General features: G+C 71.6%; 411 protein-coding genes, 1 tRNA gene, 1 pseudogene and 1 riboswitch (2 of these 414 cut by a window edge). Of the genes and pseudogenes, 244 read left to right on the forward strand and 169 right to left on the reverse strand.

The genetic code is table 11. From position 1 onward, the window contains the following. Positions 1-1,110, forward strand: partial view of a hypothetical protein gene (locus V6R91_RS02920; protein WP_336394089.1) — the 3' portion only. Its footprint begins 498 nt before the window's first position; 1,110 of the gene's 1,608 nt are visible here — the last part of the coding sequence; its start codon lies beyond the left edge, outside the window; it ends in the stop codon at positions 1,108-1,110. Here the strand turns inward: V6R91_RS02920 and V6R91_RS02925 are convergent. Continuing rightward, the gene (locus V6R91_RS02925; RefSeq protein ID WP_336394090.1) at positions 1,085-1,474 is read right to left on the reverse strand and encodes a phage holin family protein; all 390 of its coding nucleotides are present in this window, start codon (positions 1,472-1,474) and stop codon (positions 1,085-1,087) included. The genes V6R91_RS02920 and V6R91_RS02925 overlap by 26 nt on opposite strands. Before the next feature lie 100 nt (positions 1,475-1,574). On the opposite strand from V6R91_RS02925, the gene V6R91_RS02930 reads away from it, so the two are divergent. The 11 genes from V6R91_RS02930 (at position 1,575) to V6R91_RS02980 (ending at position 12,978) form a co-directional block, all read left to right on the forward strand. Beyond that, a complete protein-coding gene (locus V6R91_RS02930; protein WP_336394091.1) occupies positions 1,575-2,696 on the forward strand; it encodes a histidinol-phosphate transaminase in 1,122 nt (373 codons plus the stop codon). Beyond that, positions 2,693-3,859 carry a thiamine pyrophosphate-dependent enzyme gene (locus V6R91_RS02935; protein ID WP_336394092.1) on the forward strand — a complete coding sequence of 389 codons (1,167 nt, stop codon included), beginning with the start codon at positions 2,693-2,695 and terminating at the stop codon, positions 3,857-3,859. The genes V6R91_RS02930 and V6R91_RS02935 overlap by 4 nt, the downstream gene beginning before the upstream one ends. Before the next feature lie 62 nt (positions 3,860-3,921). Beyond that, on the forward strand, positions 3,922-4,887 hold the full coding sequence (locus V6R91_RS02940) for an alpha-ketoacid dehydrogenase subunit beta (protein WP_336395027.1): 966 nt from the start codon (positions 3,922-3,924) through the stop codon (positions 4,885-4,887). Between the two features lie 76 nt (positions 4,888-4,963). Next, complete coding sequence (locus tag V6R91_RS02945; RefSeq protein ID WP_336394093.1) at positions 4,964-6,358, forward strand: dihydrolipoamide acetyltransferase family protein; 1,395 nt, start codon at positions 4,964-4,966, stop codon at positions 6,356-6,358. Between the two features lie 61 nt (positions 6,359-6,419). Then, positions 6,420-7,436, forward strand: coding sequence for a metal ABC transporter solute-binding protein, Zn/Mn family (locus V6R91_RS02950; protein WP_336394094.1), 1,017 nt, complete (start codon positions 6,420-6,422; stop codon positions 7,434-7,436). Then, positions 7,433-8,263 (forward strand): metal ABC transporter ATP-binding protein, encoded by an 831-nt coding sequence (locus V6R91_RS02955; protein ID WP_336394095.1) that lies wholly within the window; start codon positions 7,433-7,435, stop codon positions 8,261-8,263. Before V6R91_RS02950 ends, V6R91_RS02955 begins: the two co-directional genes overlap by 4 nt. Next, complete coding sequence (locus V6R91_RS02960) at positions 8,260-9,138, forward strand: metal ABC transporter permease (protein ID WP_336394096.1); 879 nt, start codon at positions 8,260-8,262, stop codon at positions 9,136-9,138. Before V6R91_RS02955 ends, V6R91_RS02960 begins: the two co-directional genes overlap by 4 nt. A 45-nt stretch (positions 9,139-9,183) precedes the next feature. Then, positions 9,184-9,597: a Fur family transcriptional regulator gene (locus tag V6R91_RS02965; protein WP_336394097.1), complete on the forward strand. Its 414-nt coding sequence runs from the start codon at positions 9,184-9,186 to the stop codon at positions 9,595-9,597. Next, on the forward strand, positions 9,584-10,663 hold the full coding sequence (locus V6R91_RS02970) for a permease (protein WP_442928089.1): 1,080 nt from the start codon (positions 9,584-9,586) through the stop codon (positions 10,661-10,663). The genes V6R91_RS02965 and V6R91_RS02970 overlap by 14 nt, the downstream gene beginning before the upstream one ends. Continuing rightward, positions 10,656-11,546 (forward strand): TIGR03943 family putative permease subunit, encoded by an 891-nt coding sequence (locus V6R91_RS02975; RefSeq protein WP_336394098.1) that lies wholly within the window; start codon positions 10,656-10,658, stop codon positions 11,544-11,546. Before V6R91_RS02970 ends, V6R91_RS02975 begins: the two co-directional genes overlap by 8 nt. Beyond that, positions 11,536-12,978, forward strand: coding sequence for a hypothetical protein (locus V6R91_RS02980; RefSeq protein ID WP_336394099.1), 1,443 nt, complete (start codon positions 11,536-11,538; stop codon positions 12,976-12,978). Before V6R91_RS02975 ends, V6R91_RS02980 begins: the two co-directional genes overlap by 11 nt. A 164-nt stretch (positions 12,979-13,142) precedes the next feature. Here V6R91_RS02980 and V6R91_RS02985 read toward each other — a convergent pair whose 3' ends face one another. After that, the gene (locus tag V6R91_RS02985; protein WP_336394100.1) at positions 13,143-14,783 is read right to left on the reverse strand and encodes an MFS transporter; all 1,641 of its coding nucleotides are present in this window, start codon (positions 14,781-14,783) and stop codon (positions 13,143-13,145) included. A 74-nt stretch (positions 14,784-14,857) separates the two neighbouring features. Here V6R91_RS02985 and V6R91_RS02990 point away from each other — a divergent pair, with 74 nt between their 5' ends. The 4 genes from V6R91_RS02990 (at position 14,858) to rpsN (ending at position 16,412) form a co-directional block, all read left to right on the forward strand. After that, a complete protein-coding gene (locus V6R91_RS02990) occupies positions 14,858-15,556 on the forward strand; it encodes a DNA-3-methyladenine glycosylase (RefSeq protein ID WP_336394101.1) in 699 nt (232 codons plus the stop codon). Between the two features lie 140 nt (positions 15,557-15,696). Further along, positions 15,697-15,933, forward strand: coding sequence for a 50S ribosomal protein L28 (gene rpmB, locus V6R91_RS02995; RefSeq protein WP_013584774.1), 237 nt, complete (start codon positions 15,697-15,699; stop codon positions 15,931-15,933). Beyond that, positions 15,933-16,103: a 50S ribosomal protein L33 gene (gene rpmG, locus V6R91_RS03000; RefSeq protein ID WP_018173550.1), complete on the forward strand. Its 171-nt coding sequence runs from the start codon at positions 15,933-15,935 to the stop codon at positions 16,101-16,103. The genes rpmB and rpmG overlap by 1 nt, the downstream gene beginning before the upstream one ends. Positions 16,104-16,106: 3 nt before the next feature. Continuing rightward, positions 16,107-16,412 (forward strand): 30S ribosomal protein S14, encoded by a 306-nt coding sequence (gene rpsN, locus V6R91_RS03005; protein WP_127820367.1) that lies wholly within the window; start codon positions 16,107-16,109, stop codon positions 16,410-16,412. 65 nt (positions 16,413-16,477) lie between these two features. Here rpsN and V6R91_RS03010 read toward each other — a convergent pair whose 3' ends face one another. Continuing rightward, positions 16,478-17,347 carry a potassium channel family protein gene (locus V6R91_RS03010; RefSeq protein WP_336394102.1) on the reverse strand — a complete coding sequence of 290 codons (870 nt, stop codon included), beginning with the start codon at positions 17,345-17,347 and terminating at the stop codon, positions 16,478-16,480. 60 nt (positions 17,348-17,407) lie between these two features. On the opposite strand from V6R91_RS03010, the gene V6R91_RS03015 reads away from it, so the two are divergent. From V6R91_RS03015 to V6R91_RS03025, 3 genes are all read left to right on the forward strand, one after another. Further along, the gene (locus V6R91_RS03015; protein ID WP_336394103.1) at positions 17,408-18,550 is read left to right on the forward strand and encodes an alpha/beta hydrolase; all 1,143 of its coding nucleotides are present in this window, start codon (positions 17,408-17,410) and stop codon (positions 18,548-18,550) included. A gap of 260 nt (positions 18,551-18,810) precedes the next feature. Then, entirely contained in the window at positions 18,811-19,098 is a 288-nt protein-coding gene (locus tag V6R91_RS03020) for an HU family DNA-binding protein (protein WP_336394104.1), read from the forward strand. 145 nt (positions 19,099-19,243) lie between these two features. Then, a complete protein-coding gene (locus V6R91_RS03025) occupies positions 19,244-21,226 on the forward strand; it encodes a cytochrome c oxidase assembly protein (RefSeq protein ID WP_336394105.1) in 1,983 nt (660 codons plus the stop codon). Between the two features lie 19 nt (positions 21,227-21,245). On the opposite strand, the gene V6R91_RS03030 is transcribed toward V6R91_RS03025, so the two are convergent. The 3 genes from V6R91_RS03030 to V6R91_RS03040 all read right to left on the reverse strand — a co-directional run bounded on the left by V6R91_RS03030 (position 21,246) and on the right by V6R91_RS03040 (position 25,122). After that, entirely contained in the window at positions 21,246-23,033 is a 1,788-nt protein-coding gene (locus V6R91_RS03030) for a SulP family inorganic anion transporter (RefSeq protein ID WP_336394106.1), read from the reverse strand. Between the two features lie 40 nt (positions 23,034-23,073). Next, the gene (locus V6R91_RS03035) at positions 23,074-24,129 is read right to left on the reverse strand and encodes a hypothetical protein (protein ID WP_442928103.1); all 1,056 of its coding nucleotides are present in this window, start codon (positions 24,127-24,129) and stop codon (positions 23,074-23,076) included. A 159-nt stretch (positions 24,130-24,288) separates the two neighbouring features. Further along, entirely contained in the window at positions 24,289-25,122 is an 834-nt protein-coding gene (locus V6R91_RS03040; RefSeq protein ID WP_336394108.1) for an NAD(P)/FAD-dependent oxidoreductase, read from the reverse strand. A gap of 55 nt (positions 25,123-25,177) precedes the next feature. On the opposite strand from V6R91_RS03040, the gene V6R91_RS03045 reads away from it, so the two are divergent. Continuing rightward, positions 25,178-25,660, forward strand: a complete 483-nt coding sequence (locus V6R91_RS03045) for a MerR family transcriptional regulator (RefSeq protein ID WP_336394109.1) — start codon at positions 25,178-25,180, stop codon at positions 25,658-25,660. A gap of 9 nt (positions 25,661-25,669) precedes the next feature. Beyond that, the gene (locus V6R91_RS03050; RefSeq protein WP_336394110.1) at positions 25,670-27,034 is read left to right on the forward strand and encodes an ATP-dependent DNA helicase; all 1,365 of its coding nucleotides are present in this window, start codon (positions 25,670-25,672) and stop codon (positions 27,032-27,034) included. Positions 27,035-27,058: 24 nt separating this feature from the next. On the opposite strand, the gene V6R91_RS03055 is transcribed toward V6R91_RS03050, so the two are convergent. Further along, on the reverse strand, positions 27,059-27,712 hold the full coding sequence (locus V6R91_RS03055; protein ID WP_336394111.1) for a biliverdin-producing heme oxygenase: 654 nt from the start codon (positions 27,710-27,712) through the stop codon (positions 27,059-27,061). Between the two features lie 43 nt (positions 27,713-27,755). Then, complete coding sequence (locus V6R91_RS03060; RefSeq protein ID WP_336394112.1) at positions 27,756-28,082, reverse strand: DUF2470 domain-containing protein; 327 nt, start codon at positions 28,080-28,082, stop codon at positions 27,756-27,758. A gap of 79 nt (positions 28,083-28,161) precedes the next feature. Between V6R91_RS03060 and V6R91_RS03065 the strand changes: the two genes are divergently transcribed. From V6R91_RS03065 to V6R91_RS03075, 3 genes are all read left to right on the forward strand, one after another. After that, on the forward strand, positions 28,162-29,430 hold the full coding sequence (locus V6R91_RS03065) for a serine hydrolase domain-containing protein (protein ID WP_336395029.1): 1,269 nt from the start codon (positions 28,162-28,164) through the stop codon (positions 29,428-29,430). Then, entirely contained in the window at positions 29,430-30,338 is a 909-nt protein-coding gene (locus V6R91_RS03070) for an EamA family transporter (RefSeq protein WP_336394113.1), read from the forward strand. The genes V6R91_RS03065 and V6R91_RS03070 overlap by 1 nt, the downstream gene beginning before the upstream one ends. Before the next feature lie 64 nt (positions 30,339-30,402). Beyond that, positions 30,403-31,383 carry a Gfo/Idh/MocA family protein gene (locus V6R91_RS03075; RefSeq protein ID WP_336394114.1) on the forward strand — a complete coding sequence of 327 codons (981 nt, stop codon included), beginning with the start codon at positions 30,403-30,405 and terminating at the stop codon, positions 31,381-31,383. Positions 31,384-31,417: 34 nt separating this feature from the next. Here the strand turns inward: V6R91_RS03075 and V6R91_RS03080 are convergent, their stop codons facing one another. From V6R91_RS03080 to V6R91_RS03090, 3 genes are all read right to left on the reverse strand, one after another. After that, the gene (locus tag V6R91_RS03080; RefSeq protein WP_336394115.1) at positions 31,418-32,881 is read right to left on the reverse strand and encodes a glutamate-cysteine ligase family protein; all 1,464 of its coding nucleotides are present in this window, start codon (positions 32,879-32,881) and stop codon (positions 31,418-31,420) included. Between the two features lie 61 nt (positions 32,882-32,942). Further along, entirely contained in the window at positions 32,943-34,049 is a 1,107-nt protein-coding gene (locus tag V6R91_RS03085) for a substrate-binding domain-containing protein (RefSeq protein WP_336394116.1), read from the reverse strand. Next, positions 34,046-36,025, reverse strand: coding sequence for a heparinase II/III domain-containing protein (locus V6R91_RS03090; protein WP_336394117.1), 1,980 nt, complete (start codon positions 36,023-36,025; stop codon positions 34,046-34,048). The genes V6R91_RS03085 and V6R91_RS03090 overlap by 4 nt, the downstream gene beginning before the upstream one ends. A gap of 194 nt (positions 36,026-36,219) precedes the next feature. Between V6R91_RS03090 and V6R91_RS03095 the strand changes: the two genes are divergently transcribed. From V6R91_RS03095 to V6R91_RS03155, 13 genes are all read left to right on the forward strand, one after another. Continuing rightward, positions 36,220-38,277, forward strand: coding sequence for a DUF2264 domain-containing protein (locus V6R91_RS03095; protein WP_336394118.1), 2,058 nt, complete (start codon positions 36,220-36,222; stop codon positions 38,275-38,277). A 49-nt stretch (positions 38,278-38,326) separates the two neighbouring features. Continuing rightward, the gene (locus V6R91_RS03100; RefSeq protein ID WP_336394119.1) at positions 38,327-39,631 is read left to right on the forward strand and encodes an ABC transporter substrate-binding protein; all 1,305 of its coding nucleotides are present in this window, start codon (positions 38,327-38,329) and stop codon (positions 39,629-39,631) included. Between the two features lie 81 nt (positions 39,632-39,712). Further along, positions 39,713-40,645, forward strand: coding sequence for a carbohydrate ABC transporter permease (locus tag V6R91_RS03105; RefSeq protein ID WP_336394120.1), 933 nt, complete (start codon positions 39,713-39,715; stop codon positions 40,643-40,645). Next, positions 40,645-41,604: a carbohydrate ABC transporter permease gene (locus V6R91_RS03110; RefSeq protein ID WP_336394121.1), complete on the forward strand. Its 960-nt coding sequence runs from the start codon at positions 40,645-40,647 to the stop codon at positions 41,602-41,604. Before V6R91_RS03105 ends, V6R91_RS03110 begins: the two co-directional genes overlap by 1 nt. 4 nt (positions 41,605-41,608) lie before the next feature. After that, the gene (locus V6R91_RS03115; RefSeq protein ID WP_336394122.1) at positions 41,609-42,298 is read left to right on the forward strand and encodes a ferredoxin-NADPH reductase; all 690 of its coding nucleotides are present in this window, start codon (positions 41,609-41,611) and stop codon (positions 42,296-42,298) included. Between the two features lie 46 nt (positions 42,299-42,344). Continuing rightward, positions 42,345-43,547: a glycoside hydrolase family 88 protein gene (locus V6R91_RS03120; protein WP_336394123.1), complete on the forward strand. Its 1,203-nt coding sequence runs from the start codon at positions 42,345-42,347 to the stop codon at positions 43,545-43,547. Further along, positions 43,544-44,425, forward strand: coding sequence for a fumarylacetoacetate hydrolase family protein (locus V6R91_RS03125; protein WP_336394124.1), 882 nt, complete (start codon positions 43,544-43,546; stop codon positions 44,423-44,425). The genes V6R91_RS03120 and V6R91_RS03125 overlap by 4 nt, the downstream gene beginning before the upstream one ends. Further along, a complete protein-coding gene (kduD, locus tag V6R91_RS03130) occupies positions 44,422-45,186 on the forward strand; it encodes a 2-dehydro-3-deoxy-D-gluconate 5-dehydrogenase KduD (protein WP_336394125.1) in 765 nt (254 codons plus the stop codon). Before V6R91_RS03125 ends, kduD begins: the two co-directional genes overlap by 4 nt. Positions 45,187-45,228: 42 nt before the next feature. Next, positions 45,229-46,080, forward strand: coding sequence for a 5-dehydro-4-deoxy-D-glucuronate isomerase (kduI, locus tag V6R91_RS03135; protein ID WP_336394126.1), 852 nt, complete (start codon positions 45,229-45,231; stop codon positions 46,078-46,080). A gap of 30 nt (positions 46,081-46,110) precedes the next feature. Then, positions 46,111-47,028 (forward strand): sugar kinase, encoded by a 918-nt coding sequence (locus V6R91_RS03140; RefSeq protein WP_336394127.1) that lies wholly within the window; start codon positions 46,111-46,113, stop codon positions 47,026-47,028. A 112-nt stretch (positions 47,029-47,140) separates the two neighbouring features. Then, a complete protein-coding gene (locus V6R91_RS03145; RefSeq protein ID WP_336394128.1) occupies positions 47,141-47,797 on the forward strand; it encodes a bifunctional 4-hydroxy-2-oxoglutarate aldolase/2-dehydro-3-deoxy-phosphogluconate aldolase in 657 nt (218 codons plus the stop codon). Then, positions 47,794-49,572 carry a glycoside hydrolase family 35 protein gene (locus V6R91_RS03150; protein ID WP_336394129.1) on the forward strand — a complete coding sequence of 593 codons (1,779 nt, stop codon included), beginning with the start codon at positions 47,794-47,796 and terminating at the stop codon, positions 49,570-49,572. The genes V6R91_RS03145 and V6R91_RS03150 overlap by 4 nt, the downstream gene beginning before the upstream one ends. Before the next feature lie 94 nt (positions 49,573-49,666). Continuing rightward, complete coding sequence (locus V6R91_RS03155; RefSeq protein WP_336394130.1) at positions 49,667-50,308, forward strand: DUF6226 family protein; 642 nt, start codon at positions 49,667-49,669, stop codon at positions 50,306-50,308. Between the two features lie 22 nt (positions 50,309-50,330). Here the strand turns inward: V6R91_RS03155 and V6R91_RS03160 are convergent, their stop codons facing one another. The 4 genes from V6R91_RS03160 to V6R91_RS03175 all read right to left on the reverse strand — a co-directional run bounded on the left by V6R91_RS03160 (position 50,331) and on the right by V6R91_RS03175 (position 53,482). After that, positions 50,331-50,999, reverse strand: a complete 669-nt coding sequence (locus V6R91_RS03160) for a hypothetical protein (protein ID WP_336394131.1) — start codon at positions 50,997-50,999, stop codon at positions 50,331-50,333. A gap of 21 nt (positions 51,000-51,020) precedes the next feature. Beyond that, positions 51,021-51,446: a pyridoxamine 5'-phosphate oxidase family protein gene (locus V6R91_RS03165; RefSeq protein WP_336394132.1), complete on the reverse strand. Its 426-nt coding sequence runs from the start codon at positions 51,444-51,446 to the stop codon at positions 51,021-51,023. A 174-nt stretch (positions 51,447-51,620) separates the two neighbouring features. Beyond that, entirely contained in the window at positions 51,621-53,132 is a 1,512-nt protein-coding gene (locus tag V6R91_RS03170) for an HNH endonuclease signature motif containing protein (RefSeq protein WP_336394133.1), read from the reverse strand. 276 nt (positions 53,133-53,408) lie between these two features. After that, a tRNA-Gly gene (locus V6R91_RS03175) sits at positions 53,409-53,482 on the reverse strand. A gap of 56 nt (positions 53,483-53,538) precedes the next feature. Between V6R91_RS03175 and dcd the strand changes: the two genes are divergently transcribed. Then, positions 53,539-54,144: a dCTP deaminase gene (gene dcd / locus V6R91_RS03180; protein WP_336394134.1), complete on the forward strand. Its 606-nt coding sequence runs from the start codon at positions 53,539-53,541 to the stop codon at positions 54,142-54,144. Positions 54,145-54,148: 4 nt separating this feature from the next. Here the strand turns inward: dcd and V6R91_RS03185 are convergent, their stop codons facing one another. Then, complete coding sequence (locus tag V6R91_RS03185) at positions 54,149-55,105, reverse strand: hypothetical protein (protein ID WP_336394135.1); 957 nt, start codon at positions 55,103-55,105, stop codon at positions 54,149-54,151. Positions 55,106-55,289: 184 nt separating this feature from the next. Next, positions 55,290-56,213: a hypothetical protein gene (locus V6R91_RS03190; protein WP_336394136.1), complete on the reverse strand. Its 924-nt coding sequence runs from the start codon at positions 56,211-56,213 to the stop codon at positions 55,290-55,292. A gap of 301 nt (positions 56,214-56,514) precedes the next feature. Here V6R91_RS03190 and V6R91_RS03195 point away from each other — a divergent pair, with 301 nt between their 5' ends. Continuing rightward, positions 56,515-57,168, forward strand: coding sequence for a PadR family transcriptional regulator (locus V6R91_RS03195; RefSeq protein ID WP_336394137.1), 654 nt, complete (start codon positions 56,515-56,517; stop codon positions 57,166-57,168). 10 nt (positions 57,169-57,178) lie between these two features. On the opposite strand, the gene V6R91_RS03200 is transcribed toward V6R91_RS03195, so the two are convergent. The 14 genes from V6R91_RS03200 to V6R91_RS03265 form a co-directional block, all read right to left on the reverse strand. Continuing rightward, positions 57,179-57,844, reverse strand: a complete 666-nt coding sequence (locus V6R91_RS03200; protein ID WP_336394138.1) for a hypothetical protein — start codon at positions 57,842-57,844, stop codon at positions 57,179-57,181. Positions 57,845-57,973: 129 nt separating this feature from the next. Next, positions 57,974-58,945 (reverse strand): NAD(P)/FAD-dependent oxidoreductase, encoded by a 972-nt coding sequence (locus V6R91_RS03205; protein ID WP_336394139.1) that lies wholly within the window; start codon positions 58,943-58,945, stop codon positions 57,974-57,976. Then, positions 58,938-59,267 (reverse strand): ferredoxin, encoded by a 330-nt coding sequence (gene fdxA, locus V6R91_RS03210; RefSeq protein ID WP_336394140.1) that lies wholly within the window; start codon positions 59,265-59,267, stop codon positions 58,938-58,940. The genes V6R91_RS03205 and fdxA overlap by 8 nt, the downstream gene beginning before the upstream one ends. Then, positions 59,264-60,658, reverse strand: coding sequence for an FAD-dependent oxidoreductase (locus V6R91_RS03215; RefSeq protein ID WP_336394141.1), 1,395 nt, complete (start codon positions 60,656-60,658; stop codon positions 59,264-59,266). The genes fdxA and V6R91_RS03215 overlap by 4 nt, the downstream gene beginning before the upstream one ends. Beyond that, positions 60,655-61,680, reverse strand: coding sequence for a uroporphyrinogen-III C-methyltransferase (cobA, locus tag V6R91_RS03220; RefSeq protein ID WP_336394142.1), 1,026 nt, complete (start codon positions 61,678-61,680; stop codon positions 60,655-60,657). Before cobA ends, V6R91_RS03215 begins: the two co-directional genes overlap by 4 nt. Then, the gene (locus tag V6R91_RS03225) at positions 61,677-62,597 is read right to left on the reverse strand and encodes an ABC transporter permease (RefSeq protein ID WP_336394143.1); all 921 of its coding nucleotides are present in this window, start codon (positions 62,595-62,597) and stop codon (positions 61,677-61,679) included. The genes cobA and V6R91_RS03225 overlap by 4 nt, the downstream gene beginning before the upstream one ends. Further along, entirely contained in the window at positions 62,587-63,477 is an 891-nt protein-coding gene (locus tag V6R91_RS03230) for an ABC transporter ATP-binding protein (protein ID WP_336394144.1), read from the reverse strand. Before V6R91_RS03230 ends, V6R91_RS03225 begins: the two co-directional genes overlap by 11 nt. 1 nt (position 63,478) lies before the next feature. Beyond that, positions 63,479-64,525 (reverse strand): ABC transporter substrate-binding protein, encoded by a 1,047-nt coding sequence (locus tag V6R91_RS03235; RefSeq protein ID WP_336394145.1) that lies wholly within the window; start codon positions 64,523-64,525, stop codon positions 63,479-63,481. A gap of 91 nt (positions 64,526-64,616) precedes the next feature. Then, positions 64,617-65,957: a sulfate adenylyltransferase subunit 1 gene (locus V6R91_RS03240; RefSeq protein ID WP_336394146.1), complete on the reverse strand. Its 1,341-nt coding sequence runs from the start codon at positions 65,955-65,957 to the stop codon at positions 64,617-64,619. Continuing rightward, a complete protein-coding gene (gene cysD, locus V6R91_RS03245) occupies positions 65,957-66,907 on the reverse strand; it encodes a sulfate adenylyltransferase subunit CysD (protein ID WP_336394147.1) in 951 nt (316 codons plus the stop codon). Before cysD ends, V6R91_RS03240 begins: the two co-directional genes overlap by 1 nt. Continuing rightward, complete coding sequence (locus tag V6R91_RS03250) at positions 66,904-67,647, reverse strand: phosphoadenylyl-sulfate reductase (protein ID WP_336394148.1); 744 nt, start codon at positions 67,645-67,647, stop codon at positions 66,904-66,906. Before V6R91_RS03250 ends, cysD begins: the two co-directional genes overlap by 4 nt. Continuing rightward, entirely contained in the window at positions 67,644-69,371 is a 1,728-nt protein-coding gene (locus V6R91_RS03255) for a nitrite/sulfite reductase (RefSeq protein WP_442928090.1), read from the reverse strand. The genes V6R91_RS03250 and V6R91_RS03255 overlap by 4 nt, the downstream gene beginning before the upstream one ends. A 153-nt stretch (positions 69,372-69,524) precedes the next feature. Further along, on the reverse strand, positions 69,525-70,265 hold the full coding sequence (locus tag V6R91_RS03260; RefSeq protein WP_442928091.1) for a sirohydrochlorin chelatase: 741 nt from the start codon (positions 70,263-70,265) through the stop codon (positions 69,525-69,527). A gap of 216 nt (positions 70,266-70,481) precedes the next feature. Then, positions 70,482-71,354: a MarR family winged helix-turn-helix transcriptional regulator gene (locus tag V6R91_RS03265; protein ID WP_336394150.1), complete on the reverse strand. Its 873-nt coding sequence runs from the start codon at positions 71,352-71,354 to the stop codon at positions 70,482-70,484. A 113-nt stretch (positions 71,355-71,467) separates the two neighbouring features. Here V6R91_RS03265 and V6R91_RS03270 point away from each other — a divergent pair, with 113 nt between their 5' ends. After that, the gene (locus V6R91_RS03270; RefSeq protein ID WP_336394151.1) at positions 71,468-72,106 is read left to right on the forward strand and encodes a MarR family winged helix-turn-helix transcriptional regulator; all 639 of its coding nucleotides are present in this window, start codon (positions 71,468-71,470) and stop codon (positions 72,104-72,106) included. A 133-nt stretch (positions 72,107-72,239) separates the two neighbouring features. On the opposite strand, the gene V6R91_RS03275 is transcribed toward V6R91_RS03270, so the two are convergent. The 3 genes from V6R91_RS03275 to V6R91_RS03285 all read right to left on the reverse strand — a co-directional run bounded on the left by V6R91_RS03275 (position 72,240) and on the right by V6R91_RS03285 (position 76,526). Next, positions 72,240-74,276: a vWA domain-containing protein gene (locus tag V6R91_RS03275; RefSeq protein ID WP_336394152.1), complete on the reverse strand. Its 2,037-nt coding sequence runs from the start codon at positions 74,274-74,276 to the stop codon at positions 72,240-72,242. Positions 74,277-74,396: 120 nt separating this feature from the next. Next, positions 74,397-74,954, reverse strand: coding sequence for a hypothetical protein (locus tag V6R91_RS03280; RefSeq protein ID WP_336394153.1), 558 nt, complete (start codon positions 74,952-74,954; stop codon positions 74,397-74,399). A gap of 126 nt (positions 74,955-75,080) precedes the next feature. Further along, the gene (locus tag V6R91_RS03285; RefSeq protein WP_336395031.1) at positions 75,081-76,526 is read right to left on the reverse strand and encodes an MFS transporter; all 1,446 of its coding nucleotides are present in this window, start codon (positions 76,524-76,526) and stop codon (positions 75,081-75,083) included. 84 nt (positions 76,527-76,610) lie between these two features. Here V6R91_RS03285 and V6R91_RS03290 point away from each other — a divergent pair, with 84 nt between their 5' ends. The 7 genes from V6R91_RS03290 to V6R91_RS03320 all read left to right on the forward strand — a co-directional run bounded on the left by V6R91_RS03290 (position 76,611) and on the right by V6R91_RS03320 (position 84,187). Further along, positions 76,611-78,188: an MFS transporter gene (locus V6R91_RS03290; RefSeq protein WP_336394154.1), complete on the forward strand. Its 1,578-nt coding sequence runs from the start codon at positions 76,611-76,613 to the stop codon at positions 78,186-78,188. Between the two features lie 75 nt (positions 78,189-78,263). Further along, positions 78,264-78,752 (forward strand): cation:proton antiporter regulatory subunit, encoded by a 489-nt coding sequence (locus V6R91_RS03295; RefSeq protein WP_336394155.1) that lies wholly within the window; start codon positions 78,264-78,266, stop codon positions 78,750-78,752. A gap of 1 nt (position 78,753) precedes the next feature. Beyond that, a complete protein-coding gene (locus V6R91_RS03300; RefSeq protein ID WP_336394156.1) occupies positions 78,754-79,953 on the forward strand; it encodes a cation:proton antiporter in 1,200 nt (399 codons plus the stop codon). Positions 79,954-80,158: 205 nt separating this feature from the next. Then, a complete protein-coding gene (dnaK, locus tag V6R91_RS03305; protein WP_336394157.1) occupies positions 80,159-82,030 on the forward strand; it encodes a molecular chaperone DnaK in 1,872 nt (623 codons plus the stop codon). A gap of 2 nt (positions 82,031-82,032) precedes the next feature. Then, positions 82,033-82,659: a nucleotide exchange factor GrpE gene (locus V6R91_RS03310; RefSeq protein ID WP_336394158.1), complete on the forward strand. Its 627-nt coding sequence runs from the start codon at positions 82,033-82,035 to the stop codon at positions 82,657-82,659. Positions 82,660-82,677: 18 nt separating this feature from the next. Then, a complete protein-coding gene (locus tag V6R91_RS03315; RefSeq protein WP_336394159.1) occupies positions 82,678-83,676 on the forward strand; it encodes a DnaJ C-terminal domain-containing protein in 999 nt (332 codons plus the stop codon). Between the two features lie 31 nt (positions 83,677-83,707). After that, a complete protein-coding gene (locus tag V6R91_RS03320; protein WP_336394160.1) occupies positions 83,708-84,187 on the forward strand; it encodes a heat shock protein transcriptional repressor HspR in 480 nt (159 codons plus the stop codon). A gap of 9 nt (positions 84,188-84,196) precedes the next feature. Here V6R91_RS03320 and V6R91_RS03325 read toward each other — a convergent pair whose 3' ends face one another. After that, entirely contained in the window at positions 84,197-84,844 is a 648-nt protein-coding gene (locus tag V6R91_RS03325) for a hypothetical protein (RefSeq protein WP_336394161.1), read from the reverse strand. 150 nt (positions 84,845-84,994) lie between these two features. Between V6R91_RS03325 and V6R91_RS03330 the strand changes: the two genes are divergently transcribed. Then, positions 84,995-85,408, forward strand: a complete 414-nt coding sequence (locus V6R91_RS03330; protein ID WP_336394162.1) for an MmcQ/YjbR family DNA-binding protein — start codon at positions 84,995-84,997, stop codon at positions 85,406-85,408. Between the two features lie 114 nt (positions 85,409-85,522). On the opposite strand, the gene V6R91_RS03335 is transcribed toward V6R91_RS03330, so the two are convergent. After that, positions 85,523-86,917 (reverse strand): DUF2252 domain-containing protein, encoded by a 1,395-nt coding sequence (locus V6R91_RS03335; protein WP_336394163.1) that lies wholly within the window; start codon positions 86,915-86,917, stop codon positions 85,523-85,525. Between the two features lie 111 nt (positions 86,918-87,028). On the opposite strand from V6R91_RS03335, the gene V6R91_RS03340 reads away from it, so the two are divergent. Continuing rightward, entirely contained in the window at positions 87,029-88,126 is a 1,098-nt protein-coding gene (locus V6R91_RS03340; protein WP_336394164.1) for an AI-2E family transporter, read from the forward strand. 37 nt (positions 88,127-88,163) lie between these two features. After that, positions 88,164-89,258 carry a DUF998 domain-containing protein gene (locus V6R91_RS03345; protein ID WP_336394165.1) on the forward strand — a complete coding sequence of 365 codons (1,095 nt, stop codon included), beginning with the start codon at positions 88,164-88,166 and terminating at the stop codon, positions 89,256-89,258. On the opposite strand, the gene V6R91_RS03350 is transcribed toward V6R91_RS03345, so the two are convergent. Beyond that, entirely contained in the window at positions 89,259-90,623 is a 1,365-nt protein-coding gene (locus V6R91_RS03350; protein WP_336394166.1) for an ion channel protein, read from the reverse strand. It abuts the gene before it with no gap. 111 nt (positions 90,624-90,734) lie between these two features. Between V6R91_RS03350 and V6R91_RS03355 the strand changes: the two genes are divergently transcribed. Beyond that, on the forward strand, positions 90,735-91,550 hold the full coding sequence (locus V6R91_RS03355) for a potassium channel family protein (protein WP_336394167.1): 816 nt from the start codon (positions 90,735-90,737) through the stop codon (positions 91,548-91,550). A gap of 68 nt (positions 91,551-91,618) precedes the next feature. On the opposite strand, the gene V6R91_RS03360 is transcribed toward V6R91_RS03355, so the two are convergent. From V6R91_RS03360 to V6R91_RS03370, 3 genes are read right to left on the reverse strand one after another with little or no spacing between them, the layout of a single operon-like run. Next, positions 91,619-91,954 (reverse strand): SHOCT domain-containing protein, encoded by a 336-nt coding sequence (locus V6R91_RS03360; RefSeq protein WP_336395032.1) that lies wholly within the window; start codon positions 91,952-91,954, stop codon positions 91,619-91,621. Between the two features lie 29 nt (positions 91,955-91,983). Then, a complete protein-coding gene (locus tag V6R91_RS03365) occupies positions 91,984-92,400 on the reverse strand; it encodes a DUF6325 family protein (RefSeq protein ID WP_336394168.1) in 417 nt (138 codons plus the stop codon). A gap of 24 nt (positions 92,401-92,424) precedes the next feature. Then, a complete protein-coding gene (locus V6R91_RS03370; protein WP_336394169.1) occupies positions 92,425-92,814 on the reverse strand; it encodes an SHOCT domain-containing protein in 390 nt (129 codons plus the stop codon). A gap of 160 nt (positions 92,815-92,974) precedes the next feature. On the opposite strand from V6R91_RS03370, the gene V6R91_RS03375 reads away from it, so the two are divergent. Further along, complete coding sequence (locus V6R91_RS03375; protein ID WP_336394170.1) at positions 92,975-94,102, forward strand: AI-2E family transporter; 1,128 nt, start codon at positions 92,975-92,977, stop codon at positions 94,100-94,102. Positions 94,103-94,129: 27 nt separating this feature from the next. Here the strand turns inward: V6R91_RS03375 and cls are convergent, their stop codons facing one another. The 3 genes from cls to V6R91_RS03390 are packed head-to-tail and all read right to left on the reverse strand — an operon-like array spanning position 94,130 to position 97,177. Continuing rightward, positions 94,130-95,605, reverse strand: coding sequence for a cardiolipin synthase (gene cls, locus V6R91_RS03380; RefSeq protein ID WP_336394171.1), 1,476 nt, complete (start codon positions 95,603-95,605; stop codon positions 94,130-94,132). A 55-nt stretch (positions 95,606-95,660) separates the two neighbouring features. Further along, positions 95,661-96,506, reverse strand: coding sequence for an LLM class F420-dependent oxidoreductase (locus tag V6R91_RS03385; protein ID WP_336394172.1), 846 nt, complete (start codon positions 96,504-96,506; stop codon positions 95,661-95,663). A gap of 29 nt (positions 96,507-96,535) precedes the next feature. Continuing rightward, on the reverse strand, positions 96,536-97,177 hold the full coding sequence (locus V6R91_RS03390; protein WP_336394173.1) for a hypothetical protein: 642 nt from the start codon (positions 97,175-97,177) through the stop codon (positions 96,536-96,538). Between the two features lie 128 nt (positions 97,178-97,305). Between V6R91_RS03390 and V6R91_RS03395 the strand changes: the two genes are divergently transcribed. From V6R91_RS03395 to V6R91_RS03405, 3 genes are all read left to right on the forward strand, one after another. Further along, complete coding sequence (locus V6R91_RS03395) at positions 97,306-98,523, forward strand: glycosyltransferase (protein ID WP_336394174.1); 1,218 nt, start codon at positions 97,306-97,308, stop codon at positions 98,521-98,523. 6 nt (positions 98,524-98,529) lie between these two features. Beyond that, positions 98,530-99,810 (forward strand): glycosyltransferase family 4 protein, encoded by a 1,281-nt coding sequence (locus V6R91_RS03400; RefSeq protein ID WP_336394175.1) that lies wholly within the window; start codon positions 98,530-98,532, stop codon positions 99,808-99,810. A gap of 291 nt (positions 99,811-100,101) precedes the next feature. Then, positions 100,102-101,142, forward strand: coding sequence for a GlxA family transcriptional regulator (locus V6R91_RS03405; RefSeq protein WP_336394176.1), 1,041 nt, complete (start codon positions 100,102-100,104; stop codon positions 101,140-101,142). A gap of 30 nt (positions 101,143-101,172) precedes the next feature. Here V6R91_RS03405 and V6R91_RS03410 read toward each other — a convergent pair whose 3' ends face one another. Then, positions 101,173-101,583 carry a DUF7144 family membrane protein gene (locus V6R91_RS03410; protein WP_336394177.1) on the reverse strand — a complete coding sequence of 137 codons (411 nt, stop codon included), beginning with the start codon at positions 101,581-101,583 and terminating at the stop codon, positions 101,173-101,175. A gap of 195 nt (positions 101,584-101,778) precedes the next feature. On the opposite strand from V6R91_RS03410, the gene V6R91_RS03415 reads away from it, so the two are divergent. From V6R91_RS03415 to V6R91_RS03430, 4 genes are all read left to right on the forward strand, one after another. Further along, positions 101,779-103,446, forward strand: coding sequence for a SulP family inorganic anion transporter (locus V6R91_RS03415; protein WP_336394178.1), 1,668 nt, complete (start codon positions 101,779-101,781; stop codon positions 103,444-103,446). A 98-nt stretch (positions 103,447-103,544) separates the two neighbouring features. After that, on the forward strand, positions 103,545-105,761 hold the full coding sequence (locus tag V6R91_RS03420; RefSeq protein ID WP_336394179.1) for an ATP-dependent Clp protease ATP-binding subunit: 2,217 nt from the start codon (positions 103,545-103,547) through the stop codon (positions 105,759-105,761). Positions 105,762-106,131: 370 nt separating this feature from the next. Next, a complete protein-coding gene (locus tag V6R91_RS03425) occupies positions 106,132-106,974 on the forward strand; it encodes a UbiA family prenyltransferase (protein WP_336394180.1) in 843 nt (280 codons plus the stop codon). 82 nt (positions 106,975-107,056) lie between these two features. Then, positions 107,057-108,691 carry a glycoside hydrolase family 10 protein gene (locus tag V6R91_RS03430; RefSeq protein ID WP_336394181.1) on the forward strand — a complete coding sequence of 545 codons (1,635 nt, stop codon included), beginning with the start codon at positions 107,057-107,059 and terminating at the stop codon, positions 108,689-108,691. Positions 108,692-108,738: 47 nt separating this feature from the next. Here the strand turns inward: V6R91_RS03430 and V6R91_RS03435 are convergent, their stop codons facing one another. The 5 genes from V6R91_RS03435 to V6R91_RS03455 all read right to left on the reverse strand — a co-directional run bounded on the left by V6R91_RS03435 (position 108,739) and on the right by V6R91_RS03455 (position 113,742). Next, entirely contained in the window at positions 108,739-109,053 is a 315-nt protein-coding gene (locus tag V6R91_RS03435; RefSeq protein WP_336394182.1) for a hypothetical protein, read from the reverse strand. Next, positions 109,050-110,210: an FAD-dependent oxidoreductase gene (locus tag V6R91_RS03440; protein ID WP_336394183.1), complete on the reverse strand. Its 1,161-nt coding sequence runs from the start codon at positions 110,208-110,210 to the stop codon at positions 109,050-109,052. The genes V6R91_RS03435 and V6R91_RS03440 overlap by 4 nt, the downstream gene beginning before the upstream one ends. Further along, the gene (locus V6R91_RS03445; RefSeq protein ID WP_336394184.1) at positions 110,203-110,907 is read right to left on the reverse strand and encodes a methyltransferase domain-containing protein; all 705 of its coding nucleotides are present in this window, start codon (positions 110,905-110,907) and stop codon (positions 110,203-110,205) included. Before V6R91_RS03445 ends, V6R91_RS03440 begins: the two co-directional genes overlap by 8 nt. Positions 110,908-110,977: 70 nt before the next feature. Further along, complete coding sequence (locus V6R91_RS03450) at positions 110,978-112,138, reverse strand: type III polyketide synthase (protein WP_336394185.1); 1,161 nt, start codon at positions 112,136-112,138, stop codon at positions 110,978-110,980. A gap of 158 nt (positions 112,139-112,296) precedes the next feature. Then, entirely contained in the window at positions 112,297-113,742 is a 1,446-nt protein-coding gene (locus V6R91_RS03455; RefSeq protein ID WP_336394186.1) for an MFS transporter, read from the reverse strand. A 57-nt stretch (positions 113,743-113,799) separates the two neighbouring features. Here V6R91_RS03455 and V6R91_RS03460 point away from each other — a divergent pair, with 57 nt between their 5' ends. From V6R91_RS03460 to V6R91_RS03470, 3 genes are all read left to right on the forward strand, one after another. Further along, entirely contained in the window at positions 113,800-114,336 is a 537-nt protein-coding gene (locus V6R91_RS03460; protein WP_336394187.1) for a winged helix-turn-helix domain-containing protein, read from the forward strand. Between the two features lie 91 nt (positions 114,337-114,427). After that, complete coding sequence (gene rraA, locus V6R91_RS03465; RefSeq protein WP_336394188.1) at positions 114,428-114,895, forward strand: ribonuclease E activity regulator RraA; 468 nt, start codon at positions 114,428-114,430, stop codon at positions 114,893-114,895. Positions 114,896-114,995: 100 nt separating this feature from the next. Beyond that, a complete protein-coding gene (locus V6R91_RS03470) occupies positions 114,996-115,487 on the forward strand; it encodes a nucleoside deaminase (protein ID WP_336394189.1) in 492 nt (163 codons plus the stop codon). 20 nt (positions 115,488-115,507) lie between these two features. Here the strand turns inward: V6R91_RS03470 and xdhC are convergent, their stop codons facing one another. From xdhC to V6R91_RS03485, 3 genes are read right to left on the reverse strand one after another with little or no spacing between them, the layout of a single operon-like run. After that, positions 115,508-116,341, reverse strand: a complete 834-nt coding sequence (gene xdhC, locus V6R91_RS03475) for a xanthine dehydrogenase accessory protein XdhC (protein WP_336394190.1) — start codon at positions 116,339-116,341, stop codon at positions 115,508-115,510. A gap of 4 nt (positions 116,342-116,345) precedes the next feature. Beyond that, positions 116,346-118,802 (reverse strand): xanthine dehydrogenase molybdopterin binding subunit, encoded by a 2,457-nt coding sequence (gene xdhB, locus V6R91_RS03480; protein ID WP_336394191.1) that lies wholly within the window; start codon positions 118,800-118,802, stop codon positions 116,346-116,348. Then, positions 118,799-120,226: a xanthine dehydrogenase small subunit gene (locus V6R91_RS03485; RefSeq protein WP_336394192.1), complete on the reverse strand. Its 1,428-nt coding sequence runs from the start codon at positions 120,224-120,226 to the stop codon at positions 118,799-118,801. The genes xdhB and V6R91_RS03485 overlap by 4 nt, the downstream gene beginning before the upstream one ends. A 133-nt stretch (positions 120,227-120,359) precedes the next feature. Between V6R91_RS03485 and V6R91_RS03490 the strand changes: the two genes are divergently transcribed. Beyond that, positions 120,360-120,776: a VOC family protein gene (locus V6R91_RS03490; RefSeq protein WP_336394193.1), complete on the forward strand. Its 417-nt coding sequence runs from the start codon at positions 120,360-120,362 to the stop codon at positions 120,774-120,776. A 45-nt stretch (positions 120,777-120,821) separates the two neighbouring features. Here V6R91_RS03490 and V6R91_RS03495 read toward each other — a convergent pair whose 3' ends face one another. Together V6R91_RS03495 and V6R91_RS03500 are read right to left on the reverse strand one after the other, a co-directional pair. Beyond that, positions 120,822-122,189 carry a glucose-6-phosphate dehydrogenase gene (locus tag V6R91_RS03495; RefSeq protein ID WP_336394194.1) on the reverse strand — a complete coding sequence of 456 codons (1,368 nt, stop codon included), beginning with the start codon at positions 122,187-122,189 and terminating at the stop codon, positions 120,822-120,824. A 91-nt stretch (positions 122,190-122,280) separates the two neighbouring features. After that, positions 122,281-122,754: a hypothetical protein gene (locus tag V6R91_RS03500; protein ID WP_336394195.1), complete on the reverse strand. Its 474-nt coding sequence runs from the start codon at positions 122,752-122,754 to the stop codon at positions 122,281-122,283. 141 nt (positions 122,755-122,895) lie between these two features. On the opposite strand from V6R91_RS03500, the gene V6R91_RS03505 reads away from it, so the two are divergent. From V6R91_RS03505 to V6R91_RS03555, 11 genes are all read left to right on the forward strand, one after another. Beyond that, positions 122,896-123,582: a trypsin-like serine protease gene (locus V6R91_RS03505; RefSeq protein ID WP_336394196.1), complete on the forward strand. Its 687-nt coding sequence runs from the start codon at positions 122,896-122,898 to the stop codon at positions 123,580-123,582. A 149-nt stretch (positions 123,583-123,731) separates the two neighbouring features. Further along, positions 123,732-124,070: an ArsR/SmtB family transcription factor gene (locus V6R91_RS03510; protein WP_336394197.1), complete on the forward strand. Its 339-nt coding sequence runs from the start codon at positions 123,732-123,734 to the stop codon at positions 124,068-124,070. After that, entirely contained in the window at positions 124,067-124,729 is a 663-nt protein-coding gene (locus V6R91_RS03515) for a cation diffusion facilitator family transporter (RefSeq protein ID WP_336394198.1), read from the forward strand. Before V6R91_RS03510 ends, V6R91_RS03515 begins: the two co-directional genes overlap by 4 nt. 104 nt (positions 124,730-124,833) lie before the next feature. Continuing rightward, positions 124,834-125,220, forward strand: a complete 387-nt coding sequence (gene panD, locus V6R91_RS03520) for an aspartate 1-decarboxylase (protein WP_336394199.1) — start codon at positions 124,834-124,836, stop codon at positions 125,218-125,220. 53 nt (positions 125,221-125,273) lie between these two features. Continuing rightward, positions 125,274-125,777 carry a hypothetical protein gene (locus tag V6R91_RS03525; protein ID WP_336394200.1) on the forward strand — a complete coding sequence of 168 codons (504 nt, stop codon included), beginning with the start codon at positions 125,274-125,276 and terminating at the stop codon, positions 125,775-125,777. A 79-nt stretch (positions 125,778-125,856) separates the two neighbouring features. After that, positions 125,857-126,429 (forward strand): YdeI/OmpD-associated family protein, encoded by a 573-nt coding sequence (locus V6R91_RS03530; protein ID WP_336394201.1) that lies wholly within the window; start codon positions 125,857-125,859, stop codon positions 126,427-126,429. A gap of 221 nt (positions 126,430-126,650) precedes the next feature. Further along, complete coding sequence (locus V6R91_RS03535; RefSeq protein WP_336394202.1) at positions 126,651-128,228, forward strand: molybdopterin-dependent oxidoreductase; 1,578 nt, start codon at positions 126,651-126,653, stop codon at positions 128,226-128,228. A gap of 110 nt (positions 128,229-128,338) precedes the next feature. Beyond that, entirely contained in the window at positions 128,339-128,665 is a 327-nt protein-coding gene (locus V6R91_RS03540; protein ID WP_336394203.1) for a hypothetical protein, read from the forward strand. Next, positions 128,662-129,264: a DUF998 domain-containing protein gene (locus tag V6R91_RS03545; RefSeq protein ID WP_336394204.1), complete on the forward strand. Its 603-nt coding sequence runs from the start codon at positions 128,662-128,664 to the stop codon at positions 129,262-129,264. The genes V6R91_RS03540 and V6R91_RS03545 overlap by 4 nt, the downstream gene beginning before the upstream one ends. Positions 129,265-129,359: 95 nt before the next feature. Beyond that, complete coding sequence (locus V6R91_RS03550) at positions 129,360-129,557, forward strand: hypothetical protein (protein ID WP_336394205.1); 198 nt, start codon at positions 129,360-129,362, stop codon at positions 129,555-129,557. A gap of 324 nt (positions 129,558-129,881) precedes the next feature. Then, positions 129,882-130,376: a hypothetical protein gene (locus V6R91_RS03555; RefSeq protein ID WP_336394206.1), complete on the forward strand. Its 495-nt coding sequence runs from the start codon at positions 129,882-129,884 to the stop codon at positions 130,374-130,376. A 41-nt stretch (positions 130,377-130,417) separates the two neighbouring features. Here V6R91_RS03555 and ppk2 read toward each other — a convergent pair whose 3' ends face one another. Then, positions 130,418-131,260 (reverse strand): polyphosphate kinase 2, encoded by an 843-nt coding sequence (gene ppk2 / locus V6R91_RS03560; RefSeq protein WP_336394207.1) that lies wholly within the window; start codon positions 131,258-131,260, stop codon positions 130,418-130,420. A gap of 377 nt (positions 131,261-131,637) precedes the next feature. Between ppk2 and V6R91_RS03565 the strand changes: the two genes are divergently transcribed. Next, positions 131,638-132,144, forward strand: coding sequence for a hypothetical protein (locus V6R91_RS03565; protein WP_336394208.1), 507 nt, complete (start codon positions 131,638-131,640; stop codon positions 132,142-132,144). A gap of 452 nt (positions 132,145-132,596) precedes the next feature. Then, complete coding sequence (locus V6R91_RS03570) at positions 132,597-132,896, forward strand: hypothetical protein (protein WP_336394209.1); 300 nt, start codon at positions 132,597-132,599, stop codon at positions 132,894-132,896. Positions 132,897-133,145: 249 nt separating this feature from the next. Here the strand turns inward: V6R91_RS03570 and V6R91_RS03575 are convergent, their stop codons facing one another. The 3 genes from V6R91_RS03575 to V6R91_RS03585 form a co-directional block, all read right to left on the reverse strand. Beyond that, complete coding sequence (locus V6R91_RS03575; protein ID WP_336394210.1) at positions 133,146-134,258, reverse strand: ABC transporter permease; 1,113 nt, start codon at positions 134,256-134,258, stop codon at positions 133,146-133,148. Further along, positions 134,255-135,139, reverse strand: coding sequence for an ABC transporter ATP-binding protein (locus V6R91_RS03580; protein WP_336394211.1), 885 nt, complete (start codon positions 135,137-135,139; stop codon positions 134,255-134,257). Before V6R91_RS03580 ends, V6R91_RS03575 begins: the two co-directional genes overlap by 4 nt. 131 nt (positions 135,140-135,270) lie before the next feature. After that, positions 135,271-138,732, reverse strand: coding sequence for a hypothetical protein (locus V6R91_RS03585; protein ID WP_336394212.1), 3,462 nt, complete (start codon positions 138,730-138,732; stop codon positions 135,271-135,273). Between the two features lie 342 nt (positions 138,733-139,074). Between V6R91_RS03585 and V6R91_RS03590 the strand changes: the two genes are divergently transcribed. After that, a complete protein-coding gene (locus V6R91_RS03590; protein WP_336394213.1) occupies positions 139,075-139,644 on the forward strand; it encodes an NADPH-dependent FMN reductase in 570 nt (189 codons plus the stop codon). A 120-nt stretch (positions 139,645-139,764) separates the two neighbouring features. Here the strand turns inward: V6R91_RS03590 and V6R91_RS03595 are convergent, their stop codons facing one another. Beyond that, entirely contained in the window at positions 139,765-140,535 is a 771-nt protein-coding gene (locus V6R91_RS03595; RefSeq protein ID WP_336394214.1) for a response regulator transcription factor, read from the reverse strand. Continuing rightward, positions 140,532-141,800, reverse strand: coding sequence for a sensor histidine kinase (locus tag V6R91_RS03600; RefSeq protein ID WP_336394215.1), 1,269 nt, complete (start codon positions 141,798-141,800; stop codon positions 140,532-140,534). Before V6R91_RS03600 ends, V6R91_RS03595 begins: the two co-directional genes overlap by 4 nt. A gap of 154 nt (positions 141,801-141,954) precedes the next feature. Between V6R91_RS03600 and V6R91_RS03605 the strand changes: the two genes are divergently transcribed. The 3 genes from V6R91_RS03605 to V6R91_RS03615 are packed head-to-tail and all read left to right on the forward strand — an operon-like array spanning position 141,955 to position 143,752. Beyond that, positions 141,955-142,392 carry a VOC family protein gene (locus V6R91_RS03605; RefSeq protein ID WP_336394216.1) on the forward strand — a complete coding sequence of 146 codons (438 nt, stop codon included), beginning with the start codon at positions 141,955-141,957 and terminating at the stop codon, positions 142,390-142,392. Continuing rightward, positions 142,392-143,105: a winged helix-turn-helix transcriptional regulator gene (locus V6R91_RS03610; RefSeq protein WP_336394217.1), complete on the forward strand. Its 714-nt coding sequence runs from the start codon at positions 142,392-142,394 to the stop codon at positions 143,103-143,105. The genes V6R91_RS03605 and V6R91_RS03610 overlap by 1 nt, the downstream gene beginning before the upstream one ends. A gap of 29 nt (positions 143,106-143,134) precedes the next feature. Next, positions 143,135-143,752: a dihydrofolate reductase family protein gene (locus tag V6R91_RS03615; RefSeq protein WP_336394218.1), complete on the forward strand. Its 618-nt coding sequence runs from the start codon at positions 143,135-143,137 to the stop codon at positions 143,750-143,752. A 103-nt stretch (positions 143,753-143,855) separates the two neighbouring features. On the opposite strand, the gene V6R91_RS03620 is transcribed toward V6R91_RS03615, so the two are convergent. Next, a complete protein-coding gene (locus V6R91_RS03620) occupies positions 143,856-144,695 on the reverse strand; it encodes an exodeoxyribonuclease III (protein ID WP_336394219.1) in 840 nt (279 codons plus the stop codon). A 135-nt stretch (positions 144,696-144,830) separates the two neighbouring features. On the opposite strand from V6R91_RS03620, the gene V6R91_RS03625 reads away from it, so the two are divergent. The 4 genes from V6R91_RS03625 (at position 144,831) to V6R91_RS03640 (ending at position 149,756) form a co-directional block, all read left to right on the forward strand. Next, positions 144,831-147,110: a hypothetical protein gene (locus V6R91_RS03625; RefSeq protein ID WP_336394220.1), complete on the forward strand. Its 2,280-nt coding sequence runs from the start codon at positions 144,831-144,833 to the stop codon at positions 147,108-147,110. A gap of 274 nt (positions 147,111-147,384) precedes the next feature. After that, positions 147,385-148,215: a hypothetical protein gene (locus V6R91_RS03630; protein ID WP_336394221.1), complete on the forward strand. Its 831-nt coding sequence runs from the start codon at positions 147,385-147,387 to the stop codon at positions 148,213-148,215. Positions 148,216-148,255: 40 nt separating this feature from the next. Continuing rightward, on the forward strand, positions 148,256-148,834 hold the full coding sequence (pyrE, locus tag V6R91_RS03635; RefSeq protein WP_336394222.1) for an orotate phosphoribosyltransferase: 579 nt from the start codon (positions 148,256-148,258) through the stop codon (positions 148,832-148,834). A gap of 127 nt (positions 148,835-148,961) precedes the next feature. Continuing rightward, positions 148,962-149,756 carry a S1 family peptidase gene (locus V6R91_RS03640; RefSeq protein WP_336394223.1) on the forward strand — a complete coding sequence of 265 codons (795 nt, stop codon included), beginning with the start codon at positions 148,962-148,964 and terminating at the stop codon, positions 149,754-149,756. 119 nt (positions 149,757-149,875) lie between these two features. On the opposite strand, the gene V6R91_RS03645 is transcribed toward V6R91_RS03640, so the two are convergent. Both V6R91_RS03645 and V6R91_RS03650 read right to left on the reverse strand, forming a co-directional pair. Then, a complete protein-coding gene (locus V6R91_RS03645; protein ID WP_336394224.1) occupies positions 149,876-151,180 on the reverse strand; it encodes a cellulase-like family protein in 1,305 nt (434 codons plus the stop codon). Further along, complete coding sequence (locus tag V6R91_RS03650) at positions 151,177-154,458, reverse strand: DUF5107 domain-containing protein (protein WP_336394225.1); 3,282 nt, start codon at positions 154,456-154,458, stop codon at positions 151,177-151,179. The genes V6R91_RS03645 and V6R91_RS03650 overlap by 4 nt, the downstream gene beginning before the upstream one ends. Before the next feature lie 94 nt (positions 154,459-154,552). Between V6R91_RS03650 and V6R91_RS03655 the strand changes: the two genes are divergently transcribed. After that, positions 154,553-155,416, forward strand: coding sequence for a helix-turn-helix domain-containing protein (locus V6R91_RS03655; RefSeq protein ID WP_336394226.1), 864 nt, complete (start codon positions 154,553-154,555; stop codon positions 155,414-155,416). Here V6R91_RS03655 and V6R91_RS03660 read toward each other — a convergent pair whose 3' ends face one another. From V6R91_RS03660 to V6R91_RS03680, 5 genes are all read right to left on the reverse strand, one after another. Continuing rightward, entirely contained in the window at positions 155,417-156,319 is a 903-nt protein-coding gene (locus tag V6R91_RS03660; protein ID WP_336394227.1) for a carbohydrate ABC transporter permease, read from the reverse strand. Beyond that, positions 156,313-157,167 carry a carbohydrate ABC transporter permease gene (locus V6R91_RS03665; protein WP_336394228.1) on the reverse strand — a complete coding sequence of 285 codons (855 nt, stop codon included), beginning with the start codon at positions 157,165-157,167 and terminating at the stop codon, positions 156,313-156,315. Before V6R91_RS03665 ends, V6R91_RS03660 begins: the two co-directional genes overlap by 7 nt. 167 nt (positions 157,168-157,334) lie before the next feature. Beyond that, positions 157,335-158,663 (reverse strand): ABC transporter substrate-binding protein, encoded by a 1,329-nt coding sequence (locus tag V6R91_RS03670; protein WP_336394229.1) that lies wholly within the window; start codon positions 158,661-158,663, stop codon positions 157,335-157,337. A 245-nt stretch (positions 158,664-158,908) separates the two neighbouring features. Next, positions 158,909-159,481 (reverse strand): YdeI/OmpD-associated family protein, encoded by a 573-nt coding sequence (locus V6R91_RS03675; RefSeq protein WP_336394230.1) that lies wholly within the window; start codon positions 159,479-159,481, stop codon positions 158,909-158,911. Between the two features lie 35 nt (positions 159,482-159,516). After that, positions 159,517-160,326 (reverse strand): HAD-IIA family hydrolase, encoded by an 810-nt coding sequence (locus tag V6R91_RS03680; protein ID WP_336394231.1) that lies wholly within the window; start codon positions 160,324-160,326, stop codon positions 159,517-159,519. A 40-nt stretch (positions 160,327-160,366) separates the two neighbouring features. Between V6R91_RS03680 and V6R91_RS03685 the strand changes: the two genes are divergently transcribed. After that, positions 160,367-161,326, forward strand: a complete 960-nt coding sequence (locus V6R91_RS03685) for an SDR family NAD(P)-dependent oxidoreductase (RefSeq protein ID WP_336394232.1) — start codon at positions 160,367-160,369, stop codon at positions 161,324-161,326. A 153-nt stretch (positions 161,327-161,479) separates the two neighbouring features. Here V6R91_RS03685 and V6R91_RS03690 read toward each other — a convergent pair whose 3' ends face one another. The 6 genes from V6R91_RS03690 to V6R91_RS03715 form a co-directional block, all read right to left on the reverse strand. Beyond that, positions 161,480-162,115, reverse strand: a complete 636-nt coding sequence (locus tag V6R91_RS03690) for a metal-dependent transcriptional regulator (protein WP_336394233.1) — start codon at positions 162,113-162,115, stop codon at positions 161,480-161,482. Positions 162,116-162,138: 23 nt separating this feature from the next. Continuing rightward, positions 162,139-163,425: an Nramp family divalent metal transporter gene (locus V6R91_RS03695; RefSeq protein WP_336395033.1), complete on the reverse strand. Its 1,287-nt coding sequence runs from the start codon at positions 163,423-163,425 to the stop codon at positions 162,139-162,141. Between the two features lie 82 nt (positions 163,426-163,507). Further along, positions 163,508-163,921, reverse strand: coding sequence for an ATP-binding protein (locus V6R91_RS03700; protein ID WP_336394234.1), 414 nt, complete (start codon positions 163,919-163,921; stop codon positions 163,508-163,510). After that, a complete protein-coding gene (locus tag V6R91_RS03705; RefSeq protein ID WP_336394235.1) occupies positions 163,911-164,243 on the reverse strand; it encodes an STAS domain-containing protein in 333 nt (110 codons plus the stop codon). Before V6R91_RS03705 ends, V6R91_RS03700 begins: the two co-directional genes overlap by 11 nt. Then, on the reverse strand, positions 164,240-166,201 hold the full coding sequence (locus tag V6R91_RS03710; protein WP_336394236.1) for a glycosyltransferase family 2 protein: 1,962 nt from the start codon (positions 166,199-166,201) through the stop codon (positions 164,240-164,242). Before V6R91_RS03710 ends, V6R91_RS03705 begins: the two co-directional genes overlap by 4 nt. Further along, positions 166,198-167,346: a PP2C family protein-serine/threonine phosphatase gene (locus tag V6R91_RS03715; protein WP_336394237.1), complete on the reverse strand. Its 1,149-nt coding sequence runs from the start codon at positions 167,344-167,346 to the stop codon at positions 166,198-166,200. Before V6R91_RS03715 ends, V6R91_RS03710 begins: the two co-directional genes overlap by 4 nt. A 124-nt stretch (positions 167,347-167,470) precedes the next feature. On the opposite strand from V6R91_RS03715, the gene V6R91_RS03720 reads away from it, so the two are divergent. Beyond that, positions 167,471-168,148 (forward strand): TrmH family RNA methyltransferase, encoded by a 678-nt coding sequence (locus V6R91_RS03720; RefSeq protein WP_378878829.1) that lies wholly within the window; start codon positions 167,471-167,473, stop codon positions 168,146-168,148. Positions 168,149-168,160: 12 nt separating this feature from the next. Here V6R91_RS03720 and V6R91_RS03725 read toward each other — a convergent pair whose 3' ends face one another. The 3 genes from V6R91_RS03725 to V6R91_RS03735 form a co-directional block, all read right to left on the reverse strand. Beyond that, positions 168,161-169,375 (reverse strand): NAD(P)/FAD-dependent oxidoreductase, encoded by a 1,215-nt coding sequence (locus V6R91_RS03725; RefSeq protein WP_336394238.1) that lies wholly within the window; start codon positions 169,373-169,375, stop codon positions 168,161-168,163. Next, positions 169,372-170,433 carry a semialdehyde dehydrogenase gene (locus V6R91_RS03730; protein WP_336394239.1) on the reverse strand — a complete coding sequence of 354 codons (1,062 nt, stop codon included), beginning with the start codon at positions 170,431-170,433 and terminating at the stop codon, positions 169,372-169,374. Before V6R91_RS03730 ends, V6R91_RS03725 begins: the two co-directional genes overlap by 4 nt. An 88-nt stretch (positions 170,434-170,521) precedes the next feature. Next, positions 170,522-171,841, reverse strand: coding sequence for an MATE family efflux transporter (locus tag V6R91_RS03735; RefSeq protein WP_336394240.1), 1,320 nt, complete (start codon positions 171,839-171,841; stop codon positions 170,522-170,524). A gap of 145 nt (positions 171,842-171,986) precedes the next feature. On the opposite strand from V6R91_RS03735, the gene V6R91_RS03740 reads away from it, so the two are divergent. The 3 genes from V6R91_RS03740 (at position 171,987) to V6R91_RS03750 (ending at position 176,126) form a co-directional block, all read left to right on the forward strand. Next, complete coding sequence (locus V6R91_RS03740) at positions 171,987-173,969, forward strand: M13 family metallopeptidase (RefSeq protein ID WP_336394241.1); 1,983 nt, start codon at positions 171,987-171,989, stop codon at positions 173,967-173,969. 64 nt (positions 173,970-174,033) lie between these two features. Next, positions 174,034-174,945 carry a serine hydrolase gene (locus tag V6R91_RS03745; protein ID WP_378878823.1) on the forward strand — a complete coding sequence of 304 codons (912 nt, stop codon included), beginning with the start codon at positions 174,034-174,036 and terminating at the stop codon, positions 174,943-174,945. 68 nt (positions 174,946-175,013) lie between these two features. Beyond that, positions 175,014-176,126, forward strand: a complete 1,113-nt coding sequence (locus tag V6R91_RS03750; protein ID WP_336394243.1) for a 5-methyltetrahydropteroyltriglutamate--homocysteine S-methyltransferase — start codon at positions 175,014-175,016, stop codon at positions 176,124-176,126. A gap of 160 nt (positions 176,127-176,286) precedes the next feature. On the opposite strand, the gene V6R91_RS03755 is transcribed toward V6R91_RS03750, so the two are convergent. Genes V6R91_RS03755 through V6R91_RS03770 form a run of 4 tightly spaced genes read right to left on the reverse strand, consistent with a single transcriptional unit; the run spans position 176,287 to position 179,883 of the window. Beyond that, positions 176,287-177,249, reverse strand: a complete 963-nt coding sequence (locus V6R91_RS03755) for a VOC family protein (protein WP_336394244.1) — start codon at positions 177,247-177,249, stop codon at positions 176,287-176,289. Positions 177,250-177,307: 58 nt separating this feature from the next. Next, positions 177,308-178,396 (reverse strand): 4-oxalomesaconate tautomerase, encoded by a 1,089-nt coding sequence (locus V6R91_RS03760; protein WP_336394245.1) that lies wholly within the window; start codon positions 178,394-178,396, stop codon positions 177,308-177,310. Further along, a complete protein-coding gene (locus V6R91_RS03765; protein ID WP_336394246.1) occupies positions 178,383-179,111 on the reverse strand; it encodes a 4-carboxy-4-hydroxy-2-oxoadipate aldolase/oxaloacetate decarboxylase in 729 nt (242 codons plus the stop codon). Before V6R91_RS03765 ends, V6R91_RS03760 begins: the two co-directional genes overlap by 14 nt. A gap of 16 nt (positions 179,112-179,127) precedes the next feature. Then, positions 179,128-179,883: a PIG-L deacetylase family protein gene (locus V6R91_RS03770; RefSeq protein ID WP_336394247.1), complete on the reverse strand. Its 756-nt coding sequence runs from the start codon at positions 179,881-179,883 to the stop codon at positions 179,128-179,130. A gap of 150 nt (positions 179,884-180,033) precedes the next feature. Between V6R91_RS03770 and ligM (V6R91_RS03775) the strand changes: the two genes are divergently transcribed. Continuing rightward, positions 180,034-181,440: a vanillate/3-O-methylgallate O-demethylase gene (ligM, locus tag V6R91_RS03775; protein ID WP_336394248.1), complete on the forward strand. Its 1,407-nt coding sequence runs from the start codon at positions 180,034-180,036 to the stop codon at positions 181,438-181,440. A 63-nt stretch (positions 181,441-181,503) separates the two neighbouring features. Next, complete coding sequence (locus V6R91_RS03780) at positions 181,504-182,379, forward strand: IclR family transcriptional regulator (protein WP_336394249.1); 876 nt, start codon at positions 181,504-181,506, stop codon at positions 182,377-182,379. Positions 182,380-182,454: 75 nt separating this feature from the next. On the opposite strand, the gene V6R91_RS03785 is transcribed toward V6R91_RS03780, so the two are convergent. The 4 genes from V6R91_RS03785 to V6R91_RS03800 form a co-directional block, all read right to left on the reverse strand. After that, a complete protein-coding gene (locus V6R91_RS03785) occupies positions 182,455-184,077 on the reverse strand; it encodes a tannase/feruloyl esterase family alpha/beta hydrolase (RefSeq protein ID WP_336394250.1) in 1,623 nt (540 codons plus the stop codon). 170 nt (positions 184,078-184,247) lie between these two features. Next, entirely contained in the window at positions 184,248-185,027 is a 780-nt protein-coding gene (locus V6R91_RS03790; RefSeq protein ID WP_336394251.1) for a DUF1932 domain-containing protein, read from the reverse strand. A gap of 9 nt (positions 185,028-185,036) precedes the next feature. Continuing rightward, complete coding sequence (locus V6R91_RS03795) at positions 185,037-185,933, reverse strand: IclR family transcriptional regulator (protein WP_336394252.1); 897 nt, start codon at positions 185,931-185,933, stop codon at positions 185,037-185,039. A gap of 113 nt (positions 185,934-186,046) precedes the next feature. Then, complete coding sequence (locus V6R91_RS03800; protein WP_336394253.1) at positions 186,047-187,417, reverse strand: aminomethyl transferase family protein; 1,371 nt, start codon at positions 187,415-187,417, stop codon at positions 186,047-186,049. 256 nt (positions 187,418-187,673) lie between these two features. Between V6R91_RS03800 and V6R91_RS03805 the strand changes: the two genes are divergently transcribed. From V6R91_RS03805 to V6R91_RS03825, 5 genes are read left to right on the forward strand one after another with little or no spacing between them, the layout of a single operon-like run. Beyond that, complete coding sequence (locus tag V6R91_RS03805; protein WP_336394254.1) at positions 187,674-188,453, forward strand: ABC transporter ATP-binding protein; 780 nt, start codon at positions 187,674-187,676, stop codon at positions 188,451-188,453. Then, on the forward strand, positions 188,440-189,150 hold the full coding sequence (locus tag V6R91_RS03810; RefSeq protein WP_336394255.1) for an ABC transporter ATP-binding protein: 711 nt from the start codon (positions 188,440-188,442) through the stop codon (positions 189,148-189,150). The genes V6R91_RS03805 and V6R91_RS03810 overlap by 14 nt, the downstream gene beginning before the upstream one ends. Before the next feature lies 1 nt (position 189,151). Next, complete coding sequence (locus V6R91_RS03815) at positions 189,152-190,033, forward strand: branched-chain amino acid ABC transporter permease (protein WP_336394256.1); 882 nt, start codon at positions 189,152-189,154, stop codon at positions 190,031-190,033. Then, a complete protein-coding gene (locus tag V6R91_RS03820) occupies positions 190,033-191,163 on the forward strand; it encodes a branched-chain amino acid ABC transporter permease (RefSeq protein ID WP_336394257.1) in 1,131 nt (376 codons plus the stop codon). The genes V6R91_RS03815 and V6R91_RS03820 overlap by 1 nt, the downstream gene beginning before the upstream one ends. Positions 191,164-191,181: 18 nt before the next feature. Continuing rightward, on the forward strand, positions 191,182-192,453 hold the full coding sequence (locus V6R91_RS03825) for an ABC transporter substrate-binding protein (RefSeq protein ID WP_336394258.1): 1,272 nt from the start codon (positions 191,182-191,184) through the stop codon (positions 192,451-192,453). Between the two features lie 110 nt (positions 192,454-192,563). Here the strand turns inward: V6R91_RS03825 and V6R91_RS03830 are convergent, their stop codons facing one another. After that, complete coding sequence (locus V6R91_RS03830; RefSeq protein ID WP_336394259.1) at positions 192,564-193,223, reverse strand: GntR family transcriptional regulator; 660 nt, start codon at positions 193,221-193,223, stop codon at positions 192,564-192,566. A gap of 237 nt (positions 193,224-193,460) precedes the next feature. Between V6R91_RS03830 and V6R91_RS03835 the strand changes: the two genes are divergently transcribed. The 3 genes from V6R91_RS03835 to V6R91_RS03845 all read left to right on the forward strand — a co-directional run bounded on the left by V6R91_RS03835 (position 193,461) and on the right by V6R91_RS03845 (position 197,533). After that, a complete protein-coding gene (locus V6R91_RS03835; RefSeq protein ID WP_336394260.1) occupies positions 193,461-194,957 on the forward strand; it encodes an aldehyde dehydrogenase family protein in 1,497 nt (498 codons plus the stop codon). 154 nt (positions 194,958-195,111) lie between these two features. Next, entirely contained in the window at positions 195,112-195,783 is a 672-nt protein-coding gene (locus V6R91_RS03840) for a Type 1 glutamine amidotransferase-like domain-containing protein (protein ID WP_336394261.1), read from the forward strand. A 76-nt stretch (positions 195,784-195,859) separates the two neighbouring features. After that, positions 195,860-197,533, forward strand: coding sequence for an alkaline phosphatase D family protein (locus V6R91_RS03845; protein ID WP_336394262.1), 1,674 nt, complete (start codon positions 195,860-195,862; stop codon positions 197,531-197,533). A 181-nt stretch (positions 197,534-197,714) separates the two neighbouring features. Here the strand turns inward: V6R91_RS03845 and V6R91_RS03850 are convergent, their stop codons facing one another. Beyond that, positions 197,715-199,502, reverse strand: a complete 1,788-nt coding sequence (locus tag V6R91_RS03850) for a tannase/feruloyl esterase family alpha/beta hydrolase (RefSeq protein WP_336394263.1) — start codon at positions 199,500-199,502, stop codon at positions 197,715-197,717. A gap of 186 nt (positions 199,503-199,688) precedes the next feature. On the opposite strand from V6R91_RS03850, the gene V6R91_RS03855 reads away from it, so the two are divergent. Next, positions 199,689-200,156 carry a MarR family winged helix-turn-helix transcriptional regulator gene (locus tag V6R91_RS03855; protein WP_336394264.1) on the forward strand — a complete coding sequence of 156 codons (468 nt, stop codon included), beginning with the start codon at positions 199,689-199,691 and terminating at the stop codon, positions 200,154-200,156. 48 nt (positions 200,157-200,204) lie between these two features. Here V6R91_RS03855 and V6R91_RS03860 read toward each other — a convergent pair whose 3' ends face one another. From V6R91_RS03860 to V6R91_RS03875, 4 genes are all read right to left on the reverse strand, one after another. Further along, positions 200,205-200,849, reverse strand: coding sequence for a PadR family transcriptional regulator (locus tag V6R91_RS03860; protein WP_336394265.1), 645 nt, complete (start codon positions 200,847-200,849; stop codon positions 200,205-200,207). A 113-nt stretch (positions 200,850-200,962) separates the two neighbouring features. Beyond that, positions 200,963-202,372, reverse strand: a complete 1,410-nt coding sequence (gene ligM / locus V6R91_RS03865) for a vanillate/3-O-methylgallate O-demethylase (protein WP_336394266.1) — start codon at positions 202,370-202,372, stop codon at positions 200,963-200,965. A gap of 28 nt (positions 202,373-202,400) precedes the next feature. After that, a complete protein-coding gene (gene purU / locus V6R91_RS03870; protein ID WP_336394267.1) occupies positions 202,401-203,276 on the reverse strand; it encodes a formyltetrahydrofolate deformylase in 876 nt (291 codons plus the stop codon). Continuing rightward, complete coding sequence (locus tag V6R91_RS03875; protein ID WP_336394268.1) at positions 203,273-204,157, reverse strand: methylenetetrahydrofolate reductase; 885 nt, start codon at positions 204,155-204,157, stop codon at positions 203,273-203,275. The genes purU (V6R91_RS03870) and V6R91_RS03875 overlap by 4 nt, the downstream gene beginning before the upstream one ends. A 331-nt stretch (positions 204,158-204,488) precedes the next feature. Here V6R91_RS03875 and V6R91_RS03880 point away from each other — a divergent pair, with 331 nt between their 5' ends. From V6R91_RS03880 to V6R91_RS03900, 5 genes are all read left to right on the forward strand, one after another. Further along, a complete protein-coding gene (locus V6R91_RS03880) occupies positions 204,489-205,478 on the forward strand; it encodes an ABC transporter substrate-binding protein (RefSeq protein WP_336394269.1) in 990 nt (329 codons plus the stop codon). A 91-nt stretch (positions 205,479-205,569) separates the two neighbouring features. Further along, a complete protein-coding gene (locus V6R91_RS03885) occupies positions 205,570-206,409 on the forward strand; it encodes an ABC transporter permease (protein WP_336394270.1) in 840 nt (279 codons plus the stop codon). Continuing rightward, positions 206,406-207,230 carry an ABC transporter permease gene (locus V6R91_RS03890; RefSeq protein ID WP_336394271.1) on the forward strand — a complete coding sequence of 275 codons (825 nt, stop codon included), beginning with the start codon at positions 206,406-206,408 and terminating at the stop codon, positions 207,228-207,230. Before V6R91_RS03885 ends, V6R91_RS03890 begins: the two co-directional genes overlap by 4 nt. Continuing rightward, complete coding sequence (locus V6R91_RS03895; RefSeq protein WP_336394272.1) at positions 207,223-208,026, forward strand: ABC transporter ATP-binding protein; 804 nt, start codon at positions 207,223-207,225, stop codon at positions 208,024-208,026. The genes V6R91_RS03890 and V6R91_RS03895 overlap by 8 nt, the downstream gene beginning before the upstream one ends. Beyond that, a complete protein-coding gene (locus V6R91_RS03900) occupies positions 208,023-208,847 on the forward strand; it encodes a PaaX family transcriptional regulator (RefSeq protein WP_336394273.1) in 825 nt (274 codons plus the stop codon). Before V6R91_RS03895 ends, V6R91_RS03900 begins: the two co-directional genes overlap by 4 nt. A 167-nt stretch (positions 208,848-209,014) precedes the next feature. Here the strand turns inward: V6R91_RS03900 and V6R91_RS03905 are convergent, their stop codons facing one another. From V6R91_RS03905 to V6R91_RS03925, 5 genes are all read right to left on the reverse strand, one after another. Further along, on the reverse strand, positions 209,015-210,538 hold the full coding sequence (locus V6R91_RS03905) for an acyl-CoA synthetase (RefSeq protein ID WP_336394274.1): 1,524 nt from the start codon (positions 210,536-210,538) through the stop codon (positions 209,015-209,017). A gap of 49 nt (positions 210,539-210,587) precedes the next feature. Further along, positions 210,588-211,040, reverse strand: coding sequence for a MaoC family dehydratase (locus V6R91_RS03910; RefSeq protein ID WP_336394275.1), 453 nt, complete (start codon positions 211,038-211,040; stop codon positions 210,588-210,590). Positions 211,041-211,061: 21 nt separating this feature from the next. Beyond that, positions 211,062-212,252 (reverse strand): acyl-CoA dehydrogenase family protein, encoded by a 1,191-nt coding sequence (locus tag V6R91_RS03915; RefSeq protein ID WP_336394276.1) that lies wholly within the window; start codon positions 212,250-212,252, stop codon positions 211,062-211,064. A 1-nt stretch (position 212,253) separates the two neighbouring features. Beyond that, a complete protein-coding gene (locus tag V6R91_RS03920) occupies positions 212,254-213,141 on the reverse strand; it encodes an amidohydrolase family protein (RefSeq protein WP_336394277.1) in 888 nt (295 codons plus the stop codon). 68 nt (positions 213,142-213,209) lie between these two features. Beyond that, positions 213,210-214,160, reverse strand: coding sequence for an SDR family oxidoreductase (locus V6R91_RS03925; protein ID WP_336394278.1), 951 nt, complete (start codon positions 214,158-214,160; stop codon positions 213,210-213,212). A 130-nt stretch (positions 214,161-214,290) separates the two neighbouring features. On the opposite strand from V6R91_RS03925, the gene V6R91_RS03930 reads away from it, so the two are divergent. Further along, positions 214,291-214,755, forward strand: a complete 465-nt coding sequence (locus tag V6R91_RS03930; protein WP_336394279.1) for a MarR family winged helix-turn-helix transcriptional regulator — start codon at positions 214,291-214,293, stop codon at positions 214,753-214,755. A 65-nt stretch (positions 214,756-214,820) separates the two neighbouring features. Here the strand turns inward: V6R91_RS03930 and V6R91_RS03935 are convergent, their stop codons facing one another. The 3 genes from V6R91_RS03935 to V6R91_RS03945 form a co-directional block, all read right to left on the reverse strand. Further along, complete coding sequence (locus tag V6R91_RS03935; RefSeq protein WP_336394280.1) at positions 214,821-216,047, reverse strand: MFS transporter; 1,227 nt, start codon at positions 216,045-216,047, stop codon at positions 214,821-214,823. Positions 216,048-216,129: 82 nt separating this feature from the next. Next, entirely contained in the window at positions 216,130-217,317 is a 1,188-nt protein-coding gene (locus V6R91_RS03940) for a 4-hydroxybenzoate 3-monooxygenase (RefSeq protein WP_336394281.1), read from the reverse strand. Positions 217,318-217,597: 280 nt separating this feature from the next. Then, positions 217,598-218,350 carry an IclR family transcriptional regulator gene (locus V6R91_RS03945; protein WP_336394282.1) on the reverse strand — a complete coding sequence of 251 codons (753 nt, stop codon included), beginning with the start codon at positions 218,348-218,350 and terminating at the stop codon, positions 217,598-217,600. A 51-nt stretch (positions 218,351-218,401) separates the two neighbouring features. On the opposite strand from V6R91_RS03945, the gene V6R91_RS03950 reads away from it, so the two are divergent. The 12 genes from V6R91_RS03950 to V6R91_RS04005 all read left to right on the forward strand — a co-directional run bounded on the left by V6R91_RS03950 (position 218,402) and on the right by V6R91_RS04005 (position 228,939). Beyond that, positions 218,402-219,160, forward strand: a complete 759-nt coding sequence (locus V6R91_RS03950) for an IclR family transcriptional regulator (RefSeq protein ID WP_336394283.1) — start codon at positions 218,402-218,404, stop codon at positions 219,158-219,160. A gap of 253 nt (positions 219,161-219,413) precedes the next feature. Continuing rightward, positions 219,414-220,283: a protocatechuate 3,4-dioxygenase subunit beta gene (gene pcaH, locus V6R91_RS03955; protein WP_336394284.1), complete on the forward strand. Its 870-nt coding sequence runs from the start codon at positions 219,414-219,416 to the stop codon at positions 220,281-220,283. After that, a complete protein-coding gene (gene pcaG / locus V6R91_RS03960; RefSeq protein ID WP_336394285.1) occupies positions 220,283-220,861 on the forward strand; it encodes a protocatechuate 3,4-dioxygenase subunit alpha in 579 nt (192 codons plus the stop codon). The genes pcaH and pcaG overlap by 1 nt, the downstream gene beginning before the upstream one ends. Beyond that, entirely contained in the window at positions 220,851-222,242 is a 1,392-nt protein-coding gene (locus V6R91_RS03965) for a lyase family protein (RefSeq protein WP_336394286.1), read from the forward strand. Before pcaG ends, V6R91_RS03965 begins: the two co-directional genes overlap by 11 nt. Next, entirely contained in the window at positions 222,239-223,018 is a 780-nt protein-coding gene (locus tag V6R91_RS03970) for an alpha/beta fold hydrolase (RefSeq protein WP_336394287.1), read from the forward strand. The genes V6R91_RS03965 and V6R91_RS03970 overlap by 4 nt, the downstream gene beginning before the upstream one ends. After that, on the forward strand, positions 223,015-223,416 hold the full coding sequence (gene pcaC / locus V6R91_RS03975) for a 4-carboxymuconolactone decarboxylase (protein WP_336394288.1): 402 nt from the start codon (positions 223,015-223,017) through the stop codon (positions 223,414-223,416). The genes V6R91_RS03970 and pcaC overlap by 4 nt, the downstream gene beginning before the upstream one ends. 39 nt (positions 223,417-223,455) lie before the next feature. Then, positions 223,456-223,902 (forward strand): MarR family winged helix-turn-helix transcriptional regulator, encoded by a 447-nt coding sequence (locus V6R91_RS03980; protein WP_336394289.1) that lies wholly within the window; start codon positions 223,456-223,458, stop codon positions 223,900-223,902. An 80-nt stretch (positions 223,903-223,982) separates the two neighbouring features. After that, on the forward strand, positions 223,983-225,353 hold the full coding sequence (locus tag V6R91_RS03985) for an alpha/beta hydrolase family protein (protein WP_336394290.1): 1,371 nt from the start codon (positions 223,983-223,985) through the stop codon (positions 225,351-225,353). A gap of 139 nt (positions 225,354-225,492) precedes the next feature. Then, on the forward strand, positions 225,493-226,254 hold the full coding sequence (locus V6R91_RS03990; protein WP_336394291.1) for a 3-oxoacid CoA-transferase subunit A: 762 nt from the start codon (positions 225,493-225,495) through the stop codon (positions 226,252-226,254). After that, complete coding sequence (locus tag V6R91_RS03995) at positions 226,251-226,943, forward strand: 3-oxoacid CoA-transferase subunit B (RefSeq protein ID WP_336394292.1); 693 nt, start codon at positions 226,251-226,253, stop codon at positions 226,941-226,943. The genes V6R91_RS03990 and V6R91_RS03995 overlap by 4 nt, the downstream gene beginning before the upstream one ends. A gap of 1 nt (position 226,944) precedes the next feature. Further along, positions 226,945-228,117 (forward strand): thiolase family protein, encoded by a 1,173-nt coding sequence (locus V6R91_RS04000; RefSeq protein WP_336394293.1) that lies wholly within the window; start codon positions 226,945-226,947, stop codon positions 228,115-228,117. A 30-nt stretch (positions 228,118-228,147) separates the two neighbouring features. Beyond that, positions 228,148-228,939 (forward strand): IclR family transcriptional regulator domain-containing protein, encoded by a 792-nt coding sequence (locus V6R91_RS04005; RefSeq protein WP_336394294.1) that lies wholly within the window; start codon positions 228,148-228,150, stop codon positions 228,937-228,939. 32 nt (positions 228,940-228,971) lie between these two features. Here the strand turns inward: V6R91_RS04005 and purU (V6R91_RS04010) are convergent, their stop codons facing one another. Both purU (V6R91_RS04010) and V6R91_RS04015 read right to left on the reverse strand, forming a co-directional pair. Further along, positions 228,972-229,850 carry a formyltetrahydrofolate deformylase gene (gene purU, locus V6R91_RS04010; RefSeq protein ID WP_336394295.1) on the reverse strand — a complete coding sequence of 293 codons (879 nt, stop codon included), beginning with the start codon at positions 229,848-229,850 and terminating at the stop codon, positions 228,972-228,974. Positions 229,851-229,905: 55 nt separating this feature from the next. Next, a complete protein-coding gene (locus V6R91_RS04015) occupies positions 229,906-231,555 on the reverse strand; it encodes an ABC1 kinase family protein (protein ID WP_336394296.1) in 1,650 nt (549 codons plus the stop codon). Between the two features lie 170 nt (positions 231,556-231,725). On the opposite strand from V6R91_RS04015, the gene V6R91_RS04020 reads away from it, so the two are divergent. The 3 genes from V6R91_RS04020 to V6R91_RS04030 are packed head-to-tail and all read left to right on the forward strand — an operon-like array spanning position 231,726 to position 236,394. Then, a complete protein-coding gene (locus V6R91_RS04020) occupies positions 231,726-232,748 on the forward strand; it encodes a 3-oxoacyl-ACP synthase III (RefSeq protein ID WP_336394297.1) in 1,023 nt (340 codons plus the stop codon). After that, positions 232,745-235,435, forward strand: a complete 2,691-nt coding sequence (locus V6R91_RS04025; RefSeq protein WP_442928092.1) for an alpha/beta fold hydrolase — start codon at positions 232,745-232,747, stop codon at positions 235,433-235,435. Before V6R91_RS04020 ends, V6R91_RS04025 begins: the two co-directional genes overlap by 4 nt. Next, on the forward strand, positions 235,432-236,394 hold the full coding sequence (locus V6R91_RS04030) for an NAD-dependent epimerase/dehydratase family protein (protein ID WP_336394298.1): 963 nt from the start codon (positions 235,432-235,434) through the stop codon (positions 236,392-236,394). The genes V6R91_RS04025 and V6R91_RS04030 overlap by 4 nt, the downstream gene beginning before the upstream one ends. Positions 236,395-236,445: 51 nt before the next feature. Here the strand turns inward: V6R91_RS04030 and V6R91_RS04035 are convergent, their stop codons facing one another. Continuing rightward, the gene (locus V6R91_RS04035; RefSeq protein ID WP_336394299.1) at positions 236,446-237,402 is read right to left on the reverse strand and encodes a LysR family transcriptional regulator; all 957 of its coding nucleotides are present in this window, start codon (positions 237,400-237,402) and stop codon (positions 236,446-236,448) included. Positions 237,403-237,609: 207 nt separating this feature from the next. Here V6R91_RS04035 and V6R91_RS04040 point away from each other — a divergent pair, with 207 nt between their 5' ends. From V6R91_RS04040 to V6R91_RS04055, 4 genes are read left to right on the forward strand one after another with little or no spacing between them, the layout of a single operon-like run. Beyond that, positions 237,610-238,914 (forward strand): C-glycoside deglycosidase beta subunit domain-containing protein, encoded by a 1,305-nt coding sequence (locus tag V6R91_RS04040; RefSeq protein ID WP_336394300.1) that lies wholly within the window; start codon positions 237,610-237,612, stop codon positions 238,912-238,914. 14 nt (positions 238,915-238,928) lie between these two features. After that, a complete protein-coding gene (locus tag V6R91_RS04045; RefSeq protein WP_336394301.1) occupies positions 238,929-240,410 on the forward strand; it encodes a C-glycoside deglycosidase beta subunit domain-containing protein in 1,482 nt (493 codons plus the stop codon). Further along, positions 240,403-242,064 carry a DUF5597 domain-containing protein gene (locus V6R91_RS04050; protein WP_336394302.1) on the forward strand — a complete coding sequence of 554 codons (1,662 nt, stop codon included), beginning with the start codon at positions 240,403-240,405 and terminating at the stop codon, positions 242,062-242,064. Before V6R91_RS04045 ends, V6R91_RS04050 begins: the two co-directional genes overlap by 8 nt. Beyond that, a complete protein-coding gene (locus V6R91_RS04055) occupies positions 242,061-243,539 on the forward strand; it encodes a family 43 glycosylhydrolase (RefSeq protein ID WP_336394303.1) in 1,479 nt (492 codons plus the stop codon). The genes V6R91_RS04050 and V6R91_RS04055 overlap by 4 nt, the downstream gene beginning before the upstream one ends. On the opposite strand, the gene V6R91_RS04060 is transcribed toward V6R91_RS04055, so the two are convergent. From V6R91_RS04060 to V6R91_RS04070, 3 genes are all read right to left on the reverse strand, one after another. Beyond that, the gene (locus V6R91_RS04060; protein ID WP_336394304.1) at positions 243,532-245,676 is read right to left on the reverse strand and encodes a glycoside hydrolase family 3 N-terminal domain-containing protein; all 2,145 of its coding nucleotides are present in this window, start codon (positions 245,674-245,676) and stop codon (positions 243,532-243,534) included. The genes V6R91_RS04055 and V6R91_RS04060 overlap by 8 nt on opposite strands. A gap of 102 nt (positions 245,677-245,778) precedes the next feature. Next, on the reverse strand, positions 245,779-247,083 hold the full coding sequence (locus V6R91_RS04065) for an ABC transporter substrate-binding protein (RefSeq protein WP_336394305.1): 1,305 nt from the start codon (positions 247,081-247,083) through the stop codon (positions 245,779-245,781). Positions 247,084-247,232: 149 nt separating this feature from the next. Further along, positions 247,233-250,430, reverse strand: coding sequence for a glycosyl hydrolase (locus V6R91_RS04070; protein WP_336394306.1), 3,198 nt, complete (start codon positions 250,428-250,430; stop codon positions 247,233-247,235). Between the two features lie 152 nt (positions 250,431-250,582). Here V6R91_RS04070 and V6R91_RS04075 point away from each other — a divergent pair, with 152 nt between their 5' ends. From V6R91_RS04075 to V6R91_RS04135, 13 genes are all read left to right on the forward strand, one after another. Further along, positions 250,583-251,545 (forward strand): carbohydrate ABC transporter permease, encoded by a 963-nt coding sequence (locus tag V6R91_RS04075; protein ID WP_336394307.1) that lies wholly within the window; start codon positions 250,583-250,585, stop codon positions 251,543-251,545. A 1-nt stretch (position 251,546) separates the two neighbouring features. Continuing rightward, entirely contained in the window at positions 251,547-252,383 is an 837-nt protein-coding gene (locus tag V6R91_RS04080; RefSeq protein WP_336394308.1) for a carbohydrate ABC transporter permease, read from the forward strand. A 97-nt stretch (positions 252,384-252,480) separates the two neighbouring features. Further along, positions 252,481-253,275, forward strand: a complete 795-nt coding sequence (locus V6R91_RS04085; RefSeq protein ID WP_336394309.1) for a TIM barrel protein — start codon at positions 252,481-252,483, stop codon at positions 253,273-253,275. Beyond that, the gene (locus V6R91_RS04090; protein ID WP_336394310.1) at positions 253,272-254,786 is read left to right on the forward strand and encodes a GMC oxidoreductase; all 1,515 of its coding nucleotides are present in this window, start codon (positions 253,272-253,274) and stop codon (positions 254,784-254,786) included. Before V6R91_RS04085 ends, V6R91_RS04090 begins: the two co-directional genes overlap by 4 nt. Positions 254,787-254,836: 50 nt before the next feature. Further along, entirely contained in the window at positions 254,837-255,241 is a 405-nt protein-coding gene (locus tag V6R91_RS04095; protein ID WP_336394311.1) for a C-glycoside deglycosidase beta subunit domain-containing protein, read from the forward strand. Beyond that, positions 255,238-256,368, forward strand: coding sequence for a sugar phosphate isomerase/epimerase family protein (locus V6R91_RS04100; RefSeq protein WP_336394312.1), 1,131 nt, complete (start codon positions 255,238-255,240; stop codon positions 256,366-256,368). The genes V6R91_RS04095 and V6R91_RS04100 overlap by 4 nt, the downstream gene beginning before the upstream one ends. Next, complete coding sequence (locus V6R91_RS04105) at positions 256,365-257,435, forward strand: sugar phosphate isomerase/epimerase family protein (RefSeq protein ID WP_336394313.1); 1,071 nt, start codon at positions 256,365-256,367, stop codon at positions 257,433-257,435. The genes V6R91_RS04100 and V6R91_RS04105 overlap by 4 nt, the downstream gene beginning before the upstream one ends. Beyond that, positions 257,428-258,213, forward strand: coding sequence for a nuclear transport factor 2 family protein (locus V6R91_RS04110; protein WP_336394314.1), 786 nt, complete (start codon positions 257,428-257,430; stop codon positions 258,211-258,213). Before V6R91_RS04105 ends, V6R91_RS04110 begins: the two co-directional genes overlap by 8 nt. Before the next feature lie 9 nt (positions 258,214-258,222). Then, the gene (locus V6R91_RS04115) at positions 258,223-258,639 is read left to right on the forward strand and encodes a C-glycoside deglycosidase beta subunit domain-containing protein (protein ID WP_336394315.1); all 417 of its coding nucleotides are present in this window, start codon (positions 258,223-258,225) and stop codon (positions 258,637-258,639) included. Continuing rightward, positions 258,636-259,850: a Gfo/Idh/MocA family protein gene (locus tag V6R91_RS04120; RefSeq protein ID WP_336394316.1), complete on the forward strand. Its 1,215-nt coding sequence runs from the start codon at positions 258,636-258,638 to the stop codon at positions 259,848-259,850. The genes V6R91_RS04115 and V6R91_RS04120 overlap by 4 nt, the downstream gene beginning before the upstream one ends. A 61-nt stretch (positions 259,851-259,911) precedes the next feature. Continuing rightward, complete coding sequence (locus V6R91_RS04125; protein WP_336394317.1) at positions 259,912-260,919, forward strand: sugar phosphate isomerase/epimerase family protein; 1,008 nt, start codon at positions 259,912-259,914, stop codon at positions 260,917-260,919. Positions 260,920-260,987: 68 nt separating this feature from the next. Continuing rightward, positions 260,988-261,857 (forward strand): ThuA domain-containing protein, encoded by an 870-nt coding sequence (locus V6R91_RS04130; RefSeq protein WP_336394318.1) that lies wholly within the window; start codon positions 260,988-260,990, stop codon positions 261,855-261,857. Between the two features lie 4 nt (positions 261,858-261,861). Next, positions 261,862-262,854 carry a Gfo/Idh/MocA family protein gene (locus V6R91_RS04135; RefSeq protein ID WP_336394319.1) on the forward strand — a complete coding sequence of 331 codons (993 nt, stop codon included), beginning with the start codon at positions 261,862-261,864 and terminating at the stop codon, positions 262,852-262,854. Between the two features lie 7 nt (positions 262,855-262,861). Here V6R91_RS04135 and V6R91_RS04140 read toward each other — a convergent pair whose 3' ends face one another. The 3 genes from V6R91_RS04140 to V6R91_RS04150 form a co-directional block, all read right to left on the reverse strand. After that, positions 262,862-264,001, reverse strand: coding sequence for an ROK family transcriptional regulator (locus V6R91_RS04140; RefSeq protein WP_336395036.1), 1,140 nt, complete (start codon positions 263,999-264,001; stop codon positions 262,862-262,864). A gap of 136 nt (positions 264,002-264,137) precedes the next feature. Beyond that, entirely contained in the window at positions 264,138-265,202 is a 1,065-nt protein-coding gene (locus V6R91_RS04145) for an ABC transporter permease (RefSeq protein WP_336394320.1), read from the reverse strand. Further along, the gene (locus tag V6R91_RS04150; RefSeq protein ID WP_336395037.1) at positions 265,199-266,674 is read right to left on the reverse strand and encodes a sugar ABC transporter ATP-binding protein; all 1,476 of its coding nucleotides are present in this window, start codon (positions 266,672-266,674) and stop codon (positions 265,199-265,201) included. The genes V6R91_RS04145 and V6R91_RS04150 overlap by 4 nt, the downstream gene beginning before the upstream one ends. A 302-nt stretch (positions 266,675-266,976) precedes the next feature. Here V6R91_RS04150 and V6R91_RS04155 point away from each other — a divergent pair, with 302 nt between their 5' ends. Together V6R91_RS04155 and V6R91_RS04160 are read left to right on the forward strand one after the other, a co-directional pair. Then, complete coding sequence (locus V6R91_RS04155) at positions 266,977-268,023, forward strand: substrate-binding domain-containing protein (RefSeq protein WP_336394321.1); 1,047 nt, start codon at positions 266,977-266,979, stop codon at positions 268,021-268,023. 110 nt (positions 268,024-268,133) lie between these two features. Continuing rightward, positions 268,134-269,279 (forward strand): Gfo/Idh/MocA family protein, encoded by a 1,146-nt coding sequence (locus tag V6R91_RS04160; RefSeq protein WP_336395038.1) that lies wholly within the window; start codon positions 268,134-268,136, stop codon positions 269,277-269,279. A gap of 16 nt (positions 269,280-269,295) precedes the next feature. Here the strand turns inward: V6R91_RS04160 and V6R91_RS04165 are convergent, their stop codons facing one another. Both V6R91_RS04165 and V6R91_RS04170 read right to left on the reverse strand, forming a co-directional pair. Continuing rightward, a complete protein-coding gene (locus tag V6R91_RS04165) occupies positions 269,296-270,753 on the reverse strand; it encodes a hypothetical protein (RefSeq protein WP_336394323.1) in 1,458 nt (485 codons plus the stop codon). Positions 270,754-270,853: 100 nt separating this feature from the next. Continuing rightward, complete coding sequence (locus V6R91_RS04170; protein ID WP_336394324.1) at positions 270,854-272,131, reverse strand: ROK family protein; 1,278 nt, start codon at positions 272,129-272,131, stop codon at positions 270,854-270,856. Between the two features lie 104 nt (positions 272,132-272,235). Here V6R91_RS04170 and V6R91_RS04175 point away from each other — a divergent pair, with 104 nt between their 5' ends. The 10 genes from V6R91_RS04175 (at position 272,236) to V6R91_RS04220 (ending at position 283,619) form a co-directional block, all read left to right on the forward strand. After that, the gene (locus V6R91_RS04175) at positions 272,236-273,267 is read left to right on the forward strand and encodes a Gfo/Idh/MocA family protein (protein ID WP_336394325.1); all 1,032 of its coding nucleotides are present in this window, start codon (positions 272,236-272,238) and stop codon (positions 273,265-273,267) included. After that, positions 273,264-274,046, forward strand: coding sequence for a hypothetical protein (locus V6R91_RS04180; protein ID WP_336394326.1), 783 nt, complete (start codon positions 273,264-273,266; stop codon positions 274,044-274,046). The genes V6R91_RS04175 and V6R91_RS04180 overlap by 4 nt, the downstream gene beginning before the upstream one ends. Before the next feature lie 105 nt (positions 274,047-274,151). Continuing rightward, positions 274,152-275,171, forward strand: coding sequence for a VOC family protein (locus V6R91_RS04185; protein WP_336395039.1), 1,020 nt, complete (start codon positions 274,152-274,154; stop codon positions 275,169-275,171). Between the two features lie 74 nt (positions 275,172-275,245). Beyond that, on the forward strand, positions 275,246-276,229 hold the full coding sequence (locus tag V6R91_RS04190) for a fumarylacetoacetate hydrolase family protein (RefSeq protein WP_336394327.1): 984 nt from the start codon (positions 275,246-275,248) through the stop codon (positions 276,227-276,229). After that, a complete protein-coding gene (locus V6R91_RS04195; protein WP_336394328.1) occupies positions 276,226-277,224 on the forward strand; it encodes a cyclase family protein in 999 nt (332 codons plus the stop codon). The genes V6R91_RS04190 and V6R91_RS04195 overlap by 4 nt, the downstream gene beginning before the upstream one ends. A 39-nt stretch (positions 277,225-277,263) precedes the next feature. Continuing rightward, the gene (locus V6R91_RS04200) at positions 277,264-278,400 is read left to right on the forward strand and encodes an FAD-dependent monooxygenase (RefSeq protein ID WP_336394329.1); all 1,137 of its coding nucleotides are present in this window, start codon (positions 277,264-277,266) and stop codon (positions 278,398-278,400) included. Then, positions 278,397-279,401: an amidohydrolase family protein gene (locus V6R91_RS04205; protein ID WP_336394330.1), complete on the forward strand. Its 1,005-nt coding sequence runs from the start codon at positions 278,397-278,399 to the stop codon at positions 279,399-279,401. Before V6R91_RS04200 ends, V6R91_RS04205 begins: the two co-directional genes overlap by 4 nt. Next, complete coding sequence (locus V6R91_RS04210) at positions 279,398-280,363, forward strand: fumarylacetoacetate hydrolase family protein (protein WP_336394331.1); 966 nt, start codon at positions 279,398-279,400, stop codon at positions 280,361-280,363. The genes V6R91_RS04205 and V6R91_RS04210 overlap by 4 nt, the downstream gene beginning before the upstream one ends. Before the next feature lie 149 nt (positions 280,364-280,512). Then, complete coding sequence (locus tag V6R91_RS04215; RefSeq protein ID WP_336394332.1) at positions 280,513-282,006, forward strand: MFS transporter; 1,494 nt, start codon at positions 280,513-280,515, stop codon at positions 282,004-282,006. Positions 282,007-282,023: 17 nt separating this feature from the next. Beyond that, complete coding sequence (locus tag V6R91_RS04220) at positions 282,024-283,619, forward strand: GMC oxidoreductase (RefSeq protein ID WP_336394333.1); 1,596 nt, start codon at positions 282,024-282,026, stop codon at positions 283,617-283,619. Positions 283,620-283,739: 120 nt separating this feature from the next. Here the strand turns inward: V6R91_RS04220 and V6R91_RS04225 are convergent, their stop codons facing one another. Both V6R91_RS04225 and V6R91_RS04230 read right to left on the reverse strand, forming a co-directional pair. Beyond that, positions 283,740-284,504, reverse strand: coding sequence for an SDR family NAD(P)-dependent oxidoreductase (locus V6R91_RS04225; RefSeq protein ID WP_336394334.1), 765 nt, complete (start codon positions 284,502-284,504; stop codon positions 283,740-283,742). 136 nt (positions 284,505-284,640) lie between these two features. After that, the gene (locus V6R91_RS04230) at positions 284,641-285,882 is read right to left on the reverse strand and encodes a glycoside hydrolase family 1 protein (protein ID WP_336394335.1); all 1,242 of its coding nucleotides are present in this window, start codon (positions 285,880-285,882) and stop codon (positions 284,641-284,643) included. Between the two features lie 238 nt (positions 285,883-286,120). Here V6R91_RS04230 and V6R91_RS04235 point away from each other — a divergent pair, with 238 nt between their 5' ends. The 4 genes from V6R91_RS04235 to V6R91_RS04250 are packed head-to-tail and all read left to right on the forward strand — an operon-like array spanning position 286,121 to position 291,548. After that, positions 286,121-287,695 carry an ABC transporter substrate-binding protein gene (locus V6R91_RS04235; RefSeq protein ID WP_336394336.1) on the forward strand — a complete coding sequence of 525 codons (1,575 nt, stop codon included), beginning with the start codon at positions 286,121-286,123 and terminating at the stop codon, positions 287,693-287,695. Positions 287,696-287,752: 57 nt separating this feature from the next. Next, a complete protein-coding gene (locus V6R91_RS04240; RefSeq protein ID WP_336394337.1) occupies positions 287,753-288,697 on the forward strand; it encodes an ABC transporter permease in 945 nt (314 codons plus the stop codon). Then, complete coding sequence (locus tag V6R91_RS04245) at positions 288,694-290,691, forward strand: dipeptide/oligopeptide/nickel ABC transporter permease/ATP-binding protein (protein ID WP_336394338.1); 1,998 nt, start codon at positions 288,694-288,696, stop codon at positions 290,689-290,691. Before V6R91_RS04240 ends, V6R91_RS04245 begins: the two co-directional genes overlap by 4 nt. Beyond that, positions 290,688-291,548 (forward strand): ATP-binding cassette domain-containing protein, encoded by an 861-nt coding sequence (locus V6R91_RS04250; protein WP_194396796.1) that lies wholly within the window; start codon positions 290,688-290,690, stop codon positions 291,546-291,548. The genes V6R91_RS04245 and V6R91_RS04250 overlap by 4 nt, the downstream gene beginning before the upstream one ends. A 6-nt stretch (positions 291,549-291,554) precedes the next feature. Here V6R91_RS04250 and V6R91_RS04255 read toward each other — a convergent pair whose 3' ends face one another. Further along, complete coding sequence (locus tag V6R91_RS04255; RefSeq protein ID WP_194396795.1) at positions 291,555-292,466, reverse strand: LysR family transcriptional regulator; 912 nt, start codon at positions 292,464-292,466, stop codon at positions 291,555-291,557. 155 nt (positions 292,467-292,621) lie between these two features. Here V6R91_RS04255 and V6R91_RS04260 point away from each other — a divergent pair, with 155 nt between their 5' ends. Genes V6R91_RS04260 through V6R91_RS04270 form a run of 3 tightly spaced genes read left to right on the forward strand, consistent with a single transcriptional unit; the run spans position 292,622 to position 294,869 of the window. After that, on the forward strand, positions 292,622-293,167 hold the full coding sequence (locus tag V6R91_RS04260; RefSeq protein ID WP_336394339.1) for a quercetin 2,3-dioxygenase: 546 nt from the start codon (positions 292,622-292,624) through the stop codon (positions 293,165-293,167). 5 nt (positions 293,168-293,172) lie between these two features. Then, positions 293,173-293,964 (forward strand): alpha/beta hydrolase, encoded by a 792-nt coding sequence (locus V6R91_RS04265; RefSeq protein WP_336394340.1) that lies wholly within the window; start codon positions 293,173-293,175, stop codon positions 293,962-293,964. Then, positions 293,961-294,869, forward strand: coding sequence for an alpha/beta hydrolase fold domain-containing protein (locus V6R91_RS04270; RefSeq protein WP_336394341.1), 909 nt, complete (start codon positions 293,961-293,963; stop codon positions 294,867-294,869). Before V6R91_RS04265 ends, V6R91_RS04270 begins: the two co-directional genes overlap by 4 nt. Positions 294,870-294,942: 73 nt before the next feature. On the opposite strand, the gene V6R91_RS04275 is transcribed toward V6R91_RS04270, so the two are convergent. Both V6R91_RS04275 and V6R91_RS04280 read right to left on the reverse strand, forming a co-directional pair. Then, positions 294,943-295,779 (reverse strand): IclR family transcriptional regulator, encoded by an 837-nt coding sequence (locus V6R91_RS04275; RefSeq protein WP_336394342.1) that lies wholly within the window; start codon positions 295,777-295,779, stop codon positions 294,943-294,945. Positions 295,780-295,818: 39 nt separating this feature from the next. Continuing rightward, complete coding sequence (locus V6R91_RS04280; RefSeq protein ID WP_336394343.1) at positions 295,819-296,400, reverse strand: carboxymuconolactone decarboxylase family protein; 582 nt, start codon at positions 296,398-296,400, stop codon at positions 295,819-295,821. A 66-nt stretch (positions 296,401-296,466) separates the two neighbouring features. Here V6R91_RS04280 and V6R91_RS04285 point away from each other — a divergent pair, with 66 nt between their 5' ends. The 5 genes from V6R91_RS04285 to V6R91_RS04305 are packed head-to-tail and all read left to right on the forward strand — an operon-like array spanning position 296,467 to position 302,567. Further along, positions 296,467-297,255, forward strand: coding sequence for an SDR family NAD(P)-dependent oxidoreductase (locus V6R91_RS04285; RefSeq protein ID WP_336394344.1), 789 nt, complete (start codon positions 296,467-296,469; stop codon positions 297,253-297,255). 24 nt (positions 297,256-297,279) lie between these two features. Next, positions 297,280-298,071 carry an SDR family NAD(P)-dependent oxidoreductase gene (locus V6R91_RS04290; RefSeq protein WP_194396789.1) on the forward strand — a complete coding sequence of 264 codons (792 nt, stop codon included), beginning with the start codon at positions 297,280-297,282 and terminating at the stop codon, positions 298,069-298,071. Between the two features lie 34 nt (positions 298,072-298,105). Next, entirely contained in the window at positions 298,106-298,981 is an 876-nt protein-coding gene (locus tag V6R91_RS04295; RefSeq protein ID WP_336394345.1) for a fumarylacetoacetate hydrolase family protein, read from the forward strand. Further along, positions 298,978-299,844 (forward strand): fumarylacetoacetate hydrolase family protein, encoded by an 867-nt coding sequence (locus V6R91_RS04300; RefSeq protein WP_336394346.1) that lies wholly within the window; start codon positions 298,978-298,980, stop codon positions 299,842-299,844. The genes V6R91_RS04295 and V6R91_RS04300 overlap by 4 nt, the downstream gene beginning before the upstream one ends. Beyond that, positions 299,841-302,567 carry a family 78 glycoside hydrolase catalytic domain gene (locus V6R91_RS04305; RefSeq protein ID WP_336394347.1) on the forward strand — a complete coding sequence of 909 codons (2,727 nt, stop codon included), beginning with the start codon at positions 299,841-299,843 and terminating at the stop codon, positions 302,565-302,567. Before V6R91_RS04300 ends, V6R91_RS04305 begins: the two co-directional genes overlap by 4 nt. A gap of 98 nt (positions 302,568-302,665) precedes the next feature. Here V6R91_RS04305 and V6R91_RS04310 read toward each other — a convergent pair whose 3' ends face one another. Together V6R91_RS04310 and V6R91_RS04315 are read right to left on the reverse strand one after the other, a co-directional pair. Further along, complete coding sequence (locus V6R91_RS04310; RefSeq protein ID WP_336394348.1) at positions 302,666-304,330, reverse strand: peptide MFS transporter; 1,665 nt, start codon at positions 304,328-304,330, stop codon at positions 302,666-302,668. A 79-nt stretch (positions 304,331-304,409) separates the two neighbouring features. Then, a complete protein-coding gene (locus V6R91_RS04315) occupies positions 304,410-305,810 on the reverse strand; it encodes an MFS transporter (RefSeq protein ID WP_336395040.1) in 1,401 nt (466 codons plus the stop codon). Positions 305,811-305,907: 97 nt separating this feature from the next. Here V6R91_RS04315 and V6R91_RS04320 point away from each other — a divergent pair, with 97 nt between their 5' ends. Continuing rightward, positions 305,908-306,621 carry a GNAT family N-acetyltransferase gene (locus V6R91_RS04320; RefSeq protein WP_336394349.1) on the forward strand — a complete coding sequence of 238 codons (714 nt, stop codon included), beginning with the start codon at positions 305,908-305,910 and terminating at the stop codon, positions 306,619-306,621. A gap of 18 nt (positions 306,622-306,639) precedes the next feature. Here V6R91_RS04320 and V6R91_RS04325 read toward each other — a convergent pair whose 3' ends face one another. Continuing rightward, a complete protein-coding gene (locus V6R91_RS04325; protein WP_336394350.1) occupies positions 306,640-306,849 on the reverse strand; it encodes a hypothetical protein in 210 nt (69 codons plus the stop codon). Positions 306,850-306,851: 2 nt separating this feature from the next. Beyond that, positions 306,852-307,658: an SDR family oxidoreductase gene (locus V6R91_RS04330; RefSeq protein ID WP_336394351.1), complete on the reverse strand. Its 807-nt coding sequence runs from the start codon at positions 307,656-307,658 to the stop codon at positions 306,852-306,854. Positions 307,659-307,848: 190 nt separating this feature from the next. On the opposite strand from V6R91_RS04330, the gene V6R91_RS04335 reads away from it, so the two are divergent. The 4 genes from V6R91_RS04335 (at position 307,849) to V6R91_RS04350 (ending at position 311,254) form a co-directional block, all read left to right on the forward strand. After that, complete coding sequence (locus tag V6R91_RS04335; protein ID WP_336394352.1) at positions 307,849-308,796, forward strand: cyclase family protein; 948 nt, start codon at positions 307,849-307,851, stop codon at positions 308,794-308,796. A gap of 95 nt (positions 308,797-308,891) precedes the next feature. Beyond that, complete coding sequence (locus V6R91_RS04340) at positions 308,892-309,056, forward strand: hypothetical protein (RefSeq protein ID WP_336394353.1); 165 nt, start codon at positions 308,892-308,894, stop codon at positions 309,054-309,056. A gap of 59 nt (positions 309,057-309,115) precedes the next feature. After that, positions 309,116-310,249 (forward strand): o-succinylbenzoate synthase, encoded by a 1,134-nt coding sequence (menC, locus tag V6R91_RS04345; protein ID WP_336394354.1) that lies wholly within the window; start codon positions 309,116-309,118, stop codon positions 310,247-310,249. Positions 310,250-310,492: 243 nt separating this feature from the next. After that, complete coding sequence (locus tag V6R91_RS04350; RefSeq protein ID WP_336394355.1) at positions 310,493-311,254, forward strand: hypothetical protein; 762 nt, start codon at positions 310,493-310,495, stop codon at positions 311,252-311,254. A gap of 101 nt (positions 311,255-311,355) precedes the next feature. On the opposite strand, the gene V6R91_RS04355 is transcribed toward V6R91_RS04350, so the two are convergent. Next, positions 311,356-317,667, reverse strand: coding sequence for a rhamnogalacturonan lyase family protein (locus tag V6R91_RS04355; protein ID WP_336395041.1), 6,312 nt, complete (start codon positions 317,665-317,667; stop codon positions 311,356-311,358). 464 nt (positions 317,668-318,131) lie between these two features. On the opposite strand from V6R91_RS04355, the gene V6R91_RS04360 reads away from it, so the two are divergent. The 3 genes from V6R91_RS04360 to V6R91_RS04370 all read left to right on the forward strand — a co-directional run bounded on the left by V6R91_RS04360 (position 318,132) and on the right by V6R91_RS04370 (position 321,899). Then, positions 318,132-318,509, forward strand: coding sequence for a DUF4870 domain-containing protein (locus tag V6R91_RS04360; protein ID WP_336394356.1), 378 nt, complete (start codon positions 318,132-318,134; stop codon positions 318,507-318,509). A 58-nt stretch (positions 318,510-318,567) separates the two neighbouring features. After that, positions 318,568-320,403: a glycoside hydrolase family 15 protein gene (locus V6R91_RS04365; RefSeq protein WP_336394357.1), complete on the forward strand. Its 1,836-nt coding sequence runs from the start codon at positions 318,568-318,570 to the stop codon at positions 320,401-320,403. Positions 320,404-320,513: 110 nt separating this feature from the next. Beyond that, positions 320,514-321,899, forward strand: a complete 1,386-nt coding sequence (locus V6R91_RS04370) for a glycine--tRNA ligase (protein WP_336394358.1) — start codon at positions 320,514-320,516, stop codon at positions 321,897-321,899. Between the two features lie 68 nt (positions 321,900-321,967). On the opposite strand, the gene V6R91_RS04375 is transcribed toward V6R91_RS04370, so the two are convergent. From V6R91_RS04375 to V6R91_RS04390, 4 genes are all read right to left on the reverse strand, one after another. After that, positions 321,968-323,470, reverse strand: coding sequence for a flotillin family protein (locus tag V6R91_RS04375; protein ID WP_336394359.1), 1,503 nt, complete (start codon positions 323,468-323,470; stop codon positions 321,968-321,970). Between the two features lie 63 nt (positions 323,471-323,533). Continuing rightward, the gene (locus V6R91_RS04380) at positions 323,534-324,001 is read right to left on the reverse strand and encodes a hypothetical protein (protein WP_336394360.1); all 468 of its coding nucleotides are present in this window, start codon (positions 323,999-324,001) and stop codon (positions 323,534-323,536) included. Between the two features lie 108 nt (positions 324,002-324,109). Further along, positions 324,110-324,532, reverse strand: coding sequence for a DUF1801 domain-containing protein (locus V6R91_RS04385; RefSeq protein ID WP_336394361.1), 423 nt, complete (start codon positions 324,530-324,532; stop codon positions 324,110-324,112). Continuing rightward, a complete protein-coding gene (locus V6R91_RS04390; RefSeq protein ID WP_336394362.1) occupies positions 324,532-325,113 on the reverse strand; it encodes an HhH-GPD-type base excision DNA repair protein in 582 nt (193 codons plus the stop codon). Before V6R91_RS04390 ends, V6R91_RS04385 begins: the two co-directional genes overlap by 1 nt. A 78-nt stretch (positions 325,114-325,191) precedes the next feature. Here V6R91_RS04390 and V6R91_RS04395 point away from each other — a divergent pair, with 78 nt between their 5' ends. From V6R91_RS04395 to V6R91_RS04430, 8 genes are all read left to right on the forward strand, one after another. Then, positions 325,192-326,763: a protoporphyrinogen/coproporphyrinogen oxidase gene (locus tag V6R91_RS04395; protein ID WP_336394363.1), complete on the forward strand. Its 1,572-nt coding sequence runs from the start codon at positions 325,192-325,194 to the stop codon at positions 326,761-326,763. A gap of 98 nt (positions 326,764-326,861) precedes the next feature. After that, a complete protein-coding gene (locus V6R91_RS04400) occupies positions 326,862-327,251 on the forward strand; it encodes a hypothetical protein (protein ID WP_336394364.1) in 390 nt (129 codons plus the stop codon). 4 nt (positions 327,252-327,255) lie between these two features. Continuing rightward, positions 327,256-327,657: a phage holin family protein gene (locus V6R91_RS04405; RefSeq protein WP_336394365.1), complete on the forward strand. Its 402-nt coding sequence runs from the start codon at positions 327,256-327,258 to the stop codon at positions 327,655-327,657. Then, positions 327,647-327,925, forward strand: coding sequence for a hypothetical protein (locus V6R91_RS04410; protein WP_336394366.1), 279 nt, complete (start codon positions 327,647-327,649; stop codon positions 327,923-327,925). The genes V6R91_RS04405 and V6R91_RS04410 overlap by 11 nt, the downstream gene beginning before the upstream one ends. A gap of 202 nt (positions 327,926-328,127) precedes the next feature. Beyond that, the gene (locus V6R91_RS04415; protein WP_336394367.1) at positions 328,128-328,970 is read left to right on the forward strand and encodes a uroporphyrinogen-III synthase; all 843 of its coding nucleotides are present in this window, start codon (positions 328,128-328,130) and stop codon (positions 328,968-328,970) included. 5 nt (positions 328,971-328,975) lie between these two features. After that, a complete protein-coding gene (cofD, locus tag V6R91_RS04420) occupies positions 328,976-329,959 on the forward strand; it encodes a 2-phospho-L-lactate transferase (protein WP_336394368.1) in 984 nt (327 codons plus the stop codon). 1 nt (position 329,960) lies between these two features. Continuing rightward, positions 329,961-330,704 carry a sulfite exporter TauE/SafE family protein gene (locus tag V6R91_RS04425; RefSeq protein WP_336394369.1) on the forward strand — a complete coding sequence of 248 codons (744 nt, stop codon included), beginning with the start codon at positions 329,961-329,963 and terminating at the stop codon, positions 330,702-330,704. A gap of 123 nt (positions 330,705-330,827) precedes the next feature. Next, complete coding sequence (locus tag V6R91_RS04430; protein WP_336394370.1) at positions 330,828-332,285, forward strand: HNH endonuclease signature motif containing protein; 1,458 nt, start codon at positions 330,828-330,830, stop codon at positions 332,283-332,285. A 153-nt stretch (positions 332,286-332,438) separates the two neighbouring features. On the opposite strand, the gene cofC is transcribed toward V6R91_RS04430, so the two are convergent. From cofC to cofG, 4 genes are read right to left on the reverse strand one after another with little or no spacing between them, the layout of a single operon-like run. After that, entirely contained in the window at positions 332,439-333,125 is a 687-nt protein-coding gene (gene cofC / locus V6R91_RS04435) for a 2-phospho-L-lactate guanylyltransferase (protein WP_336394371.1), read from the reverse strand. Further along, positions 333,122-334,135: a glucose-6-phosphate dehydrogenase (coenzyme-F420) gene (fgd, locus tag V6R91_RS04440; RefSeq protein ID WP_336394372.1), complete on the reverse strand. Its 1,014-nt coding sequence runs from the start codon at positions 334,133-334,135 to the stop codon at positions 333,122-333,124. The genes cofC and fgd overlap by 4 nt, the downstream gene beginning before the upstream one ends. Before the next feature lie 10 nt (positions 334,136-334,145). Then, complete coding sequence (locus V6R91_RS04445) at positions 334,146-335,669, reverse strand: flavin-containing monooxygenase (protein WP_336394373.1); 1,524 nt, start codon at positions 335,667-335,669, stop codon at positions 334,146-334,148. After that, a complete protein-coding gene (gene cofG, locus V6R91_RS04450; protein WP_336394374.1) occupies positions 335,666-338,059 on the reverse strand; it encodes a 7,8-didemethyl-8-hydroxy-5-deazariboflavin synthase CofG in 2,394 nt (797 codons plus the stop codon). Before cofG ends, V6R91_RS04445 begins: the two co-directional genes overlap by 4 nt. Positions 338,060-338,163: 104 nt before the next feature. On the opposite strand from cofG, the gene V6R91_RS04455 reads away from it, so the two are divergent. Beyond that, positions 338,164-338,628 carry a hypothetical protein gene (locus V6R91_RS04455; protein ID WP_336394375.1) on the forward strand — a complete coding sequence of 155 codons (465 nt, stop codon included), beginning with the start codon at positions 338,164-338,166 and terminating at the stop codon, positions 338,626-338,628. 36 nt (positions 338,629-338,664) lie between these two features. Here V6R91_RS04455 and V6R91_RS04460 read toward each other — a convergent pair whose 3' ends face one another. Further along, on the reverse strand, positions 338,665-339,486 hold the full coding sequence (locus V6R91_RS04460; protein WP_336394376.1) for an ABC transporter permease: 822 nt from the start codon (positions 339,484-339,486) through the stop codon (positions 338,665-338,667). Continuing rightward, a complete protein-coding gene (locus tag V6R91_RS04465) occupies positions 339,483-341,096 on the reverse strand; it encodes an ATP-binding cassette domain-containing protein (RefSeq protein WP_336394377.1) in 1,614 nt (537 codons plus the stop codon). The genes V6R91_RS04460 and V6R91_RS04465 overlap by 4 nt, the downstream gene beginning before the upstream one ends. A 148-nt stretch (positions 341,097-341,244) precedes the next feature. Here V6R91_RS04465 and V6R91_RS04470 point away from each other — a divergent pair, with 148 nt between their 5' ends. The 4 genes from V6R91_RS04470 to V6R91_RS04485 are packed head-to-tail and all read left to right on the forward strand — an operon-like array spanning position 341,245 to position 344,696. Next, positions 341,245-342,318 carry an enoyl-CoA hydratase/isomerase family protein gene (locus V6R91_RS04470; protein WP_336394378.1) on the forward strand — a complete coding sequence of 358 codons (1,074 nt, stop codon included), beginning with the start codon at positions 341,245-341,247 and terminating at the stop codon, positions 342,316-342,318. Between the two features lie 18 nt (positions 342,319-342,336). After that, complete coding sequence (locus V6R91_RS04475) at positions 342,337-343,158, forward strand: LssY C-terminal domain-containing protein (RefSeq protein WP_336394379.1); 822 nt, start codon at positions 342,337-342,339, stop codon at positions 343,156-343,158. After that, positions 343,155-343,724: a hypothetical protein gene (locus tag V6R91_RS04480; RefSeq protein WP_336394380.1), complete on the forward strand. Its 570-nt coding sequence runs from the start codon at positions 343,155-343,157 to the stop codon at positions 343,722-343,724. The genes V6R91_RS04475 and V6R91_RS04480 overlap by 4 nt, the downstream gene beginning before the upstream one ends. Before the next feature lie 45 nt (positions 343,725-343,769). Next, complete coding sequence (locus tag V6R91_RS04485) at positions 343,770-344,696, forward strand: DnaJ domain-containing protein (RefSeq protein ID WP_336394381.1); 927 nt, start codon at positions 343,770-343,772, stop codon at positions 344,694-344,696. A gap of 9 nt (positions 344,697-344,705) precedes the next feature. On the opposite strand, the gene V6R91_RS04490 is transcribed toward V6R91_RS04485, so the two are convergent. Continuing rightward, positions 344,706-345,383 carry a FadR/GntR family transcriptional regulator gene (locus tag V6R91_RS04490; protein ID WP_336394382.1) on the reverse strand — a complete coding sequence of 226 codons (678 nt, stop codon included), beginning with the start codon at positions 345,381-345,383 and terminating at the stop codon, positions 344,706-344,708. 75 nt (positions 345,384-345,458) lie between these two features. On the opposite strand from V6R91_RS04490, the gene V6R91_RS04495 reads away from it, so the two are divergent. Continuing rightward, positions 345,459-346,307, forward strand: coding sequence for an amidohydrolase family protein (locus V6R91_RS04495; RefSeq protein ID WP_336394383.1), 849 nt, complete (start codon positions 345,459-345,461; stop codon positions 346,305-346,307). A 134-nt stretch (positions 346,308-346,441) separates the two neighbouring features. On the opposite strand, the gene V6R91_RS04500 is transcribed toward V6R91_RS04495, so the two are convergent. Both V6R91_RS04500 and V6R91_RS04505 read right to left on the reverse strand, forming a co-directional pair. Beyond that, entirely contained in the window at positions 346,442-347,203 is a 762-nt protein-coding gene (locus tag V6R91_RS04500) for an SDR family NAD(P)-dependent oxidoreductase (protein ID WP_336394384.1), read from the reverse strand. Continuing rightward, complete coding sequence (locus V6R91_RS04505; protein WP_336394385.1) at positions 347,200-348,060, reverse strand: fumarylacetoacetate hydrolase family protein; 861 nt, start codon at positions 348,058-348,060, stop codon at positions 347,200-347,202. Before V6R91_RS04505 ends, V6R91_RS04500 begins: the two co-directional genes overlap by 4 nt. Before the next feature lie 134 nt (positions 348,061-348,194). On the opposite strand from V6R91_RS04505, the gene V6R91_RS04510 reads away from it, so the two are divergent. The 3 genes from V6R91_RS04510 to V6R91_RS04520 are packed head-to-tail and all read left to right on the forward strand — an operon-like array spanning position 348,195 to position 350,873. Further along, positions 348,195-349,490 (forward strand): enolase C-terminal domain-like protein, encoded by a 1,296-nt coding sequence (locus V6R91_RS04510; protein WP_336394386.1) that lies wholly within the window; start codon positions 348,195-348,197, stop codon positions 349,488-349,490. Positions 349,491-349,497: 7 nt separating this feature from the next. Then, positions 349,498-350,445, forward strand: coding sequence for an aldo/keto reductase (locus V6R91_RS04515; protein WP_336394387.1), 948 nt, complete (start codon positions 349,498-349,500; stop codon positions 350,443-350,445). A 14-nt stretch (positions 350,446-350,459) separates the two neighbouring features. Continuing rightward, positions 350,460-350,873 carry an RbsD/FucU family protein gene (locus tag V6R91_RS04520; protein WP_336394388.1) on the forward strand — a complete coding sequence of 138 codons (414 nt, stop codon included), beginning with the start codon at positions 350,460-350,462 and terminating at the stop codon, positions 350,871-350,873. A gap of 54 nt (positions 350,874-350,927) precedes the next feature. Here the strand turns inward: V6R91_RS04520 and V6R91_RS04525 are convergent, their stop codons facing one another. After that, positions 350,928-352,706 (reverse strand): D-alanyl-D-alanine carboxypeptidase family protein, encoded by a 1,779-nt coding sequence (locus tag V6R91_RS04525; RefSeq protein WP_336394389.1) that lies wholly within the window; start codon positions 352,704-352,706, stop codon positions 350,928-350,930. Positions 352,707-352,743: 37 nt separating this feature from the next. Further along, a riboswitch (TPP riboswitch) is annotated at positions 352,744-352,855 on the forward strand. Between V6R91_RS04525 and V6R91_RS04530 the strand changes: the two genes are divergently transcribed. The 3 genes from V6R91_RS04530 (at position 352,846) to V6R91_RS04540 (ending at position 355,771) form a co-directional block, all read left to right on the forward strand. Then, positions 352,846-353,490 (forward strand): ECF transporter S component, encoded by a 645-nt coding sequence (locus V6R91_RS04530; protein ID WP_336394390.1) that lies wholly within the window; start codon positions 352,846-352,848, stop codon positions 353,488-353,490. (Overlaps the previous riboswitch by 10 nt.) 2 nt (positions 353,491-353,492) lie before the next feature. Then, on the forward strand, positions 353,493-354,968 hold the full coding sequence (locus V6R91_RS04535) for an ABC transporter ATP-binding protein (RefSeq protein WP_336394391.1): 1,476 nt from the start codon (positions 353,493-353,495) through the stop codon (positions 354,966-354,968). Next, the gene (locus tag V6R91_RS04540) at positions 354,965-355,771 is read left to right on the forward strand and encodes an energy-coupling factor transporter transmembrane component T family protein (protein WP_336394392.1); all 807 of its coding nucleotides are present in this window, start codon (positions 354,965-354,967) and stop codon (positions 355,769-355,771) included. Before V6R91_RS04535 ends, V6R91_RS04540 begins: the two co-directional genes overlap by 4 nt. Before the next feature lie 68 nt (positions 355,772-355,839). On the opposite strand, the gene V6R91_RS04545 is transcribed toward V6R91_RS04540, so the two are convergent. The 3 genes from V6R91_RS04545 to V6R91_RS04555 are packed head-to-tail and all read right to left on the reverse strand — an operon-like array spanning position 355,840 to position 357,459. Then, positions 355,840-356,346 (reverse strand): SRPBCC family protein, encoded by a 507-nt coding sequence (locus tag V6R91_RS04545; protein ID WP_336394393.1) that lies wholly within the window; start codon positions 356,344-356,346, stop codon positions 355,840-355,842. Then, entirely contained in the window at positions 356,343-357,068 is a 726-nt protein-coding gene (locus V6R91_RS04550) for an aminoglycoside 3'-phosphotransferase (protein WP_336394394.1), read from the reverse strand. The genes V6R91_RS04545 and V6R91_RS04550 overlap by 4 nt, the downstream gene beginning before the upstream one ends. A gap of 40 nt (positions 357,069-357,108) precedes the next feature. Beyond that, positions 357,109-357,459: a DUF488 domain-containing protein gene (locus V6R91_RS04555; RefSeq protein WP_336394395.1), complete on the reverse strand. Its 351-nt coding sequence runs from the start codon at positions 357,457-357,459 to the stop codon at positions 357,109-357,111. Between the two features lie 167 nt (positions 357,460-357,626). On the opposite strand from V6R91_RS04555, the gene V6R91_RS04560 reads away from it, so the two are divergent. The 4 genes from V6R91_RS04560 to V6R91_RS04575 all read left to right on the forward strand — a co-directional run bounded on the left by V6R91_RS04560 (position 357,627) and on the right by V6R91_RS04575 (position 360,641). Next, positions 357,627-358,388: an SDR family NAD(P)-dependent oxidoreductase gene (locus V6R91_RS04560; RefSeq protein ID WP_336394396.1), complete on the forward strand. Its 762-nt coding sequence runs from the start codon at positions 357,627-357,629 to the stop codon at positions 358,386-358,388. 9 nt (positions 358,389-358,397) lie between these two features. Further along, positions 358,398-359,174, forward strand: a complete 777-nt coding sequence (locus tag V6R91_RS04565; protein ID WP_336394397.1) for an enoyl-CoA hydratase/isomerase family protein — start codon at positions 358,398-358,400, stop codon at positions 359,172-359,174. A gap of 174 nt (positions 359,175-359,348) precedes the next feature. Beyond that, the gene (locus tag V6R91_RS04570; RefSeq protein WP_336394398.1) at positions 359,349-360,188 is read left to right on the forward strand and encodes an SDR family oxidoreductase; all 840 of its coding nucleotides are present in this window, start codon (positions 359,349-359,351) and stop codon (positions 360,186-360,188) included. A gap of 57 nt (positions 360,189-360,245) precedes the next feature. Beyond that, positions 360,246-360,641 carry a VOC family protein gene (locus V6R91_RS04575; protein WP_336394399.1) on the forward strand — a complete coding sequence of 132 codons (396 nt, stop codon included), beginning with the start codon at positions 360,246-360,248 and terminating at the stop codon, positions 360,639-360,641. 9 nt (positions 360,642-360,650) lie between these two features. On the opposite strand, the gene V6R91_RS04580 is transcribed toward V6R91_RS04575, so the two are convergent. The 3 genes from V6R91_RS04580 to V6R91_RS04590 are packed head-to-tail and all read right to left on the reverse strand — an operon-like array spanning position 360,651 to position 362,682. Continuing rightward, positions 360,651-361,544: an HAD family hydrolase gene (locus tag V6R91_RS04580; RefSeq protein ID WP_336394400.1), complete on the reverse strand. Its 894-nt coding sequence runs from the start codon at positions 361,542-361,544 to the stop codon at positions 360,651-360,653. After that, on the reverse strand, positions 361,541-362,182 hold the full coding sequence (locus V6R91_RS04585; RefSeq protein WP_336394401.1) for a LysE family translocator: 642 nt from the start codon (positions 362,180-362,182) through the stop codon (positions 361,541-361,543). The genes V6R91_RS04580 and V6R91_RS04585 overlap by 4 nt, the downstream gene beginning before the upstream one ends. Before the next feature lie 32 nt (positions 362,183-362,214). After that, on the reverse strand, positions 362,215-362,682 hold the full coding sequence (locus V6R91_RS04590) for a GNAT family N-acetyltransferase (RefSeq protein ID WP_336394402.1): 468 nt from the start codon (positions 362,680-362,682) through the stop codon (positions 362,215-362,217). Positions 362,683-362,794: 112 nt separating this feature from the next. On the opposite strand from V6R91_RS04590, the gene rlmN reads away from it, so the two are divergent. The 7 genes from rlmN (at position 362,795) to V6R91_RS04625 (ending at position 371,787) form a co-directional block, all read left to right on the forward strand. Continuing rightward, positions 362,795-364,039 carry a 23S rRNA (adenine(2503)-C(2))-methyltransferase RlmN gene (gene rlmN, locus V6R91_RS04595; RefSeq protein ID WP_336394403.1) on the forward strand — a complete coding sequence of 415 codons (1,245 nt, stop codon included), beginning with the start codon at positions 362,795-362,797 and terminating at the stop codon, positions 364,037-364,039. An 88-nt stretch (positions 364,040-364,127) separates the two neighbouring features. Next, positions 364,128-365,762 (forward strand): DUF4407 domain-containing protein, encoded by a 1,635-nt coding sequence (locus tag V6R91_RS04600; protein ID WP_336394404.1) that lies wholly within the window; start codon positions 364,128-364,130, stop codon positions 365,760-365,762. A 154-nt stretch (positions 365,763-365,916) separates the two neighbouring features. Beyond that, a complete protein-coding gene (locus V6R91_RS04605) occupies positions 365,917-367,650 on the forward strand; it encodes an ABC transporter ATP-binding protein (RefSeq protein WP_336394405.1) in 1,734 nt (577 codons plus the stop codon). Beyond that, positions 367,647-369,761, forward strand: coding sequence for an ABC transporter ATP-binding protein (locus V6R91_RS04610; protein ID WP_336394406.1), 2,115 nt, complete (start codon positions 367,647-367,649; stop codon positions 369,759-369,761). The genes V6R91_RS04605 and V6R91_RS04610 overlap by 4 nt, the downstream gene beginning before the upstream one ends. Positions 369,762-369,855: 94 nt before the next feature. Further along, positions 369,856-370,869, forward strand: coding sequence for an aldo/keto reductase family protein (locus V6R91_RS04615; RefSeq protein WP_336394407.1), 1,014 nt, complete (start codon positions 369,856-369,858; stop codon positions 370,867-370,869). Between the two features lies 1 nt (position 370,870). Next, positions 370,871-371,350: an NUDIX domain-containing protein gene (locus tag V6R91_RS04620; RefSeq protein ID WP_336394408.1), complete on the forward strand. Its 480-nt coding sequence runs from the start codon at positions 370,871-370,873 to the stop codon at positions 371,348-371,350. Between the two features lie 74 nt (positions 371,351-371,424). Then, the gene (locus V6R91_RS04625) at positions 371,425-371,787 is read left to right on the forward strand and encodes a VOC family protein (RefSeq protein ID WP_336394409.1); all 363 of its coding nucleotides are present in this window, start codon (positions 371,425-371,427) and stop codon (positions 371,785-371,787) included. A 24-nt stretch (positions 371,788-371,811) separates the two neighbouring features. On the opposite strand, the gene V6R91_RS04630 is transcribed toward V6R91_RS04625, so the two are convergent. From V6R91_RS04630 to V6R91_RS04645, 4 genes are read right to left on the reverse strand one after another with little or no spacing between them, the layout of a single operon-like run. After that, positions 371,812-372,342: a ribonuclease H family protein gene (locus tag V6R91_RS04630; protein WP_336394410.1), complete on the reverse strand. Its 531-nt coding sequence runs from the start codon at positions 372,340-372,342 to the stop codon at positions 371,812-371,814. 10 nt (positions 372,343-372,352) lie between these two features. Next, positions 372,353-372,871 (reverse strand): GbsR/MarR family transcriptional regulator, encoded by a 519-nt coding sequence (locus tag V6R91_RS04635; RefSeq protein ID WP_336394411.1) that lies wholly within the window; start codon positions 372,869-372,871, stop codon positions 372,353-372,355. Positions 372,872-372,876: 5 nt separating this feature from the next. Further along, positions 372,877-374,496: an ABC transporter permease gene (locus V6R91_RS04640; protein WP_336394412.1), complete on the reverse strand. Its 1,620-nt coding sequence runs from the start codon at positions 374,494-374,496 to the stop codon at positions 372,877-372,879. After that, complete coding sequence (locus V6R91_RS04645; protein WP_336394413.1) at positions 374,493-375,434, reverse strand: ABC transporter ATP-binding protein; 942 nt, start codon at positions 375,432-375,434, stop codon at positions 374,493-374,495. The genes V6R91_RS04640 and V6R91_RS04645 overlap by 4 nt, the downstream gene beginning before the upstream one ends. Before the next feature lie 210 nt (positions 375,435-375,644). Here V6R91_RS04645 and V6R91_RS04650 point away from each other — a divergent pair, with 210 nt between their 5' ends. From V6R91_RS04650 to V6R91_RS04685, 8 genes are all read left to right on the forward strand, one after another. Next, the gene (locus V6R91_RS04650; RefSeq protein WP_336395042.1) at positions 375,645-376,361 is read left to right on the forward strand and encodes a GntR family transcriptional regulator; all 717 of its coding nucleotides are present in this window, start codon (positions 375,645-375,647) and stop codon (positions 376,359-376,361) included. 16 nt (positions 376,362-376,377) lie between these two features. Further along, positions 376,378-377,904, forward strand: coding sequence for an MmgE/PrpD family protein (locus tag V6R91_RS04655; RefSeq protein ID WP_336394414.1), 1,527 nt, complete (start codon positions 376,378-376,380; stop codon positions 377,902-377,904). Beyond that, positions 377,904-378,803: a methylisocitrate lyase gene (prpB, locus tag V6R91_RS04660; RefSeq protein WP_336394415.1), complete on the forward strand. Its 900-nt coding sequence runs from the start codon at positions 377,904-377,906 to the stop codon at positions 378,801-378,803. Before V6R91_RS04655 ends, prpB begins: the two co-directional genes overlap by 1 nt. A 14-nt stretch (positions 378,804-378,817) precedes the next feature. Then, a complete protein-coding gene (locus V6R91_RS04665) occupies positions 378,818-380,008 on the forward strand; it encodes a bifunctional 2-methylcitrate synthase/citrate synthase (protein ID WP_336394416.1) in 1,191 nt (396 codons plus the stop codon). A 4-nt stretch (positions 380,009-380,012) separates the two neighbouring features. Then, positions 380,013-380,465: a hotdog fold thioesterase gene (locus tag V6R91_RS04670; protein ID WP_336394417.1), complete on the forward strand. Its 453-nt coding sequence runs from the start codon at positions 380,013-380,015 to the stop codon at positions 380,463-380,465. Positions 380,466-380,543: 78 nt separating this feature from the next. Next, complete coding sequence (locus V6R91_RS04675) at positions 380,544-381,722, forward strand: thiolase family protein (RefSeq protein WP_336394418.1); 1,179 nt, start codon at positions 380,544-380,546, stop codon at positions 381,720-381,722. Positions 381,723-382,042: 320 nt separating this feature from the next. Continuing rightward, on the forward strand, positions 382,043-387,760 hold the full coding sequence (gene pulA / locus V6R91_RS04680; protein ID WP_336394419.1) for a pullulanase-type alpha-1,6-glucosidase: 5,718 nt from the start codon (positions 382,043-382,045) through the stop codon (positions 387,758-387,760). 174 nt (positions 387,761-387,934) lie between these two features. Next, on the forward strand, positions 387,935-389,374 hold the full coding sequence (locus V6R91_RS04685; RefSeq protein ID WP_336394420.1) for an HNH endonuclease signature motif containing protein: 1,440 nt from the start codon (positions 387,935-387,937) through the stop codon (positions 389,372-389,374). A gap of 174 nt (positions 389,375-389,548) precedes the next feature. On the opposite strand, the gene V6R91_RS04690 is transcribed toward V6R91_RS04685, so the two are convergent. Together V6R91_RS04690 and V6R91_RS04695 are read right to left on the reverse strand one after the other, a co-directional pair. Beyond that, complete coding sequence (locus V6R91_RS04690; RefSeq protein ID WP_336394421.1) at positions 389,549-389,980, reverse strand: hypothetical protein; 432 nt, start codon at positions 389,978-389,980, stop codon at positions 389,549-389,551. 163 nt (positions 389,981-390,143) lie between these two features. Continuing rightward, a complete protein-coding gene (locus tag V6R91_RS04695) occupies positions 390,144-390,323 on the reverse strand; it encodes a hypothetical protein (RefSeq protein ID WP_336394422.1) in 180 nt (59 codons plus the stop codon). A gap of 209 nt (positions 390,324-390,532) precedes the next feature. Between V6R91_RS04695 and V6R91_RS04700 the strand changes: the two genes are divergently transcribed. After that, complete coding sequence (locus V6R91_RS04700) at positions 390,533-390,889, forward strand: YciI family protein (RefSeq protein WP_336394423.1); 357 nt, start codon at positions 390,533-390,535, stop codon at positions 390,887-390,889. Positions 390,890-390,961: 72 nt separating this feature from the next. On the opposite strand, the gene V6R91_RS04705 is transcribed toward V6R91_RS04700, so the two are convergent. Next, positions 390,962-391,156 carry a hypothetical protein gene (locus V6R91_RS04705; protein ID WP_336394424.1) on the reverse strand — a complete coding sequence of 65 codons (195 nt, stop codon included), beginning with the start codon at positions 391,154-391,156 and terminating at the stop codon, positions 390,962-390,964. Between the two features lie 84 nt (positions 391,157-391,240). On the opposite strand from V6R91_RS04705, the gene V6R91_RS04710 reads away from it, so the two are divergent. The 3 genes from V6R91_RS04710 (at position 391,241) to V6R91_RS04720 (ending at position 394,197) form a co-directional block, all read left to right on the forward strand. Then, a complete protein-coding gene (locus tag V6R91_RS04710; protein WP_336394425.1) occupies positions 391,241-392,404 on the forward strand; it encodes an acyl-CoA dehydrogenase family protein in 1,164 nt (387 codons plus the stop codon). 38 nt (positions 392,405-392,442) lie between these two features. Continuing rightward, the gene (gene mmsB / locus V6R91_RS04715; protein WP_336394426.1) at positions 392,443-393,342 is read left to right on the forward strand and encodes a 3-hydroxyisobutyrate dehydrogenase; all 900 of its coding nucleotides are present in this window, start codon (positions 392,443-392,445) and stop codon (positions 393,340-393,342) included. Between the two features lie 78 nt (positions 393,343-393,420). Next, positions 393,421-394,197: an enoyl-CoA hydratase gene (locus V6R91_RS04720; protein ID WP_336394427.1), complete on the forward strand. Its 777-nt coding sequence runs from the start codon at positions 393,421-393,423 to the stop codon at positions 394,195-394,197. A gap of 34 nt (positions 394,198-394,231) precedes the next feature. On the opposite strand, the gene V6R91_RS04725 is transcribed toward V6R91_RS04720, so the two are convergent. After that, positions 394,232-394,768 (reverse strand): MarR family winged helix-turn-helix transcriptional regulator, encoded by a 537-nt coding sequence (locus V6R91_RS04725; RefSeq protein WP_336394428.1) that lies wholly within the window; start codon positions 394,766-394,768, stop codon positions 394,232-394,234. A gap of 178 nt (positions 394,769-394,946) precedes the next feature. Here V6R91_RS04725 and V6R91_RS04730 point away from each other — a divergent pair, with 178 nt between their 5' ends. The 3 genes from V6R91_RS04730 to V6R91_RS04740 are packed head-to-tail and all read left to right on the forward strand — an operon-like array spanning position 394,947 to position 398,499. Then, on the forward strand, positions 394,947-395,723 hold the full coding sequence (locus V6R91_RS04730; protein WP_336394429.1) for an electron transfer flavoprotein subunit beta/FixA family protein: 777 nt from the start codon (positions 394,947-394,949) through the stop codon (positions 395,721-395,723). A gap of 10 nt (positions 395,724-395,733) precedes the next feature. After that, positions 395,734-396,699, forward strand: a complete 966-nt coding sequence (locus tag V6R91_RS04735) for an electron transfer flavoprotein subunit alpha/FixB family protein (protein ID WP_336394430.1) — start codon at positions 395,734-395,736, stop codon at positions 396,697-396,699. A 6-nt stretch (positions 396,700-396,705) separates the two neighbouring features. Then, on the forward strand, positions 396,706-398,499 hold the full coding sequence (locus V6R91_RS04740; RefSeq protein WP_336394431.1) for a cytochrome b/b6 domain-containing protein: 1,794 nt from the start codon (positions 396,706-396,708) through the stop codon (positions 398,497-398,499). A 66-nt stretch (positions 398,500-398,565) separates the two neighbouring features. On the opposite strand, the gene V6R91_RS04745 is transcribed toward V6R91_RS04740, so the two are convergent. Continuing rightward, a complete protein-coding gene (locus V6R91_RS04745) occupies positions 398,566-398,724 on the reverse strand; it encodes a hypothetical protein (RefSeq protein ID WP_336394432.1) in 159 nt (52 codons plus the stop codon). 140 nt (positions 398,725-398,864) lie between these two features. On the opposite strand from V6R91_RS04745, the gene V6R91_RS04750 reads away from it, so the two are divergent. Genes V6R91_RS04750 through V6R91_RS04760 form a run of 3 tightly spaced genes read left to right on the forward strand, consistent with a single transcriptional unit; the run spans position 398,865 to position 401,688 of the window. Beyond that, positions 398,865-400,130 carry a sensor histidine kinase gene (locus V6R91_RS04750; RefSeq protein WP_336394433.1) on the forward strand — a complete coding sequence of 422 codons (1,266 nt, stop codon included), beginning with the start codon at positions 398,865-398,867 and terminating at the stop codon, positions 400,128-400,130. Further along, positions 400,118-400,825 (forward strand): response regulator transcription factor, encoded by a 708-nt coding sequence (locus V6R91_RS04755; RefSeq protein WP_336394434.1) that lies wholly within the window; start codon positions 400,118-400,120, stop codon positions 400,823-400,825. The genes V6R91_RS04750 and V6R91_RS04755 overlap by 13 nt, the downstream gene beginning before the upstream one ends. Next, complete coding sequence (locus V6R91_RS04760; protein ID WP_336394435.1) at positions 400,822-401,688, forward strand: DUF4097 family beta strand repeat-containing protein; 867 nt, start codon at positions 400,822-400,824, stop codon at positions 401,686-401,688. Before V6R91_RS04755 ends, V6R91_RS04760 begins: the two co-directional genes overlap by 4 nt. 105 nt (positions 401,689-401,793) lie before the next feature. Here V6R91_RS04760 and cofE read toward each other — a convergent pair. Both cofE and V6R91_RS04770 read right to left on the reverse strand, forming a co-directional pair. After that, positions 401,794-402,552: pseudogene (cofE, locus tag V6R91_RS04765) on the reverse strand (coenzyme F420-0:L-glutamate ligase); the annotation flags it as partial. A gap of 159 nt (positions 402,553-402,711) precedes the next feature. After that, positions 402,712-403,218 carry a GNAT family N-acetyltransferase gene (locus tag V6R91_RS04770; RefSeq protein WP_336394436.1) on the reverse strand — a complete coding sequence of 169 codons (507 nt, stop codon included), beginning with the start codon at positions 403,216-403,218 and terminating at the stop codon, positions 402,712-402,714. A gap of 152 nt (positions 403,219-403,370) precedes the next feature. Between V6R91_RS04770 and V6R91_RS04775 the strand changes: the two genes are divergently transcribed. Next, positions 403,371-403,931, forward strand: a complete 561-nt coding sequence (locus V6R91_RS04775) for an acyl-CoA thioesterase (protein ID WP_336394437.1) — start codon at positions 403,371-403,373, stop codon at positions 403,929-403,931. Positions 403,932-403,952: 21 nt separating this feature from the next. Here V6R91_RS04775 and V6R91_RS04780 read toward each other — a convergent pair whose 3' ends face one another. Then, entirely contained in the window at positions 403,953-404,267 is a 315-nt protein-coding gene (locus tag V6R91_RS04780; RefSeq protein WP_336394438.1) for a hypothetical protein, read from the reverse strand. A gap of 62 nt (positions 404,268-404,329) precedes the next feature. Beyond that, positions 404,330-404,644, reverse strand: coding sequence for a DUF7882 family protein (locus V6R91_RS04785; protein WP_336394439.1), 315 nt, complete (start codon positions 404,642-404,644; stop codon positions 404,330-404,332). Positions 404,645-404,780: 136 nt separating this feature from the next. On the opposite strand from V6R91_RS04785, the gene V6R91_RS04790 reads away from it, so the two are divergent. After that, the gene (locus V6R91_RS04790; protein ID WP_336395043.1) at positions 404,781-405,566 is read left to right on the forward strand and encodes an EAL domain-containing protein; all 786 of its coding nucleotides are present in this window, start codon (positions 404,781-404,783) and stop codon (positions 405,564-405,566) included. Positions 405,567-405,644: 78 nt separating this feature from the next. On the opposite strand, the gene V6R91_RS04795 is transcribed toward V6R91_RS04790, so the two are convergent. Next, positions 405,645-405,914 (reverse strand): hypothetical protein, encoded by a 270-nt coding sequence (locus V6R91_RS04795; RefSeq protein ID WP_336394440.1) that lies wholly within the window; start codon positions 405,912-405,914, stop codon positions 405,645-405,647. A 41-nt stretch (positions 405,915-405,955) separates the two neighbouring features. Here V6R91_RS04795 and V6R91_RS04800 point away from each other — a divergent pair, with 41 nt between their 5' ends. Further along, positions 405,956-406,261, forward strand: a complete 306-nt coding sequence (locus V6R91_RS04800; protein ID WP_336394441.1) for a DUF7882 family protein — start codon at positions 405,956-405,958, stop codon at positions 406,259-406,261. Here the strand turns inward: V6R91_RS04800 and V6R91_RS04805 are convergent. Further along, the gene (locus V6R91_RS04805) at positions 406,253-408,205 is read right to left on the reverse strand and encodes a bifunctional diguanylate cyclase/phosphodiesterase (protein WP_336394442.1); all 1,953 of its coding nucleotides are present in this window, start codon (positions 408,203-408,205) and stop codon (positions 406,253-406,255) included. The two genes, V6R91_RS04800 and V6R91_RS04805, sit on opposite strands and share 9 nt — an antisense overlap. Positions 408,206-408,425: 220 nt before the next feature. Between V6R91_RS04805 and V6R91_RS04810 the strand changes: the two genes are divergently transcribed. Then, on the forward strand, positions 408,426-409,058 hold the full coding sequence (locus V6R91_RS04810) for a hypothetical protein (protein ID WP_336394443.1): 633 nt from the start codon (positions 408,426-408,428) through the stop codon (positions 409,056-409,058). A gap of 69 nt (positions 409,059-409,127) precedes the next feature. Here V6R91_RS04810 and V6R91_RS04815 read toward each other — a convergent pair whose 3' ends face one another. After that, the gene (locus V6R91_RS04815) at positions 409,128-410,027 is read right to left on the reverse strand and encodes a LysR family transcriptional regulator (protein ID WP_442928104.1); all 900 of its coding nucleotides are present in this window, start codon (positions 410,025-410,027) and stop codon (positions 409,128-409,130) included. Between the two features lie 146 nt (positions 410,028-410,173). On the opposite strand from V6R91_RS04815, the gene V6R91_RS04820 reads away from it, so the two are divergent. Next, positions 410,174-413,962 carry a bifunctional proline dehydrogenase/L-glutamate gamma-semialdehyde dehydrogenase gene (locus V6R91_RS04820; RefSeq protein ID WP_336394445.1) on the forward strand — a complete coding sequence of 1,263 codons (3,789 nt, stop codon included), beginning with the start codon at positions 410,174-410,176 and terminating at the stop codon, positions 413,960-413,962. Positions 413,963-414,011: 49 nt separating this feature from the next. Here V6R91_RS04820 and V6R91_RS04825 read toward each other — a convergent pair whose 3' ends face one another. Next, positions 414,012-415,061 (reverse strand): LacI family DNA-binding transcriptional regulator, encoded by a 1,050-nt coding sequence (locus tag V6R91_RS04825; protein WP_336394446.1) that lies wholly within the window; start codon positions 415,059-415,061, stop codon positions 414,012-414,014. A gap of 327 nt (positions 415,062-415,388) precedes the next feature. On the opposite strand from V6R91_RS04825, the gene V6R91_RS04830 reads away from it, so the two are divergent. The 5 genes from V6R91_RS04830 to V6R91_RS04850 all read left to right on the forward strand — a co-directional run bounded on the left by V6R91_RS04830 (position 415,389) and on the right by V6R91_RS04850 (position 421,300). Continuing rightward, positions 415,389-416,747, forward strand: coding sequence for an ABC transporter substrate-binding protein (locus V6R91_RS04830; RefSeq protein ID WP_336394447.1), 1,359 nt, complete (start codon positions 415,389-415,391; stop codon positions 416,745-416,747). Between the two features lie 70 nt (positions 416,748-416,817). Beyond that, the gene (locus V6R91_RS04835; RefSeq protein ID WP_336394448.1) at positions 416,818-417,762 is read left to right on the forward strand and encodes a carbohydrate ABC transporter permease; all 945 of its coding nucleotides are present in this window, start codon (positions 416,818-416,820) and stop codon (positions 417,760-417,762) included. Then, positions 417,759-418,685: a carbohydrate ABC transporter permease gene (locus V6R91_RS04840; protein ID WP_336394449.1), complete on the forward strand. Its 927-nt coding sequence runs from the start codon at positions 417,759-417,761 to the stop codon at positions 418,683-418,685. The genes V6R91_RS04835 and V6R91_RS04840 overlap by 4 nt, the downstream gene beginning before the upstream one ends. Positions 418,686-418,737: 52 nt before the next feature. Continuing rightward, positions 418,738-420,249, forward strand: coding sequence for an arabinosylfuranosidase ArfA (gene arfA / locus V6R91_RS04845; RefSeq protein WP_336394450.1), 1,512 nt, complete (start codon positions 418,738-418,740; stop codon positions 420,247-420,249). Between the two features lie 34 nt (positions 420,250-420,283). Beyond that, positions 420,284-421,300 (forward strand): LacI family DNA-binding transcriptional regulator, encoded by a 1,017-nt coding sequence (locus V6R91_RS04850; RefSeq protein ID WP_336394451.1) that lies wholly within the window; start codon positions 420,284-420,286, stop codon positions 421,298-421,300. A gap of 116 nt (positions 421,301-421,416) precedes the next feature. Here the strand turns inward: V6R91_RS04850 and V6R91_RS04855 are convergent, their stop codons facing one another. Then, complete coding sequence (locus tag V6R91_RS04855; protein WP_336394452.1) at positions 421,417-422,988, reverse strand: alpha/beta hydrolase-fold protein; 1,572 nt, start codon at positions 422,986-422,988, stop codon at positions 421,417-421,419. A 259-nt stretch (positions 422,989-423,247) separates the two neighbouring features. Here V6R91_RS04855 and V6R91_RS04860 point away from each other — a divergent pair, with 259 nt between their 5' ends. From V6R91_RS04860 to rocD, 5 genes are all read left to right on the forward strand, one after another. Next, entirely contained in the window at positions 423,248-423,682 is a 435-nt protein-coding gene (locus tag V6R91_RS04860; protein WP_336394453.1) for a hypothetical protein, read from the forward strand. Beyond that, on the forward strand, positions 423,682-423,897 hold the full coding sequence (locus V6R91_RS04865) for a helix-turn-helix transcriptional regulator (RefSeq protein ID WP_109209029.1): 216 nt from the start codon (positions 423,682-423,684) through the stop codon (positions 423,895-423,897). The genes V6R91_RS04860 and V6R91_RS04865 overlap by 1 nt, the downstream gene beginning before the upstream one ends. Position 423,898: 1 nt before the next feature. After that, the gene (locus V6R91_RS04870) at positions 423,899-424,927 is read left to right on the forward strand and encodes an NAD(P)-dependent alcohol dehydrogenase (RefSeq protein ID WP_336394454.1); all 1,029 of its coding nucleotides are present in this window, start codon (positions 423,899-423,901) and stop codon (positions 424,925-424,927) included. A gap of 180 nt (positions 424,928-425,107) precedes the next feature. Beyond that, positions 425,108-426,001 carry a dimethylargininase gene (gene ddaH / locus V6R91_RS04875; RefSeq protein ID WP_336394455.1) on the forward strand — a complete coding sequence of 298 codons (894 nt, stop codon included), beginning with the start codon at positions 425,108-425,110 and terminating at the stop codon, positions 425,999-426,001. Positions 426,002-426,024: 23 nt separating this feature from the next. After that, the gene (rocD, locus tag V6R91_RS04880) at positions 426,025-427,251 is read left to right on the forward strand and encodes an ornithine--oxo-acid transaminase (protein WP_336394456.1); all 1,227 of its coding nucleotides are present in this window, start codon (positions 426,025-426,027) and stop codon (positions 427,249-427,251) included. A gap of 27 nt (positions 427,252-427,278) precedes the next feature. On the opposite strand, the gene V6R91_RS04885 is transcribed toward rocD, so the two are convergent. Next, on the reverse strand, positions 427,279-428,922 hold the full coding sequence (locus V6R91_RS04885) for a molybdopterin-dependent oxidoreductase (protein ID WP_336394457.1): 1,644 nt from the start codon (positions 428,920-428,922) through the stop codon (positions 427,279-427,281). Positions 428,923-429,007: 85 nt separating this feature from the next. Here V6R91_RS04885 and V6R91_RS04890 point away from each other — a divergent pair, with 85 nt between their 5' ends. The 3 genes from V6R91_RS04890 to V6R91_RS04900 are packed head-to-tail and all read left to right on the forward strand — an operon-like array spanning position 429,008 to position 432,505. Continuing rightward, positions 429,008-430,678 (forward strand): circularly permuted type 2 ATP-grasp protein, encoded by a 1,671-nt coding sequence (locus V6R91_RS04890; RefSeq protein ID WP_336394458.1) that lies wholly within the window; start codon positions 429,008-429,010, stop codon positions 430,676-430,678. Next, positions 430,672-431,604: an alpha-E domain-containing protein gene (locus V6R91_RS04895; protein ID WP_336394459.1), complete on the forward strand. Its 933-nt coding sequence runs from the start codon at positions 430,672-430,674 to the stop codon at positions 431,602-431,604. Before V6R91_RS04890 ends, V6R91_RS04895 begins: the two co-directional genes overlap by 7 nt. Before the next feature lie 55 nt (positions 431,605-431,659). Continuing rightward, positions 431,660-432,505 carry a transglutaminase family protein gene (locus tag V6R91_RS04900; RefSeq protein ID WP_336394460.1) on the forward strand — a complete coding sequence of 282 codons (846 nt, stop codon included), beginning with the start codon at positions 431,660-431,662 and terminating at the stop codon, positions 432,503-432,505. Between the two features lie 33 nt (positions 432,506-432,538). Here V6R91_RS04900 and V6R91_RS04905 read toward each other — a convergent pair whose 3' ends face one another. Beyond that, complete coding sequence (locus V6R91_RS04905) at positions 432,539-432,721, reverse strand: hypothetical protein (RefSeq protein WP_336394461.1); 183 nt, start codon at positions 432,719-432,721, stop codon at positions 432,539-432,541. Positions 432,722-432,870: 149 nt separating this feature from the next. Here V6R91_RS04905 and V6R91_RS04910 point away from each other — a divergent pair, with 149 nt between their 5' ends. Together V6R91_RS04910 and V6R91_RS04915 are read left to right on the forward strand one after the other, a co-directional pair. Then, the gene (locus V6R91_RS04910) at positions 432,871-435,129 is read left to right on the forward strand and encodes a beta-glucosidase family protein (RefSeq protein WP_336394462.1); all 2,259 of its coding nucleotides are present in this window, start codon (positions 432,871-432,873) and stop codon (positions 435,127-435,129) included. Positions 435,130-435,203: 74 nt separating this feature from the next. Continuing rightward, complete coding sequence (locus tag V6R91_RS04915; RefSeq protein ID WP_336394463.1) at positions 435,204-436,211, forward strand: LacI family DNA-binding transcriptional regulator; 1,008 nt, start codon at positions 435,204-435,206, stop codon at positions 436,209-436,211. A gap of 27 nt (positions 436,212-436,238) precedes the next feature. Here the strand turns inward: V6R91_RS04915 and V6R91_RS04920 are convergent, their stop codons facing one another. From V6R91_RS04920 to V6R91_RS04945, 6 genes are all read right to left on the reverse strand, one after another. Next, positions 436,239-437,228: a serine hydrolase domain-containing protein gene (locus tag V6R91_RS04920; protein ID WP_336394464.1), complete on the reverse strand. Its 990-nt coding sequence runs from the start codon at positions 437,226-437,228 to the stop codon at positions 436,239-436,241. Beyond that, complete coding sequence (locus V6R91_RS04925) at positions 437,225-438,589, reverse strand: rhamnulokinase (protein ID WP_336395044.1); 1,365 nt, start codon at positions 438,587-438,589, stop codon at positions 437,225-437,227. The genes V6R91_RS04920 and V6R91_RS04925 overlap by 4 nt, the downstream gene beginning before the upstream one ends. Positions 438,590-438,773: 184 nt before the next feature. Beyond that, positions 438,774-440,810: a bifunctional aldolase/short-chain dehydrogenase gene (locus tag V6R91_RS04930; RefSeq protein WP_336394465.1), complete on the reverse strand. Its 2,037-nt coding sequence runs from the start codon at positions 440,808-440,810 to the stop codon at positions 438,774-438,776. 45 nt (positions 440,811-440,855) lie between these two features. Next, complete coding sequence (locus V6R91_RS04935; protein ID WP_336394466.1) at positions 440,856-441,761, reverse strand: alpha/beta hydrolase fold domain-containing protein; 906 nt, start codon at positions 441,759-441,761, stop codon at positions 440,856-440,858. Between the two features lie 101 nt (positions 441,762-441,862). Continuing rightward, a complete protein-coding gene (rhaI, locus tag V6R91_RS04940; protein WP_336394467.1) occupies positions 441,863-443,032 on the reverse strand; it encodes an L-rhamnose isomerase in 1,170 nt (389 codons plus the stop codon). Continuing rightward, positions 443,029-443,442, reverse strand: a complete 414-nt coding sequence (locus tag V6R91_RS04945) for an L-rhamnose mutarotase (protein ID WP_336394468.1) — start codon at positions 443,440-443,442, stop codon at positions 443,029-443,031. The genes rhaI and V6R91_RS04945 overlap by 4 nt, the downstream gene beginning before the upstream one ends. 182 nt (positions 443,443-443,624) lie before the next feature. On the opposite strand from V6R91_RS04945, the gene V6R91_RS04950 reads away from it, so the two are divergent. Continuing rightward, positions 443,625-444,407, forward strand: coding sequence for a nucleotidyltransferase domain-containing protein (locus V6R91_RS04950; protein ID WP_336394469.1), 783 nt, complete (start codon positions 443,625-443,627; stop codon positions 444,405-444,407). Positions 444,408-444,419: 12 nt separating this feature from the next. On the opposite strand, the gene V6R91_RS04955 is transcribed toward V6R91_RS04950, so the two are convergent. From V6R91_RS04955 to V6R91_RS04965, 3 genes are all read right to left on the reverse strand, one after another. Further along, entirely contained in the window at positions 444,420-445,334 is a 915-nt protein-coding gene (locus V6R91_RS04955) for a carbohydrate ABC transporter permease (RefSeq protein ID WP_336394470.1), read from the reverse strand. Continuing rightward, positions 445,331-446,248 carry a carbohydrate ABC transporter permease gene (locus V6R91_RS04960; RefSeq protein WP_336394471.1) on the reverse strand — a complete coding sequence of 306 codons (918 nt, stop codon included), beginning with the start codon at positions 446,246-446,248 and terminating at the stop codon, positions 445,331-445,333. The genes V6R91_RS04955 and V6R91_RS04960 overlap by 4 nt, the downstream gene beginning before the upstream one ends. Before the next feature lie 83 nt (positions 446,249-446,331). After that, the gene (locus V6R91_RS04965) at positions 446,332-447,642 is read right to left on the reverse strand and encodes an ABC transporter substrate-binding protein (RefSeq protein ID WP_336394472.1); all 1,311 of its coding nucleotides are present in this window, start codon (positions 447,640-447,642) and stop codon (positions 446,332-446,334) included. 265 nt (positions 447,643-447,907) lie between these two features. On the opposite strand from V6R91_RS04965, the gene V6R91_RS04970 reads away from it, so the two are divergent. The 3 genes from V6R91_RS04970 to V6R91_RS04980 form a co-directional block, all read left to right on the forward strand. After that, on the forward strand, positions 447,908-450,595 hold the full coding sequence (locus V6R91_RS04970; protein WP_336394473.1) for a family 78 glycoside hydrolase catalytic domain: 2,688 nt from the start codon (positions 447,908-447,910) through the stop codon (positions 450,593-450,595). Positions 450,596-450,644: 49 nt separating this feature from the next. After that, entirely contained in the window at positions 450,645-453,470 is a 2,826-nt protein-coding gene (locus V6R91_RS04975; protein WP_336394474.1) for an alpha-L-rhamnosidase, read from the forward strand. Positions 453,471-453,590: 120 nt separating this feature from the next. Beyond that, positions 453,591-453,800, forward strand: the beginning of a protein-coding gene (locus V6R91_RS04980; RefSeq protein WP_336394475.1) for a LacI family DNA-binding transcriptional regulator. It continues 798 nt past the right edge of the window; only the first 210 of its 1,008 coding nucleotides appear in the window; the start codon lies at positions 453,591-453,593; its stop codon lies off the right edge, out of view.

Raw genomic sequence — 453,800 nt, forward strand, 5'->3', positions numbered from 1 at the left:
TGGCGCACGGCGCTCGGCGCGGAGTTCGAGCGGGCCGTGCTGTGGCAGTCCGAGCTGGTTCGGCAGGCGACGCAGTGGGGCGTCGCGGTAGGCGGCACGGTGAGCGAGCCGGGGGCGGCCGTGCTCGGCGCGGGCATGGGTCTCCTCACGCTCGGCGGCGCCGCGTTCGTCGGGTTCGCGGGCACCGGCCGGCTGTCGCGGGATGCCCGCCTCACAGGCACGGCCGGCCCGGTGGAGCTGCGGACCGTGACCCCGGCGGCGCCGGGCGCCGGGCCGCCGCTCGCGGCGGGTGCCACCGCGACGCCCGGGGCATCCGCCGTCGGGGCGCCCACCGTCGCGGCGCCCCCGGGGAACGGAGCCGCCGGGGCCGTGCGCGTTCCGCCCGCCGGACCGGTGGTCGCTCCGCAGAGCCTCGTCGCGGTGACCGAGCGGATGCCGGGAGCCGGCGACGCCCGCGTGCGGGTCGAGCGCTACACGATGCCGGACGGCAGCAGGCAGTTCGCGGTCTACGTCGCCGGCACCCAGTCGCTCGCGCTCGGCGGCGATGACCCGTGGGACAACGCGTCCAACGCGCAGCTCTACGCCGGACAGACGTCGGACTCGTACGCGGCCACCGAAGCGGCGCTTCGGGCGGCCGGGGCGCGGGAGGGCGACGTCGTGCACGCGTTCGGCCACTCGCAGGGGGCGATGATCGCCGGGCACCTGGCGCTCGAGAGCGGCTACGACGTGCGCACCCTCGTCTCGCTCGGCTCGCCAGTGGAGGCCGATGTCGGCGACGGGACGCTGAGCGTCGCGCTGCGCCACACCGACGACCCCGTCGCGGCGCTCGCGGGAGGCGGGCACGGCGAGGGCGTCGGGGCGCCGGGCAGCTTCGTCGCCGAGCGCGTCTCCGACCCGGACGCCGGTCTCGACGATGCGCGCGCCCCGGCGCATCGGCTCAGCGCGTACGCCGAGACGGCGGCGCTCGTGGACGCCTCCACCGATCCGCGCGTCGACACGCTGCGCGCGGTGTTCGCCGACCTCGGCCGCGCCGACGCGGTGGCGGTGACCGAGTACGCGGCGACGCGGGGCTCAGCGGGCGGGGTCAGTCCTTCTTCGGGCGGAGGATGATGCCGAAGACCCAGTTGATGAGGGTGATGATGATGGCCGCCAGCACACCCCACCAGAAGTCCTCGACGCGCAGGCCCCAGCTCCACCAGCTGGTGAGCCACGCCGTCAGCCACAGCAGGAACGCGTTGATGAGGAGGCCGATGAGACCCAGCGTGAGGATGTAGAGCGGGAACGCCAGCACCTTGATGACGGTGCCGATGATCGTGTTCACCAGGGCGAAGATCGCCGCGACGATGAGGTAGGTGAGCACGACCTGCAGGGTGTCGCCCGGCGCGAACGGGATGACGGTGACCTGGAGCGCGGGGATCAGGGTGACGACCCAGATCGCGAACGCGTTGACGACGACGCGGATGAGGAAGCCCATAGTGCGCCCAGTCTTCCACGACACCTCGCGGCGGCCAACGGTTCGCGGCGGGGTCCTCTCCGGCAGACGCGGAGCGGTCGCCGCTCGTAGACTCGGGGGCGTGACCGACGCTTCCGACATCCCCGTCCGCGTGCGCCCGGAGGTGGCCGCGCTCCCCCCGTACAAGCAGGGCAGGCAGGCGGGCGCCGAGGCGTACAAGCTCTCCAGCAACGAGAACCCGTTCGATCCACTGCCGGGCGTGCTGCAGCGCGTGCAGTCGGCGACGGCCTTCAACCGGTATCCGGATGCCACGGCCGCACGCCTGCGGGAGCGCCTGGCCGAGCGGTTCGGCGTGGGCACCGACGCGGTGCACGTCGGGGCCGGCAGCGTCTCGATCCTCGCGCAGCTGGTCCAGGCGACCTCCGGCCCCGGGGACGAGGTGATCTACGCGTGGCGGTCGTTCGAGGCCTACCCGTGGCTCGCGGTCGTCTCCGGCGCGACGCCCGTCCAGGTGCCGCTCGCCGCGGGCGCCCGTCACGACCTCGACGCGATGGCGGCGGCCATCACCGATCGCACCCGCGCCGTCCTGGTGTGCAGCCCGAACAACCCCACCGGGCCGGTCGTCACGCAGGCGGAGTTCGACGCCTTCGTCGCGCGCGTCCCCCGCGACGTGCTGGTCATCCTCGACGAGGCCTACGCCGAGTTCGTCACCGACCCCGACGCCGTCGACGGCGCCGCCGTCCTGGCCCGGGGCGAGAACCCCAACGTCGTCGTGCTCCGCACCTTCTCCAAGGCCTACGGCCTGGCCGGCCTGCGCATCGGCTACGCCGTCGGCCACCCGAGGATCCTCGACGCCGCCAGGACGACCGCCATCCCGCTGTCGGTGACCGCCCACGCCGAGGAGGCGGCGCTGGCGAGCCTCGACGCCGAGGCCGAGCTCCTCCAGCGCGTACGGGTCATCGCCGAGCGCCGCGACCGCCTCGCCGAGGAGCTGCGCGCCGCGGGCTGGGAGGTCCCGGCCGCGCAGGGCAACTTCGTCTGGCTTCCCGCCGGCGACGAGACCGCCGCCTTCGCCACCGCTTTCGAAGAGGGCGGCCTGATCGTCCGCCCGTTCGCGGGTGACGGCATCCGGATCTCTGTCGGCGAGGAGGAGTCTGTCGAGAAGGTCCTAGGAATTGCGGCATCCGTTGTGAAGAACCTCCCGGAAGGGCACGCGGGGGCGCGGGCTAGCGTGGAACGGTGACCCCGCCTGAAGATTCGGTGACGACCGACGCCGCGGCGCCGGCCGAAGATCCCGCCATCGTCCGCTTCCTCCGCGCGGACGGGACCTTCGCGCCCACGCCCGCCGCCGAGCCCTACCGGGACGCGGTCGACGCCCTCGCCGACGCCGACCTCGAGACGTTCTACCGCGACATGGCGGTCATCCGCGCGTTCGACGTGCAGGCGACCAATCTGCAGCGCCAGGGACAGCTCGCCCTCTGGCCGCCGAGCTACGGCCAGGAGGCCGCGCAGGTCGGGTCCGCACGGGCGGCGCGGACGCAGGATCACATCTTCCCGTCCTACCGTGAGCACGTCGTCACGAAGATCCGCGGCGTCGACCTGATCGACATCATCCGCGTGATGCGCGGACTGACGCACGGCGGGTGGGACCCGACCGACCCCAAGAACGGCAACACCCACATCTACACGCTCGTGCTCGGCTCGCAGACGCTGCACGCGACAGGCTTCGGCATGGGTCTCGTCTTCGACGGCCGCTGCGGCACCGGCGACGCCGACCGCGACGAGGCCGTCATCGTCTACTACGGCGACGGCGCCTCGAGCCAGGGCGACGTGCACGAGGCCATGGTCTTCGCCGCGAGCTATCAGACGCCCGAGGTCTTCTTCCTGCAGAACAACCAGTGGGCGATCTCGGTGCCGGTCTCGACGCAGTCGCGCTCGCCGCTGTACAAGCGCGGCGCGGGCTATGGGATGCCGAGCACGCTGATCGACGGCAACGATGTGCTGGCGAGCTGGGCGGTCACGCGCGCCGCGCTCGACGACGCGCGCGCCGGCGGCGGGCCGCAGGCGATCGAGGCGATGACCTACCGCCTGGGCGCGCACACGACGAGCGACGATCCCACGAAGTACCGCCCATCGAGCGAGGAGGAGGCATGGCGCCGCCGCGACCCCCTCGCGCGCATGAGGGCCTTCCTCCTCGCCCGCGGGGCGTCGGAGGCGTTCTTCGCCGACGTGGACGCGGAGGGTGCGGCTCTCGCCGACGACATCCGCACGCGCACCAACGCGCTGGGCGGACTCGAGCCCGACCAGCTGTTCGCCCACGTGTATTCCGAGCCCCACCCCCTCATGGCCGAGCAGCGCGAGTGGCTCGCCGGGTACGAGGCATCCTTCGAAGGAGGCGCATCGTGACCGACACCGACATCCGGACGACGAGCGCGACGGACGCCGACGCCGCCCCGGCCGTCCAGACGATGCCGCTCAGCCGGGCCATCAACGCCGGCCTGCGCGCGTCCCTCGCCGGCAGCGACCGCGTGCTCCTGATGGGCGAGGACATCGGCAAGCTCGGCGGCGTCTTCCGCATCACCGAAGGGCTGCAGGCCGAGTTCGGCGAGCGGCGCGTGATCGACAGCCCGCTCGCCGAGTCCGGACTCGTCGGCACCGCGATCGGGCTGGCACTGGCCGGCTTCCGCCCGGTCGTCGAGATCCAGTTCGACGGATTCGTCTTCCCCGCGTTCGACCAGATCACCTCGCAGCTGGCGAAGATGACGAACCGTCTCGAGGGCGCGGTGCAGATGCCCGTCGTGATCCGCATCCCCTACGGCGGGCACATCGGTGCCATCGAGCACCACCAGGAGAGCCCCGAGGCGTACTTCACGCACACCCCGGGCCTGCGCGTCGTGAGCCCGTCGACGCCGAACGACGGCTACTGGATGATCCAGGACGCGATCGCCTCGGCCGACCCCGTCATCTTCCTCGAGCCCAAGAGCAAGTACTGGCAGAAGGGCGAGGTCGACACGTCGGCCCGCGCGCTGCCGCTGCACGCGTCGCGCATCGTCCGCCGCGGCACCGACGTCACGCTCGTCGGCCACGGCGCCATGGTGACGACGATGCTGCAGGCCGCCGTGCTCGCCGAGGCCGAGGGCACGAGCATCGAGGTCGTCGACCTGCGCTCGCTGTCGCCCGTGGACTACGGGCCGATCCTCGACTCGGTGCGGCGCACCGGCCGCATGATCTACGCGCAGGAGGCGCCGGGCTTCACGTCGCTCGGCTCAGAGGTGGCGGCGACCGTGATGGAGCGCGCGTTCTATGCGCTCGAGGCTCCGGTGCTGCGCGTGTCGGGGTTCGATGCCCCGTTCCCCCCTGCCAAGCTCGAGGGCTCCTACCTGCCCGACGCCGACCGCATCCTCGAGGCCGTCGACCGGTCCCTCGCCTACTGACCCCCACCCTCGCCTCCTTCCCGATGGCCGGCCTCCCCTGCGAGTGAAGTGACGGGATGCCGCGAAAGGACACCGCATGAGCACCCAGACGTTCGTCCTCCCCGATGTCGGTGAAGGGCTGACCGAGGCCGAGATCGTGCAGTGGCGCGTCGCCCCCGGCGACGCGGTCGCGGTCAACGACGTCCTCGTCGAGATCGAGACCGCCAAGTCCCTCGTCGAGCTGCCGTCGCCCTTCGCGGGAACCGTGGGTGAGCTGCTCGCGGCCGAGGGCGAGACGGTCGAGGTCGGCGCCGCCATCATCACCATCGCCCCCGGCGCAGGGACGGATGCCTCCGGCCCGGCGACCGTCGGGCAGTCCGAGCACGGCGGCCCCGCCGCGCCGGCGCCCGATGCCGGCGAGGGTGCGGTGCTGGTCGGCTACGGCACCGGCGGACACGTCCAGTCGCGGCGCGCGAAGCGCGCGGTGCCGGCGGAGCAGCGGGTCGCGGCATCCGTCGGCGTGATCGCGAAGCCCCCGATCCGCAAGCTCGCCCGCGACCTCGGCGTCGAGCTCGGTGCCGTCACGCCCAGCGGCCCGGCCGGCGAGGTGACGCGCGACGACGTCGTGCGGCACGCGTCGCAGGCGAGCGTCTTCCGCAACATCGAGACGCCCGAGTGGGGCGACGTGCGCGAGGAGACCATCCCGATCCCGGCTCCCGCGGCGGCCCCGGCGCCTGCCGCGCCCCAGGTCCCGGCGCCGGCGACTCGGCCGGCTCAGGACTCGGGCGACAGCCGCGAGGAGACCATCGCCGTCAAGGGCGTGCGCAAGGCCACGTCGTCGGCGATGGTGCAGTCCGCCTACTCGGCGCCGCACGTGTCGGTGTGGACCGACGTCGACGCCACCCGCACGATGGAGCTCGTCAAGCGGCTCAAGGCGTCGCCCGACTTCGCCGACGTCAAGGTGTCGCCGCTGCTGATCATGGCGCGCGCCGTGATCTGGGCGGCCCGCCGCACGCCGATGGTCAACGCCGCGTGGGTCGACGCCGAGGGCGGCGCCGAGATCCGGGTGCGCCGGTACGTGAACCTCGGGATCGCCGCCGCCACGCCGCGCGGCCTCCTCGTCCCCAACATCAAGGACGCGCAGGACCTTTCGATGCGCGATCTGGCCCGGGCGCTCGAGAAGCTCACCCTCACGGCGCGCGACGGCAAGACCACCCCGGCCGACCAGCAGGGCGGCACCATCACGATCACGAACATCGGCGTCTTCGGCATGGATGCCGGCACCCCGATCATCAACCCCGGCGAGGCCGGCATCGTCGCCCTCGGCACCATCCGCCAGAAGCCGTGGGTCGTCGACGGCGAGGTCCGCCCGCGGTGGGTCACGACCGTGGCCGGCTCGTTCGATCACCGCGTGGTCGACGGCGACGGGATGTCGCGGTTCATCGCGGACGTCGCCTCCATCCTCGAGGAGCCCGCGCTGCTGCTCGACTGACGATGACGCCGCTCGCCCGAGCGATTTGAGAACGATTCTCATTACCCTTACGCTGGAGGGCATGACCTCCCTGCGACGTTCCCTGCCCGTGCTCGGCCTGGCGGCGGCATCCGCTCTCGTGCTCGCCGGATGCGCGAGCGGGCAGACAGCGGGCAGCGCCGAGGGCGGCGACGCCGCTGTCGGGCGACTCTCGGTCGTCGCGTCGACCGACGTGTACGGCGAGATCGCGTCGCAGGTCGGCGGCGACCTGGTCGAGGTGACGTCGATCGTCACGAACGCGTCGCAGGACCCCCACTCGTTCGAGCCCAGCGCCCGCGACCAGCTCACCGTGTCGAAGGCCGACCTCATCGTCGAGAACGGCGGCGGCTACGACGCGTTCATCGACGCGCTCATCGACTCCAGCGGCAGTGAGGCGCCGGTCGTCACGGCGGTCGAGCACTCGCACGACTGGCCCGAGAACGAGGGCCACGAGGCCGAGGGCGCCGACGCGGAGACCGAGGGCGCCGACGACGCCGAGGCCGACGGCCACGGTCACGAGCACGACCACGTCGAGGGCTTCAACGAGCACGTCTGGTACGACCCGCACACCGTCGCGCACGTCGCGGCGGCGATCGCCGCGGAGCTCGCCGCGCTGAGTCCCGACGACGCCGAGACCTTCGCCGCGAACGCGGAGGCCTTCGGGGCCGAGGTCGAGCAGCTCGAGGCCTCGCTCTCGGACATCGGCGCCGCCCACGCCGGAGAGCGGGTGTTCGTCACCGAGCCGGTGCCCGTGTACCTCGTGCAGGCGGCCGGCCTGGAGAACGCCACGCCGGACGCCTTCAGCGAGGCCGTCGAGGAGGGGCAGGATGTCGCCCCTGCGACGCTGCTGGAGTCCCTCGGGCTGCTGCGCGACGGCGGCGTGCGCGTCGTCATCACCAATACGCAGACGGGCGGCGCCGAGACGCAGCAGATGGTCGACGAGGCCGAGACGCTCGGGATCCCGGTGATCGCGTTTTCGGAAACGCTCCCGGAGGGGGAGACTTACATCTCGTGGATGCAGGCGAACAGCGAGGCGCTCAGCGCGGCGCTGGACGAGTGACCCCCGCCTCGCCGGCGGTCGGGCGTCCGGTCGTCCTCAGCATCCGCGACGCCGCCCTGCAGCGCGGCGACCGCGAGCTGTGGTCGGGGCTCGACCTCGACGTCCACGCCGGCGAGCTGGTCGCGGTGCTCGGCCCCAGCGGCTCGGGCAAGACGACGCTGCTGCGGGCCATCCTCGGCCTCGAATCCCTCTCGTCGGGCGAGATCGCGGTCGAGGGCGAGCCGGTGACCCGCCGGGGTAACCGTCGCATCGGCTACATCCCCCAGGCGCGCCCGCTGCCGCCCGACACGTCGCTGCTCGGCCGCGACCTCGTCACGCTCGGCGTCGACGGCCACCGGTTCGGCCTGCCCCTTCCGCGCCGCGGCGACCGCGCCCGCGTCGACGCCCTGATCGACGCGGTCGGCGCCCGCGGGTTCGCCGACCGGCCCGTCGGGCTGCTCTCCGGCGGCGAGCAGCAGCGACTGCGCGCCGGGCAGGCGCTCGCCGACGACCCGCGCCTGCTGCTGTGCGACGAGCCCCTCACGAGCCTCGACCTCGCGAACCAGCAGGCGGTGATCGGTCTCATCGACCGGCATCGCCGGGAGAAGGATGCCGCGGTCCTGCTGGTGACGCACGACATCAACCCGCTGCTGGGCAAGGTCGACCGCATCCTGTACATCGCCAACGGCCGATTCACCCTCGGGACGCCGCAGGAGGTGCTGCGCTCGGACGTGCTGACCGCGCTCTACGGCGCGCACGTGTTCGTGCTGCGCGCGGGCGACCGACTCGTCGTCGTGGGCGCACCGGACGCCGAGGCATCCCACCACCACCACGAGGCGCACGCATGAACTGGGACGACATCGCCGACGCGATGTTCGGGGGTCTGCCGTTCTACGGCGAGATCCTCGCGCTGGTGGCGAACTCGGTGTGGGCGGGCGCCGTGCTCGGGCTCGTCGGCGGGCTCATCGGCGTCTTCGTCATGCAGCGCGACATGGCGTTCGCGGTGCACGGCATCAGCGAGCTGTCGTTCGCGGGCGCCGCCGCCGCCCTCCTCATCGGGTGGGACGTCGTGACGGGGTCGATCGTCGGGTCGCTCGTCGCCGCCGCCCTCATCGGCGTGCTGGGGGCGAAGGCCCGCGACCGCAACTCGATCATCGGCGTGCTGATGCCGTTCGGGCTGGGCCTCGGCATCCTGTTCCTGTCGCTCTACGACGGCCGCAGCGCCAACCGCTTCAGCCTGCTCACCGGTCAGATCGTGTCGGTGCAGACCGGCCAGCTCGGCTGGCTGATCGGCATCGGCGCCGTCGTGCTGCTCGGCCTGCTGCTCATCTGGCGCCCCCTGCGGTTCGACTCGCTCGACCCGCAGTCCGCCGCCGCGCGGGGCGTGCCCACGACGGCCGTGTCGCTGGCCTTCATGCTGCTGCTCGGCCTCATCGTCGCCGTCGCCGTGCACATCATCGGCGCGCTGCTGGTGATGGCGCTGCTGGTGACCCCGGCGGCCGCGGCCATGCGCGTCGCGTCCGGACCGCTGTCGGTCCCGCTGCTGTCGGCGCTGTTCGGGTTCGTGTCGGCGGTGGGCGGGATCCTCCTCGCGATCATGGGCACGCTTCCGGTCAGCCCCTACATCACGACGATCTCGTTCGCCATCTACGTGGTGTGCCGCGTGGTCGGCGCCCGCCGCGACCGCGTCACGCGGGCGGCCGTGGGCGCCGGGTCCCGGTGACCCGCGTCCGGCTCCCGCTCAGGACCCGCCGGTAGACTCGCCCCCATGGCCCAGCGCAACACGTGGCAGCGCGAACGCGTGCGCGAAGCCCTCTCCGACGCCAGAGGCTTCGTCAGCGCGCAGTCGCTGCACGCGACCCTCCGCGGCGAGAACACCGGCATCGGTCTCGCGACCGTGTACCGCGCGCTGGCCGGCCTCGCCGCCCAGGGCGAGGCCGATTCGCTGCAGAGCCCCGAGGGCGAATCGCTCTACCGCGCCTGCACGAGCACGGGCCACCACCATCATCTGATCTGCCGCTCCTGCGGGCTGACCGTCGAGATCGAGGCGACGGACGTCGAGCAGTGGGCCAAGCGCACCGCCGAGCGCCACGGATTCCGCGACGCCGAGCACGTCGTCGACATCTTCGGGCTCTGCGGGTCGTGCGCCGCGACCCGGGACGCAGAGCGTGACGCGGACTGAGCCTCAGTCCCGGCAGGCGCAGCGGTCCCCCGGCACGCCGGTCCCGCGGCGCGCTCCGGCCACCGCCCGTCTCGAGCCGACGCCGCAGGCGCGCGCCCTGCTGTGGATCGGCGTGGGCGTCGCCGTGGTGGCCGGGCTGTTCCTCATCGACTGGCTCGCCCCGGCGCTGTTCCCCGCACCCCTCCCCACACGGGCGCAGGACGGGCTGACGCTCGCCATCAGCGTGCTCATCGAGTCGCTGCCGTTCGTGGCGCTCGGCGTGGTGCTGTCGATCGTCGTGCAGGTGTGGGTGCCGCCGGGTGTGATCGAGCGATGGATGCCGCGACGCGGGTGGGCCCGCCGGGCCGTGCTGTCGCTGCTCGGCATGATCGTGCCGGTGTGCGAATGCGGCAACGTGCCGTTCGCCCGCGGCCTGCTGATGCGCGGGTTCTCCGTCTCGGAGACCCTCACGTTCCTCATCGCGGCGCCGATCGTGAACCCCATCGTGATCATCACGACGCATCAGGCGTTCGGCTTCAGCGACGGCATCCTCGTCGCGCGCCTGCTGGGCGGGTACGCGATCGCGAACCTCATCGGCTGGCTGTACTCGCGGCATCCGTCTCCCGATGCTCTGCTCACCGACCGCTTCCGCGACACGTGCGAGCTCGTGCTCCACGAGCCGGGCGGCAAGTGGCGGCGCACCCTGGCGCAGTTCGTCATCGAGCTGCGGGCGGTCATGCCGGCGCTCGTCATCGGGTCCGCGCTCGCCGGAGCCGTGCAGGTGCTCATCCCGCGCGAGGCGCTGCTCGCGATCGGGGCCAACCCCGCGCTGTCGATCGTGGCGATGATGGCCCTGGCCATGGTGGTGTCGATCTGCTCCAACGTCGACGCGTTCTTCGCGCTGTCGTTCGCCTCGACCTTCACGCCCGGGTCGATCGTCGCGTTCCTGCTGGTCGGGCCACTCGTCGACGTGAAGATGCTCGCGCTGCTGCGCACGACCTTCACGTGGCGCACGCTCGGCGGGATCGTCGTCGTGGTGGTGCTGTCCGCCTTCGCGATCGGGACGGCGGTGAACCTCCTTGCGTAAGACGGAGTGGGTCGCCACGCGGTGGCTCGGCGTGGGCCTGGCCGCGGTGCTGGCCGTGGTCACGATCTCGCTGGCGCTCACCGGACGCCTCGGGCTGTACATCAACCCCGACTCGACGTGGTTCGCGGTGTCGATGGCGGTGGTCGTGCTCGTCGGCACGATCGCGTCGTTCACGCTGCCGCTCGGCGCGGAGGCCGACCACGGGCACGACCACGCGCCCGCGGACGCCGGCCCTGCGCCCGCCGGCGAGCGAGCGGCCGCGACGGAGTCGGAGATCTCGACGCTCATCCTCCGCCATCGGGACGACCAGCCCGATCCGGAAACGACTCGCGGCGACCGCCACGGCGCGCACGGGCACGACGACCACGTCCACCGCAGCCATCCGCTGGCGGTGGCGGCGACCGCGGTGGGCGGTATCGCGGCGTCCGGCGTCGTCGTGCTGACCCTCGTGCTGCCCCCGGCCTCGTTGAGCGCCGAGCTCGCGATGTCGCGCGACGTCGGCGCCACTCCGCTGTTCGGCGGGGCGGACACGGTGCAGCTGGCGTCGACCGGCGACACGGCGTCGTTCGGCGTCGGCGAGTGGGCGACGGTGTTCGCCACCGCGACCAACCCCGAGACGTTCGACGGTGAGCCCGTCGAGCTCACCGGCTTCGTGACGCCGGGTGAGGACGGGGCCTTCGACCTCACCCGCCTGATCATCACGCACTGCGTCATCGACGCCCAGCCGGCCAGCCTCCCGGTGGTCGTCGGCGAATCCTCGCCCGACACCGGGCAGTGGGTCACGATCACCGGCACGGTGCGCTCCTCGTCCGACGGCCGGCTCGTGGTCGACGCCGCCGCCGTCGAGGAGATCCCCGAGCCCGAGGATCCGTATGAGTACTGAGCCCGGGCCCCACACCCGGCGCTCGCAGTCCCGGCACCGCCGCAGCCGCGCGTTCGCCGGGATGTTCGCCGTCGTCGTCGCGGCGCTGGCGGTCGTCGGGCTCGCCGGCGCTGCCGCCAGCGTCGCCCAGGGTCCCCGCGTGACGCAGGTGTCGGTGGATCCGGAGGCGGCGGCCGCGGCATCCGGATCCCGGCTCATCGTCACGACGACGCAGTCGCTCGCCGAGGTCGACCCCTCGCAGGTGACGATCACCCCCGAGACGCCCTTCGAGGTCGACACGTCCGGTCGCAGCGTCGGCGTGCGGTTCACCCTGCCGCTGTGGGACGACACCGAGTACACCGTCGCCATCGACGACGTGGCCTCGCTCGGCGGCGGCCCGACCGCCACCATCACCGAGACGTTCCGCACGCCGCCCACCGAGATGTTCCTGCTGCAGCGCGGCGGTGCCGACCAGGCGGGCGGGACGGACGGCGACCTCATCTACCGCACCGACCTCACCGGGCAGAACGCGGTGCCCGTCTTCCGCCACCCGCACATCGAGGACTTCCGCGCGACCGGCGAGCACCTCGTGGTGTCGGTGCGCACCGACGACGACCAGCCGGGGCTCATCGTGACCGACCTGGACGGCGAGAACGAGCAGGAGCTGCCGCTGCCCGGCGACGGGTTCATCTCGAACCTCCAGAGCGCCGACCGTGGCGAGCGGATCGGGTACACCTTCTCGGACGCCGAGCTCGACGCCGATTCGGGCCGCGAGAGCCGGCTGTTCACGGCCTCGCTCGGCGACGTCGACGCCGAGCCGCGCGAGATCGAGGTCTCAGGCTCCGACCCGCGGGTCGCCGAGTGGCGGTTCGTGCCCGACACCGACAGCATCCTGCTGATGTCGTTCGACGGGTCGCTGCTGCTGACCGGGTCGGGCGCCGATGCCGGCGCAGCGACTGCCCTCGGCGCGGCCGTCGGGATCGACGGCATCGCGCGCGGATCCAGCGAGGCCGTCGTCGACCGCCTCGAGCAGTCCGTGGTCATCGACCTCACCGACGCGAGCGAGGAGCCCCTCGTCGCGCCCGAGGCCGATCTGGGCGGTACCACGTCGGTGACGCCGCTGCCCGACGGCTCGACCATCCGGACCGCCGCAGTGCTCGAGGACGACGTGCCGACGGGCCGCACCTCGGTCGCGCTGGTCGGCGCGGACGGCGCCACGCGCATGCTCACCGAGCTGGCGGAGACGGATGCCGTCATCCAGGTCTGCATCTCTCCGAGCGCCCGGTACGTCGCGCTCATGCTGGCGCCGGATGCCGTCACCAACCCGTACGACACCTATCAGCTGCCGCTGCCCGAGCGTCCGCAGACCCGCATCCTGAAGGTGGACGACGGCGAGGAGGTCGTCGCGCTCAACGGGGCGTCGATCTCGTGGTGCCAGGTGCCCCCGCTCTGACGCTCCCGCGTGGCATCCGCGCGTATGCACCCCTGCCCACGAACCACGATCTCGGCGAGCGACCACGCTACCGTCGCCGACAGCGTGGTCGTTCGACGACGTCGCGGTTACTCGGCGGGCGGTTGCGAAGGCTCGCGGGGGACGGCGGGCGCCGGGGGCTCGCGCTACGACGCGGCGCGGGGCGGTGGAGCGGATGCCTCCCCGGCGGCCGCGGCCGGCTCCGGGAGCTTCGACGGCAGCCCGGACGCCAGCATGAGACCCAGCACGGTCAGGGCGAAGACGAAGAACAGCGACTGCCGCAGCGACTCCACCTGCGTGTCGGCGTAGAGCTGGGCGACCTCGGCGGCGGAGTCGGGGTCGGCGCCGGCATCCGTCAACAGATCCTCGGCCTGCTGCTGCGAGATGATCGGCGCCCCCTTCGACGCCGTGGTGACGACCTGCTCGCGGATGTCGTCGGGCAGCGTGTCACTCTGCTGCACCGCCGCCGTGAAGCCCGACGTGAGGAGGAGGATGAACACCGATCCGACGACGGCGGTGCCGAACGAGGAGCCGAGATTCTGGAACGTGCCCTGCAGGCCGCCGACCTCCGACGTGTCGGACTGCTCCACGGCCGACATGTTGACGTTCCCGAGCTGGGAGGCGAGCAAGCCGAAGCCCGCGCCGACGATGAACATGCCGGCGGCGAACGTCCAGTCGGCGAGCTCGGGCTGCACGGCGAGGAAGACGACGAGCACGCCCAGGCCCAGCGTGAGCTGGCCGATGCGGCCGATGTTCTTCGCCGAGCGGACCGTCGACAGGCGCGACCCCACCATCGAGAACACGATGAGGCCGGCCGAGAGCGGGAGGATCTTCAGGCCGGTCTGCAGAGCGTCGAAGCCCAGGATCGTCTGCAGGTACACCGGGATGACGAAGAACAGCGCGGCGATGGCGAAGTACTGCGCCATGAACATCGTCAGGCCGCTGCGCAGCGCGGGGATCCGCAGCAGGCTGACCTTCAGCAGCGGCACGCCGCCGGTCCGCTCGAGATGCTGCTGGCGCCGGACGAACCCCCAGAGCACGAGGATCGACAGCAGGATCAGGTACGCCACGGGTGAGACGGCGAAGGGTGCGAAGGGCTCGCCGTTGATCACGGGCGGGTTCAGCGGCGCGACCCAGCCCCATGTCTTGGACTGCAGGATGCCGTAGACCAGCAGCCCGAGGCCGAGCGCCGACAGCACCACGCTGAGCAGGTCGATCTTGAGGCCGCGGTCGCCCGGGACGTCCTTGATGCGGCCCGACACGAGGAGCACGAGGGTCATGACGATGGCCTCGGCGACGAAGACGTAGCGCCACGACGAGTACGTCGTGACGAGCCCGCCGATGAGGGGGCCGGCCGCCGCGGCGCCGCCGGTCACCGCGCCGAGCACGGCGAACGCGACCACCCGCGCCCGCCCCTCGTAGTTGATCGCCGCCAGCGCCGCGATCGCGGGGATCACCAGGACGGCGCCCAGGCCCTCGACGAGCGACCAACCCAGCATCAGCACCGTGAGGTTCGGACTCAAGGCCGTCGTCAGTGAGCCGATGCCGTACACGACCGAGCCGATGCGGAAGGCGAGACTGCGGCCCCACCGGTCGCCCAGCTTGCCGCCGGTGAGCATGAAGGCCGCCATCGTCAGCGCATAGAACGTGATGGCCGCCTGCATGCCCGAGATGTCGGTGCCGAGATCGGATGCCACCGTCGAGATCGACACGTTCATCACCGTGCTGTCGAGCACCATGATGAACTGCGCCACGCTCAGCAGGATGAGCACGAACCACTTCCCCATGCGCGAACAGTATCCGTTGCACGGCGACCCGTGCGCGACCCGGGGGCCGCAGGGGCGGACGTAGACTCGCACGCATGGTGCGGCACGGGTGGCGGGCGGCGACCCGTTCGGACCTCGAAGCCCTTCCCGCCGAGGTGGCGCCGAGACTCCTCGGCGCACGCCTCGAGACCGTGGTCGACGGTGAGACGGTGGCCGTGCGGATCACCGAGGTCGAGGCGTACCACGGCCGTGGCACGGGTCCCGTCCCCGATCCCGGATCGCACGCGCGCATGGGGCCCACAGCGCGCAACGCCACGATGTGGGGCGAACCGGGGCACCTGTACGTCTACCTGAGCCACGGCATCCACTCCTGCGTGAACGTGGTCTGCGGGCCCGAAGGCGTCGCCGGCGGTGTGCTGCTGCGCGCCGGGCAGGTGATCGAGGGGGTGGATGCCGCGTCCCGCCGCCGCCCCGCCGCGCGCACGACGCGCGACCTGGCCCGCGGGCCCGGCCGATTCGGAGACGCCGTGGGGCTGCGGCATCCGCTGCACGACGGCATCGACGCGATCACCGGGGTGCCCCATCACGGGGCCCGCGCGCGCCTGCAGCTGCTCGTCGACCCGCTCGCCGACATCGCGTCGGGCCCGCGCGTGGGAGTCGCGGGCGTCGCGGGGACGGCGGCGTTCCCGTGGCGGTACTGGGTGCCGGGCGACCCCACCGTGTCGCCCTTCCGCTGGGGGCGCGGCGCGCGGGAGGCCGCCGACAAGGGCGACACGCCGTCCGTGCTAGACTGACTCTTTGTCTGCGCGCACTCCAGCACGCAGTACGTATCCCACTCCCGAACGAGGCCTTCACCGGCCGGGTCGGGCGCGGGGTGCAGACAAGGGATCTTGGGTGGGGCCGTCCGGCTCCACGGTACTAAGGAGACATCACTATGGCAGCAGTGTGCCAGGTGACTGGAGCAGTTCCCGGCTTCGGTCACAACATCTCGCACTCGCACCGCCGGACGAAGCGCCGCTTCGACCCGAACGTGCAGAAGAAGACCTACTTCGTTCCGTCGCTGGGTCGCAACATCAAGCTCAACGTCTCGGCCAAGGGCATCAAGGTGATCGACGCCCGTGGCATCGAGGCGGTCGTGCGTGACCTCCAGGCGAAGGGTGTGAAGCTCTGATGGCCAAGAAGGCACAGGACGTCCGTCCGATCATCAAGCTGCGTTCGACCGCCGGCACGGGGTACACCTACGTGACGCGCAAGAACCGCCGCAACAACCCCGACCGCATCGTGCTGAAGAAGTACGACCCGGTCATCCGCAAGCACGTCGATTTCCGAGAGGAGCGCTGATCCATGGCTAAGAAGAGCAAGATCGCGCGCAACGAGCAGCGCAAGGTGGTCGTCGACCGCTACGCCGCCAAGCGCGCCGAGCTGAAGAAGGCGCTCGTGTCGCCGACGTCGACCGACGAGGAGCGCGAAGCCGCTCGCGTGGGCCTGCAGAAGCTGCCCCGCAACGCATCGCCCGTCCGCGTTCGTTCGCGCGACGTCATCGACGGCCGCCCCCGCGGTGTCCTCACGAAGTTCGGCATCTCGCGTGTCCGCTTCCGTGACATGGCGCACCGTGGCGAGCTGCCCGGCGTGACCAAGTCGAGCTGGTAAGCACCCGCTTCACCGGAAGGCCCGGAGTTCCTCGGAACTCCGGGCCTTCCGCATATCCACGGGCATCACGACAGCTGATGCCCGTGGCTGCCGGCGACGGCCCGCAGCACCGCGTCGGTGGACTCGCCCGTCACGTGCGCGTACTGATCCGTGAGTACGCGGGCCAGCTCATCCAGCCCCTGTTCCAGGAACGCCCCCTCGATGCGAACCTCGCCGTTGCCGGACTGCAGGGCCTGATCGCGCAGCTCCATGGCGTAGCCGATGGCGCGGGCGGCCGACAGCCGCTCGTCGCGCTCGGCGAAGTAGAAGATCTCGGTGTTCTGCACGAGATCGGCGGTCAGCTCGGCGATCGCCCGCCCGACGGAGGCGATGACGGATGCCGCCCTGCCGGGAGGCGGCTCCGGCGGCAGCGCGGTGATCCCCGAGCGATGGAGGCTCGTCAGCTCCACCGCCAGCGCCCGCCGGCGGGCGAGAGCGGGGTAGAGCTGCATGAACCACGAGACGGACGCCGACAGCAGCGCGAACCCCGTCAGGGCCTCCAGCGGCGACAGGAGCCGGATCAGCGGCTCGGCGGGAACCACGTCGCCCAGGCCCAGAGTGGTGAGGGCGACGAGCGAGTAGGTCAGCGCCTCGACGAACGGGTGATAGTCGTTCGGATCGAGATCGCTGTACGAGAAGCCGTCGGGGAAGTGCGGCAGGTAGATCAGGGCCCACCCGACGGTGACGAGCACGATCCACACCCCGATCGTCACGAGGATCGTCAGCGGCCCGCCGACCGTCAGCAGGGCGGGCCGGCGGTGCGACACCGACCAGGCCGCCCGGAACATGTAGGTGGTCAGGCGCCCGGTGGAGGCCGGACGCAGCAGGGTGTGGAACACGTCGTTGAGCGCGACGACGATGAGCAGCACGCCGGCGATGGTGCTCACGACGGTCATGACGCCACAGTATTCGCCCGGGAGCACCGACGGCAGGCGCTCTCGACGCAAGATAGGATCATGCCGCTCGACCCGTTCTTCGAGGAGCGCCTGCGGGTGCACCGCAGGTACATGTTCGATCAGGCTCTCGGCTCGGTGCGATCGAGACTCGCAGCGCTCTGGCCGTTCGACCGCGGCGGGACGGCGGCTCCTGCCGAGGCGAAGGCTTCCGACAAGCCCGCGCCGGACGCCACGTCCCACGCGGACCCCACGGCGCTGAAGGCAGGGGCGGCGACGCCCCATGCCGAGCATCGGTCCCGATCCCGCGCCCGTGCCCGTGCCCGGCACCGCCGTGCGGCGATCGCATGGGACCGCACCGAGCTGCGCACGGTCGGGACGCCGGGCCCCGAGGTGCGCACCACCGAGCACGAGGTGGCCGTGCCGGGGCATCCTTCCGTGCGCGTGCGGATCTATCACCCGCCGGTCGTGGGCGACGCGCCGGTGCCTGCGGTGCTGGCGTTCTTCGGCGGCGCGTTCCGGATCGGGGGGATCGACTATCCGACGACGGATGCCGCCTACCGCCGCCGGTGCATCGACGCCCACGTCGCCATCGCCGCCGTGAACTATGCGCTCGCGCCGGAGCATCGCTGGCCGGTGCAGGTCGAGCAGGCCTACGCTGCACTGGACTGGCTCTTCGGAGCCGCCGGCGAGGTGGGCGTGGACGCCGATCGGATCGGCCTGCTGGGGGTCTCGGCGGGAGGAAACATCGCCGCGGCGCTCACCCTCGTCAACCGCGATCGCGCGCGGCATCCGCTCCGACTGCAGGTGCTCGAGGTGCCCGTCGTCGACCTCACCGGTGCACACCTGGATCTGCGCGCCACTCGAGCGCTGCGCATCCCGAGCTTCCTGGCGTTGCGCGAGCTCCGCTCGGTCGCGCGCACCTATCTTCCCCGCGCCCAGGACGCGCGAGACGCCTACGCGTCCCCGTTGCGCGCGGCATCGCACGAGGGCCTTCCGCCGGCGGTCATCCTCACCGCCGAGTACGACCCGCTGCGCGGCGACGGCGACGCCTACGGCGCCGCTCTGCGCGCCGCGGGGGTCGACGCGAGCGTCGTGCGGTACCAGGGCGTCACGCACGACACCCCGATCTTCACCGGCGTGCTGCCAGCCGCCCGGCGCTGGCACGACGACGTGGTGACGGCGCTTCGCCGGCTGCACGCCTGAGGCCGCGGACGGCCCCGACAGGGGCCCGGCCGCGGCCCACGGGAAGTGATCGCGGTGGGCGAAATCCGGCCCCAGAGGCCACAGGAGCCCCAGAAATCACGCGACACACCGCCAGATACCTCCGAAAACCGCGGAAATACGCGGTTCTGTCGGCGTCGTCGGGTACATTCGGTCCCGGTCGACAGGACCAGCCGGGGGGCTACGCCATCCGGTCCGAGCAATGACAAGACGGCACTCGTCGTCTTTGGAGGACACAACCAATGGCCGACAAGACCATCACCAAGACCGAGCTCGTCGCGAGCATCGCGAGCGCGACCGGCCAGAGCCAGTCCGCCGTCTCGGGCGTGCTCGACTCCCTCTTCTCCACCGTCTCCGACGCGGTCGCCAACGGCAGCAAGGTCTCGATCCCCGGCTGGCTCGCCTTCGAGCAGGTCGCCACCTCGGCCCGCACCGGCCGCAACCCGCAGACCGGCGAGGAGATCAAGATCCCCGCTGGCAAGCGCGTCAAGGTCACCGCCGGCTCGAAGCTGAAGGCCGCCGTCAAGTAATCCGACGCAGACCTCGAGAAGAGGGGATGCCGCGACCCGCGGCATCCCCTCTTCTGTTTTCGTCCGCCCGGCAGGCGCCGCGACGGGCCGGCGCACGCCTCCCGACCCGGCCGGCCGCCCACCCGGCGCAACGTAGGCTGGAGCGGTGAACTCCCGCGCCCTGCGGGCCGCCGGGCCCGCGATCCTCGTCGTGGCCGCGCTCGCGACCATGGTGTGGGCGCTCGCGTACGGCGGCGGCGCCGCGCCGCTCGCGATCGCGGATCCCGGCCCCGTGGTGCGCTGGAGCCTTCCCACCGCGAAGCTCGTGGTCAACCTTGCCGCGGCGGGCATGGTCGGCGTCCTCGTGACCGCCCTGTTCACGCTGCGAGCCGGCGAACGCGAGTTCGACATCGCCCTGGACACCGCGTCGATCTCGGCGGCGGTGTTCACGATGGCCGCGGGCGCCACCGGCTTCCTCACGTTCGTCGACGCGTTCAACCCCGTGATCAGCATGGGGCCGGAGTTCGGCGCGCTGCTGGGCCGCTTCATCGTCGAGACCGAGGTGGGTCGCACCTGGCTGATCACGACGATCGCCGGCGCCGCGCTCACGGTCCTCACCTTCGCGGTGCGCTCGTGGACGGCGACGCTCTTCGTCGCGCTGCTGGCCGCGGCATCCCTCGTTCCCATGGGCACGCAGGGCCACTCGGGCGAAGAGGCGTTCCACCACGAGGCCATGACCGCGCTGATCCTCCACATCATCGCGGCCGCGGTGTGGCTCGGCGGCCTGCTGCTCATCGTGGTGGTGCGTCCCCTGCAGTCCCGCGACGCCACCGCCGACACGGTCGCCCGCTACTCGAGCATCGCGCTCGCCGCGTTCGCGGTCGTGGCGTTCTCGGGCACCGTGCGGGCGGCGATCGGGCTGCAGGACTGGTCGGCCCTGCTGTCGCCCTACGGCCTCATCCTCGCGGTGAAGATCGTGGCGCTCATCGGGCTCGGGCTGTTCGGCGCCTGGTATCGCGCGCGACTCATCGGCAGATTGACGACCGCGGCCGCCTCCCGCGCGTTCTGGAGCCTCGTCGTCTTCGAGCTCGCCCTGATGGGCGTGGCCAGCGGTGCGGCGGCCGCCCTCGCCCGCACGCCCCCGCCGGTCGAGCCCCTGATTCCCACGACGCCGACCCCGGCCGAGCGGCTCACCGGCGCGCCGCTGCCGCCGGAGCTCACGATCGAGCGCTGGGTCACCGCATGGAACGTCGACCTGCTGTGGGCCGTCGTGGCGGCCTTCGCGGTCTTCTTCTACCTCGCCGGCGTGTGGCGCCTGCGCCGTCGCGGCGACGCGTGGCCGGTGTACCGCACCGTCCTGTGGGTCGCGGGCATGGCGCTGCTCGTGTGGGTGACCGGCGGTGTGATCAACGTCTACCAGGACTACCTGTTCAGCATGCACATGATCGGCCACATGCTGCTGACCATGGCGATCCCGCTGCTGCTGGTCGCGGGGGCTCCGGTCACCCTCGCTGCGCGGGCGATCCGCAAGCGCGACGACGGCACCCGCGGCGGCCGGGAGTGGATCCTCTGGGCCGTGCACTCCCCGGTCGCCCGCGTGCTGACCCACCCGTTCGTCGCGGCCGGGCTCTTCGTCGGCTCGCTGTGGGTGTTCTACTACACCGATCTGTTCCGCTGGTCGCTCTACGACCACCTCGGGCACGAGTGGATGGTCGCCCACTTCCTCATCACCGGCTACCTCTTCGTGCTCTCGCTCATCGGCATCGACCCGGTGCCCTACCGGCTCCCCTATCCCGGGCGTCTCCTGCTGCTCATCGGCGTCATGGCGATGCACGCCTTCTTCGGCATCGCGATCATGATGCAGGAGGGCCTCATGGTGGCCGAGTGGTTCGGATCCATGGGGCGCACGTGGGGCGCGACTCCGCTGGAGGACCAGTACACCGGCGGCGGTGTGGCGTGGTCGATCGGCGAGATCCCGACGCTCATCCTCGCGATCACGGTGGCGATCCAGTGGAGCCGGAGCGATGCGCGCGAGACGAAGCGACGCGACCGGCACGCCGACCGCACCGGCGACGCCGAGCTGGAGGCGTACAACGCCCGGCTGGCGGAGCTCGCCGAGAAGGACGCGAAGGCCGGCTCCGGCCGCTGAGACGGTCGCACGCCGCTGGTCAGGGCGCAGGCGGGCGTCCGAGGTCGCCCGCGCCGGGATCTGTGCCGGGCGAGGGACGGGGCGCCTCGTCCGGGTTGGTGCCGGCGATGTCGGTGCGCAGGGTGCCCGTCAGCGCGTCGACCGCGGCGCCGACGGTGGGTGCGAAGCGGTCGGGGGTGAACCGGCCGGTCAGGCCGAACCGGGCGAGGGTGTCGACGACGGGTGATTTCATCTCCGCGATCACGAGGCGGATGCCGCGCACCTGCAGGTACTGGTCGAGCTCGACGAGCTCGTCGGCGGCGGAGGTGTCGATGTCGGTGATCGGCTCGGCGGCGAGGATCACGGTGTGCACGTCGTCGCCGGCGGCACGGACGCGCGCGCGCACCCAGTCGTCGAAGACGCCGCCGTTCGCGAAGAAGAGGGGCGCGTCGAAGCGGACGATGACCACGCCGGGGATGCGCTTCGCATCGGGGTTGCGCGAGAGGTCGTGGTAGCCGCGCAGCCCTTCCACCAGGCCGAGCTCGGCCTTGTACGGACGCCATGACCGGTTGACGAAGGCGACGAACGACAGTCCGATCGCGATGACGATGCCCTCGAGCACGCCGAAGACGAGCACGCCGAGGAACGCGGCGGCGGACAGGACCGCGTCGACGGCGTGGATGCGGACGAGCCGGGTGAACCCCCGCAGGTCGATGAGGCCGATGGCCGCGCTCGTGACGACGGCGGCCAGCGTCGCCGACGGGAGATCGTCGGTGAGGCCCGGCAGCACGAGGATGAAGACGATCAGGAGCACCGCGCCCACGACGCCGGTGAGCTGCGTGCGGGCACCGGACTGCTCTGCGACCGGCGTGCGCGACGACGATCCGGAGACGGGGAAGCCGCCGAAGAGGCCTCCGGCGATGTTCGCGATCCCGACCCCGGCCATCTCCTGGCTGCCGTCGACGTCTTCGCCGCGGCGTGCGGCGAACGTCCGCGAGAGGACCGCCGTGTCGGTGAAGGCGACGAGGGCGATGCCCGCCGCCGGGAGCACGAGCGCCAGGACGTCGCTCCACTGCAGGCCGCCGAGGGCGGGAGCCGGGAGTCCCTGCGGGAGCGCGCCGACGACGGCGAGCCGATCGGACAGCCCGAAGATCGCCGTGAGCGCCGTCGCGACCACGACGACGACGAGGACGCCCGGTATGCGGACCCGGCGCAGCGGCTTGAGGATGAGGATCACCGCGAGGGAGCCCACGCCGAAGGCGACGGCGAGCGGGTCCACCATCCCGCCGGCGACGCCCTGCCCGATGGCGACGACACGCTGCCAGAGCGAGTCGGCGTCGATCGAGAACCCCAGCAGCGTCGGCAGCTGGGAGACGATCACGATGACGGCGATCGCGTTGAGGTAGCCGACGCGGATGGGTTTGGACAGCAGGTCGGTCACCACGCCCAGGCGGAGGATGCCGCCCAGCAGCAGGAGCACGCCGACCATGATCGCCAGCAGCCCGGCAAGGGCGACCGCCCGCGGCTCGTCGCCGAGCGCGAGAGGCAGGATCGCCGCGGCGATGATCGGTGCGAGCGCCGAGTCCGGGCCGAGCACCAGCACACGCGACGGGCCGAAGAGGGCATACGCCAGCAGCGGCACGATGGTGGCGTACAGCCCGGTCTCGGGGGGCAGCCCGGCGACGAGCGCGTAGCCCATCCCGGCCGGGATGAGGAGAGCCGTCAGGACCAGGCCGGACCGGATGTCCGGCCACAGCCACCGCCGCTCGTACGCGCGGGCGGTCGCCACGCCCGGGACCCAGCGGGCGATCCTGTCGACTGCGGTCATCGTCGGCTCCTCGGCACCATCTTGGCCGACGGGAGCGCGATCAGGTGGTGTCGGGACCCGTCACGACGATCGCCACGTTGCCGTCGGGCCGCACGGTGATCTCGCCCTTGACGATGAAGGGGACGTCCTCGCTCATCTGGCGGACCTTGCCGTCGAAGAGCGAGCGGATGTCGACGTGGATGTGCGCCACCGCCTCGGCGGGCAGGATCGACCAGCCGGCGCCGTTCGGCTCGACTTCGACGGTGGGCTGCTGCACGATCGACCACTCCGGGAGCGACGCGATCCTGTCCTGCACGAAGTAGCCGAACGGGCATGCGGTGGGCTGCAGCACCTCCTGCGTCGCGCAGGCGGTGAGGAACTCCTCGACCTTCTCCTGGACCACTCGCACGAACTCCTCGGTGGGCTGCGCCTGCACGTTCACCGGGATGGCCTGGAACGGGCTGTCGGACAGCACCGCGACGCCCGGGGTGCTCGAGATCGCCGTGTCGACGGACACGGAGTACAGGCCGGGTGAGAAGACCAGCAGCGAGACGGGCGCCGCGGGGTCGGCATCCGCCCCCTCCGGCGAGACCTGGCGCTTGTCGATCTCGAAGCCGTTGACGTCGAAGGCCATGGAGCCGGTCACCGCCAGGTTCATCACCGCGAGCGGGCTCTCGGCGAATCGCCACGTCGGCGCCAGTCCGATCGACCCGTCCCGCTCGACCGAGAACGTGGTGCGTCCTTCGTAGCCCCGCGCCTGGTACGAGACCGTCACGTGCGTGACGTCGCCGTCCTGCTCCTCGGACACCACGCGCACATCGTCGATGGGGGCGAGGGCGTCGCTGCGCAGCAGAGCGTCGGAGGCGGTGGGCGGAAGCCCCGCCGCCTCGAGCTCGGCCGAGCTCACCCGGACACCCGGGACCGCGAGGGCGTCGGCGGCGCGTCCCTGCTCGAGCATGCGCACGTAGCCCTCCACGAACGCCACGGGGCTGTAGAAGTGCCGCTCCACCGCGCCCCAGGCCGCGAACAGCGCTGCGACGAGGAGCAGGCCGACGAGGCCGAGAAGGCTGAGGTCCAGAGCGAGGTTCGAGCGGCGGCGCTTGTGAGGCGGCCGGATGAGCGTCGCCGTCGGGGCCGTGCCCGCGGGGGCGGTGCGGCCCGCGGAATCGACCGATGGCGCGCTCGCGCGACCGGCTGCCGTGTCCACCGCCCCTTGGTCCACGGCAACAGTCTAGAAACCCCTGACCGGGAGGCCCCTGTGCGTCTGTCGCCCGAGTCACTCCATGACGTCGTCGCGCACGGCGCTGGCGCCGGCGAGCTGACCCGAGGCGATCGCGGCAGCCAGGGACACCATCGGCCCGGGCACCGTCGCGAGGTGCGCCATGTCGCCGCCGGCGTACACCCCCGGCACCGTGGTGCGGCCGAGCGGGTCGACCTCCACCCCGCCCCCGGGCAGGTGCGCGCAGCCGAGCTGGGCGGCGAAGGGCGCCCGCTGGCTCGCCGTCGCGGCGGTGAACACAGCGGCCACCCGCTCGACGCGCCCGTCGGCGTACGTCAGCTCCAGCCCGCCGCCGACCTCGGCGACCTCGGCCAGGTCGGCCGGGCGCACGATGAGCGCCGACGCCACGACGGGGCGCAGCATCCGCTCGATCATGAGCCCGTGGTCGCCCTCGATGAGGATCGCGACGCGCTCGCCGGCGAACTCGTGGCCGTGGCAGAAGGGGCACTGCGCGACCCGCCTCCCCCACTGCTGCGCGAGGCCGGGCACCGCCGGCAGCTCGTCGCGCATGCCCGTCGCCAGCACCAGGCGGCGGGCGTGCTCGGTGCCCTCGGCGGTCGACACGGCGAAGTCCCCGAGCGCGCCGGAGGCCGCGGCGACCGTCGTCGTGCGCACCTCGACGGTCGGGTAGGCCGCCAGCTCCTCACGCGCCAGGCGGCGCAGCTCGGCGGGGCTGCGGCCGTCGTTGGTGATGAGGTTGTGCGCGTGGTCCACGGTCGCATTGCGGTACTCGCCGGAATCGAGCAGCAGCACGTCGCGGTGCATGCGGCCGATGGTGAGCGCGGCCTGGAGGCCGGCCGGGCCGCCGCCGATCACGATGACGTCGTACATGGGGTGATCCTCTCGTCGGGTTGCGTCGGGATCGATCCTGTGACTTCATGTCGACATGAAGTCAAGTCTGTCCATCGGCGAGGCGGCGGCCCGGTTCTCGCTGCCCACGCACGTCCTGCGGCACTGGGAGGGCATGGGACTGCTCCGGCCGGCGCGGGACGGCGCGGACCGCCGGCGGTTCGGCGACGACGACCTCGTGCGGATCGGCGTCATCGTCCGCAGCCGGAACGCCGGCATGAGCCTCGAGCAGATCGGCGTGCTGCTGGACGAGCGGGCACCGGAGCGCCATCGAGTCCTCGAGGAGCATCTCGCGGACCTCGACCGCCGCATGGCCGACATGGAGCGGTCGCGGCGGATGACCGAGCACGCGCTGAACTGCCGGTCGCACGACATCACGACGTGCCCGCGGTTCCGGGCGATCATGGACGAGGTGGTGGCGGGAACGGGCGTCTGGCGGGAGGCGGAGTCCGCTGTGGACGGCCGCGGGTCGTCCACCGATCCGGCGCCGGGGCGCCGGAAGGCGGTGTCGGCTCGTTAGCATGAATCGGTGAACACGCCGCCCCTCTCCGCCGAGCAGGAGGCGCTGTTCCGTCTCATCGAGGACACACGCGAGCACGTGTTCGTGACCGGACGCGCCGGCACCGGCAAGTCCACGCTGCTGCAGCACCTCGCATGGAACACCGGCAAGCAGATCGCGGTGTGCGCGCCGACCGGCGTGGCGGCCCTGAACGTCGACGGCCAGACGATCCACTCGCTCTTCAAGCTGCCGCTCGGCATCATCGGCGCGCACGACGAGGACCAGTCCGACGCGACGCGCAAGCTGCTCAACGCGATCGACACGCTCGTCATCGACGAGATCTCGATGGTCAACGCCGACCTCATGGATGCGATCGACCGGTCGCTGCGCAAGGCGCGGGGCCGCCGGGCGGAGCCCTTCGGCGGCACGCAGATCGTCATGTTCGGCGACCCGTACCAGCTGGCGCCCGTGCCGCCCCGCGGCGACGAGCTGCGCTACGTGCGCGACCACTACCGCTCGTTCTGGTTCTTCGACGCCAAGGTGTGGGTCGGCGAGGCCGCGAGCGACGGCATCCTCGACGTCGGCTCGTACGGCGCCGGGCTGAACGTCCGCGAGCTGATCGACATCCACCGCCAGAGCGACCCCGCGTTCAAGGCGATGCTCAACGCCGTCCGGTATGGCCGGGTGACGGCCGACATCGCCCAGGTCCTCAACGACACCGGTGCGCGCACTCCCCCGGATCCGCGCGACGGCGAGCACCCGATCATCACGCTCGCCACGCGCAACGACATCGTCAACAACATCAACCGCCGTCATCTGACCGAGCTCATCGGGCGCGAGCAGACGGCGATGGCGGAGGTCAGCGGCGACTTCGGACGGGGGGATGCCGCGTACCCGGCCGACCTCGAGCTCAAGCTCAAGGTCGGGGCCCAGGTGATGTTCCTGCGCAACGACACGCAGTCCTTCGGCGAGCCGCCGCGCTGGGTCAACGGCACCATCGGCACCGTCACGCGCATCGCCGGCGAGACGGTTCGCGTCGACGTCGAGGGCGAGGAGTTCGACGTCGAGCCCTCGGTGTGGGAGAAGTACCGCTACTCGTACGATCCGGGGTCGAAGCAGCTGACCCGCGACATCGTCGCCGAGTTCACCCAGTTCCCGCTGCGCCTGGCGTGGGCGGTCACCATCCACAAGTCGCAGGGCAAGACCTACGACCGGGCGATCATCGATCTCGGCTCGGGCGCGTTCGCCCCCGGGCAGACGTACGTCGCCCTGTCGAGGCTGACCTCGCTGGACGGACTGTACCTGTCGCGGCCGCTGCGCCCGAGCGACATCCGCGTCGACCCCGACGTGCAGCGGTTCATGGCCTCGGCCGTGCGCGGCATGCCGGTGACCTGAGCCTGCCGGCGGCCGGCTGCCGGCTCAGGCGACCTGGGAGGCCTTGGCGGCGGCGAGGTCCTCGAACAGCTCGGTGTTGAAGCGATAGGCCAGCAGCACCTCGTCGATGACGCGCTCCTGCTCGGCGGCATCCCACGGGGCGGCGTCGAGATGCTCGCGGTAGACGTCCTTGAACGCCTTGGGGTCGGCGATGTCGTCGAAGAGGTAGAAGCCGATGCCGTTGGTCTCGAAGCCGAAGCGGCGCGACATCAGCCGGCCGATGAACTGCCCGCCCGACAGATCGCCGAGATACCGCGTGTAGTGGTGGGCGACGAAGCCCCCCGGCCACGTGGCGCCGACCTGGTCGATCCGCTCGACGTAGCGCCGGGTCGTCGGCAGCGGCTCGACGCGCTCGCGCCAGTCCGGCCCGATGAGGAACCCGAGGTCGGCCTCGAGCGCCGGCAGGCGCGTGAGCTTGTCGGTGATGAACACCGAGGCGATCGGATCGTGGCGCATGCGGCTCGCGGCCCGCTCGAGGGCCTCGTAGATGAACCAGTGCTGGACGACCAGCGCGATGTAGTCGTCGCGCGTGCCCTCCCCCGTCATGAGGTCGGACATGAAGCCGGCCGTCTCGCTCGACGAGTGCGCGCGACTCGAGCGCTCGCGGAGTGCGGCGGAGAACGGGATCGGGTCGCTCATACCTTCATGGTAACTGAAGATAAGGCGAACCTAACAAGAGTTTCTACGCGTGCGGTCGGGGCGCCATCCCGAGCCGGCGGCAGGCCTCGTCGTACAGCGCCACGATCTCGCGCCGCACCTCGGGGCGCTCTGTGATGGGTCCTCCCGGCCACGGCACGGCGACCTCGATCACCGACCTGTCGGTGAGGGTGGCCTCCCAGATCCCCCTCTCGCCGTCGAAGCCCGTCATCCGCGACGATGCGATCGCGTCCGGGCCTGTCGCGGCCTGCGGGGCGAACGCGCGGGCGATGAGGAGGTTGTCGCCGGCGTGGTCGCCGTTCATGTGGCCGAGCACGCCCGCCAGGGCGGCATCGTCGAACCGATGGGTCATGCTCATACCATACGGATCGGGGTGCGACGACACCGGCTGTCGTGTGTTTGAATTCATGCACGATCATCGGGGGGTGAGCATGCGGACCCGCTCCAGAAGTCGCCGCGCCATCGCGGTCATCGGCGGCGCGCTGATGTCAGCCCTCGTGCTGGCCGGCTGCTCGTTCGGCGGCGAGGTCGAGGCCGACGACGCCCCGGTGCAGTCGACCGCCTCCTTCTCGGACGAGACCGTGCAGCAGATGACGGATGCCGTCACCCACGCCATGACGACCACCGGGTCCTCGGGCGCGATCGTGGGCGTCTGGGCGCCCTGGAGCGGGAGCTGGGTCACCGGTGTCGGCGCCCAGCGGCCGGACGGCGGCGGCGAGGTGACGGCCGACCAGGTGTTCCGCGCCGGCAAGGTCACCCGGGCGATGACCTGCGACGTGCTGTACGAGGTCGCCGCGGAGGGCATCGTCAAGCTCGGCGACAGCGTCGCGGACTACGTCTCGGGTGTCCCGGACCTCGCCGACGTCAGCCTCTCCGAGCTCTGCGACGGCACGTCGGGCATCGGCTCGTACGGCACGCAGCTGTATCCGCTGTGGCTGTCCAACCCCGAGCGCAGGTGGGATCCCCGCTATCTCGCGAGCTTCGGCCTCGGCCAGCCCCGCACGACGGAGCCCGGCGTCGCGTACCGCGACTCCGACGCGGGCTATGTGCTGCTGGGCCTCGCCCTGGAGCGCGCCACGGGAGCAACGGCCGCCGACCTGATCGAGCGGTACGTCGCCGGCCCGCTCGCCCTGGAGGCGACCGCGCTGGGCCCGCTGCCCGACTCCGGAGTGCTCCAGGGCGGCCAGGCGGTGAACAACGCCGAGGGTGTGCTGGACTGCGCGGCGCCGGTCGACCTCACCGGCGTCTCGGCGACCACCGGCTTCACCGACGGCGGCGTGGTCACCGACATCGAGGACCTCGGACGGTACGTCCAGGCGCTGGCGACCGGTCGACTGGTCGAGGACGACGACCGCTTCGGCGATCCCGTGCCGGTCGCGCCCGACGCGCCGACGTGGCTCAACGCCGACGGCGGCGCGATCATCGCCGGCTCGCTCGTCGGCCAGTACGGCAAGGTGCCCGGATACCTCACCGCCGCGTTCGCCGACCCGGCCACTGGGCTGACGGTCGCGGTCGTGCTGAACAGCTCCACGGCGTCGGCGGCGATCGGCGAGTACCTCGCGTGGGAGCTCGCGGCCATCGCATCCAAGACCCCCGCCGCCGACGGTGAGACGGCCCCCGACGCGGGTCTGCCCTGGACCCCTGAGCAGTATCACGAGGCGATCGCCGCCGCGGCGGTGTGCGCACCGCCGGCGGCGTAGTGCCGAGCTCCGGCCACTCGGACGCCCCGGCGCGGGCGAGCGGCTCCGGCTCGACGCCGGCGATCCTCCTGGTGGTCGCGGGACTCGCCTGTCAGGAGGTCGGCGCTTCGCTCGCAGTCCTGCTCTTCCCGCAGGTCGGGCCCCTCGGCATGGTCATGCTGCGGCTGGTGTTCTCGGCGGCGATCCTGCTGCTCATCGCCCGTCCGCGGCTCCGCGGGCACTCGCGTCCGGACTGGACGGCGGTCGCGCTCTTCGGCCTCGTGCTGGCGCTGATGAATGCGCTCTTCTACCTCGCGCTCGAGCGGCTGCCGCTCGGAGTCACGGTCACGATCGAGGTGCTCGGGCCCCTCGTTCTCTCTATCGTCGCGAGCCGGAGGGCATCGGCCTGGCTGTGGGCGCTCCTCGCGCTGGCGGGCGTCATCGCGCTCGGCGGGGGCGGATGGGATCGCCTGGATCCGCTCGGCGTGCTGTTCGCGCTCGGCGCCGCGGCGAGCTGGGCGTTCTACATCCTCGCCTCGGCCCGCGTCGGCAGGGCGTTCCCGAGGCTCGACGGGCTGGCGCTCGCGATGGCCGTGGGCGCGATCGTCTCGCTGCCGTTCGGCATCGCGGATGCCGGACCCGCACTGCTGCGGCTCGACCTGGTCGCCCTCGGCGCGGCCGTCGCCGTGCTGTCGTCGACGATCCCGTACGCCTTCGAGCTGATCGCGCTGCGGCGGCTTCCGGCCGCCGTGTTCGCGATCCTGATGAGCCTCGCTCCCGCAACCGCGGCGCTGGCCGGCTTCATATTCCTCGGACAACATATGACGGTGCTCGAGGTGCTCGGCATCGGACTCGTCATCGCCGCGAGCATGGGCGCGGTGCGATCCTCGGCCCGCGCGGCGAAGGAGGCAGCCGAGCCCGTCGCCTGACGGCCCGGACGGCGCGGGAGGACTCCCGAGCGGGCTGCGGCGCGGCGCTGGCTACGATCGGGTCATGGTGAAGACGAGATGGGCAGTGCTCGGCCCCGGCGCGATCAGCAGGGACTTCGTCGTGGGGCTGCGCGCGTCCGAGCGCGGAGTGCTGCACGCGGTGGGCAGCTCGTCGGCGGACAGGGCCGCGGCATTCGCCGCGGAGCACGGCGCGACGGCATCCGGGACGTACGACGAGATCCTCGCCCGCGATGACGTCGACGCGGTCTACGTCGGCACCGTCCACACCACCCACGCCGACCTCGCCGTCCGCGCGCTGGAGGCCGGCAAGGCCGTGCTGTGCGAGAAGCCCGCGAGCCCGACGCTTGACGAGGTGGAGCGGATCCTCGACACCGCGCAACGCGTGCAGCGTCCGTTCCTCGAGGCGTTCAAGACGCGGTTCGGCCCGTTCGCCGAGGCGCTGCGCGAACTCGCCCGTGGTGGCGAACTCGGCGAGCTGCAGCGCGTGCAGGGCGCGTTCGGCTTCGACGCCGGCACCCGCGAGGGACGCCTGTTCGACCCGGCGCTGGCGGGAGGGGCCATCCTCGACGTCGGTTGCTATCCGCTGGCGCTCGCGATCGACCTGGCCGCGGCATCCGGCCGGCCGATCGACCCGGAGTACGGCCGGTTCGAGGCCCGGGTGGTCGGCGGCGTCGACGGCACCGCCTCGGCGGAGCTGCGCTTCGCTGACCTGACGGCCGCGATCGCGACCTCGGTGATCGAGGACCTGTCCGACACCGCCGTGCTCACCTTCGCCGAGGCGGAGGTCGTGCTGCCCAACGCGTGGGGGAGCCGCACCGCGAGCCCCGATGCGCTGCTCATCCGGCGCGACGGCGACGAGCGGGTGGTCGAGCTCCCCGTGGTGCAGCCGATGGCCGCCGAGGCCGACGCGCTCTCGCGGGTCCTCCAGGACGGGCGTCTCGAGGTGCCCGAGATGCCCTGGTCGCACACGCGTGCGGCCGCCCGCGTGCTGACGGACTGGCGCGCGGCCGCGCTCGCCGGCTGAGCGACCCGCCGGGGTTCGCACCCGGGCAACCGGGTCACGCCCAGGTGTGCACGGGCTCGTTGGCGTGCATCGCTTCGCGGTACTCGCGCAGCGTGGCGCGGAGGGCGTCGTACCGCTCCATGCCGGCACGTTCATGCACCCTGTTCACGAACCAGGTGGCCCCGGTGACGCCGGTGATGCAGCGCCCCTCGATGATGCCGAGGAGGCGATCGCGGACGGATGCCTCCACCCCCCACGCCTCGAGACCCTGGTGGGCCAGCGGCAGCAGCCGTCGCAGCACCAGCTCGGTGGCGGGCACCTGCCCGACGCCCGGCCAGTAGAGCTGCGCGTCGATGCCGTCTCGGGCGGCGGTGTGGAAGTTCTCCTCGGCGGTGCTGAACGACAGCTGCGACCACAGCGGCCGGTCGTTCTCGGCGATCGCGCGGACGAGACCGAAGTAGAACGCGGCGTTGGCGACCATGTCGACCACGGTCGGGCCGGCCGCGAGCAGGCGGTTCTCGACGCGCAGGTGCGGCACGCCGGCCGAGATGTCGTAGACCGGGCGGTTCCATCGGTAGATCGTGCCGTTGTGGAGGCGGAGCTCGTCCAGTCCGGGGATGCCGCCGGCGTCGAGCACCGCCATGGGATCCTCGTCGTGCACGATCGGAAGGAGCGGCGGGAAGTACCGCACGTTCTCCTCGAAGAGGTCGAAGACGGACGTGATCCAGCGGTCGCCGAACCAGACCCGCGGCCGCACGCCCTGCGCCTTGAGCTCCTCGCTGCGGGTGTCGGTGGCCTGCTCGAACAGCGGGATCCGCGTCTCGCGCCACAGCTCACGGCCGAGCAGGTACGGGGAGTTCGCTGAGACCGCCAGCTGCACGCCGGCGATCGCCTGCGAGGCGTTCCAGTACGCCGCGAACGACTCCGGCGAGGTCTGCACGTGCAGCTGCATGCTGGTGCACGCCGCCTCCGGGACGATCGAGTCCGCCGTGGCGTCCAGTCGCTCGGGACCCGCGATCGAGATCGAGATGTCCTCGCCGCGGGCGTCGAGGATCTGCTCGCTCAGCAGGCGGTAGCGGGGGTTCGCGCTGATGCTCGCCGGCCGCAGGTGCTCCTCGGCGAGAGTGGGGAGGATGCCGATCATGACGAGGTGCGCGCCCACCGTCGACGATCTCGCCTCGGCGTTGTTGAGGCTGCGGCGCAGGCCCTCCTCGAACGTGCGCAGGCCGTCCAGCCGCAGCCGGGCGGGCGGCACGTTGATCTCGACGTTGAACTGCCCGAGCTCGGTCTGGAACGCGGCATCCGCGATCGCGTCCAGCGCCTCGGCGTTGCGGAGGGCGGGGTCGCCGGCGTCGTCGACGAGGTTGAGCTCGACCTCCAGGCCGGTCATGGGGTCGTCGGTGTCGAAGTGCGCCTCGCGCAGCATGCGCGCGAACACGTCCAGGTTGCGCCGGACCTTCTCGCGGTGACGCGTGCGATCGGCGCGGGTGAACTCCTGTGCCTGGACGTCCTCCCCCATGGCGGCACTCTAGCGACCGCCTCCGCAGGCGGCCAGTGAACCGCCGCGGCGCCGTGGACTGCTACGCGCCCCGCGGCGGCGCCGTCGAGTCGCGCACGTTGAGCGTCGGGTTCAGCACCACGCGGTGCACGGGGCGGGTGGGATCGTCCAGGCGGCGCGCGAGCAGCTCCACGGCCGCGGCTCCGACGGCGGCCCGCGGCGGGCTGACCGCGGTGAGCGCCGGGGTGAAGAGCTCGGCCACCTCGTCGTCGTAGGCGACGATCGAGAGGTCCCCGGGCACGGAGATGCCGCGGTTGAGCGCCAGGTCGACGAAGGCCATCGCCTCGGGGTCGGAGTGCACGAGGATCGCCGTGACCGAGTTCGACAGCGCGGCGTCCAGCGTCGCGTCGACCACCGCGGAGAAGTCCGGGCTGGTGCGCGGCGGGAGGCTGGTCTCGAAGTGGTCCGAGGGCGTCAGCCCCAGCTCGAGGCAGGCCGCCTGCCACCCGGCCGCGATCTTGCGCGACGTGGGGGAGTCCCGCGCGATGATGAGCCCCACCTTGCGGTGCCCCAGCGCGGCGAGGTGGCGCGCGGCCAGCACGGCGCCCAGCGCGTGGTCGGTCGTGACGTTCTCGACCGGGCTGCGGTCGGGCAGCAGCACCGCGTCGCGCTCGACGAGCACGTTCGGCACGCCGCAGCCGGCGAGCCACTGCACGACGTCCTGCGCGTGGGGGGTGTCGGTGTTGGGGGCGACGACGAGCCCACGCACCCCCTCGGTGTGGACGAGGCGCTCGAGCACCGGACGCTCGTCCTGCAGCTCGTACGACGCGCCGCGCAGCACGACCCGGAAGCCGTGGCGCGTCGCCTCGGTCTCGGCGCCGCGCACGACGCTGGGCCAGTAGAAGCTCAGCGACGGCACGAGCATCGCGATGGAACCCGTGCGCGAGGGGGCGGCCGAGGGGGCGGCATCCGCGTCGTCGAAGCCGCCGGCCGACGGAACCGCACCGCCGTGCACGCGGACGAGCAGGCCCTCGCGCTCCATCTGGGCCAGGTCCCGGCGCAGCGTCACCGGCGCGACGCCGAGATCGTCCATCAGCTGCGCGACCCGCACGGCGCCGTCGCGCTCGAGCATCGCCAGCACGTGGGCGCGCCGCTCGGCGGCCAGCAGCGCCGGTGTCTGGTCGGTCATCGCGTGTCCTCCGCGTTCGTCAGGTCCAGTTCTACCGTGACCGCGATGCCATCATGCGTCGTCACGTCGAGATCGAGGCGGGTCAGTGCCGCGCCCCACACGTCCGCGAGCATCGGGTCGTCGAGGGCCCGCACGACGAGGTCGGCCTCGATCCCCTCGGGCCACGAGATGCGCAGCGGCGTCGCTGGGTCGAGGGGGGTGACGATGACGGATGCCGCCTCCCGGCGCACCTCGCCGGCCAGCAGCATCCGCACCGAGGTCCGCGGGCTCCCGGACTCGTGCGCGGGGGCAGGCGTCCAGCGGTCCTCGACGACGACGCGCCGCGACGATCGCTCGAGCCGCACCGTCCGCCGCCACGGGCCCGTCGCGCCGGCGTAGGCGCCCGACAGCTCGAGCGAGAGCGACGACGCGTCCTCGTCGGCCGACGCCGCCACGGCAGCCGCCGCGAACCGCGCACCGGGGCTCTGCTCGTGCCCGGCGATCACGGGCACGTTGTGCCAGCCGCTCTGCATGGTCCAGATGTCGTAGCGACCCTCGCCGAAGGTCTGCAGGGTGTACGTGGGCCGGCCGGCGTCGACGATGACGGGGACGCCGTCGGAGGCGACCACGAACGACCCGACGTCGTTGTGGTTGTGGTGCTCGCCGTTGTGGCCGCCCTTGACCGCGACCGTCAGGCCCCGCGCCGTGCCGCCATGCTCACGGGCGAGCATCACCTCGGTGGAGGGGAGCCACACGTCGCGGGGGAGCGGCGACGCCGCGCGGTCGGCGCCCACCCACTCCGGGTCGGTGATGCCCCGCAGCAGGCGTCCGAAGCCCTCGTGCTCGGTCGCGGCGGGCATACCGGCGATGCGGTGCGAGGCGGCGTGGGCCGCGGCATCCGCGTCTCCGGCGCTGCGTGCCGCGCGATGCAGGGCGTGCCACGGCTGTGCGGCCGGCGGACGGGCCTGGCCGTCCGCGACGTTGAGGTACCAGTCGCCGCCGAGATGCATGCGGTGCGGGAAGGCGACGGTCTCGCGCAGCGCCGGGATGCCCGAGGCGTCGAGCACGCCGCCGGTGGCGTGGCGCACGATGTCGAGCGCCTCGAGGGCGCGGCAGGCGCCGTTCCACCAGTAGGCGTAGCCCTCGTCGATGGCGCCGTCGGCGGGGAGCGCCGAGACGTACCGGTCGATGCCCTCGATCGCGAGGCCGACGATGCGTGCGCGCTCGTCGGCCTCGGCCGGGTCGTCGAGCAGCCGGAGGGCCGCGGTCAGGACGTTGCCGTGGATCCACGGGTTCCAGTTGTGGACGTCGCCGTCCAGGCCGATCCAGTGCCAGTCGCGGCGAAGGGTGAACGGCTCGAACACCCGCACGCGGGCTTCGCGGCGGATGCGGGAGCGGATGCCGGGGTACCGGGCTTCGAGCCGTTCTCCGAGGAGGTGGTCGATCCAGGTCAGAAGCGCGACGGCTTCGCCTGCGCCGAGGTCGAGGTACGGGGACTCCACCGTAGGCAGCACCGATCCGCGCTCGCGGAAGGCGTCGTCGTGGGCCGGCCAGCACCACGAGCTCTGCTCGCAGATGAGCCACACGCCGTCGAGGACCTCGGCGAGCCATCCGGGACCGAGGACGGGGTCGTCGGCGTGGTGCGCGGCGGCGATCGCGGCGCGGGCGACTCGGCGCTGGCGCTCGAAGACGATGCGCTCCCATCCCTCGCGGTCGCCGTCGTCATGGAGCCGGGCGGCGTCGGTGGCGAGCGGCACCGGCCACGGCGCGGTGCGGTCCGCCGCGGCGCGTTCGAGCACGTCGGCGACGCCCGAGGGGTCGGCGCTGCCGCGTGCCCCCCACACGCCCCGGTCTTCCGAGGACGCGACGGGGAGCGCCCGTCCGGGTGCGACGAGGAGACCCGCCAGCACTGCGGCGAAGCCGGCCGAGCCGGCGCCCGCCTGCCGGTGGTAGGCGTCAGCCAGCACTCCCTCGAAGGGCACGGTCGCCGTGGCCAAGGGTCCTCCTCGTTGATTTCCAGCCGGGGAACGACGCCATCGGCGGCGCCGGCGATCGCTTTAAACGATCAGAAACGATCATAACAAGTCGAAACCAGTCTTGCAATGAACGAAAACGGTTGATACGCTCCCGAACGTTCGCTTTCCGCTGGCCCGAACCAGCGGCGAGAAGACGGCATCGAGGGAGATCCCGAGTGACAGTCCAGCAGCACGAGACAGCGCGCCGCACCGCACCGCTCGCCGGCGCGCGCGTCGACTGGACCCGCGACGAGTGGCTCGCCTACGCCGACCGCCTGCTCGACACCGCCCGCTCGTTCGCGTCGCCCGGCGCCGGGCGCATCCACTTCCCGGGCGCCGAGGGCGGCTACGGGCACGCCGTCGACGGGCTCGAGGGCTTCGCGCGCACCTTCCTGCTCGCCGGCTTCCGCATCGCCGGCGCCCGCGGCGAGGGCACCGAGGAGCTCGCCGAGTTCTACCGCCGCGGCATCGTGACGGGCGTTGACCCGCAGGCCGAGGACCGCTGGGTGCGTCTGGAGGAGCACGCCCAGGCGAAGGTCGAGGCGGCGTCCCTGGCGCTGGTGCTCGACATGACCCGCCCGTGGATCTGGGACCGCCTGGACGAGCTGACGCAGCAGCGCGTCATCGACTACCTTTCTCCGGTCGTCGGCGATGCGGGCTACCCGAAGACGAACTGGCTCTGGTTCCGCGTCGTGGTGCAGACGTTCCTGCGCTCCGTCGGCGGGCCCTGGTCGGCCGACGACATCGCCGACGATCTCGCCCTGCATGACGCGCTCCTGCGCGAGGACGGCTGGATCTCGGACGGGTTCGAGCGCTCGTACGACCACTACGTCGGCTGGGCCCTCCACACCTACCCGGTGCTGTGGTCGCGCATGCAGGGCGCAGACACGCTCGCCGCCGGCCGCACCGCCGCCGACATCGCGCGGCTCGACCGCTTCCTCCAGGACGCCGTGTGCCTGGTCGGCGCCGACGGCTCACCGCTCGTGCAGGGCCGCAGCCTCATCTACCGCTTCGCGGCCGCCGCGCCGTTCTGGGTCGGCGCGCTCGCCGAGGTCCCCTCCGTGCCGCTCGGGCAGCTGCGCCGCGCGGCGAACGCCGTGGTCGCTCACTTCCATGACGCCGGCGTCCCGGCGCAGGGCGGCGTCCTCACCATGGGCTGGCACCACGAGTGGCGCCAGCTCGCGCAGTCCTACTCGGGTCCCGGCTCCCCGTACTGGGCCGTGAAGGGACTCCTCGGCATCGCGCTTCCCGCCGACCACCCGGTGTGGGCGGCCGAGACCGAGCCGCTGCCCATCGAGTCGGGCGACGAGCTGCGCACCGTGCGGCCGGCAGGCTGGGTCGTCTCGGGCACGCGGGCCGACGGCATCGTACGCATCGTGAACCACGGCACCGACCACGCCGCCGAGGGCACCCTCGTCGGCGACTCGCCCCTCTACGCCCGCATCGGCTACTCGACCGCCGCCGGTCCGCTCGCGGACGAGCGGGCGTGGGAGGAGCCTCTCGAGCAGTCCGTCGCCCTCGTCGACGCGGCCGGACGCGCCACCCACCGATCCGCCATGGAGCTCATCGACGTCCGCGTCCAGGACGACGAGGGGGGCCGGATCGGCATCGCCGCCTCCGTCTCGCGCGCCCACTGGATCGCGCCGCGCCCCTCCGCCCACCGTCACGGCTCGGGCATCGACGGCGAGATCGAGGTCGCGGGCACCGTCGAGGTGCACTCGCTCGTGCGCGGTCCGTGGGAGGTGCGCCTCGCCCGTGTCGACGCGCTCGAGGCCGGCGTGACCGCCGCGTCGCTCCGCCTGCGCGTGGGCGGCTGGGCCGTCGCGGCCGAGTCGGTCGAGCAGGAGACGACGGATGCCGCAGCCTCGGTCGTGGCGAACACGCCGCGCGTACCGGCCCCTGGCTCGGGCCCGCGGGCATCGGCTCCTGCCGCACGGCTGCGCAGCAGCATCCGTCCCCTGCTCGGTGAAGGGGAGACGGCGATCGAGATCCGCCACGACGCCAGTCCGCTCGGACCCGTCGCCGGCGTGCCGGTCGTGTCGTACCCGGTCGAGGCGGGGCAGTGGGTCGCGACGCTCGTCGAGCTCACCACCGCAGATCTCGCGTCGCCCGCCGGCGCGGCCGCCGTCGCCGTCGACGCGCACGGCTCCCAGACCACCGTCACGGTCAGCTGGCCGGACGGGACCGCGACCACGAGTCGCCTCGCACACCCCGGATCCCCCGCGAACCGGTAACCCGACGGGCCCGAGGGCGGGTCCGCAATCACAAAGGAGTACCCCCAGAATGAAGCGCTCATACGCTGCCGCGGCCGGCATCGCCGTGGTCGCAACGCTCGCTCTCGCCGGCTGCGGTGGCGGCGGCGACGAGGCCGCCGCGCCCGAGGAATCGGGCCCGGTCACCCTCTCGCTCTCGGGCTGGAGCCTCGACACGACGCCGGAGTTCCAGGCGCTCGCCGATGCGTTCCACGAGGAGAACCCCGACATCACCGTCGAGGTCAAGGGCTACGACGCGGCCGAGTACAACACGCTGCTCACCGCCGACCTCGCCGCCGGCGCGGGCCCCGACATCATCACGCAGAAGGAGGTCAAGTTCGTCCCGACGTTCGTCGAGGGCGGCCAGCTCCTCGACGTGTCGGACGTCGAGCTGCCCGACGGCATCAGCGGCGCGGCCTCGTACGAGGTCGACGGCACCGCCTACGCCGTGCCCTACCGCAACGACTCGTGGGTGCTGTACTACAACAAGGCGCTGTTCGACGAGGCGGGCGTCGAGTACCCCGACGGATCGTGGACGTGGGACGACTACGCCGACGCCGCCGCCGAGCTGAACAGCGGCCTCGCCGGTGCCGGCAGCGCCGCCAAGGCCGCCTACCTGCACAACTGGCAGTCGACCGTCCAGGGCTTCGCGAACGCGCAGTCCGACGGTGACATCCTCGAGGGCGACTACGGCTACATGGCGCCCTTCTACGAGAACGTCCTCGCGCTGCAGGACGCCGGCGACCAGGTCGACTTCAACACCGCGAAGGCGAACCAGCTCACCTACCAGGGCGAGTTCGGCAAGCAGAACGCCGCGATGCTGCCCATGGGCACCTGGTTCGTGGCCACACTCATCGCCCAGCAGGCCTCGGGCGACGCGGACGACTTCGAGTGGGGCATCGCGCCTATCCCGCAGGCCGACTCCGAGACCGCGGGCCTGGACAACACCCCGGTGACCTTCGGCGACCCGACCGGCTTCGGCATCAACGCCGCGATCGACGAGGGCAAGGTCGCCGCCGCGAAGAAGTTCCTCGCGTTCGCCGCCGGTGAGGAAGGCGCTCAGATCCTCGCCGAGATCGGCATCACGCCGGCGCTGCTGACCGACGCGGTCGTCGAGACGTACTTCTCGGTCGACGGCGCCCCCACCGACGACCTGTCGGCCTTCGCCTACTCGACCCACGAGGTGCACCCCGAGAACCCGACGTCGAACAAGGCTGCGGCGATCCAGGGCATCCTCGGCGACATGCACACCGCGATCATGTCGGGCTCGGCATCGGTGTCGGACGCGATCGCCGAGGCGGAGGACCGCGTCGCCAACGAGGTCGGCCTCGACTGATCCTCTCGGTGACCGGCCCGCGCTGCGGGCGGGCCGGTCACCATCCCCCCGCTTCACCCATCCATCCCCTGGAGGTCCGCCATGGCGACCATCACCGCCACCGAGGCCGGCACCGCGCCGCCGCCCGTGCGCCGACGGCGCTCGAAGCTGCGGCTGCGCAACACCCTCATCGGATGGAGCTTCATCCTTCCGAACTTCCTCGGCTTCGGTCTGCTCACGCTCATCCCGATCGTCGTGCTCTTCTACATGTCGTTCACGAACTGGAACGTCTTCGGCACGGCGAACTGGGTGGGCCTGGACAACTTCGAGCGGCTGCTGGGCGACGGCAGCTTCCGCATCTCGGTCCTCAACACCCTGTACTACTCCGCGCTGCACATCCCGCTGACGATCGCCGTCTCGCTGGGTCTGGCGCTGCTGCTGAACAACAAGCTCCGCGGCGTCGCGTTCTTCCGCACCGCCGCCTTCTTCCCCTACATCACCTCGATCGTCGCGATCGCCGTGGTGTGGAACCTGCTCTTCAGCCCCGAGTACGGCCCGATCAACGAGTTCCTCCGGTTCGTCGGCATCCAGAACCCGCCCGGGTGGCTCACCTCGCCCGAGTGGGCGATGCCGGCCGTGGTGATCGTCGGCACGTGGCGCGACATGGGCTACTACATGATCCTGTTCCTCGCGGGCCTGCAGACGGTGCCCCGTGAGCTGCACGAAGCCGCCCGCGTCGACGGGGCGAGTGTCTGGCAGCGGTTCGTCAACGTGACGCTGCCGTGCCTGCGCCCCACCATGTTCTTCGTCACCGTGATGCTGACGATCAACTCGTTCAAGATCTTCGACCTGATCCTCGTCATGACCGACGGCGGCCCGGGTCAGTCCACCCTCGTGATGTCGCAGTTCATCTACCGCAAGGGCTTCGAAGAGAGCCAGTTCGGGTACGCCTCGGCGGCCGCGGTGGCGCTGTTCTTCATGTGCATCATCGTCACGATCGTGCAGTTCCTCTGGAACAAGAAGCGGAGCAGCTGATGGCCGAGCAGATCGAGAAGGACGCCGAGCTCCTGGTCGCCGACTACACGGCGCCGTCCGAGGCGCGCCGCGGCCTGCGCAAGCTCGCCGAGGAGCCGCCCGTGCAGGCGCCGACGTCCCGCGAGAAGATGACGCCCGGACGGCGCGCCGCGCGGATCGCCATGTACGTCGCACTGGTCGTCTTCGCGATCGGGCTGCTGACGCCGTTCGCGTGGATGGTGCTGAGCTCGTTCAAATCGGCCAACGAGGTCTTCTCGGTGCCGGTGAAGTGGCTCCCCGAGACCTTCGTGTGGCAGAACTATCTCGACATCTGGACCGAGTCGAACATGCTCGTCTGGATCCGCAACACGCTGTTCCTCGCGGTGGTCGTCACGTTCCTGCAGGTGCTCACCGGATCGTTCGCCGCGTACGGCTTCGCGCGCATGAGGTTCCGCGGCCGCGACGTGCTGTTCCTGCTGTACGTCGGCACCATCGCCGTGCCGTGGCAGTCGTACATGATCCCGCAGTTCATCCTGCTGTCGAATTTCAAGGTGTCCAACACGCTGTGGGCGATCATCCTGCTGCAGGCGTTCGGCGCGTTCGGCGTGTTCCTGATGAAGCAGTTCTACGAGACCATCCCCGAGGAGCTCTCCGAGGCGGCGCGCATCGACGGACTCAGCGAATACGCGATCTGGCGCAAGATCATGCTGCCGCTGTCGATCCCGGCCCTGGCCTCGCTGACGCTGCTCACCTTCGTCAACACGTGGAACGACTACCTCGGGCCGCTCATCTACCTGCGCAACCCCGACCTGTGGACGATCCAGCTGGGCCTGAAGAGCTTCGTCTCCAACCTCTACGACACCAACTACGCGCTGCTGTTCGCGGGGCTGACGATCTCGGTCATCCCGATCGCGATCATCTTCCTGCTCGGCCAGAAGTACTTCGTCGAGGGCATCGCGACGAGCGGGCTGAAGGGCTGAGCGCATGAAGAAGCTCAACGGCCTGGTGTCGCACGAGATGTGGGCGTCCCTCATCGGGATCATCTACCTCGCGCTCGTGGTCAACCTGCTGCTGGTGATCGCGTGCCTGCCGCTGGTCGCGGTGCTCGCCACCACCGATCCGCTGCACTCCTGGCCGCTGGTGGCCGCCGCGGCGCCGCTCGCGGCACCGGGCGTGGCCGCGGCGTTCCGGGCCTTCCGCGAGCACGGCGCAGGTGGGCTCGGCCCGATCCGCGCGTTCGCCGCCGGGCTGCGCGACACGTGGCGCCGGGCGCTCCTGATCGGTGCGGCGGTCACCGCGGCGGTCGTGGTGCTCCTCGTGGATGTGCGGATGCTGTCGAACACGGCGGTCGCGGTGGTCACGGTGCCGCTGCTGGCGGTGCTCGTGCTCGTGGCGGTCGCGGTGGGGCTGGTGGCGCTGGTCGCGCTCGCCGAGGCGCCGGCCGCCCGGATGCGGGACGTGCTGCGCGCGAGTCTCTACCTGAGCCTCAAGCGCTGGTACCTCACCGCCGCGTCACTGCTCGCACTCGTGGCGCAGGCCGCCGTGTTCGCCACCGCGCCCGCGCTCGGCCTCGGGCTCACCGCCTCCGCCGCCCTGTACTTCGCGTGGACCAACTCCCGCTTCACGCTCCGCCCCGTGCTCGACCTCGACGAGAAGGCGGCCGCGCAAGCCTGAGCCCGCGGCATCCGTTCTCCGTTCCCCTGCTTCGAAGGATTCCTCCATGACGTCCACCTCGCCCGTCTCGGGCACCACCGCCACGCCCGCCGACTCGCCGGTGGCCGTCGCCGGCGCGATCGACGCCGCCCTGTCGACGGTCCGGCGCAACATCGCGACCTTCGGCGGCGCGTACCCCGGCGACACGACGGTGGACGACCGCTACGAGCTGCGCCCGGCCGAGGGATCCATCCCCCGCGGCGGCAACCGCGGCTGGACCACCAGCTTCCGCACCGGCATGCTGTGGCTCGGGTGGGAGCTGAGCGGCGATGAGGCGTTCCGCGAGGCCGCACTGGTCGACGTCGCCGACTTCGCGCGCCGCGTCCGCGCCGAGGAGGACCTCGACACCCACGACCTGGGCTTCCTGTACACGCTGTCGACGGTCGCCGCGTGGCGGCTCGTCGGCGATCCGGCCGCCCGCGACGCGTCGCTGCTGGCCGCCGACCACCTGATGCGCCGGTTCCTGGAGCCCGCGGGCATCATCCAGGCGTGGGGCGACCTCTCCGACCCGGCGCAGCGCGGCCGCACGATCATCGACAGCCTCATGAACATGCCGCTGCTGACCTGGGCACACGAGCAGACCGGCCAGGAGCGCTTCGCCGACGCCGTCGCACGCCACACCGCGCAGCTGCGCGACCACATCCTGCGCGAGGACGACTCGACCTTCCACACGTTCTACTGGGATGCCGCCACCGGCGAGCCGCTCCGCGGCGCCACCGAGCAGGGCGCGTTCGACGAGTCGTGCTGGGCGCGTGGCCAGGCGTGGGGCATCTACGGCTTCGCGATGAACTATGCCGTGACCGGCGACGAGCGCCTGCTCGAGGCATCCCGCCGCTGCACGGAGTACTTCCTGCGGCACCTCCCCGCCGACCAGGTGCCCTTCTGGGACCTCGTGTACACCGACGGCAGCGACGCGCCGCGCGACAGCTCGGCCGCCGCCATCGCGGTGTGCGGACTGCTCGAGCTGGCGAAGGTGGAGACGGATGCCGCGCGCGCGGCCGAGTGGACGACGCGTGCCCACGCGATCCTGGCGTCGCTCGTCGAGAACTACGCCCCGGCCGCTCCCGGGGACTCGGACGCTCTCCTCCTGCACTCGGTCTACGACCTGCCGAAGGACAACGGCGTCGACGAGGGCACCCTCTGGGGCGATTACTTCTACCTCGAGGCCCTCATGCGGGTCGCGCGCCCCGAGTGGAGGAAGTACTGGTGAGGCTCGTCAGGTACACAGGCGTCGACGGGGGACCGCGGCCCGGTGCGGTCGTCGCGGGCGCCGAGGGCGAACGGCTGCTGGACCTCGGCGACCTCGCCGGCTCGGTCGAGGACCTGCTGACGGATGCCGCGGCGCTGGCCGCCGCGCGTCAGAGGGCGGCCGCCGCCGACGCCTCGCTCCTGCCGCCGTTCGACCCCGCGGCGCTGCTCGCACCGGTGACGCCGGGGAAGATCCTGTGCCTCGGCTACAACTACCGCGGTCACGTGCCGGACGGCATCGATCCGACCGCGAACGACCCCGAACATCCCGACGTGTTCGTGAAGACCCCGAACACGCTGGCGGGACCGAACGAGCCGGTCGTGATCCCGCCGGGTGCGACCGACGTCGACTACGAGGGCGAGGTGGCGGTCGTCATCGGCCGCCGCGCGCAGCGGGTGTCGCTGGAGGACGCGCTCGACCACGTCGGCGGGTACACGATCCTCGACGATGTGTCGGACCGCGCGTGGCAGCGGCGGCAGAGCCAGTGGGCGCTGGGCAAGTGCTCGGACGGCTTCGCACCCCTCGGCCCCTGGGTCGTGACGCCCGACGAGGTGCCCGACCCGCAGGGCCTCCTCGTCGAGGTCGTGCGCGACGGCGTCGTCACGGTGTCGCAGTCGACGTCGACCACGATCTTCAGCGTGGCGTTCGTCATCCATCACCTCAGCCAGGTGCTGACCCTCGAGGCCGGCGACATCGTCTCGACCGGAACCCCGCAGAAGCTGCCCGCCGCCCAGGACGCGCACCGCCCGCTCGCCGACGGCGACGCGGTCACCGTGCGGATCTCGGGCATCGGCGAGCTCACCACCCGATTCGTCGCCCACCAGGAGGCCGCCGCATGATCCTCGATTCGTTCCGCCTCGACGGCAAGGTCGCGCTCGTCACCGGGTCGAGCCGGGGGCTCGGTCAGGGTGCCGCGGTCGCGCTCGCCGAGGCCGGTGCCGACGTCGCGCTCCTCGACCGCGGCGACGCCTCGGCCACCGCGGACCTCATCGCCGCGACCGGCCGCCGCGTCCACCGGGTGCAGCGCGACCTCGTCTCGGCCACTCCCGACGAGCTCGCGTCCGCGGTCGACGAGGTGATCGCCGAGCTCGGCGGCCTCGACATCCTCGTGAACAACGCCGGCACGATCCGCCGCGCGCCCGCCGTCGACTACCCGCTCGGCGACTGGGACGACGTGCTCGCGATCAACCTCGACGCCGTGTTCCACCTGTCGCAGTCCGCGGGCCGCCACATGCTGGCTCAGGGGAGCGGGCGCATCATCAACGTCGCGTCCATGCTGTCGTTCCAGGGCGGCATTCTCGTTCCGGCATACACCGCGTCCAAGCACGCGGTGGCCGGGCTGACGAAGGCGCTGGCGAACGAGTGGGCCGCCGCCGGCGTCACCGTCAACGCCGTCGCCCCCGGCTACATGGCGACCGACAACACCGCGCCGCTGCGCGCCGACGAGGACCGCGCCGCGTCGATCCTGTCGCGCATCCCGGCGGGGCGCTGGGGCGAGGCATCCGATCTGCAGGGCGTGTTCGTCTTCCTCGCCTCGGACGCCGCCGCCTACGTGACCGGCGCCGTCATCCCCGTCGACGGCGGCTGGCTCGTCCGCTGACCTCACGCCCCACAGGCCTTCACGCACACCAGGAGAGAAATCGTGACCGAGACGCACATCCCGCAGCGCTACGCGACCAACCCCGCACAGATCCCGGGCATGACCACCCAGGACCTGCGCGACACCTACCTCATCCCCGACGTGTTCGTGCCCGGCGAGATCCGCCTGACGTACACGCACCACGACCGCATCGTGCTGGGCGGCGCCGTGCCCGCCGGCGGTGTGCTCGAGCTCGGCGGCTACCCCGAGATCCGCAGCGACTACTTCCTCGAGCACCGCGAGGTCGGCATCATCAACGTCGGGGGCACCGGCACGGTCACCGCCGACGGCGAGGTCTACACGCTCGTCAAGGGCGCGTGCCTGTACCTCGGCCGCGGCATCCGCTCGATCTCGTTCGCCGACGTGGACGGGTCCGGTGACAAGGGCGCGCAGTTCTACCTGTTCTCGGCACCGGCGCACACCGCCTACCCGGCCGCGCTGGTCTCGCCCGGCGAGGGCACCGTGCGCGAGCTCGGCGACCAGCTCACCTCGAACCGCCGCACGCTCAACCAGTACATCCACGAGAACGGCGTCAAGAGCTGCCAGATCGTCATGGGCGTCACCGAGCTGCACCCGGGCTCCATGTGGAACACCATGCCCGCCCACACGCACGACCGTCGCACCGAGTGCTACCTGTACTTCGACCTGCCCGAGGACGCCCGCGTCATCCACCTGATGGGCCAGCGCGAAGAGACGCGTCACCTCGTCGTCGCTGACCGCCAGGCCGTCATCTCGCCGTCGTGGTCGCTGCACTCGGGGGTCGGCACGTCGTCGTACACGTTCGTCTGGGCGATGGCGGGCGAGAACCAGGCCTTCGACGACATGGATGCCGCGCCCGTCACCGACCTGCGCTGACGGATGCCGCAGCCTGACTACGCTGGGGCGATGCCCCTGACGCTGCTCGCGATCGGCGAGACGATGGCGATGGTCACGCCGGTCGTCGCGACGCCCGTGTCGGACGCGGACGCCTTCCTCCTCGACGCGGGGGGCGCGGAGTCCAACGTCGCCGCCCACGTGGCCGCGCTCGGCCACAGCGCGGTCTGGTTCAGCCGCCTCGGCGACGACGCGCTCGGCCACCGCATCGCGCGGCAGCTCACCGCCCGCGGTGTCGACGTGTCGCGGGTCGTGTTCGACGGTGCGCACCCCACCGGGCTGTACGTGAAGGACCCCGGCAACGGCGTCCTCTACTACCGCCGGGGCTCCGCGGCCGCCCACCTGAGCGACGCCGATGCCGACGACGTGTCGTTCGACGGCGTCGACCTGCTGCACGTGTCGGGCATCACGGCCGCGATCTCGGCATCCGCGTCGTCCTTCCTCGCCCGCGTCATGGCGCGCGCCCGGGAGCACGGCGTGCCGGTGTCGTTCGACGTCAACCACCGCGCGCCGCTGTGGGATGCCGCCACCGCCGCCCCGGTGCTGCTCGAGCTGGCCCGCGGCGCCGACATCGTGCTCGTCGGCCGCGACGAGGCCGAGACCCTGTGGGGCACCGCCACCGCCGCCGAGGTGCGGGCGCTGCTGCCGGCGGTAGCCGAGCTCATCGTCAAGGACGGCGACGTCGGCGCGACGGCGTTCGTCGGCGCCGACGAGGTGTTCGAGCCCGCCCTGGTCGTCGAGGTCGTCGAGCCGGTCGGCGCCGGCGACGCGTTCGCCGGCGGATACCTCGCCGGGCGCCTCTCCGGCGCGCCCGTGCCCGCCCGGCTGCGCGCCGGCCACGAGCGCGCCGCGCGCACCCTCCAGACCACCACCGACTCGATCGACGAGCCGGCCGCGCGGGTGCCGCTGCCCGGCGGCCCGACCGCATGACGGGTTTGGGGCGCGTCCCGCGCGTTCGGGGCGCGCGCCGTCCGCCCCGAACGCGCGCCGTGCGCCCCGAACCCGAGATGATGACCGAACGCGACGAACGAAGGACTTCCGAATGACCACCTCATCGACGAGCAGCACGGATGCCGCGGCCCAGGGCGCCTGGTTCGAGACGGCGTTCGCCGGGGCGCCGCTCATGGCGATCCTGCGGGGCATGGGCGTCGAGCGCTCCGTCCGCCTGTCCGAGACCGCGTGGGATCTCGGCATCGACTCCGTAGAGGTGCCGCTGCAGACCGACGAGGACGAGCGCGCCCTGCGGGAGGTCGTCCGCATCGGCGCGACCCGCGGCAAGAGCGTCGGCGCCGGCACGATCATCACTCCCGAGCAGGTGGCGCTGGCCGCCGACGCCGGTGCGTCCTATCTCGTGTCGCCCGGGCTCGACCCGGTCGTGGTGCGGGCGGCGCAGGATGCCGGCATCCCGATCCTCCCCGGCGTCGCGACGCCCAGCGAGGTGCAGCTGGCCGTGTCGCTCGGGCTCACCTGGCTCAAGGCGTTCCCGGCGACCTGGCTCGGCAGCGACTGGTTCGCGCACATCCGCGGGCCGTTCCCGCAGGTGCGCTTCGTCGCCACCGGCGGCCTGAACGCGTCCAACGTCGACGAGTTCCTCGACGCGGGCGTGCGCGTTGCGGCGGTCGGCTCGGCGCTCGAGGACGCTTCGCAGCTCGAGCGCCTCGCCGAGGTGCTCAGCGCACGCAGCGGTTCCGCCCGGTGACCGGCGCGACGGTCCGATCGTTCGCGATCGGCGACTCCGACTTCCTGCTCGACGGCGAGCCGTTCCGCGTGCTCTCCGGGGCGCTGCACTACTTCCGCGTCCACCCCGGCCAGTGGGCCGACCGCATCCGCAAGGCGCGCCTGATGGGCCTCAACACCATCGAGACGTACGTCGCGTGGAACGCCCACGAACCTCGCCGCGGCGAGTGGGATGCGACGGGCTGGAACGACCTCGGGGCGTTCCTCGATCTCGTCGCCGCCGAGGGGATGCACGCGATCGTGCGGCCCGGCCCGTACATATGCGCCGAATGGCATAACGGGGGCCTGCCGACGTGGCTGACGGGGATGCCGGGCATCGGGCTGCGCCGCTCCGAGCCGGCGTACCTCGCCGAGGTGTCGGCGTACCTCGAGCGTGTGTACGACATCGTCGGGCCCCGGCAGATCGATCGCGGGGGACCGGTGATCCTCGTCCAGATCGAGAACGAGTACGGCGCGTACGGTGACGACACGGCGTACCTCGAGCACCTGGTGCGCGTGACGAAGGATGCCGGCATCACCGTGCCGCTGACCACGATCGACCAGCCGACCGACCAGATGCTGCGCGACGGGAGCGTCGCGGGCGTTCACCTCACCGGCTCCTTCGGCTCGCGGGCGACCGAGCGCCTCGAGACGCTCCGACGTCATCAGCCGACGGGTCCGCTGATGTGCGCGGAGTTCTGGGACGGCTGGTTCGACTGGTGGGGGGCGTACCACCACACCACGTCGGCGGACGAGTCCGCGGCCGAGCTCGAGGCGCTCCTCGCGTCCGGCGCATCCGTCAACTTCTACATGTTCCACGGCGGAACGAACTTCGGGCTGACCAACGGAGCGAATCACAAGGGGCGCTTCCTCCCCATCGTGACGTCGTACGACTACGACGCGCCGCTGGACGAGCGCGGCGACCCGACGGAGAAGTACTTCGCCTTCCGCGAGGTGATCGCGCGCTACGCACCGGTGCCCGACGAGGTGCCGCCGGCGAGCGGCCCCGCGCCGGAGCTGACGGTCGCGCTCGACATCGTCGAGTTCGGCGCTGCGGCCGGGACTGCGGCGGATGTTGCGGCGGGGACTGCGGCGGGTGACCCGCCGACGTTCGAGGAGCTCGGGCACCTCGGGGCCCTGGTGGTATATGAGGCTGCTCTGCCGGGAGGCCGGGGCGGCGTGCTGCGGGTCGGCGAGGTCCGCGACCACGCATGGGTGTCGGTCGACGGCGTATCCGTCGGCACGCTCTCGCGCACCCGCCACGAGGATGCCCTCGTCGTGCCGGCAGGCCGGCACGTGCGGGTGCTGGTCGAGGAGCAGGGGCGCGTGAACTACGGGCCGCACCTCGGCGAGGCGAAGGGGCTCATCGGGCCCGTCACCCTCGACGGTGCGGCCGTCTCGGGGTGGTCGTCGACGGCGATCGCCCTCGAGGACGCCGCGCGTCGCGTCGCGGACGCGCCGATGGCGGACGCGGTTCGGCCGGCCGGTGTGGCGCCGTTCGGCATGCGGGGGACCTTCTCGCTCGACGAGCCTGCCGATCTGTTCCTCGACACCGCCGGCTGGGGCAAGGGCTTCGCGCTGGTCAACGGGTTCCTGCTCGGCAGGTACTGGTCGAGCGGTCCGCAGCGGACGCTCTTCGTGCCGGCGGCGGCGCTCGTCGCGGGGGAGAACACCATCGTGGTGATCGAGCTCGACCGCGTCGCCGACCCGATCGCCCGATTCGTGGCGGAGCCGGATCTCGGCCAGCGCGACGAGTAGCCCGCGACGCGACGAGCAGCCCGCGGCGCGTCGCATGTCCGTGGGGCGAGAGGCCGGCCGACCTGCGACGAGCCGCCCGCGGTACGGTGTCGGGATGCCGGACTACGTACGTCCTTCGCCCGCGCCGCGCGAGTTCGTGGACGCGGACGGCGTCGCGGTCCGCTACGGCGAGCGGTGGGGCGGGGACTCGCCGCCGGGCGATTCGTACTCGGTGACGAGCAACCTGGAGCGGTTCGCGCCGCTGCACGAGGTCGCGGACGCGCTGATCGACTGGCTCGCCACGTCGTACGACGTCACGGTCGAGGACTCCCTCGGCGTCGCCGCGGACCTGCTCCGGCCGCCGCCGCAGCCGCTACGCGCAGTGCGGGTCCGGCCCGCAGATGAGGCGGCGTCGCCGCTGACCTTCGTGTTCACCTCTTTCCCCGGCATCCATCTGCATCTCGGGCTGCTGCACGATGCGGTCTTCCCGTCGTGCGGCTGCGACGCCTGCGATGAGACGTGGGAGCGCTGCGCCGACGAGCTGGAGGAGACCGTGGTCAGTGTGGTGAGCGGCGGGCTGTCCGAGAGCATCAGTGGGCGGGGCCGGCTCCCTGTGACGTTCCGCCTCGAGTCCGCAGGGGGCCGGCGCGGCGGATCGAGCCGCCGCCAGGACTACCCGCGCGACCGCTGGCGGTCAGCGAGGCGTGCTCTGAAGGCAGGTCGTGTCTGGGCACCCTGGCCGGTCCGCGAGCGGTGATCGCCCGGTCGGGTGATGGTGTTCAGAGGTCGGAGTAGTCGTTCGCCGGTGTGCGCAACTCGGTGACGGCGTCCCCGTCGAGCGTCATGCCGACGAAGTTCCACCCGGTCTCGCCGGGACGGGTGAGGGATTGCGTTCCTTCGGCTTCCTGCTCGTCGATGCCCAGGTGGTCCGCGATGCCGTCCCCGTCCTCATCCCAGTCGTCCCACCCGCCGGCGGCGAGCACGTCGTCGCGAGCGCTGCCCACTGCGATGCCGTCGGCGGTCCGCGCAGGCGTATCTCCGACCGACGCGGAGAGCACGGTGACGCTCGTCGGTCCGCCGCCCTCGAGGACCGACACCCACACGTCGTCCCAGCGGTAGACGGTGCCCATCACCTCGCCGTTGCCCCATGGGTCCTCGAAGTCCTCGCCGCTGCGCGGCTCGCCGGTGAGCTCCTCGACGAGGGCGAGCAGCGGTTCTGCGTCGTCGTAGAGGGGGAACATCTCCGAACTCGCGCCGTCGACGAGGTCGATGCTCTCGACGCCGAGGACCAGCGCGCGGGCTTCGGTCGCCGTCGGGGTCGGCGTCGGGGTCTGCGATGTGTCGGTCGCCGGTGTGGTGGCGGCGGCCTCGGGGGTGGAGCCGGAGGAGGTGCAGCCGGTGAGCAGGAGTGCGGAGGCGATGAGGAGCGGGGCGAGGCGTGGCAGCACGACGATGAATCTAGCGGAGGATCACCAGCGCGCTTCCGACACACGCGCGGGGGTGACCGAGGCGTCGTAGACGCGCACCCACGAGGGGCGGATGGCGACCACCGCGAAGTCCGGATCGAGAGCGTGTGATCCGGGGAACTGCGCGGCGTACGCGGCGCCGTAGCGCTCGCGATGCGCGCCGTGCGCGATGGCGGCGAAGCCCTCGATCTGCACCGAGAGCTCGTCGACCGTGCCGACGACCACGGCGATCCGGTGGTCGTGGCGGAGGTTCTCGGCCTTTCGTGACGCGGCGTGCGTGTCGAACACGAGCGTTCCGTCGTCGAGTGTCGCCAGTCCGACCAGCGCCGCTTCGGGCGCGCCCGAAGGAGAGACGGTCGCCACGACGCCCTGGCCTCGAGCGCGCACGAAGGCCGTGAATGCCGACACGTCCCCGGGATCGAAGCTCACCCGCTCACAGTACGACAGCCGTGCGGGGATTCTGCAGAGGCCCCGGAACGACGGATGCCGCGACCCGCCGGCCAGCCCACCCACCGGCCGCCCACCTACAGGCCCCACCTACCGGCCCCGCGGCAGGCCGCAGCCTCACGCGGCCGGCTGCGACGCGTCGCCCGAGCGCAGGGGTCAGGCGATCGCGAAGCGGCGGGGCGACTTCGATGTGAGCCCGACGCGCTCGCCGAGCTCTCCGGTCAGGGGGTCGGGCGGTGGATGCAGCCAGTAGGTGTCGGCGCCCGTGGCGGCGTCGCGCTCTCGCGAGATGCGCCATCGCTGATTGTGCAGTCGCAGGTGGCAGTTGCGGCACAGGGCGACGCCGTCGTCGACGTCGGTGCGGCCGTGATCCTCCCACCAGTGATCGATGTGATGGTATTCGCACTGCGAGACCGGGGCGCTGCACGATGGCCACACACAGCCGCCGTCGCGAGCGGCGATGGCGATGCGCTGCCTTCGGGTGAACAGTCGCAGTTCGCGACCGACGTCGAGCGGACGCCCGTCCGAGCCCCACATCACGGCGACGGCTCCGGCGTCGCACAGCCGCGCCTCGATCACTCCGCCGGGGACCGCGTGTCCACCGTCTTCGAGATGGCCGACTCCGGCGACCTGCATCTCCGCCCGGCCCGAGGCCGCCGCGATGGCGGCCGCCTCGACGACGATGTGCACGCCGGGCTGACGGTCGCCGAAAGCCTGCTCCGGGTCCGCGTGCGCACCGGTGCGCAGCACCGCCATGATCGTGTCGTACTGCAGCTGCTCGTTGGTGCGGTCGTCCGACTCGGCCGCGCGTGCCTTGTCGACCGCGTCAGACCCCACGAACCGGGGGCCCCGACGCGGGCGCAGCGCGGCCTGCAGGAGCGCGTCGACCCACGCGCCGGCGTCGTCGTCGAACAGGATGTGCGCGTGCCGCTGCCCGCTCTCGTCGATCCACCGGCGGAACGAGCGGGCCGCGAAGCGCTCCTCGAATCGCAGGGTGACGCCTACCGGGTCGAGCCGGTCACGGGCGATGCGCGCCTGCTGCCGCAGCTCCTCCACAGGGAACGCCGAGACCTCCTCGAGCAGCAGCCGAACCGCACGGGTCCAGGCCTGCGGGAGGAAGTCGGGTGCGAGGTCGGGGTAGCGATCGACCGGCGGCTCGCCGAGACCCGTCCGGATGGCGTGGAACTGCGCCTGCGAGATGCCACCACCGGAGAGCGCATCGCACAGGAGTTCATGCCACTCCGGCACGTCCGCCCGGGTCGCGCCGTGCGCCGCCTCTTCCGTGCCGCACACGGGAGTCCCCGACCCCGCCGCGCCGGAGGGCTCCGCGCCGGAGAGCTCCGTGCCGGCTTCGACCGCCCGCGCGACGTCGGACCGTCCCAACCCGGTGATCTGCTGCACGAGCGCGGTCCCGGTGCGGGCTCCCTTCCGCTGCGCGAGCCCTTCGTAGCCGAGATCCCGTGCCGACCGGCGCGACACCTCGGCCGAGGCGCGCGCGACGATCAGCTCGAGAGCCTTGCGGGCATCGGTGGCGTCCGCCAGCACGGCGAGAAGGTCCTCGTCACCGAGCGCCGCGAGCTCGAGGGGAGCCGCCGGGAGCCGCTCTGCGAGCCGGGTCGCGGCATCCGTCAACCGCATCGCGGGGGAGGCGGGCGCCGTGGAGTTCATAGAACAAATGTACGACGGACCTCCGACATCGGCGCGTGCCCGCACCTCAGCGGGATCGTGCGCGAGCGGAAGCGTCTCGTACGCCCTCGGCGCGCGCGAGCTCCTCGTCGACGAAGCGCTGCAGCAGTGCGGGCGCCTGGCCGGCGCCGAGCTCGCGGGTCGTCGACTTGACGGCGATCAGCTCGGTCGCGGCATCACGTCGCGCTCCGGCCGGAGCGTGAGGTAGCGGTCGCGAGGGCGGACGAACAGGAAGCGGCAGTCGTCGTCGGACTGACATGGAGGGGCTGACGGGAATCGAACCCGCGCTGTCTGCTTGGGAAGCAGAAGTTCTGCCATTGAACTACAGCCCCGAGCGCCTGTTACGGCGCCCGGCCAGCATAACAGGACCGCCCGCTAGGCTGACTCCGTGCTGCTCAGTGACCGCGACATCCGGCTCGAGATCGACGCGGGGCGCATCGCGCTCGACCCGTGGGAGCCCGCGATGGTGCAGCCCTCGAGCGTCGATGTGCGTCTCGATCGGTACTTCCGGCTGTTCGACAACCACAAGTACCCGTTCATCGATCCGGCCGAGGACCAGCCCGACCTCACGCGCCTCATCGAGGTGGAGCCCGACGAGCCGTTCATCCTGCACCCGGGGGAGTTCGCGCTGGGGTCGACCTTCGAGCAGATCTCCCTCCCCGACGACATCGCCGCCCGCCTCGAGGGCAAGTCCTCGCTCGGACGGCTGGGCCTGCTGACCCACTCCACCGCCGGCTTCATCGACCCGGGCTTCACCGGGCACGTCACGCTGGAGCTCTCCAATGTCGCGACGCTCCCGATCAAGCTCTGGCCCGGCATGAAGATCGGCCAGGTCTGCTACTTCCGCCTCACCTCTCCGGCCGAGAACCCGTACGGCTCGGGCGCGTACGGCAACAGGTATCAGGGCCAGCGCGGGCCGACGGCATCCCGATCGTTCCAGAACTTCCACCGCACCGATGTCGGGGCGACGGATGCCGGGAGCCGCGGCGCCTGAGCCCTCACGGGGTGGGATCGACCACCGGCTCCTTCGCGTAGACGTGCACCTCGGAGCCCTCGACGACGAACTGCAGCGCGGTGCCGTCCGGGAACCGCTCGCGCAGCTCCCGCGGGAACGACGGCGTGACCACCATGGCCGCCGTCGGAGGGAAGCCGCCGCCGGCGCAGCCGCCGGTGGCCATCTGCGCGTCGCCGGCCGCTGAGCGGACGAAGACGCAGTCGAGCACCTCGCCGCGCGTCCACACCTGCTGCGCGAGCACGGCGGTCAGGCCGAAGAACTCCTCGAACACCACGCCCTCACCCGCCTGATCGAAGAATCCGTCGGGCGGCTCGGCGTCGGGATCGATCGGGAGCACGGCGACCCGGCCGGTGCTCAGCGTCGAAGCCGCCAGCGTCACCGCCGAGGCGACGACGGCCGCGAGCACGACGGAGGCGATCCACAGCGTCCGCGTCCGCCGCCACCACGGTCCGCCCGCCGGAACGGGGGTCGGCGCCGGCCCCTGCGCGGCGTCCGCGGGCGGAACCTCGTCTTGGGTGCGGCTTGCTTCGGTGTCAGCGTCATCGGACCGAGTGCCCCGCGCCTCGGCGACACCGCTGTGCACCGCGTCCTCGGGTCCGCGCCGGGCGTTCGCGGCCAGGTCGGCCGCCGCTCCGGCGGACGTCGCCGCAGCGATCGCCCTGGGGTCTTCAGCGCCGGGGTCGGCCGCCGCCGAACCGGACGCCGCCGAACCGGACGCCGCCGAACCGGCCGCCTCCGAACCGGCCGCCGCGGAACCGGATGCCACAGCGCCGGACGCCGCGGGATCGGATGCCTCCCCGGCAAGCCGCGCCTGCTCCTCGAGCTCGCGCAGTCGGCGCATCGCCTCCGGGTCGTCCAGGATGTCCGCGTCCGGCCCGTAGGCGCGGGCGCGGAGCAGGCGCAGCTCGTCGCCCGTCACCGGCTGCTCGGATGTCGACATGAGCGCGCCCTCCCCACACCGGACCGGCGGCCATGGGCGATCCAGCTTGCGCCGCCCGCCCTCCGCCGCGATCGGTCACGGCGACCCCCGAGCCGAGGCGCTGCCGCCACCGTACTCCCCGTGCCGGGTCGGCGGCCAGCGGCGTCTCGATGAACGGATGCCGCGGCCCGCGGCATCCGTCATCTCACGGCGTCGGCTCGACCAGGCTGGGGGCCTTCGCGTAGACGTTCACCGTGGAGCCCTCGTGCACGAACTGCAGGGCGGTGCCGTCGGGGAAGGCGTCGCGCAGCTCGTCGGGGGAGAGGCGGCCGACCTCCATCGACGCGATCGCCGGGTAGGAGCCGGCTCCGCAGCTGCCCGCGCCGAAACCGCCGCCCTGGTCGGTGACGACGTACAGGCAGGTCTGCGTGCCGTCGGGGCCGAAGGACTGCGGGAACACCAGCACGGTGAGCCCGTGGAACTCGTCGAACACCCGCCCGCCTTGCTGGGACCCGAACCACTCCTCCGGCCACTCGGCGGCGGTATCCTCCTGCAGCACGGCGATCCGGCCGGCCTCGATCGCCTGCGTCCCGAGCGTGAGGCCGACGCCGACCAGCACTCCCGCGACCACGGACGCCGCCCACAGCACGGGGATGCGTCGTCGCCACCACGGTCGCGGAGGCGCCTGACCGCTCTCGTCGGGATCGAGGGCGTCCTCGCCGTCCGACGGTGCGGCAGGATCCGAAGCCCCGGACCGTGTGCCCGCCGGCCCGTCCTCCGGGTCGGATGTCGTGAGCGGGTCTGCGTCCGTTCCGGGCGTACGCAGCGCGCCAGGAGCGACCAGCGTGCTCGTCGACGTCGCGGCGCCGAAGCCTCGATCGAGGGACTCCCCGCGCGACGCGGCATCCGTCGCTCTCGCGTCGGAGGCGTCATCGGCCGGTCCGGCTCCTGCCGCGCGAGACGACGGCACAGCGGCTCGGGCGGCCGCGCGGGCGGCCTGGTCCTGGATCTGCAGCTCCTGCAGTCGCGCGAGGGCGACGGGATCGTCGTGGATGTCGGCATCCGGACCGTAGGCGCGCTCACGCAGTGCGCGGAGCTCGTCCTGCGAAGAGTCGGTCGGCGTTGACATCGATGCCATCCTGCCCCACCCGGGGCGGACCCGGCGCTGATCCCGGTGATCCTGGCGCTCCCGCCGCGCGCACACGGGCAGATGGCGGCGGGCGATCCCCACGATCGCCCGCCGCTGCGGCGGTCCTCGTCCCCACGTCGGCCCGCCGAATGCGCAGATGCGCTCCCACAGCGTCCATCCGCGCTTACTGCACTCTGCAGTATAGGGTCGATCTGTCGCGAGCGGGATACCCTTTTACGTCCCGAGCCGAGCCGATCCGATCCTGTGCCGGATCCGCAGCGACGCAGGGGAGAAGGAGAGGATGCCGGTGCCCGAGCGCGAGCTCTCGACGACGGCGTACCTGACCCTCGGTCTCCTCGCCGCGCGCGACTGGTCGGCGTACCAGCTGGCCGAGCAGCTCGGCCGCGGCGTCGCCGAGCTGTGGCCGTCGGCCGATCGCGGCCGGTACGCGGTGCTCAATCGCCTCCGTGATGCCGGCTTCGTCGACACCCGCCAGGAACACACCGGCAAGCGCGCGCGCACGATCTACTCGATCACCCCCGAGGGGCGCGAGGCCCTCGCCCGGTGGCTGACGACGCCGGTGCGTCCGCCGTCGTTCGAGTTCGAGGGCATGGTGCGCGTGCTGCTCTCGGATCAGGGATCGCTCGACGACCTCCGCTCGACCCTCGCGCAGACGCGAGAGCGGGCCCTCGCCCAACGCGACCTGTTCGCCCGCTACGCGGCGTTCATCAGCGCGACCGGCGGCACGTTCCCCGAGCGCAAGCACCTGTTCGCACTGGCCAACACGTTCATGATCGGCCATTACGACCACATCCTCGCGTGGGCCGACTGGGCCGAGCAGCAGATCGCGGACTGGCCCGACACGGTGACGCCGGCGACGCACGGCGATCAGGTGAGCGACATGCTCGCCCCGGGCCGCGCGGCCTGGGAGTCCGGTCACGCAGACGGCGTGTGACCGGCCGGGGCTACGGGCGCTGCGCAGAGACGAGCACCCGGTCGCGATCGAGGACGAACTCCAGCGCCGTGCCCTCGCCGAACTCGTCGAGCAGCGGCCGCGGCGCCTGCGCGGTGACGAGGATCGTCGCCGAGGCGGGGACCGAGCCCGCGGTGCACGAGCCGGCCGAGAGGCCGAAGTTCACCGAGGTCGAGTCGTACACCCACAGGCAGGTGCTGCTGGTCCTGTTGCCGAAGTCGCGCGCGGACGCGATCGCGGTGAGACCGCGGTACTCCTCGAACGTCACGCCGTCCGGCGGGCGCGGCCCCCACATCTGCTCCGGCCACTGCCCGTCGGCGTCCACGCCGAGCACGGCGACACGCTCCCGACCCGGCGACTGCTGCGCCGAGACCAGTGCCGCGCCGAGGAGCATGGCGAGCAGCAGCGACGCGCCCCAGAGGAGGGCCCGGTGCCGCTCCCACCACGGGCGCCGGATGCGGGATGCCGCGACAGCCGGCTCTCCGGCGGGAGCCGCCCGGTCGTCGCGGGCCTGCGCGCCCGTCGCCGCCGCGTCGAGGGCGTGGCCTTCGAGCTCGCGCAGCCGCTGGAGGGCGTCCGGGTCGTCGCGGATGTCGGCGTCGGGTCCGTAGGCTCGCGCGCGCAGCCTTCTGAGCTCCTCGGCCACGTCGTCGGACATCTGCGACAGCATGTCCGACCGAGTCGTTGCGTTCGAGAACGCGCACGTGGCCGGACCGTGAACATCCCGTGACGCGCCGCCGCGAGGCGGGAATCCCGCGAGCGGTGACGCCGCGCGGGTGCCCGTGGGTCAGTGGGCGGTGCGCACCCCGACGAGGTCGTGGACGAGCACGGCCGCCGCGCGCGCGCCCTGCCCCGCGGCGACGATGAGCTGCTGCGGACCGGGGGACGCGGCATCCCCCGCCGCATACAGACCCGCGACGGACGTGCGCCCGGAGCGGTCGGTGACCAGGTTGCCGAACCCGTCGCGCTCGAGGTCGATGCCGGCGACGAAGTCCAGCGCGGGGTGCCACTGCGGGCGCACGAACCCGCCGTCGATCTCGACGCGGTCGCCGCCCTGCAGGCGCACCGCCGACACGGCGCCCTTGTCGCCCTCGAGGTCGTCGATGACGCGACGCTCGACGATGATCCCGGATGCCGCGAGCTCGGCCTCCTCGACCGTATCGACGGCATCCGACCCGTTGGTGAAGACGGTGAGCCGGTCGGTCCAGCGGGCGATCAGCCGCGCCCGGGCGGCCAGATCGGGCGTCTCGCCGATGAGCGCGAGCGGGCGGTCCTGCAGCTCCCACGCGTCGCACGCGGCGCAGCTGAACACGGTCATCCCGTAGAACGCGCGGAGGCTCGGGATGTCGGGCAGTGTCTCGCGGAGGCCGGTGGCCACGAGCACCGAGCGGGCCGAGACGGCGGGAGGGATGCCCGAGCCGCGCCCGTTCAGCGCGGCGATGAAGCGGCGCCCGTCGCCGCAGTCCTTCTCCAGCAGCGCCGTCACGACCGTGCGGTCGTACACCCGCACGTCGGGGTAGGCGGCGAGCTCCGCCCGCGCGAGCTTGCGCAGCTCGAGCGGGGGGATGCCGTCGCGCGTGAGGAAGCCGTGCGAGCGCAGCGTCGCCGCGTTGCGTGGCCTGCCGGCGTCGATGACCGCCACCGAGGCGCGGGCACGACCGAGGTTGAGCGCGGCGGAGAGCCCGGCCGGGCCCCCGCCGACGATGACCACGTCGACCTCGGCCGGCGGGGCGTCGGTTGCGGGTGCGGGGTCAGTCATGACCGTCTCCTTGGGGAGGGAGGGCGGCGATGATCGGGTGGTCCTTCGCGATCACGCCGGTCTTCGCGGCGCCGCCCGGCGAGCCGATGTCGTCGAAGAACTCCACGTTCGCGGTGTAGTAGTCCTGCCACTGGTCGGGCAGGTCGTCCTCGTAGTAGATGGCCTCGACCGGGCAGACCGGCTCGCAGGCCCCGCAGTCGACGCACTCGTCGGGGTGGATGTACAGCGACCGCTCGCCCTCGTAGATGCAGTCGACCGGGCACTCGTCGATGCAGGCGCGGTCCTTCACATCGACGCACGGCAGTGCGATCACGTACGTCACCGGACGAGCGCTCCCCGCGAGATGCCGACCTGCTCGTCGCGCGGAACGACCTTCACGCGCTCCCGCGTGTGGAGGTGGTTCGCTCCGAGCTCCCGCTCGTGCGCGTCCAGAGCCAGCCAGCCCTCCCACGTCGTGTACGCGACCTCGCGCTCGTCGAGCAGGTTCAGCACGTCGCCGGCCACCGCGGGGGCCGAGAGCCGCCCCGCCTCGATGTCGGCGACGAGGTGCGCGATGGTCTCCATGGCGTCGGACTTGGTGTGGCCGATGAGCCCGACCGGTCCGCGCTTGATCCAGCCGGTCGCGTAGAGGCCCGGGACCACCGGAGCGTCGGCGTCGCCGGTGGTCGCGGCATCCGTCACCCGTCCCTCGACATTCGAGACGACGCCGGCCTTCTCGTCGAACGGCGCGTCGATCACCGGGGTGCCGTAGTAGCCGACGGCGCGGTACACCTGCTGAACCGGGTACTCGCGGAACTCGCCCGTGCCGCGCACGCGCCCGTCCCCCGTCGGCTCGGTGCGCTCGAAGCGCAGCCCCTCGACCTTGCCGTCGCCGAGCACCTCGACGGGCGAGTGGTAGAAGTGCAGGTGCAGGCGGCGGCTGGCCCCCGTGGACTCGCGCGTGCGCCAGCTCTCGAGGATGCGGAGCATGACCTTCAGCTGGTTGTTGGCCGGCGTGAGGCCTTCGAGGTAGGCGAAGTCCTCGTCGTGCACGACGATGTCGACGTCCGGCACCTCGCCGAGCTCGCGCAGCTCGATCGGCGTGAACTTGATGTCGGCGGGACCGCGGCGGCCGAACACGTGCACGTCGGTGACGGCGGATGCCTCCAGGCCCGCGAGTACGTTGTCGGCGATCTCGGTCGAGCGGAGGTCCACGGCGTGCTTGGCGAGGATGCGGGCGACGTCGAGCGCGACGTTGCCGTTGCCGATGACGGCGACCTCGCGCTGGTCGAGCGTCCACTCGGTGGGCACGTCGGGGTGGCCGTCGAACCAGGCGACGAAGTCCGCGGCGCCGAACGATCCGGGCAGGTCGATGCCGGGGATGTCGAGGGCCGCGTCGCGGATCGCGCCGGTGGCGAGGATCACGGCGTCGTACCGCTCGTGCAGCTCCTCCAGCGCGATGTCGCGGCCCACCTCGACGTTGCCGATGAACCGGGTGGTTCCGGCGTCGAGCATCTCGTGCAGCGAGTTGACGATGCCCTTGATGCGCGGGTGGTCGGGCGCGACGCCGTAGCGGATGAGGCCGTAAGGCGCGGGAAGCGACTCGAACAGATCGATCGCGACCGAGCCGCCGGCGTCGTTCACGGCGTTGGTGAGGATGTTGCCCGCGTAGATGCCGGCGGGACCGGCGCCGACGATCGCGACGCGGAGGTTCTGGAGGCTCGAAGAGGTCACTGCGTGGGGGCCTTTCGGGAGGTGCCGGGGACGGCGAGGGGGTCGAAGTGGGTGAGTTCGAGGGTGGCGAGTTCCGCGGGGGCGTACGGGCTGAGCCGCACGACGTCGCCCACGACCACGACGGCGGGGGAGCGGATGCCTCGCTCCGCGGCCTGGTGGGCGATCGTGGCGAGGGTGCCGACGGTGACGCGCTGGCGTGCTCCGTAGCCGTCCTCGACGACCGCCACCGGGCAGTCCGCGCCGCGCTCGCCGCGGGCGAGGATGATCGCGGAGTTCGCCAGGGTGCCGATCCCCATGAGCAGCACGACGGTGTGGTCGCGGCCGCCGCCGAGGGACTCGATCTGGTCGTGCGCGGTGGCGACCGTGAACGCGGTGGCCACGCCGCGGTGGGTGAGCGGGATGCCGGCGATCGCGGGCACCGAGATCGCGCTGGTGATCCCCGGCACGACCTGGACGGGGACGCCCGCCTCCTGGCAGGCGACGAGCTCCTCGCCGCCGCGCCCGAAGACGTACGGGTCTCCGCCCTTGAGGCGGACGACCGTCTTGCCGTCGAGGGCGAGCTGCACCAGGAGGGCGTTGATGGCGTCCTGCGGCACGGCGTGGTGGCCCGGCGTCTTGCCGACGTCGACGACCTCCGCCCGCAGCTCGACGCCGTCGGTGGCGAGCCCCTCGAGCACGGCGCGCGCGCCGAGCCGGTCCGCGACGATCACGTCCGCCGCTTCCAGGGCGCGCAGGCCCTTGACGGTGAGCAGCCCGGCGTCGCCCGGCCCGGCCCCGACCAGCCAGACCGTGCCGGTCGTGGTGGCGTCGGCCGTGGCATCCGTGGCATCCGTGGCATCCGTCGCATCCGCGGCATCTGTCGCATCCGTCGCTCCGGAATTCGGAGATTCGGCGTGTTTCCGGACCTCCCCGGCCGGATGCTCCGGAAAACGTGCGGATGTCCGATTTCCGGATCCGGGGAAGGAGGGGCCGCGGGGGTCGAGCGGGGCGAGGGGGTCGAAGGATTCGGGGCGGCCGGTCATCGGGTACCTCCCGTGATGAGCAGGCCTCGGCGCTTCAGCATGCGGCGCTCCAGCGGCCCGAAGAAGACGAGCTCGATGAGGATGCCGATGGCCAGGATGAGGATGATGGTGGCGAGGACCCCGGCCATGTCGGCGAGCTCCCGCGACTGGTCGAGCATCGAGCCCAGGCCGAAGCCGATGGAGCCGCCCGTCGCGATGATCTCGGCCGCCATCAGCGAGCGCCACGAGAACGCCCATCCCTGCTTGAGTCCGGCGAGGTAGCCGGGCAGCGCGGCGGGCAGGATGACGGCGGTGGCCAGCTGCCAGCGCGAGGCGCCGAGCACCGTGCCGACGCGCCGCAGCTGCGGGGGCACCTGGTCGATGCCGGCGATGAGGCCGTTCACGATCGACGGGATGGCGCCCATGAGGATGACGAAGTAGACGGTTGCGTCGGACAGGCCGAACCAGATGATCGCAGCGGGCACCCAGGCCACCGACGGCAGCACCTGCAGGCCCGAGATGATCGGTCCGACCGCGCGGCGGATCGGGCGCACCTCGGCGAGAAGCAGTCCGATGGGTGTGCCGACGACGATCGCGATGAGGAAGCCGGCGACCCCGCGCTCGAGGCTGGTCGCGACGGCCTCCTGCAGGCGACCGGTCTCCCACGCCAGGCCCAGCGCGTTCCACACGTCCACGGGACTCGGAACCTTGTCGGGCCGCGGGTCGGCGATGACGACGTACAGCTGCCAGGCGACGATCAGCAGCACGAGGAAGACGATCGGCGGCACGACGCTCTGGGCGACGCGGCGCCAGCGCCCGGTGCCCGAGGCCGCGTCGGTCTGCAGCCGGTCCAGGCCCGCCTCGAGCGAGCGCAGATCGTCGGAGGTGACGGATGCCGCGGCATCCGTCTTCGGAACGGTCAGGCTGTCATGCGGCATTGCGGCGGATCTCCTTCCGCAGCTGGTCGGTGATCTCCACCGAGAGGGCGGCGACCTCGGGCGACTCGATGCGGCGCCCGGTGGTCTTCGCGATCTGCCACTGCTGCACGATTCGGCCGGGACGGCTGCCCATCAGCACGACGCGCTGGCCGAGGCGGGCAGCCTCCCGCACGTTGTGCGTGACGAACACGATGGTGCGACCGGTGGCGCGCCACACGCGCTCGAGCTCCTCGTGGAGGAGGTCGCGGGTGATGGCGTCGAGTGCCGCGAACGGCTCGTCCATCAGCAGCACGGGCCGGTCCTGCGCGAGGGCGCGTGCGAGCGCGACGCGCTGGCGCATGCCGCCGGAGAGCTCGTGCGGGCGCTTGTCGGCGGCATCCGCGAGGTTCACGGTGTCCAGGAGCGCGAGCGCCTTCTCGCGACGCTCGCCGCGCGGCACGCCTCGCAGGCGGAGCGCCAGTTCGACGTTCTTGCGGGCGGTCAGCCACGGCATGAGCGCCGACTCCTGGAACATGACGGCCGAGCCCTCGTCGGGGGTCTCGATGCGGCCGGCGCTCGGGCGATCGAGCCCGGCGATGAGGTTCAGGAGCGTGGACTTGCCGCACCCGGACGCCCCCAGCAGGCACACGAACTCCCCGGGGGCGATGTCGAGCGACACGTCGTCGAGCACGACCGGGCCGGAGCCGAACCGCTTGGACACCGCGTCGATCCGCACGGCGGGCGGGACGGCCGGAGCGGGCACGGGGACCGGCGCGACGCTGTCGAAGCTCGGCGTGAAAGGCGTGCCCGCGGAGGCGGGCAGGCCCGTCTCCGGAGCGGCCGGCACGCGGGCCTTCGAGCCCTGCGCGGCGCCGGAGGCGGAAGCGGGTGCGGTGCTCATGTCAGTCCTCGCCGAGTCCTGCGGCCGAGACGGGCTCGCCGCCGGCCGCCGTCAGCTGGTCGTTGAGCAGGGTCAGGTCGAACAGGCCCTCGATCGAACCCGCCTTCTGCGTGCCTGCCTGGATGCCGTTCTCGACGAGCGTCTCGAAGGCGTCGGCGTGCGGGTCGACCGAGAACGTCACGTGCTCGAGAGCGCGTTCGATCACCGCGTCCGCCAGCGGCTTGCCGGTCTCGTCCTCGATGGCGCCGTTGATGACCGCCGGCGCGTCGCCGGGGTTGTCGGCGATCCACTGCACGGCGGCCGCGTGGCCGGTCAGGAGGTCTGCCACCACGTCGGGATGCTGATCGAGGAAGTCCTTGCGCACCAGCAGCACGGTGGTCGGGAACTCGCCGTCCTGCCACAGGTCGGCCTCGTCCTGCAGCACGTGCGCGCCGGCGTCGATCACCAGGCGCGACACCCAGGGCTCCGGCACCCAGGCGCCGTCGACCTGACCGTCCTGGAACAGCGTCAGTGTCTGGGCGTTGTCGGTCGGCGTGATCTGCACGTCGCCGCCGCCGGAGGTGTCGGTCTCGAACCCCTCGTCGGCCAGCCAGACCCGCGCCGAGACGTCCTGCGTGTTGCCGAGCTGCGGCGTCGCGATCGTCGTGCCGTCGAGGTCGGCCGGCTCGTCGATGCCGTCGCGGACCACGAGGGCTGCGCCACCGGTCGCCGCGCCGGCGACGATGCGGGCGGACTCGCCGCCGGACTGGATGAACGTGTTGATCGACGGGTTGGGGCCGATGTAGGTGGCGTCGATGGCGCCTGCCGACAGCGCCTCGATGGCGGCAGGCCCCGCGTTGAAGACCTGCGTGGTCACCTCGACGTCGCCGAGCGCGTCGGCGAACAGCCCCTCCTCGAGCCCGACGAGCGCGGGGGCATGCGTGACGTTCGCGAAGTACCCGAGGCGCAGCTCCGTCACCGGGGCGCCGCCGTCGCCGGCCTCTGCCGCGGCGGAGGCGCAGCCCGACATCATCGCCGCCACGAGTCCCAGGGTTGTGATCGTCGTCATGGTGCGGATTGTGTTCACGGTGTCGCCTCCTTCGGTTCGGTGGTTCGGGTCAGGGGTGGGTGGTGCGGGTGCGCGCGGATGCCGGACTCGGTCAGTCGCGCACGATGCCGGCGGCGAGGGTCGCGCCGTCGGACGGATGGATGACGAGGAACGAGCCCCCGTGGCGGCTGTCGCGGTACGGCTCGAGCGGCAGGTCGGCCGCCAGCCGCAGCCGCACGCGGCCGATGTCGTTGGTCTCGAGCGTCTGCGCCGGCTCGTGCACCAGCGCGTCGAGGTCGTAGCGGGACTCGATCTGCGCGACGATCGCCTGCACGGTCGCGGTGCCGTGCTTGATGAGCACGCGGATGCCGGGGACCAGCGCCCGCGCGTCGAGCTGGAAGAGCTCCGCGTCGAACTCGCGACGAGCCTGGGGCAGTGAGCCGGCGGCGACGACGAGGGCGCCGCGCGCGGTGTCGATGTCGTCCTCGAACTCGAGCGAGACGGACTGCGGGGCCGTCGCCTCGTCGACCTCGACGCCGGCCGAGCGGATGCCGGTGACGGTGGTGGCGCTGCCCGCCGGGAAGACCTCCACGCGATCGCCGACGCGCACGACGCCGCTCGAGATCCGACCCGCGACGGCACGGTAGTCGCGCAGGCGCTCCGCCTCGTCGGGAGCGATGCCGGGGGCGAGCCCGCCCTGCGGGCGCAGCACGAGCTGGACGGGCAGCCGCAGCGGCTCGAGGTCGCGCTCGACGTCGGCGGTCGGAAGCGTCTCGAGCAGCCCGAGGAGAGCCGGCCCCTCGTACCAGGGCGTGCGCTCGGACCGCTCGACGATGTTGTCGCCTTCGAGCGCCGACACCGGGATGACGTGCAGATCCTCGATGCCGAGCTCGGTCGCCACCGCCTCGGCCTGAGCGGACACGTCGGCGAAGATCTCCGGCGAGAAGGCCACGAGGTCGATCTTGTTGACCGCGACGATCACGTGCGGCACGCGCAGGAGGGCGACGACGGCGAGGTGGCGCTTGGTCTGCTCGACGACGCCCTTGCGTGCATCGACGAGCACCACGACCGCGTCGGCGGTCGTCGCGCCGGTCACCATGTTGCGCGTGTACTGCACGTGGCCCGGGCAGTCGGCGAGGATGAACGACCGCGCGCCGGTCGAGAAGTAGCGGTAGGCGACGTCGATCGTGATGCCCTGCTCGCGCTCGGCGCGCAGGCCGTCGGTGAGGAGCGCGAAGTCGAAGTCGCCGTGCGCGAAGCCGCGGTCCGCCGACGTGCGGGCGACCTGCTCGAGCTGATCGGCGAGGATCGCCTTCGAGTCGTGCAGCAGCCGGCCGACGAGCGTCGACTTGCCGTCATCGACCGAGCCGGCCGTCGCGAACCGGAACAGCGTGGGCGTGCCGGTCCCCGGGGCGTCGAGAGCCGGGGAGTGAGGCGTGTCGAGATCCAGCATCAGAAGTACCCGTCCTTCTTGCGGTCCTCCATGGCCGCCTCGCTGAGGCGGTCGTCGGCGCGCGTGGCGCCGCGTTCGGTGAGGGTGGAGACGGCGACCTCGGCGACGATGGCGGCGAGGTCCACGGCATCCGATTCCACCGCTCCGGTGCAGCTCATGTCGCCGACCGTGCGGTAGCGCACCGTGCGGCGCTCGACGGTCTCGTCCTCGCGGGGCGGCGAGAACGGGCCGACGGGCCGCCACATGCCGTCGCGGGCGTACACGTCGCGCTCGTGCGCGAAGTACAGCGGCGGCAGCGCGATCCCCTCGCGCTCGATGTAGCGCCAGACGTCGAGCTCGGTCCAGTTCGAGATCGGGAAGGCGCGCACATGCTGACCGGGCGTGTGCCGGCCGTTGTACAGGCTCCACAGCTCCGGGCGCTGGTTGCGCGGATCCCACTGGCCGAACTCGTCGCGCAGCGAGATGATGCGCTCCTTGGCGCGGGCCTTGTCCTCGTCGCGGCGCGCCCCGCCGAAGACGGCGTCGTGGCGCCCGGCGGCGATCGCGTCGAGCAGCGGCAGCGTCTGCAGGGGGTTGCGGGTGCCGTCGGCGCGCTCCTGGAGGCGTCCGTCGTCGATGTAGTCCTGCACGCTCGCGACCTCGAGACGAATGCCGAGACGCTCGACGGTCTCGTCGCGGAAGGCGATGACCTCGGGGAAGTTGTGGCCGGTGTCGACGTGCAGCACCGGGAACGGCACGCGGCCGGGCGCGAACGCCTTGGTCGCCAGGTGCAGCACGACGACGGAGTCCTTGCCGCCGGAGAACAGCAGCACCGGGCGCTCGAACTCGGCGACGACCTCGCGGATGACGTGGATGGCCTCCGCCTCGAGCAGGTCGAGCGTGGACAGGGCGGCGGACGCTTCCGCCGCCGATCGAGCGGGCGAGGTGGGAGCCGTATCGAGATCAGTCATTCGTGGAGCCCGCATTCGGTCTTGGCGGAGCCGGCCCAGCGGCCGGACCGGGGGTCTTCGCCGGGGGCGACCGGCTTCGTGCACGGCTCGCAGCCGATCGAGGGGTAGCCGAACCCGACGAGCAGGTTCACCGGCGCCTTGTGCGCCGCGGCGTACGAGAGCACGTCGTCGAAGCTCCAGGCCGCGACCGGGTTCACCTTCACGAGCCCGTTCCGCTCGTCCCACGTCACGAGGGGGGTGTTGGTGCGGGTGGGGGCCTCGTCGCGACGGACGCCCGTGAACCACACCTCGTACCCGCCGAGCGCCTGCTGGAGGGGTGCGACCTTGCGGCGGGCGCAGCACAGGCCTGGGTCCCGCTCGAAGAGCTTCGCGCCGAACTCGGCGTCCTGCTCGGCGACGGTCTGGTCGGGCGTGATGTCCACGATCCGCACGTCGAGCGCGCGCTGCACCTCGTCGCGCGTCGCGTAGGTCTCGGTGAAGTGATATCCGGTGTCGAGGAACAGCACGTCCACCCCCGGGAGATGCTCCGCCACGAGGTGCGGCAGGGCGGCGTCGGCCATCGAGCAGGCGACGGCGGCGGCATCCGTCCCGAAATTCCGCGCGACCCACGCGACGACCTCCGCGGCGGATGCCTCGTGGTCGGTCAGGCTGCCGAGTTCGAGGTTGCCCTGCTCGGCGAGGGCCTCGAGCTCTTCGCGCGTGCGCTTGACGGCGATGCGGGGTGCGAGGGAGACGGTCACTGCAGGGCCTCCTCCTCGGCGCGGTGCGCCCACTGGGCGAACGTCTCGCCGGCCTCGCGGTCGGCGAGGAAGCGGGTCACGACGCGCTCGACGTAGTCGGCGATGCCGTCGGCGGCCACCTTCAGGCCGCGGACGGTGCGGCCGAGGCCGGGCTCGTCGCGGTCCTGCGAGGCCAGGCCGCCGCCGAGGTGCACCTGGTACCCGGGAACCTGCTCGCCGTCGATCGTGACGAGCTGGCCCTTCAGGCCGATGTCGGCGGTCTGGATGCGCGCGCAGGAGTTGGGGCAGCCGTTGACGTGGAGCGAGATCGGATGCGGCAGCTCGAACCGGTCGAGACGCTTCTCGAGGTCGAGCACGGCGGCGGTCGCGTTGACCTTCGTCTCGACGATCGCGAGCTTGCAGAACTCGATGCCGGTGCACGCGATCGTGCCGCGGCGGATGAGGCTGGGACGCGCCTGCAGCCCGAGGGCGTCGAGCTCGCCGACGAGCGGCTCGACGTTCTCGGCGGGCACGTCGAGGATCACGAGCTTCTGGTGCGGCGTGGTGCGCAGGCGCGTCGAGCCGTGCGCCTCGATGACGTCGGCGAGCTTCGCGAGGGCCGGACCCGAGACCCGCCCGACGATCGGGGTGACGCCGATGTAGAAGCGGCCGTCCTTCTGCTCGTGCACGCCGACGTGGTCGCCGATCGTCTGCGGCCGCGCAGGGGCGGGGCCGTCGGGAAGCTCGTAGCCGAGGTACTCGTCCTGCAGCACCTGGCGGAACTTCTCGGTTCCCCACTCGGCGAGCAGGAACTTCAGACGCGCCTTGTTGCGCAGGCGCCGGTAGCCGTAGTCGCGGAAGATCTGGGTGACGCCGTGCCAGGCATCCGCCACCTGGTCCGGCCGCACGAACGTGCCGAGGCGCTCGCCCAGGCGCGGGGTCGTCGAGAGCGCGCCGCCGACCCACAGGTCGTAGCCGATGCCCAGCTCGGGGTGCTCGACCGCGACGAAAGCCACGTCGTTGATCTCATGCACGACGTCCTGGCTCGGGTGGCCGGTGATGGCCGACTTGAACTTGCGCGGCAGGTTGGCCAGCGTCTGGTCGCCGAGGAAGCGCGCGGTGATCTCGTGGATCTGCGGCGTCGGGTCGATGAGCTCGTCGGCGGCGATGCCGGCCACGGGCGAGCCGAGGATCACGCGGGGGACGTCGCCGCACGCCTCCGTGGTCGACAGGCCCACGGCCTCCAGACGGCGCCAGATCTCGGGGATGTCCTCGACGCGGATCCAGTGCAGCTGGATGTTCTGACGGTCGGTGATGTCGGCGGTGTCGCGCGCGAACTCGGTGGAGATGCCGGCGATGACGCGCAGCTGCTCGGTGGTGAGCTGGCCGCCGTCGATGCGGACGCGGAGCATGAAGTGCTCGTCTTCGAGCTCCTCGGGCGTGAGGGTCGCGGTGCGGCCGCCGTCGATGCCGGGCTTGCGTTGCGTGTAGAGGCCCCACACGCGGAACCGGCCGTGCAGATCGGTCGGGTCGATCGAGGCGAAGCCGCCCTTCGAGTAGACGTTCTCGATGCGCTCGCGCACGCTCAGTCCGTTGTCGACCTGCTTCCACTCCTCGTTGCCGTTGAGGGGGGTCGTGCCGTCGATCTTCCACTGACCGTTGGGCTTCGACGACGCGCGCGGGGGGCGCACGGCTGCGCGCGGGCGCTCCGCCTCTGCACGCGCTTCGGTGTCGCTGATGGTCACGGTGGCCTCCGGGGTCGATCCCGGGTCGTGCCCGGGCAGGACTCTATCGAGCCCATTCCGTGAGGCTAGAAGCGAGCGGCCCGCGGGCCTACCCGAGTGTCAAGGGGCGTTAACCGGCGTAACGGGGCGTCACACAGTTGCGGGTGCCGTGATTCAGTGCGGCAGTCCGGCGGCGTCGGTGTAGCGGTCGATCACCAGGTCGACGAGCGCCGACGGCGGCTCGTCGTCGCCGAGCAGCGGAGGCGCCACCCGGGCGGAGCCCGCCAGCCGGACCGCGAGATCGTGGAAGTATCCGGGCGCGATGAGGTAGTCGGCGACGACGACCGCGCCCGGCCCGTCGCCCGCGGCGCGCGCGGCCACCGCGGTCTGCGCGGCCGCGACGGCGGCGTCGAGCCGGGGGTCGGCGGCGGCGAGGAAGCCGGTGGTCACCTCGCGTCCGAGCCGCTCGCCGAGCATGCGGGCGGTGACGCGGCAGTCCTCGTTCGCGCGGTCGTCGCTGGAGCCGGCGACGGCGAGCACCAGCTGGTCGGCCGGGCCGGGAGCCAGCGGCTCGAGACGCGCGAGGAGTGCGTCGACCAGTCGCGCGTCGGGCCCGAGCGCCGGGGCGATCACGACGCCTTCCCGCCCGGCGGTCTGCTGCTTCAGGTCGACGCGCACGTGGTACCCCGCCGACAGCAGCAGCGGCACGATCACGACGGGGGTGCCCGCGGGGATCCCGTCGAGGGATGCCGCGACATCCGGCTGCTGCACGTCCACATGGCCGAGCCGCACCGTGACGTCCGGAAGTCGCCGGGCGACCGCCGCCACGAGCGACTCGACAGCCGCCTGCCCGGCGGGCGACGACGTTCCGTGCGAGATGGCGAGCAGTGCGGGCGTGGGTGTCACGCGCCCCATTGTGCCCTCCCCGCGTGACGCGCGTGTGACGGGCGTGGGCGGTGCCCGGCGCTCGGCGTCGCGTGCCCGGCGTACGGCTGCGGTGTCTGGGGTCACCGGGCGGTGGAACTTGAGGTGAAACACCACGAACGCGTCGAGACACCACGCGCTGGCATGGTGTCTCGACGCGATTGCGGTGTTTCGAGGGTCAGTGGGCGGTGGAGCGGATGCCGCGCCTCACGCGGCGCCGGCCTCCCGGCCGCGCGCGAACCCGGCATCGAAGCCGCGCTCGTACGCGCGCTGCGCGCGACCGCCGCTGTTGCGATGACCGCCGTGACCGCCGTGTCCGTGACCGCCGTGGCCGCCGTGTCCCGCGTGACCCTGACGGGCGTGCGGGTGGTGGCCGTGGCATCCGTCGTCGAACGTGGCGTGGGGCTCGCCGCGCATCGGCTCGTCGAAGCGCTCGGCGGGGTGGCCGGGATGCCCGGGCGCGAACCCGCGGTGGAGGTTGGGACCGTAGCCGTCGTGGATGCCGGGCTCGAAGGGGCGGGGACGCCCGCCGAAACCGGGGCCGAATCCGCCCCCGAAGCCAGGGCCGCCGAAACGCCCGAAGCCGGGCCGCTCGAACCCCGGGCGGCCGAAGCCGCGCTCGCGGTGCGCCGCGCCCTCGTCCCAGCCCAGCTCGCGGGCGATCGCCTCGAGCGAGGCCGTCATCGCCGCGTACGCGTCGTCGCCGACCGCGCCGGTGACGCGGGAGCGGATGCCGTCGACGATCGCGCCGACGCGCTCCCGCTCCGCCCGGCCGAGGTCGGTCAGGCTCCAGGTGCCGTCGCCGTGCTCCTGCACCCAGCCGCGCTCCTCGAGCCCGCGCAGGCGCTTGCCCCGGCGGATCAGGCGCTCACGCACCTCGGGAGCGTCGATGTCGCCCGACAGCACGTTGAGCGCCATCCAGTCGCGGCGCGAGATGCCCTCGGCATCGAGCGCCGAGGCGAACTCGCGGTCGAGCAGCCCATCGACCACCCGCAGCCAATAGCCGAGGGGGCGACGGTCCGTCGAACCGGGGGAGTCGCTGTGGTCTTCGGGGTCGTTCTGTTCATTCTGGTCGTTCATGAGAAGTCCTTTCGGGGCGGATCGCGGCCGCCGCACGTTACATGTCGAAACGCATGTACATGCAGTGTGACATGCATTTGGGATACATGTCAAGACGCATGTAAATTGAGGGCATGCCGTCCACCCCCGACGACCCGTCCGACGCGATCGCCGCCGCACTGGCGCGACTGCGCGGTCGACGGATGCCACGACCGCCGTGGGCGGAGGGAGCGCACGGCGGTCCGCACGCCTACGGGCACGACGCACCGCACGGCGCGCACGGGCACGACGCACCGCACGGCGCGCGCGGCCACAGGGAAGGCGCAGCTCCCGGCGACGGCCCGAACGGCTTCCCGGGTCGCGGCCCGTGGGGGCGCGGAGGGCCGGGCGGCCACGGCGCACCGCCCTGGCTCGGCCCCGGTCGCATCGGCGGACCGGCGCGCATGCGGATGCTGGAGGCGCTGGCCGCGGCATCCCACCCTCTCTCGGTCGGCGAGATCGGCGACGCCGTCGGCGTGGACCAGCCGCGGGCGTCGCGGCTGGTGCAGCAGGCCGTGCAACTGGATCTGGTGCGGCGCGAGGCCGACCCCGACGACGCACGCCGCACCCGGGTGGCGCTCACAGACGCCGGCGCCCGCTTGGTGCGCGGCTTCCGGGGCGAGCGCCGGGAGGCGATGGATGCCGCGCTGGCGGCCTTCACCGACGAGGAGCGCGCCGAGCTCGCGCGCCTGCTGACCAAGCTCGCCGACTCCTGGCCGCGTCCTCAGAGCTGACCGGCCGGGGGACGGCGCACCGTCGCCGCCCCTGCCGATCGCGCCCTCTCATCGCTACCGCGAAGAGGGTGACCGACGACGCCGGAGCATCCGCGGCTCCTCACACACCGGGATCGACCCGGCGGCCGCCAGGTCAGAAGCTGGTCACCAGGTCGCCGAGCACGGCCTCGAGCTTGGACGGGTCGGTCGCGTCGTAGTAGTGGGCTCCAGTGGCGCCGGAGATCGACTGCAGCGTCGCCACGTCGGCGTCCGCGCCGTATGCGAGCGTGAAGATCAGCACCGGCGTGTCGTGGTGCATGTCCGCCAGGTTCGCGAGCATCTGGTCGGCGCCGATCGTCGGCGCGTTCGGCGCGTCGTTCTCGCCGTCGCTGAGCAGGACGATCGCATTGATGCGATCGCTCGACCACGACGCGGCCTGCTGCGCCGCGAAGGCGTCCACCGCCTGGTAGAGGGGGGTGTCGCCCATCGACGAGAGGCCGCCGAGCGCGCCGAGGAATGCATCGCGCGATCCGCCGATGTCGGCGACCGGTGACACCAGGCCGGGCACCATCGCGCCGTCGGGCGCCTGCGCGAAAGCGGCCAGCCCGACGTCGTCGCCGCTGGTGAAGTGTCCGAGCGCCGCGTCGATCGCCTTCCGCGCCTGGGTCAGCTTCGTGTCGGACGGCGAGATCGCCTCGTCCATCGACCCCGACACGTCGAGGAGGAACAGGACGTTCGCGCGCTTGCGCACCTCGGAGAACGACGCCTGCACCGCGGTCACGACGTCGGCGCCGGGGAACGCGAGCGTGCCCCGCTGCGCGACGTCGAGCCGGCCGACCTGCGCGACGCTCTCGTCGAGCATGCGGTTGAGGTCGCGGTAGCCCGCGGCGCGGACGGCGGCCTGGCCCTGCGCGGTGTGCGCGAAGCGGATGAAGTCCGCCGCGGCCTCGGACTCCACCGGGTCGATCCACGCGCCCGTGAGGCGCACCGCGGGATTGTCGGCCGAGTAGTAGCCGTCCGCCGGATAGATCGGCACCAGCTGCTCCGCCGGCGGCTCGGCCTGCGTCCGGGTGACGCCGTCGCGGCTGGTGATGCCGCGGTTGTAGTCCCACACCGACTTCTCGTCGACGATCACGGCGGACAGGAAGTCGGCGGCGGAACCGGATGCCTCCGCCTGGCGCGCATGCCAGAGGAAGTGCTCGGGCGTCGCCATGTAGTGGCTCGTCGTCAGCTCGTTCTGGTGCACGGCCGCCTGCACGTCGGGGTCCTCGACCTGGGTCGCCGTCAGCGCGTCGAGCGAGCTGGCCGCGGTGCCGTACGAGGCGAACATGGCCGCCTCGCCCGACGTCGCCACCAGCGGGCTCGTCTTGCCCAGCTTGAACGCGCCCCACTCGGGGTGTCCGAGGCCGCTCCACAGATCCGCGTCGCCGGCGGACTCGAACACGGCGGACCACGTCGGAGCCTCGGCATCCCACCCGATCGCCTCGGCCAGGCCCTCGGGCATCGCCAGGACGATGTCGGAGATCGCCACGCTGCTGCCCTCCGCGCGCAGCGAGGTCGCTCCCTCCGCCTGGGCGACGTCGACCCACGTCGACGAGTCGGGCAGCCACACGGCGGGCTTCTGGTCGTCGGAGAGGTTCGGGAAGCCCGCGGCCACCACGGCGGCTGCGACGCCGGACTTGTCCCTGCTGGTGGTCACGGTGACGCACGAGCCGGCCACGTTGCGCGGACTGCTGTTGTACGCGGCGGCGAGACTCTCGACCATCTGGGCGTTCTCGAACGACGACAGCACGTTCACCGTCGTGCAGGGCTCGGCGCCGGCCGCGGCGGCCGGCTCGTCCTGCGGGAACTCGATCAGCTCGACGGCGGCGTCCGCGGGTGCGGCGGGCGCCGGCTCCTCCGCGGCGGGACCCGGCTGAGTGAGATTGCTGACGATCGCGTAGGACACGGTGCTGATCGAGCCGACCAGCACCACGATGCCCACGACCGTCGTCCACATCAGCAACCGGCGGCGGCGGCGCCGGCGCCGGTCGCGGCGGTCGTCGATCGCCGACGGCTTCGTCGACGCGCCGACGGAGGGGGCGGCGGGTGCGGGCGTGGACCTGGCGGGCGCCGGGGTCGTCGACGGACTGGAGGACTGGCCGCGGCGTGGCCCGGGCGCGTCCTCAGTGCCGCGCATGCGATCGCGCATGGGCATCCTCGGAGGTGATGCGGACGTGCGGCCGGGCGGGGGGTCACCGGCCGGATAGTCCGGTCAGGCTAGAGCCTAACCCGAGCCCGCATGGGGGGCGAGGGCGAGAATGCCGGGAGATCACCGCGAAGCGGTGTTGAGCATGCCGATGAGCACCGCCGTCCACCACGCGGCCTGCGAGACGACCGCGCTCCACACGCACCACAGCTGGAGCCGCCTCGGGATCGCGCGGAACCGCGCCCCCTCCGGGAGACGTGCGAGCTCGGCGGTCAGCCGCGTCATCGCGACGCCGTTCATCGCCGCGACGAGCACGGCGACCATCTTGACGGTGGTGAGGGGATCGGACAGATCCGGCTGCAGGAAGGCCCCGGTCGCGAGCAGCCCGCCGATACCGAGCCACGCGAGGCCCGTCACGGTGCGCTCGACCCGCCGGAGGTCGGCGAGGACCGCGCGGCGCAGCATCCAGAGCAATCCGCTCATCTCGAGCAGCACCGCGGCTCCGAGCCCCACGATCACCGCCGCCAGGTGGCCGAAGAGCGCCGGCGTGCGCACCCAGACCGGCGGCGCGACGGTGGTGCCCACCCAGAGGGAGAACAGCAGCGCGATGATGACGCACCAGTACGCCACCGCCCGCCGGTGGCGCGCGGCTCGTCGTCGCTCGGTGAGGGGGATCGTCACGGTGCCTTCCGGGTAGGGCTGCGCTGCGAGTCGCGACGCCCCCCGGGTCGCACCGGTGACCAGGTCACCGCAAGCGAGGGTATCCGATCCTCGCGCCCCCGGTCGTCCCCGACCGGCCCGTCGGACTCATCGCCCGATGTCGCCCGGCCTGAGCTTCACCGGGATGAGCAGCAGCAGGCCCGCCACCAGCACGATGACGATCCCGAGGATCCCGTAGTGGGTCGCGCCGAATCCCGCGATGAACGCCGACCACAGCAGCGGCGAGAGGAAGCTCATCACGCGGCCGGTCGTGGCATAGAGGCCGAACACCTCGCCCTGCATGTCGCGCGGTGTGACGCGGGCCAGCAGCGACCGGCTCGACGCCTGCGCGGGCCCCACGGCGGCCGAGAGGATGATGCCGCCGATCCAGAACACCGGCTTGCCGCCCTCGCGGAGGAAGAAGACGAACAGAGCGCTCACGATGAGGATCGACAGCGCCGCGATGATGACGGCGCGGGCTCCGAACCGGTCGTCCAGGCGGCCGGCGACGATCGTCGAGACGCCGGCGACGAGGTTCAGCGCGATGCCGAAGGCGATGACCTCGGTGGCGCCGAAGCCGAACGACACCGCGGCGAGCACCCCGCCGAAGGCGAAGACGCCGGCGAGGCCGTCCCGGTACACCGCGCTGGCGATGAGGAACCAGAACGTGCTGCGGTGCTCGCGGAACAGCGCGATCACGTCCCGCACGAGGACCGCGTAGCTCTCGAAGAACCCCACGCGCCTGCGGTCGGGGCGAGAGGCCGACTCCGGCACGAGGAAGACGAACGGCAGCGCGAACACGACCGTCCACACGGCGGCGCCGACGGCGATGAGCCGGTACGCCAGGCCGTCCGACACGTCCAGGCCGAACCAGTCGACCGTGTTGAGCACGACCACGATCGCGAGGGCGAGGATGCCGCCGATGTAACCGAGACCCCAGCCCAGGCCGCTGACCCGGCCGATCGTCCTGGGCGTGGAGACCTGCACCAGCATCGCGTTGTAGTTGACGCCGGCGATCTCGGACGCCACCGATCCCAGCGCGACGAGGATCGCGCCGAGCCAGAAGAACATCGTGTCGCTGTGGACGAAGAACAGGGCGAACTGCAGCAGCGCCAGTGCGGCGGTCGCGCCGACGACCCAGCGCTTCTTCGTCCCGGCCGCGTCGGCGCGCTGACCGAGCACCGGGGCCAGGAGCAGGATCAGGATGCCGGCGGCGAAGGTCACCCATCCGTACCACTCCGACAGGTCGGCCAGGCCCGAGCAGTACTCGGTCGCCGCATCCGCCGCCCGCGAGCACACCAGCTCGCCGTCGGCGTTCTGACCGGCCACGCCCTCCGGCAGGAAGCTGTCGGACACCAGGTAGAGCGAGACGAAGACGAAGGTCAGGATGACCGAGTTGAACGGCTGCGTCGCCCAGTCCCACAGCGCCCAGGCGAACACCTGGCGCCGCGGCACCGGGGTGTCGTCGAGGCCGTCGGTGCTCAGCGCCGCGGTCGACAGTGCGTGCTCGTCGGCGGGACCGGGTTCGTCGGGTCCCGGGACGGGGGAGCTCATGTCGGTCACGCTGGGCCCCTTCGATGAACGGCTGGTGCGCATTCACCGTAGCGCCCGGAAGGCCGGTGATGGTTTGCTTCGTTCATGACTGAGGAATCCGCCGCCGCGCCGTCGTTCAACAGGCGCCTCGCCCTCCTGCTCGCGATGGCGATGTTCGTGCTGGTGGTGGACACGTCGATCATGAACGTCTCCATCTCCGCCGTCGTGCGCGAACTCGACACGACGGCGAGCGGCGTCCAGGGCGCCATCGCGCTCGAGGCGCTCGTGTCGGCCGCCTTCATCCTCATCGGGGGGAAGACCGGCGACCTCATCGGCCGCAAGCTCGCCTACATCCTGGGCCTCCTCGGGTACGCCGTGGGCGCAGTGGCGATGACCTTCGCGCAGAGCCTCACCGCCGTCATCATCTTCTGGGCGGTGATCGGCGGGATCGGGGCATCCCTCCTCCTGCCCTCCATGCAGTCGCTCATCCACGGCAACTTCGCCGGCGGCCACCAGAAGCGGGTCTACGCGCTCGTCGGGGCGTCGGCGGCGATCGCCGCGGCGGTCGGCCCGCTGCTCGGCGGATTCATCACGACGTTCTGGTCCTACCGGGTCGCGTTCGCGCTCGAGGCCGTCATAATCGGCGTCGTCCTGCTCGGCATCGGGCTCGTCAAGGACGTGAAGTACACCGGCGACCGGTCCATCGACCTCGTCGGCGCCGGGCTGTCGGTCGTCGGCATGGGCGGCGTCGTGCTCGGAATCCTGGTGTGGCAGGAGGGCGGCGGCTACGTCGGCCTGCTCATCGGGCTCGGCGTGGTGGCGCTCGGGGGACTGGCGTGGTGGCTGAACGCGCGCAAGAAGAAGGGCAAGCCGGTGCTGCTCGATCCGGCGCTGTTCTCGTCGAAGCCGTTCCGCACCGGGGTGAGCGGTCAGCTGCTGCAGCAGATCGCCCTCGGCGGCACGATGATCGTGCTGCCGCTCTATCTGCAGATGGTGCTCGAGTACGACGCGCTGCAGGCGGGCCTGTCGATCGCGCCGTTGTCGCTCAGCATGTTCGTCGTCGCGATATGGGTCGGCCGCCGCGGCAAGGGGCGTCCGGCCAACCTCATCCTCCTCGGGTTCTCGCTGGCGCTGGTCGGGCTCGTCGCGATCGTGCCGCTCGTCCCGATCGCCGACTCGGGGTGGTACCTCGCCGTCCCGCTCGTCATCGCCGGTTCGGGGCTCGGCCTGCTGGTCTCGCAGCTCAACAACTACACGCTCTCGCCGGTCTCGGACGAGCGGGTGAGCGAGGCGGCCGGCGTCAACTCGGCCGCGGGGTCGTTCGGGCTCTCGTTCGGGCTCGCGTTCGCCGGCGCGATCATGCTCGCCACTCTCGCGGCGACCTTCACGTCGATGGCGTACTCCAGCACGGTGCTCGACGCGCAGCAGCAGGAGCAGGTGGCGACCGTGCTGGAGGAGGACGCGCAGCTGATGTCCAACACCGGCCTGGAGGAGCTCCTGGCCGACGAGCCGCCGGAGGCCGCCGACGAGGTGATCCGCATCAACACGGAGGCTCGTCACATCGCGCTCCAGGTCGCGCTCCTCATCCCGATCCTCGCGACGGTGCTGGGCGTGCTCAACGCGTTCCGCATGCGACGCCTGCCAGACCCGAAGCCGACGAGCGCCGAGACGCTCCTGGCCTGACGCGGTCCTGCGCGCCCGGCCTCCGCCGCGCGGGATCGTCCCCCGCAACCCCGGCGGCAGTGGAATCATGAGGGCATGTCCGTGCATGTGCAACGTGCAGAGCTGCCCGGGATCGGCGTGCGGCACGACCTCGAGACCAACGCCGGTCGCCGGCTGTCGGTCGTCACCTTCCGTGACGGCGGGCGCGAACTCGCCATCGCGGACGAGCGGGATCCCGACCGCGCCGCGCAGCGCGTCGCGATGACCGACGAGGAGGCCACCGCCCTGTCGGAGGTCCTCGGCGGATCGGTGATCCTCACCCAGCTCGCGGGGCTGCGGGAGCAGATCGACGGGCTCTCGACGGCCAACATCACGCTGCGGGCCGACAGCCCCTTCGCCGGCCGCCGGCTCGGCGACACGCGGGCGCGCACCGTGACCCGGTGCTCGATCGTGGCGATCGTCCGGGGTGGCGGCGTGCTTCCGGCGCCCGGCCCCGCCGACCTCCTGATGGTCGGCGACACGGTCGTCGCCGTCGGCACGCCCGACGGCCTCGAGCATCTCGCGCGCATCATCGACGGGGTGTGACATGGACGACGGAGCGCTCGTTCTCATCGAGATCGGCGCGCTCCTCCTCGGCATCGCCCTGCTCGGCCGGCTCGCGGGCAGGATCGGCATCTCTCCGATCCCGCTCATCCTCCTGGCGGGACTCGCGTTCGGAGAGGGAGGCCTCCTCCCGTTCAGCGCGGGCGAGGAGTTCATCGAGGTCGGCGCCGAGATCGGCGTCATCCTCCTGCTCCTGCTGCTCGGGCTGGAGTACACCGCCGACGAACTGTTCGGCAATCTCCGCCGTTCCCGCCGTGCCGGCGTCCTGGACGCGGTGCTGGGCGCGGCGCCCGGGGCCCTCGCCGCGCTGATCCTCGGCTGGGGGCCGGTGGCCGCGCTCGCACTGGCGGGCATCACGTGGGTCTCGTCGTCGGGGGTGATCGCGCGGATGCTGCAGGACCTGGGGCGCCTCGCGAACCGCGAGACCCCCGTCGTGCTGTCGATCCTCGTCATCGAGGATCTCGCGATGGCGTTCTACCTGCCGATCCTCACGGCGGTGCTCATCGGCCTGGACCCGGGGGCGGCGGTCGTGACCGTCGTCGTCTCCCTCGCCGCGGTGACCCTGATCCTGTACATCGCGCTGCGCCACGGCAAGGTCGTCTCGCGCCTGGTGTGGTCCCGCAACGCCGAGGTGCTGCTGCTCTCGGTGCTCGGGCTCACGCTCATCGTCGCGGGGCTCGCGGCCCAGGCGAACGTGTCGGCCGCGGTCGGGGCCTTCCTCGTCGGCATCGCGATCTCCGGACCCGTCGCCGCCCACGCCCACCGGCTGCTGTCGCCGCTGCGGGACCTGTTCGCCTCGGTGTTCTTCCTGTTCTTCGGCCTGTCCACCGATCCGGCCGACCTCGTCGCCGTCCTCATCCCTGCGGCCGTGCTCGCGGTCGTGACGATGGCGACGAAGGTCCTGACCGGATACCGGGCGGCGCGGGCGGTGGGCATCGCCGAGGCCGGCCGATGGCGGGCGGGCTTCGCGCTGACCCCGCGCGGGGAGTTCTCGATCGTCATCGCGGGGCTCGCCGTCGGCGCCGGAGTCGACAGGTCGCTCGCTGCGTTCGCGACGGCCTACGTGCTGATCACGATGATCGCGGGCCCGCTCCTGGCGCGGGTCCCCGACGCCGGATGGTTCGCGGCATGGACGGGGCGCGTGCAGACGAACCGCCGGGCGTCCGGGGCGAGGGCATCCTGACCTACGCACACCCCGATGCGCCGCGTGTCGCCGAGTGAACTTGAGTCCATCCGTATCAAGTTTGATTTGACGGATGCCGGCACCCGGCGTATGGTTGAGCCATCGCGACTCAACCCTCACGTTCGAGCGGTCGAGGGTGCGAGAAGGCTTCCCGTAAACCCCGGGTGGCGGCATCCGTCTCCACCCACACGAAGGAGAGAAACACATGGCACGTGCTGTTGGAATCGACCTCGGTACGACCAACTCGGTCGTGAGCGTCCTGGAGGGCGGCGAGCCCAAGGTCATCGCGAATGCCGAGGGCTTCCGCACGACCCCGTCGGTGGTCGCATTCACGAAGGACGGCGAGGTGCTCGTCGGCGAGACCGCCAAGCGCCAGGCCGTCACCAACGTCGACCGCACCGTCTCGTCGGTCAAGCGCCACATGGGCACCGACTGGGGCTTCGACGTCGACGGCAAGCGCTGGACGCCGCAGGAGATCTCGGCGCGCATCCTCCAGAAGCTCAAGCGCGACGCCGAGCAGTACCTCGGCGACACGGTAACGGATGCCGTCATCACCGTCCCCGCGTACTTCAACGACGCCGAGCGCCAGGCCACGAAGGAGGCCGGGGAGATCTCGGGCCTGAACGTGCTGCGCATCATCAACGAGCCCACCGCCGCGGCCCTCGCGTACGGACTCGACAAGGGCAAGGAGGACGAGCTCATCCTCGTCTTCGACCTCGGTGGCGGTACCTTCGACGTCTCCCTGCTCGAGGTGGGCAAGGACGACGACTTCTCGACCATCCAGGTGCGCGCCACGGCCGGTGACAACCGCCTCGGCGGCGACGACTGGGACCAGCGTGTCGTCGACTACCTGATCAAGCAGTTCAAGGACACCACCGGCGTCGACGTCTCGGGCGACAAGATCGCGCTGCAGCGTCTGAAGGAGGCCGCCGAGCAGGCGAAGAAGGAGCTCTCCTCGTCGACGAGCACCTCCGTGAACCTGCCGTACCTCTCGCTCACGGACTCCGGCCCGGTGTCGCTCAGCGAGACGATCACGCGCGCGAAGTTCGAGGACCTCACCAAGGACCTGCTCGACCGCACCAAGAAGCCGTTCGAGGACGTCATCCGCGAGGCCGGCATCAAGGTCGGCGACATCGACCACGTCGTGCTCGTCGGCGGCTCGACCCGCATGCCCGCCGTGTCGGAGCTGGTCAAGAAGGAGACCGGCGGCCAGGAGCCCAACAAGGGCGTGAACCCGGACGAGGTCGTCGCCGTGGGCGCTGCCCTCCAGGCCGGCGTCCTCAAGGGCGAGCGCAAGGACGTCCTGCTCATCGACGTCACCCCCCTGAGCCTCGGCATCGAGACCAAGGGCGGCATCATGACCAAGCTCATCGAGCGCAACACCGCCATTCCGACCAAGCGCTCGGAGACCTTCACGACCGCCGACGACAACCAGCCGTCGGTCGCGATCCAGGTCTTCCAGGGCGAGCGCGAGTTCACCCGCGACAACAAGCCGCTGGGCACGTTCGAGCTGACCGGCATCGCGCCGGCGCCGCGCGGCATCCCGCAGATCGAGGTCACCTTCGACATCGACGCGAACGGCATCGTCCACGTGTCGGCGAAGGACAAGGGCACCGGCAAGGAGCAGTCGATGACGATCACCGGCGGCTCGTCGCTGCCGAAGGACGACATCGAGCGGATGGTGCGCGAGGCCGAGGAGCACGCGGCCGAGGACAAGAAGCGCCGTGAGGCCGCCGAGATCCGCAACCAGGCCGAGACGCTGTCGTACTCGATCGAGAAGCTCATCAAGGAGAACGAGGACAAGCTCCCGGCCGAGGTGAAGACCGAGGTGCAGGGCGACGTCGACGCCCTGAAGACCGCTCTGGCGGGCGAGGACGACGACGCAGTGAAGACCGCGTTCGACAAGCTCTCGCAGTCGCAGACGAAGCTGGGCGAGGCCATCTACGCCTCGAGCCAGGCCTCGCAGCCGACCGATGCCCCGACCGACGCGCCGGCCGGCGACCAGCAGGACCAGGCGACCTCCGATGAGGATGTCGTCGACGCCGAGGTCGTCGAAGACGAGGACGAGAAGAAGTAATCATGGCGAACAAGGACCACAATCCCGACCCGGTCGAAGAGCCGGAAGACGGCGGCGAGGTCCGGCCTGAGGGTGAGGGGCCGGAGGCGGACGCCTCCGGCCCCGCGCCGCAGGACGCGGGCGACGCCGACGGCGAAGAGCTGACCGTGGACGACATCCTGGGTGCGCAGCAGAACGCGGATGCCGCGGCCGAGGACGCCGTGATCGCCGACCTCGAGTCGCAGCTGCTGAACGATCTGAAGCGTTTGCAGGCGGAGTACGCCAACTACCGCCGCCGCACCGAGGAGCAGCGCGAGGTCGAGATCGAGCGCGCCAAGGGAGCGGTCGCGAAGGGCCTGCTGCCCGTGCTCGACGACCTCGACCGTGCCGAGAAGCACGGCGACCTCGAGGAGGGCTCGCCGTTCGCGGCGATCGCCGAGAAGCTCCGCGGCGTCGCCGAGCGGATCGGGCTCAGCACCTACGGTGCGTCCGGCGAGGTGTTCGACCCGCAGCAGCACGAGGCGATCTTCCAGGCGCCGACCCCGGGTGTGACCGAGACGACGATCCTCGAGGTCGTCGAGATCGGCTATCGGCTCGGCTCGGTGGAACTGCGTCCGGCGAAGGTCGTCGTCGCTGTGCCGGCCGAGTAGCACCGGAGAGGGGCATCCATGGCCAGTCAGGACTGGTTCGACAAGGACTTCTACTCGGTGCTCGGCGTCGCCAAGGACGTCAGCGAGGCGGACCTGAAGAAGACGTACCGCAAGCTCGCCCGCCGGTACCACCCCGACTCCAACCAGGGTGACGCGGCCGCCGAGGCGAAGTTCAAGGAGGTCAGCGAGGCGTACTCGGTGCTCTCCGACCCCGAGCAGCGCAAGGAGTACGACCAGATCCGCGCAATGGGCTCGGGTGCCCGCTTCACCGCGGGCGGCCAGGGCGGCGCCGGGGGCTTCGAGGATGTCTTCTCGATGTTCAACCAGGGCCGCGGTGCCCGGTACCAGTCCGCCGAGGACTTCGACGACATCTTCGCGATGTTCAATCAGCAGCAGCGCGGCACCGGGTTCGGCACGGGCCGGTTCGGGCAGCCGAGCGGGGGCTTCCGCGGCTACGGCGGCCCGACCCGGGGCGCCGACGTCACGGCGCGCACGACGATCGACTTCATCACGGCGACCAAGGGCGAGACGATCACGCTCCAGGGCGACGACGGCAAGCCCTTCAAGGTGAAGATCCCGGCCGGCGTGTCCGACGGGCAGAAGATCCGGCTCCGCGGCCGCGGCCGCCCGTCGCCCGACGGCGGCGAGCACGGCGACGTCGTGGTGCAGGTGGCCGTGCGGCCGCATCCGGTCTTCACGCGGGAGGGCCTGAACCTCCGGGTGGTCGTGCCGGTGACGTTCACCGAGGCGACGCTGGGTGCGACCATCGAGGTGCCGACCCTCGGCGGCGACCCGGTGCGGCTGCGCGTCGCGCCGGGCACCCCCTCCGGCCGCGTGCTGCGGGTGAAGGGTCGCGGAGTGCAGACGAGCAAGGGCACCGGCGATCTGCTCGCCGAGGTGCAGGTGGCCGTGCCGTCGCACCTCGACGACGCCGCCCGCGAGGCGCTCGAGCGGTTCCAGAGCCTGGAGCCGAAGGAGAACCCGCGCGCCGACCTCATGACGAAGGCGCGGGGCTGACATCCTCGTTTCGGGACGTGAGGAGGTGACGATGATGACCGAGAACGAGATCGACGAGGATGCCCCGATCTTCGCGATCGCCGTCGCCGCCGAGCTGTCGGGCATGCACCCGCAGACGCTCCGTCAGTACGACCGGCTGGGTCTGGTCGTGCCCGCCCGCACGCAGGGCGGCTCCCGGCGGTACTCACTGCGCCACGTGGAGCAGCTTCGCGAGGTCGCGCGCATGTCGTCCGACGGCATCGGCCTTCCGGCGATCATGCGCATCCTCGAGCTCGAGAACCGCGTGCAGGAGCTCCACGGCCGCGTGCGCGACCTCGAGGACCGCATGCGCGCCGAGCTCGAGAAGCGTCCGGGTGCGCGCGTCTTCGCGGCCGGCTCGACGGGCTCGGTGGTGACGCTGCGGCACGGCACCCGCGTGCGCCGGGCGACCGAGATCGTCGTGTGGCGCCCGCGCACACCGATCGCGCCGGCGACCGGCGATGCCGATCGGCCCGGCGGTCCGGCATCCTGAGCGGACGCCTCAGCGGCGGCTGGGGCGCAGCGCGCGCCAGATGATGAACGTGCCGGCGGCCACGATCGCCAGCGGCCAGGCCAGGTTCAGCACGAGAAGCCACTCCGACGCTCCCGCCAGCACGACGAGCGCGGCGATCGCGAGCGCCCCGGCAGGGATCAGCGCCCACCACCGGCGCGTCTGGCCGCCCGGCAGCAGCGCGACCAGTGCGAACGTCACGGCCGCGCCGGTCAGGAAGACGGCCCCGACGACGGGACCGCTCGCCGCCGCCGCGATGGCGGTGACGATCGAGAGCGTCAGCAGCACCCCGGCCGGGATGATCGCCCACCAGCGGCGGTGGTCTCGCAGGTAGATCGCCGCAAAGCCGACGCCGAGCAGGGCCAGCATCGGCACCTCGGTCCACTGGCCGAGTCCGTCGGGGTCGAGTTCCATCAGCGGTGTGACGGCGGCGCCGGCGAGCGCCGCACCGGGGATGGCGGCCCACCACGCGTCGGCGTCGGCGAAGAACACGTACCAGAACGCGCCGCTCGCCACGGCCAGCACAGCGGCCCAGACGGGGCCGGGGATCGTCGCCCACCCGGCGATCTGGATGAACAGCAGCACGCCGGCGACGAGGACGACCGCGCCGAGGGTGATCTGCACGGGCAGGCGCTTCATGATGTGCCTCACTTCCGGATCGAGCCCGCGAGGGCTCCACCGCACACGCTACGAGCGTGCGGGCACGCCCGGGTGAGCCGAAGGTCCCGTGGTGTCCGTGCGCCGGTGCAGCCGGTTACGCGGAAGCCACGGGTGCGACACCATGGGGGCATGGCGACCCTCGATGACGTGCGCGCCATCGCGCTCGACCTGCCGGACGTCGTCGAGCGCGTCGACGGGCACCGCGGCGGGGCGACCTGGCGCACACAGGCCGGCGCCTTCGTCTGGCAGCGCGGCCCGAGCCGGCGCGACCTCGAGCAGCTCGAGGCGCTCGGCCGCAGCTGGCCGGCGGGCGACATCGTGGGCGTGCGCACCGACGGCCTCCAGGTGAAGGAGGCGCTGCTCGAGACGTATCCCGACGCGTTCTTCACCATCCCGCACTTCGACGGCTTTCCCGCGGTGCTCGTGCGGCTCGACGCCATCGCCGCCGATCACCTGCGCGAGGTGATCACCGACGCCTGGCTGCTCAAGGTCACCAAGCGCGTCGGACGGGAGTGGCTCGAGTCCCACCCGCCGTCCGCCTGACGCCGGGCACGGAATCGGAGGTTCTCGGCGACACGCCGGGCCGCGGCATCCGTGCTCCGGCGTGTCTGCACAGACCCCCGACGCTGTGTACGCACGCCGCCGCCAGGGCCGCCGTCAGACCGCGTCGACGTTGCGGTGCCGGCGGAAGAGCTCCCAGTCGGCGTACGAGAGCGCGGCGTACGCGTACGCCCACTCCAGGATCGCCTCGCCCACGGCCTTGCCGCGGCCGACGTAGCCCGAGACCGTGGCCGCGTCGGGCGACTGCCCGTGCGCACGGGCGAGCGTCGCCGCGCACGCGTCGGCGTACCACCGGAAGGGGACGTCGTCGAGCGTGTCGATCTCGAAGCCGCCCTTCATGTCGTGGAACTGCCGCACGTAGAAGTCGCGCTGGGCTCCCTCCGGCGAGCGGCGCACGTGGCCGAGGAACGGGTCCGAGACGGCCTGCAGGATGCGCTGCATCGCCACGACGCGACCGCCCTCGCCGTGCTGCTCGATGTAGCGGGTCACCCCGGGCGGCTGCTCGATGCCGCCGTGCTCGATGAGGACGCTGCGGCCGGCCTCCTTGCCCTGCAGGATGAGCACCCCGTCGTCGCCGTCCTGCATCGACAGCAGGAAGCAGCGCGTGCCGACGCTGCCGACGCCCACCACCCGCAGCGACACGTCCGAGAGCGAGTACTTCTGGAGGAGGGCGCGGATGTCGACGCTCACCGACTCGCGGAACTGGTCGAGCACGCTCAGCACGCGGCCCTCCATCAGCGCGCCGACGTGCGTCATGGTGGGCGGCGACTCGACGAACACGATGCGCCCGTCGTCGTCGAACGTGGTGAGCTTCCGGGCGGCGCGCTTGCCGGTGCGCCGCTCGGCGTCGCGGACGGCGCCGGCGATGACGTCGCGGGTCTCGGCGTCCGCGGCCTCCTCGGCCGCGAGCGCATCGAACCGGTCGTAGTAGCGCTTCAGCGGGCTGCGCTTGGCGCCGGCGCGCAGCGACCGTGCGTAGGTGCGCACCGCCTCGAGCGCCGCGTCGCGGATCACCCGGTCGTCGCGCGACGTGGACTGGCCGGCGATGACGATGCTCGTGACGAGGCGCTTGAGGTCCCACTCCCAGGGCGCCCACGCGGCCTCGTCGAAGTCGTTCAGGTCGAACACGAGGGTGCGCTGCGGCGACCCGTACAGGCCGAAGTTGGCCACGTGCGCGTCGCCGCACGACCCGACGAGCAGATCGGTGCTCGGTGAGCGGCCGAGGTCTGCCGCCATGAGCGCCGCGGTGCCGCGATAGAACGCGAACGGGTTCGCCGCCATGCGCTCCGTGCGGATCGGGACCAGCTCGGGAACGCGCGTCTCGTCCTGCGCGTCGAGGATCCCCATCGGATCGCGCTCGCCGGTCGGCAGGACGGCCAGGGACTCGCGCGGCGTCCGCTCGCGCGCCGCACGGCCGTCGTCGAGGTGCTGCTGCAGCGATCGCGGGGCCGCCCAGCTCTGGGCGATCGGGCTCGTCTCGGTCAGTGACATGCGCTCAGTGTGGCATCACCGGACGCATGCGCGACAGGGAGCGCGGCCCGGCGCCCACGATGCGAGCGCGCCGTTCCCGCCGCGGTGCGAAGACCTCGGTACCCTGACGCCGTGACCCGCGCTGCGCCGCCCGCCCCGCCGGCACCCGTGCTGTCGCCGGGTGCGAGGGTGCTGATCGTGCTGGCGGCGTCCGTGATCGTGCTCGCGGGCGTGTACTTCGCGCGCGAGCTGGTCGGGCCGCTCGCGCTGGGCATCGTGCTCGTCGTGATCTGCGAGCCCGTCCGCCGCCCGCTCGATCGCCGCGGCTGGCCGCGGTGGGCGGGCACCACCGCGGTCATCCTCGTCGCCTACCTGGTGCTGGCGCTGATGGGACTGCTGCTGTGGGTGGCCGGCGCGGAGTTCGCGCAGCTCGTCAGGGACTACCTCGACCAGCTGCGTGGCGGCGTCGACGACTTCCGCGCCTGGCTCGCGTCGGCAGGGCTCGCCCAGGAGGCGACGGATGCCGCGGCCTCCGTCCTCGATCCGCAGGCGCTCGTGCAGCTCTTCTCGAGTTTCGGGGGGACGGTGCTCGCCGTCCTGACGGCGCTCTTCTTCGTCGTCTCGTACATCATCTTCACGGGGGCCGACGCGGCACGGTATCGCGACGCGGAGCGCGTGTTCGGCGCCGAGCGCCGACCGGTGCTCGCGCGGGTCCGGCGCCTGAACCGCGGCATCCGTCGCTACTACGTCGTGAACGCGTCGTTCGGCGCCGTCGTGGCGATCATCGACGGACTTGCCCTGTGGGCCTTGGGCGTGCCGGCGCCGATCGTGTGGGCGGTGCTGGCGTTCGTGACGAACTTCATCCCGAACATCGGCTTCGTCCTGGGCCTGATCCCGCCCGCGGTGCTCGCGTTCGTCGTGGGCGGCTGGCCGCTGCTGCTCGCGGTGATCGCGGTCTACAGCGTCGTCAACGTCGTGCTGCAGGTGCTCGTGCAGCCGAAGTTCGTCAGCGACGCCGTGGACCTCAGCCTCACGCTGAGCTTCTTCTCGGTGATCTTCTGGACCTTCGTCATCGGCCCGCTCGGCGCGATCCTGTCCATCCCGCTCACGCTCTTCGTCCGGGCGCTCGTCCTCGAGGGCGATCCGGGCACGCTGTGGCTGCGCTGGCTCTCCGGCGACCGCACCGCGACCCCCGCTTCCGCGGCGCGAGACGCCGTCCCTCCTTCCTGACCCGACCCCTCGCTCACCCTCGCACCCGGAGGCAGTCATGACCCAGACCTCACTCGACTCGAAGGTCCCCGACGAGCCCGCGACGCGGCGCAGCCTCACCGCGACGCTGTTGCTCGACGCCTCCAGCGAGCGCTCGCTGGAATCCCTCGCCCTCGGCGTCGGCGCGCTCGCGTTCGTCGTCGTCGGGCTGGCCGCCCTCGCGGCGTTCGGGCTCCAGCCCGCGCCGATCGCCGGGCCCGGGTCTGCTGGACAGTTCGCCGCGATCGCCTCGGGCGTCACGGCGCTCGCCGCGGTGATCGCCGGCCGGTTCGCGGTCCACGTGCGCGACGGCCGCAGCCGGTTCAGCGTGCTGGACTACCTCGACGTCGCGGCCCTCGCCTTCGCGCACGGCGTCATCGCGCTCCTGGGCTGGACGCTTCTGGCGGTCATCCTGGAGCAGGCGTTCATCGGCGCTCAGGTGTTCCCCGTGGCGGCGATCCTCCTCAGCGGCGCGGCGGCGGCGGCGAGCGGGTACGTCGCCTTCTACTCGGCGAGCCACATGGACCTGCAGCTGCTCGCCGCCGTCCTCGCCGTGTTCCTGGTGTTCGGAGTCCTCGCCAGCATGCTCACCGCCAGCGACCCGGACTGGTGGAAGGACAACCTGAGCGCCCTCGGCATGTCGTCGAACGTGTCGGCCTTCGCCTTCAACATCACGATCATCGTCGCCGGCTTCCTGGTGACGACGCTCGCGCGGTACTCCACACGCGGCATCCCCACCGACAACCCGAAGGGCGTCGGGCGGGTTCGGGTCAGCCTGATCGTGGTCGGAGTGTTCCTCGGGCTGGTCGGGTTGTTCCCCGTCGACGATTTCTTCGCCCTGCACACCGGTGTCGCCTCCGGCATGGTCGTCGCGTACGGCGTGCTCGTCATCGGGCTGCCCCGATGGATCACCGGCATCCCGCGCGCGTTCGTGGTGCTCGGCTGGCTGTTCCTCGGGGTCACGCTCGTGCTGGCGGGGTTCTTCTTCGCCGGCTACTACACGCTCACGGCGGTGGAGCTGGTCGCCGGCATCCTGGTCTTCACGTGGATCGTGCTGTTCATCCGCAACGCCGCTGCCCTCGAGCAGGACTCGCGCGCGCCCGCAGCCGGCTGATCAGTCCCGGGTGGCCGACGTACCGTGCCCCGCCGATCGGCGTTCCCACGGCAGGGCGGCGGGCGACCGCTCGCGGGCGAGGTCCTCGGGCGTGATCAGCATCGGCCGCGCCCACGTGACCGCCAGCCACGCCGGCAGCACGATGATGCAGAGCATCGGCAGCACCGTGATGTCGTCCACCATCGCCACCGCCACGAACAGCGCGACCCAGCCGTCGCGGGCGATGGCGATCACCACGCCCAGCACGCCGCAGGCCACTGCGAGCGAGGGGGACATGCCCGGCACGAGGGCGCTGCCGAGGAGTCCCGCCGCCACTCCGAGGAAGACCGCGGGGAAGATCCGCCCGCCGCGGAAGCCGGCGGATGCCGCGACGACGAGCGCCGCCAGCTTGACGAGCAGGATCAGCACGAGCTGTGCCGGTGGGTGGTCGCCCGGGTCGGCGAGGAGCTCGGCGCTCTGATCCAGCCCCTTGAACAGGGTGAGGGGTCCGCCGATCGCGCCGAGGGCGCCCAGTACGATGCCCCCGGCGACGGTGAAGAGGAGCGGATGCCGCAGCGCGTGGAAGGCGCGGTGCACGAGGGGGAAGAGGTAGACGCCGACCAGCGCGAACGCGGCGGCCGCGCACGCGATGAGCGCGCCGCGGAGCAGATCGAGCGGCTGCGGTGTGCCGTAGGGCGCGAACGGCGCCGCCGCGCCGAAGCCGCCGCCGAGCAGGAAGGTGGTGACCGAACCCGCTCCTGCGGCGACGAGCGGCAGGAACAGCTTGTCCCACAGCGACCCGCCCATCGCGAACCCGCCCACCATGCCGGTGAACACGAGGGCGGCGGCCACCGGCGTGCCGAACAGGGCGCCGATCGTCGCCGAGATCGCCAGCGCCCCCACGAGCGGCGCCGGCACCGCGCGCGCGATGCGGGCGACGAGGGCCACCGCCAGCGAGACGTTCACCGCGATGATCGGGTTCTCGGGCCCGAGGCTCACCCCTCCGGCGAGGCTCAGGATGAGCACCACCGCGAGCCCGGGGAGGGCGGACAGCGGAATCGGTGTCGCGGCCAGCTCGGTGGTGGCTGAGTCGGGCCCCGCATGCCCGGGCACGAGCCACACCACCATCCCCACCGCGACGCCGGTGGCGGTGAGGACGGCGAAGATCCACCACCCCGAGTCCGGGTCGATGCCGAGGGAGCCCGGGATGCTCGTCCACAGCACATCCTCGAGCCGGTCGGCGATCTCCTCGAGCACCCGGAGCGTGAGCGCCGACAGCACGCCGATGAGGATCGCGGGGATGGACAGCAGCACGAGGCGGCGGACGGTGAGCCGCGGCGCCGGTGCTGCGGCCGGCTCCGGCGAGGGCGCGGTGGGGCCCGACATGGCCACACCCTAGCGGCCGGGACGCGCGGATCGCGAGCGATGCGCGGTGCGATCCCGGCGCGCGGGCGCGCCTGCGGGCCGTCGCGCGGCCCCATGCGCCATGATTCGGCTGTGGACGAGCGAACCTGGCACGCACGCACCGAGACGGTGCTCGTCATCGCCGGGCTCGCCTACCTGGTGGCGTACTCGTGGCGGGTGATCGCCGACCTCGACGGGACGGCCCGCACGATCGCGACGACGGTCGTGTTCGTCACGTGGGCGATGTTCATCGTCGACTATCTCGTCCGGCTCATGCTGGCGGAGGACCGTCGCACCTGGTTCCGCACCCACCTCGCCGCGCTGACGTTCGCCCTCATCCCTGTGCTGCGCCTGGTGCGTCTGCTGCGGGTGCTCACGCTGATGCCGGGCCTGAGAACCACGGCCGGCGGGGTGCTGCGCACCCGCATCCTCGTCTACGGCGCCGGTGCCTCGGCCATCCTCGTCTACATCGCGTCGCTGGCGGTGCTCGAGGCCGAGCGTCACGCGCCGGATGCCGACATCACGTCGTTCGCGATCGCCCTCTGGTGGTCGTGCGTCACGGTGACGACGACGGGTTTCGGCGACTACGTGCCGGTGACGGATGCCGGGCGATGGGTGGGCGTGGGCCTGATGCTGGGCGGAGTGGCGCTGGCCGGCGTCATCACCGCGACGCTGGCGTCGTGGGTGCTCGAGCGGGCCGCCCGCGATCGCGACGACCAGGAGCCCGCGACCCGCGCCCAGGTGCGTGCGCTCATGGCGCGGATCGAGGAGCTGTCCGCGCGACCTCCGGGCGGTGATGCCGGACCCGGCGGACGGCCGTCCGGGAACCCTCCGACCGGCGGTGGGGGAGGCGGACACCATCATCCGGACGGGATCGGCGACGGCGGGGACGACCGGCCGGGCGGCTGAGCGGCTGCGCGCCGCGCCGGAACGGCGAGGGCCGCCCCCCAGGGAAGCGGCCCTCCGGCGTGCAGCGGTCAGCCGAGCAGCTTGGCCTTCGCGGCGGTGAACTCCTCGTCCGAGAGGATCCCCTGCGCGTGCAGCTGGGCGAGCTGGCCGAGCTTGGCCATCATGTCGTCGCCCGCGGCCGGCGCCGCCGGCGCAGGCGCCTGAGCGGCCTGGGCGTTGGCGACGGCCTGGGCTGCGGCCTGGTCCATGGCGGCCTGCTGCTGGGCGGCCTCATAGGCCTCCTGCTGCGACTGCTCGTAGTACTTCTCCTGCTGGCGGTGCTGGACGCGCCCCGAGACGGCGGTCGCAGTGCCGGCGACCACCGCCGTGCGGGCGGCCATTCCGATGAGGCCGGGGCGGCCCATTCTTCCCAGTGGCATGTCTTTCTCCTCCTTCAGTCCGCGTGCTCGGAGAGGAACGCGTTGACGACGGGTGCGGGGATGCCCTCGCGGGCGATGACGGCGCCGCCGGCGTCGAACAGCGCGGCCGCGAAGGACTTCGCCCACAGCAGCTCGACGACGAGGATCGCCGCCGACTTGCCGGGCTCGAGGCTCTCGGCGAGGTAGAGGATGTCGTCCTGGCCGGCGAGGCCCGCGAGGTCGAGAGCGGGGGCGCCGTCATCGACCGTGTCGGAGAGCTCCAGCACCTCGATCTCGCCCTCGGGTGAACGCCGCGCGAACACGAGGTCGAGCAGGTTGACCGTACCGGAGTCCACGAGGTCGTCGATCGCCTGCAGCACGGCAGGGCCCGGCCGGTCGCCGTCGAACGCGATCGCATAGAACTCGATGGGCCCGTAGTCGAATGTCGTCATGTCAGTCCTCCTGATCCGTGGCGGCTAGGCCGCCAGCGCCTTCGCCTTGAGGGCGTCGAACTCGGCCTGCGTGATCGCGCCGGAATCCAGCAGGGTCTTGGCCTTGGCGATGTCGTCGGCCGCGCTGGTCGTCGTCCCCGCCGTCTGACGGATGTAGGCGTCCTGCGCGGAGCGCATGGCCTGGGCCTGCTCGATCGACCGCTTCTGCATGCCGTTCCCGCGTGCGATCAGGTAGATCAGCGCGGTGAGGAAGGGCAGGAAGATCAGGAAGATGATCCAGACGGCCTTCAGCCAGCCGTTCAGCGAGTCGTCGCGGAAGATGTCGGCGATGATCGAGAACACGACCATCAGGTAGGCCACGAACACGAAGATCCAGAAGAACCAGAGAATCAGGTCCCAGATACTGCCACCCATGCCAGGGGTCCAATCGTCGGGACGGGCAGCGCCCGTCGCTGTGAGATGAGCGCCCGCCTCGGCGGCGGGGGCCCTTGGCGGTGAGACTACCTCCGATTCCACGCGGATCACATGACGCGATTTAGACGATTTGCGGGCGTCTTGGGGGCATCATGTCCCCATGACCGATGAACCAGTCCTCGCCGACTCGGGTGTCGCCGGTGCGCCGGTCGATGAGCGGCCGCGAGGCTTGGCCCGCATCAGCGCGGCGCTCGACCACCCGCTGGCGACCGGCTTCCTCGTGACGATCGGCGTGCTCGCGGCGCTCGTACTGGGGTCGGCGATCGGCTCGATCTCGACGATCCTCGTCTACATCATCCTCGCGATGTTCCTGGCGGTCGGGCTGGACCCGCTGGTGCGCATGCTGGAACGTCACCGCGTCAAGCGCAGCATCGGCATCGCGATCGTCTTCTGCGGTTTCGCCCTCGTGATGGTCGCGGTCTTCGTGTTCGTGCTGCCGCCCGTCATCGCCCAGGTCGTGCAGCTCGTGCAGGCGATCCCCGAGCTCGTCGAGAACATCCCCGCGTCCGAGTGGTTCGCGCGGCTGGCCCCGGACGCCCAGGTCGCGGTGCTGGGCGCGCTCGAGCAGGTGGCATCCTGGATCTCCGCGCCGTCGACCCTCGCGATGCTGGGTGGCGGAGTGCTGGCGGTCGGGGTCGGCTTCGTCGCCGCGATCTCGGCGAGCTTCATCGTCATCGCCCTCACCCTCTACTTCCTCGCGTCGCTGACGGCGGCCAAGCGCGCCCTCTACTCGCTGGCGCCGGCGCGCAATCGCCCGCGGCTGGAGGACCTCACCGAGCGCATCACCGGCTCGGTCGGAAGCGCCCTCATCGGCTCGGTCATCCTCTCGTCGCTCAACGCGGCCGCCGTCTTCGTGCTGCACCTGGTCATCCAGCTGCCGTTCCCCGCGCTCATGGCGGTGATCGCGTTCGTCGTCACCCTCATCCCGCTGTTCGGCTCGGTCATCTTCTGGATCTTCGCGTCGGTCATCGCGCTGTTCACGAGCCCCACGCAGGCGCTGATCTTCTTCGTCGCGTACCTCGTCTACATCCAGCTCGAGTCGTACGTCATCAGCCCGCGGGTCATGAACAAGGCGATCGAGATCCCCGCCGCCCTCGTGCTGATCGGCGCCCTGGCCGGCGGCGCGCTCGCGGGGATCGTCGGCGTGCTGGTCGCCCTGCCCGTGATGGCCTCGATCCTCCTCATCATCCGCGAGGTCGTCGTGCCCCGCCAGGACCTCAAGGTCTGACGCGCGCGAAGACCGGACGGCCCGCGGTCAGTTCAGCGCGGACGTGAGGCGCATCAGGCCGTCGAGGAACGTGGCCCGCGCGGGCTCGCGACGCCATTCCTCCAGGGTGAGCTCGCGGCCCGCGTCGCGGTACGCCTGCTCCACCTCGCGCATCGCGGTGACGAACGACGCGCCGCGCACCATGAGCGACACCTCGCTGTTGAGGCTGAACGAGCGGATGTCCATGTTGCTCGACCCGATCACGGCGATGTCGTCGTCGATCGAGAAGTGCTTCGAGTGCAGGATGAACGGCGCGGGGTAGAGGAAGATGCGCACGCCCGCCTCGAGCAGGGCGGTGTAGTACGACCGCTGCGCGTGCCACACCATGAACTGGTCGCCGATCTCGGAGACGAACAGCTGCACCTCGAGGCCGCGCTGGCACGCCGTCGTGATGGCGTAGACCATGGCCTCGTCGGGGACGAAGTAGGGACTCGTGAGGATGACCTTCTCGGTGGCGCCGTAGATGAGCGAGAGGAACAGGCGCAGGTTGTTCTCGGTGTCGTAGCCGGGACCGCTCGGCACCACCTGGCACACCAGCGCATCTGGCGCATCGGATGCCTCCAGCCGGCCGGCCGGCACGTGCGCCGTGGCCGACAGATCCTCGCCGGTCTCGATGAGCCAGTCCGAGAGGAAGACCGCATTGACCGCGGCCACCACCGGTCCGGAGAGCCGGGTCATCAGCTCCTGCCACTTGAGGCCTCGCTTGATATTCTTCGGGGAATCGTAGCTGCGGTCGATGAGGTTCTGCGACCCCATGAATCCGACCCGCCCGTCGACGACGACGATCTTGCGGTGGTTGCGCAGGTCGGGTCGCTGGTACTTCCCCTTGAACGGCTCGACGGGGAGCATCCACGACCACGTCACGCCGATGCGATCCAGCTCAGCGAACGTCGCCTTCGCGTTGGCGAGCCGCCGCGTGGCCACGTAGTCGGCGAGAAGGCGCACCGTCACCCCGCGCGAGACCGCCCGCTCCATCGCGGAGAAGAAGCCGCGGGTGGTGTCGTCCCACGCGACGATGAAGAACTCGACGTGCACGAAGCTGCGGGCGGTGTCGATCTCGGCCGCCATGGCGTCGATCGACGCCTGGTAGTCCCCGTACAGCGTCGCCTCGTTGCCCGACGACGCCGGCAGCGCCGTGAGGTTCTCGTTCTGCTCGACCACGCGCTGGAACCACCGCGGCCATCGGGTGTCGGAGGCCTGCAGGCCGTTCGAGTTCACGCGGCTGCGGATGAGGCCGTCGATGCGCGCCTGCTCCGCGCGCCGGCGCTGCGGGAGCCGGAAGTTGCCGATGACGAGGTACAGCACCACCCCCAGCCCGGGGAGCACCACGATGAGCAGGATCCACGCCATCGCGGCCGTCGGCTTGCGCCCGCGCGGGATGACGATGAGGGCGGTGATGACGATCGCGGCGTGCACGAGCGCGGCGAGCGACCACGACAGGTTGGCAAGGAGAGTCGAGTCCACGGGCTCAGTGTGGCACCCGCCCGCCCCGGCGCGCGTCGTGCACCACGCGTGATTCTCAGGGACGGAAGCCGTTGACGAGGCTCCGCCACTCCAGGAGGGGGACGAGCGGCGACAGGTCGTACTCGGGTCCGTCGATGGCAGGGATGATGAGCCGGAACCCGAGCTCGTACAGGCGGGCCGGGGCATCCGTCTCCAGCAGCGGCCCGAATCCGCGGATCGTGTAGCCGGTCGACAACTCGATATCGGCGGGGTCGCGCTCTTCCCGCGCGCACCACTCGTGGAGCACGGCGATCTTGCGCGGCAGGTCGTCGAGCTTCGTGAAGGTGTGCCAGATATCGGCGTGCTGCGCGACCAGGCGCAGTGTCTTGCGCTCTCCCTGCCCGCCGATGAGCACCGGGATGCGGCGGGTCGGCGCCGGATTCAGCCGGTCCCACCGGGCGCGGATGCGGGGCAGGTCCTCGGCGAGGGCATCCAGGCGCGACCCGACCGTGCCGTACTCGTAGCCGTACTCGTCGTAGTCGTGCTGGGCCCACCCCGAGCCGGTGCCGAAGATCAGCCGGCCGGTCCCGGTCGCCCTCGCGCTGATGTGATCCACGGTGCGGGCCATGTCGGCCTGCAGGTCGGGATTGCGGTACGAGCTGCAGTTCACCAGTGGGCCGAACTCGACCCGCTCGGTCTGCTCCGCCATCGCGGCGAGCACTGTCCAGGCCTCGAAGTGCTCCGCGTCCATCGGCGCGGTGAGCGGGAAGAAGTGGTCCCAGTTGAAGATGGCGTCCACGCCCATCTCCTCCGCGCGCAGCACCGCGTCGCGGTAGGCCGTGTAGGAGCCGTGCTGGGGCGCCAGCTGCACGCCGATGCGCAGCGGTCGATGGGATGCGGGATGCCTCGGCTCGGGGGTCACGTGCGCTCCTCGGGTTCGGCCTCGTCGGGTCAGTTCCTGGGCTCGATGCGCAGCACGTCGGGCGACTCGCCCACCGCGAGGTCGTCGACGACGCGGACGGTGCGGGCGAGGTCGTCGACGCTGCCGATCACGGTACCGAACCGCGCCCGGTCGGAGCACACGGCGTTGACGGTGATGAAGTGCGTGCCGGTGTCCCACGTGTAGGTGGCGAACGGGGGCGTGCGCGGATCGGACGGCAGCGACATCTCGAGCTTCTCCCCGACGCCGAGGTACGGGTTGCGGAACGATTCGGTGTCGTCGTACTCCATCGGCATCATCGCGCGCGCGGCCCGCAGGTCGTTGGTCGCCTGCTGGATCTGGGCCATCACGACGACCAGCTCGGCGTCGGCCTTCCACACCCAGACGAGCACCCTGCCGGCGGCCCTGCGCATGAGGAACGGCGCGGCCTGGCTCATCGCCCACGCCGCCATGCCGCTCCCCGGCCGCGCGCCGGTGCGCGCGTCGCCCGCGGGACCGGGGAGGGCGGTCCCCGCGGCGCCGCCGAGCGCGGTCTGCGCCTGGCCGAGCAGCATCCGGATGGCCGCCTTGCGATGGCGGCGGCCGCGGAAGCCGAGGGATTCGGTCACGGGAACCCAGAGGCTGGGGTCGGCGTCGGCCTGCAGTCGGGGCATGCCCCCAGCGTACGTGGGCCGTCTGGCGCGTTCCTGGGGAGGTCCGGGAGACCCCTCGGGTACAGTGGAGCCCGCGTGTGTCCCACCCCCGCCACCGCGCCCCCCGCCGCACAGACAGGCCCAATCCCGTGACCGATCCTGCGACGCCCGACGACACGTCCGCCGATGCCGCGCCCCCGCGCGCGCTGAAGATCCTCATCGGCGCCGACACCTTCCTGCCGCACGTGAACGGCGCGGCGCGGTTCGCCGAGCGCCTCGCCGCCGGCCTGGTGTCCCGCGGGCACGAGGTGCACGTGATGGCCCCCAGCAAGACGCACCGCGAGCACGGCACCTTCACCGAGGTGATCGAGGGCCAGCCGATGAGGATGCACCGGCTGCCGTCGTGGCGCTGGTACCCGCACGACTGGCTCACCTTCGTCATGCCGTTCCGGTCGAAGCACTACGCCCGGCGCGTGCTCGACCAGGTGAAGCCCGATGTCGTGCACATCCAGTCCCACATCGTCATCGGCCGCGGCCTGTCGCGCGAGGCGACCAAGCGCGGCATCCCGATCGTGGCGACCAACCACGTGATGGCCGAGAACATCCTCGACTTCACGACGCTGCCCGACGTGCTGAACAAGCGCTTCGTCAAGCTTGCGTGGGCTGACGCGAAGCGCACGTTCGACCTGACGCGCGCGGTCACCACGCCGACGCGCAAGGCGGCGGACTTCCTCGAGTCGACCATCGACATCAAGGGCGTCATCCCCATCAGCTGCGGCATCGACGCGTCGAACTACACCGCCGACTTCACGCCCCGCGACGCGCACCGGATCGTCTTCGTCGGACGCCTCACCACCGAGAAGCAGATCGACGTCATCCTGCGCGCGATCGCCGCCCTGGACCCCGCCCTCGACGTGCGCTTCGACATCGTCGGCAGCGGCGATCAGCGCCGCAACCTCGAGCAGCTCACCGAGGAGCTCGGCCTGACGGAGCGCGTGCACTTCCACGGGCACACCAGCGACGAGGAGCTGCGGTCGCTGCTGTCGAACGCGAGCGTGTTCGCGATCGCCTCGATCGCCGAGCTGCAGTCCATCGCCACGATGGAGGCGATGGCGTCGGGACTGCCCGTCGTCGCGGCCGACGCCGTCGCGCTCCCGCACCTCGTCCACGACGGCGAGAACGGCTACCTCTTCCGCCCCGGCGACGTGGACGACCTCGCGGCCAAGCTCACGACCGTGCTCACCCAGTCGCCCGAGGAGCGCCTGCGCATGCAGCAGGCCTCGCTGGAGGGGGTCAAGGTGCATGACATGCGCCGCACGCTCGACACGTTCGAGGCGCTGTACCGCGACGAGCCGCTGCCGGAGTAGCGCACCGTGCACGTCCTGATGTTCGGCGACCAGCACGTCGAGTCGCTCGGCGGGGCGCAGGTGTCGATGCGGCTGCAGCGCCGCTTCCTCGAGAGGGCCGGCCACACCGTCACGCTGGTCGCGCCGGCGATGCACCGGCCGCGGGCTCGGGCGGAGGCATCCGATCCCTCGTACGTCGACCTGCCGTCGATCCCGATCACGGTCGATCGCGAGTACTCGATGTCGTGGCCGGGCCGGCGCACCGATCGATGGCTGGATGCCGCCCTCCGCCGCCTCGGCGAGACGACCGGGCGCCCGCCGGTGGATGTGGTGCACGTGCAGGCCGACTTCTGGGGCGCCCTTATCGGGCACCGGTACGCGCAGCGTCACGGGCTGCCGGTGGTGCACACCATGCACAACCGCGTCGACGTCGGCATCGAGGCGACCGCGCCCTTCCCGAAGACCGTGCTTCGCGTGCTCAACGCCTGGCAGCGCCGCGCCCTCGGCGTCGCCGGCGAGGCGAAGCCGGCCGGCCGCGACGGCTGGTCGTACCTGCGCCGGTTCGCGCTCCGGTCGGATGCCGTCACTGCACCCTCGTCGCACTTCGCCCGGCGGCTCGAGGCGCACGGGGCGGTTCCCGCCGGGCGCCGCGGCGTCCTGCCTCACCTGGAGGCGGCGCCGACTCCGCCCATGGTCGACGTGATCTGGAACGGCATCGACGACGACGTGCTCGACGAGGTCCTCGCCGGCGAGACGGAGCGCGCCCCCGGCCGGCCGCGGCTGGTCTGGCTGGGCCGGATGAGCCCCGAGAAGCGCCTGCTGCCTTTCCTCGAGGCGGTGGCCGCGTCGGGCATCGACGCCGACATCGAGATCATCGGCGGCGGCGGCCAGCTCCGTGCGGCGCGGCGGCTCGTCGAGAAGCTGCGGCCTCGCGCGTCCGTGACGTTCGCGGGACGGATGCCGTACCCGCAGACACTGCGGCGGATCGCCGCCGCCGACGCGGTCGTGCAGACTTCCATCGGCTTCGAGACGCAGGGGATGACGATCTTCGAGGCGGCCTCGCTCGGCACGCCCGCCGTCGTGAGCGACCCCGATCTGGCCGCCGAGCTCGAGTCGGGCCACTGGACGGCGGGGGACGGCGTCACGGCGGACGCGTCGACGGCCGCGCTCGCGGCCGCGCTGCGGCAGGCGGCATCGGACATCGCCGCCGGAACCGCGCGCATCCCCGACCCAACGATGCGCGAGCGCTTCCGCCAGTCGTCGCGGACCGCGGCGATGATCGCCGTCTACGAGCGCGTCACCGCCTGAACGGTCCGCGCGCGGTGCCCGCCCCTCAGAGACCGGGGAGCGGGATCCGCGCGGCGGTGTCAGGGAAGGCGGGTGCGGTCGGTGGGAATCCGACGGTAGCCGTCGGTGCGGAGGGCGGCGATCGTCGACCCGATGGCCGCCACGGACAGGGCTGAGATGAGAATCACCATGAACATGGCAGAAACGCTACGCTTGCGCTGTAACTGCCACGAGTGGCAGGATGGACATACAACGAACGAAAACTGCCACGCCAGATCTGGCGCGGCGGACGAGATGAGACGAGGGATCGAGATGAAGACGGTCGCCTGCATCGTGACGGACGGGTTCGCCCCGTTCGAGTTCGGCGTCGCGTGCGAGGCCTTCGGCCTCGACCGCTCCGAGGACGGCATCCCCAGCTTCGACTTCCGCGTCGTGACTCCCGATCCCGGGGTCGTGGAGTCCAAGATGGGCTTCTCGATCAACGTCCATGAGGACCTGTCCTTCGCCTACGAGGCGGACCTCGTCGTCGTGTCGCCGGTTCCGCATCAGTACTGGGGCCGCATCGACGAGCGCGTGCTCGACGTGATCCGCGCGGCGGTCGCCCGCGGCGCGTGGGTGCTCAGCGTCTGCAGCGGGTCGTTCGTCGTCGCCGCCTCAGGGGTGCTCGACGGGCGACGCGCGACCACCCACTGGATGTACGCGCAGAAGATGAAGGAGATGTACCCGTCCATCGACGTCGACCCCGACGTCCTCTACGTGCAGGACGGCCGCATCATCACCAGCGCCGGCACAGCCGCCGGCCTCGACGCGTGCCTGCACCTGCTGCGCCAGGAGCTCGGCGCCGAGCTGACGAACATCATCGCCCGCCGCATGGTGGTGCCGCCGCAGCGCGACGGCGGACAGGCGCAGTTCATCGCCAACCCGCTGCCCGCCACGACGTCGCTTTCGCTCGCGCCGGTGACCGATTGGATGCTCGACAACCTGCGTCTCGAGCTCACCGTCGACCAGCTCGCCGCCAAGGCGCACATGTCGCCGCGCACGTTCGCCCGCCGCTTCAAGGCCGACCACGGCGCGACGCCGGCCGCGTGGCTCGCGCGTCAGCGCATCATCCACGCGCAGCGCCTCCTCGAGAAGACCGACCTCGGGCTCGACCGCATCGCGTACGAGTCCGGCTTCGGCTCGGCCGCCGTGCTGCGGCAGAACTTCGCGCGCGTGCTCGGCATCACGCCGACGGCGTACCGCGCACGCTTCGCCTGCAACCTCGACGAGGAGTGCGGCGACGCCGCGATGACGGATGCCCCGGCCGCCGCCGAAGCGGTGGCCGAGGCATCCGTTCTCGAGCCGGTGGCCTGACGCGCAGGGCGTCAGGCCACCGGGCGCGGCTCAGCGGGCGTAGCCCTTCAGCTCGCGACCGTGGACCGTGAGCGCGTAGATCACCAGGACGTCGAGCGCGAGGACCGCGAGCGACAGCCACGGCTGCGCGGCGATGAGGGTCAGCTGACCGATCGCGTTGAGCGAGACGAGGATGATGGCCACGACCCGCGCCCACGTCGCTCCGGTGAGCAGCGCGATGCCGGTCAGGATCAGCAGCAGGCCGATGATGAGGTGCCACCAGCCCCACGACTGGATGTCGAGGGAGAACAGCGCCGACTCGCCGACGAAGAACGCGGTGTCGGGGCCGATCAGGGCCTGGAGGCCGTGGAAGGCGTCGATCGTGCCGGCGATGATGAGGACCACGGCGGCGAAGACGCCCCAGCCCACCCATCCCGTGACGGTGGTGTCGTTGTCGGTCATGTGAGCGTCCTTTCGTGGCGGCGAGGGTGCCGGACTGCGGCGCGAGCCGGAGGCTTGCGTCGATCGACACGCTAGCGAGCCTGGGAGAACCCTGGGAAGAGACCTCGTCACACAGGTCGCGTGAAATTCGTCCCGCGGTGCCCCGGCCGGGGGTCGGCCCGACCGCAGGGCGGTGGCCTTCGCTACCGTGGGCGAATGCCGCTCGACCCGCGCACGTGGTTCTCGCGCGCGACTCTCCGCAAGGATGCCGTCGCCGGGGTGATCCTCGGCGTCGAGGCGGTGCCCGACGGGCTCGCGGCGGGCCTGCTCGCCGGCGTGAACCCGCTGGCCGGGCTCTACGGCTACCTGTTCGGGATGGTGGGTGCGGCCGCGCTGACCAGCAGCGCCTTCATGGCGGTCCAGGCCACCAGCGCCATGGCGCTCGTGGTCTCGGACGCCGAGCTCGACCGGCTGCCCGACCCCGGCCGTGGCCTCTTCACCCTCGCGATCCTCACCGGCATCATCATGGCGATCGCGGGGCTCCTCCGCGGCGGGCGCCTGATCAGCTTCGTGCCGACCGCGGTGATGACGGGCTTCGTCACGGCCATCGGCGTCAACATCGTCCTCGGCCAGCTGTCGAACTTCACCGGCTACCAGGCGGAGGGCGCCAACCGTCTGCTCAAGACCCTCGACGTGCTGGTGCACATCGGGCAGTGGAACATCCCCTCGCTCGTCGTCGGCGCGATCTCGGTGCTCGTGATCGTGGTGCTGCTGCCGACGCGGGTGGGCAGCATGGGGCTCGTCATCGCCGTCGTCGTCGGATCGGTCTGCGCGGTGCTGCTGAACCTCTGGGTGCGCGGCGAGGTCGTGCTGCTGCGCGACATCGTCGACGTGCCGCGGGGCCTGCCGGCGCCGGTGCTGCCCAGCATCGCCGACGTGCCGTCGCTGGTGATCCCCGCGCTCTCGCTGACCTTCATCGGGCTCGTGCAGGGCGCGGCGGTCTCGGCGGGGATCCCGACGCCCAGCGGGAAGCGCGCCGACGCCAACCGCGACTTCCTCGGGCAGGGGCTGGGCAACGTGGTGTCGGGGCTGTTCCAGGGCATGCCCGTGGGCGGGTCGATGTCGGGCTCGTCGCTCATCCTGCAGGCCGGCGCGAAGTCGCGGATGGCGCTCTTCATCGCGGGCGTCGTCATGGCGCTCGTCGTCTTCCTCGCGGCCGATGTCGTCGCGTTCGTGGCGATGCCCGCCCTCGCCGGCCTGCTGATCGTGGTCGGCTGGCGGGCCATCAAGCCGAGCCGCGTGTACTCGGTGATGAAATCGGGTGCGCTGCCCACCACTGTCATGGCCGTCACTTTCGGCCTCACCCTGATCATCCCGCTGCAGTTCGCGGTGCTGGTGGGGGTCGGGCTCGGCGTGATCCTCTACGTCGCCGAGCAGTCCAACAGCGTGCGGGTGTGCGCGGTGCATCTGTCTCCCGACGGGCGCATGCGCGAGAGCGACCCGCCCCCGGTCGTCCCGGCGGGGGAGGTGCTCGTGCTCCAGCCGTACGGCAGCCTCTTCTTCGCCAGCGCGCCGGTGTTCGAGCGTCAGCTGCCGGACGTCAGTCGGGAGTCCAGCGGCTCGGTGGTCGTCGTGCGGCTGCGGGGAACGGACGAGATCGGGCTGTCGCATGTCGAGGTGCTGCGGCGGTTCGCCGCGCAGCTGCGCGATGCCGGCTCGACGCTCAAGATCGTCGCGACCGCGGATCGGGTCATCTCGCAGCTGGACGCCGGCGGTCTCACCGCGATCATCGGCGAGCGCAACGTGTACCGCGGCTCCGAGTGGGTCGGCGAGACCCTCCGCGCGGCGTACGACGACGCGCGCGACGAGCTGCGGGAACGCTGAGCGCCGAGCGGTGCTGGCGCTCGTCGGCATGCGCTGGTAAACTTGAGTCACAACGACTCAACTTTGCGAAGTCGGGTCCCAAGATTTCAGGGAGACAGATGAACGCCACGCAGCAGCCCGGGCAGGAGGACGCGCAGAGCGCCCTCGAGCAGTTCGGGATCAACCTCACCGACCGCGCCCGCCAGGGCAAGCTCGATCCCGTCATCGGGCGCGACAGCGAGATCCGGCGCGTCAGCCAGGTGCTGACCCGCCGCACGAAGAACAACCCCGTCCTCATCGGCGAGCCCGGCGTCGGCAAGACCGCCGTCGTCGAGGGCCTCGCCCAGCGGATCGTCGCGGGCGACGTCGCGGAGTCCCTCAAGAACAAGGAGCTCGTGACGCTCGACATCTCCGCGCTCGTCGCGGGCGCGATGTACCGCGGCCAGTTCGAGGAGCGGCTGAAGGCCGTCCTCAAGGAGATCACCGAGTCCGACGGACGCATCATCACGTTCATCGACGAGCTGCACGTGCTCATGGGCGCGGGCGGCGGCGAGGGGTCGGTCGCGGCATCCAACATGCTCAAGCCGATGCTCGCGCGCGGCGAGCTGCGCCTCATCGGCGCCACCACCCTCAACGAGTACCGCGAGTTCATCGAGAAGGATGCCGCCCTCGAGCGTCGCTTCCAGCAGGTGTACGTCGGCGAGCCGTCGGTGGAGGACACCGTGGCGATCCTGCGCGGGCTCAAGGGCCGGTACGAGGCCCACCACGGAGTGACCATCAGCGACGGCGCGCTCGTGGCCGCGGCATCCCTCTCCAATCGCTACATCCCCTCCCGTCAGCTTCCCGACAAGGCCATCGACCTGATCGACGAGGCGATGAGCCGCCTGAAGATGGAGATCGACTCGAGCCCGCTCGAGATCGACCAGCTGCGCCGTCAGCTCGACCGCATGCGGCTCGAGGAGCTGGCGCTCAAGAAGGAGAAGGACCCCGCGTCGAAGGAGCGGCTGGCGAAGCTGCGCGAGCAGATGGGCACCGCCGAGGCGGAGCTCTCCGAGCTCGAGAAGCGGTGGGAGCGCGAGCGCGCGAGCCTGAACCGGGTCGGCGAGCTGAAGAAGCAGCTCGACCAGGCGATCATCGACCGCGACCGCGCGCTGCGCGAGGCGGACTACACGCGCGCCTCCAAGCTCGAGTACGAGACGATCAAGCGCCTCCAGGTCGAGATCGCGCAGGCCGAGCAGGCCGAGGCCGCGTCGTCGGAGGACCGCATGGTCAACGAGCAGGTCACCGACGAGGACATCGCCGCCGTCATCGCGGCATGGACCGGCATCCCGGTCGGGCGTCTGCTGCAGGGCGAGAGCGAGAAGCTGCTGCACCTCGAGAGCGAGCTCGGCAAGCGCCTCATCGGCCAGAAGTCGGCGGTGAAGGCCGTCGCCGACGCGGTGCGCCGCAGCCGGGCCGGCATCAGCGACCCGGGTCGTCCGACGGGGTCGTTCCTGTTCCTCGGTCCCACCGGCGTCGGCAAGACCGAGCTGGCCAAGGCGCTCGCCGACTTCCTCTTCGACGACGAGCACGCCATGGTGCGCATCGACATGTCGGAGTACGGCGAGAAGCACACCGTCTCGCGCCTGGTCGGCGCCCCTCCCGGCTACATCGGCTACGAGCAGGGCGGTCAGCTCACCGAGGCCGTGCGGCGGCGCCCCTACTCGGTGGTGCTGCTCGACGAGGTCGAGAAGGCCCACCCCGAGGTGTTCGACGTGCTGCTGCAGGTGATGGACGACGGACGCCTCACCGACGGCCAGGGCCGCACGGTCGACTTCGCGAACGTGATCCTGATTCTCACCTCGAACCTCGGCTCGCCGATCCTCATCGACCCGACGCTGTCGTTCGAGCAGAAGCGCGAGTCGGTCATGGCGATCGTGCGGCAGGCGTTCAAGCCGGAGTTCCTCAACCGCCTCGACGACGTCGTGATGTTCTCGGCGCTCAGCGAGGACGACCTGGCCCAGATCGTCGAGCTCACGGTCGACGCCCTGCAGCGGCGGTTGAAGGACCGCCGCCTGACCCTCGCTGTCACGCCCGACGCGCGCGCGTGGCTCGCCGAGCGCGGCTACGACCCCGTGTTCGGTGCCCGGCCGCTGCGCCGCCTCATCCAGTCCGAGATCCAGGACCGCCTCGCGATGGCGCTGCTGTCGGGCGGCGTGCGCGACGGCGACATCGTCCGGGTCGACGTGGCGGCCGACGGCTCGCAGCTCGTGCTGACGAGCGACGGCCCCGTGGCATCCGCCCCGCCGGTGGCCGAGGACGACGACGTGATCGAGGCCGAGCTGCTGGACGACTGACGCCGGGCGCCTCGCGGCGCGGGCGGTGTGCGGCGGCGCGGGGGTAAACACCGCAGACGCGACGAGACACCGCCCGATCCCGTGGTGTCCCGTCGCGTTCGTGGTGTTTCGCCTGCGTGGAGGGGGACGGATGCCGCAGCCCGTGGCGCAAGTCCCCATACCACGCCTCTCGCCCGGCGTCTCCCGGGGTAAACACCGCAGACGCGACGAGACACCGCAGACGCGACGAGACACCGCCCGGTCCCGTGGTGTCCCGTCGCGTTCGTGGTGTTTCGCCTGCGTGGAGGGGGACGGATGCCGCTGGCGGAGGCGCTCGCCCTACCCAGCCGGGCCCGCCGCGGCCGAGGGGCGGGGCGTGAGAGCATCGAGGATGCGCTCCGTCCGCGCCCTGTGGGGCTCGTCGCATCCTGGGCCTACCCTCGTCGTGACGGCGCTCGCCCTGGCGCTGGGGATCGCGACCGGCCTCGAGCCCTGGCGGCTGGGGCTGCTGACGCTCGCGGTGTTCGCCGGCCAGCTGTCGATCGGCATCTCCAACGACGCGCTCGACGCCGCGCGCGACCGGGAGGTCGGCCGCACCGACAAGCCGCTCGCGCGGGGCGACGTCCGGCTCGGCGTGGCGTGGGGCGCGGCAGGGGGACTGCTCGCCGCGGCCCTCGTGCTGTCGGCACCGCTCGGATGGCGGATGCTGGCGGCGCACGCCCTCACCCTCGGCTCGGCGTGGGCGTACAACGCCGGGCTGAAGTCGACGCCGTGGTCGATCGTGCCGTTCCTCGTCAGCTTCGGGCTCTTCCCATCACTGGCGACACTCGCGGCGCCCGACCCGGCGTTCGCGCCGGGGTGGGCATGGATCGCCGGTGCCGCGCTCGGGGCGGCCGTGCACCTCACCAACGTGCTGCCCGACCTCGCCGACGACGCGCGCACGGGCGTGCGCGGCCTGCCGCACCGGCTCGGCCCCCGCGTCTCGGCCATCGACGCGGCGATCGGCGTCGTGGGCGGCGCAGTCGCGGTGCTGCTCGGCGCCGCCGGAGGAGACCTCGCCGCCGTGCGGCCGGTGTCGTGGGTGTTCTTCACCGCGGTCGTCGTCCTCGCCGGCGCGACCGCGTGGCTCGCGGCCACGCGTCCGCCGAGCCGGCTGCTGTTCCGGCTCGTCATGCTCGCCGCCCTGCTGCTCGCGGTGCAGCTCGTCGCCTCCGGAGAGGCGCTCGCCGCCTGAGGGCCCGTCCGGAAGCAACCCTTCACATATCGGATAAGTTCTGGAAGTATCTTCCAGAAGGAACCGACCAGGAGGATCGACGATGCCCCTCGACCGCACGCCCCACGAACCCCAGCTCTCGCCCGGCCTCGACCGGCGCGGCTTCCTCACCCTCGCTGTCGCGGGCGCCGCGGCATCCGCCTTCACCGTCACGATCGGCACGCTGAGCCCGGCCCCGGCGCTCGCCGCGACCGCGGGAGCCGAGGCATCCGCCCTCGCACCGCGCAAGCGCGAGCTGCGGGCGATGTGGATCTCGTCGGTCGTCAACATCGACTGGCCGTCGCGCACCGGGCTCAGCGCCGCCGATCAGCAGGCCGAGTTCCTCCACTGGCTCGATGTCGCCGAGCAGTTCCACCTGAACGCGGTGTTCGTGCAGGTGCGCCCCACCGCCGACGCGTTCTGGCCGAGCCCGCTCGAGCCGTGGTCGCAGTACCTCACCGGCGTGCAGGGTCGCGACCCGGGCTACGACCCGCTCGCGTTCATCGTCGAGGAGGCCCACCGCCGCAACCTCGAGCTGCACACCTGGTACAACCCCTACCGGGTGTCGATGGGTGCCGACCCCTCGGCACTCGTGCCCGACCACCCCGCCCGCGTGCATCCGGACTGGATCTGGGCGTACGGCGGCAAGCTCTACTTCGACCCGGGCCTGCCCGAGGCGCAGGAGCACATCCAGCAGGCGATCCTGCACTCGGTCGAGAACTACGACATCGACGGCGTGCACTTCGACGACTACTTCTACCCCTACCCGGTGGCCGGGCAGACGATTCCGGATGCCGCCACCTACGCCGCGCACGGCGCGGGCTTCGCGGACATCGCCGACTGGCGGCGCCACAACGTGAACACGTTCGTGCACTCGGTCTCTCAGCGCATCAAGGCGCTGAAGCCGTGGGTGAAGTTCGGGATCAGCCCGTTCGGCATCTGGCGCAACCGCACGACCGACCCGCTCGGCTCCGAGACCGGCGGCTCGCAGTCGTACGACATGCAGTTCGCAGACACCCGCAAGTGGGTGCTCGAGGGATGGCTCGACTACATCAACCCCCAGATCTACTGGCAGTTCGGGCTCGCGGTCGCAGACTACGCGAAGCTGGTGCCGTGGTGGGCCGACGTGGCGGCGACATCGGGCACGCACCTCTACATCGGCGAGGCGCTCTACAAGGTGACCTCGGGCGTCTTCACCGATCCGGCCGAGCTCTCGAACCATCTGACGTTCGACCGCGAGATCGACGCGACGCGCGCCCCCGTGCACGGCAACGTGTACTTCTCTGCCAAGCACGTGCCCGCCGACCCGAAGGGGTCGATGTCGATCGTGCGCGCCGACCACTACTCGCGTCCGGCGATCGTGCCGGCGATGCCGTGGCTGCCGGCCGGCGACCTTCGCACGCCCGTGCTCGCGAACGCCGTGCACGGCGCGGGCGGAGTCACGGTGCAGTGGTCGGATGCCGCACCCCCGAGCGCCCGCGCGACGTCCTTCGCCGTCTATCGTGCTGACGGCCAGGTCGCCGCGCTCGACACCGAGGATGCCGCCAACCTCGTGGCCACACGGCGCGCGCACCCCGGGGTGGTGCAGCGATTCGTCGATGCGACCGCCGAGCCCGGCGCGGTGTACACGTACGCGGTCACCGCCCTCGACCGGGTCTGGAACGAGAGCGCGGCCAGCGGCGTACGCGTCACCGAGTAGCGGCGTGCGCGCTCGCTGACGGTGCCCGGGGACGGCCCGCGCCGGGACTAGGCGGGTCTGTTCGTCGGCGTGCGCATCCGGCCGGCGGTGAAGGGCAGCACCGGCGCCCGGTACACCACGGCCGGCGGGTCGTCCGGCTCGAGCGTGAACTCGGCCTGGCCGAAGCGCCAGAGCCGGTTGAAGAGGAAGACGCCGAGCGTCACGGTCCGGTCGGCGGGGACCTGCCACGTGCCGAGGCCCCACTGCGTCGGCTGACCGCGCCCGTCGATGACGAGCGTCGGCTTGACGCCGGCGTAGAGCGCGAACCAGGGCTTGTGCAGCGTCAGCTCGATGCGACGGGATGCCGCGTGGGCAGCGCTCATCCGCGGCTCCACCCTCGTTCGGCGTCCGCGTCGAAGCCCATGGCGTACGCGCGGGCGAAGAGCGGCGCCGACGGCGGCGCGAGCATCGCCCGCACCCCCGCCCGCCGCGCGGCGTCGGCGGCACGGAGCGGCCGGCCGAGCGCCGTGTTCATCGACGCGAGCGCCGCGGCCCGGCGGGCCGAGCGCAGGCGCCGCGTCTCCCAGCGCGCCAGTTCGACGTCGGGCGCCGAGCCGGTCGTCACCCACGAGGCGAGCAGCGGTGCCAGCGTCGCGGCGTCGAGCAGGCCGAGGTTCATGCCCTGGCCCCCGATCGGGCTGACCTCGTGCGCGGCGTCGCCGATCGAGAAGATGCGCCCGTTGCGCAGCCGGGGCGCCACGACCCGGCGCACGCCGAAGGCCGTCGCCGTCTGCACCGCGTCCGCCGCGGCGTGCTCGCCGCGGCGGGCGAGCGCGTCGCGCAGCCGCTGCGCCTGAGCGGCGGGGTCGTCGTCGGCGCGAGGGTCGTCCCACGCCACGAATCGTCTCGAGCCGCCCGGGAGGGGGAACGACTCCAGCACGCCGTCCCGGTCCAGGTGCACCACCGCGACGTCGGGGTCGGCGTGGTGGCCGGTGGCGGCATCCGTCATCAGATAGCGGTCGGGGTACTCGCGCCGCCGCACGGCGCCCGGCCGGTAGACGAGGTCGCGCCCGCCCGCTCCCGCCGCGACCACGACGAGCTTCGCCTCGAGCTCCACGGGGCGGCCGCCGATGCCCGCGCGCACCACCACGGCGTCCGCGCGCGGCAGCACCGCCATGACGTTCGCCCCCCGCAGCGGCTCCGGCGCGTCGGCCGCGAGCACGGCCTCGGTCGCGGCCTGGGGCAGCGTCGCCACGAAGGGGAAGCGGGTCGCAAGCCGGTCGAACCGCACCGTGCCGAGCAGCCGCCCGTTCGAGCGCGCCTCCCCGCGATGCACCCGGACCGCGTGCGCGAGCAGGCGATCCGTCACGCCCGAGGCCTCGAGGGTCGACAGCACGGGTGCATGGATGCCGATGGCCCGCGTTCCGTCCCCCGCGGCGGGGCGCCGCTCGAGCACCTCGACGTCGATGTCTCGCCGCCGCAGCGCGCCGGCGAGCAGCATGCCCACCGGCCCGGCCCCGACGACGACGACGTCAGCCATCGCCCTGCGCTGCGGCGACGAGTCGGAAGGGCACCGGGATCCGCACGGTCCATGCGCCGGGGTCGGCGTCGTCGAGGCGCGCCGCGAGCTCGCCGGGGGTGTAGCTGCGGCGGATGGAGCGCAGCCCGTCCGTGCGCAGGAACGTGCCCGCCTGGAACGGCGTGATCCCGACGGCGTACAGCCCGTAGGCGACGCGGGAGCGGGCGATGTCGCTGTGCAGCACGATCCCGCTCGACAGCGCGCGGGACTCGGCCGCGAACCGCTCGAGGTCACCGTTGAGATGATGCAGAACGTGGTTCGAGAGCACGGCGTCGAACGGATCGCCCTCGTCGACGAGGGTCGCGGCATCCGCGCATCGGAACGTCGCCCCGGGAATCGGCTCGCGCGACTCCGCGACCTCGTGCGCGCGGGCGTCAGGATCGACGCCGACCCACGACACGTCGAGGCCGTCGCTCCGCGCGGCGGACGCGAGCCGCGCGACGAGATCGCCGCCACCCGACCCGATGTCGAGCACGCGGGCGGGCCGCCCCAGTCCGGCGAGGTGCGGCCGCAGCATGGTGCGGTACACGGTGCCCCATCCCGAGATCAGCCGATTCACGGTCTCGAAGCGCTGCAGCGTCGCGCGCAGGCGCTCCGGGTCGCACGCGGGGTCGTCCATGATCTCGGCGAGCCGCTCGTCGCGGACGGCGAGACTCACGCCCGATCTCCCGCGCTCGCCGCAAACGCCACGCTCCCCGCAGCCCCCGAGCCCCCGGCGACGCCCGCCATCATGCCGTGGCCGCCATGGCGAGCGACCCCCGGTCGACCTCCAGGCCGGCGGGCCGCCGTCGCGTGAGCAGCGCCGACTCCACCGTCAGGCCGGGACCGAAGGCGAGCCCCGCGACCCGCGTCCCGTCGGCGAGGGCGTCGTCGCGCAGCAGCGCCGCCAGGATGAACAGGATCGTGGCGCTCGACATGTTGCCGTACTCGCGCAGCACGGTGCGCGAGGCGGCGAGGGCGTCGGGGGCGAGCTCCAGCCCCGCCTCGACCCGGTCGAGCACGCTGCGACCGCCGGGGTGCACCGCCCACGCCGCGGGCGGCTCGCCGTCGCCGACGAAGCGCGTCACCGCGCCGCGGATCTCCCGCCCGATGATGCGGGGCACCTCCGCCGAGAGCACCATCTCGAACCCGTTGTCGCCGATGGTCCAGACCATGTCGGTCTCGCCCTCGTCGGTCAGCGCCGTCCCGAATCGCTCGAGCTCCAGCCCGCCCGGACGCCCGATCTCCGCGTCTGCCGTGACGACAGCAGCGGCCGCGCCGTCGGCGAAGACGGATGCCGCGACGATCTGCTGCGGGTCCGACGACGCGCGCACGTGCAGGGAGCAGAGCTCCACGCACACCACCAGCACGACGGCGTCGGGCCGCGTGTGCGCGAGGGCGGTCGCGACCCGCAGCGCCGGGAGCGCCGCCGCGCACCCGATGAACCCGAGGTGGCAGCGCTCCACCGTCGTGGGCAGCCCGAGGTCGCGGACCAGCCGGTAGTCGGGGCCGGGGGCGAAGAACCCGGTGCACGAGACGGTGACGACGTGTGTGACGGCGGATGCCTCGATCCCGCTGTCGGCGAGCGCGGTACGCGCGGCCGCGGCCGTGAGTCCCGGTGCAAGGCGCGTGTAGAGGTCGTTGCGGGTGCCCGTCGTGGGGGAACGAAGCAGTCCGTCCGCGCCGAGGAAGGTGCGCTCGGCGGACTCGTCGAGGACGCCGGGCAGGGCCGCCAGCTCGTCGACGACGGTGTGACGGCGCTCGATGGCCGACGCGTCGAACACGGCCTGGATGCGCCGCCGCGTCAGCCGGTCCACGCCGTCCTGCGCGGCGAAGAGAGCGCGGACGTCGTCCTGCTGGATGCGGGTCGGAGGAACCGCCGTGCCGATCGAGACGATGCGGGCCGTCATGGAGCAACCTAAGCATGCCCGGACGCCGGAACGCATCGGATTGCCAGATCTTCGGACCTGGGATACGGATGCCGCGACCCGCCCCTGCAGGCGACGGCAGGGGCGGATGCCGCGACCCGCCCCTGCACGACGGGCCGCGGCATCCGGATCCTCCGCCGTCAGTCCTCGGCGCGGTCCGCCCGCTTCTCGAGAGGCGCGGTGTGCTCGGCGTGCGCGTCGGGCAGCTCCCGCATGCGCCAGAACGGGCCGATCGCCACGAACAGGCACGCCAGCAGCTGACCGGCGGCCGCGATCCACAGCGTCGGCACCGTGCCGATCCAGGTGCCGAGTGCGCCGGCCAGCAGTGCGGCGATGGGCATGACTCCCCACACGACGAACCGGATCGACGCGTTCATGCGGCCCAGCAGCCGCGGTGGGGTGATGCGCTGGCGGAACGTCACCTGCGTGATGTTGTACAGCAGGACCGTGAAGCTCATGATGAAGCCCTGCACCGCGAGGAACGGGAAGGCGAGCGCCGGAAAGAGCGACGCGACGGGCAGGAAGAAGGGCGCGACGCAGAACGCGATGGCGCTGACCGGGATCGCGCGGGCCTCACCCAGCCGGGCGACGATGCGCGGCGTGGCGATGGCGCCCACGACGCCGCCGATCGCGCCCACCGAGAAGACCAGCCCCAGCATCTCGGGCGTGAATCCGAGGTCCCGCAGCAGGAAGATCGGCAGAAGCGTGGTGGCGATCGTGCCGAAGAAGTTCCCCCCGCCGGTGGTGCCGACGATCCGTCGCAGCAGCGGGTTGCCGAACACCCACCGCAGGCCCTCGCCGATCTCGTGGACGAGCGGCTTGCGGTCCTCGGGGGCCCGCAGCTGCTCGTGGTCGCGGGTGAAGAGGAGCGCCACGAACGACACGAGGTAGGTCGCGACGGTCGCGAGGATCGCCAGTGGCGCCGTGAGAACGCCGATGAGCCAGCCGCCGATGCCGGGTCCGGCGATGTTGGCGAGCTCGTACGTCGACTGCAGCTTGCCGTTCGCCTCCGCGATCTGGTTCGAGCGCACCAGCGACGGGATGATGCTCTGGTACGAGACGTCGAAGAAGACGGTCGCGACGCCCATGACGAGGGCGACGACGATCATGTGCCAGATCTCGAGCACGCCGAGGATCGCCAGCACCGGCAGCGAGGCGAGGGCGACGGCGCGCAAGAGGTCGGCCCAGATCATGACGCGGCGCTTGCGCATGCGGTCGATCCAGGCGCCGGCGGGGAGGCCGACCACGAGGAAGGCTGCGACCTGCGCCGCGTTCAGCAGGCCGACCTCCCACTCGGTGGCGTTCAGCGCCAGCACGGCGAGGACGGGGACCGCGAGCTCGGTGATCTGGGCGCCGAACTGGCTGAAGGCCTGGCCGCCCCACAGTGTGAGGAAGTTGCGGTCCCGCCACAGCGAGCCCTTCGGCGCCGCGGCGCGCGCGGCGGCGGGGGCGGCGGCATCCTGATCCGCCTCCACCGCGCCCTCGGCGCTGGCGCGCGAGACGGGGGTGGACGCTTCGGCGCGAGCTTCGGCGCGCACGCCGTCGTCGATGTCGTCCGCCACCGCCGGCTCGTCTGATTGGGACATGTCAATCAGTTTGAGCGACTGATTGAGGGCTGTCAATCACTCTTGTACGCTGAGGGCATGGCGGACGCCGGCGAGGAGCGCATCGAGCTGCGCGCGGGGGATCCCGAGGCCGAGGCCCGCATGCGTGCGCTGAGCTCGCCGCTGCGATTGCGCGTGCTGCGACTGTGCGCGTTCGAGTCGCGCACCAACAAGGAGCTCGCCGGGCTGCTCGGCATGAACCCCGGCACGATGCTGCATCACGTGCGCACACTCGTGCAGACCGGATACCTCGCCGCCGAGCCCGAGCGCAGCGGCGCGCAGGGCGCCCGCGAGGTGCCGTACCGCGCGACCGGGCTGTCGTGGCGCACGTCGATGCCGGGCGGCTCGCCGGTGCTGATCGAGACGTTCCTGCAGCAGATCGAGGGCATCGATCCCGACGACCTCGACACCACCTGGCTCGGCCTCAAGCTCACCGCCGAGCACCGGGAGGAGTTCCAGCACCGGCTGTACGAGCTCGTCAACGAGTTCAAGGAGCGCGGTCCCGACCCCGACGGCGACACGTACTCGTTCTTCAGCACGCTGCACCCCGACGAGAATCCGCCCGCGGCCGGCTGAGGTCCGGCGCTTCTTGCGGCCGGCAGAAGGGTGCGGGAACTTCTGCCGATGACGGATGCCGCGCCGCGCGGCCGCGTCATAGCCTGAGCCCATGACCACCGCGACGGCCGACCTGTACGACGAGCGCGGCGACGAGCTGGACTCGCTCGCGCTGCAGCTGTGCGACCTGGGCGGTCGGGTGGCCTTCGACGGGCCGATCCGCACCGTGCGCTGCCACCGCGACAACGCGCTCGTGAAGTCGGTGCTCGCCACGCCCGGCGACGGCGCGGTGCTCGTCGTCGACGGGGGCGGCTCGCTCGATTCGGCGCTCGTCGGCGACCTCATCGCGGGCTCCGCCGTCGAGAACGGCTGGTCCGGCATCATCGTGCACGGCGCGGTCCGCGACCGTGCCGCGCTCGCGGCGCTCGACCTCGGCGTCAAGGCGCTCGGGTCGAATCCCCGCAAGAGCGCCAAGGCCGGCGCCGGCGAGGTGGATGTGCCGGTGGAGATCGCCGGCGTGGTGTTCTCGCCGGGCAGGCACGTCTGGGCCGACGCGGACGGCGTGCTCGTCGAGCGCTGACCCCGGCGCCACGCCGGGCACCGACCCCGACGAGCGCCGAGACGGGCGGGGTCGCGGCGCGGTGCGGTGCGCGCGGCGTCGCCCGCTCGTAGGGTGAAGCGTGTCCTCCTTCGACCGGGAACCGGCCCGTCACCTCGCCCGCGCCATCGAGATCGCGACCGAGAACGTCCGCAACGCGGGTGGGCCGTTCGGCGCCGTGGTCGTGTCGGCCGACGGCCGTGTGTTCGAGGGCGTCAACCGGGTGACCGCCGACCTCGACCCGTCCGCCCACGCCGAGGTCACGGCGATCCGGCGCGCCTGCCAGGGGCTCGGCACGTTCGACCTCAGCGGGGCGACGCTGTACGCGAGCTGCGAGCCCTGCCCGATGTGCCTCGGCGCGGCGCTGTGGGCGCGGGTGGACCGCGTGTACTTCGCCGCCGACCGCGAGGACGCGGCCGCCGCCGGGTTCGACGACGCCCGCTTCTACCAGTACTTCGACGGCGGCCCGGAGCACCGCGAGGCCATGCCGGTGGCATCCGTCGCCCTCCCCGACGAGCTCAGGGTCGCCCCCTTCACGGAGTGGCACCGCACCGCCACCCGCATCGAGTACTGAGCCCCGCCGCGAGAGCGGGCTCAGGGACCCGCGACGGGGGCGGTCTCCTCGATCAGCTGCAGCAGGCGCGCGGCGACGCTCACCGCGATCGTCGCGGGCTGCTTGCCGGCGACCTCGGCAAGGCCGATGGGGGTCACGACGCGGGCCAGCGCGGCGTCGTCGTGCCCGGCATCCGTCAATCGCGCGCGGAAGCGGGCCCACTTCGAACGCGAGCCGATGAGCCCGATCGAGCCGATGCCCTCGACGCGCAGGGCCTGATCGACGATCGCGAGGTCCTCGGCGTGATCGTGGGTCATGACGAGCACGTGCGTTCCGGCCGGCACCTCGGGCAGCACGGACTCGGGCACAGGGGCGTGGTGCACGAAGACGTGCGCGACGGCGTCGCCCAGCGGCCCCGGCGCGCCGTCCACGCCGAGCCGGGCGGGCTCCAGCATGGTGTCGCGGGAGTCGACCAGGTGCAGGTCGACGTGCTGGCGGGCGAGGATGCGCGCCAGCTCGAGGCCGACGTGGCCCAGTCCGAACACGGCGATGGAGGGGACGACCCGCACCGGTTCCAGCATCAGCGTGACCTCGCCTCCACAGCACTGCACCCCGTAGTCCGTCGTCGCCTTGTCGCTGAGCGTGAGCGTGAGCAGGTCGGGCTCGGCCGCGCCGGCTTCGAGCATCGCGCGCGCCCGCGACACGGCGGTCGCCTCGAGGTTGCCGCCGCCGACCGTGCCGAAGACCTCGGCGGGCGAGACGACCATCTTCGCGCCGCCGTTGCGCGGGGCGTGCCCGCGCACCATCGCCAGCGTCACGATGACGGCCGGCGTTCGCGCGGCACGCAGTGCCTGCACCGCGTCGAGCCAGTCCATGGCCTCAGCGGCCCGCCGTCAGCAGGCCGGTCTCGCTCGTGCCGGAGTCGTCGACGGATGCCGCCGCCGTGCGCGGCTTGCCTCCGTTGCCGTCGACCGATGCCTCCGCCTGACGCGGCTCCGCCCCGTTTCCTTCGGCGGCGCGCGCGGCCTCGACCGCCCAGAACACCGCCTCGGGTGTCGTCGGGGAGGCGAGCTCGACGCTGCGTCCCTGCGGGCCGAACGCCCCGACCGCCTGCCGGAGGGCCTCGCGGGCGCTGAAGGCGAGCAGGAGCGGCGGCTCACCGACGGCCTTCGAGCCGTACACGGCACCGTCCTCGCGGGCGTCGTCGAAGAGCCGCACGTGGAACTCCTCGGGCATCTCGGACAGGCTCGGCAGCTTGTAGGTGCTCGCCGACGGGGTCTGCAGGCGGCCGCGGGCGGGGCCGTCGCCGTCATCCCACCGCAGCTCCTCGAGCGTCAGCCAGCCGACGCCCTGCACGAAGCCGCCCTCGACCTGCCCGAGGTCGAGCCGCGGCGACAGCGAGTCGCCGGCGTCGTGCACGATGTCGACCCGCCGCAGCCGGTAGGCGCCGGTGAACCCGTCGACCTCGACCTCGGTGGCCGCGCAGCCGTAGGCGAAGTACTTGAAGGGCGACCCCTGCTGGCGGTCGGCGTCCCAGTGCAGGCCCTCGGTGCGGTAGTAGCCCGCGGCGAAGAGCTGCACGCGCTGCAGGTAGGCGGCGGCGACGACCTCCGCGAACGTCAGACGCGGCCCGGTGCCGCCGAGCGCGAAGACCTCGCCGCCCGAGAACCGCACGTCGCGCTCGTCGACGCCGAGCAGGCGCCCGGCGACGGTGGCGAGCCGGCCGCGGATCTCCTCGCACGCGATCTTGATCGCGCCGCCGTTGAGGTCGGCGCTCGACGACGCCGCCGTGGCGGAGGTGTTGGGCACCTTGTCGGTGCGGGTGGGTGCCAGCCGAACCTGGTGCAGCTCCACGCCGAGAGCGGTCGCGGCGACCTGCAGCATCTTCGTGTGCAGTCCCTGCCCCATCTCGGTGCCGCCGTGGTTGATGAGCACCGAGCCGTCGCGGTAGACGATGACGAGCGCGCCGGCCTGGTTGAAGGACGTGAAGGTGAACGAGATGCCGAACTTCACGGGGGTCATCGCCAGCCCGCGCTTGCGATCGGGGTGCGCGGCGTTGAACTGCGCGACCTCGCGCAGCCGGGCGTCGAGGTCGCTCTCGGCGCGGAGCTGGTTCCAGATGAGCGAGATGCGCTCGGCGTCCTTCACCGGCTGCCCGTAGTGCGTGGACTGCCCGGGGCGGTAGAAGTTCTTCTCGCGCAGCTCGAGCGGGTCGAGCCCCAGCACGGGAGCCGCGCGGCCCAGGATGTCTTCGATCAGGAACGAGCCCTGCGGCCCGCCGAACCCGCGGAACGCGGTGTTCGAGGGCTTGTTCGTCTTCGCCACGCGTCCGTGCACGCGCACGTTCGGGATCCAGTAGGCGTTGTCGACGTGGCACAGGGCGCGGCCGAGCACCGGCTCCGACAGGTCCAGGCTCCACCCGCCGTCCGACGTCAGCGTCGCCTCCAGCGCCTGCAGGCGGCCGTCGGCGTCGAAGCCGACGCGCCACGACATGTGGAACGGGTGCCGCTTGCCGGTCATCGTGATGTCCTGCGCGCGGGTGAGACGCAGCCGCACCGGGCGGCCGGTGAGCTTCGCCCCGAGCGCGGCGATCGCGGCGAACCCGTGCGGCTGCATCTCCTTGCCGCCGAACCCCCCGCCCATGCGCAGGCACTGCACCGTCACCTCGCTCGACGCGACGCCGAGCACGTGCGCCACGATCTCCTGCGTCTCGGACGGGTGCTGCGTCGACGATTCGACGAAGTACCGCCCGTCGGGCTCGCGCACCGCGAAGGCCGCGTGGGTCTCGAGCGAGAAGTGCTCCTGCCCGCCGCACTCGCTCACGCCCTCGAGCACGACGGCGGAGGAGGAGAGGGCGGATGCCGCGTCCCCGCGTTCGATCGTCAGCGCCTTGCCCTGAAACGACCCGGCCTGAATGGCCTCGGGCACCGTGATGAGCGACGGCAGCGGCTCGTACGAGACGACGACGGCGGCGGCGCCCAGCCGCGCCGCCTCCGGCGTCTCGCCGAGCACCCACGCCAGCGCGTGCCCGTGGAACATCGCCTCGGACGGGAAGAGCGGCTCGTCGTGCTTGACTCCGGCGTCGTTGACGCCCGGCACGTCGTCGGCGGTGAGCACGCGGACGACCCCCGGCACGGAGGCGGCCGGGCCGACGTCGAGCGTCACCCGGGCGTGCGCCGAGGTCGAGGCCACCGGCCACGCGGTGAGCACGCCGTGCGCGCGTGCCGCGAGGTCGTCGGTGTACACGGCGGCGCCGGTGACGTGCAGCGCGGCGCTCTCGTGCACGGCCGGCCGGCCGACCACGGGGTTCTCGGGGCGATCGGCGAGCCCGCTCATGCCGGCACCTCCGCCGGACCGGATGCGGCGCCCGCCTGCAGGGCGAGCAGCGCCGTGCCGAGCATCCGCGCGCGGTACGCCGCTCCGGCGCGGTGGTCGCTCATGGGCGTGCCCTCGCCCTCGAGCACGGCGGAGGCCGCCCGTGCCGTGTCGGCGTCCCACGGGCGTCCGATGAGCGCCCGCTCGGTGGCGTACGCGCGCAGCGGCGTGGCGGCGACGCCGCCCAGTCCGATGCGGGAGCGCGCGATGATCCCGTCCTCGAGGTCGAGCGCGACCGCGACCGCCACCGACGAGATGTCGTCGAAGCGCCGCTTCGAGACCTTGTGGAACGCGGTGATCGAGTGGCCGGACGCGGGGATGCGCACCTCGCGGATGAGCTCGCCCGGGCGCCGGACGGTGGTGCGGTAGCCCGTGAAGTAGTCCGCCAGGTCGACGGCGCGCTCGCCGCCGTCGGCGGACACGAGCACGACCTCGGCCCCGAGCGCGAGCAGCGCCGGGGCGGCGTCCCCGATGGGCGACGCGGTGCCCAGGTTGCCGCCGAGGGTGGCCCGATTGCGGATCAGCCGCGACGCGAACTGGGGGAGCAGCTGCCCGAGGAGCGGCACGCGCTCACCGAGGGAGCGCTCGATGTCGGACAGCGCAACGGCGGCGCCGATCCGGATGACGTCGTCGCCCACCTCGACGGCGCGCAGTTCGGCCAGTCGGTCGATGGCCACGACGATCGGCGCGCGGGCGCCGCGCAGGTTCACCTCGACGCCCCAGTCGGTGCATCCCGCCACCGGGACCGCGGTGGGCTCGTCGCGCAGGAGGACGAGCGCCTCGTCGAGGGACGCCGGCCGCACGAAGCGCGCGCCCGCCACCTCTTCATCGGTGGCGACGGCCTCGGGCGCAGGCGCGTCGAGCCGCTCCTGGAGCGGGTCGCCGGGCTGCGGCATCCCGAGCGCGAACGCGGCATCGCGGATCGGGCGGTAGCCGGTGCAGCGGCAGAGGTTGCCGCCGATGGCGTGCAGGTCGAACCCGTTCGGCCCGTGCTCGGCGGTGGCCTCCTGCGGCGCGCGGTCCGGCCGGTAGAACTCGGCGGCCATGCTGCACACGAAGCCGGGCGTGCAGTATCCGCACTGCGAGCCGCCGGCCGCCGCGAGCTCCTCCTGCACCGGATGCAGGTCGTCGGGCGAGCCGAGCCCCTCGGCGGTGACGACCTCTTGGCCGTCCAGCGCGAGGGCCGGCAGCAGGCACGCGTTCACTGGCGTCAAGGACGTGCCGCCGTCCGGCGTCGGGGTGGCCAGCAGCACCGCGCACGCGCCGCACTCGCCCTCGGCGCAGCCCTCCTTCGCGCCGGTCAGGCCGAGGCCGCGCAGCCAGTCCAGCGCGGAGGCGTGCGGGGGCGTGCCGGCGAGCGGCCGGGGCCGCCCGTTGACTGTCACTGCGGTGTCACTGTTCGTATGGATGCCCGGAGTCTACGCCGCGCGACTGTCGGCCGACGGTGAGCGACGCCCCTCTGGACACGCCCACGGGGCAAGAGGATCGTTGCCGTGGGACACACACTGGGAGGTTGGCATGTTCACACCCGATCGGCCGTTCTCGAGCTTCGCCGTACCCGACATCGGCGCAGCCGCGGCCTTCTATCGCGACACGCTCGGGCTGAACGTGACCGTCTACGAGGAGATGGGCGGCGGCTTCACGATCGCCCTCCCCGGCGGCGGCCACGTGTTCGTCTACCCGAAGGAGGACCACGAGCCGGCCGTCTTCACCATCCTCAACTTCGAGGTCGACGACGTTGACTCCGCCGTCGACGACCTCAACGCGCGAGGCGTGGTGACCAAGATCTACACCGATCCGGACTACGGCACCGACGAGAAGGGCATCTCGCGGGGCTTCGAGGGCGGTCCCGACATCGCGTGGTTCCGCGACCCGGCGGGCAACGTCATCGCGGTGGGCGAGATGGCGCCGCAGATGCTGGGCGGCGCGGGCTGACGGCTGCGAGAGACGGATGCCGCGGCCCGCGGCATCCGTCATCCGTCACGGCAGCACCGGCCAGCCTTCGGGGCCCAGCGACCCGGCGGGGTACTCCTCGAGCGGCACCTCGCCGGCGCGCCAGGCGGCCAGCACGGGATCGACGATGCGCCAGGACTCCTCGGCGGCGTCGCCGCGCACCGCGAGGGTGGCGTCGGCGTCGAGGATGCCCGACAGCACCTCGCCGTAGGCCTTGAGCGCGCCCTCGCCGAGGTCGGCCCCGATCGTGGCGCGCTCGAGCTCGAACGGGTCGTCGCCGCCGTTGACGTTGAGCTCGAGGTCCATGTGGTCGGGTCCCAGCGAGAAGCGCAGGACGGATCCTGGCGCCTGGCCGACGAGCCCTTCCGGCACGTGGTTGACCCGGCGGAACGTCACGACGACCTCGCCCTTCTTCTCGGGGAGCGCCTTGCCCGAGCGCAGCGTGAACGGCACGCCCCGCCACCGCTCGTTGCGCACCTCGCACACGAGCTCCGCGAGCGTCTCGGTCTGGCGTGCGGCGTCGACGCCGGGCTCGTCCGCATAGGACGGCAGCTGCCGCTCGCCGATGGCGCCGGCGGTGTAGCGCGCCCGCCGCGAGGCCGTCGCGGGATCGCCGCCCCACACGTGCGTCGCGCGCAGCACGGCCGAGGTGGCGTCGCGGAAGTCGCGCTCGTGCAGCGTCGCCGGCGGCTCCATCGCGAGGATCGCCATCACCTGCAGCAGGTGGCTCTGGATCATGTCGGCGAGGGCCCCGGCCCGGTCGTAGTAGCCGGCACGTCCCTCGAGCCCGAGCGTCTCGTCGTAGCGGATGACGACGGACTCGATGTGCTGCGCCGACCACACCGGTGCGAAGATGCGGTTGGCGAAGCGCACGCCGAGCAGGTTGAGCGTCGTCGACCGGCCGAGGAAGTGGTCGATGCGGAACACCTGCGCCTCGGGCACCAGGCGCTCCAGCGTCGCATTGAGCGCGCGGGCGGTCACCTCGTCGACGCCGAACGGCTTCTCGAGCGCGAGCACCGTCCCCTCGGGGATCTCGACGCCGACGAGCGCCTCGCACGCCGCCTTCGTGACGGCGGGCGGTACGGCGAAGTAGAGGGCGAGCCGGCCGTCGCGGTCGGACAGCAGGCGAGCGAGGTCGCCGGGGTCGGTGATATCGGCGCGCTGGTAGGTCGTCTCGGCGATCGCGTCGAATGCCGCCGCGAATCCAGCCGACTCGAACGAGCGCCGCACGGTCTCGCGCCAGTGCGCGTCGTCCCAGTCGTCGATGCCGGCGCCGCGCAGCCGGATGCGGCGGTGCGGCTCGAGGGTGAGCAGCTGGCCGAGCGCCGGCAGCAGCAGTCGTGAGGTGAGGTCGCCCGAGGCGCCGAGGATCAGAAGCGTGGTCTCCGCCGACATGCGCCCACGTTAGCCAGCGACCGCTGCGCCGGGGGAGGGGCTGGCGGGTGCGCGGCTCCTATGCAACGGTGCGCGGCGGTCGTAGCGGACGTCAGCCGGCCCCGCGCCAGTCGCCCATATCCAGCCGGGGGCGGTGATGCACCCTGCCGGCATCGACGGGCGCGGTCTCGTGGCCGCCCAGTGCGTGCACCCAGGGCGGCTGATGGTCCATGTTCACCGAACCCGCGCCCGTCGTGAAGTAGGCGGCGACCGGAGGACTCGCCACGAACGCGGCCGCGAAGACGGCGGCACTGGGGATGCGCACCAGGGCATCGCGCGACATGAGGTCGCGCATGAATGAGGCGAACGCGAGCGGATCGTCGGATGGCGGCGTCTCCGCTCCCGGCGGCAGCTGCGACAGCAGCTGCCCGAGGATGTCCTCGCGCTGCGCGGCCGGGAACCCGGCGAAGGCGGCCGCGTAGGCCTTGTCGGCGACGCTCGCGGGGACGTTCCCGAGCACGTAGGCGTAGCGCCCGATCTGCTCATCGTCGCTGAGGACGGGCTGTTTCTCGTGTCGCCATCTCATGACTCTCGGCTCCCGAGCGCCAGCGTACGCCGGACGCGACATTTCGTCGATGTCGGCGGGGCCGGTGCCGGCACCGCACCGGCCTCGGCGATCACCTTCGGCGATGAGGACGGTGACCTGCACCCCAATGTCGGCGTCGTCGTGATCGACCGGAGCGCCGGAAGCCCAGGACCCGACATCACGTGCTCGGGCACCTTGATCGCCGAGTTCGTCTTCCTGACGGTCGCCCACTGCGTCGACGTGCTCGAAAGCGTCGGCCAGCCCTACTACGTCTCGTTCGAGTCGACGTATGACGAGGATGCGGCGGCACTGGCCGGGCTCATCTCGGGAACCGCGATCCAGCATCCGCTGTGGGGTTCGGGCCGGCAGGACGACACCCACGACATCGCCGTGGTGCTGCTCGACAGCGCACCACCTGGTGTCGTCCCCGCAGAGCTGCCGACCGCGGGCCTCCTCGACCAGCTCAACGCCAGCGGCGAGCTTCGTGACAGCACGTTCACCACCGTCGGCTACGGCGCCGTGCGCACCGACAAGACCGGCGGGCCGAACTCCGTAGAAGGCCGCGACGGCGTGCGTCGCTACGCGCTGCAGAGCTTCCAGTCGCTGAGGCCGAACTCCCTCGAGCTGTCGCAGAATCCCTCGACCGGCGACGGCGGCACCTGTTTCGGTGATTCGGGCGGGCCGCATTTCCTGGGCGGCGTCGACAGCAACCTCGTGGTCTCGACCACGGTGCGCACCGACCGCTGGTGTCGGGCCACCAGCCAGACCTACCGGCTGGACACCGAGTCAGCCCGCGACTTCCTGGGTCAATACGTGACCCTTCCCTGACCGCGGGATCACCAGGCGTACGCCTCCGGGGCGATGCCGGGGCCGGGCCAGAGGGTGTCGAGCCGCTCGAGGACCTCGCTGGTGCGGCGACTGCGGACGCCGACGATTCACGGCTGCCTTAATTCACGAGGGCCTGTATCGTTGGCGCCGTGCCCGTTCTCACCGCCACGCTCACCCACACCGCCGCGCTCGCCAGGCTCGGGTCGGCGCTTTCCGACCCGACGCGAGTGGGCATCCTGCTGGCGCTGCGAGACTCCCCGGCATACCCGTCGGATCTGGCGGATGCGCTCGGGGTGTCGAGGCAGGTGATGTCGAACCAGCTCGCCTGTCTGCGCGGCTGCGGTCTCGTACAAGCCTCGCCGGATGGCCGGCGCACCGAGTACCGGCTGGCCGACCCGCACCTGGCGCCGGCGTTGAGCGAGCTGCTTCAGGTGGTCCTGGTCGTCGAGCCCGACTGCTGCGACGGGGAAGGGTGCTCCTGCGCATGAGCGCGACTGCCCTGAGCGCCGACCGTCGACGTGTGCTGCAGCGACGGGTTCGCTGGATCGTCGCGGCAACCATCTCCTACAACGTCGTCGAAGCGATCGTCGCCATCACCGCCGGCAGCCTCGCGTCGTCCGGCGCGCTGATCGCGTTCGGGCTGGACTCGACGATCGAGGTGCTCTCCGCGGCGGCGGTCGCGTGGCAGTTCACTCGCCGGGATCCGGAGCGCTGGGAGACGCCCACGCTCCGTGTCATCGCCGTCGCGTTCTTCGCCCTCGCCGCCTACGTCATCGCGATGTCGCTGCTGGCGCTGCTGAGTCGGGCCGAAGCGGAGCACAGCACGCTCGGGATCATGATCACCGCTCTCAGTATCGTCGTCATGCCGTTCCTGTCTCTCGCTGAACGTCGCGCGGGGCGCGAGCTCGGCTCCGCCACCGCGGTCGCCGACTCCAAGCAGACGCTGATCTGCGCCTACCTGTCCGCCGCCGTCCTGATCGGGTTGCTGCTCAACAGTCTCTTCGGCTGGTGGTGGGCCGACGCGCTCGCAGGCCTGGTCATCGCCGGCTTCGCCATCCGCGAGGGCGTCGAGGCTTGGGGCGGCGACGCCTGCGCTGCCTCCGTGGGCATGATCCTCGAGGGCGACGACGCCGAGCACCGCGCGTGACAGGTCGGCTCCGCGACGCAGCACGTTACGGTCGCGGCGAGCGGACGCCGCGGCGACGACTATTCTTAGATCCAGTCCATCAAACCACCGAACGGGTCGCGCACGTGCTTCGAACCGTGCTCAAGTCCAAGCTGCATCGCGCGACCGTGACGGGCAGCGATCTCAACTACGTGGGGTCGATCACGATCGACGCCGACCTTCTCGCGCTCGCTGACATCCTCGAGAACGAGCAGGTTCACGTGGTCGACGTGAACAACGGTGCGCGGTTCGAGACCTACACGATCGCGGGGGAGCGCGGTTCCGGAGTCATGCAGATCAACGGGGCAGCTGCGCGCCTGGTCCACACGGGCGACGTCGTGATCGTGATGTCGTACGCCCAGTACGAGCGCGACGAGCTGCTGCGCCACCGGCCTATCGTGATCGAACTCGGTGAGACCGATCCGTCAGCCGCTCCCAACACCACCGTTCGGGTGCTGACACACGCCGGATGACACGACCGCTGCGACGCTTCGCGCGGCATCCGCGGGCCCGTAGGCTCGCCACGATGACTACCGACACGCGCGAAATTGCAGCCAACGCGATCGTGTGGGCGCGAGCCCGCCTTGGCGACACGGACTACGCCACTCGTTGCCTTGCGTTCGTCGAAGACGCGATCGAACGCTCCAACGGCATCGAGATCTTCGGCGGAGACTGCGCCGCGGAGTCCGCTCGACTGTACGGCTCTGCCGAGAACTCGGGTGTGCCCCCGCTGGGGGCGCTGGTCTTCTACGACGGCGTCGGAGACATCATGGGCACACGCCGGAACTGGGGTCACGTCGGCCTCAGCCTCGGCAACGGTCTCGTGATCCACGCATGGGATCGCGTCCGAATCGATGACCACCGCGCCATCGCAGCGCTGAGCCCGGCGGCGGGGTGGGAGCCGCTTTCGGCCGCGGGGTGGACGCCCTTGGGCAGGGTGCTCGAGAACAGCACGCCGAAGTCCTATGGCGCTGAGGATCCCGCTGACGTCGCCGCGCAGATGCAGACCGCCCGTTTCTCACAGCACTGAGGCCGAACCGTTCGCGGACTCGAGCAAGAGCTCGCCCTGCCCCGGTTGTCGTGTCGGTGCCCGGAGTTATCCTCCCGTCATGGCCGACCGCGTGACCAAACCCGTGCTGCACGTCGACACGGTCGCGGACTGGGAGGCGTGGCTCGACTCGGACCCCGACCCGACAGGGGTCCGGCTGCGACTGCGGAAGAAGGCGTCGACCCAGCCCGGCATCACGTATGCCGAGGCGCTCGATGTGGCGCTGTGCTTCGGGTGGATCGATGGCCAGACGCAATCCCTCGATGCCGACTACTACCTGCACACCTTCACGCCACGGCGGCCGCGGAGCATCTGGTCGAAGGTCAACATCGGTCACGTGACCCGGCTGATCGAGGAGGGTCGGATGCGGCCGCAAGGCCAACACGAGATCGACCGCGCGAAGGCGGACGGGCGTTGGGACAGCGCGTATCGGCAGAGTGATGGCGACCTTCCCGTGGAGTTGCAGGAGGCCTTGGACGCGGATCCCAGGATCGCCGAGGCGTTCGCGAGTCAGTCCGCGCAGAACCGGTTCGCGATGGCGTTCCGCGTGGCCAATCTCAAGCGGCCGGCGTCGCGAGCCGCACGCGTCGCCGAGTACGTCGAGATGCTCAAGCGGGGCGAATCCATCCACTGACGACCGCCCGGAGTGCGCTGCCGCACGCCGCGGACGACCGCCTATCGTGGGCGCGATCCGATCAATACGATGGGCGGGGGAGCGGCGCGGGATCCTCCACCCGGCGACGTCGAGCGAGCGCCTCGACGGATCGGAACGATAGCTCGAGGAGGTGGTCCGGCACTTCTCCGATCCGATCGGCGCCCGCCTCCGAATCACTCAGCGAGCGGGTGATCGGGGGCATGGTGGCAAGACGGGGTGGACGCAGCGCATTCGTCGTCTTCGCCGCGGTCGCGGGAGTGATCAGCGGGCTGGTGTTCCTTGCGGCTGCGGAGCTGGCGGCATTGCTGGTGGCCCGGGAGGCGAGTCCGGTGCTGGCGGTCGGGTCGTTCGTCATCGACGTCATTCCGCAATCCCTCAAGGAGCTCGCGATCTCGACGTTCGGGGAGTACGACAAGATCGCGCTGCTGGTCGGGCTCGGTCTGGCGGTGGTGATCGCGTCGGCGGTAGCGGGCGTCCTGCAATTCCTGCGGCCGCCGCTGGGGGTCATCGCGCTCGCCGTCGCGGGAGCGCTGTCGGTCGCGGCGATCGTGACGCGCGCCGGAGCCACACCCCTCGCGTTCGTCCCGCCCGTGATCGGGGCGCTGGCAGGATCCGTGGCGCTCTCCCTCCTCTGCCGCCGACTCCGAGCCTGGCAGCGCTCCGTTGTCACGCCGGCGGGGGCCGACTCCAGCGATGACAGTGCGCCGGCGATCGACCGACGACGGTTCTTCGTGCTCGCGGGCATCGCCGGGGTGTCCGCGGTGGTGGTCGGCATCACGGCGCGGGCGGTGACCGTGGCGACGTCATCCGTCGAGGCCATTCGCCAGCGCTTGCGCCTGCCTGCGCCCCGGTCGTCGGTGACGATCCCCGACGGAGCGGAACTCGACGTCCCAGGCATCACACCGTTGTTCACTCCCAATGCCGACTTCTACCGGGTGGACACCGCGCTCACGGTGCCGACGGTCGACCCGGCCGCTTGGCGGCTCGTGATCGACGGCATGGTGGACCAGCGCGTCGAGCTCACCTTCGACGAGCTCTTGGCGATGGGGCTCGACGAGTACGCGATCACGCTGACCTGCGTGTCCAACGTCGTCGGGGGCGACCTCGTCGGCAACGCGATGTGGCTCGGTGTGCCGATCCGCGATGTCCTGCGACTCGCGGGCCCGCAGGCCGACGCCGACATGGTGCTGTCTCGCAGCGTCGACGGCTACACCGCCAGCACCCCGCTGTCGGCGCTCACCGATGACGGACTGGACGCCATCCTCGCCGTCGGCATGAACGGTGAGCCGCTCCCGCCCGAACACGGGTTTCCCGTCCGCATGGTCGTGCCGGGCCTGTACGGCTATGTGTCGGCCACGAAGTGGGTGACCGAGCTCACGGTCACCACGTTCGAGCGGGACGAGGCGTACTGGACGCCACGCGGCTACAGCGCTCAGGCGCCCATCAAGTTCTCGTCGCGCATCGACACCCCGAAGATCGGCAAGACCGTCTCGGCAGGCCGCATCCCCATCGCGGGCGTGGCATGGGCGCAGTCGGTCGGCGTCGAGGCCGTCGAGGTGCGCATCGACGACGGCGAGTGGCAGCGCGCGACCCTGTCGACACCGATCAACACCGACACCTGGGTGCAATGGGTCATGGAGTGGGATGCCGCACCCGGCACCCACTACGTCTCTGTGCGTGCGATCAACAAGAACGGCGAGCTGCAGCTGGAAGAGCCTGCACCCATCGCGCCCAACGGATCCTCCGGCTGGCAGCGATCCCTGATCGCCGTGTCATGAGGCCGCGTCCACCTCTCGCGATCGGATCAGGCCGCCACCGTCGACACGACTGAGAGCGCGGCGCTATGGTTCCCCCTGTGGAGAAGGCAGCGACGAGTGATCGGTTGACGATGCCCGGCGCTGTCGCGCTCGCGCTGTCGACCGGCGCAATGCTCTCGCTCTGGGCCTACCACTCGCTGTGGGTTCGGAATGCCGGAACTCCGGCCGCGCTGGACGCGACCGAGAACCTCGCCGTCCTCGCGTGGCTCGTCGGTTGGCTGCTGGTGACCTGCGCAGCCGGTGCAGCCGTGGTGCTCCTCGTCGCCGTGACCCGGCGGCTCGCCGCCCGGGTGCTTCCGCTGATCGACATCGTCGCGTTCGGGGCGGCGACAGTGCTCATCGTGGCTGCGGTCTCGCTCGCCCCTCTCTGGGGCACGGCATTCGCCGTTACCCAGTGAGCGCCGCTGACATCGCCGCCGTGACGGCGATGGTCGCCGGCGGGATCACGGTGGGGCTGATCGCGATCCTTCACGTGCTCGAGCCCGAGTACGACCCGTCTTGGCGGATGATCAGCGAGTACTCCCTCGGGCGATACGGGTGGGTCATGCGCCTTGCCTTCGTCGGGATGGCCATCGGCCTGGCAGCGGCGTGCGTCGCCTTGTGGCCGTTCGGTGGCGTGTTGACCGTCGGCCTCGCCGCTGTCGCACTCGGCGCACTCGGTGCCGCGTTCATCGACGCTGATCCGATCATGACTCCGCGAGCCGGTGCCACAGCCGCGGGCAGGGTGCACACGGTGCTCGGCGCAGTGTTGCTCGCGGGCTTCCCGCCTGCTGCGCTGCTGGCAGGGGTCGCGGTGGCGCCGGAGCTCGGCTGGACGCTGGCGGTCGCATCCGTTGTTCCGTTGGCCGGCCTCGTGTGGTTCCTCATCGCCTTTGCCCCCGCGGGCGGGCAGGGCGGCTCGCCAGAGATCCGCATCGGATGGCCCGACAGATTCTGCCTCCTCGCCTACCTGGCATGGGTGGTGCTTGCCGCGATCGGTGTCCTGTCCGTCATGTGATGCGACCGCAAGGCGCAGCGAGTCCGCCAGGCCTGGGCTCCTGAACGCAACGGAATCGAATCTGAACCCCCGCGTGCGGCCGATAAGGTGTCCGCGTGGAAGGGGAATCGGAGTTCCCGGTGTCGCTCGGGAAGGTCGCACGGCGTGCGCTCGCCGTACACGGGATCACTCGATTCGATCAACTCACTTCGTTCACCGCGTCCGACCTGCTCGAGATCCATGGTGTCGGCCCGAAGGCCGTGCGGATCCTCGCGGAGGAGCTCGACGCGCGCGGGCTGCGCTTCGCGACATAGCAGTGTCCGTTCCGAGAATGGCTGTGAGGGATCCGCAGTCGACTACTTCGGCCGCGCACCGCCGCCAGCCCGATCGTTCGCCACCCATGAGCCCGCTGCCTTCGGCCCTGTGGACTCCCTCGCCTGAAGGGTGAAGTCGACCAGCACGCGTCGCGGGGCGGGGTGCTCGGTGGAGGTCCGCGCGGACCGAACCGGCAAGGCCGGAAGGATGCCGTCGTCAGAGTTAGCATCCGTCCGCGCCGCTGGCAACCCCACCTCGATTTCGTGCTCGGTCACGGGTCGCGCTAATACGATTGCGCGACCGCTCGACAAAGGGAGACGAGAATGACCGACACCCAGGGAAACTCCGAAGCCACACAGGCGGCGAAAGAAGCCGCCGAGCGGGCGAGCATGTCGGTCGCCGACGGGGCAGAATCCTCCGGCGCCACGGCGGAGCAGATCGCTGACGAGGTCTCGGCTGGCGCGCAAGCCACGAAGAGCAATGTCGCAGGAACCGTGAGCGACATCGCAGACTCGGTGAGCGAGAGGGTCGGGGACGTCGTCGATGGAGCCAAGAGCGCTGCGTCCGAGGCAAGGGCCGCGGCCGGAAAAGCCGCTGACGCCGCCGTCGATGCCGCGAAGGCCGCAACCGCGAGTCTCAAGGATGTAGCCGACAACGTCGATTTCGACAGCCTTGTCGCCCAGACCAAGACGGTCGCGGGGGAGTGGACAGACAAGCTGAAGCAGACATATCGCGAGCGTCCCGGCGTGGTGATCGCCGCAGCCGCGGGCGCCGTGGTGGTGCTGGCTTCGATCGTGCGTACGGTCGGTCGTCGCTGACACTCCCGCTTGCCTGCTCCAGCCGCAGCGGGTTGTGGCTCTTACGGACGCTCCGCTGCCTTCTTGCCGAGTTGGGCCGCGACGTCGGGAACGTATCGGAACAGCTCGATCGGTGGCCGCTCGTAATCGTCCGCCTTGGGGCGGTCGGGAATCGTTATCTTCGGCCGGTCCAGGGGGTGGTAGGGGACGCTGTCGAGGAGGTGGCTGATCGCGTTCAAGCGCGCGCTGCGCTTGTCGTCGCTCTCGACAACCCACCACGGCGAGCCCGGTGTGTCGGTGGCGGCGAACATGGCGTCCTTCGCGCGGGAGTAGTCCTCCCACCGGCGAATCGACTCCAGGTCCGTCGGTGACAGCTTCCACAGCTTCATCGGATCTTCGCGTCGCGCGACAAAGCGCGCTTGCTGCTCGTCATCCGAGACCGAGAACCAGTACTTGATAAGGAGGATGCCGTCCTCGATGAGGTGCTGCTCCACGACAGGCGCCTGACGCAGGAACCTCTGATACTGCTCGTCCGTGCAGTACCCCATGACCCGCTCCACTCCGGCGCGGTTGTACCAGGACCGGTCCATCAGCACGATCTCACCCTTGCTGGGGAGATGCTCGATGTAACGCTGGAAATACCACTGGCCGCGCTCCCGCTTGGACGGCTTGGTGAGCGCGACCACGCGCGTATGCCGGGGGTTGAGGTACTCGGTGACCCGTTTGATCGCTCCCCCCTTGCCGGCGGCGTCACGGCCTTCGAAGATCACCAGGACGCGCGCTCCTGATTTCGCCACCCATCGCTGCATCTCGACCAGCTCGACCTGAAGACGCTTCAGCTCGGCCTTGTACAACCGCTTAGGCACGCGCCGCACCGACGTCGTACTCCTGCTTTTCTTCGCCATGTCTCCCCCTGTGTCCGCCCGGCGTCGATCACCGCGCTTCCCTGCCGCCGCATATCTTCCACGCCTATGTCGACCTCGGCCAGGGCTTGCGCTATGCGCCGAGTTGCGGCAGTCACTCTTCCGAGACTCGGACGCACACCCCAGGGGTCCGTGTTGTCTTCCTCGACCATTGATATCCGAGCAGACGCAACCGGGTTGGTGGTGCGATGAGAACGCTTGGGCGAGGCCATTACACGAGACCGTCGGCACGGGCCGCCATGCCCCCGCGGGGCTACGCCGGATCTGGGCAATACAGCCGACCGCGCTGGCTCCGCTGGCGCCGTTTCGATGAACCGCTGTCAGCGGTACTCTCTCACCGGAGATACACGGGGGCGGGTATGGGAGACCGCGACACATCCGATGCGGAACGGATAACGAGGTACCTCTGTCTCTGCGACGTGTTGCCTGATGACGTCGTCGCTGCCGCCAACGGCTACGCCAGTACGAAGCTCGCGCGATACAAGCGTGACGCGCTTCTGGAAGTTCTCGCGCCCTTTCGAACGCCGCAGGAAGGCCGCGACACCGCCTCCCCACTGCTCTTCGGGACATTGCTCTGCAGGGCGCTGCGGTATCAGGAGGAGCACGTCCGCCCGGGCAACCCGTCACCGGCCGCGACAGATCCGCGAGCGGAGGCACGCCCCGTTCTCGAGCTGATGAAGATGGGCGCAGGCCCCGCCTTCGTCTATTGGTTCATGGACAGTCCCGCGTTGAACTCCTACTTCTCTTCAACTGATTCTCATGAGTTCGTCGAGGAGCGCGCCTGGGTGAAAGATCTCGGGCCGCCCCCGAGCATCTGGTCATATGCGGGCCATTACGACGAGGATCCGGGCTTTGCCGGCCTCTGAGCCCGCAGCGAAGGCCGGCCGGCGCGAGGGCGGCGGCGACCGACTACGTGCCCGCACAGCAACTGATCGCTCGCCGTCCTCGCGGCACCCCCCGCCCCGCGCTGAAAGCACGTTGTACTGCCTCGCCTGAACACGGTCCCGATCACGTGCCCGTTCAGATCTCACTGATCCAACGAGGTGCGTCGACGCGGAGCCACTTGACGGCATCGACGCCCACCCAACCCATGTGCGAGGTGGCCGCGACCACAACACTCCCGCGCACTCGCCGATGACCGCGCGTCCACCAGCGCCCGTAGCTGCGACGCCGGTCGGCCCGACAGTGGGCTGATCGCGCGAGTATCATCAGTGCCACCCTGGTCGAAGCTGCTCGAGTCCATCACTGTTCGAGCTCACGACCCAGACCGCGTCGCCGGCCCTCCCGGCGCATGTCGACTCACTCTCGCGGGGTCATCATGACAAGCAGACGAAAGCTGAGAGGCGAAGACCCAGAGAGTCTGCGTCAACGGCTGGCTCAAATTCAGATCGAGAGAGTCCAGATCCTGAATCGTAGCTGGCCGATCGATGATGAGGACTGGAGCGAGGAGCGCTCGGACGCGCTTCACGATCTCGCGATAGAGGAGGGCCGCATCCGCAAGGCGCTGAACCTTCCCCCGGGTGAGTGGGATGCTGGCGTGTGGCCGGACTGGGTCGGCTGGTCAATCCTGACGTTTGTGGTCGTGGGCATTTTCGCCCTGGCGTCGATGGCCAGCTAGGTCACAGCTTGGTCGCCCCTTCCGTCAGAGGTGAGGAAGCCGGTCGACGCGAGGGCAGTGCGGGCTTGAGGTGGTGGCGTGCTGGCCGGAGTGCGTTCGGTGGCGATCCCTCCGCGGGCGGGCAGACCCGCGCCGCCGCCGCCGCGCACCTGCGCAACCGACCATTGCTCGTATACCCCGCCCGCGCTTTCCGCCCGCGGAGGCGCCTCAACCGACGCGCCCCAGCGCCGGCGGCATCCCCCCCGCCCGTCAGCCGGCCAGCGCCTCCGAGAGCTTCACGCGGCCGCCCATGCGCAGCAGCGAGTTCTGGTAGATGCGGGCGGCGATGAGGATCGCGGCGACGCACGTCGCGATCAGGATCGCGATCGACACGAGCGGCTCCCACCACTGCGCCTGGCCGAGGAAGATGCGCATCGGCATGCCCACCGGCGCCGAGAACGGCACGTACGACATGATCGCGAGCACGACCGGGTTGTCGTTGAAGAAGATCACCAGGAAGTACGGCGCCATCACCAGCATCGTGAGCGGCATCGTGGTCGAGCCGATGTCCTCCTGGCGCGACACCATCGACGCGGCCGCTGCGAACAGCGATGCCAGCAGGATGAAGCCGAACAGGAAGAAGATCGCGAACCAGGCGATGGGCCCGCCGAGTCCCTGCAGCAACGCCGTCTGATCCGTGACGGTCAGGCCGATGACCGCGATGGCGGCGAGGATCAGGATCTGGCCCATCGCGAGGATCGTGTTGCCGATCACCTTGCCGGCCAGCAGCGACCGGACGGGGATCGCCGAGATCAGCAGCTCCACCACGCGGGTCTGCTTCTCTTCGACGACGCTCTGCGCGATCGTGCCGCCGAACAGCGACGCGGCCAGCAGGAACACGATGCCAAAGCCCACGGCGGCGATGTAGCCGAGCGCGGCGTTGCCCTCGTCGGGATTCAGCAGCTCGACAGGCGGCACCTGCGCGAGCTGCAGCAGCAGCGTCGTCGGCGGGGACGAGTCGGCGATCACGGCGAAGCCCAGCGGCGACGACGGGTCGCCGACGACGCCGGCATCCACGGTGCCGTCGGCCACGAGCGCCTCGGCGGCGGCCCGGTCGTCGACGTCGGTGACGTCCAGGCCCTCCGCCGCCGCGACGTACTGCTGCGCATCGGCCGTCACGGCCACCGGGGTGCCGCTGTCGTTCGACGCTTGGAAGCCCGCCCAGATCACGAGCGCGAGCGCCCCGATGAACAGGATCGCCGTCGAGATCACGAACGCCTTGCTGCGCAGCTTCGACCCGATCTCGCGCTCGGCGACGAGCCAGATCGCCTGCCCGCTGCCGAGGGTCGCGCCGCTGCCGCGGGTGGTGCCGGTGGTGCTCACTGGATGACCTCCTTGAAGATCTGGGCGAGGGACGGATGCTGCGGCGCGAAGCTCGCCACATCCCCTTGGGCGACCGCGCGCCGCAGCACCCGCTGCGCGGTCTCGGCGGTGTCGGCGTCGAACACGGCGTAGCCGCCGTCGAAGTCGAGCACCTCGACGCCGGGCTCGGTGCGCAGCCAGCCGGCGTCGCCCGCCGACACCAGCTCGAAGCGGCGCGTGGAGTGCTGCGCGCGCAGCGTGTCGCGGGCGCCGGCGGCGCGGATCGTGCCGCCGGCGATGATGACCAGGTCGTCGCAGAGCCGCTCGACGACGTCGAGCTGGTGCGACGAGAACAGCACGGCGGCGCCCGCCGCGGCGCGCTGCTGCAGCACCCCGGCGACGACGTCGACGGCCAGCGGGTCCAGGCCCGAGAACGGCTCGTCGAGGATCAGCACCTGCGGGTCGTGCACCAGCGCCGCGGCGATCTGCGCGCGCTGCTGGTTGCCGAGCGAGAGCGTCTCGACGTTGTCGTTCAGGCGCTCGCCGAGTCCGAGCCGCTCGAGCAGGGCCGTGGCGCGGGCGGTGGCATCCGCCTTCGAGAAGCCGTGCAGCCGCGCGAGATACACGATGTGCTCGAGCACCTTCATCTTCGGGTAGAGCCCGCGCTCTTCCGGCATGTAGCCGAAGCGGCGGCGGTCGGATGCCGTCACCTCGGCGCCGTCCAGCGTCACCGTGCCGCCGTCGCCGGCCAGCACCCCGAGCACGATGCGCATCGTGGTGGTCTTGCCCGCACCGTTCCCGCCGACGAAGCCGGTCAGGCGGCCGGGACGCACGTCGAACGACACGTCGTCGAGCACGCGGCGCCCGCCATAGCTCTTCTCGATCCCGCGGAGCTGCAGCATCCTGAATCCCCTCTCCGGCTCGGCTGACCGAGTCCGTCGAGATCACCGTACGGAAGCCGCGAGCACCCCGCCTCCCCCTGCGGAAGGAGACGGGTCCGCTCGGCGGTGGAATCACCCGCGGTCGGCCGCCGTCACTCCAGGCGCCACGAGGCGACGAGGTCTTGGAAGACGTCGCCGTGCGGATCGGCGCCGTAGTAGACACGGACCCTGAGCGTCGTCACCTCGTCGCCGTGCTGCGCCTGGATCTCGCGCACGACCACGGGATCCACCCATTCGTCCGAGACGTAGGTGAAGACGACCTCCTCCGCGGCGTCCGCGCCGTCGACGACCGCGGCGGCCCGCGACACGAGTGCGAACGAGGGGAAGTCGCCGCTCACGCCATACCCGGCGATCGCGCCGGAGACGTGCTCGTCGAGGGTGCCGGCGAGCATCGTGCGCTCGACGGACACGGATGCCGAATCGCCGACGCAGTCCCGGGCCGTGAGGAGGGGCCCCGCGCCACCGGGCGGCTGGGTCGCGGCATCCCAGTCCTTCGGCACCGTGAGGCGGAAGCCGGCTGTCGAGACCTCCCCGGTCAGCGGCTCGACCGCTGAGGGCGCGCGATCGAGGACCATGTCGCGGAGGACGTCGGTGTCGGCCTGATCCGTGGTCGCCACGAACAGGGCGCCGCCGCACCAGTAGCCCTGGGTGTAGGGGAACAGCGCGACCGCCGCGGCCTCGTTCTCGTCGTCCACGCTGGTGAACAGCGCCCGATAGCTGGGGCCGCCCAGGAACCAGCCGTCCTTCTCGACCACCGCCTCACGGCCGGCCCACTCGGGGAAGGCGAGGTCGAGCTGCCCGCGGAGGAACTCGTCCGACCGCACATAGGGGACGACCCCCTCCACCCGGCGCACCGTCACCCCGGAGTCCTCCGCCGGGCCGACATGCCACGTGGTGCCGGACTCCCACTGCGACTCCCAGCCCTCGGGCGCGACGAGGCTGACCCCGACCCAGTCCGCTTCCAGGCGCGTCATCCCTGCCCTCGGCTCCCTGGGCACCACCTCGGACTCCCATCGGCGCCCGTCGGCATACACATCCGCCCGATACTCGCCCGCGGGCAGCATCGCGGTCGCGGAGTACGGCGTGCCGAAGTGGTCGCCGACCTCGGCCGTCACGAGGCTCGGCTGGGTGAGCACGGCCCACACGTCACTGCCCTCGCGCCGGTGGAGCCACACGATGACCGCCTTGCCGGCGGCATCCGTCTCGAGTTCCATGTCCTGACCCCACACCCGCAGCGCGGCGTCCTCGGCGACGGCCGGGAACGTTCCCTCCGCCGCGACCTCACCCATGACGGCGAGGCGGTACGCCTCCACCTGCTCGGGATCGACGGGCGTGCGGGAGGCACCCGTGAGCAGCTCGAGGTCGGAGAGCGCTGCGAGTCTCAGCACAGCCCGCTGCTGCTTGTCGTCCAGTCCGCCGCCCGCGCAGCCGGCCGTGGGTGCGAGGCAGCGGCTGACCTCTTCGTATGCCTCGAGCGCGGCCGCCGGCTCGCCCAGGGCGGCGAGCGCGAGGGCCCGATTGGCGCGTGCGGTGTGGACGGTGCTGCCGGCGAGGCGCTCGTCGTCGGCGATCTCCTGCAGCGCGGCATCGGTGAGGCTCAGGCCTTCGTTCAGCGCGCCGCGGTCATCGTCGTAGATCCCCGTCAGGATCAGGTACCACCCGAGGTCGGCGCGCCGTGCCGGCCCCGCCGGGCCCGCCTGCAGCGCCGCGCGCAGGTCGGCGACGATCTCGGGCAGCACCTCGCGCGAGGTGTCGCCACTCCATGCCGGCCACTCGTACGTGGCCGCCGCGCAGTCGAGGGCGTAGGCGCGGGCGGCGTGCACGGGGCCGTGGCGGTCGAGCACGCGCACCGCCTCGTCCAGGGTGTCGTGCCAGCTGTCGACGGTCTGCTCGGGGTCGCAGGCATAGCTCTCGGCGCGCGCGACCGCCATCGCGTGCGCCGCGAGCGTCTCGCGATCGGGAGGATCCGACCGGGCTACCATGTGCGGCACGGTCGAGAGGGCGAGGGCGATCCCGACCAGCGCGCCACCGGTGCCCACCGCGAGCAGCGTCTGCGACGCCCGCGGCGAGCGGTCCCTGCCGGTGGCGAGCGCGAACATGAAGCCGCACAGCCCGAGCACGACGAGCGAGACGATGAGCCGCGATCGGTCCGCGGACCACGCGCGCGCGTCGGTGCGCGAGAGCGCGGCGAGCATCTCGCAGGCGCGCGCCGGCTCCTCGCTCTCCATCAGGTACGCGCCGACCCACTCCCGGTAGCGCGAGATGTCTTTGAGGTCGAGGCCGCCCAGCGCGGCCCCGGGCGTGATGACCGGACAGTCCTGCGACACGTGTTCGGTCGCCGAGGCCTGGATCTCCTCGCGCAGATCGGTCTCCACCTGCAGGGTGAGCCGATCGAGCTCGGTCCACCGCGCGCCGAGCGCGGCCGCATCCTCGCCGTCCCCCGACACGGCCTGCGCGTGCTCCGCGGCCGTCCACCGCGCATCGGCGACCGCCAGCAACGCCAGCCTGCTGAGGTCGCGGAGGGCCGTCTGCCGGCCGACGTGCTCGAGCTGCTGCGCGAGCGCCGCCTGGCGATCGGCATCCGCGCGCACGTCGCGCTCGCTGACGGCGACGGCCGCCAGCGTCGCGGCCGACGCGGCGAAGATCACCAGGGTCACCGCCCCAGCGATCTCGGCCCACCACTTCGCCCGGGTGCCGACGTCCTGGCTGTCGGCGGCGGTGCGCCGGCCGCGCATCCGGCGGGTCCAGAAGATCTCGGCCAGGAGCGCCGCGGCGACCGCGCCGAAGACGATCGCGGTCGCCACCGGGTCCACCGTCGCGACGAGGAGGATCGTCATGCCCGACACCAGCGCGAGGGCGGCGGCGCCGAGCGCCCACAGCCGCCCGCGGAGGACTCGGCCGCGCGCGATGAGCCGCGGCCGGGCGGAGCGATTGCCGAGCTCGTCGGCGATGATCAGGGTCGCGACGGTCGCCGCGAACAGCACACCGGCGAGCATCGAGAGCAGCTCCTGCCGGTTGATCCGCTCCGCCTCCCGCGTCGCCTCCGCGGCCCCCACGGCGGGCTGGGAGTCGGTGGAGAGGTCGAGCAGCACCCGCCGCTCGGCCCGCTGCGCCGAGTAGCCGATCTGCTCCTCCTGCTCCTCCTGTACCGCTTTCTCCGCCTGCTCGTCCTGCTCCTCCTGCTCGGCGTCGGCCACAGGGCAGCTGTACAGCGGGTCGCCCTGGATCAGCGGATCGAGCGACTCCATCGCCAGCGACGCCGCCACCAGCTCCGTGGTCTGCGGCGCCGACGTCAGCAGGGTCCCCTGCACCGCGGCGCGGGCGATGGACGCCTCGCAGTACTGGCCGAGCAGGAAGGAGTCGTGGGCGATGAGCGTCTGCAGCCGGCCCTCGTCGCGGGCGGCCTCGGCCTGCAGCGTGCGGGCATGGCTGAACGCCTCGTCGGCCTCCTCCCCGGCGCGCGTCGCCTGGTAGGCCGCGAACGCGCTGAGCGTCGTTGCGATCGCGATCGCGGTGACCAGCGCCGTATCGCGCCGCAGGAAGAGTGTGCCCACGCCGACGAGCCGTCGGACGGGGCGACGTGGTCGGCGTGCCGGTCGCGGGCGCCCCGAGTGCGCGTCGCCCGGCTCGTCCGGTGGCGCCGTCGGATCGACCACCTGGACCCCCATCCCGATGCCCGCTGCCGGCGGATCCCCGCTCCGCCGAACCTGCCGCGAACGTTACTCGCCGGGCTGAGGCGCGACAAGGCGTGCCGGCGACGTCCACGGTCGCCGACGCCGTCATACGGCGACATCTTTCATGCGACGGAATAGATCCCAGATTCATGTGCTTGCATGGAAGTGGAATGTCCACGGTGGTCCCCGCCGGGGACCTTTGTCTTTTCAAGGAGTGAATCCATGTCCGACCGGACCATCGGCTACATCGTCGGCAGCATCTCGTCGACCTCGATCAACCGCCGCCTCGCCAAGGCGCTCGAGCGCCTCGCTCCCGAGGGCACGACGCTCGTCGAGATCCCGATCGCGGACCTCCCCTTCTACTCGCCCGACTACGACGCCGACTTCCCGCAGGTCGCACGCGACTTCAAGGAGGCCATCGACGACGTCGACGGCGTCATCATCGTGACCCCCGAGTACAGCCGCTCCATCCCCGGCGTGCTCAAGAACGCCCTCGACTGGGCCGCCCGCCCGTGGGGCCAGGGCTCGTTCAACGGCAAGCCCACCGCCGTCATCGGCACCTCGCAGGGCGGCATCGCCACCGCCGCCGCGCAGCAGCACCTCAAGGCGATCCTCAGCCACTACAACGCCCCGACGCTCGGCCAGCCCGAGGGCTACGTGCAGACCACGCCGGGCCTCTTCGCCGAGAGCGGCGAGGTCACGAACGACCAGACCGCCGAGTTCCTCGTCGGCTATCTCGAGGCCTTCGGCGCGCTGGTCGACCGCTACGCCGCGGTTCCCGTCGCCGCCTGATTTCACCCTCGCCGGCGGCGTCCGTCGCCGGCATCGTTCCAGCCGATCGGATGCCTCGACCCGCCGGCCCCTCGCGGGCCCGGGTCGAGGCATCCGTGGCTTCCGGCGTTGCCGCGTGTATCAGGCGAGGCCGTGCCGGTGGGCGTACACCACCGCGGCGACGCGGTCGCGTGCGCCGAGCTTCTGCAGCACGTTCGAGACGTGCGTCTTGACCGTCGCCTCGCCGATGTAGAGGCGCTGGGCGATCTCGGCGTTGCTCATCGCCTGTGCCACGAGCCGCAGCACCTCGGTCTCGCGCTCGGTGAGCTCGACCGCCGGCGCCGCTCCCGGGCCCGGCGTGCCTGGCGTCCGCTCGGCCGGTGGGACCTCACCCACGGGACGCGACCCTGGGGAACGCCCGCGGTCTCGTCCGCCGCCTGGGGTCTCACGGTCGACGCCGGGCGCCGGCTCCCCGGGTTGAGCGGCGGCGAAGCGCGCGATCACGCGGCGCGTGACCTCGGGCGCGAGCAGGGCGTCGCCGGCGGCGGCGACCCGCACGGCCGAGATCAGCTCCTCGGGTCCGGCGTTCTTCAGCAGGAAGCCGCTCGCGCCGGCCGCCAGCGCGTCGAAGAGGTAGTCGTCGCGGTCGAACGTCGTCACGACCACCACGGCGGCGCCCGACTCGGCGTCCGCCGCGATGCGGCGGGTGGCCTCGAGCCCGTCCATGTCGGGCATCTGCACGTCCATGCAGATCACGTCGGGACGCAGAGCGGATGCCGCAGCCACCGCCTGGACGCCGTTCGCAGCCTCGCCCACCACGGCGATGTCGCCGGCCGACTCGAGGATCATCCGGAACCCCGCCCGCATCACGGCGTGGTCGTCGACGAGGAGCACGCGCACCGGAGCGCTCACGCGTCGACCTCCGCGCGCGCAGGAACGGGCACGCGCAGCCGCACGAGGAACCCGCCGCGGCCCCGCGGGCCGACCTCCAGCTCGCCACCCGACGCGGCGGCGCGCTCGCGCATTCCGACGATCCCCAGCCCCGGGCGCACGGCCAGGGCGAAGCGGCCGGTATTGGCGACCTCCAGCTCGACGGCGTCGCCCGCGTAGCGCAGGCGGACGTCGGCGGTGGCATCCGGTCCGCCGTGCCGGCGCGCGTTCGTCAGCGCCTCCTGCGCGACGCGGTACACGTTGACCTGCACGAGATCGGGCAGCTCGACCGGCTCGCCGACGACGGTCAGGGTGGTCGGCAGGCCGTTGTCGTTCGCGTGGGCGACGAGGTCGGCGAGGCCCGTCAGGTGCACCGTCGAGCCGCCGTCGGCGTCGCCGCCCGATGTCCGCAGCGTCTCCAGCAGCTGCCGCAGCTCGACGAGCGCAGCGCGGGCGGACTCCTCGACGCCCAGCAGCGCCGCGCGCGCGGCATCCGTGTCCCGTTCCAGCACGGCGCGGGCGGCGCCCGCCTGCACGCCCATCGCCGAGACGTGGTGCGCGACGACGTCGTGCAGCTCGCGGGCGATGCGCACGCGATCGAGGGCGACCGCCTGCGCGGCGGTGACCTCGCGCTCGCGCTCGAGCTCGCGGGTTCGCTCCTCCAGCGCGGCGCGCGACATGGCCGCCGCGTACGCGTGGTCGCCCATGTAGTACGCGCCGCCGAAGAACGCCGCGTTCACGAGGAATTGGATGAGCATGTAGGCCGCGAACGGCGAGAACGCGCCGGCGCGCGACAGCGTCTCGTCGCTGGGATCGATCGCCGCCTGGAAGGTCGTCACGAGCAGCCACAGGAACATGCCGACGATGACGCCCACGCGCACCCACAGGGCGCGGCGCCGGTCGTCGACCCAGGCGCCGACGGTGTACATGGCGATGAACATCGAGATGTTGCTGACGTACACGTCGGGGATGCGGAAGGTCACGCCGAGGAAGAACACCACCGCGATCGCCACGACGACGATCTCGGGGAACCGGCGGCGCACGGCGAGCGGGGCGGTGAGCCCGAGGCTGTAGAGCAGCGCCCACTGCATGCCCCCGGTCGCATCGTCGCCGTAGATGCCGGCGACCGACCCCAGCGCGCTGCTCAGCACCGCCGCGACGAAGAGGCCGGCCGCCAGCCAGACGTCGGCGCGGAGCTCCTGCGGTGTCGGACGCGGCCGCGCGGTCGAGGGCGGGAGGTCGGGCATCCCTCCACGCTACGGCGGGGGCGCAGGCGCGGCATCCCCCGCGAGGCGGATTCACCGCACCGAACCTGCGCGACTTGTTATTGACAAGCGCGCTTGCTTTTTGCAACCATAGACGCGTCGCCACCCCGGCGCCCCTGCCTGAAGGAGCAGAGCAATGACGCACATCTTCGTCAACATCGCCACCAGCGACCTCGAGCGGGCGAAGGCGTTCTACACGTCGCTCGGCGCCGGCATCAATCCGCTGTTCACCGACGAGAACGCCGCGTGCATCGTGTGGGACGACAACGTCTACTTCATGGTGCTCACCAAGGAGTACTTCTCGACCTTCACCGACAAGCAGATCGCCGACCCGCGCACGCAGGCGCAGGTGCTCATCGCCCTCAGCCGCGACTCGCGCGAGGAGGTCGACGAGATCGTCGAGGCCGGCCTCGCCAACGGCGGCACCGAGCCGACCGAGCCGAAGGACTACGGCTTCATGTACAGCCGCGACCTCGAAGACCCCGACGGCAACGGCATCGAGTTCGTCTTCATGGAGCCGCAGGCCGCCGAGCAGGGTCCCGACGCGTACGTCGCGGAGCAGGCGAAGGCGTAGTGGCAGCCCGCAGCTACGGACAGTACTGCGGGGTCACGACCGCCGTCGAGCTGATCGGCGAGCGGTGGGCACTGCTCATCGTCCGCGATCTGCTCGTCGGCCCCCGGCGCTACACCGACCTCAAGCAGGGGCTGCCCAAGATCCCCACCAACATCCTCTCCACGCGGCTCAAGGAGCTGCAGGAGAGCGGCGTCGTGCGCCGCGTGCCGCTGCTGCACTGCGGGCTCGTCTACGAGCTGACGCCGTACGGCCGCGAGCTCGAGCCGATCGTTCTCGCGCTGGGCCGGTGGGGCTTCCAGCAGATGGGCGACCCGCAGCCCGACGACGTCGTGACGGCCGACTCCCTGACGATGGCGCTGCGGACGGCGTTCCGAGCGGATGCCGCGGCCTCGCTGCCGCCCGCCGACTACGAGGTGCACATGGCCGACGTCGTCCTGCGCGTGCAGGTCGACCGGGAGCGGCTGCGGATCGCGCAGCTGCACCCCGCCGGGCGCCCCGTCGACCCGCGGCTGGGCACGCAGGCCTCGACGGCGGGCGAGCCCGATCTGACGTTCGCGGCGGGCCCCGGCATCCGTCGCGTCATCTCGGGCGAACTGACCCCGGCCGAAGCGATCGACCAGGATGTGCTCGCGGTCGTCGCCGGGGATGCGACACTTCTCGAACGGTTCGCGCAGACTTTCCGCATCGAACCCGGCACCGCGCTCGCCGCGTGAGCCTCGCCGCCTTCTGAAGGGACACGACAATGGCCGGTCGCATCCACATCGACCTGTTCACCACGCTCGACGGGGTCGCGCAGGCGCCCGGCGGCCCGCAGGAGGACACCACGGGCGGCTTCCCCTACGGAGGGTGGCAGGCGCCGTTCCCCGACGAGGTCATCGGGAAGACGATCTGGGACGGCATCTCGAACCTCGACGCGCTGCTGCTCGGCCGCCGCACCTACGACATCTTCGCGGGGTACTGGCCGAACCAGACGGGCGGCATCGCCGAGGTCTTCAACCGCGTGCCCAAGTACGTCGCCTCGCGCGGTCTGCCGACCCTCGACTGGGAGGGCTCATCGCAGCTCGGCATGGACTTCGCGCGAGAGGTCGAGGCGCTGCGCGAGCGCCACGAGAGCATCCACGTGATCGGCAGCGCCAACCTCGTCCAGACGCTGCTCATGGAGCAGCTCTTCGACGTGCTGACGCTGTGGATCTACCCGGTGGTGCTCGGACAGGGCAAGAAGGTGTTCCCCGAGGGGTGCGCCCCCGCGAACTTCACGCTCCTCGAGCCGGCCGTCACCGGTCCGAGCGGCGCCGTGCTGCTGCGGTACGGTCCGGTCGCCGGAGACGTGCGGACCGGAGACATGACCGCGGAGGACTGACCGGGGTCGCTGAGATCTCGATACGCGTGCTCGTTCCTCGCGCGCTACTCGATCTTGACCCGGCGCGCATCAACGCTCGTACCTCGCATCGATCCGCGCCGCGTCAGAAGATCATCGGGCGGTCGTCGTCGTCGGGGCCCTCGAGGTCGAGGTCGACGACGACGGGGACGTGGTCGCTCGGCAGCTCGCCCTTGCGCTCGTTCCGGTGGATGGTCGCGCCGGTCACGGCGTCGGCGATGGCACGGGACCCCAGGATGAAGTCGATGCGCATGCCCTCGTTGCGGGGGAACTTCAGGCGCTTGTAGTCCCAGTACGTGTAGCCGGTGGGGATCAGCGGGCGCACCACGTCGTGCAGGCCGACGGCCTCGAGCGCGGCGAACGCCTCGCGCTCGGGCGGTGACACGTGGGTCGAGAAGCCCGGCACGACCGCGGGGTCGCCGTTGTCGGCATCCGTCGGCGCGATGTTGAAGTCGCCCACCAGGGCGAGCGGCAGGTCGGGATCCGCGGCCAGCGAGTCGGACGTGTACTGCGCGAGCGCCGACAGCCAGTCGAGCTTGTAGTAGTAGTGCGGGTCGCCGAGCGAGCGGCCATTGGGCACGTACAGGCTCCACACCTCGACCCCGCCGACGGTCGCGCCCATCGCGCGGGCCTCCTGCGGGGCATCCGGCCCGTTGTGGCCCTTCTCGAAGCCGGGCATGCCGGGGAAGGCGGTGCGCACCTCGGTGACCGGCTCGCGGCTGGCGATCGCGACGCCGTTCCACTGCGAGAAGCCGTGCGCCTCGACGTGGAACCCCGCCTCTTCGAACCGCTCGAACGGGAACTGCTCGGCCTTGCACTTGATCTCCTGCATCGCGAGCACGTCGATGTGCTCGCGCACCGCGAAGTCGACGATGCGGTCGACCCGGGCGCGGATCGAGTTGACGTTCCAGGTGGCCAGGCGCATGGCCTCCAGCCTAAAGCGGGCGGCCGACGTCGAAAGGACGCGAGCGGATGCCGCCCACCTGGCGTATCACCCGTTCGGAGAGGAGTCTCCTTCTTGTCAGCGGCCGCGTCCGCGGTCGGGAAAGCGAGACCCACCATGGACCACGACTGCGGCTGCGGCCACGGGGCGCAAGCCGCCCACGACTCCGCGCCCCTGGAGTTCGACGCCGACGGGGAGCTCATCCTCCCCGATCCCGTCATCCGCCCGGAGATGCTCACCCGCGCGTGCCCCATCGGCACGCTCGACGGGTCCTGGCTGCTCGAGCTCGAGCGGCGCACCGTGTTCGGCCCCGAGGTGCGCGGTGCCATGCGCATCGAGGTCGGCGCGTCGTCACTGCGCGTCTCGGGCGACATGTACTCCCGCCGCGTCTTCCCTCCCGTGCTCACGGAGGTGGAGCGCCCGTTGCCGTTCCCGCTGCCCGAGCCCCGACCGCAGCCGTTCGGCGGGGACGCCGAGGCCGACGGTGCCGAGCCGGATCCGGGAGAGGACGACGCGCCGGTGCTGTCGGAGCTCACGGCGTTCAACCTGCGCTGGTACCCGGCGTTCCCGGCATCCCAGTACACCTGGTACTTCCGCTCCAACGGCGCGACCTACTCCGGCGGCACGCTCACCGTGCAGATCGTGCGACACCTGTGGAACCGCACCACGCAGGAGTTCGTCTCGACCGACACCGGAACGCTCACGCTGCGCTGCCGGCGCCCGCTCGTGGTGACCGCGACCAGCGCCCTGCTGGGCTCGTCGCAGCGCATGACGGGCACGCTGTCGATCGGCGGCACGGTCACGAACGTCACGGCGTCGAAGACCTCGCCGATGTACCGCGGATGCCGCATCGAGGTCGATGCGATGGTGAACCGCGCGTTCCCGGCATCCGCCACCATCGGCTCGGGCGCGGCGGCGTCGGTGCGCTCGGTGTACGCGTCGGCCGGATGGGACGTCACCGTCGTGACCGACGAGATCAACGTGCCCGAGGACGCCGCGCTCACCAACGCCGAGCTCGCGACGCTCATGACGGGGCACCGGCAGGCGGTTGCCGGTGACGGCTGGCGCCTGTGGCTGTTCGTCGGGTCGGCGCAGGGCGGGCTGTTCGGGATCATGTTCGACGACGACACCGTGCCGCGCGAGGGCGCCGCCGGGTTCGCCGACGTGCGGCTCGGCAACGATTCCTTCATCGCCGCCGGCGCGCGGGGCCGACCGCTGGACGAGGTGCCGGCGGCGTTCCTGCGCACGCTGGTGCACGAGGCGGGGCACGCCTTCAACCTGTGGCATCCGAAGCACGACGTGCACAACCCGGGCATCGGCACCGAGATCATGAACCAGACCGGCGACGTCATGGGCTTCGCCACCTCGGCGAACCCGTACCCCGGCAACGCCTCGTTCCTGTTCTCGGACCACGACCGCACGTCGCTGATCCATTCGCCCGACCCGCAGGTGCGACCCGGCTGGAAGAACTTCGGCTGGGGCCACGGCGACCTGTCGGCGGGGCTGCCCGCGCCGGTGGACGCCGCGGGCCTGTGGGGCGACCAGGGCGACGACGGTCTCGAGCTGACGGTCGCGATGCCCGCGCAGGCGTTCGTCGGCGAGTACGTCACCGCCGAGGTCGTGCTGACGAACGTCTCCGACCAGGCGCGCACCGTCACGACGCTCATCAACCTGTCGGAGGGCGACCTCGTCTTCCTCCACACGCCGCCCGACCACTCGCTCCAGCATCTGGTCGACGTCGCCATCGGCTGCGGCCCGCGGCCGATGACCGTCCTGCAGCCGGGGGAGTCGATCCGCAACCACGTGCAGGTCTTCTTCACCAACCAGGGGGTGACCTTCACCGAGCCGGGACGCCACACGGTCGCCGCCCAGCTGGAGGTCGATCCGGTGACCACGGTGCGCTCCGCGCCGGTGACGGTCGACGTGCGGGGCCCTGCCTCCGATGCCGAGGTCGACATCAGTGCGAAGACGCTCACGCCGGGCGTGGGCCGTGCGATCGCGCTGGGGGACTTCGCGACGGATGCCTCCGCCCGCGCGGTCCTCACGGACCTGGCCGAGCAGCACAGCGACTCCGACACCGGCGCCGCTGGAGCGCTGGTGCTCGCGAACGCGCTGGCGCGGTCGTTCTCGGACTTCCGCACCCGCGACGTGCGCGAGGCCACTCCGGACGACGCGGCGCACTTCCTCGAGCTCGCGCTGCAGGGCCGGTCGGCCGAGCGTGTCGCCGCACTCGCGGTGACCGTCGCGAGCCCGACGGAGAAGCAGGCGCCGGTCGTCGCCGACACCATCGCCGCGCTGAAGGCGCGCGCGAAGGGCGGTGCCCGCTCGGCGGCAGGCAAGGACGTCGCCGAGGCCGAGCGAATCGCGGCGGACTTCGTGTCGCCCGAGGGCCGCTGATCGCGGGTATGGCTGCGGTTCGACGGGAGAAATCGCCCTCCGCAGGAGGTTGGAACGCTTCAGCGTCCTGTGGAGGGCGGTTTCTCCTGTGGAGGTGACACAGAGCCCGGAGACGGTCGGGCGGGAGGTTGCGCTGCGCGTTCAGCGAGGGCCCCGCGCCGGTTCGACAGGAGATGTCGCCTTCCACAGGAGGTTGGAACGCTTCAGCGTCCTGTGGAGGGCGGATTCTCCTGCAAAGGGTGACACAGAGCCCGTCCAGGGGAAGGATCGAGCCGTGACGAAGCACGCGGACGGCGGCGGGCTGGAGCTGCGGCTCTGGCCGGCCTCGGCCGAGCCCGCGCGCGGCACGGCCCCCGGCGACGCGCCGGGGACGGCGCGCGGAGACGCGCCCGGGGCAGAGGCGCGGAGCGGCCCGCGGGCGAGTGCAGCGGGCGCATGGACCGTTCCCCTCGATCGCATCGCCTACGCGGACGCGGAGCTCGTCGCGCGTGAGGCGGCGACGGTGAGCGCGCGGCTGAACATCGTCGAGGGAGACCTCGAGATCTTCGTCACGCCGCCCGGCGGCCGGCCCGTGCGGGCGGCGTGGCCCTGGCCGGTCGACTCCGCGCCGCGGTCGGTCGAACTGGCGCCGGGGGAGTGCCTCGTCGCCTCCGTGCCGCTGCTGTCGGCGGGGAGCGCCCCGCTCTTCCCGGCGCCCGGGCGGTACGAGCTCGTCGCGCGGTTCGCGGCGCGGCCGGGACTGACGCTCGAGTCGAACCCGGTCGCACTCCTACGCACGGCGCCCGAAGACGCGGCGATCGCCGCCGGACTCGGCGACCGCGACGTGCTGCAGAGCCTGCTCGGCGCCGGCGTGATCGGCGCGGCCTCGGCGCAGCTCGAGAAGATGGCGGACTCGGACGACGTCGGCACCGCCGCGGCGGCGAATCTGGCGCTCGGCCGGACCGCGGCGCTCGCGGGAGCCGCCGACGATCCGGCGGTCGCGCGCGCTGTGGCCGCGCTCCTGCCGCCCGGTGCGACCGGCCCCGACGAGCGTCGCGACGCCGTCGCTCCGCGTGCGTCCGCGCGCGACGCCGCCGCCCTCAGCGGGCGCCCGCTCGCCGAGTGACCCGCATCGGCCGGGGCGCGGCATCCGTAGACTCGACGGCATGACCGTCGCCTCCACGCCCGCCCTCGAAGCCGACCGCCAGTACCTGATCGCGCTGATCCAGGACGAGGCGGTCTTCCACGGGGACTTCACCCTCTCGAGCGGCAAGAAGGCCACGTACTACGTCGATATGCGCAAGCTCACGCTCGACCACCGTGCGGCGCCGTCGATCGGGCGCATCATGCTCGACCTCATCCGCGACGTCGACGGCATCGTCGCGGTCGGCGGACTCACCCTCGGCGCGGATCCCATAGCGAACGCCGTCATGCACGAGTCGGCGCGCACCCACAAGCCGCTCGACGCGTTCGTCGTGCGCAAGGAGCCGAAGGACCACGGGCGCGGACGCCAGGTGGAGGGGGCGGATGTCGCGGGCAAGCGCGTCGTCGTCGTCGAAGACACCTCGACCACCGGCCAGTCGGCGCTCAAGGCCGTCGAGGCGCTGCGGCGCGAGGGCGCCGAGCCGGTCGCCGTCGCCGTGATCGTGGACCGCAAGACCGGTGCCCAGGCGGCCGTCGAGGCCGAGGGCCTGCAGTGGCTCGCCGCGATCGACCTCGACGACCTCGGCCTCGAACCGCAGTAGCCCGCGGGCCGTCGATCGGCGCGGCGGTCGCCGGAAGGCGCCGCACTCGCGCGAGCCGAGTGTGTCCGCTTGTCGACTGTCCGATGGCGATGGCATGCTCGTCCGCAACCCACGGAAGGGGTGTGGAATGCGCAAACCCGCGCTCGCTCTCGCTGCAACCGCAGCGGCACTGCTGTTCCTGTCCATCGGCTCTCCGGCCCAGGCCATCACCGACGGCGTTCCCGACGGCGACGGCCATCCCCACGTCGGCATCATGGTCGCCCAGGATGAAGAGGGCACGCCCATGTGGCGCTGCAGCGGCACGCTGATCTCGCCGACGCTGTATCTGACCGCCGGCCACTGCACGTTCGGGGCCGACCAGGTACAGATCTGGTTCGACGACGACCTGCGGGATGCCGCCGCCCATCAGTACCCGAACACCGGCGAGGTGTCGGGCACGCCGTACACGCACCCCGAGTACGACGACGCGCTGTTCTACCTCCACGACCTGGGCGTCGTGGTGCTCGACGAGCCGGTTTACGTCGACGAGTACGGCGTGCTGCCGACGCTGAACCAGCTGGACGCGCTGAAGACCGACAAGAAGTCCGTCACGTTCACCGCCGTGGGCTACGGACTGCAGAAGAGCTTCCCCGACGCGGCCTCGTGGAAGACCCAGGCCGAGCGCCTCCGGATGGTGTCCTACCCCAAGCTGATCTCGATCAACACCGGCTACACCGGCGACGGCTCGCTGATCCTCTCCAACAACGCGCACACCGGCGGGACCTGCTCCGGCGACTCCGGCGGGCCGAACTTCATCGGTGACTCCAACGTGATCGCCGGGGTCACCTCCTTCGGCAAGAACTCGACGTGTGCGGGAACCGGCGGCGTGTACCGCGTCGACCGCGCCGACGACCTCGACTGGCTGGCGACCTTCACCGGCTGACGCGGCCTCGGGCGTGGGGAGAGGCATTCGCCGCCCCCGCGCCCGATGCCTCAGCCGCGCCTGCCGGGGCAAGACGCATGCGGCGGCGGGTCGGGCGCTGAGCGCTCGGGACCGGAGCCTCAGCGGGCGAGGATCTCGGCGTTGAGTTCGCGCTGCCAGTCCCGCAGCTGCCACATCGGGTGGTGCGGCGCGGCGTTCGAGCACAGCACGACGCCCCACACGCCGTGATCGAGGGCGGTGCGCACGCCGTGCTCGGCCAGGGCGCGGCCGATCGGGCCCTCCTCGAACGTCCCGTGCAGCGGCGTGTAGCCGACCCAGCCCTCCCCGACGATCGCCGGAACACCCTGCCAGCGCGCCCACGCGGCGATCGCGATGGTGCGCGAGGCGATCTCGCGACGCATGACCTGCTCGTACGGCGGGTTGTGGCCGACGAGCCAGGCGTCCCACGCGGCGGGGTCGATCCAGTCGTAGCCGTAGATCATCTGGTCGGTGACGACGGTCGCGCGGTACTTCCACTCCTCGGCGCGGCCGTAGTCCGCGACCGGCGGGGCATCCGGACGCAGCAGGGAACGCAGCGCGGCATTGGGGAAGCCCTCGCTGCCCTCCGACCGGATGTCGACCCGTTGCTGCAGGGCGTCGAGCACGCCGTAGCTGTAGACGTGGAACTGCGCGGCACCCAGTCCGTCGGGGAGCCGGTGCATGGCGAGGTGCGGCGGCTTGCCGTAGCTGGCGGTGATGAGCAGATCCGGATGCTGCGCCCGCAGCCGCGCCACCTCCTCCGCTCCGCCGTCCTCGAGCGCGGGCAGGATCGAGAAGTCGACCTCGTTGTGCAGCTCCACGAGTGCGATCCGCTCACGGTGGCCGTGGTCGGTGAGCCACCCGATCATCGCGTCCCACGCAGCGGAGAGGACGCGGTAGCGCTCGGCGAGCGGCACCGCGTCGATCGCGTGGAACCATGCGGGAGAGGCGGCGAACGCGGTCGACTGCTGGTACTCCCAGCTGGCCAGGATGATCACCATGCCGTGCGCCGCGGCGGCCTCGAACAGCGCCAGAAGTCGTGCGCGCAGATCGAGGCGGAAGCCGCCCGGAGTGTCGTACCAGCGGGTGCGCTGGCCGAAGTACCCGCCGGCGGGGGAGGCTCCGAGCCCCTCGATCTCGAGGTCGCGGGCGAGGTCGTCGAGCCCCAGCCCGCCGAAGAGCAGCAGCGGTGCGGCGCAGATGCGGATGGCGTTGTAGCCGAGGGATGCGGCATCCGCCATCGCCGCGCCGAGATCGGCGAACGGCTCGCCTGGACCCGCCTGCGTGTACCAGGAGAAGTCCCACAGGGTGATCGTGAGCCGCTGGGGCAGGTGCGCCGGCACCGGTCCGGTGAGGGACGACTCGTCGCGCTCGATCGTGCCGGATCCCAGGTAGCGCTCGGTCATGCGTCGATCCTTCCCGCGGTGCGGACCTCGGTCGCCGAGGCGGCCTGCCGCGCGCGCCCTCGTGCGGCGAGCCGCTCCAGTTCGTCCGCCGTCGCAGCCCGGGTCGATGCGGTGTCGGAGTCGAAGGGCGTGAGCTCGGGCACCGAGGTGGCGAAGTAGTCGATCTCGTCCCTCGCCGCGCGCAGGGCGGCCGCGCGCGCGTCGAGGGCGTCCCAGGCGGCGCTCGCCGCAGCGGCGTCGCCGAGGTGCAGGTGTGCGATGCCCTCCCAGTACGTGGTCTCGTCGGCAGGGCGCGGGTCGACGGCGAGCGGCGTCGGCGCGACGGCTTCGCGCCACGCGTCGGCGGCGCCGGCGGGGTCGCCGGCCGCTTCGCGCGCGAGACCGAGGAGCACCCACCGCCGCACCGGACGCTCAGCGGGGTGCCGTCCCTCGCCGAGCGACCGCGGCGGCACGAATCCCGCCTCGAGGAGGGCCGCTGCCTCTGCCGGCGACGCCGGGAGCATCCGCTCCGCGAGCGTGCACGCGGCGCGATCGAACGCCGCGATCACCCGTCCTTCGCCGCCTTCGAAGGGGCGGAACCGCCGTGTGCTGAGCAGGCGCCAGGCGTCGTCGACGCGCCCCGCATCGAGCAGGAGGTTCGCGTGGCGCACAGCCAGGTCGTCGCGGACGTCGAGAAGCGCGGCGTGCCGCTCGAGCATGGCGAGGCGGGTGGCGGCATCCGTTCCGCGCCGTTCGGCGAGCACGTCGCGCTCGAAGACGAGGCGCGCTTCGGGTCGCAGGGCGAGCGCCTGTGCGAGGGCCGCGTCGGCACCCTCGTCATCGTCGGCGACAGCCACGAGAGCGATCGCGAGATTGCGCCACACCACGGGGTCTGTCGATCCGCCGGCGGTCGACGCGCGGAGGTGCTGCAGCGCGTCGGCCTCGCGGTGCGCGTCGAGCAGCCACATGCCGAGCAGACCGCACGCGACGACGTCGGTCGGGTCGGCGTCGATCGCCGCGACCAGAGCGTCGTACTGATCCAGGCCCGCGGGGAAGGCGAGCGCCGCCGACGACGCACGCGCGGACCGCCGCTCGTCGGCCGCCGCATCCGCCCGCCCGGCGCGCTCGAACCAGTGCGCGCGCAGATAGTGGCGAAGCGGACCGGCGCGCCCCGCCGACGGAGTGGCCTCGAGGTCCAGCGCCGTTGCGGCCAGCGCCTCGTCGTACGCGCCGGCACGGGCGAGCTCGGCGCCGACGTCGAGGGCGGTGCGCGCGTCGCGCCGGGTCAGGTCGCCCCCCAGCGCCCGCGTCGCCGGGTCGAGCGGGTCGTCGGCGAGCAGATCGGACAGAAGGGCGACGGATGCCGCGTCCTCGCCGTGGCGCGAGAGTGCGAGCGCCTCGATCCGGCGTGCCTCCGGGATGGCGCGCGCGGCACGCGCCAGCGCGAGAGCCGCGGTCGGGGACCCGGTGCGCAGGGCGATGCGTGCGCGCGCCAGGGCCGCCGCCCCGGCGAAGGCTGCGTTCCAGCCCGACTTCGCCAGCCACCGATCGGCGGCGTCGTCGTTCCCCAGCCGCTCGTGGACGAGACCGAGGAGGTACGCCGTCTCGCCGTCGCGCGGGTTGAGGTTGCGGCGGGTGAGCCGGTCTGTCGCCGCGGTGAGAAGCTCGAGCGCCTCGGCGTACTGTCCGCGCGCGAGGTGCCACGCGCCGAGCGCGGTGGCGGCCCTCGAGTCGCCCGGATCGCGGCGCAGCGCCTCGCGCAGGTACGGCACCGCGGACCGCGTCGGGTGTCGGTACTGCAGCAGGTGCACCGCCGTGGCGTACAGCTCGTCGTTCGACGGGATGTCCTCCGGCTGGTCGGGCGCGGTCGCGGCCCACGGCTCGCCGGCGTCACCGGTGGGGGCGCGCCACACCACCAGAGGCGCGCCGGAGTGGATGACCCGCACCTCGAGTTCCGGGGCGTCCGCCGGGATCGCCGCGCCCGCCGTGAAGGGCGCATCCGGCGAGAGATCCGCCGTCCACGCCTCGACGAGCTGACCGCCGCGCCGCAGCTCGATCGAGGCGCCGGGCAGCGAACGCGTGGCGATCGCCGTGATGCGCGTGCCGTCGCCGTCGGCGCGGACGCCGAGCGCAGCATCCGTCGTCGCCTGCCGGACCGGGCCGGTGCCGTGGATCGGGTACCAGTACTGGCGGAAGCGCTTGGTCTCGCCCGGGAGCAGCCAGCTGAAGTCGGGCTGGTTGTCGGTGTAGACGCCCGCCATGAGCTCGACGTAGGGGCCGTCGCCGTCGGTGAGCTGATCGTCCCACGCTCGGCCGATCGGGCCGTCGCCCCACGTCCACTGCTTCTTGCCGGGTGAGATCGCCCGGTCGGCCCAGTGCACGAAGCCGGCGTCGGCGGCATGGTCGTAGCCGCCGAAGAAGTCGTCGTCGGTGTCGGTGATCATGTACGACGTCGGCACCGGGATGTTGCTGTAGACGTCGATGCGGTCGGCGTCGGCGCGCTCGGCGGCGCGCGCCGGGTAGTCGACGCCGTAGTACGGCCGGTCCGCCCGCGGGAAGGCGGTGATGGCGCGCCGGGCGTGGTCGGCGACATAGGCGACGTCGTCGGGGAAGAACGACTGGTACTGGTCGTGCGAGCGCGCGGCGACATTGGCCCACCACAGGAACGTCTGCGGCACGTCGGTGCGGTTGTGCAGTGCCGCTTCGAGCTCGATGAGCGAGGAGCCCGGCCGCAGGCGCACGCCGTGCACGCCCCGCATGCGCTGGAGCGGATCGAGGTCGCTGTGCCAGACGACGACCGCGCCGTCGTCTTCGCGCTCGATGCGCGCGTCGACCGGCAGGAACGTCGCCGGCCGGTGGTGCTGGGGCCAGTTGAACTCCACGCCGCCCGAGATCCACGGACCGGCCAGTCCGACGAGCGCCGGCTTGATGACGTTGTTGCGGTAGAAGAAGTCGTAGCCGGCGACCTTGTCGTAGCCGATGTGGATGCGGCCGCCGATGTCGGGCAGCAGCAGAAGGCGCACGTAGGCGTTCTCGAGATGGATCGCCTGCCACAGCCGCGGCGCCTTCTCGTGCGCGACGCTGTCGATCATCGGCAGCGGGTACACCTTGCCGCTGGACCCCTGGTAGACCCGGCGGTCGAGGAACAGCGGGAACGGGTCCGGCTCACCGGCCGCGTAGGTGTCGATCGACACCGGCTCGCTCCAGCAGGCGACGCCGCCGGCGGCGAGGAGGCGCGCCTGGTCGGCGGGGGCGGCGGGCAGCTCGATGCGGCTCGGGGCGTCGGCGGGGGAAGTCACCTGGCAAAAGTACGGCGCGCAGGTCCGCGCGACAATGGGAGAACGCACGTCGAACCTGGATGATCCGCTGGTCGCCGTATGGCAAGATGCCGGAATGGAACGCGCCGACGGCTTCGAGCGGCAGCGGCTCAGTGTCGTGCCGCGCCCCCTCGTGGAGGCCGCACTTGTGCGCCCCGTCACGCGACGGATCCTGGTGACGGATGCCGGATACTTCCCGCGGGCCGAGCTGCACGGGCGTCATCGCCCGAGCGGCGCCGAGGAGACGATCGTCATCGTGTGCGTCGCCGGCTCGGGCTGGGTCGAGGCAGGCGGGGCCCGCCTGCGCGTCGGCAGTTCGACGGCGATCGTGCTCCCGGGAGGCATGCCGCATTCCTACGGCGCGGCGGCCGACGAGCCCTGGACCATCTGGTGGTGCCATGTGCGCGGCACCGATGTGCCCGAACTCGTCGAGGCTGCCGGCATCCGTCGCGACCGGGTCACCCTCTCGCTGCGCGAGGTGGACCGCGTCACCTCGCTGCTCGACGAGATCTCGGTCGCGCTGGCGCGCGACACCACCCCCGCTCGCCTGGCGGCGACGTCGGGAATGGCGTGGCGGCTGTTCACGCAGCTCGCGGTCGACCGCGCGCTGCCGAGCGAGGGAGCACCGGTCGAACGCGCGATGCGCTATCTCGAAGACCGCATCGAGGGCCGGGTGCAGGTGCCCGAGCTCGCCGCGATGGTCGGCGTCTCGCCGTCGCACCTCGCCGCGCTCTTCCGCGAGGCGACCGGCGGAGGCGTGCTCGCCCATCACAACGCGCTGAAGATGGCGCGTGCCCGGGCGCTGCTGGACACCACCCACCTGCCGGTCGCCGAGATCGGCCGGCAGGTGGGCATGGACGATCCGTTCTACTTCTCACGCCAGTTCCGGCGGACGCACGGCATGAGCCCGCGCGCGTACCGGGAACTGCGCAAGGGCTGATCAGCCCTTCGTGGCACCGGCCGTGAGGTCGGCGCGCCAGAACCGCTGCAGTGCGGTCATCAAGGCGACCAGCAGCAGGGCCGATACGGCGGAGCCCGCGACGACGAGCGAGTAGAACATCGGGTCGCGCTGGGTCTGGCCGTTCCAGAGAGTGAGCCCGAGCGTGACCGGGAACGTCGAGGTGTCGTTCAGCATGACCAGCGGCAGCAGGTAGTTGTTCCAGATGGTCACGAACTGGAAGAGGAAGATCGTCACCATCGCCGGCATCATCATGCGGGTCGCCATCGATGCGAAGATGCGCAGGTCGCCGGCGCCGTCCAGGCGCGCCGCCTCGATGACCTCGTCGGGCACGCTCGCGTTCGCATGGATGCGGGCGAGGTAGACGCCGAACGGGCTGACCATGCTGGGCAGCAGCACCGCCCAGTAGGTGCCGGTGAGCCCGAACGTGTTGAGCAGGAAGTACAGGGGCAGGGCGATCACCGTCGCCGGCACCAGCACGCCGCCGAGGATCACCGAGAACAGCGCCTCGCGTCCGCGGAACGGGAACTTGGCGATCGCGTAGCCGCAGGCCGCCGAGAGCACCATCGCCACGAAGGCGCCCACGCCCGAGTAGATGATGCTGTTGAGCACCCAGCGGGTGAAGGCGCCGCCGTCCTGGGTGAACAGCGCGACGAGGTTCTCCCACGCCTGCGGCGAGTCGGAGAACCACAGGCCGAACGTGCCGAAGAGGTCGGCGGGCGACTTGGTCGCTGCGATCACGACCCACACCAGCGGGAGCAGGAAGTAGACACCGGCGACGATCAGCACCGCGTTGACGGCGACGGTGCTCACACCGCCGCGGGTGCCGGACTGCATCCGGGGCTGGGTCGTGGACTGCATCCGGGGCTGTGCCGAGGTCACCATGCGCGGTTCCCCTTCCGGTTGACGAGCCGCAGGAAGCCGAACGAGAACGCGAAGCCGAGGATCGCGACGATGACGGCCATCGCCGCGGCGAGGTTCGGGTTGCCCTGCGCGAAGGCCTGGTTGTAGGCGGCGAGGTTCGGCGTGTAGGTCGTGCTGATGGCTGTCGTGAGCGGGCGCAGCACGAGGGGCTCGACGAACAGCTGGAGCGTGCCGATGATCGTGAAGACGGTGACCAGGATGATCGACGGCCGGACCAGGGGCAGCTTGATGTGCCAGACCGTGGCCCAGCCCGAGGCGCCGTCGACGCGCGCGGCCTCGTAGAGCTCGGAGGGGATGGCGTTCAGCGCCGCCATGAGGATCACCATGTTGTAGCCGGCGAAGCCCCACAGGGCGATGTTGGCGATCGAGAAGAGCACCGTGCCGCTGGCGAGCGGGTCGAAGCTCACACCTGCGAACCCGAGCACCTGCAGCACCGGACTGGTCGCCGGCACGTAGAGGAAGCCCCACAGCAGCGTGGCCACGACACCGGGCACCCCGTAGGGCGAGAAGTAGATGACACGGAACATCCGCGGGAGCCGTGCCCGCCCCGAGTCCAGCAGCAGGGCGAGCCCCAGCGCCGTGACCACCATGAGCGGCACGAGGATCGCCGAGAAGAGCACCAGGCGGCCCAGGCTCTCGACGAACGTGGGGTCGGACAGCGCGCGGACGTAATTGTCGAGGAAGACGAACACCGTCTCGGGAGCGCCGTAGCCGAGCCCGGAGCTGCGCGTGGTGAACATGCTCTGCACGACGGCATAGACGATCGGCGCCACGAAGAACGCGGCGAACATGACGACGAAGGGCAGCACGAGAACCCATACCGCGCCCGGCAGGCGTCGTCGGCGGCGTGGGGCGACAGGTGCGGATTCGGACGCGGGCCCGACGGCGGGCGCAGGGGTGCGGACAGCGAGACTCACGGGTCTTCTCCCAGGGAATGGCGACGGGGTGGGCCGCCGTGCAGCCCACCCCATCGGTGTCAGTCGACCGAGATGCCGCGCTCTTCGAGCGCCGCGACCATGTCGGCCTGGGTCTTGGCGTACGCCTCGGGCAGCGGTGTGCCCGCGTCGACGGCGGCCTTGACGTTGTCGGTGAGACTCGCGAAGAGCGTCGACGACAGCGGCGGCCAGGCCCACGACGTGTCGACGGCCTTGTCGGACTCGGCGAAGACGTCCCAGATGTCCTGCCCGCCGTAGAAGTCGAACACCTCCGGCGCGTCCTGCAGCGACGCGATCGCGCCGGTGTCGACGATCGACGGCCAGCCGGCGCCGATCTCGGTGAGGATGCTGACGCTGTCGGTGTTCGAGTTCAGCCAGACCGCGAACTCGGCGGCCTCCTCGGGGTGCTTCGAGCCCTTCAGCACGGCGTTGGCCGAGCCGCCGGCCCAGGTCGCCGAGACGTTCTCGCCGGCGTTCCACTGCGGCATGGCGCCGACCGCCCACTTGCCGGCGGTGTCGGGTGCGGTTCCGCGCAGGATCGCGTCGGCCCAGGAGCCCGAGATCCACGTGAGGATGTTGCCGTTCTGCAGGTCGGCGTTCCACTCGCTGGAGAAGTCGGCCTCCACCTTCACGAGGTCCTCGTCGATGAGCTTCTGCCAGAACTCGGCCACCTTGATCGTCTCGTCGCCGTCGATCGACACCGTCCAGGCGTCGTCCTCGGCGACGAACCAGTTGGCGCCGCCCTGCTGCGCGAGGCCGATCATCCAGGGTGCCTGGTTGAACGCGAAGGCGGTGATGTAGCGGTCCGGGCCCGAGGCGCGCACGACCTTGGCGGCCTCGTAGAACTCGTCCCACGTCTCGGGGTACTCGATGCCCAGCTCCGCGAAGATGTCCGCGCGGTAGAACTGGCCGAGCGGCCCCGACGCCTGCGGGATCGAGTACACCTTGTCGCCGAAGACACCGGTCTGCCACTGCCAGGGGACGAACTTCTCCTCGGCGTCGGAGACGTACGGGGTGATGTCCTCGAGGGCGTCGTTGATGAGGAAGTCGGGGATGGCGTCGTAGCCCAGCTGCACGACGTCGGCCGGGTTGCCGGCCTGGACCGCCGACAGCATCGTGGCGTAGCCGCCGTCGGGGCCGGCCGTGATGGTCTCGAGCTCGACGTGGATGTCGTCGTGCGCGTCGTTGAACGCGTCGACGGCACGGTCGATGTTCGGCACCCACGACTGGAAGGTGATCTCGACGGGCTCGCCGTCTGCGGGCTGGTCGGAACCCGACCCGCCTGCGCATCCGGCGAGGGTCAGGACGGCGGCGACGCCGCCGGCGAGAAGGGCCGCCGCTCGGGTGCGACGACGAGTGGAAATGGACATACATGCTCCCTTGCGATGCAGACGGGACAGCCTCGTCTGGATGGTGCGCACCGAGATTACGTCGGTGTCACGCCAGGGAACATGGGCGAAGCGCGCCACCACCTGGACGATCCGATGGAGCGACGGTGGAGCGGGTCAGTCGCGCTTGCCGCGATTGCGCCACCACTGCCACAGGATCACGGTGAGCGTGCCGAGCAGGATGACGGCGCTCGTCAGCAGGAGCAGCGTCTGCTCGGTGTCGGAGATCATGGGCGCTTCCCTTCGGCGGCGTCGGCCACGAGTTTCGCGATGCGCGCGGCGCGCGTCTCGGGTCGGCGGGCGGAGTCGACGGCGCCGATGCCGACCTTGCGGGTCGACGGCGGGAAGGCGTCCCACGCCGCGCGGGCGGTCGGCTCGGCGTCGAGGGCGGCGGCGAGGTCGTCGGGCTCGCGCAGCGCCTCGGCGTTGTCGAGCACGGTCCACGCGCCGTTCTGCTTGGCGAGTTCGATGGCACGGATGCCGGCCTCCGCCAGCAGCCCGTCGGCCTCGAGCCGCGCGACCCGCGCCTTGTTCGTCGCTGCCCATCCGCTCGACGGACGCCGCGGCGCGAACCACAGCCCGCCGCGCTGCTCGTCGAAGGAGCGGACCGGCCCGTCGATCCACCCGAAGCACAGCGCCTGCAGGATCGCGTCCTCGTAGCCGACGAACTCGAGCCCGGAGCCGGGCCGGGCGCGGACGAGCCACGCTCCCTTGGAGGTGCGATGGTTCTCGGCGAGCCAACGGCGCCAGGCGGCGGCATCCGTCGCCTCCACCTTCTCGCCGTCGTCGAGCGCTCCCATGCTCGCGACCCTATCGGTGAGCCCCGACGTGAGGGTCAGAGCAGCTCGGGGTCCTCGGACTCGACCGGCTCGGAGTCGAGCAGGTCGGCGACCGAGCCCAGCACCTCGTCGGGGCGGAACGGGTAGCGCTGGATCTCGGCGGCGTCGCTGATGCCGGTGAGCACGAGCACGGTGTGCAGGCCCGCCTCGATGCCGGCCACGACGTCGGTGTCCATGCGGTCGCCGATCATGCCGGTGTTCTCGGAGTGGGCGCCGAGACGGTTCATCGCCGAGCGGAACATCATCGGGTTGGGCTTGCCCACCACGTACGGCTCCATGCCGGTGGCCTTGGTGATGAGCGCCGAGATCGCACCCGTGGCAGGCAGCACGCCCTCGGTCGACGGACCGGTCGCGTCGGGGTTCGTCGCGATGAAGCGGGCGCCGGCCCCGATGAAGCGGATCGCCTTCGTGATCGCCTCGAACGAGTAGTTGCGCGTCTCGCCCACGACGACGTAGTCGGGGTTCGTCTCGGTCATGATGAACCCGGCCTCGTGGAGCGCCGTCGTCAGGCCCGCCTCGCCGATCACGAACGCCGTCCCGCCGGGCATCTGCGACTTCAGGAAGTCCGCCGTCGCGAGCGCCGACGTCCAGATGGACTCCTCGGGCACCAGGAGTCCGGAGGCCCGCAGCCGGGCGGCGAGGTCGCGGGGCGTGAAGATCGAGTTGTTGGTCAGCACCAGGAACGGCACGCCCTGCTCGCGCCACTGCTGCAGCAGGTCTGAAGCCCCCGGGATCGGCGTGTTCTCGTGCACGAGGACGCCGTCCATGTCGGTGAGCCAGCAATCGATGTCGGACCGGGTGCGCATGCGTCCAGACTAGGCGGCGGGCAGGCGTAGGGTCGAAGCCGTGACGTGGGACCCCCGCAGCCTCCCCGACCTGGCGGGTCGGGTGTATCTGGTGACCGGCTCGAACACCGGTCTCGGCTACTTCGCGTCCGAGCAGCTGGTGCGGGCGGGGGCGCGGGTGATCATGTCGGCGCGGCATCCGAATCGTCTGTCGGGGGCCCGCGCCGCGATCCGCAGGAGGGTTCCGGATGCCGCGCCCGACGCCACCGACCCGCTCATCCTCGACACGTCCAACCTCGGATCGGTGCGCTCCGCCGCCGCCAGCATCCGCGGCCGCGGCGCCCTGGACGGCGTGCTGCTCAACGCCGGGATCGTCCACCCGCCGAAGGTGCGCCAGACGACGATCGACGGCAACGAGGTCGTCTTCGCCACGAACGCGCTCGGCCACTTCGCCCTCGCCGGCGAGCTGCTGACGGCGCTCGCCGAGGCCGCCGGCCGCATGGTCTGGGTCGGCAGCATGTCGACCTCGCTCACGCCGTACGACCCGGTCGACCCGCAGCTCGTCGAGAACTACTCGGCGTGGCGCGCCTATGTGCAGTCCAAGGTCGCCACCGCGGCGCTGGGCTTCGAGGCCGACCGGCGCCTGCGGGCCGCGCGGGTCGACGTCGCGAGCATCGTCGCCCACCCCGGGTACTCGATCGGCGGGCGCACGCCCGGCATCGTCGGCGTCAACGAGCCGTCGCGCGCCAAGCGGTTCCGCGACAACCTGCAGTCGGCCTTCTCGCAGTCCAAGGAGCACGGGGCGTGGCCGCTCGTGCGCGCCCTGACCGATCCCGAGGCCGAGAGCGGCGGATTCTGGGGCCCCCGCACCGGCTCGCGCGGCGAGCCGCGGGAGCAGACCGCCGCCAAGGTCACGCGCGACCCCGAGGTCGGCGCCCGGCTGTGGCAGGTGGCCGAGCAGGCGACCGGCGTCCGGTGGCCGTTCGACGCCGCCGCCCGCATCGGCGCCGCCCGGCGCTGACCTCTCGGTGCTGACCGCTCGGTGGCTCGGCTTCGCCGGCGCCGAGCCGACACAGCGTCGGAGGTCTTCGGCGACACGCCGGGTGGCGGCATCCGCTGTCGGCGTGTCGTCCGGATGTTCCGATCCTGTGCTCCCGGACGGAGCAGGAGGGTGTCAGGCGGTGAGCCACACGGCGTCGGAGGCGCCGGCGGGAAGTGCGACGTCGGTTCCGCCGATGCGGAGGGTGACGGCGTCCGTCACCGTCACCGTCGTGCCCACCGCGACGCCGGCCGTCTCGACCGCGCGCAGCAGCTCGGGGTCCCGGTCGCTCACCCGCAGCACGCGGCCCACGTGCCCCGACGGCGCGGTGGCCAGCAGCACGAAGGGCTCGCGGTGCACCTCGCCCGCGGCATCCGGGATCGCATCGCCGTGCGGGTCGAACCGCGGGCGCCCCAGGCGCTCGTCGATGCCCTCGAGCAGCCGGTCGCTGATGGCGTGCTCGAGCACCTCGGCCTCGTCGTGCACCTCGTCCCACGCGTAGCCGAACTCCTGCACGAGCCATGTCTCGATGAGCCGGTGCCGGCGGATGATCGCCGCCGCCCGGCGCACGCCGTCGTCCGAGAGCGCGATCGGCCCGTAGGGGCGATGGGTCACCAGGCCCTGCGCCGCGAGCTTCTGCACCATCTCGGTGACGCTCGACGGGGCGAGGCCCAGCTCGGCGGCCAGCTGCGACGGGGTGATGCGATCGTCCTGCCACTCGGTGTGGTGGTAGATCGTCTTCAGATAGTCGTCGACGGCGGGGGAGGGCACGTCAAAAGGGTACCGGGGCCGCCTCACGCGCCCGTCAGCACGAGCCAGAGCAGCACGCCGTTGAGCGTGATGAGGAAGACGGATGCCGCGATCCCCGCGACCGTCGTCCACACCCGGTTGCGGTACCCGCCGAGCACCTCGCGCTTGGCGGTGAGCGCGACCAGCGGCACCAGCGCGAACGGGATGCCGAACGACAGCACCACCTGGCTGAGCACGAGTGCGACCGTCGGGTCGAAGCCGATCGCCAGGATGATCAGCGCCGGGATGAGGGTGACCAGGCGCCGGGCCAGCAGCGGCACGCGGATGTGCAGCAGTCCGTGCATGATCTCGGCGCCGGCGTAGGCGCCCACCGAGGTGCTGGCCAGGCCGCTCGCCAGCAGGCCGACGGCGAACAGCGTCGCCACGAGCGGTCCGAGCCCGGCGTACAGCGCGGCGTAGGCGCCCTCCAGGGAGTCGGTTCCGGGGACGCCCGCGAGGTTGGCCGCGGCCAGGAGCAGGATGCAGAGGTTCACCGTGCCCGCGATGAGCATCGCGATGGTCACGTCCCACTTCGTCGCGCGCAGCAGGCGCCGGGTCGAGATGCCGCGCAGCTCGGCCAGCGTCGCGTCGGGCGCGGTGCGGTCGCTCAGCGCCGACGCGGCGGCCGGCCGCGGGGCGAACCGGTCGCGGGCGAGCGCGCTGTGGGCGTAGATCGCGTGGGGCATGATCGTCGCGCCGAGGATCGAGGCGGCCAGGAGCACCGAGTCGGTGCCCTCGAAGCGCGGGACGAGCCCGCTTGCGACGCCGGCCGGGTCGGGCGGCGCGACGAGCACGCCGAACGAGAAGCCGATCGCGATCACCACGAGAAGACCGATGACGACGAACTCGAACGGGCGCGGACCCTTGCGCGACTGGATGAGCAGCAGGCCGATCGACACGGCGCCGGTGATCGCGCCGCCCCAGACCAGCGGGATGCCGAACAGTAGGTACAGCGCGACGGCCCCGCCGATCACCTCGGCGATGTCGGTCGCCATCGCGACGAGCTCGGCCTGCAGCCAGTAGGCGCGGCGGCCCCACGGACTGCGGATGCGACGCCCCAGCGTCTCGGGCAGGCTCTGGCCGGTGACGATCCCGAGCTTGGCGGAGAGGTACTGGATGAGCCACGCCATCACGTTGCCGACGACGACCACCCACACCAGCAGGTACCCGTAGCGGGCGCCGGCGGTCATGTTGCTGGCGACGTTGCCGGGGTCGAGGTACGCCACGCCCGCCACGAGCGCCGGGCCGATGAGCCACGCCAGGCGCGGCAGTGTCAGGCCGCGCCGGCGCACGCCAGTGGGGGCATCCGTGAGTTCGGCAGTTTTCGGCACACCGAAACCATACCCGGATTTCGGTGTGCCGAAAAGTGGCGCGTCAGGTGTCGCGGCGCCGGCGGCGCAGCCGCCAGACGTTGCCGCCCTCGGTCTCGTGGATGAGCTCGTCGCACGCGGCCAGCGCGATCGCGAGGCCGCGCCCGGACTCGGCGTCCGCCTCCGGCATGGAGACGGCGCTGAGGTCGAGGAGCGCCGGATCCGCCGTGTCACTGAAGACGGCCGACAGCGCCTCGTCGTCGGCATCCAGCTCGACCGTCACGTGGATCGGCTCGCGCGCCTGCGCGTGCTCGGCGACGTTGGCCGCCACCTCGCTCACCGCCAGGCGGAACAGCATCGCGTCCTCGTCGCCCACGCCCGCGGTGCGACGGAAGAGCTCGTCGAGCGCGTCGTGCACGTGGTCGACGAGCGCGTCGTCGACGATGCCCTCCCAGCGGAGGTCGGCCTCAGTCGCCATCGAATGCCGCCTCCGGGCTCGGGTGATCGCGCAGCACGCGATCCAGGTTGGTGAGCTTGAGCACGCGCTTGACCGGCTCGGTCGCCGCCGCGATCCGCAGATCGCCGCCGGCGAGACGGGCGGACTTGAGCCCGCCGATGAGGGCGCCGAGCCCCGACGAGTCGACGAACTCGGTGCCGGAGAGGTCGACGACGATGCGCGTGCTGCCCGTGCCCACGAGCTCGTCCACGGCCTGGCGCAGCCGCGGCACCGATGTCGCGGTCAGCCGGCCTTCGGGACGGACGAGCGCGTAGTCCGTCCCGGGCGTCACTGTCAGATTCACGGAGCCTCCTCGGGCTTCGGGGCGATGGGGCGCGTCGGCCCCCGGTACAGGGCGGCCTGGACGATGACGCTCAGCACGGCCAGGTCGTAGACCACCCACACGGTGTTGACGAGGGTGCCGGTGCCGTCCGAGGTGCCGACGGCCAGCCGGGCGAGGCCGATCACCAGCGCCAGCACGAGGACGGCGATCGCGGTCAGCTGCGGCCAGATCTCGCGCCACGGCGGTCCGGACTCGTCGCGGCCGTCCTTCTTCGTCACCGCGAACCCCAGCGGGCGTCCGAGGACCACGTTCGCGAACGCCGACGTGCACGCCTTGATCCACACCGGGAACAGCGCGAGGGAGTACTGCTGGCCGCGCCAGGTCCGCAGGCCCCTCGCGACCACCAGGAAGAGGACCTGGTTCACGATGAAGTAGGGCAGGAACCGCGCGAAGAAGTCCACGCTCCACGCGGTCACCGGCATCACGCCGAACACGAGGTAGATGACCGGTGCGGCGAGATAGACCAGTGCGGTGAAGCCCGAGAGGTAGCTCCACATCGTCGCGAAGTACATCAGCCGCTGGCCGGTGGAGAGCCCCTTCTTGGCCAGCGGGTTGTCGCGCAGCATGACCTGGAGCGTGCCCTGGGCCCACCGCAGCCGCTGCGTCAGCATGGTGCGCAGGTCCTCGGGCGCGAGGCCTCGCGCGAGGATCTCGTGGTGGTAGACGCTGCGCCATCCGAGGGAGTGCAGCTGCATCGCGGTGGCCATGTCCTCGGTGACGGAGATCGTCGCCATCGGCTGGACGGGCTGGGCCTCGTCGGGGCGATCGACCCGCAGCGCCTGCAGGAGGGCCGCCACCGACCCGACGGCGCCGAGCGGCGACAGCTCCCGCGTCGTGAGGGCGTCCAGGCCGGCGTCGTCGATGACGACCGCGTCGAGCTCGGCGTCGCGCTGCACCGGCAGCTCGCCGATCGACGCGAGGTCGGCCCGCATGCGGGCCAGATCGCCGCGCACGAGCTCGCGGGAGGCCGTGTCGACCGCCGACTGCACGCGGTAGGTCACCTCGCCGATCGGATCGCCCGCGTCCAGGCGCACGCGCGCCTGGGTGACCTCGCCGCCGAGCAGTCGCAGCTGGAGCCGCACGGCCGGGTCGGCGGTGCGGTCTCTCGCGGCCTTCACCAGCAGCGCCTCCGCCGCGCGCAGCGTGCGGGCGGTGGACTGCTCGACGTCGCGGACGTACCCCACGATGCCGAGCTGCATCAGGGCGTCGCGGCGCAGCACGGCGTTGGAGCCGCAGAAGAACGCGGCGTTCCAGCCGTCCTTGCCCTGCTGGATGGGCCCGTAGAACAGCGGCGCCTGACTGCCGAGCGGATCGGCGTCGTCGACGTTCATGAACCACTGCGGCGTCTGCACGAGTGCGACCTCGGGGTCGTCGGCGAAGTAGCCGAGCGTGCGATGCAGGATCAGCGGGTCGGGCACCTGGTCGGCGTCGAGGATGAGCAGGAACTCGCCCTCGGTGCTGAAGAGCGCGTTGTTGAGGTTGCCCGCCTTGGCGTGCCGGGGCTTGCCGTCCCAGTCGGACGAGCGCGTGATGTAGCCGACCCCCGCCTCGCGCGCGGCGGCCGCCATGTCGGGCCGTGCGCCGTCGTCGAGGATCCACGTCTCGTGCGGGTAGGCGATGCGCTTCGCGGCCCGCGCGGTGGCGATCACCATGTCGACGGGCTCGTTGTAGGTGGTGATGAGCACGTCGACCGTGCCCTGCGGCGGCGACACCGGTGCCGGGCGCTCCCGTGCGCGCCACATCGTGAGCGAGAACAGGAAGGTGTCGATGAGGCTGTACGTCTCGGCGATGACGAGCGGCACCGCGATCCACCACGCCGACCAGTTCACCGAGTCGAGCCAGCGCCAGGCGATGTAGTTGACCCCGAGCAGGACCGACAGCAGCGCGAGGATGCGGATCCAGACGAACCGCGCCGTCACGGATCCCGCCTCACGACGAGCACCGTGACGTCGTCGGGTGCCCCCTGCTGCAGCGCGAGACGCCGCGCTTCCTCGACCGCGCCGTGCGGGCCGAGGTCGCGCACCACGTCGTGCACGTGGCCGAACGGGTCGCCCGGGTCGAGGATGTCGAGGAGCCCGTCGCTGCACACCATGAAGACGTCGCCCGGCGCGAGCAGGGCGCCCGAGGTGATCCGTGTCTCGTCGAAGCCCATGCCGAGCGGGAGCCCCGTCGACTGCAGCGGCTCCCACTCGCCGTGCGCCCGCAGGATGAAGGCGAGGCTGTGGCCGGCGTCGATGAACGAGACGCCGCCGGTCTCGAGGTCGACGTCGGCGGCGACCGCCGTGACGAAGATGTTCGCGCCGCCGAGGTCGGCCTCGAGCATGCGGTCCACCTCCGAGACGGTGTCGGCGAGGGAGCGCGTGGGAGCAGTGCGCAGCGACGCCCTGACGGCCGATGCGACGATCGCGGGACCCGTGCCCTTGCCCATGACGTCGGCGAGGGCCACCCGGAGGCGCCCGTCCACGACCTGCCAGTCGTAGACGTCGCCCAGAAGGCTTCCCGCCGGCGTCGCCGATGCGGCGAGCGTGTACCCGGGGACGTCGGGGGTGCGCGCGGGGAGCATGGCGCGCTGCACGACGGATGCGTAGTCGAGCTCGTCGGCGTCGGTCAGCTCGGACTGCACCCACAGCGCGAGCTCCTTCAGCAGCACCCTCTCGCGATCGTCGAGCGTGCGCGGCCGGGTGTCGATGATGCAGAGCGTGCCGACCTGCTCGCCGCCCGGTGCCTTCAGCGGGTGGCCGGCGTAGAAGCGCAGATGCGGGTCGCCGAGGACGAACGGGCTCTCGGCGAAGGCGGCGTCGGTGGCGGCATCCTCGATCACGAGCGTGCCCTCCTGCCGGATGGTGACGTCGCAGAACGAGCCCTCCCGGGGTGCCTCCCGCCCTCCCAGGCCGATCTGGGCCTTGCGGAACTGCCTGTCGCGGTCGATGAGCGTGACGCTCACCATCGGCACGCCGAACATCTCCTGCGCCAGCCGGGCGACCCGGTCCACCCGCTCATCCGGCGGAGTGTCGAGTACCCCGAGTGCCTCGATGGCGCGCTGGCGCCTTTCGTCGTCGAACAACTGACCCCCCGGTCGTCACGATGACTCCAGTATGGTTCGGTCCCGGACCTGAGGGCGACTTCGCGACGCAAAGCGAACACGCGCCGACGCGGATCGGCGCGCCGCGCCGGGATACCCTTTCCCGGTGACCACGCCCGACCCGAGCGCATCGCGGCCCGAGCACGAGGGGACACCGCCTTCGGATGCCGCGGAACCGACGCTTCCAGTCGGGGTGGGGCCATGGCCGGGCGGACCGGACGCGTGGCCGGACGACGACCGCTACGACCGCGAGCTGCTCGCGCACGGGGACGCCCGCAACGTCGTCGACGCGTACCGCTACTGGACGATGGACGCCATCGTCGCCGACCTCGACGCCCGCCGGCACGCGTTCCACGTCGCGATCGAGAACTGGCAGCACGACATGAACATCGGCTCGATCGTGCGCAGCGCCAACGCGTTCCTCGCCGCCGAGGTGCACATCATCGGTAGGCGCCGGTGGAACCGGCGCGGCGCCATGGTCACCGACCGCTACCAGCACGTGCGCCACCACGAGACCGTCGCGGACTTCGCCGCGTGGGCGGATGCCGCCTCCCTCCCCGTCATCGCGATCGACAACGTCGAGGGCTCGAAGCCGCTGCCGGCGGCCGACCTGCCCCAGGCGTGCGTGCTGCTCTTCGGTCAGGAAGGGCCAGGGCTCTCGCCGGAGGCGCTGGCCGCGGCATCCGGCGTCGTCGCGATCGAGCAGTACGGCTCCACCCGCTCCATCAACGCGAGCGCCGCGGCCGCCGTCGTGATGTACGAGTGGTGCCGCCGCTGGGCCTGAGCCGGCCCGCGGTCAGCCGCGTCCCGGGCTCAGGGCGGTCTCACCGCCCAGCCGCAGCGCGCCCTGCCGCGCGCCCTGACGTGCGGTGACCGCGGAGCGGGCGAGATCCGCCACGACCCCCGCGGCGCGAGCCCGCGAGGGCATGAAGCGCAGGAAGAACACCAGCCGCAGCATCCACGCGAGCGCACCCGTGAACGGCACGCCGTACAGCTCCGAGATGCCCCGGCCGGGGCCGAACGAGGCCGCGCGACCGAGCCCCCGGTACGCGAACGGGCGAGCCGGCCGGCCCGAGATCCGGCGCGCGATGGCGCGACCGATGTGGTCGCCGCCCTTCATGGCCCACAGCGCGTTCGCCGGCACGGGCTGCCGGGTCACCGGGTGGTCCACGCGCGCGCCGTCGCCCGCGGCCCACACGCCGTAGCGCACGGCGAGCGTCCGCTGGGTGCGCAGCCGCCCCCGCTCGTCTCGCCACGGGTCGAGTCCGGGGATGTGTACGGGGCTCTGCCCGGTCGTCGTGACGACGGTCGCCGTCATCAGCGTCGTGCCGTCTGCGAGCACCGCCGCCGTCGGCGTGACCTCGGCCAGTCGCACGCCCGTGACCACCCGCACGCCCAGCCGGGCGAGCTCCGCCTCGGCGCGCGAGCGCAGCCGCGGCTGATCGGACCACTCGCTGAGGATGCGCTCGCCGCCGTGCACGAGGGTGACGAGGTGCCCCCGGTCGGCGATGGCGGCCGCCAGCTCGGCCCCCGCGATCCCGCCGCCGGCGACGACGACGGGGGAGCCGGGGACGCTCGCGAGGTGATCGGCGAGCGCCGCGATCTCGCCCGGCCCCCGCAGCGTGCGGCCGTACCGGGCGAGCCCCGCGACGGCGTCCGTCGGCTCGGTCGCGCCCGTGCCGACGACGAGGTGGTCGTAGGCGATCGCCTCGACCGCGTCGTCGCCGCGTCGGTAGGAGACCGAGCGGCGGACGGCGTCGATGCGCAGCGCCCGGCCCTCGATGATCCGCGCGAGCGGCATGGCCTCGGCCAGCGGGGTGGCCACGCGGTCGTGACGGATGATGCCCGAGACCAGCTCGCCGGTGAACCCATGGAAGCGGTGCGCGCGATCGGCCGAGATCACGACGATCTCCAGGTCGCCGCGCCGCAGCTCGCGCGCCGCACGACGTGCGAGCGTGGCGTAGGCGTGCAGCGTGACATACCCGCCGCCGAGCAGCACGACGCGGGTCATGCGATCACCGCCGTGCGGGGCTCGAGTGCGACGGGTGCGCCGAAGCTCGTCGGGTCGGCGGCCCGGAAGCCGAGGTGCGCCAGGCGCCCCGCGCGCTCACGGATGGCGTCGACCTGCTCGAGCGTCGGGTTGCCCAGCGAGAAGTGGCCGCGGTGGCCGGTCAGTGCCAGGATCGCGGTCTCGGCGAAGCACGCGTACGAGCGGCCGTCAGGCAGCCCGATGTCGCCGCCGACCAGGCGCAGGCTGGGGATCGACACGATGCCGCCGTCGACGACGCGCACATCGGGACGAGCGGTGGCCAGGGCGGGCGAGGTGTTGCGCGGCTGCGTCGCATCGAGCACGATCGCGCCCGGTGCGAGGTGATCGGGTCCGAGCAGCGTGTCGGCCGACGCCGTGAGGAGGACCACGAGGTCGGCATCGCCGACGGCGTCGATCGAGTGCGCGGTGGCGACCTCGACGTCGGTCGCGACCGAGGCCGCGAGCGCCTCCAGGCGCGGCGCCGTGCGCGCGATCAGCGTCAGGCGGGCGCCGGCGGAGTCGCGTGCCAGCAGCCTCGTCACGGCGGTGCCGACGCTGCCGCTGGCGCCGACCACGGCGACGTGAGGGCGCGTGGTCCTCGTCGCGACGTGGGGGAGCAGCATCCGGATCTGGTCCTCGACGATCGCCGCCGTGAACGCGTTGCCGTTCGTCACGCCGATGTCGGAGCGGCCGCGCAGCGACGCGCCGCCCGCGGTCACGGTCGCCGTCAGCGCGCCGAGCCCGACGACGTCGGCGCCGAGCGCGGCGGCGCGGTCGACGGCGCGGCCCACGCGACGCCGGCCGCCGTCGATGTCGGACAGCAGGTGACGGGCGCCGAACGGCACGAGCACGACGTGGCCGACGCGCTCGCCGCCGATCTGCACGCCCGCCATCGTGACCGGCGGGAGCGGCAGGCGCCGCAGCGCCGCGTCGTAGACGGCCTCGGGCATGAGCCCCAGCGGCCGCCACACGCGCGCGAGGTCTTCGCGCAGGCTGGCGCGGGGGTGGACGGTGAATGCGAACGTTCCGCTCTCGGACACGGCGGGCTCCTTCCGGCGCCGAGGTGGGGGCGCCATGCGATCAAGGAGCGGGCGGCCCGCACGCTGATACGTGGGTGCGAGCGCGCCCTCAGACGCCGACCGTCATCCAGACGGACCCGCGCACGCGCCAGCCGAGCGTGACCAGCCGGGCGAGCATGTAGACGCCGAAGAACGCGACGGCCAGCCACGCCAGGCCCGCCGCGCCGGCCGGCTGCAGCACGGCGACGAGCACCAGCGCGGGGAGGAACGGGACGAGGTTCAGCACGCCGACGATCGCCAGGTACTTCGCGTCGCCCGCGCCGATGAGCACGCCGTCGAGCACGAAGACGATGCCGCACACCGGCTGCGCCACGGCCAGCACGATGAGCGCCGGCTGCACCAGTGCGGCGATCGCGGGATCGCCGGTGAACAGCAGCCCGATCACCCCCGACAGTGCGGCGATCAACGCGCCCACGACGATGCCGAACCACGCGCCCCACGCGACGGTGCGCCCGAGCACACGGCGGACGAGGTGCGTGTCGTCGGCGCCGAGCCCCTTGCCGATGAGCGCCTGGGCCGCGATCGCCAGCGCGTCCAGCGCGAAGGCTGCGGTGGAGAAGATCGTGAAGGCGACCTGCCAGCCGGCCAGCTCGTCGGTGCCGAGGCCGGTCGCCACGGCCACCGTCGCCAGCAGCGCCACCCGCAGCGACACCGTCCGCAGGAACAGCCAGCCGCCCGATCGTGCCGAGCCGCGCACGCCCTCGCGCTGGGGGCGGACGGATGCCTCGTGCCGGCGCGCGAGTCGCCCCACGACGACCGCGTAGGCGGCCACCATCCCCCACTGCGCGACGACCGTCCCGAGGGCGGAGCCGGCGATGCCCCAGCCGAGCCCGTAGATGAACGCCCAGTTCAGCAGGGCGTTCGCGCCGAAACCGAGTCCGGCGATCCACAGCGGCGTCACGGTGTCCTGCATGCCGCGCAGGAGACCCGTCGCGGCGAAGACCACCAGCATCGCGGGAAGCCCCCACATCGAGATGCCGAGGTAGATCTCGGCCTGCTCGGCGACGCCCGGCGACGCGCCGAAGAGGCCGACGAGGAACGGCGTCCCGAGCGAGCCCATCAGGGCGAGGATCGCGCCCAGGCCCAGCGCGAGCCACATGCCGTCGATGCCGACCGAGACGGCGCGCGTGGGGTCTCCGGCGCCGAACCGGCGGGCGACCGCCGGGGTGGTGGAGTACGCCAGGAAGACCATCAGCCCGACGATCGTCTGCAGCACCGCCGAGGCGATGCCGAGGCCGGCGAGCGGCTCCACGCCGAGGTGCCCGACGAGGGCCGAGTCGACGATGAGGAACAAGGGCTCGGCGACGAGGGCGCCCAGCGCCGGCACGGCGAGCCGCAGGATGTCGCGGTTCAGCGTGTCGGTGGTCACGCTGAAGAGCCTAGAAGGCGGCGCCGACGGCGCGGCGCGGCATCCGTCCCCCTCCGCGTGCGCGGGGCCGGGCTTCATCACGATGCGACGGCGATCCATCCCCACGCGAGAATCGCCCAGGCATGGGGCGACTAACCTGGAACGCATGACCGACGCCCCCCGTTCCGGTCTCGCGCTCGAGGAGCTCAGCGCCGAGATCCGCCCGCAGGACGATCTGTTCCGCCACGTCAACGGCTCATGGCTGGAGCGCACCGAGATCCCGGACGACAAGGCGCGGTGGGGATCGTTCCACCTCATCGCGGAGCAGGCCGAGAAGGACGTGCACGCGATCATCGAGGAGTCGCAGCAGGCCGACCCGGGCACCGAGACCCGCAAGATCGGCGACCTCTACACGAGCTTCATGGACACCGGGCGCATCGAGGAGCTCGGCGGGGCGCCGCTGGCCGACGTGCTGGCCCGAGTCGACGCGATCGACTCCATCCCGGCGTTCCTCCGCACGGTCGGCGAGTTCGAGCGCGACGGGATCGCCGCGCTCATCCACCTCTACATCGAGCCCGACCCCGGCAACCCGCAGCGCTACGTGCCGTTCTTCATCCAGGGCGGCCTGTCGCTGCCGGACGAGAGCTACTACCGGCTCGACAGCTTCCAGGAGACGCGCATCGCGTTCCGCACCCACGTGCAGCGCATCCTCGAGCTCGCGGGGGTCGCCGAGGCCGAGGCATCCGCGGATCTCATCGTCGCGCTCGAGACGGAGCTGGCCACCCACCACTGGGACAACGTCGCCAGCCGCGACGCGGTCAAGACCTACAACCTCAAGACCTGGGACGAGGTGCAGGAGCTGGTCGGCGTCGACCTCGCGCCGTGGCGCGACGGGATGGCCCCCGACCACGCCGACGCGTTCGCCGAGATCAACGTGTACCAGCCGAGCTTCCTCGAAGGCCTCGGCGTGATGCTGACCGACGAGCACCTCGAGGGCTGGAAGGCGTGGCTGCGCTTCGCGGTCGTGCACTCGGCGGCGCCGTTCCTGTCGGACGAGTTCGTCGCGGAGAACTTCTCGTTCTACGGCACCCAGCTCACCGGCGTCCCGGTCAACCGCGAGCGGTGGAAGCGGGGCGTGAGCCTCACCGAGGCCGCGATGGGCGAGGCGATCGGCCGCGTCTACGTCGAGCGCCACTTCCCGCCGTCGGCCAAGGACGCGATGGACGAGCTCGTCGCGAACCTCGTCGATGCGTACCGGCAGTCGATCTCCGAGCTGGAGTGGATGAGCCCCGAGACGCGCGAGCGCGCGCTGGCGAAGCTCGACACGTTCACGCCGAAGATCGGCTACCCGGTGAAGTGGAAGGATTACTCCACCCTCGAGATCGACGCCGAGGACCTCGTCGGCAACGTCCGCCGCGCGCACGTCTGGGAGCACGACCGCCAGCTCGCGAAGGTCGGCAAGCCGATCGACCGCGACGAGTGGTTCATGACGCCGCAGACGGTCAACGCGTACTACAACCCGCTGATGAACGAGATCGTGTTCCCGGCGGCGATCCTGCAGTATCCGTTCTTCGACGCCGACCGCGACGCCGCCGCGAACTACGGCGGCATCGGCGCGGTGATCGGCCACGAGATCGGCCACGGCTTCGACGACCAGGGCAGCCGCTTCGACGGCGACGGGTCGCTGCGGGACTGGTGGACCGACGAGGACCGCGCCGCCTTCGAGGAGCGCACGAAGAACCTCATCGACCAGTTCGACGCGCTCGTGCCGCTGGGTCTCGCCGAGGAGAACCACGTCAACGGCGCGCTCACCATCGGCGAGAACATCGGCGACCTCGGCGGACTCGGCATCGCGATCAAGGCGTACGCCCTGTCGCTGGGGACCGACGAGAACGGCGATCCGGCCGAGGCGCCGGTGATCGACGGCTTCACCGGAATCCAGAGACTGCTGCTGAGCTGGGGACAGATCTGGCAGCAGAAGGGGCGGGATGCCGAGACGATCCGCCTGCTGACGATCGACCCGCACTCGCCCAACGAGTTCCGGTGCAACCAGATCGTCCGCAACATCGACGCGTTCTACGATGCATTCGGCGTGACCGAGTCCGACGCCCTGTGGCTCGACGAGGATCAGCGCGTCACCATCTGGTGAGAAGCGGGCCGATCCCGGTCCGTCTGCCCCGCAACACGTTCAAGGGGAAGGGAAACCCGTGGGCATGGAGCCCAGAAAGGATGCCGAGTCGCTTCGGGGGGCGCGACGAGGCACCGGACGACGACTGCCGAAGAGGGCGGCAGCCGGACGTCGATCATTCACATCCACCCTCAAGGCGCTCGACGACCTCGCTGCGTCCGGCGCGAAGATCTCGGTGCGCATCACCGACCTCGACCGCGGCACCTCCGTCCTCTCGGGCGACGACTTCGTGACCCTGCCGGTCGCGGGGCTCGGTGTGGTGCCGCTGCTGATCGAGGTCGCCGCCGCGTTCGAGTCGGGCACGCTCGACCCGCTCGAGATCATCGACCGCGCGCACATGGAGCCGGTCGGCGTGGGCGGCGTGTGGCAGCACCTGAAGGCGCCGGCGCTGCCGCTGTCGGACCTCGCCGTGCTGACCGCCTCGACGGGCGACGCCCTCGCCGCGAACGCGCTGCTGCGCCGCGTCGGGCTGCCCGCCGTCCGCAGCCGCATCGAGGAGCTCGGGCTCGCGCGCTCGGCGCTGCTCGACCGCTTCCGCGACGAGCGCGGCCCCGACGACGCGCCGCACTTCGCGCTCGGCTCCGCCCGCGAGCTCGCCGAGGTCTTCGCCGCCCTGGTGAACTCGCAGGTCGTCTCGCCGAGCGTGAGCGCCCAGGTCGCGGAGTGGCTCAGCCTCAACCACGACCTGTCGCTCGTGGCATCCGCCACCGGTCTCGACCCGTTCTCGCACGAGAACGACGAGCACGGGCTGCTGTTCATCAACAAGACGGGCAGGGACTCCGGTGTGCGCGTCGAGGCGGGGGTGCTGGCCGGTCCACGGGCCGGGGTGTCGTACGCGCTCATCGTCTGCTTCGACGACCTCTCGATCTCGCACCGGCTGCGGGCGCACGAGGCGTTCCGCATCCTCGGCACCGACCTCATGGAGTACGTGTTCTGAGGCGTGGTCGGTGACGCCGGATGACGAGTGGATGCCTATGGCGGGAGGCATCGGGTAACCTCGCCAGGGTGTCAACACCGCCGTTCCGCGCCGACATCGTCGGCAGCTTCCTCCGCCCCACCGAACTCGCCGAGGCCCGCCGCCGGTTCGCGGCCGGCCAGATCGACGCCGACGCGCTGCGCGTGGCGGAGGACACGGCGATCGCCGAGCTCGTCGTGCGCGAGGCCGACGCCGGGCTGAAGCTCGCGACCGACGGCGAGTTCCGCCGCTCGTGGTGGCACTTCGACTTCTTCGGCCTGCTGGACGGCGTCGACATCGTCGAGCTCGACCACGGCATCCAGTTCCAGGGCGTGCAGACCAAGCCCCGCGGCATCGAGGTGACCGGGAAGATCGGGTTCAGCGACAGCCACCCCTTCCTCGACCACTTCCGCTCGCTGAAGAGCCTGCTCGAGCGGACGACCGGCGCCGTGCCCAAGTTCAGCATCCCGGCGCCGACGGTGCTCGACTTCCGCCTGGAGCCCGGGCACATCCTGACGCCCGAGTACGACGGCCGCGAGGACATCGTCGACGACCTCGTGCAGGCGTACCGCGACGCCGTCGCCGCGTTCTACGCCGCGGGCGCCCGCTACCTCCAGTTCGACGACACCGCGTGGGCCTACCTCTGCTCGGACGCCGAGCTCGAGAAGGCGCGGGGCCGTGGCATCCGCACCGACGGCATCGCGGAGCGGTACTCCGGCATCCTCAACCGCATCCTCGAGGGCAAGCCCGACGACCTGGTCATCACGACGCACGTGTGCCGCGGCAACTTCCGCTCGACGTGGATCTCGTCCGGCGGCTACGAGCCGGTCGCCGAGCAGCTGCTGGGCAACACCGCGTACGACGGCTATTTCCTCGAGTACGACAGCGAGCGCGCGGGCGGCTTCGAGCCGCTGCGCTTCCTGCCCGAGGGCGACAAGACGGTCGTGCTGGGACTCATCACGTCCAAGACCGGCGAGCTGGAGAACGTGGATGCCGTAAAGCAGCGCATCGACGAGGCATCCGCTTTCGCACCTCTCGGCCAGCTCGCGCTGAGCCCGCAGTGCGGCTTCGCCTCGACCGAGGAGGGCAACGTCCTGTCCGAGGACGAGCAGTGGGCGAAGGTCCGCGAGGTGGTCGACATCGCCGCCGACGTCTGGCGCTGACCCCTCCCTCCCCGGACTCTCCCCTCCCCGGACTCTTCCCTCCCCGGCCCGAGGTTCCGGGTTTGGGGCGCGTGCCGTGCGTTCGGGGCGCGCGGGGCACGCCCCGACCGGACGCGGCGCGCCCCGAACCCGGGATGGTGAACCCCGAGAGCGGGCGAGGTCAGTGGTGGGGGACCTCGACCACGGGGGTGCCGTGGGTGTGGAAGGTCTCGATCGTCTTCATGCCCCACGCCTGACCCTTCTTGCGCTCGGCCTCGGACCATTCGACGACGGGCTGGTCGGGGTCCAGCAGCAGCCGGGCGCCGGCCTGCGCGAACTCGATCCGGTTGCCGCCGGGCTCCCAGACGTACAGGAAGAACGTCTGGTTGATGGCGTGCTTGTGCGGACCCGACTCGATGTGGATGCCGTTCTCGAGGAAGATGTCGGCGGCCTTGAGGATGTCCTCGCGGGTGTCGGGGGCGAAGGCGATGTGGTGCAGCCGGTTGCCGTGCTTGGTCCAGTCGTCGGAGTAGACGACGTCGTAGGACTTCAGCGAGAAGTGGAACCACCACGCCGCGAACCGGCCGTTGTCGAGCCGGATGCGCTCGGACTCCCGCATCCCCAGCGCGTCGCGGAGGAAGGCGCCGTTGGCCTCGACGTCCTTCGCGAGATAGTTGATGTGGTCGAGGCGACGGGCGTTGACCCCGCGCCCGGGGAACCGTGAGGCCTGGTTCTTCAGCGCCGGCTTGTCGTCGGTCGCGACGTACCGCTCGGCCTCGTAGAAGATCGCCATCGCGTGGCCGTCGGGGTCGGTGAACTCGTACGTCGGGCCGCACCCGACATCGCCGTCCACCCAGCCGCGGCCGAGGCCCGTCGCCTCGATGGCGGCGACCCGGCGCTCGAGCGCCTGCTGCGACGACGCGCGGAAGGAGGTGCGGCCGACGCCCGCGGCATCCGACGCCCTGAGCTTGATCGTGTAGAGCTGGTACTCGTCCCACGTGCGGAGGTAGACCGAATCGCCGTCCTCGGCGACGACCCGCATGGCCAGGAGCTCCTCGAAGAACCAGCGGCTCTCGGCGGGGGTGGGGGTGAGCAGCTCGACGTGGGCGAGGTGGGCGACGTCGAACGACGTGTCGGCGGTCATGGTGCGTCCTCTCTGACGGTCTCGGGCAGACGTGGGTCGGGCGGGGCCGGGAGCCGGGTCATCGGCGTGGCCTCGGGAAGACCGTGCCGTCGAACAGCTTGCGGGCGGTGCGCACGGTCGACGACGTGGCCCGCCAGGTGCCGTCGCCGTCGCGGCTGACGTGCACGTGCGACCGGGACGAGCCGGTCGGGTGCTCGATCTCGGTCTCGTCGCCGTCGAGCGGTCCGGCCAGGCCGGATCCGACGGCTCCGGGGATGCGCAGCGCCGCGGCGACGGATGCCGCCATCAGCACGCCGATCGCCGTGTGCACGCGCGCCGGGATGAAGGCCCTGGTCGAGATCGCGCCGCCGTGGCGCGCCGGCGAGAGGAGGATCATCTTCGGCACGGTCTGCTGCGCGACGTCTCCGAGGCCCATCAGCGGGCCCGCGGCCAGCCGGATGCGCTCGATGCGCGCGGCGAGCTCGGCGTCGCGCTCCAGCGCGGCGGGCGTCTCGCTGCCGTCGACGCCGAACTCGTCGGCGCGCAGCAGTGCCACCGGCATCCCGTTGTCGATGAGCGTCACGGTGTGGCCGTCGATCTCGTCGGTCGCATCGCCGGTCGGAAGCAGGGGCTTCTCGGGGCCGCCGCCGACCTCCAGCTGGATGGCGGATGCCGTGCCGGGCACACCGTCGATCGCGGCGTCGCCGTCGTAGTCGGGGCGGCCGTCGGTCGTCGCGAAGACGGCGGTCGCGGTGTCACCCGTGTTGAGCAGCCGGATGCGGACCGTCGTGCGTTCGCCCGTCGCCGGGACGAGGCCCCGCTCGACGGCGAACGGGCCGATGCCCGCCAGCAGGTTGCCGCAGGTCTGGGCGTCCGCGACGGTCGCCGCGTCGACCCCCACCTGGAGGAAGAGATAGTCGACGTCGATGCCGTCCGCGGTCGACGGCGACACGATCGCGACCTTGCTGGTGAGCGGGTGCGCGCCGCCGATGCCGTCGATCTGGCGCGGATCGGGCGAGCCCATGATCCGCAGCAGCAGGTCGTCGCGCTCGGCCGGGTCGTCCGGCAGATCCGCCGCGAGGAAGTAGGCGCCCTTGGAGGTGCCCCCGCGCATCAGCATGCACCGGATGCCGTCGCGCGCGGCCGCAGCCGCGTCAGGCGCCGCCATCGCCCCGCGCCCCGCCCCGCGCGTCGTACTGCGCCTGCGTCAGGTACTCCACGCCGAGCTCGGAGAGCAGCGGGCGCAGGCCTTTGCGGTCGAGGCTGAGCTGCGCGCCCGACGCGTAGGCCGCGCGGTCGGCCTCCTCCTTCGCCACGCGCGCATCGGCCGCGCGCAGCACGTCGGCCGCGCGCTCGCGGGGGACCACCACCACGCCGTCGTCGTCGGCCACCACGACGTCGCCCGGCCGCACCGTCGCACCTGCGACGACGATCGGCACGTTCACCGAGCCCGGCGTCGCCTTCACCGTGCCTTGCGCGTGCACGGCACCCGACCAGACCGGGAAACCCATCTCGCGCAGGTCCGCGATGTCGCGCACGCCCGTCGTGGTGACGAGGCCGCGCACGCCGCGGGCGGTGAGCGCCGTGGCGAACAGGTCGCCGAAGGCTCCGTCGCTGGACGGCGACGTCGTCGCCACGACGAGGAGGTCGCCCTCGCGGCACTGCTCGATCGCGGCGTGGATCATCAGGTTGTCGCCGGGGTGGCTGAGCACCGTCACCGCGGTGCCGGCGACCCGAACGCCGTCCTGGATCGGACGGATGCCGGGACCGACGAGCCCGGACCTGCCCATCGCCTCGTGCACGGTCGCGACGCCGTGGACTCCGAGCGCGGCGGCGGTCGCGGCATCCGCTCTGGCGATGTCGGTGACGACGACGGGCTTCATCGCGACGCGTCCTTGATCACGAGAGGACGCCGGTCACCTGCGGGAAGTACCGCATGTACGCCTCGCCCATCGTCTCGTGGGGGAGCCCGAGGTTGGGGCCGGCGTTGCGCTTGAGCTGCACGCCGCGTCGCACCGCGAGGTCGGTGTAATACGACCACATGTGCTTCTGCGCGGGGAGGCACTCCATCGCCGCGCGCTTGCGCGGGAACGCCTCGGAGATGTCGAGGAGCACGTTGGGCGTGAAGTCGCACTGCTCGGGCTGATGCGGCTCGAAGAAGAACACCGGCGGGGCGCCGATGATGTCGTCCTTGCCGGGGTACCCGCCGTCGGAGTTCGCGACGCCGATGGCCTGGGCGAGCACGCGGGCCTCGAGCGCCATGCGCGCCGCGGCCGGATGGTCGCCGTTGTACGGGTCGCGCAGGGTGTGCGTCAGCACGACCGTGGGCTGCACGCGCCGGTAGAGGTCGACGAGGCGGGAGACGGCCGCGCGCGACTCGACGAGCGGGTAGTCGCCGAGGTCGAGGAACTCGATCTCGGCACCGAGAGCGGATGCCGCGGCCTCGGCCTCGTCGCGGCGGACGGCCTTGATCTCCTCGAGCGACCTGCCCTCGAGCCATTGGCTGGCGGACTCGCCGCGCTCGCCGTAGGACAGGCAGGCCACCACGGCGCGGTCGCCGCGGAGGGCCGCGGCGGCGATCGCGCCGCCCGCTCGCCAGACGAAGTCCCCGGCGTGGGCGCTGACGACGAGGAGCGTGTCGGCGGTGACTGTCATGGGGCCAGCGAATCACACCCATGGCGAAATGGTCAACAAATTGTCTACAATCGTGGCGACCATATACCTCTGGACGTAGGTATAGCCGACACGTAGCATCGCGCTCAGGTCACCCCGCACGAACCACTGGACGAGGAAGTCGAGACAGGCATGGCGAGCAATCTGCAGGAGCTGCTGGACGAGAAGGGGAACGTCGTCGAGATGCTGCGCAACTCGCAGCTCGGCACGTACATCTACCCGGTGGTCCCGGCCGAGTTCACGAACTGGCGCCGCGAGCAGAAGGCGTGGCGCGAGACGGCCGTGCTCTACGACCAGACGCATCACATGGTGAACTTCTTCATGACCGGGCCGGACGCGCTGAAGCTGCTGTCGGACACCGGGATCAACTCGTTCGCGAAGTTCCCCGTGAACACCGCGAAGCAGTTCGTGCCGACGTCGTCGACCGGCGGGGTCATCGGCGACGGCATCCTCTTCCATCTCGCCGAGGACGAGTACGTCTACGTCGGCCGGGCGCCGGGCGCGAACTGGCTGCAGTTCCACGCCGAGACCGGCGGCTACGACATCGAGACGCGCTACGACGACCGCTCGCCGTCGCGGCCCTACGGCCAGGCGGTCACCCGCGAGTTCTACCGCTTCCAGATCCAGGGCCCGAACGCGTGGCCGATCATCGAGAAGCTCGCCGGCCGCGAGGTGGAGCAGGTGCGGTTCTTCCACATGGGCGAGCTCGAGATCGCCGGGGAGCACGTGCGCACGCTCCGGCACGGCATGGCCGGAGCGCCCGGCCTGGAGATCTGGGGGCCGTACGAGCAGCACGGCCGGATCCGCGACGCCGTGCTGGAGGCGGGCCGCGAGTTCGGGATCGAGCCGTGCGGGTCGCGCGCGTACTCGTCGAACACCCTCGAGTCGGGGTGGATCCCGTCGCCGCTGCCCGCGATCTACACCGGCGGCGACATCGAGCGCCGCTACCGCGAGTGGCTGCCCGCGAACAGCTACGAGGCGATCAACGCGCTCGCCGGCTCGTTCGTGTCGGACGACATCGAGGACTACTACCTCAACCCGTGGGACCTCGGCTACGGCTCGTTCGTGAAGTTCGACCACGACTTCATCGGCCGCGACGCGCTCCAGCAGGTGGACCCCGAGGCGCAGCGCAAGAAGGTCACGCTCGCGTGGAACGACGAGGACCTCGGCCGCATCCTCACGAGCGTGCTCGACCGCGAGGGGCCGGGATACCAGTTCTTCGACCTGCCCAACGCGAACTACGGCTCGTCGAACTACGACGCCGTGATCGACGCGGACGGGAGCACCGTGGGCCTGTCGCTGTTCACCGGCGTGACGGCGAACGAGAGGCGCGGCCTGTCGCTGGCCACGGTCGACCGCGACGTGCCGATCGGCGCCGAGGTGCGGGTGGTGTGGGGCGAGCCGGACGGCGGCTCGGGCAAGACCACCGTCGAGCCGCACGAGCAGATCGAGGTCCGCGCGGTCGTCAGTCCCGTGCCGTACGCGGTGACGGCCCGGCAGGAGTACCACGGCGGCTGGCGCACGACGGGCGTCGCCTGACGCTGCCCGGTCCCGGCGACCGGCGGGTGCGGCATCCGTCGTCACCCGGCAGGGAGGAGTGAGGTGGCACGCGCCTCGGACGGCGAGTCCGTCCTGCACAAGCACCTGCGGGTGCTGCAGGCGTTCGACCTGCTGCGCCCGTGCCTCACGCTCACCGAGATCGTCGAGGAGACCGGGCTGGCCGCATCGACCGCCCATCGCCTGGTCGCCGAGCTGGAGCGGGAGGAGCTGCTGGAGCGGATGCCGGACCGGTCGTACCGGCTCGGCATCCGGCTGTGGGAGTTCGCCGCCCGCACGCCCGGGGCCGTCGGCCTGCGCGAGCTCGCGCGTCCGTGGCTCGAAGCGGTCCATGCGCGGGTGCGTCAGCACGCGCAGCTCGGTGTGCGCAGCGGCCGGGACGTGCTGTTCCTCGAGCGGCTCTCGACGCGCGAGGCGGTGGTGAACGCGACGATCATCGGCGGACGCGTGCCGCTTCCGGTCAGCTCGAGCGGGCTCGTGCTGCTCGCGCACGCCGGGCCCGGCGTCGTGGACGACGTGATCGCCGCCGGATGGCCGGCGTTCACGCCGGCGACGATCCGCGGCGGCGACGAGCTGCGCGCCGTCCTGCGGCGGGTGCGCGCCGACGGCTTCGCGCTCACCGACGGGCATGTCCACCCAGGAACGCGCGGTCTCGCCGTGCCGATCGCGGACGCGCGGACCGGCGCGCTGCACGCCGCGCTCGGCGTCGTCGTGCCGAGCGACGGCACGTCGCCCCAGCCGCTCGTCGAGCTGCTGACGGTGGCGGCCGCGGGGATCGCCCGCACCCTCGACGAGGCGGGCGCGGCCGACGGCGGCCAGGGCATCCGCACGTGGGCGAGCACCTCGCGCAGGTCGCTGGACTACTTCTCGTCGCTCGGGAAGCGATCCGCCGGCTCACCGCCCGCACAACGGGCCGGCTGACCGCGCACATCCGAAGACCCCGGCATCGTGCAGATGCCGGGGCCCTCGGATGCCGTCACGCGACGGCGCCGCGCCTCACCCGGTCACGCACGTGAACGAGCTCGCGTCGTCGACCGAGCCGGTCCCGGAGTACTCGGGCCAGGCCGGGTACTCGCACATCGGACGGGTGCGGTCTGCGCCGGCGGTGCCGTCGCCCGCCACGAGGTCCGACGGGGCGACGCCGTTCTCGACCCAGTCCACGATCGCGCCGAGCCCGTCGTACTGCGCGACGAACCGGCCCTGGCCGTGACCCCAGCCGGGCACCATGTAGAACTTCGCGAACGAGTCCAGGCGCTTGCCGAACTCGTCCTGCAGCGACTCCCAGTACTGCACGGTGTTGTGCGGCGTGATGAAGTCGTCGATCGTGCCGTGGGTCAGGATGACCTTCCCGCCGTGCGCGCGGAATCGGTTGAGCGAGACATCCGTCACATCCATGATCTCGCCGACCTCCTGCACGCGATCCGCGTAGTCGAGCGGATCGACGGTGTACGGGTCGAAGCCGGGAGGGTCGCCCGCCACGCCGTAGCGCATGGTCGCCGCGAAGACCTGGAACTGCAGCCCCTGCGCCAGCGGCCCGCTCCCGAAGCCGGCGAAGCCCTGGTAGAGGGCTCCCTCGAACAGCGCGCTCCGGGCGAAGATCGAGTCGCCCTCGATGTCGATGCCCAGGTCGTAGTCGGTCGTGATCTTCAGCGCCGCGTCGATCTCGACCTCCGACAGGCACGTGTCGACCGTCGCCGGGTCCGTGCCCGCGGGGCATGCGAGCGTCTGGACGTCGAACGCCTCGCCGCATCCCTGCACGTCGCTGACGATCCCGTCGACGGCCCCGTCGAGACCGTCGCACGCGGCGTACACCGCGCCGGTGATGGTGGTCGTCTCGGCGGCGTTGAGGTGGCCGGCGCCGCCCTCCAGCAGGAGCGCGTCGCGGAAGTTCACCGCGCCGACGTGCATCATCGTGACGTTGTAGGCGGGGTAGTTGGCCACGATGCCGTCGTAGTCCTTCGGATACCGCGCCGCGGCGTCGAGCGCCTCGTGCCCGCCCTGGGACCCGCCGATGAAGTACGACCACGTGGCGTCGACGCCGTAGGCGGCGTCGATGACGGCCGCCGCCGCGTCGTGCGCCTTCTTCACCGACCACTGCCCGTAGTTGAGGAACAGCTCCTCGTCGAGCTGGAACGTGCCGTCGAATCCGGGAGCGCCCTGATGCCCGCCGTCGGAGCCGAGCGTGACCCAGCCCTGGGTGAGGGCGGTGGGGGTGCCGGCCGGCTGGGCCGTGTAGTTCCCGGTCGCCGTCACGAGCGAGCCGTCGAAGCCGCCGCCGCCGAACTGCAGCGTGCGTCCGTTCCACGCAGCGGGGAGGTTGACCTGGAACTGCATGTCCTGCGGAGCCGAGACGGCGCGGATCCAGCCGGTCACGGCGCAGTAGCTGCCCGTGGCGTCCCAGGTCGCGGTCTCGACGACGGCGCCCCGCGTGGGCAGGTCGATCGCCTTCTCGGCGATCTCCAGCCCGACGAGCGAGGTGCACGTCGCAGGGGTGAGCACCGGTGGTGCGGCGTGGGGGCCGCCGGGGGCAGCGGCTGCCGGGGCGACCCCGGCCGTGAGGGCGAGGACTGCGGCGATGCCCACCGACACCGCCGTCAGCCGCCTGGACGTTGACTTCATCGACGCTCCTTCGCGTGGTGATGCGCTGCCGTCGTGGGGTCGGCGGCGTGCGTGTGCCGAGACCATGTCAGCTCGCCGCGCGCCCCACAACACGACTTCCGTCCAATGCGCTGTGCCGTTGTGCCGGCGGGGCATGCCGGGTATGGTTCCCGGCGCGAAGGTGGCGGGGCTCAGCCGGCGTCGCGCTCGGCGACGAGACGCTCGAACCACGCGAGGGTCGCCCGGGTCATGTCGGCGGGCTGCCCCGACGACTCCAGCGCCGCCAGCGCCGCCCGCACCTCGTGCTCGCGGCGCACCGCGTGCTGGGAGCTGCCCTCGACGAGCCGGTCCACGAGCGCGGCCCCGTCGGGCCCGAGCTCCGCGGCCATCTGCGTCCGCATCCAGTCCTCGGCGCCGGCCGCGCGCGCTGCGCCGAGGCCCTCCAGCACGAGGGCGGCGAGCCCCTTCATGAACAGGCTCCGCAGCAGTCGCAGCCGGGCGGCCTCGCCCACGGCGCCGTCGACGACCTCGACCGGCACCTCGAACGGCGCCATCCGTGCCGCGAACTCGCGCGCACCCGGGCCGCTGGCCAGCAGGGGGGTGCGATGACCGGCGCGCACGACGGGTGCGAGAACCGCGACATCCGCCATCTCCACTCCTCGCTGGGCGGCCAGCCGGCCGATCTGCTCCTTCAGCTCGGGGGCGGCGGTGTTGAGGTCGGCGTACACGGCGCCCGCCGCGACGTGCGGGAGGGCGTCACGGGCGACGGATGCCGCGGCATGGCCGGTCACGAGACTCAGCGCCACGTCTGCCCCGGCTAGAGCGTCGGCGAGCGTGGCGGACTGCGGGACCTCGGGGTCGCCGAGGTCGTGCGCCGGATCGAACCCGCGGACCTCCGCGCCCGCCCGGGCGAGGCCGCGCGCGTAGCGGCGGCCGGCCTCGCCGAGCCCCAGGACCGCGATCCTCGTCATGGCCGAACCCTAGAGCACGGCCGTGCGGTCGGCGCCGGCGGGCGGGATCCCGTCGTGCGGGTCGGCGTCGAGGCTCTCGAGGTACTCCAGCGACCGGCGGGATCCGCTCACCAGCGAGCGGATGCCGTGCGTGCGCTCGTCGACGTCGGGCCGGTACGCGATGGCGAGGTCGTGCGCGATGCCGGCGGCGGCGCGGCGCAGCAGCTCGACGTACGGGTGGGGCGAGACCTTGTCGTTGGGGACGACGACGCCGATCGCGGCGTACACCGTCCCGCCGGGGCCGATCACAGGCACCGCGATGCCGCGCGATTCGGGGTGGATGTGCCCCTCGGTCATCGCGTACCCGTTCTCGCGCACCGTCCTCAGCTGCGCCTGCAGGTCGGCCCCGGTCCGGATCGTCCGCTCGGTATAGGCGCGCAGCCCGCCCGCGATCACGTCGGCGACGACCGACGCGTCGGCGTGCGCGAGCAGCACCAGGCCGGTCGACGACGCGTGCAACGGGATGCGGCCGCCGATGAGCGTGGCGTTGACCACGGCGTCGCGCGTGGACATGCGGTCGATGAAGAGCACGTCCCGCCCGCTCAGCACGCCCAGCTGCGTGTGCTGCCGCACGCGCTCGTGGACGGCGCCGAGCCACGGGCGCGCGATCTCGCGCAGCCCGACCGCCCCCGGCGTGCGGCTGGCGAACTCCCACAGCCGCACGCCGAGGCGGTAGGTCCGGTCCGGAAGCCGCTCGAGCAGCCCCTCGTGCTCCAGCTCGGCGATGAGGCGGTGGGCGCTGGACCGGGGGATCCCGGCGGCGTCGGCGATCTCGCTGAGCGTGAGGAACGGATGCCACGCGTCGAAGCTCTCGAGCACGCGCAGGTGGCGGTGCAGCACCGACTCGCCGGCCGATCCTCGTGCCACGGCATCCTCCTCGACGACGTCGCCATGCTAACCCCGCGCCGCGCGCGCTCTTCCGTTGAACGGAAACGAGACAGGCGCGGCGACGGGTCAGCGAACCCCCTCTGCCGGTGTCGTCAGGCGTTCTGGCGGTACACCGTGCGGGCGTAGTCGTGGTACGGAGCGGGGGCGACGGTCGCGCGGATCCGCACCTGGCGGTGGTCGGCGTCCACCGAGTCCTTGTGCGAGATCGGGTCCTCGCCCCAGACGACCTCGACCTCGTCGCCGTCGCGGAGGCCGACGTCCAGCGTGGCCAGCGACATGTAGAGCTGGTCGTACGCCACGTATCCGGCATCCGTCGAGATCCCCACGCGCTGCCCGTCCTTCAGGATCTCGTCCATCTGGTACAGCCCGTAGCGGGCCTTGGGGAAGTCCAGGTACTTCGCGGGCGTGCCCGGCTCGACCTGCGAGCGGACGACCGCCGCGACGTCGTCGGCGTTCCAGATCAGCGTCACCTTGCGGCGCCGCTGGTTCTCGGCGTGCTTCTCGAGCGCCTCGCGGCCGTGGAAGTCATGGTCGAAGCGCACCGAGCGCCCGAGGCCGATGTCGAACGGCGTCATGTAGAAGTCATGCACGTCGGTCGAGTACAGCGAGCCGGCGACCGAGCCGATGCGTGCAGCGGGGAGCCACGCGCGGTACTCGGCGAAGTCGTCGTCGAAGACGGCGGGGAACGGCGTCGGCACCCATCCCGACTCGAGCGGCGACGACGAGTACGCCTTCGCGCCGACGCGGCGGATGCCGTGCTCGGCGCCGGCCTCCATGAGGGCGTTCAGGACGATCTCGTTGTCCTCCCACGGGCCGTAGAACTCGAAGCCGGGCTGCCCCGCCATCCCGTGGCGGAGCGCCTTGACCGGCCGCCCGGCGATCTCGACGTCGCCGATGTGGAAGAACTTGATGTCCGGCGCCGGTCCGCCGAACACCTTCTCCATGACGAGGTCGGCCGCCGGTCCCTGCAGCTCGTAGCGGTAGAAGGTGGGCGGCCCCTGGCGCATGTGCGAGTTGGCCTCGAGCCGGTAGCGCACGTCCTTGCCGGCCGCCTGCGCCTTCTCGACGTTGAACCGCACCCAGTCGATGAGGATGTGGTGGCCGATGAGCACGAGCCCCTCGGGGCCGTCGGCGTTGTAGAACAGGATGCCGTCGCCGATGAGGTAGCCGTCCTTGTTCACGGAGATGAGCTGTTTCGCGACCCCCGGGCGGAACGTCGCGAACGTGTTCGGCGAGATCGAGCTGAGGAGCGGGATGAGGTCCTCGCCGTCGAGGAACAGCTGCGTCATGTGGTGCGACTGGTCCATCAGCGCCACCGTGGTGTTCCAGGCCCGCTGCTCATCGCGCCAGTTGGTGAACTCCGGCGCCACCGGGAAGGTGAACGCCGGCCAGTTCTGGTTGCGCAGCAGCTCCACGGGGCTCCCCGCGCGATCGATCGCCTGCGCGAGTGTCTCGGTCATCATCGACCCTCTTTCTGGTTGTGGTCAGCTGCGGTCAGCGTAGGAGCGGCCCCTCTGCGCTTCCCGGCGCCGTTCCGTTCAACGGAATCGGATGCCACGACCCCCGATGCCGCGCGCCACGATCGAACCGCAGGGTCACGGTTGTGAATCTTCACACCAAAATCGTTGACAATCTTTCCGGGGATCCGTAGTTTTCCCAGCAGGGGAGGACTCGAGTCCCCTTGATCGACCACGACGCGACGACGCGAAAGGTGGGGCCATGGGCGCTCGGCTCGAAGTCCGCGACGTCAGCCTTCACTTCGGCGGCGTCAGCGTGCTCGAGGACGTCACGTTCACCGTCGAGCCCGGACAGATCTTCGGACTGGTCGGGCCCAACGGGGCCGGCAAGACCTCGCTGTTCAACTGCGTCAGCGGTCACTACCGGCCGAGCTCCGGCTCGATTACGGTCGACGGCGCGGAGGTGCTGGGCTCGTCCCCGGCCACGCTCGCGCGGCGGGGATTGGCGCGCACGTTCCAGCATCCGGCGCTCCAGCTGCGCGAGACCGTGCTGGAGAACGTCCTGCTCGGCGCGCACACGCGCCTCCCCGGCGGTCCGGTGGAGTGGTCGCTGCGCATCCCGCGCACCGTGCGCGCCGAGCGGGCGCTGCGCGAGGAGGCCCTCGCCCTCCTCGAGCGAAACGGCCTGGGGTGGGCGGCGAAGATGCGCGCCGACGAGCTCTCGCACGGCCTGCACAAGGGCATCGAGCTGTGCCGGGCGCTGCTGACGAAGCCCGGGCTCCTGCTGCTGGACGAGCCGGCCGCGGGTCTGCCGCACTCCGAGGTCGAACAGCTCATCGAGACCGTGCGCCGCGTGCGCGACGACGACATCACGGTGATCATCGTCGAGCACAACATGGGCCTCATCTCGGCCCTCACCGACCGGGTGGTCGTGCTCGACCACGGCCGCAAGCTGATGGAGGGTTCGGCGGCGCAGGCCCAGTCCGACCCGCGCGTCATCGAGGCCTACATCGGGAAGGACGCGGTCGATGACGCTGCTTGAGCTCGCCGACGTCCGCGCCTTCTACGGCCGCGTGCAGGTGCTCGAGGGCGTGTCGCTCACGGTGCCGGACGGCGGCGCCGTCGGCATCCTCGGAGCGAACGGCGCCGGCAAGACCACCACGCTGCGGGCGATCTCAGGCACCGTGCGCTCCGCCGGCACGATCCGCTTCGACGGCAAGGACCTCCACGGGCTCCGCCCCGATCAGGTCGCGGCGCTCGGGATCGCGCACGTCCCGGAGGGACGCGGCACCCTCGCCGACCTGACCGTGCGCGAGAACCTCAGGGTCGGCGCCTACAAGCGAAAGGATCGCAAGGGCATCGCGTCGGACATGGACTACTGCCTCGACCTGTTCCCGCAGCTGCAGGACAGGATCCGCTCGAACGGCTCCGCGCTCTCCGGCGGCGAGCAGCAGATGCTCGCGATCGCCCGCGCCATCATGTCCAAGCCGCGCCTGCTGCTGCTGGACGAGGCATCCCTCGGGCTCGCCCCCAGCACCGCCAAGGCCGTGTACCAGGCGATCGGGCGTCTGCGCAGCGAGTCCGGCATCGCGATGCTGGTGGTCGAGCAGAACGCCAACCTCGCCTTCACCCTCGTCGACAGCGCCACCGTGCTCGAGACGGGGCGCAACGTCCTCACCGGCTCGTCGGCGGAGCTGCGGGGCATGGACGAGATCCGCCGCGCGTACCTGGGAGGCTGACGTGGGCACCTTCATCCAGCTCGTCATCGACGGCCTCTCCACCGGGTCGATCTACGCCGCGCTCGCCCTCGCAATCGTGCTCGTCAACCAGGCGACCGGGCTCATCAACTTCGCGCAGGGCGGCATGGCCGTGCTGTCGGCCTACATCGCGTGGGCGCTGAACGGCTTCGGCATCCCGCTCCTGCTCGCCATCCTCGGCGCCGTGGTCATCTCGTTCTTCCTCGGCGCGGTCATCGAGCGCTACCTCATCCGCCGGTTCGAGCGCGGCGACCCCGATACCGCCGTCGTCGTCACGATCGGCCTGCTCACCCTCATCACGGGGTTCTGCGCCTGGATCTGGACGTACAACAACCGGCTGTTCCCGTCGCTGTTCCCGCTGGAGACCATCCAGGTCGCGGGGGCGGTGGTCAGCGTCCGCTCCCTCGGCACCTTCATCGTGATCGTCGCGATCATGCTGCTGCTGCAGGCGCTGTTCCTCGGCACGAAGCTCGGCCTCGCGCTCCGGGCGGTCGCCATCAATCCGGCATCCGCCGCGTTCTCCGGCGTCAACGTCGGCCGCAACCTCATGATCGGCTGGGGCCTGGCTGCCGTCCTCGGCGCGGTCGCGGGCGTGCTCGTGGCACCGCAGCTCACCCTGACGCCCGGCATGATGGACTCCGCCCTCGTCTACGCCCTCGCGGCGTGCATCCTCGGCGGCCTGTCGAGCCCCATCGGCGTCGTGGCGGCCGCGTGGCTCATCGGCGTGCTGGAGAACCTCGCCGCCGTCTACGTGCCGTTCATCGGTCACGACCTCAAGATCGCGGTGCCCTTCATCCTCATCTTCGTCGTGCTCATCGTGCGGCCACAGGGCCTGTTCGGTCGGAAAGCGGTGGTGCGCGTCTGATGGCTGCGAACACGGACCCCACGAACCGGACCCCGGTGCTCGGCCGCCCGTGGGTGCGCTGGGCGGTCACCGGCGCCGTCGTCGTGCTGCTGATCGTGCTGCCGCTGATCCTCCCGGAGTTCGCCAACCAGACCATCGCCCGCATCGGCGTCTTCGCGGTCGCCGTGCTCGGGCTCAACGTCGTGATGGGGTACACCGGCCAGGTCTCGCTCGGCCAGATCTTCTTCGTCGGCGTCGGCGCGTACGTGACCGCGTACGGCGTGAACGCCGACTGGAACATCGCGCTGATCTTCGTGCTGGCCTGCCTCGTGCCGGCCGTCATCGGCCTGCTCATCGCCCTGGCGGCGGCACGGCTCGGCGGACTGGCCATCGCCATGGTGACCATCGCCCTGCCGATCGTCGGCGTGCCGCTGGCCAAGCGCCTGTCGGACTTCACCGGCGGATCGCAGGGCACCTCGGCGCGCTTCTCCAGCGCGCCGGAGTGGACCGGCCTGTACGACGACCAGTGGCAGCTGTACATCGTGTTCCTGATCGGCGGGATCACCTTCCTGCTCACCAGCAACCTCGTCCGCGGCAAGTACGGCCGCGCGTTCGCGATCGTGAAGGGGAACGAAGCCGTCGCCGGGTCGCTGGGCGTCTCGCCGTACCGCTACAAGGTGCTCGCGTTCACGATCGCCTCGCTCATCGGAGGCGTGAGCGGCTTCCTGTACATGGTCGTGATCCAGTACACCTCGCCCGAGACGCTGCACTTCGGGCACTCGATCGAGTTGCTCGCGGCGATGGTGATCGGCGGTGCCGGCAGCATCATCGGCTCGCTTCTCGGCGGGGTCTGGTACGTCATCGTGCCGTACATCACCGGGATCATCGACCCGAACATCACCGCTCTGCTGCAGGGCGCGATCCTCCTGATCGTGCTGTTCATCCTGCCCGGCGGCCTGGTGTCGCTGCCGCGACTGTGGCGGCGACGCGGGCGCCGCGCCGACAGCGGCCCGGGACCGGCCGGCGGTGCGATGCAGGCGGATGCCGCGGCATCCGTCACCGGCGCTCCCACCGTGGGGGACGCCCTGGGCGCTCCCTCGACCGGCACCGCACCGACGCAATCACCACCACCCCCTACGACGAAGTCGTAATCACAGAGAGGCAGATCCATGAGCACGAATCGCAGAAGGATGCGCGTCGCCTCGGTCGTCGCGGGGATCGGCATCGTCGCCGTCCTCGCCGCCGGCTGCGCGCGCGGCGGAGACTCGCCGGACAGCACCGACGACGGCGGCGCCGCCGAGGCGAGTCCCGGCATCACCGACGACTCGATCACCCTCGGCATCACCACGCCGCTGTCGGGGCCCACCGCGGGACCGGGCACCTGCACGGTCGCCGGCGTCACCGCGTACTTCGGCGCCAGGAACGCCGAGGGGGGTGTGGAGTTCGGCGACGGCAACACCCGCACCGTCGAGATCGAGGCGCTGGACGACGAGTACGACCCGCAGAAGGCCAAGGCCAACTACGACCAGCTCAAGAGCAGCGTCTTCGCGATGACCGCCGGCCTCGGCACGCCCACCAACCGGGCGTGGCTCGACGCGGCGATCGCCGACGAGGTGCCGCAGGTGCTGATCATGACGGGCGACCCGATCTTCAGCAACCAGGAGGAGAGCCCCTGGCAGCTCGGGTTCGTGCCGATCTACCAGAACGAGGGCGAGGCGTTCGGCGAGCTGCTGGCCGGGTCCGCCGAAGACCACAAGGTCGCGATTCTCTCGCAGAACGACGACTACGGCGAGGGCTACGTCGAGGGCTTCAAGACGGCCATCGAGGGCGCCGACAACATCGAGATCGTGAAGGAGCTCACCTACGAGGCCACCGACACCTCGGTCGACGCGCAGCTGACCGAGCTGGCAGGGTCCGGTGCCGACGTGTTCTTCAACGCGATGTCGATCACCCCGCTGGTGATCTCGTCGCTGCAGAAGTCGCAGGAGCTCGGCTGGCTCCCGTCGTGGTTCCTCCCGTCGAACACGTCGAGCCCGACCGCCATCCTCGAACCGGGCGGCGCCACGGCGTTCCCCGGCGTCTACACGGTGGCGTTCGCCCAGTCGGCGGCGGCGCCGACGTTCGCCGAGAGCGAGGAGGGGGCGGCGTTCCTCGAGCAGCTCGCGGAGTACGCGAACTACCCGGACGTCCCGGCGTTCCCGCACTGCGTCTGGTCGTACCAGATCGGGGCGACGCTCGAGGAGGTGTTCGGCAAGATGACCGAGCCGACGCGCGAGAACTTCATGGAGGCGCTGCGCGACGTCTCGGGCTTCACGGCACCGCTCATGCTCGAGGGCTCCACGGTCGACACGACCCAGGACGGGCAGCCGGCGGTCTCGACCGTGCAGGTGCAGAAGTACAACGGCAAGGGCTACGCCCCGGCCGAGAGCTGGGACGAGTGACCTGAGGTCACGAGGACGGGCGGCCGGAGGCATCCGGCCGCCCTTTCTCTGCGTGCCGGCGTTGCCGCATCGGCTGAACCGGGAGACGGATGTCGCGCCCCGGCCGCGGCTCACTCCATGCTGTGGAGCACCTCGACGATGCCCGACAGGTGCGCGCGGGTCGCGGCCTCGGCGGCGTCGGGGTCCTTCGCGAGGATCGCGTCGATGATAGCGATGTGCTCCGGGGCGGAGGTCGCGGCGCGGCCGGGGTGGAACGCGAGGCGGAACTGGTGCCGCGCCGACTGCGCGCGCAGGCGCTCGAGCAGCTGCGTGGCGGTGCCGTGGCGGCTGAGGTCGCGGATGCGGCGGTCGAGCTCCTGGTTGAGGCGCGAGTACGCCATGAGGTCGCCCGAGCCGATCGCGCGCTCGATGTCGGCGCGGAGGGCGCGCAGCTGCGCGGCGTCGGACGCCGTCACGTTCTCGGCCGCCTTGCGCGCGCAGAGTGTCTCGAGCCCGATGCGCACCTCCACGATCTCGATGGCCTCGTCGACCGAGATCGCGCGGACGCGCGCGCCGCGGTTGGGGAGCCGCTCGACGAGGCCTTCGCCGGCGAGATTCATCAGGGCGTTGCGCACCGATGCGCGGGAGGCGCCGTAGCGTTCGCTGAGATCGGCCTCGATGAGGCGCTGGTGGGGTGCGAACTGGGCGTCGAGGATCGCGTCGCGGATCTGCTGCGTGAGGTCGGGGCGGTCGGTCGTGTCGGTCTCGCCGAGCACCGCGGCATCCGTCATCTCGGTCTTCCCCTTTCGGCGCCGTTGTCCGTGCACTGACACTATCTCGCGATCAGGACGGGCTTGCGAAGCATTTCATACGAAATCTGCGCGAAAATCGTCGACAATCTTGATCCGTCCGGGTCCGAGGGGCAGGCTGGAAGAGACGTCGATCCGCGCAGACCCGGCGCGGGACCGCGGACGACCGGCGCGCGACGGCGTCGCGCGGCGGGAACCAACACAGAGAGGTGGACGTTCATGAGCGATACGGCGACAGGGACTTCGGTGCGGACCGGCCTGTACATCGGGGGTGAGGAGCGCTTCACCGACGACGTGCTGACGATCCCCGACCCCGGCAGGCCCGGTGCGGTCGTCGGCGAGGCGGCCGCGGCATCCGCGTCGGATGTGACGGATGCCGTCGCGGCGGCGAAGAAGGCGTTCCCGGCGTGGTCGGCGCTCAGCGCCCAGGAGCGCGCGGCGAAGATGGCCGAGGCGATCGCCGGCATCGCCGACGACCGCGACACGGACGCCGCGATCCTGTCGCAGGAGAACGGCAAGATCCGCATGGAGGGGTGGATCGACGCGCTCGTGTTCGAGATCCGCTGGAACCTCGCGCTGATGCTCGCCGACGAGGTCGACGCGTCCAAGACGCTGCCGCCCGTGCCGGGCGCCATCCCGGTGTCGACCGAGGTGGCGTATCAGCCGCTGGGCGTGGTGACGGTGATCGTCCCGTTCAACTGGCCGATCGCGATCCTGGGGGCATCGCTCCCGCACGCGCTGCTGGCCGGCAACACCGCGATCGTGAAGCCGCCGCCCTCGGCGCCGCTCGCGACGACCCGGGTGGTGCAGCGGGTGGCCGAGAAGCTGCCGCCCGGCGTGCTCAACATCGTGACCGGTCGCGACCAGGACATGGCCGGGCTCATCCAGAACCCCGACATCGCCAAGGTCTGCTTCACCGGCAGCGTCAACGGCGGCAAGCGGATCATGGAGATGGCGTCCAAGACCCTGACGCGCGTGACGCTGGAGCTCGGCGGCAACGACGCGGCGGTGTTCCTCGAGGACGCGATCCTCGACGACGCGCACCTCGACCGGCTGTACGCCGCGATCTACGACACCACCGGCCAGATCTGCATGAACGCCAAGCGCGTGTTCGTGCACCGCTCGCGGATGGACGAGCTCGTCGCGGGGCTCACGTCCCGCCTCGAGCAGGCCAAGCTCGGGCACGGTCTGGAGGAGGGCACCACGATGGGCCCGCTGCACCAGCCGGCGCAGAAGGCCTTCGTGGACGAGATCATCCAGGAGGCGAAGGATGCCGGCGCCGACGTGCGCGAGTTCGGCGAGCTTCCCGGTGGTGACCTGGCAGGCGGCAACTTCGTGCGCCCGGCGATCGTGGTGGACCCCGACCCGCAGCTGCGGGTGGTGACGCAGGAGCAGTTCGGTCCCGTCATCCCGGTGATCCCGTTCGACGACGAGGCCGAGGGCGTGCGCCTCGCGAACGACACGTGGGGCGGGCTGTGCGGCTCGGTGTGGACCGGGTCGCCCGAGGCGGCGCAGCGCGTCGGGTCGCAGCTCGTGTGCGGCTACGTGTGGGTCAACGACCATGGCGCGACGCGCCTGGACCTTCGGGCGCCGTTCGGCGGCATGAAGCAGTCCGGCTTCGGGCGTGAGCAGGGCATCGAGGGCGTCCGCGCCTTCCAGGACACCCGGTCGATCGCCACGATCGACCCGGAGGCGCTCGCGTCCATGGCCCACTGACGTCGTCCGGCACGATCCCTTTTTCCGGGTTTGGGGCGCACGCCGTGCGTTCGGGGCGCACGCGGTGCGCCCCGAACGTGCACGGCGCGCCCCAAACCCGGAGAAGTAGGGTGATCGGGCAGGGCCTGACGAGTCGAGCAGCAGGGAAGGGAACATGAAGCTTCTTCTCACGTCTGCGGGCGTCACCAATCCGAGCATCCGCGGTGCCCTCGAAGACCTGCTCGGCAAGCCGATCAGCGAGTCCAGCGCACTGTGCATACCCACCGCCCAGTACGGCCACCCGTGGCTGGGACCCGGCGTCAAGGCCTGGGAGTTCATCAGCGGGAAGTCCGAGAATCCCATGGTGGATCTGGGCTGGAGGTCCATCGGAGTGCTGGAGCTCACGGCGCTGCCGAGCATCGACGAAGAGCGCTGGAAGCCGCTCGTCCTCGAGACCGACGTCCTGCTGGCTGCCGGTGGCGACGCGCTCTACCTCAGCCACTGGCTGCAAGAGTCGCGGCTGGCCGACATGTTCCCGTCGATGGCGGAGACGGTGTGGGTGGGCATGAGCGCCGGAAGCATGGTGATGACACCGCGGATCGGCCAGGAGTTCGTGGGCTGGAAGCCGCCGGCCGGCGACGACAGCGCGCTCGGGCTCGTCGACTTCTCGATCTGCCCGCACCTCGCGCCCGACGGTGAGCCGGGCAACTCCCTCGCCGCAGCGGAGAGATGGGCTGCCGGCATCCGTCACCCGTCGTACGCCATCGACGACCAGACGGCCCTGAGGGTGACCGATGACGGGGTGGAGGTCATTACAGAAGGTCAGTGGAGGTACTTCCCCGAGTAGACCCGCGGGCCCGAGTCCGCCGCGCCGGAGCGCCCGCTCCCTGGCCGCTGCGCTGTGGAGGAGGTAGAACAGCTTCATGGCAACCCCGCTGGTGCTGGGACCGATGCTGCGTTACGTCGATGACACATCGGCCAGCATCTGGGTGGAGACGCGCGCCGACGGTGTCGTCAGCGTCCACGCCGACGCGCGATCGTGGCAGGCCCGCACCTTCGCCGTGCACGGCCACCACTTCGCGCTCGTCGAGGTCGACGGCCTCGAGCCCGGCAGCGTCTCGCCGTACTCGGTCGAGATCGATGGGGTACGCGTGTGGCCGGAGCCCGATTCCCAGTACCCGGCGTCGGTGATCGCCACGCGGGCGCCCGGGCGACGGTCGCGGATCGCCTACGGTTCGTGCCGCACCAGCGTCCCTCACGACCGGTCCGGCAATCGGACCCATGGTGTCGACTCGCTGCGCGCCTTCGCGCTCGCGGTGGGCGACGGCCGCGAGGCCCGGCCGGACCTGCTGCTCTTCCTCGGCGACCAGGTGTACGCCGACTCGACCACGAAGGAGATGCAGGAGTTCATCCGCAGCCGTCGTGACATCCATGAGGAACCCGGCAAGGAGCTCAAGGACTTCGAGGAGTACGCCCACCTCTACCAGCTGGCATGGTCGGACGACGCGAATCGGTGGCTGCTCTCGTCCGTGCCGAGCGCGATGATCTTCGACGACCACGACATCCGCGACGACTGGAACGCCTCGCTCGACTGGAAGAAGGACATCCAGGCCACGACCTGGTGGCACGAACGCATCGTCGCCGGCTTGGCGTCGTACTGGGTGTACCAGCACCTCGGCAACCTGTCTCCTCGCGAGCGGGCCGCCGACGAGATGTGGCAGCAGGTCACCGGGCGCCGCGACGGCGCTTCGCCCGACCTCACTGCCGTGCTGGACGCGTTCGCCGACCGGTGCGACAAGGACCCGGACAGCTATCTCTGGAGCTACTCCCGAGACTTCGACGGAACACGCCTCATCGTCCTGGATTCACGCGCCGCGCGAGACCTCACTCCGTCGGCGCGGGGGCTGCTGGACGCTCAGGAGCTCAGGTGGTTCGACGACCATATGCGCGGCGGATTCCGCCACGTCCTCATCGCCACCTCGCTCCCGTTCCTCCTGCCGTTGGGTCTGCATCACGTCGAGGCATGGGATGAGGCCATCGCGCAGGGCGCGTGGGGTCGGCCGGCGGCGTGGGTCGGCGAACGGCTGCGGCGGGCCTTCGACCTGGAGCACTGGGGGGCGTTCCAGAACAGCTTCCAGGCGGTTGCCGGGATCGCGACGGAGCTGGCGGACGGCGACCGGGGCCCGGCGCCGCAGACGGTGACCTTCCTGTCCGGTGACGTGCACTTCTCGTACCTGGCTGAGGTCGAGCGCCAGAGCGGCAGCCGCATCGTGCAGGCCGTGTGCTCGCCCATGCGGAACCCGCTGCCCCGCTTCCTGCGGTGGTTCTCGGTCGTGATGTCGTACGGCGCCGCGACGCCGATGGGTGCCGCAGCCGCGCATTCCGCGAAGGTCCCCGACCCGCCCTTCCGCTGGAAGACGGTGAAGGGCCCGTGGTTCGACAACAACGTCGCGCTGCTGGTGGACGGACCCGATGGCCTCACCATGACCTGGCACACCGGCGTGGTCGAGGACGGAGACGAGCTGCATCCCCGTCTCGAGGAGGTGGCGTCCATCACGGTGCCGGCGGAGCGGGACGCCACGGTGTCGTCGTCCTGACCGGCTGCCGGCTTGGTCGCGCGCATCGGACACGCGCCGCGACGAACCGGGTCACCTCCGCCGTGCGATGCGACCGCGTCTTCGGGTGGGGGATTTCGTGGCGGGCCGCCACTTCACACGTGCATCCCACAGAGGGTGGGTCCTGACCGGACCCACCCTCTCGCGCACGCCGGATGGCGCGTCAGCGGGTGCCGTAGGCGAGGCCGGGGTGCGGCATCCCGCAGGCGAAGCTCGACGCGCTCTCCGGGTCGCCTGAGATGTACTGCGGCACCTGCGGGTAGACGCAGAGCGGGCGCGAGCGAGTCGGCGACCATTCGGCCGGCACCTCGGGGTTGGCGGGGTTGACCGACGCGACCAGCTGCTCGGGCGCGGCCCCCTGCTCGACCCAGGCCACCAGCGCGGCGAGCCCGCTGTGCTGATCGGTGGCCGGTCCGCCGGCGACGTGGCCCATGCCGGGAACCTCGAAGTACCGCGCGAACTGCTCGGCGTCACCGCCCTCGTTCCGGTCGAGCTCGTCGAACCAGGCGGCGGTGTCATCGGGAGAGAACACGCCATCCGAAGCGCCGTGGATCACGATCATCTTCGCGCCGCGGTCGCGCAGCGTGTCGAGGTGCGTGGGGTCGGGCGGCGTCATGAACGACATCGCGCTCTCGGTGTAGATGCCCGACGTGGCGTAGATCTTCGCCGCTTCGGTGTCGACGTCGAAGCCCATCGCGTACCCCTGCAGATCGGCCAGGATGCTCGGGTCGGCAGGCGGTGTCGTGAAGATGAAGCCGACGGCCGGCGCGTCACGGGTGATCGGGGCGCCGAACTTCCAGCCCGCCCAGCCGCTCTGCGTGAGACCCGCATCGAACGGGAACGAGGAGTAGATCTCCTTGTTGTTGCTCGTGCGCGCGCCGACGAACACGTCCTCGATGACGGACTGCTGCTCTTTCGTCAGGCATGTCCCGTCGCGCTCGCCGTCACAGCGCGGCACGTCCCGCTTGATCGAGAACGCCTGCTGGCACGCTGTGCTGTCGAACACCATGCCGTCGGCGAGACCGTCGAGCCCGTCGCAGCGGGTCAGGATCGCCTGAGCGACGAGGGTGCGCTCGGCCGGCGTGAAGGCCGTGCCGAGGTCGGCCGGCGACGCAGCCACCTTCGCCCACTGCTGGGCGCCCCACAGTTGGGCGACCGCCGCCTGCGGCAGGTTGAAGCCCGGCGCGATCGCCAGGAACCCGTCGTACTCGTCGGCGTAGCGCGCCGCGGCCACCATCGTGTGGCGACCTCCGTTCGACCCGCCCGTGATGTACGAGCGGTCGGGCCCCCGGCCATAGGCATCGGCGATGAGGGCCTTCGCCATCGGCGTGAGGGTGCCGACGGCCTGGTAGCCGTAGTCGAGCCGCGCCTGCGGCTCGCGACCGAACAGCGGGTTCTGACTGCCGTTGTGACCGGCGTCGGAGCTGATGACGGCGAATCCCATCTGCAGTCCGCTCTCGCCTCCGCGCGTGGCGCCCAGTGCGGGCGTGACCGAGCCGTCCAGGCCGCCGTTGCCCTGGTAGAGGAAGCGCCCGGCCCACTCGACGGGAAGCCGCATCTCGAACCCGATGGCATATGTCTGCCCGTCGAAGGTGCTCACGCGCTCGTTCATGCTGCCGCGCACGAGGCAGTGCTCGCCGATCGGGCTCCCGCCGTTGCTGACCGTGCCGGCCGCGACCCGCGACACCTGCGCGATCTTCGTGGACGGGAAGGTGAACGCCGTGAGCGTCTCGCACTCCTGAAGTGCGCCGGGCTGCGCGGCGGACAGCTGCGGCAGCTCTCCGGAGTTCCCGGGCGGCGCCGCGGCGGCGGGAGCCGCGAGGCCGGCGACGAGGATGACGGATGCCGCGGCGGCACCGATGAGCGATGACAGGCGACGCCGCGCGCGATCGTGTGGGGGTCGTTCGTCTTGTGGAATGCTCCGGCGAGCGCGATCGAAGAAGCGTGACATGGGAGTCCTCTTCCGGTCCGGTCCGCCGAGGTCGTTCTCGCCGGACGATCTGGGATGCGCCGGCTGCGTTGCGGGCGTGGTCACAAGCTAGAGATAATGGTTGCAGATTGCAACTGTATTTCTCCGTGAGCGCGCGACCGCGTGACTAGACTGCGACCGAGACAGCCGGCACGGAACGGGGATTCGTTGGCACCACTGAGCGACGCGCGCGCCGCGGGGCGGCTCGCCGCCAATCCCGGATTCCTCGCCGCGAGATTCGCGTCGGCGGCGGCCACGGTGTCGAATCGGGTTCTCGCCCCTTTCGGGCTGCGCACCCGCAGCTACGCCCTCGTGGAGATCGCCGTGGCGTCCGGAGGCCTGTCGCAGCAGGACGTCTCGCGCGCCCTCTGGCTGGACAAGGCGCACGTCGTCAGGCTCGTCGACGAGGTTGCCGCGATGGGGCTCGTCGTCCGCACGAGAGATCCCCGCGACGGCCGCGTCTGGCTGATCCGCGCGACGCCGCAGGGAGCCGCCGTTGCGGAGGATGCCGGCCGGGCGCTCGACGAGGCGTTCGCCGAGCTCCTCCGGCGTCTGAGTGAAGACGAGGTCGCCGCCGCCGTGACGACACTGCGGCGCCTGGCGTTCGAGCTCGAGGGCCCGGACGGCGAGGGCTGACCTCGGGGAAGCGCCGACGCGCCTCGCGGCACACCGAGCCTGCGAGACCTACCCCTTCGCGGCGCCGGACACCGCCGCGCCGGAAACCTCGGCTGCGGAACCCGAGACAGCCGAGCCGTCCAGGCGATCGACCAGCTCCAGCCCGCGGCGCGCCCAGGCGATCTCGCCCTGGGCGCGCTCGACGAGCCCCTCGTAGGCGAAGCGCTTGTAGGCGATGGTGCGCTCGCGGTCGGCCTCCGACGTCACGGCCAGCCGCCGCACGAGCATGGGGTTGGCGACCGCGTCGATGCGCTCGAGCTCGCCCTCCCACTGCGCGAGCTCGCCCTCCCACTGCGCGATGTGCCGCTCGAGGAAGGCGCGCGCGGCCTCGGGCGGGGCCGCCTCGAGGTAGGCGGCACGCAGGTGGGCGGGGTCGCGCACCCGCTGGTAGTCCAGGGGAGCGGCCATCCAGTCGAGGAACGCCTGGTTGCCGGCATCCGTCACGTGATACATCCGGCGCGTGCCGCGCTCGCCTCGCGGCTGCTCCTCGCCCTCGATGAGGCCGAGCTCCTCCATCTTGCGCAGCTCCGGATAGATCTGCGAGTCGGGCGCATGCCACACGTGACCGACGGACTGGTGGAACTGCTTCTGCAGGTCGTAGCCCGACAGCGGGCCGACCCGCAGGATCGCCAGCAGCGCATACCGCAGACTCATGCGACTCCTCTCCCTCCCGAGACTAGCGAGCGGCGGATGCCTCCTCCGCCGCCGTGACGGAATGTGCGAGGGGGCCCGCCCGGCGCGGGCGGACCCCCTCGGGTCGGTGCGGGTCAGGCGGATTCCTGGTACCCGGTGCGCCAGCCGCCGTGGTACGTCTGGCGGGCGACCGTCGAGTACGGCACCGGAGAGACGACGGCGCGGACCTCGAGCTGCTTGTGCGGCTCGACCGACGCCTTCTTCGTGCCCCCGTCGGGCTCGCCCCACACGACCGTGACCTCGGCGCCCTCGGGCACGTCGGGGTTGACCGTCGCGAGCGACAGTGCGCGCTTCTCGTTCGCGCTGTAGCCGGTGAACATCGAGAATCCGACGACGTCGCCGCCGGCATCCGTCACCGCGTCGTAGTTCGCCGACCCGTAGTTCGCCAGCGGCAGGTCGAAGAACTTGAAGCTGTCGCCCTCGGTGTCGAAGAGCGACGCGAAGATCTTCGTGACGTCCTCGGCGTTCCACGCCAGCGTGACCTTGCGGCGCTGGGTGGCCGGGTCGATCTTCTCGAGGGCGTCGCGGCCGATGAAGTCGTGGTCGAACTTGACGAACGAGCCGTAGCCGAGCTCCCACGGGGTGAGGTAGTAGTCCTCGATGTTCTGCGACACGAACGAGCCCGCGAGCGTTCCGGTCGCCTCATAGCTGTCGACGCCCAGCCACTCGCGGTAGCCGCGCTCGGCCTCGCCCGAGTAGATGGCGGGAAGCGGCGACGGGATCCAGCCCGACTCCAGGGTGTTCGACGGATAGGCCCGCGAACCCACCGGCACGAGGCCGAACTCGGCGCCCGCCTCGACGATGAGGTCGCGCACGCGGTGGTGGTCCTCGTACGGGCCCCACACCTCGAGACCCGGGGCTCCTGCCATGCCGTGGCGCAGCGTGCGGACGTTCGCCCCGCCGATCTGCATCTCGGACATGGCGAAGAACCTCAGCTGCTCGAGCGGGCCGCCGTTGAGCTTCTCGATGACCTGCCACGCGGCCGGCCCCTGGATCTGGAAGCGGTAGTAGCGCCGGCTCACGGCGTCGCCGTACGGGCGCGACGGCGAACGCCGGTCGACCGTGACGTCGAGGTTCGAGTAGCCGCCGGTCTCACCGTGGTACATCAGCCAGTTCGACGCGGGAGCGCGGCCGACGTACACGTACTCGTCCTCGGCCTCGTGGAACAGGATGCCGTCGCCGATGACGTGGCCCGACGCGGTCGTGGGCACGTACTGCTTGGCGCGGTTCACCGGGAACGTCGCGACCGAGTTGATGGCCGTGTCGGAGATCAGCTTGATCGCGTCGGAGCCCTTGAGGAACACATTGTCCATGTGGTGCGACTGGTCGTAGAGCACGGCGGTGTCGCGCCACGCCTTCTGCTCCTTGATCCAGTTCTGGAAGTCCGCGGGGACCACCGGGTAGATGTACGAGCCGATCTGCGAGTTGCGCAGCATCTCGACGGCGTTCTGCGCGTCGATGAGCTCCTGCAGATTCTTCGCCATGGGGGAACCTCTCTGTTCTGGTGATGGGTCAGGTGAAGACGATGGTGTGGTTGCCGTGCCGGATCACGCGGTCCTCGGCGTGCCACTGCACGGCACGGGAGAGCACGGCTCGCTCGACGTACGCCCCGCGGGCCTGCAGGTCCGCGGCGGACATCGAGTGGTCCACCCGCGCGACGTCCTGCTCGATGATCGGACCCTCGTCCAGGTCCTCGGTGACGTAGTGGCTCGTCGCGCCGATGAGCTTGACGCCCCGCTCCTTGGCCTTGCGGTAGGGCGCGGCGCCGATGAAGGCGGGGAGGAAGGAGTGGTGGATGTTGATCACCGGGACGCCGACCTCGTCCAGGAACGTGTCCGAGAGGATCTGCATGTAGCGGGCGAGCACGACGAAGTCGGCGTTGCCCTTCAGCAGCTCGACGATCTTCGCCTCGGCCGCCGACTTGTCGGGCCCTTGCGACGGCACGTGGAAGAACGGGATGCCGAAGCTGCGGACGTCCTCGGCGGTGTTGGTGTGGTTGGAGATCACCATGGGGATCGTCACCGGCAGCTCGCCGCGGCGGTGGCGCCACAGCAGCTCGAGCAGACAGTGGTCGCTGGTCGAGACCAGGATCGCCATGCGCTTGGGGATGGACTGGTCGGTCACGCGCCACTCCATCTCGAGCGGACCGAGCGTCTTGTCGAGATCGGCCTCGATCTCGGGCAGGGCCGCCTGCAGGTCGGGCCGGTGGAACACGACCCGCTGGAAGAACTCGCCGCCCTCGGGGTTGTCGGAGTACTGGTCGAGGGTGACGATGTTGCCCTTGTTGCGGGCGATCAGCGCGGTCACCGCCGCGACGAGCCCCGGCTGATCGGGACCGTGGACGATCAGGCAGGCGTGGTCGCGGTGCGTCTCGAGGTGGGCCGTCATCGGCGCGCCCCCGAGGACTGCGCGGCCACGAACTCGCGCGCCCAGGTGCTCGTGGCGAGCAGTCCGCCGAACGTGTAGAAGTGCAGCTTGACGTCGCCGGACTTCGGGTCGGCGGCGAGCAGCTCCGCGAGGTCGGAGACGAAGCGGTCGGGTCCGGCGGTGCCCATGAGGTTGGTCAGCGAGAAGCCGTACTTCTTCACGATCATGGCGTTGGCGCCGATGCCGAACCGGCGGGCGAAGCCGAGCAGGCGCTTGATGCCGGCGGGACCGGGGGTGCCGATGCGGATCTGCGCGTCGATGCCGCGCTCGCGCACCTGGTCGATCCACGCCATGACCGGGTCGGTGTCGAAGGCGAACTGCGTGAGGACGACGGCATCCAGCCCCTGCTGCGCGAGGGCGAGCGCCTTCTCGTCGAGGTGGCGCCACAGCACGTCTTCCGGGATGTCGGGGTGACCCTCGGGGTAGCCGGCGATCGACACCTCGCGCGCGCCGTACTTCTTCAGCAGGCCCGACCGGATCAGGGTGAGGGCGTCGGGGTACGGGCCTGCGGGCTCGGCCGGGTCGCCGCCCACCGCGAAGACGTGCTCGGTGGCCCCGACCTCCTGCAGGCGGGCGAGGAACTCCTCGAGCTGCTCCTGCGACTCCAGCCGCCGTGCCGAGATGTGGGCGACGGGGACGAAGCCCATCTCCTTGACGGCCTTGGCCGCGGCGACCCGCATCTCGAGGTCCTCGTTGCCGAGGAACGTCACGTTGATCTTCGTCCCCTGCGGGATGGTCTCGCGGGCCTCCTCGAGGCCGGGAACGTCCTTGCCCGTCATCTCGAGCGAGAAGCCGTCGACCAGAGCGGCCGCCGAGGGGGAGGCGGGAGTCGGGTGCGCCATGGGAGGTCCTTTCCTCGTCCGGGTGCGTCGCTGCGTCCCGGTATCCAGAGAATACCTATCACCATAGGTAATGGCAATAGGCACGTCGTGTGCGTGACCTCCATGTTCGGTGCGCGGACCGCGGTGGCGACGGGTCGATTCCGTTGAGCGGATGCCGCACCCGCCCGGAACCTGTTCTTCAAGAAAATCGTGACGGGCGTCACGAAACCATTGACAATCGCTCGAGGGTGGCGCACCATGACTCTTGTCCGGCACGCCGAGGTGGGGACTCCGACTCCGGTCGGACGGACCCGGCGGCCGGTGAACCCGCACAGTCATGAGAGGCCCGTCAATGAAGAAGAGTCTTGCCACCGTCGGCGTACTCGCCGCCGCCGCTATCGCCCTGGCCGGCTGCACCGATTCCGGCGCCGATCCCGCCTCGAGCCCGTCCGACGGCGGAGACGCCGGCTCGGGCGACCTGACGACCGTCCGCGTCGCAGCCCTCCCCATCGCCGAGACCGGCGCGCTCTGGGCCGCGATCGACGAGGGCATCTTCGAGGAGCACGGCCTCGAGATCGAGGTCGTCCCCTCGCAGGGCGGCGCCAACGCGATCCCGGCGCTGCTCAGCGGCGACATCCAGTTCGCCATCGGCCAGCCGTTCGGCCCGATCCGCGCCGACCTCCAGGACCTCGGCGTCGTCATCGTCGGCAACTACGCCAACAGCATCGCCGAGGGCGACGACGTCAACGCCGTCGTGGCGCTCGGCGACTCGGGCATCGCGCGTCCCGCCGACCTGGCGGGCAAGAAGGTGTCGGTCAACACGATCGGCGCGGCCGGCGACCTCACCATCCGCAAGGCCGTGCAGGACGACGGCGGCGACCCCTCGACGATCGAGTTCGTCGAGGTCGCCTTCCCCGACGTGCCGGCGCAGCTCGAGGCCGGCACCATGGATGCCGCCTGGGCTCCCGACCCGTTCCGCGGCATGATCGTGGGCGGCGGCGGCGTCTCGGTCGTCCAGCCCTACCAGGCGACGATCCCCGGTCTGACGGTGCTGACCAACATCACGACGCAGGCGCTCATGGACGAGGACCCCGAGCTCGTCACGGCCTACTCCGAGGCGATGGCTGAGGCCCTCGACTGGGCGGCCGGCAACGAGGAGGCGGTCCGCGCCGCGATCGCGACGAACCTCGAGATCCCCGAGGAGGCGGCCGCCGGCATCACGCTGCCGACCTTCACGTGGGACCTGGCCGACGCCGGCATCGAAGACCTCGGCGCCCTGGCGGTCGAGTTCGCGTACATCGACGCCGAGCCCGACTACGACCGCCTGCTGCAGCAGCAGTGACGGCGTGGAGTGAGCGGATGCCGCGCGCTGCGGCATCCGCTCCCTCCCTCCTGCCCTCCCGACGCCGCCCCTCCACCGATCGGACCCGCCGATGGCCGTCGCCGACGCCCCCATGATCGTCGCCACACCGCCGCGCCGACGCAGCGCGCGACGGATGCGCACCCTCCGCAAGTTCGCCCTCGGCGTCGCCGGCGTCGTCGGATTCCTCGTCACATGGCAGCTGCTGCCGACGCTCGGCCTGGTCGATCCGCGCTACTTCCCCAGCGCGACCACGACGCTCGCCGCGCTCGGGCAGGAGCTGCGGGACCTCGAGTTCTGGCGCAACGTCGGGCGCACGATGACCGCCTGGGGCATCGGCCTGGCCATCGCCACCGTGCTCGCGACGGTGCTCGGCACGGTCATCGGACTCGTCCCGTTCCTGCGCCGCGCGACCCACACCACGGTGGAGTTCCTCCGCCCGATCCCGTCGGTCGCACTCATCCCGCTCGCCATCCTCATGTTCGGGCTGCGGATCGAGGCGGCGCTCGTCATCATCGTCTACGCGAGCTTCTGGCAGGTCTTCATCCAGGTGCTGTACGGCGTCGCCGACGTCGACACGGTCGCCCGTGACACCGCCCGCAGCTTCGGCCTCTCGCGCGGCTCGCGGATCGTGAACCTGGTGTTCCCGACCGCCCTGCCGTACCTCATGACGGGTCTGCGGCTCGCGGCGGCGGTAGCGCTGATCCTGGCCATCACGGCCGAGATGTTCATCGGCAACCCGGGCCTCGGGCGCGAGATCGTGTTCGCGCAGTCCGCGGGCAACTGGCCCACCGTGTATGCGCTCGTCATCGTGACCGGCATCCTGGGCCTGCTCATCAACCTGGTGTTCCGCGCGATCGAGCGTCGCTCGCTGGCCTGGCACCAGTCGGTGCGAGGAGAGGAAGTGCTGTGACGCTCTACACCAGCACCGTGGTGACCCCCCGGCGGCCGTCCCGCGTCTGGGCGAAGATCGGCGAGAACACGCTGTACGCGATCGGGCTGCCCCTTCTGCTGCTCATCATCTGGGGCATCTGGGCGAGCTTCACGACGGCCACGTTCTTCCCGCCGCCGCTCGAGATCCTCGACGCGTTCATCGACACCTGGATCGGTCCGGCCTTCATCACCGACGTGCTGCCGAGCCTCGGCCGCCTCGCGATCGGCATCGTCATCTCGATCCTCGTCGGCATCGTCGCGGGCACCCTCATCGGCCTGAACCGATGGCTGCGCGAGCTGCTGGAGCCGATGCTGGAGTTCTTCCGCGCGGTCCCCCCGCCCGTGCTGCTGCCCATCGTCGTCGTGCTGATGGGACCGACCGACGCGATGAAGATCGTCGTGATCGTGGTGGGCTCGGTGTGGCCGATCCTGCTCAACACGATCGAGGGCGTGCGCGCCACGGACTCGGTCATGACCGAGACGGCCCGCTCTTTCGCCGTGACGCCCATGGAGCGCCTGCGCTACCTGGTGCTGCCCGCGGCGAGTCCGCGCATCATGGCCGGCGTGCGGCAGTCGCTGTCGATCGCCCTCATCCTGATGGTGATCTCGGAGCTGGCGTACTCGTCGTCCGGCCTGGGCTATCAGATCGTCTACTTCCAGCGCAATTACCTCATCGCCGAGATGTGGAGCGGCATCCTGCTGCTCGGCCTCATCGGCATCCTGCTCGCGACGATCTTCGGGCTCGTCGAGCGTCGCGTGCTGCGCTGGTACCACGGAATCAAGGAGGTGGAGCGTGCCTGACACGCTGCTGAAGGTCGAGCACCTGCGCAAGGTGTACGAATCGTCGACCGGGAACGTCGAGGCGATCGGCGACATCAGCTTCCGGATGGATGCCGGCGAGCTGGTGTGCATCGTCGGCCCCTCCGGGTGCGGCAAGACGACGCTGCTGAAGTGCATCGCCGGCCTGCTGCGGCCCACCTCCGGGGTGGTGGAGCTCGACGGCAAGCGCGTGACCGCGCCGCCGCCCAAGATGGCGCTCGTGTTCCAGGAGTACGGCCGCAGCCTCTACCCCTGGCTCACCGTGCGCGGCAACGTCGAGCTGCCCCTCAAGCACAAGAAGCTCTCGCGCACCGACCGCGACCGGCTCATCGACGACGCGCTGACGGCCGTCGGCCTCGACCACGCCGCCAAGAGCTACCCGTGGCAGCTGTCCGGCGGCATGCAGCAGCGCGTCGCGATCGCCCGCGCCGTCGCGTACCAGCCCGAGGTGCTCATCATGGACGAGCCGTTCGCGGCCGTCGACGCCCAGACCCGCGCCGACCTCGAGGACCTGGTGCGCACGCTCCACCGCGAGCGGGGCATGTCGATCCTCTTCGTGACGCACGACATCGACGAGTCGGTCTACCTCGGCGAACGGGTGATCGTGCTGTCGAAGTCGCCGACCTGGGTGCAGGAGGACCTCGCGATCGACCTCGAGGCCGACCGCGACCAGATCACCACGCGCGCGCTGCCCCGCTTCACCGAGCTGCGCACCCACGTGTACGAGCAGATCCAGCGTGCCAAGCGCGGCGAGGCCGTCCGCCCGGGGGCGGCGTGAGCGTTCTCCCCGTCGAGGGCTCGGTCCTCACGCGCAAGCCGAGGCAGCTGCTGCTGGCCTTCTTCGGCGAGTTCGTGTGCGACCGGTACTTCGCACCGCTGCGCGCGAGCGTGCTGATCGGCACCCTCGAGAGCGCGGGCGTGGCGGCCTCCGCCGTGCGCACCAACCTCGACCGCATGGTCGCGAGCGGGGTGCTCGAACGCCGGCGCCTCGGGCGCGAGATCGGGTTCGAGCTGACCTCCCACGGCAGCGAGGTGCTGCGCGAGGCGTCGGGCCGCGTGAACGGGCCCGCGCCGTTCGAGCCCCAGGGTGAGGGCTGGACGCTCGTCACCTTCAGCGTCCCCGAGCACCTCCGCGACCTGCGGCACCGCCTGCGCGCCGCGCTGACGTGGTCGGGATTCGCGGTGCTGCGCGACGGGCTGTGGATCGCCCCCGGGGCGGTGGACCTCGCCGCCGCGCTGGATGCGATCATCCCCGACCTGCCCCCGGGCTCGGTCACCGCGTTCTCGGCGACCGAGCTCGACGGGTTCCCGATGGCCGAGGCGGTGCGCGTGGCGTGGGACATCGAGCGCATCCGCGAGGCGCACCTCGAGTTCATCGCGCACTGGGAGCGCGAGGATGCGGCATCCGATCTCCCTCCCGTCACCGCGCGGACCCTGCTCGTCGCCGACTGGCTCGCGCTGCTGCGCGCCGACCCGCGGCTGCCGCGCCAGTACATGGGCGAGGACTGGCCGGCCGACCGCTCCGCCGAGCTGTTCACGCGGCGGCACCGGGAGTTCGCCTTCCCGGCCGTGCGGGACTTCGCCGGCCTCGTCGACTGAGCACTGCCGACAGTCCCAGCGCGCGTACCGGCCTCGCGACCCTTGGCTCTCAACAGGTCGACCGCGGTTCTACAGGACCGATCCGGTCCGCGGCCTCCTGTAGAGGGCCGGTTGACCTGTCGGCGGGTGGGCGCGCGGGTCGGGGGAGACTGCCGGGAGCCGCGTGCTCACCGGCTCTCGCCGAACCGCGCGCGCAGGTCGGCCTTGCGCACCTTGCCCGAGGCGGTGCGCGGCAGCTCCTCCACCACGACGACGTTCTTCGGCAGCTTGTAGCGCGCGAGCACGCCGTCCAGGTGGGAGCGCACGATCTCGGTGTCCACCTCCGCACCCTCCTTGAGCGTCACGACCGCCCACGGCACCTCGCCCCAGCGCTCGTCGGGCACGCCGACGACAGCGACGCCCGAGATGCCCTCGATGTCGGAGATGAGGTTCTCGACCTCGGCGGGATAGATGTTCTCGCCGCCCGAGATGATCATGTCCTTGAGGCGATCGGCGATGTAGAGGTAGCCGTCGGCATCGAGGTAGCCGAGATCGCCCGAGCGGAACCAGCGGTCGTCGGTGAACGCGGCCGCCGTCGCCTCGGGCTGGCCGTGATAGCCGAGGAAGACGTTGGGCCCCGAGATCTCGATCTCGCCGACGGTGCCGCGCGGCACGACGTCGCCGTGCTCGTCGGTGATGCGCACCTCGGTGAAGAAGTGCGGGAGGCCGACGCTGCCCTGCTTCTCACGGGTCTTCGACGGTGCGAGCGACGTCGCGCCCGGCGAGGTCTCGGTCATGCCGTAGCCCTGCGAGAACGACAGCCCGCGCTCCTCGTAGGCATTGAGGATGCGGGTGGGCACGGCCGAGCCGCCGCACGTGAGCTTCCGCAGCGTCGAGATGTCGGTCGCCGCCCAGTCCGGGTGGTCGGCCAGCATCTGGTACGTGGTCGGCACGCCGCTGAGCATCGTGACGCCGTGGCGCTGGATCTGCGCGAGCGCGCGGCCGGGTTCGAAGCCCTTCTCGAGGACGAGCGTCGCGCCCTTGAGGATCACCGGCAGCGCGCCCATGCCCAGCGACGCGACGTGGAACAGCGGGGAGATCATCAGCGAGACGTCGGTCGAGACGACGTCGTAGTCGACGATGCAGTTGACCGCGACCCACGTGAGGTTGCCGTGGCTCAGCACGGCCCCCTTCGGACGCCCCGTGGTGCCCGACGTGTAGATGATGGCCGCCGGGTCGTCGAGGCCCACGTCGGCGACGGTGTGGCCGCCGGGGGCCTCGGCCACGAGGCGGGCGAGACCCGGGTGCCCCGGCAGCCCCTCGCCGGTCACGATGACGTGGGCGATGCGCCCCGCCTCGATGCCCGGCATCGCGCGTTCCAGGAACTCGGGGTCGAGCACGACGGCGCGTGCCCCCGAGTCGACGAGGATGTGCTGCATCTCGGGAGCGGCGAGCCGCGTGTTCAGCGGCACGAAGACGGCGCCCAGCTGCGCCGCGCCGAACATCACCTGCAGGAACTGCGGGCTGTTCTCGCCGATGTAGGCGACGGCGTCGCCACGGCGGATGCCGCGATGCCACAGCACGGCGGCGACATGGTCGGCGGCATCCGCCAGCCGGCGATAGCTCAGCTCGTCGTCGCCGAAGACGACGGCCGTCTTGTCGGGGTCCTTCAGCCGCCGCTTGGCGAGCCAGAACCCGATTCCCTCGTGCATCGTTGCGGGGTCCTCTCCCTCGAGGAAGCGTGCGGGTCGGAAGTGCCGATCAGGCGTAGAAGCGGTACAGGCCGCGCGCCGCGACGGCGGGCTTCTCGGCGCCCTCGATCTCGATGGTCTGGTCGACGGCGAACTGGTAGCCGCCGCGCACCTCGGTGACCTCGGCGATGACGGCGGTCATGCGCACGCGGGCGCCCACGGGCACGGGCGAGACGAACCGGACCTTGTCGAGGCCGTAGTTCACGCGCGTCGTGACGCCGGTCACGTCGAAGAGCTCCGACCAGAACTTGACCGCGAGCGACAGGGTGAGGAAGCCGTGCGCGATGGGACCGCCGAACGGCCCCTCCGCCGCGCGCGCCGGGTCGACGTGGATCCACTGGTGGTCGTCGGTGGCATCGGCGAAGAGGTTCACGCGGTCCTGCGTGATCTCGAACCACTCGGTGTGGCCGAGGTCGGTGCCGGCGAGGCCGGCGACGTCGGCGTAGTCGACGGTGGTGGTCATGTTTTCTCCTTCGTGGACGGGTCAGGTGAAGGCCGACGCGCCGGTGAGCGCGCGGCCGACGATGAGGGCGTTGATCTCGTGCGTGCCCTCGTAGGAGTACACGGCTTCGGCATCGGCGAAGAACCGCGCGACGTCGTGCTCGAGCAGGATGCCGTTGCCGCCGAGCACCTCGCGGCCGAGCGCGACCGTCTCGCGCGCGAGGCGCGCGGTCTGCATCTTGGCCAGGGCGGAGTTCTCGTCGGCGAACTCGCCCTGGTCCTGCCGGGCGGACAGCTGCACCACGAGGGCGAGCGAGGCGACGGTGTTGCCGAGCATGCGCGCCAGCTTCTCCTGCACGAGCTGGAAGCCGCCGATGGGGCGCTCGAACTGGTGACGCTCTCGCACGTAGCGGACCGCGGCGTCGAGGGCGCCGGCCTGCAGGCCGGTGGCGATCCACGCCACGTCTGAGCGCATCGCCCGCAGGATCCGCGAGACGTCGCGCCAGCCGTTCACGTTGTGGAGGCGCGCCGTCTCGGCCACACGCACGCCGTCGAGGGTGATGATCGCGTTCTGCATCGGACGCAGCGCGACCTTGCCGGTCATCGCCTCGAGCCGCACGCCCTCGGCGTCGGTCGGCACCAGGAACCCCTTGACGGCGTGGTCGTCGACGTCGCGCGCGAAGACCAGCAGGACATCGGATGCCGCGGCCCCGCCGATCCACTTCTTCCGGCCGTCGATCACCCAGTCGCCGCCGTCGCGCCGCGCGGCCGTCGCGAGCCCGCCGGCGATATCGGAGCCGTGCTCCGGCTCGGTGAGCGCGAACACGCCCTTGAGGTCGAAGCTGCGCACACGGGGGTCGAGCTCGGCAGCCTGCTCCGGCGACCCGCCCAGCGCGACGGCGGTGCGGAAGAGCCCGGACTGCGCGTTGTACAGGGTGGCCACCGACACGTCGGTGCGGGCCAGCACGTAGTTGCGGAAGCCCGAGTACATGCTCGACGCCGCCTCGGCGGCATCCACCCCCTCCGGCTGCATCAGATCGAGGGGGATGAGCGCGTCCAGGACGCCGGCCGGCATGGTCGCCGTCTCCCACGCTTGGGCGAGGAGCGGACGGATGCTGCGATCCAGCGTCTGCTGCAGCCGCGCGAGCGCCGCGCGCGCGGCCGGGCTCAGGTGCGCGGCAGCGATCGCATACGGGTCGAACCCGAACGTCGCATCCGACTCGAGCGCAGGCATGTCAGCCCCCGAGTCCCAGCAGGCGTGCCGCGTTGTCCTTCAGGATGCCGGGCAGGACCTCGGGCTTGAACGAGCCGGCGGTCTCGGCATCCGTCATCCAGCGGTCGGGCGTGAGGAGCGGGAAGTCCGAGCCGAACAGCACGCGCCTCTTGAGGTAGGAGTTCGCGGCGCGCACCAGCGACTCCGGGAAGTACTTCGGGCTCCAGCCGGACAGGTCGATCCAGGTGTTGTGCTTGTGCGTGGCGACCGAGAGCGCCTCGTCCTGCCAGGGGACCGAGGGGTGGGCCATGATGATCTGCAGGTCGGGGAAGCGCGCGGCCACCGGGTCGAGCAGGATCGGGTTGGACAGGCCGAGCAGCAGCCCCCGCCCGCCCGGCAGGCCGGCGCCGATGCCGGTCTGGCCGGTGTGGAAGAGCGCGACGACCCCGGCCTCCTGCAGCGCCTCGTACAGCGGGAAGCGTGCCTCGTCGGAGGGGTCGAAGCCCTGGACCGTCGGGTGGAACTTGAAGCCGCGCACGCCGTGCTCGTCGATGAGCCGCCGCACGCGGTCGAGCGCATCGGGCCGACGCGGGTCGACCGAGCCGAACGGGATGAGCACGTCGTTGTTGCGGGCGGCGCCCTCGGCGATGTCGGCGCTCGACAGCGGGGGGTGACCCAGCTGCGTCTCGGCGTCGACGGTGAACACGACGGCGGCCATGCGCCGCTCGCGGTAGTACGCGGCGACCGAGTCCAGGTCGGGGTTCGGCCCGTCGGTGCTGAAGTACTTCGCCGCGGCGTCGGCGAGATCGCCCGGCAGCGAGGCGTGTCCGTGCCCGTCGACCTCGATGTGCACGTGCACGTCGATCGCCGTGAGCGCGTCGAGGTCGATCGCGGGTTCGTAGCGGGTCATGTCGGGCCTTCCGGGTCTTCGGTCCCGAGCCTGCCGAAGGGCGCTTCGACAGGCACGGGACCGACGGGTCAGGGGCGCTGGAGGTCGTCGGGAAGCGGTGGGAACTTCTCGCCGACCGTCTGCAGGTCGCCCACCGCGTCGCCGAAGCCGGCGGCGAGATCGTCGTACGACCAGCCGCCGTCGTGATAGGCGGTCGCGACCGGCTCGGGGTGCGACCACAGCTGCAGCCGGTCGCCGCCGATCCCGATGGCCTGGCCGGTGACGCCGGCGGCGGCATCCGATGCCAGGTACGCGATGAGCCCGGCGACGTCGTCGGAGGTGCCGAAGCCGAGGTCGTGGCGGAAGAACGGGGGCATCGGCTCGCCGGCCGCCTCGGCCTCGACGGCGGCGGCGAAGTACGGGACGGTGGCCGTCATGGCGGTCGCGGCGACCGGGATGACGGCGTTGGCGGTGATGCCCGCGCGCTTGAGCTCGAGCGCCCACGTGCGCACCATGCCGACGATGCCGGCCTTGGCGGCGGCGTAGTTCGTCTGCCCGAAGTTTCCGCGCTGCCCGGTCGGCGATCCGATCGCGATGATCCGGCCGGGGACCTCGTTCTCGCGCATCCAGGTGGCGGCCGCCCGCACGCACGTGAAGGTGCCGCGGAGGTGGACGTTGATGACGGTGTCGAAGTCGTCGTCGCTCATCTTCCACAGCACGGTGTCGCGCAGCACGCCGGCGTTCGTGACGAGGATGTCGAGCCGGCCGAAGGTGTCGACCGCGGTGCGCACGAGCTGCTCGGCGGTCTCGGTCGGACCCACGGGGGCCGCCACCGCGGCGGCGCGTCCGCCCTCGGCCTCGATCGCGGCGACCGCCTCGGCGGCTGTGGCCTCGTCGACGTCGTTGATCACCACGGCCGCTCCCTGCCGGGCGAGCTCCTGCGCGTAGGCGAGGCCGAGCCCGCGCCCGGAGCCGGTGACGATCGCGACCTTGCCGTCGAGGGGGCGGGCGGTGCCGCTCGGGGTGACGTCGGATGACATGCGTGAGACTCCTTCGTGTCGCGGCCCGGTCGCGCGGGGCGCCGTACCGAGGTTCGGGACCCATTGAAGACCCAACCGTTGAAAATGTCAATCATTCCGTTCATCCACGAACTGGGCTACGCTCGTGGCCATGCCGAAATCCGCCGACGCCGTCGCCCCGTCGGGCCTGCGCGCCTCGGTGCTCGCCGACGACGTGAGCTTCCTGCTCGCGCGTGCGAACGCGATCGCGCTCGCCGCGGGCAATGCGGCGCTGGCAGAGCACGGGCTGAAGGCGCGGTCGTTCTCGGTGCTGGTCCTGGCGTCGGGCGATGCCCGGCCCTCGCAGCGCGACCTCGCCGAGTTCCTGCGCCTCGACCCGAGCCAGGTCGTCAGTCTCGTCGACGATCTGCAGTCCCGCGGCCTGGTCGAGCGGCAGCCCGACCCCTCCGACCGGCGCGCGAACGTCGTCGTCGCCACGGATGCGGGGCGCACGCTCGCGGCCGCCGCCCGGGAGGCCGCGCGCGTCGCGGAGGAGCGCGTGCACGCGCAGCTGTCGGAGGAGGAGCGCGAGCTGCTCACCGGCCTGCTGCGCCGGCTCGCCTTCCCCGACGACTGACGGCTCTGCGGGTCGGCGTCGGTGTTGGAGAGCGGCGCCGGCGGGGCGCGGCATCCGTCATCGCGTCAGCTGCGGTCGAGCACGTAGCGGTCGCGGCCGGCGAACACCCCGACGACGGTGAGGCCCACGAGCACGGCCAGGACCAGCGCGAGCGACGCGGTCCACCCGCCGGTGATGCTGTGGAGTCCGCCGAAGGCCACCGGCCCGAGCGCGGCGATCACGTAGCCGACCGACTGCGACATGCCCGACAGCGCGGCGGAGGTGTCGTGATCGCGGGCGCGCTGCGCCATCAGCGTGAGCGACATCGCGAGGGTCGCGCCGCCGGTGAGGCCGATGAGGGAGCCCCACACCAGCACGGCGCCGGGGGCGAGCATCAGGCCGATGACGCCGATGACCGCGAGCGACGGGATCAGCGCGGGGGCCCAGCGCTCGAGGCTCCCGCGGAGGATCAGCGGCAGCAGCAGGCAGCCGGCGAGCGAGAACAGCTGGTAGACCATGACGTCGACGCCGGCGACGACCTCCGAGCGACCGGTGGACATCGACAGCGGCGCGAGCCAGGTCACGAACATGTAGAACATGGATGCCTGCAGCCCCATGTAGACCGCCACCAACCAGGCGATCGGATCCGACCAGATCCCGGTGCGACCGCGCGGCGCCTTCGTGCGATCGTGCACGCTGCGGGCCCCGCGGTGCGCCCACCACCACGCCGCGACGGCGAAGGGCAGCAGGGCCGCGCCCGTGACGAGCAGCGCGAATCGCCAGCCCGCCGCCTCGCCGCCGACCTCGATGTGCGAGATGGGCACGACGACTCCGGACGAGACCGCACCCATGCCGGCCAGCAGCGCGGTGTACACGGCGGTCATCGCCGGGACGCGGCCCGGGAACTCGCGCTTGACCACGGCCGGCATGAGGACGTTGATGATCGCGATCCCGACGCCGATGATGGCCGTGCCGATCCACAGGCTCACGACCGGCCCCGGTATCGACCGCACGAGCGTGCCGGCCAGCAGCACGAGCAGCGACCACAGCAGCACGCGGGGCTGGCCGAAGCGGCGGCTGAGCTCGTGCGCGACGGGGGAGAACAGCGCCCAGGCGACCAGCGGCACCGCCGCGAGCACGCCGAGCGCGGTCAGCGACATCCCGGTGTCGGCGCCGATCTGGTCGAGCAGCGGCCCGAGCCCCGTGATGGCCGGGCGCATGTTGGCCGCGACCAGGCACACCGCCGCCAGCAGCATCGCCACCGACGCCGTGCGCGGCGTGCGCGGCGGAGCGGTCCGCGACGATGGGGTCATAGGGCTCGGACTATAGCCCACGCGGCGGGCGTGGCATCCGTCCATTCCCGTTCAGCGGCAGCCCTCGTGCGAGGAAGGGGCGTCAGGCGAGGCCCTCGAGGGGCCAGCCGGTGTAGGCCTCCGCCAGGAAGCGGCGGCCGGCCTCGGACTCGACCACCGACTGCAGCTCGCCCAGCTGGCGCAGGCGGTCGAAGTCCGACGCGTCGGGGGCGACGTGGAGCATGTTCGTCATCCACCAGGAGAAGTGCTGAGCCTTCCAGATGCGGTGCAGCGCCTTCTCGGGGAACTGCTGGAGGAGGCGGTCGTCGTTCTCCAGCAGCAGCGCGCGCAGTGCGCGCTCGAGCACGATCACGTCGGCGACCGCGAGGTTCATGCCCTTCGCGCCGGTGGGCGGCACGGTGTGGGCGGCGTCGCCGATGAGGGCGACGCGACCGTGCAGCAGCTCGTGGGCGACGAAGCTGCGGAACCGCAGCACGTCCCGCTGGAAGATCGGGCCCTCCTTGAGGGTCGTGCCGGGCACGCGCTTCTGCAGCTCCTCCCACAGCTGCTCCTCGCTCAGCGCGTTCGGGTCGGCGTTCGGGTCGCACTGGAAGTACATGCGCTGCACCGTGGGGCTGCGCTGGCTGATGAGCGCGAACCCGTCGGGGGAGTTGCTGTAGATGAGCTCCTCGGCGCTCGGCGGCGCCTCGCAGAGGATGCCGAACCACGCGAACGGGTACTCGCGGAAGTAGCCGCCGGTCGACGAGCCGGTGACCGCCTCGCGCACGACGCTGCGCGAGCCGTCGGAGCCGACGACGAAGTCCGCCACGATCTCGAGCGGAGCACCGTCGGCGTCGGTCGCGATGACGCGCGGACGATCGGATGCCGCATCCTCGACGCGCACGGCGGTGACGCCGAACCGGAGGTCCTGGCCCTTGTCCAGGCGTGCGGCGATGAGGTCTTTGAGCGCCTCGTGCTGCGGGTACAGCCACACGCCACGGCCGACGAGCTCGGCGAAGTCGATGCGGTGGCCGGCACCCGAGAAGCGCAGCTCGATGCCGTCGTGACGGTTGCCCACGGTGCGGACGCGGCTCGACGCTCCGGACGTGTCGAGGATCTCGACGGTGCCCTGCTCCAGGATGCCGGCGCGGATCGTCGTCTCGATCTCCTCGCGCGAGCGCTGGTCGATGACGATCGACTCGATGCCGGCGTTGCCGAGGAGATGCGCCAGCAGGAGTCCGGCGGGTCCGGCGCCGACGATGGCGACGCGGGTGCTGATCGTGGTGGTCATGACGTCTCCTTCGACGACGTGAGGGGGTGCGGATGCCTCGCCCCAGTGTGACCCCGCTCCACCTCGTCGGTGTGTAGATTCCCGTTCATCGGGACGGCTGTCACCCCGTCCCTTGCCGAGTTCGCGGTTACTCGGCGAATGACCAGGCTGTGGGCGCCCAGGACGTGGTCGCTCGTCGAGGAACCGCGAACTCGGCGGGGGGTGGGGGTGGGGATGGGGGTGCGGGTGGGGGTGGGGGTGGGATCGGGTGGGATGACGGATGCCGCGGGCCGGCGTGGGCTCAGCGGCGGTCGGTGCGGAGGGCGGCCTCGATGCCGGCGGCGGCGGCGCGGAGCGCCGCGACGGCGGCGTCGGGCGGCGTCTCGCGGGGGAGCACCACCGACAGCGCGGCCACGACCTCGCCCGCGTCGCGGATCGGCACCGCCACGCCGGTCGACACCGACTCGATCGATCCCGGCGCCACCACCACGCCGGTGCGACGGACCTCGGCGAGCAGGCGGCGCAGGCGCGCGGCATCCGTCACCGTCTCGGGCGCGAGGGCGCGCAGCGGTCCGGCGAGCACCCGCTCGCGGAGGGCGGCCGGCGCGTGCGCCAGCAGCACGAGGCCCGACGACGAGGCGTGCAGCGGCAGGCGTCCGGCGATGCGGGTGATGTTGGCGCCCGCGTCGGGATGCGAGAGGCGCTCCAGGAAGAGCGCCTCGTCCTGCTCGAGCACCGCGAGCTGGGTGTGCTCGCGGATCGCCGCCTGCACCCGCTCCATGTGGGGCAGCGCGGCCTGCCGGAGGCGCAGCGCCGTGGAGCCGCGGAGGGCCAGCTCCCACAGCCGCATCCCGAGGTGCACGCGACGGTCCTCATCGCGCTCGAGCAGCCCGGCGGCGACGAGCTCATCGACGATGCGGTGCGCGGTGGACGACGGCAGCCCGGCGCGGCGCCCGATCTCGGCGGCCGACTGCATCGACCGTTCGGCCGTGAACGTCTCGAGCACGCGCACGATGCGCTCGGTCATCGAGTCGCCGGTCGGCGAGTTGGCCATGCGCCCACTGTGACACACGCCCGGGCGGGTAACGTCGCTCGGGGAGGAGCCATGGCGGACGGTGAGGGCGTGCTCGAGCGCACCCTGAGGGTGCTCGACTGCTTCACCGACGACGAGCCGGCCGTCACCGCGGCGGTGCTCGCCGCGCGCACCGGCCTCGCCTCGTCGACGCTGCACCGCCTGCTCGCGACCCTCGTGGCCGAGGGGCTGCTGACGCGGGGTCCGGGTCACACCTACGTCATCGGGCCGCGGCTGTGGGAGCTCGGCGAGCTGTCGCCGCTGTCGCTGCGACTGCGCGAGACGGCGCTGCCGCACATGGTGCGGCTCTACGAGGCCACGGGCGAGAACGTGCACCTCGCCGTGCTCGACGGGGCCACGCCCGAGACGACGAGCGCGCTGTACGTCGGGCGCCTCACCGGCCGCCAGTCGATCCCGACCCTGAGCCGCATGGGCGGGCGGGGGCCGCTGCACACCACGGGGGTCGGCAAGGCGCTGCTCGCCACGCGGGACGAGGCCTGGCTGCAGCAGTACTTCCGCGCGCCGCTGGTGCGCGAGACGGTGAACTCCATCACCACAGAGGCGGGCCTGCGCGCCGACATCGCGCGCACCCGGGCCCTCGGCTACGCGACGACCCGCGAGGAGATGACCCTCGGCAACGTCTCGGTGGCCGCGGCCCTGCCGCGCGTGGAGGGCCTTCCCCCCATCGCGATCGGCCTCGTCGTTCATCTCGAGCGCGCCGACGCGCGGCGCCTCGGGCCCCTCGTCGTGCAGTCGGCCAAGGACCTCCACCACGACCTCCGCGGCGCGTGAGCCCAGGCCCGGTCCCCCGGGTTTGGGGGAGTCGCCCGGGGTTTGGGGCGCATGCCGTCCCTTCGGGGCGCACGGCGCGCGCCCCGAACGAACGTACGGCGCCCCAAACCCGGAAGAAAGAGCCCGAAAGAGCCAAGGGGGACGGATGCTTCGACCTGCGGCATCCGTCGATCCCACTGAGTGGGAGCGCGAGCCCGCACGGCCCGGCGCCGGTGCGACGCTGGGACGACCCGAGTCGTCGAAGGAGACCTTGATGAGTGCGACGCAGCCCGATCCCCGGGGTGAAGAGGCGTTCTCGTCGTCGGTGGTTCTCGAGCAGACGGTGGCAGCGCCCGAGTCGCTGCTGGCCTCGCCCGACCAGCTGACGCAGAACGAGATCACGCAGGAGATCGTCGATTACCACGCCGCCGCCGCGCGACGCGAGGAGGCCGGCGAGAAGCTGAACATCAGCCTCCACGACTTCCCGCCCTACCGGTCGAGCCTGCTGCGGCATCCGACCAAGAACCCCAAGCTCGTCGACCCCGAGACCATCGAGCTGTGGTCGCCGGCCTTCGGCCAGCGCGACGTCGCGGCGATCGAGTCCGACCTCACGCTGCAGCACATCGGTGAGCCGCAGGGCGAGCGCATGACGGTCGAGGGCCGGCTCCTCGACTCGTGGGGGCGTCCGCTGGCGAACCAGCTGGTCGAGATCTGGCAGGCCAACGCGGCCGGCCGCTACATCCACCAGCGCGACCAGCACCCCGCGCCGCTGGACCCGAACTTCACCGGGGCCGGGCGCACGGTCACCGACGACAACGGGTTCTACAAGTTCACGACGATCAAGCCGGGCGCCTACCCGTGGAAGAACCACGTCAACGCGTGGCGCCCCGCCCACATCCACTTCTCGATCTTCGGCAGCGGCTTCACCCAGCGTCTGGTGACGCAGATGTACTTCCCGGGCGACCCGCTGTTCCCGCTGGACCCGATCTACAACACGATCTGGCGCCAGAAGGACCGCGACCGCCTCATCGGGCTGTACGACCACGACCTGTCGGTGCCCGAGTTCTCGATGGGGTACCGCTTCGACATCGTGGTCGACGGACCCGACGCCACCTGGTTCGAGCCCGAAGAAGGAGAGCACTGATGGCCGCTCGCACCCAGCGCGACCTGGGCCCCAAGACCCACGAGCCCACCGGCGGCCAGACCGTCGGCCCGTTCTTCGCCTTCGGCTTGGACTACCCCAAGAAGCACGAGGTCGTCTTCCCGCACAGCCCGGGTGCGATCGTGCTCGGCGGCACCGTGTTCGACGGCGCCGGCAACCCGATTCCCGACGCCGTCGTGGAGATCTGGAGCGCCGACGAGGACGGCAGCATCCCGCGCGCGCACGGCGCGTTCCGGCGCGACGACCACTCGTTCACCGGATTCGGGCGCGCCGCGACGACGGATGTCGGCCACTACGAGTTCTGGACCCGCAACCCCGGTCCGGTCGACGGAGGCGCGCCGTTCTTCTCGGTGATCGTGTTCGCCCGGGGGCTTCCCGACAAGCTCGTGACGCGCATCTACCTGCCCGAGCGCGAGGATCTCCTCGCCGCCGACCCGCTGCTGTCCTCGCTCGACGAGGGCGAGCGCGCTACGCTCATCGCGACGCGCCGGTCCGACGGCAGCCTGCACCACGACATCCACCTGCAGGGCGAGAAGGAGACCGTGTTCCTTGCCTTCTGATCCGCACCCCCCTCTCGACGAGGGGCTGCTCTCGCCGGTGACCGTCGGTCACGACGAGACGGTGACGGATGCCGCGATCCTCGACGCGCTCGTGACGGCCGAGGTCGGCCTCGCCCGCGCCCTCCTGGAGGCGGGCCTCGCGCCGGCCGAGGCCGTCGACGAGATCGAGACGGAGTTCGGCTGGCAGGGCGCACTGCGCGGATGCCGCGACCACGGCGTCGACGGGAGAGCACTGGCAGCGGCGGCCGTGGCCGGCGGCAACCCGGTGATCCCGCTCGTCGGCGTGCTCAGGGAGCGCGTCGGCACCGACGCGCGCCTGTGGATCCACCGCGGCGCCACCAGCCAGGACATCCTCGACACCGCGCTGATGCTCGTCGCGCGGGCGGCCACCAGCAAGGTCATCGCCGCGCTCGCGCACGCCGAGGTCTCGCTGCGCTTGCTGGCCCGCTCGCGCCGCGACGAGGTCGCCGCGGCGCGCACGCTCACCCAGCACGCGGTGCCGACCACCGTCGGCCTGCGCGCGGCCGGCTGGCTGCGAGGCGTCGCCCACGCCAAGGGACGCCTCGAGCAGGCCGGGCACGCGCTCCCCGTGCAGCTCGGCGGCGCAGCCGGAACGCTCGCCTCGTTCGTCGAGCTCGGCGGAGCCGAGACCGCGGCGGGGCTGCCGGCCGCCTACGCGCGCGAGCTCGGACTGGCCGCGCCCGAGGCGCCGTGGCACACCGCGCGCTGGCCGGTGACCGGGCTCGGCGACGCCCTCGTGCAGGCCGTCGACGCGGTCGGCAAGATCGCCGCCGACGTCGCCACCCTCAGCCGCAGCGAGATCGGCGAGCTCGCCGAGGGCACCGGCGGAGGATCGTCGGCGATGCCGCAGAAGCGCAATCCCGCGGCATCCGTCCTCATCCGCTCCGCCGCGCTGCGCGCGCCGCAGCTCGGCGCGACCCTGCACCTGGCGTCGGCGCTCGCCGTCGACGAGCGCCCCGACGGCGCCTGGCACGCGGAGTGGCCGACGCTGCGCGAACTGCTGCGTCTCGCGCTGGGCGCGACCGCCCACGCCGCGACCCTCGTCGCCGGCCTGCACGTCGACACCGACGCCGTGACCCGCAACCTCGACGTCGGCGGCGGGCTCATCCTCGCGGAGCGGCTCTCGCTCGTCCTCGGCCCCGCGCTCGGACCGGCCCGCGTGTCGCGGCTCGTCCTCGAGGCCGGCGCCGACGGCGACCTCGCCGCGGCGCTCGCGGCGCTCCCCGAAGTCGGCGCGCTCGCCGCCGACCGCGGCCGGAGCGCCGAGGCATTCGTCGCCGACCTGCTCGACCCCGCCCGGTACACGGGCCTCGCCGCACGCCTCGTCGACGAGGCCGTCACCCCACAGGAGACAGAGTGACCGTCCCCGCCATCTCGCTCACCGCACCCGTCGGCCCGATCGCCGCGCCGACCCTGATCCTCGGCCCGTCGCTCGGGACCTCGACCCTGCTGTGGGAGCGCGCGCTGCCCCCGCTCGCGCAGGAGTACCGGGTCATCGCCTGGGACCTCCCCGGTCACGGCGCCGCACCGGCCGCCGCCGCACCGTTCTCCATCGCCGACCTCGCCGACGCCGTGGCCGCGAGCATCGACGGAGAGTTCCTGTACGCCGGGGTGTCGCTCGGCGGCTGCGTGGGGCTCGAGCTGCTGCTGCGGCATCCGGATCGCGTCCGCGCAGCGGCGATCGTGTGCTCGGGCGCCGCGATCGGCGAGGCCGCAGCGTGGCACGAGCGTGCGGCCCAGGTGCGCGCGCAGAGCACCTCGAGCCTCATCATCGGCTCGGCGCAGCGGTGGTTCGCGCCGGGATCCATCGAGCGCGACCCCGACATCACCGGCCGGCTGCTGCACGCCCTGCAGGACGCCGACGACGAGAGCTACGCGCTGTGCTGCGAGGCGCTCGCGAGCTTCGACGTGCGCGATCGGCTGGGCGAGATCGCCACCCCGGTGCTGGCGGTGTGGGGCGATCACGACGGCGTCACGCCGGAGGCATCCGCTCGCGAGATCGCCGACGGCGTGCAGCGCGGCGAGGCGATCGGGATCGCGGATGCCGCGCACCTGCCGCCCGCCGACGCGCCGGCCGCGACGGCCGACGCCCTCCTCGGCTTCTTCGACGCCCACGCGGCGGAGCGCGCCGCATGACCCGCCCGGACGGCGAGGGCCTCACCGACCAGCAGCGCTACGACCAGGGCATGACGGTGCGTCGCGAGGTGCTCTCGGACGCGCACGTGGACCGTGCGATCGCCGGCACCGACGAGCTGACGGCCGACTTCCAGGACTTCATCACCCGCGTCGCGTGGGGCGACATCTGGTCGCGGCCAGGGCTCGACCGCCGCTCGCGCTCGGTGGCGGTGCTCACGGCGCTCATCGCGCTCGGTCACCACGAGGAGCTCGCGATGCACCTGCGCGCGGCGCGGCGCAACGGCCTCACCGTCGACGAGATCCGGGAGGTGATCCTGCAGGCGGGGCTGTACTGTGGCGTCCCGGCCGCGAACACCGCGTTCCGCATCGCGAAGGACGTGTTCGCCGACGAGTCCTGACGCCCGTATGCTTCATCGCATGACGGGCTCGGGGAGCGCATGACGGCCGAACACGCACCCCGGATCCTCTACCAGGTCAAGCAGGTCGAGCTCGCCGTCCGCGGACGCCTCGACGACGTGGTGCGGCCGCACGGCATCACCGTGACGCAGTACACCGCGCTGACGGTGCTCGAGCAGCACCCCGGGATGAGCTCGTCACAGTTGGCGCGGCACGCCTTCGTGACGGCGCAGGCGATGGAGGGAATCGTGCGCGCCCTGGTGGACGCGGGGCTGATCGACCGCGTCCGCGACCCCGAGAACCGGCGCCGCATGGCGATCTCGCTGACTCCGGCCGGCGTGGCGCTGCTGTCCGCGTGCCGCGACGACGTCGACCGCATCGAGGCCGTGGCGTTCGGCGGGCGGTCCGGATCGGAGCGCGCGGCGCTCGGACGCTGGCTCCAGGAGGCCCGGCGCGCCCTCGAGCAATCCACGGAACCGGTTGACTGACGTTCAGGAAACTTGATAATTGGTCCTAGCTCCGTCGCCGACGACGGCGCCCTGTCGACGATGACACGGAAGGACCCCACATGTCCCAGCTCCGCACCCGAACCATCGGATTGGCCGCGGTCGCCGCCGCCGCCCTGTCTGTCGGCCTTGTCGCGCCACCCGCCCTCGCGGACACCGGCGGCGAGTACGCCGGCTCGCTCTCCAACGGCACGACCTGGCTCGCCTCGGTCCCCGCCGACTGGAACGGCACCGTGCTGCTGTACAGCCACGGCTACCGGCCCTCGTTCATCCCCGGCAACCCGGCCTCCGTCGCCCCGGACGGCGCGACCAAGGCACTGCTGCTCGAGCGCGGCTACGCGCTCGTCGGGTCGTCGTACGCGTCCAGCGGCTGGGCGGTGCCGACCGCGGTCGACGACCAGCTGCAGTCCCTCGACGCCATGCTCGATGAGACCGGACTCGACCCCGAGCACATCCTCGCCTACGGCACCTCGATGGGCGGTCTCGTCACCGGCCGCATCGCCGAGAGCGCCGGCGACCTCATCGACGGGGCGATGCCGACGTGCGGGCTGATGGAGGGCGCCGTCGATCTGAACAACTACCAGCTCGACGGAGCGCACGCCATCGACCAGCTGCTCGCGCCGGCCCAGGACATCGACATCGAGGGCTACGCGACGCTCGGCGACGCCTTCGCCGCCTCCGGCGCGCTGAGCGCGGCGGTGCAGGCCGGTCAGCAGACACCGGAGGGGAAGGCGCGCATCGCGCTGGCCGCGGCGCTGTTCCACATCTCCGACGGCGCGGCCGCGGCCGACGCGCCGACGGACCCGGCGGTGCTGCAGCAGGGGCTGTACGAGCAGCTGCTCGACACGATCGGCTTCGTCACCCCCGGCCGCTTCGACATCGAGTCGACGGCGGGCGGCAACGCGACCTGGAATGCGGGAGTGGACTACCACAAGCTCTTCGCGCAGTCCGAGGACCGCGGGCTGGTGCAGGAGCTGTACCGCGAGGCCGGCCTGGAGCTCAAGGCGGACCTCGCGACCCTGACCGCGACCGCGGACGTCGTGGCCGACCCCGGCTCGGTCGAGACGCTGCGCGCCTCGTCGGGGCTCTCGGGCGACCTGCAGATGCCGGTCATCGCGCTGCACACGCTCGACGACATCCTGGCGCCGATCCAGGTCGAGGAGGAGTACGCCGAGGACGTCCGCACGGCCGGAGACACCAGCCTGCTGCGCCAGTTCCAGGTCGACCGGGTCGGGCACTGCAGCTTCACGCCTGCCGAGATCGCGGCGGGGATCGAGGCGCTCCTGGACCGCGTCGAGACGGGCAACTGGGGCGCGGTCGGGCAGTCCGCGCAGCGCATGAACCAGCTGGCCGCGTCGCTCCATGACAGCGGGTCGGCGTTCGTCCCCACCCAGCCGGGCGAGTTCCTCGGCGACCGGGAGGGACGCCGCTGACGGCGCCGAGCTGAACCGAGGGCGGCATCCGTGACGGGTGCCGCCCTCGGCGTCTCGCCCTGGCGGTGAGAGACGCGCTGCGGTATCGTGTCCGTTAGACGGACAGGTGTTCGCAGGACGAACACGAGGAGGCGCAGCGATGATCGACAAGACCGTGGCGTCCGTCGCGGAGGCCGTGGCCGGCATCCGCGACGGGGCGACCATCATGATCGGCGGCTTCGGCCGCGCCGGTCAGCCCGTCGAGCTGATCGATGCGCTCATCGCCCAGGGCGCGAGCGATCTCACGATCATCAACAACAACGCCGGCAACGGCGATACGGGCCTTGCCGCGCTCCTCGCGAAGAAGCGGGTGCGCAGGATCCTGTGCTCGTTTCCGCGCCAGCACGACTCGTGGGTGTTCGACGGCCTGTACCGGGCGGGCGAGATCGAGCTGGAGCTGGTGCCGCAGGGCAACCTCGCCGAGCGCATCCGCGCGGCCGGCGCCGGGATCGGCGCGTTCTTCTCGCCGACGGGCGTGGGCACCGAACTCGCCGAGGGCAAGGAGATCCGCGAGATCGACGGCCGTCTGTACGCGCTGGAGTACCCGATCAAAGCCGACGTGGCGCTCGTGAGCGCGTACCGCGGAGACCGGTGGGGCAACCTCGTGTATCGCGAGACCGCGCGCAACTTCGGGCCCATCATGGCCGCCGCCGCGACGACGACGATCGTGCAGGTCGACGAGCTCGTGCCGCTCGGCACGCTGGACCCCGAGGCCGTCGTGACGCCGGGCATCTTCGTCGACCGCGTCGTCGCGGTGGGCGAGCGGGCGTGGCTCGAGGGCGGCGCCTTCGTCGGAGGCGTGGACATCGAAGGGCGTCCGCTCGCGGCGGACGCGGCATCCGGAAACGAGGTCGACCAGTGAGCGTCACCGAACCGAGGACGCAGGGCACGCGCATCACGCGCCAGCAGCTCGCGGCCCGCATCGCCCGGGACATCCCCGAGGGCTCGTACGTCAACCTCGGCATCGGGGCGCCGACCCTCGTCGCCGACTACCTGCCGCAGGACCAGGAGATCATCCTGCACACCGAGAACGGGATGCTCGGGATGGGGCCGTCGCCCGCCGCCGGCGAGATCGATCCCGACCTCATCAACGCCGGCAAGCAACCCGTCACCGCGCTCGCCGGCGCCGCCTACTTCCACCACGCCGACTCGTTCGGCATGATGCGCGGCGGCCACCTCGACGTGTGCGTCCTCGGTGCGTTCCAGGTGTCGCAGGGCGGCGACCTCGCCAACTGGTCGACGGGCGCCCCCGGTGCCATCCCCGCCGTCGGCGGCGCGATGGACCTCGCGATCGGCGCGAAGAACGTCTACGTCATGACCGACCTCCTCACCAAGTCGGGGGAGTCCAAGCTCGTCGAAGCGTGCACGTACCCTCTCACCGGCGTCGGCTGCGTCACCCGCGTCTACACCGACCACGCCGTCTTCGACGTGATGCCCGAGGGATTCGCGGTGCGCGAGGCGTTCGGCGACAACACCGTCCAGCTCCTCGCCGCGCTCACGGGCCTGGAATTGACGGATGCCTCGACCCCCGGCATCCGGGAAGGTGAATGACATGGTGACCTGGATCTACGACGCCGTCCGCACGCCGTTCGGACGCGCCGGCGGCGCCCTCTCGGCGGTGCGCCCCGACGACCTCGCCGCCGTCGTCATGAGGGCGACGATCGAGCGCACGGGCCTGGATCCCGCGCGCATCGACGACGTGATCTTCGGCGACGCCAACCAGGCGGGGGAGGACAACCGCAACGTCGCGCGCATGGCCGCGCTGCTGGCGGGCCTGCCGACGACCGTCACCGGCGTCACGGTGAACCGGCTGTGCGCGTCGTCGGTCGAGGCCGTCGTCCAGGGGTCCCGTGCCATCGATGCCGGAGACGCCGACGTCGTGCTCGCGGGAGGCGTGGAGTCGATGAGCCGCGCGCCGTTCGTCGTCGAGAAGTCACCGCGGCCGTGGCCGAGCGTCGGCAACCAGACGCTGTGGAACACGTCGATCGGCTGGCGCATGACCAACCCGCAGCTGCCGAAGCACTGGACGATCTCCAACGGCGAGTCGGCCGAGAAGATCGCCCGGGAGCAGGGCATCTCGCGCCAGGCCCAGGACGAGTTCGCCGTGCGCTCGCACCGCCTGGCAGCCCAGGCCTGGGCCGACGGCCTCTACGCCGGTGAGATCGTGCAGGTCCCGGGCTCCGAGCTCGCGCGCGACGAGGGCATCCGCGACGACACGTCCGTCGAGAAGCTGGCAGGTCTCAAGGCGCTGTTCGCCGCCGACGGACAGGGCAGCGTGACCGCCGGCAACTCCTCGCCCATCAACGACGGCGCTTCGGCGGTGCTGCTCGCCCGCGAAGGGGCGCTGGACGGCGAGCCCCTCGCCCGCATCACGGCGCGCGCCGCGCACGGCGTCGACCCCGACCAGTTCCCGCTGGCGCCGATCGAGGCGGCGGACAAGGCGCTCGCCCGCGCGGGCCGCACCTGGGCCGACGTCGACCTCGTCGAGCTCAACGAGGCGTTCGCGTCGCAGTCGCTCGCCGACATCCAGGGCTGGCCCGAGCTCGACCCGGAGCGCGTCAACATCCACGGCGGCGCGCTGGCGATCGGGCATCCCCTCGGCGCGTCCGGCGGCCGCATCATCGGCCACGCGGCCCACGAGCTGCGCCGTCGCGGCGGGGGCGTCGCGGTCGCCGCCATCTGCATCGGCGTCGGGCAGGGCCTCGCCGTCGTGCTCGAGCGCTGAGCCGCGGAGCCGGACGGGTAGGGTGAGCCGGTGACCGAAGCCGCGGGCCGCACCCACGACACCGTGCAGTCGCTCGCCCGGGGGCTTGCCGTCATCCGGGCCTTCGACGCCGAGCACCCCGAGCTCACGCTCAGCGAGGTCGCACGCCGGGCCGGCATCACCCGCGCGGCGGCGGGCCGGTTCCTGCGCACACTCGAGCAGCTCGGATACGTCCGCGGCTCCGGCGCGACGAGCGTCGGACGCAGCTACGGCCTCACGCCGCGGGTGCTCGAGCTCGGCTTCAGCTACCTGTCCGCGCTGTCGATCCCCGAGGTCGTCCAGCCGCACCTCGAGCGGCTCTCGCGCGAGGTCGACGAGAGCGTGTCGGCGGCCGTCCTCGACGGGAGCGACATCGTCTACATCGCGCGCGTCCCCACGCGCCGCATCATGAGCGTCCGCATCACCATCGGCACGCGGTTCCCCGCGTTCGCGACGTCGATGGGGCGCGTGCTGCTGGCGGGGATGCCGGATGCCGCGCGCGAGGCCGCGCTCGCGGCATCCGCCCTCCCCGCCCTCACCGACCGCACCCTGACGTCGGCGGGAGCCCTCCGCGAGGAGCTCGTGCGGGTGGGGGAGCAGGGGTGGGCGCTCGTGGACGGCGAGCTCGAGCCAGGCCTGCGCTCGGTCGCCGTGCCGCTGCACGACCGCCGCGGCGGCGTGGTCGCCGCGGTGAACGTCTCGACGAGCGCGACGCGCGACACCGTCGAGCACGTGCTCGATGAGTACCTGCCCCCGCTGCAGCGCACCGCCGCCGCGATCGACGCCGAGCTGCGCCTGGTGTGAGGGAACGGATGCCGCGGCCCGCGGCATCCGTTTCAGAACACGATGGTGTGGTTGCCGTGGCGGATCACGCGGTCCTGGGCGTGCCACAGCACGGCGCGCGAGAGCACCTGGCGCTCGACGTCGGCGCCGCGGCGGGCGAGCTCGGCCGCCGAGTCGGCGTGCGTGACGCGCACGGTGTCCTGCTCGATGATCGGCCCCTCGTCGAGGTCGTCGGTGACGTAGTGCGACGTCGCGCCGATCAGCTTGACGCCGCGCTCCTTCGCCTTCTTGTACGGCTCGGCGCCGATGAAGGCGGGCAGGAACGAGTGGTGGATGTTGATCACGGGCACGCCGACCTGCGCGAGGAAGTCGCCCGAGAGAATCTGCATGTACCGCGCCAGCACGACGAAGTCGACGTTGCCCCTGAGCAGCTCGACGATCTTGGCCTCGGACGCCGACTTGTCGGGTCCCGCGACGGAGGGGACGTGGAAGAAGGGCACGCCGAACGAGCGCACGTCTTCGGCCGAGGTGGTGTGGTTCGAGATCACCATCGGGATCGTCACCGGCAGGTCGCCGCGGCGGTGACGCCACAGCAGGTCGAGCAGGCAGTGGTCCTGCTTCGACGCGAGGATCGCCATGCGCTTGGGGACGGACTGGTCGGTCAGCGACCACTCGAGCTCGAATCCGGCGAGCGTCCGCGCGAGCTCGTCCTCGATGCGGGGACGGTCGGCGGCGAAGCCGGGGCGGTGGAACACGACCCGCTGGAAGTACGCACCGCCCTCGGGGTTGTCGGAGTACTGGTCGAAAGCGACGATGTTGCCGCCGATGCGGGTGATCATCGCCGAGACCGCCGCCACGATCCCCGGCTGGTCGCTGCCGTGGACGATGAGGCAGGCGTGGTCGGGGTTGAGGTGCATCGCGGGCGAGGTCATCCCTCGATTCTGCCGTGTGATGACGCGTCGGATTCCGCCGCTCGGCGCCCACCGATCACCGACGGCGTCGCCGGGCCGTCCAGAGCAGGTATCCGCCCAACGTGGACGCGGCCGTCATGCCCGCGCCGACGAGGGCGCTCCGCCACGATCGCCACCGCTCGTCACCCGCGACGAAGCGGCCGACGGCATTGATCAGGGCGGCGGTGATCATCCCGGCCACCAGGCGGTTGCCGATGCGCTCGGTCCGGGCGACCAGCGGGTCAAGCTCCGCCGCACGGAGGTGGACCTCGACGCCGTTGCCGTCCATGGTGTCGAGGATCCTGCGCAGGCGCGTGGGAAGCTCCAGCAGCAGGGCGCCGGCGTCGGTGGAGGCGCGACCCATCCGCTTGGCGAGCGCCGCGGGGGAGAGCCGGTCACGGACCAGCCGCTGCGCGTAGGGAGTCAACACGGCGGCGAGGTCGAACTCGGGATCCAGCTGCACTCCGATGCCCTCGATCACCATGAGCACCTTGAAGATGAGTGCGACCTCGCGCGGAAGCTGCAGCCGCTGCTCGCGGAGCACGCGGAGCAGTTCGGTGGCCATCCGGCCGAACCCCACCTCTCCCAGCGACCTCTCGGCGGCCAGCCCGATGAAGGACGCCATGGCCTGACGGAACCCATCCCGATCGACGTTGCCCTTGGTCACCGACACGCGCACGAGCGCGTCGGCCAGCGCGTCGGGGTTCTGCAGGGCGTAGGCGATGAGGAAGTCGGCGAACCGGTCGCGGAGGTCCTCGCTGATCTGGCCGACCATGCCGAAGTCGATGAGCGCGATGCTGCCGTCCGGCTGGACGAAGAGGTTGCCCGGGTGGGGATCGGCGTGGAAGAAGCGGTGCTCGAAGATCATCTGGAGCATGACGTCGGCGCCCGTCTTCGCCAGCGCGCCGCGGTCGATTCCCGCCTCGTCCAGCGCCTCGAGGTCGTTGATCTTGATACCGGTGACGCGCTCGAGAGTCAGCACACGCGAGGTGCTCCGCGTCCAGACGACCCCAGGGATCAGCACGTCGGGGCGGTCGGCGAACAGCGCGCCGAACCGGTCGGCGTTCTCCGCTTCGCGGACGTAGTCGAGTTCGGCGCGGAGCGTCCGCGAGAACTCCTGGACGATTCCCCGCACGTCGTATGTGCGCGCGGCTTCCCACGCCCGCGCCGCGCGGTCGGCGAGATCGTTGAGGATGTCGAGGTCCTCCTGCACCTGCCGAACCGCATCGCGGCGGCGGACCTTCACCACGACGGGTGTGCCGTCCCGCAGCTCTGCGGCGTGGACCTGGCCGATGGATGCCGATGCCAGCGGGGCCGGATCGAACGACGCGAAGGACTGCTCCGGCTCCGCGCCCAGTTCCCGGCAGATCGTCTCCCGGATCTCGTCGAAGGACACGGGGGGAGCGGCATCCAGCAGCTTGGAAAGCTCCGCGATGTAGGCCGGCGGAAGGAGGTCGGGGCGCGTGGAGAGAAGCTGGCCGAGCTTGATGAAGGTGGGCCCCAGCTCCTCGAGAGCGAGCCGGAGGCGAGCGGCCCTCGTCAGGGCGGGGTCGGCCGGCCGGTGCTGCGGGTGGCGACGGCCGGCGGGGATCCACCGGCCGAGTCCCGTCGCACCGACGAGGAAGCTCAGTCCGTGACGCGCCAGCGTGTCTGCGATCTCCTGGTACCTGCTGAGATTCGCTCTCACCGCCGCGATCGCCGTTCCGCCATCGGCTCATTGTCGCCGACCTCCCCAGCGGGGACAAGAGACCTAGAGCAAGCCGTCGCGGTGCGCAACCGTCATGCCGGCACGACGGTGAGCGCGTACATTTGGTCCTCTTGAATCGCCCGGCCGATGGGAGGGGCAAGGGAGGTCCCATGGCGGCGAACGCGACGACCCGTTTCGACAATGTGTCACTGCTCTCGGTGGTGAGCACTCTGCCTGGGCGGGTGACGACGTCCGAGGAGATCGAGCACCGCCTGTCGGGCTCGCTTCGTCGATTGAGACTGCCCGGGCGGCTCCTGCAACGCGTCGCGGGCGTCCTCGAACGCCGCAACTGGGCGGCGGACGAGTCCTCGGACGAGGCGACGGTGTCGGCCGGTCGGCGCGCGCTGGCCGAGGTGTCGGTGGCACCGTCCGACGTCGGACTCCTCATCAACACGTCGGTCTCGCGCAAGCACCTCGAGCCGTCGGTGGCGGTCCGTCTGCACCACGGGCTCGGTCTGTCGAGCTCCGCCGTCAACTTCGACGTCGCCAACGCGTGCCTCGGGTTCGTCAGCGGCATGAGTCTCGCGGCGAACATGATCCAGTCCGGTCAGATCCGCTATGCCGTCATCGTCAACGGCGAGGACGCCGATGAGATCCAGGACAACACCATCCGCCGCCTCCTGCGCGACGACGTCGACAGGGACGGCTTCATGAGCGAGTTCGCGTCGCTCACGCTCGGGTCGGGCGCCGCCGCAGCGGTGCTCGGCCGCGCCGACGAGCACCCGGAGGGCCACCGGATCCTCGGTGGTGTGACCCGGGCCGCGACGCAGTTCCACGAGCTGTGCGTCGGCAGCGTGGACGGCATGTTCACCGACGCGAGAGCGCTCCTGAAGGGCGGGCTGGACCTGGTCCTCTCCGCCTGGCGGGACGCGCGGCCGGAGTGGGATTGGTCGGACATGAACCGGTACATCACCCACCAGGTCTCGGCCGTGCACACCGATGCCATCATCAAGGCGGCCCACCTCGACCGCACGCGCGTCCCGGTGACGTTCCCGAGGTACGGAAACGTCGGTCCTGCCTCGATCCCCATCACCCTCGCGGAGGAGCAGGCGACGCTGCGCGCGGGCGACCGCGTCCTCCTCATGGGGGTCGGGTCCGGGCTCAACACCGCCATGATGGAGCTCGCCTGGTGACCCGGCGCGCGGTGCCGCCTCCCGCGGGACTCCCCGGGCTCGACCCGGGCTGGAGCCGCATCGTCGCCGTGCCGGGCGTCGGCCCCGATGCCGGCGTCACCCGCGGTTGGCACGTCCTCGACACCGGGCCCGAGCTGGTGCGACGAGGGGTCGACGCGGTCGGCACGATCCTCGCCGTGCACGGGAATCCGACGTGGTCGTACCTGTGGCGCCGGCTTGCGGCGCGGTCGCTGGACGCCGCGGCGCATGGCGAGCCGGCATGGCGTCTCGTCGCCGTCGACCAGCTCGACATGGGCTTCTCCGAGCGCACCGGTGCCGACCGTCCGCTGGCGCAGCGCGTCCCCGACCTCGGCGCGCTGACGGATGCCCTGTCGCTGAGCGCGCCGGTCGTCACGCTGGGTCATGACTGGGGCGGCGTCATCTCGCTCGGCTGGGCGCTGGAGCATCCGTCGTCCCTCGCCGGGGTCGCGCTCGTCAACACGGCCGTACACCACCCGCCGGGGGTTCCGATCCCGGCTCCGCTCCGGCTGGCGCGGGCACCGGGGGTTCTCGCGGGCGCGACGTCGGCCACCACGGCGTTCCTCGACACGACGCTGGCGCTGGCGCGACCGGCCCTGACCGATGAGGCGGGAGCCGCCTATCGCGCGCCGTACCTCTCCGCGGCCCGGCGGGCCGGCATTCGCGGCTTCGTCGCCGACATCCCCGTCGGGCCTCACCATCGCAGCTTCTCCGAGCTGGAGAGGATCGCGGACGGCGTCCGTGGGCTCGACGTTCCCGCGCTGCTGATGTGGGGCCCGGAAGATCCGATCTTCGGCGACCGGTATCTCGATGATCTCGTGGACCGGCTTCCCCATGCCGACGTCCACCGGTTCGAAGGCGCGGGTCATCTGCTCGCCGAGGAGGAACGCTGCGCGGACGGCCTCATGGCATGGCTGCACGACGACGTCGTCCCGCTCCGGGCCCGCGTGCCTGCGACTTCACGTGGCCCGGCCGCCCAGGTGCCGCCGAGCGCGTGGTCCGACGCCTCCGGCACCCCCATCTGGCACGCCCTCGATCAGCGCAGCGATGACGACGGGACCGCGATCGTGCAGATGACGTCCGGCGGGCGCGCGCCGCGGCGGGTGAGCTGGCATCAGCTCCACGACAGGGTCCGACGACTCGCGGCGGGGCTGCATCGCGTGGGCGTGCGAAGGGGCGACCGGGTGTCGCTCCTGGTTCCCCCGGGGCCCACACTGTCGGCCGTCGTCTACGCCTGCCTCCGGATCGGCGCGGTCGTCGTCGTCGCCGATGCCGGCCTCGGAGTGCGCGGGCTGACGCGCGCCGTTCGGGGGTCGTGGCCGGACGTGATCATCGGGGAGACGCGAGGTCTGACGGCCGCGCGGGTGCTCGGGTGGCCCGGCATGCGCATCTCGGTCGCTCGACTGCCGAAGACCGCCGCCGCGGCGCTCGGCATCTCCCACACTCTCGGTGAGCTCGCGCGGGAAGGGTATGACGCCGCCGCGCCGGCCGACCCGCCCGGGCCGGATGACCCTGCCGCGATCCTGTTCACCTCCGGCTCCACCGGGGCGGCCAAAGGGGTCGCCTACACGCACCGGCAGCTCTCCGCGCTGCGCGATCTGCTCGCCTCGCACTTCGGCGTCACCGGCGAGACCGGCCTCGTGACAGGCTTCGCGCCGTTCGCCCTTCTCGGTCCGGCTCTGGGCACCCGGTCCGTGACACCCGACATGGACGTCTCCTCACCGAGGACGCTCACGGCGCCGGCCGTCGCCGCAGCGGTGCAGGCGTCGGGTGCGGAGATGGTCTTCCTTTCGCCGGCGGCGATCCTCAACGTCGTCGATACCGCGGACGCGCTGACGGCAGAGGGCCGTGGCGCGCTCGCAGGGGTGCAGACGTTCCTCTCCACCGGAGCCCCCATCAGCCAGGGGCTGCTGGAGTCGGCTGCGGCGCTCATGCCGAACGCCACGGCTCACACCCCGTACGGCATGACGGAGTGCCTGCTGGTGACCGACATCACGCTGGCCGGTGTCCGCGACGCGGCCGGCAGCCGTGACGCGGGCGTCTGCGTCGGAGTCCCGATCGGCGCGAACCGCGTTCTGGTCAGCCCTGTCGACTGCGACGGTCGCGCGACCGGCCGTGCGACGGACGCGCCCGGAGTGCTCGGCGAGGTCGTCGTGTCGGCATCCCACGTGAAAGACCACTACGACCGGCTCTGGCTCACCGACCGGGAGGCGGTCCGCGAGACGGCCGGTCTCGACTCGCCCGGAGAGACCCGTCGCTGGCACCGCACGGGCGATGTGGGCCACCTCGACGCGCACGGGCGGCTGTGGATCGAGGGACGGATGCCGCACCTCATCGTGACCGCCCACGGCCCGTTGGCGCCGGTGGGCACGGAGCAGCGGGTGGAGCGGGTCGAGGGGGTGCGCCGCGCGGCCGTGGTGGGGGTGGGCCCGCACGGGCTGCGCCAGGCGGTCGCGATCGTCGAGACCACGCCCGCAGCGAGGCGGGCAGGCCTTGCGGACCCGCTCCTCACCAGCGCCGTGCGGAACGCTGCCGGCACGCCGCTCGCCGCGGTGCTCGCCGTCCCGGGGCTGCCCACCGACATCCGGCACAACTCCAAGATCGACCGATCCCGACTCTCGGTGTGGGCTGAGCGCGTGCTCGCGGGAGAGCGCCCCGGCGCACCATGATCGTCCTCGTCACCGGTGCGTCCGGCTTCCTCGGCTCGGCCGTCGCGACCACGCTCGTCGCGGCAGGCCACGACGTGCGCACACTGCAGCGACGGCCGTCCGCCGTGGCAGGAGCGGCTGACTTCTGCGGGTCGATCACGAACCGGGCCGACATCGACATCGCCGTCCAGGGCGCCGAGGCTGTCGTCCACCTCGCGGCCCGGGTATCGCTGACCGGCAGGCGAGACGAGTTCCGTGCGGTCAACGTCGAGGGGACCCGGATCCTGCTCGATGCCGCGGAACGCGCCGGGGTGACGCGCTTCGTGCACGTCTCGTCGCCGTCCGTCGCGCACGCCGGTTCTGCGCTCGTCGGTGTCGGTGCGGGGCCCGCCGATCCGGAACGTGCCCGCGGCGACTACGCGCGCACCAAGGCGGAGGCCGAGCTCCTCGCACTGGAGCGCGACTCGACGGCGATGAGCGTGGTTGCCGTCCGCCCTCACCTGGTGTGGGGGCCCGGAGACACCCAGTTGGTCGCCCGGATCGTGGAGCGAGCCCGGAGAGGACGGCTGCCCCTCCTGAACGGCGGAACCGCTCTGATCGACAGCACCTACATCGACAACGCCGCCTCAGGCATCGCGGCGGCGCTCGAGCGGGCGGATGACGCGCACGGCCGCGCACTCGTCCTCACCAACGGCGAGCCGCGGCCGGTGGGCGACCTCCTCTCGGGCATCTGCCTCGCGGCCGGGGTCGCGCCCCCGCGCTGGAGCATCCCCGCCTGGCTCGGCCGCGCGGCGGGGACCGCGGTCGAGGTCGGGTGGCGGATCGTGCCGGCGCGTGACGAGCCGCCGATGACGCGGTTCCTGGCCGAGCAGCTGTCGACCGCCCACTGGTTCGATCAGCGCGAGACCCGGCGCATCCTCGCGTGGTCCCCCGCGGTGTCGATCGACGAAGGACTGGCCCGCCTGGCTGCTCGTTCCTGAACCCGTCCTGGCCGAGGTGGTGGACGCCGCGGCCGAGCGCGCTTCGCCTCGTCAGACCGGATGATGCGCCGCGATGGTGGATGGCCGGGCCGACACGCCGGCTGCCGCCTGCTCGAAGATGCCCCGCATCCACGCGTGCTCGGGGTCGCGACCGTGGACCGGATGCCACCACAAGGCGTTGACGACGGGCGTGGCGTCGAAGGGAGCGGCGAGTGTGCGGACTCCTGCGACGGACTCGGCGACGTGCGCGAGGCCTGCCTGGATCAGGCCGAGCCGGTTCGTGCCGGCGATGAAGTGCGGCAGGGCGAGGAAGCTCTCGACGACCGCCTCGACGTGCGGCTCGATGCCGAGCTGCTGCAGCTGCCGCGCCGCCGAGGTGAATGCGGTGCGCGACTGATACGTGAAGACCCACGGCAGGGCGCCCAACACCTCCATCGTGAGCTCGTCGCCGACCATCTCGTTCGAATCGGAGGCGACGACCACCCAGCTGTCGCGCCACAGGTCGGTGTAGGGGAGATCGACGAGGTAGCCGTGCGGGATGACCATTCCGTCGGCGGCGCGCAGCCGGTTGAGCGCGTCATCGACGATGGACGGATTGTGCAGCATGAACCGGAAGCGCACGCCGGGCGCCGACTCGGCGGCCAGGCGCGAGACCTCGCTGCCGATCGTGGCGAAGCCGTAGTCCGACCCGTAGATCGAGAACTCGCGGATCGACTCGCGGGGGCTCCACGTCGCCTGGCTTTCGAACACCCGCCGTGCCGCCTCGAGCGCCGTCGTGGTGTGCTCGGTCAGCCGCAGGGCGAGGGGGGTGAGCTCATAGGTGTTGCCGCGGCGGGCGAGGATCGGGTCGTTGAAGTGCGTGCGCAGCCGTGCGAGCGAAGCGCTCAGCGCGGGCTGGCTCAGATGGAGTCGCTCGGCGGCGCGCGTCACACTCCGCTCGGTCAGCAGCGCGTCGAGGGCGACGAGCAGGTTCAGATCGAGACGGGAAAGGAGTGGTTGATCGGACACTGATCCTCCGGGTGCGGGAGCCTCGGTTCAGTGTATCGGCGCAGTCTATGCAGGCGGGAGGCGGTATCGCCCGCAACGATGAACACCTCCCCCCGCAGTTATGTGCGCATCACTCTTACTTATGTCAAAATCCAGCGTAACGCTGATAGGCTCGATGCGACTCACGGCCTGCGGTCAACGCGGTCCCGACCCAGAGAGCGAGCATCGATGCTTCTCGAAAGAGACCTCATCCAGTCCGTCGGATTCCGCAACATCCGCGAGGGGGGTGAGGTCACCGGCTTCCAGCTCCGGCTCCGCATGCCGTCGTACCGCGGCATGGCGGCATCCCTCATCGACGGTGTCGCCGTGCGCGTCGGCGACCTCGTCGACGTCGCGCCGGACGTGCCGCTGTGGACGTTCGCCGGCCGCACGTACTCGCTGCAGGAGCTGTGGGACGCGGACGGCGTGCGCTGGCCGCTCGAGGAGGCGGCCGTCGTCACGGTGCCGCACCCCGGCGGGCTGCCGGAGGGCACGCACGAGGTCTCGGTGCAGCTGCGGCTGCGGATGTCGTACATCCCCGAGGAGCACCAGCCCTCGACCTACGACGTGTCGCGGCACATCACCCTCACATCGGCAGAGGAGGGCGGTCCGTTCCGGTACGGCGTGAGCCTGTACAGCTTCATGACCGACTTCGGCACGGTCATGGACCTCGAGACCGCGCTCGCCGCGGTGGCGGACGTCGGCGCCACCGGCGTCGAGATCCTCGGCGAGGGCCACATCGAGCGGTACCCCGAGCCGACCGTCGAGTGGATCGACCGCTGGTTCGCCCTGCTGGAGAAGTACTCGCTCGAGCCCACGAACTACGGGTCGTGGATCGACACCCGCCTGCACTCGAGCGGCGTCCACGCGCGGGATCTCACGGCGGCCGAGGGCGCCGGGATGCTGCAGCGCGATCTGCGCCTGGCGAAGCGCCTGGGCTTCCGCTTCGTGCGCCCCAAGATCGGCGTGGTCTCGAGCGACCTCATCCCGCACCCGATCTGGACCGAGTCCGTCGAGCGCTCGCTGGATCTCGCGGCCGAGCTCGACGTCGTGATCTGCCCCGAGATCCATGCCCCCACCCCCATCAAGCACGAGGTCGTCGACGACTACATCGACCTCATCGAGCGCACCGGCACCGAGCACTTCGGGCTGCTGCTGGACACCGGCATCTTCCAGGACCGTCCGATCCCGCTGAAGCCGGGCGAGCTGCCCGGACGCCGTCCGGCCTTCATGGACGGCATCGCCGTCGACCCGGCCGACATCGCCGACATCGCGAAGTACGTCGTGTTCATCCAGGCGAAGTTCCACGACATCGACGAGAACCTCGAAGACCAGCAGATCCCGTGGGAGCCGGTGCTGCGCGCGCTCAAGGACGCCGGCTACACCGGGTACCTCTCGAGCGAGTACGAGGGCGAGCGCATCCCGTGGCGCTCCATCGAGCAGGTGCGCCGCCAGCACTCCCTCATGCGCTCCATCGCCTCGCGCCTTCCCTGAAACCGGAGACCCCCATGCCCAACGGACTCATCGCCGAAGACAGCCTGCGCCCGCATCCCGACGGGCTCGCGCTCACGCTCACGATCCCCTGGTACCGGAGCCTGTGGCTCTCGTCGGTCACGACGCTGCGCCTCACGGTCGACGGCGCCGACATCCCCGGCGAGGACCTCGCCTTCGAGCTCGACGGCACGCGGTACACCGTCGCCGAGCTGCCCGACCGGAGCGAGACGCTGTGGTTCCTGCAGCAGCATCCGCTCCTCATCGCCCGGCTCGACCGGCCGGTGGAGCTCGGCGAGCAGCACGAGGTCGAGATCTTCGGCGAGCTGCGCCTGCCGTACATGCAGATCGCGCCCGGCCAGGGCGGCGGACCCGGCATGTACGTGCCGAACATCGTGCGCCAGTCGTCGACGCTGACGGTGACCGACCGCGATGCGACGCCGGCGGTGACGGTGACGGATGTCGCACCCCCGCCGCCCGCCGCGGAGGAGGACCCGTTCCGCCTCGGCCTCACGCTCTACTCGGCCAGCGCCGAGTTCCGCGCCGGCTGGTACGACTTCGACGGGCTGCTGGACCGGGTCGCCGCGCTCGGCATCGGGCCGGGGATCGAGATCGTGGCGTCGCAGGTGCTGCCCACGTATCCGGTCGTGTCGGACGAGTTCGTCGCGCAGTGGCGGGCCGCGTTCGACCGCCACGGCTTCGACGAGAGCTCGTTCGGCGCGAACCTCGACATGGGCCGTCGCCGCGACCGCGACATGACGCCCGACGAGGAGTTCGAGTTCAGCGAGCTGCTGTTCCAGGGAGCCAAGAAGCTCGGATTCCCGCTGGTGCGGATCCAGAGCGCGAAGCCGGAGCTCCTGCGCCGCCTGCTGCCGGTCGCCGAGAGCCTCGACCTCCGGCTCGCCTACGAGATCCACGCCCCGATGGGGCCCAACTCGCCCGAGATCATGAAGGTCCGCGACGTGTACGCCGACCTCGACTCGCCGCTCCTGGGCTTCGTCGCCGACTTCTCCTCGACGATGCACGCGATGTCGCCCACCCTCCTGCGTGCGGTGCGCCGAGCGGGGCTCGACGACGAAGCCGTCGAGCGTCTGCAGCAGATCTGGGGGACGGATGCCTCGATGCGTGACCGGCAGCAGGAGTTCATCGCGTATCTCCAGAGCCGCGACTTCGATCCCGGCCGCCTCGGCTCGTTCGCGCACCTCGCGTTCAACATGCACGGCCACGTCGACCCGCGGGAGTGGGCCGACATCATGCCGCAGATCCTGCACGTGCACGCGAAGTTCTACGACATCGACGAGGACGGGCAGGAGCCCGCGATCGACTACCCCGAGCTCGTGCGCGTGTTCGTCGAGGGCGGCTACCGCGGCTACTGGTCGAGCGAGTGGGAGGGGCACGCGTTCGCCGAGCTCGGCGAGGTCGACCCGCTTCTGCTCGTGCGCCGGCAGCACGACCTCATCCGGCGCTCGATGCACGCCGTGGAGGCCGCGCGTGTCTGACACCGACATGAGCGGCGCGTCCCGCGGCTCCGCGTGGTCGTTCGGCGAGGATCTCCGGCTGCGCGAGAACGGCGAGCTGCGTCTGCTGCTCGGCGGCCAGGTGCACAACTCGTCGAGCTCGTCGACGGACTCCATCCGCCGGTCCTTCGCGCAGGCTCGGGACCTGAATGCGAACACCGTGCTGGCACCGGTGAGCTGGGCGCTGACCGAGCCGCAAGAGGGCGCGTTCGACTTCGCGCTCGTCGACGCGATGATCGAAGAGGCCCGGGGTCTCGGGCTCCGCCTCGTGCTCCTCTGGTTCGGCGCCTTCAAGAACGCCGCCTCGACGTACGCGCCGCGGTGGGTGAGATCCGACCAGAGCAGGTTCCCCCGAGCCGTCGTCCACCCCAAGACCCGGGGGAGCGCCTTCCACTATTCCGGGGTGATGCCCACCCCGGTGCTTTCGGTCTTCAGCGAGAACCTTCTCGACGCGGATGCGGCGGCGTTCGAGGCGTTCGTCGCGCACGTCGCCGACGTCGACCCCGGCGATGTCGTCGCGATGATCCAGGTCGAGAACGAGTCGGGACTCCTCCGCGACAGCCGCGACCGTAGCGACCTCGCCGAGGCGGCCTGGCGTCGCGACGTGCCGTCCGCGCTCATCGCCGCCGCGCGCCGATCGGACCCCTCGTCCCTGCTGCGTGAGCGGTGGGACGCCGGTGGCCGGCGCGAGGCCGGGTCATGGCGCGAGGTGTTCGGGGACGACTCGGGCGCCGACGAGATCTTTATGGCCTGGTCGATCGCCTCGTACGTGCAGCATCTCGCCGAGCGCGGGCGGGCCCGCAAGCGCATCCCGATGTACGCCAACGCGTGGCTGGGCCCCCAGCCCGGGCAGGACGAGCCGGGACAGTGGCCGAGCGGCGGACCGTCCAGCCGCGTGATCGACGTGTGGCGAGCGGCCGCGCCGGCCCTGTCGCTGGTCGGCCCCGACATCTACGTCGACGACGCCGACTCCGCGATGCGTGCCTACGCGACGGGAGACCAGCCGCTCTTCGTGCCCGAGAGCAGGCTGCGCGCGGGAGAGCTCGTGCGCGCCGTCGGCGGCTACGGAGCAGTCGGCTGGTCGGCCTTCGGCATCGACGGGGCGAACCCCGAAGGTCAGGTCGCGGCGGTGCTCGCGTACCTGAGCGCCTTCGAGACGACGATCGCCGAGGCCCAGCGACGGCAGCGCATCGGCGCCGTGGTGGTGGAGCCCGGGGCCCCGCCGGCCGAGGCATCCGTCGGGGATCTCACCGTGAGCGCGCGCGGGCTGAACGACATCGTGCGCGACTTCCTGCTCGACGTGGGTGTGCAGCTGCCCGCGGGGCCGCTTCCGGTCCCGGACGAGACGCTGCCGGGTGAACCGGTGCCGACGCCCGGCGAACGACGCCCGTTCGCGCTGGTCTTCGCCGAGTCCGAAGATGACATCGTCGTGGTCGGACAGGGCGTGAAGCTCGACTTCGCCGCGGCGCACGGATCGGTCGAGGTCGACGCGGTCGTCGAGCTGCTCATGGACGCCGGCGCCGTCGTCGCCGGCCGCGTGCTCAACGGCGACGAGCGGCTCCAGGTCGTGCCGGTGGATCGCGTCGGCGCCGCGCGGATCACTCTGCTGCGTATCGAGGCGGGGCCCCGAGCGTGAGGGATGACGCGGCGACCTTCCGCAACCCCGTCCTGGGTGGAGACCGGCCGGATCCCGCCGTCATCAAGATCGGCGACGAATACTGGATGACCTACTCGTCGTTCGAGTCCGCCCCGGGCCTGCTGCTCTACCGATCGCGCGACCTGGTGAACTGGACGTACGAGTGTGCCGCGCTGCCCGAGCCGCTGGGCAGCACGTTCGCGGTCGACATCGCCGTTCACGACGGGCGCTTCTTCATCTACATCCCGTTCATCCCCGCGCCGTGGTCGACGCTCACAGCCCCATCGATCTTCGTGATCCACGCCGACTCGATGGAGGGGCCGTGGTCGGAGCCGATCGATCTCGGAGTCCGGTGGGCGATCGATCCCGGGCACGTCGTCGGCGAGGACGGCACGCGGTACCTCTTCGTGAACGGCATCCGTCGCATCGCGCTCACCGATGACGGGCTCGCGACCGTCGGCGAGCTCGAGCAGGTGTACGACGGCTGGCGCTACCCCGACGAATGGATCACCGAGGCGTACGCGCTCGAGGGACCGAAGCTGTTCCGGCGCGGCGAGTGGTTCTACCTGGTCAGCGCTGTCGGCGGCACCGGTGGCCCGCCGACGGGGCATATGGTCATCGTCGCGCGGTCGCGGTCGGTCCACGGACCGTGGGAGAACAGCCCGCACAATCCCGTGGCGAGGACGACGGATGCCGCGCAGGCCTGGTGGTCGCGCGGGCACGCGACGATCCTGCCCGGTCCCGCGAGCGAGGACTGGTGGATGGTCTCGCACGGCTACGAGAACGGGTACCGCACGCTCGGACGGCAGATCCTGCTCGAGCCGATCGCCTGGACTGCGGACGGCTGGCCCGTCGGCGTGCTCGAAGACATCGGCGGAGACCTCACCGCACCGGCCGGCGCCGCGGCACAGCGCGCCCCGGTCGCGTTCGCAGACGACTTCTCGACACTGCGGCTCGGCGAGCGCTGGGCGTTTCATGCACCGTCGCCCGGCGAGGCGTCCCGGCTCACTCTCGACGACGGCCTCGTGCTCGCCGGAAGGGGCACGAACCCCGGTGACACGTCACCGCTCGCCGTCCTCACCGGCGACCACTCCTACGAAGTCGAGGTCGAGGTGGAACTCATCGGCGGCGATGTCGAGGGCGGCATCCTCCTCTACTTCAACGACCGGCTCTTCTGCGGCATGGGCATCGACGGCGAGCGCATGCGCAGCTACGCCGGCGGGCACGTCACGCACTGGCGGGAGCCCGCGCCGGCCGTACGCCGCCTGCAGCTGAGGCTCCGCAACGACACGCACATCGTCACCGGCTGGTACCGCGAGCCCGGCGGGGACTGGACGCGCCACGCGATCCGGTACGAGACGTCCGGCTACCACGCGAACACCATGGCCGACCTCCTGAGCCTCCGGCCGGCGCTCTACGCGGCCGGGGAAGGATCGGTCCGGTTCCGCGAGTTCCGGTACCGCCCGCTCAGCTGACGCGCAGCTCGACGGCCTGCGTCGACGCGAGCGTCGCGCCGACGTGGAGCCGGAAGAGGCCGGGCTCGACGACGAAGGCCGGGGTCGCGGCATCCGTCGTCCAGAAGCCGAGCTGCTCGCGGCCGATCTCGAACCTGGAGACGACCGTCTCACCGGCGCCGATGGTGCGGCGCTCGAACGCGACGAGCCGGCGGACGGGCGGGGCGACGCTGGCCACGACGTCTTCGACGTACACCTGCACCACCTCGTCGCCCGGCCTGTCGGAGGTGTTCGTCACGTCGAGCTCCAGCACGACCGGCTCGTCGATCGCGCTCCCGGGCGCTTCGGTCCGTGACAGGCGCGGGGTGCCGTGCGCGAAGGTCGCGTAGCCCGAGCCGTGACCGAACGAGAACTGCGGGCCGAGCTCGAGGTCGAGGTACTTCGAGGTGAACTTGTCCTCGACGTTGTCGGGTCCGTGGAGGCCGACATCGGTCTCCTCCGCCGTGAGCCTGCCCCCGGTCGACGCGGGACGCCCCGTGTGCTCGTGCGGGTAGTGGATCGGGATCTGGCCGACCGAGCGCGGCCACGACATCGGGAGGCGCCCCGCGGGGTCCTCGTTCCCGAGGAGCACGTCCACGATCGCGGCGGGGGCCTCCGTGCCTCCGTGCCACGCCACCAGCACACTCGGTGCGAGATCGATCCAGTCGCTCACGACGAGCGGGCGGCCGGCTTCGAGGACCACGATGAACGGGATGCCGCAGCCGGCGACCGCGCGGATCAGGTCCTCCTGACGCCCGGGGAGTCGGATGTCGCTCCGGGAGGCCGCCTCGCCCGAGAGCGCGCTGGGCTCGCCGACGCAGAGGATCACCAGGTCGGCCCGTGACGCCGCGTCGACCACGGCGGAGATGCCGGAGTCGGTGCCTGCGAGGAACTCGACCCCGGGCACGACCTCGAGCTCGACCTCGGGCCGACGCGTGCCGAGCTCGTCGGCGATGCTTCCCGCGCGGGCGCCGAAGTACTGCGTCCACGCGCCGAGGTGGTCGGTCGACTCGGCGTACGGGCCGGCGAGCAGCACGCGTCGCGGCGATCGCAGCGGGAGGGTGCCGTCGTTCTTCAGCAGCACCGACGCGCGGGCGGCCGCGCGTCGGACGAGAGCGCGCGACGCCTCGGTGGGCTCGGTGATCTCGGCATCTTCGTCGACGTAGGGCCTCTCGAAGAGCCCGAGCCGCTCCTTCAGGGTCAGCACACGGGTCACCGCGTCGTCGAGCCGCGCGGGGTCGAGCGCCGACAGCGCGCTCGGGTCGAGATCGGCGGGCGCGCCGCCCATCTCGATGTCGAGGCCCGCGCGGAAGGCGAGGACCACGGCCTCTTCGACCGTTTCGGCGACCCGATGAGCGACGAGGTTTCGCACGCCCTCGGCGTCACCGACGACCACGCCCGGGAAGTCCCATTCATCCTTCAGCACACCCGTCAGCAGGCGCCGGTTCGCGTGCATCGGGATGCCGGCCACCGTGTTGAAGGCAGCCATCACGGTCGCGACACCCTCGCCGACCGCAGCGCGGAAGGGCTCGAGCCAGACGTTGCGCAGCTGGTGGTCCGAGGCGTCCACGCCCGCATAGTCGCGGCCACCCTCGGGGGCGCCATAGGCCACGAAGTGCTTGGCCGTCGCGGCGATCGCGGTCGGGGACGAGAGGTCGTCCCCCTGGTAGCCGCGCACCATGGCGCGCGTCATCGTCACGGCGAGGTGCACGTCTTCGCCGAAGCCCTCGACCACCCGTCCCCACCGCGGGTCCCGCGAGATGTCGGCCATCGGCGAGAACGTCCAGGTCACTCCGCCCGACCGGGCCTCCGCGGCCGCGAGGGCGGCGAGGTCCCGAACCAGTGCGGGGTCGAAGCTCGCCGCTTGCGCGAGGGGCACCGGCGCGATGGTGCGCTGCCCGTGGATGACGTCGAGCCCGACGAGAAGCGGGATACCGAGGCGGGTCTCCTCCACGGCCACGCGCTGCAGCGCGTTCGTCGCCGTCGCCGACGGCGGCCAGAAGACGGAGCCGAGGCCTTCGCGCACGAGCTGCGCGGCATCTTCGTGCTTCGGGCGGAAGACGATCTGCAGCTGGCCGAGCTTCTCGGCGTCGGTCATCTCGGCGAGCAGGCTGCTCACGCGTGCGCTTCGTTCCATCGCGGCCTCCCAGCCGGTTCTCGAGAAAGGCATGCCGCCCGGGGCCGAGGCCCCGGGCGGCATGTCCGGTTCAGTGGTGCCGACTCAGCTGTCCCAGGCCGCGTCCATCTCCTCGAGCACCTGGTCGACCGTCTTCTGGCCGGTCAGGAGGCCCTGCACGCCGGTGCCGAGGGTGTCGTAGACGGTCGGGTTGGGCCAGGTCGCGTTGGGCAGGCCCGCGAAGGAGCCGGACTCCAGCAGGTCGCCGATGGGCTCGTAGACCGGGTTCACGTTGCCCGCGTTCGCACCCGAGATCGGCACGAAGCCCGACAGGTCGGCGAACTCCTCGAGCTGGGCGGGCTCAGCGAGCCAGTCCAGGAACGACTGCGCGGACGCCTTGACGTCGTCCTCAGCGGCCGCGTTGACGGCCCAGGCGTAGTTCGCCGAGGCGAGCGTGTACGCGTCCTGGCCGTCGGCCGGCGGGAACGCCTGCACCGTGAGGTCGAGGCCCGTTCCGGCGCCGATCGAGATCGCCGCTGAGCCGGGGACGGCCGCCGTGAGGGACGTCTGGCCGCCGATGCCCTGCGTGATGCTGTCGAACGTGCCGCCCGCGACGCCGTCCTGGAAGCAGCCGCTGTCGTTGAGCGTGATGACGTCGTTGAGCACGTCCTCCCAGCCGCTGCCGACGAACGTCACGTCGCCTGCGGCGCGCTGCTCGTTCCAATCGGGGTCGGCCGCGTAGACGCGCGTCGCCGAGACGAGCATCGAGAACAGGCCGGTGTTGAAGGGCACGCCGCCGGCGAGCACGGTGAACGTCTTGCCGCCCTCGCGCGCGGTGGCGCAGGCATCGAGCAGCTCGTCGAAGGTCTCGGGGTATGCCTCGATGCCGACCTCTTCGCCACCCGCGCCGTTGTAGATGAGCCCGACGGGCGCAAGGGCCGTCGGCTGACCGTAGATCTCGCCGTCGACCTCGTAGAGCGACTGCGTCCCCTCGGGGATGACCCCGGCCGAGGCGTCGTTGAGCGGCTCGAGGAAGCCCGCCTCGGCGAGCGTGACGACCGAGATCGCCTGCCCCGTGCCGGGGGCGAGCACCATCATGTCGGCGGCGTTGCCGGCCTGCAGCTGCGTGGTGACCTGCGTGTTGTACGCGTCGGAGGGGTAGGGGATCATCTCGATCTCGACCCCGGTCTCCTCGGTGTACTTCTCCGCCATCTTCGCGTAGTAGTCGTCCTGATCGTTGGCCTGGGCGACCATGAGCGAGAAGCCGACGTCGGTGGCATCGCCTCCGCCGTCGTTGCTGTCGCCGCCGTCGTCGGCGCCGCTGCCGGCGCAGCCGGCGAGGATGAGGACTCCCGCGATCGGGGCCGCGAGGAGCGGCCAGCGGAGCCGGGAAGCTGTGTGCTGTGGCATTTCGACCCTTTCGTGACTTCGTTGTCGCCAGCTCGGGCTGCTGGCTCGGCACCTGGCCGCGCCCTCACTCTGACACACATTGGCCAGTTTTCGACATTAGTATTGCTTATGCGGTGCAATAGCCCCGCTGATCCGCACATTCCCGCCGGTCAGGCCGGATTCTCGGTCACCAGGCGGACGGGACCTTCCAGCCCCGCGGGAAGCGGCTCGGCCGTGGGCTCGAACACGGCCGTCATCGGGGCGAAGATCTGGGCGGAGGGCCGGCGGGCTTCGGCGATGAGACGGTTGCGCCACGGGGTCGCCACCTCGACCTCGATCGTGTTCGCGCCCTCGCGCACCGCCGGTGTGGCGTCGACCCGGAAGGGCGCCGTCCATGCGACCCCGCAGTCGACGCCGTTGACGACCACCCGCGCGATGTCGTGGACGCGGCCGAGGTCGATCCAGACGCGGGCCCCTGCGTGCGGCTCGGCCACCTCGAACTCGGCACGATAGACCGCCGTGCCTGAGAAGGCGCGCGCGTCGGCGTCGAGCTGCGTCCACAGCGCCGGTCCCGCCGGCAGGACGATCTCCGGCCGGCCGGGGAACGTGAGTGACCACGGTGCGCCCCCGAGCGGGACGCTGTGGACGGATGCCGCGCCCTCGGCCGCCGCGCCGGGCACCACGAACACCGACCCGAACGCCGGCAGGGCGATCTCGGCCACCGTGCGGTCGTCGGTGCGCACGCCGTGCAGCGGATCCGCCCGCAGCTGGACCGGATCCCAGATGCTGAGCGCGCCGACCTGCTCGGGCACGGAGATCCGGACCCGGACGTCCTCCGCTGTCGGGTTGGCCAGGAACGTGACCCGCCGACCGTCGACGATGCGGGCGATGGCGCGCACCGGGGCACCGGCGATCTCGAAGGCGGAGCGCAGGCCGAGCAGCGCAAGCGCCCGGGCGAGGTCCGACGTGGCGACCACCCGCCCGGTGTCACGGTCGGGTGCCCAGATCCCCTCGCGGAGGCGCCGGAACTCGACGTCGTCGTCGCCGAGCGAGGGCGAGGACTCCGGGGGAAGGCCCACGATCGTCGCGCCGGCGTCGAGGAGGCGCTCCAGGCGACGCAGCGTCGCCACGGTGAGTCGCCGGCTGGAGCCGCCCAGGAACAGCAGCCGATACCGCGCGCCCCGCGAGCGCAGGCCGCCGTCGGGGTCCACCCGCAGGAGCGCCAGGCCGTCCGGGCCGACGTAGTCGAAGTCGAACCCGTCCGGCACGGCGGTGTCGACCCCGTCGTCGAACAGGGCGGTGACCGGGGCCTCCTCGCCGACGAACACGGCGACGTCCACCGCGGGCTCGCCGGCCGAGAGCACCGCCGAGCAGCGCGCCAGGTAGTCGACCCAGGGCCGCGCCATGCCGGCCCACGTCTCGGTCGCGGTGAAGGCCTGCCCGAGGAACGGGGCCAGCGCGACGCCCGGCGGCGGAGCGGCGAGCGGCTGGTGCGGCGAGGTGTGGATGCAGAACCGGGTGACGCCCAGCGCGAGCTGGAGGTCGGCGACGTGCTTGAGGCTGCGGGGCGACGACGCCCACGGCCGGTCGAAGCTGGTGAACGCCTCGGCACCGGTCCAGCTCCTGCCGTGGACATGGGCGACGGATGCCGCGCCCTTGAGATCGGCCACGTAGGTCGGCCGCGGCCCGGACCCGGGATCGAACGTCCACATGGCGCCCATCGGCACATCGGCGTGTGAGCGCATGGCGAGGTCGTCCCCGAGCTGGGGGCGGCCGTCCTCGAGCGCCTCGGCGTAGTGGGTCATGCCCCGGCGGCCGGCTTCCGATGCGAGCGTGCCGTAGTACTCGGTGGCGAGGAGCTCGGCGAGCGTGCGGCGATAGTCGTACAGGAAGCGATCGGATGCCCCCGCCCCGCCCACCAGATAACCCGCGAGCGTCGGCAGCCACGGGGTCGGATCGTAGCCCCGCAGCTCGCAGAACCGCTCCGCGATGCCGTCCGTCCAGTTCTGGCTGCCGGCCTCGATACTGTCGCTCAACAGGGCGTCGAACCCCTCCGCCTCGAACTCGGCGAGGTGGCGCTGCAGATAGGCCGCGACCCGCGCGCCGTCGAGCTTGTCGACCTCGAGCCCCGTCGCATCCGGCAGCGCCGGCCCGTTGGTCTGGCCGGTGAGGGAGGCGCCCAGCCGGAGGATGCGCCACCGCCCGGGCGGAGCATCCCACTCCAGCCGCCCACCGTCGACGAGCCCGGTGAGGTCGTGCACGTCCGCGACGCGCACCGCGGCGGCGTCCGCCCGTGCGTCCGTGTCGACGGCGTAGTAGTCCGGCACGACGGCGAAGCCCGCCTTCGCCTCGGCGTGGTGGATGCGGCCACCGGCGCGCAGCGCGAACTCGGACACGAGGAACGCGTCGCTGCGGCGCAGCACCGGCGGGACCCGCACCCCGTCCGCGACGGGCGGGAGGGCCTCGGCCGCGCTCGCGCCGGAGAGGACGAGCCGGAACCGCCGCGCTGTCACGGGCGCGAACGCCGCCGTGCGGGCAGGCGACGTGGTCGCCGCCAGCGTGGCGACCGGCCGGAAGCCCGTGCCGTCGTCGCCGGCCTCGAGCACCGCCTCCGGCGGCGGCGCCGCGCCGAAGCCGCGGGGGCCCGGCAGGCCGACGGTCACCGAGCGCACGGTCACCGGGTCGTCGAACTCCAGCTCGAGCCAGGCGGACGACCAGGCGTCCGGGTCGCGGGGGAGGGCGAGCGCCGTCTCGAACGATCCGTCGGTGAGGCAGGCGACGTCCTCCGCCGAGGCCGACGCGCGGACGCGGTCCGGACGCAGCACATCGTGGGCGGCCTCGGCCGGGAACGCGAGCACGCGCCAGTCGGTCGCCCAGGGCTCCCGCCGAGCGGCCCCCCAGCGGGGGGCGTCCTGGAAGAGCCCAGCCGCGTCGGGAAGCGGCGGCAGCACGACGGTGCGCCGGCCACCGCCGTCGACGACCGCCTCCGACCACACCGGCTTCTTCATGGCATCCGCCGGATCCACCCACGGACCGCCGCTCGCACTCCAGCCCGCCGAGGTCGCCACGGCGAGCTCGAGCCCGAGCTCCGCCGACGTGCGCACCGCGGTGTCGATCGCCTCGTGCCACGCGGCCGACCCCGGGCGGACCGGCTCCGGCACGACCAGCGGAACCCCCATGCCGCCGTCGAACAGCTGGACGCCGCGCACGCCGACGGCGTGGAGCCACGTGAGATCGCGGACGATGCCGTCCGGGTCGACGTTGCCGTCCATCCAGTGCCACCATGCCCGCGGCCGTGCCGCATCGGGCGGGTCGACGAAGTCCCGCCACAGGTCCGAGGGAGTCGGCATCGACGGCGTCGCGGGCATGCCCTCATCCTCTCCGCCGCCCGCTGCGCGGAGCCGCCTGCGCCACTTATATCCGATATCGCTAAAACTAATGTGTGCTTTCGACGCAAGTGTGTGAGGGTGGCATCAGCGCCGCCGAAGTCGCGGCGCGTGACGACGAGGTCAGAGAGCAGATGACAGTGACGATTGAGCGCGATGCCACTCGCACCCTCACGGTGCCTCCCGATGCACGCCGCACCCCTCGCCCGCGCGGCCGCAAGCCGCTGATCAGCTACGGGCACTGGTGGTGGGCGCTGCCCGCGATCATCCTCGTCATCGCGGTGCACTACGTCGCCACCCTCACCGGCGGCTTCTTCGCCTTCACGAACTGGACGGGCCTGGGCGACTGGGAGTTCATCGGCCTCGACAACTTCGTGCGCATCTTCAACGACCCGCTGATGGTCGGCGCCGTGCTCAACACGCTGTTCCTGGCGTTCGGCTCGGTCATCCTGACGAACATCCTCGGGCTCGGGTTCGCCCTCGCGATCAACCGCACCCTCAAGACGCGGTACGTCCTGCGGACGCTCCTCTTCCTCCCGGTGGTGCTCAGCCCGCTGGCGGTGGCCTACATCTGGAAGTTCATCTTCCAGTTCAACGGACCGCTCAACGGCTTCCTGGCGGCGATCGGCCTGGAGTCGTGGCAGAAGGTGTGGCTGGCAGACCCCACCTGGTCCATCTGGGCGATCCTGCTGACGGTCGTGTGGCAGCAGACCGGCTTCGTCATGGTCATCTACCTCGCCGGCCTCGCCTCGGTGCCGGTCGAGATCGAGGAGGCGGCCGCCCTCGACGGGGCCAACATCTGGCAGCGGTTCCGGCACGTCACGGTGCCCGCGATCCGCCCGTCCATCGCCATCGCCACCACGCTCGGCATCATCCAGGGCCTGCGCATCTTCGACCAGATCTTCGCCCTCACCGGCGGCGGCCCGGCCGGCGCCACCGAGACGCTCGCGACGCAGGTCTACAAGCAGGCCTTCTCGCTCGGCCAGTTCGGCTTCGGCTCGGCGCTCGCCCTCGTGCTGACGCTCATCATCCTCGTCTTCGCCATCCTCCAGCAGTACGCCACCCGCGACCGCGACGCCGTCGGAAGGGCCGCCTGACATGTTCCGCTACACCAAGCTCACCGCGGCCCGCGAGGTCGCCATCTGGGTCGTCACCCTCCTCGGGCTGCTGCCCTTCTACTTCCTGATCGCCACCGCGTTCAAGACCGACGAGGAGGCGCTCACGACGAGCGCGATGGCGCCGCCGTCGTCGCTGGACTTCAGTGCCTTCGTCGAGGTGCTCACCACGGGGGGCCGCAACAGCATCCCGATGAGCATGCTCAACAGCGTCATCATCACCGGCGGGGCCATCGCGGGGCTCGTCCTGTTCGGGTCGGTCGCCGCGTACGTCATCACGCGCCGGACGCGCGCATGGACGAACCTCACGTTCTACCTCGTCCTCATCGCCATCATCCTGCCCGCGCAGCTGGGCACCGTGCCGCTGTACATCGGGGCGCGGTCGGTCGGCCTCACGGGCAACGCGATCGGCATGATCCTGCTGTGGATCGGCATCCTGCTGCCGCTGTCGGTCTTCCTCTACGCGAGCTTCTTCCGCGGGCTCACCACCGAGTACGAGGAGGCGGCCGTCATCGACGGCGCGTCCCCGACGCAGGCGTTCTTCCGCGTCGTGCTGCCGCTCATGGCGCCGGCCACCGGCACGGTGGCGATCCTGGCAGGGCTGATCGTCTGGAACGACTTCTTCAACTCGCTGATCTTCCTCGGCGGATCGACCACGCAGACGCTGCCCGTCGCGATGTACACCTACGTCGGCGGACTCGTCTCGGCGTGGAACAAGATCTTCGCCGTCGTGCTCATCTCGATGATCCCGATCCTGCTGTTCTACATGTTCGCGCAGAAGAAGTTCATCCAGGGCTTCGCCGGCGGCCTGAAGGGCTGACGTCGCGGCACCGATTCGGGGGCGGCCGGATCGTCGAGCGGACGGCCGAGAGGCCACGCACGTCGCCCACTCATCCGAAACACCGACCGGAGACGTCATGTATCGACTCGCACCCAACATTGAGCTGCTCTTCACCGAGGCCGGCGACTACCACGACCGCGTGCGCGCCGCCGCCGCGGCGGGCTTCACCGCCGTCGAGATGTGGGGACCGACCGGCGCCGATGCGCCATCGCAGCCCAAGGACCTCCCCGCGCTGAAGGCCGCCCTCGAAGAGACCGGCACGCAGCTCACCGCACAGCTCTCGGAGCCGCGCACGCAGTTCATGATCCCACCGTGGGACCACTCGGAGTTCTACCGCAAGCTCGACGAGGGCGTCGCCATCGCCCAGGATCTCGGGTGCCCGCGGATCGTCGTCGGCAGCGGAACCGGCTTCGGCGGCTGGAAGCGCCAGGTGCAGCTCGACAAGCTCATCGAGATCTACCAGAAGGCGATCGCACAGATCGACGGATCGGGGATCACGCTCGTGCTCGAGCCGGTCAACGTCCGCGTCGACCATCCCGGCTCGCTCCTGGACCGCACGGCCGAGGCCGTGTACGTGGCACGCGGCGTGGACTCGCCCTTCTTCGGCGTGCTCTACGACATCTACCACTCCGCCGTCGAGGGCGAGGACATGGCGGCCGAGCTCGCCAACGCGGGCGAGCTCATCAGGTACGTCCAGCTCGCCGACGCGCCGGGTCGCGGTGAGCCCGGCTCCGGGGAGCTGGACTGGGCGCAGCGCCTCGGTCTGCTGCGCTCGTCGGGCTACGACGGTCCGATCGGCCTGGAGTACTACCCGACGCAGGAGTCGGAGGCATCCGTCGCCCTCATCCGCGAGCTGGCGGCGTCGGCATGACCCGATACCCCCAAGACGTCGACGTCGTCATCGTCGGGTCGGGTCCGACGGGAGCCGCCTACGCGCGCATCCTCAGTGAGCAGGCGCCGGGAACGACGATCGCCATGTTCGAGGTCGGTCCCACGATCTCGGACCCGCCGGGCGCGCATGTCAAGAACATCGCCGACCCCGAGGCGCGTGCTCGTGCGCAGGCCGCTTCCGAAGGCCCGGGGGAGCGCGGTGCGAAGGTCGCGAACCCCGGTGCCGCCAAGGCCGGCGTGCGCGCGGCGCGTCCTGGGACGTTCCTCCTCGAGGACGGATACCAGTTCCCCGGCGAGGACGGGCTTCCGGTGGTGGCCATGTCGAGCAATGTGGGAGGCATGTCCGCCCACTGGACGGGGGCCTGTCCGCGTCCGGGCGGCAGCGAGCGGATCGAGTTCCTCCCCGATTTCGACGAGCTCCTCGCGGAGGGCGAGCGCCTGCTGGGCGTCACCACCAACGCGTTCGACGCGGCGCCTTTCGGCGAGATCGTCCGCGAGCGTCTCGCGAGGGCCGTTGACGAGGGGCGAGCGGACGAGACGAAGGTGCAGCGGATGCCGCTGGCCGCGCACCGGCGCGAGGACGGCCGCCTGGTCTGGTCGGGGTCGGATGTCGTGCTGGGCGACGTCACGCGCAGGAACCCGGGCTTCACGCTCTTCGACGAATCGCTCGTCACCGCCGTGCTCGTACGCGACGGCCACGCGGCAGGCGTGCGGGTGCGCGCCCTCCGCTCGGACGAGACGCACGAGGTGGCCGCCCGGTTCGTGGTCGTCGCCGCTGACGCGCTGCGCACCCCGCAGCTGCTGTGGGCCTCGGGCATCCGTCCCGCCGCTCTCGGGCGCTATCTCAACGACCAGGCACAGGTCGTGTTCGCCGCCCGCCTGCGCGACGTCCAGACCCTCGGCGCTGATGCTCCGACGACGGGTCTGGCCGAGTACAGCGGGGTGAGCTGGGTGCCGTTCACCGACGATGTCCCGTTCCACGGACAGGTCATGCAGCTGGATGCCTCGCCCATCCCTCTCGCCGAAGACGACCCGGTCGTCCCCGGTTCGATCGTCGGACTGGGGCTCTTCTGCGCGAAGGATCTGCAGGCCGACGACCGGATCGAGTTCGACGACGTCGCGCGGGATTCCTACGGGCTGCCAGCGCCTCGAATCCACTACACGCTGACCGACCGCGACCACGAGGTCATCGAGCGAGCGCGCGCAGAGATCGTGCGACTGGGCGAGGCGATCGGCGACCCGCTGGACTCCCGGCCCTTCACGCTTCCGCTCGGGTCGTCGCTGCACTACCAGGGGACCACGCGGATGGGCGAGGCGGACGACGGCACGACCGTATGCGATATCGACAGCGAGGTGTGGGACGTTTCCGGCCTCTTCGTCGCCGGCAACGGCGTCATCCCGACGGCCACAGCGTGCAACCCCACCCTCACCTCGGTCGCCCTCGCCGTGCGCGGCGCGCGCAAGATCGTCGACGATCTTGCTTCTGTCTAATTCAGACATTAGAGTGTAGAAACATAGACAAAGTAGTCAGGAGCTATCTCGTGATCCCCGATCGCATCATCGAGCAGGGCACGCTCACGACCGACGGCACGCGTGCCGCGGTCGAGGTGCGGCTCCCTTGGTACCGCGCGTTGCCCGCTTCGTGCATCGCCGGCGCGAAGCTGTCCGTCGACGGCGTCGAGGCGCCCGCCGAGTCGCTGCGCTGGGAGATGAACGGCCGCACGTTCACCTTCGCCGAGCTCGCACCGAACACCGAGGAGTGGTGGTTCCCCACCGACTCGGCCGTGCTCTCGGGCGACCTCGCAGTGGACGAGGACGGGGAGCACACCGTCGCCGTCGAGCTCGTGCTGTACATCCCGTACATCGTCATCGGCGCGGACGAAGTGCTCCACATCGAGGAGAAGGACATCAAGACGATGTCCGCACGGAAGGCGGTGGCGGCATGACCCTTCGACAGGCTGAGGCAAAGCCGGAACTGGGAACCCCGATCCAGGGCGTCACGCTCTACAGCTTCACGCGCGCCTTCCACGGCCGCGAGTACGACCTCGAGGGCCTCGTGCGCAAGGTCGCCGCCGACGGCTACGGCCCGGGCCTGGAGATCATCGGCTTCTCCAGCTTCCGCGGATTCCCCGAGATCGACGACCGGTTCGCCGGCTGGTTCCGCGACCTCGTCGACGAGACCGGCCTCGTCACCACTTCGCTGGCCGTCAACGCCGACATCGGCATCCACCGCGACCGCCTGCTCACGCAGGACGAGCTGCTGGAGTACATGCGCAGGCAGATCGCGGCGGCGGCGAAGCTCGGCTTCCCGATCGCCCGCGTGCAGATCTCCATCACGCCCGACTCGATGGAGGCGCTCGCCCCCATCGCCGAGGAGTACGGCGTGACGCTCGCGCTCGAGGTCCACGCCGACCAGTACGCCTCGCACCCGCGCATCCTCGCGCTGCGCGACCGCTACGAGAAGGTCGGGTCGCCCTTCCTCGGCTTCACGATGGACTGGGGCGCCACCGTCTCGGGCTTCGCCCCCTCGCTCATCGAGGCCTACCGCCGTCGCGGCGCGTCGGAGGAGCTGCTGGCAGAGGTCACCGGGCTGTGGGACGAGTTCTACCGGCAGGGTCCGCCCGCCGACCAGGCCGAGCACGGTCAGCGCTTCGGCCGCTTCATCGGCCTCGCCGCGCAGCACGGTCGCCCCGACCTGGGAATCGACATGGGCATCAACGCGACCGGCTTGTTCGGCCCCGCCCGCGTGGACGACTGGCTCGAGATCTTCCCGTGGATCAAGCACGTCCACGGCAAGTTCTTCGGCATCGACGACCAGCACGAGGAGCCGTCGGTCCCGGTGCGCGACCTCATCCGCCTGCTCGTGGAGAACGGCTACAACGGCGCGATCTCCAGCGAGTACGAGGGCTGGCACTGGAACCACTGGCAGAGCCCGTTCGACATCATCCGCGACGAGCAGGCGGTGCAGCGCTCCGCCGCCGCCGACGCCGGATCGCGCATGACCACCGATCTCGTCGAGGCGCGCGCTCAGCTCGCCGCCTGGCTTCCCACCACGCAAGGAGCATCCGCATGACCCTTCGACAGGCTCAGGGCGGCGCCGACGGCATCGCCGGCACCGGCATCAAGCTCGGAACCACCCTCTACTCGATGACGAGCGAGTTCGCCGCGGGCCTGTACACGCCCGAGACGCTCATCGCCGCCGTCGCCGAGGAGGGGATCGGCCCGGGCGTCGAGTTCAACATCGCACAGCTGCTGCGCACGTACCCCGACGTCGACCAGGAGTTCGTGAAGCTCTGGTTCGACTCCCTCGAGAAGTACGGGCTCGAGGCGAGCGCAGTGGGCACGAACCTCGACATGGGCCGCCGCAAGGACCGCGACATGACGCCGGACGAGGAGCACGACTTCCTCGCCCGGCAGCTGAAGACGGCGAACACGCTGGGCTTCAAGAGGGTCGTCATCCGCTCGCACGGCAAGGAGCTGCTGCGCAGCCTCCTTCCGCTCGCCGAGAAGTACGACCAGTACCTCGGCTACGAGATCCACGCGCCGTCGGGGCCGAACAATCCCCAGGTGCTGCAGATGCGCGAGATGTACGACGAGCTGCAGTCCGAGCGCCTCGGCTTCACCGCCGACTTCTCCTCGACGATGCACAGCCTTTCGCCGACGCTGCTCGCGCAGCTGGGGAAGATGGGCATGGACGAGAAGCACTTCGCGGTCATGGACGAGATCTGGCACGAGCCGACTCCCATGCACGTGCGCAACCAGAAGTTCGAGGACTACCTCGTCAGCCAGGGCGTCGACCCGCTGACCTTCGGCCCGTTCACGCGCCTCGCCTTCAACATGCACGGCCTCGTGCCGCCGGAGGAGTGGCTGGACATCATGCCGCAGATCTTCCACGTGCACGCGAAGTTCTATGACATCGGTGCCGACGGTGAAGAGCCGGCGATGGACATCCCGCGCATCGTCAAGCAGTTCGTCGTGGGCGGGTACCAGGGGTATCTCTCCAGCGAGTGGGAGGGTCACGCTTTCCAGGATCTCGGCGAGGCCGATCCGATCCACCTCGTGAAGAAGCAGCACGCGCTCATGCGCAAGGCGATCGAAGACACCGTCGCCGAGCAGTCGAAGGAGACCGCGAATGTCTGACACCGCCATCGCCCCCGCATCCCTCACCGAGCTGCAGGCCGAGCTCGCCGCCCTCCGCGAGGAGGTCTTCGCCGCCCGCGCCCTCGCGCAGCGCGCCGAGGACCGCGGCCAGGTCGAGAACCTGTTCAACCGCTACATGTACCTGCACAACGCCTTCGAGGACGAGCAGATCATCCCGCTGTGGGTCAAGGAGGGCACCGAGGGCATCCGCGCCCGGTACACCAACGCGGGGCAGTACACGACGTGGAAGAGCGTCACCGATTACCACCGCGGCCGGCCGCACCCCGAGGGAAAGCTCATCCTCCACGCCACGACGACGCCCGTGATCGAGGTCGCCGCCGACGGACAGACCGCGAAGGGCGTGTGGATGATGGCCGGCACCGAGTCCGGGCTCACCGACCCGAAGGTCGCAGAGGCGTTCCCCGACATGTACTCCCCCGAGGAGGTGCTCGGCAAGAAGGTCTGGGCGCACTGGGTGTGGTGCAAGTACGCGATCGACTTCCTCAAGCAGGACGGCGAGTGGAAGTTCTGGAAGTTCCGCTGCTACGAGCTCGCCCGCGCTCCCTTCGAGGAGAACTGGGTGAGCTTCGGCCTGAAGAACCAGGGCGCGTTCGACCTCGACCTGATGTACTTCGGCGACGACGGCAAGCCCGTGTTCATGCCGCCGGCCGACGAGCCCGTGCCCTCGACCAACCACCCTTACAGCCCCGAGACGGTGCAGAAGCTCGAGCCCGCCCCGCCGGTGCCGCACGCCACCTTCACCGACACCTACGCCTGAGGAACGACCATGGCAACGCACGATTCCCTCTTCGCCGACAAGGACGTCACGCGCACCGAGAGCGGCGTCGCCGTCTCGCTGCAGCTGCCCTGGTACCGCAGCCTCTGGCTCTCGGCGGTCGACGGCGTCGCGGCATCCGTCGATGGTGTCGAGATCCCCACCGACAAGCTGCGCTTCTCGCTCAACGGGCGCGAGTACCGCATCGAGGAGCTGCCCGAGCAGTCCGAGACCCTGTGGTTCGTCGCCGACAGGCCCGAGGTCCTCATCGACCTGGGTCGCGCCCCCGAGCCCGGTGAGAAGCTGACCGTCGAGGTCGTCCTCACGATGCGCCTGCTCTACATGCAGATCGCGCCCGGGGTCGACGGTGGCCCCGGCCGCTACGTCACCAACCGCGTCCCTGTCGAGCGCGAGGTCGTGCTCGCATGACCCTTCGACAGGCTCAGGACGGCGCCCTGCGCGTCGCGATGATCGGGTACGGCTTCATGGGCGCCGCCCACTCGGTCGGGTGGCGGCAGGCACCGCGGGTGTTCTCGCTGCCCCAGGCCGTCGAGATGGCCGTCGTCGTCGGGCGCAACGCCGAGGCGGTGGCGGATGCCGCGACCCGCTGGGGCTGGCAGGAGTCGGCGACGGACTGGCGCGAGGTCATCGCCCGTGACGACATCGACATCGTCGACATCGTCACCCCTGGTGACTCGCACGCCGAGATCGCCATCGCGGCGCTCGAGGCGGGCAAGCACGTGCTGTGCGAGAAGCCGCTGGCGAACACCGTTGCCGAGGCGGAGGCGATGGCCGATGCCGCAGCTCGCGCCGCCGCGCGCGGCATCCGTTCGATGGTCGGGTTCACGTACCGCCGCGTGCCGGCGGTGACCCTCCTGCGCGACCTCATCGCGCAGGGCGCCGTCGGCAGGATCGCGCAGGTCCGCGCCGCCTACCGCCAGGACTGGCTCGTCGACCCGGCGATGCCCCTCGCGTGGCGCCTGCAGAAGGAGCACGCCGGCTCCGGCGCGCTCGGCGACATCGGCGCGCACATCATCGACATGACGCAGTTCGTGACGGGCGTGGAGGTCACCTCCGTCTCGGGCGTCCTCGACACGATCGTGAAGCAGCGGCCGCTGCAGGCCTCGGGCTCGGGACTGTCCGGCACCGCCGCGGCGGGCGTCGGCGACGTGACCGTCGACGACGTCGCGATCTTCACCGGGCGCCTGTCCACCGGCGCGCTCGTCTCGTTCGAGGCGACGCGGTTCGCCACGGGTCGCAAGAACGACCTGTCGATCGAGGTGTCGGGAGACAAGGGCGCCCTGCGGTTCGACCTCGAGGACCTCAACACGCTGTGGTTCTACGACCGCACGGCCCCCGAGGCCACGCAGGGCTTCACGCGGATCCTCGTCACCGAGCCGCAGCATCCGTACGTCGCCGCGTGGTGGCCTGCCGGGCACATGCTCGGCTACGAGCACGGGTTCAGCCACCAGGTCGTCGACCTGGTGACCGCCATCGCCGAGGGCTCCGACCCGCACCCGTCGTTCGCCGAGGGGCTCTCGGTGCAGCGCGTGCTGGCCGCCGTGGAGGAGAGCTCGGACAACGGCTCGGGCTGGGTACGGGTCGAGGCGCCGGTCGCGGCCGGGACGACCGCGGATTGACCCGTTGCCACGGGCGGATCGCCGGATAGGTTTGTAGAAACAACAAAGCAAAGGAGCTTCGATGCCTCGTCCGATCACCCTCTTCACGGGCCAGTGGGCCGATCTGCCGTTCGAGGAGGTCGCACGACTCGCCGGCGAGTGGGGCTTCGACGGCCTCGAGATCGCCTGCTGGGGCGACCACATCGACGTGTCCCGGTGGGACGACGCCGAGTACGTGCAGTCCCGCAAGGACATCCTCGAGCGCAACGGCTTGAAGGTCTGGGCGATCTCGAACCACCTCACCGGCCAGGCCGTGTGCGACGACCCGATCGACGCGCGGCACAAGGACATCCTCCCCTCCCGGGTGTGGGGCGACGGCGAGCCGGAAGGCGTTCGACAGCGGGCCGCGGAGGACATGAAGAACACGGCCCGGTTCGCCGCGAAGCTCGGCGTGAAGACGGTCAACGGCTTCACGGGCTCGTCGATCTGGAAGGCGGTCGCGATGTTCCCGCCGGCCTCGGACGAGTGGATCGCCGCCGGATACCAGGACTTCGCCGACCGGTGGAACCCGATCCTCGACGTGTTCGAGGAGGTCGGGGTGCGCTTCGGCCTCGAGGTGCACCCGAGCGAGATCGCGTACGACTACTGGACGGCGAAGGCCACGCTGGAGGCCATCGGCCACCGCGAGAGCTTCGGCCTCAACTTCGACCCGTCGCACTTCATGTGGCAGCAGCTGGACCCGATCGCGTTCGTGCTGGACTTCGCCGACCACATCTTCCACGTGCACGTCAAGGAGTCGATCACCAACCTCGACGGCCGCAACGGCGTGCTCGGGTCGCACCTGCCGTGGGCGAACCCGCGTCGCGGCTGGACGTTCGTGTCGACGGGGCACGGCGCGGTGCCGTGGGAGCCGCTGTTCCGCGCGCTCAACGCCATCGGCTACGACGGGCCCACCTCGATCGAGTGGGAGGACGCCGGCATGGACCGCCTGCACGGCGCCCCCGAGGCGATCGAGTTCGTGCGCAAGCTCAACGCGATCACGCCGCCCGCCGCAGCCTTCGACGCCGCCTTCTCGACCAAGACCGACTAGCCGCCGCACGCCCGGCACCGGCCCGCCGGGGCCGGTGCGCGGCGTGCCCGGACGCAAGGAGCGCCCCGATGTCCGACGTGCTGAACGTGCTCATCCTCTCGGGTCACATGACCCGCGAGCACGACAACGAGTTCCGCAGCTTCCGGCTGCACAACCAGTGGCTCACGACGCTGCTGGAGGACACCGGCCGCTTCCGGGTGCGCGTCGTGGAGGACCCGCGCGGCCTGGGCGCGGAGGTGATCGACAAGTACGACGTCGTCATCGTCGTGTTCGAGGGGCGCGACGGCTACTTCGACAGGGCGGTCGGATTCGGATCGGAGACGGATGCCGCGCTCCTGAAGTTCGTCCACGACGACGGCAAGGGCATCGTGTGGTTCCACGGCTCGGCCGCTCAGGAGGACGACTGGGGCTACCCCGCGGAATACGACGTCATGCGCGGCTCACGGCTCACCGTCGCGGGCGGCCTGCGACCGCGGCCGTGGGGCGAGGCGCAGCTCGACACCGTCGAGCCGCGGCATCCGATCACCGAGGGCATCAGCGCCCGTTGGACCGTGACCGGCGACGACATCCTCACCGGCGTCGAGATCCTCGACGGCGCCCGGGTGCTGCTGACGACCTACGACGACCTCGAGTCGTACGAGAAGGCGCCGATGTGGCCGATGTCGCACTATCCCGTCGCGATCCCCGAGGCGGGGCTCGCGGCGCTGCCCGGCATGAACACCGACCAGCCGATCGCCTGGATCAACGAGTACGGCGCGGGGCGCTCCTTCACGATCACGATCGGCCACGACATCGACACGTTCCGCCGGATCGAGTTCATCCGCATGTTCCCGCGGGGCGTCGAATGGGCCGCGACCGGCGAGGTCACGCTCGAGGGACCCGACCGTCGCGGAGATCGCCGGTTCCTGCCCTGGCCGTACTACAACCACGAGGGATGAGATCATGTCGTCGGAGCTGCGGATCGGCATCCTGGGTGCCGGTGGGATCGCGGAGCGGGCGATGGTGGAACCCGGCCGCGATGTGGGGGGTGTTCGCGTCGTCGCGATCGGCGCGCGAGACCCGGAGCGCGCTCGAGCCTTCGCCGAGCGGTGCGATCTGCCGAAGCACGGCGACTACGAGACGATCCTCGGCGATCCCGACATCGACCTCGTCTACCTCGCGCTCCCGCCGATCACGCACGCCCAGTGGGCGACCCGTGCGCTGCAGGCGGGGAAGCACGTGCTCTGCGAGAAGCCGCTGTCGGTGAACGGCACGACGGCATCGGCCATCGCCGACGCCGCGACCGCGACGGGCCGGCGTGCCTTCGTCGGCTTCCACTACCGACTGCACGGCTTCACACGGCGTCTTCTCGAGGTGATCGCGTCCGGTGTCCTCGGCGACATCGAGCGCGTGGACGTCGACTTCAGCATCCCGCACTTCGTCGTGAAGCCGGGCAACATCCGCCTCGACGGCGACCTCGGCGGCGGGGCGGTCATGGACGTCGGATGCTATGCGGTCGACCTCATCCGCGCGGCCTGGGGCGAGCCCGTCGTCGAGTCAGCCCTGGCGGTGCTCTACGACGACGACCCGCGGATCGATCTGCAGACCGACGCCCTCCTGCGGCTTCCGTCAGGTGCCCCCGCGCGCGTGCGGGCGTCTTTCATCGGCGACGACCGGGGCGCGATGTCGCTGCGGATCGAGGGATCGGAGGCTCGCCTGGAGGCGACGAGCGTCATCGTGCCGCAGTGGGGAGCGACGCTGCGCGTCACCGCCGGCGACGAGCTGCTTCTGGAGGAGAAGGCCGCCGAGGGTGAGAACAGCTACGCGCGCCAACTCGAGCATCTTGCCGCGGTGCTCCAAGACGGCTCTCCCAGCATCCTCGACGCCGAGCGAGGTGTCGGCACGATGCGCGTCGTCGACGACATCTACCGCGCCGCCGGTCTCGAACCCCGCTGACGCCGCGTCAGCCGGCGAGCGAGTGGAAGGCCTCGGGCGAGAGCGCGTGCTCGATCGCCAGCATCCCGGCACCGATGACGGCCGCGTTCTCGGCGGCGGCGGACGGCACGATGGCGAGGTGCTCGGTCGCCAGCGGCATGGACCGCGTGTACACGACCTCGCGCACGCCGGCGATCAGGTGCTCCCCGACGCGTGACATCGAGCCGCCGATCGCGATGACCGACGGGTTCATGAGGCTGACGCACGCCGTCAGCACCTCGCCGATGTCGCGTCCGGCCTGGCGCACCGCCTGGATCGCATCGAGGCTGCCCCGCTGCACCAGCGCCACGACGTCGTCGCCGCTCTCGGCGGGCACGCCCTGGGCGCGGAGGGCGCGGGCGATGGCGGGCCCCGACGCGATGGCCTCGAGGCATCCCTGATTCCCGCAGTGGCACGGCACCGACGACCCCCGCGCGACGCGCACGTGGCCGATGTCGCCGGCGACGCCCTGCGCGCCCCGCTGGAGCTCGCCGCCCGAGATGACGCCTGCGCCGATGCCCGTGGCGACCTTGACGAACATGAGGTGAGCCGTGGCCGGCCACGCCGTCGCCCGTTCGCCGAGCGCCATGATGTTCACGTCGTTGTCGACGAGCACCGGCACCTGCAGGTGCTGCTGGACCCAGCCGGGCACGTCGAACCGGTTCCAGCCCGGCATGATCGGCGGGTTGACCGGCTGACCGGTCGAGTGCTCGACCGGGCCGGGCACGCCGATGCCGATCGCGACGAGCGAGCGGATGTCGCGCCCCGCCTCCTCGAGGAGCCCGGCGGCGGCGTCCACCACCCACGTGAGCACGGGCTCGGGCCCCTCGGCGACCGCCCGGGACTCCGTGCGGGTCGCCAGGATCGCGCCCGTGAGGTCCATCACCGCGACCGTGGTGTGCGACGCGCCGATGTCGGCGGCGAGCACGACGCGGGCGCTGGGGTTGAGCGCGAACTGCGAGGGCGGCCGGCCACCGGTGGACGCGGCATCCGCCACCGGCATGATGAGCCCCATCCGCATGAGCTCCTCGACCCGCGCCGCGATCGTCGACCGGGCCAGGCCGGTGGATTTCGCGAGCTGCGCGCGGGTGCGGGGCACACCGTCGCGCAGCAGCTGGAACAGCTCCATCGCGCCGGTGCCCGCCGCAGCCGATTCTGGAGAGAGAGTGACCACGACGGAAGTCAATCAGGACGCGGACCGCGCCGCGGTCGGGCGGCCGCGCCGGGGATCGACGGATGCCGCGCCCCCGCGACGGCCGGAGCCCTCACGTCGCGCGCCCGGTGGGCCGGGCGAAACGCTGCTGCAGGAGCACCGCCACCACGATGATGATGCCCTTCACGACGGCCTGCACCGACGAGTTCAGGTTGTTCTGCACGAACACGTTGCTGAGCGTGGCGAAGATGAGCACGCCGAACACGGTTCCGGTGATGGTGCCGCGGCCGCCGATGAGGAGTGTGCCGCCGACGACCACGGAGGCGATCGCGTCGAGCTCGAGGAGCGTGCCGTGCGTCGACGTGCCGGCCGTGGTGCGGCCGAGGTACATGATCGCGGCGATCCCGGCGCACAGCCCCGAGATCGAGTACAGCCACATGGTGTGGCGCTTGACGTTGATGCCGGCCAGGCGCGCCGCCTCGCGGTTGCCGCCGATGGCGACCGTCCGACGGCCGAACGTCGTGCGGTTGAGCACCACCCAGCCGATCGCCGCGACGATCGCGAAGATCCAGATGAGGATGTCGACGCCGATGATGTCGAGGTTCATGAACTCGATGAAGTCGCGATTGCCGACCTGGAGGGTGCGGCGCTCGGCGAGGATCTCGGCGAGGCCGCGTGCGCCGACGAGCATCGCCAGGGTCGCCATGAAGGCGACCACCTTGCCGTACGCGATGACGATGCCGTTGATGAGGCCGGCGCCGAAGCCGACGAGCAGCGCGAGCAGGATCATGACGAACCAGTGGAGCTGGTCGGCGAGATCCTGGACCGCGGCGAGCGTCGCGACGACGGAGGCGAGCCCGATCAGCGACCCGACCGACAGGTCGATGCCGCCCGCGATGATGACCAGCGTCATGCCGATGCTGACCACGCCGATGATCGACGCCTGACGGAGGATCGTGAGGACGTTGCTGACGCTGGTGAAGGTGTCGGGGGCGGTGACGGCGCCGACGATGATCAGCACCACCAGCGCGGCGACGAGGCCGAGGTTGCGGCCGACGGAGCCCGACATGACGCGCTGGAGGCCCGACCTGCCGGAGGGTCCGGGGGCGCCGGCGGGCGGCGGCGCCTCGCCGGCAGTGGGGACGCCTGCCGTCCCCTGGGTGGTCTGCTCGCTCACGCGGCGGTTCCTTTCATGACGAGGTCGAGCACGCCGTGCTCGTCGATCTGGGAGGCGGGAAGGGTCTTCAGCACGCGGCCGTCGGCGACGACGAGGACGGTGTCGGCGAGGCCGAGCACCTCCTCGATCTCGCTCGAGACGATCACGATCGCGTTGCCGGCGGCGGCGAGCCGGCGGATCAGGGCGTAGATCTCGGCGCGTGCGCCCACGTCGACGCCGCGCGTCGGCTCGTCCAGCAGCAGCACGCGGGTGCCGTGGACGAGCCAGCGGGCGAGGAGGATCTTCTGCTGATTGCCGCCGGACAGCGTCATCGCGGGGCGGTCGGGATCGGCAGGGCGCAGCTCGAGCGCATCGATCTGCTCGCGCGCGATCTTCCGCTCGGACCGCTCGTCGAGGAAGCCCGCCTTGGCGAAGCGCGACATCGACGACAGGGTCACGTTGACGAAGATCGGCTCGTCGAGCACGAGCCCCTGGCTCTTGCGCTCCTCGGGGGACAGCCCGATCCCCGCGCGCACCGCGTGGACCACCGAGCCGCGGCGGAGGGGCTTCCCCCCGACCTTCACCGAGCCGGCGGTCGCCTTGCGCGCGCCGTACACGGTCTCGAGGATCTCGGAGCGCCCCGATCCCACGAGCCCGGCGAGCCCGACGATCTCGCCGGCGCGCACCGAGAACGAGACGTCGGCGAAGAGCCCGCCCAGCGCCAGATCCTCGACCTCGAGCACGAGCGGCGCGTCGGCGGGGATCGGCGCGGCGGGCGGGAAGACGTTCTCGACCTCCCTGCCCGTCATGAGCCGGATGAGCTCGGAGGTCGGGGTGTCTGCGACGGGGATGCCGCTGGCCATCGAGCGGCCGTCCTTGAGGACGGTGATGCGGTCGCCGATCTGGCGGATCTCCTCGAGGCGGTGGGTGATGTACACCACCGCGATGCCGGCCGCCGTGAGCTCCCGGACGACGTGGAAGAGGTTCTTCACCTCCTCGGTGTCGAGCACCGCGGAGGGCTCGTCCATGATGATGAGCTTGATGTCGTGCGAGAGCGCTCGCGCCATGCTCACGATCTGCTTGTTCGCCGCGCTGAGCGTGCCGACCTCGGTGTGCGGCGACAGCTTGTCATGGCCGAGCCGGCGCAGGAGCTCCCGCGTCTGCCTGGCCGCCTCGGATCGCTTGGTGAAGCCGCCGCGCGACAGCTCGTGGCCGAGGAAGATGTTCTCGGCGATCGTCAGGCCGTCGACGACGTCGAGCTCCTGGTACATCGTCGCGATGCCGAGTTCGATCGCCGCTTCGGGGTCGGGGATCACGACCTGCTCGCCGAGCCACGTGATGACGCCCTCGTCGGGGCGGTGCACCCCGGCGAGCGTCTTGATGAGCGTGGACTTGCCCGCGCCGTTCTGACCGAGGACGCAGTGCACCTCGCCCGGACGCACGTCCAGGTCGACTCCTCGAAGCGCCTTGACTCCGGCGAACGACTTCGTCACGCCCCGGACGACGAGTAACGCCGATTCATGGTCGTCTTTGATCACGGCATGAACATAACATGCGCGCTTCCGGGCGTCGATGCTCGCGAATCGCGGCGCTTCTCGGCTCCCCGCGCGTCCCTTCCGCTCTCGAGAACGGAAGTTTCGGGAAAACGCTTTTGCCGCAACTAATGCAAAAGCTGTCGCATCGGCAGCGCGCCTGCTACCGTGATGCCGTCAGCGTGGACGGCCGGCCCGTGCGCCGTTTGCTCCGAGCTCGCCCCGTGCGCTGCCGCCCTGCATCACATTTCAAGGAGGAAAGAATGCGCTCACACCTGAAGGTGCGCACACGGCTGCTGCTGACCGGAACCGCCGTCGCCGCCGCCGTCGGCCTGCTCGCCGGCTGCACCGGCACCGGAGCTGACGAGGACGACGTCGTCGACCAGGGCACGTCGTCGGAGGAGAACGCCGAGTCCGGCGACACGGTCGTCATCGGCTTCTCCGGGCCCGCCGCCGACCACGGCTGGCTCGGCGCCATCAACTCCGGCGCCCAGGCGGCCGCCGACAGCTTCGACGACGTCGAGCTCCGCGTCGCCGAGGGCACCAACGACCCGATCGCGCAGATCGCGGCCGTCGAGACCTTCGTCAACGACGGGGTCGACGCGATCGTGCTGCTGCCGACCGACGGCGCGGCTCTCACCGAGGCGGCCATCGCGGCGATGGAGGCAGGCATCCCGGTCATCAACGTCGACCGCGAGTTCTCGAGCCCCTTCGCCGCGCGCACCACGATCCTCGGCGACAACTACGGCATGGGCGTCAGCGCCGGCACGTACATCTGCGAACAGCTCGGCGACAACCCCGACGCGATCGTCGCCGAGATCGCCGGCATCGACTCGCTGCCGCTGACGCAGGACCGGTCCGACGGCTTCGCCGACGCGCTCGGCGACTGCGGTCTCGAGGTCTCGGCCCGAGTGGCCGCGGACTTCACGGTCGCCGGCGGCGAGGCGGCGGCATCCCAGCTGCTCTCGGCCAACCCGCAGATCGACGCCATCTGGAACCACGACGACGACCAGGGGATCGGCGTGCTCGCCGCGATCGAGTCGGCCGGCCGCGACGAGTTCTTCATGATGGGCGGGGCGGGCAGCCGCAGCGCCATGGAGGCGATCGAGGCCGACGACACGGTGCTCAAGGCCACGGTCATCTACCCGTCGACGCAGGCGGCCGACGGCGTCGCGCTCGCGCGCCTCATCGCGCAGAGCAAGACCATGGGCGACCTCATCACGCCGAGCATCCCCAACCGGGTCGTGCTCGACGCGCCCGTCGTCACGAAGGACAACGTCGACCAGTTCATCGACCTGTCGTTCGAGTGATCCATCCTCGCGGGCGCCCGTCTTCGACGCGGGCGCCCGCGACCTGCTCCCGAGGGGGAATCGCGTTGACCACCGACCACACCGCCGCCACCCGTCCGCTGCGCGTCGCCATGATCGGCTACGGCTTCATGGGCGCCGCGCACTCGCAAGGCTGGCGCGTCGCGCCGCGCTTCTTCGACCTGCCCCTGGCACCGTCGATGGACGTCGTCGTCGGGCGTGACGCCACCGCCGTGGCGGCCGCGGCCGACAAGTGGGGGTGGCGCGAGAGCGCGACCGACTGGCGCGAGGTCATCAGCCGTGACGACATCGACCTGGTCGACATCGTCACGCCCGGCGACACGCACGCCGAGATCGCGATCGCCGCCCTGGACGCCGGCAAGCACGTGCTCTGCGAGAAGCCGCTGGCCAACACCGTCGCCGAGGCGGAGGCCATGACCGAGGCCGCCGCCCGCGCCGCGGCCCGCGGCATCCGCTCGATGGTCGGCTTCACCTACCGCCGGGTGCCGGCGGCGACGTTCGCGCGCGACCTCGTCGCGGCCGGCCGCATCGGCGAGGTCCGCCAGGTGCGCGCCGAGTACCTGCAGGACTGGCTGATGGACGCCGAGGCGCCGCTGACGTGGCGCATGCAGAAGGATCGCGCGGGCTCCGGCGCGCTGGGCGACATCGGCGCCCACGCGGTCGACCTGACCGAGTACATCACCGGGCAGCGCGTCGAGACGGTCTCGGGCATCCTCGAGACGATCGTGACCGAGCGGCCCCTGCTCGGCGAGGGCGTCGGGCTCTCCGGGACGGCCCGGCAGGAGCGCGGGGCGGTGACCGTCGACGACCTCGCGCTGTTCACCGGCCGCCTCTCGTCCGGCGCGCTGGCCTCGTTCGAGGCGACGCGCTTCCGCACCGGGCGCAAGAACGCGCTGCGCATCGAGGTCGCCGGGTCTCTCGGCGCGATCTCGTTCGACCTCGAGAGCATGAACGAGCTCGGCTTCTACGACGCGACGCTTCCCGCGACGGAGCAGGGCTTCCGCCGGATCCTCGTCACCGAGCACGACCACCCCTATCTGGCGCCGTGGTGGCCGACCGGGCACATGCTGGGCTACGAGCACGGCTTCAGCCACCAGGTCGTCGACCTCGTGGCGGCGATCGCCGCCGGCACGCAGCCCGAGCCCTCGTTCGAGGCCGGGCTCCACATCCAGCGCGTCCTCGATGCGGTCGAGCGCAGCTCGAACGACGGCAGCGCCTGGACGCCGACCGGCAGCTGAGCCGGACCGGTCCCCGTCAGACGGCGGGGACGGATGCCTCGGCCAGCGCACGCCGGGCGAGGTCCAGGTGCGCGCGGGTCATCGTCGTGGAGTCCTCGTCGAGCCACTCGTGCCCGCCCCACTCGCTGGTCAGCGACCCGGAGAAGCCCGTGCGGCGCAGCGCGCCGCCGATGTCGGCGATCGGGCGTGACACGCGGCCGTCGGTGTCGTCGAGGTCCCAGAACTTCAGGTGCACGCCGGCGGTGAGCGGAAGGAGCGGCTCGAGGTCGGAGACCTCGGAACGGCCGAAGCGCACCAGCAGGTTCATGAAGAGGGTGTGCACGACGGGCGGCACGCGTCCGCCGCGCAACGCGGCGAGCACGGCCTCGTGCGTCTCGGGCGCCCGCCACTCGCGCTCCAGCCGGACCACGAGCTCCTCCTCGACCCCGCCGCGGCGGAGCTCCTCCACGTAGGTGGGCGGCAGTGACGGCATCAGCATGCTGATGTCGATGAGCACGCGGACGCGCGGATCGCCGAGCTCCTCGAGGAGCTCCAGGTTCGCCAGGGTCCCGGGTTCGTCCAGGGTCTGCCGGCCTTGGATCTCCTCGAACAGCACGATGTCGAGCTCCTCCAGCACGGGCTGGACGAGCCGCAGCAGCTCGGGTCCCGCCTGCCCGAACGGCACGCGAACACCGCGCGCACCGAGCCGGGCCGCGGCACGCAGCTGCGGCTCGAGGAATCCCCGTCGCTCGGCCTCGCCGCGGCGGCGGGCGGGCAGCGCCCAGTCGTCCAGGCTCGCCCCGACGATCGTCACCGCCCCTCCGGCGGTGGTGAGCCGCTCGCGCAGGCGGTCGACCTCGGCATCGGAGGGCTGCGGGAAGGTGCGCCACACCTGTCCGGCCTCGATCTCCAGGGTCGGGCTGACGCCGTCGGTCACGACCGCGACGGCGACGTCCTCGGCCGTGCGCTCGGCGCGGATGACCTCCGGCGTCCAGTTGAACGCGCTCGCCGACAGCGTCCACCCGGCCGGCAGCGGGGTCGGCCGAGCGGGTGTCGGCGGTGCGGCAGCCGTCGTGGACGGTGACCCGGCGTCGTCGGCCACGGCTTCGACGACGGATGCCGCGACCCCCGCGTCGAGCACGCGCTCCGCCCGGAACGGCAGCATGAGAGGGCCCGAAGGACCGGCCTGCAGGTACGGGACGGCGAGGACGAACGAGAGGGCGACGGCGTGGGCGCCGGGCGACGGCACGCGGTCGCCCCGCAGTTCCAGTCGGTCCTGGATGAACCACCAGCCGACTTCGCGGGACAGCTCGGGGAGGGGCACGCTCCGCCCGTAGACCACGGCGTCGACGACGACCGGCTCGCCGTCGATCGACACGTGGAGGTCGGTGACCGCGGCGAGCGGCATCGAGCGGATCCACGGCAGGCTCACCCGGAGGGTGAAGCCGGAATCCGTCGCGATCAGCGCGTCTTCCAGCAGCATCGGCAACGTCATCGGGCCCGCTTCCTCGTCCGGCACCGGCAGACCCGGCTTGAGGTAGAAACCTACACCCTTATGTCGGTTTCTGGAAGAAGTAAGCTGCGAGGGTCGCGAGTCAGGCCACGGCCTCCAGCGTGCCCGCGATCGCGGCGATCGTGGGGCGGCCGATGCCGAACCACCGCGGGAAGGTGACGTCGAAGAGCTGCTCGCGCACCATCTCGAAGCCGCCGCGGAGCGGCTCGCGCACATCGTTGACGGATTGCGCGATCGTCAGGTCGCGCGTCGCGAGGGGCAGGGACAGTTCGTAGACCCGCTGCCGCACCTCCGCCAGGAGCAGTTCGCCCGCTCCTGCGACCGCACCGCCGACGACGATGACCGAGGGATTGAACATGTTGACGAGGGCCGCGATCGACTCGCCGACCACCCGCGCGCAGCGCTGGATGAGCCGGATGGCCAGGGCGTCGCCGTCCTCCGCGGCGATCGAGATCCGCTCGGGTGTCAGCTCCGCGCCCTCGCGCACCGCGGAGGCGAGCGCGCCCGTCGCGCCGGCCTCGATCTCGGCGGCGGCGTCGCGCACGAGCGCCCAGCCGCCGGCGACCGCTTCGAGGCAGCCGACCTTGCCGCACCGGCACGCCAGATCGGAGTCGTGCACCCGCACGTGGCCGATGTCGCCCGCGGCGCCGTTCGCGCCGCGGTGGATGCGGCCATGCGAGAGCAGGCCGGCGCCGATGCCCGTGCCGATCTTGCAGTAGATGAGGTCGAGGGTCTCGTCGCCGCGCCTGGCCCGCTCGCCGAAGGTGAGCAGGTTGACGTCGTTGTCGACCCAGACCGGCGCGTCGTAGCGCTGCTCGAAGCGCCGGCGCACGTCGAAGCCGTTCCAGCCAGGCATGATCGGGGGCGCCACCGGTCGCCCGGACTCGAAGTCCACCGGGCCGGGCACGCCGACGGCGATTCCCCACACCGGGAGATCGCCGGTCCGCGAGAGCACCTCGTCGATCATGCTGAGCGCCTTGTCGAGGGTCTCGGCGGGTCCGCTGGCGATGTCCCACGCGGAGTGCGCCTGCTCGATGACGTCGCCGTCCAGGTGGGCCACGCCGACGTGGATGTGCAGCGCGCCGAGGGCGCACACGACGATGCGGCCGGCGTCCCCGCGGAACCGCAGGGTGCGAGGGGCGCGGCCGCCGGACGAGGGGCCGAAGTCGCCGTCGGCGAGGTAGCCCATCTCGATCGCGTGGTCGACCCGCTGCGTCACGACGCCGCGCCCGAGGCCCGTGACGCGGCCGATCTCGGGACGGGTCGCCGCCTCGCCCGTGCGAACCATGTTGACGATCCGCAGCAGGCTCGTCATCTCGTCAGTCTGCGCGCCGAAACGCAAGGTGGACTCCCTGGCCATGGTCGATTCTTGCATAACGGCATGCGATTGAACCCGATTCTCGACCATCTATAGTCAAACGGCTCCGAACTTAGGTAAAGTTCACGCAAAAGTAGGAGGCGACGATGACCCATCGCGTCGGTGTGATCGGGGCCGGCCCCGGCGTCGCCGCACTGCACCTGCCGACGCTGGCGCGCCTGAGCGATCTGTTCGCAGTGACGCACGTCGCCGACGCCGGGAGCGGCCGTGCCGCCGCGCTCGCCGCCCGCACGGGCGCCCGCTCGTCGGCCGGCGCCGAGCAGCTGCTGGCCGACCCGGACATCGGCGTGGTCGCGATCTGCAGTCCGCCCGACGAGCACGCCGGTCACATCCTCGCGGCGGTCGCCGCCGGCAAGCGGGCCATCCTGTGCGAGAAGCCCGTGGCCACCAGTGTCGCCGACGCCGAGAAGGCCGTCGACGCCTGCCGCGAGGCGGGGGTCGCGCTGGTCGTCGGGACCAACCACTACTACGACCCGGCCTGGGGACGCGCGCGCCACCACCTCTCGGCCTCTGGCGGCCCCGTCGTCTCGATCTCGGTGACCCTCGCCCTCCCGCCGAACGGTCGCTACCACGACGTGGTGACCGAGGTGGCGGCCCCGTTCGCGGCGCGCCCGGCGCCCGATCTCTCACGCCCGGAGGTCGCCGCCGGCGTCGTCCGGGCGCTGGTCACGGGGCTCGCCATCCACGACCTCCCTCTTGTCCGCGATCTCGCACCACGGTTCGAGCGCGTCGCCTTCGCGCGCGCCCTCGCGCCGATCGGATTCGCCGTGGGCTTCGTCGCGAGCGGCATCCCGGTCCAGTTCACGACCGTCATGCTGCCCGGCGGTGCCGACGCGCTGTGGCGGGTCACCGTCACCACGACCCGCGACCGGCTGGACGTGACGTTCCCGCCCGCCTTCGTGCACGCGGGCAGCGCCGGCGTCCGCGTGCTCACCGCGGACGGCCGCGACACGACGTACGACCGCGATCCGGGCGACGGCTACCTCGCCGAATGGCGCGCGCTCGCGGAGCTCATCGACAGCGGCATGCCCGTGGAGTACGACGAGCTCCTCGACGACGTGCGCTACGCCTCGACGCTCGCCGACCAGGCCGCCGCCCTCGCGGGGGTGCCGGCGTGACCGTCGCGGTGTCCACGACGCTGCAGCCCTATCGCGTCGCCGCGGCGGAGCTGCCGCAGAGCGTCCGCCTCGCCGGCGACCCGTCCGGCGCGGTGGTCGCGATCGGCGGGGAGCGATGGACGGATGCCGCCGAGCGCGCGATCCGCGCCGGCGCTGCCGCCGTCGTGGTGAGGCGCCCGGGGGCGGCGCCCCTCGACGACCTCGCGCGGCTCGCTGAGCTCGCGATCCCGATCGTGCTCGATCGCCCGCTGCTCCGGGCCGATGCCGTCGTGGCCGCCCGCGCGGCGCTGGACGGCGCCGGTCCGTCCGCGACGGCGACCGTGGAGTGCCACGCACCGTCCCGCGCGCTGCGCGACGCGCTCCGTGACGCGGTGGGCTGGACGCGGGTCCTGCTCGGCGCCGACCCCCGGGTGTCGTCCTCGAGCTTCGACGGCTCGGCGTCGGGCGGCCGCGGGCTCGCCCTGCTCGAGGCGCCCGGCGGCGTCCCGGCGTCCGTCATCGCAGCCGCGACGCCCGGCGCCCCTCCGCTCGGACGCGTGCGCGCCATGCGCCTCGGTGAGACGCTCGTCGAGTTCGACGGCGACGAGCACCAGCAGCGGATCGAGGTCGCCGATGCCGCCGGCCGACGCGTCCTCCCGCGGCTGTTCGAGTCGCCCGAGCGGGTGGCGCTGCGCCGCGCCGTCGCGGCGGTCCTGGCCGGCCAGGCGACGCGCGACGTGGCGGAGTTCGCGCACGACGACGGGCTGGCGGCGGTGCTCGGCGACGCCGTGACTGCATAAACGGCGTCGATCCGAGGGATAGCCGATATGGCATTCCCGGATATGCCCGACTCCGACGAAAGTGGGATGCGGGATCACCCGCCAGCTCTTCCGAAAGGGTCGATGATGATCAAGCTCCTGTCCCACCTCTCCTATGTGGAGATCACGTCGCCGGATGTCGAGGCATCCGTCGACTTCTACGTCAACCAGGTCGGCCTGACCGTCGTCGACCGCGTCGACGGCGCCGTCTACCTCCGCTGCTGGGGCGACTACTACGCCTACAGCGTGGTCGTCGTGCCGGGCGACGAGCCCTCGCTCGTGACCGCCGCGTGGCGCACCTCCAGCGAGGAGGCGCTCGAGGAGGCCGCCAAGCGCGTCGAGGCCGCCGGTGTCCAGGGCCAGTGGGTCGACGTGCACAAGATCGGCCGCGCCTACCGCTTCACCGGCCCGTGGGGCCACACCCTCACGCTGCACTGGGACGTCACCCGCCACCACGACACCGAGGGCGACGCCGCGTCGATCTACCCCGACCGCCCGTCGCGTCGCAGCAAGGTCGCGGGCGCCCCGCGTCAGCTCGACCACGTCACGATCGCCACGAGCGACGTGGACGGCTTCGTCCAGTGGTACGTCGACGTGCTCGGCTTCCGCTTCATGGCGCGCACGGTGCTCGACGAGGCGCCCATCTCGGTCTTCTCGGTCCTCACCACGAACGAGAAGTCGCACGACCTCGGCGTCGTCCTCGACGGCTCCAGCCGCGCCGGCCGCGTGAACCACTACGCCTTCTGGGTCGACACGCGCGAGGAGCTGCTCATCGCGGCGGACGTCCTCGGCGAGAACGGCTACCCGATCGAGTACGGCCCGTCGATCCACGGCATCGGCGAGCAGAACTTCCTCTACTACCGCGAGCCGTCGTCGCTGCGCATCGAGCTCAACACCGGCGGGTACCGCAACTACGTGCCGGACTGGGAGGCGAACACCTGGAAGCCGTCCCAGGGGTCGAACAACTTCTACCGCAACAGCGTCATGCCGATGTCGATGACGGAGTCCTTCCCGCCCGCCGACGGACCGTCGGCGACCGAGGAGGGCGTGCCGGACGAGATCAAGGCGGCGCTCTTCAACCCCTACGCCAAGCACGGCCAGGGCTGACAGGCTCGGGGGTGGGGGTGCCGACAGCGCCCCCGCCCTCGCACCCCGTTCCGAACCACGGACATGGAGACACGATGACGACGACGTCGACAGCAGGACTCACCGCCCCCTTCGCCCTCGCGCGCTACCGCGACGGCGATTCCGTGCGTCTGGGCCTCGTCGCCGGCGACCGCATCCGCGCGGTCTCGGCCGACGAGCTCGGCGCCGCCGACCTCAACGCCTTCCTCGCACAGCCCGACTGGGACCGCCTGCGCCTGCTCGCCGACGCGGAGAGCGAGGGGTGGATGCCGCTGACAGACGTCGTGCTCACGGCTCCGGTCGAGCCGCGGCAGGTGCTGCAGGCGGGTGCCAACTACCGGACGCACGTCGTGCAGCTGATCATGGCCGGTCTCACCAAGGGCGGCGAGGCGCGGCTGTCGCCGGACGAGGTGCGGGCCAAGGCGGAGAGCATCATGGACGCCCGTGCCGCGAGCGGGCGCCCTTTCATCTTCCTGGGACTGCCCCAGTGCGTCGTCGGCGACGACGTGCCGCTCGTGCTGCCGGACTACAGCGAGACCCATGACTGGGAGCTCGAGCTGGCCGTCGTGATCGGCCGCGAGGCCTTCCGCGTCGACCCCGAGCACGCACTGGACCATGTCGCCGGCTACACCATCGTCAACGACATCACGACCCGTGATCGCGTCTTCCCGCCCGATGTGGGCGACATCGGCGCCGACTGGTACCGCTCCAAGAACGCTCCGGGTTTCCTCCCCGCCGGGCCCTTCCTCGTGCCGTCGACCTTCGTCGACCCGAGCGACCTGTCGGTGAAGCTGGAGCTCAACGGCGATGTGATGCAGGATGCCACGACCGCCGAGCTGGTCTTCGATGTCAAGACGCTCGTCGCGGCGGCATCCCAGACCCTTCCGCTCCTGCCGGGCGACCTCCTGCTCACGGGAAGCCCCGCAGGCAACGGCCAGCACTGGAAGCGGTTCCTGCGGGACGGCGACGTCATGACGGGCTCCATCGCGGGCCTCGGCACGCAGGTGGTCCGCTGCCTCGCAGAGGGGCCGGCGGCATGACCGGTCCGAGCGAGAACCCCGCAGACCTCGACCGGCAGGGCCCCGAGGCCGAGATCGCCGCGCGCGCCGAGGCGTTCCGCAACTGGGGCCGCTGGGGCCAGGACGACGTGCTGGGCACCCTGAACTTCATCGACGAGGCCAAGCGGACAGAGGCCGCCGCGCTCGTGCGCAGCGGCGAGGCGATCTCGCTGGCCCAGGCGTTCGACACCAACGGCCCGCAGAAGGGCTGGCGCCGGCGCACCAACCCGGTGCACACCATGACGGACACCGGCACGGACGCCGAGCGTGGCAACCAGGGATTCCCGCACGGCATCGGCGGCGCGGACGACGTCATCGCGATGCCGCTGCAGTGCTCGACGCAGTGGGACGGGCTCGGGCACATCTTCGACCACGGCAACGCGTGGAACGGCCGGCGGGCGGGCGACGTCGTCACCAGCGACGGCGACCTCGTCACGGGCATCGAGCACGCGGCATCCGTCATCGTGTCCCGTGGCGTGCTGCTCGACGTCGGCCGCCACCTCTCGCCCGCGACCGGCGAGCTCGCCGACGGGTACGCCATCACCGTCGCCGACCTCGAGGCGACCATCGCGGCGCAGGGGGAGTCCAGCCGCGTCGGCCGCGGGGACATCGTGCTCGTGCGCACCGGCCAGTACGCGCGCACACGCCGCGACGGGTGGGGCGACTACGCCGGCGGACCGGCGCCGGGCCTCTCGCTCACCACGGCCGGGTGGCTGCACCGCACCGAGATCGCGGCGATCGCCACCGACACCTGGGGGTTCGAGGTGCGCCCGAACGAGTTCGACGCACCCGCCTTCCAGCCGCTGCACCAGGTGGTGATCCCCAACATGGGGCTGACCATCGGAGAGATGTGGAACCTCGACGCCCTCGCCGACGCCTGTGCGCGCGGCGGGCGCTACGACTTCCTGCTCTCGGCGGCGCCGCTGCCCATCACCGGGGCCGTCGGGTCTCCGATCAACCCGATCGCCATCCTCTAGCCACTTCATCCGCACCATCCAGAACAGGGAGGTTCTGACATGACCGCAGTCCGCAAGGTCGCCATCGCCGGAAGCGGCGTCGCGGGACTCGCCGCCGCCATCCAGCTCGCGAAGGCCGGCGTCGACGTCGACGTCTTCGAGGCCAAGCCCGAGCTCACCGCGCTCGGCTCGGGCATCTCGCTGCAGGGCAACGCGCTGCGGGTGTTCGACGCCCTCGGCGCGTGGGACGACATCAACGCCGCCGGCTTCGCCTTCGAGGGGCTCAACCTGCGCGCCCCCGGTCCCGGCGCCCCGGTCGTCGCGGCGCTGCCGGACCTCAAGACCGGCGGACCCGACTACCCGTCGAGCATGGGGATACCGCGGGCAGACCTGGCGCGGATCCTGTCCGAGCACGCGCAGAGGGCCGGCGCACGCCTGCACTTCGGTGCGGACATCAGCGGTCTCGACGCGCGCGCCGACGGCGCCGTCGAGGTGTTCGTCGCCGGCGAGTCGGTCGGAGAGTTCGATCTGCTCATCGGTGCAGACGGACTCAACTCGAAGGTGCGCGGACTCATCGGCATCGAGACCAAGCCCGAGCCGACGGGCATGGGCATCTGGCGGGCCTTCGTCTCGCGTCCGGCGGAGGTGGAGAGCACGGAGCTCTACTACGGCGGACCGATGTACATCGCCGGCTACACGCCCACGGGCGACGACAGCATGTACGCGTTCCTGGTCGAGAAGGCCCAGGACCGCTTCGGCCTGTCCGACGAGGAGGCCAGCCGCATCATGCTCGAGGAGTCCCGCGCCTACGACGGGCCCTGGAACGCGATCCGCGCCGACCTCGAGAACGGTGCGCACGCGAACTACACATGGTTCACCCAGCACATCGTCGAGGAGCCGTGGAACCGCGGCCGCGTCGTCATCATCGGCGACGCCGCGCACTCGTGCCCCCCGACGATCGCTCAGGGCGCCGCCCAGGGCCTCGAGGACGCGCTCGTCCTGACCGAGCTGCTGGTGCAGCGCGACGCCGTCGACCAGCAGCTGTGGGACGAGTTCCACGCGCGACGCCTGCCGCGGGCGAAGGCCGTGGTCGAGGCATCCGTGCAACTCGGCCAATGGCAGCTCGACGGCGTCCGCGACGCCGACGCCGGTGGTCTCATGTTCGGCATCGCACAGATGACGGCGCAGCCGGCATGACCACCGACGTCCACGCGCACCTCCTCCTGCCCGCCCTGCACGACGAGGTGGTGCGCCGTGCGCCCGAGCTCGTCGCCGAGGCGGCGGAGCTGGAGCGGCGCCGCAACGGCATCGAGAGCCTCCAGGCGTCCGGCGCCATGGTCGGGGCACGCATCCCGAAGCTCACCGACGTCGGCGCCCGGCTCGCGGCGATGGACGCGCAGGGCGTCGACCGGCAGTGGGTGAGCGTCTCGCCCAACCACTTCTATCCGTGGGCGCCCGAGGGCCTCGCGGTGTGGGTGGCGGGGGAGACCAACCGGCTCATCGCCGAGCACGTCTCCCGTGCGCCCGACCGCCTCACCGGATTGGGCGTGGTGCCGCTGCAGCACCCGGAGCGGATCGTGGAGTACCTCGACGACGCCGTGCTCGGCCGGGGCCTCGCGGGCGTGGAGATCTCGTCGTTCGCCGGCGACGTCGAGCTGTCGGACGAGCGTCTCGAGCCGTTCTGGGCGCGCGCTGCCGAGCTCGGCTGCGTCGTGTTCCTGCACCCGTTCGGCTGCAGCCTCGACGAGCGCCTGGACCGGTTCTACCTGTCCAACACCGTGGGGCAGCCGACCGAGAACGCGGTCGCGCTGTCGCACCTCATCTTCGCGGGGGTGCTGGATCGTCACCCTGACCTGAAGATCGTGGCCGCCCACGGCGGGGGATACCTTCCGTTCGCGATCGGTCGCTCCGACCGCGCGTGGGGCGTCCGCCCCGAGGCGCGCCGCTGCGCGCACGCGCCCTCGAGCTACCTCAAGAAGCTGTGGTTCGACACCGTCGTGCACGACCCGGTCGCGCTGCGGCACCTGGTCGAGGTGGCGGGCGGCTCGCGGGTGCTGCTGGGCAGCGACTTCCCGTTCGACATGGGCCTGGACGACCCGGTGTCGTTCGTGCGCGGCGCGGACCTGCCGCCGGAGCTGACCGAGCGCATCCTCTCGAGCAACGCCGAGGCGCTCCTCCAGACGCGGGTGCGCGCATGAGGATCGCGCGCTGGGAGTCCGGCGGCGCCGTCGGCGAGGGGTTCGTCGTCGGCGACCGCGTCATGCCGTTCCCCGACGGCGAGACCGTCGCGGGGATCCTGGCGGGAGGGCTGGATGCCGCGCGCGCCGCGTTCGCGCGGATCGACCGGTCCGGCGGCACGGCGCTGGCCGACGTGCGCCTGCTGGCGCCGCTGGTCCCGGCATCCGTCCGCGACTTCGTGGCGTTCGAGGAGCACGTCGAGGGCGTGAGCGCCGGCGTGGAGGGCAAGAGCTTCGTCGCGCCGGAGTGGTACGAGGCTCCGACGTTCTACTTCACCAACCCGCACACGATCCTCGGCCCCGGCGACACGCTCCGGCCGCCCGTCACCGAGCGGCTCGACTTCGAGCTGGAGCTCGCCGTCGTCGTGGGGGGAGAGCCCGGTGCGAACCTCGACCCGGAGGCCGCGGCATCCCGCATCTTCGGCTACACGATCATGAACGACTGGTCGGCGCGCGACCTGCAGGGCCGTGAGATGAAGGTGCGGCTCGGGCCGGCCAAGGGCAAGGACTTCGGCACGAGCCTCGGCCCGTGGATCGTCACGGCCGACGAGCTGGAGCCGTTCCTCGACGCCGACGGGTTCCTCGCGGTGCGCGCCGAGGTGCGCGTCAACGGCGAGCTGATCGGCGAGGACCTCGTCTCGAACATGGGCTGGCCCTTCCCCGAGCTGGTCGCCTACGCGTCGCGCAACTCCCGCGTCGTGGCGGGCGACGTGCTCGGCAGCGGCACGGTCGGCAACGGCGGATGCCTCGGCGAGCTGTGGGGCCGCAACGGCGGCCTCGTCCCCCCGCCGCTGGGCGAGGGCGACGAGGTGCGCATGACGGTGGAGGGGATCGGCGAGCTCGTCGGTCTCGTGGGAGAGTCCGTCCCCGCCCCCCAGCCGACTGTGGCGCGCCCGCGCCCGCGTGTGCGGCACCGCGGCTGACAAGGCGTGCACTTATGTTGATTTCTTGCTAAAGAATGGCTAGAATCGACGGTGACGTCGGGGCCGCTGCCGGCCCGTCCCCTGCCGCGAAGGCGCGCGGGGGCACATCCCGTCGCGTCGATCGCCCGGTCGTACGGGCCACAACGCGTATGAGCATGTCACCCTGGCGGATCCGCCTCCTGATCGTCTCGCTGCTGACGGTCGCGATCCTCGGAGCGCTCGACCACACCATCGTCGCGACGTCCCTCGCGACCGTCGCCGGTGACCTCGGCGCCCTCGCCCAGATGGGCTGGATCGTCGTCGGCTACACCCTCGCCAGCACCGTGCTGCTGCCGATCCTCGGCAAGCTCGGCGACGCGGCAGGCCCGCGGGGCGTGTTCCTCGTGTCGCTCGTGCTCTTCCTCGTCGCATCGCTGGCGTGCGGCTTCGCGCAGGACATGCCCCAGCTGATCGCCGCGCGCGTGGTGCAGGGCATGAGCTCGGCGGGGCTGCACCTCATGTCGCAGACGATCGTCGCCCGGGTCACCACGCCGCGCGAGCGACCCCGGTACCTGGCGATCATCGGCGCCGCCTTCCCCGTCGCGATCCTGGTCGGCCCCGTGCTCGGCGGCCTGATCACCGACTACTGGGGCTGGCCCTGGGTGTTCTGGATCAACATCCCGTTCGGGGTCGCGGCGCTCCTCCTCGCGCTCATCGCCGTCCCGCGCCTCCCCGGCTTCGGTCGGCGGCGCTTCGACATCGCCGGCGCGCTCTCGTTCGCGGTCGGCATGGTCGCACTCGTGCTCGCCGTCACCTGGGTCGGCGATCCCGCGCGGGCCGCGGCATCCGTCGTCTCGTTCGTCATCGCCGCCATGGCCTTCGCGGCGTTCTTCCTCATCGAGCTGCGCGCCCCCGAGCCGCTCGTGCCGCTGCGGCTCTTCGCCGACCGGACCATCGCGGCCGGGACGGCGTTGTCGGCCATCATCGGCATCGGACTGTTCTCGATCACGGCGTACCTGCCGACCTACTTCCAGATGGCCTACCGCACCAGCGCGACCGTGTCGGGCCTCGTCCCCATCGCGACGGTGTTCGGGATGCTGGTGTCCAACCTCGCGACCGGATGGCTGGTGAGCCGCACGGGCCACTACCGCGTCTACTGCATCGTGGGCACCGCGCTCGGCGCAGCGGGACTCTTCGTGATGGCGCTGCTGCCGGTGGGGCTGCCGCTGTGGGTGCCGATGGTCGTCATGGCCGTCGTCGGGATCGGCACCGGGGCGTTCATGAGCCTCGTCATCGCCGTCGTGCAGAGCGCCGCGCCGCGCCGCGACACCGGCAGCATGACCGCTGCCGTCAACCTCGTGCGGCAGATCGGGTCGACCGTCGCGACGGCGATCGTCGGCGGTGTCATCGGGCTCGGCGTCGCGGCGCTCCTGCCGTCGTCCCTCGACGCCGCGACGCTGACGCCCCAGTTCGTGCACGAGGCATCCGTCGCCGTCCAGACGGAGGTCGCCGCCATCTACAGCAGCGTCTTCGCCCCGGTTTTCGCGGCGCTCGCCGCCACCTACGCCGTGGGCGTCGTCGCCGCCGTCCTGCTTCCCGCCGGGCGGCTCTCGGACGAGTCCGAGCACGCCCCCGCCCCCAGCTCCGAACCGCTCACCGCGTGACCAGAAGAGGTACTCCGATGTCTCACACCCCCATCGTCGCCATCGTCGGCTCAGGGCCGATCGGCTCCGCCTACGCCAGGGTGATCCTCGAGGGCTCTCCCGAGGCTCGGGTCGTCATGTTCGAGGCCGGCCCGCAGCTGACGGCGGTGCCCGGCGAGAGCGTCCGCAACATCGCCGACCCGGACGAGAAGGCCCGCGCCCGCGAGATGTCGCAGGGACCGCAGTCCGGCGCGTTCCGTGAGAGCCTCGGCATCCCCGCCGGGGTGGTCGTCGAGGGCATGTTCACGGCACGCCAGGGAACGCACCTGCTCGACTTCGGGGGACCCGGCTCGGCGCACGCCCCCACCTTCCGGGCAGCCGCCGCGGCCACCAACGTCGGCGGCCAGGGCGCGCACTGGACGTGCGCCATCCCGCGTCCCGCGTTCAGCGAGAAGGTCGACTTCATCGACGACGGCGAGTGGGAGGAGCTGATCACGGCGGCCGAGGCGCTGCTGCACGCGCAGAGCGCCGCGTTCGCCGACTCGCCCATCGGCTCTGCCATCCGCTCCCTGCTCGACGCGGAGTTCGGCGCCGAGCTGCCGGAGGGCTACGGCGTGGGCACCCTGCCCGTCGCCGGCGACCCGCAGCCCGACGGCTCCATGGTGTGGGCGGGCGCGAACACCGTCCTCGGCCCGCTCATCGAGGAGGGCACGCCCGAGTCGGCACGATTCGAGCTGCGCGACCTGACGCTCGTGCGCCGGATCGAGCACGAGGGCGGCGCGGTGACCGGCGTCACGATCGAGGACCTGCGCACGAAGGAGATGTCGTTCTTCCCGGCCGACGTCGTGGTGGTGGCCGCCGACGCGTTCCGCTCGCCGCAGCTGCTGTGGGCCAGCGGCATCCGTCCCCGCGCCCTCGGCCGCTACCTCACCGAGCATCACGTCGTCATCACGACCGTCGCCCTGGACGAGGAGCGCATGAGCGGCCTCATCTCGGAGGAGGCGTTCGCGGCCGAGCTCGCGCGCCGCGCGCAGAACGCGGCCGACCCGGTCGCCGCCGTCAACCGCATCCCGTTCTCGGAGCCAGACCACCCCTTGTCGCTGCAGGTGATGTACGCCGAGAACCCGCCGTTCCCGCTCGACCCGTCGCACCCGGCGGCGGGCAACCGGTGGGGCTACGTGAACATGGGCTACGGCGTGCGCAAGCACCCCCGCGTCGAGGACGGGGTCACCTTCGACGACGCCGAGCTCGACTACCGCGGCTTCCCGAACATGACGATCGAGTACGCGCTGACCGATGCCGAGCAGCCCGAGCTCGACGAGGCCCACGAGCGGGTACGGCGTGCCGGCGCGGCGCTCGGGGCGTTCGTCGCCGAGCCTCGGCTCCTCCCGAACGGCTCGAGCCTGCACTACATGGGCACCATGCGCATGGGCGCTGCCGACGACGGCACGTCGGTCGCCGACCCGTGGTCGCGCGTGTGGGGGTTCGACAACCTCGTCGTCGGCGGGAACGCACTCATCCCCACGGCCAACACGATGAACCCGACGCTCATGAGCGTCGCGATCGCGGTGCGCGGCGCGCGCCGGGTCGTCGAGCAGGTGTCGGGCACGCGGGTCGAGGAGGTCGCCCGCTGACGCCGATCGTGCTGTCGAGATCGTGCGTTCTCGCCGAGATGACACGACGCGGGCGCCCAGGACGTGTCATCTCGGCGAGATCATGCGATCTCGGCGACGGGACCGGACGCGGCGGCTCCGTCAGGGCCTGCCGATGCGGTCGGCCATGAACTTGGCGCCGGCCGACGAGGTGGCGCCGCCGTCGACCGGGATCTCGGCGCCGGTGAGGTAGGACGCGGCGTCCGAGAGCAGGAACGCGACGAGCTCGGCGACCTCGTCGGCGTCGCCCAGCCGCTCGAGCGGCGTCAGCGCGAGCTGCGCGTCGCGCATGACCTCGGGGGCGCTCGCCGTCATGGGCGTCTCGATGAAGCCGGGGTGCACGACGTTGACCCGGATGCCCCGTGGGCCGAGCTCGGTGGCAGCCACGTGGGTGAGTCCGCGCAGGCCCCACTTCGACGTCGTGTAGGCGACGGGGTAGTGCGCGTTGAGGGCCGCCGACGATCCGATGTTGACGATCGACGACCCGCTGCCCATCAGGGGTGCGAGCGCATGGATGCCGAGCATCGGCCCCGTCAGGTTGACCGCGAGCACGCGGTCCCAGTCGGCGCGCGCGACAGCGCCCAGCCGGGCACGATGCGTGATGCCGGCGTTGTTCACCAGACCGCGCAGCGGCTCGCCGCGGAGGCTCTCCGCGAGCTCGGCGGCGAGGCCCGCCCAGCCGGCTTCGTCCGTGACGTCGAGCCGACGGTGCTCGATTCCCGGCGCCTCGGCGGTGGCATCCGTCACGTCCGTCGCGATCACGCGCGCACCCGCGGCCGCGAGCAGGCGAGCCTCGGCAGCCCCCTGCCCGCCGCCCGCACCCGTCACGACGACCGTGCGTCCCTCGAGCCCCGGATAGCTGGTCATGGGGCGACCGTAGCCCGTGCCCCGGGCGCGCGGGAACGGGCATCTGCTGATGGCCCGCATCGGAATCCGCGAATCCACCGTGCGGCGCGTTGGTGAGGGCGGCCCGGCGCGGTCACCCGTCGTGTCGAGCCGAGGATCAGAGCCCGCGCGCCGCCCTCACGAGCTCGGCGTAGACGCCCGCGCTCGGCTTGGCGGTCCGCTCGAAGGTCTCGCGGTCGACGGAGTGCAGCCCGAGCTTCGGGCCGTATCCGAAGATCCACTCGAAGTTGTCCATGAGGGTCCAGTGGCAGTAGCCGATCACGGGCACGCCGTCGGCGATCGCCTGCGCGAGGCCATCCAGGGAGGGCTCGATGAAGGCGGCGCGGATGCTGTCATCCTCGGTCCCGATCCCGTGCTCGCTCACGAGCACCGGCACCTGGGCGACCGAGTGCACGTACTCGACGGCGCCGCGCAGCGAGTCCGGCTCGACGGCCGTCCCCATCCCGTTCACGGCGACGCCGTCTGCCGGACGCACCTGACCGTCCGGGCCGTAGATGATGCGCTCGTAGTTCTGCACTCCGATGAAGTCGTCCTCCCGGGCGAGTGCGAGCCAGTGCTCGTAGACCTCGGCGCGCTTGCGGTCGCGCAGCTCCTCGCCGCCGGGGGCGGCGACATCGTCGACGACCGCGAGTGACAGGCCCACCGGCAGCTCCGGCCGGTGCGCCTTGATCGCGGCCTTCGCCGCCTGGTGGCCGGCAGTCATCCCCGCCCGCATCGCGGCGAAGTCCTCGGGCAGCATGACGTTGCCGGCGCGGTACCGCTCGACGCCCGCCGCCGCCGAGGCGGCCGCCAGCGTGGCGCGCTCGAGGTCGGCGACGAACGACGGCAGATCCGCCCACGTGAGCATCTCGGGCAGGTCGGGCTCGTTGAAGGTGACGGCGAGGCGGATGCGGTCGCCGAAGCGTTCCATCACCCTGCCGCAGTAGCGGGCGAACAACTCGGGCGCCTCGGGGTCCAGCCACGCTCCGCGCGCCGCGAACCAGTGCGGCGACGTGAAGTGATTGAAGGTGACGATCGGGGCGAGCCCGCGGGCGTGGCATCCGTCGACGACCGCCTCGTAGTGCGCCAGCGCCCCTTCGGAGAACTCGCCCTCGGTGGGCTCGACGCGGGCCCACTCGACCGAGAAGCGATAGGCGTTGAGGTTCATCCCGGCGACGAGGTCCAGGTCGGACTCCCACAGCTCCCAGCCGTTCGTCGCCTTGCCCGACCGGTCCTGGAACACCGATGGCGTGACGTTCTCGAGGAACCACGTGTCGCTGTGGACGTTGTCGCCTTCGTTCTGGTGGCCGGCGGTGGCGACTCCCCAGAGGAAGTCGGCGGGGAAGGATGCTGCGGGCATGAGTGGTCCTCTCTGACTCTCGTCGATCCTCTCACATTTGTTCAGTGTATGAAAACCTGTTTCACTGTAAGCAACGCCTGAGAGGAGCAGCGTTAGGCGTTCGCTAACGCAGCCCAGCCCGGATCCGAATGGCCAAACCGGCCGCACCGGGTCAACCTGTACCGAAGGATCGACTCCCGATCAGCGATCCGCGACCACTGAAGTCCGCACCAGCACACCACGATCACAGGAGATCAGGATGTCTCGAATCACCACAGCGCGCGGCGCCGCCGTCCTTGCCGCCGTCGCCGCCTCAGCTCTGGCGCTCAGCGCCTGCACGGCGCCCGGCGGCTCGGGGGGCACCAGCGGCGAGCCCGCCGACACGTCGGTCCTCGTCATCGGCCTCGACTCCGACCAGGCCGCGCTCGGCTACGACCCGCTGCGCTACGGCAGTGGCCAGCGCATGTTCTTCGAGGGGGTCTACGACTCCCTCTTCCTCCTCGACGAAGAAGGGCAGGTCGTCCCCGACCTCGTGACGAACTTCGAGTACAACGAGGACCAGACGCAGCTCACGCTCGACCTCGACACGAGCGCGGCGTTCGCCGACGGCTCCACCGTGACGGCCGATCTCGTGAAGCAGAACCTCGACTTCCGCGGTGACCCCGACCTGTCGGCGTACAGCGGATTCGCGGGGGGCGGCGAGCAGGAGATCTCGGAGGTCACCGTCGTGGACGACGACACCGTCACGCTGACCTTCGCGGCTCCGCAACCCGGGTTCGAGGCCAACCTCGTGCTTCCCGCCGGCGCGATCGTGGGCGCCGCCGGCGTCGCCGACCGCAGCACCCTCGATGCCACGGCCGACGGCTCGGGACCGCTCGAGGTCGACACCGATGCCACGATCAAGGGCAACTCGTACCTGCTGGTCAAGAAGGAGGACCACCCCGACGTCGACGCGTACCCCTACGACTCGTACGAGTTCCGCCCGATCCTCGACCCGCAGGCGCGCGTGAACGCCGCCATCTCGGGCGAGGTCGACCTGGCCTTCATCACCAGCGCCACGCAGGACCAGGTCGAGGCCGCCGGGGTCGGACTCGTCGCCAACGGCGGCGTCGTGCAGAACCTGCTGCCCTTCGACAAGAACGGCAGCCTCGCGCCGCAGTTCGGCGACCCGCGCGTGTGGAAGGCCCTGTCGATCGCGATCGACCGCGAGGCCTACGTCGCCGCGGTGCACCCGGGTGACATCCCGACCGCGAACGCGCTTCCTGCCGAGAGCCCCGGCTACATCCCCGAGCTCGAGGACGACTACGCGTACGACCCCGAGGGGGCCAAGGAGCTCCTGGCGGAGGCGGGCTACCCCGACGGCTTCGCGTTCGACTTCACGATCAGCCAGCAGAGCCAGCGCGACCTCGAGGCGCTGCAGCCGTACTGGGCCGAGATCGGCGTGGACGTCTCGCTGAAGAACGCCTCGTCGACGGAGGAGATCTTCGCCGCCGTGCAGACGCAGCCCCTGGGCGGCCCGATCGCGCTGACGTGGACGAACCCTCCCGGCAACGTGTTCGGGGTGCTGTTCGGCTTCGCGAACTTCCACGGCGCCGAGAACGCCGAGATCCAGGCGGCGGCCGGCGCGTACGGCGCGGCGGCGGGCTCCGGTGATGATGACGCTCAGGCGGCGGCCCTGACCGATCTCAACGCGGCGATCGTCGAGTCCGGCTGGCTGCTCCCGCTCTTCGAGCAGCTGTCTCCCTGGGCCTACAACGAGGCGGTCCTCGAGGAGCCGACCTTCCCCGGGACGGACTCGTTCCCGATCCTCTCGGCGCTCCAGCCGGCGTCCTGACAGGCTCCGGTGCGGCGGCGGCCCTCGCCGCCGCCGCACCGGACACACCAGGGAGTGATGATGCTCACCTTCGTGCTCAAGCGGATCGCGTTCGCGATCCTCACCCTCGTCGTGGCCACGATGCTCGCCTTCGTGCTCGTCCACCTGTCCGGGTCCACGCCCGGCGGGGTGGCGCTCGGCATGGCGGGCACCCCGGAGCAGGTCGAGGCCTACAACATCGAGGTCGGCTGGTACGACCCGTGGATCGTGCAGTACCTCAGCTGGTGGGGACAGGTCCTGCAGGGAGACCTCGGCGTCTCGCTCATCGACGGGCGCCCGATCGGCCCCGACATCGCCAAGCGCCTGCCGGTCACCGCCGCCCTCGCCGTGCTCGGCACGCTCGTCAGCGCCCTCTTCGGGATCACGATGGGCGTCGTGGCCGCCGTGCGCGGAGGAGCGGTGGACCGCGGAATCACCGCGCTCTCCGGCATCCTGCTCTCCCTTCCCGCGTTCTGGGTGGGCGTCCTGCTCGTATACGTCTTCGCCGTTCAGATGCGGCTGCTTCCCGCGACGGGATTCGTGCCGTTCGCCGTGAACCCCGAGGCGTGGGCGAGGTCGCTGGTGCTGCCGGTGCTGACGATCGCGATCACCTCCGCGGCCGGCCTCGCGCGGCAGACCCGGGCCTCCATGGGAGAGGCGCTCACCCAGGAGCACATGCGCACCCTGCGCGCCGTCGGCACGCCCACGTGGCGCATCGTCTACGTCCATGCGCTGCGCAGCGCGAGCCTGCCGATCCTGGCGAGCGTCGCGATCCAGTTCATCATCCTGTTCGGCGGCTCGGTCATCATCGAGGTGCTCTTCGCGCTCCCCGGCATCGGGCAGGCCATGCAGGCGGCGGTCGGCTCGGCCGACCTGCCCTTCGTCCAGGCGCTGGTGCTGGTCGCGACGCTCGTCGTCGTGGTCGTGAACCTCGGCCTCGAACTCCTCAACCGCGTCCTCGACCCGAAGCTGCGTGCATCATGACCATCGACACCACCTCGATCCTGCGCATCCGCAAGCCGCAGCGGCGGCTCGGCGGTCGCGTCCTGCGCTCGCCGGCGGCCGTGCTGTCGATCATCTGGCTGGTGGGACTCGTGCTCGCCTCGCTCACGTCGCCGCTGTGGCTGCGCTACGGTCCGCTCGAGCAGGACCTGTCGGCCGTGCTCCAGGGCCCCTCGTGGGCGCACCTCCTCGGCACGGACGAACTCGGCCGCGACCTGCTGTCCCGCATCGTCACCGCGGCCGCCCCGACGCTGCTGATCGCGGTCATCACCCCGATCGTCGCCGTGCTGGTCACCGTCCCGATCACGCTGTGGGCGGCGCGCTACGCGCGCGCCGAGGGCGTGGTCAACCGGGTCAGCGAGATCGTGCTCTCCCTTCCCGGCACCGTGATCATCCTGGCGTTCATCGCCGCGGTCGGCACCAACATGCCGCTGGTCATGGTCGCCTTCGGGCTGCTGCTGTTCGGCGCGCTCTACCGCGTCTTCTTCGGTCAGGCGAAGTCGCTGCACCAGCAGCTGTACGTCGAGGCTGCCGCCGTCGACGGCGTGAGGCCGATGACGGCGAGCCTGCGCCACGTGCTTCCGAACATGTCGACCACGGTCATCGTCCAGTTCGTGCTGCTGTTCGGCGCGGCGATCGGGCTGCAGGCGGGACTGGCCTTCATCGGGCTCGGCCCCCAGCCGCCCGAGCCCACGTGGGGCGGCATGGTGCAGACCGCGTCGCAGTACATCTTCCAGCAGCCCTGGATGATGATCCCGACGGGCGGCGTGCTCGCGCTCACGATCATCGCCGCGAACTCGCTGGCCGATGTGCTCGCCGGGGGCTCCGCGATGCCGCCCTCCCTCGTCTCACTGAAGCGCAGGAAGGCGCCGACGAATGCCCCGGCCGCCGCGGGGGAAACGCCCGCCGCGGCGCCGGCGCCGGTCGCGGCATCCGAATCCCTCGTTCCCGCGGATGCGGACGGCGCGCTGCTCGTCCAGAACCTGGTCATCGGCGTCGACGACGGGCCCGAGCTCGTCTCCGGTGTCTCCCTCCGCGTCGGGGCCGGCCGGGTGCTGGGCCTCGTGGGCGAATCGGGCTGCGGCAAGAGCGTCACGTCGTACGCGATGCTCGGGCTGCTCGCCCCGGGGCTGTCGGTGCGGTCCGGCAGCATCCGGTGGAACGGCGTCGACCTGGCCCGTGCCGACGAGAAGACGCTGCAGCGCACCCGCGGGCACGAGATCGCGTTCATCTCGCAGGAGCCGACCCGTGCGCTCGACCCGATGTTCACGGTCGGCTGGCAGCTCGCGGCATCCGTCAAGCGGCTCCGCGGAGTGGGCGGCCGCGAGGCGAAGCGCATCGCGCTGCAGCTGCTGACAGACGTGGGGATCGTCGACCCGCCCCGCGTGCTCAAGAGCTACCCGCACCAGATCTCGGGCGGCATGGCCCAGCGCGTCGCGACCGCCCTGGCGCTGTCGGGCACGCCGAAGCTGCTGATCGCCGACGAGCCGACCACCGCGCTCGACGTCACCGTGCAGGCGGAGATCCTCGGACTGCTGCGCGGGCTGATCGCCGAGCGCGAGATGTCGATCATCCTCGTGACGCACGACCTCGGCGTCGTCGCCGACCTGTGCGACGACGTGTCGGTGATGTACGCCGGGCAGATCGTCGAGTCCGGGACCGTGCGCGATGTGCTCGTGCGCCCCGAGCACCCGTACACGATGGCGCTGCTGGCCGCCGACCCGCACGCGATCATCGACTTCGAGGGGACGACCCGCCTCGCGTCCATCCCCGGTCAGGTGCCCCTGCCGGGATCGTGGACGAGCGGATGCCGCTTCGCCGCGAGGTGCCGGTTCGCCCGGGACGAGTGCAAGACAGCGATCCCGCTCCTGCCGCGCGCGGAGGGCGAGGGCGGCGTGCGCTGCATCCGCCGCGACGAGGTCGAGGGCAGACAAGAGGAGTGGCGCCGTCCGGTCGCCGTCGGAGGAGAGCTATGAGCGCGCTACGGCCTGTCGTGATCTCGCCGGACGCCCCGCTGCTGGAGGTGCGCAACCTCTCGATCCGCTACGGGCGGAAGGGGCCGCTCGCCGTCGAGGACGTGTCGTTCACGATCGGCCGCGGCGAGACCCTGGGCCTGATCGGCGAGTCGGGTTCGGGCAAGACCACGATCGGGCGCGCCATCCTCGGGCTGGTGCCGGTCACGAGCGGGCAGATCATCTTCGAGGGACGCGACATCACCCGGCTGAGCGCCGCGGATCGCCGCACCCTGCAGGGCGACCTGCGCGCCGTCTTCCAGGACCCGTTCTCGTCTCTCAACCCCCGCAGGCCCATCGGCGACGCGCTCGGCGAACCGCTGCGCGTCGCGGGCGTGCCGCGCGCGGAGCGCACGTGGAGGGTGCAGGCGGCGCTCGAATCCGTGGGCCTCGCGCCCGGCTCGGAGGATCGCTATCCGCGCCAGTTCTCGGGCGGTCAGCGCCAGCGCATCGCGATCGCGCGCGCGCTCGTCACCGACCCGCGCCTCGTCGTCTGCGACGAGGCGGTCAGCGCGCTCGACCTGTCGACGCAGGCCCAGGTGCTGAACCTGCTCTCGGACCTGCGCGCCGGCGCCGATCTCGGCTACCTGTTCATCGCGCACGACATGGCCGTCGTCGAGTTCCTCGCCCAGCGGGTGGTCGTGCTGAACCGCGGCCGGATCGTCGAGCAGGGCGAGACCGCCGAGGTGATGCGCAACCCGCAGGCCCACTACACCCGCGTCCTCATGGCGGCGTCGCCCGTGCCCGATCCCGACGAGCAGGCCCGCAGACGCGAAGCATGGCAGGCGCTCAGGGCGGCGGCATCCGTCCCCGCCGCCTGAGCGGGGTCAGTGGAACGTCGCGTCGACGATCGGAGACAGGGCCTGGGCGGTCTCGCGGAACGACGTGACCATGGGGTTCGGGCTGTCGCTCAGGCTGCACAGCACGATGGTCGCCGGTTCGATGTCGGAGATCGGGATGAACGCCAGTTCGTCGCGGCGATAGTGCTGACTGGCCGACTGCCCGGCGATGTTCACGCCCGCGCCGGCGGCGACCAGCTCGAGCAGCCCCTCGACGCTGTCGGCGGTGGGTCCGCGCTGGGGTCGCGTGCCGTCGGGGCGAGGGTCGACGAGCCACCAGTTCACGACCTCGGCCGGACCGTTCGCCACCGAGACGAACATCTCGTCGCCGGTCTCGAGGATCGAGATCGACTCGCGTCCGGCGAACGGATGATCGGCCCGCACGACGAGCACGCGCGCCTCCCGCCAGAGCGGTTCGGCGCGGACGCGCGGCGGCAGCAGCATGGGCCACGGTGCGAAGACGACGTCGACGCGCCCGCCCTCGAGCTCCTCGGCGACGTCGAAGAAGCCCAGCCGGCGCATCTCGATGCGCGCCTGTGGGATCGCCTGCATCGTCGCCGCGATCGCCGCGGTGGTCAGGCTGCCCGCCCCGGCGGCCACGACCCCGACCCGCAGCATCGGAGCGTTGCGATCGCGTCGGATCGAGCGGCCCCAGCTGAGCAGCTGGTCGTGGTCGTCCTGCACCCGACGGGCGAGGGGCAGCAGCTCGCGCCCGTAGGCGGTCAGCTCCACCTTGCGGGGGCTGCGATCGAACAGCTTGACGTCGAGCTGCTGCTCGAGGCGGCTGATCTGCTGACTCAGCGACGGAGGCGTGATGCTGAGGCGTTCCGCAGCCCGTCCGAAGTGCAGCTCCTCGGCGAGCACACAGAAATAGCGGATCACGTGGATAGGCACATCCATGGTCCGAATCTTAGCTTCCGGCTAACGCCGGGTAGGGAGCTCGAACTTCCGCCTGCCGCGCGCTCTGGCGAGACTTGAGGCACCCGGAGCAGTTGTTCGGAACGACCCGATGCTCCGTCTGCCTAACGGCACCGCGTTCTTACAAGGAGGTAAGCATGACCACTTTCCCTGCCGACGACCCCGACAAGGTCCCCTTCGCAGGCGTCCTACCGGCGTCGCCCAGGCCGTTCGTCCTCGGCGAAGGGCAGGGGGAGAAGTCGCTCGTCTTCGACCAGCTCTTCTCGATCCTGCTGTCGGCCGACGAGACCGACGACCAGTACGGAGCCTTCACCATGGTCGGCCCGAAGGGCGACCGCATCCCGGCCCACAAGCACTTCAAGACGCACGAGATCTTCTATGTCGTGGACGGCGAGATCAGCATCTGGATGGACGACGAGGCCGACTACCATTCCAAGACCACACTGACGACGGGTGACTTCGCATACATCCCCGCGAACATCGTGCACGCGTTCCAGATCCACAACACGACCAAGGTGTTCGGTGTGGGCACGGCCGGCTTCGAGCGGTTCTTCCACGCGATGGGCCAGAAGACCGATCTCACCGAGCCCCAGGGCGTCTACGTGCCCGACTACCCGACCATGCGTGCTGCGGGCGAGAAGTACTGGACGCAGTTCATGCCCGAGTTCCGGTTCCGCGACTGACTCCGATGCCCTCGATCCTCGAGGTCGACGTCGCCCAGCCGGAGGGATCCCGCCCGCTCTCGCTCGATCTGCGCACACCCGGCGCCGCCGGCGCGCCCCTCGTCGTGTTCCTGCACGGCGGGGGGTGGCGACGCGGCAGCCGCAAGGTGTTCACGCCCGGCATCGGCGAAGCCCGGTCGTTCGACCGCATCGTCGCCGCAGGGTTCGCGGTCGCCTCGTGCGAATACCGACTGAGCGCCGAAGCGCGCTTTCCGGCGCAGCTGGACGACGTGGACGCCGCGCTCGCCTGGCTGCAGGCCCACGGCGCCGAACACGGAGCGGATGCCTCGCGCATCGTGCTGTGGGGGGTCTCGGCCGGTGCGACGCTCGCCGCCCTGGCGGGACTCCGCCGAGACGACATCCGCGGCGTCGTGGATTGGTTCGGCCCGGCCGACCTGTTCGCGATGGCCGAACACGACACCGGCGAAGCGCCCGTGGACACCCGGGAGGCGCAGTGGTTGGGCGGCCCTGCAGCAGATCGCCCGGAGGTCGCACGTCTGGCTTCGCCGGCGCTGCAGGTGCGCGCCGGGGCGCCCCCGTTCCACATCGCGCACGGCACGGCCGACGAGCACGTCCCCTTCGCGCAGAGCGAGGCACTGGCCGCGGCCCTGCGTGCGGTCGGCGTCGGCGTCGAGCTCCGCCCCGTTCCCGGCGGCAGACACTTCTGGGAGGGGCTCGGCGACACCGACGTGGTGTTCGATCGGGCCATCGACTTCGTCGCCCGCGTCACCGGGCACAACCGAGAGGATCACCGATGACCCGAACGCATGACGTCGCACTGGAGGGTGGCGGCTACGACTTCCGGGTGCGGGTCTACCCGGCCCGCGAGCCGAACGGCGCACTGCTGGTGTGGCTGCACGGCGGCGCGTTCATGTTCGGCACGCTCGAGATGCCCGAAGCCGACCAGGTCGGCCGGCGCCTCAGCGCGGGCGGTGTCACGGTGGTGTCGGTCGACTACACGCTGGCGCCGCTGGACGCCCTCGAGGTGCTCGGTCCGCCGGACCCCGACGCCGACATCCCGTCTCCCGAGCAGATCCGCGCCGAGATGGAGGCCGCCGGTCCCCGGGCGCGATTCCCCGTCGCCGGCCTGCAGATCGTCGCCGCCTTCGACTGGGCCGTCGCGAACGCCCGCAGGTACGGCGCGGACCCCGAGCGGGTGTCGCTCGGCGGCGCGAGCGCCGGCGCGAACCTGTCCGCCGGCGCCGCGATGCGGCTGCGCGACCGTGGCACCACGGCGCCACGCGTGCTCGCCCTCGTCTACCCGTCGCTGCACGACGGCATCCTGCCGCCGAACGACGAGACCGCCGAGCTGTTGACGCACGTCCCTGCGGCGCATCTGTTCACGCCCGAGAGCCGGGACGCGATCAACCGCAACTATCTGCCCGACGGCCACGACCCCGAGGGCTACGCGTTCGCGGGCGGCCACGACCTGGCGGGCCTCCCCGAGGTGCTGATCGTCAACGCGGAGCTCGACAGCCTGCGGCCGTCGGGCGAGGCCTTCGCAGCCGAGCTGGCCGCAGCGAGCGTCGACGTCCGCGTCGTGCGCGAGCGCGGCGCGATGCACGGCTACCTCAACGAGATCGGGCATCCCGCGGCGGAGCACACTCTCGCTCTGCTCGCCGAGACCCTTTCTCCGCCGAGTGACCGCGTCCTCGCCGAATGACCACGGTGTCGGCGCCGAGGACGTGGTCTCTCGACGAGATCGGGGTTACTCGACGAAGCGTGGGGCGCCGGACTCAGGTCGAGCGCAGCAGGCGCGAGATGTCGTCGGCGGTCGCCTGCAGGCGCGTGAGCAGCGGGCCGCGCAGCGCGGCGACGTCATGACGCGACGACGCGACCGCGATGTTGATCGCCGCGGCGGGCCTGGAGGCATCCCGGCCGAAGACCGGCACCGAGACCGAGCGCAGGCCGGCGGCGACCTCCTGATCCTGCAGCGAGTAGCCCTGCTCGCGGATCTCGGTGAGTCGCGCGCGCAGCTCGTCGAGCGACCGGGCGGCGTTGGGGCCGGCATCCGCCCCGAAATCGTGGTTCGAAAGCGCCGCGGCCAGCTCGGCGTCGCTGAGATACGCGAGCAGGAGCTTGCCCATGGAGGTGTACGCCGCGGGCAGCGTCGAGCCCACCTGGATGTTCGCGGTGACGAGGTCGGAGTTGCGCAGGCGCGCGAGGTAGAGCACCTGGTCACCGACCAGCACGCCGAGGTTCACGGTCTCGCCGGTCTCCTCGGCGAGGTGGCGGAGGGGCTGCTCGCTGAGCTGGACGAGGCTCGACCCGCGCAGCGCCGCCGACCCGAGGAGGAGCACCGCCACTCCCGGCCGGATGCTGCCGTCGGGCAGCCGCTCGAGATAGCCGCCCTCCTCGAGCGTCGCGACGACGCGGAACGCCGTCGGCATCGGGATCCCGGTGCGGTCGGAGACCTCGCGCAGCTTCAGCGACGTCACGGACTCGTCGAAGAGCCGAAGGACGTCGAGGCCTTTCGCGAGCGCCTCGATGCGGTAGCGGCTGGCGGTCTTCCCGGGTGTGTCGGCCGCGGAGTCGGCGTCGTCTCGGGCGGGCGACTCATCCGGAGTTTTCATCGTGTGAAACCGTATCTGCTGGTCTGGATGCCGGCAATGTCAGGGCCGCACGCGGAAGACGCGCAGCTGCAGGGCGAGCGTGGCGTAATAGCCCACGAGCACGGTGAGCTCGAACACGCCTTCGGCGCCGAGAGCCGCGGATGCCTCGTCCCAGGCCTCGTCGCTGAGATCACCGTCGAGCAGCCGCATGGTGGCGACCGCGACGACCGCGTCGACACCCGTGAACGACGTGATGTCGCCGTCGCGCAGCGCGCTGAGCTCGGGCGGGGTGAGGCCCGCCGCCGATCCCACGGCTTCGTGCGCCTCCCGCTCGAACTCGCTGTCCCACCGGGCGGCCACCAGGAGGATGGCGATCTCGCGGGCACGGCCCGTCAGGGTGCCGCGGTAACGGACGGCGGCTCCCACGCTCTGCAGGGCGGCCCCCAGCTCGGGGGCGAGCAGGAAGGCGTTGAACGGCCCGCGCAGCGAGCCGTCGGCGCGCGTGAGCGCGAAGTGCTGGGGTCCCTGCGCACGCGGTCCGCTCGCGATGGCGTCGTAGAGCTCCCGCTGCGCGCCGGTCAGCGCCTCCGGGGGGAACGGTGGCACGCGCTCGGTCATCGGCTCGTCCGTTTGACGGATCATGGCGATCAGTATACGTTCATTCAACGAAATCAACTTTCATTTAGTGAACTGAGCGAGAGAAGCGTCATGGCCGACACCATTCCCCAGCGGGGCGTCGACCCCGACTGGCTGGGCCTGAGAGGCTCGCGCGTCCTCGTCGCCGGAGCCGGCGGCATCGGCGGCGCGTGCGCTCTGGCGTACGCCGGGGTCGGGGCATCCGTCGCCGTCGTCGACCGCGATCAGCGTGCCCTCGATGCGCTCGGCACGCACCTGTCGGAGATGAGTGCCCGCCACGAGCTGATCCAGGCGGACCTCACCGAGCACGGGGCGGGGGAGCGGGTCGTCGCGGACATCGTCGAGCGGCTCGGCGGCCTGGACGTGCTGCTGCACGCCGTCGGCATCAACGACCGGCGCCCGATCCTCGATTTCACCGAGGACGAGTGGGACCGCATCCTGCGCGTCAACCTCTCGTCGCTGTTCGGGCTCGCGCAGGCCGCGGGTCGGCACATGGTCGCGCAGGGGCATGGGCGCGTCCTGGCGCTGTCGAGCGTGTCGGGGCTGCTGGCGCACCACTCGCACGGCCCGTATGCGGCCTCGAAGGGCGGCATCAACCAGCTGCTGCGCGTCATGGCACGCGAGTGGGCCTCGGCGGGCGTCACCGTCAACGCGCTGGCTCCCGGCTACATCGAGACGCCCCTGACCGCCGGCCACCTGTCCAAGCCGGGCAAGCGCGAAGAGCTCGAGAGCCTCGTGCCGGCGGGCCGGCTGGGCACCCCGGACGAGCTCACCGGTCCCGCGCTCTTCCTGTCCTCACGTCATGCCGGATTCGTCACCGGCCATGTCATGTACATCGACGGCGGACGCACGCTCGTCTGAGCGCGCTCGACGATTGGAGAACCCATGACCGACCCCACATCCCAGATCTACCCCCGCTTCGCCGGCAAGACGGTGCTCGTCACAGGAGCCGGCACCGGCTTCGGCGCCGAGATCGCCGTGCGCGCCGCGCAGGAGGGCGCCAAGGTCGCCGTGCACTACCGCTCGTCGAGGGCGGGCGCCGAGGCGACGCTCGAGCGCATCCGCGAGGCGGGCAGCGACGGCATCCTGGTGCAGGCCGACATCGGCTCGTGGGACCAGATCAAGCGCATGGCCGACGAGGTGTTCGAGGCCTTCGGGGTGCTCGACGTGCTCGTCAACAACGTCGGCGACGTCTCGAGCGAGCAGATGTCATGGCGCGACCTCACGCAGGAGGCCCTCGACGCGGTCGTCGACGTCGACGTGAAGGGCACGCTCCTCATGACGCACGAGTTCGGCGAGCGGATGCTCGAGCAGGGCCACGGCAACATCATCAACGTCGGCTCGACCGTCATCGTGCGCGGGTCGCCTCGCGCGCCGCAGTACGCGGCGGCGAAGTACGCGATCCTCGGCATCACCAAGTCCTACGCAAAGGTGCTGGCGCCCGCGGTGCGGGTCAACACCTTCGCTCCGGGCTTCATGGAGACCGAGCGTCTGCTCCAGCGCGAGGACTGGAAGAGCGGCCGGCGCGAGGTGCTGATCTCGCAGACGCCGATGGGCGTCATCCCGCCGCCGGAGTTCGTCGCCGGCACCTGCCTGTGGCTGGCGACGGATGAGTCCGCACACCTCACCGGCGGCTACCTGCTCGCCGACGGCGGCTTCAACATGGTCGGCGCCTGAGCGCCGCCGGACGACATCAAGGAGAGAACGAACGATGAAGCTCATCACCTTCGACGGCGGCCGGGTCGGCCGTCTGGAACTCGAGGAAGGCGTCGTCATCGAGCTCGACGTGCCCTCCACCCGCGAGTACTTCGAGCGCAGCGGCCAGGTCACCGAGACCGGCGAGCGCCTCGCCTACGCGGACGTGACGCTCGAGGCGCCCATCCGCCCCAAGAAGTTCTTCCACACCGCGGGCAACTTCGCCGACCATCACAACGAGCTCGAAGCCGTCAATTGGTCGCACCCCGTGCACAAGGGCATCGTCTTCTTCCAGAACGTCGACGCGATCATCGGTCCGGACGACGACATCGTCTACCCCGATCACCTCACGAAGGAGATGGACTACGAGCTCGAGCTCGCCATCATCATCGGCAAGTCGGGCAAGTTCTTCGGCCCCGACGAGGCCGACGACTACATCGCCGGCTTCACCGTGTTCAACGACATCTCGGCGCGCGACATCCAGCGCAAGGAGATGGAGTCGGGCGTCTTCTCGTTCTCGAAGGCGATCGACACGTTCTGCCCGATCGGCCCGTGGATCGTCACGCGCGACGAGGTGCCCGACATGCACGAGCTGCCCATGCAGCTGCGTGTCAACGGCGAGGTGCGCCAGCAGGGCAACACCAACCAGACCCGCATCAGATTCCCGCACCTCGTGGCGTACCACTCGCCGCAGATCTACAGCGCGGGCGACATCATCACGACCGGCACCATCTCAGGCGTCGCGGCGATCCAGGACGACCCGTTCGACTTCTACCTCAAGCCGGGCGACCAGATCGAAGCTGAGATCACCGGCATCGGGACGCTTCGCAACCGGGTCATCTCGTGGGAGGACCGCTACGGCGAGCCCGCTCCGCAGCGGGTCGACTGGTGAAGCTGGCCAACCTCGGCGGGCGCGCCGTCCTCGTGACAGAGGACCGCGCGGTCGACGTGCACCGGGCTTCGGCGGGCCGGTTCGGTCCCGACCCGCAGTCGCTGTTCGACGACTGGGCGTCGTTCGCGCAGTGGGCCTCGACGGCGACGGATGCCACGCCCGAGGCATCCGTCACGCTCGACGTCGCGGCCCTCGGCGCCCCGGCGCCTTGCCCGCGGCAGGTGTTCGCGATCGGCCTGAACTATGCCGAGCACGCGGCGGAGGCGGGATACCCGCCGGATTCGATGCCGGTGACGTTCACGAAGTTCCCGTCGTCGATCGTGGGGCAGGATGCCGTGGTCGAGCTGCCCGAGGGCCACGTCGACTGGGAGGTCGAGCTCGTCGTGGTGATCGGGCGCGAGGCGCACCGGCTCGAGCGCGAGCAGGCCTGGGATCATGTCGCCGGCCTGACGATCGGGCAGGACCTGTCGGAGCGCATCACGCAGCTGCAGGGCACGGCGCCGCAGTTCAGCCTGGGCAAGTCGTTCCCCGGTTTCGGTCCGACGGGCCCATGGCTCGTCACACCGGACGAGTTCGCCGACCGCGACGACCTCGCGATCTCGTGCCGCCTCTCGGGTGAGAGCATGCAGTCCTCGCGGACGTCGATGATGCTCTACGACGTGCCCGAGCTGCTCGTGCGGCTCTCGGCGGTGTGCCGGCTGCTGCCCGGCGACATCATCTTCTCGGGCACGCCGGCGGGCATCGGCAACCGCCGCACGCCGCCGCGCTTCATCGGCCCGGACGACGTGCTCGTGAGCGAGATCGAGGGCATCGGCACGCTCACCACGCGCTTCACCGCCGGCGACCGACCCCTGGACCCATGACCCCCTACGGCCTGCGCGTCGACTACCTGCACGAGCCGATCGGCGTCGGCGCCCGCGAGCCCCGCTTCTCGTGGCTCGCCGACCACGTCCAGGACGCCTTCGAGCTGGAGGTGTCGACCGGTGGTCGGGTCGTCTGGGCGAGCGGCCCGGTGGACGGCCCGAACGGGGGACTCGTCGCCTACGCGGGGGAGCCGCTCGCCGCGAACAGCGCCTACCGGTGGCGCGTGCGCAGCCGGTCGCCCGAAGGCGGTTGGTCGGAGTGGGCGGCGTCGACGTTCGAGACGTCGCTCCTCGACCCCGCGGACTGGTCGGCGGCATGGGTCGAACCCGCGCAGCAGGAGGCCGTCATCGAACGGTGGAGCATCGTGGACTGGGTGCGCGGGCTCGGCCCCCACACATCGCCCGAAGAGCGGCTGCGACCGCCGCAGCTGCTCCGCCAGCGCTTCGACGTCGGCCCCGGCGTGACCAGGGCGCGACTGTTCGCCGCCGCGCGCGGGGTCTACTCGCCCTTCGTCAACGGCGCCCGCGCGGACGACCAGGTGCTCGCCCCGGGATACGACAGCTACGAGCACCGCATCTCGTTCCAGGCCTACGACGTCACCGCCGCGCTCACCGAGGGCGAGAATGTGCTCGGCGTCGCGCTGGCCGACGGCTGGTGGGCCGGCCGAATAGGTCTCACCGGCTCAAGTGCGCAGTTCGGCCGCCGCACCTCGGCGATCTGGCAACTGCACATCGACTATGCCGACAGCACGACGCAGGTCGTGGCATCCGGCTCCGACGTGCGCAGCGCGACAGGGCCTTGGGCGTACGCCGACCTGTTCGTGGGCGAGCGGTTCGACCGGCGTGCCGAGCCTGTCGGGTGGGATCGTCCCGGTTTCGACGACGGCGAATGGATGCCGGTGGCAGAGGTCGGCGCCGACCACCACGTGCTCGTGCCGTTCCGCGGCGAACCGATCCGCCGCGTGCGCGAGATGCCGGCGGTCTCGCTCGTCGACACCGATCAGGGCACCATCGTCGACTTCGGGCAGGTGCTCGTCGGCCGCGTGCGGCTGAGACTGCGGGAGTCGACGAACGGACAGCGGATCGAGCTCGAGCACACCGAGACGCTCGCCGCCGACGGCTCGTGGTTCGCGAACATCGTCGGCATCAACAAGGAGCAGACGGACGTCTTCGTCGCCGCCGGGGGACCCGACGAGTGGGAACCCGCGTTCACTTTCCACGGCTTCCGGTACGCGAGGATCAGCGGGCTGACCGCGCCGCTCGAGCCCGAAGACGTGGTGGCTGTGGTGCTCGCCAGCGATCTGGAGCAGACGGGCTCGTTCGTGTCCTCCGATCCCCGTCTGAACCGCCTGCACGAGAATGTGGTGTGGAGTCAGCGCGGCAATTTCCTGTCGGTGCCCACGGACTGCCCGCAGCGGGAGCGCGCCGGGTGGACCGGCGACATCCAGGCGTTCGTCGGCGCCGCGACGAACAACGCCCTGGTGCTGCCCTTCCTCGAGCGATGGCTCGACAATCTGCGTGCCGACCAGCTGCCCGACGGGCGGATCCCGATCTTCTCGCCGCGCTCGCCGTTCGACGCCGAGGCGGCGGACGCCGCGCAGGGCATCGGCTCGATCGTCGCGGCAGCCGGCTGGAGCGACGCCGTCGCGATCGTGCCGTGGACCCTCTACCAACGCACCGGCGATCGCCGCGTGCTCGACGAGAACGACGACGCGATGCTGCGGTGGGTCGAGTACCAGCGCGCGACCGCCGCGGCGCAGTTGCCCGAGGCGCTCGCCGGCGCCGGGCTGTCGGATGAGCGCCGGCGTGCGCAGGCGCTGCTCTACAACACCGGCCTGCACTTCGGCGACTGGCTGACCCCGAGCACGATGGAGGGCCGCCCGACGCACGAGGCGATCGGCGTCGCCCCGGCACTCACGAGCGAGTACCTCGCGCCGATGTTCCAGGCGCAGACGCTGACGATCGCCGGACAGGCGGCGGCGGCTCTCGGACGACCGGCGGATGCCGCGGCCTTCGCCGCACGGGCGGCCGAGGTGCGCGCCGCCTTCGCCTCCGAGTACATCGGCGCCGACGGCGACCTCCCCGTGCGGCTGCAGGGCGTCTACGTCGTCGCGCTCGCCTTCGACATGGTCCCGCCCGAGCTGCGTGCACGCACGGCGGCGCGGCTCGTGGAGTTCATCCGGGAGCGGGGGAACCGGCTCGACACCGGGTTCCTCTCCACGCCGTACCTGCTCGACGTGCTGTGCGACCACGGCTACGCCGACGTCGCGCGCACGCTGCTGTGGCAGTCCGATGCGCCGTCGTGGCTCTACGAGGTCGACCGCGGCGCGACGACGATCTGGGAGACGTGGGATGCGATCTCGCCGGACGGCGCCATCCGGCCCATGTCGTTCAATCACTATGCGCCGGGCTGCGTCGACGACTGGCTGTACCGCCGGGTCGCCGGCATCCGCTCCACCTCGCCCGGCTTCCGTACCGCGGTGATCGAGCCCGACTTCGATGCCGGGGTCGAGTGGGTGCGCGCGCACGTCGGCACGCCGTTCGGGCGGCTCGCGGTCGAGTGGACCCGCGCGGCGGGGGCGGGGACGACACGCGGAGGGGTCGTGGGCACCGTCACCGTCGACGTGCCGTTCGGCGTCACGGCGCACCTCGTCGCGGGTGGGGTCGACGTCGCGCTCACGCCGGGGCGCAGCACCCACGTGATCGAGCTCGGGGGATGGTGACACAGCCGGCGGATGTCGCCCCGTAGGTGCCGCGCCTCCTCCACAGGGCGGTCCTGCACCCAACACCTCAGCGCGCGCCGCCTCAGCGCACGCCCGCCTCAGCGCACCCCCCGCATGAGCCGAAGCACGGGCTTCACTGCGGCGAGCAGTGCGAGGCCCAGCACGATGGCGATGCCGCCGAGGATCGTGAAGTAGGGCACCTCGTCCTCGGGGTTGTAGAACTGGGCGAGCCAGCCGGCGATCGCGGTGCCCAGGGCGATGGACAGGAAGTACAGCGCGACCATCTGGGTGTGGAACCGCTCGGGTGCGAGCTTCGTCGTCACCGAGAGCCCGGGCGGCGAGATGAACAGCTCGGCGATGGTGAACACCAACAGGATCAGCACGATCGCCAGCAGCGGCGTCGAGTTCGGCGCGCCGTTCGCCCAGGGCAGGAACAGCAGGAACGCAACGCCCATGATCATCGCGCCGAGCGAGAACTTCATCGGCGCCGACGGCGCGCGATCGCCGAGCCTCGTCCAGATCGCGGCGAACACGCCGGAGAGGATGATCACGAACACCGGGTTGATCGAGTTGACCCACGACACCGGCATCTCCCACCCGAGGATCGTGCGGTCCAGCTGCTTGTCGGAGTAGATGGTCAGCACCGTGAACTGCTGCTGGTACAGCGACCAGAACCCGACGTTCACGACGAAGAGCGGGATGAACCCGATCACGCGCGACCGGTCGTCCGCGCCGATCGCACGCGAGGTGATGATGACCGAGAAGTAGGCGATCGCCGCCACGAGGGTGACGAGGATCACGATGCCCGCCAGGTTGTCGGCGCGGATCACCCCGGTGAGCACGAGAATGACGAGAACCAGGATGCCGGCGACCGCGACGCCGATCATGAGCCCGCGACGGTTCGCCGGCAGCGGGTTGGCGACGACGCGCGAGGACGCGGGGAGCTGCTTCCGCCCGAACGAGTACTGCGTCAGCCCGATCGCCATGCCGACCGCCGCGGCGCCGAACCCCCAGTGGAAGCCGACGCTGCTCTGCAGGAACCCGGTCACGATGGGCCCGAGGAACGCACCGAGGTTGATGCCCAGGTAGAACAGCGAGAAGCCGGCATCCCGGCGCGGGTCCTTCGCCGAGTAGAGCGTGCCGACGACGGCCGTCGCGTTCGCCTTCAGCCCGCCGGAGCCGACGGCGACCAGGATGAGGCCGACGCCGAGGCCCCACACGCTCGGCAGCAGCGCCAGCGCGATGTGGCCGGCCATGATGACCCAGGCGCTGAAGAAGAGCACGCGCTCCGAGCCGAGCAGGCGGTCCGCGACCCACGCTCCGAGGATCGTCGACAGGTACACCGTGCCGCCGTACGCGCCGACGATGCCCGTCGCCGTCGCCTCGGGAATGCCGAGCCCGCCCTCGGACACGGAGTAGTACATGTAGATGAGCAGGATGCCCTGCATGCCGTAGAAGCTGAACCGCTCCCACATCTCCACGCCGAAGATGTGCGCGAGCGCCCACGGCTGCCCGAAGAACCGGGAGTCGTGGTCGGCGCCGTCGTCGGCGGTCGTCGCCGCCGCGTCCGTTCCGCTGCGGGCCGCTGCCGTCCGCGACGCCGCGCCCGTATCGCCCGATGCCGCGCCCGTGTCGCCGGCGGCCGCGGTGGCGCCGTCGGGCGGGCCGACCGGGACCTGCTCAAGTCGGCTCTCGGCATCCCGTGCGCCGTCCCCGAGCCGTGCGCCCTCGCCGTCGTCGAACCCCTGATCGCGCTCGTCCATGAGCTCGCCTCGCTCCCGTCGCCCCCCCGGTTTCCCCGTCAGGGTAGCGGGCACCGCCCGCGCGCGGGAGGGGTGCTGCTCACTCCGGGAGGGACGGATGCCGCTCCTGCGGCGAGTGATGACGCGGGATGAACAGCGCCACGAGGAGGGCGACCACCGCGGCCGCGCCGCCGAGCAGGAAGGAGACCTGGAAAGCGGCGGGGCCGGGGACCGCCACGCCGTCGAGGTCGACCACGTAGGTGGCCAGCACCGCGCCGACGACGGCCGCGGCCGTGCTCGTGCCCAGCGAGCGGAACAGCGCGTTGAGGCCGTTCGACGCGCCCGTCTCGGACTGCGGCACGGAGCGCATGATGAGCATCGGCATCGCGGCATAGCCGAAGCCGATCCCGAATCCGATGCCGATGTTCGCGACGAGGATCTGCCACACCTCGCTCGCGAACAGGAGCGTGAACCCGTAGGTCAGCACGAGGGCGATGGCGCCGAGCACGAGGAGGAGCTTCGGCCCCATGGTGCGCGCAAGGCGCCCCGAGAACGGCGAGAGCACCATCATCACCAGGCCCGCCGGCATGACCACGAGGCTCGCGGCCACCAGCGACAGGCCGAAGCCGCCCACCGTGGCGGGCAGCTCGAGCATCTGCGGATAGACGACGTTCGACGCGAACAGCGAGAAGCCGAAGGCGATGGACGTGATGTTCGTCAGCAGCACCGGCCGACGCGCGGCCACGCGCAGATCCAGGAGCGGCTCGGCGATGCGCAGCTCGTACCAGCCCCACACCAGCAGCACCAGGAGGCCGCCGAGACCGCTGACCAGCGTGGCGGGCGACGTCCAGCCCCACTCGTTGCCGCGCGAGATCGCGAGCAGCACGCCCAGCAGGCCCACCGCGAGCCCGGCGGTGCCCACATAGTCGAACCGCCCACCCGTGCGCAGCGCGCTGACGGGCACGATCCACAGCACGAGCGCGAACACGACGGCGCCGAGCGCGGCCGAGACCCAGAACAGCACGTGCCAGTCGCTGCGCTCGGTGATGAGCGCGCTGATCGGGAGGCCGAGCGCGCCGCCGACGCCGAGCGTCGCGCTGATGAGCGCGATGGCCGAGTCCACCCGGTCCTCGTGCAGCACGTCGCGCAGGATCGAGATGCCGAGCGGGACGACGCCGGTGACCGCTCCCTGGAGCGTGCGCCCGATGATCACGCCGATGATGCCGGTGGATGCCGCGGCGATGACCGAGCCGACCACCAGCAGCGCCAGGAGCACGAGCACGATGCGGCGCTTGCCGTACATGTCGCCCAGGCGCCCCGCGATCGGGGTCATCACCGCGGCCGCCAGCAGCGTCGAGGTCACGACCCACGCAGTGTCCTCGCGGCTGGCGTCGAGCAGCTCGGGCAGCTTGGACTGGATCGGCACGACCAGCGTGAACATGAACGACGAGGCCAGGCCGGCGATCGCCAGGACCGCCACGATCGCGCCCTGGCGAGGCATCCGGGTGAGTCGGCTTCTCGCGTCCTCATCACCCGTGTGCATCAGTTCAGGCTATCGGCGCTCGGGCGGGCGGGCTCCGCGGGTGCAGACTGAGGGCATGGCCCCCACCGTGCCGCCGCCGGGCATCGACATCATCCCCCTCGACACCGTCGAGCAGGTCCACCTCGCCGCGCAGGTGCTGGCCGAGGTGTGGGGCGGCGACCCGGGCGGCATGCCGCCGAATCTGCTGCGCGCCCTCGCCCACTCCGGCAACTACGCGGTCGGCGTCTACGACGGGGAGCAGATGGTGGGGGCATCCGTCGCATTCTTCGGCGACCCCTCCTCGCGTTCGATGCACAGCCACATCACCGGGGTGCTTCCCGGTCGCCAGGCGCGTGGCGTCGGCCGTGTGATCAAGCAGCACCAGCGGGAGTGGGCGCTCGCCCGCGGCGTCGGCCACATCACCTGGACGTTCGACCCGCTCGTCGCCCGCAACGCGCACTTCAACCTGCGCGTGCTCGGTACCCGCGCGACCGAGTACCTCGTGAACCACTACGGCGCGATGGACGACGGGGTCAACCGGGGCGACCAGACCGACCGCATCATGGTGTCGTGGGCGCTCGCCGCGCCGCCGGTGCCGACGCCCGGCGACGACCGCGTGGTCGCGTCCGTCGAGATCCCGCGCGACATCGAGACGATGCGGCGGAACGCGCCGGCGGATGCCGCGGCCTGGCGTCTGCGCGTGCGCGAGCAGCTCACCCGGCACCTGGCCGAGGGTTTCGTGATCGGCGGCTTCGACGACGCGCGCGGCTACCTGCTGGTGCGCCGCTGACGCGTGGCGCGCGCGGCGCTACTCGCCCGGGTCCTTCGTCGGGTCGCCCGGCCGCACGTCGGCGTCGTCGCGGATGTCGATGCGGGTGACGCCGTCGCGGTGCGTCACGTCGATCCGCGGATCGGCGTCGGACTCCACCGCGTTCGGCGCCGACGTCAGCTGATCGCGGCGCTTCTCCTCGTCCGTCATGCCGGTGCCGTCCGTCGCCCGGCCGCTGTCCTGCGCCATGCTCATCCCTTCCGCCACTCGTCGCTCTTCAGGTGCGAGCCCGCCTGGGGCCCCATCTGCAGCATCCCGCCGTCGACCGTCCAGCTCGCGCCCGTCACGTAGCTCGCCGCGGGCGACGCCAGGAACGCGACGACCGCCGCGATCTCCTCCGGCTTGCCGGGCCGCCCGAGCGGTATGCCCGGGCGGTGCGTGCGCTCGGCGTCCTCCGGGTCCTGGTCGGTCAGCGGCGTCGCGATCTCGCCCGGTGCGACGGCATTCGCGGTGATGGCGTGCTCGCCGAGCTCCTGCGCCATCGTCTCGATGAGGCCGCCCAGGCCGTGCTTGGCGGCGACGTAGGCGGCCGAGCCCACCCGGGGCTGCGTCTCGTGCACGCTCGTGATGGCGATGAGGCGCCCGCCCTGCCCGGCACGCACCATGTGCCGCGCCGCCGCCTGGAGCGCGGCGAAGGCGCCGTCGAGGTTCAGCGCGACGACCTGCCGCCAGTCCTCGATCGACACCTCGAGGAACGGGCCGCCGGAGCCGCCGCCGGCGTTGTTCACGAAGACGTCCAGCCCGCCGAGCCGCTCGACGAGCCCGTCGATCGCCGGCGCGACGCCGTCCAGGTCGGTGGCGTCGAACCGCGCCACCTCCGCGGTGCGGCCCCGCTCGCGGACGGCATCGGCGGTTCGCTGGGCGCCCTCCTCGTCGCTGTGCCAGGTGATGCCGACATCGAGGCCGGCCTCGGCGAGGGCGATGGCCGTCGCCTGCCCGATGCCCGAGTCCGAGGCGGTCACGATCGCGCGGCGCGGGGAGAAGTCGAAGGTCTGCATGGGCTCGAGGCTACGAGCGCGCTCTCAGCGGTGGCACGGGGTTGCGCTCGCGGCGCCCCGGGGCTACGCGACGCCGCCGGCGGCCCCGTCGAGGACGGCCGGAGGAAGGAGGAGAGATCGGCGGGAATCGTCCGCTGCTTCGCGTTTTTCCTCCGGTCGACCGCGGGTGATCCTGTCTAGGCTGACCGGCATGCCGACCTCGCCTGCGCAGTATCGCGCGCACTTCGACTTCGATATCCGCTTCGCCAACGGCGGTGCGCTGTCCGGCACGGGATTCCGGCTGGATCTGCCGTCGGCCGACGTCGCCGACGACGAGGTGGCGCGCCTCCTCGTCATCCACCTCGGCCTCGCCCTCGTCGACGAGGTCGAGCTGCGGGCCCTGCGGGTGGTCGAGGAGCCGCACCGCGGCAGCCGCGGCGTCGACGCCGGAGCGACTGCGACGCAGGGCGCGACCCGCGTCGTGGACCTCAGCCACCCGATCCGCGCCGGGCTCGTCACGTACCCCGGGCTGCCGGCGCCGACCATCACGCCGCATCTCACCCGCGAGGACTCCCGCGCCCGCTACGCGCCCGGCACCGAGTTCGCGATGGACGTCATCACGATGATCGGCAACACCGGCACCTACCTCGACTCGCCGTACCACCGCTACGCCGAGGGCAGCGACCTCGCTGGGCTCGACCTCTCGACACTGGTGGGGCTGCGCGCCGAGGTGTTCCACCTCGAGGACGCGTGGGATGCCGCGCGCCGAGGCATCCGCTCCACCACCCTCGCCGATCGCGACGTGCGCGGAGCCGCCGTGCTCCTGCACACCGGCTGGGACCGCTGGTTCGGGCTGCCGGAGTACGGCGCCGGCGCGCCGTTCCTCACCGGCGAGGCCGCGCAGTGGCTGATCGACGCCGGGGCCGTGCTGGTCGGCATCGACTCGGTCAACATCGACGACGCCGACCCTGCGACGGGTGCGGGAGGAGGCGAGCGCCCCGCCCACTCGCTGCTCCTCGGTGCGGGGGTGCACGTCGTCGAGCACCTCACCAACCTCGGATCCCTGCCCGCGCGGGGTGCGCGCTTCACCGCCGCCCCGCCTGCCGTCGCGGGCTTCGGCACGTTCCCGGTGCGGGCCTTCGCCGAGGTCCCCGCCTGACGCACCTCCCTGCCTGACGGGCGTCCCTGGGTGCCGTAAGAGGGACGTATCAGCGCGAGGCTCCGCCGCTCTTCTCAGGCGAACGAGGAGAAGCCATGCGCGAGCACATCGAGACCCTGATCGTCGCCCTGACCGACACCATGCGCGGCCAGGCGCAGCACACCGCCCCCCGCGAGCCCCGCCGGCGCCGGCCGCGCATCGCCCGCTCGACGTACGTGCCGGTGCGTCGCGACGTCGTGCCGCAGCGCTTCGCCCACTGACCCGCCACGCCCGGTCTCCAGGCCGAGGCACTGCTCGGGCCCGGGCGTACGCTGAGCGCATGCCCATCGCCACCCCGGCGGCATCCGTCGCCCTGCAAGGCTTCGAGCTGCGCGTGCTGCACGTGCCGCTGGTCGCCCCGTTCACGACGTCGTTCGGCACCGAGACGGTGCGCGAGGTCATCGTCGTCCGTGCGCTGACCTCTGACGGCGAGGGCTGGGGTGAGATCGTGACGCAGTCCGACCCGCTCTACTCGAGCGAGTACACGCAGGGCGCGTGGGACGTCTCGCTGCGCTTCCTCGTGCCGGCTCTGCTGGACCGCCACCTCATCGCCCCGCACGAGATCGCGGGCGCGCTCGAGCCGTTCAAGGGGCACCGCATGGCGAAGGCGGGCCTCGAGCTCGCCGTGCTCGACGCGGCCCTGCGCGCCGAGGGGCGCAGCTTCGGCGCATACGTCGGCGCCGTGCGCGACCGCGTGCCGAGCGGGGTGTCCGTCGGCATCCAGCGCGACCCGGCCGCGCTCGTCGACACCGTGCGCGGCTACCTCGACGAGGGGTACGTGCGCATCAAGATCAAGATCAAGCCCGGCCGCGACGTGGCCGACACGGCGGCCGTGCGCGACGCGTTCGGCGGCATCCCGCTGCAGGTCGACGCGAACTCCGCCTACACGATGGCGGATGCCGACACCCTGGCGGAGCTGGACCGCTTCGACCTGCTCCTCATCGAGCAGCCGCTGCAGGAGGACGACCTCGTCGACCACGCCACGCTCGCGCGGCGCCTGCGCACGCCGGTGTGCCTGGACGAGTCGATTGTGTCGGACAAGGCCGCAGCCGACGCGCTCGCGCTGGGCTCGGCATCCGTCATCAACATCAAGGCGGGCCGCGTCGGTGGATATCTCGAGGCGGTGCGCATCCACGACCGCTGCCTCGCCGCCGGCGTCCCGGTGTGGTGCGGGGGCATGCTCGAGACGGGCATCGGCCGCGCGGCCAACGCCGCGCTCGCCGCCCTCCCCGGGTTCACGCTGCCCGGCGACGTCTCGGCGTCGGACCGCTTCTACCGCCGCGACATCGTCACCGAGCCGGCCGTCCTGGAGGACGGGCACGTGCGGGTGCCCACCGGCCACGGGCTCGGCGTCGAGATCGACCCGGTCGCCTTCGACGACTTCACCGTCGCGCGCGAGACGCTGACCCGGTAGCCGGGCGCAGATCCGGCCATGCGCGCGCAGCGGCGTACCGTTCGCACGACGGAAGGGCGACGGAGGCCCCGACACGCCGCCGCACCGGGGCGAGGGCCGGGATCGGTCCTGCGAACGGTACGGCCGGCGGTCGAGAGGCCAGGCCGACGCGGGCGGATCGGCGCGGTTGTCGCGGGGATTCTGCTGCTCGCCGGCTGCACGCCGACACCGGCGCCGTCGGCCACGCCGAGCCTGCCCGCCGGGGTGACCGTCGAGCTGCACCAGCTGCGCTCCGACGTCGGACCGCGACAGGCCCAGGTGCGGGTGGCGAACGCGTCCGATGCCGCGGTCACCGTCGGTGCCGTGCGCGTCGAAGACCCGCGGTTCGAGGGCCCGGTCACCCGCGTGATCGAGGGTCGCGTCAGCACGATCCCCGCGGGCGGCGCGGCCGACATCCGCGTCCAGCTGCCTCCCGTCGAGTGCTCCGTGCCCGACGACGCCGAGGCCGAGGCCGTGCTCGAGATCGTCGGCGACGACGGCAGCGCCGAGATGACGGCGTCCGCTCCCGATCCGCTCGGGTTCGTCGCGGCGCTGCACGCGCGCGAGTGCCTGCTCGAGCGGGTGACGGATGCCGCCTCCCTCGCCTTCACCGGGTTCACGCCGTCGCCCCCCGGCGAGCCGGCCGCCCTGGAGCTGACCGTCGCGCCCACCGGGGATGCCGCGGCGACCCTCGTCGGCATCGAGCGGACGAACCTGCTCGGCTTCGCGGGACTCCCGCCCGAGGCGGACCTGTACCCGCTGCAGCGCGAGATCGCCGCGGCGGAGGCGGAGCCCTCGGTCGTCTCCCTTCCGCTGACACCGACCCGCTGCGACCCGCACGCCGTGCAGGAGGACAAGCGCGGGACGATCTTCGGCGTCCGCGTCGCCGTCGACGGCGAGGCGGGCGAGGTCGAGCTCTTCGTCGGCGAGGACATGCGGGGCAGGATCCTGTCGTGGGTCGCCTCCTGGTGCGGCTTCGCCGGCTGACCATCGCCGCGCGCCCCGCGCCGAGCGACCCGAAGTCAGCGCCACGAACGGCGAGCGGCCGGCCGCCCGAGGGCGACCGGCCGCGTCCGGCGCTGGTCGGGCTACCGCACCGTCACCGTGATCGCCTTGGAGCTGGTGGCCCCGGCGGCGTTGGCGAACTCCGCCACGTAGGTGTACGTGCCGGGCGCGCGTCCCGCGATCGCGGTCCGGGCCTGCTGCGCGTTCGGGGATGCCGCCTCGAGCGCCTGCTCGTCGATCAGCACGCCGTTCTCGTACAGCCGGTAGCTCGTGCCGTTGGTGCCCCACCACAGGTTCGCGGTGACGGTGTAGTTCCCGTCCTTGTCGCGGTTGTCGTGCGAGAGGACGGGCACCGCGGGAGCGGCATCCGCCACCTTCACGGTGACCGACGACGTCGCCGTGGCGCCTGCGGCGTTGATCAGCTCACCCGTGTACACGTACGTGCCGTTGGGCTTGCCGCTCACGTCGACGGTCGACACCTGCGCGTTCGGCGAGTCGGCGTCCAGCAGCGTCGTCGAGATCAGCGCGCCGTTCTCGTACAGCCTGTACACCGCGCCGTTCACCCCGTGCCACAGATTCATCGACACCGTGAAGGTCCCGTCGTGGAGACCGTCGTCCCAGCCGGAGTTCGTCGACAGGATGCCGCGGCCCGGCGCCGCGGTCGGACCTTCGTCGTCGAACACGAGCAGCTGCGCCGACGCCTGGGTGACCAGGCCGTCGTGGTTCACGGCGTTGACCGTGAGCGTGTGGGTTCCCACCAGCCCGTCGAGCTCGATGACCTGGCCAGGGGCCACCGGCTCGCCGTCGAACGCGATGTCGAGGTTGCGCACGCCCGACTCCGGGTCGTCCGCGGTCACCTCCACCGTGAGGGCCGCCGTGCTCGCCAGCAGCGTGCCGTCGGCGGGCAGCCCGCTCACCACCGGGGCGGTGGTGTCGGTCGCCCCCGAGGGGTCGCCCGTCACCGCGATGCGCGGTGCCGGCGGCTGCTCCATGCCGTCGCCGAGGAAGAAGCTCGTCTGCGGCGGCTGGTTGTAGCCGGTGTTCTGCCACGCCACCGACAGGCGGTAGACCGGGTCGTGCATCAGCGTGCGGATACGCAGGTCGGTCTCGTCCGTCGTGGAGTAGATGCGCAGCTCGGTCGAATCGGCCGACCGCCACGCGATCTCCTCGCGCCAGTCGCCGAAGAGGTCGGCCTGCACGTTGGGCGTGCCCTTGGTGTCGTTGTTCGACAGGGCGCCCTCGGCGCGCAGGATCACCTCCGACGACTGCGACTCCGCGTCCCACTTCGACACGGTCGGCACGCCGGTGCGCGGCCCGTCGTCGAACTCGTGGTCGACGATCTCGCGCAGCGGGTCGCCGTCGAACCAGGCGAGGAAGTTCGCCGCCGGGATCGCACTGCCGATGCGCTCGCCGTCCGCCGACATGAGGTACCCCGCGCGCGAGTTCCACGCGGCGTCGCCGCCGACCGCCCAGCCCTCGGCACCCTCGTAGCGGGGGTCGATGTCGCCGGAGGCGGCACGGCCGGTGTCGCGGTCCGCCGGGATGTCCCAGAGGATCTCGCCGGTGCGCGCGTCGCGCATGGTCGCGCCGCGGTTCTGCGACGAGCTCATGTCCTCGTGCGCCGCGAAGACCTCCAGGCCCGGGCGGGACGGGACGAGGTCCGACACGTGCAGCGCGTCGCCGTGGCCGAGCCCCGTCGCGTACAGCACCTCGCCGTCGTCGTCGATCGTCGCCGAGCCGAAGACGATCTCGTCCTTGGCGTCGCCGTCGACATCGGCCACCGACAGGTTGTGGTTGCCCTCGCCGTACAGTCCCTCGTTGCCCTCGTCGTTCGAGTCGAGCACCCACCGCTCGGTGAGTTGCTCGCCGTCGAAGTCGTAGGCGGCGACGACGGCGCGCGTGTAGTACCCGCGGCTGAACACCGCACTCGGGTGCTCGCCGTCGAGGTAGGCGGTGCCCGCCAGGAACCGGTCGACCCGGTTGCCGTACGTGTCGCCCCACGCCCCGACGTCGCCTCGGGCCGGCACGTAGTCCACCGTGTCGATGGCGGCACCGGTGGCGCCGTCGAAGACCGTGAGGTACTCCGGTCCGGTCAGCACGTAGCCCGAGCTGTTGCGGTGGTCGGCGCCGGCGTTGCCGATCGGCTGACCGGTGCCGTCGATCGTGCCGTCGGCGGTCTTCATGATGACCTCGGCGCGGCCGTTGCCGTCGTAGTCGTACACCTGGAACTGCGTGTAGTGGGCGCCTGCCCGGATGTTCACCCCGAGGTCGATCCGCCACAGCCGCGTGCCGTCGAGGCGGTAGACGTCGAGGTAGACGTTCCCGGTGTACCCGCCGGACGAGTTGTCCTTCGAGTTCGTGGGATCCCACTTCACGAACAGCTCGTACTGACCGTCGCCGTCGACATCGCCGACGCTGACGTCGTTCGCGCGGTAGCCGTACGGCTGGCCGTCCTTGGAGTAGGCGTCCGCCGGCTTGTCCAGCGGCACCGAGCGGTATGCACCGGTCTGCACCGTGAACTCGTCGGTGTCGGTGACCTCCACGCCGTCCAGCACCTTCGTGACGAAGTAGACGGATGCCTCGTCCCCGGCCTCGTCCAGGAAGTTGGTCGAGTCGGTGATCGGCGTCGTGGTGACCCGCGCGCCGTCACGGTAGACGTGGAACGCCACGCTGTCGGGGTCGGTGCCGAGCATGCGCCACGACACCAGGTTGCCGGCATCCGTCGCCACCGCCGCGGGAGCGCGATCGAGGTACTCCGCCTGCCGCTGCAGCACCGTCACGGCCTCCGTCTTCAGCTGTGCCGACGCCGCACCGGCGCCGCCCGCGTTCACCGGGACCACCGTGTAGAAGTACGGGATCGTGGTGAGCACCTCGCCGTCGGTGAACCGGCTCGTATCGGCCACGCCGATCAGTTCGCCGCGCTCGCCCTCCACTTCGGAGCGGAACACCAGGTAGTACAGCGCGCCCAGCGGCTGCGCCCACGAGAGCTCCACCGAGTTCTTCTCGATGCCCTCGACGGTCAGCCCGTCCGGTGCGGCCGGCGGCGTCACCTCCGGGTCGACGAAGGACACCTCGGCGGTCGCCGACGGCACCGACTCGAGCTTCGTCTGGTCGATCGCGGTGACGTGGTACTCGTAGTCCAGACCCACGCGGGCTGTCGTGTCGACGTACGCGGGCTCGTCGACCGCGGCGATCCGCACCGGCTTCGCGTCGAACGGGGACTGACGGTAGACGTTCCAGGTGAGGTCCGGCTCGGCATCCCACGCCAGCGAGACGCTGGGCGCGGCCGGGTCGGCGTCGACGTCGGTGACCTCGAGCCCCACCGGACCCAGCAGGATCGGCGTGATCTCCAGGCCGTTGAGACGTGTGCCCGACGCTGCGCCGTAGGCCTCGACGTTCAGCTGACCGTCGGTGACGAGGAACGGTCCGCGCAGCGTGGCGTTGACCGAGGCGCGGCCGGCGTTGCCCGAACCTGCGTCCCTTCCTTCGATGCGGAAGCTCGTCCGGCTCGAGCCGATCCAGTCGCCCGAGTACGTCTTCACCGAGTACGTGCCGTTGGGCACGTCCAGCGCGAAGGTCGAGCTGTCGCCGGGGAGCACGAAGTCGCGCACGAGGTCGTTCGAGCCCTCGGCCGCGCCGCGATCGCGCCCGGCGTTCGCCGGCAGGACGCCGAGGAAGCCGTAGCCGCGCTCGGTCGTGTACGTGAGGTCGGGAGTGACCTCGGTGTAGCCGGCCATGAGCGGGTTGCCCGCGAGCTGGAAGTCGTACTTGTACAGCGCCTGCTTCGTGGTGAAGGTCACCACGGCGCTCGGCTCGGAGTCGCCCCGGCCGTTGACCGCGACGACGCGGTACCGGTAGGCGGTGCCCTCCGCGAGACCCTGCACGATCGAGCTCGTCTGGGTCACCATGCCGACGAGGGCCCACTCCGGATCGGGGTCGGCGACGGCCTGACGGTGGATCTTGTAGATGTCCGCCGTCGGCGAGGCATCCCACTGCAGCGTCGCCCCGCCGTTGCTGATCGCACCCGCGACGAGATTCTGCGGCGCCGGCGGCACCTCGGCGGGCGGCTCGATGTCGGAGACCTTGGCCGCGAGCGGGGTGTCGAGGCCGGCGACGTCCTGCGCGACCAGGCGGGCCATCTGGATGGCGCCGTACTCCTGGAAGTGCGTGTCGTCGACGGTCCCAGCGGGACGGTTGGGGAACACGCCGGGGTCGACGTGGAGGAAGACCGCCTTGGCCGCCTCCGGGCCGATCTCGTCGAGGTAGGCCCGGCTGGAGGCCGACAGGTCGACCAGCGGCACGTCCTCCTCGACCGCGAGCTCGGTCATCTTCGCCACGTACTCCGGGAAGCTGACGTTGAAGAGGCCGGTCGCGGGGTCGAAGCTGCGCCGCGACACCGGCGTGACGAGGATCGGGGTCGCACCGCGCTGCCGTGCGCCCTCCACGTAGACGCGCAGATACTCCTTGTAGTCCTCAGGGCTCGCGTAGCGGTCGTCGACGCCCTGGGTGGCGTCGTTGTGCCCGAACTGCACGAACAGGTAGTCGCCGGGACGGATGCTGCGCAGCACCTCGTCGAGGCGGCCCTGCGTGAGGAAGTTCTTCGACGAGCGGCCGCCGATCGCGTGGTTGGCGACGGCGATGTCGTCGGCGAGGAACCGATCGAGCATCTGCCCCCACCCCGCCTGCGGCGCGTAGGCGATCGGGTCGTAGGTCTGCACGGTCGAGTCGCCCGTGAGGTACGCCGTCGTGATGGCGCCCGCGACGCGCTCGGGCAGTCGCGTGATGGTGAGGGCGTTGACGGATGCCGCGTCCCCGCCGAACTGCAGGGTGAGGCGGCCGTCGACCAGGGCGATCGGGAACGCCATCTGCAGGTACGAGCCCGCGCCCTGCGGGTTGGACTGCACCTTCGCGATCGACTCCGCCGTCATCGTGGTGGTCGTCGGGCTCTCCTCGTCGCCCGCCACCAGCTGCACGGAGTAGTCGCCGGCGCCGAGATCCACCTCGAAGGTCGCCCCCGCGACGGCGACGAAGTCGCTGCGCAGGGCGTCGTCGGTGCCGCGGTCGACGTCGGGCGTCTCGGCGGCGGGGGCCGTCGAGAAGCCGTAGCCCCACTCGTCGCTGAACGCGGTCGACGAGGTGACGCCGAGCGCTCCCTCGGCCACCGCGCCGGGGCCGAAGTCGAAGGTGACGACGTCGCTCTCGGGGAGCGGGGCGGGCGCGACGTAGGCGGGCGCGATGACGACCGCCGACGCGGGGGAGGCCCCAGCCAGATTGCGGGCCGTCACGCGGTAGGACCATTCCGCCGAGGTGTCGACGGTGTCGGTGTGCCCGGGTGTCGTCAGCGTGGCGATCTCGGCGAAGACGCCGTCGGCGCCGGCGCGCTCGACGACGTACTCGTCGCCGTTGGCCACCGCCGACCAGGTCAGGACGACGGCTTCCCGCGTCACCTGCGAGACCGCGAGGTCGCTCGGGGCCTCGGGCGCGACGAGCGCGGGGATCACGCCGCTGCGCACCTCGGCGGTCCGCTCCGAGGTGCGGTCGTACGCGCTCACGGCGACCACCGCATACGCGTACGAGGCGCCCTCGACGACAGAGGTGTCGGAGTACGAGGGCGCCGTGGTCTCGGCGATCTGGGAGAACTCGCCGGTGGTGTCGCCGACGACGTCGGCACGGAGCACCTGATAGGTCGCGGCGCCGTCCGCGGGCGACCACGCGAGGTCGACGCCGTTCCAGGCGACCCGCGTTGTGGCGAGGTCCGCGGGGGCGTCGGGCACGACCGGCGCGACGACGAGGCCGTTGACGTACGCGCCGAGCCCGCTGCCGGTGAAGCCCACGGTGAGCTGGCCGTCTTCGACCGTGGTGCGGAACGTCTCCGTCGTGGTCGCCGCGCCGCCGGTGATCAGACGGGTCTGGACGATCCCCTCGAGCGACATCGTCGCGTTGGTGCCCGAGGTCCCCGTCAGGGCGTCGCCGATCGTGAGGGTCACGTCGTACTCGCCGACCGGCACGCCGTCGAGGAGGAATCCCCAGTTCGTCCCGGCGACGAAGTCCTCGGCGACGGGATCGGCCGGCGTGCGATTGCCCGTGCGGTCGCGGTCGAAGAGCGTGGCGCCGTCGGGCACAGTGATGCCCCACCCCGCTTCCGCCGTGTGGAGCGACGTGGTGAGCACCTGCTGCCAGCCGTCCGCCACGGGGCTCGACGCGGTGCCGAAGTCGAAGCGCCACGCTCCGTCCTCGGCGGGGGCGAGGGACGCGGCGGCCGGGGTCGCGGTGAGCAGGGCCGCGACGACGGCGGTGGCGCCGGCGATCGCGGCGAGGCGGAGCCCGTGGCGGGGAGCCCGGGGCATGGGGGCGTGGTCAGCGGGTCGCTGCGCGCCGTCGGCGCGTGCGGACACGTGGGGCACGGTTCCTCCTGTTGTCAGCATCGGCAAAGGATGACGGCGGCGGACGCGACATCGCGACAGCCGTCGACGTGAACCGGGCGCGTACGGACTCGAGCCCTGTCCGGTCGGGCCGGGGTGGGGATACTCCGGTCCGATTTGTTGTCGGCTCCGACGGAAAGCGTATTCCGATGGAAGCCGCTGGCAGTCTGACATGCGGCCGGGCGGAGGGGCAAGACATTTCTGAAACGTTTTTGCGATGTCGCCGCCGAGGCTTGCGCCACCGGCGACCTGTGGCCTAGGTTCTCGGGCGAACGCTTTCCCAAACCCCCGCCGCCGGGGTGCTTACGGACCACCCCGGCGGCGGGCCCGCGCCATCGCGGCGTCCGGGCGCCGCGCGCGGTGGGAGGGCCGCCCCGCCGTGACGTCGGGGGGCATCCCCCTCCTGCCGGTCCTGTGCGCGCCAGTAGGCTGACGCCATGACGACCCCTCCACCTCCCTCCGCGTACGGCGCCGCCCCTCCGCCGCAGCCGATGTCGCCCGCCGACGAGAAGCTCTGGGCGACCCTCGTGCACCTCGGCGGCCTGTTCTTCGGATTCCTGGCGCCGCTCATCGGCTTCCTCGTGCTCAAGGACCGGGGCCCGTTCGTCCGCGCCCACACCGCCACCGCGCTCAACTTCCAGCTCACCCTGCTGATCGCCTACATCGTGGGCGCGGTGCTGAGCGTCGTGATCATCGGCATCTTCATCCTCATCGCCGCGTACGTGCTCAACATCGTGCTGTGCATCGTCGCCGCGGTGAAGGCCAACCGCGGCGACTGGTACAAGTACCCGGTGACCATCTCCTTCATCAGCTGAGACGGCGCGGTCTGCCGTGGCGACGGCGGACGGCGGGGACGAGCAGGGGAGCGGACCGATGAGCGAGTATCCCGACATCTCGGACCATGGGCTGATCGGCGACCTGCAGACCGCCGCGCTCGTCGACACCGAGGGGTCGATCGACTGGTTCTGCGCGCCGCGGTTCGACTCGCCGAGCGTGTTCGGGTCGCTCCTGGACGCGCAGCGAGGCGGCTTCTGCCGCGTGCGCCCCGAGACCGACGACTACGTGACGCGGCAGCTGTACCTGCCCGACACGGCCATCCTGCTCACGCGGTTCATGACCGAGGAGGGCGTCGGCGAGGTCCTGGACTTCATGCCCATCGCGGGCGACGAGCCGACCGACCGGCACCGCATCGCCCGCCTCATCCGCGTCGTCCGGGGGTCGATGACGTTCGTCGGCGAGATCCGGCCCGCGTTCGCGTACGGGACCGTCGCCCACACCGGCGTCGAGCCGGCGGTCGGCGACGGGGTGCTGTTCCGCGGCGGCGATCAGGCGCTCACCGTGCACCGCGTCGGCGAGATCATCCGCCGCGGCGATCAGCAGGCCGGCACGATCGAGCTGATCGACGGCGGGCTGCGCGTCCACGGGACGCTCCACGCCGGCGATCGCACGGGCGTGCTCCTCGAGACGGGCGGGGCGGCGCCCCGGCGCGTCTCGATCGACGAGCTCGAGCGGATGTACACCGAGACGCAGCGCTTCTGGCGCGACTGGGTGGGGCGCTCGACGTATCGCGGACGCTGGCGCGAGACGGTCCACCGATCGGCCATCACGCTGAAGCTCCTCACCTACGCGCCTAGCGGCGCCCTGGTCGCCGCGCCGACGGCGGGACTGCCCGAGCAGGTCGGCGGCGAGCGCAACTGGGACTACCGATACACCTGGATCCGCGACGCGTCCTTCTCGGTGCAGGCCCTGCTGGGGCTCGGCTACCGCGACGAGGCGGAGGCCTTCGTGCAGTGGCTCACCGACCGGGTGCAGGAGAGCGCGGGCGACGAGTCCGGCCCGCTCAAGATCATGTATCGCGTCGACGGATCGTCCGATCTGGCCGAGACGACGCTGCCCGGGTGGCGCGGCTACCGCGACTCGTCACCGGTGCGCATCGGCAACGGCGCCGCCGATCAGCTGCAGCTGGACATCTACGGCGAGGCGATGGACTCGATCCGGCTCGCCGCCGAGCACGGCTTCCAGCTCAGTGACGGGGAATGGTCCGAGGTGAGCCGCATGCTCGACTGGGTGTGCGACAACTGGGACAGGCCCGAGGAGGGGGTCTGGGAGACCCGCGGCGGACGCAAGAAGTTCACGTTCGGCCGCTTCATGTGCTGGGTGGCGCTGGACCGCGGCATCCGTCTCGCCGAATCCGGCGGCCGGCCCGCCGACATCGTGCGATGGCGCGGCGGGCGGGATGAGATCTACCGGGCGCTCATGGCCACGTCGTGGGACGCAGATCGCGGCGCTTTCGTGCAGGCCGAGGGCAGCGATGTGCTGGATTCCGCGAATCTCATCATGCCGGTCATGGGTGTCATATCGCCGCGCGACCCCAGGTGGCTCTCGACGCTCGCGGCCATGGAGACGGAGCTCGTGTCGGACAGCCTCGTCTACCGCTACAACCCGGCCGCGTCGCCCGACGGGCTGCGCGGCTCGGAGGGCACCTTCACGCTCTGCTCGTTCTGGTACGTCGACGCGCTCGCGCGCACCGGACGCACCGAGGAGGCCCGCCTCACCTTCGAGAAGATGCTCACGTACGCCAACCACCTGGGGCTCTACGCCGAGGAGATCGGGCTGACCGGCGAGCAGCTGGGCAACTTCCCGCAGGCGTTCAGCCACCTGTCGCTCATCAACGCGGCCGTGAACCTGGACCGGCTGCTCGATCACTAGAATCGACGGATGGCCGTTTCACGCGGCCGCCGGATCGAGTGCTCGCTCTGCGAGCGTATCGAGATCATCAGCACCCTCGTGCATCCCCTCTCCCGACCATTGGAGCCACCGTGGCCGAGCAGTCTCGCCTCGACAAAGTCATCAGCCTCGCCCGTCATCGCGGGTTCGTGTTCCAGGCAGGTGAGATCTACGGCGGATCCCGGTCGGCATGGGACTACGGCCCCCTCGGCACCGAGCTGAAGGAGAACATCCGCCGCCAGTGGTGGCAGACGTTCGTCCGCGGCCGCGGCGACATGGTGGGCCTGGACTCGTCGATCATCCTGCCCAAGCGCGTGTGGGAGGCATCCGGTCACGTCGCCACCTTCACCGACCCGCTGGTGGAGTGCCTGCAGTGCCACAAGCGCTTCCGCGCCGACAACCTCGTCGAGGACTTCGAGGCGCGCAAGGGTCGCAAGGCCGAGAACGGCCTCGCCGACGTGCCGTGCCCGAATTGCGGCACGAAGGGGCAGTACACCGAGCCGAAGGCGTTCTCGGGCCTGGTGAAGACCTATCTCGGCGTCGTCGACGATGAGTCGGGGCTGCACTTCCTCCGCCCCGAGACCGCGCAGGGCATCTTCGTGAACTTCTCGAACGTGCTCACCGCCAGCCGCAAGAAGCCGCCGTTCGGCATCGGCCAGGTGGGCAAGGCGTTCCGCAACGAGATCACCCCCGGCAACTTCATCTTCCGCACCCGCGAGTTCGAGCAGATGGAGATCGAGTACTTCGTGCCGCCGGCGGAGGCGCAGGAGTGGTTCGACCACTGGGTCGACGAGTGCTGGGACTGGTTCGTCGACCTCGGGATCGACCCGGCCAACATGCGCCGGTTCGACGTGCCCGAGGAGGAGCGCGCGCACTACTCCGACGGGACGATCGACGTCGAGTACCGATTCGGGTTCCCGGGCAAGGAGTGGGGCGAGCTCATGGGCATCGCCAACCGCACCGACTACGACCTCGGCAGCCACACCGAGGCCTCGGGTCAGAGCCTGACCTACTTCGACCAGGCGTCGGGCGAGAAGTACATCCCCTACGTCATCGAGCCCTCGTTCGGCCTCACCCGCAGCATGATGGCGTTCCTCGTCGACGCGTACCACGAGGAGGAGGCGCCGAACGCGAAGGGCGGCACCGACACCCGCACCGTCCTCAAGCTGGACCCGCGCCTGGCGCCGGTGAAGGCCGCGGTGCTGCCGCTGTCGCGCAACGAGCAGCTCTCGCCCATCGCGCGCGAGGTCGCCGAGACCCTGCGCGGCCAGTGGAACATCGACTTCGACGACGCCGGCGCCATCGGCCGCCGCTACCGCCGTCAGGACGAGATCGGCACCCCGTTCTGCGTGACCGTCGACTTCGACTCGCTCGACGACCGCGCCGTCACGGTCCGCGACCGCGACACGATGGGGCAGGAGCGCGTCCCGCTCGAGGGTCTGCACGCCTACCTCGCGGAGCGTCTCAAGGGCGCCTGACCCCTCGCTCTCACGCGAGGCCGGATGCCTCGACCCGGCCGGGTCGAGGCATCCGCCGTTCCACGGGTCTAGCCGTTCGCCGCGCTCTTCGCGCCGTCCGACGCCGCCTTGGCCGCGCCCGACACGGCGAGGCCGTCGGCGCCGGCGGCCTTCAGCGCGTAGCCCTGCAGGAGCGCGTGGAGGTCGAGGCCGGTGAGGCCCTTGACGACCTCGGTGCCCTCGCCGAGCACCTTGCCCACCGTCTTGGTCATCTCGGAGGCGCCGTCGGTCGAGACCACGGTGAGCTTGTCGATCGAGGCGATGGGCTCGGCGGCGGCGCGGACGATCTCGGGCAGGCGCGAGATGATCTCCTGCGCGAGCGCGGCCTCGCCGTACTTCTGCAGGGCGAGGGCCTTCGCGTCGGTCGAGGCGGCCTCGGCGAGACCCTCGGCCTGGATCGCGGACGCCCGGGCGTCACCCTCGGCCTTGATGCCGGCGGCGAGGGCGACCTGCTTGTCGCGCTCGGCCTCGCCCGACACGCGGACCGCGGTGGCGGCGGCCTCGGCGTCCTGCACGGCGGCGACCTTGTTGGCCTCGGCGATCTTCGTGCGCTTGTAGGCGTCGGCCTCGGTCGCGGCGTTCGCCGCATCGCGCTGCGCGGTCGCGCGCTGCACCTCGGCGTACGCCTGCGCCTCGGCGGGCTTGCGGATCTCGATGTCGAGGCGTTCCTGCGTCACCAGCGCCTGCTCGGTCAGCGCCTCGCGCTCCTGCACGGCGACGAGCTTGTCCTGCTCGGCGGTCGCCAGCTGACCGGCCGCCTGCGCCTCGGCGTTGGCGCGGTCGGTCTCGGCCTTGATCGTCGCCTGCTTGAGGGCGAGCGCCTTCTGGCGCTCGGCGATCTGCTCCGCAGCCTCGATGCGCGCGAACTCGCTGGCGCGGGACGCCTCGGCCTCGCTGATCTCGGCGACCTGGCGTGCGCGAGCCGCCTCGGCGCGACCGAGGTTCGCGAGGTAGTCGCTGCCCGGCGTCGAGATGTCGCTGATGTTGAGGAGGTCCACCTGGAGCCCCTGCTCGACGAGGTCGGCCTTGGTCTCGGCGACGACGCGGTCGGAGAGGCTCTTGCGGTCGGAGATGATCTGCTCGATCGTCATGTCGCCCACGATGGAGCGGAGCGACCCCTCGAGCGATTCCTTGATGATCTCGGTGAGCAGGTCCTGCTGCGAGAGGAAGCGCTGCGCCGCCCGGCGCACGCCCTCTTCGGTGCCCGACACCTTGAAGTTGATCGAGGCCTTGATGGCGATCTTGATGCGGTTCTTGTCGACGCCCTCGACCGTGATGCCGATCTGGCGCTGCTCGAGCGAGATCGAGAAGCCCTGCTGGAGGATCGGCCAGACGAAGGTGCGGCCGCCGATCACGACGCGCTGGCCGCTGCCGATCTCGCTGGGGTCGGGCTTGCCCGCACCGCGGCCGACGATCACGAGCGCCTCGTTGGGCGGGACGCGCCGGATGCGGCGCGCGATGAACGTGATCAGACCGAGCACCGCCACGATGAGGGCGACGACCGCGATGACCTGGATGAGTTCGTTGGTCATGGACGACCTTTCCTGTGTGGGTGCCGCGCCGGGTCCCCCACCCGCACGCGGCCGGGACGAGGGTTACTCCGCGACGACCTTGACGCGGGTGCCGGAGTGCTCGACGACGCGGATCCGCACGCCCTCGACGATGGTCTCGTCGGCGTACGCGAGCCGGCGCTCGACCTCCTGCGGACCGTCGAGGCTCACCTCGCCGCCGGCGGGCGACACCGTGGAGCGGGTCACGCCCGACAGCCCGACCGCGGAGGCGGGTGCCCCGTCGGAGCTCTGCGTCAGCCGCTTCACGAAGAGCACCGCGATGAGGTAGGCCAGCACGGCGAGCACCGCCGCGAGCACGTAGGCCCACACCGTGTCGAGGCCGCTGGTGTAGGTCAATGCGCCGGACGCCCCGAACACGACCGCGGCGATGCCGAGGGCGGTGCCCGAGATGGCGCCGTCGCCGATGTCGAAGTGGTCGAAGATGTCGCCGACGATGAGCGAGATCAGCAGGACGGCGAGGCCGACGCCTCCGACGATCAGGAACGGCAGCACGGGATCTCCACGAAGGGCGAGGGGCGAGGTCCCCCCACCCTAGTGGGACTGGGTGTCTCACCGCTCGCGGGAACCGCCCGCCTGGGGAGAACCGGGTGCCCGGCCGCCTCAGTCCGTGACGGTGAGCGTCGCCGGTCCGGTGTCGCCCTCCATCACCCTGCGGTAGTCCTCCGCCACGATGTCGCGCAGGACCGCGGTGTCGACGGTGTCCAGATCCTTGATGTACAGGCAGCCGACGCCGGTGTCGTGCGGCCCGAGCTGCGCGAGGCGCTCCGCGTGCGCGTCGGTGCGGAGCAGATAGACGGTCGTCGCCTGCCTGCGCGGCGCGAACCCGGCGATCGGTGCGTCGCCCTCCGTACCGGTCGGGTACCGGTAATGGCACGAGCCGAAGCCGATGATCGTGCCCCACAGCTCGGGCTCGCGGCCCGTGACGTCGCGCATCAGCTGCACCATGGCCGCCGCGTCCCGCTGCCGCTTGGCGGGCGTGACGGCGGCGATGAACTCGTCGACGTCCCCTCCGGTCTTCTTCATCAGACCCCTCCGCCGCCGCTCTTCGCCGCGGATTTCATCGCGCGCTTGTGCTCGCGCACCTTGGTCAGCGATTCCGGCGAGACGATGTCGGCGACGCTGCGGTACGACCCCTCCTCGCCGTAGGGGGCGGATGCCTCGCGCCAGCCGTCGCCGGTGTACCCGTACTGCTTGCCGAGCAGCGCGAGGAAGATCTTGGCCTTCTGCTCCCCGAAGCCCGGCAGCTTCTTGAGGCGCTTCAGGACGGTGGCGCCGTCCGGCTCGCCCTGTCGCCAGATCGCCGAGGCGTCGCCGCCCCACTCCTGCTCCACCGCGGCGCACAGCGCCTGCACGCGCGCGGCCATGGACCCGGGGAAGCGGTGCACCGCGGGCGTCGCCGCGAACAGCTCGGCGAACGCCTGCGGGTCGAAGCTCGCGAGTGCCGAGGCATCGAGCGTGCCCGCGCGTTCGGAGATCTTCAGCGGGCCGGCGAACGCGGTCTCCATCGCGACCTGCTGGTCCAGCAGCATGCCGATGAGGAGCGCGAGCGGGTCGTCGGTCAGCAGGCGGTCGGCGGCGTCGTCGCCCGTGATGTGGAGCGTCATGGCCCCAGTCTCCCACCCGCCCCGCCGCGGCGGCACAGTGCCGGAGGGGAGGACCACCCGGATGGGAGGATGGATGCCGTGACCGACCCCGCGCCCACCCCAGACGCCGCCGCTGCGTCGCCCGGAGCCTCCGGGCGCGTGGGCCCGGCCGCCGAACCCCTCCCGGACCTCGTCGCCCACGCCCGCGACACGCGCATCGTCGTGGTCGGCGGCGGCATCGCCGGACTCGTCGCCGCGTGGGAGTGCGCGAAGGTCGGCATGGATGTGACGGTGGTCGAGGCATCCGATCGACTCGGCGGCACGATCGGGGCGACGCGCATCGCCGGACTCGACCTCGACACGGGCGTCACGTGCTGGTCCACCCGGGGCGGCGCGGTGCGCGCCCTGATCGACGAGGTGCTGCCCGACGCGGCGATCGTACGGCCGCGCGATGACAGCGAGTGGATCGCGGGACTGCCCAAGGGTGCGGCCGCACCGCTTCCGGCCGAGCAGGTGCTCGGCATCCCCGCCAACCCGTGGGACGAGAGCGTGCGCCGCATCATCGGCTGGAGCGGCACCTGGCGCGCGTACCTGGACCGCCTGCGGCCGCCGCTGACCATCGGGAAGCAGCGCAGCCTCGGCCGGCTCGTCGGCGGACGCATGGGCGAGAAGGTGCGCGACCGCCTCGTCGCGCCTCTCACCCTCGACCGTTTCGGCGTCGCGCCCGACGACGTCGACGTCGTGGTCGCCGCGCCCGGGCTCGGCTCGGCGCTCACCCGCACGGGGTCGCTGAGCGGCGCGGTCGCCGAGCTCCGCATCGACGCGTCCCGGGGTGGCTCGATCGAAGGACTGGACGGCGGGATGCCGCAGCTCGTCGCCGCGCTCGCCGCGCGCCTGGCCGAGCGCGGCGCCGTGGTGCACACCGGAGCCCGTGCGACCGGGCTGGCGGGGCACGACGGCGTATGGAGCGTCACGCTCGAGGAGCCCGCGGCGCCGGAGGGTGACACTGCGGCGCCGGCGGGCGGGCCCGTCCGGCCGGCCGAGCTCACCGCCGACGCGGTCGTCGTCGCCGCCGATGAGGCGGCCGCGCGCGCACTTCTCGGGCCGGTGCTCGGCGACGCCGCCTTCGCGCAGACATCGCCCGCCGGCATCGTCCGCGAGGTGGTGACGCTCGTGCTCGACGCGCCCGAGCTCGACGCGGCGCCGCGCGGCGCGCACGTCCACGCCGTCCCCGGCACCGGCCGGGCCAGCGGTCTCGTGCACGAGACCGCGCGGTGGGAGTGGCTCGCCCGCGCGGCGGGCCCGGGCCGGCACGTCGTGCGCGTGGCGTTCGGCGGGCCCGGCGCCACACCGGCGACGGCCGGGATGACGGATGCCGACGCCGCCGCGCTCGCTGCGGGCGAGGCGTCCGCCCTGCTCGGCGTCCCGCTCGACGCCGACCGCGTCGCGGGCTTCCACCGGGGCGTGTACAGGCTGGCGCCGCCCGCCTCGGCGATGGGGCAGCGCGAGCGCGCCGCGGGCGTCCGCGCCGACGCCGGGAGGGTTCCGGATCTGGCGGTGGTGGGCGCATGGCTCGCCGGGAGCGGGCTTGCGCGGGTCGTCGCCGACGCGCAGAACCAGGCCGACGAGCTCCGTCGTCGCGTGCTGTGGGGAGCCGGGCCGAAGAAGTGAACACCGCGCGGCGAGCGGTGTCAAGGGTGGATGCCCTGATCGGCATACAGGGCTACCCTGGGAGCATCGTCAGGTCACACCGAGCGTGAGGAGACCTCATGAAGGGCAAAGCAGGACTCGTCGTCGGGATCGCCATCGGGTACGTGCTCGGGAGCAGGGCCGGTCGCGAGCGCTACGAGCAGATCAAGGAGCAGTGGCTCAAGGTCTGGAACATGGACCAGGTGCAGGAGCAGGTCGTCAAGGTCAAGGACTTCGCGAAGTCCCAGACGATGGCGCTGCCCTCGACCATCTGGGACTCGGCCGTCAAGGTCACCAAGGCCGCCGGTTCGAAGGGCACTCCCGGCGAGCGCCTGGACGCCGCGATCAAGGTCGGGAAAGACTCCTCCGACGACGTCGGCCGGGCGGCGCAGACCTCCGCGGAGGCCGTGAAGGACGCCGTGGACGACGCGGTCGGGGACCCCTCCGAGAACGGACGCGGCGGGGCCTGACGTGATGACCACACCGCGTGGCTTCCGCGACCGCGCGGACGACAGCCTGCTCACCCTCGTCGGGGAGATCCCGGAGCTGGTCCGCAACCTCGTCATCGCCGAGATCGACGCCGCCAAGGTCTGGCTCGCCCGGACGGCGAAGGACGGGGGCTGGGGCGCCCTGTGGGTCTTCGCGGCGCTGTTCGTGCTGTTCTGGTCCGTCCCCGTGCTCGGCACCTTCGTGATCGCCGGGCTGTCGTCCTGGTGGCCGGTGTGGCTCTCAGCGCTCGTCGTCTTCTTCGGCATGCTGATCATCACCGCGGTGCTGGCGCTGCTGGGCATCCTGCGCTTCCGCAAGATCGGCGAACGCCAGAACCCGGTGGAATCGATCGCCCTCGACGTCAAGGAGGTCCGCGATGAGCTCTGACGCCGTCGTGCCGGTCCCGCGCACCGCCGTCCCCCTCGGCATCGCCGACCCCGTGGTGCAGGCGCGCACCGAGCTGAAGGCCGCCCTCGCCGCCATCGAGGAGAAGGCGAACCTGCCCCGGCGCGCCGGGCGCGCGCTCGATGTCGGGATCGACCGGGCCCGCACCTTCCAGCGCCGCAATCCCGCGCTGGCCGCCGTCGCGGTGATCGTGTCCGCCGCCGCAGTCGGTGCCGCGGTGTGGGGTTTCGTCCGCCTCTACACCCGCTGACCCGGACCGCTCCGCCCGCCGCCCTCGCCGCCACCGTCCCCCGACGGCGGTCCCCGCCTCCCGCAAGGAGGGGTATGCTCGTGAGGCAAGGCAGTGCAATGGTGCGTATGCTGCCGATCGCGCGAACCCGATTCCAATCGCGCAATCGGCTGCTCGAACGTCGTGGGCGGCCGACTGAGCACCATCGAGAGTCGACCCCCTTATGAACACCGCCGCAGCACAGCACCAGTCCGCCAAGCCGCTCACCGGCTGGCGCGTCCTCGTGCCCCGTGGCGGCCCCTGGGGCGACGGCGTCGCGGCCACCCTGCGCCGTCAGGGCGCGACCCCGGTCATCGCGCCGCTGATCAACTTCGCCCCGACCAACGACCAGGCCACCCTCGAGCAGGCGATCGCCGACCTCGCCGCCGGCGCCTTCGACTGGCTCACCGTGACCAGTGCCACGACCGTCGACGTGCTGTACGCCTACCGTGCCGTCGTGCCGCCGACGACCAAGGTCGCGGCGGTCGGCGAGACGACCGCGGCGGCGCTGCTCGCCGTCGGGTATCGCGTCGACCTCGTCCCCGAGCGCGACAACTCCGCCGCCGGCATGGCCGAGCAGCTCATCGCGCTCGAGCCGCAGGCCCGCGACATCCTCACCCTCCGCAGCGAGATCGCCAAGCCCGTGCTCACGCGCATGCTCACCGAGGCCGGCCACCGCGTCCGCAGCGTCGTGGCGTACCGCACGGTCGGGGTCCCCGTCACCGAGCGCATCGCCGAGGACGTCCGCTCCGGTCGCATCAACGCCATCCTCGTCACCAGCGGCTCGGTCGCCGAGCAGGTGCACGACCAGTTCCCCGTGATCCCGCGCACGACCCTGATCGCCGCCATCGGCCCGCGCACCGCCCGCGACGCCCGCCGCGCCGGGCTCGACGTCGACGTCGTCGCCGACGCGCAGACGGTCGACGCCCTCATCGACGCGGTCGGCAAGTTCGACCTGCCCCACGCCGCCGACGAGTTCGCCCCGAAGACGGGTGTGCTGCCGCAGCTGCGCGCCGACCGGAGCTGAGCCCGGTGACGGACTCACCGCGCGTCGTCGTGATCGCGGGCGGCGTCGGCGGCTCCAAGTTCGTGCTCGGCGTGCGCGACGCGCTGCGCGAGCGGGGGGTCGACGACACCGCCTCGGCGCTGACCGTCGTGGTCAACACGGGCGACGATCTGTGGCTCTCGGGTGTGCGGCTCCAGCCCGACGTCGACTCGATCACCTACGCCCTGGCGGGGGTGAACGACGCCGAGCGGGGGTGGGGCCGCCAGGGCGACAGCGAGCGCGTCAACCACGAGCTCCAGGAGTGGGGAGCCGGATGGCCGTGGTTCACCCTCGGCGACCTCGATCTCGGCACCCATCTCGCACGCACCGGGTGGCTGCGCGAGGGCGCGACGCCCACGGGCGTGCTCGAGCGCATGTCGCGGCGGTGGGACCTCGGAGCACGACTGCTGCCGATGACCGACGACGAGGTGGACACCGTCGTCGTGCTGAGCGACGGCACGCGCCTGCACTTCCAGGAGTGGTGGACGCGCCACCGCGCCACCCTCGCTCCCGCCCGGTTCGAGAATCCGGGCATCGAGGCCGCAGCAGCCGCGCCCGGCGTGACCGCCGCCATCACGGCCGCCGATGCCGTGCTCGTCGCGCCCTCGAACCCGGTCGTGTCGATCGGCCCCATCCTCGCCGTGCCCGGCGTCCGCGACGCGCTGCGCGCTGCGCCCGCCCAGGTGGTCGGCGTCTCGCCGATCATCGGCGGGAAGGTCGTGCGCGGCATGGCCGACGTGTGCCTCACCGCGATCGGCGTCGACACCTCGGCGGCCGCCGTCGCCTCCCTCTACGGGGCCCGCGGCGCCGGCGGGATCCTCGACGCTTGGCTGATCGCCGAGGAGGACTCGTCCGCGTCCGACGAGGTGACAGGGCACGGCATCCGTTCCCTCGTCCGTCCGCTGTGGATGACGGATGCCGCGCGCCGTGCCGCGCTCGCCGAGGCCGCCCTCGCGGCGGCCGGGGTCTGACGTGCCGGAACTCGCCTGGTGGGCGTGGGTGCTCCTCGGCGTCGCGGCGGTGATCGTCGGGCTCTCGAAGACCGCCGTGCCGGGAGCGGGGACCATCGCGGTCGCCATCTTCGCCGCCGTCCTGCCGGCGCGGCAGTCGACCGGCGTGCTGCTCCTGCTGCTGATCGTCGCCGACATCTTCGCGGTGACGATGTACCGGCGCCACGCCGACTGGCGCACCCTGCTGCGGCTCGCGCCGGCCGTGGTGGCCGGCGTGCTGGCCGGCGTCGTCTTCCTGTGGTTCGCCGACGACCTGTGGGTCAAGCGGACGATCGGCGTGATCCTCCTCGCCGTCATCGCGATCACGCTGCTGCGCCGGCGGTTCGTCTCGCAGGTCGACACGGACGGGCCGCACCGCGTCGCCGCCGCGACCTACGGCTCGCTCGGCGGGTTCACCACGATGGTGGCCAATGCCGCCGGTCCGGTGATGTCGATGTACTTCCTCGCCGCTCGGTTCGAGGTGAAGGCCTTCCTCGGCACCGCCGCCTGGTTCTTCGCGATCGTGAACCTCTTCAAGGTGCCGTTCTCGATCGGCATCGGCATCATCACGGTCCCGGGGCTGCTCATCGACCTGGTGCTCGTGCCGTTCGTGATCGTCGCGGCCCTGGCCGGCCGCTGGATCGCGGATCGGCTCGATCAGACGGTGTTCGAGCGACTGGTGATCGCGTTCACGATCGTGGGGGCGACGTACCTGCTCGTGTCGTAGGTTCCCGGGCGCGGTTCGGACTGGGATGGGGACGTTCCTCGTCGTTCCGATCTTCGATCATCCACATGTGGATGATCCTGTGGACTCGAAGATGATGTCGGAGGCCGGCGCGACAATAGACGCATGAACGCACCGCCGCCGATTCTCGACGAAGAGGTCGAAGCGATGCTCTGGCGCGAGCGTGAGTTGGCCGCCGAGGGGTGGGAAGAGCCGTACGACGGGCCCCTGGAGACCGGGCCGCGCATGGAGTCGAGGCACAAGTGGGATGTCGTGGCGATGCGCCGCGAGGAGCTGCTGTACAAGTGGGAGAGGGCCACCGAGCAGATCGCGCGGTGGCAGGGTGCGCAGGTGCGGCTGCTGGCCGAGGCCATGGACCTCGCCCTCGAAGACGGCACGATGCGCGACGACGCCCCGTTGTTGTCGGTGCGCAACGTCGCCGCCGAGCTCGCGTGCGCCGTCGGCATGGCCGACCGCACGATCGAGCAGCGCATGGACGACGCGCTTGTGATGCGCGACCGCTTCCCGCAGACCATGTCGGCGCTCGAAGCCGGGCGACTCTCGCTGCCGCACGCCCGGGTCGTGGTCGACGCGGGCGTGCGGGTCGCGTCACCTGAGGGCCGAGCGTCCTACGAGGCCGCCGTGCTCGACCGCGCCGCCGGGCTCACGACCGGCCGCCTGCGCGTGGTCGCGACGTCGATCGCCGAAGACTACGCGCCGTCGACGATCGCCGAGCGTCACGCCGAGGCCCGTGTCGGGCGGAGAGTGACGCTTCACGACGTGGACGACGGGATGACCGAGTTGTGGGCGCTGCTCCCGTCGGTGCTGGCGCACGGCATCCACGATCGCCTGACGCGAATCGCGCGATCGGTGAAAGATGCCGCGGTCGGCGCGGTCGGCGCGGTCGGCGCGTTCGGCGCGTTCGGCGAGGGCGAGGACGCGCCTGATCGCCACGCCGGCACGATCGGTCTCGATGCTCCCGACCCCGACGACCGAACGATGGATCAGCTGCGGGCCGACGCGATGTGCGACCTCGTGCTCACAGGTCATCCGACGATCGCGGGGGTCGACCGGTCGGGGGGTGAAGGCATCGATGCACTGCAGGCGATCGTGCAGCTCACGGTGCCCTTCCAGACGCTCGTCGGCGATGACGGCCCCGCGCCCGTGCTCACCGGGCGCGCGCCGATCGACCCCGAGTCCGCGCGGCGGCTGCTGGGTGCGGCGACCCTCTGGGATCGCGTGCTCACCGATCCGGTCTCGGGCGATGTCCTTGCGGTCGATCGCAGGTTCCCGACCGAGGCCCAGCGGCGTCACCTCCGGGCACGCGACGAGCACTGTCGATTCCCCGGCTGCCGCATGCCCGTGTGGCGCTCCGACATCGACCACACCATCGATCACCAGCACGGCGGTCCGACCGAGCACACGAATCTCGCCCACCTGTGCCGCCGACATCACACGCTGAAGCATCACACTCCGTGGCAGGTCGAGCAGCACTCCGGCGGCGTGCTCGCGTGGACGAGTCCACTGGGCCGACGCTACATCGATCGCCCGCCGCCGGGTCTGCGGTTCGTCGCCCGGGAGTGAGTGCTGCCCCGCGAAACCCGCGCCCTCCTGAGAGCGGGCCACACCCCGGTGCGGGAGGAGTCGTGGGAGAACGCACTCGTCGTCACTTGCGGCACTCGAGCGATGGCGTCAGGCTCACGGAATGGGCATCCAGAGTGGCGAGTCCACCCTTGCTCAATGCGCAGGGGAGGCTCCGAGCACCGCAGCCGTCCTCCAGCCCACCACCAGCCGCACCGCAGCCTCGAGCTGATCTGCGGTGTCGACGTCACGACGGAGGGTCGAGGCATCCGGAATCTCCAACGGCGTGCACCCCGCGGCCGTGTGCCGCGCGAAGGAGCCGTCGCCGAAGGACGACGACCAGGGCACCCCGGGCCGGGCCGTCACCAGGGTCGAGCCGGTTCCCTCGGCGTCGGCGACGACAGCACGGTCGACGGATGCCGCAGCCCGCAGCGCCTCGTGGAGGTCGGCGGGGCGGAGCGAGGGGAGGTCGCCGAGGAGCGCCGCGCGCGGCATCCGTCCACTCGGGTCGATCGCCTCGATACCGGTCGCGACCGCGGCGTCGAGTCCGCGCGGATCACCCTCGGAGACGGTCCGCAGCGCGGGGATCGTCGCCGACTCGCGTGCGAGCACCGGGTCGTCCGAGACGACGACGACCTGCAGCACGCTCTCGCAGCGCGCTGCCGCCTCGATCGTGTCGAGGGCGATCGCCCGCGCGAGCTCCGCGCGGTCCACGCCCGCAACCTCGAGTCGCGACTTGCCCTGCGCCGACCTCTTCACCGGGACGACGACGACCCAGCGCAGCGCAGGGGCCGGCGCCCCAACGGGCTCAGCCCGCGACCGCCGCGTGAACCAGGGCGTCACGCGCCGAACTTGGCCCGGAGGCGCGGCAGGATCTCCTCGCCGTACATCCGCAGGAACGAGCCCTGGTCGTGCCCCGGGTCGTGGAACACCAGGTGGCGGAAGCCGAGCTCGACGTACCACGAGATGCGTTCGACGTGCTCGTCGGGGTCGTCCGACACGATGAACCGTGATGCGGCGCGCTCGATCGGCAGGGCCTCGCCGAGCCGCTGCATCTCGATGGGGTCGTCCACGCCCATCTTCTCCTCGGGGGTCAGCGCGAGCGGCGCCCAGAACCGCGTCTTCTCCTGCGCGGCCTCGAGGCTCTCGTCGAGCGAGACCTTCACCTCGATGAGCGTGTCGATGGCGTCGGGTGCGCGTCCGGCCTTCTCGAGCCCCTCGTGGAGCGCCGGCAGCAGCGTGTCGGTGTACAGCTCCCGCTTCTTGCCGCTCGTCGTGATGAACCCGTCGGCGATCCGGCCCGCGAGGCGCGTGGCGGCCGGTCCCGCGGCGCCGATGTAGATCGGCACCGGCTCGGGGAGCTTGTCGTAGATGGTGATGTTCCGGGCGTGGTAGTAGGTGCCGTCGAAGGTGACGCGGTCCTCCGACCACAGCCGGCGGATGAGGCCGATCGCCTCCTTGAGCCGCTGGAAGCGCTCCGGCGGCTCGGGCCAGGTGATGCCGAGGTTCGCCTCGTTGAGCGCCTCGCCGGTGCCGACCCCGAGGATCACGCGTCCCGGGTACATGACGCCGAGCGTCGCGAAATCCTGGGCGACGACCGTCGGGTTGTAGCGGAACGTCGGCGTGAGCACCGACGTGCCGATCAACACGCGCGACGTCTTCGCGCCGAGCGCCCCGAGCCAGGGGACGGATGCCGGAGCGTGGCCGCCCTCGTGCAGCCACGGCTGCAGGTGGTCCGAGATGAAGACCGAGTCGAACCCGGCCTCCTCCGCCTGAATGGCGTAGTCCAGCAGCTCGGCCGGGCCGAACTGCTCGGCGGAGGCCTTGTAGCCGAAGCGCAGGGGAACGGGCATGAGTGTCCTCTCAGCGGGGAACGGGGGCGGGTTCGGGCAGGAACTCCGAGCCGTCGGCTCGGGCGATGCGCGCGCGGAAGGCGTCGACGGTGCCCGGCCACAGCAGCGTGAGCCGCCCCGAGCGCTCGTCGACGTACCAGTTGCGGCATCCGCCGGTCATCCAGCGAGTGGATGCCGCGGCCCGCGCGATCTCGGCGGTGTACGCGCGCTCGGCCTCGGGGTCGACGCGCAGCACGCGTCCGCCGCGGTCGTCCAGCACGCGCGCGACGTACGCCGCCTGCTCCTCGATCATGAGCACGGAGGAGGAGTGGCCGAGCGACGCGTTCGGGCCGTTGAGCACGAAGAGATTCGGGAACCCCGCGACGACGGTCGAGGCGAACGCCGTCATGCCGCCCGACCAGTGCGCGGCGAGCGTCGTGCCGTCCTCGCCGGCGACGAGCTCGGCGTAGGGCTGGCGGGTCGAGGCGAAACCCGTCGCGAGGACGAGGGCGTCGGCCTCGTGCCGCGAACCGTCGGAGCCGACGAGCGTCGAGCCCTCGACGGACGAAAGCGCGCCGCGGACGAGCGAGACCGCCTCGGAGGCGACCGCGGGGTAGAAGTCGTCCGACAGCAGCACGCGCTTGCAGCCGAACGCGTAGTCCGGCGTGAGCGCGGCGCGCAGCGCCGCGTCGGGGACCTGTCGCTCGAGGTGTGCGCGCGCGACGGCCTCGGCCTCGGCCGCGGCGTCGGAGTCGCCCGATCGCGAGGCGAAGCGCGCCTCGCCCTCGGCGTACAGGTCGGCACGCAGCGCCTCGAGCGCCTGCGGAGTCGCGGCGAACCGGGCGCGGTCGGCGTCGGAGTACGAATCGCCGCCGCGCGGCACGATCCAGGCGGGCGTGCGCTGGAAGAGGGTGACGTGCGCCGCTGTGCGGGCGAGCTCGGGAACGATCTGGATCGCGCTCGCCCCGGTGCCGGCGATCGCCACGCGGGCGCCGTCCAGCTCGGCGGAATGGTCCCACCGGGCCGAGTGGAACAGCGGGCCCGGGAAGGTCTCGAGTCCGACGATCCGGGGGATCGAGGGCTCGGTGAGCCGCCCGCACGCGAGCACGAGCACGTCGGCGACGATGACCTCGTCCCCGCGGTCCTCGTCGGGCGCGTCGCCGTGATCTGGCGTGCCGGGCCACGTCCCGGACGAGCCGGTGCTGATCCGCCAGAGGCCGAGCGCGGCATCCCACTGCGCCCCCCGCATCGCGGTGCGGAGCCGCAGGCGGTCGCGCAGCCCTTCCGCGTCGACGACATGCTCGAGATACGCCCGGATCTCGTCGCCCTTCGCGTAGGTGCCCGACCAGGACGGGTTGGGGTGCGCCGCGAAGCCGTAGAGGTGGGAGGGCACGTCGCACGCGATGCCGGGGTACGTGTTGTCGCGCCACGTGCCGCCGACGGATGCCGCGCGCTCGAGCACCACGACGTCCTCGCGGCCCGCGCGACGCAGCGCCGACGCCACGCCGATGCCCGCGAACCCGGCACCGACGATCGCGACCTCGACGCGGGTCATCGGGCGACCTGACCGTAGGTGGTCGTGCGCAGGCGGAACGGCCGGAACAGTCGCGCGACCAGGGCGGCGGCATCCGTCACCGGCAGCTCGAGACCGTGCTCGATCCCCGCCTCGGGCTTGACGCGCCCGTCGAGCAGGGCGCCGCCGAGGTCGTCGCCGCCGGACTGCAGGAGGACGGCGGATGCCGCGCGCGCGACGCGCGTCCACGGGATCTGGACGTGCGGGATGCTGCCCGACAGCAGCAGGCGCGACACCGCCACCATCGCACGGTGCTCGTCGAGCACGGCGCGGCCCGGCACGAGCGGGACGCCCCCGGCCGGGCCCGGCAGCGGGATCGGCACGAACTCCGAGAAGCCGCCGGTCTCATCCTGGATCGCGCGGAGCCGCCGCAGGTGGGCGATGCGCTCGGCGGCCGTCTCGACGTGCCCGTAGAAGATCACGCTCGTCGAGCGGAAGCCCGCGCGGTGCGCGGTGGTGATGCCCTCGACCCAGCGGTCGATCTCGAGGTCCGTCGGCGCGACGAGCCCGCGGACACGCTCGCTCAGCACCTTGACCCCTGTACCCGGGACGGTGTCGACGCCCGCCTCGCGCATCGCCGAGAGGGCGCCGTCGAGGCCGAGACCGGTGCGGTCGGCGAGGTCCCAGACGTCCTGGGGGCGGTAGGCGTGGAGGTGGAGACCGGGTGCCGCCGCCCTCGCGGCACGGGCGATGTCGAGGTAGCCGGTCGGCTCGGCGTCGGCGTCGAGGCGGCCCTGCACGCAGAGCTCGGTGGCGCCCAGGTCCCACGCGTCGGCCGCGATGGCGCCGACGTCGTCGAGGGTGAAGGCGGCAGGCTCGCCCGTCGGCGCGGCGCGGAGCCCCGTCGAGGTGAGGTTGCGGTTCACGACGAGCGTGACGGCCTCGCCCACGGTGTAGCGCCGCACGTCGTCGGCGGTCGCGGCGAGCACGTCGAGGTCGTCGCCGGTCGCCCCCAGCAGCCGCACCCACTCGGCGTCGTCGAGGGTGAGCGGGTCGGCGGCCGCCGCCTCGGCGAGCCGCCGGACGCCCGGTCCGGGAGCTGTCGAGGCGCGACGCTCCTCCGCCTCCTGGACAGGGAGGCGGGAGGGCCGGACGGGCGCGACGGCAGGTGCGGCGGCCAGGCCGGTCCCGGCGTCCGCGAGGGCCGCCACGGCGGGGCGCAGGGCGGGGTCGATCCATGTCTCGGCTTCGAGCACGAACTCGGGCTGGGCCGTCAGGCGCTCGCGCAGGGCGAAGCCGAGCTCCGCCGTCATGCGCGCGAGGTCGTCGAGGTGCGGCCACGGCCGCTCCGGGTTCACGTGGTCGGCGGTGAGCGGCGAGACGCCGCCCCAGTCGTCGGCACCGGCGCGCACGAGCAGGCCGAACTCGCCGGCGTCCGACAGATTCGGCGGCACCTGGATGCGCATGCGCGGGCCCATCACGAGCCGCGCCACGGCCACCGCGGCGACGTACTCGAGCAGGTCGGCGTCGGGCGCCCCCTGCATCGCGGTGCGGGGCTTCGCGCGGAAGTTCTGCACGATCACCTCCTGCACGTGGCCCTGCCCGGCCACCTGATGCCGCTCGTGGGCGTCGCGGATGGCGACGAGCGATGCCGCGCGGTCGTGCTCCGTCTCGCCGATGCCGACGAGGATGCCCGTCGTGAACGGCACCCGCTCGCGGCCGGCCGCGTCGATCACCTCGAGTCGCACGGCGGGGTCCTTGTCGGGCGAGCCGAAGTGCACCTGCCCGGGCTCCTCGAAGAGCCGGCGCGACGTCGTCTCGAGCATCATGCCCATCGACGGAGCGGCCGGCCGCAGCATCCGCAGCTCGTCCTCGCTCATCACGCCCGGGTTGGCGTGCGCGAGCAGTCCGGTCTCGGCGGTGACGAGGCGGGCGATGTGGGCGACGTACTCGATCGTCGAGCCGAACCCGTGCTCGTCGAGCCACGCCCGAGCCTCGGGCCAGCGGTCCTCCGGACGATCGCCGAGCGTCAGCAGCACCTCCTTGCACCCCATCGCCTGTCCCTGCCGCACGACGGCGAGCACCTGCTCGGGTGACATGAAGGCGGGCTTGTGCTTCTTCAGCAGCTGACCCGGCGTGTCGACGAACACGCAGTAGTGGCACCGGTCGCGGCACAGCGTCGTCAGCGGGACGAACACCTTGCGCGAGTAGGTGATGACGCCGGGTCGGCCGGATGCTGCGAGCCCGGCGTCGCGCACGCTCCCGGCCAGTGCGAGCAGCCGCTCGAAGCGGTCGCCCGCCGCCCCCAGCAGCGCCTCGGCGTCGCCGACGTCCAGCCGGTCTCCCGCGGCCGCGCGCGCGAGCGCGGTGTCGACGGCGGCGGAGGGGGCTGCGGCGGCCGGGACGGTGACGGAGGGGGACACGACGGTCACCGACCCAGTCTCGCACCGTGCGTGCACCGCGAGGGCCGCGGATCGTTGCCCTCCCGTAAGCAAATGAGCCGGGTTCTCACCGGAGCCGCTGGCAGACTAGTGCCATGGTGACGCTGCTGCTCGACTCGACGCAGCTCGAGGTGGTGCTGTCGCTCTCCGAGCGCGCGCTGTCATTCCGCAAGGGGAATGTCGTGATCGAGCGCTCCGCGATCACCCGTGTGCAGCTGACGGACGACGCGTGGACGTGGCTTCGCGGCTACCCGAGCCCGGGCTCGTACGTGCGCGGCGTCATCGCGATGGGAACCTGGCGCTCGGCGGGCGGCGACGACTTCGCGCTGATCCGCCGCCGGCGCCCGAGCGTCGTGATCGATCTCGAGGGCCACCCCGAGTTCCAGCGCATCATCCTCACCACCCGGCACGGTCTCGCCCTCGTGCAGGCGCTGCGGGTCGACCTCGACGAGGAACCCGCTGACGTCGCCGAGATCGCGGCCGAGACCGGCACCACGCCCGTCATCCCCGAGAAGAAGCCGCGCAGCCGCAAGACCCCGGCCACAGCGCCGGCGGTCTGACGAGCGCCGCCGAGGCCACCGCCCGGAGCCGGCGCGTCAGCTGACGTCGCGGCGCCAGCTCACCAGGTGCCCGAGCACGACGAACACGACGGCGTAGCCGAGGAGCACGAGCCCGCCGACCCACCACTCGAGCTCGGAGGCCCCATCGGCCTGCGGCATGCCGGCGTTGTACACGCTCGCGCCCACCAGCGCGTCGCTCGCCGCACCCGGGAGGAACCGCGTCACGTCGGACAGGCCCTCCACGAACGCGGCCGCGGCGCGCCCGATCGGCTCGATGAACTGCGTGAAGACGAGCACGCCCACGATCGCCCCGACCTGGTTGCGCACGAGGGCTCCGACGCCGACGCCGATGAGCGTCCACAGCACGAACGCCAGCAGCATCCGCCCCATCATCGCCCACGTGTCGGATTCGCCCAGCATGGTGTCGATGCCGAACCCCGCGAGGAAGGCCGCCGACGTGCCGACAGACGCGATCACCCCGATGACACCGAGGAGCAGGCCGATCAGGGCGGCCACGGCGAGCTTCGCGGCGAGCACGCGCCCGCGCCGGGGCGTCGCGAGGAAGGTCGGTGTGAGCGTCTTGTGGCGGAACTCCGCGGTCACCATGAGCGTCCCGACGAGCAGTGGGAAGACGTATCCGACCGCGGTCGCTGTGCTGTACAGCGTCGCTGCGAGCCCTTCCTCGGGCAGGGGCGGCGCGTTCCCGGGGAGCGATCCGGTCGCCGCCGCGGCGTAGATGAAGCCGAGGGCGGCGGCGGTCACGGCGATGTACGCGAACAGCACCAGCGCGAGGATCCACCAGATGCTCGTCGAGAACAGCTTCGTGGTCTCCGCGCGCGTCGCGGCGGTGAGGCTCATCGCTCATCCCCTTCGTCGTGGCGGGATCCGTCGTCGTCGGCAGCGTCGGGGGAGGTGACGGATGCCGCATCCTCGCCGTCGTCGCCCGGTCCGGCCGTGTCGTCGGGGAGGGGTTCGGGACCGCCCTCGCCGGCCGGTGCCGGCTCGGCGGCGCCGTCGCTGTCGTCGAAGGCCGCGAAGAACGCGTCCGCCTCGAGGTCGGACTCGGTCTTGACGAAGCGCTCCCAGGGGCGGTCGTCGGCATCCGGGGGCTCGGGTGCGGTCAGCTCGTCGTCCACGGCGGCGATGGCCTCGACGTCCGGGTCGGCGTCCACCGGCGCCCACGGGTCGTCTTCGGGCGCGTCGGCCCCGGTGGCGGGCACGATGTCGATCACGCCCGTGCCGGCGACCGCGTACGCCGCCGTGCTCGCGTCCGGCCGCGGCGTCTCGGGCTGCTCCGCCTCGGGCTGCTCCGCGTCGGGCTGCTCCGCGTCGGGCTGCTCCGCCTCGGGCTGCTCCGCCTCGGGCTGGTCGGCCTCGGGCTGCTCCGCCTCCAGCTGCCCCGACACGGGTTCCGCCGCCTCAGGCTGTTCGGCCTCGGGTTCCGTTGCCTCGGGCTGGTCGGGTTCGGGTTCCGCAGCCTCCGGACGTCCGGGTTCGGGCTCCGCAGCCTCCGGCTGCGCAGCGGCGACCGCCGCGACCGCCGCGACCGCTGCGACCGCTGCGCCGGTGTGCACGCGCGCGCCGTTCACGAGATCCAGGAACACCTCCTCGAGCGCCGGACCGCGGCGGTGCAGCGTCGACAGCGCGATGCCGGACGCCGCGGCGATGGCGCCGATCGCGACGGTGTCCTGTCCGCGCACCGTGAGGCCCGACCGCAGCACTTCGAAGGGCACGCCGGCGGAGCGAAGGGCCGCGGTGAGCGCCTCCCGATCGGGGGCGTCGACGACGGTCGCGTGCTCGGCCGTGTCGGCGAGCTCGTCGACGGAGCCCTGGAACACCAGCCGGCCGCGCGCGATGATGAGCAGCGCGTCGACCGTCTGCTGCACCTCGGCCAGGAGATGGGAGGAGACCAGCACGGTGCGCCCCTCGGCGGCGAGCTGCCGGAGGAAGCCGCGCATCCAGCGGATTCCCTCGGGATCGAGGCCGTTGGCCGGCTCGTCGAGCACGAGCACGCCGGGGTCGCCGAGCAGGGCATAGGCCAGCCCGAGGCGCTGGCGCATGCCCAGCGAGTAGCCGCCGACCTTGCGGCCCGCGGCATCCGACAATCCGACCAGGCCGAGCACCTCGTCGACGCGGCCCCTGGCGATCCCCGCGGCCTGCGCGTAGATCGTCAGGTGGGCGGCGGCCGTGCGGCCGGGGTGGAAGCTGGAGGCCTCGAGCACCGCGCCGACCGCGTGCAGCGGCCGATCGAGGTCGGCGTAGCGCCTGCCCCCGATGGTCGCGCGCCCGCCGGTCGCGCGGACGAGGCCGAGGAGGATGCGCAGCGTCGTGGTCTTGCCGGCCCCGTTCGGTCCGAGGAAGCCCGTCACCCTCCCCGGTTCGACCTGGGCGGTGAGGCCGGACACCGCCGTGACCGCGCCGAAGCGCTTGGTGACATCGGAGAACTCCAGCAACTGGCCATCGGGCATGCCTCACCCTCTCGTGGTCGTGAGCGAACACCCCGTTGGGGCTGGGACGGGCCGCTCCCTTGCGGACTCAAAGCAGAACTGCGTCCCATCCTGGCGGAAATCCGGTTCCGGCGTGGAACGAGTTCGCCCGCCCGGTAACGTTGCGACCGTGACCGACCCCGTCGACGCCGCACCCGAGCCGCCCGTCCTGGTGAGGGCGAGCGGCGGTCTCGGTCGCCTCACTCTGAATCGCCCGCGGGCGATCAACGCCCTGAACCTCGACATGGTCCGCCGCCTGCACGAGACCCTCGACGCCTGGGAGCACAGCAGCCAGGTGGACGCCGTGCTCCTGGACGGCGCAGGAGAGCGCGGGCTCTGCGCGGGCGGCGACGTGCGTGGACTGGCCGAGCAGGTGACCGGAGGGCGCGTCGAGGATGCGGCGCTGTTCTTCCGCGAGGAGTACGCGCTCAACGCCCGCATCGCCGAGTACCCGAAGCCGTTCGTCGCGGTCGCCGACGGGATCACGATGGGCGGCGGCATCGGCGTCGCCGGGCACGCGCGCATCCGCATCGTCACCGAGCGCTCGAAGCTGGCGATGCCCGAGACCCGCATCGGCTTCACACCGGACGTCGGCGGCACCTGGCTGCTCGCGCACGCCCCGGGCCGCGTGGGGGAGTACCTCGGGCTCACCGGCGCCGTGATGGACGCCTCGGACGCGATCTACGCCGGCTTCGCCGACCATCTCGTTCCCCACGAGCACCTCCACGCGCTGCGAGACGCGCTCCAGACGCGGGCCGATCCGTCGACGCCGACCGAACTGGTGCTCCTCTTCGACGAGACGCCGGCCCCGTCCGGGCTTCAGGACGCGCGCGCCTGGATCGACGACGCGTTCGCCGCCGACACCGTCGCCGGGATCATCGAGCGGCTGCGGGCCCGGCCCGAGCCCGAGGCATCCGCCACCGCCGACCTCCTCGGCGAGCTGTCGCCGACCGGGCTCGCCGTCACCCTTGCCGCCATCCGCGCCGCCCGGAAGCTGCCCGGCCTCAGAGAGGCCCTGGAGCAGGAGTACGGGCTGGTCATGTGGTTCGCCACGACGCAGCCCGACCTGCCCGAGGGAATCCGGGCGCAGGTCATCGACAAGGACCGCTCGCCGCGCTGGCAGCCGGCGACCGTGGCCGACCTGCCGCCGGATCTCGCGGCATCCGCTCTCGCCCACCGTCCCGACGTGCCGCTCTGGGGCTGAAGGACTGTAGGGGGGATCATGAGCAGCCGGCGACGCGCCTACTCCCTGGGGGTCGCGATCGGCTGGTTCTTCTTCGTCTTCGCGGGGATGGCGGCGCTGTGGCTGGCCTACCTCAGCTTCACCGAGACCTTCCAGGTCGGATGGTGGGGCATCCCGTTCTTCATCGCGTTCTGGGTGCTGTTGGCGTATCTCGTGCTGCCGCGGCTGCACCGCATCCTCACCACCATCTACGTGCCCGACTACTTCATCGGTCGGACGCGCACCAGCGACGGCCTGCTCGGCGACCCCGTGAACCTGGCGTTCCTCGGCACCGGGCAGCAGATCGAGGCGGCGATGCGGGCGGCGGGCTGGACGCCCGCCGAGCCCGTGACCCTGCAGTCGTCGTGGCGGATCATCACGTCGACGCTCGCCCGGCGCAGCTACGACGAGGCTCCGGTGAGCCCGCTGTTCCTGTTCGGGCGCCAGCAGGACTTCGCCTACCAGCAGGAGGTCGACGGCAATCCCTCCCAGCGTCACCACGTGCGGTTCTGGCGCTGCCCCGACGGCTGGCTGCTGCCGGGCGGACGTCGTGTCGACTGGCTGGCGGCGGGCACCTTCGACACGAGCGTCGGGCTGTCGCTGTTCACCCTCCAGGTCACCCACCGCATCGACGCCGACACCGATGTCGAGCGCGATCACATCGTCCGGACGGTGACGGATGCCGACCCCCGCGTGGCGGTGGACGTCATCGCCGACTTCGCCACGGGCTATCACGCGCGCAACGGCGGCGGCGACAGCATCCGCACCGACGGCGACCTGCCGATCGTGGACGTCCGGGCGATCCAGGAGGTGACTTCGTGAGCGCGTCGACACCGCCGCCGGAGCACCCGCCGGCGCCGAACAAGCGCCCCGCCTTCGAGCCGCCGGGGCGGCTGCTCAAGCCCACGGGCTACGACCCCGACATGCCCCGCCCTGCGACGATCATCGCCGGCACGGCGCTCGTGCTGCTGCGCGTGGTCGCAGGAGTCGTGGTTCTCGGCAGCCTCGCGATCGGCTGGGAGGGCATCATCGCCGATCCCGACATCGTCCTCGACGGCTTCGACCCGTCCCCGGAGGGCACGCACGCGGCGCTGTGGTTCCTGCTCGCCGCCGGCGGCACCGTGCTGCTCATGGACCTGCTGCTGGCGATCCTGGTGTACCGCGGGCACAACTGGGCGCGGGTCGTCGTCATGGTCATCGCCGTGGGCTCGATCAGCACATCCTTCTTCGCGTGGTGGGTGCAGGGGCAGGAGATCACGCTGGACAGCACCTTCGTGTCGCTGAGCCTGGACATCCTCGTCCTCCTCGCGCTGTCCAGCCGCAGCGCCGCCGCCTACGCGCGACGCAACGAGCATCGCTGGGAGCCCGTCCAGGCAGGCGTGTCGTAACCTGAGTCCCGCCGCGGGGCGCGGCGGAACCTGCGGGGAGGATGCGTGTTCGACAGTCCGCTCTCGGCGTCGGCGTACGAGGTGCTCGCGGTCGACCCCGGTGTCGACGAGGAGACCCTGCGCCGGGCGTACCGCCTGCGGCTGCGCCAGACGCATCCCGACACCGGCGGCGACGCGGCCGTGTTCATCCAGGTGCAGCGCGCGTGGGAGCTCGTCGGCACGCCCGAGGCGCGCGCGGCGTACGACCGCGGCCACGGCTTCGGCGAGACGGCGGCGCCGGAATGGTCGGAGTGGCGCCCGCCCGCGGCGCGCACCGACACCCGGCCTCGCGCCCGCTCCTACGGGCACCCCGGCGGTTGGCGGCGCGAGCGGTACCTCACGCTCATCCGCGAGTGGGCCGGTCGCGGCGTGACCGTCGAGGATCCGTACGACCCGGCGCTCGTGCGCTCGGCGCCGGTCGGCCTCCGCCGCCTCCTCGCCGACGCGCTCGCCGAGGAGGCCACCGCGCGCATCGTGGCGGACCTGGGCATGGGCTACACCGTCTGGCACGACGTCGCCGCCGCCGGACGGGACGCCGACCCCGACGCGAAGATCGACCACATCGTGCTCGGGCCGAGCGGGCTGTACGGCGTGCTCTCGGAGGACTTCGGCGGGCCGGTGTCGATCCGGCGCGGCGAGTTCGTGGGCGACGGCGTACCCGGCACCCCGATCGCCGAGCTGCTCGGCCGCATGCGGGTGGTCTCGCGTGCGGCCGGCGTGCGCTTCAGCGGCGCGATCGTCGTGCTGCCCGACGAGGACGTGCTCGATCCCATCGTCGAGATCGGGAAGGTGCGCGGCGTGCGCGTGGCGGTGACCTCGCGCAGTGCGCTCAGCACCGTGCTCCGCCGCGGGATCACGGGCGCCCGCGACATCGGCGGCAACGAGGTGTTCGACTACCGCACCCGGCTGCAGCAGACGGTGCGCTTCGCGTAGGCGGCGGGCTCAGGCGTCGCGCGCCTGGCGCAGCCAGCGCTCGATGCCCGCGATGTGCACCTGCGCGGTCGAGACGGCGAGCTCCATGTCGTGGTCGGCGATCGCGTCGAGGATCGCGCGGTGCTCGGCGAGGGTGCGCTCGACCGCGCCGGCCTGGGTGAGGCCGCGCCACACGCGGGCGCGCACCGTCTGGCTCGTGAGGCTCTCGAGGAGGCTCTCGAGGTAGGTGTTGCCCGCGAGCCGCGCGATCTCGCTGTGGAATCGCATGTCGTGCTCGACGAGCGACTCGATGTCGGTGTCGGGCGCCATCGCGCCGATCTCCGCGTCGAGGGCCGCGATGTCGTCGTCGTCGGCCCGCTGGGCCGCGAGCCCGGTCGCGTGCGACTCGAGCAGGCGCCGCACGGCGAAGATCTCCAGCAGCGAGTCGTCGTCGTGCAGGTCGACCACGAACGAGATGGCCTCGAGGAGGAGCTTCGGCTCGAGGCTCGTGACATACGTGCCGTCGCCGCGGCGCACGTCCAGGACGCGGATCACCTCGAGGGCCTTCACGGCCTCGCGCATGGAGCTTCGCGACAGGCCGAGCCGTTCGGCGAGGTCCTTCTCGGGAGGCAGCCGCGATCCCGGCGAGAGCTCGCCGCGGACGATCATGTCCTTGATCTTCTCGATCGCTTCGTCGGTGACGGCCACGCGTTCATCATAGACATCGGATGTCATCGCGGGCGGATGCCGCACCCCGTGCCCGTGCACGGCAGAATGGGGCACATGCGAGTCGTGGACGCACACCTCCATCTGTGGGACCCCGCGGTCCTGTCGTACGACTGGCTGGAGGGGCCGCTCCTCCGATCATTCGGGCCCGCCGAGCTCGACACGGCGATCGCCGAGGCGCCGGATGCGGCCTACGGCTTCGTGTTCGTCCAGGCGGAGTGCGCGCCGGAGCAGTCGCTCGCCGAAGTGGACTGGGTCGCGGCGCTGGCCGGCCGCGTCGGGGTCCGCGGCATCGTCGCCCGCGCCCCGCTCGAGGACCCGGAGGCGACGCGCGAGCACCTCGCCGCCTATGCCGATCGACCTCTCGTCGTCGGCGTTCGGCGACTGCTGCAGTCCGAGCCGGCGGGGTTCTCGGCGACGCCGGGGTTCCGCGAATCGGCGCGGGCCGTGGCATCCGCCGGTCTCGTCTTCGACGCGTGCGTGCGCTGGACGCAGCTGCCCGACATGGTGGAGCTGGCCGACGCGGTGCCCGAGCTGACGATCGTGCTCGACCACCTCGGCAAGCCCGAAGTGGGGTCCGCCGAGGCGCCGGACCCCGCCGACGGGACACCGTGGGCGGAATCGCTGCGCGACCTCGCCCGCCGTTCCAACGTCGTGTGCAAGCTCTCGGGGCTCCCGGCCGAGGCGCAGGGCGCGTGGGCGGCCGCCCAGCTGACGCCGTTCCTCGACGTGGCGCTGGACGCCTTCGGGCCCGGCCGCCTGCTGTTCGGAAGCGACTGGCCGGTCTCGGGCCCGTACGGGCGCTGGGCCGAGACGGTCACGACGTGGCTCGACGAGCGTGTCGGCGAGCACGGCCGTCACTCCGTGCTCGCCGGCAACGCCGAACGCGTCTACCGTCTGGCGTGACCGCCCCGCGCGTGCCGTGCGCCCGGGCGTCACCGCCCGTCTCTCGCACCTCTCCGACAGGTCAACCGGGGTTCTGCAGGACGTTTCGCCTGGATTCCCTCCTGTGGAGGCCCGGTTGACCTGTCGGGACGGTTTCAGGACTGCGCGGGGCGCAGCCGGAGTCCCGACATGCCGCCGTCCACCTCGATGAAGGTGCCGGTGGTGGAGCCGGACAGGGGGCTCACCAGGTACAGCACCGCTCCGGCGACCTCGCCCGCCGAGACGAGGCGGCCGTGCGGCTGACGCGCCTCGAGGGCGGCGCGCTCGGCGGCCGGGTCGGGCGCGCTGTCGAGCAGCCTGGCCACCCACGGCGTGTCGGCCGTGCCGGGGTTCACGGCGTTGACGCGGATGCCTTCGCGCACGTGGTCCGCGGCCATGGCGCGCGTCAGCGACAGCACGGCGCCCTTTGAGGCGCTGTACAGTGCGCGCTGCGGCAGGCCCGCCGTCGCGGCGATGGACGAGGTGTTGCAGATCGCGGCCGCGGGGGACCGGCGCAGCCACGGCAGGGCGGCGGCGGTGACGCGCGCGATGCCGGTGACGTTGATCGACAGGACGCGCGCCCACTCCTCGTCGTCGTTGGCGGCGATGTCGCCCTGCGCGCCGATGCCGGCGTTGTTGACGAGGATGTCGATGCGGCCGAACCGCTCGCCCACCTCGGCGACCGCGCGGTCGACCGCGGCGCGGTCGGACACATCGGCGGCGAAGGCGGCGAACCGGGGGTCGGCGCCCGAGGTGTCGCGGTCGAGGATCGCGACCTCGGCACCCTGATCGGCGAGCGTCGCGGCGATGGCGGCGCCGATGCCCGACGCGCCGCCGGTCACGACGGCGACCAGGCCGTCCAGCTGCGAGGCGCTCATCGGGCCGCCTCCCACGCTGTGAACTCCTGGCGCTGCGCGCCGAGGCCCTCGATCTCGATGTCGACGACGTCGCCTGGGGCGAGGTAGGGGAAGCGCCCCGACAGTGCGACGCCCTCGGGCGTGCCGGTGAGGACCAGGTCGCCGGGCTCGAGGGTCAGGAACTGCGACAGGTGCCACACGATGTGGTCGACGGGGAAGATCATGTCGGCGGTCGACGAGTCCTGGCGCGGCTCGCCGTTGACGCGGCTGCGCAGGCGGAGCGCCTGCGGGTCGACCTCGTCGGGGGTGACCAGCCACGGCCCGGTCGGGTTGAAGCCGGGCGCGCACTTGCCCTTGGACCACTGCCCGCCCGACACCTCGAGCTGGAAGGTCCGCTCCGACACGTCGTTCGCGGCGACGAAGCCGGCGATGTGCGCCGCGGCGTCGGCGGCCGAGTCGAGGTAGGCGGCGCGGCGCCCGATCACGATGCCGAGCTCGACCTCCCAGTCGGTCTTCTCGCTGCCGCGCGGGATCGTGACGGGGTCGTACGGGCCGACCACCGTGTTGGGGGTCTTGAGGAACATCACCGGCATGCTCGGCGGGGCGGAGCCGGACTCGGCCGCGTGCGCGGCGTAGTTCATGCCGATGCACACGACGGCGCTCGGCCGGGCGATCGGGGCGCCGACACGCAGGGCGTCTGCGCCCGCCAGCACCGGGAGCCGCCCCTCGGCGATCGCCGCGGACGTGCGGCCGACGGGGTCGTCGGCGAGGAATCGGCCGTCGACATCGGATGTGAGCGGGCGCAGATCGAGGTGACGGTCGCCGTCGAGGACGACGGGGATCTCGCTTCCAGGCTCGCCGAGGCGCGCGAACTTCATTGCTCTCCTGAACTCTCGTGCGGGGCGGCGTCCGTGCCGTCGTGGTCCGCGGGGCGTGATTGACAGTATAGACATCCGATGTTTACACTGCGAGCGGTCCGTAACAGCGGATCCAGACATTCAGGAGCCGCCCCGTGAGCCGCATCGTCGCCTTCGAGACGACCGACATCCGCTTCCCGACGTCGCTGAGCCTCGACGGCTCCGACGCCATGAACCCCGACCCCGACTACTCCGCCGCCTACCTGCGGGTGGTGACGGATGCCGCCGACGACGTCTCCGGTCACGCCTTCGTCTTCACGATCGGCCGGGGCAACGACGTGCAGGTCGCGGCGCTCGACGCGCTCGCCGCGCATCTGGTCGGACGCGAGCTGGAGCCTCTCCTCGACGACATGGGCGCGACGAACCGCGAGCTCATCGGCGACTCGCAGCTGCGCTGGCTCGGCCCGGAGAAGGGCGTCATGCACATGGCGATCGGCGCGGTGGTCAACGCGCTGTGGGACATCAAGGCCAAGCGCGCGGGGCTGCCGCTGTGGCAGCTGCTGTCGAGGATGTCGCCGGAGGAGATCGTCGGACTGGTCGACTTCCGCTACCTCACCAACGCCCTCACGCCCGAGGACGCGCTCGCCATCCTCCGTGCCGCCGAGCCCGGCCGGGCGCAGCGCGAGCAGGAGCTCCTGGCGACCGGCTACCCGGCCTACACGACGAGCCCCGGCTGGCTCGGCTACTCCGACGAGAAGCTGGCCCGGCTGTGCCGGGAGGCGATCGCGGACGGCTTCGGGCAGATCAAGCTCAAGGTGGGCGCGGACCTGCAGGACGACATCCGCCGCTTCCGGGTCGCCCGCGAGGTCTGCGGGCCGGACTTCCCGATCGCCATCGACGCCAACCAGCGGTGGGAGGTGTCCGAGGCCATCGCGTGGGTGAACGCGCTCGCCGAGTTCCGGCCGGCCTGGATCGAGGAGCCCACGAGCCCCGACGACGTGATCGGCCACGCGGAGATCGCCCGCGGCGTCGCCCCGATCCGCGTCGCCACCGGCGAGCACGCCCAGAACCGGGTCATCTTCAAGCAGCTGCTGCAGGCCGAGGCGCTGTCGGTCATGCAGATCGACGCCGTCCGCGTGGCCGGTGTCAACGAGAACATCGCCAACCTGCTGCTGGCCGCGAAGTTCGGTGTGCCGGTGTGCCCGCACGCCGGCGGCGTGGGACTGTGCGAGGCGGTGCAGCACCTGTCGATGTTCGACTTCGTCGCCGTCAGCGGCACCCGCGACGGCCGCATGATCGAGTACGTCGACCACCTGCACGAGCACTTCGTCGTGCCGACCGACATCCGCGGGGGCGCGTACATGGCCCCGCTCGCACCCGGCGCCGGCATGGAGATGAAGGCCGAGAGCCGCGCGGCCTACGAGTGGGAGGTCGCCCGTGCGGCCGTCTGAGTCCCGGGTGCCGGCGCTGCCCCGCCTCGGCTACGGTGCGGCGAACATCGGCAACCTGTTCCGCGAGGTCACCGACGATCAGGCGTGGGCGATCCTCGACGCGGCGTGGGAGAGCGGCATCCGCTACTACGACACCGCGCCCCACTACGGGCTGGGGCTCTCGGAGCGCCGCCTCGGCGCCTTCCTGCGGACGAAGCCCCGGGACGAGTTCGTCCTCTCGACCAAGGCGGGACGGCTGCTGCGTCCCAACCCGGACGACGACGGCGGGCTCGACCTCGCCAACGACTTCCACGCGCCGACGACCGTCCGCCGCGAGTGGGACTTCTCGGCGGACGGCATCCGCGCGAGCCTCGACGAGTCGCTCGAGCGGCTCGGACTGGACCGCGTCGACATCCTCTACCTGCACGATCCCGAGCGACATGACCTCCAGCTGGCGCTGCGCGAGGGGTTCCCCGCCCTCGAGCAACTGCGCGGCGACGGCGCCGTCGCCGCGATCGGCATCGGCTCGATGGTCGCCGACGCGCTGGCGGCTGCGGTCGAGCAGGCCGATCTCGACGTCATCATGATCGCCGGCAGGTACACCCTGCTGGAGCAGCCCGCGGCCGACGCGGTGCTGCCGGCCTGTCACGACCGCGGGACCGGCGTGGTGGCGGCATCCGTCTTCAACTCCGGCCTGCTCGCGAAGGAAGAGCCGAGCCGGGACGACCGGTACGAGTACGGACGGATGCCGGACGCGCTGTGGGACCGGCTCCAGCGCCTCCTCGCCGTGTGCCGGGCGCACGGCGTCGCCCTCCCCGCCGCGGCGGTGCAGTTCCCGCTCCGCGACCCGGCGGTGCGCTCGGTCGTCGTCGGCGGGAGCCGCCCGGAGCAGCTGCGGCGCAACGCCGAGCTGATGGAGGTCGGCATACCCGCGGGCCTGTGGGAGGATCTGGCCGCCGAAGGACTCATCCGCTGACGAAAGGACCCCTCATGCTCGAGGGCATCGACCCCCTGCTCACCGGCGAGCTTCTGCTGCACCTGGACCGCATGGGTCACTCCGATGCGATCGTGGTCGCCGACGCGCACTTCCCGGCATGGGCGGTGGGCACCCGCGTCGTCGACCTCCCCGGCACGACGACGCCGCAGGTCGTCGCGGCGGTGCGCACGGTGCTCCCGCTCGACGACGCGCCGGCGCTCGACCTCATGGCGTCGGCCGACGGCGAGGTGCTCGACGTGCAGCGCGAGCTCGCCGCGGCCGCCGGCACCGACGCTCCGCGCTACGTCGACCGGTTCGACTACTACGAGCTGGCGAAGAAGGCCTACGTCATCGTGCGCACGGGTGAGACGCGCAAGTACGGCAACGCCCTGCTGCGCAAGGGTGTCGTGGGACATCCCTCCGCCTGAGCGGCGACGGCCGGCGGCACCCGGCCGCTGCCAGCCGGCGGCTCGGCGCTGTCGTCAGTCGTTCAGCCCGAACAGATCCAGCGGGTGAGTGAGGCGCCACCACGGCGACGGGTCTGGTACTTCCTCCGCCAGGCGCAGATCCACCGTCGCCTCGTCGAGCGGGCCGGTCACGGTCAAGGATCCGACCACATCCCCCTCGTCGCGGGCGTCGCCGAGGTCGTAGGTGGTCGCGACCGCGCCCGTGCCGCCGTTCCACAGCACCACCGACGCGTCACCGGCCGCGAGGATGTCGACGTCGTCGCCCCAGCGCGTCTCGACGATGCCGGCGACGGTCCCCGCCGTCACCGAGGGCTTCAGCTGCAGCTCCTGCTCGAGCTGAGAGTAGATCGCACGCGAGGCGGCGAGCCGGGACTCGTCGTCCGGCTGGCCCAGCACCGAGGCGTAGAGGCGCACCGTCGTGTCGCCGATCGCGACGTCCTTGGCCGACAGCAGGTTCCACTCGTCGAGCGTGCCGGTCTTGATCCCCACGACCCCCGGGTCCGCCAGCAGCTCGTTGGTGTTCTCGACGAGGCCCGCGCCCGGCAGCTCGGTCGACTGCTTGGCGACGATCTCGGCGATGACCGGGTGGGCGAGGGCCTTCTGCGCGAGGGTGATGAGAGCCTCGGGTGAGGCGCTGTTGCGCGGATCCATTCCGGTGGGCTCGACGACCTGGACGCCCGTCACGCCGTGCGCGGCCAGCCACTCGGTCGCAGCCGCCGCGTAGACGGCGTCGGACGGCCACAGGTTCTGCGCCAGGCGATCGGCGTAGTTGTTCGCCGAGCCGATGAGCATGCCCTCGAGCATCTGGTACTCGGTGAGGGTGCCGCCCACGGGCACGTCGAGCGCCGACTCGCCGCGGGCGCGGTACTGCCAGTACCGGTAGTTGTCGGAGGCGCTGAAGCGGAACTCGGGGCCGGTCTCGCCGAGCGCGAGCGGCATCTCGTCGAGGACGACCAGGGCGGTCACCACCTTCGTGATGCTCGCGATGGCTGACGGGTCGGGCGACGACGTGAGGAGGCCCGGGATGCCGCCGACCGCGGCCGCCGCGCTGCCCTGGGCGGGCCAGACCGGCACCGCCGCGGGTGCCGCCTCCGGCTGCACCTCGATCGCGGTGACCGTCGGCGCGACCGCGTGCAGGGGCCACAGCAAAGTCGTCGCGGAGTACGCGCCGACCAGGCCGGCGATCACCAGCGTCGGCACCAGCACCCCGGGACGCAGCGGCGACTGGCGCGGCGGGTCGGCGAGCAGGCTCGGCTCGACGGCGACGTACGGCGTCGACGCCGCCACGAGGTCGCCCGGGGTCGAGCCCGCGGCGAGCGTCGTGTCATCGACCCACGCGAGCGCGGTCCGCCCTCCCGTCGCGGTCGCGGCCTCGGCGGAGACCGGGTCGCCCGTCGGCGGGCCCGGCTCGGTGGCCGCGGGGGGTTCGCTCGGCTGAGCGGCCGCGGCGGGTTCGCTCGGCTGAGCGGCCGCGGCGGGTCCGCTCGACTCGAGAGCGGCGACGGCGCCCCCGAGGGGAGGGGTCAGCGTGGTCCCGGGCGGCTCGAAGACGGGCACCGTCGGCGCCGCGACGGCCGTGGCGCCGCCGAGGGGCACGGTCGCGATCGTCGCGGGCACGAGCGGGACCTCGTCGGGCGCCGTGTGAGTTCCGGGGTGCGACGAATCGGCCGCGCCGCCGGTGGGCATGGTCAGCGTCCCGCTGTCGGCCGGATCCTCGGGGGACCCGCCCGGCACGGCCCTCGACCGCGTCCGATGCGCACGGCGCGTCGGTGCGGGAACGTCATCGGGGGTCACGCACCCCAAAATACCCGTCATAGCGGCGGTATACTCGCCATACGACCACGGGAGTCCGGTGAGCCGGGCTGAGAGGAAGCGAACCACGCTTCGACCGTCGAACCTGATCCGGATCATGCCGGCGCAGGGAGGAGTTCACATGCACGCATCCACGTCCGCATCCACCCCCGTTGCGGCCACCTCGGCGAACGCCCGCAGTCTGCGGTGGCGCGTCGTCGACATCGTCGTCGCCGCCGTCCTCGGCGTCGCCATCGGCCTCGTCTTCTGGGCCTGGAACACCGTCGGCTACGCCTGGTTCACGGCGATGGACGGACTGACCCCCGGCCTCGGCGGCCTGGCGGTCGGCATCTGGCTCATCGGCGGCGTCATCGGCGGCCTCGTGATCCGCAAGCCCGGTGCGGCGCTGCTCGTCGAAGTGATCGCGGCGATCGTCTCGATGCTCATCGGCAACGTGTGGGGGGTCTCCACGCTCCTGTCGGGGCTCGTCCAGGGACTCGGAGCGGAGCTCGTCTTTGCCCTCTTCCTCTACCGGCGCTTCACGCTGCCGGTCGCGATGCTCGCCGGTGTCGGCGCCGCGGTCGGGGCGTGGGTGTTCGAGCTGTTCTACGGCAGCTCGCCGAACATCCTCAAGACGCTCGAGTTCAACACGATCTACCTGATCTCGCTCATCGTCTCGGGCGCGCTGCTGGCCGGGCTGGTCGGCTGGCTCGCGGTGCGCGCGCTCGCCGCGACGGGCGCGCTCAGCCGCTTCGCCGCCGGACGCGAAGCGCGCCGCGAGGTCTGACGATGCCGGGCACCCGTCCTGGCCGCATCACCGCGGCGGGCTGGGGGTGGCGCTACGCCGGGCGGCGCGCGCCGGCGGTGCGCGACATTACCTTCACGATCGAGCCGGGTGAGCGCGTGCTGCTGCTCGGCGCCTCGGGCGCGGGCAAGTCGACGCTGCTGGCCGGGATGGCGGGGCTCCTCGGCGGCGCCGACGAGGGTGACGAGACCGGCTCGCTTCTCATCGACGGCGAGCGCGCCGAAGCGCACCGCGGACGCGTCGGCCTGGTGCTCCAGGACCCCGACGCCGGTGTCGTGCTGGCCAAGGTGGGCGACGATGTGGCGTTCGGGCCCGAGAACCTCGGGGTGCCGGCGGCCGAGATCCCGGCGCGCGTGACCGAGGCCCTCGATGCGGTGGGGCTGCGCGTCCCGCTCGGCCGGCCCACCAAGGCGCTCTCCGGTGGCCAGAAGCAGCGCCTCGCGCTGGCCGGGGTGCTCGCGATGCGCCCGGGCGTGCTCCTGCTGGACGAGCCGACCGCGAACCTCGACCCCGACGGGGTGCGCGAGGTGCGCGCGAGCGTCGAGCGGGTGCTGGCCGAGACGGGGGCCACGCTCGTGGTGATCGAGCACCGCACCGCGGTGTGGGCCGATCTCATGGACCGCGTCATCGTGGTCGGCGCGGACGGCGGACTCCTCGCCGACGGCACCCCGGCCGACGTGTTCGCCCGTCACGGCGCGGACCTCGCGGCCGCGGGGGTCTGGGTGCCGGGGATGCCCGTCGACCTGCCCGTGCTGCCCGCCGCTCAGCCCGACGCGGCGGCGGCGCTGGCGGCATCCGCTCTCTCCCTCTCGCGGGACGGGCGGTCGATCGTGCGCGCCGGGCTCGACCTGACCGTGCCCCGCGGCGCGGCGACCGCCATCACCGGGCCCAACGGCGCCGGCAAGTCCACGCTCGCCCTCACCCTCGCAGGGCTGCTGCCCGAGGCGGCGGGGGAGGTCGTCGCGGCCCCCGAGCTGGCGGGGCGGTCGGGGCGCCGCCCGTCGCGCTGGACGTCGCGAGAGCTGCTCACCCGCATCGGCACGGTGTTCCAGGAGCCCGAGCACCAGTTCCTCGCCTCGTCGGTGCGCGACGAGCTCGCCATCGGCCCGCGCTCGCGCGGCGTCGATGCGGCGGCCGTCGACGTGATCGTCGACGAGCTGCTCGAGCGGCTGCACCTCGCCCCGCTCGCCGCGGCGAACCCGTTCACGCTGTCGGGCGGGCAGAAGCGCCGGCTGTCGGTCGCCACCGTGCTCGCCGACGCGCCGCCGGTCATCGTGCTCGACGAGCCCACCTTCGGGCAGGACCGCCGCGGCTGGATCGAGCTCGTGCAGCTGCTGCAGTCCGAGATCGCCGCCGGCACGACGGTCGTCGCCGTCACCCATGACGAGGACGTGCTGCGCCACCTCGGCGGCCATCGCATCGAGCTCGGCGCCCCCGTCCCGGCCGGGGCTCGGCCGTGACCGCGGTCGAGGCGCGCGAGGGCGTCCCGGAGGCGACCGCCGAAGCGCGCGCGTGGCTGGACGGCGTCAACCCGGTCACCCGGATCGTGCTCGCGCTGCTGCTGTCGGTGCCGCTCCTCGCCTCGATCGACGTCACCAGCTCGCTCGTCGCGATCGCGCTGCAGCTCGTCTGCATCCCGCTCACCGGCCTCGCCGTCGTGACCGTGCTGATGCGGATGCTGCCGGTCCTGGTCTTCGCGCCGGTCGCGGGGGTGAGCATGCTGCTGTACGCCGAGCCCGGGGGAACCGTCCACTGGTCGTTCTGGTACGCGACGATCAGCGACGACTCGATCGCCCTCGCCGTCGCGGTGTGCCTGCGGGTGCTCGCGCTGGCGCTGCCCACCATCCTCCTCTTCGGGCGCACCGACCCCACCGAGCTCGCCGACGCGCTCGCCCAGGTGGCGAAGCTGCCGAGCCGGTTCGTGCTCGGCGTGCTGGCCGGCACCCGCACGTTGGGGCTCTTCCTCGACGACTGGCGCAGCATGCAGCTGGCCCGCCGCGCGCGCGGGGTCGGCGACACCGGTGCCGTCCGCCGCTTCCTCTCCATGGCGTTCGTGCTGCTGGTGTTCGCCGTCCGCCGCGGCACGAAGCTCGCGATGGCGATGGAGGCACGCGGTTTCGGGTCCGGCATCCCGCGCACGTGGTCGCGCCCGTCGCGCCTGCACGCACGGGACGCCGTGGCGCTGGCGGGCGGTGTGGCGATCATGGCCGCGGCGATCGGCGCCGCGGTGGCCGTCGGCACCTTCCGCTTCGTGTGGTCCTGACACCCGGTCGGCGGCGAGCATCCGATCGGGCGGCCCGCCGCGTCAGTCCGCGGCGACGGTCCGTGGCGTCAGTCCGCGGCGACGAGCCTCTCGTACGCCGGCTGCAGCGCCGGGAAGTAGTCGTCCCACCTGACCTCGTCGGGATCCAGGCCCGCCTGCGCCGCCACCAGCCGGTCCAGGTAGTACTCCCAGCCCGGGCCGATCGACCCCACGTCCTCACTGGGATTCAGGCGCTGCCCGAAGGTGAGCACGGTGTCTTCTGGCACGTCCTCCGCGAGCTCGAACCACAGGTGCCACGAGCCGCTGCCCTGCGACGTGTCGCCGGAGAACCGCCGCGGGCGATCGCACTCGAGGATCGTGTACTCCTCCGGCTCCGGCTCCTGTCCCTCCGCGGTCATGTAGAAGGTCACGCGGCCGGACGCCGGATCGCCCTCCCAGCGGCCGATCCAGCGCTCGAGGCGCTCGGAATCGGTGAGCTCCCGCCACACCGCGTCGGCGGTCGCCCGGAACCGCCGGAGGATGACGAGGTTCGGGTGTCCGTCGATCTTGCAGACGGTGCCGGTGATTTCGGTCATGTCGCGTTCCAGAGGTCTCGGTAGTACGACAGGCGCTCGCGGTCGGGGGCGACCCCGTACGCCTCGATGAGGGCGTCCTCCCATCCCTCGCCATAGTTCCACGCCGTCGACATCGACGCCACGGCGATGTCCGCCCAGCGGTCGGCGACCCCCAGCGTCCCCAGGTCGACGTGGGCGACCCACCGGCCGTCGTCGCCGATGAGCGTGTTGGGGCAGCACGCGTCGCCGTGGCACACGACGAGACGGTCGACCGGCGGCGGCTCGCGCAGCGCATCGGGCACGCGGATGCCGCGCCCCGCCGCATTCGCGATGCGCCCGGCGACACCCCAGTCGAACGGACAGTCCGCGACCGGCAGCGCGTCGTGCAGGGCCCGGAGGCCCTCGCCGACCGCCCGGACGGCGGTCGCGGGATCAGCGACCCAGCGAGGGTCGACGGCCGAGAGACCGGGGAGTGCGGTCGTCACCAACCACTCGTGCGTGTCGTCGCCGCCGACCTCGAGCACGCGCGGCACGGCGATGCGGGCGACGGCCCAGTCGAGCCGCTCGGCCGCGCCGGCGAAGGACGATTCGGCGTTGCGCGGGCCGTGTTTGATGTACCGGCCGTCCTCGGTGCGGAAGGTCACCCCGCCGTAGTCGTTGCGCCACACCGGCACGATGCGGGTCCCGCCCGCGAGCAGGCGCACGCGCGGCGGCACGACGACGTCTTCGCCCGGGATCGACACCCTCCCATCCTGCCGGGTCAGGCCTCGAGGACCTCCCTGGTCAGGCCCCGAGGACCTCCCGCAGGATGAGCGCGTGGTTGTGGGACTCGTCGGCGACGGCGTGCAGCAGCGTCACGACCGGGTGGGCGGCCAGCTCCGCGCGCAGCGACGCGACGGCCGTGCGCGTGGGGCCGTCGAGCTCGGCGCGGTAGGCGGTCTCGAAGTCCGCCCACGACAGGTCGCCGTGGTGGAACTCCCTGCGCAGGTCCGTCGAGGGCGCCACCTCCTTCGCCCACAGGTCGAGGGCGGCGCGCTCCTTCGTCAGCCCGCGCGGCCAGAGCCTGTCCACCAGCACGCGGAACCCGTCGTCCGGGTCGGGGTCCTCGTACACGCGCTTGAGCCGGATCTCCACCCGTCCAGTCAACCCCGCCCGCCGCTGCCGCGCCACCGCGCGGCGTGACCGATCGGCGGTCGCACGACTAGCCTGGGGGCGGCGGCCTCCAGGCGTCGCGGCTGATACTCAGTCCCGCGTATGCTGGTACGCGGTTTCGTGACATTCCGGACTTCGAAGGAGAATCCATGGATCTGACGGATGCCTCGGCCCTCGTCACCGGCGGCGCGAGCGGGCTGGGCCTCGCCACCGCACGGCGCCTCGCCGCGGCGGGCGCCCTCGTCACGATCGTGGACCTCCCCACCTCCGCCGGGGCCGGCGTCGCCGCCGAGCTCGGCGGGTCGTTCGCCCCCGCCGATGTCACCGACCCGGAGCAGGTCGCGGCCGCGGTGACGACGGCGGCGGCATCCGCTCCGCTGCGGGTGGTGGTCAACTGCGCCGGCATCGCGCCGCCGGCAAAGGTGCTCGACCGCGAGGGCCGCCCGACGCCGCTGGACGCGTTCGAGCGGATCGTGCGCGTCAACCTCGTCGGCACCTACAACGTCATCGCCCAGGCATCCGCCGTCATGGCCAGGACCGATCCCACCGCGGACGGCGATCGCGGCGTCATCGTCAGCACGGCGAGCGTCGCGGCGTTCGACGGACAGATCGGTCAGCCCGCGTACTCGGCGTCGAAGGGCGGCGTGCACGCGATGACCCTGCCGATCGCGCGCGAGCTCGCGCGGTACGGCATCCGCGTCGTCACGATCGCCCCCGGCATCATGGAGACCCCCATGCTCGCCTCGCTGCCCCAGGCCGCGCAGGACTCCCTCGGCGAGCAGGTGCCGTATCCGAACCGCCTCGGCAGGCCGGACGAGTACGCGCGTCTGGTGATGTCGATCGTCGACAACGGCTATCTCAACGGCGAGACCATCCGCCTCGACGGCGCCATCCGCATGGCGCCGAAGTAAGGAGACCGCATGAGCGACTCGATCCTCGTCACCCGCGACGGCGCCCTGGCGCGCGTGACGTTCAACAGGCCCGCCTTCCTCAACGCCATGGGCTTCGAGATGGGCGGTCGCTGGCGCGACGTGGCGCACGAGCTCACGTCCGACGACTCGGTCGGAGCCATCATCCTGGATGCCGCCGGCCCGGCCTTCTGCGCCGGCGGCGACGTGCTCGAGATGGCGACGTCGGGGGCCTCCGGTGCCGACGTCACGGCAGCCGCGCACACGATCCACGACGGCATCCGCACCTTCGCCGAATCCTCCACGCCGATCGTCGCCGCCGTGCAGGGCGCGGTCGCCGGCGGGGGCCTCGGGCTCATGCTGACGGCGGACTACATCGTCGCGTCCGACCAGGCGAAGTTCGTCAGCAAGTACGCCAACATCGGCCTGACGCCCGACCTGGGGGTCTCGACGCTGCTGCCGGCCGCCGTCGGCCAGCGTCGTGCCCTGCAGCTGCTGCTGCAGGACCTCACGATCGACGCGGCCACCGCGCTGGACTGGGGCCTGGTCACCGAGGTCGTGCCCGCGGGCGAGGTCGCGGCGCGGGCAGAGGCGGTCGCGCGGTTCTGGCTCGACGGCGCGACCGGTGCGTTCGGGCAGGCCAAGCGTCTCGTGCGCACCGGAGCCGGACGATCCTTCGCCGACAACCTGGACGACGAGGCGGCCGCGATCGGCGCCCGCTTCGACACCGACGAGTCGAAGGCCCGCGTCGCCGCCTTCGCCGCGGCATCCGCCAAATCCCGCCCCTGACCCCACCCCACCCCAGACCCCACCCGCCCCCGCCCCCGCCCCTGATCCGCCCCCGCCCAAACACCGTCGAGATACCGCGACCTCGCCGAACGACCACGTCATCGACGCCGACAACGTGCTAGCTCGCCGAGAACACACGATCTCGACGGAAGTGCGACCCGAAAGGACCCCGAGATGAGCGACAAGCCCCTCGCCGGCAAGACCATCCTGATGTCCGGCGGCAGCCGCGGCATCGGGCTCGCCATCGCCCTGCGCGCCGCCCGCGACGGCGCGAACGTGGCACTCCTGGCCAAGACCGACACCCCGCACCCCAAGCTGGAGGGCACCGTGCACTCGGCCGCGGAGCAGATCCGCGAGGCGGGCGGTCAGGCACTGCCGATCGTCGGCGACGTCCGCAACGACGACGACGTCACCGAGGCGGTGCTCAAGACACAGGGGGAGTTCGGCGGCATCGACATCGTCGTGAACAACGCCTCGGTCATCGACCTGTCCCGCTCGCTCGATCTCGACGCGAAGAAGTACGACCTCATGCAGGACGTGAACGTCCGCGGCACCTTCATGCTGTCGAGGGCCGCGGTGCCGATCCTGAAGGATGCCGCCAACCCGCACATCCTGTCGCTCTCGCCGCCCCTCAACCTGTCGCCGAAGTGGCTGGGCGGGCACACCGGCTACACGCTGGCGAAGTACGGGATGACCATGGCGACGCTGGGGCTCGCGGCCGAGTTCGCCGACGCGGGCATCGCCGCGAACACGCTGTGGCCGCGCACCACGATCGCCACGGCCGCGGTGAAGTTCGCCCTGGGCGGCGACCGCATGATGAAGGTGAGCCGGACCCCCGAGATCTACGCCGACGCCGCGTACGAGATCTTCACCAAGCCGTCGCGGTCGTACACCGGCCAGACGCTCATCGTCGAGGACGTGCTCGAGGCGGCCGGCGTGACCGACTTCTCCGGCTACGCCGCCGTCCCGGGAACCCCCGACTCGGAGCTCTTCCCCGACATCTTCCTCGATTGACGCCGGGTCGGCCCGCACCGCCTTTCCGGGCCGACCGGGCCGACGTAGGGTGGCTCCATGGCGGTACGGAGCCTGTTCCCGATCCTGCTCGCGCGAGACCTTCCGGGCCTCGTGAGGTTCTACGAGACCGCGCTCGGCGCCTCGGTGCCCTACCGCTTCGCCGGCGGGGACGAGGACGACTACGTCTCGCTCCAGATCGGCGAGGTGTCGCTGGGCATCGGACGCGACCTCGACGCGCTGCCGCCTTCGGTGGGCGACCGGGTCGCGCTGTGGTTCTACGTGGACGACGTCGACGCGACCTATGCGGCCTGGCTCGCGGCCGGCGGTCGCGCGGAGCAGCCGCCCGCCGACATGGCGTGGGGCGAGCGCGTCGCGCAGGTGCGGGACCCCGCCGGCAACCTCGTCAACCTCGGCGCCGAGCCGCCCGAGCCGCCCGCAGCGCCGCCGGCGTGACGCGAGCGGTCAGATGAGGCCCAGGCGCCGGAAGGCGTTGGCGATCCCGTCGTCGAGCACGTCTGTGGTGACGAAGTCGGCGAGGGCCTTGAGCTCGGGGTGGGCGTTGCCCATCGCGACCGCGACGCCGCACACCTGGAACATCTCGACGTCGTTCCAGCTGTCGCCGACGGCGACGGCGTCGGCGGCGTCGATGCCGAGGCGGTTCAGCAGCAGCTCGATCGCGGAGCCCTTGGTCGTGTCGCGCTCGTTGATCTCGCCGTTCGAGCCGCCCGGCAGCGGCATGCTGCCCGGCACCACGAGGAACCTGTCCCCGAGGTCGGCGCGCAGCTGCTCGAGGCCGTCCTCGTGGTCGCTGACGAACACCGCCTTGTCGATGCGGCCGAGGTCGGCCTCCTCGATCGGCGGGAAGGTGCGCTGGGCCAGCCCCACCAGCGAGTCCTCCGGGCGCACCTCGCCGCCCGCGGCCTCGCGGGCCTCCAGTGCCGCGGCATAGTCGCGCATGAGCTCGGCCATGTCATCGCTGGCGTAGACGCCGTCGCGGGTCTGGAGGAAGAAGCGGATGCCGCGGCTGCGCATCGCCGCCAGCAGGCGCTCCGTCGCCTCGCGCGGGAGCGGGCGGTCGATGACGACCTCGTCGCCGGAGACGACCAGGGCGCCGGAGTTCGTCACCGCGCCGTCGAAGCCGATCTCGGCGACATTCGGGTGGATGTCGGCGGCGGAGCGCCCGGTGCTGAGGTAGACGAGGTGCCCGGCCGCGCGGGCGGCGCGCACGGCGTCGCCGGTCGAGGGGGCGACATGCGATCCGTGCTCGAGGATCGTGCCATCGACATCGAGGAAGATGATCCGCCGCCGGTGGGGACGCGTCGCGTCGGCGGCCGTTGAGCCCGTCGGAGTGGTCATGAGTGCTCGTTCCCGGTGAGGAGGAGGATGCCGCCGAGGCCGATCATGAGGCCGCCGCCGGTCGCGGACAGCCGCGCGATCCGCTTCGGCGAGCGCCCGAACCAGCCGCGGGCGCCCGCGGCGATCAGCGCCCAGATCGCGTCGGAGACGAGCGCGATCGCGAAGAACACCAGGCCGAGCACGATCATCTGCAGCGGCACGGAGCCCGTCGAGAGGTCGACGAACTGGGGGAGCACCGCGACGAAGAACGCGATGGTCTTGGGGTTCGTCACGCCCACCACGAAGCCCTCGCCCAGCTGACGCCACGCCGAGCGGGGCAGGACGCCGCCGTCGGCCTCCGCCGCCGCCCGGTCGCGGTGCCGGATCGCCTGGATGCCGAGGTACACCAGGTACAGCGCGCCGGCGATCTTGAGGATCGTGAACAGCACGACCGACTGCGCCACGATGCCGCCCACGCCCAGCGCGACGAGTGCGATGACCGGCAGCAGCCCGAGGGCGTTGCCGAGCACGCTCAGCAGGCCGCCCACGCGCCCGAGCGCGAGTGCGCGCCCGATCGTGAAGAGCACGCTCGGGCCCGGAATCACGATCAGCACCAGCGCGGCGAGCGTGAAGGCGAGCAGGTTCTCGAGGGGGACCACGGTGCACACCCTAGCCTTCTCCGCCGGGCGGTTCAGAGCCGCTTGCGCAGGAACACCTGCTCGGTGCCGTCGTCGCCCTGGACGCGCTCGGTCTCGACGTAGCCCTCGCGCTCGTACAGGCGCAGGTTCGCCTCGCTGAGCGACCCGGTGAACAGCTCGGCCTCGGTCGCGCCCGCTTCCGCCCCGCGACGCTCGACGGCGGCCAGCAGCGTCGTGCCGATGCCTTCGCCGGCCCGGTCCGGCGCGATCGCGATGCGCCCGACGAGCAGCAGTGACCCGTCCAGGCGTGCCCGCACCGCGCCCACCATGCGGGGCCCGTCCAGCGCGACGCACCCGATGTTCTCGTGCAGCTCGGACTCGACCTCCTCGAGGGTCTGCGTCAGCGGCGGCATCTCGGGCGTCCCGTAGATCAGCGCCTCCTGCACGAACGCGGCGCGCTGGAGCGTCATCACCTCGCCGGCGTCGTCGGGGCGGATGGGGCGCACGGTCAGATCGTCCATGCGGCCACGCTAGCCAGGCGCTGCGCCGGCGTGCGGGGGATTGACGGCGTCATCGGGCATCGGGCATCGGGCATCGGCATCCGTCCAGGCGTCGTCGCCTACCCTGGAACCCATGACCGAGTCCTCCCCCGTCCGCGCCACGAAGCCGAAGCAGGTGCGCCCGGCGACCGAGGGGTGGACCCAGAAGAAGGATGCCGAGGGGCGGCCGCTCCTGCAGTTCGCCAGTCCCAAGCGCGGCAAGCCCCCGGTGCACATGGCCGATCTCACTCCCGAGGAGCGGGTCGCGAAGGTGAAGGAGCTCGGGATGCCGGGCTTCCGCGCGAAGCAGCTCGAGAAGCACTACTTCCAGCACTGGACCCACGACCCGGCCGACATGACCGACCTGCCGGCCGAGGGCCGCGACGAGTTCGTGCACGGCATGGTGCCCTCCCTCCTCACCGAGGTGCGGCGCCTCGAGACCGATCGCGGCGACACGATCAAGTTCCTGTGGAAGCTGCACGACGGCGCGCTCGTCGAGTCGGTGCTCATGCGCTACCCGGGCCGCATCACGCTGTGCGTCTCGAGCCAGGCCGGGTGCGGCATGAACTGTCCGTTCTGCGCGACCGGGCAGGCGGGCCTCACCCGCAACATGTCGGCGGCCGAGATCGTCGAGCAGATCGTGCGCGCCAACCGCCTCATCGCCGAGGGTGGACTCGGCGGCAAGAAGAAGACCGATCACTCCGCCGAACGAGTGTCGAACATCGTGTTCATGGGCATGGGCGAGCCGCTGGCGAACTACGCGCGGGTGATGCAGGCGGTGCGTGTCATGACCGACAAGCAGCACGGCCTCGGCATGAGCGCTCGCGGCATCACCGTGTCGACGGTCGGACTCGTGCCCGCGATCACGAAGCTCGCGAACGAGGACATCCCGGTGACCTTCGCGCTCTCGCTGCACGCGCCCGACGACAAGCTCCGCGACGAGCTGATCCCCGTCAACTCCCGCTGGAAGGTCGACGAGGCCCTCGACGCCGCCCGTGCGTACTTCGACAAGACCGGACGACGCGTCTCGATCGAGTACGCGCTCATCAAGGACATGAACGACCACGCGTGGCGCGCCGACCTCCTGGCCGAGAAGCTCAACGCCCGCGGGCGCGGCTGGGTGCACGTGAACCCGATCCCGCTCAACCCGACCCCCGGCTCCATCTGGACGGCGTCCGAGGTGCCGGTGCAGAACGAGTTCGTGCGGCGGCTCAACGACGCGGGCATCCCGACCACTCTCCGCGACACCCGCGGCAAGGAGATCGACGGCGCCTGCGGCCAGCTGGTCGCCACCGAGGAGGACGCCGCGGTCGCCGCGGTGACCCCGCTCGAGGTGTGACGGATTCCGGATGCCGCGGGCCGCGGCATCCGCTCGACGACGAGGGTCTTCCACCTGGCGTCCAGGTTGCGTTGTCTAGGGTGTCCGGATGTCTTTCTCCGCTCACCGGCCGGGCCGATTCGGCTCCGACGGCCGCATCGAGTTCGACGCGCCGGCCGATCAGGCCGAGGAGCTGTACCTCGACGACGTCCGCGCCGCGCAGGCCGCCGGCGCGCGTGAGGACGGCGGGCGCGAGGACGGCGGAGGCCCGGACGACCCGTTCCCCGAGACGCGCCTGCTCGAGGACTCCTTCGCGATGAGCCCGACCGAGCCCGTCGCGGTCGAGGCCCCGCGGACCGCGCCGGAGCGTCAGCCGGCCGTCGGCGAGTGGGGCGCCGTGGACGAGCCTCTGCCCGAGGGGACGCCCGCACCGCCGGAGCCTGAGGCGCCGGAGCCGGCGGCGGCCGAAGGAGCCGAACCGGCGGCGGAGGCATCCGTCCCCGTCACCCGCTCCCCGCGTGCGCAGCGCCGCCGCGAGCGGACCTCCGCCGCGCGACGCCTCGCCGTGCTCGGCGGCGCGGAGGGCTCGGTGCTCGACGAGGTGCCCACCGAGACGCCCCGCTTCGTGCAGATGTTCTTCGTGCTCGCCGGGACGGCGCTGGTCTCGGCCATCTCGATGTACTTCGCGCTCGTGACCGGGGTGCGGATCGCCGCCTTCGTCGCCGTGCCGCTCGCACTGGTGTGGGCGCTCATCATCTTCAACCTCGACCGCTTCCTCACCTCGACGATGCGCTCGACGCACAACGTGTGGCGGCTGATCGGGCTCGCGATCCCTCGTGTGATCATGGCGGCGGTGATCGGCATCGTCGTGGCCGAGCCCCTCGTGCTGCAGATCTTCCAGAACGACATCGCACGCGAGGTGAACGCGACCAACATCACGCAGGCGCAGTCGGATCAGGATGCCGTCACCTCGGGCCCGGAGAGGCAGGCGCTCGACGCCGCGAGCGAGCGGGTCGCCGCGTTGGAGAGCCAGGCGGCGACCGGCGTCGTCGACGGCGCCGAGACGACGACCGCGTCCGCCGCGGCGGCGCAGGCGTCCGTCGACGACCTCACCGCCAAGCTCGCCGAGCAGCAGCAGGTGATCGACCAGGCGCGGGCGATCTACCAGTGCGAGATCAACGGCCAGGGCGCCGGCGAGGTCGAGGGCTGCAGCGGCGTCGCCGGCGAGGGGGCGAGCTCCGAGGCCGCCGAGGCGCAGCTGGCCGCCGCGCAGGCCTCCTACGACGACCTCGCCGCGAAGCTGCGGTCGGCCCAGGCCGACCTCGCCGACGCCCAGGCGTCGGGCACGGCCGCCGCGAGCGCGTCGGAGGAGCAGAACAAGCAGCAGGCGCGCGACGAGCTGCCGGCTGCCCGCGAGCAGTACCAGGCGGCGCTCGCCGCGTACGACGCCCGGGCGGCGGAGATCGCGAGCGGCAACGCCGGCGCGGTCGGCCTGCTGAGCCAGATCGGCGCCCTGGAGCGGCTGGGGGAGCGCGAGCCGACGCTGAAGTGGGCGCACCTGCTCATCGCCGTGCTGTTCTTCATGATCGAGCTGCTGCCCGTGATCGTGAAGGTGCTCACGAGCTACGGCGACCCGTCGCTGTACGAGAAGGCCGACGCGCTGCGCCGGCAGGTGGCCCTCGACCGGGTCACGGCGCGCAGCTGGCGCGAGCGAGCCGGCATCGCGCAGGGCGCGGAGGCCTGAGCGCCGCGGCGCGCGATCCGGCGGGCCCGTTCCGCTCTCGGTGAACGCGAATGCGCGATGTCGGCGGCCCGTGCCAGGGTGGGAGCCGCATCCATCCATCGCATGAGCCGGGCTTCGCCATGCCCTGCCGTGCCGCCGCATCCGGGAGACCTCCGTGCTGGCCAAGCTCCTCGTCCGCTACCTGAAGTCATCCGGGTGGCTGCTGCTGGGCGTGCTGGTGTTCCAGTTCGCCTCCGCTCTGGCATCGCTCTACCTGCCGAGCCTCAACGCCGACATCATCGACAACGGCGTCTCCCGGGGCGACACCGACTACATCTGGCGCACCGGCGTGGTCATGCTGACGATCTCGCTCGGCCAGATCGTCGCCGCCATCATCGCGACGTATTTCGCGGCCCGGGCGGCGATGAAGCTCGGCCGCGACATGCGCGACGACATCTTCGAGCGCGTGTCGGCGTTCTCCGAGCGCGAGGTCACCGGCTTCGGCGCGGGCTCCCTCATCACCCGCAACACCAACGACGTGCAGCAGGTGCAGATGCTCACGATGATGGGCGCGACCTTCCTCGTCTCCGCGCCGCTCCTCGCCGTCGGCGGGATCATCCTGGCGATCGACCAGGCGGCGAGCCTCGCCTGGATCCTCGCCATCGCGGTCCCCGTGCTGCTGCTGGTCGCCGGCGTCGTGATCGCCCGCATGGTTCCGCTGTTCCGCAGCTTCCAGGGCAAGCTCGACGGCGTCAACCGCATCATGCGCGAGCAGCTGACCGGCATCCGCGTCATCCGGGCGTTCGTGCGAGAGCCCATCGAAGAGGAGCGCTTCCGCGTCGCGAACACCGACATCATGGTGGTCGGCCGCAAGGTGGGCTCGCTGTTCGTGCTGCTGTTCCCGGCCGTGATGCTCATCCTCAACGTCACGGTCATCGGCGTGATCTGGTTCGGCGGCATGCAGGTCGACAGCGGCGAGATCCAGATCGGCACGCTCTTCGCCTTCATGCAGTACGCCATGATCATCCTCTCGGGCGTCCTCATGGCGAGCTTCATGACGCTGATGATCCCGCGCGCGGCCGTCTCGGCCGAGCGCATCGGCGAAGTCCTCGACACGCGCTCCACGCTGGTGCGCCCGGCGGACGTCGTCGCCGCGTTCCCCGAGCCGGGGGCGGTCGAGTTCCGCGGCGTCACCTTCACCTATCCCGGCGCCGAGCACCCCATCCTCGCGGACGTCACGTTCCGAGCGGATCCGGGTGAGACGGTCGCCGTCGTCGGCTCGACGGGTGCGGGCAAGACGACCCTGGTCTCGCTCATCCCGCGGCTGTTCGACGTCACCGACGGCGCGGTGCTCGTGGGCGGCGTCGACGTCCGGCGGGCAGACCTCGACGCCCTGTGGCGGACGATCGGCCTCGTGCCGCAGCGCCCGTTCCTGTTCACCGGCACCGTCGGCTCCAACCTGCGGTTCGGGCGGGAGGATGCCACCGACGCCGAGCTCTGGCGGGCGCTCGAGATCGCCCAGGCCAGCGACTTCGTCAGCCAGATGGACGGCGGGCTCGACGCGCGCATCGCGCAGGGCGGCACGAACGTGTCGGGCGGCCAGCGCCAGCGCCTCGCGATCGCGCGGGCGATCGTCCACGACCCGCGCGTGCTCGTGTTCGACGACTCGTTCTCGGCGCTCGACCTCACGACGGACGCGAGGCTGAGGCAGGCACTGTGGCGGGAGCTGCCGCACGTCACGAAGATCGTCGTCGCGCAGCGCGTCTCGACGATCATCGACGCCGACCGCATCGTCGTGCTCGACGACGGCGGCGTGGTCGGGCTCGGCACGCACGAGGAGCTGCTCGAGAGCAGCCAGACGTACCGCGAGATCGTCGAATCCCAGCTCGGAGCGGAGGTCGCCCGATGAGCGAGCAGCAGCCCAGGTCCCGCCGCCGCGTTCAGGACGCCGTCGCGGAGCTCAGCGCCGAGGAGAAGGCCGAGATCGAGCTCGGCGAGCAGGCGCGCATCGCCGCGGACGACTGGAGCGGCGCGGTCGCCCCCGGCAAGGCCGCTCACTTCGGTCCGTCGTTCCGTCGCCTGCTCGGGCTGCTCAAGCCGCACGCGGTCGCGTTCACGCTGGCGACGGTCCTCGGCGCGGCGGGCGTCGTGCTCGCCGTGCTGTCGCCGAAGGTGCTCGGCGAGGCGACGAACATCCTCTTCGAGGGCGTCGTGTCGTCGATGGCACCGGCGGGCACCACGAAGGAGCAGGTGGTCGCCGGCCTCGAGGCGCAGGGTCAGCAGGATCTCGCGAACATCGTCCAGGCGATGCAGCACTTCGTGCCGGGCGCCGGCGTCGACTTCCTGGCGCTGAGCCGCGTGCTGCTGATCGTGCTCGCACTCTACTTCGCGTCGGCGCTGCTGATGTGGCTGCAGGGCTACGTCATGAACGTCATCATGGTGCGCCTCATCTGGCGCCTCCGCGAAGACGTCGAGGCGAAGGTCAACCGCCTTCCGCTGCGGTACTTCGACCGGGTGCAGCGCGGCGAGCTCATCTCCCGGGTCACCAACGACATCGACAACATCACCCAGATGATGCAGCAGTCGCTGTCGCAGGCGCTCACCGCGGTGCTGACGGTCGTCGGCGTGCTCATCATGATGCTGTCGATCTCGTGGCAGCTGACGCTCGTGGTGCTGGTGAGCTTCCCGCTCATGGGCGTGCTGTTCGGCGTCATCGGGCCGCGCTCGCAGAAGGCGTTCGGCACGCAGTGGCGCAAGGTCGGGCGCCTCAACGCGCGCGTGGAGGAGTCGTTCTCGGGGCACGCGCTGGTCAAGGTGTACGGCCGCGAGCAGAGCTCGCGCGAGGCGTTCCGGGCCGAGAACGAAGAGCTGTACCAGGCGTCGTTCATGGCGCAGTTCCTCTCGAACACGATGATGCCCGCCATGATGTTCATCGGGAACCTCACCTACGTGGGCATCGCCGTCTTCGGAGCGCTCATGGTCGCCGGCGGCCAGCTCCGGCTGGGCGACGTGCAGGCGTTCATCCAGTACTCGCAGCAGTTCACCCAGCCGCTGTCGCAGCTCGGCGGCATGGCTGCCGTGGTGCAATCCGGCACCGCATCCGCGGAGCGGGTCTTCCAGATCCTCGACGAGCCCGAGCAGGAGCCGGATGCCTCCGACGCGCCGGCGCCGGTGGACGGCGACGGGACGATCGAGTTCCAGGACGTGGCGTTCTCCTACTCGGCCGACCACCCGCTCATCCACGACCTGTCGTTCCGCGTCGAGCCCGGGCAGACGGTGGCGATCGTCGGCCCCACGGGTGCCGGCAAGACGACGCTGGTCAACCTGCTCATGCGGTTCTACGAGCTGGACAGCGGGCGCATCCTGCTCAACGGGCAGGACATCTCGCTGCTCACCCGGCGCGACATGCGGGCGAAGACGGGCATGGTGCTCCAGGATCCGTGGCTGTTCGCCGGGACGATCCGCGAGAACATCCGCTATGGCCGTGCCGACGCCACCGACGACGAGATCCTCGCCGCCGCCCGCGCGACGTACGTCGAGCGGTTCGTGCACTCGCTGCCCGACGGCTACGACACGCTCCTCGACGAGGAGGCGTCCAACATCTCGGCGGGCGAGAAGCAGCTGATCACGATCGCGCGCGCGTTCGTGGCGCAGCCGTCCGTGCTGATCCTCGACGAGGCGACGAGCTCGGTCGACACCCGCACCGAGCTGCTGCTGCAGCACGCGATGGCGGCGCTGCGAGAGGGCCGCACGTCGTTCGTGATCGCACACCGCCTGTCGACCATCCGCGACGCCGACCTCATCCTCGTGATGGAGAACGGCGGGATCGTCGAGCAGGGCACGCACGACGAGCTCATCGCCGTCAAGGGCGCGTACTTCCGGCTGTACAACTCGCAGTTCCAGCAGGCCGCGACCGACGTCGACGACGAGGCGCCCGCCCTCGCCGACGCCGGCCAGCCCGATGCGGCGCGCGTCGTGCCGGACGACGCGACCGAAGGGGAGACGGCCTCGGTGAGCTGAGACCGCGGGGTCGACAGCAGTCGAGCCCTCGGCATCCGTTCGCAAATGGACGCGCGCGCGCCGACCCCATGGCGCGGGCGGGTAGCGTTTTCTCATGGTCAATTACCGGTACCTCGGAAACAGCGGTCTCAAGGTCAGCGAGATCACCTACGGCAACTGGGTCACCCACGGCTCGCAGGTCGACGACTCCGCCGCCATCGACACCGTCCACGCGGCGCTCGACGCCGGCATCTCGACGTTCGACACGGCGGACACGTACGCCAACACGCTCGCCGAGGAGGTGCTCGGCAAGGCGCTGACCGGCCAGCGGCGCGAGTCCCTCGAGATCTTCACGAAGGTGTACTGGCCGACGGGTCCCAAGGGCCCGAACGACACCGGGCTCAGCCGCAAGCACATCCTCGAGTCGATCAACGGTTCGCTCAAGCGCCTCGGCACCGACTACGTCGACCTCTACCAGGCGCACCGCTACGACTACGAGACCCCGATCGAAGAGACGTTCCAGGCGTTCGCCGACATCGTGCGCCAGGGCAAGGCGCTCTACATCGGCGTATCGGAGTGGACGGCGGAGCAGCTTCGCGAGGGCCACGCCCTGGCCAAGAGCTACGGCATCCAGCTCATCTCCAACCAGCCGCAGTACTCGGCCCTGTGGCGCGTCATCGAGGGCAAGGTCGTTCCGGCGTCCGAGGAGCTCGGCATCTCCCAGATCGTGTGGTCGCCGATGGCGCAGGGCGTCCTGTCGGGCAAGTACCTTCCCGGCCAGCCGCTCCTCGAGGGGTCGCGCGCGACCGACGAGAAGAGCGGCGCGCAGTTCATCCAGCGCTTCATGCGCGACGAGGTGCTCGAGGCCGTGCAGCGCCTGAAGCCCGTCGCCGAGCAGGCGGGGCTGAGCCTGCCGCAGCTGGCGATCGCGTGGGTGCTGCAGAACAAGAACGTCGCGTCGGCGCTCGTCGGGGCATCCCGTCCCGAGCAGCTCGCCGACACCGTCAAGGCCTCGGGCGTCGTGCTCGACGCCGACACGATGTCCGCGATCGACGCCGCGCTCTCCGGCGTGGTCTACGACGACCCGGAGGACACCTACACGGTCTCGCCCAAGACCCGCGTGGTCTGACATGATCACCAGTGCCGGCATCCTGCTGTACCGGATCCAGCCCGAGCCCCAGGTGCTCATCGCGCACATGGGCGGGCCGTTCTGGGCGGGCAAGGATGCCGGCGCGTGGTCCATCCCCAAGGGGGAGTTCACCGAAGGCGAAGGCGCGCTGGATGCCGCGCGCCGCGAGTTCCGCGAGGAGCTCGGCATCGACCCGCCCGAGCCGCCCTACGCCGAGCTCGGCACGTTCGCCTACTCGTCGGGCAAGCGCGTCACGGTGTTCGTCGCCGACGGCAGCGGATTCTCGCTGGACGGCCTCGAGTTCGGCGAGTTCGAGCTGGAATGGCCGCCGCGCTCGGGGCGGACGGCGTCGTTCCCCGAGGTCGACCGTGTCGAATGGACCGCGACGGATGCCGCACGCGAGCGCCTCGTGAAGGGTCAGCGTCCGGCGATCGATGCGCTGGAACAGCATCTCGCGGAGGCCTTCTCCTCCGGTCGCTGAGCCCGTCCGGGGCCTTGCGGGGGCCGTGAGGGCGGCGGAGACTGTCCGGGTCGGATCCGCACGAGAGGAACACCATGGCCCACGGCGACATCACGCACATCGACATTCCCGTCACCGACCTCGGCAAGGCGGCCCAGTTCTACTCCGGCCTGTTCGGCTGGCAGATCGCCGAGGTGCCCGGCTTCGAGGGCTACCCCATGTGGCAGGCGCCGAACAAGATCTCGGGGGGCGGCCTCGCTCCGCGCGGGGAGGGCTTCACGCAGCCCCGCTCGTACGTCGAGGTCGATTCCATCGACGAGACGGTCGCGGCGGCGAAGGATGCCGGCGCCACGGTGCTGATGGAGAAGGACCAGATCTCTCCCACGAGCTGGTGGGCCGTGATCGCCGACCCCGACGGGAACGCGATCGGCCTCTACGAGGGCACGACCGACGCCTGAGCCCTCCGGGCGCAGCTCTGAGGTTCAGCGGCCGTTCTTCGGACGCGTCGAGACGTCGATCCGGTCCTGGGCGCCGAGCGACGACCACGCGCTCGCGACGCCCTTCGCGGCGTGCTCGGACGCGCGCACCGCCCGCTCGTCGGCCCACGCGTTGAGCACGTGGCCGGAGTGGCCGCGCACGTGCTCGAGCACGACGTCGGGAAGCCCGGCGGCTCGCCGGGCGTCGCGGGCGACGATGAGCTGCTCGAGGATGTCGACGTTCTTCGTCGGTGCGCCGGTCGAGGTCTTCCAGCCGCGGCGGCGGTGGCCGTCCATCCACTTCGTGTAGGTGTCGATGGCGTACTTCGAGTCGGCCTGCACGACGAGGTTCGGAACGTCGGCGTGGTCCTCGATGGCCTTCAGCAGTCCGGTGAGCTCGCCGACGTTGTTGGTCCCGACCGGGATCGACCCGGCGGCCCAGTGGCCGTCCTCGCCGACCCACGCCCACCCCGTCGGTCCGGGGTTGCCCTTGCAGGCTCCGTCGGTGGCAACGATGTAGCGGGGCGCGTCGGTCACTCGGGCAAGGCTACCCGGCCCCGGACCCGCCCCCGTCCGCGCGGAGCCCGGCCCGGGTGCCGCCTTCACCGCCGTCGCGCTCGGCCCGCCACTCGGCCGCGAGCTGCGGCATCCGCTCCGACAGGTATCGCAGGAAGTCGGCGATCTCGTGCGCGCGGGCGGCGGACAGGGGTGCGTCCGCGTTGTCCTCGGCGATGCGGTCGAGGTAGGCCGCGAGGCTGCCGTACAGCGGCGCGTTCGCCGCGATCATGCCCGACCAGGAGTCGTCCGCGAGGTCGTAGCGATCGCGGCGGTCGCCCGGTCGTGACAGCCGGTGGATGAGCCGCATCGACACCAGGTAGCGCACCGCCCCCGACACCGCTGCCGGCGAGACGCCGAGTCGCTCGGCGAGCTCCGCAGCGGTGTAGCCGTCGTCGGGCGAGCCGGCGAGCGCCATCATGACCCGCGCGGGCATGCGCGGCATCCCCACCGCATTCAGCATCGCCGCGGCCTGCTCGGCCGGTTCGGTTCCCGGGTGATCTGTCGGCATGGGTCCTATCCTGCCGACGCCAGCTCGCGACGGCGCATCAGCGACAGGGAGGCCACGGCCCCGGCACCCGTGGCGAGCACCAGCCACCACAGCCCCCGCAGGTCGACCGCATCGCCGTCGACGAAGGGCGTGACCGCGATCGGCGAGGCCTGCACGAGCCACTCCGGGAAGCCGAAGAGCGGGCCGAACAGTCCCAGCGCCATGCCGAGGAGCACCAGCGACCACCCGAGGGGGATCGTCGCGCGCGGCACCAGCACGAAGGCGAGAGCCGTCACGACGAGGAAGACGGATGCCGCCGCCACCTGCCCCGCGCCGGTCACCAGCACCGTGCGCATGAGGTCCGTGTCGCCGTCCTGCCCCGCGATGCCGAGCGCCGCCCCGGCGATCGCCGCGGCGATCACCAGCACCACGCCGATGAGCGCGACGACGAGGTAGTCGGCGAGCCACCGCACGCGTCCGACGGGTGCTGCCAGCAGCGGCTCGGCGGTGCCGTGCGCCTCCTCCTGCCGTGCGCGGCAGACGACCTGCACCGCGCAGCAGGCGGCGAGGACCCCCAGCATGGTGAAGAACGTCGTGATGGTGCCCTGCTGGACGCTGCCCGCTCCGGAGATCTGGCGGAGGATCTGCTCGACGGCGGGGTTGGATGCGCCGATCTCCTCGACCAGGGAGGCGAGCGAGGTCGACAGGACGCCGATCAGGAAGCCTCCGACGGCCCAGCCGAGCACGGCGCCGCGGGTGAGCCGCCACACCAGTGCCATCGGTCCCGACAGGGCCGGTGAGGCGTCCGCACGGCCCAGCCGCTCGGCGATGAAGCTGCCGCCGAGGTCGCGCACCGCGACGAGGACGGCCGACACGGCGGCCAGCACCGCACCCACGCCGAGGGAGAGCAGCGCCGGCCACCACAGGTTCTCATCGAACGCCCGCGTGTTCTCGCCCCACCCGAAGGGGGAGAGCCACGTGAGCCACGAGCTCTCCACGCGCGTGAGGTCGTCGCTCGGCGTGCCGATCGCGTTGCCGAAGCCCGCGATCACGAAGGTCGCCATGAGCGTCCAGACCGCGAGCGAGTTCGCTCCGCGGGAGGTGCGCATGAGCTGGGCGGCGAGGAGCCCGACGCCGAGGAATGTCACGCCGACCGCGCCCGTCGCGGTCCCGGCCAGCAGCGCGCCTTCGGCCTCGGCCCCGACCGCGAGGAACGCACTCGCCACCAGCGCCGCCAGCAGCGCGTTCGCGAGCAGACCGTGAAGGGCGGTGGCCGCGAACGGCACCGTCCGTGCCGCCGGCGTCGCGGCGACGAGCTCGGCCCGCCCGGTCTCCTCGTCGCCGCGGGTGTGCCGCACGGCGAGGAACGTGCTCATGAATGCGGCGAGGATCGCCAGCCACGGGAAGATGAGGAAGATCATGAAGGCGCCCTCGTCGGCGCCCGACGGCAGCCCGCGGAACATCAGGATCACGGGGTTCGCCAGCGCCGCCGCCAGGAGGGAGGTGCGGTCCTGAGCGGTGCCGTACGCGTCTCTCACCCCGATGAACGACGCGTAGGCGAGGAGCGCCGTGCCGACGCCCCACAGCAGCACCTGCAGCCAGTCGCGCCGCGCGCGCTGGCCGAGCAGCGCGAGCAGGCGGTTCATCGCAGCTCCGGTTCACGGGTGCGCTCGGGAGTGAGTGCCGCCAGGTCGTCGCCGTAGTGCCGCAGGAACAGCTCCTCCAGCGACGGCGGGGCGATGCGAAGGCCCGCGACGCCGCGGGCGGCGAGCTCGGGCAGCGTGCCCGCGACGGAGTCGCTGTCGACGGTGAAGCGCACCCGCCCGTCGTCGGCCACGACGTCATGGGCGGTGGCGATGCCGGCCGCGCTCGCGGCATCCGTCCCCTCGAACGAGATCTCGGTGCGCGTCAGGTGCCGCAGGTCTGCAAGCGTGCCGGACTCCACGACGCGGCCGGCGCGGATGATCGAGACCCGGTCGCACAGCTGCTCGACCTCCGAGAGGATGTGGCTCGACAGCAGCACCGTCGCGCCGCCGGCCCGCACGCGGGCGATCTCCCGGCGGAACATGACGTCCATCAGCGGGTCGAGGCCGCTCGTGGGCTCGTCGAGGATGTAGAGGTCGGCGGGCACCGCGAAGGCGGCGATGAGCGCCACCTTCTGCCGGTTGCCCTTGGAGTACGCCCGGCCCTTCTTGCGCGGATCGAACTGGAACGCCTCGATCAGGCGCTCCTTCTCGGTGCGGTAGGCGGCGTCGCTTCGTGACGCGCCGCGCAGCCGCGACATCAGGTCGATCGCCTCGCCGCCGGACAGATTGGGCCACACGCTCACGTCGCCGGGCACGTACGCGATCCGGCGGTGCAGCGCGACGGCGTCCCGCCACGGCTCCTGGCCGAAGACGGATGCCTCGCCCGACGTCTTGCGCGCGAGCCCGAGCAGCACGCGGATCGTGGTCGACTTGCCGGCACCGTTCGGGCCGAGGAAGCCGTGGACCTGACCTTCGTCGACGGTGAGGTCCAAGCCGTCGAGGGCGTGGACGCGGCCGTAGTGCTTGGTGAGGTCGCGCGTGTTGATGACAGTGGTCATGGCGCTGAAGGTACGCCGATTTCACAAATTCCTGAAGATTCCTCACGCTTTCCTCACGGTCGGCGCGAAGCCCGGGGGCTGCGGCGATGGGCCCCGCAGCGTCGAGCGTCGGGAAAATGTATACCTACGCCGCGCAGGGACCCGCTCCACTCGCACTGACGACGCCGAATGTATACACTGGCTGAGATGCAGGACGAGGAGGTGGTGCGAATGCGCGCGAGCGACCGCGCCTATGCGACCCTCCTCGACGAGATCCAGTCGGGCATGCTGCGTCCGGGCGCCGTCCTCGGTGAGGTCGAGCAGGCCGCGCGGCTCGGCGTGAGCCGCACCCCGCTGCGCGAAGCGCTCGGCCGCCTCGCGGCGGACGGCCTCGTCGCCCAGCAGTCTCCGCGGGTCACCGTGGTCACCGCGATCGACGCCGAAGACATCCGCGAGATCTTCGAGGTGCGCCGCGCCCTCGAGGAGTCGGCGGCCCGCCTCGCCGCCGAGCGCGGCGACGCCGCGGCCTTCGCCGACCTCGCCCGCGACTTCGCCCGCGTCGACCTTCCCGGCGACGGCGGCCGGTCCGGCGGCGCCGACGTGCGCGACGCCTACTACGCGCTGATCGCGCGCTTCGACCTCGCCCTGGACACCGCCGTCGCCAACGACTACCTCACCGCGGCGCTGCGCACCGTGCGCACCCACCTGGTGCGGGTGCGGCGCCTGGCGCGCGACAATCCCGGCCGGCTCGCGGCATCCGTCTCGGAGCACCGGCTCATCGCCTCGGCGATCGCGGCGCGCGACGCCGACCTCGCCGCGCACGCCACCCACGTGCACCTGCACAACGCGCTCACCAACATCCTCGATTCCCTCGACGCCTCGACGGGCTCCGCGGCCGAACCGGTCCCCGCGACCGCCTCGGCCGCCGGGCCCGGCGAAGGGCAGTGACACCGAAAGGCCGGCCATGACCGTGATCCACCACCTCCGCGTCCACCGCAGCGACGAGCACCTCGTGCGGGAAGGGCAGCTGGCCTGGCATATCGCCGAGGTCGCGGCCGACCCTGTCGAGGTCGACGCCGACGTCGTCGACATGATCATCAACCGCGTGATCGACAACGCGGCGGTGGCTGCGGCATCCCTCACCCGCGCCCCGGTGAGCGCTGCCCGCCAGCAGGCGCTCGACCACGCCGTGTCGGTCGGCGGCTCGGGGGCGACGGTGTTCGGCTGCGCCCTGGACCGCAAGACGAGCCCGGAGTGGGCGGCGTGGGCCAACGGGGTCGCGGTGCGCGAGCTGGACTACCACGACACGTTCCTCGCGGCCGACTACTCGCACCCCGGCGACAACATCCCGCCGATCGTCGCCGTCGCCCAGCACGTGGGCGCCGACGGCCGCGCGCTGGTGCGCGGGCTCGCGACCGGTTACGAGATCCAGATCGACCTCGTCCGTGCGATCTGCCTCCACAAGCACAAGATCGATCACGTCGCCCACCTCGGCCCGTCGGCCGCTGCCGGCATCGGCACGCTCCTCGGCCTCCCGGTCGAGACGATCTACCAGGCCGTCGGTCAGGCCCTGCACACCACGACCGCGACGCGCCAGTCGCGCAAGGGCGAGATCTCCACCTGGAAGGCGCACGCCCCGGCCTTCGCCGGCAAGATGGCGGTCGAGGCCGTCGACCGGGCGATGCGGGGCGAGACCTCTCCGAGCCCGATCTACGAGGGCGAGGACGGCGTGATCGCGTGGCTCCTGGACGGGCCGGATGCCACGTACGAGGTGCCGCTGCCGGGCGCGGGCGAGCCCAAGCGCGGCATCCTCGACTCGTACACGAAGGAGCACTCGGCCGAGTACCAGGCGCAGGCCTGGATCGATCTCGCGCGCAAGCTGCACGGCGAGCGTCCCGACCTCGCCGACCCGGCGAACGTCGAGTCGATCGTGCTGCACACCTCGCACCACACCCACTACGTCATCGGCTCCGGGGCGAACGACCCGCAGAAGTACGACCCGACCGCGTCCCGCGAGACGCTGGACCACTCGATCCCGTACATCTTCGCGGTCGCACTGCAGGACGGCGGCTGGCACCACGTCGACTCGTACACCCCCGGCCGCGCGGGCCGCGCCGACACCGTCGAGCTGTGGCAGAAGATCACGACCGCCGAGGACCCCGAGTGGACCCGCCGCTACCACTCCGACGACCCGAACGAGAAGGCCTTCGGCGGGCGCGTCGAGATCCGTCTCACCAGCGGCGAGACCGTCGTCGACGAGATCGCCGTGGCCGACGCCCACCCGCTCGGCGCGCGGCCGTTCGCGCGCGAGGACTACGTGCGCAAGTTCCGCACCCTCGCCGAGGGCGTGCTCGCCGCGGATGAGATCGAGCGATTCCTCGACCTGGCGCAGCGCCTGCCCGAGCTCACCCCCGAAGAGGTGCAGCAGCTCACGATCGTCGCCGACTTCGGGGTGCTCGCCGCCGCCCCGGCGCCGAAGGGGCTGTTCTGATGCTGTACTCCACCGTGCCGGCGCACGAGAAGCGGCGGCGGTTCCGGGAGCGGCTGGCAAGCGGGGAGCTGCTGCGGTTCCCCGGCGCCTTCAATCCGCTCAGCGCCCGGCTCATCGAGCGCAAGGGCTTCGAGGGCGTCTACATCTCGGGTGCCGTCCTCAGCGCCGACCTCGGGCTGCCCGACATCGGCCTGACGACGCTCACGGAGGTCGCCGGCCGTGGGCAGCAGATCGCCCGCATGACCGACCTGCCCGCGATCATCGACGCGGACACCGGGTTCGGCGAGCCGATGAACGTCGCCCGCACGATCCAGACGCTCGAGGATGCGGGCCTGGCCGGCACCCACATCGAGGACCAGATCAACCCGAAGCGCTGCGGCCACCTCGACGGCAAGGCCGTCGTCGACGAGGACACCGCGATCAAGCGCATCCGCGCCGCCGCCGACGCGCGCCGCGATCCGGACTTCCTCATCATGGCGCGCACCGACATCCGTGCGGTGGAGGGGCTGGATGCCGCGACCCGGCGTGCGAAGGCCCTCGTCGACGCCGGGGCCGACGCGATCTTCCCCGAGGCCATGCGCACCCTCGACGAGTTCGCCGCGATCCGCGCGGCGGTGGACGTGCCGATCCTGGCGAACATGACCGAGTTCGGGAAGTCCGAGCTGTTCTCGGTGGATCAGCTCCGCGACGTCGGGGTCAACATCGTGATCTGGCCCGTCTCGCTGCTGCGGATCGCGATGGGCGCGGCATCCCGCGCGCTCGATACGCTCTCAGACGAAGGGCACCTCACGTCCAGGCTCGACGAGATGCAGCACCGCGCCGACCTCTACGACCTCATCGACTACGAGCAGTACAACCAGTTCGACACCAGCGTCTTCAACTTCCAGATCGCCCGCTGAGGAGAGCACCAGTCATGACCGAACCCGACATCAAGAAGGGCCTCGCCGGCGTCGTCGTCGACTACACGGCGGTCTCGAAGGTGAACCCCGAGACGAACTCGCTGCTGTACCGGGGGTACCCCGTGCAGGAGCTGGCGGCCACCCAGCCGTTCGAAGCCGTCGCCTACCTGCTGTGGCACGGTGAGCTGCCCACCGACGTGCAGCTCGCGCAGCTGCGCGCGACCGAACGGGCCTACCGGCACCTGCCCGCCGACGTGCGCGCGGCGATCGACCTCGTGCCGATCGACGCGCACCCGATGGACGAGGTGCGCACCGCGGTCAGCCTCATCGGCGCGCGCGACCTCGCCGGCACCGGCTCGGTGCTCGAGGTGAGCGGCAGCGCCGAGGAGAACCTGGCGCGCAGCATCCGCCTGTTCGCCGTGCTTCCCGCGATCGTCGCCTATGGCCAGCGCCGCCGCCGGGGCCAGCAGCCGATCGCGCCGCGGGACGACCTGGACTACGCCGCGAACTTCCTCTGGATGACCTTCGGCGAGGAGGCCGACGAGGTCGTCGTCGACGCGTTCAACCGCTCGATGATCCTCTACGCCGAGCGCTCCTTCAACGCCTCGACGTTCACGGCGCGCGTCATCACCTCGACGCTCAGCGACCTGTACTCCGCGGTCGTGGGCGCCATCGGCGCCCTCAAGGGGCCGCTGCACGGCGGCGCCAACGAGGCCGTGCTCCACATCTTCGACGAGATCGGCGACGCCTCGAACGTCGGGCCGTGGCTCGACCAGGCGCTCGCCGAGAAGCGCAAGATCATGGGCTTCGGCCACCGCGTGTACAAGCGCGGCGACTCGCGCGTGCCCACGATGAAGGCCGCCCTCGACACGCTCGTCGAGCACTACGACCGGCCCGACGTGGCCGCCCTGTACGACGCGCTCGAGTCGCAGTTCGTCGAGCGCAAGGGCATCTACCCCAACCTCGACTACCCGTCGGGTCCGGCCTACAACCTGATGGGCTTCGACACGCTCACCTTCACGCCGCTGTTCGTCGCGGCGCGCGTCACCGGCTGGACCGCGCACATCACGGAGCAGCTGGCGTCGAACGCGCTCATCCGCCCGCTGTCGGAGTACAACGGTCCCGACGAGCGCCACATCGAGGGGTACGTTCCGGATGCCGCGACCCTCGAGGCCGCGAAGCGCGCAGAGGAGCCGGCGGGATGACCCCATGAGCCTGTGGCACGACCTCGAGGGCGTCGACCTCGCCGCCATGGCGCCAGGGACGCTCATCGAGCACCTCGGGATCGAGATCGTCGAGATCCGCGACGACGCGCTGGTGGGACGGATGCCGGTGGACCACCGCACCGTGCAGCCGGCGGGCGTGCTCCACGGCGGCGCCTCGGTCGCGCTCGCCGAGACACTCGCGTCGTGGGCCGGCCACCTCGCCGTGGACCGCGAGCGGTTCCACGTGGTGGGGATGGAGATCAACGCCAATCACCTGCGGCCGGTCTCAGGCGGTTCGGTGACGGCGACGGTGACGCCGATCAACGTCGGCCGCCGTGCGCACGTCTGGGAGATCCGGATCGTGGACGACGCAGGCAAGCTCGCGTGCATCTCGCGGTGCACGCTCGCGGTGATCGAGCAGCGTTCGACCTACGCGACCCCCGACGCCAGGGCCTGACCCGTCTGCCGCAGGGCGGAGCGGCCGCCGGTGCGCGGCATCCGTCGCCGTCTTAGGCTCGTTCTCAGGAGGACTCCCATGCCCGAAGCCGTCATCGTCGACGTCGTCCGCACCCCCTCGGGGCGCGGCAAGCCCGGGGGAGCGCTCAGCGCGGTGCATCCGGTCGACCTCGCGGCGGGCGTGCTGCGGTCGCTGCTCGAGCGCAACGGGCTCCAGTCGCGTCAGGTCGACGACGTGCTCATGGGCTGCGTGAGCCAGATCGGCGACCAGTCGATGAACATCGCGCGGCAGGCAGTCCTCGCCGCGGGCTTCGACGAGACGGTCCCGGCCGCCACGATCGACCGCCAGTGCGGATCGAGTCAGCAGGCCGCGCACTTCGCCGCGCAGGGCGTGATCGCCAGCGCCTACGACATCGTGATCGCCGCCGGCGTCGAGTCCATGAGCCGCGTGCCGCTCGGGTCGTCGCGCGCCGGCGGGAGCATCGCCGAGGGCCTCGCCCACCGCTATCCCGAGGGACTGGTGAACCAGGGCGTCTCGGCCGAGCTGATCGCGCAGAAGTGGGATCTCGACCGCGGGCAGCTGGACGCCTACGCCGCCGAGTCGCATCGACGGGCGGCGGATGCCTGGTCCCGCGGCGCCTTCGATTCCCAGGTGCTGCCCGTGCTCGCCGGCGGCGCGGACGCGGTGGCGTTCGACGAGACGGTGCGCCCGGGGACGACGGCGGAGGGGCTGGCAGGACTCGCTCCCGCCTTCCGCACCGACGCGCTCGCCGAGCGCTTCCCCGACCTCGACTGGCGGATCACGGCGGGCACGTCGTCGCCCCTCACGGACGCGGCATCCGCCGTCCTCATCATGAGCGCGGAGAGGGCGGTCGCACTCGGCCTGACGCCCCGCGCGCGCTTCCACGCGTTCGCCGTCGTCGGGGACGACCCGATGCTCATGCTCACGGGCCCGATCCCGGCGACACGCCGCATCCTCGACCGCACCGGACTGTCGATCGACGACCTCGACGCCTACGAGGTCAACGAGGCCTTCGCCTCGGTGCCGCTCGCGTGGCAGCGGGAGCTCGGCGCGGACCCTGCCCGCCTCAACCCGTGGGGCGGGGCCATCGCGCTCGGCCACGCCGTCGGCGCGTCGGGCACGCGACTGCTCGGCACGCTGGTCTCGTACCTCGAGGCGACCGGCGGCCGCTACGGCCTGCAGACGATGTGCGAGGGCGGCGGCATGGCCAACGCCACCGTCATCGAGCGGCTCTGACGCCGGCGGGTCGAGCCGCCCCGACGTCCCAGGCGAAACACCACGATTCGGACGAGACACCGCAACGCACCGTGGCGTCTCGTCGCGGACGTGGTGTTTGCCCGCTGCCTGCTGACCGCGGGACGGAAGCGCGCCGGACGGGGGCGCTGCAAGCGGTTGCGCGATGCGCGCGGGGCGGAGGCCGGGGAACGCGGCTAGCGCCAGATGAAAGGCTTCTCATTCTGTAAGCGCTTGCAACATCGGTGAATCCGCTGCTAGCGTCGGCCGCACACACTCCCCATCCGGCACGTCACCGTGCCATCGCCCCACCTGGAGCCTCCGTGTCGAAGACGACCTCCACCCGTGTCCGCCGCGCTGCCGCGACTCTTGCCGCCGCCGCCTTGATCGTCACCGGGGGAGTGGTCGCCGCAGCGCCCGCCGCCGCCGCCGACCGCACGTTCGCCCTCGTCGGCAGCCTGCAGTCCGAGCTCGGCTGCAGCGGGGACTGGCAGCCCGACTGTGCCGCGACCGAACTCGTCGCGACCGCGGACGCCGGCGTGTACGCGGCGGAGTTCGAGGTGCCCGCCGGCTCGTACGAGTACAAGGTCGCCGTGAACGACACGTGGGACGAGGCGTACGGCCGCGACGGCGAGAACATCCCGCTGACGATCGCGGGGCCGGCGACGCTCCGCTTCCTCTTCGACGACACCACCCACCGCGTCGGCCTCGAGGCGGTGACCCTCCGCGCCGGCTACACCGCCGACGACGACGCGCTGGTCGCCGCTCCGGTGCGGCAGCCGGGCAGCCAGGAGCAGTTCTACTTCGTCATGACGGACCGCTTCGCCAACGGCGACGCGTCGAACGACCAGGGCGGGCTCGAGGGCGACCGCCTCGCGACGGGCTTCGACCCGGCCGACAAGGGCTTCTTCCACGGCGGCGACATCGCGGGGCTGCGCGAGAACCTGGACTACATCGACGGCCTCGGCACGACGGCGATCTGGCTGACCCCCAGCTTCAAGAACCGTCCGGTGCAGGGTGAGGGCGCGAACGCCAGCGCGGGCTACCACGGCTACTGGATCACCGACTTCACGCAGATCGATCCGCACCTCGGCACCAACGCCGAGCTCGAGGCGCTCATCGCCGAAGCCCATGCCAAGGGCATCAAGGTCTACTTCGACATCATCACGAACCACACCGCCGACGTCATCTCGTACGCCGAAGGCCAGTACTCGTACGTCGACCAGGCCACCAGCCCGTACCGCGACGCGAGCGACGCCGCCTTCGACCCTGCGACCTACGCCGGCACCGGGTCATTCCCCGACCTCGACGCCGAGACGTCGTTCCCGTACACGCCGGTGATCGCTGCCGGCGACGAGTCCGCGAAGACGCCGGCGTGGCTCAACGACCCGACGCTGTACCACAACCGCGGCAATTCGACCTGGTCGGGCGAGTCCGTCACCTACGGCGACTTCGACGGCCTCGACGACCTCATGACCGAGCATCCGACCGTCGTGAGCGGGTTCGTCGAGGTGTACCAGGACTGGATCGACCTCGGCATCGACGGCTTCCGCATCGACACCGCCAAGCACGTGAACTTCGAGTTCTGGGAGCAGTGGACCGCCGAGGTGCTCGACTACGCCCGCGACGTCAAGGGCAAGAAGGACTTCTTCATGTTCGGCGAGGTGTACGACGCCGACCCGGTGAAGCTCGCGCCGTACGTCCGCGAGACCGACATGTCGAGCGTGCTCGACTTCACCTTCCAGTCCTCCGCTGTGAGCTTCGCCGCCGGCAACAGCGCCAAGGGCCTGCAGAGCCTCTACGCCGGTGACGACTGGTACACCACCCCCGACTCGTCGGCCACGGCCCTGCCGACCTTCCTCGGCAACCACGACATGGGCCGCGTCGGCTTCATGCTGCGCAACAGCGACAACGCGCTCGAACGCGACCTGCTGGCGCACGACCTGATGTTCCTCGGCCGAGGCCAGCCCGTCGTCTACTACGGCGACGAGCAGGGCTTCGTCGGCGCGGAGCCCGGCAACGACAAGAGCGCGCGGCAGTCGCTGTTCGCCTCGCAGGTCACCGAGTACCAGGACCAGAACCTGATCACGGGCGAGATCGCCGGAGCGGTCGACCGCTACGCCACCGATGCGCCGGTCTACGCGCACGTGGCCGAGCTCGCCGCACTGCGCGCGGCCCACCCCGCGCTCGTCACCGGCGCGCAGATCGAGCGCCACGCCGACAGCGGCGCGGGCGTCTACGCCTTCTCGCGCGTCGACCGCGACGACAAGGTCGAATACCTGGTCGCGCTCAACAACACGACGGCCGAGAAGACGGTCGCGCTGACCACGCTCACCCGGAGCACGGCCTTCGCGCCGGTCTACGGCACGACGACCGGGATCTCGACGGATGCCTCGGCCGCGGCATCCGTCACCGTCCCGGCGCTCTCGGCCGTGGTGTATCGCGCCGACGCGCCCGTCACGGCCCCCGAGGCGCCGCTCGCGGTCGCGGTCTCGGCACCGGCCGCCGGTGCGGGCGTCAGCGGCTCCACGCCGATCTCCGCCGACGTGGACGACGCGACCTGGACCGAGACGAGCTTCGCCTGGCGCGTGGTCGGCTCCGCCGAATGGCACGCGCTCGGCACCGCAGAGGATTCCGACCCCCGCGTCTTCCACACGGTGGAGGGGCTCGCGGACGGCACGCTCGTCGAGTACCGCGCCGTGACGACGGATGCCGCGGGCGGCCACGCCGCCGCGTCCACCTACGCCTCCGTGGGCGACCCGGTGACGCTGGAGCTCGCGGAGGAGCCGGAGTCGCCGATCTCGATGGTGACCGTCCCGGGCAGCCTCAATGACGAGATGGGGTGCGCCGGTGACTGGGCGCCCGCCTGCGAGGCCGCGAAGCTGACGCTGCGCGCCGACGGCATCTGGGCGGGCACGTTCGACCTTCCCGCCGGCGAATACGAGTACAAGGTCGCCATCGACGGCTCGTGGGCGATCAACTACGGCGCGAACGGTGTGCGCGACGGCTCGAACATCGCCATCGACCACCCCGGCGGTGAGATCACGTTCTACTTCGACCCGCGGTCGAACGTCGTCCAGTCGACGGCGGAGGGTCCGATCGTGACGGTGCCCGGCTCGTACCAGAGCGAAGCGGGGTGCGCCGGTGACTGGGCGCCCGACTGCCTCGCGAGCCTCATGGCCGACGGCGACAAGGACGGCGTCTACGAGCTCTCGGTCACGCTTCCGGCGGGCGCCTACGAGGCGAAGGTCGCCCACGGCATGAGCTGGAGCGAGAACTACGGCGTGGGCGGGGCGCCCGGCGGGTCGAACTACTCGTTCACCGCCGAGGAGGGATCACCCGTCGTCTTCCGGTACACCCTCGCGACGCACGTGCTCGACATCGGCGGCGAGGGCATCGCGGGTCTCGGTGAGGAGCGCGCGCACTGGATCGACGAGCGCACCATCGCCTGGCCGGCCGACCTCGGGGCCGACGTCGCGGCGACCTGGCAGCTGCACGCATCCCTGGACGCGACTCTCGCGCTGGAGGAGGACACGGTGGCCGGGGGCGACGCGATCGACCTGACCCGCATCGACGGCGGCCTCACCGACGAGCAGAAGGAGCGGTTCCCGGCGCTGGCGGAGTTCATCGCGCTGGAGGTGGCCGACGGGACGGATGCCGCAGCCCTGCTCCGCGGGCAGCTGATGGTGTCGCAGCGCGACGCCGACGGCGCGGTCCGCGCCTTCACCGGCGTGCAGATCCCCGGCGTCCTCGACGACCTCTACGCGGACGCCGTCGCCGACGTGGAGCTCGGTGTGTCGTTCGACGGCAAGAAGCCGACGTTCCGCCTGTGGGCGCCGACCGCGCAGGCCGCGACGCTGCTCACGTGGGACGCCGGCGCCGACGGCGACGCCGCACGTCACGAGGCGACGTGGGACGAGGCATCCGGAATCTGGACCGTCGAGGGCGGGAAGAAGCTCAAGGGCGACGAGTACCTGTGGGAGGTCGTCGTCTACGCGCCGACCACCGGGGCGATCGAGACCAACCAGGTCACCGACCCGTACTCCCTCGCGCTCACCCTGAACTCCGAGCGCTCCGTCGCCGTCGATCTCGATGACAAGTCGTGGCGGCCCAAGGCGTGGGAGAAGACGGAGGCTCCCGTCGTGGATCGCCCCGTCGACCGCGCGATCTACGAGCTGCACGTGCGCGACTTCTCGATCACCGATGAGTCGGTGCCCGAGGCCGAGCGCGGGACGTACACGGCGTTCACGCGCGACAGCGCGGGGACCGCGCAGCTGCGCGAGCTCGCGGACGCCGGCATCAACACCGTGCACCTGCTGCCCACGTTCGACATAGCGACCATCGAGGAGGACCGGTCGAAGCAGGCGGTGCCCGCCTGCGACCTGGCCTCGTTCGCGCCGGACGGCACGGAGCAGCAGGCGTGCATCGAGGCGGTCGTCGACGCCGACGGCTTCAACTGGGGCTACGACCCGTACCACTACACGGTGCCCGAGGGCTCCTACGCCACCGATCCAGACGGCGGTGCGCGCGTCGCCGAGTTCCGTTCGATGGTCGGCGCCCTCCACGGGATGGGTCTGCAGGTCGTGCTCGACCAGGTCTTCAACCACACCGCGCAGTCGGGCCAGGAGGCCAAGTCCGTCCTCGACCAGGTCGTGCCCGGCTACTACCACCGTCTCAACCCGGCCGGCGGCGTCGAGACCTCGACGTGCTGCCAGAACGTGGCGACCGAGCACGAGGTCGCGCAGAAGCTCATGGTCGACTCGGTCGTGACGTGGGCGCGTGACTACAAGGTCGACGGCTTCCGCTTCGACCTCATGGGCCACCACTCGAAGGCGAACATGCTCGCCATCCGCGATGCGCTCGACGAGCTGACGCTCGAGCGTGACGGCGTCGACGGCGAGGCGATCTACCTGTACGGCGAGGGCTGGAACTTCGGCGAGGTCGCGAACAACGCCCTGTTCGAGCAGGCCACCCAGGGTCAGCTCGGCGGCACCGGCATCGGCACGTTCTCCGACCGGCTGCGCGACGCCGTCCACGGCGGCAGCCCGGTCGACGGCGGCTCGAAGTTCTACCAGGGCTTCGGCACGGGTCTGGCCACCGACCCGAACGGCAGCGACCGGTCGGCGCCGGGCGACCCCTTCGCCGACCTCGCGCACAAGACCGACCTGGTGAAGCTGGGACTCGCGGGCAACCTGCGCGACTTCTCGTTCACCGCCTCCGACGGCACCGTGAAGGCCGGAGACGAGCTGGACTACAACGGCTCGCCCGCCGGGTACGCCGACCAGCCCGACGAGGTCATCACCTACGTCGACGCGCACGACAACGAGACGCTGTACGACCTCGGCGTGCTGAAGCTGCCGGCCGACACCCCGATGGCGGACCGCGTGCGCATGAACACCCTGTCGCTCGCGACCACCGCCTACTCCCAGACCCCGTCGTTCTGGCACGCCGGCACGGAGCTCCTCCGCTCGAAGTCGCTCGACCGCAACAGCTACAACTCGGGCGACTGGTTCAATCGCATCGACTGGACCGGCCAGGAGTCCACGTTCGGCTCGGGCCTGCCCCGCGAGGGCGACAACGGGAGCCACTGGGACGACCTCGCGCCGCTCCTGGCAGACCCCGCGAACAAGCCGGGTGCGTCCGACATCGCCGCGGCCGAGGCATCCGCCCTCGATCTGCTCCGCGTGCGCGAGCAGGTGGGTCTGCTGCGTCTCGGGTCCGCCGGCCTGATCGAGCAGAAGGTCTCGTTCCCGAACAGCGGGACGGATGCCGCTCCCGGCGTCATCGTCATGCTCATCGACGATCTGGTGGGCGACGACGTCGATCCCGCGCTGAAGGGTGCGCTCGTGGTGTTCAACGCGGGCACCGAGACCACGACGCAGACCATCTCGGAGCTCGAGGGTCGGCCGTTCTCGCTGGCGCCGGCGCTCGCCCAGGGTGCCGACCCCGTCGTGAAGACGACCACGTGGGATGCCGCCAGCGGCACGGTCACCGTCCCGGCCCGCACGGCGGTGGTGCTCGTCGAGACGCAGCGGCGCTGACTCACCGGCGCTCGCCCGTCACGTGGCGGGCGGGCGCCGGGAGCTCGTCCGTTGGGGGGTCAGCGCCTCCTCCACAGGGCGCCGGATCGCGTGCTCCAGACGCCCTTTCCACGGGTTCGAAAAACCTGTTGATCTGGGTGTTTCGATGTCGGAACCCCTGGCCACAATGGGGGTATGACGCAGTTCGCCGCAGCCCTCGCCGACCTCGGCGACGCGCTCGCCGGCGTGGTCGCCGCGGCGTTCGCCGCTGACGGGCTGCGCGCCTGTGACGACGGCGAGGTGCTGTCGGCGCTCGCGGCCGCGGCTCGGGTGCACCGCGGCGTCGAGGCCGTCATGGTCGAGGCCGTGGCGCAGCTGCAGGCGCGCGACGACCTTCGGCCCCACCCCGACCGGGCGACGACGCGGTACGGGTGCCGCAACCTCAGCGAGCTCGTGCAGCGGGCCACGCGCCTGTCGGGGCGCAGCGCGGCCGATCTCGCCGCCGCGGCCGGCGCGGTGCAGCGCAGCACCGCGCCGTCGACGGGAGAGCTGCTGCCTGCGACGTTCCCGTGCATGCGCGACGCGCTCGCGGCGGGGCAGGTGGGCGTCGATGCGGTCGTCGCGGTGGCCTCGGCGTTCCGTCGCGTCGGCGTGGGTCGGGTCGAGATGCTCGCCGCCGACGAAGAGCTCGCGGCCGCGGCAGCCGGTGCGGGGCCGGATGCCGCAGGCCCGGCCTCGGCCGACGAGCTGCGCGCGCTCGCACAGGTGTGGGCGGCCTACCTCGATCCCGATGGCGCTGAGCCCGTCGAGGCGAGGGCGCTGCGCAAGCGGGGACTCACGGTGGGGCGACGCGACGGTGACGGGCTGGTCCCGGTGCGCGGCAATCTCCTGCCCGAAGTCGCCGCGCAGCTGCGACTCGGGTTCGACAGCGTGCTGAACCCACGTGTGGACGCCGCGACCGGGATGGGCCCGTGCTTCACCGAGGCCGACGCCGACAGCGTCCACGACTCCGGCGCGCCGTCCGAGGATGCCGCCGATTCGCGCACCCGCACCCAGAAGCAGCACGATGCGCTGGCCGTGCTGCTGACGGCGGCCGTGGCATCCGGGGAACTGCCGATCCTCGGCGGCGCCGCACCGACACTGGTCGTGTCGGTGCGCGAACAAGACCTCGCGTCGGGGCGCGGGTATGCGCACCTCCCCGGTGACGACGAACCGGTCTCGATCGCCGCGGCCCGGCACATCGCCTGCGCGGGCGCGGTGCAGCGGGTCGTGCTCGGCGCGGCCGGCCGGATCGTGTCGCTCACGACGCTGGACCGCGTGTTCAACCATCACCAGCGCCGGGCGATCACCCTGCGTGACGGCGGATGCCTCATCCCCGGGTGTCAGGTGCCGCCGCAGTGGTGCGAAGTGCATCACGTCGAGGAGCATTCGCGGGGTGGGTCGACGCACACCGACAACGGAGTCCTGCTGTGCTGGTTCCACCATCGCACCATCGACTCCGGCGGGTGGCAGGTGGCGATGGTCGAGGGGGTGCCGTACGTGAAGGGCCCGTACTGGTGGGATGCCGAGGTGAAGTGGCGGCCGGCCACGAAGTCCCCGACCAGACAGCGAGATCAGATCGCGCTGCGCATCTGACCACGTCGCTGTCGGCAGTGATCGGATGCCGCCAACGCGTCGCGATCGGCGCTAACGTCGCGATCGGCGCGAACACCGCGAACGCCGTGAGTGCCGTGATGTCGGGGGCCGGTGCGTGCCGTGATGTCGGGGGCCGGTGCGTGCTGTCCGGCGGGCATGAGGGGGTCCGGACCGTTACGGGTCGGGCAGTCCGAGCTCGTACACCTCGTCGTAGTCCTGGTACGTCACCGTGACAGTGACGGGCCGGTCGATCACCGCTGGCGGCAGCCTGAACACGTGCGTCGTCGGTCCCATGTCCGCGGTGCAGGGGTTGTTCGGCGACGGTCCGAACTCGACCTCCACCTCGCCGCTGCCCCGCACCTGCGGTGCCGACGGGACCGGCGGACAGCTGCCGCTGCCCATCGTGATGATCGCGAACTCGTCGTCGTCGACCCAGCCTGCGGAGGGCTCGCCGGTGAGGGGGTCGGGCATCGGGCCCTCCCAGTCGTCGGGGATCCCACGAATCGTCTGGTCGGCGCCCGAGCCGGAGCACCCGGTCAGCGCGAGCAGTGCGAGCACGACGGCCGCGATCGGTGGCGCGGCGGCCCGCCGACCCGGCCGCGTCACAGGCCCAGCCGCACCAGCAGCGTCTCGCCGGCGCTGGAGATGATGTGCAGCTGCCACGGCGGTCATAGCCGCGAGCCTAGAGGTCGGCCGCGGTCGCCGTCACGCTTCCGCGAGTCCGAGCGCCGCACCTGACCGCCGTCGCGTCTGCCCCGGCCGCTCGCTGTCAGAGCGCGTCCACGACGGCTCCGCCGAACACCGCAACGGCCGCGAGCGCCACACCGGCCACGCCCAGCGCGGCGATGGCGAAGACCAGGATGTTCCCGCCGATCGTGAGGAGCAGGGCCGTGGTGCGCGAGAGCTCACGGCGACGGGGAACCGGGATCGACGAGGAGGTGAAGGCCATGATCCGACGCTACGGACGTGCACGCGCCGGCGCGTCCACCCACGGTCGCATCGTCCTCCGCCGGAGGGATGATCCCGGATGCCTCGCGCTCTGCGGCCCGCGCGGCGCAACGGAAGAAGGCTTTGCGACGAAGTGTCGACCTCGGCCGATCCCGGACGACGCCCGGAGTGAGGTTGGCATCGGCCCGCCCGCAACGGAAGGATCACACCATGAAGTACATGATGTTCGTCGTCTCCTCGCTCGAGCCGGACACCGAGCCCGACCAGTCCGACGTCGACCTGTGGGTCGACCCGCTCGACGCCAGCGGCAAGCGGATCATCGGCGAGGTGCTTGCCCCGGTGTCCGACTCCACCGTGGTCAAGGTGCGCGGCGGCAAGGTGCTCACCGCGCGCGGGCCCTTCGCCGAGACGACCGAGGTGATCCTCGGCTTCGACATCCTCGAGGTCGACGACCTCGACGAGGCGATCGAGATCGCGTCGAAGCACCCGATGGCCCGCAACGGCCAGATCGAGCTGCGCCCGTTCATGCAGTGGCCCGACGGGGACAGCGCCGCCGCGGGCGACTGAGACCCGGCATCCGAGAGCAAGGAAGGGTGGGCCCCGCGGGACGGGGGCCCACCCTTCCGGCCGCTCGGCGCGTCAGCCGCGCAGCGAAGCGATCTCGAACAGCGTCGTCGTGCCCGACACCGAGAAGTCGAGGTTGTGGATGTAGGTGACGAAGTGGGATGCCGCGGGCTCGGTCACATCGAACACCGCGATGCCGCCGATCCGCTCGAAGCCGATGAACGCGTACGTGCGACCGCAGGTCCACCTAGCAGATACAAGGACGTCCATGTAAAATCAGCACAGTGCTGATGTCGGCACGATCGCACTGATCAGGATGCCTCACGAGGGCGTCGCTGCATCACTGAAGGAGCAATGGTGTCCACGATCACCCCTCTCACGCCCGCCCTCACGACCGAGGAGCGCGAAGCGATCCTCGAGGCCGTCCGCGAATTCGCCGAGACGCAGCTCGCGCCGCACGCCCTGGAGTGGGACGCGCAGTCGCACTTCCCCCGCGAGACGCTGGGCCGGGGCGGCGAGCTCGGACTCGGCGGCATCTACGTCCGCGAGGACATCGGCGGCTCGGGCCTGTCGCGCTCGGACGCCGCGGCCATCTTCGAGGAGCTCGCCCAGGGCGACACCGCGATCGCCGCGTACATCTCCATCCACAACATGGTGGCGTGGATGATCGACACCTACGGCACCGAGGCGCAGCGCACCGAGTGGCTGCCGCTCCTCACGTCCATGTCGGGCTTCGGCAGCTACTGCCTCACCGAGCCGGGTGCGGGATCGGATGCCGCGGCCATCACGACGAGCGCGATCCGCGACGGCGACGAGTTCGTGCTGACCGGCGTCAAGCAGTTCATCTCGGGCGGGGGCGAGGCATCCGTCTACATCGTCATGGCACGCACCGGCGAGCCGGGTGCCCGCGGGATCACGGCGTTCCTCGTGCCCGCCGGCACCGCCGGCCTGTCGTTCGGCGCGATCGAGCACAAGATGGGGTGGAACGCGCAGCCCACGCGGCAGGTGATCCTCGACGAGGTGCGCGTGCCCGCGGCGAATGTCCTCGGCGGCGAGGGTCAGGGGTTCAAGATCGCGATGTCGGCCCTGGACGGCGGCCGCGTCAACATCGCGGCGTGCTCGCTCGGCGGCGCGCAGTGGGCCCTCGACCGCGCCGTCGCCTACGTGCAGGAGCGGTTCACGTTCGGCGAGCCGCTGGCCGAGAAGCAGGCCGTGGTCTTCGCGCTCGCCGACATGGCCACCGAGCTCCGTGCCGCACGGGCCCTCGTGCGCGACGCGGCGGCGGCGCTGGACGCGAAGGCACCCGACGCGTCGATGCAGTGCGCGATGGCCAAGCGATTCGCCACCGACGCCGGCTTCACCGTCGCGAACCAGGCCCTGCAGCTGCACGGCGGGTACGGATACCTTCACGACTACGGCATCGAGAAGGTGGTGCGCGACCTGCGCGTGCACCAGATCCTCGAGGGCACGAACGAGATCATGCGCGTGATCATCGGCCGCCAGCTGCTCGCGCACTGACGCCCCCTCGATCCCACGCACCGACGAAGAGGTCCGACATGAAGATCGCATTCCTGGGGCTCGGCCACATGGGCCTGCCCATGGCGAAGAACCTCGCCGCGACCGGTCACGAGGTGGTCGGCTTCGACGTCGCCCCTGCCGCGGTCGCCGCGGCGGGTGAGGCCGGACTCGCCACGGCCGATTCGGGGACGGATGCCGCCACCGGCGCCGACGTCGTCATCACGATGTTCCAGACCGGCGCGCAGGTGCTCGGCGCCTACCGGGGCGCGGGCGGCGGGCCGGGACTGCTGGAGGTCGCGGCATCCGGCGCGCTCTTCATCGACTGCTCGACGATCGCCGTCGACGAGGCCCGCGCCGCGCACACGCTCGCCGAGGAGGCCGGGCGCCGGTCGCTGGACGCGCCGGTGTCGGGCGGCGTCGTGGGCGCCGAGAACGCCACGCTCGCCTTCATGGTGGGCGGCACCGATGAGGACTTCGAGGCCGCGCGGCCGCTGCTGGAGGCGATGGGGCGGCGGGTCGTGCACTGCGGCGGCGCGGGCCTCGGGCAGGCGGCCAAGGTGTGCAACAACATGATCCTCGCAGTGTCGCAGATCGCGGTCGCCGAGGCGTTCGTGCTGGGGGAGCGGCTCGGGCTCTCGCACCAGGCGCTGTTCGACGTCGCGTCCAACGCGTCGGGGCAGTGCTGGGCGCTGACCACGAACTGCCCGGTGCCCGGCCCTGTGCCCACGAGCCCTGCCAACCGCGACTACCAGCCGGGGTTCGCCGGGGCGTTGATGAACAAGGACCTCGGCCTCGCCGAGCATGCCATCGCCGCCACCGGCGTGGACGCGCGCATGGGCATGCTCGCCCGCGAGATCTACCAGGCCTTCGCCGCCGGCGACGGCGCAGGGCAGGACTTCTCCGGCATCATCAACACCATCCGCGCCGAGTCCGCCTGACGACCGGGCCGCCTCCGCCCCGATCGCCACGCGCCGGACTCTGGTGGAATGTTCACGACCCTCGACGAAAGCGGAGCGATGACCGAATACGAGACGATCCTGGTCGAGACGCGCGGACGCGTCGGTTGGATCACCCTCAACAGGCCGGACGCGCTCAACGCGCTCAACACGCAGGTCTGCCGCGACGTCGTCGCCGCGGCAGCCGCCTTCGACGCCGACGAGCACATCGGGGCGATCGTCGTCACGGGCTCGGAGCGCGCCTTCGCGGCGGGGGCGGACATCAAAGAGATGGAGTCGAAGTCCGGGCTGGAGATGGTCATGACCGACCACTTCGGCGGATGGGCCGACTTCGCGAAGGTGCGCACCCCGGTGATCGCCGCCGTCTCGGGCTACGCGCTCGGCGGCGGGTGCGAGCTGGCCATGATGTGCGACATCATCCTCGCCGCCGACACAGCGAAGTTCGGCCAGCCCGAGATCAACCTCGGCGTGATCCCCGGCATGGGCGGCTCGCAGCGGCTCGTGCGGGCGGTCGGGTACTACAAGGCCGCCGAGCTCATCCTCACGGGCCGGATGATGGATGCCGCCGAGGCCGAGCGCTCGGGACTCGTCTCACGCGTCGTCCCGGCGGCCGAACTGCGGGACGAGGCGCAGAAGACCGCGGAGTCGATCGCCGCGAAGAGCCTGCCGTCGCTGTACGCCGCGAAAGCCGTGCTCGACGCCGCGCTGGAGTCGTCCCTCGCCGAGGGCCTGCGCCTCGAGCGCCACGTGTTCGCCGGCCTCTTCGACACCGCCGACCAGAAGGAGGGCATGGCCGCCTTCCGCGAGAAGCGTGCCCCCGACTTCCACGGCCGCTGAGCCGAGCGGCGGTGCGGCGGGGGCCCGACGGCGACTAGAGGGGCTCCGGCTGCGGCCGCGGGTCGGTGAAGTCGCCGGCGTCCTTGCGGAAGCGCGCGATGATGCGCACCAGCTCGGTCGTGTCGTCGTCGGAGAGGCCCGGGCTCTCGAACACCTCGGTGTTCAGGGCCGTGGTCGCGCGCTCGACGAGCTCGCGCCCGGAGTCCGTGAGCACCAGCATCGCCGCCCTGCCGTCGTCGGGATGCGGCTCGCGCGACACCAGGCCGTCGCGTGCGAGCCGGTCGACCGTGTTCGTCACGCTCGTCGGGTGCACCTGCAGGCGCGCGATCGCGCTGGCCATCGGCATCCGTCCCTCCCGCGTGAAGCCGAGCAGTCGCAGCATCTCGTACCGTGCGAACGACAGGCCGAACGGCTTCAGCGTGGCGTCGATGCGCGCGAACAGCAGCTGCTGAGCCCGGATGATCGACGTGACGGCGGTCATGCCCGCGGCCGCCGGCTCCCAGCCGTGGGCGATCCACTGACGCTTGGCCTCGGCGATCGGATCGACCGGAAGGCGCTTGGGTGCTGCCATGACGACCTCCTGGATCCACCGTACCGGGCGGCGTCCGGACGGGCGTGCGCGCCGGCCGGGCGACGGCGTCTATGTATACACACAGCGGTCGTCCGCCCGGTCCGACCGGGCGCCCGTCCCTGGATTGGGTACATTCCAGGCCGCGCCATAGACTCGTGCCCAGCGTGAGGAGATCGTCATGAAGATCGTCGTCCTGGTCAAGGAAGTCCCGGATACGTACGGGGATCGGAAGCTGTCGCTGGAGACGGGGCTGGCTGATCGGGAGGCATCCGATCGGGTGCTGGACGAGATCGGCGAGCGGGCACTCGAGGTGGCGCTGTCGTACGCCGACAAGACGCCCGGGACCGAGGTCGTGGTGGTGTCGATGGCGTCGCAGGCGGCGTCGGCGACGGTGCGCAAGGGTTTGGCGATGGGGGCGGCGTCGGCGGTGCAGGTGATCGACGACGCACTGCTCGGTGCCGACATGGGGCTCACGGCGGAGGTGCTGGCGGCGGTGCTGCAGCGCACCGGGTTCGACCTGGTGATCGCGGGCAACCAGTCCACGGACGGCTCGGGCGGGGTGGTGCCGTCGATGATCGCGGAGATCCTCGACGTGCCCAGCGCCACGTACCTGAACTCGGTGGAGATCGGTGCGGACGCGGTGTCGGGCACGCGGGCCTCCGACGGTGCGACGAAGCAGGTGGTGGCACCGCTCCCGGCGGTGATCTCGATCACCGAGGCGCTTCCGGACGCGCGCTTCCCGAACTTCAAGGGCATCATGGCGGCCAAGAAGAAGCCGTTCGAGACGCTGTCGCTGGCCGAGCTGGAGATCGACGCGCACGACCCCGACGCGTCTCGCTCGATCGTGATCGCGCTGAGCGAGAAGCCGCCGCGCGAGGCGGGCGTGAAGATCGTCGACGAGGGCGACGCGGGCGAGAAGCTCGCGGAGTTCCTCATCCAGAACCGGCTGGCGTGAGGTGCGTGTGATGACGTTTGCAGATGACTCCATCGTGGTCCTCCTGGACACCACCCCGTCGGGCGGGCTGGCCAAGTCCGCCGCGGAGGTGCTGGGGGCTGCCGCCTCGGTGGGCACGCCGGTCGCGGTGGTGGTGGGCGATGCGGCGCTGGCGGCGGATGCCGCGGCTCTCGGCGCGGCGCACGTGCTGGTCGCCCCTCCCGGTGAGGGGCTGACCGTTCCGGTCGTGGACGCATTGACGGCGGCGGCGGATCTGGTCCGCCCGGACGCGGTCCTGGTGTCGCACTCGATCGAGGGCCGCGATGTCGCGGGTCGGTACGCGGCCCGCACCCGGTCGGGCATCGCGGTGGACGCGGTCGGTGTCTCGCGGGACGCGGAGGGCGTGGTCGCGCACCACTCCGTGTACGGCGGTGCGTACAACGTGGAATCCGCGGTGACGTGGGGTGCGCCGGTGATCACGATCCGGCAGGGATCGGTGGATGCCCGCGCCGACGCGGTCGACGGTGTCGAGGCGGAGCCGCTCGAGGTGCGTGCCTCCGGCCGGAAGGCGGCGACGGTCACGTCGGTCGATCAGGCGGTGGTGTCGTCGTCGCGTCCGGAGCTGCGCGGCGCGGTGAAGGTCGTCTCCGGCGGGCGCGGTCTCGGATCGGGGGAGAAGTTCGCCCTGGTCGAGCAGCTCGCCGACACGCTGGGCGCGGCGGTGGGCGCGTCGCGCGCCGCGGTGGACGCCGGGTATGTGCCGCAGACGTATCAGGTCGGGCAGACCGGGGTGTCGGTGTCGCCGCAGCTGTATGTCGCGCTCGGGATCTCCGGCGCGATCCAGCACAAGGCGGGGATGCAGACGGCGAAGACGATCGTCGCGATCAACAAGGACGCGGATGCCCCGATCTTCGAGATCGCCGATTTCGGGGTGGTCGGCGACGTGTTCCAGGTCGTGCCGCAGCTGATCTCCGCGCTCGAGGCGAAGAAGGCGTAACCCGGGATGGCCACGTACGGTTCTGCGGTGCGGCGCGGGCTGCCCAGGGTGCCCGGCGGTGAGCCGTGGCCGCCCGCCGGCGACGCTCCGGTCCCCAACGGGGACGGCAGGGGCGAGGCCGTCCCGTCGCTCACGGCCCAAGCCGTCTCGGTCGCCGTGTCATCGTCGGCTGCCGCGACCGAGTCCGCTCCCGCCCCGCCCGCCGAGCCTGCCGAAACGGCCGCGAGCCCCTCGGCCGGCGTGCAGACCGGTGGGACGAGCTCCGTGGCCGACGGGACGAGCTCCGTGGTCGGTGGCGGGGAACGCGCGATCCGCCGCGGTCTGCCGCGCGTCCCGGGCGGCGAGCCCTGGCCGCCGGCATCCGTCGTCGCCGCTGCGGCGGCTCCCGTCGCTCCCGCTGCGGCGGCTCCCGCCGCTCCCGTCGCCGCCGCTCCTGCGGCCGCCCCGGCGGCCGCGACCCCCGTCGACGAAGCACCCGAAGCGCGCGACGTCGCCGCCTCCGCTGCGGCGGTGGCGCAGCCACCGGCGGTGGCCGCTGACGGGGCGAAGCCGCTGCGTCGCGGACTGCCGCGTGTGGCCGGCGGCGAGCCGTGGCCGCCGGCAGGTCTCGCGCCCGCCGCCCGGGCCGCCACCGCCGGAGCACCCGACGCCGAGGGCGCCGTCGCGGCGCCGGTCGAGGCATCCGTCGACACGCCGAGGCCCGTCGAGGCGCCGACGCTGCCCGAGACCCCGGTGGCGGCATCCGTCGTCCCGGCTGTCCCAACCGCGGCGGTGACGCCCAGCGGGGTGCCGCTGTCGCAGCCGCTGCCGTTCACGAGGACGGTGTGGGAGGGCGCGGCCGCGCGCACCCGCCCGGCGTCCCGGGTCGAGCCGCAGCGGATCGGCCCCTTCACGAAACTGCAGTGGGCGGGGGCGGTGGTCGTCGGCGGTGCCGGGCTGCTGTTCGCGGCGGCGCTGGCGGTCGCGCTGGTGCGGTTCCTGCTGTCGACGCCGTGGGGGATGGACTTCCTCGCGGTGTACCCGGGCGAGTACCACCTGCCCGAGGGCGCGCCGGTCGGGTTCCCGGCGTGGCTGGGGTGGCAGCACTTCTTCAACGTGTTCCTGATGGTGCTGATCATCCGCACCGGCCTGCAGGTGCGCACCGAGAAGCGGCCGAGCGTGTTCTGGTCGCCGCGCAGCAACAACCGCCGCAAGATCAGCCTGAACCTGTGGTTCCACCAGTCGCTGGACATCCTGTGGCTGGTCAACGGCGTGATCTTCGTGGTGCTGCTGTTCCTCACCGGGCAGTGGATGCGGATCGTGCCGACGTCGTGGGAGGTGTTCCCCAACGCGGTCTCGGCGGGCCTGCAGTACGTGTCGCTGGACTGGCCCACCGAGAACGGCTGGGTGAACTACAACGCGCTGCAGCAGCTGGCGTACTTCGTCACGGTGTTCCTGGCCGCGCCGCTGGCCGCGATCACCGGGGTGCGGATGTCGGGGGTGTGGCCGAAGAACGCCACCGGGCTCAACAAGGCGTACCCGGTGGAGTGGGCCCGCGCGGTGCACTTCCCGGTGATGCTGTACTTCGTGGCGTTCATCGCGGTGCACGTGTTCCTGGTGTTCGCGACCGGGGCGCTGCGCAACCTGAACCACATGTACGCCGCGCAGGGCTCGACCGACCCGAACGCGTACGCCGACAATTGGACCGGGTTCTGGTTCTTCGCCGCCTCGCTCGTCGTCATCGCCGCCGCGTGGATCACCGCCCGCCCGCTCGTGCTCGCCCCCATCGCCCGCCTCTTCGGCAAGGTGAGCGGCCGCTGACGCACGCCTGACGGTCGGGCGCTCGCGCGCCCGCAGCCGTTGGACCGAGCGCCCGTCGCGGCCCGGTCAGGGCTCGACGACGAGGCCGGCGAGATCGGCCAGTCCGGGCGCCATGAGCTGCAGCTGCTCGGGCGAGATCGTGGCACCGCGCAGTCCCGCCATGCCGACGACCTGGCCGAGGTCGGCTCCTCGCAGATCGACGTCCCTAGCCCGCGATCCCGACACGCCACGTCCCGATGGCGGGGGCCGTTCCCATCCTGGGTCACCAGCCCGCCCGAGGGCGGCCCGGCCTGGGGGATAACCCGAACCGAGGTCTCCGGCTTCCTCTGGCGCGCCGCGCGCCCCGCGCGCCTACCGTAAGGGGCATGACCTCCTCGGACACTTCCCACTCCCGCCCGGTGACGCGGCCGGCCCAGGTGGCGGGCGCGATCGCGCAGCTCGCCGCACTCGGCGTCATCGGCGCCGCGGTGTTCTCGCTCCTCTTCTCGATGCTCGGCCTCGGCATCGGGCTGCTGTTCGTCCTCGGCGTCGGCCTGCTGGTGCTCTTCGCGCTCGTCTACGTGCTGTACGCCGTCGGCTGGCTCGAGACGCAGCGCGTCGACGGGCTCTACCGGTTCGGGCTCGCGGCACCCCGGCCCCGGTCGAGCGGCCGGCCCGGCTTCGGCGGCTTCCTCCGCACGGTGTGGCTGCAGGCGATCGACCTCTCCACGTGGCGCGCGATCGCGAACCTCGCGATCGCGACGATCCTCGGCTGGGTCGTGGTCGCCCTCGCGGGGCTGCTCGTGTCGGGCGTCGTGCTGGCCTTCGCGCCGCTCTTCGCGGATGCCAGTGCCGTGCGCCTCGCACGCACCGGCATCGACGTGCCGCTCTCGTGGGCGCTGCCGGTCGGCATCCTCGCGGTGCTCGTCTCCGCCGCCGGCCTCGTCGGGCTGGGCGTCCTCCACGGCGTCATCTCGCGCGCCGTCATGGTGCCCTCGCGCGAGGCCCAGCTCGCGGCCGCCGCGCGCGCCTCGAGCCTGCAGCACGCCGGTGCCGTGCGCGCCGCCGACGTGGAGCGCACGCGCATCGAACGCGACCTTCACGACGGGGTGCAGCCTCGGCTGGTGTCCGTCGGCATGACGCTCGGACTGGCGCAGCAGAAGATCGACGCCGACCCCGAGGCCGCGAAGGCGCTGATCAGCGAGGCCCACACCTCGACGAAGGCCGCCATCACCGAGCTGCGGCAGCTCGCCCGCGGCATCCACACCTCGGTCCTCGACGATCGGGGCCTCGACGCCGCACTGTCGGCGCTGGTCGCCCGGTCGGTGGTCCCCGTGCACACCGACGTGCGACTCGACGGCCGCTGCAGTCGCGACACCGAGGCGGCGGCGTACTTCGTGATCGCCGAGGCGCTGACGAACGCCGCCAAGCACTCCCGGGCCACCGAAGTCCGTGTCGTGGTGCGGCTGCGCGAGCCGGGGGTCCTGTGGGCGCGCGTCGAGGACAACGGCGTCGGCGGCGCGCGCGTCGTCCCCGGCGGCGGTCTGGACGGCATCGTCAACCGCGTCCTCGCCGCGGGCGGCGAAGCCCGCATCGACAGCCCCGCCGGCGGCCCGACCAGCGTGGAGGTGAGCATCCCGTGCGCATCCTGATCGTCGAAGACTCCGCGCTGCTGCGCGCCGGCCTCGTGCGCGTGCTCGAGGACGCCGGCCACGAGGTGGCCGCCGCGCTCCCCGACGCCTCGCACCTCGACGAGACGGTCGACCGGACCGCCCCCGAGCTGTGCATCCTCGACGTGCGGCTTCCGCCGACCTGGACCGACGAAGGCATCCGCGCCGCGCTGTCGCTGCGTGCGCGGCTTCCCGAGCTGGCGGTCCTCGTGCTGTCGCAGTACGTGGAGGAGCGCTACGCCGCAGACCTCATCTCGTCCAGCGGCGGCGCGCTCGGCTACCTCCTCAAGGACCGCGTCGCCGACGTGACCGAGTTCCTCGAGGCGATCGACCGCATCGGGTCCGGGGCCACCGTGCTTGACCCCGAGGTCGTCGCGCAGCTGCTCAGCCGCAGGAAGCGGGATGAGCGGATGCTGCGGCTCACCGAGCGCGAGTCCTCCGTGCTCGCCCTGATCGCGGAGGGCCGCTCCAACCAGGCCATCGCCAAGACACTCCACGTCAGCGAGGGCAGCGTCGAGAAGCACATCACCGCGGTCTTCCAGAAGCTGGACCTCGAACCCGACGAATCGGGCAACCGCCGCGTCCTCGCGGCGCTCGCCCACCTCGAGCACGGCGGCACCACGCCGCCCGGCATCACACCAGGCGGCCGCGCGCCGCAGACAGGAACGAACCGATGAGCACCACCATGACCCCGCCTCCTCCGCCCTCCTCCGCCGTCCCGGATCGGCCCGCCGATGCGCCGCCGCCCTCCAGCGGGTCGCGCGTCGTCGCGATCGTGCTGATCGTGTTCGGGGGACTGGTGCTCCTCGGCGCGATGATCTCGGCGGCCGTGGGCACGATCGCCTCGGCGTCCGTGTCCACCTCGACCCGCACGGTCGACGTCGCGGATGTCGACCAGCTCGACGTGGACGCCGCCGCCGGCACGCTCCAGGTGGAGTTCACCGACGTCGCCGAGGCCGAGCTCGAGGTCACGAGCTCGTGGGGCGCCGACGTGTGGCGGTTCGAGCGTCAGGGCGACACCCTCGAGGTCGCGTCCCCCGACCGGTTCGGCTGGTTCGGCTGGGGCGGGTGGTTCGGCGACCAGCGGACGGATGCCGTGCTGCGCCTGCCTGTCGCACTCGAGGGCCTCGACGCCGACGTCTCGCTGTCGGCCGGTGAGTTCGTCACCGACGGCGAGTTCGGTGCGCTGGACATCTCACTGGCCGCCGGGTCGTTCGACGTGACGGGCTCGGCCGAGACGCTGACGGCGGACATGAGTGCCGGCCGGGGCAACCTCGAGCTCGAGGACGTCGGCACGGCCGTGCTGACGGTGAGCGCCGGCTCCATGGAGGCCCGGCTGACCGGCAGCCGCCCCGACTCGATCGACATGGACGTGAGCGCCGGATCGCTGCGGCTCACCGTCCCCGAGGGCGACTACGACGTGACCTCCGACGTGTCCGCCGGCGGGTTCGACAACGACCTCGGCTCGACGCCGGGTGCCGCCAGCACGATCACCGTCCAGGTCTCGGCGGGCGAGGTCGTGCTCCGGTCCGAGGGCTGAGCCCCGACCGCCCGACCCGCCGCCGCCCCCGGGGGGGGGGGGGGGGGGGGGGGGCCCCGCCCCCGCCCCCCCCGGGGCCGCGGGGGGGGGGGGGGGCGGGTGCGCGCCGGCGGCGAAGCCCTCCGCATAGGCCTCGTCGGCGCCGAGGCGGAACATGTCGCGCTCGAGCGGGCGCACGATGGAACGGGCGCCGGGAAGGTCCAGCGGCCCGACGAGGTCGCCGCGACCGCGCACCACGGCGACGGGCAGGCGTGCGGCCTTGCCCTTGACGAGATCGGCGGCGGCGGCCAGCTCGTCGCCGACGCACGGCATGGTGACGACGAGCGGCCGGCCCTCGGCATCCGTCCCTCCGCGCAGGTCCTCGAAGACCAGCACGCCGCCGGCGCCGATCGCGTGATCGGTCTGGCCCTCGCGCCAGGCGCGGCCGAGCGTGTCGGAGACGATGACGCCCACCTCGACGCCCAGCCGCTCCCGCAGACCGCCGGCGATGGCGCGTGCCGACGCGTCGGGGTCGATGGGCAGCAGCAGGACGGTGCCCTCGGGAGTGTTCGACGCGTCGACGCCGGCTGCGGCCGACACCATGCCCAGGCGGTTCTCGACGATGCGGGTGGTGGCGCCGGTCGGGGAGGTGCGCGATGCCACGACCCGCACCGTCTCGGCGGTGATGGCGTCTTCGCGGTCGTCGGCGACGACGAAGCGCCCCTCGGCCTTCGAGACGATCTTCGAGGTCACCACGAGGATGTCGCCGTCGGCGAGGTCGCCCGTCGCCGCTGTCGCGATGACGTCGACGAGATCGGTCCCTGCGGTGATCTCGGGGATGCCGTCCAGCGGCCAGACGGTGAGGCGGGTGCGAGCGGAGGCCATGGGTCCAGTCTTTCCGATCGCCGGCGGGTCATCGCCCGCGCCGGCTCCGGGCTCGTGGTGCCGCGCCGCGTCACGACGACGTCACGCACGTTCCGCGAACGACAGAGGGCGTGCCCGGCGGACCGGACACGCCCTCCGCCGAGCGCGGGCCGCGAGGGATCAGCGCACGAAGCGCACCTCGGTCAGCGTCTCGCCGAGGAAGGGTTCGGTGTGCGTCGCACCGTCGAGCGTGAAGCCGTTGCGCGTGTAGAACCGGTGCGCGCGGGGGTTGTCGTCGGCGACCCACAGGTACAGGCCCTCGGCGGGCTCGACGACCGAGTCGAAGAGCCGCTGGCCGATGCCGGTGCCGTGGTATGCGTCGAGCAGGTAGATGAAGTAGAGCTCGCGGAAGCGCGGGGCGTCCTTGTCGCGGGCGGGGCCGGACCCCGCGAATCCGACGATCTCGCCGTTGACGAGCGCGGCGAACATCTTGAACTCCGGGCCCTGGACGGCCCAGTGGGTCCAGAGCTCGGCGAGGCGCTTGGGGGAGACCGCCTCGAGGGCGGCCTTGCTGATGAGGTGGTCGTACGTCTCGTGCCAGCACGTCGCGTGGACGCGGCCGAGGGCCTCCGCGTCGACGTCGCGCACCGGACGGACGACGATGTCGGTCTGGGTTTCGGCTTCCATGGGCCAGACTCTACGCGGCCCCGGGCGAGACCTGAAATCCGCCGGATCGCGCGCGCACGCGACGTACCGCTTCGGCCCGCCGGCGTCCGGGCGACTGCGGATTCCGACAACCGAATCGGCGGATCGGTTCCGGATCGCTACCATCGCTCGTCGTGAACGTGTTGTGGCGGACCCTGATCGTGATGCTGACCGCGCGCCGGCGCCTGCGCCGCTCCGGGCGGATCGGGCCGACCGAGATCGGGCGGGTGCGGGTCACCACGCTGCCGACCGACATCGATCTGCTGCGCCACATGAACAACGGGCGCTACCTGTCGCTGTTCGACCTCGGCCGCTGGGATCTGCTCGTGCGGACCGGCCTGTGGGACGTCATGAAGCGCTACGGGTGGTACGCCGTCGTGTCCAGCGAGACGGTGACGTTCCGCAAGTCGCTCAACCTGTGGCAGCGGTTCGACATCGAGTCCCGCATGATCGGGCACGACGACAGGGCCGTCTACCTCGAGCATCGAGCGGTCGTCGACGGCGAGGTGTACGCCCGTGCCATCATCCGAGCACGGATGATGAAGCGCGCCGGCGGCACCCTCTCGCACGAAGAGCTCTTCGCGGCGGTCGGCCGGCCCGAGGGCATCCCCGAGGTGGATGCCTGGGTGCACGAGTGGGCCGCGGCATCCGCTCTTCCGCCTACTCGTGCGGAGGCGCCCAGCGTCTGGCGCTGAGCGACGGCGTTCGGCCGGCGATCAGCGGAGGATGACCGCCGTGACGAGCGAGATGGCCGCGAGGATTCCGACGTTGACGGTCGCGAGCAGCATCGTCCAGAGCCTGCTGCTCGGGTCGGCGGTCGTCAGCGGCCGCCGGTCGACGGCGTCCAGTGCCGCATCGAGGGACCGGAATCGGCCGATCGTGCGGCGGCCGCGGGTCGCGACGTAGCCGCGATCGTCCCGCTTCACCTCGCCCACGGTGCGGCCGAAGCGGTCTGCGGCCCATGCGCCGCGCTCCGGGCTCGACCAGTGGATCGCCCAGCGCGTGTCGATGTCGTCAGCGTGCTGTGTCATGCGTAGAACGCTAGACACGCCGTGAATCAGGTGGGTGCCCTTGACGGATCGGGAGCGGTCGACTATGGAGCGCCTGTCGGCGCCTCGGGCTCGGGGACGAGGGTCAGGCCGCCGGGAGAGTTCGCGGCCTTGGTGAGTGCGTCGATCCAGGCGGGGTTGAGGCGGGGCTGGCGTCCGCCGAAGTACTCGAACGCGAGCGACACATGCGGGCTCAGCCACACCGAGGTGCGCCCCAGGCCGCTGCGCATGGGGTCCGTCCACGTGAAAGGAAAGGACTCCCCGCGACGGAGCTTGGCCCAGATCACGGTCTGCAGGTGGGCCAGGACGCGGTCGTCGAAGGAAGCGGTGACCCTGGTGTCATAGGTGAGCGTGCCCATCGGATCTACAGTAGCCTTCCGAGCGGCTTTGCGGGCGTGTCGTGGAGCCCGATGGGGTGTGAGCGTGGATTATAGCGGTTTTGACGATCCGTGTCTGGTGTTGCGCCCGAAGGCGCAAATCACCGAATCTTGTGAGATGGTCAGCACGCCTCAGCTCACTCGGGATCTGCGAACGGCTCTGTCCTCCGGTGCCTTGACACTCGCCTTCCAGGGCCAATTCGATCTTCAGACGGGCGCGGCCGCGCCGTCTGAGACGTCGCCGCCGGATGCAGTCGAAGCGCTCTGTCGCTGGAATCATGTGACGCTGGGAGCAGTGCCACCCGACCGGTTCATCGCGCTGGCCGAGCGCGGCGAGTTCCTCGAAGAGATCGACACGCGCGTATTCGCTCTCGCGACCGAGCACGTCGCGCGGTGGCGGAAGTCCGGTCACACCGTCGGGCTGGCGGTGAACGCGTCTCCCGCTCACTTCTCCACCCGCTATGCGGGCACGGTGCTGACCAGGCTGGACGAGCTCGGACTCGATCCCGCCGGCGTGACCGTCGAGATCACCGAGGCGCCCCTGCCCCAGCTGCGCCCCGGCATGCTCTCGGCCATCGAGGCGCTGCGGGCGGAGGGCGTCGCCATCTCGGTCGACGACTTCGACGCCGGCGGCGACGTCGCAATGCTCGAGACCCTGCCGATCGACGAGGTGAAGATCGATCGATCGCTCACCCAGCGCGTCGATGCCGCGGCAGAGGACGCGATCTCCGCCGTGGTGGACAGCAGTGCGAACCACGGGTGGCGTGTCGTCGCCGAAGGGATCGAGACCCTCGACGACTTCGAGCGCTCACGCAGCCGCGGCTGCCACCGTGGCCAGGGCTACCTGTGGGGTCTGCCGCTGCCCGTCGAGCAGATGGACGTCGTGCTGGCAGGAGAAGCCTGAGCCCGCACGCGTGAGCCTCGGGCGTCGGACTCGGGGGATCATCGCGGGACTCGGCTCAGGAGCCGTCGCCCGCGACCCTCAGAGGCCGTAGTCCGCGACGTCGTCGGAGATCTCGTCCACCGGGGCGCCGGCGCTCGGGACGGTGTCGCCGACCTCGAACTGGGACCAGGTCACCGGCATGCCCGGCGAGAAGAGGATGTCGACCCCGGGTCCGCCGCGCAGGGGTGGGACGTTGACATAGCCGCCGCCCGCCTTGATCGCCTCGAGGATGCTGTTCTTGAGCTCGGTGACGGGGTCGGGGAGGAAGTAGTCGCGTCCATCGACAGTCAGCCGGTTCACGATCGCCATGGCCCCAGCGTACCCGGTGGCGTGCCGCGTAGGATCGAGGCGTGGGCACACTTCACTACGGCTCCCCGCCGGCGTCCTTCAAGATCGACGACCGGGCGCTGGCGCATGTCGAACTGGTCATCATGGCCAAGCTGCGACGCCGAGAGAACCTCTCCTTCGCCATCGTCGACGAAGAGACGTCGGTGCGTCAGGCGATGTGGATCTCGCCGGTCACCATGCTGCGCTTCGAGTACGAGGCACCCATGCCCGAGATCAACCGGCTGTGGCTTCAGGAGCTCGTCGACACCGCGAACTCGTCGGGCGGCCTGCGCATCGTGCCCGAGCCGGAGCTCCCCGCCTCACGCTGAGACGCGTCCACCGCCCCCGCGCTTCGCGCGGTACATGGCGGCGTCGGCGGCATCGAGCAGTTCGCTCGCGCCGGTACCGCGCTGGGCGGCGACGACGCCGGCCGACGCGTGCACGCGCATCTCGATGTCGCGCACGACGATCGGCTCGGTGATCGCCGCGAGCGCGCGGCCGGCGACAGCCGCCGCCTCGGCCGGACTCGCGTCGACGCACACGATCACGAACTCGTCCCCGCCCAGCCGTACGACGACGTCGGTCGTGCGGGCGACCCCGCTCAGCCGCCGGCCGATGGCCGCGAGGACGGCGTCCCCCATCTCGTGGCCGTGGGTGTCGTTGACCAGCTTGAAGTCGTCGAGGTCGAGGAAGACGACCGCGACGGACCTCTCGGAGGCGCCGAGCAGATCGTTGAGACGCTCGTCGAGGTACCGGCGGTTGTGGAGCCCGGTGAGCGCGTCGCGCACCGCCAGCTCCGCGAGCTCGGCCTGCGTCCGCGCCACCAGCGCGGCGCGGATGTCCTCGCCGAGGTCGTAGGCGTCCTGGGCGTGCTCGCCCCACGGAAGGCTCCGGCCGGTCACGCTCTCCTGCCAGGCCGAGAACGACCGTCGCGGGGAGAGGGGGTGCTCGCGGTTCTCGGGTCGCTGATCGCCGAGCCACTCCACCGTGCGGGCGACCTCGCTGCGCACGAACACCAGGCGGTCGCCGTCGCTGCCGAGCGGGACGACCAGCAGGCCGGTGACACCCGGGATCTCGACGGCGAGCTCGGGGCGCTCGATCGGCAGCGCCTCCCAGAGGAATCTCCCGGGTCCCAGCTCGTCCACGACGGCGAACAGGCGCTCGGGCGCGGGGACCACGCCGACGGTGTCGATCGCGTCACCGAGGCGCAGCACCGCGCCGTCGGCGGGAACGACGTCGAGCACCGTGCGCTCTCCGCGCATGAGCACGGAGCCCGCGTCGGCGCGGCCGAACAGTGGGGCGATCAGCGCGATCCTCCGCTCCCTCGCCTCGAGCTGACGGCGGAGCCTGCGGATCTGCTCGGCGGAGGCGAGCTGCGAGGCGACCTGCGAGGCCAGCACCTCGATCGCGCGGCGCAGCAGCACCGGGATGCGGCGGGGCGTCCGGTGGGCGCAGGTGAACATGCCGACCAGCTGGTCGTCCAGGACGATCCCGAACGACACCGTGGAGGCCTGGCCCATGTTCCGCATGAACTGCAGGTGGTGAGGGGAGACGGCGCGGAGCTCGGTGGGGCCGAGGTCCAGCGGGCTGTCCTCCGGGAGGAGCGTGTGGATCGGCGTCCCCGGGTCTGCGGTGTCGGCGATCACGCGGGAGCGCTTCTCGATGTAGAGCGTGCGCGCCTGGACCGGGATGTCGGATGCCGGGAAGTGGAGGCCGAAGTAGGGCTCCATGTCGGGCTCGCGCTCGTCGGCGACGACCTGCCCGTGCGCGTCGTCGTGGAAGTGGTAGCACATCACCCGGTCGTAGCCCGTGATCGCCTTGATCTCACGCGCCGCCTGCTGGCGCAGCTGATCGGGATCGGTGATCGCCGCCAGTCGCTGGATGGCGCCGACGACCCCGGTGCGCACGTAGTCGAGCCCGGGGACCACCGGCTCGAACTCGAGGACCAGCGGCGACGTGCCGCGGTGGGCGATCACGTCGTAGACGACGCCCTCGAACTCGGCGCGCACGGGGTCGACGGCGACGCCGTGGGTGATCGACCACGACACCATGTCGCTGCCGGCCTCGCGCAGGTCGCGCCCGAGCCAGTGCTCGGCGTTGGCGCTCGCCGCGACGACGACGCCTGTGACCTCATCGATTGCGAACAGCCTGCCGTGCGACTGGATCGCGCCGATCGTGCGGATGGGCTCGGTCGAGCATTCGCGGAGGCGGAGCATCTCGGCGTCGTCGCCGGGAAGGTCTCCGTCGAAGGTGAGAGCTGGTACGTCGGTCACGCAGGCCCTTCAGTCTTGATGTGGGGGCGGACAAGGGGCACTGCGTTAGCGGGTCCCTACATCCTAAACGGAGGTCCCGACCATGCCAAAGGATGCCGCCGCGCCTGATACCGCAGGCGGCGCAAGGGCGCAATGGGTTTGTGCGCGGCCGCGGCGGGGCGGTTCGCTGACAGTGGTGGCGTCGGCACCCCCGCCGGCGCCGGAGGGAGAAGGAGGGGCCGTGGATACGACCACCCTCATCTGGATCATCGTCGGCATCGTGGTCGTCGTCGCGATCGTCCTCGTTGCGCTGCTGCTGTCGGCGCGCGGCCGCCGCAACCGGCGGGAGCAGGCGCAGCACGAGAAGGCCGAGAAGCTGCGCGCCGAGGCGCGCGAGTCCGAGTTGAAGGCGCGGGAGCACGAGGCGGAGGTAGCCCAGGCCCGCGCGGACGCGGCATCGGCCACGGCGGCCGCCGAGCAGGCGCGCGCCCGCGCCGCGCAGGCGTCGATCGACGCCGAGAAGCGGCAGAGCACGATCGACGAGCACGAGTCGGACGCCGCGAAGCTCCGTGCCGAGCAGGCCGAGCGGCTGCGCAAGGCGGACGACGTCGACCCGTATGTCGGCGACGACGGTCGCAGCGCCACGGCGACGGGCGCCGGTGCCCGGAACGCGTCGGCGGCAGCCGGCGACGTCCGCACCGACGAGCGCACCGCCGACGCCCGCACGAGCGATCGCTCGGACGCGCCGGTCGGCGTGTCGGACGACGGCGTGCGTCGCGTGCACCGCGACGACGGGGTCGACGCGGCGGCCGCCGCGGGCGACACCGCTCCGCCGGCGGACGAGCCGCGGACGCGGCGTCCGGACGGCGCGTGACGGCACTGACCTGACAGGCACCCGGGCCTGCGTGCCCGGGCGCCTGTCATGCCCGGAGCGCCCGAAACGTCAGCCCGCGGCATCCCGCCTGGTCGTCGGGAACGCGTCCTGCAGCGCGCTGCGGACTTCGGCGATGCCCGCCCTGCCCTGGGACGAGGTGCGCTGCGCGAGGAAGATCTCGCGCGCCGGACGCCCGGGGAGGTCGAGCACGGCGACGGGCGTCGGGTCGCCGCCCCACAGCAGATCCGGGAGCACCCCGACCGCCTGGCCGGCGGCGATGAGCCGGGCATGGGCCGACAGGTCGGCCAGCTCGAAGCGGACGTCGGGTTCGAAGCCGGATGCGCGGCACTGCTGGACGGCCCAGAGCCGGGCGGCGGTGCCCGCCGGCTCCATCACCCACGCCCGAGCGCGCAGATCGTGGAGCGACCGCGCGGAATCCCCCGCGGGAACGGCCACGCGGATGGAATCGATGCCCAGGATCTCGCGCTCGATGCCCGCCGCGTGCGGACGCGTGTGACCCGGGTACTGCTCGGCGATCACGAGGTCGACGCTGCGCGCGGCGAGTTCGAAGAGCCCCCGCTCGGGAGGCAGCTCGACGAGCTCGACGCGGAGGTACGGGGCGCGTTCAGCGAGGAGGGCGAGGGCGACGGGCGCGACGGCCAGCGCCGCCGTCTGCATGACGGCGACGCGGACGGGGGCGAGGCCCGGGTGCAGGGACTCGAGCTCGCCGCGGGCCCGCTCGTCCTGGTCGAGGGCGCGCGCGGCGTGGGCGGCGAGGACCTGTCCGTGCTCGGTGAGGCGCACGCGGCGTCCCTCCGGGGCGAGAAGCGGCACGCCCGCCTCCTTCTCGAGCTGCGCGAGCTGCTGCGAGATCGTCGACGGGCTGTACGACAGCGCCTCCGCCACGGCGGCCAGCGTGCCCCGCAGTGCCAGCTCATGCAGCAGGCGCAGGCGTCGCAGCTCGAACATGAGCATCCCATCGAAAATCCTGAACGATACTGATCGTAGACGATCGCTTTTCACGAACGGACGGATGCCTCAGGCTGGACGCCATGCAGCACATCGAGGTGCAGTCTGGAAGCACGGGCCCTGTCGAATCGACATCTGGAGTGCGAATGGAAGACGCTGCCGAACGGCATCTCGCAGACGAAGCCGTCACGCTGGCTCGGCGGTGGATCGCCGAGAGCGCGGAGGCCCACGTCGACCCGGCGGCGGAGCGCCTCGCCGGAGTCCTGAAGGACCCCAGCGGCCTGCCGTTCACGATCGGCTTCGTCGACGGTGTCATGCGACCGGAGAGCCTGTCGGCGGCGGCATCCCATCTGCACCGCGTCGCGCCCCTCGTTCCCGGGTTCCTCCCCTGGTACCTCCGCTCCGCCGTGCGGGTCGGCGGCGCCGTCGCCCCCGTGCTGCCGGCGCCGGTCGTGCCGATCGCGCGCCGGGTGCTGCGCGAGATGGTCGGGCACCTCGTGGTCGACGCGCGACCGGAGAAGCTCGGCCCGGCCATCGAGCGTCTGCGCGAGACGGGAGCGCGGCTGAATCTCAACCTGCTCGGCGAGGCGGTGCTCGGCGAGCAGGAGGCCCTGCGGCGACTCGAGGGGATCCACGAGCTCATCCGCCGCCCCGACGTGGACTACGTCTCGGTGAAGGTCTCGGCGATCGCCAGCCACATCTCGATGTGGGCGTTCGACGAGATCGTCGACACGGTGGTCGACCGGCTCCTGCCGCTGTACCTCTCGGCGGCGCGGGCGGACGCGGCCGACGCGCCGACCGACCCGGACGGTCGGGCGCGGGAGGCCACCTTCATCAACCTCGACATGGAGGAGTACCGCGACCTCGACCTGACCGTCGCCGTGTTCACCCGGCTGCTCGAGGACCCGCGACTGCGCGGCCTGGAAGCCGGCATCGTGCTGCAGGCGTACCTTCCCGACGCGCTGCCCGCGCTGGAGCGGCTGACGGACTGGGCCCGGGAGCGCGTCGCGGCCGGCGGCGCCCCGATCAAGATCCGCCTCGTCAAGGGCGCCAACCTCGCGATGGAGCGCGTGGACGCGGTGCTGCACGGCTGGCCGCTCGCCACCTACGACACGAAGCTCGACTCGGACGCGAACTACATCCGGTGCCTGCGGTACGCGCTGCAGCCCGAGCGCACCGCCGCCGTGCGGATCGGGGTCGCCGGCCACAACCTCTTCGACATCGCCTACGCATGGCTGCTCGCGGGTGCGACGGGCGTGCGCGACGCCGTCGAGTTCGAGATGCTCCTGGGCATGGCCCAGGGCCAGGTCGCGGCGGTCGCGCGCGAGGTCGGCCACGTGCTCCTGTACGTGCCGGTCGTGCGTCCCGACGAATTCGACGTGGCCATCAGCTATCTCGTCCGGCGGCTCGAAGAGAACGCGTCCAGCGAGAACTTCCTCTCCGCCGCGTTCGAGCTCGCCGACGATCCGGCGCTGTTCGCACGCGAGCGCGACCGCTTCCTGGCCTCGCTCGCGCGTGCGGACGATCCGGCGCTGCCGACCGGCCCCCGCCGCACCCAGGACCGGGCCGCCGAGGCGGCAGTCCTCGACGCCGCGTCCGTCGCGGCTCTGCGCGCTGAGGCGCCGCTGCGCCGCACGGCGTCGCCGGGGGAGGACGCCGGGCTCACGCAGGCGGTGATCGGCATCGCGCGCTCGGCCGGCGCAGCCGGCGCGCCCGGTGACACCGCGCCGATGGAGCGCATCGTGCCGGAGCAGGTGTTCGGCGCCGACGCGTTCGTCGAGACCGCCGTGTTCGCGCCCCGCGAGTCGGGGGCCCGGGCAGCGGGCGCGCCCGGCTTCCGCAACGCGTCCGACAGTGACCCCGCGCTGCCCGGGAACCGCGCGTGGGCGCGGGATGTGATCTCCCGGATCGAGTCGTCGCACGCCGGCGACGCCACGATCGCCGCCGCCGCGGTGACGGACGAGCAGTCGCTGCACGAGATCGTCGCCCGCGTCCGCCACGCGGCCGCCGCGTGGGGCGCGACCCCGGCGGCCGAGCGCGGGGCCGTGCTCGCGGCGGCGGCGCGTGCGCTGGAGGCCCGCCGCGGGGAGCTCATCGAGGTGGCCGCGTCGGAGACGGGCAAGGTGTTCGCCGAGGCGGACGTCGAGGTGAGCGAGGCGGTCGACTTCGCCGACTACTACGCCGCGACCGCACGAGAACTCGATCGCGTGAGCGGGGCGGTGTTCGAGCCGGCGCGACTGACGCTCGTCACCCCGCCGTGGAACTTCCCGATCGCCATCCCCGCGGGCGGCGTCCTGGCCGCCCTCGCCGCCGGATCGGGTGTCGTGTTCAAGCCGGCGCCGCAGGCGCGGCGCTGCGCCGCGGTCGTGGCGGAGGCGCTGTGGGAGGCCGGGGTGCCGCGCGACGTCCTCGCCCTCGTCGACATCGACGAGGGGGGTCTGGGGCGCGCGCTGGTGTCGCATCCGGACGTGGACCGCGTGATCCTCACCGGCTCGTGGGAGACCGCCGCACTGTTCCGCTCGTGGCGCCCGGACATGCCGCTCCTCGCCGAGACGAGCGGCAAGAACGCGATGATCGTGATGCCGACGGCGGACCTCGACCTCGCGGCATCCGACCTCGTCAAGAGCGCGTTCGGTCACGCCGGACAGAAGTGCTCGGCCGCGTCGCTGGCCATCCTGGTGGGGCCCGTGGGCCACTCGCGGCGATTCGCGCGCCAGCTGGTGGACGCCGCGACCTCGCTCCGCGTCGGCCCGCCGTCCGACCCGCTCAGCGAGGTCGGCCCCGTGGTCGAGGCGCCTCGCGGCAAGCTGGAGTGGGCCCTCACCACCCTCGAGGAGGGCGAGCAGTGGCTCGTCGCGCCTCGACAGGTGGACGCCGGACCGGAGTATGCGGGCCGGCTCTGGACCCCCGGCATCCGCACCGGCGTGCAGCCAGGATCGCGGTTCCACCGCGAGGAGTTCTTCGGACCCGTGCTGGGCATCATGCACGCGACGTCGCTGTCGCACGCGATCGAGCTCCAGAACGCGGTCGAGTACGGTCTCACCGCAGGCCTGCACACGCAGAACCCCGACGACCTGGCGATGTGGCTCGACCGGGTGCAGGCCGGCAACCTGTACGTCAACCGGGGCATCACGGGCGCCATCGTCCAGCGCCAGCCCTTCGGCGGGTGGAAGCGCTCGTCGGTGGGCGCGGGGGCGAAGGCGGGCGGCCCGAACTACCTCATGGGTCTGGGCCGCTGGCGGCCGACTTCGGGATCGCCGGCGTCGGCGACGCTCCACCTACGAGGGCTGGACACCCGCATCGTGTCGCTCATCGAGGCGGCGCAGCCGTCGCTGGGCTACGAGGCGTTCGAGTGGCTCCGCCGCGCCGCGCTGTCGGACGCCATCGCGTGGGACCGCGAGTTCGGTCAGGTGAGAGACGTGTCGGGTATCGGCGTCGAGCGCAACCTCTTCCGCTACCGGCCGGTCGACTCGGTCGCGGTGAGGGCGACGGCGGATGCCTCGTGGCAGGCCGTGCTCCGCGTCGCCGTCGCGGGGCTGCGGGCGGGGTCGGCGATGACCCTCAGTGCGCCCGTGGGCCTGCCGCAGACGGTGCGTCGCGTGCTGGCGGACGAGGGCGTGGGAGTGTTCGTGGAGACCGAGGAGGAGTGGCTCCAGCGGCTCATCCGGGACGAGGACATCGTCGCCGCCGCGGCCGACGCCGATCCGGCGCCCCGTCCATCGCGCGTGCGCCTGGTCGGCGGGGCCGAGTCGGTCGCCGCGCTTCACCGAAGGCTCGCCGAGGCGGTCGACGGAGACCCCGACCTCGCCGTCTACGACAACGACGTGACGACCGCGGGCAGGCTCGAGCTTCTCCCGTTCCTCCACGAGCAGTCGGTGACGATCACGGCCCACCGTTTCGGGAATCCGGACGCGTGGTCGGAGGCTGTCATCTAGCGCCGTCGCCGCGGCGCGGTCCGCGTCCGGCGCGTGCGGTCGGCTCTCGTCAGGGCTTCTCGTCGGCTCCGGCGTCGGGGAAGCCCGTGGACTCCCGCGCCACGATGCGGAACGGCGGCTTGAAGGTCTCGGGACTGCGCCGTTCGCCCTTCTCGTTGATGCGCTCGAGGAGTCGGTCGACGGCGATGGCGGCGATCTGCGCCCGGCCGGTGTCGACGGTCGACATCGACGGGACCGAGTACTTGCTCTCGTCGATGTTGTCGAACCCGATCACGGCGACGTCGTCGGGCACGCGGAGCCCCTCTTCGCGCAGAGCGCGCAGGACACCGAGTCCCAGCGTGTCGTTGAGCGCGAAGACGGCATCGAATTCCACGCCCTCCTGCACCAGCAGGTGCGTCGCGGCCGCGCCGCCCGCCCGGTTCCATCGATGCATCGAGGTATGCCGGATGAGGGCCGGATCCTGATCGATGCCGGCCTGCTCGAGGGCGCGCCGGTAACCCTTCAGGCGCAGGCTCGCCGAGCTCGCCTCGTCGACGTCCTCGTGGTCGGCGCCGATCAGCGCGATCCGCCGGCGGCCGATCGAGAGGAGGTGCTCGACGGCGGCCTGCGCGGACGAGGTGTTGTGCATCGTGACGTGATCGGTCGGGCCGCCGAAGATCCGCTCGCCGAGGAGCACGAGCGGGCCCTCGACGTTCAAGGCGTCGGCATCCTCCTGGCCCAGCCTGACCGGGCTGAAGAGCAGCCCGTCCAGGAACCGCGGCCGGCTGCGCGAGACGGCGCGCAGCTCGGCATCCCGATCCCCGCTCGTCTGCTCCACCATGACGCCCAGGCCGTGCTTCTCCGCTGCTCTGATGACCTCGTCGGCGAGTTCTGCGAAGTAGTTCTCGCGCAGCGACGGGACCGCCAGCCCGATGACGCCCGTCCGGCCGGAGCGCAGGCCGCGTGCCGAGAGGTTGGGCCGGTAGTCGAGCTGCTCGATCGCTTCGTTCACACGATCGCGGGTGCCGGGGCGCACGTGCGGATAGTCGTTGATGACGTTCGAGACCGTCTTGATCGAGACTCCCGCCACCCGGGCGACGTCGTGCATCGTCGGTCCCATGGGCGCCCGCCTTCCGTTCGATCTGCACTCTAGTGTGACGCAGATGCGATGCCCGTCGTGTGCGGATCGGGCCCCGCCTCTTCGACGTCTCCGTGCAACGTTGTGGATCACCGTACCGCCCCGCCGTCCCGCGGTCGTACGTCACAGAACTTTCGATGCGTGCGCAGGAATTTGCGGTGCACCCTTGACACCCCTCGCGGCCGGTGGGAAAGTGTCTGCAACGTTGCTCTACAACGTTGTAGACCCGAGAGCACCGCGATCCTGCACCCTCGTGCTCCAGGCGGTCATGCACCGACGAAGAAGTCAGCACACCGAAAGGAAAGTCCAGTGAAGACGAAGCCTGTCCTTGCTGCGGTCACAGCGTTCGCCCTGGTCGGCGCCCTGGCCGCATGCACCGCCGGAGGCGGCGACGCCGATGGCGGCGGCAACAGCGACGCCAGCTGCACCAACGAGATCAAGAACCCCGACGCCCCCATCGTCACGCTGTGGGCCTGGTACCCCAACTCCGAGACCGTCGTCGACAACTTCAACGAGGCGAACGACGACGTCCAGGTGTGCTGGACGAACGCCGGCGCCGGCGGCGACGCGTACGACAAGTTCCAGACCGCCATCTCGGCGGGAAGCGGCGCCCCCGACGTCATGATGGTCGAGGCCGACCGCATCGCGGTCTTCCAGGCGCAGGACGCCCTGGTGGACCTCTCCGATCTCGGCTACGAGGACGTCAAGGACAACTTCAGCGAGGGCGCCTGGAAGGACGTCTCCGTCGGTGACGGCGTCTACGGCGCACCGATCGACGGCGGCCCGATGGGCATGATCTACCGCAACGACATCTTCGAGCAGTTCGGCATCACGCCCCCCACCACGTGGGAGGAGTTCGAGGCGACCGCGCAGGCCGTCAAGGACGCCGGCGGCCCGTACATGGCGAGCTTCGCCGCGAACCAGCCCGCCGCGGTCACGGCGCTGATGTACCAGAACGGCGCGCAGCCGTTCGAGTACGACCCCGCCAACGAGGGCGAGATCGGAATCAACCTCAACAGCGACGAGATCAAGGAGGTCCTGGACTACTGGGCCGGCCTGGTCGAGAAGGACCTCGTCGGCACGGAGGACCAGTTCACCCCCGAGTACATCGCAGGCGTGATCGGCGGCGACTACGCCACCTACCTCTCGGCCGCGTGGGCGCCCGGCTACCTTCAGGGCGCGGGCGTCGGCGAGGGGGCCGACGAAGGGGTGTGGTCCGTCGCGCCGATGCCGCAGTGGGACGCGAGCAACCCGATCGCGATCAACTGGGGCGGCTCCGCGTTCTCGGTCTCGAGCCAGGCCGACGACCCTGAGCTCGCCGCGAAGGTCGCCTTCGGCGTCTACGCCGACCAGGCCTCGCTCGATGAGGGCTGGCAGGACCAGATCATCTTCCCGCTGAACGTCAGTGTCCTCGACTCGCCCGAGTTCCAGGACTACGAGGTGCCGTTCTTCAGCGGCCAGCAGGCGAACAAGGAGGTGTACGTGCCCGCGGCCAACGCGTACGAGGGCATGACGTACACCCCGCTGGGCCAGTACTACTACTCCGAGCTGACCAAGCAGATCGCCGCCATCCATGACGGCGCGGCCACCGGCTCCGAGGCCGCCGACGCGCTCCAGGAGTCCGTCGTCGCCTACGCCGAGGAGCAGGGGTTCACCGTCACGCAGTGACCTGGGCCGAGGGTCGGTCCGCGTCCGCGCGGACCGACCCTCGGGCATCCCTCACAGACCCGGAGACATCATGACCGCCTCAACCGAAGCTCCTGTCTCGACCCGAGCGCCCCTCTCATCGAAGCGCCGCAAGTCGACCGCCGCGAGGCAGAACCTGGTCGGCTGGCTGTTCGTCAGCCCGTTCGCGATCATCTTCCTCGCGCTGCTCGTGCTCCCGATCGGGTACGCCCTCTACCTCAGCCTTTTCCAGAAGTCGCTCATCGGAGGGACGCGCTTCGTCCTCTTCGGGAACTACGCCAAGGCGTTCAGCGACCCGTCGTTCCTCGACGGCGTGTGGTTCGTGATCCGCTTCTCGATCGTGCTCATCCCGCTGCAGATGGCGGTCTCCCTCGCCATCGCCCTGATCCTCGACATCATCGTCACCCGATTCGCCCGGTTCTCCCGGCTCATGATCTTCATGCCGTACGCGATTCCGACCGTGATCGGCGCGCTGATGTGGGGCTTCCTCTACAGCGACAACTTCGGCCCTCTCGCGGAGCTTTTCGGAATTTTCGGCGCTGAGGCCCCGGACTTCCTGAGCCGGAGCTTGATCTTCTACGGGTTGCTCAACATCGTGACGTGGCAATGGGCGGGCTACTACATGATCATCCTGTACGCGGCGCTTCAGGGCATCGACCCGACCCTGTACGAAGCGGCCCGCATCGACGGGGCGTCGCAGTGGCAGATCGTCTGGCGGATCAAGGTCCCCCTCGTCGCGCCGGCTCTGCTGCTGATCCTGGTGTTCGCACTGATCGGAACGCTGCAGTTCTTCAACGAGCCGAAGATCCTCCAGGATCTCGCGGCGGGTGCGATCCCGAATGACTTCACACCGAACATGTACGCCTACCAGCAGGCGTTCTCGCTCGCGAACTACAACTACGGAGCGGCCATCTCGTTCGCGCTCGGAGCGGTCGTGTTCCTCTGCGTCTACATCTTCCTGTTCGCCACCCGCAAGCGAGGGAGCTTCTTCTCATGAGCGTCACGCCTGTCGAGGTCACCGGCACCCGCACGCCCCGCCGGAACACCATCGAGCGCCGTCGCGGTCCGCGCGAGCGGGGCCGCATCCCGCTCAACATCGTCCTCGGTGCGCTGATGGTCTACTTCCTGGTCCCGTTCTGGTGGCTGATCGTCAACAGCTCCAAGACCGCGGCCGGGCTCTTCGGCGGCGACAGCTCGCTCTGGTTCGCCGACGACATCAACTATCTGGGCAACCTGGTCGACCTGTTCACGTACAGCGGCGGCATCTACGCGCGCTGGCTGGCCAACTCCGCGCTCTACGCGATCGCGGGGGGCATCGGCGCGACGGTGCTCGCCGTGCTCGCCGGCTACGGCTTCGCGAAGTACCAGTTCGCCGGTCGCCGGCTCTCGTTCGCGATCCTCCTCGGCGCGGTCATGGTTCCCACGACGGCGCTCGTCATCCCGACCTTCGTGCTGTTCGCGCAGGTCGGCTGGACGAACACCATCTGGGCGGTCATCTTCCCGACGCTGCTGAACCCGTTCGGCGTCTATCTCATGAACGTGTATGCGCGGGATGCCGTGCCCGACGAGCTGCTCGACGCGGCGCGCGTCGACGGCGCGGGCGAGTTCCGGTCGTTCCTCACCGTGGCGCTGCCGCTGCTGCGTCCCGCCATCGTCACCGTCCTGCTGCTGTCGGTCGTGGCGTCGTGGAACAACTACTTCCTGCCCCTCGTCATGCTCTCCGACAACCGCCTCTTCCCGGTGACCGTCGGAATCGGACTGTGGCAGTCCACTGCGTCGACGTACGGCGCGGCGGGCGGGCAGACCCTCTGGAGCATCATCATCCTCGGCTCGCTCGTCTCGGTGATCCCCCTGATCATCGCCTTCCTCGGATTGCAGAAGTACTGGCGCGGCGGATTGGCCATCGGAAGCCTCAAGTGATCCGACGATCACGCCGCCTCGCCTCGGTTCCCCCTGTCCCTGAAAGAGAAGAATGATCCGCGCACATCTCACCGTCGACCCGCACTTCACCGTCGGACCCGTCAACCGCCGGCTCTTCGGCTCGTTCGTCGAGCACCTGGGGCGATGCGTCTACGACGGCATCTACGAGCCGGGACACGACACCGCCGACGAGGACGGTTTCCGCCGCGACGTCGTCGAACTGGTCCGGGAGCTCGGCGTCTCCACGATCCGCTACCCGGGCGGAAACTTCGTCTCGGGGTATCGCTGGGAGGACGGCGTCGGGCCCCGCGACGCCCGGCCCCGCCGGCTCGACCTGGCGTGGCACTCGACCGAGACCAACGAGATCGGCCTCGACGAGTTCGCGGGGTGGCTCAAGAAGGTCGACAGCGAGCTGATGTACGCCGTCAACCTCGGCACGCGCGGAGTCCTGGAGGCGCTGGATGTGCTCGAATACGCCAATCTGCGATCGGGCACCCATTGGTCGGACAGGCGCGTCGCCAACGGCCATCCCGAACCCCACGGCATCCGCATGTGGTGCCTGGGCAACGAGATGGACGGGCCATGGCAGCTCGGGCACTCGACGGCCGAGGAGTACGCGCAGATCGCGTCGAAGACCGCGAGCGCGATGAGACAGATCGATCCGGATCTCGAGCTGGTCGTCTGCGGCAGTTCGAGCGCCCAGATGCCCACCTTCGGCGACTGGGAGCGCGTCGTGCTCAGCAAGACGTACGACGACGTGGACTACATCTCGTGCCACGCGTACTACGAGCCGAAGGGCGACGACTACGGCAGCTTCCTCGCCTCCGGCGTGAACATGGACCGCTTCATCGAGGCCGTCGTGGCCACCGCCGACCACGTGAAGGCGATCAGGCACAGCGACAAGACGATCGACATCTCCTTCGACGAATGGAACGTCTGGTACCAGTCGCGCTTCAACGAGGTCGACAAGATCACCGATGCGGAGGACTGGCCGGTGGCACCCCGCCTGCTCGAGGACTCGTACTCCGTCCTGGATGCCGTGGTCTTCGGCAGCCTCCTCATCTCGCTGCTTCGCCACGCCGACCGGGTGACGGCCGCGAGCCTCGCGCAGCTGGTCAACGTCATCGCGCCGATCATGACCGAGCCCGGCGGGCCGGCGTGGCGGCAGACCACCTTCTATCCGTTCTCGCTCACCTCGCGCCTCGCCCGCGGTGTCGCGCTCGAGCTGAAGCTCGACAGCCCCACCTACGCCACGGCGGAGTACGGCGACGTGTCGGTCGTGGACGCGGTGGCCACACGCGATGCGAGCGGGGGCGGCACGACGGTGTTCCTCGTGAACCGCAGCCTCGACGAGGAGGTCTCCGTAGAGATCGATGTGCGCGCTCTCGGCGAGGTCGCCGACGCCTCCGCGATCTCACTGTTCGATGACGACATCCACGCGGCCAACACCCTCGAGGATCCGGAGCGCGTCACGCCCAGGACCAACTCGTCCGTCGACGTCGGGGAGGGCAGGGTGACCGTCACGCTGCCGCCCGTGTCGTGGACGGCGCTCACGCTGGACTGACGCGAGCGCCGCGACGAGCCGGCCGGGTGGCGAGATGGCACGACCCCAGAGAGTGACGCTGAAGGAGATCGCCGCTCAGACAGGGGTGTCGCTGACGACCATCTCCAAGGTGCTCAACGGCGGCTCGGACGTCTCGTCGACGACACGGGCGCTCGTCGAGGAGCAGCTGCACGCGAGCGGCTACCGGCGCCGCAAGAGCAGGCAGCGACGGGACTACATCGAGGTCGTGCTCCACGAGCTCGAGGGCGAGTGGGCGCTCGGCATCCTCGAGGGGGTGCGCGAGAGCGCCGCGGCCGCCGGCATGGCGGTCTCGCTCTCCGTGAGCGGGGATCGTCGTGCCCCGGGACCGGAGTGGCTGGACTCGGTCGTGCGCCGCGCGCCGAGCGGCATCATCCTCCTCTTCGCCGGCATACCGGCCGACGGGCGGGAGCGGCTCTCCGCGCGCGGCATCCCGTTCGTCGTCATCGATCCGGCCGGCGATCCCGATGCGGACCTCCCGTCGGTCGGGTCGGCGAACTGGTCGGGCGGGCTGGCGGCCACACGGCACCTGCTGGAGCTCGGGCACCGGCGGATCGCGGCGATCACCGGGCCGGAGTCGGTGATGTGCGCGCTGGCAAGGCTGGACGGCTACCGCGCCGCGATGGCGTCCGCGGGGGTGACGATCCCGCCGGAATGGATCCGCTTCGGCGACTTCCGGCGTCAGGGGGGCGAGCATCACGCGGCCGAGCTGCTGCGGCTGCCGGATCGGCCGACGGCGATCTTCGCCGGCAACGACGCGCAGGCGCTGGGAGTGCTGCACGCCGCCTCGGCTCTCGGACTCTCGGTGCCGCGCGACCTGTCCGTCGTGGGCTACGACGACCTCGCGATCGCGGAGCTCGCCCACCCGCGGCTCACCACCGTCCATCAGCCCCTTCGCGAGATGGCGGAGCAGGCCACCCGGCTCCTGCTGCAGCTGCTGGACGGCCCCCGTCCGGACGTCACGCGGATCGAGCTGGCGACCTCACTGGTCGTGCGGGACTCGACGGCGGCCCCGGCGGCGGCCTCAGCCTGAAGCGGGGCACGCCCGTCCTCGCCCGATGCCGTGCCCGCCAGGCGCGCCGTGCACGTGAGAGGGCTGCCGGCGGGAAGCGCGAGTCCGCCGGCAGCCCTGGTCTTGTCAGCAGTGGCTCACTGCACCCAGTACCCCAGGTTGAACGTGACCTTCTCGGCGAGGGTCGTCAGGGCACTGGCCTGCTCGGCGGTCAGCTTGCCCGCGGTCTGGAACTCGGCGACCTGGGCGAGGAAACCGTTCAGGACCTCGAGGGCCCCGACCGAGTCGCCCCTGGTGACGAGCTTCAGCGCCTGGTCGAGCTTCACCGTGAGGGCGTTCGTGTTGCCCTTGTTCAGGCCCGCATCCGCCACGTCCGCCTTCAGGGTGTCGACCTCGTCCTGGAGGAACGCCTCCGGGTGCCACACGTAGTCCCGCGCGAAGATCGTGAACAGCTGGTTCCACGCGTTGAAGTCGTGCGCCCCGGCGACCACCGTGTTCTCGATGAACCCGACGTCGTCGAGGGCCGCGACCGTGTTCGCGTTGGGAAGACCGAAGTCCCACGCGCCACCGCCATAGTGGATGTACGGAGCTGCGAGGTTCGGCGTCGACGCGGGGACGCTCACGCCGCCGCTCCACGGGCCGTAGTACCCGAACTGGTCCGCGTCGTCTCTGATCAGGTTCTGCGTGACGAAGCTGCCGGCGGACAGACCCGCGAACGCCCGGTCGATCGGCTCGGTCGAGACGTTGTAGTTCGCCTCGACGAAGGGGATCACGACATTGCGCAGGTTGGGATACGCGTCGCCCTGAACGGCCTGGTTTCCGACGGGTCCGAGATAGTTCGTGTTCGTCGTGATGACGACGGCCGGCTCGGTGGTGCCGTCCTGGATCAGGTTGTCCATGATCACCGGGACGTCGCCCATGTTCATCCAGTCCGACTGGTCCTGACCGCCGCCGTGCTGCATGTAGATCGTCTTGTACGGCTCCGCACGGTTCGGGTCGTAGTCCGGCGGGAGGTACACGCCCAGCGTGCGGCCGGTCTGGTTGGGGATGTCGATCGGGACGTAGCTCCACGTGCCCTTGGCCGAGTCCTCGCGCGGGAGTTCGATCTGCCGGGCTGCGAGCGGAGCGAAGTCCTGCTTCGCTTCGTCGTAGGGCACGAAGACCTTGTTGAAGGCGCGCCGCTGCGGGAACGAGATCCCATCCGGCGCGAAGATCGGCGAGTTCGCCGGGTCGGCGAGCCAGGCGCTCGTGTTGCCGTCCACGTAGAACCAGTACTGGTTCGCGCCGGCCGCGAGCGGCACCTCGGTGACCCAGTAGCCGTCGCCCGCATCGGTCATCTCGACGTCGTAGCCACCGCCGCCCCGCATGAGACCGGGCTCGTACTGGTGCGGCTGGTAGACCGTGATGTCGGTCCGGTCGGCCCAGTTGCGCAGCAGGATGTCCGCGACGAAGCGCACGCTGGTCGCATCGGGGTCGTAGTACACGAAGCGCCCGGTGTACCCGGTCGGCGACTCCGGATCCGCGTACACGGTGGGCCCGGGCGTCAGCTCCCCGTCCGCGGCCTGCGCCGCCATCGGCACGGTGCTCAGGACCAGGGCTGCAGTAAGGCCCAGGGCCGCGAACGGACGGACGAGCCGGACATTCCGGCCGCGATCCCCACCGCCCTGCGAACCTTCGACGGCGCGGTCGCGCCGGGTGAAAACGCTCATCACTGTTCCTCCTTGAATAGCTGCCGAGCGACCGGAGGCGGCTCCGACACGGTCAGGCTAGCGACGGTTTACTACGTTGTAAAGAAGGTTTTACGACGTTGTAAATCGCTGTGCGCAGGAGGGGGCCCGCGGTCGACCTCGCCCGCAGGGTCTGCCGCCGTCGGCGGGGCCGCGATGCATGTAAAAAATTCTTGACACGCCGGCATCGCGGGCGTAGCTTCGCAGTGTCAAGAAATCTTTACATGCAGGGAGCGCCGTCATGGTGTACGAAGAGCGCAACATCTGGGTGAGCCTGATCGTCAGCATCGTCGGAGTGGGCGTCTACGTCGTGCTGGTGCTGCAGCAGGCGGCAGGCGGGTCCGTCGCCGAGGTGGACTGGGTGCCGCTCATGCTGTGGACGATCGGCGGCAGCATCGCCGTCGCGATCCTGGTGAGCATCGTGTGGGGCATTCTCGCCGGCATGCGCGATCCCGACGGCGTCGGCAAGAGCGACCAGCGCGACCGCGACATCGCGCACATGTCGACGCGGGTCGGCCAGGCATTCCTCGTCATCGCCGGGCTGGGCGTCATCGTGCTGTGCGCGTTCGAGGCCGACTGGTTCTGGATCGCCAATGCGATGTTCTTCGGCTTCGCGCTGTCGTCGATCGTCGGCGGCATCGCGAGCGTGATCGCGTACCGGCGGGGGCTCGTCTGATGGTCAAGCCCACCAAGGTCACCAACTCGATCCGCGCGGTGCGCGAGGCGGCCGGCATGACGCAGGCCGACCTCGCCCGCCGAGTGGGCGTGACGCGGCAGACCCTCATCGCGATCGAGCAGGGGCGGTACTCGCCGACGCTCGAACTCGCCTTCCAGCTGGCCCGCGCATTCGGCGTCGGGCTGGACGACCTCTTCGACTATCCGGAGGCATGACATGTCCGACCAGACGCTCCCCTCGCCGCAGGCGCTGCGCACCGATTCGATGCCCGCGTGGCGGCAGCACCGCTACGGAGAGCCCGACGACGTCGTGCTCGAAACGACGGATGTCCCCGCGCCCGGTCGCGGCGAGGTGCTGCTGCGCCTGCGCGCGACCGGCCTCAACAACGGCGACATCCGCGTCATGCGCGGCGAGCCCCGACTCCTGCGCCTCGCGTTCGGGATGCGGCGGCCGCGGCAGGCGGTTCGCGGGATGGATGCCGCCGCCACCGTCGTCGCGCTGGGCGAGGGTGTCTCCGGTCTCGCCGTCGGCGACGAGGTGATCGGGGAGCTTCCGGCCGGGGGAGGCCTCGCGCGGTACGCGGTGTGCCCGGCGTCCCGCCTCGTCCCGCGGCCCGCCGCTCTGGACGCGGTCGACGCCGCAGCCCTCCCGGTCGCGGGCGGCACCGCCTGGCAGGCGCTGGAACGCGGGGGCGTGGCATCCGGCCACCGCGTGCTCGTGATCGGCGCCTCCGGCGGCGTCGGCACGTTCGCGGTACAGCTCGCCGTCGCGCGCGGCGCGCAGGTGTGGGCGCTGTGCGGCGAGCGGAGCCGGGCGCTGGTCGAGGAGCTGGGTGCGGCACGCACCTTCGACTACCGCGCCGTGCAGCCCGGTGCCCTCGAGCTCGCCGCGGAGCCGTTCGACGTCGTGATCGACATCGCCGGCACCGCGCCGCTGCGGTCGCTGCGGGGGCTCGTGCGCGACGGCGGCGCGGTCGTCCTGGTCTCGGGCGAGGGCGGGCGGGTGATGGGTCCGATCGGGCGTATCGCCGCAGCATCCGTCCTCTCGATCGGTTCGAAGCGTCCGCTGCGTCCGCTCGCCGCCGTCGCCAAGCCCGACGTCCTCGCGGAGCTCGTCGCGCTCACGACCGCCGGCCGGCTGCGTCCCCGCATCGAGCGCAGGTTCGCCTTCGCCCAGGCGCGCGAGGCGCTCGCGCATGTGGCCGCCGGCCACGCGGTGGGCAAGGTCGTCGTGCTCGCGGAGTGACGTGGTGCAGGGCGACGCTGCGCGTGCGCATTCCCAGGCGGCACCCGGCGTCCGTGAGACAATGGACGCGGCGTGCCCGGTTGCTTTCCCCTTCACGGCTGCGGTTCCTGAGCGAGCGCAGCCGGTCGAAGGGCCGCCGGGCCTCTGGACAGCGTCCGCCGCCCCTCGTACAGGAGCATGATGTCCACGCAGAACACCGCGCCCGCAGCCACCGCCCCGACGACCGGGTCCTCCGCCACCGGAGGCCGCGTCCAGCAGCACCGCCGCTACCTGATGTGCCGCCCCGAGCACTTCACGGTGAGCTACCGGATCAACCCCTGGATGGAGCCGGCCAACCCCACCGACACCGCCCTGGCGGTGCGTCAGTGGCAGGCGCTCTACGACACGTATCTCGAGCTCGGCCACGAGGTGCACCTCATCGACCCGATCGACGGCCTGCCCGACATGGTCTACACGGCCAACGGCGGCTTCGTCATCGACGGCGTCGCGTACGGCGCGAAGTTCCGTTTCCAGGAGCGCGTGCCCGAGGGCCCGGCCTTCATGGACTGGTTCCGCGCGAACGGGTTCGACGTCGTCGAGCCGGTGCAGGTCAACGAGGGCGAAGGCGACTTCCTGCTCGTCGGCCAGACCATCCTCGCCGGCACCGGCTTCCGCTCCACCGGCGACAGCCACCGCGAGCTCGAAGACGTGTTCGGCAAGGAGGTCGTGAGCCTCAATCTCGTCGACCCGCGGTTCTACCACCTCGACACCGCCATCTCGGTGCTCGACCCCGTCGAGGGGCCGGGCGGCGTCGACCGCGCCAACATCGCCTACCTGCCGGGCGCCTTCGACGAGCGCAGTCAGGCGATCCTCGCCGAGCGCTACCCCGACGCCATCCGCGTGGCCGACGCCGACGGCGCGGTCTTCGGACTCAACTCGGCCAGTGACGGCCGCAACGTCATCATCTCGCCGCGTGCGAAGGGCTTCGAGGCCCAGTTGCGCGAGCGCGGCTACAACCCGGTGCTCGTCGACCTGTCGGAGCTCCTGCTCGGCGGTGGCGGCATCAAGTGCTGCACGCTCGAGCTGCGGCGCTGACGGTCCGAGAAGAGGACACACCCATGACCGCCACCTCGCCCTCGGTCGACACCGCCACGATCAAGATCATCGCCGGTGAACAGGACCACCTCGCCCACAACTACAACCCGCTCCCCGTCGTCATCGCGCGCGGCGAGGGCGCTTGGGTCACCGACGTCGAGGGTAAGCGCTACCTCGACCTGCTCTCGGCCTACTCCGCCCTGAACTTCGGTCACGGGCATCCCGCGATCGTCGCCGCCGCGCAGGAGCAGCTGAACCGGCTGACGCTGACCAGCCGCGCCTACCACAACGACCGGCTCGGACCGTTCGCGACCGCGCTGGCCGAGCTGTGCGGCAAGGACCTCGTGCTCCCCATGAACACCGGCGCGGAGGCCGTCGAGACCGGCATCAAAGTCGCACGCGCGTGGGGATACCGGGTCAAGGGCATCACGGCCGACAGGGCGCAGATCGTCGTCGCGCACGGCAACTTCCACGGCCGCACCACCACGATCGTCGGCTTCAGCGACGACCCCGGCGCACGCGGCGACTTCGGGCCGTTCGCGCCGGGATTCGTGCCGGTGCCCTACGGCGATGCCGCGGCGATCGAGGCCGCCATCACCCCCGAGACCGCCGCCGTGCTCATCGAGCCGATCCAGGGCGAGGCGGGTGTGGTGCTTCCGCCCGAGGGCTATCTGCGGGCGGTCCGCGAGCTGTGCACGGAGCACGGCGTGCTCTTCATCGCCGACGAGATCCAGTCCGGCCTCGCGCGTGTGGGCGAGACGTTCGCGTGCGACCGCGAGGGTGTGGTGCCCGACGTCTACCTGCTCGGCAAGGCGCTGGGCGGCGGCATCCTTCCGCTGTCGGCGGTCGTGGCGGACCGTGACGTGCTCGGGGTCATCCGTCCGGGCGAGCACGGCTCGACGTTCGGCGGCAATCCGCTCGCCGCCGCCGTCGGCCTGCGCGTGGTCGAGATGCTCCAGACCGGCGAGTTCCAGCGGCGGGCGAAGCTCCTCGGCGAGCACCTCGACGTGAAGCTCCGCGAGCTCATCGGCCACGGCGTCACGGGTGTGCGGGTGGTGGGCCTCTGGGCGGGGGTCGACATCGACCCCGAGGTCGGCACCGGACGCGAGATCGCCGAGAAGCTGATCGCGCGCGGCGTGCTGGTCAAGGACACCCACGGGCAGACCATCCGCGTCGCGCCGCCGCTGGTCGTGCGCGCGACCGAGCTCGACTGGGCGATCGAGCAGCTGCGCGTGGTCCTTGCCGGCTGACGCGCGACCCCGTCGCGCGGGCAGCGCTCAGAACACCTCGACGAACCGCTCGTGCCACCCCGTCGCGCCGTCCGGCGCGGGCGGTGCGCGGTCGGGCGTCTGCTGCTGCCCGTCCCTGCCGGTGGCACGGCACCGCAGCAGGTGGTCGCCGGCGGTCGCGGTCCAGGGCAGGCTCCACTGCACCCAGGTGTCGTCCGAGATCGCTGTCGCGAGGGTCGCCTCCTGCCACGGGCCGTCGTCGATCTGCACCTCGACTCCCGCGACGCCCACGCCCTGGTGCCACGCCACACCGGCGATGACGACGTCGCCGGCCTTCAGCCCCTGCGCCTTGCGGGGCACGTCGATGCGCGACTGCAGCTTGATCGGCCCGCGCTCGGACCAGCCTCGGTCCGTCCAGTACGCGCGGGCGCGGTCGAACCGCGTCACCTCGAGGTCGGTCACCCACTTCGTCGCCGACACGTAGCCGTACAGGCCCGGCACGACCATGCGCACCGGGAAGCCGTGCTCGAGGGGGAGCGGCTCGCCGTTCATGCCGACGGCGAGGATCGCGTTGCGGTCGTCGGTCAGCGCCTCCAGCGGCGTGGACGCCGTGAAGCCGTCGATCGACCGTGACAGCACCATGTCGGCGTCCGCGGCGGGGCGCGCCCGCGCCAGCAGCTCCCGGATCGGATGGCCGAGCCAGCGGGCGTTGCCGATGAGCGTCCCTCCCACCTCGTTCGACACGCACGTGAGGGTCGTCCACGACTCCTCGAGCGGCAGGGCGAGAAGCTCGTCCCACGTGAGCTCCAGCTCCTCGGCGACCATGCCGTGCACGCGCAGCCGCCAGTCGGCCGGGTTTACCTCGGGCACGACGAGCGCGGTGTCGATGCGGTAGAACCGGTCGTTCGGGGTGACGACGCTCGCGAGCCCGGGGAGGTCGAGCTCGGCGCCCTGCGGGACGGCGGATGCCGCCACCGCCGGCGTCGGAAGCCGCAGCGCCATCCGCGCCGCGGCCACGCCGGCCGCCGCTGTTGTCCGCAGGCTGCCGACGACCACCGCGAGAACGCCCGCTCCCGCCGCGGCGCCCGCCCACGCGAAGAAGGCGCGGCGGCTGGGTGGCTGGGTGCCCTCGGCGGTGGCACCCGCGCCCGGCTCACCTGCGTCGGATGCACGCGGATCGGGTGGATCGGCGCCCACCTGCGGCGAACGGGCAGCAGATGGATCGGCGGATGCCGCGGCGGCGGGTCGGAGCAGCCGGAGCAGGAGCCACAGCGCGACCGCGCCCGAGGCGCCCGCGACGACCGAGGGGAGCCAGGCCAGTGGCCCGGCGCCCGGACGCGTGGCCGCGACGACGGCGCCGGCGACGCCGAACACGGCGATCAGCACGACGCCCCACGGCGGGCGCCTGGCCTGCAGCCATCCGGCGAGGGCGGCGACGACGAGCATGACCAGGGCGATGCCGCCCACGAGCGCGATCTTGTCGGCGGTGCCGAACCAGGCGATCGCGGTGTCCTTGGCCCACGGCGGCGCGATGTCGATGAGGGCCGAGCCGATGGCGGCGACCGGGCTGGAGGCCGGAGCCACCACGCCGGCGGCCAGTTCGCCGAGGCCCGCGCCGAGCACGACGGCGGCCACGCCCGCCACCCATGCGAGGGGGGCGGGGATGCCGCCGTCCCGGGCGCGTCCCGCCATGCAGCAAGGGTACGTCCGCGCGGGGGACGCCGGGCGGACGGGGCGGAAACACGAGCGCAACGAACGCCGCATTAGGCTCGTCAGCATGGGTGATCTGTTCGACGGCTACGGCTCCACGCTGGCGCCGCGCAAGACGCCCTCGGGGGTCCCCGCGTTCGACGAGATGTTCGGGAGCCCGGCCCACCCCGGCGCGCCGGCCGAGTCGCGCGAGGCCTACCGGGAGCTGTACCAGGCGCTCGCGCAGATGACGCAGGAGGAGCTGCGCGGCCGCACCGATTCGCTGGCGAGCTCGTATCTCGCGCAGGGTGTGACGTTCGACTTCGCGGGGGAGGAGCGGCCGTTCCCGCTGGACGCCGTCCCGCGGGTCATCACGTACGACGAGTGGTCGCGCATCGAGGCCGGCGTCAAACAGCGCGTGCGCGCCCTGGAGGCGTTCCTCGACGACGCCTACGGGCACCAGCACTGCGTGCGCGACGAGGTGCTGCCGGCCGGTCTCATCGCGTCGTCGCAGTACTTCTACCGCCAGGCGGCCGGCATCCACTCCGCCAACGGCGTGCGCATCCAGGTGTCGGGCATCGACCTCATCCGCGACGAGCACGGCGAGATGCGCGTGCTCGAAGACAACGTGCGCGTGCCGTCGGGCGTGAGCTACGTCATCTCCAACCGCCGCGTCATGGCCCAGACGCTGCCGGAGCTCTTCGTCTCGATGCGGGTGCGTCCGGTCGGCGACTACCCCAACAAGCTGCTCGCCGCACTGCGCGCCTCGGCGCCGGCGGGCATCGAGGACCCGAACGTCGTGGTGCTGACCCCCGGGGTCTACAACTCCGCGTACTTCGAGCACACGCTGCTCGCGCGTCTGATGGGCGTCGAGCTCGTCGAGGGGCGCGACCTGCTGTGCATCGGCGGCAAGGTGTTCATGCGCACCACGCGCGGACCCAAGCGCGTGGACGTCATCTACCGCCGCGTCGACGACGACTTCCTCGATCCGCTGCAGTTCCGCGCCGACTCGATGCTGGGCGCGCCGGGCCTCATGCTCGCCGCGCGCCTGGGGAACGTCACCATCGCCAACGCCGTGGGCAACGGCGTCGCCGACGACAAGCTGCTGTACACGTACGTGCCCGACCTCATCCGCTACTACCTCGCCGAGGAGCCCATCCTCAAGAACGTCGACACGTGGCGCCTGGAAGACCCGAACGCGCTCGAGGAGGTGCTCGATCGGCTCGACGAGCTCGTGGTGAAGCCCGTGGACGGCTCGGGCGGCAAGGGCCTGGTGGTGGGGCCGGATGCCTCGCCGGCAGAGCTCGAGCGGCTCCGGCAGCGCCTGCTCGCCGACCCCCGCGGCTGGATCGCGCAGCCCGTCGTCATGCTCTCCACCATCCCGACGCTCGTCGAGGACGGCATGCGCCCGCGCCACGCGGACCTCCGGCCGTTCGCGGTCAACGACGGCGAGGACGTGTGGGTGCTGCCGGGCGGGCTCACCCGCGTGGCGCTCCCGGAAGGGCAGCTCGTGGTGAACTCCAGCCAGGGCGGCGGCTCGAAGGACACCTGGATCGTCGGAGGCTCGGCCCCCACGGGCGGCGAGTACGGCCCGGGCAAGGTGCCTGAGCTGGTCGCCGACCAGGCCACCGTGACCGCGGCCATCCCGATCATCTACGACCCGCAGACCGAGCCCGCGCACTCGCCGCGCGATCCCGTGCGCGGCAACCGCGAGCAGCAGGAGCAGCAGCAGCAGACAGGGGGTGATGGCGGATGCTGAGCCGCATCGCAGAGTCGCTGTTCTGGATCGGGCGGTACATCGAGAGGTCCGACGGCACCGCGCGCATCCTCGACGTGCACCTGCAGCTCCTCCTCGAGGACCCGTGGATCGACGAGGACATCGCGTGCCGGTCGCTGCTGAGCGTCATGGGCTCGCTCCCGCCCGAGGGCGTCGACCTGGTGCGCCGCGAGGACGTGCTGGCGCGTCTCGCCGTCGACCGCATGAACCCGTCGAGCATCGCCTACGCGCTCACCGCCTCCCGCGAGAACGCCCGACGGGCGCGTGAGATCGTCTCGACGGAGCTGTGGGAGACGCTGAACACCACGAACGCACGGATGCCGCGGCGCCTGCAGAATGACCGCGTGCACGAGTTCTTCCAGTGGGTCCGGGAGCGCGCGGCACTCGCTATCGGCATCGTGGACTCGTCCACCAGCCGCGACGAGGCCTGGCAGTTCTTCACCCTCGGCCGCAGCATCGAGCGCACCGACATGACGGCGCGGCTGCTGGCGACGCGGTCGCTGACCGAGGCATCCGGCCCGTCGTGGACCACGATCCTGCGCTCGTGCGGCGCGTACGAGGCGTACCTGCGCACGTATCGCGGCATGCCGAGCGCGCGCAACGCTGCCGAGTTCCTGCTGCTGGACCGCCTCTTCCCGCGCTCGATCATCTACTCGATCCAGCGGGCCGAGGAGTGCATGAGCGCCATCGATCCGCGCGCGGACCGCGTCGGGCATTCCAACACCGTCCTGCGGGCGCTCGGTCAGATCCGCAACGACCTCGAGTACCGCCCGATCTCCGAGATCCTCGGCGAGCTGCCCGCCCACATGGACCGCGTGCAGAAGGTCACGCGCGAGGCATCCGAGGCCATCCGCGGCCGGTTCTTCCCGACGCAGGCCGAGCCCAGCTGGATCGGAGAGATCTCATGATGGTTCGACAGGCTCACCAACCGGGGGCACACGCCCGCACGCGGAGGTGTCAGTCATGAAGCGACTGCGCATCGAGCACCAGACGGGCTTCAGCTACCACGGAGACGTGAGCGCGTCCTACAACGAGGCGCGCATGCTGCCCGGCTCCACCGACAGCCAGTTCGTGCTGAACTCATCGCTCGACATCGAGCCGTCGACCTCCGTCAACCAGTACGTCGACTACTTCGGCACGCGGGTGGCAGCGTTCGACGTGCTGTCGCCCCACGCGTCGCTCACCATCACGGCGCGCTCGCTGGTCGAGGTGCGTCCGCGACCGCTCGAGCACATCGACGTGACGTGGGACGGCCTCGCCCGCGAGTCGGGCCGTTCCATCGGGACGGTCGAGCAGCTGTCGCAGACGGGGCGCACGCGTCCGCACGCAGAGGTCGCCGATCTCGCGCGGTCGATCGCCGCCCAGCACGACCACCCGGGGCGGGCTGCGCACGCGATCGCGGTCGCCATCGGCGACGCCGTCGAGTACATGCACGGGATCACCGGGGTGCACTCCACGGCGAGCGAGGCGTGGGAGGCGCGCAAGGGCGTCTGCCAGGACATCGCGCACGTCACGCTCGGCGCGCTGCGCGAGGTCGGCATCCCCGCCCGCTACGTGTCGGGCTACCTGCACCCGCGTCCGTCGGCCGAGGTCGGCGTCGCCGTGACCGGCGAGTCGCACGCCTGGGTCGAGTGGTTCGCCGGCGAGTGGCAGGGCTTCGATCCCACGAACAACATCGAGATCGGCGACCGCCACGTGCTCGTCGGGCGCGGCCGGGACTACGGCGACGTGCCGCCGCTGCGCGGGGTGTACGCCGGCCCGTTCAAGTCGAGCCTGCACGTGAAGGTGACGATCACCCGCGAGGTGTGACGCCGCGCCCGCCGGACGTGAGTCCGACGCGGGTCAGACGGGCCGGTTGTCGGGGTCGAGGGTCTCGAGCATGTCCTCTTCGACCGCGTTGTCGGCCTCGAGCTGCTCCTCGGTCGTCGTGTCTCCACCGGTCGGGTTGCCGCCCCCGACTGTTCCGCCGGCGTCCGGGTTCGCCGCCTGGCCGGGCTGATCTTCGTCGCTTCGCCGTTCGTCCATGCCTCCCACGCTAACCCGCAAGAGTGAGGTTCGGCGTGCCACGACCGGACGACGATCCTTGACGTCCTTTCCGCGACGTGCCACCGTAGAGCGGTCTACAGTATGTAGAGCGGTCTACGGATCGCTCCTTCGATGGAGAGGGATCGACGATGACGTTGTTCGAGAACCACCGATGGGGGCGCGCCCGACGCGTCCGCCGACGGACCGCAGCGCTGCTCGTGAGCGCGAGCCTCGTGGCGACCGGCGCCGTGGTCGCGGCCGCTGCGCCCGCTGCCGCCGTGGACTGCAGCACGGTGCCGTGGATGGATGCCTCGCGCTCTGCGGATGAGCGCGCGCAGGCGCTGCTGGATGCCAGCTCTCAGCACCAGAAGTACCGCTGGCTCGTCGAGCAGCCCGCGAACGACCCGGCGCGCACCACCTGGAACCCCGGCTTCTCGGGCGAGGCTCCGGTCGTCTATCCGGCACAGGTGCCCTGCACGCCCGTCGTGATCTACGCGAACGGCCCGGACGGCGTCTACCTCTCGGCGGGGACGACCGCGTGGCCTGGTCCGATCGCGGTGGCCGCCACGTGGAACCTCGAGCTCGGCGAGCAGAAGGCCGTCGCGCACGGCAGCGAGTCGTTCGACAAGCGCAGCGCGGTGATCCTCGGACCGGGCATCGCGTCGGGACGCACGCCCCTGTCGGGCCGCGGCTCCGAGTACTTCGGCGAGGACCCGGTGCTGTCAGGTCTCATGGCGGCGGCGAACGTGCGCGGACTCGAGGACGGCAACCCCGACAAGCCGGTGATCGCCAACCTCAAGCACTACGTCGCCAACGAGCAGGAGGAGGCGCGGCAGTCGAGCTCGTCGAACATGGACGAGCGCACGTTCAAGCAGATCTACGATCTGCCGTACGAGATCGCCGTCCGCAAGAGCGACCCCGGCAGCCTCATGTGCTCGTACAACCAGGTCAACGGCGTGTACGCGTGCGAGAACGAGATCCTCACCACGAGCCTGCGGCAGGACTACCCGTTCGAGGGCTACGTGATGAGCGACTTCGGCTCGGTGCACTCGACGGCTCCGTCGCTGAACGCCGGGCTCGACCAGGAGCTCAACCGGCCGCGCTGGTTCACGCCCGCGCGCCTGGACGCCGCGCTGGCGGCGGGCGAGATCACGCAGGAGCGGATCGACGAGGCGGCCTTCCGCGTGGTGCGGTCGTACATCGCCGGAGGCCTCTTCGACCACCCGGTGCCCGCCGCCCCCGTGGCTGACGTCTCGACGCCCGCGCACAAGGCGCTCGCGCGCGAGATCGCGGAGCAGAGCACCGTGCTCCTCAAGAACGACGGCGCGCTGCCGCTCGCTGAGGGGGACCTCACCGTCGCGGTGATCGGACAGACCGCCTCCAGCATCCCGACCGACGGCGTCAGCGCCAAGACCGGCTGTGCGTGGGACTTCCCGTTCGGTCCCGGCGGGCCGGTGCTCAACTGCAACGCCCTCGTCGACCCGCTCACCGCGCTCACCGATCGGGTCGGGCAGGCGGGCGGACAGGTCGTATACGACGACGGTGCGGACGCGGCCACGGCGGCGGCCGTGGCATCCGCCGCCGACGTCGCGATCGTCTTCGGGCACTACACGATGGGCGAGAGCCAGGACCTGCCCGACCTGCGGCTGGACGGCAACGGCGACGAGCTGATCGCGGCGGTCGCGGCATCCGCTCCTCGCACCGTCGCGGTGCTCAACGCGGGGTCCGCGGTCGAGATGCCGTGGATCGACGACGTCGACGCCGTGTTCCACGCGTGGCACTCGGGCGAGCAGTTCGGCCCGGCGCTGGCGGCGCTCGTGTACGGCGACGTCAATCCGTCCGGGAAGCTCCCGATGACGTTCCCGGCCTCGCTCGCCGACACGCCGACGGCCGGCTCGGTCGCCCAGTATCCGGGCGTGCCGGACGCCGAGGGCATCCTGCAGGTCGACTACAGCGAGGGCCTGAAGGTGGGCTACCGCTGGTACGAGGCGGAGGGCATCGAGCCGCTGTTCGCCTTCGGCCACGGCCTGAGCTACACCGAGTTCTCGTACGACCACGTCACGGTGACGCCGAAGTCGACCACCGGCGACAAGGAGATCCGCGTGCGGTTCCGGCTCACCAACACCGGCGACGTCGCCGGCACCGAGGTCGCCCAGGTGTACCTGGAGCTTCCGGATGCCGCGGGCGAGCCGTCCAAGCGACTGATCGGGTGGGAGCGCGTGACGCTCGAGCCCGGTGAGCACCGCAACGTGCAGGTGACGCTCTCGGCCGAGGACCTCGCGGACATGCACCTGCTCGAGTACTGGAATGCGGACGCGTCGGCGTGGGTCACCACGCCCGGCACGCACACCGTGACGGTCGGCGGCTCGATCGACGCCGAGGCGGCGGCCTCGTTCTCGATCCGGTAGCTGACGGCACCGGGTGGGGCGGTGGCACCGGCCACCGTCCCATCCGGCGCGTGCGCCACCACTAGCCTCAAGTCATGACAGTCGATCGGCCCCGTGCGGCGACCATCGAGGACGTCGCCGCCGCAGCGGGCGTGTCACGCGCCGCCGTGTCGAAGGTGCTGCGCAACGCCTACGGCGTCAGCGACGCGATGCGCGAGCGGGTGACGGTCGCGATGACCGAGCTCAACTACCGTCCGCGGATCGCGGCGCGCGCGATGCGGGGCCGGACCTACACTCTCGGCATCGAGCTGCCGGACCTGGCGAACCACTTCTTCTCGCGCATCGTCCGCGGTGCCACGCGCGCGCTCGAGGGCACCCCGTATCAGCTCATCATCGCCCCCGCCGAAGCCGGATCCCGTGAAGGGCTGCGCGCGCTCGAGGCGCTCGTCGACCGCCAGGTGGACGGCCTCATCGCCGTCTCGCCCCGCGTCGACGAGGCGGGGCTGGAACGCATCTCGGCGTCGGTGCCGATCGTGATGTTCGGGCGGCACGACACGTCCGACCGCTACGACGTGGTCGCCGGCGACGACGCGGCGGGAACCCGTGCCGCGATGCGGCACCTCCTCGGCCTCGGGCACGCGCACATCGCGCACCTCACGCTGCCGGAGTCCGACCACGCCGAGCCGTTCCCGCACGGTGTGCGCCTGCGCGAGTACCTGACGGCCATGGCGGACGCCGGTCACCGCGAGCGCGCGGTCGTCTGGCGGACTGACGAGGGGGAGGGCCCGGCCTACGACGTGGTGCGGCGGATCCTCGCCGACGGCACCCCGGTGACGGCGGTGTTCGCCGCGCACGACGAACTCGCGTTCGGGGCGATGCGCGCGGCCGCCGAGGTCGGCCGGCCGCTCTCCGTCGTGGGCTACGACGACGTGCCGATGGCCTCGCACCCCGCCCTCGGGCTCACCACCGTGCACCAGCCGGGCGAGGCCATGGGGGCGCGGGCGGTGCAGATGCTCCTCGAGCGCTTCGCCGGCCGCACCGAGCCGGTGCACGAGGGGTTCGAGGTCGAGCTGCGCGTGCGCACCTCCACATCGGCGCCCTGAGCGGGGGTGGTCCGGGCAGGCCGCGGCTCAGACCCCGGCGACCACCGCGTTGTCGAGCTCGTCGAGGTCGACGCCCGGGCGCTCGGCCTGGTTCGTCAGCAGCACGAACGCGACGCCCGCCGACGGATGCACCCAGAACTCGGTGCCCGCCCAGCCGCCGTGGCCGAAGACGTCGCGGTCGATGAGGCCGGGGGCGCGGGTGCGCAGGTTCCAGGTGAAGCCCCAGTCCTGGCCGCGCTCGGCGGGATACGGCTCCAGCCGGGGGATGCCGCCGGTGAGCGGACGCAGCATCATGTCGAGCGTCGCCGGCTGCACGATGCCGCCCGTCTCGCCCCGGCGGATGCGCAGGAGGGCCGAGCCGAGCGCCAGCAGGTCCTCGGCCGTCCCGATGAAGCCGGCGCCGGGGTTGCGGTGACGTGCGAACCCGCGCATGTCGAGCCCCAGCCGCGCCGCGTCGACCACGGTGTGCGGGTCGGCGGCCGGGTCGAGGGTGAGTCCGTGGGCGCCGATGGTCGCGGCCCACGCCGTGACGTCGGCATCCCACTCCCATCCTGCGGTGCGGCGGACGAGCTCGGCGATGCCGTCGAACGCGACGGTGGAGTAGCGCGAGGCGGTGCCCGCGGCGAAGTCGCGGCCCGGGGCGAGGAGGGCGGCACGCAGGCCCTCAGCGGGGTCGAGGCTGGGCTCGCGGATCCCCGAGGTGTGGCTCACGAGGTGACGCAGGCGCACGACGTCGTCCCGCCCCGCGCCGAACCCGGGAAGGGCGGCGGCCAGCGGCGTCTCGGTGGTGAGGAAGCCGCGCTCGACGGCGCGGGCCGCCGTGAGCCCGGTGAGCACCTTGGTGATCGAGAAGAGCCAGTACGGGTCGCCGGTGCGCGCCGTGCGGCCGTTCGTCGCCCCGAACGCATCGAGCGCGACGACCCCGTCGGCGGTGGCGACACCCAGCACGGCGGACGGCAGGCGGCCTGCCTCGACATGCCGCCGCGCCCAGTCGAACGCGGCGCCGTAGCCGGTCATCGGCGCGGCTCGTAGCGTTCGGGCGAGACGGATGCCGCGACCACCTGCCGCAGGTCCTTCAGCGTCGCGCCGGGACCGAACCACCCGTGGGCGCGGGCCTGCACCAGCACGTTGCCGAGCGCCGTGGCCTCGACGGGACCGGCGAGCACCGGCAGTCCCGACCGATCCGCGGTCGCCTGGCAGAGCAGCCGGTTGAGCGCACCGCCGCCGACGATGTGGATCACGTCGATGTCGCGCCCGGTGAGCCGCGCCGCGGTGGCGACCGCGTCGGCGAACGCTTGGGCGATGCTCTCGACGATCGATCGGGCGAATGCCTCGCGCGTCTCGGGCACCGCAGCGCCCGTCTCGGCGATGACCGCGGCGATCCGGGCCGGCATGTCGCCCGGAGCCGACAGGCGGGGGTCGTTTGCGTCGAACAGCGGGATGTCGCCCGTCACGTCCGCCGCGTCAGCCAGGAGAGCCGGAAGGTCGATCGCGGCGCCGTCCTCGGCCTCCCACGTGCGTACGGCCTCGCTGAGCAGCCACAGCCCGGTGACGTTGTGGAGGAAGCGCACGCGCCCGTCCACGCCGCCCTCGTTGGTGAAGTTCGCCTCGCGTGCGGCGTCGCTCACGACCGGCTCGTCGAGCTCCACGCCGACCAGGCCCCACGTGCCGCACGAGATGTAGGCCGCGTCGGGCGTGCTGAGCGGCACGGCGACCACCGCAGAGGCGGTGTCGTGCGAGCCGACCGCGATGACCTCGAGGGGTGCGCCGACGCGCTGGCGCGCCTCACCGTGGAGGGTGCCCAGCACCGCGCCGGGGTCGACGAGAGGGGGCAGGACGGATGCCGGGATCCCCAGGCGTCCAGCCAGCTCGACGTCCCACCCGCCGGTGCGGACGTCGACCAGCCCGGTGGTCGAGGCGTTCGTGCGCTCGGCCACGCGGGTCCCGGTGAGGAGGAACGCGACGAGGTCCGGGATGAGCAGCGAGGCCTCGGCGTCGGCCAGCGCGGGCTCGACGGCGTACTGGTACAGCGTGTTGAAGGGGAGGAACTGCAGGCCGTTGCGGCGGTAGAGCTCGTCGAACGGCGCCTCGCGGTGGACGAGCTCGACCCCGCGGGCGGTGCGCTCGTCGCGGTAGTGGAACGGCTCGCCGAGCAGCTCCCCGCCGTGCACGAGCCCGTAGTCGACCGCCCACGAGTCGATGCCGATGCTGGCGATGCCCGGCTCGCGCCGGAACGCCTCGGCGAGCCCGTCGAGGATGTGGCGGTACAGCGCCGTGAAGTCCCAGTGCAGCCCGCCGTCGGGGCCGGGCACGGGACCGTTCGGGAAGCGGGCGACCTGCTCGAGGCGCAGCATCCCGTCCTCCACGTGCCCGAGCATGACGCGACCGCTCGTCGCGCCGAGGTCGACGGCCGCGACCACCCCGCCGGTCACCGCGGGCTCCGGCTCGCAGGAACGCCGTCGGCCGTCGAGATCGCCCGTCCTCGGCGAGCGACCACGTCCTCGGCGCCGACAGCGTGGTCGGTCGACGAGATCGCGGCATCTCGGCGCGCCCTCGCGGCGGTCATCGGAGGAACGCGGCGGCCACGCCGGAGTCGACCGGGATGTGCAGACCGGTGGTGCGCGAGAGCTCGGGACCGGTCAGCACGTAGACGGCGTCGGCGACGTTCTCGGGCACGACCTCGCGCTTGAGGATCGTGCGGTTGGCGTAGAACTGGCCGAGGTCCTCTTCCTTCACGCCGTAGGTCGCGGCGCGGTTGGCGCCCCAGCCGGAGGCGAAGATGCCCGAGCCGCGCACGACGCCGTCGGGGTTGATGCCGTTCACGCGCACGCCGTGCTCGCCGAGCTCGACCGCGAGCAGGCGCACCTGGTGGGCCTGGTCGGCCTTGGTCGCGGAGTACGCGATGTTGTTGGGGCCCGCGAAGACGGAGTTCTTCGACGAGATGTAGATCACGTCGCCGCCGAGCTTCTGCTCGATGAGGATCTTCGCCGCAGCCTTCGACACCAGGAACGAGCCCTTGGCCATCACGTCGTGCTGCAGGTCCCAGTCCTTCTCGGTGGTCTCCAGCAGCGGCTTGGACAGCGACAGCCCGGCGTTGTTGACGACGAGGTCGACGCCGCCGAACGCGAGCACGGCGGCATCGAAGGCGGCCTGGATCGCGTCGGCGTCGGCGACGTTCGCGGCCACGCCGATGGCGACATCCGCGTTGCCGAGCTCGGCCGCGGCGGCCTGCGCCTTCCCGAGGTCGAGGTCGGCGATCACGACGCACGCGCCCTCGGCGGCGAGGCGGGTCGCGATGGCCTTGCCGATGCCGGATGCCGCGCCCGTGACGAGCGCGATGCGGCCCTGGTGCGTCTTGGGCTTGGGCATCCGCTGCAGCTTCGCCTCTTCGAGCGCCCAGTACTCGATGCGGAACTTCTCGGCGTCCGAGATCGGGGAGTACGTCGACAGCGCCTCGGCGCCGCGCATGACGTTGATCGCGTTGACGTAGAACTCGCCGGCGACGCGGGCGGTCTGCTTGTTGGCGCCGTACGAGAACATGCCGACGCCGGGCACCAGCACGATGAGCGGGTCGGCGCCGCGGATCGCGGGGGACTCGGCGGTGGCGTGCGCGTCGTAGTACGCCTGGTAGTCGGCGCGGTACGCCTCGTGCAGCTCCTGCAGGCGCGCGATGGAGTCCTCCACGCTCGCGTCGGCCGGCAGGTCGAGGATGAGCGGCTTGACCTTGGTGCGCAGGAAGTGGTCGGGGCAGCTGGTGCCGAGCGCCGCCAGCTCGGGCGCGCGCTCGGAGGCGAGGAAGTCCAGCACGACGTCGGAGTCGGTGAAGTGGCCCACCATCGGCTTGTCGGTCGACGCCAGGCCGCGGATGGTCGGCGCCAGCGCGGCGGCCTTGGCACGGCGCTCGGTCTCGGGGAGTGCCTCGAAGCCCGCGCGAACGCCGCCGAAGGGGTCGGCCTTGCCGTTGCTCGCGATGTAGGCCGCGGCGGTCTCGATGATCCACAGCGAGTTCTGCTCGGCCTCGTCGGACGTGTCGCCCCACGCGGTGATGCCGTGGCCGCCGAGGATCGTGCCGATCGCCTGCGGGTTCTTCGCCTTGATGTCGGCGATGTCCAGGCCCAGCTGGAAGCCCGGGCGACGCCACGGCACCCACACGACCTTGTCGCCGAAGATCTCGGCGGTGAGCTGCTCGCCGTCGGCCGCGGTCGCGATCGCGATGCCGGAGTCGGGGTGCAGGTGGTCCACGTGCGCGGCGTCGACGAGGCCGTGCATGGCGGTGTCGATCGACGGCGCGGCGCCGCCCTTGCCGTGCAGGCAGTAGTCGAACGCGGCGACCATCTCGTCCTCGCGGTCGACACCGGGATAGACGTCGACCAGTGCGCGCATGCGGTCCAGACGCAGCACCGCCAGGCCCGACTCCTTCAGCGTGCCGAGGTCGCCGCCGGAGCCCTTGACCCACAGCAGCTCGACGGGCTCGCCGGTGACCGGATCGGTCTCGGTGCCCTTGGCCGACGTGTTGCCGCCGGCGTAGTTGGTGTTCTTCGGGTCGGCGCCGAGGCGATTGGACCGGGTGATGAGGTCGGTGACGGCCTGGTTGGTCATGATGCGGTTCCTTCTGCGCGTGCGGTTCGGGGGTTCGTTCGTCGGCTATGCCCGGCTCGGGGCTGATTCGGCGTGCGCCTGCGACGGCTGAACGGAGGGGGTGGAGGTGGGGGCGCCTGCCGGGAGGGCGGCGAGGCGGGCGGCGAAGCGGTCGATCGTGACGGAAGCCGCCGGCTCATGCGGCCGGTTGAGGTGGCCGTGCTCGGTGCCGAGCTCGGTGACGACGTCGACGGGGCGTCCGGCGGCGCGCAGTGACGCGGCGAACGCCTCACCCGACACGCGGAGCTCGTCGACGTCGCCGTTGACCATCAGCGTCGGCGGGAACTGCGCCAGGTCGACGGGTCGGGCGAGGCCGGGGATCGCGCCCAGCGGCGCGCGGTCGACCGGGCCGCCGAGGTAGTTCTCGTACATGCCGAGGACGGCGTCGGGGCCGAACCGGTCGGCGTCCGGACGGGCATCGAGCGCCGCGCGCAGCGCCGCATCCGGCGCGGGCTGCACTGCCAGCAGGGTCGGGTACGCCAGCAGCACCAGGGCGGGCATCGCCTGCGCCCGCCGCTCGATGAGGCGCAGCGTCGCCCCCGCCGCGAGGTTGCCGCCGGCGCTCGTGCCGCCGATCGCGATGCGGTCGCGTGCGATGCGCAGCCGGTCGGCGGTCTGGACGACCCACGACCAGGCCGCGAGCATGTCGTCGGAGCCCGCGGGGTAGTGGTGCCCCGGGCGCGCGGGCTCAGTGGGCCGCCACCCCTCGGGCACCGGAGCCAGTCGGTAGTCCACCGACACCACGGTGGTGCCGCGCGCGGCGAGACTGCGCGCGACCCAGTCGGACTCGGGCATGTCGAGGTCGCCGAAGGCGAATCCGCCGCCGTGCGCCCACACCAGGCCGGAGCCGTTCGGCTCGCGCGCCGGGTATACGCGCACGAGTCCATCGGCGGCGGAGTAGGGCTCGCTCATCTGCATCCTTCGGGATCTGCTCCCGGCGTCGGCGCCGGGATCGGGTGGTGCACCGGGGGCGCGAGGATCGGCATCCCACACCCCCGGTGGGTCTGGTGCGGTCAGGCTCCCCAGCCGGCCTGCGTGCCGCCGACGCGGTCCGCGGCGATCTGCTGCTGGTAGCCGGATGCCGCGTACGCGGCCATCGGGTCGGCGGCGAGCCCGCGCGACTCGCGCCACTGGGCGAGCGCCGGCCGCACGTCGGTGTAGAACGCGTCCATGAACACGGCGTTGGCCGCGAGGACGTCGTTCGCCTGCTGCGCCGCGGCGAGGGCGTCGCGGTCGACGAGGAGGGCGCGCGCCGTCATCTCCTGGACGTTGAGCACCGAGCGGATCTGGCCGGGGATCTTGTCCTCGACGTTGTGGCACTGGTCGAGCATGAAGGCCACGTCGGGGTTGTTCAGGCCGCCGCCGCGCACCACCTCGAAGATGATGCGGAACAGCTGGAACGGGTCGGCGGCGCCCACGATGAGGTCGTCGTCGGCGTAGAAGCGCGAGTTGAAGTCGAACGAGCCCAGCTTGCCGAGGCGCAGCAGCTGCATCACGATGAACTCGATGTTCGTCCCGGGCGCGTGGTGGCCGGTGTCGAGGCAGACCATCGCCTTGTCGCCGAGGCTTGCGACCTGTGCGTACGAGGTGCCCCAGTCCGGAACGTCGGTGTGATAGAACGCCGGCTCGAAGAACTTGTACTCGAGCACCAGGCGCTGCTCGTCCGACAGGCGGTCGTAGATCTGCTGCAGCGAGTCCTGCAGGCGGTCCTGGCGGGCGCGCATGTCACCCTGGCCCGGGTAGTTCGAGCCTTCGGCGAGCCAGATCTTGAGGTCCCGCGACCCCGTCTCGTTCATGATGTCGATGCACTCGAGGTGGTGGTCGATCGCCTTCCGGCGGATGCGGTCGTCGTGGTGCGTGAGCGCCCCGAACTTGTAGTCCTCGTCCTGGAAGGTGTTCGAGTTGATCGTGCCGAGGCTCACGCCGAGGTCCTCGCCGTGGCGGCGCAGGTCTGCATAGTCGTCGACCTTGTCCCACGGGATGTGCAGGGCGACGCTCGGCGCGAGCTTGGTGTAGGCGTTGACCTGGGCGGCGTCGGCGATCTTCTCGTACGGGTCGCGGGGCGTCCCGGGCGTCGTGAACACGCGGAACCGCGTGCCGGAGTTGCCGAACGCCCAGCTGGGCAGCTCGATGGCCTGGCCTTCGAGCGCGGACAGGATGTCAGGTGACAGCGTCGTCGTCATGATGCGGTGCCTTCTTCGTGGGCGGGGTCCGTCTGGAGCCTCTCGCTCGCCGCACCCCGGGCGGCGGTGAGCTGGTCGTGCAGGTTGAAAACCTCGGTGAGGGGCGTCGCCGACTGGTCGGGGCGTCCGTCGAGGCCCGTGAAGAAGCGGCCCATCTCGGCCTCCCACCGCGCGGCCACCTCGGACTGCGCCAGGTAGGCCTGGGCGGCCTCGTCGTCATCGGTCTCGTAGTAGCCGATGAGCCGGCCGCCCTCGCCGAGGAACAGTGAGTAGTTGCGCCGGCCGGCCGCCGCGATCTCCTCGAGCATCTCGGGCCACACCGGCGTGTGCCGGGCGATGTACTCGTCCAGCAGCTCCGGTCGCACCTGCAGCTGGAAGCAGACGCGCTTCGTCGCGGTCGGGCTCGTCATGAGTGTGGGGCTCCTCTGCGGTCGGCCGATCCCCTCGATGGGATCGCCCGCGGTATGAATCGTTTCAACGATAAAGGTCCGAAACGTTTTCCGCAACTGGGAAAGCGCTTCCCGTCGCATGCTACGCGAGGACGCCGGATGTGTCGATAGCGTGGGGAGGGATTCGATGCGAAGGAGCACGAGTGGAGCAACAGGAGCGGGCGCTCGCCGCCTACGTGGATTCGGTACGCGACGAGCCGGGCGTGCTCGGCGTGGTGCTCGTCGGCTCGGTGGCCCGGGGCCGGGAGCGCGAGGACTCGGACGTCGACGTGTACCTGGTGGTGGACGACGAGCGCTTCGCCGCCGAGACCGCGCGCGGCCGGTACGCCTGGGTCGAGCGACGGGATCTGGACTATCCCGGCTCGTACATCGACATCAAGCTCGTCAGCACGACGTACCTCCAGACGGCGATCGAGCGGGCCGACGACCCCACCCGCGCCTCCTTCGTCGGCGCGCGCGTGGCGTGGAGCGAGCTGGACGGGCTGGCCGACACGGTCGCCCGCATCCCGGTGCTCCCCGACGACGTCTGGGAGGAGCGCATCCGCTCCCACGTGGCGCAGGCGCGCCTCTACGGCGGCTACTTCCTGCGCCAGGCGGTCGAGCGTGGCGACGGATTCCTCCGCCGCCACGCCGGACTGCATCTCGCCCTGGCTGCGGCGCGGGCGGCGCTCGCAGCGAACCACGTGATGCTGCCCGGACCGAAGTATGTCTCGAAGCTGATGCTGACCGTCGACACGCCCGACGGCTTCGTCGAGGCGTGGAGCCGTGTCGTGGACGACCCCGACACGGACTCCGGCCGCGAGCTGCTCCGCATCCTCGATGAGTGGCTGGCGGGCGACCTCACCCCCGACGAGACGCTGTCGACCTTCATCCGCGACAACGAACTCGCCTGGCTCCGCGGGACCGTGCCCGCGGAGTTCTGGTGACACCACGCCGCATCACCCCTTGACCGCTCCGCTGGTCAAGCCTGCGACGATCTGCCGGTTGAAGAAGATGTACATGATCAGCGGCGGGATGGTGATGAGCAGGATGTCCATGAACAGCAGGTTCCACTGGCTGAGGTTCTGGCTCTGGAAGTTGTAGAGCGTCAGCTGGACCGTCGCGTTCGCGTCGCCGGGCAGGAAGTACAGCGGCCCGGTGAAGTCGTTGAACACGCGCACCGCCTGCACCACGATGATCGTCACCATGACCGGCTTCAGCAGCGGCATCACGACCGAGAAGAACAGCCGCATGGGTCCTGCGCCGTCGATGATCGCCGCCTCATCCAGCTCGCGCGGGATCGTCGCGACGAAGGCGCGGAACAGCAGGATGCAGAACGACAGGCCGAAGGCCGCCTCGATGAGGATCATTCCGGGCATGGTCTTGAACAGGCCGATCCCCTGCAGCACCCAGATGGTGGGCACCACGGCGGGCGGGACGATGAGGCCCGCGAACACGAAGAAGTAGACGATGCCGTTCCACCGCGACTTGCGGCGCTGCAGCACGTACCCGACGGCGGCCGAGAAGATCACCATGATCGCCACGCTCACGACGGTCAGCACCGTGCTGTTCCAGAACGCGCGCAGGATGATGTAGTCCCGCGTCTGCAGCACCGTGAGGAAGTTCTCCCACAGGTACCAGCCCTCCTGCGGCAGCGTGAACTCGAAGAGCGACGCCTCCTGGGGGTTCTTCGCCGCGGTCAGGAAGATGAACGCGAACGGCACGATGAAGACGATGATCGACAGGATGATCGCGATGACGCCGACGACGTACTTGCGGAGGAACTTGCGCAGCGTCAGCGGGCGGCGGTCCTCGCGGGGCAGTCGGCGCGCAGAGCGCGAGTCCGCGGTCGTGATGGTGCGCGTGACGGTCATGATTCCACCTGCCGACGGTTGATGGCCCAGAAGATCGGCACGACGATGGCCGTGACGATGACGAAGAGCACCACGTTGCCCGCCGTCGACAGGCCGTAGAAGCCCGCCTGGTACTGCTTGTAGATGACCGACGCGATGACGTCGCTCGAGAACCCGGGACCGCCCCTGGTCATCGCCCAGATGAGCTCGAACGAGCGGAGCCCGCCGATGAGGGACAGCAGCACGACGGTGCCGGTCGCCGGGGTGACGAGGGGGAGGGTGATGTTGCGGAACACCTTCCAGGCGCCGGCGCCGTCCACGCGGGCGGCCTCGAAGTACTCCTGCGGGATCGCGACGATGCCCGCGATGTAGATGAGGGTGGCGATGCCGACGCCCTGCCAGACATCCACCAGCGCGACGGAGTAGAGGGCGAGGGACGGGTCGGTGAGCCAGGCGGGACCCTGGATGCCGAAGATCGCGAGGGTCTCGTTGATGAGCCCGTCGAACGGGTCCATGAGCACCTTGAACGTGATGCCGACGCCGATCGTCGAGACCAGCACGGGGAAGAAGATCGTCGCCCGGAGGTAGCCGCGCCCGAGGATCGAGCCGGTCAGCAGCAGGGCCAGTGCGAGCCCGAGGACCACCTTGAGCCCGGACGTGATGAAGCCGTAGATGAACGTGTTGATGAGGCTCTGGTAGAGCATCGGCTCCGTGAAGAACGTCACGAAGTTGTCGAACCCGATGAACTCGACGTCGAACAGCGACCAGCGGGTGAGGCTGAAGTAGAAGGACGCGAACGTCGGGACGGCGAACAGGACGATGAAGAGGATCCCGGCCGGCACGTAGAACCAGAGCGGGTACATGCTCCCGATCGTCCGCCGTCTGCGTGGCGGGGGAGCGGCGGTCTGCGGTGGGGCGGGTGCGAGCGTCGTCATGTCATCTCCATTGATGTGGGGAGGGGGCCGCGCCGCGGACGACGCGACCCCCGAATCGGATGCTGTTCAGATCCGCTGCCGGCTCACCAGCCTTCGAGGCCGAGCTGCTGCGCCTGCTTGACGACATCCTCGTCGTACAGGGCGGCGCCGTCCTCGGCCGTGCTGATGCCCGAGCCCACCTGGACGGTGATGTTCTCGAGGTTCGGTCCCTTGATGGGCGACAGGAACTCCAGCGCCGGGTTGGTGTTGCCCTCGTCGAAGTAGACCTGCATGTCCTTCAGCAGCCCGGGCACGTCGCCGGGAAGCTCGCAGGCGTTCGCGTACGGCCCGCTGGGCACCATCGCGGTGTTCTGCACCTCGCAGCCGGCCTCGGTCTGGGTGAACGCGACGAACTTCTTCGCCGCCTCGAGCTTGTCGCCCTCGGTCGTCTTCGGGATGTAGATCGCGTTCGGCAGCCACACCGTGAGCTTGGTGTCGGCCGCGTCCTGGGCGGGCAGCGGGAAGACGCCGACGTCCTCGAGCTCGTCGGGGTTGTTCTGCGAGATCGTCGAGACGATGCCGGTGAGGATCGGGTAGTGCGCGCCCTCGCCGGTGGCGACCATGCGGGCGCCGTCGTCGAACAATGCCGACCCGAAGTCCTCGTTCCACCATCCGGCGTCGAAGCCGGCCTGCTGGTTCGCGAAGCCCTGGATGCCCGGCTCGTCGACGTACTTGCGGTTGCCCGCGGTGTACTCCTCGGCCCAGTCGGGGTCCTGCGCGAGGACGTTGCCGAAGTCGCCGAGCACGAAGAGCTGGCTCGTCCAGGTGTCGCCGTAGGTCTGGATGACGGGGGCGATGCCGGCCGCCTTGATCGCCTCGTTGTTCGCGGCGAACTCGTCCCACGTCGTGGGCACCTCGAGGCCGAGGTCGGCGTAGATCGCCTTGTTGTAGACCACGGCGCCGGCCTGGGTGGCGCCCCACGGCGCGCCGTAGACGCCGTTGTCGGTGGAGACCACGGCGGTCATCGTGTCGATGAGGTCGCCGGTCCAGTCCTGGTCGTCGAGCGGCACGAGGTTCTGGTCGGGGTTGAGCGCCTGGAACAGCGAGCCCGAGTTGTAGTGGAAGACGTCCTCCATCTCGCCGGTGGCGAGCTTCGTCTTCATCAGGTTGTCGCCCTCGGTGCCCGCCGGCTGCGTCTCGAGGCGCACCGAGATGTCGGGGTTCTCCTCCTCGAACGCCTCGATGAGCGCCTCGGCCGCGGCGACGTTCGCCTCGGCGTTCTGCGTCAGGTACGTGATCTCGACCGTGCCGTCCTCGGATCCGCCGCCACCGGCGCTGCACGCCGCCAACGGAACGGCCAGTGCCACGATGCCCGCGCCTGCGACGAGCACTCTCCTGGTCGGGGAGCTCTTCATCTTTACCTCCTTGTAAAGCCGAGCGGATGATCCGCCCACGCTGCCGGATTCCCTGGTGCTTCGTCGGATGGAGTCCCATGCCATCCGACATTGAAACCATTCAACTCTCGTAAGCTACGGCCCATCCGCGCCGGGGTCAACAGCGGGTTTGAAACGTTCAGTCACGATCGTGTAACGGTCTACACTTTGGTTGACATCCAACCCTGAATCGTTTCACGATGGTCCCGCGGGCCGCGACGCTGCCGCCCGCCGAAAGGATCCGGCCATGACGGCTCTTCCCCCCGCCGACGCGCTCGACGCTGCGACCCGCGTGGTCGGCCTCCGCACCCAGCACGGTGACGCCCTGCTCGGGGTTCCCCGCCGCGGCCTGCGCCTCAGCTGGCGCGCCGAGACCGACGACCCCCGCGCCCGCATCGTCGGATATCAGCTCTCGCAGGGCCGGGAGGGTGCCGCGCTCGCCGCCGCGGAGCCGGTGGCCGATGCGCGGACCGTGGGCGTGCACGTGGCCGGCGAACTCGCGCCCGGGGAGCGCGCGGCCTTCGCGGTGCGCCTGGCGACCACCAACGGCTGGTCCGACTGGAGCGAGCCGCTCGTCGTCGAGGCGGGCGTGGACGGCCCCGATCTGGAGGCATCCGTCATCGGCGCCGACGGCCCGGCGGACGGCCCCGTCCCGCTGCTGCGCACGGAGTTCGCGCTCAAGCGCGTCCCGTCGGCGGCGCGGCTGCGCCTGAGCGCCCTCGGCCTCGTCGACGCCTGGATCAACGGCGTGCGCGCGACCGACGCCCACCTCACGCCGGGGTGGACGTCCTACCAGGAGCGCATCCTCGTCGACACGCTCGATGTCACCGGGCTGCTGCACGAGGGCGTCAACGTGATCGTCCTCGCCGTCGCCGACGGCTGGTACCGCGGCAGCTTCGGCTTCGCGCGGCGGCAGGCGATCTACGGCGACCGCACCGGCGCGCTCGCCCAGCTCGAGGCCGACGGTGCGATCGTCGCGAAGACGGATGCGTCGTGGCGGGCCGGTTTCGGCGCGCTGCGCAGCGCGAGCATCTACGACGGCACCGTGACCGACCTGCGCCGCCACGACCCCCGCATGCACGAGCCGGGCTACCGGGGCGACGGCTGGGTGGCGGCATCCGTCGTCGAGATCGACCCCGGCCGGTTCGAGCCTCGCTCGGCGCCGCCCGTGCGCACCGTCGCCGAGCTGCCGATGTCGGTCGCCGGGCACGACGGCCGCGCGCGGCTGGACGGCGGGCAGAACATCTCCGGCTGGGTCCGGCTGGTGGTGCGCGGCCGCGCCGGCGACGTCGTGACCGTGCGTCACGCCGAGGTGCTCGAGCCTTCGGGGGACCTGCACCTGAAGGCGCTGCGGTCGGCCAAGGCCACCGACGTCTACACGCTCGACCGCGACGGCGAGCAGGTGCTCGAGCCGGCGTTCACGTTCCACGGGTTCCGCTACGCCGACGTCGAGGGCGCGGAGGTCGTCTCGGCGACCGCCGTCGCGATCTCGAGCGACCTCGCCGTGCGCAGCTCGTTCCAGTGCTCGCACGAGGCCCTCGACCGGTTCCACTCGAACGTGTACTGGTCGCAGCGGGACAACTTCGTCTCGGTGCCCACCGACTGCCCGCAGCGCGACGAGCGGCTCGGCTGGACCGGGGACGCCCAGGCGTTCGCGGCGACGGCGAGCACGCTGCTGGACACCCAGGCGTTCTGGCTCTCGTGGCTGCGCGACCTCGAGATCGATCAGACCGACGACGGTGGCGTGCCCGCCGTCGTCCCCGACATCATCCGCCCGCAGGACATGCTGATGGGCGGCCTGCAGACGCCCAACATGGGACGGGCCGGATGGGCGGATGCCGCCACCATCGTGCCGTTCGCGGTGTACGAGTCGTACGGCTCGACCGAGGTGCTCGAGCGCCAGCGCGACAGCATGCGCCGATGGGTCGAGCACCTGCGCCGGCGGGCCGGCGACGACGTCGTGCTGGCGCCCGGCGACTTCCAGTTCGGCGACTGGCTCGATCCGGACGCGCCCGGGGACCGGCCGTGGGAGGCGAAGGTGTCGAGCGACTTCGTCTCGAACGCGTTCTACGCCCGCTCCGCCCGCCTGCTCGCGCGCGCCGAGCGGATCCTCGGCGACGAGGACGGTGCCGCCCGGTACGACGAGCTGGCCGACCGCGTCGCCGCGGCGACGTTCGAGCGCTGGGGCGAGGACGCCGTCCTCACCCAGAGCGGGGCCGCGATCGCCCTCCAGTTCGGCCTCGCGCCGGCCGCGCGTCGCACCGAGATCGCGGCGGGGCTCGCCGAGAACGTCCGCCGCGAGCACGGCCGCATCGCGACCGGCTTCCTCGGGACGCCGCTGGTGCTGTTCGCGCTCTCGCACAGCGGGCACCTCGACGAGGCGTACACCATGGTCCTCCGCCGTGAGGCGCCGTCGTGGCTCTACCAGGTCGATCGCGGCGCGACGACGGTGTGGGAGCGGTGGGATGCGATCCTGCCCGACGGCAGCATCCACTCCGGCGCGATGGACGCCCTGCCCACCGAGGACGCGTCGGAGGCGGACACCGGCATGCTCTCGTTCAACCACTACGCGTACGGCGCGATGATCGACTGGGTGTACCGCACGGTCGCCGGCCTCGCGCCCGACGCCGACGACCCGGGCTACCGCACGGTGCACGTCGCGCCGCGGCCGGCCGACGGTCTCGACCGGGCTGCGGCGTCGATCGAGACGCCGCAGGGGCGCCTCGCCATCCGATGGCGCGTCGAGGGCGACGTCTTCGAGGCGACCCTCGAGGTGCCGTTCGGCTCCCGCGCCCTGCTGGACCTTCCGGTCACGGCCGCGTCGACCGCGACGGTGGACGACGCCCCGGCGCCGGCCGAGCTCGGCCACGGCATGCACCGCATCCGCGTCACGGCCCCGGCGATCGCGCATCCGGTCGCCGTCGTGCCCGCCTGACACCCCCCACACCGACCCCGCCCCACTGCCGACAACCCCGAGGAGTGCCATGAGCAGCCCCGTTCCCCACATCGTCATCGACGCGCCGTACCGCAGCGACGTCGTCGCGTCGCCCGCGCCCGAGATCGGCTGGCGCACCGACACCGACGCCCCAGGCTGGCTCCAGGCGTCGGCCGACGTCGAGATCACCCGCGGTGCCGAGGCGTCGCAGCACCGCATCGAGGGACGTATGTCCACGCGCGTGGCGTGGCCGTTCGCCCCGCTCGCGCCGCGCGAGGAGGCGACGCTCCGCGTGCGGGTCACCGGCGAGGACGGCGTGACGGGCCCGTGGAGCGCGCCGCGGCGCGTGTTCGCCGGCTTCCTCGGCGAGGGCGAGTGGCAGGCGACGGCGATCGGGCTGGCCTCCCCGTCGCAGACGGCGCAGCCGGTCTGCCTGCGCGCCGAGTTCGACGTCACCGGACCCGTCGCCCGCGCGACCCTGTACGCGACGGCCGTCGGGGTGTACCAGGTGGCGATCGACGGGACCGACGTCGACGACCAGGTGATGAAGCCCGGCTGGACGCCGTACCAGCACCGCACCATCCACGAGACGACCGACGTCACGGCGCTCCTCGCCGAGGGGCGCAACGCCATCGGTGTGCGGCTCGCGGGCGCGTGGGCGACCGAGCGCTACGGCTTCCGCGAGAACGCCCGGCCGCTCTACGCCGAGCAGCCCCGCTTCGCCGGTCAGCTGCTCATCGAGTACGCGGACGGGTCGTCCGAGTGGGTGACGACGGATGCCTCGTGGCAGGCGTCGACAGGGCCCATCACGGCGAGCGGCCTGTATGCCGGGGAGGACCACGACGCACGCCGCGCGCTCGTCGACGCCGACGGCCGCGGCTTCGCGCAGCCCGGCTACGACGCGTCCGCGTGGAGTCCGGCCGCAGAGCTCGAGGCGATCCGCACGCCGGAGGCGCGGGTGTCGCCGTTCGTGCGCCGGCTCGACGAGCTGACGGTGCAGGAGGTGATCACGACGCCCAGCGGCAGGACGGTGCTGGACTTCGGGCAGAACCTCGTCGGGCGCCTCCGCATCCGGGTCGAGGGACCGGCGGGCACCGAGATCACGCTGCGCCACGCCGAAGTGCTCGAGCACGGCGAGCTGGGCACGCGCCCGCTGCGCGCGGCGGCGGCCACCGACCACTACACGCTGGCAGGCTCCGGCGTGGAGGAGTGGGAGCCCGAGTTCACCTTTCACGGGTTCCGCTACGCCGAGGTCGACGGCTGGCCGGGCGACTTCGACCCGTCCGCGGTGACGGCCGTGGTGATCCACAGCGACATGGAGCGCACCGGCTGGTTCGAGGCATCCCACCCCCTCGTCAACCAGCTCCACGAGAACATCGTCTGGGGCCTGCGCGGCAACTTCCTGTACCTGCCGACCGACTGCCCGCAGCGCGACGAGCGCCTGGGCTGGACGGGCGACATCCAGGTGTTCGCCCCGACCGCGTCGTTCCTCTACGACGTGCGCGGCTTCCTCGACTCGTGGCTGCGCGACCTCGCGCTGGAGCAGGTCGACGGCGTCGTGCCGTTCGTCGTGCCCAACGCGCTCGGCGCCGCGCGTCCCGCCGCCGCGTGGGGGGATGCCGCCACCATCGTGCCGTGGGTGCTCCACGAGCGCTACGCCGATGTCGCGACCGTCGAGCGCCAGTACTCCAGCATGAAGGGCTGGGCGGACGTGCTCATCGAGCTCGCTGGGCCCCGGCGCCTGTGGGAGGGGATGTTCCAGTTCGGCGACTGGCTCGACCCCGATGCTCCGCCGCACCTGCCCGCCAACGCCAAGACCGACGCCGACATCGTCGCCTCGGCCTACCTCTTCCGGTCCGCGGACGCCGTCGCCCGCGCGGCGGCACTGCTCGGGAGGGATGAGGAGGCGCGTGACTACGCCCGGGTCGCCGAGGAGGTGCGCGCGGCGTTCCTCGCCGAGTACGTGACGCCGGCCGGACGCATGATGTCGGACGCCCAGACCGCGTACGCGATGGCGATCGTCTTCGAGATCGCCCCGCCCGAGCAGCACGCGCAGCTGGGCGAGCGGCTCGCCGAGCTCACGCGGCTCTCGGGCTACCGCATCGGCACCGGGTTCGTCGGCACGCCCATCATCCAGGACGCGCTCACCCGCACCGGCCATCTCGAGACGGCGCGACGCCTGCTGGTGCAGACCGAGAACCCCTCGTGGCTGTACCCGGTGACGATGGGCGCCACGACGATCTGGGAGCGCTGGGACTCGATGCTGCCGGACGGCTCCATCAACCCGGGCGAGATGACGTCGTTCAACCACTACGCGCTCGGCGCGATCGGCGACTGGCTGCACCGGGTGGTCGCAGGGCTCGCGCCGGACGCGCCCGGCTATGCGCGGATCCGCATCGAGCCGCAGCCGCTCGCGGAGTTCGACCACGCCTGGGCCGAGCACCTCACGCCGTACGGGACCGCGCGGGCCGGCTGGACGCGTGGCGACGGCGTCCTGCGCGTCGAGGCTGTCGTGCCGCCGAACACGACGGCCGTGGTCGTCCTGCCCGACGGCCGGCGGCTGGAGGTGGGTGCAGGCACCCACGAGTGGGAGATGACGGATGCCGCGCCCGCCGCGCCGGCATCCCGCATCGGTCTGGACTCGACGCTCGCCGCCGTCATCGACGACCTCGAGGCGTACGAGGCGGTCGGCCGCGTGCTGGAGGCGGTGGACCCCGAGAAGGCGCACGCGTTCCGGACCCACACGCGGTGGTCCTCGCGGCGGGAGCTCGGAGAGGCGCTGTTCATGCACGCCGGTCCCGAGACGCAGCAGGAGATCGCCGAGCGCCTCGCCGCGCTGTCGGCTCAGCGCGAGAAGGCGCACGCGGATGCCTGACCCGGCGTCTGCCCGGGGGAGCCGTCCGGCGCCGCGCACGGCGTCGCGGCGGCCCCTCGGGCGCCACCGCGCGCCGGTGCCCTACACTCGCGGACAGCAAGAGGAAGCACTGGGGGATCCATGGTGGTGAGCGTGCGCGATGTCGCGGCTGCGGCATCCGTCTCCGTCGGAACGGTCTCGAATGTGCTCAACCGTCCCGAGAAGGTCTCGCCGTCGACCGTCGAGCGGGTGACGCAGGCGATCGAGGAACTGGGCTTCGTGCGCAACGACGCCGCACGCCAGCTGCGGGCGGGACGCAGCCGCAGCATCGCGCTCATCGTGCTCGATGCG

This window comes from Microbacterium sp. CCNWLW41, from assembly GCF_037083505.1.

Bases quoted from the DNA above. Each gene is read 5' to 3' on its own strand.
- V6R91_RS03885 (WP_336394270.1), top strand. From the start codon at position 205,570: ATGGCCGTCGCCGACGCCCCCATGATCGTCGCCACACCGCCGCGCCGA.
- V6R91_RS04730 (WP_336394429.1), top strand. From the start codon at position 394,947: ATGAAGATCGTCGTCCTGGTCAAGGAAGTCCCGGATACGTACGGGGAT.
- pyrE (WP_336394222.1), top strand. From the start codon at position 148,256: ATGACCGTCGCCTCCACGCCCGCCCTCGAAGCCGACCGCCAGTACCTG.
- V6R91_RS04210 (WP_336394331.1), top strand. From the start codon at position 279,398: ATGAGGATCGCGCGCTGGGAGTCCGGCGGCGCCGTCGGCGAGGGGTTC.
- V6R91_RS04615 (WP_336394407.1), top strand. From the start codon at position 369,856: ATGGTCAATTACCGGTACCTCGGAAACAGCGGTCTCAAGGTCAGCGAG.
- V6R91_RS03235 (WP_336394145.1), bottom strand. From the start codon at position 64,525: ATGACGACGATCACAACCCTGGGACTCGTGGCGGCGATGATGTCGGGC.
- V6R91_RS04705 (WP_336394424.1), bottom strand. From the start codon at position 391,156: ATGGACGTCCTTGTATCTGCTAGGTGGACCTGCGGTCGCACGTACGCG.
- V6R91_RS03845 (WP_336394262.1), top strand. From the start codon at position 195,860: ATGGCAACCCCGCTGGTGCTGGGACCGATGCTGCGTTACGTCGATGAC.
- V6R91_RS03200 (WP_336394138.1), bottom strand. From the start codon at position 57,844: ATGTCCGACGACGTGGCCGAGGAGCTCAGAAGGCTGCGCGCGCGAGCC.
- V6R91_RS03645 (WP_336394224.1), bottom strand. From the start codon at position 151,180: ATGACCGAGCGCTACCTGGGATCCGGCACGATCGAGCGCGACGAGTCG.
- V6R91_RS04070 (WP_336394306.1), bottom strand. From the start codon at position 250,430: ATGCCCGCGACGCCGTCGATGCCGACTCCCTCGGACCTGTGGCGGGAC.
- V6R91_RS03285 (WP_336395031.1), bottom strand. From the start codon at position 76,526: ATGAGCTCCCCCGTCCCGGGACCCGACGAACCCGGTCCCGCCGACGAG.
- V6R91_RS03940 (WP_336394281.1), bottom strand. From the start codon at position 217,317: ATGACCACCACGATCAGCACCCGCGTCGCCATCGTCGGCGCCGGACCC.
- V6R91_RS04720 (WP_336394427.1), top strand. From the start codon at position 393,421: ATGACCGAATACGAGACGATCCTGGTCGAGACGCGCGGACGCGTCGGT.
- V6R91_RS04750 (WP_336394433.1), top strand. From the start codon at position 398,865: ATGACCTCCTCGGACACTTCCCACTCCCGCCCGGTGACGCGGCCGGCC.
- V6R91_RS04665 (WP_336394416.1), top strand. From the start codon at position 378,818: ATGACCGAACCCGACATCAAGAAGGGCCTCGCCGGCGTCGTCGTCGAC.
- V6R91_RS04575 (WP_336394399.1), top strand. From the start codon at position 360,246: ATGGCGGTACGGAGCCTGTTCCCGATCCTGCTCGCGCGAGACCTTCCG.
- pcaH (WP_336394284.1), top strand. From the start codon at position 219,414: ATGAGTGCGACGCAGCCCGATCCCCGGGGTGAAGAGGCGTTCTCGTCG.
- V6R91_RS03540 (WP_336394203.1), top strand. From the start codon at position 128,339: ATGCCCGGCGCTGTCGCGCTCGCGCTGTCGACCGGCGCAATGCTCTCG.
- V6R91_RS04925 (WP_336395044.1), bottom strand. From the start codon at position 438,589: ATGCTCGGGCACGTGGAGGACGGGATGCTGCGCCTCGAGCAGGTCGCC.
- ligM (WP_336394248.1), top strand. From the start codon at position 180,034: ATGGCGAGCAATCTGCAGGAGCTGCTGGACGAGAAGGGGAACGTCGTC.
- V6R91_RS04610 (WP_336394406.1), top strand. From the start codon at position 367,647: ATGAGCGAGCAGCAGCCCAGGTCCCGCCGCCGCGTTCAGGACGCCGTC.
- V6R91_RS03335 (WP_336394163.1), bottom strand. From the start codon at position 86,917: ATGTCACTGACCGAGACGAGCCCGATCGCCCAGAGCTGGGCGGCCCCG.
- V6R91_RS03755 (WP_336394244.1), bottom strand. From the start codon at position 177,249: ATGACCGCCGACACGTCGTTCGACGTCGCCCACCTCGCCCACGTCGAG.
- V6R91_RS04200 (WP_336394329.1), top strand. From the start codon at position 277,264: ATGACCGCAGTCCGCAAGGTCGCCATCGCCGGAAGCGGCGTCGCGGGA.
- V6R91_RS03115 (WP_336394122.1), top strand. From the start codon at position 41,609: ATGAAGAAGCTCAACGGCCTGGTGTCGCACGAGATGTGGGCGTCCCTC.
- V6R91_RS03700 (WP_336394234.1), bottom strand. From the start codon at position 163,921: ATGGCGACTGAGGCCGACCTCCGCTGGGAGGGCATCGTCGACGACGCG.
- V6R91_RS03300 (WP_336394156.1), top strand. From the start codon at position 78,754: ATGGACGACGGAGCGCTCGTTCTCATCGAGATCGGCGCGCTCCTCCTC.
- V6R91_RS04590 (WP_336394402.1), bottom strand. From the start codon at position 362,682: ATGGACGATCTGACCGTGCGCCCCATCCGCCCCGACGACGCCGGCGAG.
- V6R91_RS04835 (WP_336394448.1), top strand. From the start codon at position 416,818: ATGACCGCCTCAACCGAAGCTCCTGTCTCGACCCGAGCGCCCCTCTCA.
- V6R91_RS04315 (WP_336395040.1), bottom strand. From the start codon at position 305,810: ATGCCTCGCCAGGGCGCGATCGTGGCGGTCCTGGCGATCGCCGGCCTG.
- V6R91_RS03740 (WP_336394241.1), top strand. From the start codon at position 171,987: ATGACCGACGCCCCCCGTTCCGGTCTCGCGCTCGAGGAGCTCAGCGCC.
- V6R91_RS03915 (WP_336394276.1), bottom strand. From the start codon at position 212,252: ATGCCTGCGCTCGAGTCGGATGCGACGTTCGGGTTCGACCCGTATGCG.
- V6R91_RS03555 (WP_336394206.1), top strand. From the start codon at position 129,882: ATGACCGACACCCAGGGAAACTCCGAAGCCACACAGGCGGCGAAAGAA.
- V6R91_RS03805 (WP_336394254.1), top strand. From the start codon at position 187,674: ATGGGCGCTCGGCTCGAAGTCCGCGACGTCAGCCTTCACTTCGGCGGC.
- V6R91_RS03365 (WP_336394168.1), bottom strand. From the start codon at position 92,400: ATGACGACATTCGACTACGGGCCCATCGAGTTCTATGCGATCGCGTTC.
- V6R91_RS04285 (WP_336394344.1), top strand. From the start codon at position 296,467: ATGGCCGACACCATTCCCCAGCGGGGCGTCGACCCCGACTGGCTGGGC.
- V6R91_RS04580 (WP_336394400.1), bottom strand. From the start codon at position 361,544: ATGACCACTCCGACGGGCTCAACGGCCGCCGACGCGACGCGTCCCCAC.
- V6R91_RS03945 (WP_336394282.1), bottom strand. From the start codon at position 218,350: ATGGCCAACTCGCCGACCGGCGACTCGATGACCGAGCGCATCGTGCGC.
- V6R91_RS04685 (WP_336394420.1), top strand. From the start codon at position 387,935: ATGACGCAGTTCGCCGCAGCCCTCGCCGACCTCGGCGACGCGCTCGCC.
- rpsN (WP_127820367.1), top strand. From the start codon at position 16,107: ATGGCTAAGAAGAGCAAGATCGCGCGCAACGAGCAGCGCAAGGTGGTC.
- V6R91_RS03415 (WP_336394178.1), top strand. From the start codon at position 101,779: ATGCCGCTCGACCCGCGCACGTGGTTCTCGCGCGCGACTCTCCGCAAG.
- V6R91_RS03330 (WP_336394162.1), top strand. From the start codon at position 84,995: ATGGCGACCCTCGATGACGTGCGCGCCATCGCGCTCGACCTGCCGGAC.
- V6R91_RS03910 (WP_336394275.1), bottom strand. From the start codon at position 211,040: ATGACCACCACCGTCGACTACGCCGACGTCGCCGGCCTCGCCGGCACC.
- V6R91_RS04560 (WP_336394396.1), top strand. From the start codon at position 357,627: ATGGATCTGACGGATGCCTCGGCCCTCGTCACCGGCGGCGCGAGCGGG.
- V6R91_RS04255 (WP_194396795.1), bottom strand. From the start codon at position 292,466: ATGGATGTGCCTATCCACGTGATCCGCTATTTCTGTGTGCTCGCCGAG.
- V6R91_RS03435 (WP_336394182.1), bottom strand. From the start codon at position 109,053: ATGAGCGCTGCCCACGCGGCATCCCGTCGCATCGAGCTGACGCTGCAC.
- V6R91_RS03420 (WP_336394179.1), top strand. From the start codon at position 103,545: ATGAACGCCACGCAGCAGCCCGGGCAGGAGGACGCGCAGAGCGCCCTC.
- V6R91_RS03985 (WP_336394290.1), top strand. From the start codon at position 223,983: ATGTCCCAGCTCCGCACCCGAACCATCGGATTGGCCGCGGTCGCCGCC.
- V6R91_RS02925 (WP_336394090.1), bottom strand. From the start codon at position 1,474: ATGGGCTTCCTCATCCGCGTCGTCGTCAACGCGTTCGCGATCTGGGTC.
- V6R91_RS03835 (WP_336394260.1), top strand. From the start codon at position 193,461: ATGAGCGATACGGCGACAGGGACTTCGGTGCGGACCGGCCTGTACATC.
- V6R91_RS03670 (WP_336394229.1), bottom strand. From the start codon at position 158,663: ATGTCCATTTCCACTCGTCGTCGCACCCGAGCGGCGGCCCTTCTCGCC.
- V6R91_RS04900 (WP_336394460.1), top strand. From the start codon at position 431,660: ATGAAGCGACTGCGCATCGAGCACCAGACGGGCTTCAGCTACCACGGA.
- V6R91_RS03840 (WP_336394261.1), top strand. From the start codon at position 195,112: ATGAAGCTTCTTCTCACGTCTGCGGGCGTCACCAATCCGAGCATCCGC.
- V6R91_RS03310 (WP_336394158.1), top strand. From the start codon at position 82,033: ATGGCGAACAAGGACCACAATCCCGACCCGGTCGAAGAGCCGGAAGAC.
- V6R91_RS04290 (WP_194396789.1), top strand. From the start codon at position 297,280: ATGACCGACCCCACATCCCAGATCTACCCCCGCTTCGCCGGCAAGACG.
- V6R91_RS04670 (WP_336394417.1), top strand. From the start codon at position 380,013: ATGAGCCTGTGGCACGACCTCGAGGGCGTCGACCTCGCCGCCATGGCG.
- V6R91_RS03065 (WP_336395029.1), top strand. From the start codon at position 28,162: ATGCGGACCCGCTCCAGAAGTCGCCGCGCCATCGCGGTCATCGGCGGC.
- xdhC (WP_336394190.1), bottom strand. From the start codon at position 116,341: ATGGACTGGCTCGACGCGGTGCAGGCACTGCGTGCCGCGCGAACGCCG.
- V6R91_RS04330 (WP_336394351.1), bottom strand. From the start codon at position 307,658: ATGCAGACCTTCGACTTCTCCCCGCGCCGCGCGATCGTGACCGCCTCG.
- V6R91_RS03230 (WP_336394144.1), bottom strand. From the start codon at position 63,477: ATGAGCACCGCACCCGCTTCCGCCTCCGGCGCCGCGCAGGGCTCGAAG.
- V6R91_RS03515 (WP_336394198.1), top strand. From the start codon at position 124,067: ATGAGCGCGACTGCCCTGAGCGCCGACCGTCGACGTGTGCTGCAGCGA.
- rraA (WP_336394188.1), top strand. From the start codon at position 114,428: ATGACCACCGCGACGGCCGACCTGTACGACGAGCGCGGCGACGAGCTG.
- V6R91_RS04780 (WP_336394438.1), bottom strand. From the start codon at position 404,267: ATGACACAGCACGCTGACGACATCGACACGCGCTGGGCGATCCACTGG.
- V6R91_RS04445 (WP_336394373.1), bottom strand. From the start codon at position 335,669: ATGACCCGCGTCGAGGTCGCGATCGTCGGTGCCGGGTTCGCGGGCATC.
- pcaC (WP_336394288.1), top strand. From the start codon at position 223,015: ATGACCCGCCCGGACGGCGAGGGCCTCACCGACCAGCAGCGCTACGAC.
- V6R91_RS04520 (WP_336394388.1), top strand. From the start codon at position 350,460: ATGCTCGAGGGCATCGACCCCCTGCTCACCGGCGAGCTTCTGCTGCAC.
- V6R91_RS04100 (WP_336394312.1), top strand. From the start codon at position 255,238: ATGACCCTTCGACAGGCTGAGGCAAAGCCGGAACTGGGAACCCCGATC.
- V6R91_RS03565 (WP_336394208.1), top strand. From the start codon at position 131,638: ATGGGAGACCGCGACACATCCGATGCGGAACGGATAACGAGGTACCTC.
- V6R91_RS04655 (WP_336394414.1), top strand. From the start codon at position 376,378: ATGACCGTGATCCACCACCTCCGCGTCCACCGCAGCGACGAGCACCTC.
- V6R91_RS04790 (WP_336395043.1), top strand. From the start codon at position 404,781: ATGGTCAGCACGCCTCAGCTCACTCGGGATCTGCGAACGGCTCTGTCC.
- V6R91_RS04640 (WP_336394412.1), bottom strand. From the start codon at position 374,496: ATGAACCGCCTGCTCGCGCTGCTCGGCCAGCGCGCGCGGCGCGACTGG.
- V6R91_RS04460 (WP_336394376.1), bottom strand. From the start codon at position 339,486: ATGAGCCTCACCGCCGCGACGCGCGCGGAGACCACGAAGCTGTTCTCG.
- V6R91_RS03205 (WP_336394139.1), bottom strand. From the start codon at position 58,945: ATGACTGACCCCGCACCCGCAACCGACGCCCCGCCGGCCGAGGTCGAC.
- V6R91_RS03980 (WP_336394289.1), top strand. From the start codon at position 223,456: ATGACGGCCGAACACGCACCCCGGATCCTCTACCAGGTCAAGCAGGTC.
- V6R91_RS03010 (WP_336394102.1), bottom strand. From the start codon at position 17,347: ATGACCGTCGTGAGCACCATCGCCGGCGTGCTGCTCATCGTCGTCGCG.
- V6R91_RS03190 (WP_336394136.1), bottom strand. From the start codon at position 56,213: ATGTCAACGCCGACCGACTCTTCGCAGGACGAGCTCCGCGCACTGCGT.
- ddaH (WP_336394455.1), top strand. From the start codon at position 425,108: ATGTCCACGCAGAACACCGCGCCCGCAGCCACCGCCCCGACGACCGGG.
- V6R91_RS02945 (WP_336394093.1), top strand. From the start codon at position 4,964: ATGAGCACCCAGACGTTCGTCCTCCCCGATGTCGGTGAAGGGCTGACC.
- rhaI (WP_336394467.1), bottom strand. From the start codon at position 443,032: ATGACGACGACGCTGTCACCTGACATCCTGTCCGCGCTCGAAGGCCAG.
- V6R91_RS03655 (WP_336394226.1), top strand. From the start codon at position 154,553: ATGGAACGCGCCGACGGCTTCGAGCGGCAGCGGCTCAGTGTCGTGCCG.
- V6R91_RS04455 (WP_336394375.1), top strand. From the start codon at position 338,164: ATGGTGACGCTGCTGCTCGACTCGACGCAGCTCGAGGTGGTGCTGTCG.
- V6R91_RS04725 (WP_336394428.1), bottom strand. From the start codon at position 394,768: ATGGCAGCACCCAAGCGCCTTCCGGTCGATCCGATCGCCGAGGCCAAG.
- V6R91_RS03105 (WP_336394120.1), top strand. From the start codon at position 39,713: ATGGCGACCATCACCGCCACCGAGGCCGGCACCGCGCCGCCGCCCGTG.
- rlmN (WP_336394403.1), top strand. From the start codon at position 362,795: ATGACCGAGTCCTCCCCCGTCCGCGCCACGAAGCCGAAGCAGGTGCGC.
- mmsB (WP_336394426.1), top strand. From the start codon at position 392,443: ATGAAGATCGCATTCCTGGGGCTCGGCCACATGGGCCTGCCCATGGCG.
- V6R91_RS04855 (WP_336394452.1), bottom strand. From the start codon at position 422,988: ATGAGCGTTTTCACCCGGCGCGACCGCGCCGTCGAAGGTTCGCAGGGC.
- V6R91_RS04280 (WP_336394343.1), bottom strand. From the start codon at position 296,400: ATGATCCGTCAAACGGACGAGCCGATGACCGAGCGCGTGCCACCGTTC.
- V6R91_RS03675 (WP_336394230.1), bottom strand. From the start codon at position 159,481: ATGGGAGCGCTCGACGACGGCGAGAAGGTGGAGGCGACGGATGCCGCC.
- V6R91_RS04125 (WP_336394317.1), top strand. From the start codon at position 259,912: ATGCCTCGTCCGATCACCCTCTTCACGGGCCAGTGGGCCGATCTGCCG.
- V6R91_RS03880 (WP_336394269.1), top strand. From the start codon at position 204,489: ATGAAGAAGAGTCTTGCCACCGTCGGCGTACTCGCCGCCGCCGCTATC.
- V6R91_RS04565 (WP_336394397.1), top strand. From the start codon at position 358,398: ATGAGCGACTCGATCCTCGTCACCCGCGACGGCGCCCTGGCGCGCGTG.
- V6R91_RS03075 (WP_336394114.1), top strand. From the start codon at position 30,403: ATGGTGAAGACGAGATGGGCAGTGCTCGGCCCCGGCGCGATCAGCAGG.
- V6R91_RS03290 (WP_336394154.1), top strand. From the start codon at position 76,611: ATGACTGAGGAATCCGCCGCCGCGCCGTCGTTCAACAGGCGCCTCGCC.
- V6R91_RS03345 (WP_336394165.1), top strand. From the start codon at position 88,164: ATGACCCAGACCTCACTCGACTCGAAGGTCCCCGACGAGCCCGCGACG.
- V6R91_RS04620 (WP_336394408.1), top strand. From the start codon at position 370,871: ATGATCACCAGTGCCGGCATCCTGCTGTACCGGATCCAGCCCGAGCCC.
- V6R91_RS04325 (WP_336394350.1), bottom strand. From the start codon at position 306,849: ATGGCGCAGGACAGCGGCCGGGCGACGGACGGCACCGGCATGACGGAC.
- V6R91_RS04140 (WP_336395036.1), bottom strand. From the start codon at position 264,001: ATGGAGCTGTTCCAGCTGCTGCGCGACGGTGTGCCCCGCACCCGCGCG.
- V6R91_RS03620 (WP_336394219.1), bottom strand. From the start codon at position 144,695: ATGCGCCTGGCCACCTGGAACGTCAACTCGATCCGCGCCCGGGTCGAC.
- V6R91_RS03570 (WP_336394209.1), top strand. From the start codon at position 132,597: ATGACAAGCAGACGAAAGCTGAGAGGCGAAGACCCAGAGAGTCTGCGT.
- V6R91_RS04080 (WP_336394308.1), top strand. From the start codon at position 251,547: ATGTTCCGCTACACCAAGCTCACCGCGGCCCGCGAGGTCGCCATCTGG.
- V6R91_RS03110 (WP_336394121.1), top strand. From the start codon at position 40,645: ATGGCCGAGCAGATCGAGAAGGACGCCGAGCTCCTGGTCGCCGACTAC.
- V6R91_RS04385 (WP_336394361.1), bottom strand. From the start codon at position 324,532: ATGAAGAAGACCGGAGGGGACGTCGACGAGTTCATCGCCGCCGTCACG.
- V6R91_RS04410 (WP_336394366.1), top strand. From the start codon at position 327,647: ATGAGCTCTGACGCCGTCGTGCCGGTCCCGCGCACCGCCGTCCCCCTC.
- V6R91_RS04840 (WP_336394449.1), top strand. From the start codon at position 417,759: ATGAGCGTCACGCCTGTCGAGGTCACCGGCACCCGCACGCCCCGCCGG.
- V6R91_RS03045 (WP_336394109.1), top strand. From the start codon at position 25,178: ATGAAGTCAAGTCTGTCCATCGGCGAGGCGGCGGCCCGGTTCTCGCTG.
- V6R91_RS02985 (WP_336394100.1), bottom strand. From the start codon at position 14,783: ATGGGGAAGTGGTTCGTGCTCATCCTGCTGAGCGTGGCGCAGTTCATC.
- V6R91_RS04340 (WP_336394353.1), top strand. From the start codon at position 308,892: ATGCGCGAGCACATCGAGACCCTGATCGTCGCCCTGACCGACACCATG.
- V6R91_RS04695 (WP_336394422.1), bottom strand. From the start codon at position 390,323: ATGGCCTTCACCTCCTCGTCGATCCCGGTTCCCCGTCGCCGTGAGCTC.
- V6R91_RS04155 (WP_336394321.1), top strand. From the start codon at position 266,977: ATGCGCTCACACCTGAAGGTGCGCACACGGCTGCTGCTGACCGGAACC.
- V6R91_RS03225 (WP_336394143.1), bottom strand. From the start codon at position 62,597: ATGCCGCATGACAGCCTGACCGTTCCGAAGACGGATGCCGCGGCATCC.
- V6R91_RS04400 (WP_336394364.1), top strand. From the start codon at position 326,862: ATGAAGGGCAAAGCAGGACTCGTCGTCGGGATCGCCATCGGGTACGTG.
- V6R91_RS04870 (WP_336394454.1), top strand. From the start codon at position 423,899: ATGTCCGACCAGACGCTCCCCTCGCCGCAGGCGCTGCGCACCGATTCG.
- V6R91_RS04735 (WP_336394430.1), top strand. From the start codon at position 395,734: ATGACGTTTGCAGATGACTCCATCGTGGTCCTCCTGGACACCACCCCG.
- V6R91_RS04930 (WP_336394465.1), bottom strand. From the start codon at position 440,810: ATGACCAACCAGGCCGTCACCGACCTCATCACCCGGTCCAATCGCCTC.
- V6R91_RS03770 (WP_336394247.1), bottom strand. From the start codon at position 179,883: ATGACAGTCACCGCCGACACGCTCCTCGTCGTCAGCGCCCACGCCGGG.
- V6R91_RS04235 (WP_336394336.1), top strand. From the start codon at position 286,121: ATGTCTCGAATCACCACAGCGCGCGGCGCCGCCGTCCTTGCCGCCGTC.
- V6R91_RS03055 (WP_336394111.1), bottom strand. From the start codon at position 27,712: ATGAGCGACCCGATCCCGTTCTCCGCCGCACTCCGCGAGCGCTCGAGT.
- V6R91_RS03830 (WP_336394259.1), bottom strand. From the start codon at position 193,223: ATGACGGATGCCGCGGTGCTCGGCGAGACCGACACGACCGACCGCCCC.
- V6R91_RS04535 (WP_336394391.1), top strand. From the start codon at position 353,493: ATGCCGGGCACCCGTCCTGGCCGCATCACCGCGGCGGGCTGGGGGTGG.
- V6R91_RS03535 (WP_336394202.1), top strand. From the start codon at position 126,651: ATGGTGGCAAGACGGGGTGGACGCAGCGCATTCGTCGTCTTCGCCGCG.
- V6R91_RS03040 (WP_336394108.1), bottom strand. From the start codon at position 25,122: ATGTACGACGTCATCGTGATCGGCGGCGGCCCGGCCGGCCTCCAGGCC.
- V6R91_RS04220 (WP_336394333.1), top strand. From the start codon at position 282,024: ATGTCTCACACCCCCATCGTCGCCATCGTCGGCTCAGGGCCGATCGGC.
- V6R91_RS04710 (WP_336394425.1), top strand. From the start codon at position 391,241: ATGGTGTCCACGATCACCCCTCTCACGCCCGCCCTCACGACCGAGGAG.
- V6R91_RS03820 (WP_336394257.1), top strand. From the start codon at position 190,033: ATGGCTGCGAACACGGACCCCACGAACCGGACCCCGGTGCTCGGCCGC.
- V6R91_RS02950 (WP_336394094.1), top strand. From the start codon at position 6,420: ATGACCTCCCTGCGACGTTCCCTGCCCGTGCTCGGCCTGGCGGCGGCA.
- V6R91_RS03440 (WP_336394183.1), bottom strand. From the start codon at position 110,210: ATGGCTGACGTCGTCGTCGTCGGGGCCGGGCCGGTGGGCATGCTGCTC.
- purU (WP_336394267.1), bottom strand. From the start codon at position 203,276: ATGACGGCCCACCTCGAGACGCACCGCGACCACGCCTGCCTGATCGTC.
- V6R91_RS04205 (WP_336394330.1), top strand. From the start codon at position 278,397: ATGACCACCGACGTCCACGCGCACCTCCTCCTGCCCGCCCTGCACGAC.
- V6R91_RS04965 (WP_336394472.1), bottom strand. From the start codon at position 447,642: ATGAAGAGCTCCCCGACCAGGAGAGTGCTCGTCGCAGGCGCGGGCATC.
- V6R91_RS04115 (WP_336394315.1), top strand. From the start codon at position 258,223: ATGGCAACGCACGATTCCCTCTTCGCCGACAAGGACGTCACGCGCACC.
- V6R91_RS03530 (WP_336394201.1), top strand. From the start codon at position 125,857: ATGGCCGACCGCGTGACCAAACCCGTGCTGCACGTCGACACGGTCGCG.
- V6R91_RS03060 (WP_336394112.1), bottom strand. From the start codon at position 28,082: ATGACCCATCGGTTCGACGATGCCGCCCTGGCGGGCGTGCTCGGCCAC.
- V6R91_RS04245 (WP_336394338.1), top strand. From the start codon at position 288,694: ATGACCATCGACACCACCTCGATCCTGCGCATCCGCAAGCCGCAGCGG.
- V6R91_RS04365 (WP_336394357.1), top strand. From the start codon at position 318,568: ATGAGCGAGTATCCCGACATCTCGGACCATGGGCTGATCGGCGACCTG.
- V6R91_RS03605 (WP_336394216.1), top strand. From the start codon at position 141,955: ATGACGCACATCTTCGTCAACATCGCCACCAGCGACCTCGAGCGGGCG.
- V6R91_RS02965 (WP_336394097.1), top strand. From the start codon at position 9,184: ATGGCCCAGCGCAACACGTGGCAGCGCGAACGCGTGCGCGAAGCCCTC.
- V6R91_RS04815 (WP_442928104.1), bottom strand. From the start codon at position 410,027: ATGTTCGAGCTGCGACGCCTGCGCCTGCTGCATGAGCTGGCACTGCGG.
- V6R91_RS04975 (WP_336394474.1), top strand. From the start codon at position 450,645: ATGAGCAGCCCCGTTCCCCACATCGTCATCGACGCGCCGTACCGCAGC.
- V6R91_RS03905 (WP_336394274.1), bottom strand. From the start codon at position 210,538: ATGCACGAGGGAATCGGGTTCTGGCTCGCCAAGCGGCGGCTGAAGGAC.
- V6R91_RS04960 (WP_336394471.1), bottom strand. From the start codon at position 446,248: ATGACGACGCTCGCACCCGCCCCACCGCAGACCGCCGCTCCCCCGCCA.
- V6R91_RS04700 (WP_336394423.1), top strand. From the start codon at position 390,533: ATGAAGTACATGATGTTCGTCGTCTCCTCGCTCGAGCCGGACACCGAG.
- V6R91_RS04760 (WP_336394435.1), top strand. From the start codon at position 400,822: ATGAGCACCACCATGACCCCGCCTCCTCCGCCCTCCTCCGCCGTCCCG.
- V6R91_RS03680 (WP_336394231.1), bottom strand. From the start codon at position 160,326: ATGCGCACCCGGTCCGACATCGATTGCTGGCTCACCGACATGGACGGC.
- cobA (WP_336394142.1), bottom strand. From the start codon at position 61,680: ATGACCGGCCGCCCCGAATCCTTCGACCCCCTCGCCCCGCTCGACCCC.
- V6R91_RS03850 (WP_336394263.1), bottom strand. From the start codon at position 199,502: ATGTCACGCTTCTTCGATCGCGCTCGCCGGAGCATTCCACAAGACGAA.
- V6R91_RS03860 (WP_336394265.1), bottom strand. From the start codon at position 200,849: ATGAGTCTGCGGTATGCGCTGCTGGCGATCCTGCGGGTCGGCCCGCTG.
- V6R91_RS03460 (WP_336394187.1), top strand. From the start codon at position 113,800: ATGGCGGACGCCGGCGAGGAGCGCATCGAGCTGCGCGCGGGGGATCCC.
- V6R91_RS04175 (WP_336394325.1), top strand. From the start codon at position 272,236: ATGACCCATCGCGTCGGTGTGATCGGGGCCGGCCCCGGCGTCGCCGCA.
- pcaG (WP_336394285.1), top strand. From the start codon at position 220,283: ATGGCCGCTCGCACCCAGCGCGACCTGGGCCCCAAGACCCACGAGCCC.
- ligM (WP_336394266.1), bottom strand. From the start codon at position 202,372: ATGGCGAAGAATCTGCAGGAGCTCATCGACGCGCAGAACGCCGTCGAG.
- V6R91_RS04955 (WP_336394470.1), bottom strand. From the start codon at position 445,334: ATGACCGTCACGCGCACCATCACGACCGCGGACTCGCGCTCTGCGCGC.
- V6R91_RS04915 (WP_336394463.1), top strand. From the start codon at position 435,204: ATGACAGTCGATCGGCCCCGTGCGGCGACCATCGAGGACGTCGCCGCC.
- V6R91_RS04335 (WP_336394352.1), top strand. From the start codon at position 307,849: ATGCCGACCTCGCCTGCGCAGTATCGCGCGCACTTCGACTTCGATATC.
- V6R91_RS04570 (WP_336394398.1), top strand. From the start codon at position 359,349: ATGAGCGACAAGCCCCTCGCCGGCAAGACCATCCTGATGTCCGGCGGC.
- V6R91_RS04850 (WP_336394451.1), top strand. From the start codon at position 420,284: ATGGCACGACCCCAGAGAGTGACGCTGAAGGAGATCGCCGCTCAGACA.
- V6R91_RS03265 (WP_336394150.1), bottom strand. From the start codon at position 71,354: ATGAACGACCAGAATGAACAGAACGACCCCGAAGACCACAGCGACTCC.
- V6R91_RS03810 (WP_336394255.1), top strand. From the start codon at position 188,440: ATGACGCTGCTTGAGCTCGCCGACGTCCGCGCCTTCTACGGCCGCGTG.
- V6R91_RS04895 (WP_336394459.1), top strand. From the start codon at position 430,672: ATGCTGAGCCGCATCGCAGAGTCGCTGTTCTGGATCGGGCGGTACATC.
- V6R91_RS03600 (WP_336394215.1), bottom strand. From the start codon at position 141,800: ATGCCCGACCTCCCGCCCTCGACCGCGCGGCCGCGTCCGACACCGCAG.
- V6R91_RS04945 (WP_336394468.1), bottom strand. From the start codon at position 443,442: ATGACGAGCCCGACCGCGACGAAGCGCGTCTGCTTCCAGCTGCAGGTG.
- V6R91_RS03325 (WP_336394161.1), bottom strand. From the start codon at position 84,844: ATGAAGCGCCTGCCCGTGCAGATCACCCTCGGCGCGGTCGTCCTCGTC.
- V6R91_RS03195 (WP_336394137.1), top strand. From the start codon at position 56,515: ATGCCGGTGCCCGAGCGCGAGCTCTCGACGACGGCGTACCTGACCCTC.
- V6R91_RS03790 (WP_336394251.1), bottom strand. From the start codon at position 185,027: ATGACGAGGATCGCGGTCCTGGGGCTCGGCGAGGCCGGCCGCCGCTAC.
- V6R91_RS03315 (WP_336394159.1), top strand. From the start codon at position 82,678: ATGGCCAGTCAGGACTGGTTCGACAAGGACTTCTACTCGGTGCTCGGC.
- V6R91_RS03425 (WP_336394180.1), top strand. From the start codon at position 106,132: ATGCGCTCCGTCCGCGCCCTGTGGGGCTCGTCGCATCCTGGGCCTACC.
- V6R91_RS03080 (WP_336394115.1), bottom strand. From the start codon at position 32,881: ATGGGGGAGGACGTCCAGGCACAGGAGTTCACCCGCGCCGATCGCACG.
- V6R91_RS02960 (WP_336394096.1), top strand. From the start codon at position 8,260: ATGAACTGGGACGACATCGCCGACGCGATGTTCGGGGGTCTGCCGTTC.
- V6R91_RS03785 (WP_336394250.1), bottom strand. From the start codon at position 184,077: ATGAAGTCAACGTCCAGGCGGCTGACGGCGGTGTCGGTGGGCATCGCC.
- V6R91_RS04215 (WP_336394332.1), top strand. From the start codon at position 280,513: ATGAGCATGTCACCCTGGCGGATCCGCCTCCTGATCGTCTCGCTGCTG.
- prpB (WP_336394415.1), top strand. From the start codon at position 377,904: ATGCTGTACTCCACCGTGCCGGCGCACGAGAAGCGGCGGCGGTTCCGG.
- V6R91_RS03390 (WP_336394173.1), bottom strand. From the start codon at position 97,177: ATGCCCCGACTGCAGGCCGACGCCGACCCCAGCCTCTGGGTTCCCGTG.
- V6R91_RS03500 (WP_336394195.1), bottom strand. From the start codon at position 122,754: ATGAGATGGCGACACGAGAAACAGCCCGTCCTCAGCGACGATGAGCAG.
- rpmG (WP_018173550.1), top strand. From the start codon at position 15,933: ATGGCCAAGAAGGCACAGGACGTCCGTCCGATCATCAAGCTGCGTTCG.
- V6R91_RS04970 (WP_336394473.1), top strand. From the start codon at position 447,908: ATGACGGCTCTTCCCCCCGCCGACGCGCTCGACGCTGCGACCCGCGTG.
- V6R91_RS04120 (WP_336394316.1), top strand. From the start codon at position 258,636: ATGACCCTTCGACAGGCTCAGGACGGCGCCCTGCGCGTCGCGATGATC.
- V6R91_RS03490 (WP_336394193.1), top strand. From the start codon at position 120,360: ATGTTCACACCCGATCGGCCGTTCTCGAGCTTCGCCGTACCCGACATC.
- V6R91_RS04795 (WP_336394440.1), bottom strand. From the start codon at position 405,914: ATGGCGATCGTGAACCGGCTGACTGTCGATGGACGCGACTACTTCCTC.
- V6R91_RS04935 (WP_336394466.1), bottom strand. From the start codon at position 441,761: ATGAGCGAGCCCTACTCCGCCGCCGATGGACTCGTGCGCGTATACCCG.
- V6R91_RS04275 (WP_336394342.1), bottom strand. From the start codon at position 295,779: ATGAAAACTCCGGATGAGTCGCCCGCCCGAGACGACGCCGACTCCGCG.
- V6R91_RS04065 (WP_336394305.1), bottom strand. From the start codon at position 247,083: ATGCCACAGCACACAGCTTCCCGGCTCCGCTGGCCGCTCCTCGCGGCC.
- V6R91_RS03925 (WP_336394278.1), bottom strand. From the start codon at position 214,160: ATGTCATCCGACGTCACCCCGAGCGGCACCGCCCGCCCCCTCGACGGC.
- V6R91_RS03140 (WP_336394127.1), top strand. From the start codon at position 46,111: ATGCCCCTGACGCTGCTCGCGATCGGCGAGACGATGGCGATGGTCACG.
- V6R91_RS04475 (WP_336394379.1), top strand. From the start codon at position 342,337: ATGAGCAGCCGGCGACGCGCCTACTCCCTGGGGGTCGCGATCGGCTGG.
- V6R91_RS04295 (WP_336394345.1), top strand. From the start codon at position 298,106: ATGAAGCTCATCACCTTCGACGGCGGCCGGGTCGGCCGTCTGGAACTC.
- V6R91_RS04265 (WP_336394340.1), top strand. From the start codon at position 293,173: ATGCCCTCGATCCTCGAGGTCGACGTCGCCCAGCCGGAGGGATCCCGC.
- V6R91_RS04530 (WP_336394390.1), top strand. From the start codon at position 352,846: ATGCACGCATCCACGTCCGCATCCACCCCCGTTGCGGCCACCTCGGCG.
- V6R91_RS04405 (WP_336394365.1), top strand. From the start codon at position 327,256: ATGACCACACCGCGTGGCTTCCGCGACCGCGCGGACGACAGCCTGCTC.
- V6R91_RS03875 (WP_336394268.1), bottom strand. From the start codon at position 204,157: ATGGCGCACCCGACTCCCGCCTCCCCCTCGGCGGCCGCTCTGGTCGAC.
- V6R91_RS03825 (WP_336394258.1), top strand. From the start codon at position 191,182: ATGAGCACGAATCGCAGAAGGATGCGCGTCGCCTCGGTCGTCGCGGGG.
- V6R91_RS04135 (WP_336394319.1), top strand. From the start codon at position 261,862: ATGTCGTCGGAGCTGCGGATCGGCATCCTGGGTGCCGGTGGGATCGCG.
- V6R91_RS04040 (WP_336394300.1), top strand. From the start codon at position 237,610: ATGCTTCTCGAAAGAGACCTCATCCAGTCCGTCGGATTCCGCAACATC.
- V6R91_RS04000 (WP_336394293.1), top strand. From the start codon at position 226,945: ATGGTGACCTGGATCTACGACGCCGTCCGCACGCCGTTCGGACGCGCC.
- V6R91_RS04645 (WP_336394413.1), bottom strand. From the start codon at position 375,434: ATGACCACTGTCATCAACACGCGCGACCTCACCAAGCACTACGGCCGC.
- V6R91_RS03725 (WP_336394238.1), bottom strand. From the start codon at position 169,375: ATGACCCGCGTCGTGCTGCTCGGCGGCGGGTATGTCACGCTGCACGCC.
- V6R91_RS03350 (WP_336394166.1), bottom strand. From the start codon at position 90,623: ATGTCGGGCCCCACCGCGCCCTCGCCGGAGCCGGCCGCAGCACCGGCG.
- V6R91_RS02990 (WP_336394101.1), top strand. From the start codon at position 14,858: ATGGTGCGGCACGGGTGGCGGGCGGCGACCCGTTCGGACCTCGAAGCC.
- V6R91_RS04375 (WP_336394359.1), bottom strand. From the start codon at position 323,470: ATGACCAACGAACTCATCCAGGTCATCGCGGTCGTCGCCCTCATCGTG.
- V6R91_RS03405 (WP_336394176.1), top strand. From the start codon at position 100,102: ATGAAGACGGTCGCCTGCATCGTGACGGACGGGTTCGCCCCGTTCGAG.
- V6R91_RS03370 (WP_336394169.1), bottom strand. From the start codon at position 92,814: ATGGGTGGCAGTATCTGGGACCTGATTCTCTGGTTCTTCTGGATCTTC.
- V6R91_RS04545 (WP_336394393.1), bottom strand. From the start codon at position 356,346: ATGACCGAAATCACCGGCACCGTCTGCAAGATCGACGGACACCCGAAC.
- V6R91_RS03935 (WP_336394280.1), bottom strand. From the start codon at position 216,047: ATGACCCCATCGTCGCGGACCGCTCCGCCGCGCACGCCGCGCACGGCG.
- V6R91_RS04075 (WP_336394307.1), top strand. From the start codon at position 250,583: ATGACAGTGACGATTGAGCGCGATGCCACTCGCACCCTCACGGTGCCT.
- V6R91_RS04250 (WP_194396796.1), top strand. From the start codon at position 290,688: ATGAGCGCGCTACGGCCTGTCGTGATCTCGCCGGACGCCCCGCTGCTG.
- V6R91_RS04500 (WP_336394384.1), bottom strand. From the start codon at position 347,203: ATGAGCGCCTCGCAGCTGGACGGCCTGGTCGCCGTCGTGACCGGCGGC.
- V6R91_RS04320 (WP_336394349.1), top strand. From the start codon at position 305,908: ATGGCCCCCACCGTGCCGCCGCCGGGCATCGACATCATCCCCCTCGAC.
- V6R91_RS04110 (WP_336394314.1), top strand. From the start codon at position 257,428: ATGTCTGACACCGCCATCGCCCCCGCATCCCTCACCGAGCTGCAGGCC.
- V6R91_RS04190 (WP_336394327.1), top strand. From the start codon at position 275,246: ATGACGACGACGTCGACAGCAGGACTCACCGCCCCCTTCGCCCTCGCG.
- xdhB (WP_336394191.1), bottom strand. From the start codon at position 118,802: ATGAGCGGGCTCGCCGATCGCCCCGAGAACCCCGTGGTCGGCCGGCCG.
- V6R91_RS03295 (WP_336394155.1), top strand. From the start codon at position 78,264: ATGTCCGTGCATGTGCAACGTGCAGAGCTGCCCGGGATCGGCGTGCGG.
- V6R91_RS04785 (WP_336394439.1), bottom strand. From the start codon at position 404,644: ATGGGCACGCTCACCTATGACACCAGGGTCACCGCTTCCTTCGACGAC.
- V6R91_RS04920 (WP_336394464.1), bottom strand. From the start codon at position 437,228: ATGACCGGCTACGGCGCCGCGTTCGACTGGGCGCGGCGGCATGTCGAG.
- rpmB (WP_013584774.1), top strand. From the start codon at position 15,697: ATGGCAGCAGTGTGCCAGGTGACTGGAGCAGTTCCCGGCTTCGGTCAC.
- V6R91_RS04650 (WP_336395042.1), top strand. From the start codon at position 375,645: ATGCGCGCGAGCGACCGCGCCTATGCGACCCTCCTCGACGAGATCCAG.
- V6R91_RS03590 (WP_336394213.1), top strand. From the start codon at position 139,075: ATGTCCGACCGGACCATCGGCTACATCGTCGGCAGCATCTCGTCGACC.
- V6R91_RS04820 (WP_336394445.1), top strand. From the start codon at position 410,174: ATGGAAGACGCTGCCGAACGGCATCTCGCAGACGAAGCCGTCACGCTG.
- V6R91_RS04085 (WP_336394309.1), top strand. From the start codon at position 252,481: ATGTATCGACTCGCACCCAACATTGAGCTGCTCTTCACCGAGGCCGGC.
- V6R91_RS03615 (WP_336394218.1), top strand. From the start codon at position 143,135: ATGGCCGGTCGCATCCACATCGACCTGTTCACCACGCTCGACGGGGTC.
- V6R91_RS04260 (WP_336394339.1), top strand. From the start codon at position 292,622: ATGACCACTTTCCCTGCCGACGACCCCGACAAGGTCCCCTTCGCAGGC.
- arfA (WP_336394450.1), top strand. From the start codon at position 418,738: ATGATCCGCGCACATCTCACCGTCGACCCGCACTTCACCGTCGGACCC.
- V6R91_RS03085 (WP_336394116.1), bottom strand. From the start codon at position 34,049: ATGACCGACCAGACACCGGCGCTGCTGGCCGCCGAGCGGCGCGCCCAC.
- V6R91_RS04090 (WP_336394310.1), top strand. From the start codon at position 253,272: ATGACCCGATACCCCCAAGACGTCGACGTCGTCATCGTCGGGTCGGGT.
- V6R91_RS04885 (WP_336394457.1), bottom strand. From the start codon at position 428,922: ATGGCGGGACGCGCCCGGGACGGCGGCATCCCCGCCCCCCTCGCATGG.
- V6R91_RS03450 (WP_336394185.1), bottom strand. From the start codon at position 112,138: ATGACGGCCCGCATCGTCTCGATCGGCACGGCGGTTCCTCCGACCCGC.
- V6R91_RS04635 (WP_336394411.1), bottom strand. From the start codon at position 372,871: ATGCCGACAGATCACCCGGGAACCGAACCGGCCGAGCAGGCCGCGGCG.
- cysD (WP_336394147.1), bottom strand. From the start codon at position 66,907: ATGACTGATCTCGATACGGCTCCCACCTCGCCCGCTCGATCGGCGGCG.
- V6R91_RS04360 (WP_336394356.1), top strand. From the start codon at position 318,132: ATGACGACCCCTCCACCTCCCTCCGCGTACGGCGCCGCCCCTCCGCCG.
- V6R91_RS03145 (WP_336394128.1), top strand. From the start codon at position 47,141: ATGACCACCTCATCGACGAGCAGCACGGATGCCGCGGCCCAGGGCGCC.
- V6R91_RS03800 (WP_336394253.1), bottom strand. From the start codon at position 187,417: ATGATGACCGAGACACTCGCGCAGGCGATCGATCGCGCGGGGAGCCCC.
- V6R91_RS04130 (WP_336394318.1), top strand. From the start codon at position 260,988: ATGTCCGACGTGCTGAACGTGCTCATCCTCTCGGGTCACATGACCCGC.
- V6R91_RS04305 (WP_336394347.1), top strand. From the start codon at position 299,841: ATGACCCCCTACGGCCTGCGCGTCGACTACCTGCACGAGCCGATCGGC.
- V6R91_RS04905 (WP_336394461.1), bottom strand. From the start codon at position 432,721: ATGGACGAACGGCGAAGCGACGAAGATCAGCCCGGCCAGGCGGCGAAC.
- V6R91_RS03170 (WP_336394133.1), bottom strand. From the start codon at position 53,132: ATGAACTCCACGGCGCCCGCCTCCCCCGCGATGCGGTTGACGGATGCC.
- V6R91_RS03640 (WP_336394223.1), top strand. From the start codon at position 148,962: ATGCGCAAACCCGCGCTCGCTCTCGCTGCAACCGCAGCGGCACTGCTG.
- V6R91_RS03155 (WP_336394130.1), top strand. From the start codon at position 49,667: ATGCCGGACTACGTACGTCCTTCGCCCGCGCCGCGCGAGTTCGTGGAC.
- V6R91_RS03990 (WP_336394291.1), top strand. From the start codon at position 225,493: ATGATCGACAAGACCGTGGCGTCCGTCGCGGAGGCCGTGGCCGGCATC.
- V6R91_RS03320 (WP_336394160.1), top strand. From the start codon at position 83,708: ATGATGACCGAGAACGAGATCGACGAGGATGCCCCGATCTTCGCGATC.
- V6R91_RS04910 (WP_336394462.1), top strand. From the start codon at position 432,871: ATGACGTTGTTCGAGAACCACCGATGGGGGCGCGCCCGACGCGTCCGC.
- V6R91_RS03015 (WP_336394103.1), top strand. From the start codon at position 17,408: ATGCCGCTCGACCCGTTCTTCGAGGAGCGCCTGCGGGTGCACCGCAGG.
- V6R91_RS04225 (WP_336394334.1), bottom strand. From the start codon at position 284,504: ATGACCAGCTATCCGGGGCTCGAGGGACGCACGGTCGTCGTGACGGGT.
- V6R91_RS03765 (WP_336394246.1), bottom strand. From the start codon at position 179,111: ATGAAGCCCGTCGTCGTCACCGACATCGCCAGAGCGGATGCCGCGACC.
- V6R91_RS03275 (WP_336394152.1), bottom strand. From the start codon at position 74,276: ATGCGCGATCGCATGCGCGGCACTGAGGACGCGCCCGGGCCACGCCGC.
- V6R91_RS04675 (WP_336394418.1), top strand. From the start codon at position 380,544: ATGCCCGAAGCCGTCATCGTCGACGTCGTCCGCACCCCCTCGGGGCGC.
- V6R91_RS04045 (WP_336394301.1), top strand. From the start codon at position 238,929: ATGCCCAACGGACTCATCGCCGAAGACAGCCTGCGCCCGCATCCCGAC.
- V6R91_RS03120 (WP_336394123.1), top strand. From the start codon at position 42,345: ATGACGTCCACCTCGCCCGTCTCGGGCACCACCGCCACGCCCGCCGAC.
- V6R91_RS03185 (WP_336394135.1), bottom strand. From the start codon at position 55,105: ATGTCGACATCCGAGCAGCCGGTGACGGGCGACGAGCTGCGCCTGCTC.
- V6R91_RS04160 (WP_336395038.1), top strand. From the start codon at position 268,134: ATGATCGGCTACGGCTTCATGGGCGCCGCGCACTCGCAAGGCTGGCGC.
- V6R91_RS04230 (WP_336394335.1), bottom strand. From the start codon at position 285,882: ATGCCCGCAGCATCCTTCCCCGCCGACTTCCTCTGGGGAGTCGCCACC.
- V6R91_RS03100 (WP_336394119.1), top strand. From the start codon at position 38,327: ATGAAGCGCTCATACGCTGCCGCGGCCGGCATCGCCGTGGTCGCAACG.
- V6R91_RS04240 (WP_336394337.1), top strand. From the start codon at position 287,753: ATGATGCTCACCTTCGTGCTCAAGCGGATCGCGTTCGCGATCCTCACC.
- V6R91_RS04415 (WP_336394367.1), top strand. From the start codon at position 328,128: ATGAACACCGCCGCAGCACAGCACCAGTCCGCCAAGCCGCTCACCGGC.
- V6R91_RS04740 (WP_336394431.1), top strand. From the start codon at position 396,706: ATGGCCACGTACGGTTCTGCGGTGCGGCGCGGGCTGCCCAGGGTGCCC.
- V6R91_RS03270 (WP_336394151.1), top strand. From the start codon at position 71,468: ATGCCGTCCACCCCCGACGACCCGTCCGACGCGATCGCCGCCGCACTG.
- V6R91_RS04860 (WP_336394453.1), top strand. From the start codon at position 423,248: ATGGTGTACGAAGAGCGCAACATCTGGGTGAGCCTGATCGTCAGCATC.
- fgd (WP_336394372.1), bottom strand. From the start codon at position 334,135: ATGCCCGTTCCCCTGCGCTTCGGCTACAAGGCCTCCGCCGAGCAGTTC.
- V6R91_RS04465 (WP_336394377.1), bottom strand. From the start codon at position 341,096: ATGCCCGATGGCCAGTTGCTGGAGTTCTCCGATGTCACCAAGCGCTTC.
- rocD (WP_336394456.1), top strand. From the start codon at position 426,025: ATGACCGCCACCTCGCCCTCGGTCGACACCGCCACGATCAAGATCATC.
- V6R91_RS04030 (WP_336394298.1), top strand. From the start codon at position 235,432: ATGATCGTCCTCGTCACCGGTGCGTCCGGCTTCCTCGGCTCGGCCGTC.
- V6R91_RS03580 (WP_336394211.1), bottom strand. From the start codon at position 135,139: ATGCTGCAGCTCCGCGGGATCGAGAAGAGCTATGGCGGGCGCCGCGTG.
- V6R91_RS04625 (WP_336394409.1), top strand. From the start codon at position 371,425: ATGGCCCACGGCGACATCACGCACATCGACATTCCCGTCACCGACCTC.
- V6R91_RS04390 (WP_336394362.1), bottom strand. From the start codon at position 325,113: ATGACGCTCCACATCACGGGCGACGACGCCGCCGACCGCCTGCTGACC.
- V6R91_RS03950 (WP_336394283.1), top strand. From the start codon at position 218,402: ATGGCGGACGGTGAGGGCGTGCTCGAGCGCACCCTGAGGGTGCTCGAC.
- V6R91_RS04505 (WP_336394385.1), bottom strand. From the start codon at position 348,060: ATGAAGTTCGCGCGCCTCGGCGAGCCTGGAAGCGAGATCCCCGTCGTC.
- V6R91_RS03030 (WP_336394106.1), bottom strand. From the start codon at position 23,033: ATGACCGCAGTCGACAGGATCGCCCGCTGGGTCCCGGGCGTGGCGACC.
- V6R91_RS04270 (WP_336394341.1), top strand. From the start codon at position 293,961: ATGACCCGAACGCATGACGTCGCACTGGAGGGTGGCGGCTACGACTTC.
- V6R91_RS03760 (WP_336394245.1), bottom strand. From the start codon at position 178,396: ATGGCGGCGCCTGACGCGGCTGCGGCCGCGCGCGACGGCATCCGGTGC.
- V6R91_RS03455 (WP_336394186.1), bottom strand. From the start codon at position 113,742: ATGTCCCAATCAGACGAGCCGGCGGTGGCGGACGACATCGACGACGGC.
- purU (WP_336394295.1), bottom strand. From the start codon at position 229,850: ATGACCTCGCCCGCGATGCACCTCAACCCCGACCACGCCTGCCTCATC.
- V6R91_RS03625 (WP_336394220.1), top strand. From the start codon at position 144,831: ATGGACCACGACTGCGGCTGCGGCCACGGGGCGCAAGCCGCCCACGAC.
- V6R91_RS03260 (WP_442928091.1), bottom strand. From the start codon at position 70,265: ATGGGGCGCGTGACACCCACGCCCGCACTGCTCGCCATCTCGCACGGA.
- V6R91_RS03360 (WP_336395032.1), bottom strand. From the start codon at position 91,954: ATGGGCCGCCCCGGCCTCATCGGAATGGCCGCCCGCACGGCGGTGGTC.
- V6R91_RS03930 (WP_336394279.1), top strand. From the start codon at position 214,291: ATGCCGAAATCCGCCGACGCCGTCGCCCCGTCGGGCCTGCGCGCCTCG.
- V6R91_RS03745 (WP_378878823.1), top strand. From the start codon at position 174,034: ATGGAGCCCAGAAAGGATGCCGAGTCGCTTCGGGGGGCGCGACGAGGC.
- V6R91_RS04165 (WP_336394323.1), bottom strand. From the start codon at position 270,753: ATGACGTTGCCGATGCTGCTGGAAGACGCGCTGATCGCGACGGATTCC.
- V6R91_RS04105 (WP_336394313.1), top strand. From the start codon at position 256,365: ATGACCCTTCGACAGGCTCAGGGCGGCGCCGACGGCATCGCCGGCACC.
- V6R91_RS04170 (WP_336394324.1), bottom strand. From the start codon at position 272,131: ATGGCCAGGGAGTCCACCTTGCGTTTCGGCGCGCAGACTGACGAGATG.
- V6R91_RS04430 (WP_336394370.1), top strand. From the start codon at position 330,828: ATGAACGCACCGCCGCCGATTCTCGACGAAGAGGTCGAAGCGATGCTC.
- V6R91_RS03495 (WP_336394194.1), bottom strand. From the start codon at position 122,189: ATGTCGGCGGAGACCACGCTTCTGATCCTCGGCGCCTCGGGCGACCTC.
- V6R91_RS03660 (WP_336394227.1), bottom strand. From the start codon at position 156,319: ATGGTGACCTCGGCACAGCCCCGGATGCAGTCCACGACCCAGCCCCGG.
- V6R91_RS04020 (WP_336394297.1), top strand. From the start codon at position 231,726: ATGGCGGCGAACGCGACGACCCGTTTCGACAATGTGTCACTGCTCTCG.
- V6R91_RS04310 (WP_336394348.1), bottom strand. From the start codon at position 304,330: ATGGACGAGCGCGATCAGGGGTTCGACGACGGCGAGGGCGCACGGCTC.
- V6R91_RS04495 (WP_336394383.1), top strand. From the start codon at position 345,459: ATGCGAGTCGTGGACGCACACCTCCATCTGTGGGACCCCGCGGTCCTG.
- V6R91_RS04825 (WP_336394446.1), bottom strand. From the start codon at position 415,061: ATGGGACCGACGATGCACGACGTCGCCCGGGTGGCGGGAGTCTCGATC.
- V6R91_RS03375 (WP_336394170.1), top strand. From the start codon at position 92,975: ATGACCGATGAACCAGTCCTCGCCGACTCGGGTGTCGCCGGTGCGCCG.
- V6R91_RS04865 (WP_109209029.1), top strand. From the start codon at position 423,682: ATGGTCAAGCCCACCAAGGTCACCAACTCGATCCGCGCGGTGCGCGAG.
- ppk2 (WP_336394207.1), bottom strand. From the start codon at position 131,260: ATGGCGAAGAAAAGCAGGAGTACGACGTCGGTGCGGCGCGTGCCTAAG.
- kduD (WP_336394125.1), top strand. From the start codon at position 44,422: ATGATCCTCGATTCGTTCCGCCTCGACGGCAAGGTCGCGCTCGTCACC.
- V6R91_RS02980 (WP_336394099.1), top strand. From the start codon at position 11,536: ATGAGTACTGAGCCCGGGCCCCACACCCGGCGCTCGCAGTCCCGGCAC.
- V6R91_RS03410 (WP_336394177.1), bottom strand. From the start codon at position 101,583: ATGACCGACAACGACACCACCGTCACGGGATGGGTGGGCTGGGGCGTC.
- V6R91_RS03430 (WP_336394181.1), top strand. From the start codon at position 107,057: ATGCCCCTCGACCGCACGCCCCACGAACCCCAGCTCTCGCCCGGCCTC.
- V6R91_RS04770 (WP_336394436.1), bottom strand. From the start codon at position 403,218: ATGGAAGCCGAAACCCAGACCGACATCGTCGTCCGTCCGGTGCGCGAC.
- V6R91_RS04890 (WP_336394458.1), top strand. From the start codon at position 429,008: ATGGGTGATCTGTTCGACGGCTACGGCTCCACGCTGGCGCCGCGCAAG.
- V6R91_RS03240 (WP_336394146.1), bottom strand. From the start codon at position 65,957: ATGCTGGATCTCGACACGCCTCACTCCCCGGCTCTCGACGCCCCGGGG.
- V6R91_RS02940 (WP_336395027.1), top strand. From the start codon at position 3,922: ATGCCGCTCAGCCGGGCCATCAACGCCGGCCTGCGCGCGTCCCTCGCC.
- V6R91_RS03020 (WP_336394104.1), top strand. From the start codon at position 18,811: ATGGCCGACAAGACCATCACCAAGACCGAGCTCGTCGCGAGCATCGCG.
- V6R91_RS04195 (WP_336394328.1), top strand. From the start codon at position 276,226: ATGACCGGTCCGAGCGAGAACCCCGCAGACCTCGACCGGCAGGGCCCC.
- dnaK (WP_336394157.1), top strand. From the start codon at position 80,159: ATGGCACGTGCTGTTGGAATCGACCTCGGTACGACCAACTCGGTCGTG.
- menC (WP_336394354.1), top strand. From the start codon at position 309,116: ATGCCCATCGCCACCCCGGCGGCATCCGTCGCCCTGCAAGGCTTCGAG.
- V6R91_RS04600 (WP_336394404.1), top strand. From the start codon at position 364,128: ATGTCTTTCTCCGCTCACCGGCCGGGCCGATTCGGCTCCGACGGCCGC.
- V6R91_RS03525 (WP_336394200.1), top strand. From the start codon at position 125,274: ATGACTACCGACACGCGCGAAATTGCAGCCAACGCGATCGTGTGGGCG.
- V6R91_RS03920 (WP_336394277.1), bottom strand. From the start codon at position 213,141: ATGACCCGCTACGAACCCGCGATCGACCTCGACGCGCTCACGGCGATC.
- V6R91_RS04185 (WP_336395039.1), top strand. From the start codon at position 274,152: ATGATCAAGCTCCTGTCCCACCTCTCCTATGTGGAGATCACGTCGCCG.